The following is a 461,373-nucleotide window of genomic DNA, read 5'->3' as shown; positions in this document are numbered from 1 at the left end:
CGTTGGGCCAGGTACATGGCGATCAGCTCAGGCAGCGACTCGCCGGTGACAGGCGCGGAGAAGAGCGCATCCTGGTTGGCCCATTCCCTGCCCTGGGGTGGCGGTTCAAGGTTGAAATCATCGAGCGCCTTCGCGCTCAGCGGGGAGCGGTGCAGGATGCGCTGCGCCAAGGAGAGAATGTAGGCCTTAGCCAGGAAAACCCCGGCTGCCGCCAGCGGCTGCATCCACGGGGTGGTGCGGAGCATGGCCCAGCGGGGCGAATGCCGTGCTTCGGTTTCGGCGACAAAGCCAGCCAGCTCTTCGCGGGATACCGAGGAAACCGGTTGCAGCGAGTTGCCAGTGTGCTGGTCGCGAAGGTCAATGAGGGCATAGCCATCCGGGTCGGCGGCAAGGAAGGCGATGGCACTCATGGATCTATTGTGCCGTGCCAGTGGACGATATCCCCAGCCGGTTGGCTGGCTGCACGCAGATGAATGGATGGATGCCACGCTCGATGCATGAAATGGCTATCAGAATCCCCATCGGCTAAGCCGCTGAAGAATGCACAACGATTTGTGATGACAGAATCGGATTTCGAGCAGTTGCCGCAGAAGGGAACCAGCGCGCCAGCGGCTGGTGAACGCACTGCGGATGATGAACCGATCTGCACCATCGTGAGCAACGACACGCGGATTATCGAGCGATGCGCGGTGATCGCGGTCGGCGCGGCTGTGCGAATCAACCAATGCGCAGACCCGCAGTTGTTGCCCGGCGATGGTTCGGGGCCGGTGCTGTGGGGCAGCGACATGGCAGCCCTGGCCGAAAACCCGGGCCGGCCGGTAGATGTGCTGGTCGGCTTGGAGGATAGCGAGGCCCTCATCTGGTCTCTGGCCAGCAGGATTCCCAAGGCGCGGGTGGCGGTTCTGCCGTCGGCAAGCCAATGGCTGGGCGAATACCTCGGCCTTTGGGCCATGCGGGCAGGGCATGGGCACACGCTGGCGCTGAATTCCACGGCCGGAGGGTTGGGGACGACAACCCTCTCCCTGCTGCTGGCGCACGCTGGAACACTCAGCGGACTGCGCAGCGCCATGATTGATTTGGATCCGCATTCCCAAGGAGCGTGGCCGCTGGTGTGCGCGCAGCCGCCTATCGGAATCGGCTGGGAGGAATTACAGCAATCCGGCGGTGCGCTGGCGGCCCATCAACTGGCCGAAACTTTGCCGAAACTGCGCGATACAGCCATCCTGACCTGGTCCCGCGCCAACCGAACGCAGGAGCTGGAAGACCAGCTGGTGATTCGGTTGCTGGCTGCGGCCCGGCAAGGGTTCGACCTCGTGGTGGTGGATGCCGGCCGCGCACCGCATCCGCAACGGCTGGCGATGAACCAGTTCATCGACCGGAATATCGCCACCGCCAGTTCCATGACCTTGCCGGCTTCAGGGGAAGTGGTGCTGTGCGGGGAGCAGAAACTGCGCTGCACCCCTCAAGGCTTTCCGGAGATACTTGGTGCCGTCCCTGTCCTTTCGCGGATCAGCAAGGCCCTGGAGCGCGGCCAGCTCTTCGACAGTTTCAAATCCCGGGCACTGCGCCAGCATCTGTCCAACCTGTGCCTGATTCCGCAGGTGAAGGAGCAGCACCCATGAGCCCGGGACGGCACAGCCACAATGCCAGCCCAGCAATGGGCGGGCCCGTGCTCGATGCCAAGATTCTCGAATCAGTGCGTGAACGGGCACTGCTCACCGGCGGGCAGCTCGACGCGATTGCCTTGGCTGGAGCCGTCCACGACTCGGGCGTGGCCCTGGGATCGCAGGGCGCCGCCCAGTCATTGGAATCGCTGCAGCACGAAGTGGCAGGATTGTCTGTCCTTGAGCCTTTCGCCCAGCGGCCCGAAGTCACCGATGTCCTAGTGGACGGTCAGGGGAGGGTCTGGACCGATTCTCCGGCCGGACTGGAACCCACTGAATTCCGGTTTTCCTCCCCGGAACAGGTGCGGACGCTGGCCGTGCATCTGGCGACCCTCGCTGGACGACGGCTGGATTCAGCGAGCCCATTCATGGACATGAGCTTGAAGAACTACCGGGTCCACGCCGTGCTGCCGCCAATTGCCACGGACGGTCCGTTGATCTCGATTCGAGTCAAGCGCAGTGCCCAGCTTGAACTGGGCGCGGTTCTGGAAGGATCCAAGGGCTTTTGGCTGCCGCTGCTCCAAGCCATTGTCCAGCGCCAGATGAACTTCCTGATTACCGGCGGTACAGGCAGCGGAAAAACAACCCTGCTGCAAGCCATGCTGGCCGAGACCAACCCGCAGCACCGTTTGGTCATCGTCGAGGACTCGAAGGAGCTGCAGGTGCCGCACCCGCATGTCGTGTCCTTGCAAACCCGTTCGGCCAACGTCGAATCCGCCGGCCAAGTGGAACTGAAGGATCTGGTTGTCCAGGCCCTGCGCATGCGTCCCGACCGCTTGGTCGTTGGCGAATGCCGCGGGTCGGAGATACGCGATTTCCTGGCGGCGATGAACACCGGGCATCAAGGAGCCGCGGGCACCATGCACGCCAACAACCCGCAGTCGGTTCCGGCACGCTTGGCGGCGTTGGGTGCGCTCGCCGGATGGAGTGTGCAGGCAACCGCGTTGCAGGCCTCCAGCGCACTGGATCTCGTCATTCACATGAACAGGGGCAGCCATGGGCAACGTGGACCGGTGGCACTGGGCAGCTTGGAGACCGGTAGCGACGGCCAGATGCAGATGAGGCACCTGATCGATCTGGAGGGTGCCGAACCGCTTGCCGAATATGGCCGACGCTTCTTGGCGGACAGGTTCGGCCAAGCACTCGCACGCACCGTCGTCACGGCGCTGGGTAACGAAAGCAACAAGGAGCATTGAACCATGCTGATCCTCATCTTGGGCGCGTTGGCCTTATGGCTCTGGATTCCCGCGCACCCGGCCAGCAAAAGGGCCCCGGGCTCATCGCGCAGACGGTGGAACCGCGGGGCAGAGCGCCACCAGGCAGGAGAGCAGCTGCTGAGCACCGACGCACGCATCATCCGTGAATTATCGGCGCTGCTCCGAAGCGGACTGGGGTTCCATCCAGCTGTTGATGCGTTGCTTGAAGCTGAAGATGACACCGGGGACATCATCTGTGCGCTCAAGGATCTCCAAGCAACGCATCGGCTCAGCAACAGCGTACCCGGACCAGATGCAGCACAGGGGCAGGTGCCGGCGGTGCAACGGCTGCACTGGTGCCTGGAACTCTCCGAACGCAGCGGGGCCAGTCTTGCCGACGTCTTGGAACGGCTTGCCGAAGACCTCGAAAGCGCACTGGTAGCCCAACGGGCATTTGACGCGGCCATGGCAGGACCGAAAGCAACCACCAAATTGCTGACCTGGCTGCCGCTGGTGGGGTTTGGATTCGGCCTGCTTCTGGGCATTGACGTGCTGGGCACGATAGCGCAATCATGGGCGGCGCAACTCAGCGTGCTCATTGGGGCAATGCTCTGGATCGCCAATCGGATTTGGTGCCAGCTGCTCATGCAGGCAACCTCTAGCCAGGCATTGTCATGATCCTCTTGATTCTGCTCTTTGGCGCCCTCGCCATCGCATTGGCACTAGGGCCGTCCACTGCGCGAACAAGCGGCGAAGGCAAAGCAGCCCAATGGCTTTGGAACAGACGGCAAGACAACGACAAGCCAATCGAGCTGGTCCTGGACCTCAGCGCCAGTCTGCTGGATTCGGGAATGCCCATCACCGAGATCTTGGATCTGCTCGGAAACAGCATTGAACAGTGCGCGGTCCTGCGCAGCGTCGCGCGCTGCCTGGAAATGAACATGGCGTGGGACAAAGCCTGGGAAGCCGTGCCTGCCTGGCTCGCGCCGCTGAGGAAGGCCCTGCACTTTGCGCACAGGACGGGCGCTCCGGCAGCCAACCTGCTGCGCAATACTGCGATTCTGCAACGCCGTGAGCATACGCAGAAAGTTGCACGCCTCGGCGCGCAATTCGGTACCCGCCTTGTGCTTCCCCTGGGGGCCTGCGCATTGCCGGCCTTCATCGCCCTGGGCGTCGTTCCACTGATCATCGCGCTGTTCCCAAGTTTCCAGTAAATCCCGGTCGAAGGTTATGCCCAGCTCGCAAGAAACCGATCTCTGCGCCGTCTGCGCTCGCCGAAGGTAGTAGCACAAGGTCCCCGGCATCGGCGCCGGGGACAGGTATCCAGAAAGGAAAACACAATGAACCGACGGTTCCGTGAAATCAGGGATCTGCTCCAGGAAGAGCAGGGATCCACCACAGCCGAATTCGCTATGGTCACCCTGGCTGCCGTAGCCTTTGCGGGCCTGCTGATCAGCATCCTGTCCAGCGGCGACGTACGCGGCATGCTGATGGGCCTGATCACTAAAGCATTGTCGCTGTAGGCCATGAGATTCAGTGATGAATCTGGCAGCAGCACCGCAGAATTTGCGGTGCTGCTGCCAGCAGTTGCGATCATGCTGTCCTTGGCTCTGTGCTTTGGTGTCGTTGGGATCCAACAGATTCAAGTTCAGCAGGCGGCCGGGGCCATGGCCAGGGAATTGGCCCGCGGCGAGGATGATGCCACCGCTCGCGCCAGCGGGGTTCGGCTAGCAGGAAACCAAGCCCGATTCTCGCTGTCAACATCCAGCGGCTACTCGCAAGTGCACGTTAGCAAAACCGTGCGGCTTCCAATTGTCGGCAGCCTGCAGGTCCACGGACAAGCCAGCGTGGCAGTCGAATGAGCAAGCTGCAACGCCTCCGAAACGAACAGGGCAGCGGGACGGTCATGGCGACGGCGCTCGTCGTTGTTGCGCTGCTTATCGCTGGAGCGGTCCTGGCATGGGTTGCAGCAACACGAGCTGCGATGCAGGCAGCCAGCGCTGCAGATATGTCGGCGCTGGCTGCCGCAGATACGGCCCGTGGGCTGCGTCCCGGCGAACCCTGCACCGTAGCTGCGCAGCTTGCGCAATCCAACGGTGCGCAGTTGGCATCATGCACGGTGGAACCCGGTGGCGAGTCGGTGCGTGTAGCAACCTATGTTCCTGTCGGATTCCGTGCCATGGGCGTGGAACTGTATCAGGCCGAAGCCCGGGCGCGGGCCGGAGCGCCACCGCTGGATGCTCCGATGCCCTGAGCAGGCACATGGGTTCAGCGGTGGTGGGCTGGTTCCACGTCATCGAGCACGGCGGTCAACAGCAAGATGGCGCCAGCCTTGTCCAACGGATTATTGCGGTTTCCGCACTTGGGGGATTGCACGCAGCTGGGGCACCCGTGCTGGCATTCGCAAGCCTGGATGGCATCTCGGGTGGCCCTGACCCAATCGGTGAAGCGCTCGAAACCGCGCTCGGCAAACCCTGCACCACCGGGCTGGGCGTCGTAGACGAAAATTGTCGGATGCCCGGTATCCATATGCAGCGCGGTGGATACTCCGCCAATATCCCAACGGTCGCTCGTGGCAACAAGGGGCAGCAAGCCGATCATGGCATGCTCAGCTGCATGCAAGGCTCCGGGGAATTGGTCAACCGCCAAGCCAGCTCGCAATAGCCGCTGCTCGGTCAGCGTGAACCAAACGGACTTGGTGTTCAGATCCCTGGCTTCAAGTTCCAGGGGCTCTTCTGAGAGCACCTCGTTGGAAGCCACCGACTTGCGCTGGAAGGAAACGACCTGGGTGGTCACCGTCACTTCGCCGAAATGAATCGTCAGGTCCCGATGGTTGCGCTCGCGTTCCTCGGATTCGATGGCGACCGTGGTGAGATCGCGTGCTGTGGTGTAATAGTCGGGATTGACCCGGGTCACGATCACCACGTGGTTCTGCTCGTCAAGTTCTTCCACATGGTAGCTCGCACCCTGGTGGACATAGATGGCTCCTGGATGCGCCTGATAATGCGTTTGCGGGGAATCCATGGTGCCGAGCAAGGCGCCGGTTTCCGCATCGATGATGTCAACTGGTCCACCGCCATCGGCGCGGATGGAGAACATCGCCGACGCATGCTGCGGATGTGTCCAAAACCATCCGGCAGGGCGTCGGCGCAAGTATCCGCGTTGCACCAGCGAATCCAGAAGCTGCTCGGTCTGTGGACCGAAAAGTTCGAGCTCTTCAGGGCGCAGGGGAGATTCTTGCGCGGCCGCGCAGAGATGGCCGCTGAGCACATACTTGTTTTGCGGATCAAAGACCGTTGCTTCAACTCCCAAATCGAAGATGGCTTCGGGGTGATGCGCCAGGTAGGTATCCAACGGATCTTCGGCCGCGACAAAGATCGCGAGCGCATCCTGGCCGGAACGTCCGGCACGGCCGATTTGCTGGAAGAACGACGCGCGGGTACCCGGCCAGCCAGCCACCACAACGGCGTCCAGACCAGCAATGTCGATGCCCAATTCCAGCGCCGAGGTCGAGGTGACGCCCAGCAGCTCGCCGCTGCGCAATTGCTCCTCCACCGCTCGGCGCTCATTGGGCAGGTAGCCCGAGCGGTAGGCCGCAAGCCGGACGGATAGTTCTGGAGCAAATTTTTCCAGATGCTTGCGAGTGAGCGTTGCGATGGTTTCAGCGCCCCGGCGAGACTTGATGAAGACAATGGTTCGAACATGGTCGGCCATCAGGTCGGTGAGGATCGAGGCGCTTTCGGCAACGGCGGTGCGACGTACTGGCGCACCGTTTTCACCTCTGTGCTCGCTCATCGGAGGTTCCCACAAAGCCATCACCAGTTCGCCGCTGGCAGAGAAATCATTGGTTACCGCTTGCGCTGGTGCTCCGATGAGGCGACCGAAGGATTCTTCCGGGTCTGAGCTCGTAGCGGACGCACCGATGAACACCGGGTAATTGCCGTAATGGGCGCAAACGCGTCGCAATCGGCGCATCAGGTTGGCGACATGCGCGCCGAAGACTCCGCGGTAGGAATGCGCCTCATCAATGATGATGTAGCGAAGGCGCTTGAAGAACCGGGACCAAGCCGGATGGTTGGGCAGGATGCCGCGATGAAGCATATCGGGATTGGTGAAAACGAAGTTGGCATGCTGGCGTACCCAGGCACGCGTTGCCTGATCGGTATCCCCATCGTAGGGAGCGGCTCGGACACCGGGAACCTTCAAGGATTCCACTGCGGACAGCTGGTCGGCCGCCAGCGCTTTGGTGGGGCAGATATAGAGCACCGATGCTCCGGCATCGGCATCGTTGAACCCGCTGTCCTTGGCTCTAAGCAATTGTTCCAAGCTCGGCATCAGGTAGGCCATGGACTTGCCCGAAGCGGTACCGGTGGAAACGATGGTGTGATGGCCAGAGTGGATGAGATTAGCCGCCTGGGCTTGGTGCAGCCATGGCTGCTGGATGCCCAGGCCCTGGAAGATCTCGATGAGCTCGGCGCTGAGCCACTGGGGCCATGGGCTGGTGATCTCGTCCTTGGCAGCCCTGGTGCGGCGGTGCACCACCGCGTCTGGATCATTGGTCCGGTCGAAGGGATCTAAGAGAGAACGCACTGACTTCACGAGGACGCCTTCCGGACCGGGAACTGCTGGAGTTAAAGACTATCGCCGTGCTTGACGCGGATACGTCAAGCACGGCGATGAGAGCGACTGTGAAGGAGCTAGGCCTTGAACATGACAACCTTGCCCAGCGAAGTCCAGCCCAGTGAAGCATAAAGCTGCTGGCCATCGACGGAAGCGATCAGCAGGCCTTCATCAACATCGTGTTCCTGGGCCAGCGAAGCCAGCGCACGCATGATCAAGGTGCCGAGGCCCTGGCGGCGGAAATCGGCGCCGGTGATGATGCGGTCGAAGATCGCATATCCGTCGACTGCCGAGACGTGGCCGGAGGCGGCAACTACTTCCTGGTTGTCTTCAGGATGCAGCGACACATAGGCATGCGTGCCATCGCGTTCGATCTGGAAAATGAAGCCGTCTGCAGGCAGCGGGACCTCGACGTCGTGCACGGCTAGTTCAGTGACCATCAGCGCTTCGTCGTCGGCGGTGACCTGCAGGCCAACTTCGGTCGCCATTGCGACCAGATTTTCGGCGGAGTCGTCGAATGCCGTCAGGCGGCGGTTTGGGTGCTTCGCCAGAGTTTCGGCGACTGCTGCAAGTTCCTCTTTGGAAGGGCCATAGATGACGTATTCCCAGTCTTCTGTGGTGTCGTGGCGCAGCGCAGCGTGGACTCGTCCTTCGTTACGAGTTTCATAACCACGAGCCCCAGCCCAGCCTGCTACCCAGGTGCCAATCAGTTCATCGCTTGCGTTTGATGCCATAATTTGACCCTACCTTGTCTTTCCTAGGAATTAGCTGACATTGAACTAATCGTTGCCTACTTGAAACTATCGCACTGTCCGAGAGCCCGATATTCCCGGGGAAGATCAATGTGACATTGCTCTTTTCCTCGGCGTTTCGCGGCCCGAAGCTACTAACATTGTAGGGTGGCCATTCATCGCATAGTTCTGTATTACGCTTTTACTCCGCTCCCAGATCCAGAGGCAATCCGCCTTTGGCAGCGCTCTCTGCTGGAGCGCTGGGGCCTGCGCGGACGCATCATCATCTCCAAAGACGGCATCAACGGCACCGTGGGTGGCGAGATCTCCGCAGTCAAGGCCTACGTCAAGGCCACCCGGGAACTTCCCGCATTCAAGAAGATGGATATCAAGTGGTCTGAAGGCTCGGCTGAGGACTTCCCGCGTATCTCCGTCAAGGTTCGCGACGAGATCGTCACCTTCGGCGCCCCTGGGGAACTCGAAGTCGACGAGAACGGCGTGGTAGGTGGCGGCACCCACCTGCGCCCCGAAGAACTGCACGAACTGGTGGACAGCAGGAAGAAGGCCGGCGAGAAGGTGCACTTCTTCGATGGCCGCAACGCCTTCGAAGCGCAGATCGGCAAATTCAAGGACGCGATCGTTCCTGACGTGGAGACCACCCGTGATTTCGTTGCAGAACTGGATTCGGGCAAGTACGACCACCTGAAGGACCAGCCGGTGGTCACCTACTGCACCGGCGGCATCCGCTGCGAGGTGCTCTCTGCTTTGATGGTCAAGCGCGGCTTCCAAGAGGTGTACCAGATGCAGGGCGGCATTGTCCGCTATGGCGAGAAGTACGGCGATGCAGGACTCTGGGAAGGTTCGCTGTACGTTTTTGACAAGCGCATGCACACAGAATTCACCGAAGACGCGGTGACTATCGGTGAATGCGTTGGCTGCCAGGGCCCGACGAACAAGTTCGAGAACTGCTCGAACCCAGCCTGCCGCAATCTGCGCCTGTTCTGCGACGACTGCGCGAAGGATGAAGAGCTGCGGCGCTGCCCAGAGTGCAGCACCGTGGACGCCTGATCACCGCATGGACCAACTGCGGCCCGGACTGTCGAAGTCCGGGCCGCAGTCCTATATTGCCGTCGCCGGCCACAAGCCGGTCGAGGCGTCCTTGACCTCGGTCTGTTCCACCTCGGTCCGGTAAATCTTCAGCCCGCGTGCTTGGTAATTCGGCAGCGCCGCCGGCCCGTCCAATGAACACGTATGCAACCACACCCGGCTGACCGCAGGCAGCTGCGTCCAGCGCGAGCCCAGGGCCCAAGCCTGCCGCAGTGCTTCGCTGAGCAGCACTCCGCCGAGGCCGCGACCGGTAGCTTCAGGAAAGAGCCCGAAGTAGAAGATCTCGACTTCGCTGCCGGCTTCCACGACTTCCGTGACGAGCTCTACATATCCCTTGGGAGCACCCTGCTGGTAGAGCACCCACGTTTCAGAGCCGGGACGTCGGAGCACTTCGTCCCACTGCTCGCGTGTGGAACCCAGGCGGTCAGCCCAGTTCAGCTCGCTGCCGACGCTTTGGTAAAGGAACCGCGAAAATTCCGGGGTGATCTCGTCGGCCAGTTCAATCCGGGCGTCCTCGGGCAAGGATTTGGACGAAGAGATGATCTCCGCAGGATTGAGCTGTTGCAGATAGGTCACGGTTACTTGGGTCATGCCCACATCATAGGTCGGGCCAAGTTGACTAGCCTAGCTCCCGCCGGTTGCGTTACTCGGTAGACTTGGCGTTGTGAATGCTGCTGAATTTTCTTCCATTGATGACGCTCCGCAGAGCCATAGTCAACTGCTCATCGATTCGCTGGCCAAAGACCTGACTGCTGTCGGGTACAACTATGAAAATGTCGAGGGGCTGCTGGGCGAGGAAGCCGCCGCAGCATTTGCTCGCGACCAGCTGCACCCTGCATTGCGCAATCTGGATCGGCGCGGGGAGGATGCCCCTCTGGCTTGCGTAGTCCGCCTCTTCCAATTGGGCCAGACCCAGGAAGAAGCTGCCATCAATGCCGCCTTCCCGACGCTCAAGACTGACGGCCTGCTCAAGCTGGGGCTCGTCGAGTCCTGGGCCAGCGGTTACCGTGCCAAGATCGCCTTGGCACTGCATTCATCGGATGCCGATGGCGAATTGTGGGTGGCCCACGACTTGGGCGCACACCAGCGCCCCGGCGTGCTGCGCACCGACCATGTGCTTGGCATTGGCCAGGCTTCGCTGACCCTGGCGCAGATCACGATCCGCGAAAAGGTCGAGCGCGCGCTGGACTTGGGCACCGGCTGCGGCATCCAGCTCTTCCACCTGCTCTCGCATGCGGAACACGTCACCGCCACGGACCTGTCGGCCCGAGCCCTGGGATTCACCCGGTTCAACCTGATGCTCAACCACCAGGCCTTGGCACTGGATCCAGAGAACCTCGATTCTCGGGTCACCTTGCTCCAGGGAAGCCTGTTCGAGCCGGTGGCAGGATCCACGTTCAATTTGATCGCCAGCAACCCGCCGTTCGTCATCACCCCGCGAAGCAGCACAGAGCGGGCCAAGGACCGTTTCACCTACCGTGATGGGGGAATGGCTGGCGACACCTTGGTGAGCACCCTGATCGAGCAGGCCCCTGAATTCTTGGAGCCGGGTGGTTCCATGCAAATGCTTTCAAACTGGGAGATTCCTCTTCTAGACGATGAATCGAACCAAGCATGGGATGCCCGGGTGCGCCAGTGGTTCGGCGACAAGCTGGACGTATGGGTGATTGAGCGCGAACAGACGACCCCAAGCGGCTACGCGGAAACCTGGTTGCGCGACTCTTCGCAGACCGAAGACAGCAGCTCGTATGTCTCCGCCTACAACGCGTACCTCGATGACTTCGAGTCCCGCGGCGTGGGGGCCATCGGCTTCGGCTTGGTGTACCTCCGCCGCCCGGTTGCAAGCCGCCCAGTCCTGCAACGCTACGAGCAGATCTCGCATCAGGTGGAACAGCCGCTGGCCCCGACATTGCAACGCGATATCGCGATGGCTGACCAGCTGGCAGCGGCCGGCGAAGGATACAAGGATTGGCTCCTGCTGGTGCCTGAGGATGTCACCGAGGAGCGCCACCAGCGTCCGGGGGCAGAGCACCCGGGCGTGATCCTGCTGCGCCAGGGTGCTGGCCTGCGCCGAACTGAATTGCTTGATACTGCGCAGGCAGGATTTGTTTCCGCCTGCGATGGTGAATTATCTGTATCGCAACTAGTCAATGCGCTGGAATCGCTGATAGGCGAGGGGCAGGAAGACTTCTCGGACGTGCTTTATGAAGCAGTGAAGCGGCTCTTGCGACATGGCCTGCTTCAGAAAATGTGAAACAAGCGCTAAAGTTTTTCCCTATGACACGGAACACAATTGAGGAACAAGGTGGAGCCGCCACGCAAGATGCGGCAAAAATTCCACAAGTTGTCTCGATCACTGACCCCCAAGCGATTCGAGCGTTGGCGCATGACGCTCGACTGATCGTCTTGGATGAGCTCTTTGCTTCGCAGACCACCCGCACCGCTACGGAACTTGCATCGCTGTGCGCGTTGACCCCCAGCGCAATGAGCTATCACCTTCGAGCTCTGGAGAAGTACGGATACGTTATTCGTGCCGCCAGCGAGGGTGATGCACGCGAGCGCCGCTGGCGTGCGGCCGGTGAACGGCTTGAACTGAACACGCAGATCGACTCGGCCAACGCCAAGACCGCGTACTTGAATGTGCAGTTGAACGCATTCCGCACGCGGCTTAATGCCGAAGTCCAACGCCGCGAGGCAGAAGCGAAGGCCGGAATCGCTCCGGAGCCTGACCGCCCGCCGATGCTGACCAGCGGTTTGGTCTTCCTCTCAGAGGCCAAGCAGCGCGAGTTCAACCGCCGGATGCTGGATCTCGTGTACGAATACGAGGCACAGGCAACAGCTGAGGAACGCAGTATTGATTCGCGGCGTATGTTCTACTTAATCTCATTGCTTCCCGAATACCAGAGCATGGGGGAGGCGACATCATAAGCATGCCCGGCTCAGGGAGCGCAGATCCTTCGGTGTAAGATCATCGAGAAATGTGCTTATAGAGTAGGCATGAAGAACGAAGCTGCGATGGCGGATCGAGCAAGGCCCGGGAATGGGTGCCGAAGGTCCGTGTTGTCTAAAGGAGTGCTGTGCCCCCCAAGGCCAAGGAAAAGACTGGTAAGAAACTCGTAATCGTGGAGTCTCCTGCCAAGGTGAAGTCGATCGCCAAGTATTTGGGCGAAGGCTTTGACGTGGATGCCTCTGTGGGCCATATCCGCGACCTTCCGCAGCCCTCGGAACTGCCAACCGAGCTGAAGAAAACCTCCGTAGGCAAGTTCGCTGTCGATCTGGACAACGACTTCGAACCGTACTACATGGTCTACCCGGACAAGAAGAAGCGCGTTTCCGAACTGAAGGCGAAGCTCAAGGAAGCTGACGAACTTTACCTCGCAACCGATGCGGACCGCGAGGGCGAAGCCATCGCGTGGCACCTGCTGCAGGTCCTGAAGCCAAAGGTTCCGGTACGCCGCCTGGCCTTTACCGAAATCACCAAGGAAGGCATCGCCCGCGCCCTGGAGAACATGCGCGAACTGGATACCGACCTCGTCGACGCCCAGGAAACCCGCCGTGTCCTGGACCGCCTCTACGGTTACGAAATTTCACCGGTGCTTTGGCGCAAGGTGGCCCGCGGCCTGTCAGCAGGCCGTGTGCAGTCCGTGGCAACCCGTCTGGTCGTTGAGCGCGAACGCGAACGCATGGCCTTCATCCCCGCCGGATACTGGGACGTGAAGGGCAACTTCGCTACCAGTGACGGCGAAGCTTTTGCGGCAAAGCTGTCGGCAGTGGACGGCGCCCGTGTCGCCTCCGGCCGCGACTTCGATGACCGCGGCCAGTTGAAGGCCACCCGCAACAAGCTGGCTCACCTTGACCAGGAATCGGCCCAGTCGCTGGTGGCGAACCTGTCGAAGACCGACTTCGAGGTGACCTCTGTCGAGGACAAGCCGTACACCCGTCGTCCGGCAGCGCCGTTCACCACCTCCACGCTGCAGCAGGAAGCATCCCGCAAGCTGCGCTGGAGTTCAAAGATCACCATGCAGATCGCCCAGCGCCTGTATGAAAACGGCTACATCACCTATATGCGTACCGACTCGGTCTTCCTCTCGGGCGAGGCAGTGACTGCCGCGCGCAAGCAGGCCACCGAACTGTACGGAGCCGATTCCGTTCCAGCCAAACCACGCGTCTACAAGGCGAAGAATGATGCGGCCCAGGAAGCCCACGAAGCGATCCGACCGGCAGGTGACATGTTCCGCCGCCCGAAGGACGTTCGCTCCTCGCTGTCCAAGGACGAATACACGCTCTACGAGCTGATCTGGAAGCGCACCGTCGCCTCGCAGATGGCCGATGCCAAGGGCTTCACCGCCACCATCAAGCTGCAGGGCACCGCCAGCGATCAGCGGGTGGCAGAGTTCTCGGCATCCGGCACCGTCATCACCTTCCGCGGTTTCCTTTCCGCCTATGAGGAGGGCAAGGACGAGCAGGCTGTAGAAGCCGCGGCAGAGAATGCCGAAGCGCGCCTGCCGCAGCTGGCCGTGGGCCAGCAGCTGGCTGGCGACGAGCTGACCGCACTAGGCCACGAAACCACCCCGCCAGCCCGCTACACCGAAGCTTCCATCGTGGCTGAGCTTGAAAAGCGCGAGATCGGCCGCCCGTCGACCTACGCGCCAACCATCTCGACCATCATGGACCGCGGCTACGTCACCAAGCGCGGCGGCGCCCTGGTGCCGAGCTGGATCGCGTTCTCGGTGATCCGCCTGCTCGAAGAGCACTTCGCGAAGTACGTGGACTACGATTTCACCGCCCGGCTGGAAGACGATCTCGATGAGATCGCCAACGGCCAGCGTGCCCGCACCGACTGGCTGAACCTGTTCTACTTCGGCAAGGGCGCGGATGCCGAGACCGAGGGCCTGAAGCATGTGGTCGACAACCTGGGCGATATCGACGCCCGGGCGATCAACTCGATCAAGGTCACCGACGACATCACCTTGCGTGTGGGCAAGTTCGGCCCGTATCTGGAACGTGCCATCCCGGAAGGTGCCGAGGAAGGGACCGAGCCGCAGCGCGCCAACGTGCCTGAGGACCTGGCCCCGGATGAGCTGACTGCCGAAAAAGCCGAGGAGCTCTTCGCCAATTCGCAGGTCTCGGAAAAGGACCTGGGCAATGATCCGGAAACCGGTCGCAAGATCGTGGCCAAGGATGGCCGCTACGGCGCCTACGTCACCGAGATCATTCCGGAACCGACCGCGGAGGAATTGGCGGCGCTGCCGGTCGAGTACTACAAGAATGGCAAGCCCAAGCCGCCGAAGAAGCCAACCAAGGTCAAGCCGCGCACCGCGTCGCTGTTCAAGTCCATGACCGTGGAATCGGTGACCTTGGAAGAGGCACTGAAGCTGATGAGCCTGCCACGTGTGCTGGGGGCTGATGCCGAAGGCGAAGAGATCACGGTGCAGAACGGCCGCTTCGGCCCGTACCTGAAGAAGGGCAGCGATTCGCGCTCCATCGAGAGCGAAGAGCAGATCTTCACGATCACGCTGGACGAGGCGCTGGCGATCTACGCGCAGCCGAAGCAACGCGGCCGGCGTGCCGCGGTGCCGCCATTGGCCGAGTTCGGCGTCGACCCGACCAGCGAGAAGAACATCGTGGTCAAGGACGGCCGCTTCGGCCCGTACATCACCGACGGCGTCACGAACATCACCGTGCCGCGCGGCACCTCGCTGGAGGAGCTGACCCGCGAGCAGGCTATCGAACTGCTTGCGGACAAGCGTGCCCGCGGACCAGTGAAGCGCACGGCAAAGAAGGCGCCGGCCAAGAAGCCGGCAGCCAAGAAGGCCCCGGCGAAGAAGGCAACGGCCAAGAAGACCACCGCAAAAAAGACTGACTAGTCTTTCTTGCCAGGCCTAACGAGGAGCGCACCATGAGACTCGGTGTATTGGATATCGGTTCAAATACCGTTCACCTCTTGCTCGTCGACGCATATCCGGGCGCACGCCCGGTTCCCTATGCCTCGCACAAGCGACCCCTGTCCCTGGTGCGCTACCTCAATGAGTATGGCGCCATCACCGAGGAAGGCCAGCTCGAGCTGATCTCCTTCATCAAGGAAGCTGCGCAGTTTGCAGAAAACCACCAGGTCGAGGACTTCATGGCTTTCTGCACTTCCGCGATCCGCGAATCCTCCAACGGCGCTGCCGTGCTGGAACGCGTCGAAGCCGAGACGGGCGTGAGCCTGATGGAACTGACCGGCGAGGAAGAAGCCGGCATGACCTTCTACTCGGTACGCCGCTGGTTCGGCTGGTCATCTGAATCCATCTTGAACCTGGACATGGGCGGCGGCTCGCTGGAACTGGCCCTGGGCGTTGACGAGTTCCCCCAAACCGCATTCTCCGTGCCCCTGGGCGCCGGCAGGCTGACCCGCGAATGGCTTCCCAACGATCTGCCGTCGATGAAGGAAGTCAAGGAACTGCGTACATACGTACGCGATGTCCTCGCCGACCCGACCACTGAACTGCGCCAGTACGGCAAGCCCACCTTGGCCACCGCGACTTCCAAGACTTTCCGTTCCCTGGCGCGCATCACCGGCGCCGCGCCGAGCACGGAGGGTCCTTACGTCAAGCGTGTGCTCCATCGGGATGCACTGAAATTATGGACCAACCGCTTGACGGCGATGAGCTGGGCAGAACGTGCAGAATTGCCCGGCGTTTCAGAGATCCGCGCCCCGCAATTGCTCGCTGGCGCGATCGTAGCCCACGAGGCGATGAGTGCCCTGAAGCTGAAATCTGTGCGAATTTGCCCTTGGGCTATCCGTGAAGGCTTGATGCTGAGACGATTTGATCACGTGATGTTTGACTCTGCGACACCGCTCAGTAGTAGCGTGGGAGTTGGGGAAGTAGCGCTGGACAACGAGAAGTACAAGTTTCTCGCCAAACCCAGCAGCTAACCTTCTTGGCTAAACGGTGCCTGCAAAGTGGGCACGGTAACAGGAGGCAAGGCATGGAAGACCAGAAGAGCACTATGAAGGTGCCAGTCACCCTCTCCAGCGCGTCAGTTTATCCGCTGACCGTCCATGATGCCTTCGCTATGGCCAAAGACGTGGGATACGACGGGCTGGAAGTGCTGATTACCGGCAATGCGGCCAGCCAATCTGCCACCGCGCTCAAAGCCTTGATGGACAAGTACCAGCTGCCGATCCTGGCCATTCATGCTCCGACACTGCTGCTCACCCAGCAGGTGTGGGGCTCTGCCTGGGCAAAGATTGAACGCTCGGTCATCCTGGCTCAAGCCGTCGGCGCCAGCGTGGTTGTCGCCCACCCGCCATTCAGGTGGCAAGGTTCCTACGCCGAGGAATTCGCCGAAGGCGTGCAGCGGCTGACCGACACCACTGGGATGAAAATCGCCGTGGAGAACATGTATCCGTGGCGTGCCCGGGGCCGAGAAGCTAAGATGTATCTTCCGCACTGGAACCCCGTCCCGCAGCACTACCAGAATGTGACCTGGGATTTCTCCCATGCCGCCATCGCCAATATGGATTCACGCCAAGCAGTCGAGGATCTGGGCCAGCGACTGGCGCACGTGCACCTGTGCGATGGCCTGGACAACGGCAAGGACGAGCACCTGGTGCCAGGCCTGGGAACCCAGCCGGTGGCCGAAACTCTGCAATACCTGCGCGATGCCAACTGGGACGGAACCATAGCCGTCGAGGTGTCCACCCGCAAGGCGCGCAATGCGGGACAAAAGGAAGAATGGCTGGGAAAGACCCTAGAATTTGCCCGCCAGCACTTAACAGTCGGCAGTGACCCCAAGCCAATGACACAATAGCCATATGAGTGAAGCAACAAAGAATCTGTCCCTGTCCTTCCTCGGTGCTGGCTCCATGAACGGCGCCATCCTGCGTGGCATCATCGGATCAGGCCATGATCCGAAGCTCATCACCGCCACCGTCCGCAGCGGCAAGCGCGCTGCAGAACTGCGTGAGCTTGGCATCAACGTCCTGGTCAGCGAGGACGACCCAGAATCCAACCGCAAGGCCGCGGCCAGTGCCGACATCATTTTCCTGGGAGTGAAGCCGGTCGGCATCACCGACCTGTGCGAAGAGATTTCCGGATCCCTGGACGCGCAGAAGGTCGTTGTTTCCGTGGCCGCCGCAATCACCCTGAACAGCATGCAGGCACATCTGCCGCAGGGCCAGCCGGTGATTCGCTCCATGCCGAACACCCCGTTGATGGTCGGTGCAGGCGTTGTGGGCATCAGCCCGGCTGAAAGCGTCAGCGAAGAGCAAACCCAGCTGGTCACCGACCTGCTCTCCGGCTCCGGCGATGTGCACGTCATCGGCGAGGATCAGCAAAACGCGCTCTCCGCAATTTCCGGTTCCGGCCCTGCCTATGCCTTCTACCTCGCTGAAGCCATGGCCAACGCCGGTGTGGCCATGGGCTTGGACGAGAAGCTGTCCATCGCGCTGGCCCGTGCCACCGTGGCTGGCGCAGGCAAGATGCTCTCGGACCCTGATGCGGATCCGGCGGCCCTTCGCAAGGCAGTGACCAGTCCAAAAGGCACCACCGAGCAGGCCATCGCCACCTTCGATGAGCACGGCATTCCAAAGATCATTGCTGCCGGAACCCAAGCGGCAGCGGCTCGTGCGGCCCAATTGAGCGACGAGCTCGGCTAGACCCCAACACGTGAAACGGCGGTGGCCGGCAACCAACTGGATGCCGGCCACCGCCGTTTTCGAATCCTTTGGCCCTAGGGGCGGGCCGCGAACCGCTCCAGCAGATCCACGTGTCCCGAGACGATCAGGACATCTCGACGCGTCACCATGGTATCGGGGATTGCGTAAGTGAAATCCTCACCAGGGGACTTCACCCCGACAATGGTCACCCCGTACTTGGAGCGGACCTGGGACTGGGCCAAGGTGAAGCCCTGGGTCTCCTTGGGCGGGTACATTTTCACGATGGCGAAGCCGTCATCGAATTCGATGAAGTCGAGCATGCGACCGCCGACCAGGTGCGCGGCACGCACCCCGGCATCGGCTTCCGGATAGATGACATGGTTGGCGCCGATGCGCGTAAGAATCTTTCCATGGGACGGAGTGATGGCCTTGACCCACAGGTGCTCGATGCCCAGATCCACCAGGTTGACGGTGATCAGCACCGAGGATTCGATGGAAGTGCCGACGCCCACGACAGCAGAGGAGAATTCCTGGGCGCCGAGCTGGCGCAGCGCATCGATGTTGGTTGCGTCGGCCGCGACAACGTGGGTCAGGGTGCTGGCCCACTGCTGGACGAGCTCCGGGCTGCGCTCGATGGCCAGCACTTCGCGGCCCTGCTTGACCAGCGTCTCGGCAACAGAGGCACCGAAGCGGCCCAAACCGATCACCAGCACCGGGGCATTGTGGTCCATGTTCTTGTCAGCCAATGAGAGGCCTTTCTTCTGGAAGTCTGAACAACGTGTTGCGGTGGCGCATGGTCAATGCGCTGGCGAGTGTAATGCTGCCGATGCGTCCGGCAAACATCAACGCGCTGAGCACATATTTGCCAGCCGGAGGCAGTTCTTGCGATACGCCGGTGCTCAGCCCCACGGTAGCAAAGGCCGAAATCGACTCGAACAGGGCACGCGAGAAGCCCACTGATTCATCAATGGTCACCAGTGCCCCGGTAGCGACCATCACCAGCGAAGCGCCCATGGCGACCACTGAGATGGCCACGCGCATGGTGCCCTGAGGAATCTGCCGGCCGAAGGCCTTCGCGTCCGTATCGCCGCGGACCTCTGCCAGAATGGCCAAGAACATCACGGCAATGGTGGTGACCTTGATGCCGCCAGCGGTGGAAGCTGAACCGCCACCGGCAAACATCAATGCGTCGGTCAGCAGGACGGTCACCTGGTGGATGTCGTTCTGGTCCACCAGATTGAATCCACCGGAACGGGTCATCGTCGAGGCGAAGAATCCATGAATGATCTTGTCGCTCAAGGACAGACCCCCAATGGTCTTGGGATTGGCCCATTCGAATACCAGCCACAGGAAGGATCCGGCAAAGAGCAGGATCGTGGTGGTGAGCATGGTCAGCTTAGTATGCAGGTTCCACTTCTTGATGTTGAACTTGTGCGCCAGGAGCACCATGATGACCGGGAACCCCAAGGAACCGGTGAAAACGCCGGCCATCAAGGGTCCCAGGATCCACAGGTCGGTTTCATAGGGAACCAAACCATCGGAGTGCGGGGTGAAGCCTGCATTGTTGAAAGCCGAGACTGCATAGAAAATTCCGTGCCAGATGGAGGACAGCACGCTTTCGCCCAGAATGTAGAAGCGCGGGATCAAGAACAGCGCGATCACCGCCTGCAGGCTGATCGCCGTGAGGATCACGATGCGCAGCAGCGAGCTGACCTCGCCCAGCGCAGAGGCTCCAGAACTGTTCATGGAGTTCTGGGCCATCAGCTTGGCTCGCACGCCCAGCTTGCGCGATACCGCCAGGGACATGATGGAGGCCAAGGTCAAAATGCCCAACCCGCCCATGAACGTCGCGACCAGCATGATCAGCTGGCCGGCAAATGACCAATGCACCGCGGTGGAGACGGTGGTGAGGCCGGTGACGCACACCGCCGACACCGCCGTGAACAATGCGTCATGCAGCGCGGTGGCTTCTCCGGTGGCCGAGGAAAACGGTGCGGCCAGCAGGGAAGTGAACAGCGTGATGGCCAAGAGGAAAGCGCCAAGAGTCAAGCGCGCGGGGGAGCGCACGGTGAAGTCGGCGACTGCGATGCGAACCGCCAGCCATTTCTTGCGTCGCCGTTCACGCATTTCAGCTGCCCGGGCACTGGGGCCCGGTGCACTGGCTCTGCTCATTTATTTCTCGCCGTTTCCTCGGGAACAGTACTTTGCCATGCGGAATTGAAGTCCTCCTAGTAATTTACGCGTTTCCACCGCTAAACGCTTGCGTTGCCCGCCTGAAGACCCGACAAGCCTCGCAATCTGCCATAAATTCATGAGTTGGATCACTATCGGGTAGCCTGAATTCGTGTTAGATCCGCAGCATGCCCCACGGTCCACCATGGTGATGTGGGATGAACAGTATCTGAAGTACAAATTCAGCGACTGGCATCCGATGCACCCTTCGCGGCTAGAGCTGACCTATCGGCTCAGCGACGAGCTGGATGTTTTCGATGCGCAGAACGTCTCGATCCAGGCGCCAGAAGTTGCCGAGGACGCGGTTATCGGCACGGTTCACGACCAGACCTATATCGACCAGGTACGACGGGTCAGCAACGATCCGGCACTGGTTGCCGAAGAATTCGGCTTGGGCACTGAAGACGACCCGGTATTCGCCGGGATGCATGAAGCAGCCGGGCGCATCGTGGGAGGTTCGGTGATGGCGGCCCAAGCCATCATGGATGAAGATGTTGTCCGTGCAGTGAATTTCGCCGGCGGCATGCACCATGCAGCGAAGAGCAAAGCCAGCGGTTTTTGCATCTACAACGACGCTGCCGCCGCGATCCAGCGCCTGCTGGAACAGGGCGCGAAGCGCGTAGTCTACATAGATGTCGACGCGCATCATGGGGATGGCACCGAATCGATCTTCTGGGATGACGAACGTGTGCTGACAATTTCCATCCACGAATCGGGATTGTCGCTTTTCCCGGGAACCGGATTCGCCAATGAAATCGGCGGCAAGGATGCCCAGGGCAGCGCAGTCAATGTCGCTCTTCCGGCCATGACCGGGGACTCCGGGTGGATGCGTGCTTTCCATGCGATCGTTCCCCAACTGGTGCGCGCCTTCAAGCCGGAAATCATTGTCTCCCAGCATGGATGCGATGCGCACCGTGATGACGACATGACCAATTTGAAGCTGTCGGTCGATGCCCAACGCCAGGCCGCCTTGGATATTTCCCAGCTGGCGGACGAACTGTGCGAAGGCCGTTGGCTGGCTACCGGAGGCGGGGGTTATAACGTCACTGCCGTCGTGCCGCGTACCTGGACCCATCTGACCGCGATTGTCGCCGGCAAGCCGGTGCCGTTGCGCACCTATGTCCCCGAGACTTTCCGCCGCTATGTCCTGGAAAAGTACGGGCGTGCCATGCCTTATCTCATGGGCGACGATGCCCAGTTGTGGTGGCGCAATTGGGAAGTTGGCTATGATCCGGCCGATCCGGTGGACCGGACCATCATTGCTACCCGCAAAGAAGTTTTCCCGCTCTTTGGCCTTGATCCCTGGTTTGACTAGCCTCGGGTCGTTGCGACCACTGGGCGCAGCAACAGGACTTCACAGCTTTTTCGAGAAGGAAATTGATTGCCATTCATTCATATGCCGTTAGGGTTATGAGTGTGGCAATTGATGAAGTATTTTCGGCGTTGGCTGAGCCGACCCGACGCAGGATCATAGAAGCGCTCAAGTCCGAGCCGAAAGCCGTGGGCACCTTGGTCACGGAACTGGAGATTTCCCAGCCGACCGTTTCCAAGCACCTGAAGGTATTGCGCGAAGCTGAGCTCGTGAGCATGGCCGCTGCCGGGCAGCGGCGCATCTACAGCATCGACACCGCTGCGCTCGAAGACCTCGTGCATTGGTGCACCGAATTGGTTCCTGCACCAGCGGTGGACCAGGAACCGGCAACGGCCGAAACCGGAACCGAGGGGCAGCTGGCTGTGGCATCGAATCCGACCGCCCAGCAGATCGGCCGCCGCGTGGGCCAAGGCTTGGAACAAGTTACGGGACGTGCGCAGGAATTCTTCGAGAAACTTCCTCGGTTCGGACGCCGACGCTAGGCGTTGTCCAGTCTTCGACGCTGCAACCGGGCAAAATGGTCAATCTTTTAAGTTACGCGCGCAATCCTGTTTTATAACAAGAAAATTTTGTTCAGAATGCCCAGCATGGCATTCTCGTGTGCGGGGCAGTGACGCCGGCTATGAGGCCCCTCGTGCGCCTGTGCCTGCCCCAAGTGATGAGGAGAAGAACTTGGACAAGCACTTAGCGACGATTCGCGACGAAGTCTTCCGCCGCAATCCCGGCGAAGCAGAATTCCATCAGGCCGTCACAGAAGTATTCGAGAGCCTTGAAGCCGTATCGGTCAAGCACCCTGAATACGCTGAAGCCGCAATCCTGCAGCGTTTGTGCGAACCTGAACGCCAGATCATCTTCCGCGTGCCATGGGTTGACGACGAAGGACGCGTGCAGATCAACCGCGGCTTCCGCGTTGAATTCAACTCGGCACTAGGCCCATACAAGGGCGGTCTGCGCTTCCACCCATCGGTCTACCTTGGCATCGTCAAGTTCCTGGGCTTCGAGCAGATCTTCAAGAACTCCCTGACCGGCATGCCAATCGGCGGCGGCAAGGGCGGCTCGGACTTCGACCCCCGCGGCAAGTCCGATGGCGAAGTCATGCGCTTCTGCCAGTCCTTCATGACCGAGCTCTACCGCCACATTGGCGAATACACCGACGTGCCAGCAGGCGACATCGGCGTGGGTGGCCGCGAAATCGGCTACCTCTTCGGCCAGTACAAGCGCATCACCAACCGCTACGAGTCCGGCGTGCTGACCGGCAAGGGCTTGAGCTGGGGCGGTTCCCTGGTTCGCCCGGAAGCCACCGGCTACGGCGCAGTGATCTTCACCGAAGAAATGCTCAAGACCCGCGGCCAGACCTTCGACGGCCAGCGTGTGGTCGTTTCCGGTTCGGGCAACGTGGCAATCCACGCCATCGAGAAGGCGCAGGCACTGGGAGCCAAGGTCGTCACCGCCTCCGACTCGGCCGGCTTCATCGTCGACGAAGGCGGCATCGACCTGGATCTGCTGCGCCAGATCAAGGAAGTCGAGCGCGGGCGCATCTCCGAGTACGCCGAACGCCGTGGCAGCAAGAAGGTCAAGTACGTCGCAGGCGGCAGCGTCTGGGACGTCGAAGGCACCGTGGCCCTGCCATGCGCAACCCAGAACGAGTTGGGTGCTGAGGCTGCGAAGAAGATGGTCGCCGCTGGCACCATTGCCGTCGCCGAAGGCGCCAACATGCCTACCACCGCTGAGGCAACGTCGATCTTCCAGGATGCCGGAGTGCTCTTCGGCCCAGGCAAGGCCGCCAACGCTGGCGGTGTCGCCACCTCGGCCCTGGAGATGCAGCAGAACGCCAGCCGCGATGCATGGACCTTCGAGCACACCGAGCGCCGCCTGACCGAGATCATGGTCGGCATCCACGACAGCTGTGCTGCCACTGCAGACGAGTACGGCATGCCAGGCAACTACGTCGCCGGTGCCAACATCGCTGGCTTCGTGAAGGTTGCTGACGCCATGCTAGCGCAAGGCGTCATCTAGTAATTCAGTTTGTTGCAATCCGCGTGGATTCATCGGAACCCCGGTGAATCCACGCGGATTGTCTCATTCTGGCATCGAAATATGCGATTCAGATGGTCACCGGTGTGTTTCGTGATGCAAAAGTTACAAAAGTGCGATTAGACTAGTACAAAGCGAACGTGAACCTGAACCGCCGATGTTGATCCAAAGTCGTGTAAGTTCATCTTCGCTAAAATAACGCGACGAATTAGAGATCAGCGTCAGGAGAATATCCCGCATGACGGATAAACAGAATTTTGCCGGAGCCCGATTCATGACTGTGGCCGAAGTCGCCGACATGATGCGTGTTTCCAAAATGACCGTTTATCGGCTGATCCACGCCGGTGATCTGCCAGCTGTTCAGTTCGGTCGCTCCTATCGTGTTCCGGAAAACGCCGTGGAATCATATCTGAATGCCGCGGCCATTGATCCGCAGCACGGTACCGGTTCCTACGGTCGATAGTCCGCGCGATGGTCAGAGCATGGCCGAAAAGCGGGTAATCTGTTAAGGAACGTTTAACGTCCGGTCAACCTTGTCCTTGTGCTCGCGCGCAAGCAGGCGTTTGGGGTTGACGCATTTATTTAGTTTGTGAGGAACCACTATGGGCTCTGTTATCAAGAAGCGCCGCAAGCGTATGTCGAAGAAGAAGCACCGCAAATTGCTTCGCAAGACCCGCCACCAGCGTCGCAACAAGAAGTAAATCTGCTTCTGAGCGTTTGCCGCTTGGCAATCATCGCCACCGCTTCACAGTGATACTGCTGAACGGTGGCGATTGCTTTATCCAAAACCGCTCAACGCCCGCCTAAGAGCCGGAACGGCGCACGAATGAACGCCGGGCAGCCCAGAGCGCGCCAAGGACGCCAGCGGCCTTCAGGCCCAGTTTGGCGGCCCGCTGGCCGGTGCGGAAGTCATAGACCTGCCAGCCGCGGCGCTTGGCGTAGGCGCGCAGCCGTGCATCGGGATTGATGCACACCGGATTGCCCACGGCTTCAAGCAGGGGAACATCATTGTAGGAATCCGAGTACGCCCAGGACTTCGATAACGAGATTCCGCGAGCCTTCGCCAGGGAGCGCACGGCCTGGGCCTTTTCCGCAGCATGCAGGATCGGACTGGCCAGCGCTCCGGTGTAGAAACCGTCTTCGCTGGCCACTACGGTGCCCAGTGCGCCGGTAAGTTCCAGGCGATCTGAGATGACATTCGCCACTTCCAGGGGAGTGGCAGTGACCAGCCAGACCTCACGCCCCACCGTCCGATGCTGGCGGGCAATGGCTACCGTCCCGGTCCACAGCTTGGGTTCGATGTATTCGTCATAGATCTCGTTGCCGATCTTCTCGATCTCTGACACCGGAATCCCGCGAACCATCATCAATGCACGGTCGCGGATCTGGTGGATGTCCCCGAGGTGCTCGCCTCGGGCGGCGAAGCGCAGCTGCTTGAGCGCGAACCAGAGGATTTCGCGGAACTGGAAGAAACGGCGCTCATGCAGCTTGCGGGCCAGCAGATACAGCGAGGCGCCGCGCACAAGCGTGTTGTCGACATCGAAAAAAGCGGCGACCGTTTCCGGCGCCAGGGCGGAATTCGGGCTGGGGTGTGGATCGATGGAAGGCATTTGATCCAGTTTATTTCATCGCCAAGTTTAAGCGTGGTTACGGCTCGTGAGATTATAGGCAGGTGAGTACTTTGCATCAGATCCAGCTATTGGTTCGAGAAGGCTGCCACCTGTGCCACGCCGCACGCGCAACCGTGGCCGAGGTGACTGGACGGCTGAATATGGAGTTTTCCGAACTCGATATCGACCAGCACCCTGAACTGCTGGCAAAGCACCACGAAGAAGTGCCGGTGCTGCTCATCGACGGAGCAGTCCGCGACTTCTGGCACATCGACGCACAGCGTCTCGAACGGCTGCTGCGCAGCTAGCCGCGGCGGAATTCATGAATATGCGTTGTGCTCGTCCAGAGCACCGAAAAGTGCGGGAGAACGAAGATGTCAGAGCTTGAAGCCCGGGTCCTGCCTGAGGCCACGCTGGCTCGACTAACCCAATACCTGCGCGCGCTGAACGCCCTGGAAGCCCAAGGCCTGGAACGCACCAGTTCCGGTGTGCTGGCCAAGGAAGCCGGCGTTAACCCCTCCATCTTGCGCAAGGACCTTTCCTGGTTGGGATCCTACGGAACCCGCGGTGTGGGCTATGTGGTCCGCGAGCTGGCAGAACATATCAGCCGCACACTTGGCTTGAACCAGGACTGGCGTGTGGCCATTCTCGGCGCAGGCAACCTCGGCCGGGCGCTCAGCGGCTATGCAGGGTTCAAGACTCGCGGCTTCAACGTCAAGGCGATTCTGGATGTCGATCCTGCACTGGTGGGCAGCGCAGTTGGCGAACTGCATGTGGAAGCCATCGCGGACTTGGCTGCTGTCGTGGAACGCGAGGAAATCAACATTGCCGTCCTGGCCGTCCCCGGAGAAGCCGCGCAGGATCTGGTCTACGAACTGGCCGAGCTGTCGGTCCGCTCGGTGCTCTCCTTCGCGCCGAAGCCGCTGCGCGTACCAGCGGGAATGAATCTGCGGCGCGTCGACCTGTCCACCGAATTGCAGATCCTTGCCTACCTCGCCGTCCAAGGCTGAAACTCCGGCAAGCAGAAAGGCGTAGCCGCATCATCCTCCGATGGGATGACGCGGCTACGCCTTGACTGTTCTTGCGGGGCCTAGCGAAGCTGCAAGGCCAGGGGTTTAGCGGAAGCCCGCGAGGCGGGCCTGGCGGCGCTGCGCAATGTATTGCGAGGACGGGCGCAGCCAGGAGAAGACCACGCCGGCAACGCCCAGCAAGATGCCCACAACGTAGACGGCATTGATGATTCCGGCCTGGGTGTCGGCGAACATGCTGATCATTGGAACGGTCGTCACGAGGTTCAGCAGCGAAATTGCACCGAGGATCGTGGCGATAATGCGCATGGCGCCCACGCCGCGGCCAACGAAGAAGCCCACCAGGAAGTACAGGCCCAAGGTGATGACCATGCCGACAATCACGAAGCTCGACATCATGGAATTGACCTGGGACATGAACGCTTCAGGGCTGGCCATCATCTGCTCGACCAGCGGATCCTGCTCCATGCCAGGAGTGCTCTGCATCTGCTTCTCGAACTCTTCTTGGACCAAGGACCACTGCTGGCCAATCATGTTCGCCATCATGTTGGAGTTGGCCATCAGCCAGCTGGCCAGGGCACTGAAAATGCCGGCGAGCAAGATCAAGCCAAAAGCGATGGCCAAGGTCCGCGGACGCTCGGTCGGCGGCTGCACGCCAGCGTAGCCGCCCTCCTGGCCATACTGGTCGTAGCCCGGAGCCTGCGGCTGCCCGTAGGGATTCGGATTCTGGCCGTACGGGTTCTGGCCATAGGGCGAGGGCTGCTGGCCGTAGGGGTTTTCACCGTAAGGGTTCTGCGATGACCCCTGGCCCGAAGGGTTCGGGTTATAGGGCTGGCCCGGCTGGTTAGGATCGTAGTCGCTCATCATGCATCCTTCTGGGTCGAACTATCTTATTTACCAAGCGTAGTGGCAGGTCATTGTGAGCAACCCCTCCGAAAGGATGGTTTTTCCATATGGGATTCCAATGCGTGTCCTGTGAATAGTTGACGGTGGCCACAATATGGCTAATTTGCACCGAATATTTGAGACACTGGAATCATGCCATTATCGACTGTCCATTTGTTGCGCCATGGGGAAGCTTTCAACCCTGACCGTATGCTCTACGGCAGGATCCCCGGCTTCGGGCTCTCGGAACTGGGATTCCAGATGGCCGATGGGGCAGGCGAATATTTTGCCAAGCGCCAGGCCGAAGGCGGCAACGTGGTCCGGTTGGTAGCCTCTCCGCTCTTGCGTGCCCAGCAGACTGCCGCGCCGACCTCCAAGGCCTTGGACCTGCAGATCCACACCGACGAACGGGTGATTGAAGCGGGCAACAAGCTCGAGGGCCTGTCCAAGGTCGCAGAGCACCTGCGCCAGCCGAAGTATTGGCCACTGCTGGTCAACCCGCTGAAGCCTTCATGGGGTGAAGCCTACGTCGAGCAGGTAGCCCGCATGCGCCTGGCCATGGACGAGCATCGCAAGGCAGCGGTCGCCGAACACGGCGAAGGCTCCGAGGTCATCATCGTCAGCCATCAGCTGCCGATCTGGGTGACGCGCCGAGCCGCCGAGAAGAAGCGTCTGTGGCATGATCCGCGCCAGCGCGAGTGCACCCTTGCATCCATCACCAGCTTTGATTTTGAGGGAGACGAATTGGTCTCCGTGCGTTACACCGAACCGTGCCCCGAGCTGCTTGCCGGCGCGGCGAATATCCCTGGAGCCTAAAGCAAATGACTGATCCCGTGCCTAATCCTCGTCCGTTGAGCCGCCGTACCATGCTGCGATCGCTGATGGTTGCCGCCGCCGTGGTGCCGCTGGCTGCCTGCAGCGGCAAGGAAGATGCGCTGACCGCGCAAGCGAACAGCGGCGACGGCAAGAACTACATTGCCGGCGACGGTGCAGTGGAAGAATACGAAGTCTCCAAGCGCAGCGAACCGGTGGCCATCAAGGCCACCACGTACCATGGCACGGACATCGACTTCACGCAGTGGCAGGGCAAGCCGGTCGTCATGAACTTCTGGTATGCCGCCTGTGCACCGTGCCGCATCGAAGCGCCGGATCTGAAGGAAATTGCCGAAGAGTTCGGCGAGAAGGTCGAATTCATCGGCATCAACGTACGCGACGAAGCCGAAGCCGCGAAGGCCTTTGAACGCACCTTCGACATTCCCTACGAGTCCGTGCAGGACACTGACGGGGCGATCCAGCTGGCGATGACCAAGTACGTGCCGCTGCAGGCTGTTCCATCCACGCTGGTGCTGGACCGCAAGGGACGTGTCCGTGCCCGCGTGATCGGTGCGGTGGAGCCGGGTACTCTCAAATCGTTGATCAGCACCGCTCTGACCGAAGAGTTGTGAGCTGAGCAGTGACCTCTAATCCCTTTGCCGACATCGTCCTGGACGGGTCGTTGCTCCTGGCCGCACCAGTGGCCCTGCTGGCCGGATTGGTCTCCTTCCTCTCGCCTTGCGTCCTTCCGCTGGTGCCGGGCTATCTCGGCTACGTCACCGGATTGACTGGCGCAGATTTGAAGGACCACCGCCGCGGCCGGGTCGTCTCCGGCGTGCTGCTCTTTGTCCTGGGATTCTCTGTGGTCTTCATTGCCGCCGGCGTGCTCTTCAGCCAGGCGTCCGCATGGCTGAGGTTCAACGGCTCCTGGGTCACCCAGGCGTTGGGGTTGGTCGTGGTCTTCATGGGCATCGTCTTCATGGGCGGATTCTCCTGGATGCAGCGGGACCGCAAGATCCATAAGAAACCGCCTGCCGGCTTGTGGGGCGCCCCGGTGCTGGGCTTGACCTTCGGGTTGGGATGGGCGCCGTGCATCGGACCGACGTTGAGCGCGGTATTGATCATGTCCACCGGAGTGGACGCGAACGTGGGCCGCGGAACCCTGCTGACCGTGTTCTATTGCCTCGGGTTGGGCCTGCCCTTCATCCTGATCGCAATGGGTCTGCAGCGCGGCATGCAGGCGCTGGCGTTCTTCCGCAAGCACCAAGTACTGATCATGCGTTTGGGCGGGGGACTGCTCATCGCCTTGGGCCTGGTCATGGTGACAGGGCTCTGGGGAACATGGGTAGCAGAACTGCAAAACTGGTTTGCCAATGAAGTGAGGTTGCCAATTTAATGGCGAAAAAACAACGGAAGTCCAAGGGAACCGGCGACGTGCCTGCCCTGGGATTCGTGGGCTCCATGCGCTGGATCTGGACCCAGCTGACATCGATGCCGACAGCACTGTTCCTGCTGCTGCTGCTCGCTGTCGCTGCGGTGCCGGGCTCGATTTTCCCGCAGCGCGATGCCAACCCCGAATCTGTCGCCCAGTATCTGGAGCAGCACACCACCGCTGGCCCCTGGCTGGACCGCTTCCAGATGTTCGACGTGTACTCCTCGGTGTGGTTCTCCGCGATCTACATCCTGCTGTTCATCTCGCTGATCGGCTGCATCCTCCCGCGTGTGAAGAAGCACGCCAAGGCCTTGCGCACCCCGCCACCGCGGACCCCGGCGCGCCTGGACCGCCTGCCCCAGTACAGCACGCATGAAATTCTTGAAGGCGAAGCCGATACGCCCGATGACCAGCAGGTCATCGATGATGCGTTCAGGATCCTGAAGAAGCGCGGCTACCGCGTCGAGCGCCGCGAGGATGCCACCGGTGCCTCGGTTGCCGCTGAGCGCGGGTACACCCGCGAAATCGGCAACCTGCTCTTCCACATCTCGCTGGTGGGCGTCCTTGCTTCCGCGGCGATCGGCGGCTCCCTGGGCTACACCGGGCAGCGTGTGGTGGTCGAGGGGGAAACCTTCGTGAACTCGCTGGTCGCCTATGATTCCTTCACCCCTGGCACGAACTTCAATGCCGATAACCTCCCTGGCTACGCAGTGACCCTGGACAAGTTCGATATTGTCTTCGACCGCGAATCCGAATCCCACTTCGGCCAGCCGCTGGACTTCACCGCCCACGTGCAGGTGCGCGAATCGGCCGATGCCGAGCCTGTGAAGCAGGAACTGAAGGTCAACCACCCGCTGCGCATCAAGGGCGCCGACGTCTACCTGGTCGGCAACGGCTACGCGCCGGTGATTACCGTCAAGGACGGCAACGGCAACGTCGCCTACTCCGGCCCGGCGGTCTCCATCCCGCAGGACTCGGTCTACACCTCGATGTTCGTGCTGAAGGTGCCGGACGCAGAACCTTCGCAGCTGGGCTTCCAGGGCTTCCTGCTTCCCACCGCGCTGGTGGACGAGAACGGCTTCGGCATTTCCGGCGACCCCAACGCCATTAACCCGCAGCTGCACCTGAACTCGTACTTCGGCGATCTCGGACTGGACGACGGCAACCCGCAGAACGTGTTCGTGCTGGACACCGACAAGATGGAGCCGCTGAACAGCCGTGATCTGGATGCCGGCGGCATCATCCTCGAAGCCGGACAGACCTACGAGCTGCCCGACGGCAAGGGCTCGATCACCTTTGACGACCTCAAGCGCTATGTCGCACTGGACGTGAACCACGACCCGGGCAAGCTGCCGATCGGCATCTCTTCGGCTCTGGCGTTGATCGGCTTGTCGATCTCGCTGTTCACCCCGCGTCGCCGCGTTTGGGTGAAGCTGAAGAATGAGGACGGCAAGCGTAGTATCGAATACGCATTGCTGGCACGTGGCGAAGATCCGCGTCTGGAACGCGAAGCCGCAGAACTACAAAAGATCTTTGACAAGGCTTGGCCATTGGCAAGCCAGGAGCAGAACCAAGGAGCCGTAAATGGATAACGCAGGGGCATTAGCGCCTATTAATGAAACGCTGGGTGAATACAGCCAGCTGTTCATGCTGCTGGCCGCCATGGTCTATGGGGTCGTCTTCATCATTTTCGCTTTGGACCTGGCAAAAACCAACAAGTCCATCAGCGAAATGGATTCCCAGGCGCTCAAGCGCGACGAGGAACTGCTGGTCAGCGCCGGCAGTGCCGCGGTGGGCACCAAGGCCCGTGCCAGCAGGGGTGCCGCCGCGCGTGCCGATAACGTCGGCGAGCACATCGTGACCGACAAGATGGAATACACCCAGCTGTCATCCAAGCGTCCGATGGCGCGCATTGCCGTGGTGCTGATGTGGCTGGCAGCGGTCCTGCACGGCGGCGCAGTCGTTTCCCGGGCAATGGCAGCGCACCGCGTGCCGTGGGGCAACATGTACGAGTTCCTGTCGACCGGTGCTTTCCTGGTGGCCCTGGTGTACCTGCTGGTGCTGATCTTCAAGGACCTGCGCTTCATGGGATCCTTCATTTCCGGCCTGGTGACCTTGATGCTGTGCGGTGCCACCATCGGCTTCCCCACACCGGTGGGCCACCTCGTTCCCGCTTTGCAGTCGCCATGGATCGTCATCCACGTTTCCATCGCGGTGCTGGCTTCGGCGCTGTTCGCCATCAGCTTCGCCATGAACGTGCTGCAGCTGATCCAGCATGCCCGCATGAACCGCCTGGCCGCTGGCCAGAAGGACAAGTTGCCCTTCATGCGCGTGGTGCCGGGCGCCGGCGCACTGGAGAACTTCGCCTACCGCATCAACACCATCGCCTTCGTGATGTGGACCTTCACCGTGATCGCCGGAGCGATCTGGGCTGAAGCCGCCTGGGGCCGTTACTGGGGTTGGGATCCGAAGGAAGTCTGGTCCTTCGTGATCTGGGTGGTCTATGCAGGCTACCTTCACGCACGCGCCACCGGCGGTTGGACGGGTCCACGCTCGGCCTGGTTGTCCATCATCGGCTTCCTGTGCGTGGTCTTCAACTTCACCATCGTGAACATCTTCTTCGACGGCCTGCACTCCTACGCCGGAGTCTAGACCCAAAAGAAATCGGCACTGCGAGCGGTTTCCCTTTCAGGGGAGGCCGCTCGCAGCGTTTTAACCGCGCAGTGCAGGGCGCCGTGTCCAGCTGAGGCGCAAGTAGCCTGCAAGTGGCCCATTGAGCCCGTCCGGAGCCCGGAGAAGCGGTCCGGGGCTAGTGTCCTGCCACACGGTTGCCCCGGGGCTCCAGGGCACAAATAAAGCCCAGCTGCGCTGGCTAGGCGTGCTGGGCTGGTTGCCGGGAACCCCGGCAGGTCGAGAGGGCTATTCGGAGTCAGGCGAAGCGCTGTCTGAGCCTTCTGGGTTGTTCTCGTGCTCCGCGCTGGGCTTTGGCTCCTTGGCCTCCGGCTTGGCTGGTTTCGCGTCGTCGGCCTTCTGCGCTTCCTCGCGTTTGGTGAGGTCTTGCTCACGCGCCTTCAGGTCGGCTTCACGCTGCTGCTGGCGGCGCCAGATCTCCAGCTGGCGCAGGAAATCCTCGTCATCGTCCGGAGCCATGGACTTCTGCGCCGGGGCATCATGAGATGCTGCAGGGCGCCCCAGGAGGAACCACAAACCGGCTCCGACGAGCGGTAGCAGGATGATGACCGCGAACCACGCAGGCTTAGGCAATGAACGTATGCGGCTGCGTTCTGCACGAGCGCATTCGATCAGGGTGTAGATCGTCAAAGCAACCGAAACCACTGCGGCGAAAATTAAAATGCGGACCATGCTTCCATTCTAGTGATAATCCTGTTCACAGGTTCATCGGTAGACTTGAGACTATGCAGTTCGTGAAATATACCGTTATCCGCCTAGGCGTATTCCTCGCCGTTTTCCTGGGCCTCTGGTGGGGTCTGAGGTGGCCAATCTTCGTTTCCGGAATTATTGGCCTCATCGTGGCCTTCGCGGTGGCCTACCTTTTCTTCAACAAACTTCGTCTACGGGCGAACGAAGATATCCGCAATGCCTTCAACAAGACCTCGGCCAACAAGACCAAGAAGCAGCTGGACGACGAAGCTGTCGAGGATGAATTCGACGAATCGCAGCGCAAGCAGACGCCTCACGCCGAGTAGTTCCCGCTACGCAGGTCAATCGAGAACTGCATGGCCCAGCCAACCACCCTGGCCGGCACGGCAATTAACGAGATGGGCTGGCCGGATCGCATGATTTGGCCAGCCCATCGTCTTATGCAGTCACTGCTGGAGCCTAGGCTAGAACCTCGATGGCGATCGCCAGGGCGAAGAGCACCGCGTAGACCATATTCACAATGCCGGTCTGCTTGAGCACCAACACCAGTTTGGGAAGCCGCTGCTCGCGAAGCATCAGCAGCGATGGCGCCGCCGCAGGAATGAAGGTGATCAGGATTAGCCACATCCACGGGAAGTCGCCGGTGGCCAGCAATGGCAGCAGGATGGCTGCCGCCAGCATCAGCACATAGCTCAGGCGGGCGTTGTGTTCGCCAAGGCGTACCGCCAAGGTAATCTTCCCCACCTCTTTGTCGGTAGGAATGTCGCGCACGTTATTGGCCATCAGCAGGGCGCAGCCAATCAGCCCGGTGCCGATGGCACCCCACAGTGAAGCCATGGTCAGCTGGTTGATCTGGGTGAAAGTGGTGCCCAGGGTGGCAACCAGGCCGAAGAAGATGAAGACGTAGATATCGCCCAGACCTCGGTAGCCATAGGGGTTCTTGCCGCCGGTGTAGCCCCAGGCGGCAAAGATCGCGGCAACGCCGACCAGCAGCAGCGGCCAGGCTGAGGAAAGGATAACCAGGATCAGGCCGAAGGCGGCGGCCAACCCGAAGCACCCGAAGGCGGCATTGCGCACGTTCTTCGGCTCCGTGAGCTTGGAACCGGTCAGGCGCAGCGGGCCGACGCGTTCGTCATCGGTGCCGCGGATGCCATCCGAGTAGTCGTTGGAGTAGTTCACTCCCACTTGGAGCAGCAGGCCCACGAGCAGAGCCAAGATGAAACGGATCCAGTGAATGGTTCCGGTTTCACCGAGCGCGGCCGCGGTGCCGATGACGACCGGGGCAATGACGATGGGCAAGGTGCGCAAGCGCGCTCCGGAAACCCATTGGGAAAGTGTGGCCACTTCCTGTCCTTTCAGGGCAAGTGAAAACTCGTACCCTCTAGTTTCCCGCGATTAGCCGTGCAAGGCGAATTGAGGCTAGTCGCGAATGCCCAGTTCCTCGATGAGCAGCCGCCGGTTGAACTTGCCGTTGGGCAACTGCGGCAAGCCGTGGGGGTAGTGGCGCACGTGCTTTGGCACAGCCTCCTTGCCCAGGGTCCGGCGCACCGCGTCAAAGGCATCGGCGGTGCTGGTCGGGCCCGAATAGGCCAGGCCCACGCTTTGGCCCCATTGCGCATCGGGCAACGGAACCACGATTGCCTGCGTAAAGAATTCCTCCAGCAGCCCTTCGATCTTCGATGCCGAAAGCTTAATGCCACCGGAATTAATCACGTCATCGACGCGTCCGATGATCTTCAAGCGCTGTCCGTCAACCGTGCCCAGATCATCGGTGACATACCAGCGCGCACCATCTCGTTCAACGAAGTGCTCGGCCGTGGCTTCGGGGGCGTTGGCGTATCCGTCGGCCAGCATCGGTCCGGAAACCCAGATGCGTCCCTCATGCTCGGCCAGCTGCACGCCGGGAAGCGCGGTGCCGTTGTAGACCAGGCCGCCGGAGGTTTCCGAGGAGCCGTAGGTCTGGAAAATCTTCAGCCCGTGATGCCGGGCGCGGGTCAGCAGATCCCGGCTGGCTCGTGCCCCGCCCAGGAGGATGGCATCGAAACGCTTCAGCGCCTGCAGGGTTTCCGGAGCCGGGTTATCCAGCAGCCGGGCCAGCTGGGTCGGCACCAACGAGGTGATCCGGCGGGACTCGACCATTTGATTGGCCGCTTCGGTGAAAGCCGTGGCCGAGAAGCTCCCCCTGGTGTCCATGGCCACTGGCTTGGTGCCGGCGAACAGGGAACGGGTCAGCACGCTCAGCCCCGCCACGTAGTGCACCGGCAAGGCCAACAGCCATTGGCTTTCGAAGCCGAGGAACTCGGCCGTGGCCTGCGCGCTGGATGCCAACGCCGAAACGCTGAGCACCGTGCGCTTGGCCCGGCCGGTGGAACCGGAGGTCCGCACTACCGCCATGGGCTGCTCGAAACCCGGCAGGTCCGTTGGGGCCAGGTACTCGATGCGCCAGCCGTTGGGGCTGCGCTCATCGAGCAGCACCTCAACGGCCGGGCCCTCGTCATTGGCCGCCTTGGCCAGGGCCGCGAGCAGTTCAGCGAGTTGTGCGTCCATATCCGGTCCTCGTTCCTCCGCGCTGGATTAGAAGTAGTAGGGGTAGTTGGACCAATCCGGGTCGCGCTTGCCCAGGAACGCGTCGCGCCCCTCCACTGCTTCGTCGGTCATGTAGGCCATGCGGGTGGCCTCGCCTGCGAAGACCTGCTGTCCGGCCAGGCCATCGTCGGCCAGGTTGAAAGCGAACTTCAGCATGCGGATGGCCTGCGGGGACTGGCGCGCGATATCGGCTGCATACTCCAACGCCACCTCTTCGAGGCGTTCGTGATCCACCGACTCGTTGACCGCACCCATGCGGACCATGTCATCGGCCGAGTACTCGCGGGCGAGGAAGAAGATTTCGCGGGCTGTCTTCTGCCCGACCTGGCGGGCGAGCAGCGCCGAACCGTACCCGGCATCGAAGGAGCCGACGGTGGCGTCGGTCTGCTTGAACTTGCCGTTCTGCTTCGAGGCGATGGTCAAATCCGAGACCACGTGCAGCGAGTGCCCGCCGCCGGCAGCCCAGCCATTGACAACGCACACCACAACCTTTGGCATGGTGCGCATCAGGCGCTGGACCTCCAGGATGTGCAGGCGTCCGGCACGTGCCGGGTCGATGGACTCGCGGGTCTCGCCCTCGGCATAGCGGTAGCCGTCGCGGCCGCGGATGCGCTGGTCGCCGCCGGAGCAGAAAGCGTGCCCGCCGTCCTTCTCCGATGGTCCGTTGCCGGTCAGCAGCACGGTGGCCACATCGCTGGTCATGCGGGCATGGTCCATGGCGCGGTACAGCTCGTCCACGGTGTGCGGGCGAAAGGCGTTGCGCACCTCGGGGCGGTCGAAGGCGATGCGCACGGTGGGAAGGTCGCGCACGATGCTGCCATCAGCGGTTCGCTCAACCTGGCGATGGTAGGTGATGTCGGTGAAGTCGAATCCCTCGACCACGCGCCAGCGCGTTGGATCGAAGACATCGGAGACCTTCTCGGGCAATGCGGAATTATTCAGGCTACTCACCCTATGAATGCTAGTCGGTTTCGTCCCGAACTCTAAGAAAGGGGGAGTAGACTCTTCACGGCCCGACTGGCGGTTGCGCACGGAATCCCCGCCTCGAAGCCTTGGACCACCCAGTGAGTCACCGGATTCATTTCACGATTTTGCACGGATCCATTCAACGCTTCCGTAGGTCAGGAGTTCATCTATGCCATCTGCCCAGCATCAACCGGCAGCCCCGGAAATCAGCGCCGAGGGCTACAAGAAATCCCTGAGCCGCCGCCACGTCCAGATGATCGCGATCGGCGGAGCCATCGGCGTGGGGCTGTTCATGGGGTCCGGCGGGCGGCTGGCCTCGACCGGGCCGGCACTGGTGCTGTCCTATCTGGTGGCCGGTGCGCTGGCCTACCTGCTGATGCGGGCCCTGGGTGAATTGATCATGTACCGCCAGACCTCAGGCTCCTTCGTCTCCTACGCCGCTGAGCTCTTCGGCCCGAAGGGCGCCTTCGTCTCCGGATGGATGTACGTGCTGAACTGGATCATGACCGGCATCGCCGAATTGATCGCCATCGGGCTGTACTTCCAGTACTTCTTCCCGAATGTCCCGGTGACCGTGTCCGCATTCTGCGCGCTGCTGCTGCTGGTGGCCATCAACCTGTTCAGCGCCAAGGCGTTCGCGGAGTTCGAGTTCTGGGCGGCCTGCATCAAAGTTGCCGCGATCCTGCTGTTCCTGGCCGTGGGCACCTACATGGTGGTGACTAACGCCCAGGTCGGAGAGCACACCGCATCGGTGGCCAACCTGTTCATCGGCGATGAGAACGGCGAGGGCGGCATGTTCCCGCGCGGCTTCTTCGTCAGCATCCTGGTCCTGAATTCGGTGATCTTCGCCTACAACGCCATTGAACTGGTGGGCATTGCCGCCGGCGAGATGGAGCACCCGGAAAAGGAAGTTCCTTCGGCAATCCGCGCCGTGGTCGTCCGCATCCTGGTCTTCTATGTCGGCAGCGTGTCCCTGCTGGCCATGGTGCTGCCCTGGAACGAGTATGAATCCGGGGTCAGCCCGTTTGTCACGGTCTTCGAGAAGATGGGCCTGGGCTGGGTGGGCAGCGTCATGAACCTGGTGGTGATTACCGCCGCGCTGTCCTCCTGCAATTCGGGCTTGTACTCCATCGGCCGCATCCTGCGCACCATGAGCGGCAATGGGCATGCCCCGCAGTGGCTTTCCAGGATGAACAAGCACTTTGTGCCTTCAGCCGGCATCATCACCGTGGGCGTGGTCTATCTTGCCGGCGTCATCCTGAACATCTGGCTTGGCGATTCCTTCGCCTTCGACCTTGCCTTGAACACCGCATCCATTGGTGTGCTGTTCACCTGGGCCTCGATTTTCGGATGCCAGCTGATGCTGCGCAAGAAAAAGGGCGCTGTGTCCTCGCTGCTCATGCCGGGTTCGCCCATGACCGGCTGGATCGGATTGATTTCCCTGCTGGTGATCACCGTCTTGATTTCTTTCGATACGCTGACCGGGGAGAACGGCGAGGTATTCCCGGTAGGGCTGTACACGATCGCGACGATTCCGCTGTTCGCGGTGCTGCTGTGGGTCGGCTGGCGGTTCGCCCGCAGGCACGCCCGGTCGAGCATCGACTTCTAGCCGCCGGGCTTTCGGCACCAAGCACCAAGGGGGCGCATCTGCACTGCAGATGCGCCCCCTTGGTGCTGTGCTGGCTCAGGACGTCCGGGTTTCGTCCTGTTGCACTGTGGCCAAGATGCCGGTGTCCAGGGCATCGGGGATTTCTGTCCCGCGCAGCGAGGCTCCGGCGGTCTCCGGCATGAACTTGATGGCGATCGCGCCGATGACGCAAGCTGCCATCATGTAGATCGCAGGGAAGAGCAGGAAGCCGGTGGAATCGATTGCCGCTTCGTTGACCATCGCGGCGGTACCGCCGAAGATGGCGGTGGCGACGTTGTAGGTGATCGCGAAGCCCGCGAAGCGCACCTGCGAGGGGAACATCGCCGGGAAGGTCGCGGTAATGGTCGCCAGCTGCGGGATGTACAACAGTCCCAGCACAGCGAAGCCGACAATGGCCCAGGCGAAGGACTGGCCCATGAGCCAGAACATCGGCAGCGCCAGCACGAACAGGCCGATCACCGAGGCGTACCACATCGGACGGCGTCCCACCTTGTCGGAGAGCGAGCCGGCGAACGGGATGACCGCCATCATGGCGACTTCGCCGATCAGGATGGTGGCCAGCGATGCGCTGGAGCTCAGCCCCAGCTGGGTTTCCAGGTAGGTCGGCATGTAGCTGAGCAGCGTGTAGTTGACGACGTTCAGCGCGATGACCAGTCCGGTCATGGTCAGCATCGGTCGCCAGTACTGCATGACCAGTTCCTTGAGCGAACCGCCTTGCTGGGCTTCGCCGGCCTCTTCCATCTCCTGGAAGACCGGGGTGTCTTCCAGCTTGCTACGCAGGTACAGGCCGATCAGGCCCATGGGCAAGGCGAGGAAGAACGGGATGCGCCAGCCATAGGCCATCATGGCTTCTTCGCCGAGCATCAGCTGAAGGGCCAGCATTACCGCGGTACCGAGGGCGAAGCCGCCCAGGGTGCCGAATTCCAGGAAGGAGCCGAAGAAGCCGCGCTTGCGGTCCGGCGCGTATTCGGCCATGAAGGTTGCCGCGCCGCCGTATTCGCCACCGGTGGAAAAGCCCTGGACCATGCGCAGCAGCACCAGCAGGATCGGGGCTGCGACGCCAATGGCTTCATAGGTGGGCAGGACACCGATGAGGAAGGTGGCCAGCGACATCATGATGATCGTCAGGGCCAGGATCTTCTTGCGGCCCAGCTTGTCGCCCAGCGGGCCCCAGACCAGGCCGCCAATCGGGCGGACCAGGAAGGAGAGGGCGAAGGTGGCCAGGGCCATGAAGGTGCCGCCCTCGGTGGGGAAGAAGTGGGCGGTGATGTAGGTGACGGCTACGGCGTAGACACCGTAGTCGAACCATTCGGTCATGTTGCCCATGGCCGAGGCGGCAGTGGCCTTGCGAACTTCTTGCCGGCCTTCCTGCGTGTTCATGTCCGGGCCGATGTCGTGGTCCAGGTCGGGTGTGAAATTATGAGAATTCGAGTTGTCGTTTGGCTGGCTATGTTCCGGTTGCATTGCTGCTCCGTTGTTTTCAGCTTTCCGTCGACCGATCGCCCAAGGGCCAGATAGAAATTCATCGCCTTGGCCGCGGTCCACGATCCGAGGGTTTCCCGGAGTCGGTTAAATACCAGAGGCTATTCGAATCATTCTGCAAAATCAAGCACTGACATGGATTTGGTTCCGAGGGTTCGCGGATAAAACGGTAGTTGGCCTGTGGGCTGGCCACGTGGAATAGCAGGCCTGAAAATGTTCAATTGTGAAAAAGCGGCGATCCGCGACTTTATTATTGAACGAATGGTCGGTAAGTTTAGGTGTTGAGGGTCACTAACCATTTCGGCATAAGGAGCACAAATGACCGAGGCATTTCTCGTAGGTGGAGCACGCACGCCGGTAGGCCGCTACGGAGGGACGCTCAGCGCTGTGCGCCCCGACGACCTGGCTGCGCTGACGATCCGCCGCGTCATCGACGACGCAGGCATCGACCCGGCAGACATCGATGAAGTCATTTACGGAAACGCCAACGGCGCCGGCGAGGAGAACCGCAACGTGGCCCGCATGGCTGCGCTGCTGGCAGGACTTCCCATCACCGTTCCTGGCATCACGGTCAACCGCCTCTGCGCCTCCGGCATGAGCGCCATCACCATGGCCAGCCATATGATCAAGGCCGGTGCCGCCGACATCGTCGTCGCCGGCGGCACCGAATCCATGTCGCGGGCTCCCTGGGTCATGGAAAAGCCGGCCAAGGCCTTCGCCAAGCCGGGGGCAACCTTCGACACCTCCATCGGCTGGCGCTTCACCAACCCGCAATTCCTTTCCGGGGAGTACGCCCGCGATGGCAAAGCCACGTTCTCCATGCCGGAAACCGCCGAGGAAGTCGCCCGGGTCTACAACATCTCGCGCGAGGACTGCGACCAGTTCGCCGTCGAATCCCACGCCAAGGCCATCGCCGCCATCGAAGCTGGGCGCTTCCGCGATGAAATCGTTCCGGTGACCGTCAAGGGCCGCAAGGGCGACACCATCGTGGATACGGATGAAGGGCCTCGGCCTGGCACCACCATGGATGTGCTGTCCGGACTGCGCCCAGTAGTCAAGGGCGGCAGCGTGGTCACCGCCGGCAACGCCTCGACGCTGAACGACGGAGCTTCGGCGATCCTCGTGGTTTCCGAACGCGCCATCAAGAAGTACGGCCTGACCCCGCGGGCACGTATCGTCGACGGGCAGGCCGCGGGCCTGGAACCGGAGATCATGGGCATGGGACCGGTTCCGGCGACGCGCAAGGTCCTCGAACGCGCCGGCGTGGGCATCGAGCAGATCGGCGCCATGGAAATCAACGAAGCCTTCGCCAGCCAGTCCCTGGCCAGCATGCGCGAGCTGGGCGTAGACGCCTCAATCGTCAACCGCGACGGCGGCGCCATTTCGCTGGGCCACCCGCTGGGTTCCAGCGGTTCGCGCATTGTCATCACCCTGCTGGGCCGCATGGAACGCGAACTGGCTTCCGAGCAGCGCAAGCTGGGCGTGGCCACCATGTGCGTCGGCGTCGGCCAGGGCACCGCCATCCTGCTGGAAGGCGTCTAGGCATGAGCGATTTGAACAGCGAATTCACCACCCTCAAGCTGTCGGAAACCGATGACCGGCTCTGGGTGCGCCTGCACCGGCCGGATGTGCGCAACGCCATCGACCAGGCCATGGTCGACGAGCTGCACGCCATCTGCGCCTACCTGGAGAAGAACCCCAAGATCCTGATCATCGCAGGCACCCCCGCAGAAGCGCCGAGCGAAGCCAACCCCAAGGGGCGCAAAGGCATCTTCGCTTCGGGCGCGGACATTGCCCAGCTGCGCGAACGCCGTCGCGATGATGCGCTCGCAGGGATCAACTCGGGCATCTTCGACAGGATCGCCAAGCTGCCGATGCCGGTGATTGCAGCCCTCGACGGCTTCGCGCTGGGCGGCGGTGCCGAGCTGGCCTATGCCGCGGACTTCCGCATCGGCACCCCCGAGCTGCGCATGGGCAACCCTGAAACGAACCTGGGCATCATGGCCGCGGCCGGCGCCACCTGGCGGCTGAAGGAGCTGGTCGGCGAACCGCTGGCCAAGGAAATCCTGCTGGCCGGCAAGGTGCTCACCGGCGAGCAGTGCCTGGCCGCCAACCTGGTCACCGAATTGCATCCCGCCACCGAGCTGGATGCGGCGGCCGACGCCTTGGCGGACCGCATCGGAGCCCAGGATCCTCTGGCGGTTCGGATCACCAAGTCGGTCTTCCATACTCCCCGCGAAGTCCACCCGGTCATCGACACCTTGGCCCAGGGCATGCTGTTCGAGTCCCAGGCAAAATTCGACCGCATGCAAGCATTCCTAGATCGAAAGAAGAAGTAAGCATGAGTGCACAGACCAGCTTCACCTCCGGCGCACTGCCGCAGCAGATGGGCGTGCTCGGCGGAGGGCGCATGGGCGCCGGCATCGCCCACGCGTTCCTGATCAGCGGCAGCTCGGTGACGGTTGTCGAACGCGACAGCGAGTCGGCGCAGGCCGCCTATGAGCGCGTGGCAGCATCAGTGGACAAGTCGATCGCCCGCGGCGGGGTGAGCGAAAGCCGCGAAGAGCTGCTGGCTCGTTTCTCCACCAGTACCGATTACGGGCAATTCGCCAGCGCGCAGCTGGTGATTGAAGCAGTCCCCGAAATCTGGGATCTGAAGGTCTCCTCGCTGCAAGCGGTGGAGCAGGCCTTGGGCAGCGATGCCGTGCTCGCATCCAACACCTCGTCGCTGTCGGTCAGCGGACTGGCCGAGGAATTGCAGCGTCCGCAGAACTTCCTGGGCCTGCACTTCTTCAACCCGGTCCCGGCTTCCACCCTGATCGAGGTCGTGATCGGCAAGCAGACCGACCAAGCGCTGGTGGGTGCATCGCGCGGTTGGGTTGAAGGCTTGGGCAAGACCGCGGTCGTGGTCAATGACGCTCCGGGCTTCGCATCATCCCGCTTGGGCGTGGCAATCGCGCTGGAAGCGATGCGCATGGTCGAGGAAGGCGTCGCCAGCGCCGAAGACATCGACAATGCGATGGTCCTCGGGTACAAGCACCCCACCGGCCCGCTGAAGACCACCGACATTGTCGGTCTGGACGTGCGGCTGGGCATTGCAGAGTACCTGCATGAGACGCTGGGGGAGCGCTTCGCTCCGCCGCAGATCCTGAAGGACTTGGTGGCCGAGGGCAAGCTGGGCCGCAAGACCGGGCAGGGCTTCTATACCTGGTAGGACATCGATGAAAAGGGCTGCGCATGCAGCCCTTTTCGCGTTCCGGCAGGTGTTTCAGGCGATCAAGCCGCTGTGGCGCGCACGCAGCACCGCATCGAAGCGATTCGTGGCGACCAGCTTCCGCGCCGCCGGCGCCAGATAGCTCGTGACGGTGCTTTCGGCTAAGCCCATATGCGCGCCAATCAAGGCATTGCACGGGACCAGCGCCAGATGGGAATCCACTTCGAGCTCACGCGGCGAAAGGACAGAGAGGCCGACGCCTTCATTTGCCTGGCCATGGGAGCCTCCAGCGCAAGCACGCTGATTCACGAGCTCGGCGGCTGGCCGGGCCGGATATCACCGCACTCCTGGCCTGGAACGGCTTTTGTCATCGGCGACAACACCACCTGGCGTCGTGCGGTGCTGCCCGTCTGAGCCCAGTGGGCGTACAAACCGGTGGTCGGCAAGCGCCGGCTCAGAACAGATGGCTCAGCAACGAAGAAAACAACTCATCCGGGTCATTGGGCAGTCCCTTGGAAGCGAACCACTCGCAAAGATTCACGCAATCGCGATGCAAGAAGTCCAAACCGTTCGGGTTGCCGGCGAGATCGACGCACTGCGGAACATCGATCACCACCAGGCGTTCGCCGGATACGAGAAGGTTGTATGCCGAAAGGTCGCCGTGGGCGACCCCGAGTCCGGCAAACCTCTCCAACGCGTCGACGAGCTGGTCCCACAGCGCTGGCAGGCGCGGATCAAAGCGCGAGAGCTGCTGCAACCTCGGAGCCGCCGCATGCTGGTCCTCGGGATCGGCGATGAACTCCATCAGGATTTCGGTGCCGTCGATTTGCACCGGATAAGGGACCGGAATTCCCGCCTCGTAGCAGCGCAACAGGTAGGTCCATTCGGCGTTGGCCCACTGCAGCGCTGCCACCTGCTTGCCGTAGGTGGAGTTGTTGCGGATGGCGCGGTTATCACGCGAACGCCGTGCGGAGCGCCCATCGCTGTAGGCCTGGGAACGGCTGAACTGCATTTGCTCACGTGAACGGTAGCGCTTTGCGGCCAGAAGGCTGCTGCGATCTTCGGTGGCACGTTCCAGCAGGAAGACATCGCCTTCCTTGCCGGTTTTCAGGATTCCCAGCTCCGTGTCAATAGCGGCGGCGTCTTCGATGAGCCAGTGCGGATACGGCTTCGGCCCGCGCAACCCCTTTTCGATAAATGGCCACGTCGAGTACCGTTGGCCGTCATCCGGTTCACCGGTATCGGATTCGTTCCAGACAGGCTTGTGCTTGCTGAATTTCAGTTGCTCATCGGCATCTGCGGAGCCGGCATCGATCAGTGGTGAATGTGCGGCCGCGAGGCCAGCGGGGTAATGCATTGGAAATAGTCCTTGGAAGTAGTGGGGAGTGACGGGTACAGGCGGAAAGCAATCATCGTTACCCCTCCTTCGCTAGACTGATTGACGTTTGTCAATGACTAAAACTCTACAACATGCCAGCGATGTGTTGCAATGGGCCTATGAACCAAAGCCTGAATTACCGCAAGCAAGCCGGAGATCTGGAATGGAACGGAGCCGTCAATGCGCGGCATGTCTGCGGGGCGTTCTACCGCATGGGCAGGCACGAGTGGCTGACCGACCAGGGGTGGCGGCAGCTGCAGGATGACGGCATTGACCGGATCATCGACCTGCGCAACCCGAGCGAGATCAGGCGCCGCGAACATGACCCGGTGGTTGCCGAGCCGAGCATGCGGGGTATCGAGCTGATCAATCTCCCGCTGGAATCCCCAGGTAACGAGCGTTTCGAAGCGGTCGCGGTCCCGTATATGAACCACACCGGGATGTACCGGCTGGTTTGCGAGGAATTCGGGGATCAGCTGGTGGCGGTCTTCGAGAATCTGGCGGCAACCCGCTGCGGAGCGGTGATCCACTGCTCCGCCGGGAGGGACCGCTCGGGCCTAGTGGCGACGCTGCTGCTGGATTTGGCCGGGCTCCGCGACGAAATCCTGGCGCAGGACGAAGCGGCGGTGCGCGGCATCAATGAATGGCATCGGGTCTCGCCGCGCAAGCACCCCCATGAGTCCCACCAGTCTGCCGGTGAGCTGGAGGCTATCATCAGCAGCCGCGCCGCCGAATTGGAGAAGTTCCTGGGCTGGCTCGGCTCTGCGGAGGACTACCTGCGCGGCCAAGGCCTGAGCGAGGACAGCCTGTCCGCTGTCCAGGCGCTGGCTCGACTCAATATCCCATGACAGCGCCGCAGCCGCGCTGTAGGCTCGGGGAATGGATGGAATACCGCGGCATCATGCCTTGAACTATGTTGAACTGACCGTCACCGACCTGCAGGCGGCAACGGATTTCTACGCGGCCGCCTTCGGCTGGAAGTTCATCGACTACGGTGACCGGTACGCTGGCATCCTCATGCCGGAAGCGAGCACTGAAGAGTCCGGGGGACTGCTGCTGTCCGACAAGCCGCGGCCTGTTGGCGGGCCCTTCGTGCTGCTGTATTCCGACGACCTGGATTCCACGGCGCGCGCCATCGAGGCCGCTGGCGGATGGCTCGACCAGCCGGCCTATCCCTTCCCCGGCGGTCGCCGGCTGCATTTCACTGATCCCTCCGGCAACGAGCTGGGTGTCTGGGCCAGCCGATAGCGAGCTTCGGCCGGTTGTCGGCGCTGGCGCTTCACCTCGTTCTCTTGCGCAGTCATTCAGGTGTCGTCGATCACGCCAATGCTGATATGGTTAACACTATTACTGACCGACCGTTCAGAAAGGAATTGCGTCGATGACGACAGCCCAGATTGGTGCAGTACCAAGTTTCATTGCCGGCCAATGGCAGACCCCAGCAGCCGAGGGAGGTACCGAAGTCCTCGACGCCAACACAGGCGAGCTGCTCGCCACCGTCACCAAGGAACCCCTTGATGTCGCCGGCGCCGTCGCCTACGGCCGAGAGACCGGCCAGCGGGAACTTGCCAAGCTGTCCCTGCATGAGCGCGCGCTCAAGCTCAAGGAACTGGCGCTGTACCTGAACGAGCGGCGCAAGGACCTGTACGAGGTCTCCTTCAAGACCGGTGCTACCAAGATCGATTCGATGGTGGACATCGACGGCGGCATCGGCGTGCTGTTCACCTTCTCCTCCAAGGGCCGGCGCGAGCTGCCCAACTCCAACGTGATCCTGGATGGGCCAACCGAACCCCTGAGCAAGGACGGCTCGTTCATCGGCACCCACATCTACACCGCGATGGCCGGTGTTGTTGTCCAGGTCAACGCATTCAACTTCCCTGTGTGGGGCATGCTGGAGAAATTCGCTCCTGCCTTCATCGCCGGCGTGCCAACAATCGTCAAGCCGGCGACCCCCACCGGTTACCTCACCGAAGCGGCGGTGCGCATGATGCTGGATTCGGGCATCCTTCCTGAAGGATCCCTGCAGCTGCTCTCCGGATCCGCCCGCGACATCATGGACCACCTGGACTACCGGGACATGTTCGCATTCACCGGCTCGGCATCCACCGCCAGCAAGCTCAAGGCGCACCGCAACGTCATCGACGGGGGTGTCCGCTTCGCGGCAGAAACCGATTCCCTGAATGCGGCCATCCTCGGCCCGGACGCGGTGGAAGGAACCCCTGAATTCGACGCTTTCGTCAAGGTTGTCGTCAATGAGATGACGTCGAAGGCCGGACAGAAGTGCACCGCCATCCGCCGCAACATCGTGCCGGCCGCTCAGGTTGACGCGGTCATCGCCGCCATCGGCAAGCGCATCGATGAACGCGTAGTCATCGGCGACCCGCGTGTTGAGGGCGTCACCATGGGCGCTTTGGCTTCGCTGGAGCAGCTGGCCGACGTGCGCGGGGCCGTCGAGGACATGATCGCTGCCGGCGGCGAGCTGGCCTACGGCCGGCTGGATGCCCCGGCGGTACGAGTGGCTCCGGAAACCGATGCCGTAGCGGAATCCGGTGCCTTCATGTCGCCTGTGGTGCTGCGCTGGAACGACGCGCGCAACCCGATCGTGCACTCGCGCGAAGCGTTCGGCCCGGTCAGCTCAGTCATCGGCTATGGCAGCGTCGAGGAGGCAGTGGAGCTCGCCGCCATGGGCGCCGGATCGCTGGTCGCGACCGTGTGCACCAATGACGCCGAATCCATGCGTGCCCTGTCCCTAGGCATCGCCGCCCACCACGGGCGCGTGCACATCCTGAACCGCGAAACCGCCCGGTCCACCACCGGCCACGGATCCCCGGTTCCGCACCTGGTCCACGGCGGCCCGGGCCGCGCCGGCGGCGGCGAAGAACTCGGCGGCATCCGCTCGGTCAAGCACCACATGCAGCGCACCGCGGTCCAGGGCTCGCCCAACATGATCACTGCGCTCAGCGGAGTCTGGCATACCGGCGCCCAGCAGTCGCTGGCAGGCAGCCCGATGTTCGGCGGCAAGCCGGAGAACGTCCACCCGTTCCGCAAATCGCTGGCCGAGCTGAAGATTGGTGACGGTTTCGCTTCGGACCTGCGCGAAGTCAGCTTGGAGAAGATCACCGAATTCGCCAACGAAACCGGTGACACCTTCTACGCGCACACCGACCAGGCCGCCGCGGAAGCCAATCCGTTCTTCCCCGGCATCGTGGCCCATGGCTACCTGCTGGTTTCCTGGGCCGCGGGGCTGTTCGTAGAGCCTGCTCCGGGACCGGTCCTGGCCAACTACGGATTGGAATCCCTGCGCTTCATCACCCCGGTGGCTGCCGGAGATTCAATCCGCGTGACCCTGACGGCCAAGAAAATCACGCCGCGAGTCACCGATGAATATGGCGAGGTCGCATGGGATGCGATCTTGCACAACCAGAATGATGAGATTGTCGCGACCTACGATGTCTTGACCTTGGTGGAGAAAGAAAACCTCACCTACGCCAACTTCGAAGGCTAAAACGCAACTTCAGCAAGGGTGGATGCCGTCAACCACGGCATCCACCCTTTTGCGTGCTCGGAGCCAGGACAGCTTTGCCGGATATCTATGAAAGCGTTTCCAATTTTGGCAAGATTTGACGCGGAGTGAAAAAATTTTAGGGCAATTTACGCGGACATTTTCGCGGGTTTAATGTATTTACAGAAATTTACTTATTGGAGAGAGATAAGAAAACGCTTACAGTTGTGTCGCAGGTCACGCGTTGATGGGGAACGTGTGGTTGAGCGATCCCGACGCTGTCGCGTCGAGCTATCGCAGCCCGATCATCACAACAAAGGAGTTTTTCTGTGGGACTTTTGCCATCACGCGCCAAATCAACACAACGCCGGCACGGAGCCAGGACGGTGAAGCCGGTGGCAGCACTCGGCGCCTCGCTCGCCCTGCTCGCCGCACCGTTGTTCGCAGCACCCGCCCAAGCCGCCACCCCATCCAACGACGGCAAGGATGTCATCCTCAACCTGTTCCAATGGAACTGGAATTCGGTAGCCCAGGAATGCGAGTCCAGCATCGGTCCAGCAGGATATGGCTACGTCCAGGTCTCGCCTCCAGCTGAGCACCTGCGCGGCACTGCATGGTGGACCTCGTACCAGCCGGTGAGCTACAAGGTGGACTCGAAACTGGGCAACCGCGAGGAATTCTCCGCCATGGTCAAAAGCTGCAACGACGCAGGCGTGAAAGTGATCGCAGACGCCGTGGTCAATCACATGACCGGAGCCGGGCAGACCGGTACTGGAACCGCAGGCTCGGCTTTCTCCGATGACAACTTCCCAGAGTATTCGGCCCAGGACTTCAACGATTGCCGCACCAACATCACCAACTATGCCGACCGCTGGCAAGTGCAGCACTGCCGCCTTGTGGGCTTGCAGGATCTGAAAACCTCCAGCAGCTACGTCCAGCAAAACATCGCCGACTATCTCGATGACCTCGTCTTGCTTGGGGTATCCGGATTCCGCATCGATGCCTCGAAGCACATCCCCGCAACGGACCTCGAAGGCATCAAATCCAAGATGAAGAACCCCGGCGTGTACTGGGTCCACGAGGTGATCGGGGCGTCGGGTGAACCGATCCAGGAGAGCGAATACCTCGGCAGTGGCGACTCGCACGAATTCGACTATGCGCGGCAGCTCAAGCATGATTTCGACGCGCAAATCGCCAACTTGCGCTTCATCGGCGACGGCAAGCTCACCAGCGACCGGGCCGGGGTTTTTGTCACCAACCACGACACCGAACGCAACGGCGAATCCATGAACTACAAGTGGGGCGCCAAGTACCTGCTGGCCAATGTTTTCATGCTCTCCTGGCCTTACGGATCGCCCACCGTGTATTCCGGATACACGTTCACCGACAAGGATGCAGGCGCTCCGGGCGCCAGTGACGCATCGGTACCCAATGCCGACTGCGACTCCTCCGCCTGGACCTGCGAACAGCGGCAAGATGAAATCACCGGAATGGTGGGCTTCAACAACGCCGTCGGCGACGCGGCTGTCAGCAATTGGTGGGACGATGGCGGCAACCAGATCGCATACGGCCGCGGCAATAAGGGATTCGTAGCCATCAACAACACCTCGGCGGCAACCACCCGCGAATACACCAGCTCGCTGGCCGCTGGCACCTATTGTGATGTGGTGTCCGGAGGCGATTGCTCGAAGACCATCACTGTGGGCGCCGACGGCAAGTTCACCGCGACACTGCCTGCCTACGGTGCCATGGCCCTGCACATCGGTGCCGTATCCGATGGCGGATCAGGAACGCCGGATCCGGTCGAAGACACCGCTGATGTCAGCGTCGAGGTCACCGCCCAAACCGTCTGGGGGCAGAACATCCGCATCGTCGGCAACCAGCCGGAACTAGGCAGCTGGGATCCGGCCAAGGCGCCACAGCTATCAGCTGCCAGCTACCCGAGCTGGAGCGGAACGGTGGACCTTCCGGCAGGAACGCAGTTCGAATACAAGTACGTCAAGTACGACCAGAGCGGCAATGCCACGTGGGAATCAGGGGCCAACCGCATCGCGGCCGTGAATGCGGACGGTTCCCTGAACCTGAACGACAGCTGGCGCAATTAGCCACAAAAAAATGATCCCGCCCCAGTTCACACTGGGGCGGGATCATTCTAGGTTCAGCTACTTTTCGGTTTTGGCATTCAGCTTGTCCATGGTTGCCTGCTTGGCTTTTTGCAAGGCCAGCTCTTCCTCGTCCAGCTCGACCTGCACCGGCTCGGCAGCCTGGGCAGGAAGGCCGCGCCACAGGAAGTAGCCGTACGCGGCGGCCAGGGCGATGAAGACGAACAGGCCCATCATGCCCAGCATCGGGGAGATCAGGAAGTAGACAACCAGATCGGCAACGGCAGCCACGGCCAGCACCAGCCAGCCGGCGCGCACGCCGCGGGCAACCATGACAAATGACGCGAAGATGGCCGCATCGGCGAAGTAGAGGACCCAGATTTCCGGGGTTGCGCTCATGAAGCCGCCATTGAACAGGAACGGGCCGAAGCGCAGGGCAACCAGCAGGACCAAACCCACGAACAGGCCGAGCGCGGACCATGGCGTCACGGCAGTGCTCGTGACCACGCGGGTGAATTTGCCCTTGAGCTCGAAGCGGGAGAAGCGCCACAGGCCGAAGATGGCGATCAGCAGCAGCGGAACGGCGTAGATCAGTCCCAGTAGATCGAACTGCATCGAGGTAATGACCGGGCCAACGAAGACGCCCAGAATCAGGGTCCACCAGCCCAGGTCATTGCGGTGCGCCAGCAGAGCCGCGGAGACGAAGACAAGCAGCATGCTCGCGGCAGAAAGCAGGATCTGGACAAAGGAACTACTGCTGTCGGCGGTAGCCATGAAAAGGGTTTCTAAGATGGAATCCACAGCGCTCTTCACTTGGTTGATCGAGAATGTCCGGTGCTGGAAGCACCCCTTCGATGCTAGCTGTGAATTCTGTGAGGATGGCAAGATTGCCAGGTTGGATGCGCCACATCCAGGTGCCTCCGCACCCGGTTAACGACATTGGCTCCCACCTGGAAGGCGGGAGCCAACGCGTAGCCTTGCCGTGCAACTAGGCGTTCACGGTATGCAAGCCATTGAAGAGCAGGGAAACGGCTTGCTCTTCAAGTTCGGTTCCGTTGATGGGCCCGTCGGCGCGGTACCAATCCACCACCGAGTTGATCAAGCCGAAAAGCAGCCTTGCAGTTGCCCGTGGTTCCAAATCGGCACGCAACTTGCCATCCGACTGCGCGGCGGTCACCAGCTCCGCCAGCTGGCGGTCCATGGCGCGGCGGCGCTGCAGTGCTTGGCGCTCCAGTTCAGTGTTGCCGCGCAGTCGCAGCAGCAAGGTCACGTAGGAACGCTTGTCCAGCAGGATCCGGAACGTCGCGCGCAGGAAGAATTCCAGGCGTTCATCTGCGGTGCCCTCATGGGAGCGGACCTCGGCGATCACTGCTTCCAGGGGAATCAGCGCTTCGTCCAAGGCCAGCCTCAACAGGTCCTCTTTGGACGGGACATGGTGGTAAATCGCGGATTTGCTGATACCCAGGCGGTCGGCGAGCTTGCCCATGGAGGTTGCGTCGTAGCCGTATTCGTTGAATGCCTCGACAGCAATGCGCAAAACGGCTTCTTGATCGTATCCGGGGCGGCCACGCTTGGCCGGACGGTTGGCAGTATCGGTAAGTCCCATGATTACTTCATTATCCCATGTCCCGGCCGGGACTAGTTGGAGCGCATGTCGTAGATGCGCTTGAGCTTGCCCATGGAGCGTTCCAGCGATTCCGGCTCGACAACGTCAATGGCGCAGGACGAGCCGACATGGATCTTGATGAGCTTGGCCAGTTCCTTGGCACCGTTGGTTGCATCTTCGATGGTCGCCTCGCTGCGGCGCTCCACCTTGACTGCCAGCTGGTCCATGCGATCCGGACGGGTCAGGATCAGCTGGAAGTGCGGCGAAAGGGTCGGCACCTTCAAGATCAGTTCCTCGATCTGGCTTGGGAACAAGTTCACGCCGCGCAGGATGATCATGTCATCGCTGCGCCCGGTGATGCGGCCCATGCGGCGGTGGCCCGGGCGGCTGGTGCCTGGCATCAGCCGGGTCAGGTCATGGGTGCGGTAGCGGATGATCGGCAGGGCCTGCTTGGTCAGCGAGGTGAAGACCAGTTCACCGTGCTCGCCATCTGGCAGCACCTTGGTCTCGTCGAAGGCATCAATGATTTCTGGGCGGAAGTGGTCTTCCCAGATGTGGCTGCCATCCTTGCGTTCTCCGGATTCGCCAGCCACGCCAGGGCCCATGACCTCGGAGAGGCCGTAGATATCGCAGGCGGTGATGTTGAACATCTCTTCCAGCTCGTGGCGCATCTCTTCGGTCCACGGCTCGGCGCCGAGCACGGCCACCTTCAGCGAGGTGGATCGCGGATCAAGGCCCTTGCGCTGCATGGCATCGCCAATGGTCAGCAGGTAGGTCGGAGTGCAGAGGATCGCGTCAGGCTCGAAGTCCTGGATCAGCGAGATCTGCTTGTCGGTCTGGCCTCCGGACATGGGGATGACGGTGGCGCCAAGGTACTCGGCTGCGGCATGCGCACCCAGGCCGCCGGTGAACAGCCCGTAGCCGTAGGCGTTGTGGACCTTCCAGCCTGGCTTGACCCCGGCCATGCGCAGGCAACGGGCGCCGAGCTTGGCCCAGTCTTCCAGGTCCTTCTTGGTGTACCCAACCACGGTGGGCTGTCCGGTGGTGCCCGAGGAAGCATGGATGCGGGCGACCTCATGCTGCGGAACGGCAAACATGCCGAATGGATAGTTCTTGCGCAGATCTTCCTTGTCGGTGAAGGGGAACTTGGCGAGGTCGCTCAGTTCCTTCAGATCATCGGGGTGCACGCCAGCGGCATCGTACTTCGCCTTGTAGTACGGCACGTTGTTGTAGGCATGGTGCAGAGTTTCCTTCAAGCGGGTCAGCTGGATCGCTTCGATCTGCTCACGGCTCATGGTTTCTTCTGGATCAAGCGGATTCGGAAGGCTGTCGCGGTCGGTGTTCTGGGACATGCTGGAACTTTCGTGTCGAGTGGGCTGGGTGCTTAGCGGTTCTTTGGTTTCGGGACGGTGCGCGAACGTCCGCGGAACTCTGCGACGGTTTCGATTGAGCCGTCGCCCGCTGGCTGGGTCACCTTGATGTCGTAGATCCCGCTGCGGCCTTGCTGCGAGACACGGTTGCCGGTGGCAGTCAGCACTCGTCCGGGAATGGCTGGCTTGAGGAAGTTGACGTCGGCACCGGACGCGACAGTGATGGTCTCATCCGAGCCTGCCTGCGGATTGCAGCTCAGTGCGAACGCAGTGTCGGCCAGAGCGAAGATCATCCCGCCGTGGCCAATGCCGAAACCGTTGAGCATTTCCTGCCGGAGCGTCATGGTGATGACAGCGTGGCCGTCGGAGACTTCAACGACTTCGATTCCCATCCACTGCGTGGCGTAGTCATTGTGAAGAATGGCGTGCGGGACCGAATTCTCTACCTGCGTTTCGCTCATCATCTTCCTTCGCCGAATTATTTACCGAACGATCATTAGGTAATAACATTATGTGAGCTAAGTCAAGTTAGGCGAGCGTTTTGGCGGTACTGTTTCAGCGAGGGCAAACAGGAGAACTAGCGGGTGAAAATTCGCTGGTGCACGTCGAGGATGAACGGCTCCTTGATCCGGTTGTAGTCCATGACCAGTCCATTTTCGCCATCGCTCGCAGCCAGCGCACGGGCAGCGTTCCGCTTGACCGAGGCATATGCCAGGCGGTCAGTTTCGTTGTGTTTCAGATGCTCGCGGAAAATCAGGTGCCGCAGGTACTCGGGGCTTCCCGCGCTGAAGACATGGATATTGGCTTCGGGAAGCAATGAACCGGCAACCGGCTTGAGCATGCGGTGGCCGTACCACCCGGGTTCGCGGTGCCAGAGAATGATGCCGGTGGAATCCAGCGCTGGGACGTAGGACGCTTCCTGGTTCGCATCGGGGACCAGCAAGATGATGTCGATGATCGGCTTGGCTGGAAGGCCTGGAACGGACGTGGAACCGGTGTGCTCAATGGCCAGCGCGGTGGAACCCAGTGCATCGGCGATCTGATCGCGCAGGCGGTGGAAGTCCTTGGCCCACTGTTCGGTCGGTTCGGCAATCGCGATCAGTCCGCGCATCAGTTCGCCGCCGACAGCCTCGTATCCCGGATCTTCTTCCGGCTGGCTGGTCAGCAGCGGGTAGCAGGGCAAGGTGCACAGGTACCGCTGGGCCTCCGGCCAGCGCGGGTCGGCAGCCGACGGCGAGACGAGGCAACCGAGCGCACGGTAGAAGCCCACCGCATCATCATCGGTGGTGGCCCAGATGTTCTTCTGATAGGTGTCGCGCAGTCCAGCCAGCAGGGCGGAGCCCAGACCCTGTCCTTGCAGTGCTGGATCGACGGCAAGATATTCGACGCAGATCGCGTAGCTATCGCTGTGCCGGTATGCAGCCAGTGCCGTGACGTCGCCTGAGGCAGTCGTGCTGGCAAGGACCTCTAGTCCTTCGCATTCATCGAGCAGCGTTTCAAGCGCCTGCTCGCTGGCAGGTTCGGCGGCCAGCACCAGCAAGCGGCGTACCGCAGGGTCGTTGCGGTAGTCGCTGATCTTGATGTGGTGCATGGCCGCCGTTCCTCCGGTTGTCAGATTTCTTCAGTGCATCCCAGCGCATCCAAGGCGAAGGAATAGTCCCACGCACGGGACTTCCAGGACTCGTAGCGCCCCGACGCGCCGCCGTGCCCGCCATCCATCTCGGTCTTCAGCACAATCGGTTCCTGCCCGGTGCCGATTTCACGCAGCTTGGCCACCCATTTGGCTGGCTCTACGTACAGTACACGGGTGTCGTTCAGCGAGGTGACCGCAGCGATCTTCGGGTAGTCCTGTGCCGTGACATTTTCGTAAGGGCTGTAGGACTTCATGTAGTCGTAGACCTCCTTGCTCTCGATCGGGTTGCCCCATTCTTCCCATTCCAAGGCCGACAGCGGCAGCTCTGGATCAAGGATGGAGGTCAACGCATCGACGAAAGGCACCTGTGCGATGATCGCCGTGTACAGTTGCGGGGCCATATTCGCGATGGCTCCCATCAGCAGTCCGCCGGCCGAACCGCCCAGAGCGGCGATGCGCTGCGGATCGGCCCAGCCGGAATCGAGCAGGTACTTGGTGGAATCAATGAAGTCGGTGAAGGTGTTCTTCTTGTGCAGCTTCTTGCCCTGCAGGTACCAGTTGCGGCCGAGCTCTCCGCCGCCGCGCACGTGGGCGATGACAAAGACCACGCCGCGATCCAGCACGCTCAAGCGGGGGATGCCGAAACCAGGATCCATGGAAGCCTCGTAGGAGCCGTAGCCGTAGATCAGCACCGGCTGGGGAACCGAGGTATCCAGGTCGGCCCGGCGCATGATGGTCAAGGGAATCCTGGTGCCATCGGCCGCGGTGGCCCACTCGCGCGTGGACAGGTACTTGGCCGGGTCGAAGTTGTTCACCGGAGTCTGCTTGCGCAGCACCAGCGACTGGTCTTCCAGCCACAGGTCGTAGACGCGTGCGGGGGTGAAGTCAGCGGTATAGCCGATGCGGATCAACGGCGCCTCCAATTCGGCGAAGGTCGCCGAGGCGGTGAACAGCTCATCCTCGAAGTCCGGTTCAATGGCCGGCTGCTGGGCTTCGGTGCCCAAGCCGTCCAAGGGAAGCAGCTGTACGCGCTCGCAGGTGTCGCGGCGAACCGAGAGCACCACGTGCGAACCGGTAATTGCCGTGCCTTCGATCTTGACGGTGTCCTCATGAGCCACCACGGTGCGCCACTGGGCGGGGTCGGTGTTCTCTCCCAGCTGGTTCACGGAAGCCAGCGACACCATATTGTTCGGTGCTTCATGGTCGTGGGTGATTAACGCCTGGCCAGCGCCCGGCATCAGATCGATTCCGTGCAGCAGGCGCAAGCTGCGCGGCACCAGCAGGGCTACTGCCGCCGAAGGATCGAGCAGGTCCAGCATGCTGGTTTCGGCGAATTCGGAGTTGCCGCTGGAGATCATCAGCGTCTTGCGGTCCGGGCTCAGATCGAAGCCGAGCCACATGCCTGGATCAGTCTCTTCGAAAATGATCTTGTCGTCCGCTGGGAGGGCGCCCAGCCGGTGGGCGCGGATCTGGTGCGGCCGCCAAGTCTCGTCAACTACCGTATAGAAGATCGTTGAAGAATCCGGGGAGAAGGCCAGCCCGTAGAACACCCCTTCAATGGTGTCTTCCAGCAGCTTGCCGGTTTCCAGGTCCTTGATGAACAGGGTGAACCGTTCATCGCCGGCATTGTCGACGCAGTAGGCGAGCAGGTTGCCGTCCTCATTCAGGGCCATGCCGCCGAGCGAGAAGAACGGCTGCCCTTCGGCCAATGCGTTGCCGTCGAGCAGCACCTCTTCGGCAGGCAGCGCGGTTTCCGGGTCGATGACCGGGGGCGTCCAGTCGGCCACCAGGTCCCCAGTGTCCGAGGCTTTGACACGGCACTGGATCGTGTAGGGCTTGCCTTCGGCCGAACGGGTGAAGTACCACCAGCCGCGGCGGCGCACCGGAACCGACAGGTCGGTTTCAACGGTGCGGCCCTTGATCTCGCTGAACAAGGCATCGCGCAACGGCTGATGGCCAGCGGTAATGGCGTCGGTGTACTCGTTCTCCGCGGTCAGGTGGGCGATGACCTCCGGGTTGGATTTCTCGCGCAGCCATTCGTAGTTGTCAATGAAGTCGTCGCCGTGGAAGCTGCGGGTGGTGGGCAGCTTCGCGGCACGAGGAGCATTTGCGGTCAATGATTCAGGAGTCATACCACTATTCAATCCCACCGCCGATGCTTGCGGGGGTAGCTATGCTCAGCGCGGACAGAACCGCGGTTTCAAACCGGTAACGATGCAAGTGCAGGCGAGTCGTGGGGTACCGGCTAGGCTTTATTCGTCCTAGGCTTGCAGGCAGAACGTATCATCTGCACCTTGGGCCATTCGCCCTTCAGCACGAGAAAGCGATTCATCAGTGGAAAAGAAAAGAACAGCTGCCCCCGCCGGGCGCCTGGCCAGGTGGATAGCCGCGGCTGCCATCGGTTTGATGGCATTGGTCGTGGGCGCACCGTCGGCCCTGGCCCAAGGCAGTGAAAGCGTCGAGGGCCAAACCTATGTCATCGGCACGGATACGACGTTCGCGCCGTTCGAGTTCCGCCAGAACGGCGAGCTGACCGGTATCGACATGGATTTGCTGCGCGCCATTGCCGAAGACCAGGGATTTGAAGTCGAAATCAGGTCCTTGGGCTTCAACGCCGCGTTGGCGGCCCTCTCGTCCAACCAAGTGGACGGCGTGATCGCCGGCATGTCGATTACCGACGAGCGCAAGGAGATCTACGACTTCTCCGAGCCCTACTTCGAGTCCGGCGTCCAGATGGCTGTCGCTGCGAACAATGACGAGATCACCAGCTATGAGGACTTGAAGGGCAAGACCGTTGTCGCCAAGACCGGCGCCGAGGGCGAGACCTACGCCAAGTCCATTGCCAAGGAATACGGCTTCCAGGTCAAGTCCCTGGATCAGTCGGCCACCATGTACGAATCGGTCAAGGCCGGCTCCGCCGTTGCCGTTTTCGATGACTACCCGGTGCTGGCCTACGGCATCGCCCAGGGCAATGGCCTGAAGACCGTCACCGACAAGGTTCCTGGCGGTTCCTACGGCTTCGCTGTGAACAAGGGCGAGAACACCGCGCTGCTGGCGGCCTTCAATGACGGGCTGGCCGAGCTGAAGGCCAGCGGAGAGTACCAGCAGATCCTGGACTCCTACCTTGCCGATCCGACCGCGGCGCAACCGAGCAACTTCTTCGATCTGCTGGTCAAGTCCATGCCGGCGTTGATGACCGGTTTGTGGCACACCCTGCTGGTGACAGCGATTTCCTTCGCCATCGCGATGGCGTTGGGCCTGATCTTCGGATTCATGAAGATCTCCGGGAACATCGTGCTGCGCGGCATCGCCACGACCTTCGTGAACATCTTCCGCGGCACCCCGCTGCTGCTCTGGGCATTCATGTTCTACTTCGGCCTTCCGCAGGTGACCGGCTGGGAGATCAGCGTCTGGACTGCTGGTGTGCTGACGCTGTCCCTGAACGCCGGCGCCTATGTCGCCGAAATTGTTCGCGGCGGTATCCAATCGGTGGATCCAGGCCAGCTCGAAGCGTCCCGTTCGCTGGGCCTGGGCTACGGGAAGTCGATGCAGAAGGTCGTGATCCCGCAGGCCTTCAAGATGATGACCCCGTCGCTGATCAACCAGCTGATCATCAGCCTGAAGGACTCCTCGCTGCTACTGGCTATCGGCTTCACAGAGCTGCTCTACCAGGGCCAGCAGATCTACGCGGCGAACTTCCGTGTCACTGAAACCCTGCTGATCGTCGGCATCATCTACTTCATCGCCATCATGGCGCTGACCAAGTTGGCAAATTATGCCGATCGGAGGTTCAACAAGTGAGCACCTCAACCGTGCAAAGCGACAACGTGAAGATCCAGGTCAAGGACCTGCACAAGTCCTTCGGGTCCAACAATGTGCTCAAGGGCATCGACATGGACGTGCGCGAAGGCGAAGTGGTGTGCGTGATCGGACCGTCGGGGTCCGGCAAGTCCACCTTGCTGCGTTGCCTGAACAAGCTCGAGGACATCACCTCAGGCAAGGTCGTCGTGGACGGCTTCGATGTCACCGATCCGAAGGTGGATATCAACGAGGTGCGCCGCCATGTGGGCATGGTGTTCCAGCACTTCAACCTGTTCCCTCATATGAGCGTCGCAGAGAACATCATGCTGGCGCCGGTCGAGCTCAAGAAGATGGGCAAGGCCGAAGCGCGGGAGCGTGCCCTGGAGCTCTTGGAACGCGTTGGCCTGCGCGAGAAGGCCAACGCCCGTCCGGCCTCGCTTTCCGGCGGCCAGAAGCAGCGTGTGGCGATCGCCCGCGCGCTGGCTATGGCTCCGGGCATCATGCTCTTCGACGAGGCGACCAGCGCTCTCGATCCCGAGATGGTCGGCGAAGTGCTGCAGGTCATCAAGGAGCTCGCCGATACCGGAATGACCATGGTTCTGGTGACGCACGAGATGGGCTTCGCACGTGAAGTAGCCGACCGGGTGGTCTTCATGGCTGACGGAGTTGTCTGCGAGCAGGGCGAGCCTGAACAGTTGTTCGGCAATCCGCAGCAGGCGCGCACTCAGGACTTCTTGTCCAAGGTCCTCTAGGCAGCAGCCGCACAGCCGGCCGGAAACCGTGCTGTCCGCAACTAGTTGAATCTGGTTGCGGGCAGCACGGTTTTTTCGTGACAAAGCTTACGCGGCAAATCCCTTCATATTATTGAAGTTTCAACTAATTTTCCAATAGGGTTGGGGCAGTAAATGAATGGGACTTGTCCCTGCATCTCAATCCTTAGGAGTTCACTAATGTCCGCTCTGGAAAATAGCGCAGGCCTGCAGACCGCTGCCCGCACCCTGCTTCGCTTTGCTTTCGGTTTCCTCTTTCTGGCCCACGGCTGGCAGAAGTACTTCCAGTTCACCATCGAGGGGACTACCGCTGCCTTTGGGCAGATGGGTGTTCCTGCCGCCAACCTGCTTGCCCCGCTGGCTGCAACCTTGGAGATCGCTGGTGGTGCCGCGATTATCCTTGGCCTGCTGACTCGCGTGTTCGCAGGCCTGTTGGGGGTGCAGATGATCGTCGCGCTGTTCATGGTTCACGCTGCAGGTGGAGTCTTCGTGGAAAATGGCGGCTTCGAGCTCGTCTTGGCACTGGCTGCCGGCGCACTGGCACTGCTTCTGGTGGGCCCTGGCCGGATCTCGCTTGATGCGCTGATCTTCAAGGGGAAGAAGGCGGGCAAGGTGCTCGTCAACGCCTAAGTCCCAGCTTTCGCAAACCCCGGGGAATCTTTCCCGGGGTTTTGTTGCGCCTGGAGGCGTGTTCATGTTGACGTGATCGAGCGCACTCTGACATACTGAACGAACGGTCAGTATGTAATTTGTTTTCGATGAGGTGAACCCATGGCCCCGACCACACCGCAGGAGCCGGGACTGAGTGCCGTCCCGAGCTACGAAGAAGAGCAGTCCCAAGCGCGTTTCGACGCCTTGATCGATCAGGACTCCCGCGTCGAGCCACGCGACTGGATGCCTGAGAAGTACCGCAAGACCCTCAGCCGCCAGATCTCGCAGCACGCGCACTCCGAAATCATCGGCATGCAGCCTGAAGCGAACTGGATTACCCGCGCTCCATCGCTGAAGCGCAAGTCCATTCTGATGGCCAAGGTGCAGGACGAAGCCGGTCACGGCCTCTACCTCTATTCGGCCGCCGAGACCTTGGGCACCACCCGCGACGAGTACAACGAGCAGCTGCTCTCCGGCAAGGCCAAGTACTCCTCGATCTTCAACTACCCCGCACGCACATGGGCGGACATGGGTGCTATCGGCTGGCTGGTCGATGGGGCGGCCATCGCCAACCAGGTTCCGCTGTGCCGTGCTTCCTACGGCCCCTACGGCCGTGCCATGGTCCGCGTGTGCAAGGAAGAATCCTTCCACCAGCGCCAGGGCTTCGAGATCCTGCTCTCGCTCTCGCGCGGCACCGAAGCGCAGAAGAAGATGGCCCAGGATGCCATCAACCGCTTCTACGAGCCAGCCCTGATGATGTTCGGCCCACCAGATGAGCAGTCGCCGAACTCCCAGCAGTCCATGGCTTGGAAGATCAAGCGCTTCTCCAACGACGAACTGCGCCAGCGTTTCGTCGGCATGATCGCCGAACAGGTCAAGGTTCTCGGCCTGACCCTGCCGGACCCGGAGCTGCACTTCGATGAAGAAAAGAAGCAGTGGATCCACAAGGATCTGAACTGGGACGAATTCATGGCAGTGATCAAGGGCAACGGCCCAGTGAACGCGCAGCGCATGGAACGCCGACGCGAAGCGCACCGCGAGGGCGCCTGGGTCCGTGAAGCCGCCGCAGCATACGCAGCAAAACAAGCACAAAGTGAGGTTGCCTAGCATGAGCCAACAGAGCAATTGGCCCCTGTGGGAAGTATTTGTCCGTTCATCTCGTGGACTCTCGCACGTCCACGCCGGATCCCTGCATGCACCGGATGCCCAGATGGCCGTGCGCAACGCCCGTGATCTGTACACCCGTCGCAACGAAGGCGTGTCTCTGTGGGTTGTGAAGTCTACCGACATCATCAGCTCCGACCCTGATGAGAAGGACGCCTTCTTCGAATCCCCTCAGGGCAAGGACTACCGCCACGCGACCTATTACAAGGCCAGCGAGGGAGTGAAGCACCTGTGAAGCACGAAGAACTCGACGAAGCCCTCGACAGCTTCGGTGATGCGCTGGCTTCGGCCACCCGTGTCACCCCGGGCAACGCCTTGCGTCCGGAAGACATCGCTGTGGACGGCGTCAAGCCGAGCGAAGAAGTCGCGCAGTACGCACTGACCCTGGGCGATGACGCCCTGATCCTGGCGCAGCGCATGTCGCACTGGATTTCCCGCGCTCCCGAGCTGGAAGAAGACGTTGCCCTGGGCAACATTGCACTGGACGTCCTGGGCCACGCCCGCTCCTTCCTTACCTACGCCGGGCTGGCGTGGGACAAGACCGAGGACGATCTGGCCTACTGGCGCGAGGAAGAGGAATTCACCTCGCTGTGGATCGTCGAGCAGCCCAACGGCCACTTCGGCGTCACCATCATCCGCCAGCTGATCGTCTCGATCTTCCAGAACCTGCTGTACAAGCAGCTGACCGAATCCAAGGATGAAACCCTGGCCGCCATCTCGGCCAAGGCAGTCAAGGAAGTCGACTACCACCGCGACCACGCCATCCAGTGGACCATCCGCCTGGGCCAGGGCACCGAGGAATCGGCCGCCAAGATGCGCCACGCCCTGGAAATCCTGTGGCCGTACGTCGATGAGATGTTCCGCGATGAAGAAGTTCACCAGAACCTTGAGGGCATCGCCGTGCTGCCTTCCACCCTGCGCTCCGCGTGGGAGGAAGAAATCACCGCGGTACTGGACGCAGCCGGCTTGGAGATCCCTTCCACCGGTCAGGCCATGGCCTACGGCCGCCGTGGCGAGCACTCCGAACACCTGGGCTACCTGTTGGCGGAGATGCAAGTTCTCGCCCGCAAGCACCCCGGTGCCAGCTGGTAATTACGCAACTTTTGCCCGAATAAGGGGGAAGCAGTCTTGAGCAAAACGATCGCTGACGCCAAGGATCTGTTCGCTATCGCGTCCAAAGTGACCGACCCGGAAATCCCCGTGCTGTCCATTGCAGACCTGGGAATCCTTCGTGAAGTGAATATGGCCGAGGACGGAACCGTGCAGGTGGTCATCACCCCAACCTATTCAGGTTGCCCGGCGATGGATGCCATCAATGAAGACCTGTACGCCGTTTTCGGCGATGCCGGATATGAAAAGGTTGACGTCAAGCTGGTGCTGACCCCAGCGTGGTCAACCGATTGGATGACCGAGGAGGGGAAGAGCAAGCTCGAAGAGTACGGGATCGCTCCACCCACCGGCAAGGGCCATGCAGGCCGCGTCACCCTCGGCATGAGCGTGAAGTGCCCGCGGTGCCACTCGCTGAACACGCGTGAGCTGGCCCGGTTCGCCTCGACTTCCTGCAAGGCGCTCTACACCTGCAAAGACTGCTTGGAACCCTTCGACTACTTCAAGGTGCTCTCATGACCGAACAAACCACACCCACCCGACGCCGGGCGTCCTTCCATCGGCTCACTGTCTCGAACGTGCGCCGGCTGACCAAGGACTCAATCGAAGTCACTTTCGCCATTCCCGCGGAACTGAGCGAGGAATACGACTACGTTGCAGGCCAGTACGTGGCGCTGCGCAAGGAAATTCCCAACGCCGAGGGCGAACTCGTCGAGCTGCGCCGCTCCTACTCCATTTGCGCCGCTCCAACCGGGGATGAGATCAAGGTAGCGATCAAGCGCGACCTCGGAGGCCTGTTCTCCACCTGGGCCAACGAATCCCTGGCTGCGGGCGACCAGATCGATGTGATGAGCCCCGCTGGTGCTTTCATTTCCAAGCACAAGCTCACGGAGATCAACGATCCATCGACCATCGACACCAAAGCCCAGGACCGCTTCGTGGCCGTGGCCGCCGGCTCCGGCATCACACCGGTGCTGGCCATCGCCCGCACGATCCTGGAAGCCAATGACCACACGCGCTTCGACCTGATCTACGCGAACAAGGCAGCCATGGACGTCATGTTCCTTGAGGAATTGGCTGACCTGAAGGACCGCTATCCATCGCGTCTGGCGCTGCACCACGTGCTCAGCCGCGAACAGCGCATCTCGCCGCTGCTCTCCGGCCGCATCGACGCAGAGAAGCTCACCACGTTGCTGACCAACGTGGTCCAGGCGCCGAACGTGGACGAATGGTTCCTCTGCGGCCCCTTCGAACTCGTCCAGCTGGTCCGCGACCAGCTAACCAGCCTGGATGTTCCCGCGGAAAAGGTCCGCTTCGAGCTGTTCACCACCGGTGAGCCGACCAAGCCGCAAGGGCATATCGGCCGCCCGGTCGAGGTGGACGAGAACGAGGAAAGCTATGAGATCAGCTTCAACCTCGATGGCCTTAAGGGCGAAGTCAAGTCACCGGTGCGCGCCAACGAAACCGTGCTGAACGCCGCACTGCGCGTCCGCCCGGACGTTCCGTTCGCCTGCGCCGGCGGCGTGTGCGGCACCTGCCGTGCCAAGGTCACCTGCGGCACGGTCACCATGGCCGAGAACTACGCGCTGGAACCCGAGGAAGTCGAGGCTGGCTACGTGCTGACCTGCCAGTCGCACCCGACCAGCGAGAAGCTGAGCGTCGACTTCGACGCCTAGAAAGGCCAGGACGAATCCATGATCGAACTGACGATTGCCGATTCAATCGCACGCGTGGTGCTCAACGCGCCGCAGAAGATGAATTCCCTGGACGAGGTGGCACTGGCCGAATTATCCGAGGCCTATGACAAGGCCGCGGCGGCCGTGGACACCGGAGAGGTCCGCGCCCTGGTGCTTTCCGGCGAAGGCCGCGGTTTCTGCGCCGGACGCGATATCTCAGGAGTCAACCCGGCAGATGACGACGTCATCGGCTACCTCGACGGTAAGGTGCAGCCGCTGCTGGAGAAGATATCCAGCTTCCCGGCTCCCACCTTCGCCCTCGTGCAGGGCGCTTGCCTGGGTGTCGGCCTCGGCCTGGCTGTGGCCACCGACGTGGTGTACGTTGCGGAGAACGCCAAGATCGGCTCGCCGTTCGCTAACTTGGGCGCGACCTTGGACTCCGGGGGACACTGGCTGTTCACCGAGCGGCTCGGGGCTCACCGCACCTTGGACATGATCTACACCGCCGAGCTGATTTCCGGTGCCGAAGCTGTGCGTTCGGGCCTGTTCTCCCGCGCCTTCCCGGCGGAGGAATTGGCCGAGCGCGGCGAGGAGATCGTCGCCAAGGTGGCCCAGGGGGCCACCCAGGCCTTCGTCGCGTCCAAGCAGCTGGTTGCGGAAATCCGCGACCAGCGGGTAGGCCTGTGGAACTCGATGCGCACCGAAAACCGGGCGCAGGCAGCCTTGTGCGACACCGCTGATTACGCCGAAGGATTCAAGTCTTTCCAGGAGAAGCGCAAGCCGGTGTTCACTGGCAAGAAGTAGTTTCCCAGCAAACACGAGAAGAGCACCTGGTGGCATCCAGGTGCTCTTCTCGTGCGTTATATAACGAGCCGGCTATCGGGTGTCGGTGTCTTCGAAAATCAGCAGGGTCTGCGTATCCAGAACCGTTGGCAATGACTGCAATTGCTCAAAGACCACACGGCGCAGGTCCAGATTGTCTTTGGCGCGCACCAGCAGGATCACGTCGAAATTGCCGCCGACCAAGCCCACATGGTGCACCTCGGGAATCGATGCCAGATGGTCACGCAACTCGCGCCAGGAATGCTGGCGGAGTTTCAATGTCACGTAGGCGCTGGCCTTGAGTCCCGCCTTGACCGGATCAATCACCGCCGTATACCGGGTAATCACCCCGGAATCCTGGAGCTTTGCGATACGCGAGTAGGCGTGGGCCCGCGATACGTGCACCTTTTGCGCCACGGTGGTGACCGACTGGCGTCCGTCGCTGGTCAGCTCCGCGAGGATCGCATGATCGACATCATCGAGTTTTAGCTCCGCTTCCGCGGCCATTGATTCTCCTTGTTGACGTGCCGGACGTCTCTATTCCAAACACAATCTATTGACACTTTTCGTCTACGAGTATACGGATACTATTCGCAACTTTCCACGATTCCCCGCCGGACTGGATACAGAATGCCACTCATACCCATAATTGATTGCAAATGATGTTTAGGTGAAGTGAGTCACAAGCTGTTGTGCTCATGGACCAGCCAGAACCACGAAAGGTGGGAGAACATGAGCACTGAAGCGCATGCGGATCGCATCTCTGAGGTCAGCAAGAAATTCGGGATTACCCCTGAAGACTACATGCTGCCAGCACGCCACATGATCAACCTGTTGAACCCGGACGGAACCCTGCGCCCAGAGGATCAGCAAGGCACTGAACCGGGCCACGAGTACCCGCTGCCGAGCCCGGCCCGGCTGCTCGAAGCCTACGCTGCCCTGGTCACCGGCCGACGCGTCAACGACCAGAACTCCGCGCTGGTCCGCCAGGGCCGCATGGCGGTCTATCCCTCCAGCCATGGACAGGAAGCCTGCCAGATCGCGGCAGCATTGTGCCTGGGCGAGAACGACTGGCTCTTCCCGACCTACCGCGACACCGTAGCGGTGCTGACCAAAGGCGTTGCACCGATGGAAGTCATGACCAGTTTCCGCGGCGAATGGCACTGCGGTTATGACCCGAAGGCCTATAACTGCGCACCGATGTCCACTCCGCTCACCACCCAGCTGCTGCACGCAGTGGGTGTTGCACACGCTGCCAAGCTGCGCGGCGAAGACACCGTTGTCGTGGCGATGTGCGGCGATGGCGCCACGAGCGAGGGCGACTTCCACGAAGCGCTGAATTTCGCAGCGGTCTTCAACCTGCCGGTGATCTTCTTCGTGCAGAACAACAAGTACGCCATCTCGGTTCCGCTCTCGCAGCAGAGCGCAGCCCCATCCTTGGCTCACAAGGCTGTCGGCTACGGCATGGCCGGCGAGCGCGTGGATGGCAACGACCTGATGGCCTTGATGGCCATCATGACCCGCGCGGTGCGCATGGCCCGCGAGGGCAACGGCCCGCTGCTGATCGAGGCCCACACCTACCGCATGCAGGCGCACACCAATGCCGATGACGACAAGCGCTACCGCGAGGACTCCGAAGTCCAGGAATGGATCGCCAAGGATCCGGTGACCCGGATGAAGGCATACCTGGATGATGCAGGTCTGTTGACCGATGAGACCGTCGCCAAGATCACCGCAGATGCCGAAGCCGTTGCCAAGACCCTGCGCGATGGCATGAACCAGGAAGCCAACACCGATCCACGCGAGCTGTTCGAGCATGTGTACTCGGCCAAGAGCCCGCAGCTTGCGGAACAGCAAGCCATTCTTGTCGACGAACTAGACCGTGAGGAAGCCTAGGATGACTGCCACTACTTCGCGCGTGAACCCGAACGTCAGCGCTGCCACCGCACGAGCCGCAGCAAAGGCTGCCAACGAGAACCAGCCGGTGACGTTCGGCAAGGCGCTGAATACCGCCTTGGCCGATGCGCTGGTTGCCGATGACTCGGTAGTGATCTTCGGAGAGGATGTGGGAACCCTCGGCGGTGTCTTCCGCATCACCGATGGCCTGACCGCACGCTTCGGCTCCGAACGCTGCTTCGACACCCCGCTGGCCGAATCCGGCATCGTCGGCATGGCCGTCGGCATGGCCATCAACGGCATGCGACCGGTCATCGAGATGCAGTTCGATGCGTTCGCCTACCCGGCCTTCGAGCAGATCGCTTCGCATGTTGCCAAGATGCGCAACCGCACCCAGGGCAAGCTGAACCTGCCAATGGTGATCCGCATTCCTTACGCCGGCGGCGTCGGCGGCGTGGAGCACCACTGCGATTCCTCGGAAGCCTACTACGCGCACACCCCGGGCCTGAAGGTCTTCACCCCCTCGTGCGTCGAGGACGCCTACCTGATGCTGCGCGAAGCCATCGATTCGGATGATCCGGTGGTCTTCTTCGAGCCGAAGAAGCTGTACTGGTCCAAGGAGCAGGTTGACCTTGGGCAACTGGCCGAACAGTACGAGGCAAAGAAGAGCGCCACGACCGAGGGGCAGGCACGCATCGCCCGCCCGGGCAGCGATGCCACGCTCATCACCTATGGTCCAAGCGTTTCCACCGCAATGGAAGCCGCCAAGCTGGCAGCCGAGGAAGGCATCAGCCTGGAAGTAGTGGACATCCGCAGCATTGTGCCATTCGATGACGAGACCGTCTGCGCATCGGTCCGCAAGACCGGTCGGGCCATCGTGGTCGCCGAAGCCCAGGGTTTCGCCTCGGTAGCCAGCGAAATCGTAGCCCGGGTGCAGGAACGCTGCTTCCACTCGTTGGCGGCTCCGGTGCTCCGCGTGACTGGATTCGATATTCCTTATCCGGCACCAACGCTGGAGAAGTTCCATCTGCCAAGCGCCGAACGAATTCTCGACGCAGTTGACCAGCTTCAGTGGGAGGCGTAAATGAGTATCAAGACTTTCCTCTTGCCAGACCTTGGCGAAGGGCTGACCGAAGCCGAGCTGGTGCGTTGGATGGTTGCCGCCGGTGACGTCGTTGCGGTCGACCAGCCCATTGCAGAGGTGGAAACCGCGAAGTCGCTGGTGGAAATCCCTTGCCCATTCGAAGGTGTCGTCTCCACCTTGCATGGGGATGCCGGCCAGATGATGCTGGTGGACGAGCCTTTCATTTCGGTGAACACCGGCGGTGAAGACGCTGCGGCCCCTGCCGGCGAAGAAGCCGAACGTGCCCAGTCCTACCGCGAGGAAGAGCGCGCCGGCACCCAGGTTCCTGCCGAGGATGATGCAGAATCCGATGAAGGCAGCGGAAATGTGCTCATTGGCTACGGCACCTCCTCTGCCCAGCGCAAGACCAGCCGCCGGCGCAAGCCGCGCTCAGGGGTCGCGTCGGCCGCGGTCCAGGCACCAGCTGAAGCGGTGCGCGTGATCAACCCGCTGGTACGCAAGCTGGCTCGTGACAACGCATTGGACATCACCACGGTTAAGGGCACCGGTCCAGAAGGGCTGATTCTGCGCACAGACGTGGAAGCCGCCTTGTCAGCCGATGCGGTGCAGCCTGAACCGGCAACACCTGCAGCGCCGATGCCAACTCCCGCAGCCTCAGCTTCGGCCTCGGTTGCGGTGCCGGTGGCCCAAACTGGGGAAGCTGATGCGAAGACCGGCCTGCCTGTAGCTTCCTCACAGGTGCTTTCGGGCGTGCGCAAGACCATCGCCAACGCGATGAGCACGTCGCGCCGGGAGATCCCCGAAGCGACCGTGTGGGTGGATGTCGACGTCACCAAGCTGCTGAAGCTGCGTTCGAAGATCAAGGAGGCAGACGGCCAGGCCCCGAGCGTCATGGCGCTGGTCGCCCGCTTCGCTGTGGCCGGATTGCAGCGTTTCCCGGAACTGAACAGCCGAATCGACGTTGAGGCTGATGGTGGATTGCGCCATACCCTCTTCGAGGGCGTGAACCTTGGCTTCGCCGCCCAGACCGACCGCGGCCTGGTTGTGCCCAATGTGCGCGATGCCCACAAGCTGAATGCCAAGGAACTGTCGGCCGAGTTCGCTCGGCTGGCTTCGGTGGCGCGCGAGGGCAAAGCGGGCGTTGCCGACCTGTCCGGCAGCACCTTCACCATCAACAACTATGGCGTGTTCAATGTTGACGGCTCCGCGGCCATCATCAACTACCCGGAAGCTGCCATCCTGGGGCTTGGGCGCATCGTCGAGAAGCCATGGGTGGTCAATGGCAAGATCAAGGTCCGCTCCATCTGCGAGATGACACTGAGCTTCGACCACCGGGTTTGCGATGGCGGAACTGCGGCCGGCTTCATGCGCTATGTCGCTGACGCGATGACAGATCCAAAGGCCGCGCTGGCGTCGCTCTAGCGTCCACAGTGCCCAGTTCTCGCTCTTTCGAGTGACCATGGTGCCCGTCGAACCTCGCGAGGAACGGCGGGCATCATTCTTTTTGCTGGCATTCTGTCAATGCTCGATGATTTATTCCCATGTCAAATACTAGTTGGTAGAGTTAGATCGATAATCATTTCTGTGCTGGAAATAAGTTGTGCCCGTCTGCTTGCTTGGAAAGTGGGCCAACCGGCACAAAGCAGCGAGAGCAGGGGATTGGGATGGCAATCGCAGGGACCGGAATCAGGAATCGGCCGCTGACCTGCCTGCTGCTTCTTCTCCCAGCAGCTCTTTCGGGTGCCACCTATGCGCTGCTTGCTGGCGACCTGCCGGAAATGACCGCCACGCACTGGAGCTCTACCTACCCGGACGGGTTCACCCGAACCGCCGTCTTTGTCCCGGTCTGCATCGGGCTGACCATCGTTGGTGCCATCACCGGGATGTTGTCCTTGAAGCTGCGCAACAAACCGGCTTTGCTCATGATGCTGCTCTTCGCCGGTGGCCTGCTCGCGTGGAGTGCAGCTGGCGTTTTCGTCAGCTCGGCGGTATCGACAGCGCTCGCCGAAACACCTGAAACGGCAGTGCTGGGCGGCATGATGGTTTTGCTTTTTGCCTGCGCGTTGCTGGGCATAGCGCCGCTGTGGGCCAGCGGCATCTACCAGCAGTACACACGGCAATTCAACGAGGACCGCCAGCAACGAATCGATGCAGCCCAAAGCGTACAGCGGACTGACGCGGCGGAGGCATTCGCCGAGCCACAGCCAGATTCCAGGCAAGCGGAGTTCAAGCAAACTATGGCCGCACCATGGTGGATGTGGATGCTATGCCTCGTGCTGTTCGCAACACTGATCGTTGCTGTAGTGCTGCCCTTTCTGGCCGGTGGAAGCCACGACGGCAGCTTGGCGAGCGTCATCCTTCCCGTGGCCCTGTCAGCCGCAGTCTGCGTGCTGATGCTAGGCGTGATCTGGATCCGCGTATCCATCATCGGCGATCGTTTCCGGGTATCTTCCGCGCTCTTGGGGATCCCAATGCGAACTATCAAGATCACTGACATTGAATCTGTGACCAGTGAAAAGATCAATCCCATGATGTGGGGAGGCTGGGGCTGGCGGATCATTCCAGGCGGTTCGGCCATCGTGATGAGAGAACACGACGGCCTCGTTTTCGACCTCAAGAACAAGAAGCGATTCGCCGTGACCATTCCGGACTCAAGGCAGGCTGCGAACGTTCTCAATGCCCGCATGGGCTAGGCGGAACAGCAGCGTGCTTGATTCCTGTGCCGGTGCCCTATTTCTTCAAGGTGCGCATGGGGCCGATGACCACCGAGCGCAGCACTAAGCCGGATACCAGCGACGCGGCCACGACATGGATAATCCCCAAGGCAGCGTAGGCCAATTGCAGGAACTCCGGAATTTTCTGGATGTGCGGGTGCGGCAGGACGAAGGACAATCCGATGACCGCAGCCCAGAGAACCAAGCTGCCGGCCCCGACGTTCCTCGACCAGGATCCCTTGGGAACTTCGTGGCTCAGCGGCTGGATGCGCTGGAGCACTGCCGAAGCCAGAACCAGCCAGAATCCTGCCACCACGAATCCAGCGGCAATGTCGCTTGGGCGGTGCCAGCCGCAGATCAGGGTGGCCAGTCCCGTCACCGTGGCGAATAACCAGGCAATCGGTTGCACCACTGGACGCAGTTTCGGTGGCGACACCAGATACATCAGTCCCATGGCGGCAGCGGCGGCGGTGGTATGCCCCGAGGGGAAGGAATTTCCTGTAGTGCCGAAATTGAAATCCGGGCGGGTCAAGACCTCGTGCTTCAGAAGCTGCGTGGTGCCGGCTGCGGCTGCGGCCGCGAGGATCGCTACGATGGCCCGAAGGAAATGGCGGTCGCGAATCACCCGATACAGCAGGAATACTGCAGCAATCGCGCCACAAATTGCTGGCAAGAGATCCAGGAATTCGCGGACCGGATTGAGCAAGTCGGTCCGGGGCCACCATTGCGACCACGCGATGAATCCTGTCTGATCCGCCCATTGCCCACTGCGTTGCTGAACGAAAAATATGTACTCAAGACAGAAAAGCGCAACCAGCAGCAGCAAGGCCCACCACCACCTGATATGGTGCGGGCGCGTGGAGGCTGAATGGCGGGGCATATCTCTAGGGTGTCATATCCGGCAGGCGGAACGGCACCGTTCAGGCATGTAACCATGCCCACGCTCGCTAGGCTTGGACTATGAGCTTTGAACTACCGCCCCTTGAAGAATTGCTGGCGCATTCCCATGTTGTCCGCCTTCCGATGCGCGTGAAATTCCGTGGCGTCACCCAGCGCGAGGCCCTGCTGATCGAAGGGCCGGAAGGCTGGGGCGAATTCTCTGCCTTCACCGAGTACGGAGCTGCGGAAGCCGCACGATGGCTGGCCGCCGGAATCGAGGCCGCCTACCAGCCGTTCCCCGAACCGCTGCGCACCAGCATCCCGGTCAACGCCACCCTGCCAGCGGTTGCGGCGAAGGATGTAGGGGCGGTTCTTGAACGCTACGACGCGCCGCACACCATCAAGATCAAAGTGGCAGAACAGGGCCAAGGCCTCGACGAAGACCTGGCCCGCGTGGCTGAAACCCGGCGGCTCTACCCGCAGGCAGCGCTGCGCGTGGACGCCAATATGGGGTGGGATATCACCCAGGCGGTTCCCGCACTGAAAGCACTGAGCGAGTACGACCTGCAATACGCAGAGCAACCGGTGCCTGGCATTACCGGTCTGGCGGAAGTCCGCGAGCAACTGCGCAACGCCGGAAACCCGTTGAAGATCGCCGCAGATGAAGCGGTACGCAAGCACACCGACCCCCTGGAAGTCTCGCGGTTGGGCGCGGCGGATCTGATGGTCATCAAGGCCCAGCCGCTGGGCGGCATCAGCGCTGTGCTGGACATTGCCAAGCACGCGGAACTGGATGTCGTCGTCTCCAGCGCACTGGATACCTCGGTAGGCCTGGCCCAAGCGGCGGCATTGGCCAGCGCACTGCCAGCATTGCCCTATGCCTGCGGCCTGTCTACCGGCACTTTATTATCCGAAGACGTTTGTGCCGAGCCGTTGCTGGCTACCGCCGGATATTTGCCGGTGCGCCGCATTGAGCCGGATCACCAGAAACTGGAGAGCCTGCGTCCAGAAGAGGCGCGCGTAGGCTGGTGGCGGCAGCGGCTGGAATCCTGCTATGCGGAACTGGCTAGGGCATAGCACTACTCAGGAATCTGTTTCCCTGCCGTTCACCTTTGCGTTGCATTTAGAACACTTCCAAGTGAAAACCTCAGTTCGAGTCATTCCCCTGACGATGAGCCACATACTGAGGAAGTGAGCGGATCATGAATCCAACCCGTACCCTTTTGCCAATGCTGGGCCACACCCGCGGCGGCCGTTCTGCAGCTACTTGCCACTTCAAGTGCGCTGACGCCTGCACCAAGCCGGATTGCAACACTTCGTCCAATGGCTACTTCAAGGACATCGCCGACAAGTCGATGTCCCGCCGCAGCATGCTGGGCCTGGGCGCCGTCGGCGCCTCGGCACTGGTCATCGGCCCGCAGCTCTTCGGCGCTGCTGACGCGACCGCGGCGCCACTGGTGCCAATGAAGCCAGGCAAGGGCGGGCACCTTTCGTTCGACGCCATTGAGCCGGTGTCACGTTCGGTAGATACCGTTTCAGTTCCTGACGGCTATGACTGGAACGCCATCATCCGCTGGGGCGATCCGCTCTTCAAGAACACCCCGGCATTCGACGCCTCCAAGCAGTCGGCCCGCAAGCAGGCAGAGCAGTTCGGCTACAACTGCGACTACCTGGACATCATCGTCGACAAGTACTCGGGCCGTACCGGCGTACTGGTGGCCAACCACGAATACACCAATGAAGACATGATGTTCGACGCTGCCTGGTTCGAAGCGAACAAGGACGAAGCCCGCAAGATCGCGATGAACGCCCATGGCTTCTCGGTCGTCGAGGTCAAGCGCAAGAAGAACGACAAGAAGTGGAACTACGTGCAGGGTGGCGAGCGCAACCGCCGCATCACCGCCAGCACCGAATTCCTGGTCGACGGCCCAGCGGCAGGCAGCGACCTGCTCAAGACCGCTGCTGACCCAACCGGAACCAAGGTCCTTGGCACCCTGAACAACTGCGCCGGCGGCACCACCCCGTGGGGCACCGTGCTCTCCGGCGAAGAGAACTTCGACCAGTACTTCCGCGGCAAGGGCACCGCTCAGGAAGCCCGCTACGGCATCGGCACCGGCGCGACCGACCGCGGCTGGGAAGACATCGACCCGCGCTTCGGCCTGCACAACGACGGCTACGAGAACGAGGCCAACCGCTTCGGCTGGGTCGTCGAAATCGATCCGCAGGACCCAACCTCCACCCCGGTCAAGCACACCAACCTGGGCCGCTTCAAGCACGAAGGCGCCAACGTGCGCATTGCCAAGAACGGCAAGGTCGTTGCGTACTCCGGCGACGACTCGCGCTTCGAATACCTGTACAAGTTCGTCTCGAAGAACACCTATTCCAAGCACGATCGCAAGCACAACATGGGCTTGCTTTCCGAAGGCGACCTGTACGTTGCGAAGTTCGAAGGCAACTCGCCAGCAAGCGAAATCGACGGCAGCGGCGCTGTCCCGTCCGATGGCGCCTTCGACGGCATGGGCACCTGGCTGCCGCTGGTGAAGAACGGCGAATCCAAAGTCGATGGCATGAGCATCGACGAGGTGCTGGTCTACACCCGCCAGGCAGCCGACAAGGTCGGGGCCACCAAGCTGGACCGTCCGGAAGATGTCGAGCCGAGCCCGGTCTCCGGCAAGGTCTACGTGGCGCTGACCAACAACACCGACCGCGGCAAGGAAGGCAAGGAAGGCGCCACCGAAGTCAGCCCGCGCGTCCGCAACCGCGACGGCCACGTACTGGAAATCACCGAGGCCGGAAACGACGCCACCGCGGCGAAGTTCACCTGGAACATCCTGCTGGTGGCCGGTGACCCCAATGTGAACGGATCGACCTACTTCTCCGGCTACCCAGCCGACAAGGTCTCGCCAATCTCCTGCCCGGACAACCTGGCCTTCGACTCCAAGGGCAACCTGTGGATCTCCACCGACGGCGCCCCCGGCACCATCGGCTACTCCGATGCACTGCACAAGGTCACCCTGACCGGCAAGGACCGCGGCCGCGTCGAGCAGTTCCTGGCCGTGCCAACCGGCGCAGAGACCTGCGGCCCGCTGATCCATGACAAGGACAACTCGGTCTTCGTTTCCGTGCAGCACCCGGGCGAAGGCGGCAGCTTCGCCAGCCCTACCTCGCTGTTCCCGGATTTCGTGAAGAACGCCGCTGATGCAGGCAAGGGCCAGTTCTACGGTCCACGCCCATCGGTAGTCCAGGTCTTCAAGGAAGACTCGAAGCCGGGCAAGGGCAAGGGCCGCAACAAGTAGACGCAGCCAGCCCGAGCCCCCAGGGCGCCGGCAGGATCCATCAGCGGATCCTGCCGGCGCCCTGGCGCATTCCAAATCGGTTCTCCGGCAGCCCAAGGCATAGACTTGGATAATTGCCTTCAGCTATGGAATCTAAGGAGTCATGCCGCGTGGGAATGCAGCAACCTGACGAGCAACGCGCCATCACCACCGCTCGCCACGTACTCTCCGCAGTGATCCGCGCGGGAATCAGGGATCTGGTGATTTCTCCCGGTTCACGCAGCGCCCCATTGGCCTACGCCGCGGCCGAGGCCGCCGCTGCCGGGATCCTGGATATCCACGTGCGCATCGATGAACGCTCTGCCGCCTTCATGGCCCTGGGCCTGGCCCAAGGCACCGGGCGGCCGGCAGCAGTGGCCGCCACCAGCGGCTCTGCCGTCGGGCAGATGCTGCCGGCGGTGATGGAAGCCAACCATACCGCGACACCGCTGCTGGTTCTTTCTGCTGATCGCCCCGATGAATTGCACGGCACCGGGGCAAGCCAGAGCACCCGCCAGAAAAACCTCTTTGGCGAGCACGTGCGCCTGGCGGCCAATGTCCGTGCCGGTGCTGACCCGCAGCATGAACTCGCACAGGCCTTGGCTGCCTTGGCCGGCAACGAGCAGGATCCGGCCGGCCCGGTCCAATTGAACCTGCAGTTCCGGGATCCGCTGACTCCAGCACCCCAAGAGCGCATCGAGGAACAACGCTGGACTGCGATTGAACCCGGGCAATGGCCGGCACCGCGCCAGCCGGATATGTCGACCCTGCCCGTCCAGCAGCTCAAGCCACGCCGGAGCGTGGTCGTCGCCGGGCATGGGTCTGGCGAGGAGGCGCAGCAATTCGCCCAGGACCTGGGGTTGCCATTGTTCGCCGAGCCATCGTCCAACGCACGTTTCTCGGCCAATGCCATAGGCCACTACCGCCCGCTGATCACCGTGGGCCTTGAGCGCATTGAACGCGTGGTGCTCTTCGGCCGCCCGACCCTGAGCCGCCCGGTGGGCAAGCTGCTAGCCGACCCGGCAATCGAATCGGTGATCTGGCAGCCGGTGCCGGTGGCATGGTATGAGCAGGGCCGGCGACGCGAGACCCCGGTCAGCTCGTGGAACGAACTGCAGGAATTCGCCGGCTCTGGTGCACCGGGCTGGCTCGAAGCGTGGCAGCAGCTCGATACCCAAGCCTTGTCGGTGCGCCAGGATCTGGGCCGGGAGTCGGCGGCCAATGGGGCAGATGTCGCCGAGGCCATCTGGGAGCACGCACCGGAAGTGCTCCTGCTCGGCTCTTCGAACATCGTCCGCGATTTCGACTTGGCGGCCCGCCCGGCACCAGCACGAACCATGACCGTGCACGCCAATCGCGGCCTGGCCGGAATCGATGGAACCATCGCCACCGCCCTGGGCCTGGCCCAGGGCAGCAAGCGTCCGACACTGGCGGTGATGGGGGACATCACCTTCGCGCATGACGCCAGCTCGCTGTCCTGGACTCCGGGTGAAGAGCAGCCCGTGGTGGACATCGTGGTCTACAACGACGGGGGAGGAGCAATCTTCTCCACCTTGGAGCACGGTGAAGTTGACCGTTCGGGCCGCTACGCCAATGCGGTGGAACGGCTCTTTGCCACCCCGCAGCGGGTGAGCCTGCCTGCGCTCGCCGAAGCCTATGGGTGGCAGTACGCCAAAGCAGAAACCAAGGAAGAGCTTGGCGCCGTTCTGGCCGCACGGCGCACGGCGAACCTGCGGCTGATTGAAGTGCCGGCCTCGCGCAGCAGCCTGCGCGCCGAGACGCTTGAGCTGAACCAGGCGATCGGGCAGCTGTCCTGGCCAACCCCCTGAAGGCCGCTGCGAGGCAAAAAGGAATCCCCTGCGCTGCCAGTACATTTCACTGGCAACGCAGGGGATTGCTGATGCGCTGTGGTGCTTAGATGTCGACGTGCGTCGGATCGAGCACGCGGCGCAGGAAGTCCTGCGTACGCGGCTGCTGCGGATTGCCGATGACATCCGCTGCCTTGCCTTCTTCCACCACGACCCCGCCGTCCATGAAGAACACCCGGTCTGCAACTTCCTTGGCGAATGCCATCTCGTGGGTGACCACGAGCATGGTCATGCCCGCCTGGGCCAGGTTCTTCATGATGGACAGCACCTCGCCTACGGTTTCCGGGTCCAACGCACTGGTTGGCTCATCGAAAAGCATCAGGGTCGGTTCCATGGACAGCGCGCGTGCGATGGCTACGCGCTGCTGCTGGCCGCCGGAAAGCTGATCGGGGTAGCGGTCGCCGAAGTCGCCCAGCCCTACGCGTTCCAGGTGGCCCAAGGCGATTTTCTCCGCCTCGGCCTTCTTGCGCTTGAGCACCTTGATAGGCGAAACGGTGCAGTTTTCCAGCACCGTCAGGTGCGGGAACAGGTTGAACTGCTGGAAGACCATGCCCACTTGCTGGCGCATCTTGTCCAGGTTCACATCGGGATCGGTGGCGTTGAAGCCGCCGACCATGATGGTGCCGCCATTTGGCTGCTCCAGCAGGTTCACGCAGCGCAGCAGGGTGGACTTTCCCGAGCCGGAAGGACCGATCAGGCAGACCACCTCGCCCGGAGCAACATTCAGGTCAATGCCCTTGAGCACTTCGTTGCTGCCGTAGGCCTTGCGCAGTCCGGTGATTTCCACGCCCGAAGCATGGACTGAAAGCTTATTGGTGTCGCTCGACATTTCCAGGTCCTCTCTATCGCTTGGTCTTTGCGGCGCGGGATTCGAACTTGCGGGCCACCAAGCTCAGCGGGATGGTGATCACCAAGTAGAACAGGCCGGCGACAACCAGCGGGGTGATGCCGGCATCGATTTGCGAGATGCCGTCGCGGCCGAACTTGGTCATTTCGTACTGGGCCATCGAAGCACCGAGGATGAAGGCCAAGGAGGTGTCCTTGGTCAGCAGGATGATTTCGTTGGTCATCGGCGGCAAGACGATCTTGAAGGCCTGCGGGATCACGATGGTGACCATGGCGCGCCATGCTGGCATGCCCAGTGAACGAGCGGCTTCGGTCTGCCCCTTGGGCACTGCCTGCAAGCCTGCACGCAGGGTTTCTGCAATGTATGCTGCCGAGACCAAGCCCAGGGCGCACATGACGTTGACCGGCTGCGGCCACTGTGTTCCAAAGGCCTGCGGCAAGCCGAAGCCGAAGGCCAAGAGCACCAGGATTGCCGGGACGCCGCGGAAGAATTCAATGAATGCGGTGGCGAACCAGCGGTAGGGCGCAAATGACGCCATTTTCATCAGTGCCAGAAGCAGGCCAAGGACCAAGCCGAAGGCGAAGGAAATGATGGTGTAGAAGATGGTGTTCTTCAGGCCCACCAGGATCATGCCTGGGAACATTGGCCCCAGCTTGTCGAAGGAGAAGAAGGCGTAGACTGCCTTGTCCCAGTCGACTGCCAAGACCAATGCGATGATCGCGATGATGAAGATGGCGATCTGGATGGTCTTGCTCATGCGGGCGCGCTGACGGGTGGTCATTGCCATGCTTGATTACCTCTCATGCAGGAAGCGGAGGCAGGGCTGCCAACCTGTGGGCGCAGCCCGATGCCCCCGCTTGCCTTGAAATCAGATGATGCTCGAGAATTACTTCTCGCCGAACCACTTCACGGTCAGTTCTTCCATGGTTCCTGCATCGGTCAAGCGCTTGAGGGTGCCGTTGACCAATTCCAAGGTCTTTGGCTGGTCCTTTGGAACTGCAACGCCCAGCTGCTCGCCGGTCTTGAAGTCGGCAACAACGCTGAAGCCTTCTTTGTCCTTGATGGAGTAGCCGAGTACCGACTGGTTGCCCAGCAGCGCGTCGACCTGGCCAGCCAGCAGTGCCTGGGTCTGCAAGCCGGCATCCTCGAAGCCTACGATGTTGGTCAGTCCCTGTTCCTTGGCGTACTTCTCACCGGTGGTCGCCTGCTGGACGCCGACCTTCTTGTCCTTGGCGGATTCAAGATCCTTGATGCCTGAACCGTCTGCCGAAATCAGCACCAGGTCGTCATCCATGTACGGGGTGGAGAAATCCATCTTGGCCGAACGCTCTTCGGTGATCGAGATGGAGGAGATCGCTATATCGCACTGGGTGTTGAACAGGCCGGATTCGATGGAGTCGAAGCTGGCGTCGATGACGTTCAGATCCAGTTCTGCATCCTTGGCAATCTCAGCTGCGATGTCCATGTCGAATCCGACGTTCTTGCCATCCTTGACGAACTCGAATGGCTCGTAAGGAATATCTGAGCAAATGGTGAGCTTGCCTTCGTTCAGCGGGAATGAACCAGCTTCGGCTTCACCTTCAGAACCGGAGCCGGAACCGCAGGCGGTGAGCGCCAGCAGTGCAACGGAGGTGACAGCAACTGCGGAGGCGAACTTCTTCTTGAGACTACGCATAGGATCAGAACCTACTTTCGGGTAATGCGAGTGGATCATTGCGTAGCCATAATCATAACCACGCCAGCACTAGGCTGAGATGCACCTCACACATGACGCGCCGAGAGTAAGGATTGTTTATGCTCAACCGGGTGCTACCCGGCCATCGTCCCTCGCACGGACTGGGCCTACTCGGCTCCCAAGGCCTGGCGCATGGGACGCATCTTGGCCCACGACTCGGCTAATTCATCTTCCGGCACCGAGCCGGGGACAATGCCGCAGCCGGCGTACAGGCGCATCAGCTTTTCGTCTTCCAGGATTCCGCCGCGCAAGGCGATGCCGAATTCGCCATCTCCACGGCTGTCAACCCAGCCGACCGGACCTGCGTACGGGCCGCGGTCCATTCCTTCCAGTTCGCGCAAGAGCACGCCGGCCTTCTTGGTCGGGGTGCCGCATACGGCTGCGGTCGGATGGAAGATCTCGGCAACATCCAGTGCGGTAGGCAGGGTGCCGGCGGCATCTGCGCGCAACTGGGCACGGACGTCGCTGGCCAAATGCCACACATTGGGAAGCTGGAGAATGAATGGTTCCTCCGGGGCATTCATGCCGTGCGAAATGGGATTCAAGGACGCGGTGAGCGAATCGATGGCCAGCTGGTGCTCATTGCGCTGCTTCGGATCCTCAAAGAGGTTGCGGTGCGCGAAGTCGGGATCCTCGGCACCAGCGGCAGCGCGGTCCAGGGTTCCTGCCAAGACGCGGGCCTCGGCCAAGCCGCCGGTCACGCGCACCAGCATCTCCGGGGTGGCGCCTACCAAGCCGTCAACAGAATAGGTCCAGCAATTGCCATACTGCTCGGTTAGCGCATCGACGATGCGGGCCAAGTTGATCGGGGTGGAACTATGCGCCAACACGTCACGGGCCAGCACCAGTTTGGAGATTCCGCGTTCCTCGAAATGGCCCAGCGCATGGTCCACGGCTTCAAGGTAGGAACCGGCGGTCAGTTGTCCGCTGGTCAGCTCGATGCTGCCCGTTTCGGCTGCCGGCAAGGATGCATCTGCCATCGCTGATTCGGCGCGTGCCAGGGCCTGCTGGTAGGTCAGTCCGTTAAGTTCCTCGGCGCTGCCGGTAACGGTGATCCATGACTTCTCCTCATCGCGGCCGATAACCAGCTGGGGGATGACCAAGCGCGATTCGAAAACGCTGGTGAAGGAAAATGCGAAAGAGCCAAAAGACACCAGGCCGCTGCCCGGGCGGGAGATCGGGTCGATGATCCGAGCCTGCTCGATGACCTGTGCGAACCATGCGCGTGCACGCGCAAAGCGCTCTTCACCGTGCGTGTGCAGGCGGGCGGCAGTGCCGAAGCCGACCAAGCCGTGGCCGTTGCGGGTCCATACCAGGCTTCGGTGACGCAATGAGTCGGCCAGCAGTGTTTCGGGGGCATCGAGGTATTCGAAGGTGATGCTGGTGAGAACAGGAGCCGACGGCTGATGAGCGCTGGCGCTAAGAACGGGCGAATCTGCAGACATGATAAGGCTAAGCCTACCGCGCAATGCCGGGGAAAAAGGCTTGCGGGTGTCCGTGGTCACCCCTGTGAGATCGGCCGGGTCGGGTGAGAAGTGCAGGGGGAACCCGGTAAACTCTAAATCGACCTCTCAGGTCGCTGGTACCAGACCGGTAGGCCCGGCTCCGGCCATGCCAGCAATGTGCAGTTGAAAGCATCGGCTAGAGTGAAGAGATGTTTGCGTGCATCTTGCAGGCAAGATTGCCTTCGCACACCGCGATGGCCAACCCGATGAAAGATAAGTAAGCCGTAGAACAGTGACTGATTCGAAGAGCAACTGGACCGCAGCCGGACATGACGTGTCCGACTCGATTGAGCTGAATCCTGAAACCGCTGCATTAGCTGCGGCCATCAATCTTCCCTCGGGCTTCGCTTTGCTGGCCGAGGATCCGGACTTCGGTCCGGCTATTTCCATGGGCATGGCAAAGGTGGAGAAGCTGCTGCGCGATGCACTGGCCAACTCCGACCCCTTGATCGACGCATCCAGCCGCCACCTTGTCGAGGCCGGGGGCAAGCGCGTACGCCCGCTGCTGGTGCTGCTGACCTCCCTGCTCGGCGAAGGCGTCAACGATGAGGTCATCAAGGCGGCGGCTGTCGTGGAACTTACCCACCTGGCCACCCTGTACCACGATGACGTCATGGACTCCGCTCCGATGCGCCGCGGCGCACCGACCGCACACGAAGTGTGGGGAAACTCCGTTGCCATTCTCGCCGGCGACCTGATCTTCGCCCGTGCCTCGGTGTTCGGCTCCGAACTGGGTCCAGAAGCAGTCATGTGGCAATCACGCACCTTCGAACGCCTGTGCCTGGGACAGCTGCATGAATCCATCGGCCCCCGCGAGGGCGATGATGCCATCGAGCACCACATCCAGGTGATCAGCGACAAGACCGCATCGCTGCTTTCGACCTCCGGCGCTTTCGGCGCGCGTTTCGGCGGTGCGCCTGACTACATCGAGGTGCTGCGCGAGTACGGCGAGAAGGTTGGCATTGCCTTCCAGGTCGCCGATGACGTGATTGACCTGGCGTCCAAGGAAGCCGATTCGGGCAAGACTCCGGGCACTGATTTGCGCGAAGGCGTGCCGACCCTGCCGATTCTGCTGCTTCGCCAGGCGGCTGCGGACGGCGACACCCAAGCACAGCAGGCTGTCGAACTGGTCGATGCGGACCTGACCAGCGATGAAGCCCTGGCGGCCGCTGTAGAAGCAGTGACCGCCCATCCGGCAATCCACGAGGCCTGGAAGGCCGCGCGCAAGTGGGCCGATGATGCGATTGCCGTCCTGGCTCCGCTGCCAGAAGGCACCGTGAAGCAGGCGCTGATCTCCTTCGCCGATGCGGTGGTTACCCGCGAAGCCTAGACGGGATTGAACAAGCAAACCCCGGAAGACTGCGAAAGCCTTCCGGGGTTTCCTTGTGCTCGGGGCCTGCTTCTGCCCACATGCATGCTCCTGCTTATCTGATGATATCCTCGCGGGTCAGCGGCTGCGGATGTTTGGGGGAGAAGAGCGCCAGGCGCAGCTGTTCTGCTTTGCTCGCCCGCTCCTGGATTGAAACCCGGTGGCGCAGCTGCCGATAAAGCTCGTCATCGGCGTAGCGCGGGAAAACATGCTGGTGATAATGCCACACGTGCTGATTGCCCGCCGGCTCATTATGCTGCCGGGTACTCGTGCCTTCCGGATCCCAGGCCAGCTTCATCGCCAAGGCGACGCGCTTGGTCTCGCGCATGATGGCGGCACCAGTGGCCTCATCGAGGTCATAGAGCGCCTCCAGATGCGCGGTAGGAATGATCATCACATGACCGCCGTAGTTCCCGAACCCATCACAAGCCATGATCGCTGCCACAAGTTCGGTCTGATAGATCAGATCTGTGGGCGCGCACAAGTTGTCCTGACTGAAGGGCAGGTCGTTGACCAGCTCGCAGAAAGGGCACGCGTAATTGGCTGGTTCATGGGAACGGTGGAGCACTAGTCCTCCAATTCGGCGGCCAGCTCTTCGAAGACCCAGGCGAACATGTCCAGGGTGAATTCGCTGAAGGTGCCTTCCTCGCTGGTCCATTTGCCCTTGGCATTGTTGCGGCGGTAGACGATTGGATCGGGAACATCGAGCTGGGACGCCTTGAAGCCCCAGACGAACTTCTCTTCCTCGTCTTCCAGGAACAAGAGGTAGCCGTCTTCGATTTCCAGTTCTTCCGGATCGAAGAAGTAGTGGTAGGCCTCCATGAAATCTTCATTGTTGCCCAGCGCACGATAGAACTCTTCAAGGACGAAGGGAATTGGCACCTCGGACTGCGCCAGCCCTTCGCGCAATTCTTCGGCGCTCAGGCCATCGGCCTCGTTCCACTGGTCTTCCAAGTACTTGGGAACCAGGGAACAGAACTTCTCTAGAAACATGTCTGCCATGTCTTTATCCTATCGAGATTAGCCCAGCTCAAGGGCGCTCAACGCGATCCAGAGCTGGACTCGGTCGCTAGTCACATTCGGGTCGTAGCCGGAAAGGTCTGAAATCTGCTGGATCCGGTAGCGCACCGTGTTGCGGTGCAGGCCCATGGACTCTGCCACCGCGCCCACCGAGCCATCGCGGTTGAGATACTCGCTCAACGTCAGCAACAGGTCGGAATCGTGGGAGGCATCGAACTCCTGCAGCGGCCCCAGCACTTCGATGGCCAAATCCTGCAGGGGAACATCGTGGGCGGCGAGCAGGAGCGAGGTGAGTGACAGCTTGGTAGGCTCGTTGACCCGTTCGCCGTGGCGCAATGACTCCAGGGCCTCGAAGTAGCTCCAGCGGATGCCGGTGGTATTCGGGTAGCGTCCGCCGTAGCCCACGCGCGCCGGAATGCCGGCCGCGAGCAGATACTCATCGAGGTGCTTGACCGACAGCTGCACCTTGCTATGCGCAACGATGATTGCCAATCGGCCATCGATGATCGCCGAAACCTGCGAGGAGAGATCGGAAGGCAGCGGCAGGGTTTGCAAGCGCTCGATCTGGCTTGGAGCCTGGACCAGGATGACCGAGTGCTCGCGCTGGGTGTTCAAGCCCAGAGCGCCCAGGCGTCCAGCCGCATCGGCGCCGACCAGGGCGCCGCCGGCGAGGTCTTCGAGCACTTGGCCGTTGGCGTGGCGCTGCGAAGCGCGCAGCCGGGACTTGTTCGCCAGTTCCAGGCCGATCAGCGACTGCGCGTAGTCGACTACTTGCTGGTGGACGTAGGGCTCGGCAATATGCAAGGTGCACTTGTCGCGCAGCCCGGTGGCCACCGGGCGTTCATGCCAGGAACGCGCCGGATCATAGTCGCCGCTGATCACTTCTCCGTGCAGGGTCAGTGCCACTTGGGTGCCGAGCATGCGTTCGAGTTCCTCGAGCATGCTGTCAAGATCCGAGGAGAGCAGTGTCTGGGCCAGCTTCTGGTGGGACTTCAGCAGGCTTTCAACGCGCTTGAGATGATCGGAGTTCAGTGCTTCGGCAATCAGCCGGGTGATCGCAGCAAAAGGTATCTGATAGGGAACCTCGAAGACGGGAAGTCCTACTTCGCGGGCGGCGTCAACGGTCGCCTGCGGTACCGAATCGTGCTCCAGTCCTGTGCCAAAACCCAAAGCTACGGCATCATTGGCCGCAAGGACATGGACGAACTGCCGTTGCGCGGCTTTGGTCTTCTGGCGAACGCCCGTGGTCAAGACAATTTCTCGTCCGGTCAAGAACTGCGAAGGGTCGAGTAGTTCGGTCACCGCACCCCAGGTGATGACCATGCCATCGCGGTGACTGTGTTCAGTTAGCGGCCGAAGATCGAGCTCGTCATGTTCCAGAAGACCGCGTAAACTAATTGCCATATAGTCATTCTAGTGGGAGAGCGAAAAGTTCCCGATTTAGCAAAATGCTCAAAATGTGGACACGCAAGCTCTAGAAATGACCACAATGTGAAAGTTTTGCAGTAGCTTAGACACATGAGCACTCAATCTTCATCGCAGGGCGCTCCACTCGCAACAGAGAAGCGTGAGACTTTCAGCTCCCGAAAGTTGTTCATCCTCTCAGCGATTGGTTCGGCCGTTGGTCTGGGAAACATCTGGCGTTTCCCCTATGTCGCCTACGAAAACGGCGGCGGCGCATTCTTGATCCCGTACCTGGTCGCAATTCTCTGCGCCGGCATCCCGCTGCTGTTCCTCGACTACTCGATCGGCCACCGCTACCGCGGCTCCGCCCCGCTGGCGTACCGCCGGGCTAACCGCAAGGCTGAGGTCCTGGGTTGGTGGCAGGTACTGATCTGCTTCATCATCGCCATCTACTACGCGGCCATCATTGCCTGGGCCGCCATGTACTGCTGGTTCTCCATCACCAAGGCATGGGAAACGAACGCAGACGGCGCCTCCGGCTTCTTCATGAACGACTTCCTCAAGGTCTCGGACAACGTCAATGTCGGGTTCGACTTCGTGGGCAACATCTTCATCCCGATGTTCTTCGTCTGGCTGGTCACCATCGTGATCATGGTCGCCGGCGTGAACAAGGGCATTTCCCGAGCCAACGCGGTCTTCATGCCGCTGCTCATCGTGATGTTCCTGATCCTGGTCGTCCAGTCGGTCTTCCTGCCAGGCGCCATCGACGGCCTGAATGCATTCTTCACCCCGGACTTCGCGGCACTGTCCAACCCGGCGGTGTGGGCTGCAGCCTTCGGGCACATCTTCTTCTCGCTGTCCGTTGCCTTCGGCATCATGGTGACCTACTCGTCGTACATGAAGCGCAAGAGCGATCTGACCGGTTCGGGCTACGCTGTCGCCTTCGCCAACTCCAGCTTCGAACTGCTGGCAGGCATCGGCGTCTTCGCCGCTCTGGGCTTCATGGCCTACAACGCCGGCAGCTCCGTGGACGAGGTTGCCACCTCCGGCATCGGTTTGGCTTTCATTGCCTTCCCGACCATCGTGTCCGAAGCGCCGCTGGGCTCGCTGATCGGTGTGCTGTTCTTCGGCTCGCTGGTCTTCGCAGGCCTGACCTCGCTGATCTCCATTCTTGAGGTGATCGTGGCGGCATTCCAGGACAAGCTGGGCTGGAAGCGCGTCCCAGCGACCCTGGTCGTGGGCATTCCGGTTGCAGTGATTTCGCTGGTGCTGTTCCCGACCACCACTGGCCTGTACCTGCTGGACACCATGGATGCCTTCGTCAACCAGTTCGGCATCCTGGCCTGCGCCCTGGTCCTGGTAATCGTCTTCGGTGCCGGCCTGGGCATGCTGCCGAAGCTGGCCAAGCACCTGAACCGCCATAGTTCCATCAAGCTGGGAACCGGTTGGAAGGTCCTGGTTGGCGGCATCGGACCAGCCGCCCTGGGCTACATGCTGATCAACGAATTGCAAAGCAAGATGGCCGAGTCCTACAGCGGTTACCCTGTCTGGTTCAACGGCATCTTCGGCTGGGGCATGGCCGGTGCGCTGATCGTTGGCGCGATCGTGCTCTCGCTGATTCCATGGAGCAAGAACTCGAAGATCGATGACCCCGAGTTCGACCAGCATCGTGCGAATGTCGAGGCCGAGGAAGTTCCTGAAGCCGCTGGAAAGGAGTACTAGCCATGAGTGCCATCGCGATTGTCTTCATGATTATCTCCATGCTCACCATTTGGGGCGGCCTGGCCGTCTCACTGATCAACCTGAGTCGTCATCCTGAAAAGCAGGACGACGATGTGATTGAGCCAGCTGGCTCGGCAGGAAACTAGAACCTGCACGCAGCATCAGGTTGGAGGCCTCTGGGCTTCAAGCTACGGCTTGGAACGCAGAGGCCTCTTTCTTGTGCAAATGCACTGTGCGACACGAAGTGCGTTGTGCCATTCAGCGTAGTCCGCTGGTGGCCAGGAGAATACTCTCTAGTTATAGAGAAAACTGGGCAAGCGAGCTCACCAACAAGTTCTGGAAGGACAAGCACATGGACGTTACCTACCGCATTGATCAGAAGCGCAAGATCAACGGTCCGTTCCCCGGCCCGAAGTCGCAGGAACTGACCGCCCGTCGAGCCAAGGCAGTTGCCGCAGGCGTGGCTTCCAGCCTGCCGGTATACGCCGCAGAGGTGGATGGCGGCATCATTGTCGATGTCGACGGCAACCAGCTGATCGACCTGGGATCCGGCATCGCGGTGACCACCGTTGGCGCTTCGAATCAAGCGGTAGCCAAGGCCGTCGCCGAGCAGGCAGCCCGCTTCACGCACACCTGCTTCATGGTCGCCCCGTACGAGAACTACATCGAGCTGGCCGAGAAGCTCGCTGCCATCACCCCGGGCAACTTCGAGAAGCGTGCGGTCTTCTTCAACTCCGGTGCCGAAGCGGTAGAGAACGCCATCAAGGTCGCCCGCATTGCCACCGGCCGCCAGGCAGTGGTCGCCTTCGACCACGCCTACCATGGCCGTACTAACCTCACTATGGGTCTGACCGCCAAGGCAGCTCCATACAAGCGCGGCTTCGGACCGCTGGCACCGGAGATCTACCGCATGCCAATGAGCTACCCGTTCCGCGAGGAAAACCCGAACATCTCCGGCAAGGAAGCTGCCGAGCGCGCCATCCTGGCCATGGAGAAGCAGATCGGTGGCGACCAGATCGCGGCGATCATCATCGAACCGATCCAGGGCGAGGGCGGCTTCATTGTTCCAGCCACAGGCTTCCTGCCGCGCATTGCCGAGTGGGCCAAGGAAAACGGCATCGTCTTCATTGCCGACGAGGTCCAGGCAGGCTTTGCCCGCTCCGGCGCATGGTTCGCGTCGGATATCGAGGGCATCGAGCCTGATATCGTCACCCTGGCCAAGGGCATTGCCGGTGGCATGCCGCTGTCGGGCATCATCGGCCGCGCCGAACTGCTGGACTCTGTGCACGGCGGCGGACTGGGCGGCACCTACGGCGGCAACCCGGTAGCAGTGGCCGCAGCCCTGGAATCCATCAAGTTCATGGAAGAGCAGGACCTGGCGGGCCGCGCCCGGCAGATCGAAGAGAAGTTCTTCACCCGCTTCGGAGCGCTGCAGAAGGACATCAAGGAACTGGGCGACATCCGTGGCCGTGGCGGCATGGTCGCGATGGAATTCGTCAAGGCCGGGGGCAAGGAGCCGGATGCCGCACTGACCAAGGCGATCGCCGACGAATGCCTGGCCCAGGGTGTGCTGATCCTGACCTGCGGCACCTACGGCAACGTGGTGCGCCTGCTGCCACCGCTGGTCATTGGCGACGAGCTGCTCGAAGATGCGTTCAACGTCCTGGAAGACGCCATCCGCAAGGCTATCGCCTAAGCAGCTGCGATCTAGGCCGAGTACGGCGAAAGCCTCGAATCTCCCTTCGGAGATTCGAGGCTTTCGCTTACTCAGTTCTCATGCCAACCGGTGCTCAGCCCAGCTTCTTCGGTTCGGGCATGGAACCAGTGCGAGGAATTCGCATCATGTCCACGAGTACGAAGATGACTGCAACCCAGACCAGTGCGAAGCCAACCCAGCGTTCAAATGGCATGTGCTCGCCGAAAACCAGCAGCCCCAGGATGAACTGCAAGAGCGGGGCGAGGAATTGGAGTGAGCCCAGCGTGCTCAATGGCAAGCGGCGAGCCGCACCCCCGAAGAGCAATAGTGGAACAGCGGTGATGATGCCGCTTCCGGCCAGGAGCAGGAGCCCCGGAACGTCAGCCGAGAACAGTGCCGACTGATCGGCAGCAGCCAGCCAGATCAGATAGCCGAAGGCCAACGGGGTCAGCCAGACGGTTTCAATGGTCAAAGATCCCAAGGCGGTGCCGCTTTGGCCCACCTTGTTCTTCACCAGACCATAGAAGCCAAAGGAGAATGCCAGCCCGAGGGAAATCCACGGAACCCGTCCCAGTCCGACGGTCAGGACAACCACGGCAACAGTGGCGACGCCGACGGCGATCCACTGCAGGCGACGCAATTTTTCCTTCAGGACCACGACGCCCAGGAGGATCGCCACGATTGGGTTGATGAAGTAGCCCAACGATGCTTCCAGCACATGCCCGGTCAAGACAGCCAGCGCGTAGAGCGTCCAGTTGGCCGCGATCAGCACACTGGCCAGTCCCAGCTGCCACATGGCCTTGGCGTCCCTAAACATGGCCAGGAACTGCTTGAACTGGCGGGTGAATGCCAGCAGAAGCAGGCAGAAAACCAGCGAGAAGATTACCCGGACGCCAACGAATTCGAGGGCCGAGATGGCAGGCAGCAGTAGGAAGTAAGCCGGGAGCATGCCCCAAATCAGGTATGCGGAGGTGCCTTGGATCAGCCCATAACTATGTTCCGAGCGGATCGGTTTGGCAGTACTTAAGGACATGCAGGGCGCACACTTTCAGAATCGCAATAGGTCGGAGGAACGGGCTAGCCGGAAATAAGCTGTGGCACCGCATCTTAAAACTACAACGTCCAGCCTCCCGGTATATTCCCCTGCCCTGCGGGTGCCTGCAACCGGGGGTGCCGATGTGATCTTCTCACCGGAACATATTTGGAATTCCAGTCGTTGACTAGACTAGAGAACACCAACTTGGTTTGCTTCATTGAGGGAGTGCATCGCCGTGCATGGACATAACAACGGACTCAAAACCGCCTTTTTGATGGGTGGAATGTTCGCCCTGTTGCTGGCCATCGGCTCGCTGATTTCCGCGGGTACCGGCCGTTCGATGTTCATATGGATCTTCGCCTTGATCGGCCTCGCAAGTACCGCCTACAGCTATTGGAATAGCGACAAACTGGCCCTGCGCTCAATGCATGCCTACCCGGTCATCGAAGCGGAACAACCGGAAATGTACCGCATCGTTCGCGAGCTTTCGATGAACGCGCAGCAGCCGATGCCGCGCCTGTATGTTTCCCCAACCACTTCGCCGAATGCCTTTGCTACCGGCCGCAACCCGCAGAACTCGGCGGTGTGCTGCACCGAAGGCATCTTGCAGCTGCTTAACGAACGCGAGTTGCGCGGCGTGCTGGGCCATGAACTGATGCACGTCTACAACAGGGATATCCTCACCTCATCGGTGGCCGCGGCCATTGCCGGCGTGATCACTTCGGTGGCGCAGTTCCTGATGTTCTTCGGAGGCGGCAACAGCAACGACAACCGCGGGGTGAACCCGATCGCTTTGATTGCCTTGTCGCTGCTGGCACCATTGGCTGCGTCCATCATCCAGATGGCTGTGAGCCGCACCCGCGAATACGACGCCGACGAAGATGGTACCAAGCTGACCAATGATCCCCTGGCGCTGGCAAGCGCGCTTCGCAAATTGGAATCGGGGATCTCCCACGCTCCGCTGGCGTCGAATGACCAGAAGCTGGTCAACAGCTCGCACCTCATGATCGCCAACCCCTTCGGTTCGCGCCTGAAGCGCATGTTCTCCACCCACCCTCCGATGGAAGATCGCATCGCGCGGCTTGAAGCAATGGCCGGCGGCCGCGGGTACTAAGCCGAATGCGCTGGAGCAGGTGACCGCTCCTGCGGATCGACCTGTTGTAGCAGCGCTCCATGGGCGATCGGAGACTCGCGTCTGCGGGAAGTTGAAGCCCTGGGGGGGGAAAGCCTCAAAGGCGTTAACCCAGAACCGTGATCGCGGCATGCTTCTCATCAACAGACCACGAGGAGAAAGAAAAATGACCGACAGCGAAATCCGTTTTCCTTCGCTGGGTGATGCGATTGCTGGCCGGTTGACGACAGGTGTGGTGAAGGGAGCGGTTGCCCTCCTGCTCGCGTGGATCATTACGCTGTTCATCGATGTCGACATGGCGTTTGACAGGATCGCGGTCGCACTAGTTCTTGCGTTTGTCCTATCCGAGATTGCGGGCGCAGTCATTGAGCGGCCCATCGTGCTCCGCGATCGCAGGCCCAATCCCGGCGGGTTTGCCTACGTTTTCCTGCCGTTCACGGCGTCAATAGTGATCAGTTTTGTTGCTTCTTACGCTCTCCACCGTTCCATAAGTGCCAGTGCAGTGGTGACGGCTGCAGTGGCAATCTGCAATTTGGCAGAGCTGCTCTGGATGAAAAGTTGGATTCCTGGGCCGACTCCTGAGGAAGAGCAGGCCACAATCGATGAATTCACGGCGATGACGAAGGAGCATTTTGCCGACGATGTGGAGGAGATCAAGCGTGGTGCCAGGGAGAGGACCCGCGACAGGTACTACAAGAAGAAGGCCCGTGACGAGGCCAAGGCGCAAAAACGCAAAGGCGATGGCAAACGGACACGTTGAGCAGTCGGACGAGAGTTTTCGGTAATCCAGCAAAAAGCCGGGGGCAGTTACCCATCCACCACGGATGGGTGACAGCCCTCGGCTCTTGCGAAGTACGTCTAGCAGGCTGAGATGAGCCCTACCGGAAGTTCACGAACTGCAGGTCTGCTTCTTCGAAGTCGCGCAGCAGAGCCATGGTGGCCTGAAGATCATCGCGGGACTTGGACGAAACGCGCAGCTCATCGCCCTGGATCGTGGACTTGACGCCCTTAGGTGCCTCATCGCGGATCAACTTGTTGATCTTTTTGGCGACGTCCTGGGCGATGCCCTCCTTGATGCTCGCTTCGATGCGGTATTCCTTGCCCGAAGCGAAAGGGTCACCGGCATCCAACGACTTCAGCGAAATGCCGCGCTTGACCAGTTTGGACTGGAAAACATCCAGTACAGCGTTGACGCGCTCTTCCGAGTTGGCCTTCATCAGGATCTTCTCGCCGCTGAAGTCAATTTCAGCGCCAACGCCCTTGAAGTCGTACCGCTGGGCGATTTCCTTCTGGGCCTGGTTCATCGCGTTGGCGACTTCCTGGCTATCAACCTTGCTTACGACGTCGAATGTGGAATCACTAGCCATGTGAGTACTCCTAGTTGAAACGGGTCTGATTCGCTTCATAGCCTACCGGTTTTAACATTCAAATTCGGGGTGTGATCAGGCTTACAGCAAAAATGCCCCTCTCGATTTCACAACTCCGGAAAACTCCTGTAGAGTTATTTCTCGTTCCGACAAGAGCAAATGTTCTTGAAGCGAACATACTCGGCAGATTACCCGAGCGGCCAAAGGGGGCTGACTGTAAATCAGCTGGCAACGCCTTCACTGGTTCGAATCCAGTATCTGCCACAAAATAACTCCCGGATCCCAGGATCCGGGAGTTTTTTGCATATGGAGAACTTGCGCGGCCATCGGGTTGGTTTTATTCCCGTGCTCAACCAAGATCACCTTTCTACGTATTTCAAATAAGGATCGGCTACCGTATAACCATGGCAACGAAAAATGTGAGCGAAGACGAATTCGCGCAGCTGATTGATGAGAACGACATCGTCCTGGTGGACTTCTGGGCTGCCTGGTGCGGTCCATGCCGCAATTTTGCGCCGGTGTACGAGCAGACTTCCGAGAAGTTCCCCGATGTAGTGTTTGCCAAGGTGGATACCGAAGCGGAACAAGGCTTGGCCCGCGCTGCGAACGTCACCTCGATTCCGACCATCATGGCGTTCCGCGAGAATGTCCTCGTGTTCTCGCAGGCTGGTGCGCTGAACCAGACCCAGCTCGAAGACCTTGTTACCGCCGTCAAGGGCATTGACATGAGCGAAGTGCATAAGCAGATCGCAGAGGAAGCCGCGCAGGCAGACTCCTAGGAATTCCCATAGACTTCGGGCTCCCTTACCGCCGCCGGTGATCCAGCGGTGCGTATCGGGGCCCGAAGCTTTGTTTTCTCTGCCCCGAGAGCTGCAGCAAGCGGACCACGCGTTGCCGATGCGGGGCATAGGGCGCCAGCAGGTCAAGCATCTGCGCATCGCTGATTCTTGAACCGGCAAGCACCTGTCCAACGAAATCTGCCAGATGGAAATCTCCGACGGAAATGTGATCAGCAGATCCATGGGAACGCTGCAGCGTCTCGGCAATGGTCCATGGTCCGATGCCCGGCACCGACGCCATCGCCGCTTCCAGGGTTCCCGGTGCCATTGCCTTGGGCTTTGGCTGGTTTATCGGCTTATCCGCCCACCACTGCAAGCTGCTGGCAACCCGCACCACGCGCGCCATCGTGGTGGCCCGCTGCCCCTCAACACGCGCTGCTTGCCAGTCCCACCGCTTCATCGTTGCCAATTTCTGCGGACCGGGGAAAATCATCAGGCCCTCGGGCGCCGGGCCCGGGGCCCGGTGGCCCAGGTGGCGGATCAGCCAGCGCCACGCGTAATTCGCTTCGATCCCGGTGACCCGCTGTTCCAGGATCGCCCCGGCCACGTGCTCGAAGATCCTGCCGGTGCTGGGCAGAATGAAATCCGGATGATCGAAGCGGGAGCGCGCGATGATCTCCGGGAACTTGCCTTCTTTGACTCCCGCGTCGAAATCGGTCCAGTCATCTTTCGCACCCAGCAAGTTCGGTGCCGATTCCATGGCCCACTGGGCGCCAGGACCCCAGGCCTGCAATGCGGCTGGCGAGCTCGGGGAGGGCTTATGGATCTGCAAAGTTGCATCCCCGAGCGGCGTCGCAAAGGCCAGCCACGCCTCGGTCTGCGACAGGCGGATCGTCGGATCGCCCAGGCCGCGGCGCAAGATGCCCAAGGTCTTGGGCAGGGCCACCGGGCGCTGCGGATCGTAGCTGGCGGTCAACGACTTCTCCATGAAACGCATCCTATAACTTCGTGCTCGGGATTCCTGGGCCAGCATCGCTATCACCAGAGAAAAGCGTGCGTCCACTGCGTGACGTTTCGCTACGCCTCGGAACGACATGTATGACATCCGCCGGTAAAGTTCTTGACATGAAGTATGCGTCCACAGTTCTAGACCTGATCGGCAATACCCCTTTGGTGAAGCTCAACCGAGTCACCGACGGGATCAAAGCCACCGTACTGGTAAAGCTCGAGTACCTGAATCCGGGCGGTTCCATCAAGGACCGCATCGCATTGAAAATGGTCGAGCGTGCCGAGGAATCCGGCCAGCTCAAGCCCGGTGGAACCATCGTGGAACCGACCAGCGGCAACACCGGCGTCGGCCTGGCGATGGTAGGCCAGCTCAAGGGCTACAACACCATTTTCGTCACCCCCGATAAGGTGGGCGAGGAAAAGCGCGACGTGCTGCGCGCCTACGGTGCCAAGGTAGTAGTTACCCCAACCGCGGTGGCTCCGGATTCGCCCGAGTCCTACTACGGCGTATCCGACCGCCTGGTCACCGAAATCGATGGCGCATACAAGCCCGACCAGTTCTCCAACCCGGGAGCGCCTGACAGCCACTTCGAGACCACCGGCCCGGAAATCTGGAATGACACCGACGGCAAGCTGACCCATGCGGTCATCAGCGCAGGAACCGGCGGCACCATCACCGGCACCGGACGCTACCTCAAGCAGATCTCCGCTGACCGCGCTTCCGGCCCGGTGAAGATCATCGCCGCTGACCCGGATGGCTCGGTCTACTCCGGCGGCACCGGACGCCCCTACTTTGTCGAAGGCGTCGGCGAAGACATGTGGCCGGGAAACTACGACCCCTCCGTGCCGGATGCCGTGGAGCCGGTCACCGATGCCGAAGCATTTGAGATGACCCGCCGTCTGGCCAAGGAAGAGGGCCTGCTGCTGGGTGGTTCCTCGGGCATGGCTGTCGTCGCCGCGTTGCGCGCCGCCAAGGATCTGGGCGAAGACGACGTGGTTGTCGTGATCGCACCGGATGGCGGCCGCGGCTACCTGGCCAAGATCTTCAACGACCAGTGGATGCTGGACCAGGGTTTCACCACCGATGAATACTCCGCGCTGGACTTCATCGGCGAGGCGCTGGCCAAGCAAGGCACCGCGACAGTGCCATTGGACACTACCCTGGCCGAGGCGGCCAAGGCGCTGCGCGAGCAGGGCGATGACGCGCTGGTCGTAGCCACTGCACCACTGCCTGCGCGAATCGGCGAGATCCGCGGCGTAATCGGTGCCAGCGACATCACCGACGCGCTGCTGGCCGGTGCAGAACCAACCAGCACGCTGGCAGATCTGGGCGACCTGGCAATGCCATTCATTGGCACCGCAGACACCCCGGAGCATGCGCAAGACTTGCTCAAGAGCCACCCGGCCGTGCTGCTGACCAAGGGCGGCGAAGTGATTGCCGCGGCCACCGCAGCCGACCTTCTGGCCTACACCACCCGCTAGAGACTTCACCACAAAGGATTGATATCGATGACTGAAAACCATCAGGGCGCAAACACCCGCTTTGTCCACACGGGCCAGGAATTCGAACCGGTTACCGGCGCGGTAGTTCCGCCGCTGCACTTCTCCTCCACCTACGCGCAGGACGGCATTGGCGGCCTGCGCAACGGCTACGAGTACGGCCGCGGCACCAACCCGACCCGCGACTCGCTGCAGGCGCAGCTGGCCGGCGCCGAATTCGGCAACTACGCTTTCTCCTTCAGCTCGGGCCTGGCCGCCGAGGATTCGCTGATCCGCGCCATCCTGCGCCCGGGCGACCACATTGTGCTGGGCAACGACGTCTACGGCGGAACCTTCCGCCTGATTGACCGCGTCCTGGGTGCATGGGGCATCGGCAACACCCCGGTGGACATGGGGGACGAGGCGGCCCTGGCCGCTGCCATCGAGAAGAACAAGGCGAAGCTGGTGTGGGTGGAAACCCCGTCCAACCCGATGATGAAGATCACCGACATCGCGAAGGTCGCAGAGATTGCGCATGCTGCCGGCGCACTGCTGGTCGTGGACAACACCTTCGCCAGCCCGTTCCTGCAGCAGCCGCTGACCCTGGGGGCCGACATCGTGGTCCACTCGACCACCAAGTACATCGGTGGCCACTCCGACGTGGTGGGCGGCGCGGTGATCGTCAAGGACGCCGAGCTGGCCGAGAAGATCGGCTTCATCCAGTTCGCCGTGGGCGCCGTTTCCGGTCCCATGGATGCGTTCTTGACCACCCGCGGCCTGAAAACCCTGGGCGTGCGCATGCGCACCCACTCGGAGAACGCCGCGCAGGTGGCCCAGTGGCTGCGTGAACGCAGCGAGGTCGAGCGCGTGCTCTACCCGGGCTTCGAAGACCACCCGGGCCACGAGATTGCCAAGAAGCAGATGTCCGGCTTCGGCGGCATGGTCTCCGTGCAGTTCAACGGCGGGGAATCGGCAGCCCGCAAGATTGCCGAGAGCACCAAGCTGTTCACCCTGGCTGAATCCCTGGGCGGCATCGAGTCGCTGATGAACTATCCGTCGGAGATGACCCACGCTTCGGTGAAGGGCACCGAGCTGGCAGTTCCAGTGAACCTGCTGCGCCTGTCGGTCGGCATCGAAGACCCTGCAGATCTGATCGAAGATCTGGAGAAGGCCTTCACCAACCTGTAAATGCGCATGACGCAAAGGACCTGGGTTCTGCTGCCCGCCAAGGGCAGCAGAACCCAGGTCCTTCGTGCATTGAACCGGGTTCCGGTCCGGCTACCGGCGGCGCTTGGCCGGCTTGGGATCGACGATCTTGAAGTACCTGTTGCTCGCCGGCATCCACATCAGCACCACGCTGAACATGATGATGGCGGCCAGCAGCGAGTATCGTCCGAACCGCAGCAGCAGCGGCAGTGCGGCAATCAGTCCCAGCCAGGACAGCTGGGCGCGCGCTGCCCGGTCGCCGGTGAACAGCCGGTATCCCAGCACGCCGCAGGCGATGCCCGCTGCGGCGAAAAAGACCATCAGCGCAATGCTGCCGAAATCCAGTGCGGAGTCCCGGCTCTGCTCATAGGCCAGGAAGCCGCCGAAGCCGAGAAAAAGCACTCCGGCCAACAGCCAGAGCATCTGGGCGACGAACAACCCGCCGGGGGTGGGCTCATCGGGACGTCGTGGAAAAAGTGGTTTCTTCACGTGCTTAACCCTACGTGCTCTGGCGCGGTGCCCGATCTCACACGGCTTCGACACTGACAACTCAGTGCCGTTCAAGCTAGCATTAAGTGTTCGCGAACATCAGGGTATCCCTCTCGCATCCAGCCCAATTTTTGAGGCTGGAGCCTTCTCGTGTTGTATTTTCCGCAAAGTGTGTGCGGGTCTTTATGTCATAGGGGAGCGCTTGATGAGCGTGACTTGTATCTGACTGTGCAGCCTATACGTCGTTTCTTTGGGGACGGCCAAGGCCTATCCCCAAACGAATGAGGTAATTCTTCGTGTCTTCTGACATGCCCGTAAACACCAACGACAACCAGACCCCGGAAGAGCCAACCGTGCTCTTCTCCGAGCTTGGCTTGGATGCCCGCGTGCTTGCATCGCTTGCCGACCTTGGCTACGAGAAGCCATCGCCAATCCAGGCAGCGACCATTCCACTGCTCCTCGAAGGCCGCGACGTTGTCGGCCTGGCCCAGACCGGTACCGGCAAGACTGCTGCTTTCGCACTGCCTGCCCTGTCCCGCATGGCCGAACTGGCTGACACCAACGGTCCAGCCAAGACCCCGCAGATCCTGGTCCTGGCTCCAACCCGCGAGCTGGCCCTCCAGGTCGCCGAGGCCTTCACCTCCTACGCCAAGTACCTGCCGAACTTCACCGTTCTGCCCGTGTACGGCGGCTCCCCATACGGCCCGCAGCTCAACGGCCTGCGCCGTGGCGCACAGGTCGTCGTGGGCACCCCAGGCCGTGTGATCGACCACATCAACAAGGGTTCCCTGGACCTGTCGAACCTGCAGTACGTGGTGCTGGACGAGGCCGACGAAATGCTGCGCATGGGCTTCGCCGAAGAGGTCGACAAGATCCTGGAAGCGACCCCGGAAGAGAAGCAGGTTGCCCTGTTCTCGGCCACCATGCCACGCACCATCCGCCGCATCGCTTCGGAATACCTGCGCAACCCGCAGGAAGTCGCCGTGAAGTCCAAGCAGTCCACCGGCACCAACATCACCCAGCGCTTCCTGCAGGTCATGGGCGCGCACAAGCTTGACGCCATGACCCGCATCCTCGAATCCGAGGAATTCGACGGCGTGATCACCTTCGTGCGCACCAAGATGGCTACCGAAGACCTGGCCGACAAGCTCAAGGCCCGCGGCTTCACCGCTGCCGCCATCAACGGCGACATCCCGCAGCAGCAGCGCGAGCGCACCGTGGAGAACCTGCGCTCGGGCAAGATCGACATCCTGGTGGCTACCGACGTGGCGGCCCGCGGCCTGGACGTCGAGCGCATTTCGCACGTGATCAACTTCGACATCCCGCATGACACCGAGTCCTACGTGCACCGCATCGGCCGCACCGGCCGTGCCGGCCGCAAGGGCGACGCGATCCTGTTCATGACCCCGCGCGAGAAGTACCTGCTGCGTGCCATCGAGAAGGCGACCCGCCAGCCGGTGACCCAGATGCAGCTGCCGTCGCTGGATTCGGTCAACGACCGCCGCATCCAGAAGTTCACCGACCGCATCGACAAGACCATCAGCGGCCAGGACCTGACTACTTTCCGCGAGATCGTGGAGAAGTTCGCTGCCGAGCACGAGGACCTGGACCACCTGGAAATCGCGGCTGCACTGGCTTTGATGGCCCAGGGCGGACGCCCGCTGCTGATGACCGAACCGGTCATGTCGCCTGCGAAGAAGGCCCGCATGGATCGCCCGGAGCGTGGCGAACGCGGTGAGCGCGGTCCACGTGCCCGCAAGACCGCTGCCGAGGGCAACGCCATGTACCGTCTGGCAGTTGGCCGCCGCAACCGCGTGCAGCCAGGCTCGATCGTTGGCGCGCTGGCCAACGAGGGCGGCTTCGATTCTTCGGAAATCGGCGGCATCGACATCCGTTCGGACCACACCCTGGTGGAGCTGCCAGCAGAGCTGAGCAAGGACCAGTGGCGTGCACTGTCCAAGACCCGTATTGGCGGCGAAGCCATCGATCTCCAGCTCGACAGTGGCCGCAGCCCGCGCCGTGACGACGATGGCGACCGCGGTGGTTTCCGTGGCAGCCGTGGCGGCTACGGTGGTGGACGTGGCGGCCGTGGTGGATTCGGTGGCGGACGCAATGGCGGACGTGGCGGATTCGGCGGCGGACGCGGTGGCAAGGACCGCTACAGCGATTCGAACCGCAGCGGTGGACGTCGCGACTACTAAGCCTGCAGCGCACAGCTGAATAGCACTGGATGACGCCCTTGGGGCAAGCCGAAAGCTTGCCCCAAGGGCGTTTTCGCATGCCCGGGCTAATTACTCGGCAGGGGTCCCGACGGGGATCTCGTCCCCGAGATAGACCGTGCCCCCGCTTTCCAGGAACTGCCTGCTTTTCTGCGCCATCCCGGCCAATGCCGCCTGCGCCTCGGCCGAGCCGTATTCGTCGCGGATATCCTGGGAAATGCGCATGGAGCAGAATTTCGGCCCGCACATGGAACAGAAGTGGGCAGTCTTCGCAGGCTCGGCCGGCAGCGTCTCGTCATGGAATTCCTGCGCGGTGACCGGATCGAGGGACAACGCGAACTGGTCATTCCAGCGGAATTCGAAGCGAGCCTTGCTCAGCGCATCATCCCGTGCCGTGGCACCCGGATGCCCCTTGGCCAGATCTGCCGCGTGCGCCGCGATCTTGTAGGTGATCACCCCGGTCTTCACGTCATCCCGGTTGGGCAGCCCCAGATGCTCCTTGGGGGTGACATAGCAGAGCATCGCGGTACCGTAGCGGGCAATCTCCGTGGCGCCGATGGCGCTGGTGATGTGGTCGTAGCCCGGCGCGATATCGGTAACCAGCGGGCCCAGGGTGTAGAACGGGGCCCCGTCGCACAATTCCTGCTGGCGCTCCACATTCTCGCGCACCAGATGGAAGGGGATATGCCCCGGGCCCTCGACCATCACCTGCACATCGTACTGCCAGGCGCGCTTGGTCAGCTCGGCCAGGGTATCCAGCTCGGCGAATTGCGCTGCGTCGTTCGCATCCGCGATGGAGCCCGGGCGCAGCCCGTCGCCCAGCGAGAAGGCCACGTCGTACTGAGCGAAGATCTCGCACAGCTCATCGAAGTGGGTGTAGAGGAAATTCTCCTGGTGGTGCGCCAGGCACCATCCGGCCATGATGGAGCCGCCGCGCGAGACCATGCCAGTGACCCGGTTGGCGGTCAGCGGGATGTAGCGCAGCAGCACACCGGCATGGATGGTCATGTAATCCACGCCCTGCTCGCACTGCTCGATAACGGTGTCGCGGAAAATCTCCCAGGTCAGCTTGTTGGCTTCGCCATTGACCTTCTCCAGCGCCTGGTAGATCGGCACGGTGCCGATGGGCACGGGGGAGTTGCGGATGATCCATTCGCGGGTGGTGTGAATGTCCTCTCCGGTGGACAGGTCCATCACTGTGTCGGCACCCCATTTGGCGGCCCACTGGAGCTTGGAGACCTCTTCAGCGATGGAGCTGGTCACCGCCGAGTTGCCGATATTCGCATTGATCTTGACCAGGAACGCCTTGCCGATGATCATCGGTTCGGATTCCGGATGGTTGATGTTTGCCGGGATGATGGCTCGTCCGGCGGCGAGCTCGCTGCGCACCAGCTCGACATCGCATTCCTCGCGCAGCGCCACATAGCGCATTTCCGGGGTGATGACCCCGGCGCGCGCATAGTGCATTTGCGTCACGCGGGCTCCCCCAACGGCCCGCAGCGGAGGGGCCGAACGTCCAGCCCATTCCGCGCTGGCCGTGCCGCGGCGGACCGCTGAGCGCCCGTCGTCGTGCAGATTGCGCTCGCGGCCGGCATAGGTTTCCACATCCCCGCGCTCCCGGACCCATCGCTCGCGGAAGGGTGGCAAGCCCTGGGTCGGTTCGCTTCCCGGTCCGCTGGTGCGATACACCGACAGCGGCTCGTTGGGCTTTCCATTGGGGGAGTCTGCCAGATGGATCTGCGTGACGGGAACAGAAATTCCCGCAGATTCGCGGTAGGCAAGGGTGTGGGCAGGGTGCTGTTCAAATTGTTCCACTTGGAAACTCACTTCCTTCGCCGGCATTACCCGGACAGGTTCAACGGTCGCGGACGGCGATAGCCCGATCTCAGCCCTTGCCAGGGCACCCGTGTGGTCGCGAACAACTTAGCACGCTTGGGAGGAGGAAACGCAAATCCAGTGGTCAGAACAGTGACATCAAGTCAGGATGCGGGCACTGGCCCCGGCGGCAGGAGATAGTTTCTGGAAGCGATCAGTCTCTTGCGGCGCGAATCCGGAATCTGGGAAAAAGGGCGTGGCAGATAACTGGCGAAGCAGCGCGGGCGCAGGCTGAAGCGATGGCCGCGCGATGGGGCACTGAGAGCGGTAGATAAGCGAAAAGAGAAGCAATCTGGAACCAGATTGCTTCTCTCATTTCGAGCCCCCTGCCGGAATCGATCCGGCGACCTCGTTCTTACCAAGAACGCGCTCTACCACTGAGCTAAGGGGGCAACAGGTAAATACTTTACACAGGTTTTCGAGGTTTGCAAAATCTGCCGGGGATTTGTTGCTGACATCACAATGTTCCTAATCAAGGCGGAAATGGACGTCGGTGAACCTAGGGGGATTCTGCGCCCGCAATAGCTTGCCTTCATGCCACTGAATTCCGGTTGCCGCACGTGGTGGAGAGTTCACCCACCGGATGTCGCGCACCCAGCCGGATGTCGCGCACCCAGCCGGATGTCGCGCACCCTTCCGGACGACCCGTGGCCCTGGAGTTCGGGGGGTAGGGGGAGTGTTCTCTTCTGGAGTATTTGTGTTGGAAGATTTGCCGGCTGCCTCAAGGGAATTCGGCGCGGAACTCTATCCTGTAAGCCTGAGCGAAGCGGCGATTGACTGCGAGGGGCAACCCAGTGAGCATCGTCACCAGAACACTTTTTGTCCCAGCCTTCGTCCCTGATTGCCTTCAAGGTCTCGCTAAAACCGTTTTGACTAGCAGTTTTATGGAAATCTCCGGGCGCTTTCCAGATCGGTTTGCCGATTTTTCTTTGCCGGGAAATGCGTGTAGAGTATTTACTCGTTGCCCCCTTAGCTCAGTGGTAGAGCGCGTTCTTGGTAAGAACGAGGTCGCCGGATCGATTCCGGCAGGGGGCTCTGAGTGAGAAGCTTTCTTGGCTTCTACTGGATTGTTTCTCACTTGTGGCGGCGTAGCTCAGCTGGTTAGAGCGCACGACTCATAATCGTGAGGTCCCGGGATCGAGTCCCGGCGCCGCTACCAAATCAAAGATCCTCAGCTTCGGCTGAGGATCTTTTTTTGGTTTCCGGGTTCGAAACGGTCTTCAGCGGACCTTGAGCGCTAAAGCCATTAAGGCTTAGTTGTCGGCACACTTTTCGGGGCCTCTGGTGCTGGCTTGCTGTGCCAGCGACAGCAGTCCTTGGAAGGCCTTCGTATCGAAAGTCGCCTCGTGGCCTGCTTGGTCATTGGCATCATGGCCGTGTACTTCGGTATGCAACCGTTGCATTTGCATATCGAGTTTCGTTGCAACAGCTGCCGCATCGGCGAGCTCCTGTACCAGATGCTCTGGAACCTCGCCCTCGTACTTGTAGAAAATCTTATGTTCCAGGCTTGCCCAGAAGTCCTGGGCGATGGTGCGGATCTGCAACTCCACTACAACGTCGACAGGGCCGTCGGACAAGAAGACCGGAATTTGCACAATCGCATGAACACTTTTATAGCCGCTAGGCTTCGGGTTCTTGATGTAATCCTTGATCTGGATGACCTTCAGGTCATTTTGAGCGGTCAAGGTGTTCAGGACCTTATAGATGTCCTTGACGAAACTGCAGGTGATGCGCACACCCGCAATATCGCTGAGGTTCTCGCGTATGGCAGTAAGAGACGGTGCGATATTCCGGCGGGCAACCTTGCGCATGATGCTCTCCGGAGTTTTCACCCGGGAACTGACATGTTCGATTGGATTGTATTTGTGCAAGTACAAGAACTCTTCGCGCAAGATCGAGACCTTGGTCAGTACTTCGTCCACCGCAAACTGGTATTCCATCATGAAGCGCTGGAAATCATGGTGGAAGGCCTTCGTCAATCGCTGCAACTCAGCCGGGGAAGGGGTAGTTCCAGCAGCTGAGATTGCCACTGCACGCGTCTCGTCATCAAATGGGACAGAAATCCTGGATCACCTCAACAGATTGTGGCCCGGCCCGCGGTACGTTTCCGGTGCAGTTTCAGCCTACGGGCATCTCCTAAGAATTAGGCCAGAACCAATCGGGAATTTGTTCAGCTAACTTTCGGACTTTGTGTATCGGCCAACCTGTCCGCCGGACCTGGCCATCTGCGGTGAACTATCGTTGGGAGGGGAAACTTCAGAAAGGTCCTGATGGAATTCGCTTCAGCTACCCGGCAGCTATGCCACGGCATCAGCTTCGCAGAACATGAACCCGCCCCGATGCTCCGGCTGCGCAGCGGTGAAACCTGGGGTACCGAGTACCTGGAAGCGGGGCGTTCACTGGCCCTGGAGATCGGAGAACTGAAGTTCTGCCTGGGCTACATCACGATGAAGGCCGACGGCTCGCGCAATACGCTGCCGTGCCCCAAGAACCAGGCCCTGCGCACCGGTACCCAATGCGAGAGCTGCCGCCGGCTGGACCAGTCGAAGTTCATGCACCATTTCCACAAGACGGGCGAAGCCCCCGAAGGCCTTCGCAAGTACCTGGAACAGCCGCACTTCTTGTATATAGCCAGCTTCGCCCACGGCGCGACCAAGGTCGGCACCACCTCGACCAGTAGCAAGTGGACCCGGCTGGCGCAGCAGGGCGCGGTCATTGCGCGTTATGTCGCCCGCGCCAACGACGGGGCGGCCATCCGGGTGCTCGAAGACCTGGTCACCGAGCATGTGGGCCTGAGCCAGCAGGTGAGGCAGAAGTCCAAGGTCAAGGGCTTGGCTAGCTGGGAACTGGACTACGCCCAGCTTGATCAGATCAACGCCGACGCAGCAGGCAGGGCCCGGGACTTCCTCGGCGCGCAGCGGGGCTTGGAGGCCTACGGCGTGCAATTGCGCGACGAGCTGTGGGAGCAGCCGGCTTTCGCCCGCCCAGTCATTGGCGCCTGGGATGCGCATGCGCTGCATGCCTGGACCACGGCCCTGCCCGGAAGCACCGTGAACCTGCGCATCCGCGGCGTGCTGGGACAGAGCATCCTCGCCGACAGCGGCGATGGCACCACCCTGCGCGTGCTGGATGCCGCCGAGCTGAAAACCCGCGAGGTCGCGGTGGTGGAGCAGCGCGGGGACTTCAAGGAAGAGCAATCCGCCTTGTTCTGAGACCAGAATGCTGTCGGGGGAGTCACGCGGAAATGCCCCGGCGGCAATGAGCGCTCCCGGCCCGGGCTGAACTAGACTTGAGCCATGACCAACACTCCTTGGGAATCCGCCTCGCCGCGCTACAAGAAGCTCGTCTTCGCCGCCATGGGCATCATGGGCGTGGGCATCATCCTGGCCATCATCGGCGCCAACATTCCGTCCCTGCCCACGGTCTACACCGCGATCGGCATCATGGTCATCGGCATGCTCTGCCACATCGCCAGCCTGGTTGTCCGGGCCAAGGACGCACGCCAGTGGCGCATCGAGAATGGCCTTGCCGCACCACGGAACAACAAGCGCCCCTCCGACGGGCAGAACTAGGCTCCCGCAAGAATTCCACAGTGTGACCGGGCAGCTGCGCCCGGATTTCGTATCCGGCGGCATCCACGCCCGGCCACGTCCAACAACGTTCAGGAGAACCCATGGGCATCAACCCTGACCTGGTAGGGCGCATCTACCCTGCCGGCGAGTCCTACCAGGTAGGCCGCGAGAAGATCCGCGAATTCGCCGCCGCCACCAAAGCCGCCAACCCGGCGCACTACGACGTGCAGGCAGCCCGCAAGCTGGGCTACAGCGACGTTGTCGCCCCGCCGACCTTCGCAATCATCATCGCACAGCGGGCCGATGCGCAGCTGATCTCCGACCCGGCCAGCGGCATCGACTTCTCCCGCGTGGTGCATGCCGACCAGCGATTCACCCACCACCGACCGATCGTGGCGGGTGATGAACTGCTCGCCGAGCTCTACGTGGACCAGGTCCGCGAGATGGGCGCCGGCGCGATGATCACCACCCGCGCCGAAATCACCACCGCGGCCGGCGAGAAGATCGCCACCACCGTTTCATCGCTACTGGTACGAGCTGAGGACTAAGCATGATTGAATTCGACAGCCTCGAAAAGGGACAGGTCATTGGATCGCACACGGTGCAGGTCAACCGCGCGGACCTGGTTCGCTATGCCGGAGCTTCGGGCGACTTCAACCCGATCCACTGGAATGAGCGCTTCGCCAAGGAGGTGGAACTGCCTTCGGTGATCGCCCATGGCATGTTCACCATGGGTTCGGTCATCGACCTGGTCTCGCAGTGGGTAGGGAACCCGGGCGCCATCATCGACTACCAGACCCGCTTCACCAAGCCGGTCGTCGTCGAGGACCCGGAAGGCTCCAACCCATCGGAGCACGAAGGCACCACCATCTCGGTGGAAGGCAAGGTCGGCGCCTTGGACGCCGAAGCCCGCACCGCCCGCATCGACTTGGCAGTCTCGGCCGATGGAGCCAAGGTGCTGCTCAAGTGCCAGGCAGTGGTGCAGCTCTAGGCATGCAGCTTCCAGGTGATGCGCAGCGGCCGGCAACCCAGTGGCGCAATGCGCTGATGGCCGCCTACCTGGCCAGCGGCCTGCTGATCTCGGCCCTGGTCTCGCGCTTGCCGGCGGTGCGCGACGCCCTGGCGCTAGACCACGCCAGTGTCGGCCTGCTGCTGCTGTGCCTGAGCGCAGGGTCCTTCCTGTCCGTGTCGGTCTCGGGGCAGCTGGTCCTGCGGCTGGGCGCCACCAGCGTCATGCGCATCGCCGCGACCCTGGCCGGCGGCTCGCTGATCCTCGTCGGCGTCGGTGCCGGGATCTTCGGCAGCGCCGTCATCTGCGGCATCTTCCTCTTCGCCCAGGGACTGGGCACCGCCTCATGGAATGTCGCCTCCAACGTCCAAGGCGCGGCCATGGAACGGGCTCTGGGCAAGAGCATCATGCCTGCCCTGCACGGCTTCTTCTCCATTGGCACGGTAATCGGCGCCGGTGCCGGCGCGCTGGGCGCACGCCTGCAGATCCCGCTGCAGTACCACTACGGCCTCATGGGCCTGGTCATCATCGCCACGGTGCTGTTCAGCGCGCGATTCTTCGGCGAAGACTTCAGCCGGACCCCGCGCACCAGCAGCAACGGGTCCTCGCTGAAGAAGGCCTGGACCGAACCGCAGACCGTGCTCCTGGGCGTGCTGGTGCTGGGCATGGCCCTGGCCGAAGGCGCTGCCGGAGACTGGGTGGCCATGGCGCTGGTGGACGGATACCAGACGAATGAAGGCGTGGGCGCCATCGGCTACGGCGTCTTCGTGGCCGCCATGACCCTGACCCGCCTGCTCTCCGGCGATTTGATCCTGCGGATGGGCAGGGTTTTCATGATCCGTGCCAGCGCCATCAGCGCGCTGGTTGGCGTGCTGCTCTTCGCCTTCGGCAACAATCTGCCCCTGGCCTTCGTGGCCTTGGCCATCTGGGGCATGGGCGTGGCCCTGACCTTCCCGTTGGCCATGAGCGCTGCCTCGGATGATCCGGTGCATGCCGCGACCCGCGTCTCGGTGGTGTCCACCATCGGGTACGGCGCGTTCCTCGGCGGCCCGCCCCTCCTGGGTCTGCTGGCCGAAGTCATCGGGCTGCTGCCGGCCCTGGGCTCCATCTCCATCCTGGTGGTTGTGGCCTTCTGCCTGTCCTCGAATGCCGCCGGACGCCGTGCCGGCGGCGAGCCCAAGGCCTAACTGGCCGGGCAGGAAGCCCACCCCTACCTCCTCATACGGAAAGTAAACTGAAGCAATGCTGAAGAACCTGACCACGACCCGCGTCGGCGGGCCAGCCCGGCAAATGGTGACCGCAACCAGCGAAGCTGAACTGGCTCACGCAGTAGCCGCCGCGGATGCCGCAGGGCAGGACGTCCTGCTCATTGGCGGGGGGTCCAACCTGGTGATCTCCGATGAGGGCTTCCCGGGTGTTGCCGTGCAGATTGCCACCCGTGGATTGCACCTGGACGAGCAGCCGAATGGCAAGGTGCTGCTGCGTGCCGCAGCCGGCGAGAACTGGGACACGACCGTTGAATACAGCTTGGCTGAGGGCCTGAGCGGGCTGGAAGCGCTCTCGGGCATCCCAGGGTGCACCGGTGCCACCCCGGTGCAGAACGTTGGAGCCTACGGTGCAGACGTGTCCCAGACCTTGGCGTGGGTGCGCGCCTATGACCGCGAGAGCGACCAGGTGCTCAAGCTGGATAACGCCGAGCTTGAATTCGCCTACCGGGAGTCGCTCATCAAGCGCACCAGCACCAATGGGTCCCCGCGCTATGTGGTCCTCGAGGTGGCGTTCCTGCTGGCCCGCGAGAACGAATCGGCTCCGATCCGCTACGCAGAGCTGGCCCGCCGGCTCGGGGTTGAAGCGGGAGACCGCGCCAACGCGCTCCAAGTGCGCCAAACAGTGCTCGAATTGCGCCGTTCCAAGGGCATGGTCTTTGATATCAAGGACGCTGACTCGCATTCCACCGGTTCCTTCTTCACCAACCCCATCGTTGAATCCAGCGTCCTGGACAAGCTTCCGCCGAACGCCCCGAACTACCCGGTGGAACAAGCCGGCTTCGTGAAGCTGTCCGCTGCGTGGCTTATCGACCAGGCCGGTTTCTCCAAGGGCTACGGTTTGGAGGGGACCGGCGGATTCGCGCTCGCCGATGGCCGCGCCTCGCTGTCCACCAAGCACACGCTGGCCATCACCAACCGCGGGGAAGCCACTGCCCAGGACATTTTGGCCATCGCCCGCTCAGTACGTGCCGGCGTGCAGGAACGTTTTGGAATTGAACTGGTCAACGAGCCGTTGCTGATTGGCGAAGTGCTCTAGGTGAAATGCTTCCCGGCGGTTGCCGGGGCAAGGAAGGAATGCCGTGGCGGAAGTATCCCTGCGAAAGCTCTGTCCAGCAGATATCGACCTGCTGGAGGTGAACTTCCAATCCGTCCAGGGCGCCGGCGAAGCCCAATGGTTCGGCTTCTGGGATACCAGCAAGCTGCGCAACCGCGTGGCCCAAGACCAGATGATCGGCAGCGCTGACGGTGCGCTGGCAGTTTGCCTGGGAGAGCAGGTCATCGGCAAAGCCGATTGGTTCACCGTCACGTCGTGGGGCCGGGCCAACACCTCTGCCTGCTGGGAAATCGCCATCGGCATCTTTGCCGAGTTCCGCGGCCTGGGCCTTGGCACCCGAGCGCAGGAGTTGCTTGTCGATTACTTGTTCTCCCATTACCCGCGGCATCGGATTCAGGCCACGACAGCCGCTGAAAACCTGGCTGAGCAGAGGTGCCTGGAGAAGCTGGGGTTCACCCGCGAGGGTGTAATCCGGCAAGCGCAGTGGCGTGCCGGTGCGTGGCATGACCAGCTGATCTATTCGCTGCTCAGGAATGAGTTGGCCCGCTAGCGCTCACCTGCAGGAAAATGGCACACAGCCCGGAACAGAAATCCTGTTCCGGGCTGTGTGCCATGGTTTGCGCTTCAGGGATGGCTAGAGGCGGCCCTGGGCAATAGCGAGCATGCGGCGCAGCGGCTCCGCTGCGCCCCACAGCAGCTGGTCGCCGACGGTGAAGGCCGAGATGTATTCCGGGCCCATTTCCAGCTTGCGGATGCGGCCTACCGGGATGTCCAAGGTGCCTGAAGCCGCGACCGGAGTCAGCTGGTCCACGGTCGCTTCCTTCTCGTTCGGGATGACCTTGGCCCACTCGTTGTCGGCTGCCAGTAGCGACTCGATTTCGGAGACCGGCAGGTCTTCCTTCAGCTTCAGCGTCAGTGCCTGCGAGTGCGAACGCATGGCGCCAATGCGGACGCACAGTCCGTCCATGATGATCTGCTGGTCGCCGGAAGTCTGCAGGATCTTGTTGGTCTCAACGCCTGCCTTCCATTCCTCGCGGGACTGGCCGTTGCCCAGATCCGCGTCGATCCATGGGATCAGCGAGCCGCCCAGCGGTACGCCGAACTGGGAAGCGTCGAGGTTTCCGCGCTGGGTTTCCAGGACCTTGCGGTCGATTTCCAGGATGGCGCTTGCCGGGTCAGCCAGTTCGCTGCCCACCGATGCGTTGATGTCGCCGAACTGGGTGAGCAGTTCGCGCATGTGGCGGGCTCCGCCGCCGGAAGCGGCCTGGTAGGTCATCGCGGTGCCCCACTCGACCAGGTTGTTCTTGAACAACCCGCCCAAGCCCATGAGCATGCACGAGACGGTGCAGTTGCCGCCGATGTAGTCCTTGGTGCCAGCGGCCAGTGATTCGTCGATCACCGAGCGGTTGACCGGGTCCAGGACGATGACGGAATCATCGTTCATGCGCAGCGAGGATGCGGCGTCGATCCACAGGCCGTCCCAGCCGGACTTGCGCAGCTCGGTGTGGACCTTGGTTGTGTAGTCGCCACCCTGGGCGGTGACGATAATCGGCAACTTCGACAGCGTGTCAATGTCGAACGCGTCCTGCAGCGGGCCGGAGCCCTCAGCGAATGCCGGGGCGTTGCCGCCAGCATTGGAAGTCGAGAAAAATACCGGGTCGATCTGGGCAAAATCGCCTTCGTCGAGCATGCGCTGCATCAGCACGGATCCAACCATGCCTCGGTAACCTACAAAACCAACAGATGAAGTCATGTCTCCATGGTAGGTGCGATGATCGGGCAGAGCCCGGTTCGTTACAAGAGTTAAAGCAGAATCACACCCAAGCCCCAGCAGGGTTCAGGTGTGATTCGGTACAGCGAAAGTTTTACTTTTCCTCAAGCAGCAGCTTGCGGTTCTTGATCGCCCACATCGCCGAGAAGATGAAGATCTGCGTGGGAACCAGCAATAGGATCAGTCCGAAAATCTTGTGGCCGCCCAGAACCATGAAGAAGCCGAGTACGGCCACTACCAATGCCAGCAGCGGGAAGAGCATGTATCCGAGAATGAAGAGTGCCTCGGGGTGCTGCTTGAGCTCTCCGATGTATTTTTTCATGGTCGTTCTAGTCCTTTTGGCGAAGCCAGGTTTCAAAGCGGTAGCGGGTACCGGTGGAGGAAGTATGCCAACGGGCAGCTTCCGATTCTTGGGATGGATCGCAAGCACCCAGAGCGAAGTCGGCGGTGAGCGCGGGTGCAGAGGTGTCTCCTTCGGGGGAGACATCAAGCTTGGTGACCACTGCGAGGTCCAGCAGGTCCAGTGCCTGTGCGTAGACCTTGCCGCCGCCAATGATCCAGACTTCTTCGCCGCCTTCGCTGCGCTGTGCCAGGGCAACGGCTTCTTCCAGGCTCGAGACGGGTACTGCGCCATCCTCGCTCAGTTGCCCATGGGCATCGGCCTGAGTGGTCAGCACGATGTTGGTGCGGCCTGGCAGGGGGCGGAACTTCGCCGGGAATGAGTTCCATGTGGTGCGGCCCATGATTACCGGATGGCCTGCGGTGGTGCGCTTGAAATGGGCCAAGTCCTCGGGAACATGCCATGGCATAGCACCGCCAGCGCCAATGATGCCGTTCTCGGCTTGGGCCCAAATGGCGCCAATTAGCGGTTGCGCTTCGTGCGCGTGGCGCGGATTGGAGGTCATACGGCTACGGTTCCCTTGATGGTCGGGTGGTGCTGGTAGTCGTTGACGCTGAAATCTTCCAGCGTGTAGTCGAAGATCGACTCTGGCTTGGAATTGAAGCTGAGCGTCGGGTATGGGTAGGGATCGCGGGAGAGCTGTTCCTTTACCTGTTCCAAGTGGTTGGTGTAGATGTGCACGTCGCCGCCGGTCCAGATGAACTCGCCTGGTTCCAGGTCGAGCTGGTGCGCCAGCATGCGGGTGAGCAGGGCATAGGAGGCGATGTTGAAAGGCACGCCCAGGAACATGTCTGCACTGCGCTGGTAAAGCTGGCACGAGAGCTTGCCTTCGGCGACGTAGAACTGGAAGAACACGTGGCATGGCGGCAGCGCCATGTTGTGGATTTCTGCGACGTTCCACGCCGAGACGATATGGCGGCGGGAGTCAGGGTTGTTGCGCAACGAGTCGACCAGCTGGGAAATCTGGTCAATGTGGCCGCCGTCGGGAGTTGGCCAGCTGCGCCATTGGACGCCGTAGACCGGGCCGAGTTCGCCGGTCTCATCAGCCCATTCGTTCCAGATACGAACGCCTTGGTCCTGCAGCCACTTCACGTTGGACTCGCCGCGCAGGAACCACAGGAGCTCGGCAGCCACAGACTTGAAGTGCACCCGTTTGGTGGTGATCAGCGGTAAAGAATCCTTCAGATCGAAGCGGATCTGGCGGCCGAATACCGACAGGGTTCCGGTTCCGGTGCGGTCTTCCTTGGAGGCACCGTTTTCCAGCACGTCTCGAAGCAGATCTTCATAGGGGGTCGCTATTGAACTCGTCATCATACCTGTCGTGCTGGTGGTCGGCGCTGGCTTATTCACACGTTCCAGTTTAGATCACTCAGGATGCTGCCGGAACAAGGCGCAAGGATGACCCTGCTCGCATTCGAGGCTAGCTGGCGGAAACCACCATGTCGTTGTATTCCGGGTAGCGGTGCAGGTAGTCCTGGACGTAGCTGCATTCGGGAATGATCTTCAGCCCTTCGTCGCGGAACTTGTCCAGAACCAGGGTCACCAGGGCACGAGCATATCCGCGGCGGCCGAATTCCTCATTGACGATGGTGTGCTGAATCGTGGCGATCCCGTCTTCTTCGTGGTAGCCGAGGAAGCCGACGAAAGTGGAACCGTGCCACAGAGAATAGCGGCCACGGCTCGCGTCGTGATCCAGACGCAGGCCATGGTGCACAATCTTCTCGACTGGCTGGTGCGGCTGCTTGGCAGTCATGGCATTACCTCATTCTCGGCTGTGACGTGTGTCCTATTTACAGTCTTATCCCTAATCGGAGCCAGATGCAACGGGTTGCGCCAAGCCATGAGAGAACACCTATGCACGGCATGCATTGGACGGGCAGCGGCCGCCGAGGCTAGTCGTGGTACGGCGTGTGGATCTCGAATGAGACGATGCGCGGCTTGCCGGCTTGGACCTGCTGTGCAACGATCAAGGATCCTGGTTCCAAATAGGGATCTTGATCCGGCAGCGCCTGGGCCAGTTCAGCGGTGGAGTTCTTTGCGAGGACCTCCAGTACGAAGGGCAGCACCGGCCGATGCGTGCAAATGACCTGGGAACGGTACTTGTCGAACAGCTTCTGCACGGCCTTGCGGGCTCGCTCAGGCTTGCGCGTGGCAGCATGTTCGGTCAGTGCCTTGATGCTCTTGAGGCTCAACGCGTGCAAGGCTGCGTAGGGCGTAATCGTCTGTACGCAACGCATCCACGGCGAAGAAGCCACGTGCATAGGCTTCCACGCTTCGAGCATCCGCGAAACAGCCTGCGCTTGGCGCCGTCCGGTCGCCGCCAGCGGGCGGTCGCCCTCGGCGCGCGTCCATTTGCCACGCGGCTTGGCCTTGGCATGGCGGACGATCAGCACCGGGTGCGTATCGAGCACGCCAGCGTCATGGGCCCGCACCAGGTCGTCCAGCGGCTGGTTGTCGGTGGCCGCGGACAGCATCCTGGCAGCTTTCTTGGGGCTGACCCAGCGCGTCTCGTCGCATTCTGCGCCGTCGGGTTCGATCACCGTCTGCGGATCGGTCTTGGCCGCCCAGTAGTAGACGACCTTGGTTTTCTGCCCGACTGTGTAGGCAGTGGCCGAAAGCGGGATGCCCAAGGTTATGCGCAACCCGATTTCCTCGCGGACCTCGCGCAACGCGCACTCTGCGATGGATTCGCCCTGGTCCAGCTTTCCCTTGGGCCAGGACCAGTCGTCGTACTTGGGACGGTGGATCAAGAGAACTTGCAGTTTGCCGTCCTTCAGCCTCCAGGGGATCGCCCCGGCAGCCACGATGTCGTATTCGCCAAGGCGGATTTCCTCGGCGTCTGCGGATCGGATGATGTCACGAGCCCTGGTGCGGGTATCGCGCAGCTCTGATTCGTTCACTAGCTGTTACGTCCACTGTTCCGTCGGCGGGCATGTTCTTCTACTAGCCAGAACTGGACATCGGAGAGCGGCTTGCCATCCTCGTCCTGGTAATGGCGGATCCATTCTCCATCGGAGTTCAAGTGCCAGGAAGCGGTCTTGTCATCCATGTAGCGGGCCAGCAGCGTGATCATGCGATCGATGTCTTCCGGGTTGCGCAGCGAAACCAGGGCTTCCACGCGCCGGTCCAGGTTGCGGTGCATCATGTCGGCGGAGCCGATGTACACCAGTGGATCTCCGCCATTTTCGAACATGAACACGCGGCTGTGCTCAAGGAAACGGCCAAGGATGGAACGCACTTCGATGTTCTCGCTCAGTCCGGGGACACCCGGGCGCAGGGCGCAGATGCCGCGAACAATGACTTCCACCTTGACGCCTGACTGGCTGGCCCGGTACAGCGCATCGATGATGGCTTCATCCACGATCGAGTTGACCTTGATGACGACCTTCGCCGGCTTGCCCGCGGTGGCGTTGACGATTTCCTTCTCGATGTGCGCCAGCAGTCCGGTGCGTACCGAACGCGGAGCAACCAGCAAACGGTTGTATGTCGAGCGCGGGGCGTAGCCCGAGAGCTGGTTGAAGAGCTTGGAGATATCCTCGCCAACCTCGTCGTCGCAGGTGAGCAAGCCGAAGTCCTCGTAGTAGCGCGCGGTGCGCGGGTGGTAGTTTCCGGTGCCGATATGGCAGTAGCGGCGCAGCTTGTCGCCTTCGCGGCGAACCACCAGGGAGAGCTTGGAGTGGGTTTTCAGGCCAACGATGCCGTAGACCACGTGCACTCCGGCCTGCTCCAGCTTGCGAGCCCAGGAGATGTTGGCCTGCTCGTCGAAGCGCGCCTTGATTTCCACCAGGGCCAGGACTTGCTTGCCGGCTTCTGCCGCGTCGATCAGCGCATCGACAATTGGCGAGTCGCCGCTGGTGCGGTACAGGGTCTGCTTGATGGCCATGACCTTCGGGTCAGCTGCGGCCTGTTCCAGGAAGGCCTGCACGCTGGTGGAGAAGGAATCATAGGGATGGTGAAGCAGGATGTCGCGGCGGCGTACGGCCGCGAACACATTGGCGGCCTTGGCAGTTTCCGATTCGTTCAGGTAGTTGGAAGTATGGCCGACATGCTTGGTGTAGTGCAGCTCGGAACGATCCAGCGATGCGATGACACCGAGGCCGCGCAGGTCCAATGGGGTGGGAAGCTTGAAGACCTCGTCCTCTTCCACACCTAGTTCGCGCGTGAGCAGTTCCATGATTTCGGGGTTGATGTCATCGGCGACCTCCAAGCGAACCGGTGGACCGAAGCGGCGGCGCAGCAATTCCTTCTCCAGCGCCTGCAGCAGGTTTTCTGCATCGTCTTCTTCAACTTCCAGGTCTTCGTTGCGGGTAACGCGGAAGAAGTGGTGCTCAACGATTTCCATGCCGGGGAACAGCAGCTCCAGGTGTACCGCGATGAGCGCTTCGAGCGGGATGAAGCGGGCGGTGCGCAGCGACGAGTGCGCAGCGCGGGTGCCGTCGATGCTGATCAGGCGGGCGATGGTGTCCGGCACCTTCAAGCGGGCGAAGAGTTCTTTGCCGGTCAATGGGTTGCGGACTACCACAGCCAAGTTCAGCGAGAGGCCGGAAATGTAGGGGAACGGGTGGGCGGGGTCAACGGCCAGCGGGGTGAGTATCGGGAACACCTGGGAAACGAACCATTTGGAAAGCAGTTCTCGTTCGGAGGCCGAAAGGTCTTCCCATGTGGTGATGCGGATCCCTTGCTCGGTCAAATCCGGGTAGACCGAGTCGGCGAAGACCTTGGCGTGGCGGGTCTGCAGTGCGTGGGCCGAGGAGAGCAGCAGCTCCAGCTGGTCTACCGGGTTCATGCCGTTTGCCGCTGGCACTGCCAGTCCTGCGTGGATGCGGCGCTTCAGCCCGGCAACGCGAACCATGAAGAACTCATCGAGGTTCGAGGCGAAGATGGACAGGAAGTTCACACGTTCCAGCAATGGCAGATCGGTGTCTTCGGCCAGTTCCAGTACACGGGCGTTGAAGTGCAGCCAGCTGAGCTCGCGGTCAAGGAAACGTTCATTTTTGAATCCGCCATCAGGATGCAAGTCCGGCAGCGAATCGGCAGGTTCTATGCGGTCCTCGTTGACTTTCGAAGAAGGGACATCGCGTAGTTGAGTACCAGTTTCCTTGGGGTAGCTATTCATCTGCTGAACTCACTTCTTTCCTGCAAGTGGACGCTAAAGACACCGCTAGTGGCAGTCCCGAAATAATCGGAACTGCCGATACCCCTAGTCTATCTTCTGCGGACCGTACATGATGTCGGCATCCCAAAGTGTGAAGCCCAGCGAGCGGTAGAGCTTCACCGCTACCTCATTATCGGCATCGACGTACAGGATCACCGCATCAACGCCCAATTCAAGCAGGTAGTTGACGCCGGTGGTGGTCAAGGAACGGCCCAAGCCCAGTCCCTGCGCCTCGGGAACCACCCCGACAACATAGACTTCGCCGGTGGGACGTGCCGCGTCAGCGGAGGCAGGATGGATCTTGGTCCAGTGGTAGGCGAGCAGATTCTCCTCCGCATCGAATGCGAGGAAGAAGCCGGTTGGATCGAACCAGTCCTCGGACATGCGTGCTTCGAGGTCGTCGAGGGTCAGCGAGCCCTGCTCGGGATGGTGGGCGAAGGACTTGGCGTTGGCTTCCAGCCACTGCGGCTCATCCTCGCCAACCCGGAACGTGCGAACCGTGATGCGGCGGTCAATCGGGGATTCTTCCAAATAATCGGTGCCTTCGCGGCGCATCCGGAACAGCTCGCGTACGCGGTTCAGTCCTACGCCGGCGGCCAGCTTCTTGGCCGCCTCGTGGTCGCCGTGCGCCCACGCCTGGATTTGCGAGAGGTCCAGCAGCTCGCCGAGCTTGCCCAACAGGGCGCGGCCAATACCGGCCCGACGATGCTCAGGGTGGACCACCAGTTCCAGGACCCAAGGGTGCTCCTCGGATTCCCGAACCGCGACAGCCACACCGGCCAACGTGGAATCCGCACCTTCACCGGCTTCAGCGAGCAGTGCAATTAGATTTCCGTTTGACTCATCGGCTGCCAAGGCCACCAGGGTCTGATCGCTCAACGGCGGATTGCCATCGGCTTCCTGCGCATCGAGTGCTAGTTGACGCACGTCGGACAGCACCCGTTCATCAAGCTCACCGGGGACGTGCTGAATGGAAACAGTGTTCTGTGGCAGTTCGCTCATGCATTTCACGATAGTCGCAAAATGTGGGAAGTGGGTAGGAGTTATCCGAAAGTTATGATTCGGTGTGGAAGCGGTAGCCGACGTTGCGCACCGTTCCAATGAGCTGCTCATGATCGGTGCCGAGTTTCGCGCGCAAACGGCGCACATGCACGTCAACGGTACGGGTGCCGCCGTAGTAGTCGTAGCCCCACACCTCATGCAGCAGCTGCTCGCGGGTGAAGACCCGACCGGGAAACTGCGCGAGGTACTTGAGCAGTTCAAACTCTTTGTATGTCAGGTCCAGCATGCGGTTATCGATACGGGCGGTGTAGCTCAACTCATCGATGCGCAGGCCCGAAGAGCTTTCGGGCTCGACCTGCGCCTGGGCAGGCGCCGATGCGCGTGAGAGCATCAGACGGATGCGTGCATCAAGTTCGGCAGGAATCGCGGAAGGCAGCAGGAAATCCGTCGCGTGCCAGTCCGAATTCAAAATGCCCAGTGCGCCCTCGCTGACAACCAGCAGCAAGGGGAGATTCAAGTTGGCGTGCAAGAGCTGTGCCAAAGAGCGAGCCGGAATCAGATCGGTGCGGGCATCGAGAATGAGCGCATCGCATTCCGGGAGTTGGCTCAGCGACTCTGTGGTTGCAGGGAAGAATGAAATCTCGTGCATCAACAGTTCAAGTGCCGGAAGAACTTCAGCGGCATTTTCGGCATGATTACTTAGGAGCAGTAGGTGAGCCAATCGGTCTGCCTCCTGCCAGATAGTTGCGAAAAAATCACTTTTACGTGTCACAGTATAAGGAATGAATCAGTTGAAGCACGCATGTGAACACGCAAGTGCGGACACATTACCGTCAGGAATCGGAATTTGAGAATCAAGGTTTTATTCAGTGGGCTCGTTGCAGCAGCACTGCTTGTCATTGCCGCAAGTCTGGATTCGATGAGCTGGCTGATGGGTGTGCTCACCGCGGTATTGCAGCTGATTTTCGCCTATACGTGGCCCCGCATGGTTCGCTCCGATGCGCCATGGCCGATCACCATCATCTTGGCGCTATGCTCGTTGGCTGCCACGGCCTTGGCCATGTTCCTGCCGGGCGGGTCGATGATGTCACATAGCGTCGAAGTCATCGCGGTTGGCGTGCTTCTGGTATTTATCAGCCAAGTATTGCGCGGTGCAGAAGCCGAAGGCCGGTTGGCCGGCGTGGTTTCCGGTGTCACTGGCATTGTCCTGGGCGTGCTCGGTTCTGCCTGGGCCGCCAGCGCTTACGCGCCATACGGCTTTGGGTTGACCGTGATCACCGTGGTCGCGCTGCTCGGGGCCGGCGCGGTGTCTGCAACCCGACTTCCGAACCGGATGACGATGATTCTTGCGCCGGTGGTCGCTGCCGCATTGGGCGCGGCGTCCAGTGCGTTGCCCATGGATCTGCTTTGGTACCAGGGTGCGATCCTCGGGTTGCTGGCAGGACTGCTGGTTGGTTCGTTACGCGCCTTGGCTTTGGTCAGCCGCAGCGTGCGCAATCTGAGTGGAATCCTGGGCTTGGCCTGCGCCATCTTGCTGATGAGCGGTGCTGTCAGCTGGTATGCGATGGAAGTTCTGGCATTCATTTAACGGTGAGCGGTTCAAATATGATGCAAGCTGCGTCACGCGTGTCGAAGTTGTCCGGGCTCGCACGCTAAGATGAAGCCATGAATGAAAATTACCTTGCAATCGAAATTTTCTTCCAGGCACTTGTAGTGATCGCCGGTCTCGGAATGGCCGGGTTCGCGGGCCTGGTAGTGAAGCGCCTCTTCCAGGGCCAGAAGTAGAAACAGCGCACACAACAACGTGTGCGCTGTTTTCTTTTCATCACTAACTAAATTAGGAGCGAGTAGTCCATGGCCTTTGACATACCTACGGACCTCACCCCGGAACTTGTACCTTTCGCTTGGCTCATTGGCACCTGGGAAGGTGCCGGCCGTCTTGGCGAAGGCGAAGCCGAGGACGAGTACTTCTGGCAGCAAGTCATCTTCCGCGACCTTGGCGGCCCTTACCTTGAATACCGCAGCGAAGCCTGGTTGACAGAAGCCGATGGCACGAAGCTGCGCATCCTGGCGGTTGAATCCGGATTCTGGTCGCTGGACCGCGAACAGCAGGATGCCGATGCGGGTCCTGGCATGGTGCCGGGGGATATCTTCCCGGTATTGCGTTCGGCTGACGATGTGCAGAAGCTGCACACCGAGGACGGCTTCAAGATCCAGGCGCATATCGTCCGGCCTGATGGCATCTCAGAGCTGTATTACGGCCTGATTGATGGGCCGCGTATTCAGCTTGCCACCGAGAGCCTGCTGCGCAGCAAGAATGCCCAGGCTTACGCATCGTCCACTCGCATCTACGGTCTGGTCAATGGCGAGCTGTTCTGGCGCTGGGATGTCTCCAAGGGCAATATGGACCTCCAGGCGCACGCCTCCGCGGCGCTCAAGCGTGTCACGGCCGAAGGGACGGCGAACTGATCATGGCCGCTGGATACCGTTCAGTTCTGCTCGATCGCGCTGGGGCTGTGGAAGCTGGCGGTGTTGATGCCGGTGTCGCAGCCCACTACGGCGCGCCGACCCGTGAAGCACGCAAGCTCGCCGAGGGCCAGGCAGTTGCCGATCTGAGCCACTTCGACGTTGTCGAGATTCGGGGCGAGGATCGGCAGAGCTGGCTCGATACGCTCAGCAGCCAGCGAATTTCCCATCTGAACCCAGGGGGCAGCACCCAGGCGCTGTTGCTTTCGGTCCAGGGTCGCATTGAGCACGAGATGAAGGTGCTCGCCGCCGAAGACCGATTGCTGCTGATTGTTGAACCGGGCGCCGGGGCAGCGTTGGAGCAGTTCTTGAACTCGATGCGCTTCATGCTACGCGTTGAGGTCAATGACCTTTCCTCCAGCTATGGCGTGCTGGCAGCTACCCGCAAGATCGGCACCGCTGGATCGCTGGTCTGGGAGAACCCATGGCCAGGCATTACCGAGGGCGGGTGGGCCTATTCCCGCGAAGACCACCCAGGCAAGGAACGTCCATGGTTCTTGCACATCGTGGAGCTGGAGAATCTGGCCGAAGCCGTAGGTGACGAAGAACTAGCCGGCATGATGGCTGTCGAAGCCTTGCGCATTGCCGCGTGGGAACCGCGTTTCGGCGCTGAGATCGACGACAAGACCATTCCCCACGAGCTGGACTGGCTGCGTACCTCGGTGCATTTGAACAAGGGCTGCTACAAGGGCCAGGAAACGATTGCCCGCGTGCACAACATTGGCCACCCGCCGCGCCGACTGGTGTTCTTGGACCTTGACGGTTCCATGCACACGTTGCCTGCCGCCGGCGCCGAAGTGAAGCTGGGAGAACGCACGGTAGGCCGGATTACTTCCGCGACCTTGCATTATGAAGCCGGGCCCATCGCCTTGGCCGTGGTCAAGCGCAACGTCGATCCGGAAGCGGAATTGGCCGTGATTGATGGTGAAACGAGCTATCCGGCGACGCAGGAAGTCATTGTGGCTACCGATGCCGGCCAGGTCGCTGGGCGCTTTACCGGGTTCCTGAGGACTCCGCCCCAAGGCTAGAAGCCTACGACAAGGGCGTGGGGTGAAATGCTTTCCAAGGCATTTCACCCCACGCCCTTGTTGCGTCTCCAGGATCAGCCGAAGAGCACAGCGGCTTCTTCGTAGCGTTCCATGGGCACGCGCTTGAGGTTGTTCAAGGCGGCCCGCAGAGGCACGCGCAGCACCTTGGTGCCGTGCAATGCCACCATGGTTCCCCATGCCTCGGCGTGAATGGAATCCACAGCTGCCATTCCCAAACGGGTGGCAAGGACACGGTCGAAAGCCGTAGGCACGCCGCCACGCTGAATATGCCCCAGCACCGTTGCACGCGTTTCAATGCCGGTACGTTCCTCGATCACTGGCGCGAGCATCTCGCCAATGCCGCCAAGGCGAGCACGGCCGAAGGAGTCGAGGCCGCGTACCGAGAAGGCCTCTTCCATGCCTTCGGGCACGAAGCCTTCGGCGACAACCACCAATGGGGCGCGTCCGCGTTCATGGGCTTCGTTCACCCACTGGCAGATCTGCTCCATGGTGGTGGATACCTCCGGGATGAGTACGGCGTGCGCACCGGATGCCATGCCCGCGTGCAGGGCAATCCAGCCCACGTGCCGGCCCATCACTTCAGCGACCATACAGCGGTGGTGCGAGTCGCCGGTGGTGCGCAGGCGGTCAATGGCTTCGACGGCGATCTGGTTGGCGGTATCGAAACCGAAGGTGTAGTCCGTGGCGTCCAGGTCATTGTCAATGGTCTTGGGGACGCCAACGATAGGCAGGCCCGCCTCGCAGAGGCGCTGGGCGCCGGCGAGCGTGCCTTCGCCGCCGATGGCGATCAGCGAATCGATGCCATTGGACTTGAGGACTTTGGAAATGTTCTCGGCGCCACCGAGATCACCCTCGAACGCATTCGTGCGCGAGGTGCCTAAGATGGTGCCGCCCTGCTTGGCGATGCCGCGCACAGCGGTTCGGGGAAGATCAAAGTAGTCGCCTTCCTTGACGCCACGCCAGCCGTCGCGGAAACCGACGAACTCGTAATCGTAGCTTTTGATGCCGTTCAGTACCGCTCCGCGGATAACAGCGTTCAAACCTGGGCAGTCGCCGCCCGAGGTCATGATTCCAATGCGCATTGGCCCTCGCTTAGTAAAGGGAAAGCCTTGTGCAGCAGCTGGAGCAAGCAGGCTCCCGATATAGCTGCGACAATAAGGATTTCCATTCGGATGTCATTCAATATCCGCGCGCCATTGAGCATCTACTCTGCGTGCCATTGTACGTGCTTAAAGCCACTAGGGCGAGTCTCACGTCACGGATGTGCGTGAGACCCGCCCTAGCCGGATCATGGCGCCAAGCCTCGTTCGCCGAGTTGGCCGGTCGGGACCAGAACTTAGAATTTGCGCAGCCAGTTCTGCAAGATGATGGTGTTGTCCTGTGCCGGGATCAGGATCCACGCCAGAATATATGCGGCAATGCCCATGACCGGGAGCAGGAACGAAAGCAGCAGCGCAATGCGCACCAAGGTGACATCCCATCCGAACTTGTCGGCAATGCCTCCGGCGACGCCGCCGGCCAAGCGGCCTGGTCCGCGGCGAAGCGGCATGGAACGAAGCGAGTTGAAGAATGCGTCCATCAGATAACTCCTAATAGTTGGAAAAGCGTGGAAACTTAGAGGTTGGGGTCCGTGGGCAGAGGTGGTTCAGCTGCGGATTTCCGGGCCTTGCCGGCCGCGGCCAGACCGGAGAAGATCATGGCAACACCAGCCAACGCGACGATGGTGATGAAGAACAACGGCATGTCGAAACTCCATTGCAGAACCAGTCGGCTGAGCGATGCCAGGGCGACAACGATCATGATCAGCCCGAAGACCAAGGTTCCGGTAGGGAATTTTCTAGCTGGAGTGGAAGAAGAATTCATGAAGCTCAGTCCTTAGAAATCCTTGTTGCTGGGGTTCAGGATGGTGGGAGTATCGACGCTGGTGGAGAAGGAGGAAAAAGCGCCGTCGACTTCAACGGTCAGCGTTGGTGCATCGCCGGGCAAGGTCCGCAGATCCTGAGGCAGCTCCAAGTCCATGCCGGATAGGAACGCGCCTTCGGTTTGTACCTTCACCGGAACATTCTCCGGCAGGAGCAGGTCCAGCTTGGAAAATACGGAGTCGATCTCTACCGTAGTGGGCTTGGTAATCGTGCCCAAATGGGTCAGGTCTACCGTGGAGCTGCTGAATGCTGCACTGTACTGGCTGTCGTCTCCGGTTGCCGAGCGAACGAACCCGCGGGTTGAATCACCGAAGGACGTTACAGAGAAGATCACTGTCAACACCAGCAGAGGAATTGCCAAGCCCAAGAGGCCTCCACTGGTGCGCCCGGAAAGGGCGGCCAGGACTATGACGAGCCCAACCAGCAGCAGTCCGCAAGCCAAGGCCACCGTCCAGCCCGAACCAGGCAAAGCAACGATATCCAAGTAATCGGCCAGCATGACCACAGCGATCACCAGCACGGTGAGGCCGAAGACGGTCGTTCCGAGCCATCCCGGAATCGGGTGGCTGACCGTCTTGCGATTCACCTTGGGGTTGTAGGCCTTGGTGTATGCAGGATCTGGTGAGTAGCTATTCTCGTGCTGGCGTGTGGGGCCAGAATCATCTGAACTCATGGGGTGCTCCTTGGTTGGCGCATCTGGATTACCGGCCGCGAACCGGTTCGCCGCGCTTGCATTGAAACTCTGGGTGCCATCTCCACGCCATGGATGCTCCAGCGCCGTGGTCTTGCTGGCAGGCTTGGGCGAGGCGGCAGGACTGGTACCGGTTGGCGCCGTCTTTCGGGCCCCGTCCGGCCGCGCAAATCGGGTGTTTTTCCTGCTGAAGATGATGAATGCGATGGCCGCGACAATTGCCACGGGCCACAAGATCGGTGCCAGCGAATCCAGGAACCAGGGAGCCGGGAAGATGCCAAACGCAAAGATGATGACTGCGCCGGTCATGCCGCTGGTCCAGTTGCGATTCACTGCACTTTCCAGATGCATCTTTCCAGCGGCATCAGGCAGCAATGCCCAAGCCAGACCGTAGAGCACCATGCCCAAGCCGCCGAGGACACCGAGCACCACGAAGATGCCGCGGATCAGGACCACATCGACCTTGAAATAATCGGCCACGCCAGTTGCGACGCCGCCGAGCCACTGCGAGTCCTGGCGGGTGACCGGTGATTTGCGCAGCTGTTCGTATATGCCGCGACGACGTTGAGACCCTTCGTTATTCATAGTTCAATGTTCTCGCGTTGCCGGGGTCCAGCGCTATGAGGGGATACCCTGAACTTCCCCTAGGGGTGCCCCTAGATCCGGTGATCAACCGCGAAGAATCGCCAAGAACGTGCTTGACTTAGAACCATGGAAAGTCCTGAACGACGTTTGATGGTTCGCAGCGAAAACCGGCTCGTTGCTGGTGTCTGCGGCGGCCTCGCGGAGCATCTGAATCTGCCGCTGAAGTACGTCCGGCTGGGGTTTCTGGGACTGTCCGTTTTAGGCGGCGTCGGCATACTGCTCTATGCCTGGCTCTGGGTATTCGTCCCGAGCGCAGAAGAAGCGCACGCGGACGAGCTCCGCTCCTGGGGCACCAGGTCTCGCAGCCTTGCTGAAGAGATGAACCGAGTGCAGCAAGGCATTTTCCGGCCACGCGAAGGGTGGGAAAGGAACTCCACCTGGCGTGACACGCTAATCGGTGCGGGTTTGCTGGCGCTCGCCGTCCTGGCCTTCGGGCAATGGACCGGCTGGAATATCCGCTGGGATCTGATCTGGCCTTCCTTGTCCATTATTGCTGGCATTGTGCTGGCCTGGATCCAATTCGATGAGGGGATCACCAAGGGCAGGAAACGTCTGGCCCTGCCGTTGCTGCTGCGCTTGGGCTTTGGGCTGGTCCTGGTTATCGGCGGGCTGCTGGCCTTGCTGGGAAACATTGTCGGTGCCGCGGACCTGCTCGGCGGCCTATGGGCGGCTTTGGCGATTATTGTCGGCGCGACCGTTGTCTTGCTTCCTTGGGGCACCCGGCTATGGCGGGATTTCATCGCTGAACGAAGCTCGCGACAGGCTGCGGCCCAACGAGCCGAGTTCGCCGCTCACCTGCATGATTCGGTTTTGCAAACCTTGGCGGTGATTCAAAAACGCAGTGAAGACCCGGCTGCGGTGAGGACCCTGGCACGTGTCCAGGAACGTGAACTGCGCCAATGGCTGTATGGCAACCACGACCTTGATGACGAAGATGTCATCGTTGAGATCCAGCACGAGGCAAGCCACATTGAACAGTTGCTCTTGCGCGATGTTGAAGTCGTTTCGGTAGGCAATGCGCAGGGCTTTGCCGGACAGCAGGCACTGGTGGCCGCTAGCCGCGAGGCCATGATGAACGCGGCCAAGCATGCTGACGGCAAGATTTCAGTTTTCATCGAATGCTCGGCCGCGCAAGTAGAAGTGTATGTGCGCGACCGCGGCACCGGTTTTGACATCGAAGGAATACCGGCGGATCGTCACGGCATCAGGGAATCAATTATTGGCCGCATGGAACGCGCAGGCGGCACGGCGCAGATCCGCAGCGGCGCATCCGGAACTGAAGTGCAGCTGAGCATGCCATTGGACATGGAGGAAGAATAGGAATATGAGCGCAGAAAACGCCTCCGGGCTGTACCGAGTAGTGCTGGTGGATGACCATGCCATCTTCCGCTCCGGATTACGTGCCGATTTGGCCCAGGATATCGAGATTGTCGGCGAAGCCGGCACCGTGGAAGACGCCATTGAGGTGATCAGTGCGCAGCAGCCGGATGTGGTGCTATTGGACGTGCATCTGCCCGGCGGCCGTGGCGGCGGCGGGGCCGAAGTGCTCAAGGGCTGCACCGGGTTGCTGGGATCAACGCGCTTTCTGGCATTGAGCGTTTCCGACGCGGCGCAGGACGTCGTGACGGTTATTCGTTCCGGTGCCCGCGGGTACGTCACCAAGAGCATTTCCGGGGCGGAGATTTCTGATGCGGTGCGGCGCGTGGCCGGGGGAGACGCCGTGTTCTCGCCACGCTTGGCCGGGTTCGTCTTGGACGCCTTTGGCAGCAGCGCGCCGGTGGCGGAAATTGATGAAGAACTCGATCTGCTGTCCGACCGCGAATTGCAGGTCATGCGGCTGATCGCCCGCGGATACAGCTATAAGGAAGTCGCCAAGGAGCTGTTCATCTCGGTGAAGACCGTAGAATCCCATGTCTCAAATGTGCTGCGCAAACTCCAGCTATCAAACCGGCATGAGCTCACCCGTTGGGCTGTTGACCGCAAGATATTCTGAGCAGCACTGGGGAAAACAATGAAGCCGGGAAATCCATGATCGTGGTGGATTCCCCGGCTTCTTGCGTGGTGACTCTCGCTTACTTGGCTTCGCCCAGCAGCTTGGCCATCCGCGCGACGCCTTCTTCAAGGTCTGCATCACCGAGCGCATAGGACATGCGGATGTATCCGGACGGGCCGAACGCTTCACCTGGAACGACGGCAACTTCGGCGTGCTCCAGGATGAAGGCCGCCAGTTCTGCACTGGTGTTGTTCACAACTCCGCGGATCTCTCGACCCAGCAGTCCGCGCACGTCCGAATAGGCGTAGAACGCGCCCTCGGGGGTTGGGCAGTGCAGACCGTCAATTGCGTTCAGCGACTCGACGATGGCCAGCCGGCGGCGGTTAAAGGCGACCTTCATTTCGTTGACTGCATCCAGCGGCCCGGCCACGGCTGCCAAGGCGGCGCGCTGCGAGACGTTGGAAACATTCGAGGTCGCGTGGGACTGCAGGTTGGTGGCCGCCTTGATGACATCCAGTGGACCTGCCATCCAACCCACGCGCCAGCCGGTCATGGCGTAGGTCTTTGCGACGCCGTTGAGAATGACAACTCGATCTTCGAGCTCCGGGACCAAGGTCGCGATGGAGCTGAAAGAGGCATCGCCGTAGGTCAAGTGCTCGTAGATTTCATCGGTAACGACCCACAGGCCCTTGGATGCGGCCCACTGGCCGATCTCGCGGACCTGCTCTGGGGTGTACACCGCACCGGTCGGGTTCGATGGGGAAACGAACAGCAGCACCTTGGTACGTTCGGTCAGCACGGACTCAAGCTGTTCAACGGTCACCTTGTAGCCCTGCTCTGGACCGGCGAAGATCGATACAGCCTTGCCTCCGGAAAGCTGGATGGCTTCAGGATAGGTGGTCCAGAAGGGCGCTGGAACGATGACCTCGTCGCCTGGATCAAGCAGCGTGGCAAACGTGTTGTACACCGCCTGCTTGCCGCCGTTGGTGACCAGAACCTGGTTGGCGTTCAATGCGTAGCCCGAATCGCGCATGGTCTTCGTGGCGATTGCTTCGCGCAGCTCGGGAAGACCGGCAGCAGGGGAGTACCGGTGGTTCTTCGGATCCTTGGCGGCCTTGACTGCTGCTTCAACAATGTAGTCAGGGGTTGGGAAGTCAGGTTCACCGGCACCGAAACCGATGACTGGTCGACCTGCTGCTTTAAGAGCCTTCGCCTTGGCATCTACTGCGAGAGTCGCGGATTCGGAAATTGCGCCGATGCGGCGAGAAATGCGAGACATTGGGGATTCGTCCTGAAATCTATGGGGACAGCTGTTACACCTCAGTTTAGTTTGCGACCCTGCACTTCAGCATCACAATCTTGAAAATGACACAATAAGGTGCAGATCGGGGTCCGGGAATGCGTTCTGCGCCACACCGGAGGTTGTCAGTTCGACATTTCCGATTTCGTTGCGTAAAGTTATTTCTCGTTGCCGAGACATCGCAACGGACAAAGCAGGAAGTTTTATCCGCTAAGATGTTCTAGGTGGGAGCGGTAAAAAGCTCCGAAGGGTAGTGGCGCAATTGGTAGCGCAGCGGTCTCCAAAACCGCAGGTTGCAGGTTCGAGTCCTGTCTGCCCTGCGCAATAGCGATTTATCGCTTAGCGAATTATCTCATCACGGTGTGTTGCAGTCGAATAGACTATGGCACACCGTGATTGTTTCAACTGGCCAAATTTTTGAAACGAGGAAGAACATGACCGAATCTGCTCTCAGCTCCGGTAAGGGTGGACAGAAGTTGGGTTTCTTTGCCCGGATCTTCTTGTTTTTCCGTCAGGTAATCGCAGAACTTAAAAAGGTCGTCACCCCGACCCGCAGCGAACTGGTGAATTACTTCCTGGTTGTTGTCGGTTTCGTAGTCGTGGTGATGCTGATCGTGACGGCCCTGGACTTCGTCTTCGGGCAGGGGTCGATCCTCCTGTTCACCAACAAGGTAGAACAGTAATTTTTTGCCTCGGCGGTATGATTACCCCGAGGCAATTTAGTGTCATTCAGTCAAAGAAAGCAGGAGCTGCAGTGTCCGACAAGGAACTCGAACCGCAGATTAATGACGAGGTCGATAACGAGTTCGTTGAAGCCGCCGGCGATCAGGTAGAGCCAGCTGTTGAAGCTGGCATCGACCCAACCGAAGCACCAGCACAGGACGCTGAAGACGCTCAGGTTTCCGAAGGCTCAGCTGAAGAAGCTGAAGGCGACGACAACGAAGCCGAAGCTGAAGACAACGTAGCAAAGCTCAAGGAAGAATTCCGCGCTAAGCTCCGTCGCCTTCCGGGTGACTGGTTTGTGATCCACACCTATGCTGGCTATGAAAACCGCGTGAAGGTCAACCTCGAGACCCGTATCCAGACCCAGGACATGGATGAGTACATCTTTGACATCCAGGTTCCAATGGAAGAGGTCGTTGAGGTCAAGAACACCCAGCGCAAGATCGTTCGTCGCGTGCGCATTCCGGGCTACGTCCTGGTTCGCATGGAACTGACCGACGCTTCGTGGGGTGTTGTTCGCCACACTCCAGGTGTCACCGGATTCGTTGGCAACGCCCACGATCCAAACCCATTGAACCTTGATGAAGTGTTCTCCATGCTGGAGCACACCATCGTTGATCCGGTAGAGCAGCCGTCGGCTTCGAAGCCAGGCCGTGCTCCAATTACTGAGGTCACGGTTGATTTCGAAGTTGGCGAATCGGTCATCGTGAACGACGGACCGTTCGAGACGATGCCGGCAACCATCTCGGAAATCAAGCTGGATGCCGCTCAGCTGGTCGTGCTGGTTTCGATCTTCGAACGCGAAACCCCAGTGACCCTGAACTTCAACCAGGTCACCAAGATCCAGTAGTATTAAGTCTTCGTGCTCCATATCGGTCGCTTATCGATGTGAGAGCACGGTTGGCTGTCGCGCCACGACAGCCAGATCCCCGTACCACGCTCCTGTGCTGCGGGAAACGCAAGAGTAGAAGGACCCGACATGGCCCCAAAGAAAAAGGTCACCGGACTCATCAAGCTGCAGATCCAGGCAGGTGCTGCTAACCCAGCTCCTCCAATCGGTCCAGCCCTTGGTCAGCACGGCGTCAACATCATGGAATTCTGCAAGGCTTACAACGCAGCGACCGAGTCGCAGCGCGGTAACGTGATTCCAGTTGAAATCACCGTATACGAAGACCGTTCGTTCACTTTCATCACCAAGACTCCGCCTGCAGCTGAGCTGATCAAGAAGGCCGCTGGCATCGCCAAGGGCTCGGGTGTCCCGCACACCAACAAGGTCGCCAACCTGACCCAGGCGCAGGTCGAGGAAATCGCCAGCTCCAAGATGGCTGACCTGAACGCCAACGATCTGGCTGCTGCAGCCAAGATCATCGCCGGCACCGCCCGCTCCATGGGTGTGACCGTAGAAGGCTAATTGCGCCTTCCGCTATTCACCTCGTGAACAGCAACAAAGAATTTAATCTAAGGCGTTTCGATCCGTTGATCGATTCGCCCGTGGCAGGACCGGGCGCGGTCCATATGACCACGACTGCATAAGGAGATAACGCAGATGGCAAAGCGCAGCAAAGCATACGTAGCCGCCGCGGCTAAGATCGACGCGGACAAGTTCTACGCTCCAGCCGAGGCAATCGCCCTGGCCAAGGAGATCGCAGGCGACAAGGCAAACTCGACCGTTGAGGTTGCTTTCCGCTTGGGTGTTGACCCACGCAAGGCTGACCAGATGGTTCGCGGTACCGTGAACCTTCCACACGGCACCGGCAAGACCGCCCGCGTGGTTGTTTTCGCTAACGGCGACAAGGCAGAAGCAGCTCGTGAAGCTGGCGCCGACTTTGTTGGCTCGGACGACCTGATCGAAAAGATCCAGGGTGGCTGGACCGACTTCGACGCAGCAGTTGCAACCCCTGACCTCATGGGCAAGGTTGGCCGCTTGGGTAAGGTTCTGGGTCCTCGTAACCTGATGCCAAACCCTAAGACCGGCACCGTGACCATGGACGTGGCCAAGGCTGTCACCGACATCAAGGGCGGCAAGATCGACTTCCGCGTCGACAAGCACTCGAACCTGCACTTCATCATTGGCAAGGTTTCGTTCGATGCAAAGCAGCTGACCGAGAACTACGCAGCAGCCCTGGACGAGGTTCTGCGCCTGAAGCCTTCGGCTTCGAAGGGCCGCTACATCTCTAAGGCAACCATCGCTACCACCTTCGGTCCAGGTATTCCTGTTGACGCGAACGTAACCCGCGTTGAGGCCTAAGCCTAGTAGCTAGCTAGTTTGAGGGAGCATGTCGAAATTCGGCATGCTCCCTCAACTTTAAAGCCAATAAATTCCTTCGCTGCCGGCACACGAAAGCATGTCTGCGTTTCATGCCGGGCGGCCGCCGGTGATAAGCTTTGACTACCGAGTATTCGGTCGTCCGCGTATGGATCCCCCAAGGCCCTACGAGGGCGAGGCACGAAAGTTTCCCCAAGACTTTCATGTCGGCGGGACTTGTTGCCAGCGTTCCCCAAGCGCGGGCAAACGAGTCCCGCCATTCTAATTTTTATCTTCCCAGTGACCAGGATCATGGGGATGCTTCCGGCATTGATTTGCTGTCGCGTCGACTGCTCCTATAAACTGGAACTACCGAAGACCGTCGGTTGAACATCTGGTTTCCATTTGTTCCTAAGGATCCGCAAGGATGACCAACGCAGGTTACATAGATTTTTTGACTTTGAATAAGTTGAAACGCCCTGTGCTCCTGCGCGGGGCTATTTTTATGGCCTCGCCGGTTTTGAAACGGTACCGAACAAATCCCCGGAAGGAGTGTTATGGCAACCCCAAGCAAGACTGCAGCGATTGAAGAAATCACTGCGGAATTCAACGATTCGTCGGCGGCTGTCTTGACCGAATACCGTGGGCTTACCGTTGCACAGCTCAAGGATCTGCGCCGCTCGCTTGGTCAGGAGACCAAGTACGCAGTCGTGAAGAACACCTTGACCGCAATCGCAGCGAAGAACGCTGGCATCGATGCTTTCGATGAGCAGCTTTCTGGTCCAACCGCAATCGCCTTCATCAAGGGCGACGCAGTTGCTGCCGCTAAGAGCCTCACGGAATTCGCCAAGACTAACGACAAGCTGGTCATCAAGACCGGTTGGTTCGAAGGCAAGGCACTGGATCAGAGCGGCATCGCTGCTCTGGCTGCGCTGGAATCCCGCGAAACTCAGCTCGCCCGCGTTGCAGCAGTGCTGCAGGCTCCAGCTTCCGCTGCTGCCCGCGCTGTCGAAGCTCTGCGTGCAAAGCTCGAAGAGAACGGTGGCGAAGCTGCCGAGGAAGCTCCGGCAGAAGCCTAAGCTTTCGAGTTCTCTCGCAACGTAAACCCAAATTCATCGGCCCTCAAGGCCAAAAACCGAAAGGACGCCCATCATGGCGAAGCTCAGCAACGAAGAGCTGCTTTCCGCATTCAAGGAAATGACCATCATCGAACTGTCCGAGTTCGTTAAGGAATTCGAAGAGACCTTCGACGTAACCGCTGCTGCTGTTGCAGTTGCTGGTCCAGCTGCCGGCGGCGAAGCTGCTGCTGAAGAGAAGACCGAATTCGACGTAATCCTCGAATCGGCTGGCGACAAGAAGATCGCAGTCATCAAGGAAGTTCGCGGCATCACCTCCCTGGGTCTGAAGGAAGCTAAGGAGCTCGTTGACGGCGCTCCAAAGGCTCTGCTGGAAGGCGTTGCCAAGGACGCAGCCGAGAAGGCTAAGGAAGCTCTGGAAGCTGCCGGCGCAACCGTCACCGTTAAGTAAGTTCAGCGGTCACTCGCAACTTATTGCCAAAGGTCCACAGACGAAAGTCTGTGGGCCTTTGGCCGTTAAGCTGGGAAATTGATACCAATAGTTTTATAACGTTTCTATTAACAGGGTTCATTCAAGTTCATTGTTTACAGTGAAAATGTGCCAAAAACCGTCGCTACCCAGACCCAGAAGCCAGCACCGCGCCTAGGGCTCCTAGACGCCCTGAGAATCACTGCTGCGCTGATTGTCGTGCTCTACCACTACACCGCATGGGGACACGATCATTGGGGAACGCAAGCTGCCGAGTTCTGGCCGGTGCTTTCCGAATTCACCCGCTATGGACAGCTGGGCGTCCAGCTGTTCTTCCTGATATCGGGCTTCGTGATCCTGATGTCCCTCCAGGGGAAGAACGTCATTGGCTTCATTGGATCGCGTGTCGGAAGGCTCTACCCGGCGTACTGGCTCGCGGTGATCGCCGCGGCAGTACTCTCGCTTCGCATCTGGCCCTCCGGTAACGAAGGCAGGTCAGCCAGCGATATTCTTCCCAATCTGACCATGATGCAGGCTGGATTCGGCATCACCGATATGGACGGCGTTTACTGGACACTATGGGTCGAGTTGCGTTTCTACGTGCTGCTCGCCGTGCTCTTGTCCTTGGGCTTCGTGAAGAACAAGCACATCCTTGTGCTTTCGGCTGTTTGGCCAGCATTGGGCCTGTACCTGCATTTCACCAGCTTGGACAAGCTTCAGGAATGGATCGCAGGACAGTATGCGGCATTGTTCGCGGCCGGTATGGTGCTCTTCTTGATCTATCAAAGCGGCCATAGCGTTCGGCGGTGGTTCATGGTCGCTGCCAATACGGCCATCGCAGCATTCTTTACCGGCATCAAGGGGCGCAATGACGCGGACTTGCTCTCAGGCCTGGATATCCCTGCCTGGCATTTCCAGCTGCTGACCGTATTGTGCGTGGCCCTGCTGGCAGCGTGTACCCTGACCCCGCTCAAGAACGTCCAGGGCAAGTGGCTCGCAGTGGCAGGTTCCCTGACCTACCCGTTGTACCTGGTGCACCAGTTGTGGGGATGGTGGCTGATCGACCAGCTGCACGGTGCCGTGAACAAGTACGTCCTGCTAGCCGGTGTGCTGGTGCTGATGCTGGTCATCGCCTACTTGGTGGCACGCTTCGTCGAGCAGCCATTGGGGCTGCCGCTGCGCAACGCAACGATCAGGGGATTGACTGCAGCGCAGGCCTGGACCAAGAAAATATTTGCCAAGCCTGGGCTGGCTATTCCGGAGTCGAAATATCAGCAATCGTGGCATCAAATCCGCTAACCAAATCCTTGGCGCGAACGAGTAGCCCATGAGCGCGGTCTCCGCTGCCCAATCCGATCTGTTCTGGAACAGGCTCTTCGAAGACGCTGGCATCGACGTAAACCGGCAGTACCGTGTGGGAGCCGAAAGGAGTGATCGTTCCGCTCTCGTAGTGCGTGACATCCCAAGCGATATCGGAGGATGGCAGCGAGAGCTTGTTGACTCCCATGACGCCACGAAGCTTCGCCCAATCAAGTTTCCGTCCACCGGGAATGAGCGCGAAGACGAAGGTGCCATCCGCGCGTTTGATCACCAGTGTCTTGAGCAGTGCCGAGGTCGAGATGCCCATGGCGTCCGCTGCCTCTTCCAGAGAACGGACCTTGTCGCGAGGGACAATCTCAATCGGGATGTTCCTGCGCGAGGCGTCGAGGGTGACTCGGGTAAGTGCCTCATCTGATTGCAGCTTATTCACTTCGTCTCCTATCCGTGGATGTTTGCTCGATCATAGCTAGTGGCCATGGAAGAAGCCACCGGACACACGACGGCGTGGACGCTTATTACCTGCTCGGGAAAACAGCAGTCCAATGTCCTGGGATGACCCGGGAAAGTTTTCAGTAACGCTCGCCGGGAGGCTGGAATCGATGATTTTGATCGCTTTCGGAACTCATTGGACGTGGATGTGACAAAACGCATAGCTGTGCTGGATGACCGGAATATGAATCACGCCATCAATGAATCCCAAGCCTTTGCTTTTCTGGGGGATCCACGCAAACTCGGGCATCAGTTGGGAAAATGCGTAGGGTTATCGTGAAACGATGACGCCAGGTTTCGTGCCTGAACTGCGCCGAGGCACCGAATTGGGGGAGCAGGCGAAAATGGGGGCGAAAACTATAGCACGAATTTCTGCACCGAGTATCGACAACCGGATTTTCCTCCGGTAGAGTAGAAATTTGCGCCTTGCTGTTTGCGCGCGCGGCCTTCATATAGCGGTGGGTTCGTGCGGACGAAAAAGAGGAACTGTCCTATGGCAGGAACCTTAGCACGGTAAGCGTTCGGAAACCTGACGGTCTTTGGAAGGATCCATCTTGGTCGCCTCGAGCAACCCTAACAACCAAACCGCTAGTTCGGCTCGCGATGCTGCATACGCTGGCCGACTTTCTTTTGCAAAGATTCACGAACCCCTTGAAGTGCCTAACCTGCTGGCATTGCAGACGGAGAGCTTTGACCGCCTCGTCGGCAACCAGAACTGGGTAGAGCGCCTGGCCAAGGCAGAAGCCGCTGGCGACTTCAGCGTGCCCAACACCTCGGGCCTGGCAGAAATCTTCGAGGAAATCTCCCCGATCGAGGACTTCCAGGACACCATGTCCTTGAGCTTCTCGGATCCGGAGTTCGCTGATCCAAAGTACTCGATCGCTGAGTGCAAGGACCGCGACGCCACCTACGCGGCACCGCTGTATGTCAAGGCCGAATTCATGAACAATGAAACCGGCGAAATCAAGCAGCAGACCGTGTTCATGGGCGATTTCCCGCTGATGACCGAAAAGGGCACCTTCATCATCAACGGCACCGAGCGTGTCGTTGTTTCCCAGCTGGTTCGTTCCCCAGGCGCATACTTCGAGTCCGCGCCGGACAAGACCAGTGACAAGACGATCTTCTCGGCACGCATCATCCCATCGCGCGGTGCATGGTTCGAGCTGGAAATCGACAAGCGCGACCAGATCGGCGTACGCCTTGACCGCAAGCGCAAGCAGTCGGTCACTGTCTTGCTCAAGGCCCTGGGCTGGAGCGAAGAGCAGATCCTGTCCGAGTTCGGCCAGTACGATTCGATGCGCGCTACCTTGGAAAAGGACAGCATCAAGGATCAGAACGAAGCCCTGCTGGACATCTACCGCAAGCTGCGTCCAGGCGAGCCTCCTACGGTTGAGGCTGCCCAGGCACTGCTGAAGAACATGTACTTCGAGCCAAAGCGCTACGACCTGGCAAAGGTCGGCCGCTACAAGCTCAACCGCAAGCTGGGCGTGGAGACTCCGGTCAACGCCGAGAACGCTTCGGTGCTGTCGCTGGACGACCTGGTGGCCATGATCCGCTACCTCGTTGCACTGCACGCAGGCGAGAAGACTGTCCAGGGTACCCGCAAGGGCGAGATCGTCGATATTCCTGTGAACGTCGACGACATCGACCACTTCGGCAACCGCCGCATCCGCGCCGTGGGCGAACTGATCGAGAACCAGGTCCGCACCGGCCTGTCCCGCATGGAGCGTGTTGTGCGCGAGCGCATGACCACGCAGGACGTCGAGGCGATCACACCGCAGACCCTGATCAACATCCGCCCTGTGGTGGCTGCGATCAAGGAGTTCTTCGGTACTTCGCAGCTCTCGCAGTTCATGGACCAGAACAACCCGCTGGCCGGCCTGACCCACAAGCGCCGCCTGTCGGCTCTGGGCCCGGGCGGCCTGTCCCGCGACCGCGCAGGCATGGAAGTCCGAGACGTGCACCCTTCGCACTACGGACGCATGTGCCCGATTGAAACCCCCGAAGGCCCGAACATCGGCCTGATCGGTTCGTTGGCTACCTACGGCCGCATCAACGCCTTCGGCTTCATCGAGACCCCGTACCGCAAGGTTTCCAACGGCCTGGTGTCCAATGAGGTCGAATACCTGACCGCGGACGACGAGCTGCAGCACTACATCGCGCAGGCCAACGCGCCGCTGGATGAGAACGGCCGCTTCGTTGAAGAGACCGTACTGGTTCGCGAAAAGGGCGGTGGCGGCGAGCCTGTCATCGTCGACGCCGCTGAAGTGACCTTCATGGACGTTTCGCCTCGCCAGATGGTGTCGGTTGCAACTGCGCTGATTCCATTCCTCGAGCACGACGACGCCAACCGAGCACTGATGGGCGCCAACATGCAGCGCCAGGCTGTGCCGCTGCTGAAGTCCGAGCGCCCGCTGGTGGGTACCGGCATGGAGAAGTTCGCCGCAGTTGACGCCGGCGACTCCGTGGTCGCATCCAAGCCTGGCGTGGTCACCGAGGTTTCTGCTGACCTGGTTGTCGTCATGAACGATGACGGCACCGAGTCGATGTACCCGATCATGAAGTTCGCCCGCTCCAACCAGGGCAACGCCTACAACCAGCGCGTGCGCGTTTCGGAAGGCGACCGCCTGGAATACCAGTCGATCATCGCCGACGGTCCGTCGACCGACTCGGGCGAGCTCTCGCTGGGCAAGAACCTGCTCGTGGCATTCATGTCCTGGGAAGGCTACAACTACGAGGATGCGATCATCCTCTCCCAGCGCATGATCTTCGACGACGTGCTCACCTCGATCCACATCGAAGAGCACGAGGTCGACGCCCGCGATACCAAGCTGGGTGCCGAGGAAATCACCCGCGACATCCCGAATGTCTCGGAAGACATCCTCTCGCAGCTCGATGACCGCGGCATCGTCTACATCGGTGCAGAGGTCGAGGCCGGCGACGTGCTGGTTGGCCGTGTCACCCCTAAGGGCGAGACCGAGCTGACCCCGGAAGAACGCCTGCTGCGTGCCATCTTCGGCGAGAAGTCCCGCGAAGTGCGCGACACCTCGCTGAAGGTTCCGCACGGCGAGTCCGGCACCGTGATCGGCGTGCGCATCTTCGACCGCGACAACGACGACGACCTGTCGCCTGGTGTCAACCAGCTGGTCCGCGTTTACGTTGCGCAGAAGCGCAAGATCTCCATTGGCGACAAGCTTGCAGGCCGCCACGGCAACAAGGGCGTCATCTCGCGCATCATGCCGCTGGAGGACATGCCATTCCTCGAAGACGGCACCCCGCTGGATGTCATCCTGAACCCGCTGGGTGTTCCAGGCCGCATGAACGTCGGCCAGGTCATGGAAATCCACCTGGGCTGGGCTGCCAAGCAGGGCTGGAAGATCGAGGGCGAGCCTGAATGGGTCAGCGCGCTGCCGAACCTGCCTCGCGAAACCGGTTCCACCACCGTGGCAACCCCGGTCTTCGATGGCGCTTCGGAAGAAGAGATCCGCGGCATCCTGGATTCGACCAACAAGACCCGTGACGGCGTGCGCCTGATTGGCAACTCCGGCAAGGCGAAGCTGTTCGACGGCCGCTCCGGCGACCCGCTGCCGGATCCGGTATCCGTGGGCTACATGTACATCTTGAAGCTGCACCACCTGGTGGACGACAAGATCCACGCCCGTTCCACCGGTCCATACTCCATGATCACCCAGCAGCCGCTGGGCGGTAAGGCCCAGTTCGGTGGCCAGCGCTTCGGTGAAATGGAAGTTTGGGCACTGGAAGCATACGGTGCCGCTTACACGCTGCAGGAAATCCTGACCATCAAGTCGGATGACATCCACGGCCGCGTGAAGGTCTACGAAGCTATCGTCAAGGGCGAGAACGTTCCAGAGCCTGGTGTTCCAGAATCGTTCAAGGTGCTCATCAAGGAAATGCAGTCGCTGTGCTTGAACGTCGAGGTACTCGGTACCGACGGCAACACTATCGAAATGCGTGAGTCGGACGAGGAATCGTTCCGCGCCGCTGAAGAGCTGGGCATCGACCTTTCACGGTCGGAGCCGAACTCCGTAGAGGAAGTGTAATCTGGCGCCCTGCCTGCAGGACCTGCAGGCAGCGGCGGCACATTTCCAACCTCATTCGTATCGACTTCAGACACCACAGAAGAGAGAAAAGGACCATATGTCCAGCGATTCCTCATTCGGCCTCATGCGAATCAACCTTGCCACCGCGGATGAAATCCGTGGCTGGAGCTACGGCGAGGTCAAGAAGCCGGAAACCATCAACTACCGCACCCTGAAGCCGGAGAAGGACGGTCTTTTCTGCGAAAAGATCTTCGGCCCTTCCCGCGACTGGGAATGCTACTGCGGCAAGTACAAGCGCGTGCGCTTCAAGGGCATCATCTGCGAGCGTTGCGGCGTCGAGGTGACCCGCGCGAACGTTCGCCGTGAGCGCATGGGCCACATCGAGCTTGCAGCCCCAGTGACCCACATCTGGTACTTCAAGGGCGTTCCATCGCGCTTGGGCTACCTGCTTGATCTGGCTCCGAAGGACCTCGAAAAGGTCATCTACTTCGCTGCCTACATGATCACCAGCGTGAACGAGGAACGTCGTCACGCCGAGATGCCGAACCTGCAGGCCCAGCACGACCTGGAGCTGCGCAACCTTGCGAACAACGCGGAAGCCGACAAGAAGGCTGTTGCAGCCGACCTGGAAGCCGAGCTGGAGCGCATGGAAGCAGAAGGCGCCAAGAACGCCGAGCTGAACAAGGCACGCACCCTGGCCGAGAAGACTGTTCTGCAGATCGACAAGCGCGCCAAGGCCGAGGCCGAGCGCCTGCGTGCGGTTTGGGAGCGCTTCAAGAACCTGAAGGTCGCCGACCTGGAAGGCGACGAAGGCCTGTACCGCACCATGCGTGAGAAGTACGGACTGTTCTTCGAGGGCTCCATGGGTGCAGAAGCCATCCAGAAGCGCCTGGAGAACTTCGACCTGGCGGCCGAAGCTGAAGAGCTGAAGACCGTGATCGAGAACGGCAAGGGCCAGAAGAAGGCCCGCGCCCTCAAGCGACTGAAGGTCGTCAACGCGTTCCTGGCCAACGGCAACTCGCCCAAGGGCATGGTCCTCGACGCTGTTCCGGTGATCCCGCCAGAACTGCGCCCAATGGTCCAGCTCGACGGTGGCCGTTTCGCCACCTCGGACCTGAACGACCTGTACCGCCGCGTGATCAACCGCAACAACCGCCTCAAGCGCCTGCTTGATCTCGGCGCGCCTGAGATCATCGTGAACAACGAAAAGCGCATGATGCAGGAAGCTGTTGACTCGCTGTTCGACAACGGCCGCCGCGGCCGTCCGGTCACCGGTCCAGGCAACCGTCCGCTGAAGTCCCTGAGCGACATGCTCAAGGGCAAGCAGGGCCGCTTCCGCCAGAACCTGCTGGGCAAGCGCGTCGACTACTCGGGCCGTTCGGTCATCGTGGTCGGCCCGCAGCTGAAGCTGCACCAGTGCGGCCTGCCGAAGCAGATGGCGCTGGAGCTGTTCAAGCCGTTCGTGATGAAGCGCCTGGTTGACCTCAACCACGCACAGAACATCAAGTCGGCCAAGCGCATGGTTGAGCGCTACCGTCCGCAGGTGTGGGATGTCCTTGAAGAGATCATCACCGAGCACCCGGTACTGCTGAACCGTGCACCGACCCTGCACCGCTTGGGCATCCAGGCCTTCGAACCACAGCTGATCGAAGGCAAGGCCCTGCAGCTGCACCCATTGGTCTGCGGCGCGTTCAACGCCGACTTCGACGGCGACCAGATGGCAGTGCACCTGCCGCTGAGCCCAGAAGCCCAGGCTGAAGCACGCATCTTGATGCTGTCCTCGCACAACATCTTGAAGCCTTCCGATGGCCGCCCAGTGGCACAGCCTTCGCAGGATATGATCATCGGCTTGCACCACTTGACCACCAAGCGTCCAAACGAAAAGGGCGCCGGCCGAGTATTCGCCACCGTTTCCGAGGCCATCATGGCCAAGGATCTGGGCGAGCTGCACCTGAACGCACCGATCAAGGTCCGCGTGGAGAACTTCGTTCCTTCCGCAGACCAGCCAGCCCCTGAGGGTTGGGAGCCAGGTACCCCGGCACTGCTGGAGACCTCGCTCGGCCAGGTGCTGTTCAACGACACCCTGCCTGCGGACTACCCATGGGTTGCCACCGTGGCCGGCAAGGATGCGCTTTCGGAGATCGTGAACGATTTGGCAGAGCGCTACCCGAAGATCGTTGCAGCTGCCACCCTGGACAACCTGAAGGACGCCGGTTTCTACTGGTCGACCCGTTCGGGTGTCACCGTGGCGATCTCGGACATCACCTCGAACATGGACAAGACCGCAATTCTTGCTCCATACGAGGAGAAGGCCGCCAAGGTCCAGGCTTCCTACGACAAGGGCCTGATTGCCGATACCGAACGCCGCCAGGACCTGATCGACATCTGGACCAAGGCTACCGACGAGGTTGCCGAGGCGATGAAGAACGGCATGGAAGAGCTGAACACCATTAACCGAATGGTGACTTCCAAGGCTCGCGGTAACTACCTGCAGCTGCGTCAGATCGCGGGTATCCGTGGTCTGGTGTCCAACCCCAAGGGCGAGATCATCCCGCGCCCGATCAAGTCCTCGTACCGCGAAGGCTTGTCGGTTCTGGAGTACTTCATCGCTACCCACGGCGCCCGCAAGGGCCTGGCGGATACCGCGCTGAAGACCGCGAACTCGGGCTACCTGACCCGTCGCCTGGTCGACGTTTCGCAGGATGTCATCGTTCGCGAAGAGGACTGCGGCACCAAGCGCGGCCTGACCGTTGCCATCGCGGACAACTCCGCCGGCATCCGTGTCAAGCACGAGACCGTGGAGAACTCGGCGTACACCCGTACGCTGGCTGCCGACGTGAAGGACGCCGAAGGCAACGTGCTGGCTACCGCCGGCTCGGATGTCGGAGACGTGCTGATCGACGAGCTGTACGCTGCAGGCGTGGACGAGATCCGCGTCCGCTCCGTGCTGACCTGCGACTCGGCTGTTGGAACGTGCGCCCTGTGCTACGGCCGTTCGCTGGCCAGCGGCAAGACCGTGGACATCGGCGAGGCTGTAGGCATCATCGCCGCGCAGTCCATCGGCGAGCCTGGTACCCAGCTGACCATGCGTACCTTCCACACCGGTGGTGTGGCATCGGCTGACGACATCACCCAGGGTCTGCCTCGTATCCAGGAATTGTTCGAAGCCCGTACCCCTAAGGGTGTGGCTCCGATGTCCGAGGTCGCCGGTCGCGTGTCGATCGAAGACGACGAGAAGCAGTTGCGTGTTGTAGTCACCCCGGACAACGGCGACGAGAAGCAGGCCTACCCGGTTCTGCGTCGAGCCCGCCTGCTGGTTGAAGAGGGCGAAAGCATTGCTGCCGGTACCCAGCTGACCAGCGGTACCCTGGATCCGAAGCAGGTTCTTCGAGTCCTCGGCCCGCGTGAGGCACAGAAGTTCCTGGTCCGCGAGGTCCAGGATGTGTACCAGTCGCAGGGTGTAGGCATCCACGATAAGCACGTGGAAGTCATCGTCCGCCAGATGCTGCGCCGCGTCACCGTCATCGAGTCCGGCGACACCGACCTGCTTCCAGCCGAGCTGGCCGATCGTTCGCGCTTCACCGCTGCGAACCGCAAGGCTGTCTCGGAAGGCAAGCGTCCTGCCGCCGGCCGTGACGAGATGATGGGCATTACCAAGGCCTCGCTGGCCACCGATTCGTGGCTGTCGGCTGCTTCCTTCCAGGAAACCACTCGCGTCCTGACCCAGGCCGCGATGGAAGGCAAGGAAGATCCGCTGCGCGGCCTGAAGGAGAACGTGATCATCGGTAAGCTCATCCCGGCCGGTACCGGTCTGGACCGCTACACCCAGGTCAACGTCGAGCCAACCGATGAAGCAAAGGCAACTTTGTTCACCGGCACCTCGGCCTTCTCCTCCGGCCTGTACGACGATGCACTGGAAGGCGGGCTGTCGCCTGAATTCCGTGCCATCTCGATGGACGACTACGACCACGGCTCGGACTTCCGCTAAGCCGGAAGCCGGGACGCCGTAAGGTAGCCTGAACCAATGCCTGCCCGCACACTGTGCGGGCAGGCATTGGGCGTTTAACCGGGACTGCAGCCGTCTACTGGGGGAGAAGTGGTGGGCTGCTGGCAGCGCAGATAATCAGGTGATGAATCTTCTGGATGATTTGACTACCGGTTTACCGTGACGATAAAATCGGCGGCCGGTAGCAGGTGGTCAACAAGCAGTGGCCAGCGCCGGGTTCAGGTAGTTTTCACCTGGCGGCCCAGTGGCGTTCAGCTACGGCAGATAGCGTGGTCACTACCCAAACCGGCTCGATGGCGTAAGGGCGAGCGGGGCCTTCGCGGTGAGTTAGCTTACTGTACATGGTGGCTCGGTGGATTAATGCTAGACTGAGATCAATTGTTTTATGTGTGGCAAAATGGACTCCGTCCGGGTTGCGGGTAGGTTGCGCAACGAATGCCACACTTTCGCACGCCTAGGGACTTTTGATTCTGAGTGCGCGGTAAAGCAAGCAGCTAGCTACATTGCGAAGCGCTAAAACTTTTCTAGGCTTAGGCGTTTTCGTCGTGTTGCCGAAGAACTTAGACAATGGAAGGACACGAAAGTGCCTACTATTCAGCAGCTGGTCCGCAAGGGCCGCTCGCCTAAGGTCGTCAAGACCAAGGCCCCTGCCCTTAAGGGCAACCCAATGCGCCGTGGCGTGTGCACCCGTGTGTACACCACCACCCCGAAGAAGCCAAACTCGGCTCTGCGTAAGGTCGCACGTGTGCGCCTTGCCGGTGGCGTCGAAGTTACCGCTTACATTCCAGGTGTCGGACACAACCTGCAGGAACACTCCATCGTGCTCGTTCGCGGTGGTCGTGTGAAGGACCTTCCAGGTGTCCGCTACAAGATTGTTCGTGGTGCTCTGGATACCCAGGGTGTGAAGGATCGTAAGCAGGCTCGTTCCCGCTACGGTGCAAAGAAGGATGGTAAGTAATGCCTCGTAAGGGTCCGGCGCCAAAGCGCCCACTAGTTTCTGATCCAGTCTTCGATTCCCCATTGGTCACCCAGCTGATCAACAAGGTTCTCGTAGACGGCAAGAAGTCCACTGCAGAGCGCATTGTTTATGGTGCACTCGAAGGTGCCGCGGCAAAGTCCGGCACCGATGCTGTTTCGACCCTCAAAAAGGCCATGGACAACATCCGTCCAGCCCTCGAGGTTCGTTCCCGCCGTGTCGGTGGCGCTACCTACCAGGTTCCTGTTGAGGTCAAGCCAGGCCGTGCAACCGCACTGGCTCTGCGCTGGCTGGTTGGCTACTCGAAGGCTCGCCGCGAGAAGACCATGATCGAACGTTTGATGAACGAGATCCTGGACGCATCGAACGGTCTGGGTGCCGCTGTGAAGCGTCGCGAAGACACTCACAAGATGGCTGAGTCCAACAAGGCCTTCGCCCACTACCGCTGGTAAGAACCGCTCGGAAAAGCTGGGCATCAACCGATGCCCAGCGATTCCGGCCTCACCTTATAGGGAGACAACGTGGCACAGGACGTGCTTACTGACCTTAACAAGGTCCGCAATATCGGCATCATGGCTCACATTGACGCCGGTAAGACCACTACCACTGAGCGCATCCTTTTCTACACGGGTGTGAACCACAAGCTCGGTGAAACCCACGACGGTGCTTCGACCACCGACTGGATGGAGCAGGAAAAGGAACGCGGTATCACCATTACCTCCGCGGCCGTGACCTGCTTCTGGAACAAGAACCAGATCAACATCATCGATACCCCGGGCCACGTTGACTTCACCGTTGAGGTGGAGCGCTCGCTGCGCGTGCTCGATGGCGCCGTTGCCGTCTTCGATGGCAAGGAAGGCGTTGAGCCTCAGTCCGAGACCGTTTGGCGCCAGGCTGACAAGTACAACGTTCCGCGTATCTGCTTCGTCAACAAGATGGACAAGCTGGGTGCTGACTTCTACTTCACCGTAGACACCATCATCAACCGCCTGGGTGCCAAGCCGCTGGTCATGCAGCTGCCAATCGGTTCCGAGTCGGACTTCATCGGTGTTGTCGACCTGCTGACCATGAAGGCTTTCGTTTGGGAAGGCGACGCCAAGGGCGACGTTTCGCTGGGCGCCGCTTACGAGACCCGCGAAATCCCTGCAGACCTGCAGGAAAAGGCTGAAGAGTACCGCGCCAAGCTGGTTGAAGATGTCGCTGAGGCATCCGAAGAGCTCATGGAGAAGTACCTCGAAGGCGAAGAGATCTCCCTCGAGGAACTGAAGGCTGGCATCCGCAAGCTGACCGTGAACTCGGAAGCTTACCCGGTATTCTGTGGTTCGGCGTTCAAGAACCGCGGCGTGCAGCCAATGCTCGACGCTGTTGTCGACTTCCTGCCAAGCCCGCTCGACGTGGGCGCAATGGTCGGTCACGATCCTAAGAACGAAGAAATCGAGCTCACTCGCGAGCCTTCCGAGGATGCACCATTCTCGGCACTGGCATTCAAGATTGCCGCTCACCCATTCTTCGGCCAGTTGAACTTCATCCGCGTTTACTCCGGCAAGGTAGAGTCCGGCGCGCAGCTGCTGAACTCCACCAAGCAGAAGAAGGAGCGCGTTGGCAAGCTCTTCCAGATGCACTCCAACAAGGAGCAGCCGGTAGATGAGATCCACGCAGGTCACATCTACGCTGTGATCGGCCTGAAGGACACCACCACCGGTGACACCCTGTGCGATCCGCAGAACCCAATCGTCCTCGAATCGATGACCTTCCCGGATCCAGTGATCTTCGTGGCCATCGAACCAAAGACCAAGGGTGACCAGGAAAAGCTGTCGACCGCTATCCAGAAGCTGTCCGCAGAAGACCCAACCTTCACCGTGTCCCTGAACGAAGACACCGGCCAGACCGAAATCGGCGGCATGGGCGAGCTTCACCTGGACATCCTCGTTGACCGCATGAAGCGCGAATTCCGCGTTGAGGCCAACGTTGGCAAGCCGCAGGTTGCATACCGCGAAACCATCAAGAAGGCTGTGGAGAAGGTCGACTTCACCCACAAGAAGCAGACCGGTGGTTCGGGCCAGTTCGCAAAGGTCCAGGTCTCGTTCGAGCCTCTGGAAGTTGTCGACGGCGTAACCTACGAGTTCAAGAACGCTGTTACCGGTGGTCGCGTTCCTCGCGAGTACATTCCTTCGGTCGACGCAGGTATCCAGGACGCAATGCAGTACGGTATCCTCGCAGGCTACCCACTGGTTGGCGTCAAGGCTACCCTCATCGATGGTGCTTACCACGATGTCGACTCCTCGGAAATGGCCTTCAAGATCGCTGGTTCCCAGGTATTCAAGGAAGGCGCACGCCGCGCTAACCCTGTTCTGCTTGAACCACTGATGAGCGTTGAAGTCCGTACCCCAGAAGAGTACATGGGCGACGTTATCGGTGACTTGAACTCCCGCCGTGGTTCCATCCAGGAGATGTCCGACGCTGCTGGCGTCAAGGTCATCCGCGCTGGTGTGCCGCTGTCCGAGATGTTCGGTTACATTGGTGACCTGCGTTCCAAGACCCAGGGTCGCGCAGTTTACTCGATGACCTTCGACAGCTACTCTGAGGTTCCGAAGGCAGTAGCCGACGAGATCATCCAGAAGTCCCGCGGCGAGTAATCGTCTCGGAATAAAACCTGGCCGTGACCCCCATTGCGGGGAAGTGGCCGATCGCGGGCCGGTTCCGTTGGGAAACGGAGCCGGCGCCGCAAACGGCCAACGAGGGATTTGCATCACAATGCAGGTCCCGCAGAGGACCGGAATTTCCTAAATTATCCAAGCCCCCAGTAGACTATTTCTAGTTCGTTTGCGAACCGCGCAGACGAAGAATGTCTTCTGTAAATGTTTCTAGGAGGAACTTGTGGCAAAGGCAAAGTTCGAGCGCAACAAGCCGCACGTCAACATTGGTACCATCGGTCACGTTGACCACGGTAAGACCACTCTGACCGCGGCTATCTCCAAGGTTCTGGCTGACAAGTACCCAGACCTGAACGAACAGCGCGACTTCGCTAACATCGACTCGGCACCGGAAGAGCGCCAGCGCGGTATTACCATCAACATCTCGCACATCGAGTACCAGACCGAGAAGCGCCACTACGCACACGTAGACGCTCCAGGTCACGCTGACTATGTCAAGAACATGATCACCGGTGCTGCACAGATGGACGGCGCAATCCTCGTTGTTGCCGCCACCGATGGCCCAATGGCTCAGACCCGCGAGCACGTTCTGCTGGCCCGCCAGGTTGGTGTTCCAACCCTGATGGTCGCACTGAACAAGTCGGACATGGTTGAGGACGAAGAGCTGCTCGAGCTCGTGGAGATGGAAGTTCGCGAACTTCTGTCCTCGCAGGGCTTCGATGGCGACGACGCTCCAGTGATCCGCGTTTCGGGCCTGAAGGCTCTGGAAGGCGATCCAAAGTGGGTTGCAGCAGTTGAGGAACTGATGGACGCTGCTGACAGCTTCATCCCGGATCCAGTTCGCGACCGCGACAAGCCATTCCTGATGCCAATTGAAGATGTCTTCACCATCACCGGCCGCGGTACCGTTGTTACCGGTCGCGCCGAGCGTGGCACCCTGGCAATCAACTCGGAAGTTGAGATTGTCGGCATCCGCCCAATCCAGAAGACCACCGTTACCGGTATCGAGATGTTCCACAAGCAGCTCGACGAAGCATGGGCAGGCGAGAACTGTGGTCTGCTGCTTCGCGGTCTGAAGCGCGACGATGTTGAGCGCGGCCAGGTTGTCGTAGCCCCAGGCTCGATCACCCCGCACACCAACTTCGAAGCTAACGTCTACATCCTGTCGAAGGACGAAGGCGGACGTCACAACCCGTTCTACTCGAACTACCGTCCGCAGTTCTACTTCCGCACCACCGACGTTACCGGCGTTATCACCCTCCCAGAGGGCACCGAAATGGTTATGCCAGGCGACAACACCGAAATGTCGGTTGAGCTGATCCAGCCAATCGCTATGGAAGAGGGCCTCGGCTTCGCAATTCGCGAAGGCGGCCGCACCGTTGGTTCGGGCAAGGTTACCTCCATCACCAAGTAGTCATTACTTGACGGTGTAGTTCCCTAGCGGACTGAGAAAATCCCCCAGCACTTATGTGCTGGGGGATTTTTTTGGTTAATTGAGAGCGTCAGCTAGTGAATATATCTAGAAGGTGGTCTAATTGGAGAGCGCACCAATTCATTAACTGGGGGAGTGGCTTCAATGATCGGCTGGGTCATCGTATCTATCATCTTGATCCTGCTGGCCTTCGGCCTTGGCCGACGCCGAGGAAAACGGGCTGCTTCGCACAGCCCGCAACAGCTGGATGCTCTGGGTGAAGCCTGGCAGAGAGGCTACGACGAGGCCGTCAGATACTTGGGGCAATCCGGTGGGAAGGCTCCCGCGGAGCCAGCCGTCGACGAAGCCCTGGGGGCCCCGGGGGGCCCGGTACCGCCGGATAATGCGCAACCCGCGCAGCCGCAACCAGCAGCCGTCAACGACGCCGCGCCGGTCGTATCAGGGGCCGAGGCGGTTCGTGGCAGCCAGCCGTACCTCCAGCGAGTTCCTGCTAATGCAGCTTCCGCCTACCGCGCTCCTGCCCCCGCGGCGGCGACCGGGTCTGCGGTGCCGGCAAAGCCGATGAAGGCCCTGACCAAGCGCGAGCGCGAATTGCGCAATATCAATATCACGCTCTACGTCGCGGCTCTGATGATCGTTGCTGCCGGCGCGCTATTCCTGAGCTTCGCGTTGCCACCGCTCTCCAAGCTCATTGCCCTCTTCCTGCTCTCGGCTGCGTTCTACGGCGGCGGTCTGATCACCTATTCTGTAAAGCCTTCCTTGCGGCCAGCGGGTGCCGCTTTCGCCGGCACCGGTTTGGCCTTGCTGCCGTTGTGCGCCATCGCCACGCATAGCACGCTGGAGCTCTCCGGGCCAGCGACCTGGCTGATATTCTCGGCCATCGGCACGGTAGCAGTGGGCTATGCGACGCTGGCGCTCAAGTCCCGTGTTTTGGCCTGGGTGGCCGTGCTGATTCTGGTCAGCACCGCCATGGCAGGCGCGGCCACCATGCAGCGCGGAGTCCTCTACTACATGCTGATCCTGCTGGTGCTCTCGATCGTGCTGATGCTTCTCGCCGCACGCAGCGAAAGGATCCGCGCGTCGATCTTCTTCCAAGCGCTGATCGGCACCGCGCAGCTGCTGCCTGCGTTCGTCTTCGTGCTGGCGGCGATCCTTGTCGAGATGCTCACCAGCCGGGATCTGTTCTGGATCTTCGCCTTGCTCACCGCCCAGTTGCTGATCAGTGTCAGGCTGCTCGCCAACCGGCGTTTGCTTCGCACGTATGCTGCCCGCGCCTCGTTCATGGCCATGCTCGTGTCCGGCTGCAACTATCTTGGCTTGACCGCAACGAGCACCTGGCTGGTGCTTGCCTGCGCATTGGGACTCCAGGCCGTGGCAGTCCTGCGCTGGGCTACCGGCTATCGGCAGAGATTGGGATTGGCACTCAAGCACTTGCAAATTGAACGCGCGGTGCTGTGGAGCGCCGGGATTGCGTCCGTCTTCTTCGCGTACTTTGCCGCAGAGGGCTTCGAAGCCTTCATGCTCAGCTGCATCGCGGTCCCCGTCTTCATGGCGTTGGCAGTCCCGGGCCTGCTGCGCGGAACCAAGCTGGAAATTGGTGCCATTGCGGTACTTCCGCTCGTGACGCTGGTGGATCTGCAGAATTACAGCTGGCGTCCGCTGCCGGCTTTCGTGCTGGCACTGGTCGGTCTTTCGCTGGCGCATCGCCGCACACGCAGCCTGCTTAAGGAAATCACCGGCCACGTGCGCTGGGTACTGGAGCTGATTGGCGCAGGAGTGCTCGGCGCGGCGCTCCAGGAGCTCACGACCGATGGTGACGGATCTGCGAATGGCACCGCCTCGTTGATTGCAGTGCTCCTGGTGATGTTCATCTTGTGGGTGGCGAATCTGGCGAGCCGATCCTTGCTGGAACGAGGATTGGCGCAGGCGCACCGGCTGGGGCGTGTGGGTGCTTCGGCGCTGCTCGGCGTGGTACTGCTGCTCGGCCTGAGAATCCTGTCAACCAGGGGCGAAGACGGCTACGGTGCAAGTTCCATGGCGTTCCTCGGGCTCAGCTCGCTGGCTTGGTTCATCGTCGGCTTGGTGGTTGCAGCGGGCCTGGTCATTGCCTCGGGGTGGCGGCTTCGAGACCTTGCTGTCCAGCGACCCGAGCTGGGACAGTCGATCAGCCTGGGGGCAGCAGGACTGCTGCTGGGGCTCTATGCGCTCAGCTTCGGCAGGCATTTCTGGCCGCTGGCGATTTTCATCGGGGCGGCTTCCTTGGGTTACTTCATCTGGTGCCTGCGCCGTAGCATCAATCAGCGGTGGAAGGTCATCTACGCCGCGTTGGCCCAAGTGCTCTTCAGCTCCATGGTGTGGTGGCTTGCCTACAGCATGGAATTCGATAGCCACGCCCGGTTCTGCCTGCTGCTGGTTTCGGTGGCCATCCCGCAATTGGTCCGGTTGCTGGCCAGCATCCGCAGAGGCAATGCGCTGCGTAGCGAATTGCGGTGGATGGCAGTTGGCCTGCTGGCGGGCATTCCAGCGGCAACGTTGGCTTACAGGCAGCTCGCCGGCGGCTTGGATCGGGGAGCGGTTCTCCTTGCCTGCTTGTTCTTCGGGCTGCACGGACTGGCTGCATTCAAGGCTGAGACCGGTCTGGCGATAGTGAAGCGGCAGCTCTATCTGCTGGCCCCGATTCTGACGCTGATCCTGCTGATCAGCATTCCGGCGCTGGCGATGCCCGATGCGACCGGGTGGGTCCGCACCATCTGGTGGAGTTCGCAAGCTGCTTGCGCCATGCTGCTGGCGGTGGGCCTCGGCGCCCTCATCCTTGAATGGCGTTTGCGTGCCAAGAAGCAGTATTCGCTGGCCGTGGCGCTGGCAATCTTCCTTCCTGCGGTATGGGCCGCCGCATGGCAGGCAGGTTCTTGGTGGGCAGTTGCTGCGCACTTGTTAATGGCTTGCGCGCTCATCCTCATGGTGCACACGCGTTCGAGTGCCTGGTATGCCGCCGGATCGAGCATCATGCTGGCTGTGGCAATCCTGCGTGCGGTCTTCGAAGTGCGGCAAGCTGGTGGCGCCTTGATGATGGAACTGATGGATGCCGCATGGGCGCTGGCGGGCACGGGCATGGTGCTGTATCTGCTTGCCATCTTCCATGGGCGAATGAAGGAACCAACACCGGGATATCCTCGCTTCGGCTGCCTTCATGCGGATCCGCCCGGTGCTGCTTCGCGATTGTATTTTGCTGGCATGCTCTTCGCGTTGCTGCTGGCAGGTGGGATCGGCCACCTCGACGCTGGCGCAACATGGCAGGTGGTCGGCGGTGCGCTGCTCATCTTCGGTGCTGCGGTGCTGGTGCGGCTCTACGAGCTTCCCCAGGCGCTGGTGATTTTCGGAGTGGACGGCTTCATTCTCCTCGGGGCCCTGCTCTCGCTCAGCAGCTATGCGCAGATCGCCGGCGCACCGCGGGCCAGCAGCGTGGCAGCCTATGCCTGCATTGTTGCAGTAGTGCTGGTGGTGTGGCGCAATGTCAGAGCCGATGCGCGATTGCAGAAGATCTACCTGCTGGCTGCATCGGCCGCCGGCAGCCTGGCTTTGCTGACGGCGCTGGTCGAATCCAATGGTGCAGCCCAGGTGATCGGCCTGGTCTTCTTCGGCGCACTGGTGGCGTGGGGGCTGAAGCTGGGGGAGCGGCTATTCATCTGGTGGGGTGCGGCAGCCATCACCCTGGCAGTCTTGTGGTTCCTGCGTGACCTGGCGTTCCTCTGGCTGGTGGTCATCGGCCTGGGGCTGATTGCCGCCGCGGTCTTCAAGCTGGTGAAGGTTGACAAGCAGGAATCCGTGCCGGCGAAGCAGGGGAGCCTGGCAGATCCACCGATGCCTGCGGGGCCGGAGCGGACCGGACAGGATGGGCCAGAGCCGTCGTGAGGTCAAGATCACGGGCACGGATAGGCATAAAAGATTTGCGCGATCGTGGCCGACCTGTCAGACTAGATAAGTTGCTTCAGTGCAACCCGGTCCCCATTTATGGGGTAACCGGATCTGGTTTGAACGACCGGGATCGACTCTCACGCAGGATAATGCCTGGGGTTCGGGATCGATACAACTGCTTCAAATTATAAGGCCCCTCGATAAGGTGAAAACTTTGTGGGTGTTTTGTGACTGAAATTTTCACGACACGCCCGAGCGCGGGGGTCGGAGCCTCCTGCGGGTGAGGAACCCGGATCTGATCCGGATTCAGCCGCAGAGCAAGGCGTGCCGGTCCGGAAGGACCCGTATATAGGCACAGAAACTTTAGATAGTGCTAACAGAAAGAGGCATGACGCCATGGCGGGACAGAAAATCCGCATCCGGCTGAAGTCGTATGACCACGAGGTCATTGACGTTTCGGCCCGGAAGATCGTTGAGACGGTCACGCGCGCAGGCGCAACCGTAGTCGGCCCAGTGCCGCTGCCAACGGAGAAGAACGTGTACTGCGTTATCCGTTCGCCACACAAGTACAAGGACAGCCGTGAGCACTTCGAAATGCGCACGCACAAGCGTCTGATCGACATCGTTGATCCGACCCCGAAGGCTGTTGATTCGCTGATGCGTCTCGACCTGCCAGCGGATGTCAACATCGAAATCAAGCTTTAAGGGGAGGTGGCGAGAAAACTATGACCGCAACCCGTAATTTCAAGGGCCTGCTGGGCACGAAGCTCGGCATGACCCAGGTTTGGGATTCGAACAACAACCTGATCCCTGTCACCGTCGTGCAGGCTGACAGCAACGTTGTCACCAAGCTCATCACTGAAGAGCGCGATGGCTACACCGCAGTTCAGATCGGCTACGGCCAGATCGATCCTCGCAAGGTCACCAAGCCAATGGCTGGCCACTTCGAGGCTGCTGGCGTTACCCCACGTCGCCACCTGGTAGAACTGCGCACCGCAGACGCTGCCGAGTACACCGCAGGCCAGGAGCTCTCCGTAGAGGTCTTCGAAGCCGGCCAGAAGGTCGACGTCGTAGGCACCTCGAAGGGTAAGGGCTTCGCCGGCGTTATGAAGCGCCACAACTTCTCCGGTGTTGGCGCATCGCACGGTGCTCACAAGAACCACCGTAAGCCAGGTTCCATCGGCGGCGCATCGACCCCAGGTCGCGTATTCCGCGGACAGAAGATGGCCGGTCGCATGGGTGCTGAGCGTGTTACCACTCAGAACTTGACCATTCACGCTATCGACGTTGAGAAGAACCTCCTGCTGATCAAGGGTGCCGTTCCAGGCGCCCGCGGCCGCGTCGTTCTCGTACGCAACGCCGTGAAGGGAGCATAAGTAAATGACTAAGGCACTTAACGTCGAACTGCCTGCAGAGATCTTCGACGTACAGACCAACGTCCCGCTGCTGCACCAGGTTGTCGTCGCACAGCTTGCTGCTGCCCGCCAGGGTACCCACAAGACCAAGGACCGCTCCGAGGTTTCGGGTGCAGGTCGCAAGCCGTTCAAGCAGAAGGGTACCGGCCGCGCCCGCCAGGGTTCGATCCGTGCTCCGCACATGACCGGCGGTGGCATTGTCCACGGTCCAACCCCACGTGACTACTCGCAGCGTACCCCGAAGAAGATGAAGGCTGCTGCACTGCGCGGCGCCCTGTCTGATCGCGCACGCTTCGATCGCGTCCACGTGATTGAGAACCTGGTTGCTGGCGAAACGCCTTCGACCAAGGAAGCTCTGGCTACCTTGCGTTCGCTCACCGAGCGCAAGAACCTGCTTGTCGTCATCGATCGCGCCAACGATGTTGCTGCCCTCTCGGTTCGCAACCTCGTCAATGTGCACGTTCTGTACGTCGACCAGCTGAACACCTACGATGTTCTGGTTTCGGATGACGTAGTCTTCACCAAGGCTGCCTTCGATGCCCTGGTCCAGAAGGAGGAAGCCAAGTGAGCGCGTTCTCAAAGGCTCCACACGACGTGGTCATCGCACCTGTCGTATCGGAAAAGAGCTACGGTCTGATCGACGAAGGTCAGTACACCTTCGAGGTGGCACCAGGCTCCAACAAGTCGGAAATCAAGTACGCCGTTGAAGCCATCTTCAACGTCAAGGTTGACTCCGTTAACACCATCAACCGAGCTGGCAAGCGCAAGCGCACCCGCTTCGGGTGGGGTGCGCGCAAGAACACCAAGCGCGCCATCGTCACCTTGAAGGACGGCTCGATTGACATCTTCGGCGGTCCGCTTTCCTAAGCGGAGACCACTTTAACGAGGAATATAAATAATGGGAATTCGTAAGTACAAGCCGACTACCCCGGGCCTTCGCGGCTCGTCGGTAGCCGACTTCGCAGAAATCACCCGATCGACTCCGGAAAAGTCGTTGGTTCGTCCACTGACCAAGTCAGGCGGCCGTAACAACTCCGGTAAGATCACCACCCGTCACAAGGGTGGCGGACACAAGCGCGCCTACCGCGTGATCGACTTCCGTCGTCACGACAAGGACGGCGTTCCGGCAAAGGTCGCTCACATCGAGTACGACCCGAACCGTACCGCACGCATTGCGCTGCTCCACTACGTGGACGGCACCAAGCGCTACATCATCGCACCGAACAACCTGAAGCAGGGCGATGCCATTGAGGCCGGCGCAAACGCCGACATCAAGCCAGGCAACAACCTGCCACTGCGTAACATCCCGGTTGGTACCGTGATCCACGCTGTTGAGCTCCGCCCAGGCGGCGGCGCCAAGATGGCTCGTTCCGCTGGTGCATCGATCCAGCTGGTAGCCCGCGAGGGCCGCTACGCTCAGCTGCGTTTGCCTTCGGGCGAAATCCGCAACGTTGATGTGCGCTGCCGCGCAACCATCGGCGAAGTTGGCAACGCTGAGCAGATCAACATCAACTGGGGCAAGGCCGGCCGTATGCGCTGGAAGGGCGTACGCCCAACCGTTCGCGGTGTTGTCATGAACCCAGTTGACCACCCACATGGTGGCGGTGAAGGCAAGACCTCCGGTGGTCGTCACCCGGTCAATCCTAACGGTAAGCGTGAGGGACGCACCCGTCGTCCAAACAAGGAAAGCGACAAGCTCATTGTGCGTCGCCGCAAGACCGGCAAGAACAAGCGATAGGAGCCTGGAAACATGCCACGCAGCCTGAAGAAAGGCCCCTTCGTCGATCAGCACCTGTTCCTGAAGGTCGTTGCTGAAAACGAAAAGGGCACCAAGAACGTCATCAAGACGTGGTCCCGCCGTTCGATGATCATCCCGGACATGCTGGGACACACCATCGCCGTACACGACGGTCGCAAGCACATCCCAGTGTTCGTCACCGAATCGATGGTTGGACACAAGCTCGGAGAGTTTGCCCCAACCCGTACGTTCCGTGGCCACGTGAAGGACGACAAGAAGGGCAAGCGCCGCTAGGCCCCGCGAGGGTACTAGTATCGCTTAGCACTTCTTCGATAGACGAGAGAAGGATAGCAATGGAAGCCAAGGCAATTGCGCGTCACATCCGCGTAACGCCTATGAAGGCCCGGCGCGTCGTCAACCTTGTTCGTGGTCTGCAGACCAACGAGGCACTGGCCATCTTGAAGTTTGCCCCACAGGCAGCTTCGGAGCCGGTATACAAGGTTGTCGCATCGGCAGTGGCTAACGCCCGTGCCGCCGCGGACCGCGCAGGTGAAGCATTCAATGAGGACGAGCTGTTTATCAGCGAAGCGTTTGTTGACGAAGGTCCGACCATGAAGCGGTTCCAGCCGCGTGCACAGGGTCGCGCATTCCAGATCAAGAAGCGCACCAGCCACGTGACTGTGGTTGTTTCAACCACGCAGAAGGGTGGGGAGAACTAAATGGGACAGAAGATTAACCCGAACGGTTTCCGTCTCGGCATCACCACCGATCACGTTTCCCACTGGTTCGCTGATTCCAGCAAGCCAGGCCAGCGCTACGCTGACTACGTGAAGGAAGATGTCCAGATCCGCGCCCTGCTGTCTAACGGCATGGACCGCGCTGGCATCGCCCGCGTCGAGATCGAGCGTACCCGTGACCGCGTACGTGTGGATATCCACACTGCACGTCCAGGTATCGTCATTGGTCGTCGCGGCGCAGAAGCTGACCGCATTCGCGGCGAGCTGGAAAAGCTCACCAAGAAGCAGGTTCAGCTGAACATCCTCGAGGTCAAGAACCCTGACATGGAGGCCATGCTGGTCGCCCAGGGCATTGCCGAGCAGCTTGCTTCCCGCGTGGCTTTCCGCCGTGCGATGAAGAAGGCAATGCAGTCGGCAATGCGCGCTGGTGCCAAGGGCATCCGCGTTCAGTGCTCCGGTCGACTTGGCGGCGCAGAAATGTCCCGCAAGGAGTTCTACCGCGAAGGCCGTGTGCCGCTGCACACCCTGCGCGCGAACATCGACTTCGGCAAGTTCGAAGCCAAGACCACCTTCGGCCGCATCGGCGTGAAGGTCTGGATCTACAAGGGTGACGTTACCGCCAAGGAACTGGCTGCACAGCAGGCTGCTGCTCCAGCTCGTGGCGGCCGTGGCGGCAACGACCGTCCACGTGGCGGCGAACGCCGTCGTCGCAACGATCGCAAGGGCGCTGCAGCTCCGGCTGCGGAAGGAGGACAGGCTTAAATGCTTATCCCACGTCGTGTGAAGTTCCGCAAGCAGCACCACCCGAAGCGTTCGGGCGCTGCTAAGGGCGGCACCACCGTAGCATTCGGTGAGTTCGGTATCCAGGCGTTGACCCCGGCTTACGTGACTAACCGTCAGATCGAAGCCGCTCGTATCGCCATGACCCGTTACATCAAGCGTGGCGGTAAGGTCTGGATCAACATCTACCCAGACCGTCCGCTGACCAAGAAGCCTGCCGAAACCCGCATGGGTTCCGGTAAGGGTTCGCCGGAGTGGTGGGTCGCCAACGTCAAGCCAGGACGAGTCATGTTTGAACTCGGTGGCGTCAGTGAAGAGGTAGCTAAAGAGGCATTGCGTCTTGCAATCCACAAGCTGCCAATGAAGGCACGCATCGTGCGTCGTGAAGGTGGTGAATAGGGATGTCTATCGGTTCGAAGGACCTTAGCATTGAGTCCCTGGACGGCTTCGATACCGCTCGTTTGAACGAGGAATTGAAGAAGGCCAAGGCAGAACTGTTCAACCTGCGTTTCCAGTCGGCTACCGGCCAGCTGGAATCCCACGGGAACCTGAAGGCAATCAAGCGCGATATCGCCCGCATCTACACTGTGCTGCGCGAGCGCGAGCTGGGCATTCGTGAGGATGTCGTTGTTCCGGTTGAAGAAACCAAGAAGGATTCCAAGTAATGAGCGAGAAGGAGAACGGTGTGGATAACGCTACCGAGCGTAACGACCGCAAGACCCTCCGTGGTTACGTGGTATCCGACAAGATGCAGAAGACCATCGTCGTAGACGTTGAGGACCGTGTGAAGCACGCCCTCTACGGCAAGGTTATGCGTCGCAACAAGAACGTAAAGGCTCACGACGAGAACAACGAAGCCGGCATCGGCGACTTGGTTGTCATCGCTGAGACCCGCCCGCTGTCCGCTGACAAGCGCTGGCGTCTCGTTGAGATCGTAGAGAAGGCTAAGTAAGCTTCCCCGCGATTTCACGGATCTCGTGATTGACGAAACGCCCCGGACTTTTCGCAAGAAGAGTCCGGGGCGTTTCTGTATTCAATGCCGTGAATGGCATCTGGCACCGACCCACAGAACGGGACGTGCACTAATTGACCGCAGCTGACGGCTACCTGACCGCTAATAGTAACTGCGGTGTTGGCAGGCTAGATTCTGCCCTGCCGATAAGTTCGAGGGGAATAACCCAGCACCTTCCGGAAATCGGCAGCGAGATGGGCTTGATCTGAATATCCCAGCTCCGCGGCAATGCCAGCGATGGAGGCCCCAGGGTCATCGCGCAGCCTACGGGCTGCTTCTTGCAAGCGATAGCGCCGAATCACTGCCAGCGGTCCCAGACCCAAATACCGTTCCGACATCCTTTGCAGGCTGCGCGAACTGAGCGACAGGTGTTGGGCCAAGTGGGAAACCCTCACGATCCCGCGTTCCATGGCGACGGCGTCGAGCAATTCATTGGCACGCAGGCCTTCGCGCGACACGTGTGGAAGATGGGCGTTGAACCACGAGCTGAAGGCATCAGCACAGGCGGCCCCGTTGCTTTCGTGGGAGCCCCGCGTTTTGATCTCGGTGATCGCGGCCAGCAGCTCAGGCGCGTTGAACTGGATTTCCTGGTCCAGCAGCTGCACAGGCTCCACGCCCAGAGCCTGAGCAGCTGCGGGCCGGAGCAAGGCTGCAACGGCCCATCCGCTGCCGGACAAGTCGCGGTGCGATGCTCCGCTGGCCGGGCCGGAAAGCGTTACCCCCTCTGCCTGAACGACCAGATTCATTTGCGGAAAGGGCAGCAATTCCTGCCTTGAGGTGCGTCCCGGGGCAACATCCCATTCCACTAGCCAAAACCACGAGACCAACTGGCTGAGGCACGGATCGGGCGAGTAGCGCTCGATTGCCGGTAGGAGGGCGGGATACAAAACGCCGCGCGGATCCGCTGCAGCTTCCTCCATGGCCTACCACCCGTACAAGTTGTCGCATATTTACAAGATCCAGCGTGCCACACACTCCTAGGCTGAAGATATGGAAAATCTCGAAGAAGCCACGCACGGCGTGACAGGAAGGCATACCACTGCTGGCGTGCCGCATGGGGTCACTAGCTTGACGCCATTCTTGGCGGTACCCAACGCAAGGGCAGCCCTGGACTTCTATGCAGAAGTCTTTGGCGCCACCGTATTGGATTCGACCGAAATGGGCGGGGCCGTAGTCCACGCGGAGATAGATTTCGGCAATGGCCACTTGCAGATTGGCGAACCGTCACCTGCCTATGGATTGGTCGGGCCAACGGCCGCCCCGAACGCCTGCTATTCCTTGGGATACTACTGCGAAAATGCAGATGCGGTAGTGGCCAGGGCCAAAGCCGCAGGTGCCGAGATTCGAGAGCCACTGAGCAACTTCGTCTCGGGGGACCGCTTTGCATCAATCCTCGATCCCTTTGGCGTTCGCTGGTCCATCATGTCAAGGGTTCAGGATCTGTCGAAGGAAGAGAGCGCACGGCGTGTAGCGCAGTGGGCATCGCAGCAATCGTGAATTGAACAAAGGCTTAGCTGGACGCGAACCGACCAGCAACGAACGGATGGGAAAGCGTCCTGACCGGAATCACAATTCGGATCGCGTAGGCTCGGAGCGTGATGATTCGACGACGAATGCCGTACTTTCGGTGGTCTGCCGGTGCGGTTCTGGTTCTCGCCCTGGCTATTGGAGCTCTTCCGTATCTGGGTTTCCTCGGCGGCGGATGGATTCCAAAGCTCCAGGCCTTCCAGCCTTACCTCCTGCTCCTTCTGGCAGCGGGCCTCGTTATGGGCCTGCTGCGTTATGGGCCTGCTGCGCAAGAAGTGGATGATCAGCGGATGCCTGTTCGTGCTCCTGCTTTGCGGGACAGTGCCCAACGTGCAACTGAACGCTGTCGAGGGGCAGTCGGGAAACGACAACTCCGAGCTGGTCGTCTTATCGTTCAATGCGTTGAAAGCCGGAGCGGACCCTGAACAGCTCGCGGAAGTGATCAGCAGGACGGAACCGCAGATTCTCGTCCTGGTGGAAACCAGCGAACCATTGCACCGGCAGCTCGCAGGTCGCGGCGCCCTGGACGACCTCGGCTATCGGAGCCACGAGGCGCCCAGTGGGGGAGAACGGGATACCGTGATCTTTTCAAAGTATCCATTGCAGGAACGCGTCAGCGATCTGGATGCAGAAGCCACGGGTTGGTATTCCTTGCCTGTCGTCGATGTGCAGGCACCTGGCGGCCTCGTGAGCGTGGCCGGCATCCATATCTATCCGCCAGTCGGCGATGCGCAAAGGTGGGCGCGGGGCTTGGCTTCAGTCATCGACTGGTCGGAACAGCAGAAGAACAATCCGGTGATCCTTGCCGGCGACTTCAACTCCGTTCGCTCGCATCCTGCATTCCGGGCCCTGGGGGAAGGATTCGTGCAGGCTGGCGGCTTCTTGCCCAGCCCGACCTGGCCAGCTGGCCGGAGCTTCCCGCCGCTGATCGGCATTGACCATATATTGGCGAAGGAACTCACTGTTACGGGGTCTTCTTCCCATGCGGTTGGAGGTTCGGATCACCTGGCGGTAAGCGCAACGTTCGAGTTCTTGGATTGAACCGAAAAATAATCCCACTTATGGCAATTTGCCCGGCTTTCGTCCGCGAGAGCGCTCGGAGGGAGCTCGAAAGGCAGACGGAAGCCGCTGCAAGCGGCGAGCTGCCTCAACCGATGCCAGCACCAAAACCCCGGAATTCAGGGATTCTGCAGTGCCAACGGTGTGACGAACGACGCTCGCCTTTCTCATACCACACCATTTCGGATTCGCGCCACTCTAGGCTAGACTTAAGAATCTGTGCGCATGATGTTCGAGGACTATCCACCTTCGGCATAATGCAGTGCGGTCCAAATCCGTTTGGCCGCGCAAGCGCAGCCTCGATATTTTACGCCTCGGCCCTGCCGGCAATTGGGATCAGCATTCGGTGCGCCCGCGCCAGTGGGGGTAAGCGATACGTATCGTGGAGACCATATCCGTTCCGCAAGGCTCATTCATGAGAACCAGCGAGACGACAGGAGTAAGAAGTGATTCAGCAGGAGTCGCGACTGAAGGTTGCCGATAACACCGGTGCCAAGGAAATCCTTGCCATTCGTGTTCTTGGCGGCTCGAAGCGTCGCTACGCAAGCATTGGCGACACCATTGTCGCTACCGTCAAGGATGCAATTCCTGGCGGCAACGTGAAGAAGGGCGACGTCGTCAAGGCAGTCGTCGTTCGCACCAAGAAGGAAATCCGTCGTGCAGACGGTTCCTACATCAAGTTCGACGAGAACGCTGCAGTGATCCTCAAGGGTGACGCTGCCGATCCTCGTGGCACTCGTATTTTCGGCCCAGTGGGCCGCGAGCTTCGTGACAAGAAGTTCATGAAGATCGTTTCCCTGGCTCCGGAGGTGCTGTAACCATGGGCGCAAAGATCAAGAAGGGTGACCTGGTCCAGGTCATCGCTGGCAAGGATCGTGGCCTGCAGGGCAAGGTCCTGAAGGTCATCACCGAGACCAACCGCGTGCTGGTCGAAGGCGTCAACCGCGTCACCAAGCACACCAAGGCAGGTCAGACCGAATCCGGTTCGGCCACCGGCGGCATCGAGGTTGTCGAGGCTCCAGTGCACGTTTCCAACGTTGCAGTGGTTGACCCAGAGACCAAGAAGCCAACCCGCGTCGGCTTCCGCGAGGAAACCGTTGAAAAGAACGGCGTGTCCAAGACTGTACGCGTCCGTTACGCCAAGGCTTCCGGAAAGGATCTGTAATGACTGAAGCAGCCACCAAGATCCAGCCACGTCTGAAGGCTAAGTACGCAGCTGACATCCGCCCTGCCCTGCAGGAGCAGTTCAACTACGCCAACCCAATGCAGGTACCATCCCTGACCAAGGTTGTCGTGAACATGGGTGTTGGCGAAGCGGCCAAGGACTCGAAGCTCATTGAAGGCGCCGTACGCGACCTGACCGCAATTACCGGTCAGAAGCCAGTGGTTACCAAGGCCCGCAAGTCGATCGCTCAGTTCAAGCTGCGCGAAGGCATGCCAATCGGTACCCACACCACCCTGCGTAACGATCGCATGTGGGAATTCGTCGACCGCCTGATCACCCTGGCACTGCCTCGTATCCGCGACTTCCGCGGCCTGAGCGACCGCCAGTTCGATGGCAATGGCAACTACACTTTCGGTCTGACCGAACAGTCGATGTTCCATGAAATCGATGTGGACAAGGTTGACCGCGTACGTGGTATGGACATCACCGTCGTTACCACCGCCAAGACTGATGACGAAGGCCGTGCCTTGCTCAAGGCTCTGGGCTTCCCATTCAAGACCAACAACTAATCTCACTACGTTACAGGTCCGCTAAGGAAACCGTAACGAGGAAGGGCTGAAGCCCACATGTCTATGACAGATCCAGTCGCAGATATGCTGACTCGTCTGCGCAACGCCAACTCGGCTTACCACGACACTGTGTCGATGCCGTCGAGCAAGCTGAAAGTGCGCATTGCAAACATCCTCAAGGAACAGGGCTACATCGCCTCGTTCGAGGAAGTAGCAGCAGAAGTCGGCAAGACTCTGACTATCACTTTGAAGTACGGCCCATCGCGTGAGCGTTCGATCGCTGGCGTACGCCGTATCTCCAAGCCAGGTCTTCGCGTTTACGCAAAGTCCACCAACCTGCCTCACGTGCTCGGTGGCCTTGGCATCGCTATCCTGTCCACCTCCTCCGGTCTGCTTACCGACCGTCAGGCTGCAAAGAAGGGCGTGGGTGGGGAAGTCCTCGCCTACGTCTGGTAACGGGAAAGGGGAAACATACAATGTCACGTATTGGACGTCTTCCGATTTCCGTACCTGCCAACGTTGAGTTGAATGTCGACGGCCAGCTGGTCGCCGTCAAGGGTCCCAAGGGTGAACTTTCGATCACCGTCAAGGCTCCAATCACCGTTGCCAAGGACGAGAACACTGTTACCGTCAGCCGCCCGAACGACTCCCGCGAGGCTCGTTCGCTGCACGGTCTGACCCGCACCCTGATCAACAACATGATCGTTGGTGTGACCGAGGGTTACGAGAAGAAGCTCGAAATCCACGGTACCGGTTACCGCGTACAGGCTAAGGGTGCCGACCTGGAGCTTGCTCTGGGCTACTCGCACCCAGTGAAGGTTGCTGCCGTTGACGGCATCACCTTCTCGGTCGAGGGCAACAACAAGATCACCGTTGCTGGTATCGACAAGCAGCACGTCGGTGAGGTTGCCGCTAACATCCGCAAGCTGCGCAAGACCGAGCCTTACAAGGGCAAGGGCATTCGCTACGCTGGCGAGATCATCCGCCGCAAGGTCGGAAAGGCTGGTAAGTAAACATGGCTATCGGAATCAAGGGCAAGAGCAAGTCCGCTCAGCGCGGTCGTCGTCACCAGCGTTTGCGCAAGCACATCGTTGGTACCTCCGTTCGTCCACGCCTGGTTGTCAACCGCTCGGCTCGTCACATCTTCGTACAGATCGTAGACGACTCGCAGGGCATCACCCTGGCCAGCGCATCGACCATGGAAGCAGATCTTCGCGCAAGCGATGCCGACAAGACCGCAAAGTCCAAGCGCATTGGCGAGCTCGTTGCAGAGCGCGCCAAGGCTGCTGGCATCGAAGCAGTTGTCTTCGACCGCGGTGGCAACAAGTACCACGGTCGCGTGGCTGCTGTTGCTGAAGGCGCACGTGAAGGTGGGCTGGCACTGTGAGCGAAGCAACTAACAAGAAGGAAACTCAGGTGTCTGAAGCTACTGAAGCAGTCGAGACTGCATCGGCTCCCGCTACCGAGAACGCAGGATCCCGTCGCGGCGAAGGCCGCGGTCGTGGTGAAGGCCGTGGACGTGGCGAAGGCCGCGGTCGTGGTCGCGACCAGAAGGATAACCGCAACGAAGACAAGGACAAGTTCCTTGAGCGCGTTGTAGCTATCAACCGCGTCTCCAAGGTCGTCAAGGGTGGTCGTCGCTTCAGCTTCACCGCACTTGTGGTCGTTGGCGACGGCAACGGTCTGGTTGGCGTTGGCTACGGTAAGGCCAAGGAAGTTCCTGCTGCTATCGCCAAGGGCGTTGAAGAGGCCAAGAAGTCCTTCTTCCGCGTTCCACGCGTTGGCACTACCATTCCACACCTGGTCAAGGGTGAGGCCGCCGCTGGCGTCGTCTTGCTCCGCCCAGCAGCTCCTGGTACCGGTGTTATCGCCGGCGGTCCAGTGCGCGCCGTGTTGGAGTGCGCAGGCATCCACGACATCCTGTCGAAGTCGATGGGTTCGCAGAACCAGATCAACATCGTTCAGGGCACCATTGCTGCACTGAAGGCTCTGGAAGAGCCCCAGGCTGTTGCTGCTCGCCGCGGTCTTCCGCTGGACGAGGTTGCACCAGCAGCAATGCTGCGTCACATCCAGTCCCAGAAGGCAGGTGCTTAATCAATGGCTAAGAACATTGTTCCAAGCGACGCCAAGCTGGCAATCACTCAGGTCAAGTCCATCATTGGTGGTAACCAGGGCCAGCGCGACGTTGTTCGCTCGCTGGGTCTGAAGCGCATCGGTCACACCGTTGTCCGCACCGCCGATCCTGTGACTGTTGGCATGGTCAACAAGGTCCCACACCTGCTGAAGGTCGAGGAGGCGAAGTAGAGATGGCTGAAGAAAAAGCACTTAAGGTTCACCACCTGCGCCCAGCTGAGGGTGCCAAGACCGCTAAGACCCGCGTGGGTCGCGGTGAGGGCTCGAAGGGCAAGACCGCAGGTCGCGGTACCAAGGGTACCAAGGCTCGTTACCAGGTGAAGGCAGGCTTCGCAGGTGGTCAGCTTCCGCTGCACATGCGTCTGCCAAAGCTGCGCGGCTTCAAGAACCCATTCCGCGTCGAGTTCCAGGTTGTAAACCTGGACAAGATCTCGGAGCTGTTCCCAGAAGGCGGCGAAGTCACCGTCGAGGCACTGGTTGCCAAGGGCGCCGTTCGCAAGAACCAGCCTGTCAAGGTCCTGGGCACCGGCGACATCACGGTCAAGGTTGACGTGAAGGTTGACGCCTTCTCGACTTCCGCAGCCGAGAAAATTGCTGCTGCTGGCGGCTCGGCAAACACCCTCTAATACAGGGTCAAGCCTTTGAATAGTCCCGGTTCGGGTTGAGCAATCAACGCGAACCGGGACTTTCTTTTACTCTCGGCGAAACATTCTAAGATTTCTAATAATTGCTTGGCTGATTAGTCAGTTTAGTCCCAATTCTGCAAACATTCCTGCGCTTTTCGTGTGGCGCATTTGGCAGGATTGCCTAACTGACCGCTAGAATCGTTAGGTCTGGGAAGAATCTCTTCCCCAGACTCAAGCACTTACTTCAGGAGGACGCTTGTTCAGCGCCATAGCCCGAGTTTTTCGGACGCCTGATCTGCGCAACAAGTTGCTGTTCACGCTTGGGATCATTGCGATCTATCGTGTGGGCGTATTCATTCCCGCACCGGGCATTGATTACAGCAACGTTCAGCAGTGTCTGGCAATGGGTGAAACCACCGGTGGACTTTATTCATTCGTGAACCTGTTCAGCGGCGGAGCCCTGTTGCAGGTATCGGTTTTCGCAATGGGAATCATGCCGTATATTACTGCGGCAATTATCGTCCAGTTGCTGCGTGTGGTGATCCCGCACTTCGAGGCACTGCACAAGGAAGGCCAAGCCGGCCAGGCCAAGATGACGCAGTACACGCGTTACTTGACCATCGCCCTGGCACTGCTGCAGGGAACCACCTTGGTCACCCTGGCGCGCACCGGCAGCCTGTTCCCAAGCTGCACCCTTCCGCTGATCCCGGATGACTCGCTGATCGTCATCTTGCTGATGATCATCACCCTCACGGCAGGCACCGGCCTGATCATGTGGATGGGCGAGCTGATCACCGAACGCGGCATCGGCAACGGCATGTCCATCTTGATCTTCATCTCCATCGCTTCGGGCTTCCCATCCTCGATGGGCGCGATCTTCCAGGCACAGGGCATCATGACCTTCATCGGCGTACTGCTGGTGGGCCTGCTGATTGTGGCCCTGGTGGTCTTCGTTGAGCAGTCCCAGCGCCGTGTCCCGGTGCAGTACGCCAAGCGCACTGTGGGACGCCGTACCGTGGGCGGCACCTCCACCTATATTCCACTGAAGCTGAACATGGCGAACGTGATCCCAGTGATCTTCGCCAGCTCCATCCTGGCGCTGCCGCAGATGATCGTCCAGTTCAACCAGAACGACGACGGCACCCTGCCCGAGTGGGCGATGTGGCTGCAGGAGCACTCGGCGACGTCCTCGCCGTGGTACATGCTGGTGTACACCCTGCTGATCATCGGCTTCACCTACTTCTACGTAGCGATTACCTTCAACCCTGAAGAGGTCGCAGACAACATGAAGAAGTACGGCGGATTCATCCCGGGCATTCGCGCAGGTCGTCCGACCGCGCAGTACCTGCAGTACGTGATTTCCCGTATTACCTTCCCGGGCGCCCTGTATCTAGCGTTCGTTGCGTTGATTCCACTGATTGCCTTCGTGCTGTTCAACGCTGATCAAAGCTTCCCATTTGGCGGTACATCGATCCTGATTATGGTTGGTGTGGGTTTGGAAACCGTCAAGCAAATCAATGCTCAAATGCAGCAACGGAACTATGAAGGGCTTCTGCGATGAGTCGACTGCTAATTATTGGACCTCCTGGTGCCGGCAAAGGCACCCAGGCCGTAAAGATCTCCGAGCGCTTGGACATTGTTGCCATCTCGACCGGTGACATCTTCCGTGCCAACGTCAAGGGCGGCACCCCGCTTGGCCTCGAAGCCAGCAAGTACATTGACAACGGGGACTTCGTCCCTGATTCGGTCACCAACAACATGGTTGAAGACCGCCTGAACCAGGACGACGTAGCCAACGGCTTCCTGCTGGACGGCTACCCGCGCACCAGTGCGCAGGTCGATGCACTGGATGCGATGCTGGCCAACAAGGGCATCGCCCTGGACGCAGTGCTGCAGCTGACCGCCGATGATGACGAGCTGGTTGCCCGCCTGCTGAAGCGTGCCGAAATCGAAGGCCGCGCCGATGACACCGAAGAGGTCATCCGCCACCGCCTGAGCCTGTACAACGAAGAGACTCGCGTCGTTGTAGAGCGCTACGAGGAACGCGGCATCGTGCGCAAGGTCGACGGCCTGGGCGCTATCGACGAAGTCACCGAACGTGTTCTTGCGGCGTTGAACGTCAACGCCTAGACACAAGCGTTACAACGCGCAGGGACCGTGCAGCAACAATGGATGTTGCAGCCCGGTCCCTGCGCACTTTTTGCATTGATGGACCTTGCCGAAGCCGGCAACGGCACAGGGCGGGACATCACACTTTAAGGCAGGGGAATCACATTGGCATTAGGACAGCCGAAAATCGAGTACAAGTCCAACTCCGAGATCTTGAAAATGCGCAAGGCCGGGTTGGTTCTGGCTGAAGCACTGGACGAAGCTGTCGCGATGGCCCGCCCGGGCGTGCGGACCGAAGCTATCAACGAGGTTTTCGGCAAGGTGCTGGAACGCCACAGCGCAACCAGCAACTTCCTCGGCTACCACGGTTTCCCGGCCAACATCTGCGCGTCGGTCAACCATGAGGTAGTCCACGGCTTCCCGTCCGACTACGAGCTGAAGGACGGCGATGTGCTGAAGATCGATGGCGGCGCCGTCGTGGAGGGCTGGCACGCCGACTCGGCCCGCACCGTTTTGGTCGGGGAAAACATCGACCCGGCTGACCAGCGCCTGAGCGATATCACCGAGCAGGCCATGTGGGCCGGCATTGCTGCCGCTGCCAACGCACGCTTCGTCGGCCAGATCGGGCAGGCCATCGATGACTACGTCGCCAGCCAGCCAGGCGACGGGCTTGGCATCCTCGAAGACTACTGCGGCCACGGCATCGGCTCGCAGATGCACATGGCACCGGACGTGCTCAACTACAACTCCGGACACCGCGGCCCACGGATCAAGCCAGGTATGTGCTTGGCCATTGAACCAATGCTCGTACGCGGCGGCATCGAGACCTCCGTGCTGGAAGATGACTGGACGGTAGTCACTAACGACAAGTCCAACGCTTCGCAGTGGGAGCACACCGTAGCCTTCCACATGGGCGGCATCTGGGTATTGACCGCGCACGACGGGGGAGCGGCGGGCCTGGCCCCATTCGGCGTGACCCCATCGCCGATCCAGGGCTAACGCCACCCCGGAATCTAATGGATCCAGTACGCCACCGCGTTGTGGCGTGCTGGATCTAACATTTTAAATATCGATGAACGATTGGCACTGCGAGAACTAATGCCGTATCGTTGTTTGTTGGTTCTTGATTTAATTGCGCCTAAAACCCTTAGGTTTTCGGTACAGGGATCAAGAGCCGGAACCAATTACTTGTTGGTGGGAATTGCCAACAAAAAAAGTTAGCGGGGAAAATGGGCAAGAAGGAAGGCGTCATCCAGGTAGAGGGCACCGTCTCGGAGGCACTGCCGAACGCGATGTTCCGCGTGGAGCTGCCAAATGGACACGTAGTGCTCGCCACTATCTCGGGTAAGATGCGTCAGCACTACATTCGAATCCTCCCAGAGGACCGAGTGCAGGTTGAAATGAGCCCATACGACCTCAACCGAGGTCGCATCGTCTACCGCTACAAGTAAATCTGCACAACCCAAGACTTTCCCAGCAGGCCAAAGCGCAGTCATGCGCAACAACCGCTGGATGATTGTTCTTGGGCGAAGCTATTTACTGCTCCACATTTAACTGCAACCGCAAAAGGACAAAGCCTTGAAGGTTAACCCTAGCGTGAAGCCGATCTGCGACAAGTGCAAGGTGATCCGTCGTAACGGCGTGGTCATGGTGATCTGCGAGAACCCACGCCACAAGCAGCGTCAGGGCTAATTCCGTTCTTACGGGATTCCCACGCGTAGTCAATTAGGCAGTATCAGCCAGGACGGAAGTTCTGGTGCACCCCCGGATTCGGAGGCCGGGGCCGTGAGCAATCACGGAAGATGCTGCTCCAGACCTCCGTTCGTTGAAAGGTAGCCACTTGGCTCGTTTAGCAGGCGTGGATATTCCACGCGAGAAGCGCGTAATCATCGCGCTGACTTACATCTACGGCGTGGGCAAGACCCGTGCAGAAGAGACCATCGCAGCGACCGGTATCAACCCGGACACTCGCGTCAAGGATCTCACCGATGACCAGCTCGTGCAGCTGCGCGACTTCGTCGAAGGCACCTACAAGGTAGAAGGTGACCTGCGCCGCGAGGTTCAGGCCGACATTCGCCGCAAGGTAGAGATCGGATCCTACGAAGGTATTCGTCACCGTAAGGGCCTGCCGGTCCGCGGTCAGCGCACCAAGACCAACGCACGTACCCGCAAGGGCCCGAAGCGTACCGTCGCCGGTAAGAAGAAGACTCGCTAAATCTTAGCGATCTAGTTCAAATACTTTTTTCGTAGGAGAAGAAATGCCCCCAAAGACTCGTGGAGCGGTACGTAAGCCGCGTCGCAAGGACAAAAAGAATATTGCGCAGGGACAGGCGCATATCAAGAGCACCTTCAACAACACCATCGTATCGATCACCGATCCGACTGGCGCTGTGATCTCGTGGGCTTCGGCCGGCGAGGTAGGCATGAAGGGTTCGCGCAAGTCGACCCCATACGCTGCCCAGATGGCTGCCGAGTCCGCTGCAAAGCGCGCTCAGGAGCACGGCATGCGCAAGGTTGACGTTTTCGTCAAGGGCCCAGGCTCGGGACGCGAAACCGCGATCCGTTCGCTGCAGGCTGCTGGCCTTGAGGTTGGATCCATCCAGGATGTTTCCCCAAGCGCTCACAACGGTTGCCGCCCATCGAAGCGTCGCCGCGTCTAATTGATTCGCTAGGCTTAGCCTAAGAAGTCACCGAAGCATTCACTCGTGGGTGCTTTGGTGACTATCTTGGACTTATTAGCCTGCAAAAGACGAACGGCCACCTCAGGCTACCGTCGTTTCCACCCCCGTGAGGCGTCATATAGCGGACGCTCGCTGAAAGGAAATGTAAGTGCTCATTACGCAGCGCCCAACCCTGACCGAAGAAGTAGTTGCCGAAAACCGCTCCCGGTTCGTTATCGAACCACTGGAGCCAGGCTTTGGCTACACCCTTGGTAACTCGCTCCGCCGTACCCTGCTCTCTTCGATTCCTGGTGCTTCCGTCACCAGCATTCGAATTGACGGTGTACTGCACGAGTTCACCACCGTAGCCGGTGTCAAGGAAGACGTCACCGAACTGGTCTTGAACATCAAGAACCTGTCGGTATCTTCCGAGCACGACGAGCCAGTCGTTGCCTACCTGCGCAAGCAGGGCCCGGGCATCGTTACTGCAGCGGACATCACCCCTCCAGCAGGTGTGGAGTTCCACAACCCTGATCTGCACATCGCCACCCTCAACGCCAATGGCAAGTTCGACATGGAACTGACCATTGAGCGCGGCCGTGGCTACGTGTCTGCCGCTCAGAACAAGAACATCGATGGCGAGATTGGCCGAATCCCAGTTGATTCGATCTACTCCCCAGTTCTGAAGGTGACCTTCCGCGTGGAAGCAACCCGTGTTGAGCAGCGCACCGACTTCGATCGCCTGATCGTTGACGTGGAGACCAAGGAATCGATCACCCCGCGCGATGCAGTTGCATCCGCAGGTACCACACTGGTTGAGCTGTTCGGTTTGTTCCGCGAACTGAACACTCAGGCTGAAGGTATCGAAATCGGTCCATCGCCAACCGATGCAGCCATGGCTGCTGACATGGCGCTGCCGATCGAGGATCTGGAACTCACCGTTCGTTCGTACAACTGCTTGAAGCGTGAGGGCATCCACTCCGTGGGTGAACTCGTTACCCGCTCCGAGGCCGACTTGATGGACATCCGCAACTTCGGTGCAAAGTCCATTGACGAAGTCAAGGCCAAGCTGGTTGAACTGGGTCTGGCCCTGAAGGATTCCCCTCCAGGCTTCGATCTGGCCGCTCGTAGCGCCATCGACGATGGCGACGAATACGACGAGGGTCTGTAAGACCCGCGTCTAGCGACACACTACTTCATCCGACTGGACGACAGATTCGTCCAGTACGGGTTATTCATCTAGGAGAACTACCATGCCTACCCCTACCAAGGGTCCGCGTCTCGGCGGCAGTGCAGCACATGAGCGATTGATTTTCGCTAACATGTCGGCACAGCTCTTCGAGAACAAGAAGATCACCACCACCCTGACCCGTGCCAAGCGTCTGCGTCCACACGCAGAGCGCCTGATCACCTTCGCAAAGCGCGGAGACCTGGCTTCGCGTCGCCGCGTCCAGGCCGTCATCGCTTCGCGTTCGCGCACCAACAAGTCGATCGTTCACGAACTGTTCGAGAACATCGCACCAGCAATGGCAAACCGCGAGGGTGGCTACACCCGCATCACCAAGATCGGCAACCGCAAGGGCGACAACGCTCCTATGGCTGTTATCGAGCTCGTGATGGAGCCAGTTTCGCCAAAGCAGGCTGTCGTCAAGGAAGCCACCCAGGCTGCCGAGAAGGCTGCTGAGACCGAAGAGGCCTAAGCTTCTTCGAGCTGAAGCTCCCTCGCCTGCAAGGGCAAAAAGAGTCCCGTTGGATCCGCAAGGAACCAACGGGAATCTTTTGTTTAAGCCTGTTCAGTGATGAATGCCGGAGCGCGTGCCCGTCAGATGGCAGGTCTCGAGCATCCGCAACGTGGAATTTCCTAGCTGAACGAATCCATGTCCGGGCATGCCGTATTCAGGTATTCAGTAGCCTCTGAGGCTTCGGCAGTGTCGAGCTCGGCGACTTTTTGCGAAATCTCCATCATATTGGTGCCGTCTGCTTCAGCCAACAAGTCTGCCATTTCCTTGTTCTGCCCGGCAGCTGCGTTCAAGGACGTGGCAAGCTTGCTGTCCTTGGTATTTTCCGCGGCTTCACCCAAAATGGCATTGAACTCATGCATGACCTCGACGTATGCCGAAGTTTCGCCCACCATGAGTTTTGCGCTGGAATCATCCGCCTTCTTTTGCAGATCGCGCTGGACTACCTGGTCATTGATAAAGGAGCAGGTGTCCTCGGTGGACATTTTTCCAGCACCGCAACCAGTGAGCATGAGTGAAGCGAGCGCGAGCGCAGCGGCAGGTGCCGCGAACTTTTTCAGCATGGAGATCCTTAGATGATGAACCGCTGGTCTAGCAGGGTAGCCATTGATGACTACTTGATTATTCTATAGTCAGGATTTACTGCAGGCGGTGTGTGACGTGCTTGGGTCTGCGGACGAATCCTATTTACGGTTCGACCGTGCCGGATTCCTCACCGGAAATTGGGCAGGTCTGATCCACATAGTCCGAATATTGATCTGTCAGATCGACCGCGGCCGCTTCAAGGTCTGCCCCGAACGTTGGATCATCGAAAGCGCGGCCCTCAATGAGGTCGACGAAGTCTTGGAACCTGCTGATTTCTGAGTCCAATGCAGTGCGCAGTTTCCCATTGCTGGTCTGCTCGGAAACTTCTTGGTAGATGCCGATGGTGGCTTCCATGACATCTACGACAGGTTGCGTGTCTTCCTCAATAGCGCCCATATATGCCAGCCCCCACTTGTCCCCGATCGATTGATCGATAGCCAATTCATGAAGCAGGTCGCATGACTGCTCGGTGTTCAGCTGGCCGGAACTGCAGCCACTCAAGCAAAACCCAAGGCGGTTGATGCTCCAATGATGCTTGCGGTAGTCCTTCGCATGGGAAGTCCTTAGAACGGTGATGATGGCTTTGCCGCCTAAGCGGCAGGACGTTGGATGCACACAGGCTACCTCCGCGGGAGTCCCGCGTTTTTGCGCCTGTGGATAACCGGCCGGAAGGCGGCCATTGATTCGACGGTTGCGCAGGTCCTTACGCATAATTGAATGCATGAGTATCCAGCCAGAGAGCATCGATCCCATGGGCACCAACGCATTGGGGGCTACTGCCGCACCAGCGTGGATCCGGATGCGCATGGTCCTCGGATACGACGGCGCCGCCTACAGCGGTTGGGCGCGCCAGCCCAATGTCCTAGGCGTGCAGCAGCTGGTTGAGGAAGCATTGGAAATGCTGGTCCGCCGCCGTGTGCGAGTAGTTGTCGCCGGCCGCACCGACGCAGGCGTGCATGCGCGCCACCAGGTGGTGCATTTCGACCTGACAGATGACGAATACGCGGGCCTGCCGCGCAAGGCGCCCCTGGCTCCCGGCCCAGCGCTCGTACGCCGCATCAATGGCATTCTTGGCCGCCAAGAGGGTGCCGTGTGGGTCCATGAAGCCGAGCGTGCTCCAGAAGGCTTCGACGCCCGGTTCTCGGCGCTGGCCCGCCGCTATTCCTACCGGATCGCCGATGGCCAGCAGCGCTGGGATCCGCTGACCCGACACCTGACCGCATGGCACCGCGAAGAGCTCGATGTCGAGGCCATGAATCGCGAGGCGCAAAGCGTGCTGGGCCGCCATGACTTCTTGTCCTACTGCAAGCCTCGTCCGCACGCCACGACCATTCGCACCTTGCAGGAATTCTCCTTCACCCGCGGTGCCGACGGCCTGGTGCTGGCGCACCTGAAGGCCGATGCCTTCTGCCACAATATGGTCCGTGCGCTGATTGGCGCCGCAATGATGGTGGGGGACGGGCGTGAGCAGCCGGGCTTCTTGGCCCAGCGGCTGGCGCAGATGGTCCGTGACTCGAAGACCAAGCTTTCGCACCCGCGGGCGCTGGTTCTCGAAGAGGTCTATTATCCGGAAGCGGGAGAGCTGGCAGAGCGGGCACTTAGAACCCGCGCGCTGCGCACCGATGATGAAGCAGATACGGCCCGCTCGGAAGGCTGATTGGCGTTGAACCCCGGAATCTTAAGGGTGTTGTTGCTCACGGCATACATCCTTTTTTGGCCGGAAACACTTTAATCCGCTAAACTTTTATGAGTTGTGTATGTCCACGTTCGACACTACACGCCCAAGCGTGACGGCTTAGTTGCATAGTCGCTGGTCTGCTGGGTGTGCGAACAGCATATGGACGGCCGGTTATCATCAGTCCTCACCTGACGTACTGGTCTAAACACAAGAACAACACGACAGTGCCTGTCACTGGGGGATCTCACCGCCTTCAGCCAAGCGACTGTTTGACCAGAAACGAATCAACGTAAGGCAATTACTGTGCGTACGTACACCCCAAAGCCGGCTGACCAGACTCGTCAGTGGTATGTCATTGACGCCACCGACGTAGTGCTCGGCCGTCTCGCCGTCCAGGCCGCAACCCTGCTGCGCGGCAAGCACAAGCCAACCTATGCTGCACACATGGACATGGGCGACCATGTCATCATCATCAATGCAGACAAGGTTGCACTGACCGGTAAGAAGCTGCTGAACAAGCGCGCTTACCGCCACTCCGGTTTCCCAGGTGGCCTGAAGAGCATCAACTACGCAGACCTGCTGGAAAAGAACCCAGTACTGGCTGTTGAGAAGGCTATCAAGGGCATGCTGCCTAAGAACAAGCTTTCGGATGCCCAGCTGTCGAAGCTGAAGGTATACCGCGGCGCAGAGCACCCACACGCTGCTCAGTCGCCGAAGGCACTGGAAATCACCCAGGTCGCTCAGTAGTCCTGGCCCCGAGAAGAAATACTTAATAGGAGATTATCGTGGCTCAGAACGCTGAAGAAACCACTGAATTCGAGGGTGAGACCCCTTCGACCTACACTACCGAGACCGCAGCTTCGACTGTTGTTGCTGACACCGAGCGCGCTCCACTGACCGTGCCAGGTGCGGCTGTTGGCCGTCGCAAGCAGGCTATCGCCCGCGTTCGCCTGGTACCAGGCTCCGGCAAGTGGACCGTAAACGGTCGCGAGCTGGACAACTTCTTCCCAAACAAGCTGCACCAGCAGGATGTTAACGAACCATTCAAGGTTCTGGGTCTGGAAGGCGCATACGACGTTATCGCACGCATCAACGGCGGCGGCATCTCCGGTCAGGCTGGCGCACTGCGCCTGGGCATCGCCCGCGCCCTGAACGAGATCGACCGCGACGCGAACCGCGCCACCCTGAAGAAGGCCGGTTACCTGACCCGCGACGCACGCGTCATCGAGCGTAAGAAGGCTGGTCTGAAGAAGGCACGCAAGGCTTCGCAGTTCTCGAAGCGCTAAACCTTACTTCAAGGTCTTTCCAAGGGCCCTGTCATCCTGCAAAGGATGCCAGGGCCCTTTGGCATTTAACGCCGAGGAACTCAAAATGCTATTAAACTTTTCTCATATCACTGTTATTCCGGGGCTTTGAGCCATTTAAATCAATGCAGAGGGCATATGATTGAATGCGATGGCAAGGTTATTTGGGACCGATGGGGTCCGAGGAAAAGCAAACGAACTGTTAACTCCCGAGCTCGCGCTGGAACTGGCGCAGGCGGCATCCGTGGTGCTGGGCTTGAGCCAACCAGAGGACGGCTACAAGCCAGTCGCAGTGGTTGCCAAGGATCCGCGCATCAGCGGTGACTTCCTGTCCGCCGCAATCGAGGCCGGCCTGGCTGCCTCCGGCGTCGACGTGATGGATGCCGGCACGCTGCCCACTCCCGCGGCGGCATTCCTGGTAGGGGACTTGAACGCTGACTTCGGCGTCATGATTTCCGCCTCGCACAACGCGGCTCCGGATAACGGTATTAAGTTCTTGGCCCGTGGCGGCAAGAAGCTGGACGATGCGTTGGAAGACGCCATCGAAGCCTGCTTGAAGATGCCAAAGCCACGCCCAACCGGCGGCGAAGTAGGACGTGTCTCGCGTTTCGCCGACGCTGAAGACCGCTACATCATGCACCTGCTGCAGGCACTGCCTAACCGGCTCGAGGGCTTGAAGGTAGTCCTGGACTGCGCCCACGGCGCTGCTTCGGGATGCTCCCCGGAGGTCTTCAAGGCTGCCGGCGCCGAAACCATCGTCATCGGCGCAGATCCGGATGGCATCAACATCAATGACGGCTACGGCTCCACCCATCTGGAGAAGCTGCAGGCCGCTGTGCTGGAGCACGGAGCGGACTTGGGCATCGCCCACGACGGCGACGCCGACCGCTGCCTGGCCGTTGACCATGAAGGCACGATCGTTGACGGCGACCAGATCATGGCCATCATGGCACTGGACATGAAGGACCGCGGCGAGCTGAAGGACAACACCCTCGTTGCCACCGTGATGAGCAACCTCGGCCTGACCCTGGCCATGGAAGCTGCAGGCATCACCGTCAAGCAGACCGGCGTGGGTGACCGCTACGTGCTCGAAGGCATGCGTGAAGGCGACTTCTCCCTGGGCGGCGAGCAGTCCGGCCACGTGATCTTCTCCAAGCACGCCACCACCGGCGACGGTGTCCTGACCGGCCTGATGATCGCGGCTCGTGTGAAGGCTACCGGCAAGACCTTGAAGGAACTTGCTGCTGTGCTGACAGTCCTGCCGCAGGTCCTGATCAATGTACGCGGCGTCGACAAGGCCGGAGTTCCGGACTGCGATCCGCTGCAGGACGCTGTTGCCGCCGCCGAGGCCCGCTTGGGCACCACCGGTCGAGTGCTCTTGCGCCCATCGGGGACCGAACCTGTAGTCCGCGTCATGGTCGAGGCGGCTACCCACGACCAGGCCCAGACAGAAGCTGAAACCCTGGCCGAGTCGGTCAAGGAGCACCTGTCCCTCTAGGCTCCGCAACTGCCCAGCAACCACTACGTAAATATCAAGAAAACTCACACCCCCGCAGCGCGTTCCATACCGGAACACGTTGCGGGGGTGTGGCATGCTAACTAGTAGGAACCGATCTGGGTTCGCGTTCTCGGAGAGAAGGACTTTCGTGACTCTACGCATCAGCGTGATCGGCACCGGCTACCTCGGTGCAACCCATGCCGCCTGCATGGCTGAACTGGGCTATGAAGTCATTGGACTGGACGTGGACACGGCCAAGCTCGAAGCCTTGGCCGCTGGTGTTCTGCCTTTCCACGAGCCGGGCCTGCCCGAGCTGCTGCGCAAGCACGTGGCCTCCGGGCGCCTGCGGTTCACCGACAGTTACGCAGAAGTCGCTGCCGGCGCGGATATCCACTTCATCACCGTGGGAACGCCGCAGCGTGCTGATTCGCAGTCCGCAGACATGTCCTACGTCGATGGTTCCGTGGACTCCCTGCTGGAGCATATCACCGGCGAAGCGCTGATTGTCGGCAAGTCCACCGTCCCGGTAGGCACCGCACGACGGCTGAGCGAGAAGATTGCCCAATCTGCCAAGCAGGGAAGCGACATAGCGCTGGCCTGGAATCCAGAATTCCTGCGTGAGGGTTTTGCTGTCCAGGACACCCTGCGCCCCGACCGGCTGGTCTATGGATTGCAGGATGGGCGAGGCCTGGAACTGCTGCGCAAAGTCTATGCTCCGATCCTCGCCTTGGACACGCCGGAGATCGCCACGGATCTGGAAACCGCGGAACTGGTCAAGGTCGCGGCCAACGCCTTCCTGGCTACCAAGATTTCCTTCATCAATGCTTTTGCCGAAGTCACGGAGACCGTGGGTGGCGACATCAAGGTCCTCGCCGACGCCATTGGGCACGATAAGCGCATTGGACGCCGGTTCCTGAACGCCGGGGTGGGGTTTGGCGGTGGATGCCTGCCGAAGGACATCCGCGCGCTCCAAGCCCGGGTCAGCGAGCTTGGGTTGAGCCAGACCATGGGCTTCTTGGCAGAAGTCGACCAGATCAACCTGCGCCGCCGCGACCGCGTGGTCTCGCTCGCCTCGCACATGCTCGGCAACGAGCTGGCAGGCAAGCAAGTGTGCGTACTCGGCGTGACCTTCAAGCCGGACAGCGACGACGTGCGCGACTCTCCAGCCCTGGATATCGCCGTACGCCTGTACAACGAAGGCGCTGAAGTCTCGGTCTACGACCCAGAAGGCAACGCCAACGCTGCCCGGCGCTTCCCGCGCTTGAACTATGTGGACTCCTGCAAGGAAGCCGCGCAGAAGGCAGATTTGACCTTGGTGCTGACCGAATGGAACGAGTTCCGGGAAATGAACCCGTCCGACCTTGCCGACGTGGTTGCAAGCAAGCAGCTAATCGACGGTCGCAATGTCCTGGACCGCCCAGAATGGCGGAAGCAGGGCTGGACCATCACCGGCCCGGGAGAGTACTTCGAGCTGGGCAACATGGCTCCGGCGACCACCTCGATTCTGGCGCAGGCCTGAACGGTGTAGCCGGACATGGAAGGGGCGGTTCTCCGCATTAGGAGAACCGCCCCTTCTACGTGTTGCCTACGCAGGCTAGAAGCCGAACTGCTTCATGACCTTGGGAAGATTATCGATCAGGCGAGAAGCATTCACGGTGCCGTCCGCGGCGGTCACCCGGCCCAGATGGCCGTGGATGTACGCCGCGCACGCAGTCAACTCCATCATGCGGCGGTTGGGCACGGTTCGCAGGCCTTCAGTGCCCGTCAGCGAGCTGTCGGAGAGCATGTAGCCGAGGATGCCGGTCAAGACGTCTCCGCTGCCCGCAGTGGCCAGTTCTGGTGCTGAGTGGCTCACCATCAGGCTGTCGCCGTTAGGCGCAACAATGTAGCTGGTCGGGCCCTTGAGCAGGACTACAGCGTTGTAAGCCAAGGCGGCCCAACGGGTCCAGCGAATCGGGTCCTGGGAAAGCTCATCAGGGGTGATCTTCACGCCCGCGCGGCCGAGCAGCATACGAAGTTCCTTTGCATGGGGCGTCAGCACGCGGGGCTGCTCGCTGGGCCCGGCAGGAACCACATCCAGGCCGGATGCGTCGATGACAGCTGGCTGGGGGCTGGCGAAGACATCAGCGATGGCGCCAGTTGGGGGAGTGCGTCCATCCAAGCCCGGACCAATAGCCCACGCCTTGATCTTGGCGCTCTTGCCGTGGATCTGGCGGCGCGAGAATGACAGCGCTTCCTTGATCTGCTCATCATCCAACGGCACGGACTCCGGCACGGAGACTGCCATAAGCGGCTGGATGGAATCGGGTACGTGCGTGCGGAGCAGCCCGACCCCGCAAGCCACGGCGGCCTTGGCAGTCAGCTGGGCAGCTCCGGGATACAGGTCGGAACCGGCGATGAGGCCAAGGACTCCACGCTGGTATTTGTGGCGTCCGGCATCCCGCCAGGAGCGGTGCTGGTCCAGCAGCTCGCGGGCAGCCTGCTCGTCCACTAGCTGGGTGCCGGGCTGGACGGAAGAAAAGTCGAATTCCAGATCAGCCACGGTGATCTCGCCGGTAACCAGCGGTCCATCCACGGACAGCAGGCCGGCCTTTATGGCGCCGAAGGTCACCGTGCGTTCAGCTCGGAGAACCGAGTCCTGCGCAACGCCGGTTTCAGGGTCCAACCCTGAGGGAACATCGCAAGCCAGCACCCGTACGCCAGCCGGAACCGGCGGCACCTCGGAACCGGCTCGATATCCAAGACCATAGATGGCGTCGATAACGAGCGAGGCATTCGCTAGTTCGCCGTCGCCATCTGACAGATCCAGTATGGTGCCGCCGGCGGCTTGGTACGCTGCAGCAGCCTCTGCGTTAATCTGCTCGTGGCATTGCAGAGCCAGCGTGGAAATCTTCTGCTGCTGAAGCTCTGCCAGTGCATACAAGCCATCGCCACCGTTGTTGCCCGGGCCGATCAGTCCGACCACGAACGCCGGTTCGGTGCTGTGTCCTTCGGCCAGCATGGCGACAGCCGTTGAAGCCAAATGGGCGGCGGCTTGCTTCATTAAGCTGGTCTCGCCACGCTTGGATTTCTCCTGGGCTTCAACCGCACGAATTTGCGCAACACTGTAGACAGGAATCATAAGACAAACAATACTCAAGGCTTCTGTGCGATGCCCTATTTAATGAGATACGTGTCGTTATTCCTTCGTCGTGGCGTTGGTGCTCAGCGTTCGGCAACCACCATTGCGATCGCCATGTCGCCATCGTGGGACATGGTCAGGTGCCAGGATTTGATGCCGCGCAGCTCGCTGGCTGCGGCCACTGAGCCGGTGTTGTGAATCTGGGGATCACCGGCTTCGTCCTTGCGGATGGTGCAGTCCTGCCAGTTCATCCCGGAAGGAGCGCCCAGTGCTTTGGCGATTGCTTCCTTGGCTGCGAAACGGGCTGCAAGAGAACGCAGGGGCAGGTCCCGTTCTTCTTCGGTGAAGAGCCGGTCGCGCAACCGTGGAGTCTTCTCGAGCTGACGACCGAAACGTGGCACATCAACGATGTCCACTCCAATACCTGCAATCATGCCTATCAGTTTATCCAGTGCCTGCAAGGCAAAAAAATTGCGGGCACTCCCGAAAGGGAATGCCCGCAATGATTCATGCTGGGTGGATTACTCCACGGTCACAGACTTGGCCAGGTTACGTGGCTGGTCAACGTCGAAGCCCTTCGCGGATGCCAGCTCGCAAGCGAAGATCTGCAGTGGCACGGTGGCCAGCAGCGGCATCAGCAGGGTTGGGGTTTCTGGTACGTAGAAGACCCACTCGGAGAAGTCCTTGACGGCGGAATCGCCGTCTTCGGCAATAACCAAGGTCTTGGCGCCACGGGCGCGGACTTCCTGGATATTGGAGACAACCTTGGAGTGCAGCGAGTCGCGGCCACGAGGGGAAGGCACTACCACGAACACCGGCTGGCCGTCGTCGATCAGCGCGATAGGACCGTGCTTCAGCTCGCCGGCGGCGAAGCCTTCGGCGTGGATGTAGGCGATTTCCTTGAGCTTCAAGGCGCCTTCCATTGCCACCGGGTAGCCGACGTGGCGGCCCAGGAACAGCACGGAGTTGGCTTCCGACATGTTGCGTGCCAGATCCTTGATCTCGTCCGCACGGTCCAGGATGTCCTGGATCTTGGAAGGGATCTTGCCCAGGTCGGCAAGGATGTCCTTGATCTGGCCCTGGAACAGGTTGCCGCGCAACTGCGCCAGGTACAGGCCCAGCAGGTAGGTCGCGGTGATCTGCGCCAGGAATGCCTTGGTGGAAGCCACTGCGATTTCTGGACCCGCGTGGGTGTACAGCACGGCATCCGACTCGCGCGGGATGGTCGATCCGTTGGTGTTGCAGATCGACATGGTCTTGGCGCCCTGCTCCTTGGCGTAACGCACGGCCATCAGGGTGTCCATGGTTTCGCCGGACTGGGAGATCGAAACGATCAGGGTCTTGTCGTCAACGATTGGCTCGCGGTAGCGGAACTCGTGGGAGAGCTCGACCTCGACCGGGATACGGCACCAGGACTCGATCGCGTACTTGGCAACGGAGCCGGCGTAGGCCGAAGTGCCGCAAGCAAGAACCACGATCTTGGAGATGGCAGCCAGCTCTTCCGGAGCGATTCGCAGTTCGTCCAGGGTCAGACGGCCATCGGCGTCCGAGCGGCCCAGCAGGGTATCGGCAACAGCTGCCGGCTGGTCGAAGATTTCCTTCTCCATGAAGGATGGGAAGCCGCCCTTTTCAGCGCTGGCTGCGTCCCAGTCAACGGTGAATTCCTTGCCTTCGGCAGGGTTGCCTTCGAAATCGGTGATGGAGTGGGTATCCGGGGTGATGGTAACGATCTGGTCCTGGCCCAGCTCGACGGCGCGACGGGTGAAGTCGATGAAGCCGGAGACGTCCGAACCCAGGAAGTTCTCGCCTTCGCCCAGGCCCAGAACGAGAGGGGAATTGCGGCGGGCCGCGACGACAACGCCTGGGTGGTCCTGGTGAACGGCCAAGAGGGTGAAAGCACCTTCCAGCTGCTGAACAGCAAGCTGCATGGCGCGGGTCAAATCGCCCTCCGCCTCGGTGCTGTAGAGCTTGCCCAGCAGCGCTGCGGCAACCTCGGTATCGGTATCCGAGAGGAATTCAACGCCCTCGGCTGCCAAACCGGCCTTGATGCCGGCGAAGTTTTCAATAATTCCGTTGTGGATCATGGCAAGCTTGCCACCATCGGCCAGGTGAGGGTGAGCGTTTTGATCGCTCGGTCCACCGTGGGTTGCCCAACGGGTATGCCCAATGCCGGTCATCGACTGAGGCAAAGGGGACTCGGCAATTTCATTTTCAAGGTTGACCAGCTTGCCGGCCTTCTTCCGAGAATGAATGGCGCCGTCGGCAACTACCGCGACTCCAGCCGAGTCGTAGCCTCGGTATTCCAAACGACGCAAACCTTCAATTAGAACGTCGAGGGCGCCGTGCTCGGCGATCTGGCTCGAGGTTCCTGCATATCCAACAATTCCGCACATGGGAAAAATCCTACCGGTTCAATCCCCATCGATGGGAATAATCGTGGCACAGCACTCAAAATTACCTATGTCTTAGCTCACCAGGCCGCCGTATTTCACCGAAACTAATTGCCTTGTTGATTTTGTTAATTGGGATGTGGAGCATATTCTTGGCAGAATTTACCCTCGTGGAACCACACGGAACACTAGAATCATCCATCTCGCCGTTTGTTGAACTTGAACGAGAGACATGGGCGCGACTGTCCAACAAGATGGAACAGCCGCTGAACTACTCCGACATCGAACGTCTTCGCGGCCTCGGCGATCAGCTGGACCTCCAGGAGGTCCGCGACGTCTACCTGCCACTGAGCCGCCTGCTGTCGCTGTACGTGGAGGGAGCCGGTGCAACGCATCAGGCGACTACTACCTTCCTGGGTGAGCAGACCAATCGGACGCCTTTTGTCATTGGCGTCGCCGGATCCGTTGCCGTGGGAAAATCCACGACCGCTCGTGTATTGCAGGAAATGCTGCGCCGCTGGCCGCATACTCCTGATGTCCAGCTCATCACCACTGACGGTTTCCTGTACCCCAATGCGGAGCTTGAGCGCCGCGGCATCATGCACCGCAAGGGTTTCCCTGAATCCTATGACCGTCGTGCATTGCTGCGCTTCGTCTCGGCAGTGAAGTCTGGTGCCCCAGTAGTCAGTGCCCCGGTGTATTCGCACCTGACCTACGACATCATCCCGGGGGAGCGCAATGTGATCCGCTCGCCGCAGGTGCTCATTGTCGAGGGATTGAACGTGCTGCAGCCAGCGCGAACTCGTTCCGATGGAACCGTGGGACTCGCGCTGAGCGATTTCTTCGACTTCTCCGTATATGTCGATGCCCGTACGGCGGATATCGAAGAGTGGTACATCAAAAGATTCATGCGCCTGCGCTCGGGAGCCTTCTCCGACCCGGCGAGCTACTTCCATCGCTATTCCCAGCTCACCGATGTGGAAGCGCGGGAAACCGCGCACGGCATTTGGAAGCGCATCAATGAACCGAATCTCAAGGAGAACGTCTTGCCCACGCGAGGACGGGCGCAATTGGTACTGCGCAAATCAGCCGATCATTCGGTGCGGCGAATGCTGTTGCGGAAAATCTAGGCTTCTTCAGCTGATTTTTAAGCAAACGAATTCTGTGAATTTGCCGAACTATTGGAAATCGCTCTACAAAATCGTAGTGGTGCTGTGATTTTCCTGTGTATGCTCTAACCATGCTAAAAGGTTTCCGCGATTTTATTATGAAGGGCAACGTTGTCGATTTGGCCGTTGCCGTTGTTATCGGCGCTGCCTTCGGCGCCGTAGTTACCGCCTTGGTCGACAATGTGCTGATGCCGTTGATTGCCGCCCTGGTTGGTTCACCAAGCTTCGACGACTTCCTGTTGCTCACTATTAACGGGGTAGAGATCAAGTTCGGCGTCTTCCTGACCGCGCTGGTCAACTTCCTGCTGATTGCCGCAGCCGTTTACTTCGCGTTGGTTCTGCCAATGACCAAGCTGAACGAGCGCATCGCAGCGCGCCGTGCTGCAGGTGCAGAAGAGCCTGAGGAAGAAGTAGATCCACAGCTGGAGCTGCTTGCCCAGATCCGCGATGAGCTGAAGACTCTTCGCTAACCCCCGATAAAACATCCGTCTTCAAGGAGCGGGTTCGAACAGCAAAGTTGTTCGAACCCGCTCCTTCCGGCTTTAACCAGCATCATGTGCCGAACTGCGCATGGGTGAACAAGGCAAGTGGTTCAGAAAAGTGCGAAGATGAATGGGTGAACTCTGAAGCGCTTGAAGAAAGCAACCTGACAAACAGCACCAGCAGTGCACAGGCGATCGGCTTTGAACGCCGCGCAGTCATTGACCTGTCGGCCATCCGCAACAACGTCAAGCAGATATCTGATGTTGTGGCCCCAGCTGCAGTCATGGCCGTCGTCAAAGCTGACGCGTACGGGCACGGTGCCATCCCGGTAGCCAAGGCTGCCTTGGAAGGCGGAGCCCGGTGGATAGGTTGCGCCCATGTCACTGAAGCACTCGCCCTGCGCGACGCGGGAGTCGATGCGCCCATGATGGCTTGGCTGCATACCGAAGACACCCCGTTCGAGGCCGCCATAGACGCCGGTCTTGACCTCGGTGTTTCAGGCTGGGAACTTGAATACGTTGCCGCCGCGGCTCGTGCTGTGCAGACTCCGGCACGGATCCACATCAAGGTAGATACCGGGCTTGGCCGCAATGGCTCCACCATGGATGCCCTGCCGGATCTGCTGAACCGCGCCAGCGATTTCCAGGAAGAAGGGTTATTGCGTGTAGTTGGCATCTTCTCCCACCTGGCGGTGGCAGATGAACCTGAACGCCCGGAAACCGATGAGCAGCTGGAAGTCTTCGACAGGGCCATAGAACTGGTGGAAGCTGCTGGCTTCGATTTGGAAGTGCGTCATATCGCCAACACTCCTGGCATCCTTTCTCGACCGGATTCACATCACGAAATGGTGCGCCTGGGTCTGGGCCTGTATGGACTTAGCCCGTTTGACGGTGAATCGCCAGAGAGCTTCGGGCTGCGCCCAGCCATGACAGTGAAGACCCGGGTTGCGAATGTCAAGAAGGTTCACCCGGGGCAGGGTGTTTCCTATGGCCTGAATTACAAGACCGAAGGCGAAACCTACCTCGGCCTGATCCCCATGGGTTATGCCGATGGACTGCCAAGGATCGCAACCGGTGCTCCAGTGACTGTCAATGGGCGCACCTATCCAGTACGTGGTCGCATTGCCATGGACCAGTGCGTCATCGATTTGGGATCAGATATCAACCCAGAAGAATTCCTGGGAGCTGAAGCAATTATCTTCGGTGACGGCGGGCAGTCGGTCAACACCTGGGCTTACGCAGCGAACACCATCAACTACGAAGTGGTAACCCGCATCTCGCCACGTGTACCTCGCTACTACATTGAAGGCAGCTGGGGTGAGGCCGGTGAATAACCCGGTATCGGAGTTCTCCTGCCAGCTCGATGACCTCACCGTCACCGAAGCAATGGGCGAAGCCTTGGGTGCTCAGCTCAAAGCCGGCGACCTCGTCATCCTTACCGGTGCCCTTGGCGCTGGCAAGACCACGCTGACCCAGTCGCTGGGCGTGGGACTGAACGTCCGTGAAGGAATCATCTCCCCGACGTTCGTACTGGCTCGCCAGCACCCATCACTTGGGGATGGACCCGGTCTGATCCACGTAGATGCCTACCGTCTCAAGGACCATGATGACGTGGACACCCTGGATCTTGAATCCACGCTGGCAGATTCAGTTACCGTCGTGGAATGGGGCTTGGGGAAGGTCGAACACCTTACCGATTCACGCTTGGAAATCCAGCTGGATCGCGAAGCCCTGGCCGCACCAGTCGGCAATCCATGGGAAGAAGCTGAAGAGGAACTGGATGAGCCGCGGTTGTTCAGCCTGAAAGCTATCGGCCCGCGCTGGGACGAAGATGCCTTTGCCCAGCTGAAAGATTCATTGCTGTCTGCGGTTTCTGTACAGCGCACGGAAGAAAAACATGTCTAATTACTTAGCAATCGACACCTCTGCCAACGCATCGGTGGCACTAGTTGACGAAACCACCGGTTTACTTGTCGACAAGCGTGTTTCCTCCAAGGGAAACGACCAGACCGAAACCTTGTCGGCATACGTCAAGGAGCTATTGGACACCCACGGCCAGAAGGGCCAAGACCTTGCGGGAATCATCGTCGGCGTTGGCCCGGGTCCTTTCACCGGCCTGCGCGTTGGCTTGGTGGCCGCGCGTACTTTCGGATTCGTATGGCAAGTACCTGTGCACGGAGTGATGTCGTTGCATGCGCTCGCCGAACAGGTGCTCGAGTCCAGCGATGTTCCTGCTGAATTCGTTGTCGCCTCGGACGCACGACGTAAAGAAGTCTACTGGGCACGCTACGACAATTCCGGAACCATGGTTGGAGGGCCGCACGTTTCAGCAGCGTCAGCTCTTCCAGCGATGCCAGTTTTCGGTGTCGGGGCCGGCATCTACGCCGAGCAGCTTGAGGAAGCCGGTGCCAAGCCGATGCCTGAGTCCTTCGAATGGATTGCCGACGCCGGCTTCCTGGCCCGTCGGGCATTGAGCGACCTCGCTGGAGGCAAGGACCTCTCAGATACTTCGCCTCAGTATCTTCGCGAATCCGATGCGCAGGTTCCTGCCTTCATGAAGCAGGCCAAGGCGTGAGCGAGCAGCATGAGGTTCTCCTGCGCCGCATGCAGCCGGATGATCTGAAAGCCGTCCACGATCTGGAGCAGCAGCTTTTTCCCGAGGATGCATGGCCGCTTGCCGGTTTCGAATCCGAGCTGGCGCAGCGCGATACCCGAACCTACTGGGTCTATGAGGACGCTGGTCGAGTTGTCGGCTATGCAGGGCTTTGCGTGGTCTTGCCGATAGCCGATGTCCAGACCATTGCCCTTCACCCTGATTACCAAGGCCGGGGCTTGGGACGCAAGCTGTTGTCATTGCTCATCCAGACGGCGGGCGAGAAAAACGCGCTGGATGTGATGCTCGAAGTTCGCTTTGACAACCCCACCGCCATTGGCCTGTATGAATCCTTTGGATTCACCACCATCCATCGCCGCAAGGGGTACTACAAGGGCGGGGTCGATGCACTAATTATGAGACTCCCGCTGGATGCACAGCAGGGACAAGAGGAAGAACGCAACGCATGAGCTTCAACGAACCCGTAGTACTAGGCATTGAGTCCTCTTGCGACGAAACCGGCGTAGGCATCGTGCGCGGCAACAAGCTTCTGGCCAACGCTGTCTCCAGCTCCATGGATGAGCACGTGCGCTTTGGCGGTGTCATTCCCGAGATCGCGGCCCGTGCACACTTGGAAGCATTCGTGCCAACCTTGCAGTCCGCGTTGGACACAGCCGAACTGGCTCTTGACGATATTGATGCCATCGCCGTAACCAGTGGTCCGGGCCTGGCCGGTGCCCTAATGGTAGGCGTTTCAGCGGCCAAAGCCTTGGCCCTGGCAACAGGCAAACCGCTCTACGGCATCAATCACCTGGTTGCCCACGTTGGCGTAGGTGTTCTCGAAGGAACCGTATTGCCACCGACCTTCGGCGCTTTGCTGGTCTCGGGCGGGCATACCGAAATCTTGAAAGTCACCTCGCTGACCAACGATGTGCAGCTGCTGGGCTCCACGATTGATGATGCGGCCGGCGAAGCCTATGACAAGACTGCTCGTCTGCTGGGCCTGGGGTATCCCGGCGGGCCAGCCATCGACAAAGCGGCCAAGGACGGAGACCGCAAGGCATTCCGCTTCCCTCGCGGCTTGTCCTTGCCGAAGTTCGTCGGCAGCGCCGAGAACCCTGGCAAGCACCGCAACAACTTCTCGTTCTCAGGGCTCAAAACTGCTGTAGCCCGTTGCGTAGAGCACTTCGAGACCAACGGCGAAGAGGTCCCCGTCGCCGACATTGCCGCTTCATTCCAGGAAGCAGTCGTGGATGTCATCACCTCGAAGGCTGTGCGCGCCATGCAAGAACAAGGCCTGAAGACCTTGCTTTTGGGCGGGGGAGTCGCAGCTAATACCCGCCTGCGCGAACTGCTGTCAGCGCGTTGCACCTCGGCGGGAATCGAACTCGTGGTTCCGCCGTTCAGCCTCTGCACGGATAACGGCGGCATGGTCGCGGCGCTCGGCGCACAGTTGGTCGCTGACGGCGTGGCTCCGTCGGGACTGGATTTCGCTACAGACTCGTCGCAGCCGGTCACGCAGATCACCTTGCGGTAAGTGCAGATCTGCATTTCTTAGAACCGGATACTCGTACTGGTCCTCTAGTCCCTGGGAGGCTTAGGCAAATACCGGAACGCCATTATGCCTGTGCTTTTCGGTTCAGATGGCCTGCTGCACGCTGGTTATTCAGCGTCCAGCAGGCCTCACTGCTATGGAAGAGGAAGCGGCTCGTCGATCGGCTGGGCCTTGGTGCCCATATCGATGCCCAGATCCTTGGCAAAGATGGTGCGGGTTCCGGTATAGACCCCGTCCCTATTCTCGTCGAGTTCGAAGACGCGGGCGCCACGAAGCTCGTGTTTCTCGGTACCGCCTAATCCGTAGGTGCCGAATCCGGTACCTGGCGCGTAGCCCAGCTCGATGCCGTAGTAGTCGCCCTTGAAGGTGTTGATGTGGTCGTGGCCGCAGTACACGCCACGCACATCTCCGCGTTCCTGCAGGGCAGTGAACATGCCCGAGTTGAACGCAGCGGTGTAGATGCCCTCGTTCTTGACTCCCTCGATGGAGTGCTTCTTGACGGCCTTCTCATGGTCGGCATCATTCGAAGTGAACTGGGCTCCGTACCACATGTGGTGGTGCTCCCACAGCGGGATGTGGAAGAACATCAATGACTGGACCTTGCCGTAGCGTGATTCGGTGGCCTTGGACGCGTTGCGGTACCACGCGATCTGCTCCGGACGGATCCAGTCGTAGGACATGAGACCTTCGAAATCCTGGCCTCCAATGGCATCTGGCGCGTAGCGATTCGAGTCGAGCAGCCAAATGCCGAAGGCGGGCTTGGCGTTCTTGGACGAGGCGATCAGCAGCTGGGAGTTCGACTCGCCCTGGATCTTGTCATTCTTCGCGTTGACATTGAACTCGTACCCGCGAATGAAATCGAGGATCTTGGCATCGGACATATTCGTGCCGTTGGGCATCGAATCCTCGTCATGGTTGCCAAAAGTCAAAGCCCAGGGGATGCCCCGCGATTCCATTGGCTGCACCACGTTGTTGATAGCTTGCTTGACCTCAGTGACGGTTTTCGGGGAACCGTTGATGACGTCGCCGTTGATGAGTGCGAAGCCCGGCTTCTCGGTATCGAGCACCTTATTCATCAGTTCAAGCGTGCGTCGGTCGGTGCGTGGCCCATCCTGGGTGTCATTGAACTGGACGATCTTGAATTTGCCGTCGGCAGCGAACTTGAGCTTCGGGGCAGATGCCGTGGACTTCTTGGCTGGAGCAGCAGCTGCTGCGGTGCCGCTAGCGGCGAAAAGACCGGTAATCGCGGCAGCCGTGCTGCCAATCAATACTCCACGACGGGGGACAGAAGACGGAGTGCTCAAAGAACTGCCTTTCACTTTGATAGGTAGCCAGCTGAATAGTGAGCCGGCCGGTAACTCCTAGAGCGTATGGACGCCTAGTGACCGGTTGGTGAACATTGGTAGTCCGCAGGCATTGTTGTGCATAAATAAAATGGGCGAACTTGCGTCTTTCGGGCTGGTACCGGTTAGAAAGTCGAAATAGTCACAGGATTCGTGGAGCTAAACATCAAACGTCTAATGTTTAATCGTGATCGACAACTCCTCTGAATCAGTGCTTCCTCCAGTGGCCAACCTTCCACGCAAATCCCCATGGCTGGCTGGTGCACTCGCTGTAGCAGCCGTTATTCTCGTGGGCCTGAACCTGCGCATGGGCATTGCCTCGGCATCGCCGCTATTCCATGACCTGCAGGAGATGATGGGGTACGGGACGTTCGTCGCTTCGTTGCTGCCCACCATCCCGGTTTTGTGCTTTGCCGTAGCTGGCGCGGCAACGAGCCTGGTGATCCGCTGGACCGGCCTGGAACTGGGCATAGCGCTGTCCTTGCTGCTGCTCACCGCAGGCCTCGCCCTGCGTGTTGTCGATTCAACCTGGGCTTTGCTGGCCGGCACCGTTATGGGCATGTGCGGTTTGGCCATCTGCAATGTGGCGATGCCATCGTTCATCCGAGAGCACCACAGGAATCGTGCTGCTTCGATGACTGCTGCTTACACGACAACCATGTCCATCGGCGCGACGCTGGCCTCGGCGGTCAGCGTTCCACTGGCGGTTCAGGCAGGTTCTCCGACAACCGCCTTGGCCTTGTGGGCTATTCCCGCAGGCATGGCTTTGCTGGTCATGGTGCCGCTGTCCATCTCCGGGAAGCGTTCCGCCGTTGAAAAAGGCACGCATGTTTCCCCTTGGCCACTGCTGGCCACGCGCAAGGGCTTGCTGTTCACCGCTGTTTTCGCTCTCCAGTCGCTGCTGGTCTACACCGTGGTCAGCTGGCTGCCGCACATTCTCATTTCGCGCGGGTTGGAGCCAGTTGATGCCGGATTGATGCTGGGCATCGTGCAGGGCGTCAGCATTCCGGCAGTCATGATCATGCTCTGGATGGCGTCGAAGCCGACCTTGCTGCGCAGTGCCTTCCTGCTGACGACCAGTTGCTCTGTCCTTGGCTTTATCGCGTTGCTGCTGTTGTCAGTGGAGCTGTCCTTGATCAGCTCGATCCTCATCGGCCTGGGTTTCGGGGTGTTCCCGCTGGTGATGCTCATGATCAGCCGCAGCGGCGGCAGCGCAGCGGAAACCACTGCACTGTCCACCGTGGCCCAATCTGTCGGCTACCTGCTTGCGGCCATCGGCCCTTTCGCACTGGGACTCATGCAAGGTGCTTTGGGGTCGTGGACGGCTGGCCTAGTGATCATCATTGGCTTCTCCGTGATGCAGCTGTTGTTCTGCTTCAAGCTCGGCGGCTTGCGTACCGAAACCGATGAGCACCAGCTGATTGAAGTCGACAGCGATGCCGAAGTGGAGCGCTCATGAGCAAGACCCCGTTGCGTCCGCCGTTGTCCGAAGAGGTCGGAGCGAAGTTGCAGGCCGCCGTAGCCCAAGGCCGCTGGAAGGTCGGGGAACGGATACCGGCAGAGCCCGAGCTGATGGCTGAAATGGGTGTCTCCCGGGGGACCGTGCGCGAAGCCATCAAGGCGCTGGCCAGTACTGGCATCTTCGAGGTTCGCCGCGGTGATGGGACCTATGTGCGTGCGACCAGCGAGATCAGCGGCACCGCTCAACGCGTGTTTCGAGACCACTCCGACCAGGACGTGCTCCAGGTGCGCTTCGCCCTCGATACCCAGTCGGCCCGGCTCGCAGCGAAAGCTGCTGATGCGAAAGTCATCGAAAAGCTGCGCACGCTGCTGAGCCAGCGAAGCGAGGCGTGGGAAGCCCGGGACTATCCGGCCTGGGCGCAAGCCGATTGGAAGTTCCATTTGGAAGTGGCGCGGGCATCCGGAGTGCCGCTGATGAGCGAGATCTATGAGAGCTTCGGGGATGTCTTCCACGGAACCAAGATGGTCCAGCGGCTTTCCGATGGATTCGATGGCTGCATGCACGAGGGCCACGAATCATTGGTGGACGCAATCCAGGCAGGCGACCCTGAAGCCGCCGCCAGAACCGTCATCAAGAACCTCGACTACTGCATGAGCTGGATGCCGTAATTTGCGACCATTGCGGTCCTGCCCAAGCTAGACGGCCTTCATTCGGCTCACGTTTTCCTGCACCACGGCCTTGAAGTCCCCGCCCGCAGCCGCAAAAGTATTGCGCTGCAGCTGGTATTCGGCACCGCGCTCGATCAAGCGGATGATGCCCTGCAATTCTTCGGAGCACCCCAGCTGCTCGGCGATCGGCGCCAGTCGCTTGACCTCTGAGCGCAGGTGGTCGGTCACCAGCATCTCATCGCCCTGCGCATTGAGGATGATGATGGCATCCAGTCCGTAGCGGGCGGCGCGCCACTTGTTCTCCACACGGAACCAGGCCGGCATGACCGGAATCTTGTAGCCGGCTTCGATGGACAGCGACATGTCGTGCACCAGGCACTGGGTCAGCGCGGTGATCGCGGCAATGTCCTCCAGCGAGCTGACGCCATCGCAGATGCGCATTTCCACGGTGCCCAAACGCGGCACCGGTCGCACATCCCAACGAATTTCTGAGACATCGTCAATGACCCCGGTGTGCAGCATGTCTGCCACGTGGGCTTCGTACTCGGACCACGAATCGAAGTGGAAAGGAATCCCTGCCGCCGGCAGCTGCTGGAACATCAGCGAACGCTGCGACGCGTAGCCGGTGTCTTCCCCGCCCCAGTAGGGGCTGGAAGCGCTGAGGGCCTGGAAATGCGGCTGGTAGTTGATCAGCCCGTCGGTGATGGGCAGAGCCTTCTCGCGGTCATCGAGTCCCACATGTACGTGCACGCCGTAGATCACCATCTGCCGTCCCCACCACTGGGTACGGTCAATCAGCTTGGCGTAGCGGTCTTTGTCCGTCACCGGCTGCAAGGTCGGTGCGGCAAACGGATGCGAACCTGCAGAGTACAAGTCCACCCCGTGATTGCCCGCCACCTCGTTGAGCATGCGCACATTGGTGCGCAGTTCCTCGGCCGCATCGGCCACGGTGGTGTGGACACCGGTGACTACCTCGACGGTATTCATCAGCAGCTCCGGCTTCACCGTGGGATGCTCTTCATCATGGGCGAGGCCGGCCTCGTCCTTGAGCTGGTTGAGAATGTTCTCGGCAACCGAGCACAAGTCCGCACTTTCGCGATTGACCAAGGCAATTTCCCACTCGACACCGATGGTGGATTGGGAAGACTGGGCGAACTCGATTTTCTGCACGGCGCTCCTATTGATGACATCTCGGACGGACTGCTCCGGAGCCGAACCAAACGGATGGAGTACGCACCGAGTGCCCGGTGATTCTCCATAATTATTGTATGTATTGCGCCGCTCCCGCCAGGGCAATGTTCCGGTGGGACCTGCGTCACCCCAGACTAGTGCGGGATCACCTCGAATGCTACGCGCTTGTCTCCCAGACGGGCCAGGATCAGCGTGGCCTTGTTCTTGGCGCTCTTGGGAGTGCCCGCCAGCAAAATGCGCCGCAATTCTTCCGGAGTGACGTCGACTCCGCGCTTTTTGATATCCAGCGTGCCGATGCCGTTTGATTTCACCCAGCTGCGCAGCTTCTTGACGTTGTAGTCGTGGACTGCCAGGACTTTGTAGCCGCGCGCAAACGGCGTGGAAATCTGCTGCTCATGGGTGAAGTAGGCAATATGCTCATCGAGCAGATGGCCGCCAGTCTGCTCCAGCAACGTCGAAATCAGGTGGGAGCGGATGACTGCGCCATCGGGTTCGTAGATGTGCGCTTCCAAGTCGCCTACCGGTGCAGGCTGGTCATTCTCTGCAGTTTCAGCACTGGACAATTCGTGGGCGCCGTCCTTGTCGATCACCAGCGCGGCGCGGGCAATGTCCTTGCGCTTCAGCTTGCCGAACCAGAGGCAGGCCTCGATGACCGAGCCGTGGTCCGAGATCCAGACCGCCTCGGCATTCTCCGGGATTGCTTCATGAGGAAGGCCAGGGCCCAGCTTCACCCCGACATCCAGCCCCGAGTCCACCAGTTTCTCCACGAAAGACAGCGGAGGGGAGAACGCCTCGGGGTCGAAGAGCCGACGGGTGCTCCCTTTCACGTCGGTGCGCCGCGCAGGATCCAGCCAGACACCATCAATGCCGGTCAGGTCCGTATCCTCGGCACTGCCGTGGATTACTTTGGCGTTGTCAAAGGGCATCAGGTTCAAGGTTGTGGCGGCCGCAGTCGTTTCATCCAGCTCAACGGCGGTGACCTGCAGTCCTGCGCTGGCAAGCGCAATCGAATCGGTGCCGATGCCGCATCCGAGGTCTGCCACATGGGTGGATCCGGCATTCGTGTAGCGGCGTGCATGCAGCCCGGCAATGGTCAGGCGGGTCGCTTGCTCCAATCCGGCCGGGGTCAGGACCAGCGAATCGGCGAATGGGCCGAATTTCACCCGAGCCCTGAATCGCAGCTCGGCCTGGGCCATGACAGCGCGGACCACCTTGGGGTCGTGGCCCTCCTTGCGCAGCTTCTCGTTCAGCGTCCAGGCGGCATCCTTTGAAGCCACCATGGATGGATCGATGGTGGAAAGCAGCTTCCAGCCATCTTCCGAAAGCAGAGCGGCGAATTGTTCAATCAGCGTGGAGTCATTTGAAGCCTGGGCCATGAACCAAGACTATCGTCGATGAGCCTCGGGCATGTGCGGGCATCGTGGTGCGTCCAGCCCGCAAAGAACGTGATCTATGTGACAAAAGCGCGTCATATTCGGAATTCACAGAATCACCGAGAAGGCATTGCCACGACTTGGTACGCGGGCCGGGAGCATCCTGGAAAGAAGCATCTTGAAGCCGGAGGATCTGAAATCCGAAACGCGCTAGAGTAAGGGATGCTTTTTCATGAGCATCAAATTGGTTAGAAAGCGTAATCCTTATTGCCATCTGGTGCATCCGACTAACAAGTAGAGCTCTCGCTGTTCTACAGTTCACCGTCGCCGTGCACCGGTTATCTGGACCGTGGAGAAGTATTGCCGGCAAGCGGGCAAACGCCTTCCGCAAAACGTGAAGTGATCCGCGTCGCATTCCGTCGCGCGACTGGTGTTGTATGGCACCTGTGATGAAACCTATGCAGCGAACGACAACGACGTCGACTATCGACCAAAAGACCGCGGCCGTTGCGCCGGGGGATCCGGCGCCTCAGGCGCAGAACCAGCTCAAGCGCGGCATGAGCAGCCGCCACCTGCAGATGATTGCCATTGGCGGTTCCATCGGCACCGGGCTGTTCGTGGCCTCGGGCGGCACGATTGCCCAGGCGGGACCCGGCGGCGCATTGCTGGCCTATGCGGCCGTAGGACTCATGGTGTACCTGCTCATGCAGTCCCTGGGCGAGATGACCGCGAAGATCCCGGTGGCAGGATCCTTCCAGACCTTCGCCACCCGCTTCGTCTCTCCGTCCTTCGGATTCGCCATTGGCTGGAACTACTGGTTCAACTGGGCCATCACCGTCGCGGCGGAACTGGTCGCAGCCGGCATCGTGATGAGCTTCTGGCTGCCCGATGTTCCCGGTTGGGTCTGGGCCGGAGTCTTCCTGGTTGCGCTGACCGCCTTGAACGCGCTGTCTGCCAAGGCCTTCGGCGAGGGCGAGTTCTGGCTCGCCCTGATCAAGGTGGCCACCGTCATCGCCTTCCTGGCCGCCGGCGTGCTGATGATTTTCGGCGTCCTCGGATCGCACGCCGATCCCCTGGCGAACTGGCGCGAAGGCAAGGATGTTTTCCATGGCGGCTGGCTGTCCATCGTCTCGGTCTTCATGATTGCCGGTTTCTCCTTCCAGGGCACCGAGCTGGTGGGTGTAGCCGCCGGCGAGGCCAAGGATCCGCGCCGCGAAGTGCCCAAGGCTATCCGCCGGGTGTTCTGGCGCATCATGCTCTTCTACATTGGCGCCATCTTCATCATCGGCTGCCTGATTCCCTTCACCGACCCGAGCCTGCTGGCCAGCGGCGAAGCGGATGTGGCGTCCTCGCCGTTCACCCTGGTCTTCGAGCGGGCCGGCATCGCCTTTGCCGCGGCTGCCATGAATGCCGTCATCCTCACCGCCATCCTGTCAGCCGGCAATTCCGGGCTCTACGCGTCGACCCGCATGCTCTATGCCATGGCCCATGACGGCAAGGCGCCGAAAATCTTCGGGCGCACCAACTCTCGCGGCGTGCCGATCATGGCGCTGCTGGCGACCGCGGCGGTCGGCCTGTTCGGATTCCTCACCGCGCTGGTGGGCCAGGGTGCGGCCTATACCTGGCTGCTGAACGTCTCGGGCCTGTGCGGATTCATCGTCTGGGTGGGCATCGCCGTCTCCCATTACCGGTTCCGCCGCGGCTACCTCGCGCAGGGCTACAGCGCAAAGGACCTGCCCTATGTGGCCCCGCTCTTCCCGCTGGGGCCGATAGTCGCGTTCCTGATGCTCATCGCAGTGATCATCGGTCAGAACTACCAAGCGGTGCTCGCAGGCCATGCCCTGGAAGTGCTCTCGGCCTATATCGGCTTGCCGCTGTTCCTCGGGCTGTGGCTGGTGCATCGCATGGTGACCAAGTCCAAGCTGGTCAAGCTCACCGAGATGGACCTGAATGCTCCGGAGGACATCGAGGAGTCCGCGGCTGTGCGCTCTGCGCGAACCGGTATGAAGAACTAGGGCAATGATTAGCACTCACCTTGACCGAGTGCTAAAGCTCGTCCTAAAGTCATGTGTGGGTGTCGCATTGGAAGTTGCATCTGCAGCTTGCAGCGTGGCACACCGCCTGACTGGATACCACCAACTGGCACCGCGACGACGGTTGGTCCAATGCCATAGGGCGCACCCCTACAACCATTGGTTCATACACGAAAAGGAGAGACCATGTCTGTCTCCATCAAGCCGCTCGAAGACCGCATTGTCATCAAGCAGGTCGAAGCCGTAACCACCACCGCTTCGGGCCTGGTCATCCCAGACTCCGCTAAGGAAAAGCCGCAGGAAGGCACCGTAGTTGCAGTAGGCCCAGGCCGCATCGACGACAACGGCAACCGCATTCCTCTGGACGTTGCTGAAGGCGACGTAGTGCTGTACTCGAAGTACGGCGGAACCGAGGTCAAGGTCGGCAACGAAGAGTACCTGGTGCTCTCGGCTCGCGACGTACTGGCAGTCGTCGTAAAGTAACGCCAACCTCTCTAAAGTTTCAGGAGAAAATGCATGGCTAAGCAGCTAGCATTCAACGAGGATGCACGACGCGCCCTCGAAGCGGGCATCGATAAGCTCGCAAACACGGTGAAGGTCACCCTCGGCCCACGCGGCCGCAACGTGGTGCTTGCCAAGACCTGGGGCGCCCCGACCATCACCAACGACGGTGTCACCATTGCGCGTGAGATCGATCTGGAAGATTCATATGAGAACCTTGGCGCGCAGCTGGCCAAGGAAGTAGCCACCAAGACCAATGACGTAGCAGGCGACGGCACCACCACCGCCACCGTGCTCGCCCAGGCCCTGGTCAAGGAAGGCCTGAAGAACGTCGCCGCTGGCGCCGCTCCGGGCGATGTCCGCAAGGGCATTGAACTGGCTGTCGAGATCGTCTCTGACGCACTGGCAGCAAACGCCGTGGCCGTCGAGGACAAGGTTGCCAACGTTGCCGCGATCTCCGCGCAGTCGGATGAAATCGGCGAACTGCTGGCCAAGGCCTTCAAGACCGTGGGCACCGATGGCGTAATCACCATCGAAGAGTCCTCTACTACCGCCACCGAGCTGGTCCTGACCGAAGGCATGCAGTTCGACAAGGGCTACCTCTCGCCGCAGTTCATCACCGACCAGGAGCGCCAGGAAGTTGTCCTGGAAGACGCACTGATCCTGATCAACCCGGGCAAGATCTCCACCGTGGCAGAATTCCTGCCGCTGCTGGAAAAGGTCCTGGAAGCGAAGAAGCCGCTGCTGATCATCGCCGAGGACGTCGAGGGCGAAGCCCTGTCCACCCTGGTGGTCAACAAGCTGCGTGGCCTGCTGAACGTGGTAGCCGTCAAGGCTCCAGGCTTCGGCGACCGCCGCAAGGCCATGATGCAGGATCTGGCCATCCTCACCGGTGCCCAGGTTGTCTCCTCGGAACTGGGCCTGTCCCTGGACCAGGTCGGCACCGAGGTGCTCGGCTCGGCACGCCGCGTGACCATCACCAAGGATTCCACCACCATCGTTGATGGCGCTGGCACCGACGAGGATGTGGCAGAGCGCGTAGCCCAGCTGAAGGCTGAGCTGAACCGCACCGATTCGGAGTGGGACCGCGAGAAGCTCTCCGAGCGACTGGCCAAGCTGTCCGGCGGCATCGGCGTAATCAAGGTGGGCGCTTCCACCGAGGTCGAGCTGAAGGAACGCAAGCACCGCATCGAGGACGCAGTGTCCTCGACCCGCGCGGCGCTGGAAGAAGGCATCGTTGCCGGTGGCGGTACCGCCCTGGTTGACGCGCTGGCTTCGCTGGATACCGATGCCCGCATCGCGGCCACCGAAGGCGACGTAGCAGCAGGCGTAGCGATTGTTCGCCGCGCCCTGGTGCAGCCGCTGTTCTGGATCGCTACCAACGCAGGCTTCGACGGTTCGGTAGTTGCCTCCAAGGTCGCAGAGTCCGGCGCCAACGAAGGCTTCAACGCCAAGACCGGTGTCTACGAGAACCTGCTGCACGCAGGCGTCATCGACCCGGTCAAGGTCACCCGTTCGGCACTGCGCAACGCAGCGTCGATCGCGGCCTTGGTGCTGACCACCGAGACCCTGGTGGCAGAGAAGGCCGAAGAAGCAGACGATGAAGCGCACAGCCACTAAGGCCAAGCGTGAAGCATGGGCATAGTGCCCGTGCGCGAAAGCCGCCGCCGGGACCAGCCTCAAGCTGGCTCCGGTGGCGGCTTTCTCCATGCTGCCTTCAGATAGCGAGACAGGTTGGAAAGCATGGAACCGGAAAAGCACGCTGGGTCCAAGCTGTGGCCAGGTAGTACCCTTGGCCAAGCTTCGAGCGGAGCGCCATGCATCTGGCAGAGTACATGCATCTTCCTGTCCTGAGCCGTAGCAACTGCCTTTTCGGCATCCCAATTGCGCCGCGTCGGGCCCAAGGCAAATTGCGCCATTGCATGTTGGCATAGCCCGAGATGCGTGGTTTTGAGCATGAACCGCCGGAATTCCGGTGACATTTTTCCAAGGAGCCGCAACTAAACCATCACAAGTCAGCACTATGGGAGCTTTCTGCATTCGAGGCAGAACAGTTGTGGAAAGCGCTAGATGGGGAAGAACGCGTGGTGCGGATTGATAAGATGGTTGGTTGTCTGACGTGATTCGAGAAGAAAGCGCCGAGGACCATTTCCTGTTCCCGACGAAAGCGCAGCCAGTGACCCATACCTTGGATCAGCCTCGGAAAACCACGGAACGTGCCGGTTTCCGAGTTGATTTGCAGGGACTTCGCGCCCTCGCAGTCCTGCTGGTGATGTGCTATCACATCTGGTTCTCCCGGGTCTCCGGCGGTGTGGACATCTTCTTGATGCTCTCCGCTTTCTTCCTGACTTCCTCCACTGCCCGGCGCATTGCCCGCGGGCAGCGCCCGCCCCTGCTGGACGGCTGGCTGCATCGATTTTCCCGCCTGATCCCGCAAGCCGCGGTGGTCATCATAGGCGTGGTCATCGCTGCGTGGATCATCCTGCCAAGCACCCGTTGGCTGGAACTGATTGACCAGTCCAATGCCTCCCTGTTCTATTGGCAGAACTGGTACCTCTCGAACCACCAGGTGGACTACTACGCCTTCAACACCGCTGCCGCCTCGCCGCTTCAGCATTTCTGGTCCTTGTCGGTCCAGGGCCAGATCTTCATCATCTGGCCGCTGGTGCTCGCCGGCAGCGCACTGGTCTGGAAGAAGTTCTTCTCCCGCCGCAGCTTCGCGCTGGTAGCCGGCAGCGCCTTCGGTGCCATCTTCGTAGGCTCGCTGGCATATTCCATCCACATCACCGCCACCAACCAGCAGGTCGCGTATTTCCACACTGGCGCGCGACTGTGGGAATTCGCGCTCGGCTCGCTGCTGGCTTTGGCCCTGCCATGGCTGTCCACCCTGCCGGAGAAGATCCGCCGCATTGGCGGCTGGGCAGGACTGGTCACCGTGATCGGTAGCGGTGCCGTGCTCGATGTGCAGGGACAGTTCCCGGGCTTCATGGCGCTGGTTCCCACCGTCGCCGCCGCGCTGGTGATTGCCGCCCCGGCTCCGCGCAGCTGGGCCAACCCATCCGGCCTGCTTTCACTGCCCCCGCTGGTCAAGCTGGGTGACCTGTCCTACGGCATGTACCTGTGGCACTGGCCCATGCTGGTCTTCTACCTTGAGGTCTCCGGCAATGAGAAGGCCTCCTTCCTGGCTGGTGCCATCCTCATCGCGGCATCCATCGGCGCCTCGTGGTGCACCACCAAGTTCATTGAGAAGCCGGCCATCGCCTGGCAGGCCAGCCCAAGCTTCTCGCGCTTGATACCGCAGGCCGGCTTCAAGCTGATCGCCCAGTTCGCGGTTGTTGCATTGGGAATTGGCGTAGCCAGCCTCCCTGTACTGGCATGGGAGAACAATGTCGAGCACCGCCGTGCCCTGGCTGCGGCGCAGACCGATACCGACAACCCCGGTGCCAACGCGACCGAGGACTGGGATCCATCGCCTGCTGCCTTGACCTTGCCGCTGGCCACCGAACTGGATGGCGAGTGGCAGACCCCGGGCATCGCCTGCGAAGGGCCCAACGCCCCCGAGGATAAGCGGATCCACTTCTGCGAGCAGGGCGGCGACTTTGACGGGGGAGCACCGGACCTGGTGCTGCTCGGCGATTCCCACATGCAGCACTGGTCTGCGGCGGCATCGGCAATGATCGAGGAAGCCGGCGGAAGCTGGATCCTGGTCTACGAGCCAGGATGCCGCTACGGTTCCGATGCGGATCGCGTGGATGACACCTGCTCCGACTTCCAGGATGCCGCGCAGGACTATGTCGCGGATTTGGCGCCGCAAATGGTGCTGACCACCGCCAGCAAAACCGTTGCTGCCCCGGATGCCATGCTGCGCAGCCCGGGAGAGCAGGAAACTCTGGTGGACAACTACGCCGAGATGATCCAGCCGCTGCTGGATGCGGGAAGCCGCGTCATCGCGATGCGCGATACCCCGCGCTATACCTACTCCATTCCCGAATGCGTGGATTCCAACAAGGGCGAATTGGACAACTGCGATGGCTCGGCCGGCTACGCCTTGAATAGCGTGAACCCTGTAGAGCAGTTCCTGGATTCGAAGGATTACGGGAACCAGGTCGTTTCCCTCGACATGACGGGGTTGCTCTGCCCCGACGGGGTCTGCAAAGCTGTCATTGGCAATGTCCTGACGTATCTGGACGATTCGCACCTGTCCAAGACCTTCGTGCTCAGCGCCAAGCGCCAGTTCGCCACCTCCTTCAAGGAAGCAACAAACTGGGAATAAGTCACCATGGATACGGTGTGAAGCATGAGCTTGAACACAGTGCACCACGAAGGAATAACTGGAACGCCAAAAGAGCTCTACCATTTAACCAACCTCCGCTGTCGCCCCGAAAGGTTTCCACGTGACTGAGTTCAACCCCTTTGCTTTTGAAGGACTCACCTACGACGACGTTCTGCTGTTGCCTGGCCCGACGGATGTGATTCCTTCGGAGGCGGACACCACCACTCGCTTCACCAAGCGCATCAACATCCAGGTGCCAATCAGCTCCGCCGCCATGGACACCGTGACCGAGGCTCCAATGGCCATTGCGCTGGCACGCCAGGGCGGCATCGGCGTGATCCACCGCAACCTGTCCATCGAGGACCAGGCTAAGCAGGTTGACCAGGTCAAGCGCAGCGAATCGGGCATGATCACCGACCCGGTCACCGTCCACCCGGGTGCCACCTTGGCCGACTGGGATGAGCTGTGCGCGCAGTACCGCGTCTCCGGCCTGCCGGTAGTCGACGAGAACCGCAAGCTGATGGGCATCATCACCAACCGCGACACCCGTTTTGTTCCACGCGAGCAGTACATGACCACCAAGGTCTACGAAGTCATGACCGGCATGCCGCTGATCACCGCCAAGGAAGGCGTATCGCGCGAGACCGTTATCGAGCTGCTGTCCAAGAACCGCATCGAGAAGCTGCCGCTGATCGATGACGAGGGCAAGCTGACCGGCCTGATCACCGTCAAGGACTTCGACAAGGCAGAGCAGTACCCGTTGGCCACCAAGGACGAGGACGGCCGCCTGCGCGTAGCCGCAGCCGTGGGCTTCTTCGGCGAAGGCTACGAGCGCGCCATGACCCTGATCGACGCTGGCGTTGACGCACTGGTTGTCGACACCGCCAATGGCCACTCGCAGGGCGTGCTCGACATGATCGCCCGTCTGAAGAAGGACCCAGCCGCTGCGCACGTGGATGTCATCGGCGGCCAGGCAGCAACCTACGACGGTGCCAAGGCGCTGATCGATGCTGGTGCCGACGCGATCAAGGTCGGCGTTGGCCCAGGCTCCATCTGCACCACCCGCATTGTTGCCGGCGTGGGCGTCCCGCAGGTAACCGCGATCTACGAAGCAGCCAAGGCCGCGATTCCAGCTGGCGTGCCAGTGATCGCCGACGGCGGTCTGCAGCACTCGGGCGACATCGGCAAGGCACTGGTTGCCGGCGCCGACTCGGTCATGCTCGGCTCCCTGCTGGCAGGCACCGCAGAATCCCCCGGCGATCTGGTCTTCATGGGCGGCAAGCAGTTCAAGGCCTACCGCGGCATGGGTTCGCTGGGCGCCATGGAAACCCGCGGCAAGAACACCTCGTACTCCAAGGACCGCTACTTCCAAGCGGATGCCCCATCGAACGAGAAGCTGATTCCTGAAGGCATCGAAGGCCAGGTGCCATACCGCGGCCCGCTGTCCGCAGTCACCCACCAGTTGGTTGGCGGCCTGCGCCAGACCATGTTCTACGTTGGCGGCCGCACCGTTCCGGAGCTGAAGGCACGCGGCAAGTTCGTCCGCATCACTGCTGCAGGTCTGAAGGAATCCCACCCGCACGACATCATGATGACCGTTGAGGCTCCGAACTACCGTTCGCGCTAAACGCATCTGATAGGGAAACCCCACCAAGCAAAGAGTTCTGCTTGGTGGGGTTTTTCGTTGCAACTTTCGCCGGGGTTCTCACGTCAACAGCCCAGCGTGACAGTGGCAGCTAGGAGGTCGGTTGCCCAGTGCCAGGCGCAATACGGTTCGCAGCGGGGCACGAGCCGAGGTGCCCACGGGCGCAACGCCGCAGGCAATGCGTTCAGAAACGAATCAGGCTAGGGATGATCGTGTTTCCTAGAGGTCTGGTGGCCGATGGGGTTCGTCTTCAGCTTTCGAATGGAGGCCAATCTTCACGAGTTGCCACGTATTTGAATTCTCCATCTTGTGTAACCACTGTGACAGAGCGAAGGTTCTTGTCCTGTTCTCCGACCCGAAGCATCGTGTTGCTGCCTACATAGGCCAAATCGGACCGGGCGTCGACTTCCCACTCATAGGGTTCAAGGGTAATCAGCAATTCACCGTATTCGGGCGCTTCAAAGGGAAGCATATGCCCATGTGGATCCGTTGGGTACCACTTCAGGAAATCCTCCGGTTCATCGATGTCCATGACAACGTCCTCCCAGCCCTCATTGATTTCGTCCATCCATTGCTGCATCTTTTCATCGGCCCAGTCCTGCAGCTCTTTGTCCGAATAGTCCTCGGGTGCTTTCGAAGCCGTCGGTTCTACAAGTGCTGGCAGTTCGGATGTTTCCTGTTGCCCAGGAGCAGGCTCGACTGCAGTTGTAGAGGCCCGGACCTGCTCAAATCCGGTAGAAGTGCAAGATGCCAAAGCCAGAGCTGCGATGGCAAGCAGAGGCAAACAGGTCAGCGATTTGCGCACGGTTATCTTTCTGAAGACGAGGGGAGTGATGCTAGACGTCAGGCTAAGGGAACACAGGGACAAAGACGCCTCATCGCGATCTAGTGGACTCATGCGTGGGACTGACTTGTCCAGAAGCACAGTGCACAAGGCATCCAGTACCAGCGACCCCACGTAGAATGAAAGCTCGGCAATACCTCTCGGTGCGCGGGAACCACCGCAAGTGAGCGAACGTCAACGAAGGACATCAATTTGGGCCAGCCAGCCAATCTGAAGAAGCAAACTCGCCAGCGAATGGAGCGCACGGGGGAGAGCTACACGACCGCGCGCAAGAACATCCTGGCCGGCAAGCCTGAAAGCCCGAGGGCAGCCCGCGCCGCGGCCGCACGCGACTACGCCAAGGAGGCACGCGAGAAGGCCAAGGCGCAAGCCAAGAAGGACAAGGAAGCTCCGGCAGCTTCGCCGGCTGACGAGTTACCTGAATACCCGGCCCCAGAAGATGTCATCCAATACGATGCCGCGCTGTGGCACCGCGTGCTGGTTCAAGCTGGCGTCACCAACAAGCACACCGGCCAACCGCTGAGCCAGGCGCTGCTCGCCGGTCTTGCTGGCGGCATTGGCTTCATGGCCTTCACCCACGAAGGCGGCGAAGAAACCGCAGTAACCCTGGTGACCCGGCACAACCCGGAGCCGTACACCCAGAACCTGCTGGCCCGCTGCGGTGCCACGGTCACCGAACGCACCACCGGCTCAGCTGAACGCGCCGCCGAATACATGGACGCCGCCCTGGACGCAGGCCGCGCCGTCGTGGTTCGCGTGGCAATCAGCGCGCTGCCATGGATCGACGGCACTACGGTGGATGAAGCCGAGACCCTGGACCTCGCCGTGGTTGGCGAGCACAAGAAAGACCTGCTGGTCGATGACGGGTCCGGTGCCCTGAACCTGATCAGCCCCAAGGAGTTGGCCATCGCCCGTGCGATGCGCAAGAAGGAAAAGCACTGGCAGGCGTGGATCCCGTCCTCGCGCTCGCCGAAGACCGAAACCCTAGCCGCCAACGCTGTGGAGGCTATCGAGGAAACCACCGCTCGGTTGCTGGGCACCAGCGAGCTGTCCGGGGTCCCGGTGCACTTCGCCAAGAATTTCGGCATTACCGGAATGCGCACTTTGGCCACGCGACTGCGCGATTCCGAGTCCAAGACCGGCTGGTCCCAGATCTTCGCAAGCCAGCAAGCGCTGGCCAATGGCCTGGACCAGCTGGCCGGGTACTTCTCCGATACGCGCTTCAGCGGTGAAGGCGCATTGCGCGGGCTATACTCCGACTTCCTTGCCGAAGCAGCCGAACTTCCGGGTCTCTCGGCGCTGGCAGCGCACGTGGATGCGTATCAGCAGTTGTCTGCGCAATGGGACGAATTCGCTGACCTGATCGATCCAGAGATCGAATTCTCACAGCGCGCAGAGCACTTCGCATTACTGGCCGACGCGATAGAGCGGATCGCCGAAGCCGAGGAGCAGGCCGCGACCGCCTTGGCCGCAACAGCAAAGCAGCTGGCCACCAAGACGGCGAAGTAAATCTGGCTCAACATTCGCCCCGGCATCGGGTGATATTGCTCACCGAATTCCGGGGCATTGTTGTCCCGGTGCGCATCCAGCCGCCGGATGCCTCGAAGCTGTCGACGCCGCATCATCTATGGCCAGCGCACTGCCGAAAGCGGGATTATCCCGGAATCTTGGTAACCTAGTTAGGTGAGTAACGAGATTGAGATCGGCCGCGGCAAGCGGGCAACTAAGGCATATTCCCTGGACGACGTAGCGATCGTACCGAATCGCCGTACCCGTGATCCGAAGGACGTATCGGTGTCCTGGCAGATCGACGCCTTCCAGTTCGACACCCCTATCCTGGGCGCACCAATGGATTCGGTGACCTCCCCGGCGACCGCCATTGCACTGGGCAAGCTCGGCGGACTGGGCGTGCTGAACCTCGAGGGCCTGTGGACCCGCTACGAGAATCCGGAAGCAGTGCTGGCTGAAATCGCCGGCCTGGAGTCCGAGGCGGCGACTCGCAACGACCCCAAGATCACCGCCAAGCTGCAGGAACTGTATGCGGCTCCAATCCAGCCAGAGCTGATCACCTCGCGCATCTCCGAGATCCGCGACTCGGGTGTTGTCGTTGCCGGCTCGCTGACTCCGCAGCGCACCCAGGAGCACTACAAAACCGTGGTCGCCGCTGGCGTTGACATCTTTGTCATCCGCGGCACGACCGTCTCGGCCGAGCACGTCTCGAAGACCACCGAACCGCTGAACCTGAAGCAGTTCATCTATGAACTCGACGTCCCAGTGATCGTCGGCGGCGCAGCTGGCTACACCCCGGCCATGCACCTGATGCGCACCGGCGCAGCAGGCGTGCTGGTCGGCTTCGGTGGCGGCGCATCCTCGACCACCCGCCGCACCCTGGGCATCCATGCCCCGATGGCTACAGCAATTGCCGACGTGGCAGCTGCCCGCCGCGACTACATCGAAGAGTCCGGCGGACGCTACGTCCATGTCATCGCCGACGGCGGCATGGGCAACTCCGGCGACATCGTCAAGGCCATCGCCATGGGCGCCGACGCAGTGATGCTTGGTACCGCGCTGGCCCGCGCCGATGAAGCGCCGGGCGCTGGCTACCACTGGGGCATGGAAGCTGTTCACGAGGCCAGCCCACGCGGCGACCGCGCCAAGGTCGGTACCGTCGGCTCGCTGGAGAAGGTACTGCACGGCCCATCGCATGAGACCAACGGCACCTCGAATCTGGTTGGCGCGCTGCGCCGCTCGATGGCCACCACCGGCTACTCGACGCTGAAGGAATTCCAGCGCGTCGATGTCGTGCTTTCCCCTTACGAATCGGATCGCTTCTAGCGGATCTCGATCTGGCCCCGTTCTTCTGCTGAAGGGCGGGGCCAGTGCCATGTGCACGCTGGGTCTCAACGAATGGATAAGCGAGTTGGTTCCATAGGCAGAAAATAGGGCAACAGGGCTAATCTCACGCCCTTGCATTTCGAGTTCTACGCCAAATAGAAGTACCGTTAGAGTGTGCTTAAAACCGCTCTGAAGCCCAAATGGATCGCCGCCCTGCTTGCCGCGCTAGCGATCGCCACCGGATTCGTCCTGCTCTCCGGATGGCAATTTGGCGCATCCGAAACCGAGCCGCCGGTCAAGATCGACAAGACCGAGAAGCCGGTTGCGCTGATCGAGCATCAGGAAGTCGGCAAGGAACTGCTGGGCATCAAGGCAGACCAGATCATCACCATGGAGGGCGAATTCGTCCCCGGCACCGATCAGCTGATTTCGCCGCGGCTCAATAGGGAACAGCGCGGTGTCTGGGTGGTCACCGAGTTCAAGGTCGAGGGCGCGGACAAGGACGCCGGCATCGCCGTGGTACGCGGCTGGCAGCCTGAAGCAACCAAGCCTGCACCGGCACCGGAGGGCGAACTGGAAATCACCGGCCGCCTGCTGCCAAGCGAAGGCCCGGAATTCCGCGTGGACCTGCGCAGCCCGACGCTGCCTACGGTCGCCTCGGCGCAGCTGGCGAACATCTGGGATTCGATCCTCTATGAAGGATTCGTCTCGGCCCACGAAATCACCACGGCCAAGGGCGAAGCTGTCATGCAGCCTGGCCTTGAGCTCGTCCACGTCGGTCCGCAGCCCCAGGAAGGCCAGATCAACTGGCTGAACGTCTTCTACGGCCTGGAATGGGTACTTTTCGCAGGCTTCGCCATCTTCCTCTGGTACCGCATGGTGCGCGATGACTACCAGCGAGACCTTGACGAGATTGCTGAGCGCGCCGCCGAAGCACATCACAAGGGCGGCAATGCCACCCAGGCTGGCAACAGCAACGAATAGCATTTCACGCACACCGCACTTCTTACCGAAATCGGAAGGAACCACCAACGATGTCCAGCACCACCCCGGCACCGAAGCCCCGGAAATTCGGCGGCACACCTAAGCAGATCCGTGCAGCCGCGAACTTCTACAAGGTCTTCGCCTACGTCACCGGCGTGATGCTGCTGCTGCTCGTGCTGGAAATGATCTTCAAGTACTTCTGGTCCTTGGAACTGTTCGTGGGCGGCACCCTGGTGGATGGCACCGCCAACGCCATCGGCATGTACAACCGCGCCGAGGTAGCCGGGGGACTGAACCTCTCGCTGGGCATCCTGATTGCGCACGGCTGGCTCTACGTGGTGTACCTGTTTGCAGACTTCCGCCTGTGGTCGCTGATGCGCTGGCCGTTCATGCGCTTCATAACGATTGCGCTCGGCGGCGTGGTTCCATTCCTGTCCTTCTGGACCGAAGCCAAGGTGCACGCTGAAGTTGATCGCGAGCTGGCGGCCCATCCGAAGGCGGCCAAGCGCTACTGACACTGCAGCGCAGTGCATTGCAAGGGCGGATCGGTTCATCCCAGATGAACCGATCCGCCCTTGCTTTTGCCAAAAATGCACTTGGTGACGCTGATGACATCACCTTGGCTGTTTCGCGCGCAGTGAACCGCGTAGACTGTAACGGTGACTACTGCTCCCCTCAATCCAGAACATAAGCCGGTTCTGGTCGTCGACTACGGGGCCCAATACGCGCAGCTCATTGCTCGCCGCGTACGCGAGGCCCGTGTGTACTCGGAGATCGTTCCGCACACCCTGTCCACCGAAGCCATCCTGGCCAAGAACCCTGCTGCGATCATCCTTTCCGGTGGTCCTTCCAGCGTCTATGCCGATGGCGCCCCTTCCGTAGGGGCCGACCTGTTCGAGGCCGGCGTCCCGGTCCTGGGCATCTGCTACGGCTTCCAGGCCATGGCCAACGCCCTGGGCGGCACCGTCGCCGAAACCGGCCTGCGCGAGTACGGCCGCACCGCAACCACCTTCAATGGCGAAGCCCGCTCCATCCTGGCAGGCGCCGCACAGGCGCCTACCGTCTGGATGAGCCACGGCGACGCCGTCTCCCAGGCGCCGGAAGGCTTCGAGGTCCTGGCCACCACCGCTGGTGCTCCAGTGGCGGCGTTCGCCAACGAAGCCAAACGCCTGTACGGCGTGCAGTGGCACCCAGAGGTGAAGCACTGCGAGTACGGCCAGGACGTCCTGGAGAACTTCCTGTACAACGGTGCCGGCCTGAAGGGCGACTGGACCGCCGACAACATCGCTGACGAGCAGATCGAGCGCATCCGCGCCCAGGTCGGCACCGGCAAGGCCATCTGCGGCCTGTCCGGCGGCGTGGACTCCGCTGTTGCAGCTGCCCTGGTGCAGCGCGCCATCGGCGACCAGCTCACCTGCGTGTTCGTCAACCACGGCCTGCTGCGCGAAGGCGAAGCCGAGCAGGTTGAAAAGGACTTCGTAGCTTCCACCGGCGCCAAGCTGTACATCGCCGACGAGCGCGAACGCTTCCTGACCGCTCTGGACGGTGTCACCGATCCGGAGACCAAGCGCAAGATCATCGGCCGCGAATTCATCCGCGCCTTCGAAGCAGCAGAAGCAGCAATCATCGCTGAAGCCGCTTCCGAGGGCGAACCGGTGAAGTTCCTGGTACAGGGCACCTTGTACCCGGACATCGTCGAGTCCGGCGGCGGCGAAGGCACCTCGAACATCAAGAGCCACCACAACGTGGGCGGCCTGCCAGAGGACCTGCAGTTCGAACTGGTTGAACCACTGCGTACCCTGTTCAAGGATGAAGTACGTGCTGTAGGCCGCGAACTGGGCTTGCCTGAAGAAATCGTTGGCCGCCAGCCATTCCCCGGCCCAGGCTTGGGTATCCGCATCATCGGCGCCGTCAACGAAGAACGCCTGTCCATCCTGCGCAAGGCTGACGCGATCGCCCGCGCCGAGCTGACCGCTGCAGGCCTGGATGACGAAGTTTGGCAGATGCCAGTAGTGCTGCTCGCCGACGTGCGCTCGGTTGGCGTTCAGGGCGATCACCGCACCTACGGCCACCCGATCGTGCTGCGTCCGGTATCCTCCGAGGATGCCATGACCGCCGACTGGTCGCACCTGCCATACGATCTGCTCTCGAAGATCTCCAATCGCATCACCAATGAGGTCGATGGGGTGAACCGCGTGGTGCTGGACGTCACCTCCAAGCCACCAGGAACCATCGAGTGGGAGTAATCCCGTAGCCTGGAATTCCCCTGCCTGCTGCCGCGCTTGCGGCAACAGGCAGGGGAATTTTTTGCGTTCTGGCGCGCGGAACCCTCTTGAGGGTCAAGGCAGCGTCGCGAAGCAGACATCGTAGTTGGAAGGTGGCCGCCAGCGCATCATGGCCAATGGGCAGGGATCGTGCACGAGAGCGCGGGCCACACGCCACGGCTTCATGAAATCGCCCATCCAACATCCGCAGTTTGCTGAGCGAGGCCCATAAGCGAACACCGCGAGCATGAGCTTGCGCATCCCGCGGTTAAAACGTGTTTCGCGCACCGGTTCTGCACGGTCGGTGCACTACGTTAGAAAGAGGCGTATCTGCACCTGTGGTGCGCCCGAATGTGGTCGGTTCAGTGAAGGGAATGACTGTCGTGACTAGTGGACAGAATGCTGCCGCCGAGCGTGTAGCTGCCTGGGTTAAATCGCTGGGGCAGAGTGCCGGGGCGGATACGACCCTGCGGTTTGCTCCGTCGACCTCCAATAGCATCGACATAACCCATGCCAATCCATCGGGCTTGGCCCAGTTCCTTGCCGGGCGGAGAACCCGCCTGTCCACCCTGCTGCATGATGCGGACCAGTACGCCACCGCGCGCCGCACCGCCCGTGCGCTGTCGGCCAAGATCAGTGAACTGTGGGAAGAACGCGGCATCGATGTCGGCTACCTGGCCGCCGGTGTCGCCAACTGGCGTGCCGTCCATGATGGCAAGAGCGAGCCGGTTTCCGCTCCCATCATGCTCGGACGCATCACCCTGGCCAAGCATGTGGACGCCGACGACTACGACCTGCAGCTCGTTGGACGCGCTACCGTATCCCCGGCGTTCGTGCGACAGTTCGAGGCCGACCACAACGCCAAGGTCGACGTCGACGCCGTTGATGCCGCCGCCTATTCCATCGCCCGCTTTGATCCGGTCCGGGGCATGGATGCCCTGCGCCACCAGATGGCAGAGGTCCCCGGCGTAGTCGTGGGCCACCGCCTGCTGCTCTCCACCTTCTCCGAACTGATGGACCCGGCAGACCCGGCCAAGCTCAACGGCTCCCACCCGGTTATCGAGGCACTGATCCGCTATGACACCGTGGTAAAGCAGGCAGGGAACAGCCAAAGCAGCAAGACTTCGGAGGCGCTGGCCAACCTGGTGGCTTCAAAGCCGGGCGCCGCGAAGCCCGAGGATTCGAAGGCCGAAGCATCGAAGCCCGAGGACGCCACCGAGGATCCTGCTGCAAAGAAGCAGGATGAGCAGCCAGCCGCGCAGGCTGCCGAGGCCAAGGGCAATGAAGGCTCCGGTTCGAGGCTGAGCCGCGTGAAGAACATCCTCAAGGAAAGCGCTCGCTCGCGGAAGCAGGGCGCAGTCTCCGAGGAATCGTCGGCCCGCAAGGTCCACACCGGAACCACGACCATCGCCAAGTCTTCCGATGATCGCGATCCGGAAGACGAGCTGTTCCTGCTGGACGCCGATGAATCCCAGTCCAAGATGCTCGACTACATCGCCGCTGGCGAATCGGTGGCCATCAATGCCGCAGCCGGCACCGGTGCCACCCAGACCGCATTGAATGCCGCCGCGCTGCTGGCAGCCCAGGGCAAGCGCGTGCTGGTTGTTGCCGAACAGCGTTCAGCTGCCGAGGAATTCGTGTCTCGCTTCAACGAGCAGCTGGATGCCGGCAGCATGCTGCTGGAACCGAATGAGGATCCCGAAGCGCTGCGCGCCATGCTCACCAAGGCGATCCTGCGCAATGAACGCGCCGCCGAGCCGCAGCTGGGCTCCATGTTCAAGCGCCTGCGCGAATCCCGCCATGCGCTGCATGAGCATGTGAAGTCGCTGCATTCGGTCCGCAGCCGCTGGGGCTGCTCGCCATATCAGGCGATGCAGGAGCTGGCACGCCTCTCCGCACTGGAACCAGCGCCATCCACCACCGTGCGCCTGAAACGTTCGGTGCTCGATTCCATGGGCCAACGCGGACATGTTGCCGCGCAGCTCAAGCGCGCCGCCCAGCTCGGCGCCTTCTCCAAGGTGCACACCACGAGCCCTTGGCACGGTGCTCCGCTGCGCAACACCGAAGCCACCGAGAAGGCCCTGAACCTGGCCAGTGGCCTGGGTCGCGACCTGCCAATCCTGCATGACCACATGCTGCAGATTGCCGAGCGTTCGCAGATCAGGCTGGAAGAAAGCTACGACAAGTGGGGAGACCAGCTGCAGCTGCTGGTCGCCGTCCGCGGCTCGCTGGACAAATTCGAAGCCGATATCTTCGAGGGCGATATCGACGATTTGATCGCCGCCACCGCAACCAGCGCATGGCGCCGTGAACACGGTGTCGAGATGGGTTCGATTGTCCGTTCCCGGCTGCGCAAGATCGCCAAGGAATACGTCCGTCCAGGCATGCACGTCGCCGACCTGCAGTCCGCACTGCAAGCCGTATCGGTCCAGCGCGATGCGTGGCGAGCCATCGCCACAAGCCAGCGCAACCCCCAGGTCCCGGGCGGACTGCTGGATGTCGAGGCCGGCTACCATGACGCCGGTGCCCGCATCGACAAGCTGGCCGAAATGCTGCCATCCTCCCTGGGGTCGCGCCTGCGCGAAATGCCGATCAAGGAACTGCTCTCGGTGATCGCCTCGCTTGTTGAACGCCGCGAGGACCTGGGAGAGCTGCCCGAACGCACGCTGATCTCCGAGCAGCTGGCCGAAGCCGGTCTCGGCGATTTGCTCGATGACTTCGCCGAACGCGAGATCGATGCCGACCAGGTAGACAGTGAATTGGAACTTGCCTGGTGGCAGTCCGTGCTGGACGCCATGATCTCAGGCGATGACTTCCTTGCCATGAACGACGGATCCAAGCTGGAGAAGATCGAAGCGGACTACCGGCTGGCTGACGGTGCGCATATCGCCGCCGGACCGCAGCGCATCCGCTGGGCGCTGGCCCGGAACTGGAAGGCCGCGCTGGCTGACCACCGTGCCGGCTCGCGGGCGCTGCGCGAGATGCTCAAGGGCGGAACCCCGAGCATTGCAGGGTTGCTGGATCTTGGCGCGCCGCTGGCCAATTCGCTGACTCCTGTCATCGTTTCGGCTCCGCTGCTGCTGGGCAGCGCTCTGCCGGAGGACACGAAGTTCGATGCCGTCATCCTGCTTGAAGCCAACTACCTGACCCTGCGGGAAGTCCTGGATGCGATCCGCCGCTCCGAGCAGGTCATTGCCATCGGCGATGAAATGCTCGGTGGCCCGAAGCGCTTCGAAGTCTCCGTGGACCCCACCGCCCGTGTTCGCGAGCAGGGCGTGGACCGTTCCGCGCTGGAAGCGCTGAACAAGGTGCTGGTCACCGGTTCGCTGTCCACCGTGTACCGCGGAATCGACGAAGGCCTGGTGGAACAGCTGTCCACCACCTACTACGACGCTGCGCTCTCGCGCCTGCCAATGGCGGTGAACCTCACCGGCAACTCGTCGCTGCTGCGCGGCGAATATGTCCCGGATGCCACCGGATCGCTGTCCAGCAGCGAAGACGGCGTGCAGACCACCGCCGCTGAAGTGGCGCGGGTAGTGGATCTGGTCTTCGAGCATTTCAAGAACCACGGCGGAGAATCGCTGGCGGTCATTGCCTCGAACCGCAGCCATGCCTCGGCCATCGCCGAAGCGATCCGTGTCCAGCTGCCAAACCACAAGTACGCGATGGAGCACCTGCGCTCCAAGCGCGAACCGTTCGTGGTGACCACCATGGACCGGCTGATCGGCCTGCGCCGGGATTCGGTGATCTTCGCCTGGGGCTACGGACGTACCCCGCACGGCAAGACGCTGCACGAATTCGGCGCCTTGTCCCGCGAGGGCGGCGAGCAGCTGTTCGTCGCCGCGATGACCCGATCGCGCACCCGCATGACCCTGGTTTCCAGTCTGTTGCCGGAAGACGTCGACCTGAACCGCGTCTACCGCGGAGCCCGCCAGTTCTTCGAGCTGTTCGGACGCGTGCAAGCCGGGGATTCCGGAGTCAGCTCGATGCGCAACCCGCGCTTCGACCCATTGGTCTCGGATCTTGCCCGCCGCTTGCGCGAAAGCGGTGCGATCGTTTCCGAGGACTACCGTGGCGTGCTGGATTTGTCGGCACATGCCTACGACTCGGCGCACACCGGCATCCGCCCGCTGGCCGTGGTCTACGACGGCACCGAGCACTATGCGGGCCTGACCGTGCGTGAGCGCAGCCGCCTGCGCCCGGAATTCTTCGAGAAGCACGGTTGGCGTTATGTTCCGCTGTGGACCATCGATGTCTTCACCGACCCGGGTGCTGTCGCCGATCGCCTGGCCCATGCCCTGGGCCTGAAAAAGACGACGGCTGCTGAACAGCCATCGGCCCGCAGCGGCATGGCCGCCGCACGACCAGTCTCGGCCCGTGAAGTCACCACCGAGCCGGAGGCGCCGAAGGAAAAATCGAAACTGCTGAAGTCCACCAAGACGCGCCAGGAACCCAAGGCAGAGAGCAAGCAGGAAGCAGCGGTTGCTGACAGCGCGGCCAAGGCCGGAACCGAGTCGCCTGCCAAGGACAATGCAGGCAAGCCGGTGACCCCAGCACCTGTGCCAGCCACCAGCAAGATCGATGAATCGGAACCGAAGAAGCCATGACTTCTGAGCAAGAACCAACGCGCGGCCGCCGCAAGCGGCCGCGCGTTGTGGCACCGCCGCAGCATTTGGTTGCACGTGTCGAACTGACCGGCAGCTACACACCGGTGCCCCATTCAGAATCCGTCAACCGTGCGCTGGCGGGCCCGCAGAGTGCCGGTGCGCCCGAGAACACGATGGCGGCAGCAGCCAAGAAGCGCACCACCGATCCGCTGGCTGATTTGCTCGCCAAGGACCAGGACCCGCGAAATTGGGGCGACTCCAAGGAAGATCTTGCTGAAACGATGAAGCGCGAGAAGCCGCCGCACTGGGGCTGAACGCCTAATTCACCAAGACGGCTGAAACCTTGCCGCGCGATACCGCCCCTGCCAGATCATCCGAGAGGCTGTTGGCCGCCGCAACCACGACAATCCCCTCGCCGGTCGGGGCAGCGCTGCTGAGCATGCCGAATTCAGAACCAGTGGCATTATCCGGAACCCAGAGCACCGGCACCGCTTTGGCGATGGTTTGCGAGCTGATTTCCTTCTCAAAACCGTCGCCGGTGGTCAATACAATATCCACCAATTGCCCAGGATGCAGCAGCGTCACCGTGGCCGGGTCGCTCAGACGCAGCGGAACTGCGACGGTACCTTCCGGTGATCCGTGCAAAAGCTGCGGTCCCACCAGCGAATAGTCGCGCAGCACCGTTCCTGCACGCAGTGCCACGGCCGCGCGTTGCCCTGCTACGGCCTCAATGCCTTCAAAGACCTCGGCATCATGCGGGTCGAGCCGCACAGTTCGCACCTGCAGCTGGTTGGCGGATATCCGGGAACCGGCAGGAATGTCGCTGAGCGCCACTACGACCTCGCGTTGGGCCAATTGCCCGGAAGAAAATACATTGAGCATGCCTGCCAAGGCGAGCAACGCGCAGGCAATGGCCAATGGCTTTCGATAGCGGCGCAACAGCTCATTGCGATTACGGACCGGCCTGATTTTCGGCTTGGGAATCACCGGAGGACGAGGCGCGGCTTGGGTCCTGGAGAAGTAGCTCATATCCCCATGCAACCTGCCAGCACTGGAAACCGTGGCCCGCCGCCCGCGAGCTGTGGGTAAATCAGATGATCTGATGCACCTGCTGTGGCGTGAACACCAAGTCCACCGGCTGGTCATGTTCGTCAATCCGGAAAGCACCGGGTGGAACATACTCATGCTCGTACACCACCGCAGCTACCCGTACCGGGGCGTCTTCGATCAACGGCAGGAAGCGATCGTAATAGCCACCGCCCTGGCCCAGGCGCAATCCGTCCTCGTCGATGGAAAGGGCTGGCATGATCAATGTATTGATCTCGTCGAAGAGTTCCGTGCCGATCCGTTCGCCCACAGGTTCCATCACCGGGGCCAAAGCGCTCGGTGCGAATTCCATGCCGGGGGTGTACTCGACCCATGACAGCGCATAATCCGGTTCGCACACCGGCAGATAGACGTCAATACCCTCATTGACCAGTGCATCCAACAACGCCTCGGTTGGCGGTTCATCCGGACCGGAGCAGTAGGCCGCGACCTTCTGGACGACTCCGGTGCTTTGGCTCAGGTAGCCGATCACCGTGCGGGCCAGATCCTGGCCGAGCTGCTCGCGCTGGATCGGATCAAGCGCCCTGCGCCAACTGCGGACGGCGGCACGTGCGGCCTTCTTGTCGGATCCAGGATGCTGGTCAGCGGTGAGGTTCATGCCTACAGCTTACGCGTACGCAATGAATCGCTGCCCGCTGGTGCCGTTGCCGGCTGCGGGCATGACGAAGTAATACGATGTGCACATGTTCATCTCTCGTCGGGCAAAGCACCTGGTTCCGGATCTGGCCTCGGAACGGCTGCTGCTGCGCCAGCTGACCGCGCGGGATGAGGCCGAGTGGATCAATCTGCGCTATGCCAATGCCAAATGGCTCAAGCCATGGGATCCCACGAGTCCCTTGGGCCCGCCGGAATCCATGACCTTTCGGGAGATGCTCAGGGCAAGGGACGAATCGGCAATTGACGGAAGCGGATACTCCTGGGCACTGGCCCTTCCCCAGCTGCATAGGGGGCGCCCGCCACTGATCGGGCAGGTTTCCGTGTCTTCCGTGCAATACGGGGCCGCACGCACAGCGTCCATCGGTTATTGGATTGACCGCAACCATGCCGGGTTCGGCCTGATGCCGGAAGCCTGCGCCTTGGTCATCGACCACTGCTTCGAGCAACTGCAGCTGCACCGCCTGGAAATCAATATCCGCCCGGAGAATGCCGCCAGCCTTCGCGTTGTGGACAAGCTCGGTTTCCGCGATGAGGGCCTGCGCAAGGGCTATCTGCACATCGACGGGCAGTGGCGGGATCACCGCACCTTCGCGCTGACCCGCGAAGAGCTGAAAACTCCGATGCTCGAACGCATCTACGAATACTGACCCGGAATCCGTGCCATTTCGATCAATCAAGCTCTGATATGAGCGAACCGGATCGAAAACATGCGGACACGCCTAGGGATGTGCGTGAGCGCGCACCCAAGGTTGCATAGTGTTGATTTGACGGAACCATATTTGGTTCCACAAGGATTTGACCGAATCAATCGGTGATGGAGGACCCACATGGCTGGCACGTCACAGAGCGCTCCGCAGGAAAGTGCTGCGACCAAACTCAAGATTCGTGTGCGCTATGGCCGGTTGTCCGTCGCACTCGTTGGTGCCTTGGCAGTCATCGCGACCGTCGTCGGTCTCATCCTGGCTCCGTTCACGGCCCTGACCTTTGGTGCCGTCGGCTTGTTCGCGCTGGTTGCCGTCGCTTCCTTCGCCACCCTGCGCGGCCTGGCTGTGCGCGACCGCAACCGCAAGCTGCTTGAGCACCTCGAAGCCACCCGGCAGAAGGCGCTGCAGACCCCGGCCTTCGACGACGCCGCCAATCAGGTCGTCTCGCGCAAGCATGAAAAGGACGAGGTCTTTGACGCCCGACCAGGTTCTTCCCGCCGTGCTCCAGCAATTACCGCTGAAGAGTTGCGTGCCGAAGCGCTGCGCGTGGCGCACGGCCACGGCGGCGTGAAACAGCCAGAGACATGGGAGCCAACGCGTGTCCCGAAGCCTACCTATGTGGAAGCCACTGAGCGGATTGCCAAAACTGCGGAAAAAACAGCTGAGCAGGGTGCACATCGTACCCACAAGCCTGCGCTTCCGGTCCAGCAGCAGTTGCGCCCGAGCAAGCAGATCAGCCTGAAGGCATCGGAGGATGCCAAGCGCCTGGCTGCAGAGGTATCAGCTGAAGAGCGCGCAGCAGTTCCATCGGTTGCTGCCAAGCGTTCCGAGAGCGCTCCGGCAGACAAGGAAGCCGTTGCTCCGGTGGCTCCGGCGCCAGAAGCCGCGCCGGCTGTTTCCGCAGCTTCCAAGCCTCGGCTGAACCTCGATGCGGTCATGCAGCGCCGTCGCGCATAGGACATCCACGCTCAACGACGTGTGGCCCGGACCCTTTTCCCAAGGTCCGGGCCACACGTCTATGAAATGCTGTCAGCTGATCATGTCGTCAAATGGCAGCGGTCCGCGATTGCCGCGGTGATGAGCGAAGACCAAGGTGGTTTCGGTATGACCCACCGACTCATCGGTCGCCAGGTTATCCAGCACCCAATCCCGCAGCGCATCGGTGGAGCCAACCGCGATATGCAGCAGGTAGTCGGTGCCGCCGGATACATGGAACATGGAGAGGACCTCAGGCAGCTGCGGAATGCGTGCCACGAACGCATCGATTTTCTCGCGATCGTGCGCCCGCAGCTTGACCGAGATCAATGCCTGCACGGTACGGCCGACAGCTGCCAATGACACCTCGGCGTGGTAGCCGGTGAGGATGCCGCGTTCGACCAGGGAACGGGTACGCAGCAGCGCAGTGGATGGTGCGATGCCGGCACGCTGTGCGAGGGTCGCGTTGGAAATACGCGCATTCGCGACCAATTCGTCGATGATGATTCGATCGATTTCGTCCAGATCGACGTTTGATGAAAGCTCTGATTGCTGGGCCATAATAATATTTCATCATATTCGCAAGGCATCAGCGGGATCTTTGAGGTAAAAATCGGAGTATGCCGTCCGCGTACGAACAAATAATCGGTGAACAAACGGATATATTGGGGATATGACACGTCGTTCTGAGCACACCGGTGAATCCTTCGATACCAGGCTGGCAGCCTATTGCTTGGTGGAACACGAAGGAAAGGTACTGCTTACGCTCTGGGATATGCGTCATCGCGATCCGCGCTTCACGCCACGCTGGTCCCTTCCAGGTGGCGGTATCGACTTGGGGGAGCCTATCGAGGAAGGCGCCCGCCGTGAGGTCTATGAAGAGACCGGCTACGCCGTAGACGCATTGGAGCTCCTGGATGTCACCACGGGAGTTATTCCCGGTTCGAAACGCTACTCGGGCGAAGGCCACGCCATGCAAACGGTGGCCGTCACCTATCGCGCCAGGCTGACCGGTGGCGAATTGCGCCATGAAGTCAACGGCTCGACCAGCCAGGCGGCCTGGTTCACGCGCGAGGAGATTGCCAAGCTGAACTGCATTGAACGCGTCGAGAGCATTTTGCGACTGACCGCACCCGGCAAGTAGCAACGGATCGCAGGTGACCTGCCCTAGAATCAATAGGGACATGAACTTGCGAAATTCCATCACCGTCGGCACGCTCAGCGCAGCACTGCTGCTCACCCTGTCTGCGTGCACTGAAGACGAAACCCCAACAACAGAGCCGAGCAAGGAGATCACCTTGCGGATTGCTGCCGGCACCCAGCCGGCTGACCAGGCCCTGGCCCATGTCTACGCCAACGCCCTGAAAGCCGAAGGCTATAAGGCATCGCTGAACGAGCCAGCGGCGAATCCCTACCAGCAGATTGTTGATGGAAAAGCCGACCTGGCGTTGGACCAAGCGGCCAAAGCACTGTCCCTCGCTGCTGATCCGGCAGCTATCACCGGCGAAGACCAGCTGCTCAGTGCCGAGGAATCCCAAAGCCTGCGCAGTGCCATCAATGACGCTGAGGGTAAAGTGACTGCTTTGGAGCTCAGCCCTGCTGATGCCGGCAAGATCCTGGTCATGAGCCAAGCTCAGGCAACCCTGCACAAGGTCGATTCCGTAGAAACCCTGATTGCTGCCTGCGCTGATCTGACGATCATCAGCGATGAAGCCAGCTCCGAATCCTTGAAAACTGCATTGAAGGATGCGGGCTGCGAGAAGCCAAAAGTCGTAGAAGAACAGACCGCGAAATTGGCAGGCAAGCTGCGCACCTCGGTGGACAGCGCGGTGGTGCTGAGCGCCGGAAACGCAGTCATCTCGGATGAGGGCTTCTACACCATTCCCGGAAGCGCAAGCTTCTTCAACGCGGAGAATTACATGCTGCTGGCCGATGATGACGTGGATGACAAAGCTCGGGCGCAGTTGGACAGCATCACCGGTGAATTCTCGCAACAGTCGCTCGTTGACCTGAATCGGATGGTCAGCCAAGAAGACGGCCTGAGCCCGGAACAAGCGGCCGCCCGTTGGGAATGGATCATTGAAGAGTAGGCCCTAGCCAGCGCTCCCAAGATTTCGGCCGCTGACCATAGCGGTCGAGTAATAAGGTGTGTGGATCGCACCTGACGTGAGAAAGTGTAATCATGGCAGAATTCAAGCAATCAACGAAACTGCACAATGTCCTCTACGATATCCGTGGCCCGCTGTTGGAGCATGCCACGCGCATGGAGTCCGAAGGACACCGCATCCTGAAGCTGAACATCGGCAATCCCGCGCCATTCGGCTTCGAGGCGCCTGATGCGGTGCTCGTTGACATGATTCGCAACCTGCCTAATGCCCAGGGCTACTCGGATTCCCGGGGTATTCTCTCGGCACGCACCGCCGTCTCCCAGTACTACCAGACCCGTGGCATCCAGACCATCGGCGTTGACGACATCTACCTGGGCAACGGCGTCTCCGAGCTGATCACCCTCTCGCTGAACGCGCTGCTGAACAACGGCGACGAGATCCTGATTCCAGCCCCCGACTACCCGCTGTGGACCGCATCGGTTTCGCTGGCTGGTGGCACCCCGGTGCACTACCTGAATACCGAAGAAGAAGGGTGGCTTCCAGATCTTGAAGATATGGAAGCGAAGATCACCGATCGCACCAAGGGCATTGTGATCATCAACCCGAATAACCCCACCGGTGCGGTGTACCCGAAGGAAACCCTGGAGGGCATCCTCGAACTGGCGCGCAAGCATGGGCTGATCGTGTTCTCTGACGAGATCTACGAAAAGATCCTCTACGACGACGCAGTGCACATCAATACCGCTTCGTTGGCAGATGACGTGCTGATCTTGACCTTCTCCGGCCTGTCCAAGGCCTACCGCGTGTGCGGCTTCCGTGCAGGCTGGATGGCGATCTCCGGGCCCAAGCACCAGGCCGGCGATTACATCGAAGGCATCAATCTGCTGACCAACATGCGACTTTGCGCCAACGTGCCGGCGCAGCACGCAATCCAAACCGCCTTGGGCGGCTACCAGTCGATCAACGACTTGATCCTGCCTGGCGGACGCCTGCTCGAACAGCGCGACGCGGCCTACAACTTGCTGACCGCAATTCCAGGCGTGAGCGTGCAGAAGGCCAAGGGTGCGCTCTACATGTTCCCAAAGCTGGATCCAGAGGTATACCCGATCCACAATGACGAGACTTTTGCCCTTGAACTGCTTAAGGCGCAGAAGATCCTGATTTCCCAGGGCACCGCCTTCAATTGGGTCCGTCCTGATCACTTCCGCTTGGTCACTTTGCCGAACGTGCGCGACCTGACTGATGCGGTTGGACGCATCGGACAGTTCCTGGAGGACTGGCGTACTCGCGCCTAACTTGCCTCGAACCGAACCGGCCCAGAATCGCTGACGTGATTCTGGGCCTGTTGTAATTAAAGGGAGCGCCAGGAGAGCAAGGTCCCGGGAGGTCCGGGGTGCTTCGTGGAGGCAACTGCGGCAGGGGGAGCGTTGGCCATTCCCTCTTCTCACCATGCCACCAGCGACAGTAGGCTGACTACAACGAAGAGCAGTACTTCCACACATGCTTGAGGAGTCATTGATGAGCGCTTACCCTGCAAACCTGATCGAAGCGTTGCGTGCAGAACCCGGCCTGAAGCTTTCTCAGCGTGCGACCAAGGATGCTCAGTGGTGGCCCGCGGATGCCCCGCAGGACAAGAAAGCTGCAGAGAAACGCATGGTCGAGCTGGCACCGCTGCTCTCGGAATTGCAGGAACGGTTGTTTGCCGCCTCGGTATCTGGCGGGACGGCGCCTGCAGTGCTGCTCATGCTGCAAGGAATGGATACTTCGGGCAAGGGCGGGATTGTGCGCCATGTCCTGGGCATGCTGGATCCGCAGGGCGTCGAGCATCATGCCTTCAAGGCGCCTACCGAAGAAGAAGCGGCGCATGATTTCCTGTGGCGCATCACCAAGCAATTGCCTGCCGGGGGATTGGTAGGAGTCTTTGACCGTTCCCACTATGAAGACGTGCTGGTCGCCAAGGTGAAGGGTTACGCAAGCCCGGATGTGATCGAATCACGTTACGGGAAAATCGTCGACTTCGAGAAGCAGCTGCTTGAGCAGGAAATCCTTCCGATCAAGGTGATGCTGCACATCAGCCGCGAGGAACAATACGAGCGGCTCGCGGAGCGCTTGGAGCGTGCCGACAAGCATTGGAAGTATTCGCCCGGCGATGTCGATGACCGGCTCCTGTGGGATGATTTCCAGGCAGCATACGAGGTGGCGATCAACCGCACCGATAACCAGAATGCACCATGGCATATCGTTCCCGCTGACCAGAAGTGGAAGGCCCGCTTGTGCGTCGCCGAGCTGCTGCTGGCGGCCTTGGAGCGCGTGGCTCCGGACTGGCCTGCTGCCACCTTCGATGTGAAGCGCGAACAGGCCCGGCTCGAAGCGGCGAAGTAATCCGCAGCAATGCGACGCTACTCGCCGGCTGCCTGCTCGTGGTTGGCACGGGCCTGCTCCAGGCGCTGCGATACGCCGTTGAGCCAGTTCTCGCAGTGGGCGGCCAAGGCTTCGCCGCGCTCCCACAACGCCAACGAGGCTTCCAACGCCACGCCGCCGGTTTCCAGCTGGTTGACCACTGTCAGCAGTTCTTCGCGAGCCTGCTCGTAGGAAAGCTTGGCAATGTCTTCAGGGATCTGTGCAGTCATGATTACTCCAGTTTGGTATGTGGGGCGGCTAGTTTGCGTGCTCGCCGGCGGGGACGGATTCAAGGGTTTTCGCGACCAGTTGTCCTGATGCCACCCGGATGAACAGCTTGCTGTCCGCTGGTGCCTGGGTGGCTTCGCGTACGATGCTCCCGTCTTCCAGCTGGGTGACCGAATAGCCTCGGTCCAGGGTTTGCTGCGGGGAGAGCGCACGCATCTGGTTCTTCAGGTGGTTGATCTCGTCGCTGGCGCGCATCACGCGATGGCGCAGCAGATCCGTGGAACGCTGTTTCCAGCGCTCCAGATCCTCGGCGCGGGAGGAGACCATCACCTGGGGGTTGGCCAGAACGGGGCGTTCGCGTACCGATGCCAGCATCTGGGCCTCGCGTTGCAGCAGGTTGTTGATGGAACGGTCCAGGCGGCTGCGGGCCATATCCAAGCCGGCGAACTCCTCATGCAAATCAGGGACAATCCGCTTGGCCGCATCAGTAGGGGTCGAGGCGCGAAGATCAGCCACATCATCCAGGATCGGGCGGTCCGCTTCGTGCCCGATGGCCGAGACGACCGGTGTGGCAGCGGAGAAGACAGCACGTACCAGATCCTCATTGGAGAAGGGCAACAGGTCTTCCAACGCGCCGCCGCCGCGGGCGATCACGATGACATCGATCTCCGGGTCCGCATCCAGCTGCTGCAACGCGGCGATGACCTGGTTGGCAGCATCCACGCCCTGCACTGCGGTATTGATGACCTTGAACTGCACCGATGGCCAGCGCAGAGTGGCATTGCGCAGCACGTCCTTCTCCGCATCCGAATCCCGTCCGGTTATCAGGCCAATGCGGTTGGGAAGCACAGGCAACGGGCGCTTGTGCTCGGGGGAGAAGAGGCCTTCTGCCCCCAGGGCTTGCCGCAGGCGTTCCAGGCGCACCAGCAGCTCGCCCAATCCAACCGGGCGCAGATCCGTGGCATTCAAGGAAAGCCGTCCGGTTTTGGCGTAGAAGCTCGGTTTGACCTGGGCTACCACGCGCGATCCAACCTGCGGGGTGGATTCCAGCCGGCGCATTGTCGAGGCCCAAATGGTCACCGAGAAGGAGAAGTCCGCATCGACATCGCGCAGCGTGATGTACGCGTGCCCATTGCGCACATTGGCTTCCAGCAGCTGGCCCTCGACCCAAACCACCGGCGAGTTCTCAATGTGGATTTTCAGCTTCTCCGAGAGCAGGCGCAACGGCCAAGGATTGTCCGCCGTAGTTTGACCAGCGGTGGCCGGCAAACTGGCGGGGGCTTGGTGATCCATAGGGGCCGCTCCTTGGAAAATCGAATCTCTGGTGCATCTGTGAGATTACCGCATGGCACCGACGGCTGGCCGGATTGCCGGTAGCCGGGCCGGGTGCCAACAGGTGTAGAGCAGGTTTCGCTATGGGAGATTTTCAACACTGCTGGGCCTTGCCGGTCCCGGGGATATGGGGTTTTCAACGATTCGGACAAGCCCGACTCCGGGCATTGCGAGGGGCACCGTGCGGGTGGACACTATTGAGCATCGGGGAAGATTTCGAGAAGGATTCATGGCCATGCTTGGGGCATTGGGGTATAGGACTATTGGACGTTCGGGGTGGATTTGGGTGGCAGCATTCAGCTTGCTTACCGGTTCCATTCCGTTGTCCGCCGCGGCCTCGGTGCCCGCACCGGTAGTTGCGGCGGTTCCCGCCGCAACGGTGTCGCTTGCCGGCGCCCTATCCATCGATTGGCCGGTGCGGGTGCGCACGACGGCGAACCTGAATCTGCGCACCGGTGCTTCGACCGCGTACCGGATCCTGGCGCAGATACCCAAAGGGACCTCGGTCCCGGTCTCGGGGCGTGCGTCCAACGGCTGGTACAAGGTCAGCTACAACGGGTACACCGGCTACGTGAGCGACTACTACGTGGTCGCTTCAACGGTGCGCACGCTCGATGACTTGAACCTGCGCACCGGACCATCCACCAGCTACCGGATCCTGCTGAGCATCCCGAAAGGCAAATCGGTGCCTGCCTACGCCCGCGCTTCCAACGGGTGGTACAAAGTCAGTTATGCAGGGTACACCGGCTGGGTCAGCGGCAGCTACGTGACCAGTTATCCGAAGCCGCCGTCGGCACCGCAGTCCACCGGGCCAAACCGGACATCCAGGGTAGTGCTCACCTTCGATGACTGCCCGCGAACGCTCAGCTCCTTCACCTCGGTGGTGGACTACGCAGCCAGCAGCAATATCGGCCTGGTGATAGCTCCCACCGGCGATTGCCTCGGATCGTTCAAATCGCGCTATGGTGTGGATTTGGCCGCACTGGCTCGTGCCAAAGGCCAATGGGTGATCAACCATTCGGTCAGCCACCCGGACCTGCGTCCGCTGTCCTGCCAGCAAGCCGGCGCGCAGCTGGGCGGTTCAGGGGTGCACACTAACTTTGGGCGCCCGCCCTACGGGGCCATCGACGGTTCGGTGCGCTGCGGCTACGACAGCCGCGGCATGGCCATCTGGACCTGGTCGCGGGACACCCGGGACTGGGACGTGAAATCAAAGTCGATCACGGTGTCCCGGGCTTCGGCAGCGCTACCCGGGGATACCGTGCTGATGCACATGCAGTGGTACGGCTTCTCACCCGATGCGCTGCGCCAGATCAAGGCGAACCTCGGCGCCCGTTCCGTGGGCGTTTGCCGGGCCTACCGCGGGTCCGATGGCACCGGAGCCGTGGTGCGCACCCCGGTGCTGCTGCCCAGTTCCCTGCCGTGCTGAACCGGCAGGCACGTTGCGGAGGCAGATCTCACAGTCGCGGGAGGGTGGCGCGCATCATATGAGCATGGGCTAACTTGCATGCACTTCGTAGAATGGAGGTATGGCTACTTCCACTTCCACAACGGTTTCGCTGTCAATGCCTCGGATCCCGCGGGTGCGCCGCACCCCGGCCGAAATTGCAGCCGCCTCTCCGACGGTCACCGAGCGCAAGGTCCTGCTGGCCGCTCCTCGCGGCTACTGTGCAGGCGTGGACCGGGCAGTGGTTGCCGTTGAAAAGGCGTTGGAGCACTACGGTCCGCCGGTGTACGTGCGCAAGCAGATCGTGCACAACCTGCACGTCGTTTCCGAGCTGGAATCCCGCGGCGCAATCTTCGTCGAGGAGAACGAGGAAGTGCCCGAAGGCGCACTGGTGGTCTTCTCCGCCCACGGCGTTGCCCCGGCAGTGGTGCAGTCCGCCGCGGACCGCAACCTGCAGACCATTGACGCCACCTGCCCGCTGGTCACCAAGGTGCACCGCGAGGCCGTGCGCTTTGCCAAGAACGACTACGAGATCCTGCTCATCGGCCACGAAGGCCATGAAGAGGTCGAAGGCACCTACGGCGAGGCTCCGGAAGTCACCACCATCGTGAACAACCCCGAGGAAGCCGACACCGTCCAGGTGAAGAACCCGGACAAGCTGATCTGGCTCTCGCAGACCACGCTGAGCGTGGAAGAGACCATGGAGACCGTGCGCCGATTGCGCGAGCGCTTCCCGAACCTGCAGGATCCGCCCAGCGACGACATCTGCTACGCCACCACCAACCGCCAGGCAGCGATCAAGAACATCGCGCCGCAGTCGGATCTGGTGATCGTGGTCGGTTCGGCGAACTCCTCGAACTCGGTGCGCCTGGTCGAGGTGGCGCTGGACCACGGTGCCAAGGCCGCCTACCGGGTGGACTTCGCCAATGAGGTGGACGAGGCCTGGTTCGAGGGCGTCTCCACCGTCGGCGTGACTTCCGGCGCCTCGGTGCCCGAGGTGCTGGTCCGCGAGGTCGTGGCGCTGCTGGCGGAGTACGGCTTCACCGACGTTTCCGAGGTCACCACCGCGCAGGAAGACATCATCTTCTCGCTGCCCAAGGAAATCCGCGGCAAGCTCAAGGAAGCCGGGGACGAGGATCGTGCCCTGGGCGGCCACGCTCGCCCGCAGGCCTGATTTCACCCTAAGAATTCAAGCGCCAGTACACCATTGCGCGCTCATCACTAGTAAAAGGTAGAATTTTCTCCCGTGGCTCTTACTATCGGAATCGTCGGACTGCCCAACGTCGGCAAGTCCACCATGTTCAACGCGCTGACCCGTGCCCAGGTGCTGGCGGCCAACTACCCGTTCGCAACCATTGAACCGAATGTCGGTGTCGTGCCGTTGCCCGACGAGCGCCTGAAGGTGCTCGCCGGAATCTTCAACTCGGAGCGCATCCTGCCGGCAACCGTGTCCTTCGTGGACATCGCCGGCATCGTCAAGGGCGCCTCGGAGGGCGAAGGCCTGGGCAACAAGTTCCTCGCGAACATCCGCGAAGCCGACGCCATCTGCCAGGTGACCCGCGCGTTCGTGAACGATGACGTGATCCACGTGAACGGCAAGGTCGATCCGGAGTCGGACATTGAGACCATCGCCACCGAGCTGGTCCTCGCCGACCTGCAGACCATCGAGAACCAGTTGCCGCGCCTGGAGAAGGAGCTGCGCAGCAAGAAGATCGAGAAGTCCTTCATGGACAACCTGCTGGCAGCCCAGAAGGTGCTCGAGGACGGCAAGACCCTGTTCGCCGCGGGCAAGGCCGCCGGCATCGACATGGACGAGCTGGCACCGATGCAGCTGATGACCACCAAGCCGTTCATCTACGTCTTCAACACCGACGAGGCAGGCCTGGCCGACAAGGACATGCAGGCCAAGCTCTCTGAGCTGGTGGCCCCTGCCGAGGCGATCTTCCTGGACGCCCAGTTCGAGGCCGAGCTGGCCGAGCTGGAAGAAGACGAAGCCGCCGAGATGCTGGAAGACGCCGGCATCGAGGAATCCGGCCTGGACAAGCTGGCCCGCGTCGGCTTCGCCACCCTGGGACTGCAGACCTACCTGACCGCAGGTCCGAAGGAATCGCGCGCCTGGACCGTCCGCAAGGGCGCCACCGCCCCCGAGGCTGCCGGCGTCATCCACACCGACTTCCAGCGCGGCTTCATCAAGGCCGAGGTCATCGGCTTCGATGACTTGGTCGCCGCAGGTTCGGTGGCCAACGCCAAGTCCGCCGGCAAGGCCCGCATCGAAGGCAAGGACTACATCATGAAGGACGGCGACGTGGTGGAGTTCCGCTTCAACGTCTAATCCTGATTAGCATTGGCGCCCTCCGTTTCGTAAGGAAACAGGGGGGCGTTCATTGCGTCTGGAACTCGAATCGGAGAGTCAAGAAGCGATGCGCTGGGCGAACTGGATGGGGTGTTCATCGAGGTCTTCAACGAATGCGACAAGCAGGTCTCCGTCAAGGAAAGGATGCGGTCCCTCATGATCTTTTGCACCTGCGGCCAGTGCGCTGCGATAGGCCTGTTCGATGTCGTCGGTCCAGAGGGTAATACAGGCGCGGTGCCCACGGACGACCGGCGAGATGCCATGGCTTTCGGCGGCAGGTGCAGGCAAGGCGAGGCCGAGCGTGAAGCCGTCGAGTTCCAGCTCGATTTTCACCGGTAAAGTGGTTGGGGTCCGGAACGTCTCGCGAAATCCGAAGGTCTGGTAGAAACGGGCAGCCTGTTCGCAGTCAGCGACGAAGAGGATGGTCTGGGGGTTGGTGAAGCGCATGAGTGGCTCCTGTCTGTGTATGGGGAGATTGGTTGCAGGCGGTCACCCGCAACACTCATCGAACTGAAAGAGAACTCCTTATTACGGCCGTCGCCACGGGGACAGAAGTGGGGTCGATCGGCTCTGACGCAGTTGGCCACCCGTGCCTCAATCTGGTCGAATCCAGATTCAGGGTATAAAAATTCTGCCTGAATAGGGTATTCGTCTCTTCCGCCTCGGGTCAAGGGATTTGACGGAGTTACGGTCTAGCGTGCGCAATTAGATGAGTAATTGCCTCAACCGCTTAGGTCGTTGGCATTCCGGGGTATCCAGTGGGCGTGACCCATACATGAGCGGTAACCACTTGTCGCCCGCTGTCTTGGGCGTTTCGCAGGGACGGAACGTTGTCGGGATGGATGTGCCCCCAAAGCACATCGTTCGTGTGCGCCGGCAATTCTCGCGTTAGCCGCTGTAAGGCGGCGATGCCCACGCGTTGTCCGCGATGTGCTGAATTGACGGCGATCTCCTGCATGCAAAAGCCAGTGAATCCGTAGGAATCATCACGCTCTGCGGCCACAATGCCCGCTGAGGTGCCACCCACGCGAATCTCGAAAAGTAGCCCTTCTTCCGCGGCATCCTCGTGTGACTCTGCGTCAGCCGGCACGGCCCACTGACCCAGATGCGGCCGTGATGGTCTTAGTGCTTCGTAGATTCCCGCGACGCGTTCTGCGGCTTCTTCCGGAGCGCAAGCAACGAGAGCCACATCGTCGTACCGATCGGCCAGAGGCTGCTCGCGCATCTTGGCTACGGGACGTGCCACGATCAGCAGATCTGGCGTGGCTTGTCCAACGTCAATACCCGAACCGGTGAGTGCTCGAAGCCGCTGTTCCGGGTCGGGTAGGTTGACGTGCATGCACAGCGGCGAGAAGGCATCGAAGCTCGGTAAAACCTCACCGATAGCGGCAGTTCCCGATGGTTCAGGCGGCAGTGATGTTGCAATTATGTCCACGAAGGGCTTCTAAATGTCTCGCCCCCGGAACCGAATTCCTGCGACGGCCCAATGTCCGTTCGGCAGTTCCACGCGCCTGTTCGCCCACGCGGGGGGGCTTGAACGGGGAGCTGAACCATGTCCCGGATCTGGGCACCCCACTCAGAATCTCCGACGAGGGCGAGGTTTGGCGCCAGCCATTGTGCAAGATTCGTCCGCCACTGTGGCGACCAGTTCTTGATCTGCGAGGAAGTTCATCGCTCGGCCGCTTCTAGTGCATGCGCATCAGGGGTAGTCATCCGCATGAGCATATCAGGGCAGTGGTGAACGGATATTGAGCTTACAATCTGGCCGGTTCGCAGAGGGGACAGGGAGTGTCTAGTCGTCTTGCGCAGCATCTAACTCGTGTCTGGATGCAGAGGGTTGGTCAGTGCGGCGAGGTCGCAGAGTTCTGTTCTGACGCTTGGTAGCGTTTGACTGGGCTTCTTTCTAGGCCTTAGTCGGTACTTAGTGCCTATTTTTAAACATGATGTGCCGTTTAGATAGTGGGTTGGTCGAGCAATCCCTACGGATCGTTCTGGGAAATACTTGGATCCCAAGTGGGAGCTGCTCGACACACTTTTGAACTATAGACGAACAGTAATTCCGATAGACATTGATGCAATAGTTTCACTGCCGAGTGACTCGGGTGCAGGGCACTATGGTCAGAATGATACCGATTAAATCTGATTCTCTATTATTTTTTATAGGCAACGTATTCTGCTCAAATTTCAGTGTTGCGTGTGGCTTTCGAAGACCGCCAGATGAGAACATAAATTATGGCTGTCTACTCAAAACATGATCGTCGGCAGATCGATAATCTGTGCACCAATTGGCACAAGTTATCTCTCCTCGATGATGCCTCGATACTTCATCCTGATGAATTCTCAAATTGCTGGTCCCAATCGATGCTCGCTGAGCTAAACTCCAGATTTTGGGAGAATCTGCTTGAGGGTGATAGTGCGGGAGGGCGATTTGAGACCAAATGGGCACATCAGTTGGAAGGTGCCGAGGTAGAAGTCAGGCTGCTGGCAGCTGAGTGTTTGTTGGTTTACTACCTGATTACGGACTCGGTAGGGCCCGGTCGGAAACTAGAAATGATCAACAACACGATTGGTCCGGACCATCCGCAACTGCACGTAACCTCAGATAGTGCCACGTACGAAGCGCTTTGTAACGGGATTTCGAATCCTGGTCTTTACTACAATACTCGTCAGGATCTTCACATTGGCTACTTGATGGAGCTCGCACTTCGGCTCAAGAGTTTGCCGCACGACGAACGCGTCGATTTGCTTAGCGAGAACCCCTGGAAGTTTGCCCAATTTGCAGAGGAAAACGAGCACTATAGCGAAACGATGCGCAATGTCATTTGCCACCTCATATACCCTGTCTATTTTGAACGGATCGCGTCGAACAGGCATAAGCAACTCATTCTGAAAGCATTTACCGAACTTGATGACAGCGGAGATGACGCCAGCCAAGACGAGAGGCTGTACTCAATTCGGCAGTCCTTGAAGCAACGCCTGCCCGGTTGGGACGAATCCCGACGCGATTACTACGAACCTGACCTCAAACCGATCTGGTATCCCGCAGGTCGTTCGACGGACAGCTCGACGATGGACCCCGCCTATGCACTCGAATTCAAGAAGCAGATCGTGTTCTACGGACCTCCAGGGACTGGAAAGACCTTTGCGGCACGCCAATTGGCAGAGAGCGCGATCAGAACTGCCGCTTTGCAGCGTTGGGGCGTCGATAAATACTTCGGCGATGCTGAAAAGATTCGTCAGACTGTCAATGACCACGTGACGACTCTTCAAATGCACCCGTCATATGGCTATCCAGAGTTCATGGTGGGCCTGCGACTGGATGCTGATGGCGGGACTAGCTACAAGCTTGGAGCATTGCCACGGCTCGTGGAGAGAATGAACGCTGAAAGAGATGAGTCGGGCGAACACGCACTTCCGCATGTACTAATCCTCGACGAAATCAACCGCACGGATTTGAGCGCGATGTTCGGTGAAGCGTTCAGTGCGATGGAACGCGACAAGCGCGGTATCGAGATGGATCTGTTCGCCGAGGGGGCCTCGGGTAAACAGATCAGGTTCGGAATTCCGAATGATCTATATATCATTGGGACGATGAACGAGATCGACCAATCCGTCGAGGCTCTAGATTTTGCGATGCGTCGAAGATTCTTTTGGTTCCCCTCCCCATTTGATGAGGAAGCTCTTTTTGCCATCTGGGAGTCTCAATGGGCTGAGCAGGCCGTGAAAGTGGAATGGGATAAGGCCTTACCCCAGCTAAAGGAACTGGCAAACCGGATTTCGGCGTTGAACGCCAGGATTGCAGAGTTGCCAGAGCTGGGTCCAGAATATGAACTCGGAGCAGCTGTGTTCGGTGACTTGCCCTACTTCGTAGGGCTCGAATGGCGACATAAAACGTACGGCCGGCGACAGGCAAAAATCCTCTGGACTGATAAGGGGAAGGTGTGTGCCCCCTTATCGTCTCTGTGGACGCTTACGCTTGAACCCGTGCTTTCTCAGTATCTAGCGGGATCGGACCGGCGATTGGAGCAGCTCGAAAATCTTAAGCAGCTTCTCTTGAGTCGGCAGGGAAACTGAATATGACGGAGAGGAAGGGCACCGCTGAGGGCACTGAACATCCAGATCGAATGGTGATCAAGGATCTGACTTCGGAAGCATATTGGGATTCTCCACCTACGTCGGAGGAACAGTCATGGCTGGCATCGATAGCCGAACTTTCACCTGAGCGGTATGTGCTAAGCGCACAACTCGACGTAGACCACGAACCGACAATCGAACCAATCCTGACCCGTGATATTGATGGTTGGAGGGCGAATCGATATATCGGCGAGATTCGTCATCAAGGCAGGACTCTTGTCATCAAACCGCGTCTTGGTATCGAGACAATCATGTCGTGGATCAGTACAATCCTGAATGTTCAAGTGCTGCCACTGACTGCGGCGAACACAACGGATTCGACTAGCGCGGTTACCCAATTGATGGCTGCCCTGTGGAGGGCATCGGTCTTGACTGCGGCTCAGCACGCACTGCCCCGAACAGGACAGAAAGTGAGTTCATACGGCTCAGCAGTGAACGGACGACTTGACGTTGGCGCCACCGCGCGACGACGTGCAGCGGGGCATCGTGATCTAGTTTCCACACGCGTAGTTCGCACTTACGACAACGCTCCGGGCAGAGCAGTGGTGTTGGCGGATCGCTACTTTGATCAGCACCTTGCTGGTGCCCGCTGGCGCGGGCCTCGGCTCGAAGAGCACCTCTCTACGCTGCGGATCGCTACAGGGTCCAGGCCGGCTAAACCCAGCCTTCACGAGATCCAACGGACCAGATACAGTCCGATCACTGTGAAATGGCGTAGGGCCGCTGAGCTATCTTGGCGGATCTTGAATAAGGACCCGCTCGGCGTAGCGGCTCAGGACGAATCGACGCATGGGGTGCTGATTGATGTCGCAGAACTCTGGGAACTATTCGTGCTGCACTGCGCTGATTTAGCCACTGGACAGCCCGTTCGGCATGGAACGACGACCCAAGCGTCGGGCTATCTGGCGCGCTCCGTGGTTGATCCTCAGCGAACCATGGGAAAGCTTTATCCTGATGTGCTTGTAGGGAAAGAATCGACGATTGCTCTCCTCGATGCCAAGTACAAAAGGCTCGGAGGCCGACGAGGAGTCGACCGAGAGGACCTCTATCAACTGCATGCCTATGCTTCGACTTTTAAGGCGCCGTTGTCTGCATTGGCCTATCCCGATATCACGGACGATGTGTCCGAGGAAGAAAAGAATAGCCCTTGGCAGACCAGCACCGGCCAACTTTCGTTTCTTACGTTGCCGACCGAAAAGGATCATTGCGTAGCCAAGCTAAAATCCTGGTTTGGTGTGGGCTGATTCTTCGAGTGAAGACACGTTGCGCCGTTGGAATGGCATATAGCCTGACCAAATAATGTTGGTGGTTCTGGATTTCGATTTCGAGAGAGCAAATCTCCGTTGGTAATCGACGATCGGGCTTTCCTCAAGTGTCCAGTAGCTGTTCGAAAGTAACTCAGGTGTCGACGAAATCAAACATAAACATCGAAGTTCTATATATCTTGCGCAGCGTAACAACAGAAAATGGGAATCCCTTGTGGGCTGCATGGTTCCTAAAGAACGACGTCCATAGGCAATCTTGTCGTTTGGAACGGTAACCGCAATACGGTACAAACCCCAATTGTGGACTGTATCCGACGGTATCCAGGTCTGCCCCATAATTGCCCCAATGCCAGGATTACGATTCTGAGATTCAAGCCTTTATGCATCGGACGAGGTTCGGTAGATGAATCGATGATTTAGCGAAGCCTATTATCGACTGTGACCGGGATCTGATTAGATGCATCTTTAGGCTATAGGACAATTGCGATCCATATTGCTGATTGCCGGTCAGAACCGTAAATTGGTGAGCACTAAGACCCGTTCCACCTGATGCTGCAGGTCCAGGGACGGTCCTCATTTTTTTAGGTGGTGTTCATGGCTGAAGACGTTGGGTTCTCTGCGTCGCATGCCGGCAAGTACAGATCCTTGAATATCGGGGCCTGCAGATTAGGTGCCGAATGATCGCATGACTGACTACAAAGTACAACGCCCGCAAGGCGTCAGCGTCGCGGTTACCGACCTTGGTGGCGACGGTCCGGTGGTGGTGTTGTTGCATGGTCTCGCGGGAAGCTCGCGGGAGCTGCTTCCCACTGCAAAAGCATTGGATGGCTACCGCGTACTTCTGATGGACCAGCGCGGACACGGACTAAGCTCACGGATTCCCGAAGATCTCTCTCGCACTGCTTTCGCAAGCGATGTCGTTGCTGTGCTTGAGGAGCTCGTGCCGGGCCGGCACGCCACGTTGATGGGGCAGTCGATGGGAGCCCATACCGCATTTCTCGCAGCCGCAGCACGTCCAGACTTGGTGGAGGGCCTGGTGATGTTGGAAGGTCACGTGGGTGGCAGTGCGGATCCGAGCGAGGCATCCGGGATTGGCAGGTATTTCGCGTCCTGGCCGCTGCCGTTTAAGGACGAAGCCGCCGCTCGCGAGTTCCTCGGCAATGATCCGATCGTCGATGCATGGGTGGCTGATTTCCAACAGTCCGATGGCGGTCTGATCCCGCCATTTGATGCAGCAGTCATGCAGCGCACGATCGAGGCAGTGCACGAGCCGCGCTGGGGAGAATGGGAAGACCTGCAAGTTCCAACACTCGCGGTCTTCGCGGAGCATGGGATGTTCAGTGATGCCGACAAGAACGAGCTGATCCGGCGAAGGCCTGGAACTTGCCGGGTTGATCTGGCCGGCGGAAGCCATGATGCTCACCTCGACGCTTTCGACCAGTGGGTCCAGACACTGCGCGACTGGCTGTCCCACGACAAAAGGCTCGCATCCGGTAGCAGCGGCCGCTGAGAATCAAGTGGCAGGTTCTTGAATAGACGTCCGCTTCAGGACCTGAGATTCCCTGGGAACTTTGGGACAATGGACAATATGAATCGTGAATGGCATAAAGGCAGGAGTCGCAGGGAGATCTCCGATATCCGGCTGCTTGTCATTATTGGTGCGGGATTCTTTGTCGGAGGCGTCGCTCTCGTGTTCATCGGGACGTATGCGGTCGGACTGATGGGCATTGCCTTTGGCGCCACGTCCATAGCCGCAGGACGAGCCAAGTTCCTCGGCGAGCATACTCGTAAAGGGCGCCGCTCGCTGAAAATTTCAGGCCTGCTGTTTACACTGACCTCATTGCTGCTGTTGGTTGTCAGTATGGTGGCCCAAGAGCCCGGCTCGTCCCGTGAAATCAACGGGGGAGTATTCGTTGGTCTGATCGGCGTCATCTTCTTCGGCGGCGGTTCGTTGTTGATAGCGGTCCATGACACGCGTCAGTGCCAAGATGGATCATCCTCGAATGACGATGACTAGGGATAGCGCCGATTAATTTAAGCAACTTTGGTTGACATCAGGTCGGTAGCAACATAGGTTGACAGAGTGGAGTCATCTCAAATTGCGTCGGCTGCGGCAGATACCAGCGATCCGAAAACTGGACTGCGGGCGATAGCTTCATTGCGCGTTCTGACTGACCAGCTTGAACTGCGTCAGGTGGAATCCGCATTGCGTTCAGGTATGAGCTGGCAGCAAATTGCAGATGCTCTGGGCGTCAGCCGGCAGGCTGTGCATAAGAAGCACGCCAGACGAGTAGATCCCTCAATTCCGATTCCCCGGAGGAAAACATGAGCAAATTCGCCCTTTCTGCCCAAACCAGCCATGGGCTTTCTGTATCCGCTCTCGAGGAAGCTTCGCGCACTGGGGCACGTGACGCTGATATCGAGCACCTGTTCCTGGCGCTTGTGCTCAGCGAGCAAGCTGCTGGCCGGGCCCTTCGTGACTTGGGCATCACCCTGACGGCAGCAAGGGAAGCTGTTCAGCAGCAGCACGATGCCCAGCTATCTTCTCTTGGCATCGATGCTGAATTTCCAGAAGCAGGTCGCATAGTTTTCCATGAATTAGACGGCTTCGAACTCACCAAACGCGCCACGGACTTGCTGGTCCGCTCCAGCAAGAAGGGCAAGAGCGGAGACGCATCGGCAGTGCTGGGTGAGTTGCTGGCAGAACCAAGCGGGATGATCACCAGCATTCTCGAACGCCTCGGTGTATCTGTCCAGCAAGTATCCCAAGCGCTGGCCCAACAAGAGGCAAAGCCAGTTGGTGGGTCCAACACCGGGATCTCAGGGCGCAGGCCAGCTGCTGGAACTAGCGGTGCGTTCATCATGGCGTCGGTAGAAACGGTCCGGAACTTCCTGGATGATCCGCAGAACATCACTATCTGGGACCAACGCGCTGGAACTATCGAGCCCTCAACCGCTGAGGAGGATGTCAACGAACAGTGGATTGTCACCGCTCCGACTATCTGGCCGAACGGGAAACCCGTAGAAGTTAAGCCGGAGTTCCGACGCCGTCTTGTCCGACGGACCCAGCCGCAGCAAGCAGGAAGCCTGGCCTGGTCATTCAATTACATCGACTCCCCACAAGCCTGCGGGTCGGTGGTTGAATTCGGGTTGCAGGAGACAACTGGCGGCACCCAGCTTTCGGTACGGATCACGCCGAATCGTCGGCGCGGCTGGCAGAAGATCAAATGGATAGCTTTGCTTCCGGTTCAGAAATTCGGGTTGTGGACCTACCGATTCCATATCGCAGCTGCCATTAGCCGGTATTACCGCTAAGAGTCTGGCCTCAAGGCAACAGGCATGTCCAGATACGTGCAGCCGCAACATCGAGGAGGCCACGAACTTGTTAGCCGTGTTGGATGGCATCGCAGTTGCCTGAGCCCCGGAACCTCAGCGGATGCCATTGCCGCGGGCGCGAGGGTGGTCCACTGGCATTTGCGGTTCATGTCCGAACAACAAATAGCTCAAGCAGCCGAGAAGTCTTGAGAATTCAGGAATCCCAACCGCATGCTCTAATGGGATAAATAACTCCGAAGCCCCGCAGCAACTGCCGGCAGGTACATGCAGGGCCAGCTGCCAGCGGCATCTTGAATTGGTTAGAAACGAATGAGAAGACTGGGCAAGGCCGCCTGGCGGCGCATCGCGGTGTATCTTGGTGTCTCGATTGCAGGGTTGGCCCTCTTCGTCGTTGCCTATTGCCTGATTTCGGGCAGAACGATGATCGAAGCACTGGGTAGCTTCTGGATCGCGTTGGTGATTGCTCTAGCTACGGCTGCTACCAGTGCAGTGCGAGACCAGCGAAAAGACGCGCAGACCGAGGCAGGCGAGCAGGAGCTCTAGCAGCTTTTCCTTTGGCAAATTCAGTTCGAAGGCTTGGTTGCGATGCCGTCCAGCCACAGAACAGCTGAGTCGTCATTGTGCATGCCGCCGGATCCGACGTGTTTGCTGGAGATGTTCGGTCCCTTCTGGATGACATGGACCAGCGCCATGCCGTGGCCCCGGCCCAGTTGGTAGTCCTCCTTGAGCCAATCCAAGATCTCCGCTGCTTTGACACCTTCTTGGCCAAGTCCTTTTTCGCGGGCAATCTCCAGCAGCTGGCGGGGCGTGAGCCCGGTCTTCTTTTCTATCGTGTCCAAATAAGCTTGGAAAGACATGGCTAAACCTTTCGAATGCACGGAAGCTTGCCCAGAATCCTAGTCCTGATCGACCGCTGCGCATAGGGGAAATGATCTCAGAGCGCCAGGCCTGCAACGCCCAGGCTGGATGAGGTGGCCGATAGGCAAGTCAAGACGTGCGTCTAAGAACAGATAAGACCTGTCGGTGGCCAGAGCGTGGAACCTAGTTCCGGCCGCTGAATTCCAGAGTGTAGTCCCGGGTGGTTGGAAGGTGTCCCGGGTCGTCTTCAAACGGCATGTATTCGACTGAGTGGAGGTAGCCGTCGAGCAGCCACAGATCCAGATGCCCAAGGACCGTGCCATCCTTGGAAACAGCAACGGTGGAGAATGGCCCGCCCGCGTGGCGGATGCTTTCGCAATCGCGCTTGCTGGGAAAAGAGATGCAGAAGCAATCGCAGTCGTCGAATTGGTAACCGCCCCAACGGGCATACTTCAATTGCTGGCGCGCCTTTGCCGATTCATCGTCGCTGCCGCTGCACAGCAAAGCCAGGACCTCCAGCTCGTCAGGACGGAATTCTTCGCCCTTGTCTCGGACCGGTCGGCTATCCATGGGAACAGCCTATACCAGACGTGACAAGGAACTGGATGCAGGCATCCCTAGAGCTGCAGCATTACGGCCGCAACTTCACCGAAGTCGGACGGCGGAATGACGGTCGAAGCGTTCTCCAAAACGAGCAGGGAAGCATTCGGAATTTCCCGCGCCAAGGCTTCGCCATTGCTTACGGGGAAGAACGGATCTTTCGCACCGTGGATCACCAGGGTTGGGATTTCCAGCTCGGGCAGCCGCTCGCGCCAGCGCGGAGTGCAGTCCAGCTTGGAGAAGACGATTCCGATTTGGTTTGCCATGTGCACTTCCGGCGTGGAGCCAGCCGTGCGGTCCCAGATTCGACCAGCAAGGACCTTGGCAGTTTGGTGGTCATTGCCAAGAATCTGCGAACCTTCGGCTGAGTGCCGAGCCACGGCTTCGCGGTCCATCCAATCGGGCATCGGCCGGGAAAACAGTTTGCCCATGGTTGCCTGATCGTGATCGGGCAAGTCGTCATCCACCGGTCCGGGTGCCACCGGACGGGTCCCAACCAATGTCAGCGCGTCAAAAGAGCCGGGATGATCCAACGCCGCGACCTGCGCGACCATTCCGCTGACACCGATTCCTGCCAGATGCGCCGGTCGATCGTCCAAATGAGCAGCCAGCGCAGCGGCATCGGCAGCCAGATCACGCAGATCATAGGCGGGCTTCAAGGGGTTCCCTGCCGTTGAATCGCCAGAATCCCGCAGATCGTAGCGCACGGCATGGCGTCCTCCCGCGGCCAGGGCTTCGCAGAATGCATCAGGCCACGAGAGCATCGTGGTGCCTCCGATGAGCAAGACCAATGGATCTTCCTCGCTGCCAAAGGAATTGATTCCGAAAACGACACCGTTGACTTCAACCGTACTCATGAGTGACCCGCCTTAGTTATCCGGTTCCAAGGATGACCTGTGGGCGGGCGTCGGTCAAGAGCCTGCGGCTTGCTGATGATAGGGGAGCGCTGAGGCTATTCGCTGTAGGTTTCCTTCAGTGCTGCTGCCGAATCCTGTGACGGATCGATATAGAAGCGTTCTGCACCATCGCGCTGCTCATACATGTCGATGTATTCGTCAGCGATCTTGTCGGGGGAGAAGTAAGTTCCTTCTTCGATGACTCCGGCAATGGAAAGCATCCCCACATGCACGCCATGGCCAGATAGCTCTTCATGCAGGCAGTGGGCGTAGGCGCGCAGCCCCGACTTGCCGATGCTCAAGGTCGTCAAAATTGGCGTGGCAGTTAGTTCGCTCGCTCCACCGCTGGTGAAGAAAATGGCTCCGACCTTGCGCTCAACCATCTGAGGGATGACCTGCTGTGCGCTGGCGATGCCGCCGATGATGTTCACCTGCAGGTGCTGGTTGGCCATCTCGGCGGTGGTGTTGACGGCGGATACCGGTGCGATGACAGCGGCATTGTAGATCAAGACGTCGATCTGCCCGAAGGCCTCGCGAATCTGGGTAAAGGCCTTATCTAGTTGCTGCTCGTCGGTGACATCGGCAGCGAAGCCGGAGCTTTTGATGTTGAGTTCGGAAAGTGATTTCTGCAGGGCGTCGAGATTGTCCTGATTTCTGGCAATCAAGGCTACATCGAAGTTCTTCTTGCCGAATTTCTCAGCAAGGCTGAGGCCTAGTCCTGGGCCTGCTCCTACGATCACCAGTGCGCTCATACGTGGATCTCCTGTTCCGGAAAAGTAATTTGCCTACTATCCGGTAACAACGTTGATGCACTGGCCGTTATTCCTGAACTTGTGATGGTTGGTAAAATGGCAATCGTATAGATTATTAGTTGGAATACTGCGGACAGCATCCGCGACAAAGCCCCAGGAGAAGTTGTTCGCGTGCAAACAGGTCCCAACCAAGCGTGGGATACCTTGCAAGCCACCGGACGCATCTGCTTGGAAGGCGAACCAGCGAGCTGGTCCAAAGCAATGAAATCGCTGATCATGGTCCTGCTTGGCTTGATCGGCTTGCTTGCAGTGGAAGTCATTGTTGGTTTTCCCGTGCTCATATTCACCGGCATGGAAGTCTCGGCAGGTTCAATTTTCGGCTTTCTCGGGTGCCTGATCTTGCTGGCAGCGATGGGATCACTGGTGCTGCACTGGCATCGGGTGCGCAACCGGTATCGCGAGGTTGAGTCTCTGCCGGTAATCCTCGACGCCAATGGACTGACCTTGCGTGGGGTGGGACCCATCCCGTGGCAGGACTTCGGCCTGGCCGAGCACCAGATGGTGCGCGCCGAACACGGTTCTTCCTATACCCGCAGGGCAGTGATGCCATTGACCGCCGCCGGCTACCATAACGTCAATCAGCTGCTCGCGCCCGAGCTGCGCCCACGGGTCTCTCCGGCCACCGGTTCGATATGGAACCGCCACCATCCGAACATCTACGTACCTGGCGTCGCGGGGATGAAGACCAGCGAAGTCATGTGGTTGGTCAACTCAGCGCGTGGCCTTTTCACAGGTCGCTGAAGATAGCTCGTGGCTATGGTCTTAGAACAATGGCCAAGGTACCGCGGGCATTTGACCGTGGTGCGCCGGGAAATGCGCATCATCAACTAGCGACTGGCAACGACGGGACAAGGCAGCTATTTCCTCAGCGGTCAGCAGTTCCGCCAATTCCGCGCCAAGTTCTGCCCCCAGCGCATCGCTGACTCGCGTGATGCCAGCAAGCTCGTCTTCGGACAGGGACTGCCCAACCCAACCCCACAGCACTGTGCGCAGCTTGTGCTCTTCGTTGAAGCACAGCCCATGGTCCACACCGAACCTATGGCCATCGGCCATGGCTAGAACGTGGTCGCCTTTGCGGTCCGCATTATTCACCAAGGCATCAAAGACTGCCATGCGCCGCAGTGCAGGGGTGTCTTCATGCACCAGGCTCATCTGCTGCCCTGCTTCATCCTGCCCATCAAGGACTCGCAGCAAGCCGGCGACTGGAAGGCTGCTGGTGGGGACAATGTCCACCGGATGCTGTGCTGGGTCGGTGTCCTGCCACAGCTGCACCATGCCTTCGCCAAACCGCCCTTCTCGCAACCAGGTGCGCGGCACCAGATTCCATCCCAAGGCTTCGGAAACTAGAAAGGCCGCGATCTCCCGAGAGGCCAAGGTACCGTGCGGGAAGTCCCACAGCGGCTGTTCCCCGGCGATCGGTTTGTACACCACCTTGGAGGTGCCGATATTCCCCAGGAACGTGGCGTTGGATGCGGTGGTGATGCGGCCGGTCAGTTCCAGCTGCGCGGTGAGCAGATCCGAAGAGCTCATTGGCCGTTCTCGTCCTGGCAGGTATGTCCATCTGGATCAATCGGATAGCCGCAGTTGGCGCACATTGGTCTGCCTGCAGCGACGATCTCGTGGGTGCGCATGGCGAAGGCGCGTGCTGTGCCTACCGGCATGCGAACCCGCATCAGTGCGCCGGGGCCGTCGGGGTCGTAGGTCTCTTCGTATTCCTCATTCAAGGAGAAAGCTTCCAACACTACTTGCGCCACGCTGGCGTCCCATCCGAGATTCATGGATCCGACACGGAATGATTCGTTCACTTCTTCCAGCGGATCGTTGTCGACCAGTTCCACCGGGGTATGTTCGGGAACGTTGAAGGGGTTGCCCTTGACGGTGGAAAGCTGATCCAGGATCTCGTCAATCATCTCTGCAACCACTGCGGCTTGCTGCTTTTCCAAGGCGATGCTGGAAAGCTCCGAGCCGGCTCTTGCCTGCAGGTAGAAGGTTCGGGACCCGGGCACGCCGATGGTGCCGATGACTACGCGATCTGGCCAGTTGAATTCGTTGACTGTTGCCGTCATTTCAGTCTCCTTAGTGTCCTGCTCCGCCGCCGACCGGGGCATCGGTTGTCTTGAGGCCGGGGGCTAGCCACGAGAGGTCTCCGGCGTCGGTGTTGATGGAGTACACGCGGGGCGCGCCGGACCCGTAGTGCACAATCGATGCGGACGCCGGACCTACGTTAATGCGTTGGAACAGATCCAAATGCATGCCCAGCGCGTCAGCCAGTACCGACTTGATGATATCGCCATGGCTGAATGCCGCCCAGACTGCTTCAGCACCATGCTCGGCTTCGATCGCCGCGTCATGGCGCCTGATGGCTGCTACAGCCCGGGATTGCATTCCGGCCATGGATTCCCCGCCCGGGAAGGTCACCGCTGACGGCGCGGACTGCACTGTTTTCCAAAGTTCCTCGGCAGCCAAGTCCTGCAGCTTGCGGCCCTGCCACAGGCCGTAGTCGCATTCCGAGAGTTCTGGCTCAATCAGCAATTGTGCGGCTTTGCTTTGCTGTTGCATGGCGAATTCCGCTGTCTGCACGCAGCGTTCCAGCGGGCTTGAGACGATGCCAGCCAGGGGGATTGCCGCTAGCCGCTCGGCGGTGCGGATCGCCTGTTCTTCCCCGGTATCGTCGAGGAAAACGGAGGGCGTGCGTCCAGCCAGTATGCCGGTGGCGTTGGCGGTGGTACGTCCGTGCCGTACAAGTATTACTGTGGCCATGAACCCAGCCTAGTCATGGAGAAGAAGCCAGGCGACTATTGGACCGGCATCCTTTGTCCTATTTCAAAGGGCCGCCAGGATCGGCAATTGCTCCGCGCCATGTTCATCACGGCGTGATAGGTCCTGAAGATTTTGTGAGTTCAGTCCTCTTGCCCGATCCTTCACTCGTAGAGGATCACGGCATCGGGGTACGATGAAGGTTGGCCAATTCGGGGCGGCAGGCTCCCGGAAGTCCCTTGAGAATGACCCGCAGTGAGCGGCGACGCCATGATCCACCACTGGATATGGCCCCTAAATGGAGTGATAGTTCTTGCCTGGAGTCTTCCAGCATCCAGCGGCAGAAGTGCGGTCTGATTCCCAGGCGCGCACCATTGTCATCGACGGCGAGCATGCAGGCCGGCGCATCGAAAAGTTCCTGAGATCCCGGCTCAAAACGGTCCCGGCAGGAGAACTGTTCCGGCTCATGCGCAAAGGGCACCTGCGCGTGAACGGCAAGAAAGTCCAAGAAGGCTACCGGCTGGCCGAAAATGACAAGATTACCCTGCCGGCGCTACTTGCGGCACCGGGCCAGGCACCAGAACCCGACGTCCCGGAGTACTTGGTCAGGCGGCTGCGCAACACTGTGGTGCACGAGGACCAGGATGTGCTGGTCATCGACAAGCCTGCCGGCATCGCCGTGCACCAAGGTACCGATAATCCTGCGGGCGTGATCGAAGTTTTCCGCCAGTTGCGCCCGGAACTGCCGGATCTGGAATTGACTCACCGTCTGGATCGCGACACTTCAGGGCTGCTGGTGCTGGCGAAGACCCCAAGCATGCTGCGCTATCTGCATGAGTTGCTCCGGGACCGGGAGGACGAAATTGAACGCCACTACCTGGCGCTCGTGGCAGGGCACTGGAAGCGGGGTATCGAATCGATCCACGCGCCGCTGCTGCGCCGCGCCGACAAGGTGGTGGTTGACCCGCACGGGCAGCGAGCTGAGACCCGCGTCGAGGTAAGGCAACGCGTAGGACAGCGCGCCACCATCTTGGATGTGCAACTGATGACCGGACGCAAGCACCAGATCCGTGTCCACCTGCAAAGCCAAGGGCATCCGATTGCCGGTGATGACCGGTATGGTTTTGCGAAGTTCAATCGCCGTGTTGAACAGCTAGGAGGCCGCGGGCTGTTCTTGCATGCGACTAAGCTGGTGATTCCCAAGCCCGATGGCCAGGAACTGGTGATCGAGGCACCCATGCCGCTGCGCTGGAAACAGTTGCTGAAGGCAGGACTCTAGCCAAGCAGAACCGGCAGGACGGCAGATGATGGTTGAACGACACTGGAACCAGATAGCCCCGGGAGTATTTCAGCGGCGATATGATCCGTTGGACATCTCCGTTGGCGCGGTGCTCGGCGGACACGGCGTGACGATTATCGATACCCGCAATAGCGAACGCGAGGCACGAGAAATCATCGACGAGGCCGCAGCGCAGTTTGGTCTTCCAATAGTTGCGGTGATCAACACACACGCCCACTACGACCACACCTTCGGCAATCAGCTCTTTGCCCAGCAGGGAATCCCGATTTACGGCCATCACCGGATCCCTGCGCATTTCGAGCAATTCGAGAAGCCCCGGCTTGAGTTGGTTCGGCGCTCGCCGGAACTCGAACCCGACATGGATTGGGAGGGTGTGCAGCTGACACCGCCGAGCCACCTGCTGGAAGATCGCTGCATGCTGAGCCTTGGCGGGCGGGATATCGAGGTAATCCCGCTGGGCGAAGGGCACACCGACACCGACCTGGCGATCCATATTCCTGATGCCAAGACCTGGTTCCTGGGCGATATCATCGAGCAGTCGGGCCCGCCGATGTTCGGGTCGGGCGCCCATCCAATGGGCTGGCCGGGAGTGCTCGAATTCCTGCTAAAGCACATCCAGCCCGCTGACGTGGTAGTTCCTGGCCACGGGGAACCTGTGGGAAGGGAATTCGTGATCCAGCAACTGCACTGCTTCGAGCAGCTCGCAGCGACCCTGGGTGCGGCGCTTCAGAACGGCACAGCCATGAAGGACATCGTGTTCCCGGCTGAAGTGCGCGCGTTGTGGCCTGCTGATTTCCTGCTAGAGGCAGCCAAGGATGCCTACGCGCAGTTGCCGGGTGCCCAGTAGGATCCACGAAAGCGCGGGGCAGCAGTCCATTCTTCGAAAGGTCAGTATTCGTTCTTGATCACGAAGTAGGAGCCGCGGATGGTTCCTGCCAGCTTGGACTTCTGCCGCGCGAACTTGAACTTCTCTTGCAGCTCGTCTGGCACCTCCATGCCGTCACTGAGCTTGAAGCCGACGGCGCGCTTCTCACCGGGTTCCAAGCCGTAGAGGACATTAATGGACAGGCCTGACTCGTAGAAGACGTAGGCGCGCTTGGCCCCGTCGGCCTCGAAGATGGTCGCCTGCAGCGGCGTGGATGCGATGTGCAGGTCGCGTTCTTCGGCAAGAATCTTGTTCACCCACGCAATGGTGTCGTGAGCGTCGGCCGCTTGCTCGACGGCAAAGTCGTGGTTGAACTTGTTCTTCAGATAACGCGCTTCGTTGGCGCGCAAGCCTGCGAGTGCATCGGCAACGGGCGAGGACTCAAGGCCCTGGGTGGAGACGTCCTTGAAATCGACTAGGTATGGCATGGGCAGTCCTCCGGTCGTTGGCCAAGCGGTAACGCAAGATTCATCATTATCGTACTCCGCGGTACTAGCTGAAGGCGCTGAAGCCGGTCAGATCCCTGCCGAGAATCAATGCCTGGACCGACTCCGTTCCCTCGTAGGTGTGCAGCGCCTCGATGTCCCCGACATGGCGAATGACATGATTTTCCAGCAGGATTCCATTGCCGCCGAGCAGGTCACGCGCGGTGGATGCGATCCTGCGGGCAGCGCGGGTGTTATGGAACTTCAGCAATGATGCCTGAGTGTCCTTCAACTGGCCGGCGGCCTGGATGCCGGCGACGGCGGCACACTGCAACTGCATGTTGGTGATTTCGGCCAGCATCTGCGCCAAGCGTTCCTGGATCATCTGGTGTGCGGCGAGCGGTTTGCCGAACTGCGTGCGCTGCTTGGCATACTGCAGTGCAGCTTCAAAGAGGAACTGCGCATGGCCCAGAGCCGACCAGCCGACATTCACCCGGGTATCAACCAGCGCCCGCGAGACATCCTTGAACGATTCCGCCCCGGTGAGACGGGCGGACTCCGGGACGCGAACATCCGTCAGCCGGATCTCTGCCTGCTCGATGGCGCGCAGCACGCCCTTGCCGCGCACCGGGGCGGCCTCGTAGCCGGGGGTGCCCTGGTCGATAATGAACCCCTTGACCTGCGAATCGGCAACATCCCGCGCCCACACGATGGTGATGCCGCCGGCAGCTCCATTGCCGATCCATTTCTTGTGCCCATTGATGATCCAGTGCTTCCCGTCGCGCCGGGCGCTGGATTCCAGGCCCACAGCGTCCGAACCATGGTGAGGTTCGGTCAGCGCGAAGCCACCGAGCAACTTACCTGAAGCCACCGGTTCCAGGTATTGCTCCTGCTGTTCGGGGCTGCCGAAGAGTTTTAGGCTGCGCAAGACCAGACCGCCCTGCACTGCAGCTGCCGCGGCCATCGAGCCATCGGCACGAGACAGCTCCATGGCTACGAGTCCTGCGGCCAGCGGGGAGAAGTGTGCGTGGCCGGGGATCCTCAGCCCGTCGGTGAACAGATCGAGCTCGCCCATGCGCCGGACCAGGTCCAGCGGGTAATGCCCGTTCTCCCAGTGCTCGTTGATGACCGGCAGGATCTCTTCGCCGTATTGCCGGGTGCGAGCCCAATGCCTGCGATCCTCGTCGGTGGCAGTCGCGAAAGCGGACAGGTAGTCGACATCCACCGCGGTGGCGAGCTCGTAGGGTGCCCACGGGTCGCGGTTCATTGGGCGCCGCCCGAAGCCGTGTTGCGTTCAGCGCGCGACTTGCGCTTGAGCAATTTGCCCGATTGGTTGCAGCGCATGAGCGCACCAATGGTGTTCGGGTCATCGGGTTTCATCGCCGTATCGGCGGGCAATGCGCTCATGGGTGGTGTCCTTCGTGGCCGGTGCCGGAAGCTAGAGGCGTTCGATGATCGTGACGTTGGCCTGGCCACCGCCTTCGCACATGGTCTGCAGGCCAAAGCGGGTATCGCTGCGTTCCAGCTCGTGCAGCAGGGAGGTCATCAGCCGTGCGCCGGTGGCGCCAATGGGATGGCCCAGGGCGATGGCGCCGCCGTTGACATTGACCTTGGACATGTCGGCGCCGGTTTCCTGCTGCCAGGCCAGGACCACCGCGGCGAAGGCTTCGTTGATCTCAATGCGGTCCATGTCCTCGATGCGCATGCCAGCGCGGGCCAGAGCATGCTGGGTGGCGCGGATCGGTGCTGAAAGCATCATGACCGGGTCATCGCCTCGAGCCGAGATGTGGTGGATGCGGGCGCGGGGCTTGAACCCATAGCGCTTGACTGCGGACTCCGAGGCAATGAGCAGCATGGCGGCGCCATCAGACATCTGCGATGCGGTAGCCGCTGTATGCACTCCTCCGTCGATGATCGGGGCCAGTGATTGCATCTTGGCGCGGTCCACAGGGCGCGGGCCCTCGTCGGCGGCCAAGCCATCCAGAGCCAGGATCTCGCGGTCGAAGTAGCCCTGCGCTTGGGCGTTCAAAGCCCGCTCATGGGAAGACACGGCAAAGTCCTCCAACTGGGTGCGGTCCAGGCCCCAGCGCTCCGCCATCATTTCGGCGCCGCGGAACTGGGAAATTTCCTGCTCGCCGTAGCGTGCCGCCCATCGCTTGGAGCCGGAGTAGGGGTCAGGGAACCCGAAGTCCTTGGCGGCGGAATTGGAATGGGACAGCGGGATGCTGGACATGGATTGGACGCCGCCGGCAACGACGAGGTCGCTGGTGCCGCTCATGACCGCCTGCGCCGCATAGGAGACCGCTTGCTGCCCGGAGCCGCACTGGCGTTCCACCGTGGTCCCGGGTACGTGCTCCGATAGGCCGGCAGCCAGCCAGGCGTTGCGGGCAATGTCCATGGCCTGGGGTCCCAGCTGGTCGATGCAGCCGAGGACGATCTCATCGTATTGCTCGGAGTCAATGTTGTTGCGGGTCACCAGCTTCGCCAGCGGTGCCGCAGCGAGATCAAGTGGATGGATCTGCGCCAGCGATTTCCCCCGGCGTCCAACCGGTGTACGCAGCGCATCAATGATGTAGGCCTCGGCCATGGGGCTCCTCCATTAGGGTTTTCGAGCAGACCGGAAACGTCTGTTGAACCAACAATGCCCAATTCACCATCAGTTGTCTAGGTCACAATTGATGTGGTTGGCTTGGGGATATGCAGTTTGTGCCGGAGCGACTACTGATTAGTAGGAGCGGCCGGGGGCAAAGTTCCATGCGAAGAATTATTGCGCGATTGGTGCGGACCGGAGGATGCCCGACGGGTCAGTACATGCCGGCATCGAAGCAACCGGCAATGAGCCGGCTTCACCTAGGCAAGGCAAGAATTGTTGCGCACCCCGGCACTTCGACCGAAAACTCTGAGAACAGAAGAGGACCACGTGAGCATGACCGACTATGATCCACGAATCACGGAACTCTACGACACGGATAATCCCGATGGACCGGATCATGATTATTACCGTGCACTCGCGGCTGAAACCCAAGCCGAACGGATCCTGGATCTAGGCTGCGGCACTGGGCTCTTGACGGTAACGCTTGTCGGCGAGCGAAGAACTGTCGTAGGCGTTGACCCCTCACCGGTAATGCTTTCCTACGCCAGGCGTCGGCCCGAAGCTGGGAGAGTCACCTGGATCGACGGCGATTCTTCGGCTATCGAGGGCGGGCCCTTCGACTTGATGGTGATGACTGGGAACGTCGCCCAGCACATCCCTGGCCAGCAGTGGGAACGAACCTTGAAACAACTGCGCGAAGCCGCGAGGCCCGGCACGGTGCTGGCTTTTGAAAGCAGGAACCCGTCGACGCGTGCCTGGGAAAAGTGGGATGCAGAAGAAGCCGCCACTCGGCAGACGCCATTCGGCCCGCTGACCGAATGGTTCGATGCCGACGAAAGCAGCCCGGGAGTCGTCCGCCTATTGTCCTACGCCAAGTTCGAGCAGTCGCAGGAAGTAGTGGTCGAAAAATTGGAGTTGGCCTTCCGCAGCGCCGAGCAGATCAGTAGAGATCTTTCCGCCGCAGGGTTCGAGGTTCGCGCTATCTGGGGCGACTGGACGCGAGAACCATTCAACGGCGAGCAGCCGCTGATGATCTTCGAAGCTGAAGCGGCCAAGGGAAAAACCGGGGAGACGGCTCATGGATAAGCGGTCTTCGCAGCTCCAGTTAACCAGGCTTTCCATCGAACAGGCAGCCTGCTTGCAGCGGTTGATGGAAAGGAACCCGGGGTATTCGCAACGTGTTACCGGCGCAGTTCCCGCAGCTGATGCCGCAATCGAGGCATTGACCGCCCTGCCGCCGACGGCGCGGGCCGAGCAGAAAATCGATCTTGGCCTTTGGCTGGATGCAGAACTCGTCGGATTCGCTGATCTGATTGTCGGCTGGCCGAGAACGGACACGGTCCACATCGGTTTGCTCATGATTGACGGCGCAAGGCAAGCAGAGGGGTTGGGGAAGCAGCTCCATGAAGAGGTACTCACGCTGGTGCAGGATTATCCGTCGATCACCACCTGCCGGATAACAATTGTCGATACGAATGCCGCCGAAGCGGAACCGTTCTGGACGAGCCTTGGCTACAGGCCTACCGGGGAGGCCAGCAACCATGCGGCAGGGGACCAGAAGTCATGCGCCCGTACATGGACGCGTCCGGTGACCAGCACGAGAAAGGAATAGCTGGATGAGCAGATCCCCAGATAACATCCTGTTGCGCTTCTCGGCCGAGCAGGAGCAGCAAGTGCGGGAAATCTTTGCCCAGCTGGAAAAGCGAGGGTTTCCAGCACAACACCAGACTCCGCATATCACCATCACCTTTTCGCCCAGCATGAGCGATGCTGTAGCGCAGCGGGCCGCAGAACTGCTCCCAGATCTCATCCCCGCCTGCTTCCACCGGGTGGGCACGATTGTTTTCGGTACCAAGCGCAAGCAGACGGTTGCCTGGCTGCTGGAAACGACCGACGCCCTGGAAATGGCGGCCCGGGAAATCAGCGCCGTGAATCCCGACGGACGAGGACCCAGATGGACCCCGCATCTGACCATGGGCCTGCGCCTTCCACGCGAGATCGTTCCCGACTATATCCGTGCACTGGATGAGCTGGCATCAGCGCAGCTCAGGGAACTGACTGCTTGCAGGGCAGCACTGTGGAAGCCCCGGCTGCAGGAGTTGACGCTCTTGGCCGGCGACATGGAGCACAACGGCCGTGACTAGCTGGCCGAGGACCTCTGCGTTTCGGCCGAAGCACGCATAATGCGCAGATAGCCGAAGCCGACAAATAGATGCAGCACCGTGCCGGCTGCCAAAATGGCTACGCCCGGTGCGGCCAGCACCGTAAATTCGGGGATTCTGCCAAAGGCCACGCAGGCCAGGCCCAGCATCATGATGGCAGTGCGGATCTTTCCCAGCCATGTGGAAGCCGGCGGGGATTCAAGGCGCAAGAAGAAATAGGTGCACAGCAGAACCAGGTCAGTGACGAAAACGGCCAGGCCAACCCAGACCGGGATCGCTCCGCTAATTACCAGCGCGATAGCGATAGCCACGATGCCCAAGCGATCGGCAATGGGATCCAGCAGGATGCCAAGCTGCGAGACCTGGTTGAACTTGCGGGCGATAAACCCGTCAACCCAGTCACTGAGGCCGAAGGCAAGAAGCAGCACCGCAGTCAGCACCGGTTCGGTATCGGCCACCAGAAAGCCAACGATGGGAAGAACCAGGAGAAAACGAATGATCGTGATGGCGTTCGGAATCGTCGCCCATTCATGTTTGCGTACCGCGCGCGTTTCCACTGTTTCCCCTTTCCCTTAGTTGAACGATGACGCACGGAGCCGCAATATACAAGGCTGCGAGCCAGCTGGCCCGGGAAAAATATCCGTCCAGTTGGCCGAGGTAATTTGTTAAAGAACTGCGGGGGCCGTCCCGAAGGACGACCCCCGCAGCCAAAGCTAAAGGGCAGGGTGCGGCATTAACCCTGTTCGAGAAGCTGGAAGCTCACGCCGCCCTGCTCGTCTACTGCCGCATCGAGTACTTTGCTATCCAGTGCGTCGGCAATCGCCTCGTCCACATAGACAGGGCTGCCTTCGGTATCCACCACGCCATCGGTGCTTTCGGGCGCGGGGACAATCTGCAATCCGAATGCTGCATCTTCAGGGTGGGTGCTGTCTGCCTGCATGATGCGCAGGCCAGCGGTTTCTTCCTCGGCTTGGTTGGTGACGATCGCGGTCACGATCGATGCTGCTTGGTCGGTCAGTGCGAGCACGATGGCTCTCCTTCCGGTTGAGGACATGCCAAGTTCAGGGCATGTGCGTGCCACGATTCCAAAAATGGCCATGAAACTCAACACCGCTTAACAGCTGCGCAACATGCTTGGACTTGAACCCAGCCCAGCGATAGGTTTCGCCCCAATGCATTGATAGGAATTGAACCGCGAAGGAGAAAACGAATGAGCAACAATCCGCCAGCCCACGGCGTGACTACCACGGAGCCTGAATTGCGCTTGACTGACTTCCGTGCTCAAGACCTGTCTGCGGTGCACAACTTCGCTGCTGACCCACTGGTGTGCCGGTACTCGATGTGGGGCCCTAACCAGCTGGCCGATACCCAAAAATTCCTTGCCGATGCACTAATCGAGCAACCGCACCGTCGCTTGCGAGCGATCAGGCTTGGCGATGTGCTCATTGGTTCTGCGTCAGTGCGGGCAACCGACCGGAATGCCAAGGCCGGAGAGCTTGGCTACACGCTGAATCGGGAATACTGGGGCAACGGATACGCCACGGCTGCCGTGGGACACCTGCTCCGACTGGGGTTCGAAGATCTTGGTTTGGAACGAATCAGCGCAACGTGCGATGCCAGGAATGCAGCTTCCATCCGCGTCCTTGAGAAATCCGGTTTCAAGCTCGAAGAGCGCCGCACCGAAGACCCGGAAAACAACAAAGGACGGGTTGAAACCCTGGTCTTCGGATTGCACCGAACCTAACTGTGGTCAAGCGCCTTGCAGGTACATTGGCAGTACTGCGATGAGCATGTCTAGAGACGAGGAAACCTGAATGAGACTCCATCACGTTCAGATATCAATGCCACGTGGTGAAGAATCTGAAGCTCGACGATTCTACGGTGAAGCGCTGGGACTTGCCGAAGTTCCCAAGCCTGCCTCCCTCGCAGGAAGGGGAGGATGCTGGTTTCGTGCTTTCAAAGCGGATGCCGTGGTGGCGGAAATCCATCTTGGCGTAGACGATTCATTCGTACCGGCCAAGAAAGCGCATCCGGGATTAGTTTGCGACTCGATCCACGAGCTGGAAACTCTCGCTGAACGCATCGGCTCCATGGGCTATGAACTGTCTTGGGCTGAGCGTGAAACCTTTGAAGGATATCTGCGGTTCCACGCGCGTGACGGATTCGGGAATCGATTGGAAATCATGACTCCGGCAAGCTAGCACAATCACATTACGTTCGGGAGGCCTTGTGGAACCGATGACTTTCGCAGCAACCAGGGATCAAGCCGTGCCAGATGATGTCGCGCGATTGCTTGCCTCTGTTCCCGAGTGGTTTGGCCAACCTGAATCCAACGCGGAGTACATCCAAGCCGCGCGGAGCAAGGAAACCTGGACCGTGCGCAATGCCGCCGGCACGGTACTCGGTGTTCTCTTGGTCGACCGGCACTACGCCCACAGCATCGAGATCCATCTAATGGTGGTCGACCGCGAACTCCATGGAACTGGAATCGGGTCGGCCTTATGATCAGCCATTGAAGCCGACGCGCTCGCCGGGGGAGTTCAGCTGCTGCAGGTCAAGACCTTGGGGCCTTCGCACCCGGATGCAGGCTATGCGAAGACTCGTCGCTTCTATGAAAGCCAGGGATTCCTGCCGCTGGAGGAAACTGACCTCTGGGGAGCTGGAATGCCCTGCCTGATTATGGTGAAACCGCTAGCCGGCAAGCAGTGAAAGAGCTGAAATGGCGCTGGATTTAGGGGCTGAATGGGGGAAAGCTGGGAGTTCATCTTGCGGTTGTTTCGCTAGGGGGCCTGGAGCCGTAGACTGGGCGCAATCCGCCACGACGTTAGGAGATCTCCTTGTCTGATATTTCAGCTCTTGCCCAGAACCTCGCCCAGCAGCATGCTTCAGGGAAGTTGCTGGTCATGCCCACCGTGTGGGATACCTTCAGCGCCAAGGTGGCGGTCGAAGCCGGGTTCGAATCCCTGACCATCGGCAGCCATCCGGTCGCCGATTCCATAGGCAGCGCTGACGGCGAGCAGATGGACTTCGCAGACTACTTGGCTGTGGTGCAACGCATCACCAGCAGCGTCGACGTGCCGGTCAGCGCCGACGTCGAGTCCGGCTACGGACTGGATCCCGAAGAACTCTTCGAACGCGTCGCCGCAGCGGGTGCAGTTGGAGTGAATATCGAAGATGTCCTCCATCGGGAAGGAGGCCGTGTGCGCGAACGCCAGGAGCATGCGGACTACATCCACGGCGTCCGCCAAGCGGCGGATGCTGCTGGCATCGACTTCGTGATCAATGGACGCACCGATGCTGTGAAGCTGGCTGACAAGTTCGCCGACCCGCTGGGTGAGGCTATCGAGCGCATCAAGCTGATGGAGCAGGCCGGTGCGCGCAGCGTGTATCCGGTGGCGCTGGCCGATGCGGATCAGGTAAGGCAGGCCGTGCAATCGGTTGGAATCCCGGTGAATGTCACTGCCCACCCGGTCACGGCGCACGCCGCCGGAGACTTGGCGGCCTTGCGAGAGCTGGGAGTTCGCCGGGTGAGCTTCGGACCGCTGTGGCAAATGTGGCTGGCGGAGGTCTCCGGCAGGCAGCTCGGGGAGTGGCTCTGAGCTCTTGCCAGATCGTGTAATTGCACCTCGCTGAGGCAACAGTCGTACGCTGGAGGCATGGACGATCGGCAAACCCCGCATGAAACGGCACCCTCCAGACCTCGGGTTTTCCGTGAGATCCTGGAGAACCTGTCGCCAGGGTATTTCGCCCTGACGATGGGCACTGGCATTGTTTCCATTGGCCTTCACGAAGCCGGATGGGACCTTCTCTCCGGGATCCTGCTGGCGTTTGCCGTGCTGTCGTATGCAGTGCTGTGGGTGCTGTACATCTGGCGGGCAATTGCCTTCAGCGGAGCCATGAGGGCGGAACTTCGCCGACCGGAAATAGCCTTCGGGTACTTCACAGTCGTTGCCGGCACCGATGTTCTCGCGGTGCGGTTGGGAGCCGAAGGGTTCAGCGCGATCTCCATGGTGCTCGTGGCCCTGGCCGCCATTCTCTGGTTCATCTTCGGCTACGTGCTGCCGTGGCAGGTCTTCCTGAGCCGGGACGGAAAGCCGATCCTCTCCCGGGTCAACGGCACCTGGTTCATCTGGGCGGTGGCCAGCCAGTCCTTGGCCATCGGCCTGAGCGTTATCCAGCCGCATGTTGCGAACGGGCAATCACTGATCGGCTTGCTTGCCGTGCTGACCTGGTCGGTAGGCGTCGCGCTCTATGCCGGCATCGCCGTGCTGGTGCTGCTGCGGATCGTGCACTTCGGGATGACTCCGAAAGAATTCGAACCACCGTATTGGGTGGCCATGGGAGCCATGGCCATAGCCGTTGTTGCGGGCAGCAAGATTGTCGGCATGGAATCCACGCCAATGGTTGATGCCACCCGTGCGCTGATTGCGGGGACAGTGGCGGCTTTCTGGAGCTACTGCCTCTGGCTGATTCCAATCCTGGTGGGAGCTGGCGTGTGGCGGCATGTGGTGCACCGCGTTCCGCTGGTGTACGTGCCCACGCTATGGTCAATCGTCTTCCCTGTCGGAATGTTCGCGGTCGCCTCGATCAACCTTGGACGGGTCGACTCGTTGCCGGTGGTGGAAAGCATCGGCCACGGGTCGCTGATCGCCGCGGTGCTGGTGTGGGCTGTGGTCTTCGTTGCGATGATCCGCCACTATGTGCTGCTCGCGTGGCGCAGCCGCACCCGCAGCTAATTACTGATTCCTTAGGCCTTGCCGATGCTCTGGGTGTCCTCAATGGTTGCAGCATGAACGCGGACAGATCGGCACGCGGTATGGTTCCGCCCAACCGGCCGGGTTCGCCATGCCGTGTGCGACCGTTTCGCGGCCGCTGCTGGGGCAGCGGGGATCGAACCGAGCAGCTGCCCCGACAGGCCGAAAATCATTCTCCGCATTCCCCGTACCCGTTAAGCATTATTCATGGTCGGCGAGTTGATGAAATGCTAACTTAGGCCACAGGCGGCTATATCAACCCAAAGCACCGAGGCGCGTCATAATGAATGATTTTCCTGCTCAATCTCCATCTGGCATGAAGCAACGTCGAAGAGCATTCGCGTGGCAACCCGAATCCGATACGCTCATTGCTCTGGCCACCTTGCTGGCGTTTTCCCTGTGCTACTACGCGGGAACCTCGATCAACAGCCTTTTCCTCTGGCTTGGCATTCTGGTCTTCGGCACCGCCATCCCACTGTGGACGGTGCTGTGCCAGCGGCGTGAAACCTTGGCCGGGGTGGGGATCACGAGAAAATTCCTGCTGACGTCCCTGGCTGTCTCTCTGGTTCTGGGTGCCGGATCCGCCTACCAATTGTTTGCCTTGTCCAATGCCATGGGTGCCGATTTTGCAAGCCACCTTGTGGCGAACTTCCTGGTCCTGTGGGAACCATTCTTTGTCTTCGGCTGGCTGTATCTGCGGTGGGAACGCGCCTTCGGATGGTTGCCCGCTATTGTGCTGACCGGACTTGGCTTCATGATCCAGCACCTCGGATCGGTCCAGTTGGAAGCGGCAGCAGGCTTCGGTGTTTTCGCAATCATGTTCGCGATTGCTTTCTCCCTGGTGCGCAACCTCGCCGTGCTGTGGCCGCTGTTCTATCCCGTAGCCAGCGGGATCGGGACCTTGCAGGCGGGGTTCGTGATGGGATGGGGCGATGCCGGCATTTCGGCCATTGTCCTGGTGCTCCAGCTGGCGATTTTCTGGTGGATCAACAAGAAGGCCAAGAGTCTGCCTGCGGCTTAGATCATCGTGCCGGCAGCGTAGGCTGCCTGCCCGACATGCACGGACGCATCGTCGATGATCGATACCAAGCGCACCGCACGCGTTACTGCTGGATTCCAGCTGCGATCGATGATTTCGTCCAGTTCTTCTTCGCCCAGCGTGGCGGCGTAGCCGCTGAGCGCGGACAGGCACGCGGCCAAGTAGTCCACGAGCAGCTGCTGGTCGCTCACGGTAATCTGGCGGGCCTGTTCGGCACTATGCCCGTAGCCCATCGAATCACCGAGCTCGCCCAGGTTGAAGCGTGCACGGAACAGCGCCCAGAGTTCGGGTTGGCCGCTCAGCGCCGAGAGCTGGGTATCGGCTTCGCGTCCGGCATGCCACAGCAGCCAGGCAATCGAGTTGGGATGGTTTCCCGGATGGGCATTGAGCTGTTCGGCGCTCAGCTGCGGCAGGGCCTGCGCCGCGTCAATTGGGCGCTGGGCCAGATCGGCCAGAATCTCGGAGGCGTTCATGATTCCACCGGTTCCTCTTCCCCGCGATGCCAGTCGCGGTCTTCGGTATCGGCAACGAACCCGGCGGCGAGATAAGTGGCAACGGCTGCGCGGTTCTCGCTGGGCGTGCACACCAAGGCACTGGACGCACCCATTGACCGCAGCTCTGCGGCGGCGGCCAGGCTGATCGCCGTGCCGAACCCCTGGCCGCGAAAAGCCGGGTGCACCGCAATGGGTTCCAGCAGTCCTGGCCGCCCGGAACCAGCGGACCAGACCCCTGCGACGGCCAGCGGGTTCATCTCCCCGTCGTAGGCGGTGAGGCATTGGCACTGATCATAGATGGGAGTGCTGGCCATGGTGTGCCAGCGCTGCAGCGCCTGAGCCAGATCCTCCTGCGTGAAATCGCTGCCGCGAAAGGCGTTGAGGTGCACTTCCATCCACTGGCCGGCCAGGGAAGCATCAATCCGCCGGAAGGCCAGTTCAGGCAGCTGCACCGGAGCATCCAGAGCACGGCGCAGGGGAGTCCAGGCTTCACCGGGCATCCAACCATGGTCCTGCAGGATCTTGCCCAGTGCCGTTGCGCCGCGGGCTTCGATGCTGGCGCTTTCGGCCGGGAAGATCTGGTTTTCCGCAGAGCTGAGGTCGGCATGGATCTGCTCGGCCAGGGGCTGGATGTCGACAAAGTCGGGATGCAGCGCCATGCGAATCAGGTTCGGTCCATCGAGCAGGCCGATGGCATAGATGGATTCGCGGTCCGCCCAGGCCCGCAGGCCTTGTGCGGCGGCTTCCATGCCCCGCATGGCGTACCAGCCCACATCGCCTGGATGAAGTTGCACCGGCAGGCCGTCACGTTGCCAGCTGGCGAGCTCGTCAACGAGGTCGGCAACCTGCGCCGCGGCTGGAGTATGCATTCGAAGGCCCATTGGCCAATTCAAGCACTGGGCCTGCCCGGCGGACAAGGGTACGCAAAGGGCAGCGGGATGGCAGCTTCCCCAGGATGCTGCGCTCCCGCTGCCCATGCGTGCGAGTGCCTCCGGCCTACAGTTCGACGGTGGCTTCCCAGGCCGAGTGGATGGCGCCGTGGATGTAGTTCACGGCGCCGGCATCGCCGACCACGTCGACGCTGAAGCCTGCGCCGCGCAGCTCGTCGGCCACCGGTGCGGCGGCGGTGGTGCCGTCCGCGTAGACCACCATGTCGGCCGGGGCGCTCTGCGCTTCGCCGTTCACCGTGAACTCCACGGACTTTTCGGTGATGCGGTCCACCGTGGCGTTGCGGTGGATCTGCACGCCGTGGGCCAGGTTGTCCTTGACCGCGGTCCAGCGGCGCGGCATGGCCAGCGGCAGGCCCAGCTGCTGCTTCTCGTGCACCAAGGTGACCTTGCGGCCGCGTTCGGCGAGGAACTCGGCCAGCTCCAGGCCTACCAGCGAGCCGCCGATCACCACGACGTTCTTGCCCATCGGCAGCCAGTACTTGGTGAACTGGCGGACGAACTCCGGGGACTTGGTCAGCCCGGACAGGCGTCCCAGCTTGCCCATGGTGCTCAGCACCAGGCCGGCCTCGGCGGCGGTGGCGGTACCCAGCATCATGGCGCGCAGGGTGTCGCCGGTCTGCACGTTCGGCAAATCGCCGCCGGGCATGTCGGGCTTCGGGCGCACCGCGCCGGTGGCAACGATGATGTGGTCCGGGTTCAGCGCGCGGATGGTCTCCACGGTGGCAGGGGTGTTCAGCTTGACCGCCACGCGCAGGCGCTTGAGCTCTGACTTCAGCCAGCGCAGCAGGCGCTCGTTGTCCGGGGTGGTCATGGTGGAGAACCACATGGTGCCGCCCAGGCGGTCGGCCTTGTCGATCAGGGTGACGCGGTGCCCGCGTTCGGCCAGCACGCGGGCCGACTCCATGCCCGAAGGTCCGGATCCGACAACCACGATGTGCTTCGAGGCGCTGGCAGGCTTCAGCGGCAGCAAGTTCTCATTGCCCAGCGCCGGGTTCACCGCGCAGAACGGGGTGTCGTCGAAGAAGTTCTCTCCCACGCACAGGTAGCAGTTGATGCATGGGCGGACCTGGTCGAACTTGCCCTCGCGCAGCTTGTTCGGCAGTTCCGGGTCGGCCAGCAGCTGGCGGCCCATGGCGGCAAAGTCGACCTTGTTCTCGGCAATGGCCTTCTCCGAGATTTCCGGAAGCATGCGGCCCACGGCGATGACCGGGATGGAGACGTGCTTCTTGATTTCGGCGGCGTTTTCCAGGTAGGCGCCGACCTTGTTTGGCAGCGGGCCGTCGGTGAAGTTGTCGAACGGGTTGCGGCCCCAGCCGGTGACATGGATGGCATCCGCGCCGGCGGCTTCGAACAGCTTGGAAGCTTCGATGGACTCCTGCAGGCTCAACGCGCCTTCCTGGCCGTATTCCTCGCCGGCCACGCGCACCAAAATCGCCAGCTTGTCGCCGACGCGTTCCTTGACCGCGGAAATGACTTGGCAGGCCAGGCGGGCGCGGTTCTCCAGCGATCCGCCGTATTCGTCGGTGCGCAGGTTGTCGCGCTGGTTCAGGAACACACCCAGGATGTAGCCGTGGGCCACTTGGATCTCGATGGCGTCGGCCCCGCCCTTGGCCACGCGCTCGGCGGCGTCGGCCCAAGAGGTGATCAGCCAGTCGATGTCTTCCTTGGTCATCGTGTGGTAGGTGGTCTGCTTGCCCGCGGTGGCGGCGCCCATCTTGGCGAGCTCTTCCGGGGTGCAATCGGCCAGTGCGTCCATCGAGTAGCGGTAGTCCGGCTCATTCGGGGCGAGGACCGGGCGGTCATTGGCGGTGTCGACTCGGGCCACCTTGCCGTGGTGGGTCGACTGGATGCACAGTTTGGAGCCGGCAGCGTGGATGGCGTCGGCCAGTGCCTTGATGCCGGGGATGAACTTGTCGTCAGACAGTCCCGGTTCCTTCATCGACGCGGCGCCGTAGGGGACGGCGATGGCGCAGGCGCCGGTGATGATCAGGCCGGCGCCGCCAGCGACGCGAGCGGCGTAGTGATCGATTTCGGACTGCTCAATCTCGCCGCCTTCGGACACATTCATGTCCATCGCCGGAAGCACGATGCGGTTCGGGGTGCTCATGGGCCCGATCCGGCCTTCTGACATTAGATGGGAAATTCCTTGTTGCTCATGACAACATGGTACCGGTGGAAAACACTCCGATTTGAGTGAGGGTACCAGATTGACTGCGATAAAAGCAGGTAAAATTAATGACTAGCGTAAATACAATCAGTCCACCTAAGTAATCTAATCTTTGGTTCGATCTACTATCGACAGAGAATTACTGAAAAGAATTCTATTTATATTGCCTAAGTCAACGATAATTAATTTCCATATGCGGAGATTAAATGTGCGCCCCAATCCCATTGCAAAGTGATGGGCATCACTGTCGCGGTAGGCTTGAAGCATGTACTGGGAAAATATCGTCTTCGATGCCGAGAACCCGCGGCGGCATGGGGAATTCTGGGAGGCTGCGCTCAAATGCCAGATGCTCACCGATAACCAAGGGGGCTACGAAACACGCTTGCAGTTGCCTGGGGAGCGTTACCTGGATCTGTGTTTCCCAATCGTCCGTGATCCGGATCGTGCCCGGCAGCGCGCGCACCTGATCCTCGGCAGCGGCGCCCCTCCTGCCGAAGACCTTGGTGCGGAGCTGCTGGATGCTCTGGAAACCCGGCTCGACGCCGCAGGAAACGAGTATCTGCTCCGAGCCGACGGCAAGCCGGCAAGTGGCTTGGTGCTCGAAGCCTTCCAACTTGCCTGCGCTGACCCGGCAGGTGATGCAGAATTCTGGAAGCAGCTGCTTGGCTGGGAAATCGTAGCGCGATCCCCGATGGTGCTGGCCGACCCAACCGGCGTGGGCCCGCGTCTGGTTCTCGTCCGCGAAGCGTCGCCCAAGACAGCGGCGAAGAATGCGATCCACCTTGATTTGCGTCTTGAGCAGGCGGAGAGCATGGATGACGCGCTTGCTGCGATCTGCGCATCGGGTGGAGCTGAGCTGGATGGGCCGTGGGAGGGATTGCCATGGCGGGTATTCCAGGACCGCTCAGGAAACGAATTCTGCGTCTTGGCGCCGTCGGCTTCCTCTGATGACTGATCCGGAGACGTCCGGGGTGGCCAGCCGGAAGAATCGATTCTACGCAAGGAAAAACGTGCAGCTGCATCTCGGTACAGAGCACTCCCACGCAATGGTCCCAGGACGGCCACGTCGTGGAATCGTGGTGCTGGCGCTGCTGCTGGCCACTTTGGCTCATTTGCTGGCCCAGCTGTTCTGGCCTTCCGGGTTGCTGGCCAATGCCACGCAGATCCTGCTGATGCCGCTTTTGGCAGGAGCGGTTATCTCCTTCACCACTTCGCCGCGCGGCAGGCTGATCCGGCTGGTGCTGGCAGCGCTGTTCTTCTCCTGGGTCGGTGATGCCCTGCCGCGGTTCATGGATGGAGACCCGGCATTCCTGGCCATGGTGGGCGCGTTCCTGGTCGCGCAGTTCTTCTACATTGGCGCTCTGGCAAGATACTGGAAATCTTCGATACTGCGCCGATGGTGGATGCTGTTTCCCTATCTTGCGGCATTCGCAGTGCTGCTGATCCTTTGCTCACCCGGTGCCGGAGCGCTGCTTGCCCCGGTGATCATCTACGGCTTGGCATTGATGGTGATGGCCATCCTCAGCACTGGGCTGGGACCCGTCGCGGGTTCCGGCGGCGCAATTTTCTTCCTTTCCGATTCCTTGATCGCACTGCGCTCATTTACGGACATTGGCATTCCCGCGATGGGATTCTGGATTATGCTCACCTATGTGGCCGGGCAGGCCATGATCAGCTATGCCGCGAGCCAGCGCGATGCACAGGAGAAAAGCACGACGACATGCAGGTAAACCACCTCAGCAGAATCCCGTTGTTCATGGTGCATGGCAACGGCGTAGACCACCGGATTCTCAAGCCGCTAGAAGCAACGCTGGAGAAAATGCGGATTTTCGACTTGCACTACATCGACTTGCCTGGCTTCGGCACCTGCCCGCCGCTTGAAAATTCCGGTGGCCTGCCAGAACTGGCAAGCTGGTTGGAAGCGCTGATCCGGCAAACCGCGGGCGAGGGAAGATTTGCGCTGCTGGGCAATTCCCTTGGCGCCTTGCTCTGCCAAGAGATGGCCGACAGGTTTCTTGGCCAAGCTCAAGGGCTTTTCCTCCTGGCGCCAGTAGTCTCTCCTGATGCCGCTCGGCGTACCGTGCCAGAGCAGCAGGTGTCAGTAGCAGACCCTCTGCTTCTGGCTGAGCTTGATCCACACCATGCGCAATTATTCTCTGACGTAGCAGTGGTTCAATCACCAGAAGCATGGCGGAAGTTCGCGCAGTGGGTGCTGCCCGGGTTGGACTGCGCGAACTTGCGAGCCATGGCTAAGCTGTCACGGCGGTACTTCCTGGACCCGCTGCCCGTCGAGCGTGGAAACCAGCTGGATATTCCGGTCACGATCGTGTGCGGGAAGCAGGACCATGTCACCGGATACCTGGATCCCGAGCGGCTCGTCCACCGGTATCCCCTGATGAAGCTCTGCGTGCTTGAACCAGCGGGCCATAACGTGCACCTTGAGCAGCCCGAACAGGTCTTGGCCGAATTGCGGGACTGGGCGCAACGTACCGGCGGCCTGCAGGAACGATCTTGATCCGGAAGGAAAGGTCCTATCCGATGACGCGCAACGCTCGATTGGGACTTGAGGAAATGCCGGCATCCGGCTACATTTCGAAGCAGCAACTACGGTTTTGCCTGAGCAAGAAGGAACTTGGCATGGACGAAGCTCTCGTGCTGCGCGAGTTGGCGAGCATTGATGAAGTGCCTGACCTATTGGATATCTGGCGCAGTTCGGTGGAACGCCGGAGGGACTTCCTCTCAGCTGCTGACATTGATGCAGTGGCAATCGCCCTGGAAGCAATCTATAGCCAGTCGGTGACCGTCAGAATCGCCCAGCAAGGCCAGCGCATCATGGGCTTCGCAGCCTGGAGCGATACACGCATTGAGCTGCTCTGGGTGCGGCACAGCGATCGCCACAAGGGTGTGGGCCGTGTTCTGCTGGAAGCAATCGTCGCGCACACTCCCGGCATCAGCGTGCATCTGGATTGCCAGCGACAGCCTGCCATTTCATTCTTTGGCGACTGCGGATTCTTGGCAGTCGACGGAGGTCCAGAACTGGTGCCACAACGGATCACGTTGCGCCACACAGAATCTTTGCCCCGAATCGTGGCACCATAGTTCCATGAGTGAAAATAGCCGTGAAATACGGGAAGTCAGCATCAAACGCGTCGAATCACGCAAGTACCAGGCCACCAGCCTGGAATCCGGCGCCAGCCTGGAATTCGGCCAGGGCGAAGGGCTGCTGACGCCGGTGGAGCTTCTGCTGGCTGCCATTGCCGGGTGCTCAGCGATCGATGTTGATGTGGCGACTACCCGCAGAAGCGAGCCTGAGAACTTCGAAGTCAAGGCGAGCGGCTACAAGGTCTCCGAGGACTCGGCTAGCCGAATGGAAGACATCCGCCTTGGCTTTGATTTGAAGTTCCCCGATACCGAGGAGGGGCGCAAAGCGGCCGGCATGGTTGAACGCATCGTCAAGCTATCCCATGACAAGTACTGCACGGTTTCTCGCACCGTTGAGCTAGGTGCCTCAGTGCAGAGCGAAGTCCTCAACCAGGCCTGATGCATTTCGTGCGGATCCCAGATTGCTAATGGCCAATGGCTGACTCCGCAACAGCTTCCAAGGCAATTCACGGATTCGAGCGCGACACGAATTTCCCAACATTGCGTGAATCAGTTGTCGTTATGGCTTGATTGTTCGAAAAACGTTGAATCCAGTGTGAATGAATCATGCATCCGCAATTCGGGGTATGAAAGTCCATCGATTCAAGCTGGCAGTACGGGTCTTTGCCCTAGTCAGCGGAGAACCTTCATCGTAGGGTCAGATTGTCCCTACGTTGAAGGAGCAGCAATGCAGTCTGAGAACGTTTTAGGCAATATCGACTGGGCGTCGATGCTACAAAAGGTTGGCATCGCGCTAATCATCCTCATCATTACGTGGCTTCTCGCGCGCATCGTTCGGTGGGCTGCCGCCAAATTGGTGACCAGGGTGAAGTTCCTGCAGAAGCAGGGCAATGACGGAGAGCAAATAGGCCAATCTCTGGGCAAGGTTGCGGGACTGATCGTCTGGCTGTTCGGCCTCGTGGCAATCCTGCAAGTATTCGCGCTATCTGAAGTGCTATCGCCGGTGCAGGGCCTGCTCGGCGGCGTCATGGCCTTCATCCCCAACCTCATCGGTGCGGGCTTCATCTTCTTCATCGGCTACGTGATCGCCAATATCGTTCGCCAGCTGCTGAAGACCGGTTTGGGAACTGTCGACTTCAGCGGGCTGGTCCGCAAATTGACCCCAGGCGATGAACCGGTTGACGAAGTCCAGTCTCGCGAGTCCCAAGCGAAGATCGTTGACATCATTGCCAATATCGTCTTCGCCTTGATCCTGCTCGTCGTTGCCATTTCGGCACTGCAGGTCTTGGGCATCGCGGCAATTTCGGACCCTGCCCAGCAGATGCTGCAGCTTGTCTTCACCGCAATACCGCAGGTCATCATGGCCTTGGTGCTCTTGGCCGTCGGTATTCTGATTGCCAAGTTCGTCGGCCAGCTGCTTGAATCAACCCTTCACGGGGTGGGCACCGACTCCGTTGTTGCCCAATGGGGTGTTGTTCCCGAAGGCAAGAGCGCTTCGGGAATCATCGCTGGCATCGTCAAGATTGCCATCGTGCTGTTCTTCGGCGTGATGGCGGCCCAGATGCTGAACTTCCCGGCGATCACCAACATCCTCAATGAAATCCTGGCCTTGGGCGGCAAGATTCTCTTCGGCGCAGCAATTATCGCCGCAGGTTTCGTCATCGCCAACGTCATCGGCCGTTTCTTGGGCGACACCACCGCTTCAAAGATCATCCGCTACACGGCAATCGCGTTGTTCGTGGCAATGGGCTTGAAGTACATGGGTATCGCTGATTCGATCATCAATATGGCCTTCGGTGCAATCGTCATTGGCGCGGCTTTGGCCGCGGCGCTGGCCTTTGGACTTGGTGGCCGCGATGCTGCGGCTCGCACGCTGAAAAAGATCGAGGCCAATCAGGCCACCGACGGCCCGGATTCGACGCCGCCGGCATCAACTCCAGGCATCTAGCCAATATCACTAAACCTGAGGGACAGATAAAAAGTCGCGGAACCCGAAACCGGATTCCGCGACTTTTTGTTGCCCGCCAAGCTACGGCTGCGTGCTCCACGGCAACGGCACTACGTCGGGGACCTGATCAGTCCGCAACCGCGCGTAGGCGTACACGTCAACGCGTTCTCCAGCAACCAGGAACTTACCGCGCTCGACACCCTCGCGCAGGAACCCGTTGCATTCGGCAACACGCTTCGATCCAGGATTGTTCGCCCGAAGACCTAGTTCCAAACGGTACAAACCGAGCTCGCCAAACAGGTGGTTCACCAAAGTAGCCACTGCGCGAGTGGCCAGAGACCTCCCGCGGTAGTCCTGGTTCATCCAATACCAAACCCATGCGTTCTGATTGGCTGGATCGACAGTATCGCAGACCAAACCGACCAGCCGGTCTCGATAGGCGATGGCCAAAGCCTGCTGCCGTTCGCCGGCCTCCATCAGGGCACGCACGTACGATGCGGCCTTTTCCGGAGTGTCGGCATCTCCTTGGCGATCCATATCGGCATTGGAGGAAAAGGCTTCGAAAACAGCTTCGGCATCCGATTGGCGCAGCCTGCGAACCGAGAAATCGTCGTCGACTAATGCGGCCTAGTTCGGTTCTGCAAAAGAAAGCTGCCGCGCAGCGGGCGTGCCCTGATGGAAGAACAGCTGCCAGCGATCCTGCTCATGGATCCACAGCGAACTGCGCTCGCTGGCGGATCCCGATAGCAACCTCCAGCGCAGAAGCACCGCTTGATCGGCAACCTGGATTGCCACGGGGCTGCCGACTTCCCGAGATCCGGAATCCCGTTCCGGCTCCTGGGCCAGCTGGGCAATGATCGACTCGCGATCGTAGACACGGCCGCTGGCACCCACTTCGGAGAACTGCGGATGCAAGTACCGTTCCAATTGCCTTCGGCTATGGCGCTGGCTGGTTTCCAAGAGCTCCTGCTCCAACGAAATGATCGTGTTGGACAACGCAGATCCCTGGGGAAGCACGCGGGGGAAGTCATGAGATGCCATGTCAACTAGTACATCACAGAAGATGACGGAGCTGCGGTTGCTCCAGTTCGACTTTATGAGCTGGATCATGCCTATAATCGCAGTACTCCGCGGGAGCCTGAATCGACCAGGCTGAGAGGGCACCGAGCCGACCGCTACACCTGATGCGGGTCATGCCGCCGTAGGAAGGATGCGTGCTCTCGTGCATGTGAATATTGTTGGCGCCGGAATCATCGGCCTGTCAGTTGCGTTCGAACTGGAATCACGGGGACATACTGCCACCCTCATCGATCCAGCACCAGGCCAAGGTGCAAGCTACGCGGCAGCCGGAATGCTGGCCCCGGCAGCTGAAACGGTCTGGGGCCATGGCCCGCTTCACGAGCTGCTTGCCGCCTCGAATGCCGCCTATCCAAAGTTCATTGAGCGCATCGAATCCGTGACCGGGCAACGCCCGGACTACCTGCAGAACTCAACCCTCGTCGTCGCGGCCGAACCGGCTGACCGCGAAGCCCTGCATGAGCTGGCCGAACTGCAAGCCTCCCTCGGCCTGTCAGCGGAAAAGCTCTTGCCCAGCCAAGCCCGCAAACTCGAACCAGCCTTGGCCGCGAATATAGCAGGCGCAGTCCTATGCCAAGATGACCACCAAGTCGACCCACGGTCAGTCGTCAAAATCCTGCTTGATCACCTGCGTGGCCGCCTGATCGAGGAGCGGGCGCAGGCGCTGGTGGGCGACGGGAGCCGAACCAACGCGGTACGCACCGCATCGGGCAAGATCCTCGAAGCGGATCAAACCATCGTGGCCACCGGACTGGGCACCATTGACGGCCTGGACCGGGTGCCGGTGCGCCCCGTCTACGGAGATATTCTCCGGATCCAGGGGCCAGCCGGTCCGCCATTGATCACCCGGACCATCCGCGGCATCGTGCACCGGGAGCCGGTGTATCTCGTGCCGAGAAAGGACGGCAGCCTCGTGCTCGGAGCCAGCGTCCGGGAAGACCGCCAGCCTGCAGTGAACATCGGAGCCATGCATTTGCTGCTGGACAATGCGCGAAAGCTCATACCCGGCATCAGCGACTGCACGCTGAACGAGGCAACTGCCCGGGCCCGTCCCGCCACTCCCGATGACCGTCCGCTGCTGGGGCGCATTGACCCGGGCCTGGTGCTTAGCACCGGATACTCCCGGCACGGAGTGCTGCTGGCTCCGCTGGGCGCAACACTCACCGCTGATCTCATTCACGGCTCTGAAACCCATCCGTTGCATCAGGCTGTGAATCCACACCGCTTCGCCACAGCAACCCAGACCACCCACCGAACGGAGCAGCACCCATGAAAAGCATTGGCATCAAGTTCAATTCCCGGGAACTGAACCTGGACGAAGGAATCACCCTTCGCGAATTCATCAGCATGCAGATCGGCAAGGATCTGGATAGCAACTCGGCGGCCGTGGACGGCAGCAAGCTTGGAATAGCCGCCGCGGTCAATGGCGCTGTCATCCCGCGCAGCGCCTGGAACAGCTACACGCTGGCCGAAGGGCACAGCATCGAACTCGTTACCGCAGCCCAGGGAGGCTAGGCGTGGACACGCAAAACATCACCGAACTGGACATCAACAGCGATCCATTCCAGGTTGCAGGACGCACCTTGTCTTCGCGCTTGATCCTCGGCACCGGGGGAGCGAGTTCGCTGACCACCCTGGAAAGCGCATTGCAGGCCTCTGGAACCGAACTGACTACCGTGGCCATCCGACACTTTTCGGCGGCAGGCGAGTCCAACGTGTATGACTTGCTGCAGCGCAACAACGTGATTGCGCTGCCGAATACCGCTGGATGCTTCACCGCCCGCGACGCGATCCTCACCGCGCACCTGGCCCGCGAAGCGCTGGAAACGAACTGGATCAAGCTCGAAGTGATTGCGGACGAGCACACGTTGCTGCCTGATCCGCTGGAGCTGCACGCTGCCACCGAACAGCTGGTCGCCGACGGATTCCAGGTCTTTGCCTACACCAACGATGATCCTGCCCTTGCCCAGCGCCTCCAGGACGCCGGTGTTGCGGCCATCATGCCAGCCGGCGCACCAATCGGATCCGGCCTGGGCATCTTGAACCCGCACAATATTTCCACCATCGTCTCCCGGGCCCAGGTGCCGGTCATCCTGGACGCCGGAGTCGGCACCGCCTCTGACGCCGCCCTGGCCATGGAGCTCGGCTGCGATGCCGTGCTGCTGGCCAGTGCGGTGACCCGGGCGCACAACGCGCCGCTGATGGCGATGGCCATGAAGGATGCGGTGCGTGCAGGACGAGCCGCACGGCTCGCGGGCCGGATCCCGCGCCGCGACACCGCCCTGGCATCCTCGCCCACCGAAGGCATGATGCAGACCCTGGTCGGTGACTTCTCGTGAACCAGTCAGCATTGGTAGCCCCGGGGCCGGAGCTGGCACCGGAAGAATTGGCGCGTTATTCCCGGCATCTGTCGCTTCCCGGCGTCGGCGAAGAAGGGCAACGCAGGATCGCCAATGCCAAGGTGCTGGTAATCGGAGCCGGGGGACTGGGCAGCCCCATTGCCAGCTACCTGGTCGCCGCGGGGATCGGCACCCTCGGGGTCGTGGACCACGACACGGTTGAACTGTCCAACCTGCAACGCCAAACCATGCACAGGCAACAGGACGTAGGCCGCTTGAAGGTGGAATCGGTCCGCCGGATGGCCCACGAGCAGAACCGGAATGTCCGGGTTATCGCCGTGGATGGCAAACTGGATGAGACCAACGCAGTGGCACTTTTCAGCGACTACGACCTGGTCATCGACGGCAGCGACAACTTCGCCACGCGCTACCTGTCCAACGACGCCGCAGAAATCACCGGCACCCCACTGGTCTGGGGGACGCTGTTCCAATTCTCCGGGCAGGTGTCCGTCTTCGACCCGCGCACCGGTCCGATGCTGCGCGACCTTTTCCCTGAAATCCCCGATGCGGACTCCGTGCCCAGCTGCGCCGAGGGCGGGGTCTTTGGCGCCCTGTGCGGCGTCATCGGCTCGGTGATGTGCACCGAGGCCCTGAAGCTCATCACTGGAATCGGCACCACGCTCAGCGGAAAACTTTGGCTCTACGATGCACGGGAAGCCAGTGTGCGAACACTCGACTTTGCCAGGGACCCGCAACGCGAACCGGTGAGCCGGCTGGCCGAGTACCAGCCAGCGTCCTGCGCTGTCGATGGGCATGTTCCGGAAATTTCCGTTGAGCAACTGGCGGACCTTGAAGCGGAGGAACCGGTGCTGCTGGTGGATGTGCGTGAAGCCTGGGAACGCGAGATCATTGCGATCCCGCACAGCCAGCCCCTCCCGCTCGCGCAACTGGAAGAACAAGGACTGGGAGGGCTCGCGCAGGGTGCCTCGGCGATCGTGTTCGTCTGCAAAACGGGTGTCCGTTCACAGCAGGCGGCGCGGATTGCCAGGCCGGATCTGCAGCCAGCCGTCCAGGTGTACAGCCTCAGCGGCGGCACCGTGGAATGGGCCAGGCAGGTTCAGGGGCAGCAGGTGGCCTACTAGCGCCCGGCCTTGCAGTGCCTGCGCTTCTTGGAGCCGGCCCAGCTCTGGCATACTTGCGCCATGGCTATGGGAATTGCGCTGGAGATCCGTGAATTGGAAATCGGCGACGAACAGCAGGCAATCGATGCCCATCATTTGATGCTTGGCGATGATTTCGAGTTCTTGCCCACCTGGACTTCCGCTGAGGCTTGGGAGGACTATGCCTACCGGATGAAGGCAGGGCGCCGTGGCGAGCACATCCCCGAAGGATGGGTTCGCTCGGCGCTGTTTGCCGCCTTCGACGACGGGGAACTGGTGGGCCGTGTATCTGTGAGGTATGAGCTCAACGAGGGCCTGCTTCATTACGGCGGGCATATCGGCTATGGTGTAGTTCCCGAGTATCGTCGCCGTGGTGTGGCACAGCAACTGTGCAGATTCGGATTGCAGGAACTGCGCGAATCAGGAATTGAGCGCGCACTGGTTACCTGTGCTTCCGATAACATCGGTTCAAGATCGACCATTGAAAAATGCGGCGGATTGCTGGACGCCAAGCTTCCGGAAATTGAAGCCAGCCATGGCGCCGGCACGCTGCGTTTTTGGATACCTACCCAGTCGATCCGCTGAATTTCTCGCGACCGGTACATGAAATTCCTGTATGTTCTGACACAGATCAACAGACTATTAGTCTCGAGAGCGTAAACTGGATTGTTGGGTCGACTTTGGCCCCGACTCCACAGACCCAATTTCTCGAGCGGAAGTGAGCCTTCACGCATGTCAGCAAACACCATTACTCGCGATGAACTTCGCAATGTAGCCATTGTGGCGCACGTTGACCACGGCAAGACCACCCTGGTCAACGCCATGCTCCAGCAGACCGGCGCATTCGACAGCCATGGTGAAACCGAAGACCGCGTGATGGACTCAGGTGAGCTGGAACGCGAGAAGGGCATCACCATTCTTGCCAAGAACACCACCGTGTTCTACAGCGGCCCAGCGGCCGAGGGCAAGAAGATGACCATGAACATCATCGACACCCCGGGCCACGCCGACTTCGGTGGCGAGGTTGAACGCGGCCTGTCCATGGTCGACGGCGTTGTCCTGCTCGTCGACGCATCCGAGGGTCCGCTGCCGCAGACCCGCTTCGTGCTGCGCAAGGCGCTTGGCGCCAACCTGCCAGTGATCATCGTGGTCAACAAGACCGACCGCGCCGATGCCCGCATCGACGGCGTCGTCTCCGACTCCATGGATCTGCTGCTCGGCCTGGCTTCCGACCTGGCTGACGAAGCTCCGGACCTGGATCTGGATGCCATCTTGAACGTTCCCGTGGTCTTCGCTTCGGGCAAGGCCGGCTACGCATCGATGAACCAGCCAGTTGACGGCACACTGCCTGACAACGAAGATCTTGAGCCGCTGTTCGAGACCATCATCAAGCACGTTCCTGCGCCGACCTATACCGAGGGTGAAGTCCTGCAGGCCCACGTCACCAACCTTGACGCTTCGCCATTCCTCGGCCGTCTTGCACTGCTGCGCATGATCAACGGCACCCTGCGCAAGGGCCAGCAGGTCAACTGGGCACGCCAGGACGGCACCATGAAGCAGGTCAAGATCACCGAACTGCTGGCCACCCAGGGCCTGACCCGCGTTCCAGCTGAAGAAGCCGGACCGGGCGAGATCGTTGCAGTCGCCGGTATCGAAGACATCATGATCGGCGAAACCCTCACCGACCTGGAGAACCCTAAGCCGCTGCCGCTGATCACCGTTGATCCACCTGCGATCTCCATGACCATCGGCATCAACACCTCGCCACTGGCTGGCAAGGTCAAGGGCGCCAAGGTCACCGCACGCCAGGTCAAGGATCGCCTGGACAAGGAACTGATCGGCAACGTTTCGCTGAACATCCTGCCAACCGAGCGTCCAGACGCTTGGGAAGTCCAGGGTCGTGGCGAACTGGCACTGGCCATCCTCGTTGAGCAGATGCGCCGCGAAGGCTTCGAGCTGACCGTTGGCAAGCCGCAGGTTGTCACCAAGATGATCGACGGCAAGGTCCACGAGCCAATGGAGCGCATGACCATTGACGTGCCGGAAGAGTACCTGGGCGCTATCACCCAGCTGATGGCATCGCGCAAGGGCCGCATGACCGACATGGCCAACCACGGTACCGGCTGGGTTCGCATGGAATTCATGGTTCCAGCACGTGGCCTGATCGGCTTCCGCACCCGATTCATGACCGAAACCCGTGGTGCCGGCATTGCCGCTTCGCTGGCCGAAGGCTACGAGCCGTGGGCAGGCGCCATCGAGTACCGCATCAACGGCTCGATCGTGGCCGACCGTGCCGGCGTGGTGACTCCATTCGCGATGATCAACCTGCAGGAACGCATGAGCTTCTTCGTGAAGCCAACCGAAGAGGTCTACGAGGGCATGATCGTGGGCGAGAACTCGCGCGCCGATGACATGGACGTGAATATCACCAAGGAAAAGAAGCTCACCAACATGCGTGCAGCTTCCTCGGATTCCTTCGAGAACCTGACCCCGCCACGCACCCTGACCCTGGAAGAGTCGCTTGAATTCGCTCGCGAAGACGAGTGCGTTGAGGTCACCCCGGAAGCAATCCGCATCCGCAAGGTGCTGCTGAACGCCAACGACCGTGCCAAGGCCAGCCGTGCACGCGCACGCTCCTAATAATCGCAATTCCCTCGGAGGCAACTTCTCCGCGCTGTGGCGCGGTGCGGTTGCCGCCGTGGCTGCAGGATTGTTCGGCACGGCAATCCACGCCTCCATCAGCTATATCGGCAACGATTTCCCGCTGGTTTGGGGCGTGCTTGTTGCCTGGCTCCTGCTCGGAGTACTGGTGTACTGGGCTGCGGTTTCCTCCGCGAAGCTGTGGGCCGGTGCGGTGGCGTTCATCGGATGCTATGTGACTGTTGGCCTGATTTCCTATGTGGGCGACGACCAGCTGATCTTGGGCATGCAGTACTACGAGTACCTGCCCGGACCGGCGTTGGCCTCTGCACTGTGGATGTACGGAATGGTCATTCCATCGGTGATTGCCTTGCTGTGCTCCTTGCGGGTGTTGCGCAAGCAGCAACGGCAGAATTGAAAAACAGTAGGAGTTCTTCCCCAACGGGAGGAACTCCTACTGTTTTTAATAAGGTTTTGGGGAAGCGGTGACCGGCCTACTGGCCGTCACGCGCATTGCCGGTGATATCCAGATGGTGGGCCAAGAACAGCGAGGTGGCCACGCCATCGGGATCCGGGTCGCGTACTGCGTAGTCCTCGATAACCGCGCGCAGCCGGCTCATCAGTTCCTTCTGGTTTTCTTCATTGAGTTTCAGACCCAAGCGGATGACCTGTATTTCCTGCGGATCAAGTCCCTCGATTTCCTGCAGGAAGGTGTCCACGAGCATCGGAGCCGCGTCGGGAATGCGGGTGCCCCAGGACTGCTTGGTGCTTCGATAGGGCACTTCTTTGGCACCGCGGTTGCCTCGGCGCGGTTCTTCCGCGGCGAGGTAGCCGTTGCTGACGAGGGTGCGCACGTGATGCAAGGACGTGGCGGGATTCAAATCCAGAATGTCCGCAATTTCCTTGTTCGTGCGTGACTCATGGAGGCACAAGCGCAAGATGCGAAGCCTCAGCGGGGAGCTGAGGGCTCGTGCTCGCGATTGGACAAGTTTATCGGAGGGCATGAAAACAGCATACGCGAAAAGTGTTAAGTGATTGGAAGATTCAAATCGCATGTCTTCCCAAGCCGGATCAAGGCAGCTGCGACCCGGATAAGTGGCATCGTGAAAATCTTGCGGCTTGCCAGGACGCTATTCGCTGCGCGGGACGCGGGGCCTGCGGCGCGCCGGAGCCTGCGGTACCCGCTTGGCGTGGGTGATCGCCGCGCGGGGGATGCGTACCAGCTCGGTGCGGGTCTGGATGCTCACCGATTCCTCGGTCACTTCCCTCAGCTCTCCCAACGCGTCGGAAAAATGTCCGCCGGCCTGGCCCTCGGCCAATCGGTAGCGGACAACTAGCCGTTCACCGGGCGTCACATCACTAAAACTAAGCATTTGGTAGCGTCATCTTTTCGTAAGAAGAATTCATTTGCACCACGGGAAGCTGAAATGTGAATGGTCGATTACGTCACAGCGCGCCGATAGGCGGTTCGATGAATGGTTATACAGGACTAGACTGTAGTTTGAGCTGGTAAAGGATTCAAAGAGCATCTGCTGAAACCACTAGCTCTGTTGAAACCACCCAGTGCAAGGAAAGGTCTCGGCCCTCGTGACTTACATCATCGCTCAGCCGTGCGTCGACGTGAAAGACAAGGCGTGCGTCGAAGAGTGCCCGGTAGATTGTATCTATGAAGGTGAGCGCTCGCTCTACATTCATCCCGATGAATGTGTTGACTGCGGCGCCTGCGAACCTGTCTGCCCCGTCGAAGCCATCTACTACGAAGATGATGTGCCGGACGAGTGGGCCGACTATTACAAGGCAAACGTCGACTTTTTCGACGAACTTGGATCCCCGGGCGGCGCCGCTAAAATTGGTAACACCGGCACTGACCACCCACTGATCAGCGCCTTGCCACCTCAGAACCAAGGCTAGGTTTTCACTTTCATGCTTGAACTCCCCGATTACCCCTGGAACCAGCTTGCCCCGTATCGCGAGCAAGCGTCCGCACATCCGGGGGGAGTCGTGGACCTGTCGATCGGCACGCCCATCGACAGCACGCCGCAGGTCATCCAGCAGGCGCTGGCCGACGCTGCCAACTCGCACGGCTACCCGACCACGCACGGGACCATTGAGGTCCGCCAAGCCATCGTCGACTGGTTCGCCCGCCGACGCAACGTCACCGGATTGAGCACCGATGATGTCATGCCGACGGTTGGCTCCAAGGAAATGGTGGCGTGGCTGCCGTTGTTCCTGGGCCTGGGCGCTGGCGATATCGTGGTCCGTCCCGAAATCGCCTACCCGACCTATGACATCGGTGCCCAGCTGGTCGGCGCGACCCCTATCGCCACCGACGACCTCTCGGAATTGACTGCTGAGCAGCGCGAGCGCGTGAAGCTGATCTGGGTCAACTCGCCTGGCAACCCGACCGGAAAGGTCCGCGATACCGCCCAGCTGGCAGGCATCGTGGCTCAGGCCCGCGAAATGGGTGCCGTCGTCGCCTCCGACGAGTGCTACGCGGAACTGGGGTGGGATGAATACGAGGGGCAGGTGCCCAGCATCCTGGACCCGGCGGTCAACGCTGGAAACCTCGATGACCTGTTCGCGCTGTATTCGCTGTCGAAGCAGTCCAACCTCGCCGGATACCGCGCCGCCTTCGTTGCCGGTGCTCCCAATCTGATGCCGTCTCTGGTCAATAGCCGCAAGCATGCTGGCATGATCGTTCCCGGTCCAATCCAGCACGCCATGGTGGCGGCCCTGAATGACGACGAGCATGTCGCGGCGCAGCGCGAGCTGTACCGGGCACGCCGTGACATGCTGCGGCCGGCGCTGGAGAATTTCGGCCTGGCCATCGAGGATTCGGTGGCGGGCCTGTATCTGTGGTGCACCGCTGGGCGTCCGAGCTTTGAAACCATCGGGGCGCTGGCGGAACTGGGCATCGTGGCCGGTCCCGGGGCCTTCTACGGCACCGCCGGGGAACGCCACGTGCGCGTGGCGCTGACTGCATCCGACGAACGGATCGCGGCTGCCGTTGAACGGTTGAATTCTTCCGCCAATCGGTGAAGATGACGCCCTAATTAGCTTGAATGGGTCAAATCGCGGTATGTTCTACGGTGACGACTGACCTTTCGGAACTACACGCTTTCCGGTTAGGAGATGCAATGACAGATACTACGTCTGCACAGCTACACTTTGGAGAATCCAGCCTCGAGCTGCCGGTAATTCAGGCAGCAGAGGGCAACGACGGATTCGGCGTAGCCCCACTTTTGAAGACCACCGGGAACGTGACTTACGATCCCGGCTTCATGAATACCGCGGCCACCAAGTCCGCGATTACCTACATCGACGGCGACGCAGGCATCCTGCGCTACCGCGGGTACCCAATCGAGCAGCTGGCCGAGAAGTCCAGCTTCATCGAGGTCACGTACCTGCTGATCTACGGCGAACTGCCAACTGCCGACCAGCTGGCCGAGTTCGACAACTCGTTGCGCCGCCACACCCTGCTGCACGAAGAGCTCAAGGGCTTCTTCGGCGGTTTCCCTCGCGACGCGCACCCGATGCCGGTGCTGTCCTCGGCTGTTTCGGCCCTGTCAACCTGGTACCAGGATTCGCTGGATCCGAAGGATGACGCACAGGTTGAGCGTTCGACCCTGCGCCTGCTGGCAAAGCTTCCGGTCTTGGCCGCGTACGCGCACAAGAAGTCCATTGGCCAGGCGCTGCTGTACCCGGACAACTCGATGAACATGGTCGAGAACTTCCTGCGCCTGTGCTTCGGCACCGCTGCCGAGCCGTACATCGTGGATCCAGACGTTGTCAAGGCTCTTGACCTGCTGCTGATCCTGCACGCTGACCACGAGCAGAACTGCTCGACCTCCACCGTGCGCCTGGTTGGCTCCTCGGAAGCCAACATGTTCGCTTCGGTTTCGGCAGGCATCCACGCGCTGTCCGGCCCGGCCCACGGCGGCGCCAACGAAGCCGTCCTGAAGATGCTCCGTGAAATCCAGTCTTCGGGCATGACCCCTGAAGAGTTCATGACCAAGGTCAAGAACAAGGAGGACGGCGTACGCCTGATGGGCTTCGGCCACCGCGTGTACAAGAACTACGATCCACGCGCCAAGATCATCAAGAAGACCGCTCACGACCTGCTGGCAAAGCAGGGCAAGAACGAGCTGCTTGATATCGCGATGAAGCTGGAAGAAACTGCGCTGAACGATGAATACTTCATCTCGCGCAAGCTCTACCCGAACGTGGACTTCTACACCGGCCTGATCTACACCGCCATGGGCTTCCCGGAGAAGATGTTCACCGTGCTGTTCGCCATCGGCCGCCTGCCAGGCTGGATCGCGCAGTGGCGCGAAATGATCAAGGACCCGGAGCTGAAGATCGGCCGCCCACGCCAGCTGTACATGGGTGAAACCGCTCGCAACTACCCGGGCTACCAGGCCTAGGCTAGCTGCCGGATTCCTGCGGCAGGACCTGTCTTCCCACGATAGTGGGGGACAGGTCCTTCCCTGTTTTAAGTGGTATTTCGGGAGTATCCTTTGAGGCAGAGGAAACGACAAGTGTGCCGAAGAATCAGGTGGTATGCATGTACTTACGTCGTGGAAATAATTGGTCGCTGGCCATAAATACCAATCAGAATATGCTGATGGCGTTGTACCTGCGCGAACTCTCAGGCGTCCACCCCGCGGAGGCCGGACCTAATAGCCGGCTTGCTTCCAATATCAAGAACCGCAACACGATTGACGACTCGCACGGACAGCTCAAGCAGGAATGGAGTTCCTGGTGGGATTCGCTGACCGCGGTGGCGCCAGCCAGTGAACCGGAGGCCAGCGATGCACTGATCAAGCGGCTGGAAGACGAGGGCTACCCGGCCCTGGCCCGGCTGGCGCGGGCACACTACGGCCAGGCCACGGTGTTCGCCCAGCAGCATGCCCAGGACTTTGCAGAAAACAGCGGCAAGTACGTGCCGCACCGCATGGATGAGCTGGAGCGGATCCTGATTGACCACGGCGTGGAACACGATATGCAAGCCACTCGGCAGGAGATCCAGCTCATTGACGTGCCCTTGGACGAGCCCAGGGCTTGGCTGACTGGCCGGGCAACCATCGTGGCCAGCACGTCGCTGCTGCGCGACTCCAAGGCTTTCCACGGCTTCATCCAGCCGATGGTGACCATCATCTTTCCCGGCGGCTAGCCGAGCAGCAAGAAACTGGGCAATAAAAACTGGCAGACCACTTTCGTGATCTGCCAGTTCGAATGCAACAGGAGAATTAGTTGGCGTGAAGCGCGCTGTTCAGCTCAACGGTCTGGCCTGCGCGCGGCAGGGCCTCAACAGTGCCGGTGATCGAATTGCGGCGGAAGAGCAGGTTTGGCACGCCGGAAAGCTCCAGTGCCTTGACCTGCTTCTCGCCCAGCACCACACGCGTGCCGGCGGTGACGTACAGGCCAGCTTCGACCACCGAGTCATCGCCGATCGAGATGCCCACACCGGCGTTTGCCCCCAGCAGCACGCGTTCGCCGATGACAATGCGTTCCTTGCCGCCACCGGACAAGGTGCCCATGATCGATGCGCCGCCTCCAACGTCCGAGCCATCGCCAACAACGACCGATGCCGAAATGCGGCCTTCCACCATCGAGGTGCCCAAGGTGCCGGCATTGAAATTGACGAACCCTTCGTGCATGACGGTGGTGCCCGAAGCCAGGTGGGCGCCGAGGCGCACACGTCCAGCGTCGGCAATGCGCACGCCGGCCGGAACCACATAGTCGACCATGCGCGGGAACTTGTCCACGCCGTACACGGTGACCGCACCACGAGCGCGCAACTTCAACCGGGTCGTTTCGAAGCCCTCGACCTGGCAAGGACCGAAATTCGTCCATACGACGTTTGCCAGATGGCCGAAGATGCCGTCGAGGTTGATGCTGTTCGGCTGGACCAGGCGGTGCGATAGCAAGTGCAGGCGCAGCCACACATCGGCGGTGTCAGCCGGAGCTACATCAAGATTAATGGTCAGTGAAACTACCTTCTGGGTGGTGCCGCGGGCTGCATCATCCTGCGCGGCGGCAGAGAGTTCACCGGAGAGCTCTTCAGCTTGGGCGAGTTCGCCCAAGACTGGAGCCGGGTACCAAACATCAAGGATCGTTCCATCGGATGCGACCGTTGCAAGGCCATGCGCTGAGGCTAAACGGACAGATGATTCGCTGGATGTCACAGATTCTGAAGTCATACACCGATCGTATCTTTGCTGACCGGAGTAACGTTGATAAATGACAAAAAAGTGAAGCTAGAGACTCAGGATGTAGCCAGCCGTGAACGAATTGGACCTGCAACAAGACGTTGCCCTGCTCACCGAGCAGATCATGAACATTGAATCCGTTTCCGGCAATGAGCAAGAGCTGGCCGACAAGGTGCACCACGCGCTGCAGCAGCTGGCGCATCTTGAGGTCCATCGGGACCAGGACGCCATCGTGGCGCGCACCAGCTTTGGCCGCGAACGCCGCGTCGTGCTGGCCGGGCATCTGGACACCGTGCCGTTGCCACGCACCGAGGGCGCCAAGGGCACCGTCCCCGCACAGGTCATCGGCGGGGTGCTCTATGGCCGCGGTGCGACGGACATGAAAGGCGGGGTTGCCGTACAGCTTGCCCTGGCGGCAGAGCTGACCGACGCCAAATACGATGTCACCTACGTCTTCTACGACCATGAGGAAGTTGAAGCGGCCAGGTCCGGATTGGGCCGGCTGGCCAAGAACAGCCCGGAACTGCTGGAAGCTGACTTCGCGATCCTGCTGGAACCGACCAACGGCACCGTCGAAGGCGGGTGCAACGGAACCAGCCGCTTCGTCATCCGCACCCGCGGCAAGGCGGCCCATTCGGGACGCGCATGGATGGGGCATAACGCGATCCACGACGCGGGGGAGATCCTGCAGCGGCTGGCTGCCTACCAGCCCCAGAGCATCACCGTCGAAGGCCTGGACTACCGCGAGGGAATGAACGCAGTCCGCATTGCCGGCGGCATCGCGGGCAACGTGATTCCGGATTACTGCGAGGTGGAAGTGAACTACCGATTCGCCCCGGACAAGACGCTGGCCGAGGCTGAGGCCGTTGTCCGCGAGCTTTTCGCTGGCTTCGATATCGAGCGCACCGATGGCGCCGATGGAGCCAAACCGGGATTGGACCAGCAGATTGCCGCGGACCTGATCAAGGTGCTGGGCCAGGAACCCAAGCCGAAGTACGGCTGGACCGACGTGTCGCGCTTCTCGGCCTTGGGAGTTTCGGCAGTGAACTTCGGCCCAGGAGATGCGCTGCTAGCACACAGCGATGATGAGCATGTACCGCAGCAGGCTATCCGTGATTGCCTGCAGAGCCTGCGCGCGTGGCTGCGCTAGCGATGCCCTGTCACTGAGCAATTGTCGTGGCAAGAAAAAATCTCCGTACCGTGTGGTTGATGCCCAAGCGGTACGGAGATTTTTCTGTTGCGGTGGCTAGGCCTTGGGATCTTCGCGATCCTGGCCCGCTTGCGTGCCCAGATCCGCGGGGGCTCCAACCACTGCCGCCGTCGGGTTGGCGGCTGCAGTCTTGTCCTTCTTCACCCGGCTGCTCAAGCGGCGCGAGACGATCACTGCCAGCTTGCTCAGGGTGAAGTTGATGATGATGAAGATCGCCGCCGCCACGATCAGAGCCTGCAGCACATTGCCGTTCGGCGAGGAGTAGGTGCGGGCGAAGAACAGCAGCTCGTTGAAGCTGATGATGTAGCCCAGGGCCGAGTCTTTCAAGATCACCACGAACTGGCCGATCAGCGCTGGCAGCATGGCCACCAGTGCCTGCGGAATCTCGATGTAGCGCAAGGACTTGCCGCGGGTCAGGCCGATCGCGATACCGGCTTCGCGTTGGCCCTTGGGCAGATTGTGCACTCCGGAACGGACCAGCTCCGCAACGACCGAGCCGTTGTAGAAGATCAGTGCTGCGACCACGGCCCACATCGCGGTATCTCCTGGCAGCTGCAATGAGCGGGAGAAGAAGACGTTGAAGAACACGATCATCAGCAGCACTGGAACCGCACGGAAGAATTCGACAATCACGGTGGATACACCGTTGATCAGCTTGTTCTGCGCCAGGCGTCCAACACCGAAGATCAGGCCGAATATCACCGAACCGACAATGCCGAAGATGGCGGCCTTGACGGTGTTCCACAAGCCGGGCAGCAAGTAGTTCTTCCAGGTGCTCGACTCGATGAAGTCATCCCACTGGGAAGCCTGCATCTGGTCCTTGGCGGCGAGGCCCAAAATGATCCAAGCAACGATGCCCAGGGCAATCAGGGCACCGATGATGTTGACAGCCAGGATGCGGCGCCGGGCCTTGGGCCCGGGCGTATCGAAAAGAATCGAGGCGCTCATCGTGCCACCGCCAGTTTCTTCGAAGCCCACGTGGTCAGCAGGCCCACTGGAATAACGATGATCACGAAGCCCACCGCGAAGGTCAAGAAGATCGGGATGACGATATCGGCACGGAACTCGATCATGGTCTTCATGACCGAGGAGGATTCGGTGGCTACCGAACCGACCGCCGCGACCGTGGAGTTCTTGATCAAGGCGATCAGGGTGTTGCCCAGCGGCACGATGGCTCCGCGGAAGGCCTGCGGCAAGATCACCATGCGTGCTGCGGGCAAGAAGCTCAAACCGATGGCACGGGCAGCTTCCGCCTGTCCCAGCGGAACCGTGTTCACGCCGGAACGGATGGCTTCGCACACGAACGCCGCGTGGTAGACCGCAAGGCCAAGGACGGCCAAGCGGAAGAAGTTGTTCTGGAAGTCTGAGCTGAGCACGAATCCGAGCTGGCCATAGAGCGCCAGCACGCAGAACAGGATGATGATGGTCAGCGGCGTATTGCGGATCAAGTTGACGTAGCTGGTGCCAATGGCCTGGAAGCTCCCTACGGGAGAGATGCGCAGCAGGGCCAGAATAGTGCCCAGAACGAGGGCGCCAATGGCAGCCCAGAACGTTAGTTGGATATTGACCCAGAAAGCTCCGGGAATGTCGTACTCAGTGAATATGGATAAATAGTTCTCCACTGCAAGCCTCTGTCTCGATGGCCGGAATACCGGCCAAGTGGCTATGGGTCCGATACCTGCATCAGCCGGTTACCGGAGTAACGCAGATTGCAGATGGGGGCCAAACACGCTGCGTTTGGCCCCCATTGCATCAGGTGCTGCTAGGCGCAGGAATCCGAAAGGGTTGGCGGGTTGGTCTCAGCGTTTGGCTTGTAGCCGGTGCCTTCGGTGTTCTTGTCCAGGGCCTTCTGCCATTCGCCGGACTCGATCATCTTGGTGATCGCCGCGTTGATGTCGGCGCACTTGTCGGTGCCATCAGGCAGGCCCACGCCGTAGTTCTCTTCCGAGAACGGCGCGCCAACTACCTTGAACTTGCCCTTGTAGGCTGGCTGCGCAGCCAGACCCGCGAGGATGATGTCATCGGTGGTCACCGCGTCAATGGTGCCGCCGCTCATCTGGGTGGTGCACTCTGCGTAGCCCGGAAGCTCCTGCAGGTTGGTGTTCTGGGCGTAGTTGTCCTTGACCTTCTGGGCCGAGGTGGAACCGGTGACCGAGCAGAGGTTCTTGCCGTCAAGATCTTCCGGGCCGGCAATATCCGAGTCGGCTGGAACCAGCAGGTCCTGGCCGGCAACGAAGTACGGGCCGGCGAAGTCGACGACCTTGTTGCGCTCATCGGTGATCGAGTAGGTCGCGAAGATCATGTCGACCTGGTCGTTCTGCAGCATGGTCTCGCGGTTGGCCGAAGGGGCCGAAACGAATTCGATCTGATCCTCGGTGTAGCCCAATTCGTTGGCTACGTACTTGGCGACGTCCACATCGAAACCGGTGTAGTTGTCGCCGTCCTTGAAGCCGAGGCCTGGCTGGTCGAACTTGATGCCGATGCGGATCTTGTCGCCGTCGGCTTCGCTATCGCCGGAGCCGCCGCATGAAGTCAGGGCCAGGGCTGCGACGGCGGCCATTGCGGCTACGGTACCGAAACGAGTCTTGCGCATTGTTCCTCCTAGTGGATGCGTGATGATGAAATCAGTGGTTGGTGATCAGCTTGCCAAGGAAGTCCTTGGCACGGTCGGATTTGGGATTGGTGAAGAATTCTTCCGGTGCGGCCTGCTCGACGATCTGGCCGTCGGCCATGAAGATCACGCGATCCGCGGCCTTCCGCGCGAAGCCCATCTCGTGGGTGACCACGAGCATGGTCATGCCTTCCTTCGCCAGTCCGACCATGGTGTCCAGGACCTCGTTGATCATTTCCGGGTCCAGGGCGCTGGTCGGTTCGTCGAAGAGCATGACCTTCGGCTTCATGGCCAGTGCGCGGGCGATCGCCACGCGCTGCTGCTGGCCGCCGGAAAGCTGTGCCGGCAGCTTGCCGGCCTGGTTGGCCACGCCGACCCGCTCCAGCAACTGCATTGCCAAGTTCTTCGCTTCGTCCTTCTTCATGCCCTTGACCTTGATCGGTCCGAGGGTCACGTTTTCCAAGATCGACTTGTGGGCGAAGAGGTTGAACGACTGGAAGACCATGCCGACATCTGCACGCAGATTGGCCAGCGCCTTTCCTTCTTCGGGAAGGGTCTTGCCGTCAATCTTGATGGTGCCTTCATCGATGGTTTCAAGCCGGTTGATGGCGCGGCATAACGTCGACTTGCCCGAGCCGGAAGGGCCGAGGATCACAACGACCTCGCCCTTGGTGACTTCGAGATTGATGTCATTGAGCACATGCAGCGCACCGTAGTGCTTATTGACCCCAGTCAGCTGGACGATAGGGCCGTCAGAAGAAGCCTGAGCCTGATGATCGCTTTTCATGTTGTAGACATTACTTGATGTGACGCCGGCTACGCGACTCTTCGACCACGTCACATCGAGTTGTTATCAAACTGTTCTTCAAGCAGCGGTAGGTCACATCCAAGGATGGGCAGAACTAACCGATAGAGTGAAGGCATGGTTCATCAGCGTAAGAGTGAAGAAAATGCCCGGATCGGGCAAAAGCACCACATCGAAGCGAGCTGGCCAGGGAAGCAGCCAGAAGATCAGCTTGACCACTATCTCCTGGACAGTCCGCAGGCCGACGTCACGCACACCGATGTGTGGCGAGTGCTGCGGATCCAATCGGAATTCGTCAGCGGCTTTGGAACCATGGCCGATACCGGACCCGCCATTGCAGTTTTCGGTTCGGCGCGCACCGACCGGAACAGCCCTTACTACGCGATGGCCGAGCGTGTCGGCAGCCGCCTGGCCGAGGAAGGCATCACCACGATCACCGGTGGCGGCCCTGGCGCAATGGAAGCCGCCAACAAGGGTGCCGCCGAGAAGGACGGGATCTCGGTGGGCCTGGGAATTGAGCTTCCCTTCGAGACCGGACTGAATGCCTCGGTGAACAAGGGCCTGAACTTCCGCTACTTCTTCGTGCGCAAGACGATGTTCGTGAAGTACTCGCAGGGCTTCATTGTGCTGCCTGGCGGTTTCGGCACCCTTGATGAACTCTTCGAAGCGCTGACCCTTGTGCAGACCAAGAAGATCACCAGTTTCCCGATCGTGCTTGTCGGCACCGACTACTGGGGAGGCTTGGTGGACTGGATGGCCAGCACGCTCGTTGCCGAAGGCACCATATCGCCGGCTGATATGGACCTGTTCACGATCACGGATGATCCTGACGAAGCGGTGGATCTGGTGCTGCGCGCACATCAGGAGAACCAGAAGGTCGGCAACTTGGCGAAGGGGCAGTAACGGATGCCAACGCTCCTGATTGCCATTGCGGTATTGCTGGTCGGCGCGGTCGCGCTGCTGCTCTCCAGCCAGCGGAAGAGCGTGCCAGCCGGCCGCCACTTCGAATCCACCGGGGAGGCCATCACCGGATTGGTCGAGCACCAGGCGTCGCTGCCACCGGTGCTGCTGCCCAAGAATCCGCGCGCCGAGGACGTGGACAAGGTCCGCTTCTCCCTGGGCTTGCGCGGCTACCGTTGCGACCAGGTCGATGATGTGCTCGATGTCCTGGCGGCCGAAATCACCAACCTCGAGAATACGATTCGTGACCTGGAGTCACGGCGTGTGATTAGCGACACGAACGAAAATTAGTAATAATAAGAGATAAGTGTCCCAACTCAGCCGGGATTCCTTGCTGAGGATGGACTAGGCATTCGGTTGCATGCGTGGCAGGCGCCAACGCATGCGTTAGCCACAGACGAAGGGAACAGCTTAATGGCTGCTATGAAGCCACGCACCGGTGACGGGCCAATGGAAGTCGCTAAGGAAGGCCGCAGCCTCATCTTGCGCCTGCCAATCGACGGAGGCGGACGACTGGTGGTCGAGTTGAACAACGACGAGGCAACCGAATTGCGCGAGTGCCTGCTCAAGGTCACCGAGTAGGGTTGCTCAAGTTCCAGCTTGGCCGCACGAGGTGCTCGTGCGGCTATTGAGGACCGGCAGAAATGTCGGTCCTTCGTTTTGCCTGAAAATGGCTCCTAGCGCCGCGTGGCCGGCCTGGCCGGAAGGACAGTTGCCACGAACAATCCCTGCTCGGTTGGGACAAGGTGAGTTTGCAGCCGCGGATCCTCGCGCATCATGCGCAGTGCATCGCGGGTCGTGACGGTGGAAGGCCGTCGCACTGCGGGCTTGGCCAGGCGGTGCTCGTCGAAGGCATTGTTCACGATGATCACGCCGCCGGTTCCCACCAGCCGCTTGGCTTCGGCTACATATTCGAGCAGCAGTTCGGCGCCGGCATCGATGAGCACCAGATCGTAGGCGTGGTCCGCCAAGCGCGATAGGACGTTCTCCGCACGCTCATTGATGATGCGGGCGCGGGCCGAAGGTATTGACGAGTCGCGCAGGCCCTGCCGCATCGCATTGGCGTGTTCCAGATCCGGTTCGATCGCGGTCAGCGTCATGGCGCTGCCCATGGCTTCCAGCATTGCCAGGGACGCGACACCCACGCCGGAACCGATTTCCACGACGTTGCGCGGCTGGCGCAGGGTGCACAGCAGCTGCAGCATTGAGCGGCCCGCCGGGTCAATGCACCGCACGCCCAGGTCTTCCGCGCGCTCGCGAACCGCGGCGACATGCTCCGGCTCGTTGACGTGGGTCTGGGCGTAGGTCCAGCTCGCAAAGAGTTCTGGATTCATCGAAGGCATCTGCGGTGGTCCTCAAGAGTTGAATTGGCGTGGCCAGTATCAATCGTACCTACGCCGTTACCCGAAATTGTTGAACTTGCAGGTTCTCGCGCAGAGGATTCTTAGCTTCAGCTCAGCTTCCCATTTCATACTTGGAGTGTGAACAATGCACGAAGTGAATCTGTTTCTGCCGCTGCGACTGGCGAAACCGCGACCCCGACCTGGGACCAGATGGTCCAGGAGCATGGGCAGCGGGTTTTCCGTTTGGCCTACCGGTTGACTGGCAACCGCCAGGATGCCGAGGACCTTTCCCAAGAGGCATTTGTTCGCGCGTTCAAGGCACTGGAGAACTACACCCCGGGAACCATGGGCGGGTGGCTGCACCGCATCACCACCAATCTGTTCCTGGACCAGGCGCGGCGCAAGAGCAAGATCCGCTTCGATCGTTTCGCCGAGGGAAGCGAAGACCGGATGCCCGGTACAGCTGTGACCCCGGAACGCTATTTCGAATTCAACAACCTGGATGTCGACGTGCAAGAGGCCTTGCGCGCCCTGTCCCCGGAGTTCCGTGCGGCCATCGTCCTGTGCGACATGGAAGGCTTCTCCTACGAGGAAGTCTCACGCATATTGGACGTGAAGCTAGGCACGGTGCGCTCGCGGATCCACCGTGGCCGAGCCATGCTGCGAGACGCGCTGGCTCACCGCAATCCGGCAAATCGCCCAGCCAAGACCATGTCGTTGCCACGCATCCCGCGAGGCTTGCGCGCCGCCAGCTAACCCCGTTCACCGGGTGTTCACCGTTGGCATGGCGCGGTGACTTCGTCAGTCGCTCTGGAACAAGGTAATCTTCTTACGTGGATCTTTTTGGTATTAATGGTGGCGAGTTTGTCGTTCTCGCCGTGCTTGCGGTCGTTATTCTGGGCCCCGAAAAGCTTCCCGAGTACGCCAAAAAGCTAGCGAACCTGGTCAAGGAAGTGCGGCGCATGGCCAATGGGGCCAAGGAGCAGCTGCGCGAGGAAGTCGGCGACGAAGTTGCCGATATCGACTGGAAGAAGCTGGATCCCCGCCAGTATGATCCTCGCCGAATCATCAAGGAAGCGCTTATCGATGAATTCGATGATGCCGTGAATGTTGCCAAGGGTGCCCCTGCCAAGACGGTGGCCCCGGCTCCGGTGCGTACCGCGGTTCCTTCCATCACCACGCAGCAGCAGCTGGGCGCCAACGAACCGGCTCCGTTCGACTCCGAAGCAACCTAGGCCTGCAACCCACTTTAGAAAGTCATTGGCAGCGATCGCCCGGCAAGTCCGCGCGGTCGCTGTTCCAATTTTCCTGCAAGCTCCCGCATTGCCGCGGCGGCCGGAGCATCCGGGGTGCTGAGCACCACCGGCTGGCCGTGATCCGAGCCCACGCGTACGGATTCTTCCAATGGAATCTGGGCCAGCAGCTCGACCGGGTATCCCAGTTGCTGGCTCAGCGAGTCGCTGAGCTTGGCGCCGCCGCCGGAACCGAAGACCTCCATGCGCGTGCCGTCGGGCAGCTGCAGGAAGCTCATGTTCTCCACCACGCCGATCACCTTCTGCTTGGTCTGCAAGGCGATGGTGCCGGCGCGTTCGGCAACCTCTGTCGCAGTGGACTGCGGGGTGGTGATCACCAGGAGCTCGCTATTGGGCAGCAGCTGGGAAACTGAGATCGCCATGTCCCCGGTGCCGGGCGGCAGGTCGAGGAACAGGTAGTCCAGGTCGCCGAAGTAGACATCCGAAAGGAACTGTTCCAAGGCGCGGTGCAGCATCGGTCCACGCCAGATCACCGGCTGGTTGGAATCCAGGAACATGCCAATGGAAATGACCTTCACCCCGTGCGCTACCGGAGGCAAGATCATCTCATCCACCCGGGTGGGGTTCTGCGAGATTCCCATCAACGAGGGAATGGAGAAGCCGTGCACATCGGCGTCGATCAGTCCGACCTTCAGCCCCTGGGCTGCCAGCTGGCAGGCAAGATTCGCGGTCAGCGACGACTTGCCGACTCCGCCCTTGCCGCTGGCCACCGCGATCACCCGGGTCAAGGACGCAGGGTCGGAGAACGGCGTGCGGCGGCTGGCCAGGGACTCGCGCAACGCTGCCCGCTGGTGCGGATCCATGACACCCAGCTGCACCTCGACGTGCTGCACGCCGGCGACGGCCAGCAGGGCCGCAGTGGCGTCCTGCTCGATGGTGGAGCGCATCGGGCAACCGGCGATGGTCAGCAAGATTTTCACCGTGGCCGTGCCATCGGCCAATTCAGCGGATTCCACCATGCCCAATTCGGTGATGGGCCGGCGAAGCTCCGGGTCGTTGACTTGTGCGAGGGCGGCGAGGAGTTCTGGGGTGTTGCTCAATGCTCAGTGGTTCTTCCGGTGCTGGCTCTGCTGGGGCTTGACGGTTTCGATCATCCCGGTTTGCGGCTGGGAGTTCTTGTTGCCGCCTTTTTTCTTGGCGCGCAGGTGCAGCTCTTCGCCGTCGGTGGTTTCCAGCAGCTCTTCAAGGACATTGCGCAATTCTGAACGGACGTAGTCGCGGGTGGCGACATCGCGCAGGGCCAGACGCAGGGAAGCCAGCTCGCGGGTCAGGTACTCGGTGTCGTACAGGTTGCGTTCTGCACGGGCGCGGTCCTCGGACAGCGAGACGCGGTCGCGGTCATCCTGGCGGTTCTGCGCCAGCAGCAGCAGCGGAGCCGCGTAGGAAGCCTGCAGGGAAAGCATCAGCGTCAGCGCGGTGAAGCCGATGGTGGCATCGTCGAAACGCCAATTGATCGGCGCGACCGAATTCCAGATCAGCCAGAAGGCGCAGAATACCGTCATGTACAGCAGGAACTGCGGGGTGCCCATGAAGCGGGCGAACTTCTCCGTGGCCGAACCGAAGAGGTCGGGGTTCGGGGAGAACCGCGGCCAGAAGCGTTGCCGTGCTGCAAGCGGGGTATCCAGGCCGTTACTCTTGCGCTGCTCAGCCATAGCTGGAACTCCTTTGCTGCTGGTGGGTAGTTGGGGCGTTGGCTAGTCCTGGGAACGCCAGTCATCCGGAAGGATGTGGTCCAGCACGTCATCCACGGTGATGGCGCCGACCAGCCGGCCCTCCTTGTTGGTCACGCCTACACTGGTGAGGTTGTAGGTGGCCAAATGGCGAACCACTTCGGTGATATTGGCCAGATCCGACATCGGTTCCAGCTCGGTATCTAGGATATCGCCCAGCGGTTCCGGGGGAGCGGCACGCAGCAGCGCCTGGATGTGAACTTGGCCCAGGTAGCGTCCGGTGGGGGTTTCCAGAGGCGGGCGCACCACATACACGGTGGAAGCCAGCGCGGGGCTCAACTCCTCCAGACGCACCGAGGCCAAAGCTTCCGCGACCGTGGATTCCGGGGTGAGGATGACCGGAACAGGGGTCATGATCGATCCGGCGGTGCCTTCGGGGTAGGCGAGCAGGCGGCGGACGTCCTTGGCCTCTTCCTCGTTCATCAGATCCAGCAGCTGGTGCTTGGTCTCTTCGCTGACTTCGGCCAGGAGGTCGGCCGCGTCATCCGGGTCCATTTCCTCAAGCACGTCCGCGGCGCGTTCCAGCCCCAGTGCGGAGAGGATTTCCACCTGCTCGCGGTCCGGGAGCTCCTGGAGCACGTCAGCCAAGCGCTCATCTTGCAGATGGGCGGCAATTTCCAGGCGTCGCTTCTCATTCATTTCGTGCAAGGCGTCGGCGAAGTCTGCGGGCTTCATCTCGTCGTGGGCTGCCACGAAGGTGTCAGCGGACTGCGGTTCGCTCTTCGAACCGTGGCTGACCTCGTCCCAGGAGACCAGGACCTTGTTGCGGCGGCGCGAACGCAGGCCCAGCAGATTGGCGGTCGGTTCGCCGCGCTGGACATAGTATTCGTTGATTTCCCAGTCGCCGCGACGGGTCTGCGCAAGGCCGATATCCTCGATGACGCCGCGGCCGGACCCGTCAGTGAAGGTGATGGTGCGGTCGAACATTTCGGCGGCCACCAGAATTTCCTGGCCGCGCTGCTGGAAGCGGCGCATGTTCACCAGGCCGTTGCAGATCACCTGGTTGGCTTCCATGGACTGGATGCGGGTCATCGGAACGAAGACCCGCCGCTTGCCGGGGACCTCGACGACCAGGCCCACGCAGGCGGCGGGTTTCTTGGGGCCGCGGGAGACCACCACGACATCGCGTAAACGGCCTAGGCGGTCGCCCAAGGGGTCAAAGACATCAAGCCCGAGCAGCCGGGCGACGAAGATTTTAGACACTTGTGCGCTCACCTTCCTAGACTATCGCGTTCACGGCCTGTTCCCGGTGTGCCAAGCCACAGGCGACGCCCTGTTTCTTTCACCCACAGCGATAGTTGCTTCACAACTATGCAGGCTCACAGTAAACCCGTGCACAATATAGATATGACCTCGCCTCATGGAGTAAATTCGATTAGCACCAGCGGCCTGCCGCGCGGAGAACTGCTTGGACGTTACACCAGCTATCTCGATGCCCAGAAGCTCGTGGATTACCTGGCCGATAATGATTTCCCGGTTGCTGCGGTAAGCATCGTCGGCAACGACGTGCGCACCGTGGAGCGGGTCACCGCGAAGCTTTCCTACCCGCGCGTGGCGCTGGCCGGTGCGGCCCAGGGCGGCATGATGGGCCTGTTCGTCGGCCTGCTGCTGACGCTCTTCGGGGGCGGCGGAAACGGGCTGTACCAGATTCTCTCCGCAATCGGCCTGGGCATGGCTATCTGGATGATCGCTGGCGTGATCAGCTATTCGACCCGTCGTGGCAAGCGCGACTTCGCGTCTTCCAGCCAGTTCGTGGCCACCAGCTTCGACGTAGTGGTTGATTTCGAGCATGCGCAGGCTGCCCGCACCCTGGCCTCCAAGTTGCCTATGCGCCCGCAGCAGGCCCCGGCGCACCCAGCTTCCCAGGCCCCGCAGCAGCAGGCGCCTGCCGTCCCCGCCACGCCTCCAGCACAGCCTGCCGCGGCCGCACCGGCCAGTGGTGCGCAGCCCGCAACGGGCGCGGAGCGCAGCTCGCAGTTCCCCGACCTGCCAGATGGCCGCCCGCGCTATGGCGTGCGAGTGAACGAGGCCCAGCCAGCAGCTCCAGCGGCACAGCCGGCCAAGGAGGAAGCCCAAGCACCGGCATCCGAGGCCAAGGAAGCGCAGGACCTGTCGGAAGTCGAGCCGAAGGTTGATACCTCGCAGCAGCCGCAAGCCCAAGCCGAAGAACCTGACCAGGACTCGGCATCCCGCAAGGATTCGGAAGGCTAGGCGACAGCCGGGCACAAGCAAGGCCTGGGTGCAGTTACCACGGTAACCGCACCCAGGCCTTCGCCGTTTAACGCTGCCGGAGGATTCAGCCGCGCAGCTTAGCCATCCACGCTTCGACCTCGTCAGGCTTGCGCGGCAGGGCAACGCTCAGGTTCTCGGCGCCATCGGCGGTGACCAGAATGTCATCCTCGATGCGCACGCCCAAGCCGCGGTATTCTTCGGGGATCGCCAAATCCTCGTCCTTGAAATACAGGCCAGGTTCGATGGTGAAGACCATGCCTTCTTCCAGCTTGGCATCCAGGTACAGGTCGGCGCGTGCCTGCGCGCAGTCGTGCACGTCCAGGCCCAGATGGTGGCTGGTGCCATGCGGCATCCAGCGGCGGTGATGCTGGCCTTCTGGATCCATTGCTTCTTCCACGGAGACCGGCAACAGGCCCCAGTCGGACAGGCGCTCGGCCAGGACGCGGGTAGCGATCTGGTGCAGGTCGCGGAACTTCAGTCCCGGCTTGGCCGCGGCGAACGCGGCATCGGCGGCATCCAGTACGGCCTGGTAGACCTTGCGCTGTACCTCGGTGTACTTGCCTGACACCGGCAGCGAACGGGTGATGTCCGCGGTGTACAGCGATTCGGCCTCGACACCGGCGTCCAGCAGCAGCACCTCGCCCGGCTTGACGGATCCGGTGTTGCGGATCCAGTGCAAGATGGTGGCGTTGTTGCCCGAGGCGGCGATGGTGTCATAGCCCAGCTCGTTGCCCTCAAGGCGGGCACGGGCGAAGAAGGCGCCTTCGACAACGCGTTCGCCGCGTTCGTGGGCGACGGCCTTGTCCAAGTTGCGCACCACATCTTCGAAACCGTTGATGGTTGCGGCAACCGACTTGCGCAGCTCCGCGATTTCGTATTCGTCCTTGATGAGGCGAAGCTCGGAAACGAACTCGGACAGCTCGGTATCCAGGGCGTCGCTGGCTTCCAAGTCCTGCCCGGTGTTGATGCGCGAGGTGTCCACCAGCGCCTCGATGTTCAGGTCGACTTCGCGCACCAGGCGGATGCGGATGCCGCCCAGGGCCTGCGGGCCGGAGTTCTTGGTGATCGCCATTTCCAGCTGTTCCAGCGAGTCGGTAGGCATCCCGGTGCGTGCCGACAGCGAGGAGAGGGTAGGGCGCGGGCCGACCCAGAATTCGCCGGACCGCGAGTTCAGGTAGAAGTCGGTGGTGTCGCGGCCGGCCATCGGCGCGAAGTACAGGGTGGAGACGTGGTTGGAGCCGTGCTCACCTGCGCCGTCATCGGTTGGTTCCATGACCAGTACTGCGTCGGGCTCGTGGTCGACGCCCAGACCGGTGAGGTGGGCGAAGGCCGAATGCGGGCGGAAGCGGTAGTCGGTGTCGTTGGAACGGACCTTGAGCGGGCCGGCCGGGATTACGATGCGTTCGCCCGTGAAGTTTTCCGAGAGCTTGACACGACGGGCCGCCGCGTAGCTGGCAGCGGCATCCTGCTCTGGCAAGTCCGAGGTGTCCTGGGCCCACGAGGAGGCCATGAATTCCTGGAATGCCTTGGACGTTGGACGCTGGGAACGGTTGTTCACGCGGTCTTCCAACGGCTGATCAGTGCTTGGTGCAGTTGAATCTTGATTGGTCATGCTCCAAGTGTGTCACCATCAGGTGTATCCCAGCAAAGAATCAGCGCAGGGGATAACCTAGGCATATGCGAATTGACCTGCACACCCACTCCAATGTGTCCGACGGAACTGAAACTCCGTCCGAGCTGATGCGCGCAGCGTCGGCTGCCGGCCTGGATGTCGTGGCGTTGACAGATCATGACCAGACCAGCGGTTGGGACGAAGCCACGGCGCAGGCGCGGAAGCTGGGACTGGGGTTCGTTCCGGGCATGGAAATCACCTGCCAGGATGCCCACGGCATCAGCGTGCACCTGCTCAGCTACCTGCACGACCCCACCTACCAGCCACTGCTCGATGAGCTGGGCCGCGCGCTGAACTCGCGGATCATCCGCGCCCGCCGCATTGTCGATCTGCTGGCCGAGGACTATCCGATCAGCTGGGATCTGGTGGGGGAGCATTGCCTTCCGGGCTCCACCGTTGGCCGCCCGCATATTGCCGATGCGCTGGTGACCGCGGGAGTGGTGGAGAACCGCAACGAGGCGTTTGCCAACATCCTGTCCTCGCGTTCGCGCTATTACGTGTCGCATCCAGCGGTGAATCCGGCCACTGCCGTGCAATTGGTACGGGAAGCTGGCGGCGTTCCGGTGTTCGCGCATCCCAAGGCCTCAGCCCGGGGACGGGTGGTTCCCGACTCGACCTTCTACGAGATGATCGAGGCCGGTCTGGCCGGGGTTGAAGTGCACCACCGGGACAATACCGCAGAGGGGAAATCCTGGCTGCTCGAGCTGGCCGCCGAGCACGATCTGATCGTTACCGGCTCGTCGGACTACCACGGGACCGGAAAGCTGAACCGGCTCGGTGAGAATCTCACCGAGCCGGACATGCTGCAAAGAATAATCGCCGAGGGGACTGGGACTCAGGCCTCGATGTAAGTGGTGCCTTCAGGCAATCGGGCCTTCATCACCTCGATGGCTTCGACGTTCTGGTCAATCAGCACATACTGGCGTCCCAGCTTCGCCGCCACCGCACCGGTGGTGCCGGAACCGGCGAAGAAGTCCAGCACCCAATCGCCGGGGCGCGAGGACGCGGCCACGATCCTGCGCAGCACGCCTTCGGGCTTCTGCGTCGGATAGCCGGTCTTTTCCTTGCCAGTAGGCGAGACGATCGTGTGCCACCAGACATCCGTGGGAAGCTTGCCCAGGGCGCGCTTCTCCGGGGTCACCAGTCCGGGAGCCATATACGGTTCGCGATCCACCTCGGCCGAATCGAAGTGGTACTTCTTCGGATCCTTCACATAGACCAGGATGGTGTCGTGCTTGGCCGGCCAGCGGCTCTTGGCACGAGCCCCATAGTCGTAAGCCCAGATCAGTTCGTTCAGGAAGCACTCCCGGCCGAAAATCCCGTCGAGCAGCACCTTCACATAATGCACCTCGCGGTAATCCAGGTGCACGTAGAGCGTGCCGTCCTCGGCCAGCAGGCGGTGGGCCTCGCGCAGCCGCGGCTCGATGAAGCTGAGGTAGTCGTCAAAGGCATCGTGATACGACCGGGCGATCCCCAGCTCGGTGTTGTACTCGCGCCCCTTGAATCCGGTGCGGTCGCCTTCGCCTTCGGCAGCGCGGACCATGGTGCGCTGGGCGCGGGTCTGCTTGCGTCCGGTGTTGAATGGCGGGTCCACGTAGATCAGGGTGAAGCTCTGATCGGGCAGGGCGCCGAGGATGGAGAGGTTGTCGCCGTGGTACACGGTATTGCCCGAGGCTGGAACGCCGGACGCGTGGGCGTCTGGTGTTCCAGCATCAGGCAAAGCTGGTTCTTCGGGTAGAGCGAGCACCGCTGGTGTGAGTTCCTTTCGGAAAAGTTGACTGGCCGATTGGACTGGGATCAGTCCTGGCCGCCTGCTTCGGTGCTGCGGGTGCGGCGGCGCGGACGGCGGCGGCGTGCCGGTGCTGCGCCCTCGGCCGCTGCCTGCTCCTCGCCGGCCACATGGGTTTCGCGGTGGCGCTCGTTTTCGCGTGCCGGACGATCCTGCTTGCCCTTGGAATGGCCGTGGCGTGCGCCGTCCTGCTCGGCACCGGAGCCCTGCCCGCCGCGCTGGCGCGTCTGCACGCCGTTCACGGTGCGGGTGCGGGTGCGCGAATTGCTGCGGCGGCGCGGGGTGCGCGCTGATTCCTCGCGGCGCGGCGAACCATCGCCCTCGGCGGCGGCAGTCTTCTTGGCACGCTGCAGCCGGCCTTTGGTGCCCTTGGGGATATCCAGGTCGGTGAAGAAGTGCGGCGACGAGGAGTAGGTTTCCACCGGCTCGGGAACGTTCAGGCCCAGCGCCTTGTTGATCAGCGACCAGCGCGGCACCGAGTCCCAGTCCACGAAGGTCACCGCGGTGCCGGTGTTGCCGGCACGGCCGGTGCGGCCCACACGGTGCAGGTAGGTGTTCTCGTCATCCGGGCACTGCAGGTTGACCACGTGGGTGACGTCATCCACGTCGATGCCGCGGGCCGCGACGTCGGTGGCGACCAGGATGTCGACCTTGCCCGAGCGGAAGGCCTTCAACGCCTGCTCGCGGGCGCCCTGGCCCAGATCGCCGTGCAGCGAACCGGCATTGAAGCCGCGGTCCACCAGCTCATCAGACAGCTTGGCAGCCGAGCGCTTGGTCTGGGTGAAGATGATGGTCTTGCCGCGGCCTTCGGCCTGCAGCAGGCGAGCGACCATCTCGTCCTTGTCCATGTTGTGCGCACGGTAGACCAGCTGGCGGATGTTGCGTTTGGTCAACGAATCGTCATCGCCCGGGTCCTGGGCGCGGATGTGCGTAGGTCGGGTCATGTAGCGGCGGGCCATGGTGATCACGGCGCCGGGCATGGTGGCCGAGAAGAGCATCGCCTGGCGTACCGGCGGCAGTGCGGCCAGGATGCGCTCGACATCCGGCAGGAAGCCGAGGTCCAGCATCTCGTCAGCCTCGTCCAGCACCACGGTGCGCACCTGCTTGAGGTTCAGCACGCGCTGGCGGTTCAGGTCGATCAGGCGGCCCGGGGTGCCCACAACCACGTCGGTGCCGGCCTTCAGCGCGGCAATCTGCTCCTCGTAGGGGCGCCCGCCGTAGATGGTGGTGATCGAGATGTTCGAGTGCTTCGAAGCCTGGGCCAGGTCGGCGCCGACCTGGATGGCCAGCTCGCGGGTCGGTGCGACGATCAAGGCCTGCGGGGCACCGGGGAATTCAAGATCCCCGTAGCCCTTGTCGCCCTCGCGGATCACGCGCTGCAGGGCAGGAATGCCGAAGCCCAGGGTCTTTCCGGTACCGGTCTTGGCCTGGCCGATGATGTCGTTGCCGCCCAGGGCAACTGGCAGGGTCAGCGCCTGGATCGGGAAGGGGTACTCGATCCCGGCTTCCGAGAGCGAAGCAACAATGTCTTCGCGAACGTTCAGATCGGCAAAACTCTGCTTGGCCGGTTCTGCGGGGGTTGGCTCGTTGTCTTGTGGTTCGGCAGCTGCGGCCGAAAGCGTCGTGTCAGTCACGATGTCCGTGTTCTCGTTTCATGCGGGCACGGCACCTGTTCCCTTCCGGCTTGCAAGAAGCCGGGAGCATGCAGGGTGCCGTACGAATCCAGCGGAGCCGATCGCTGCTTTCACGCTCGGTAGCTTGGTCAAGCACCTGCGGGATGGCGACCGCTGGGAAGTCGCCATAAAACTGTTTCATCTATCAGCCCATTGCGATCGGGCATCCTAATTGCTAATAGGCCAAGCATAGCCGGTTTTGACCGGAAACCCGGGCTTAGGAGTCCGAAGCCACGATTTCGAAGCTGATCTTGCGCACTTCGGGATCGGCCTGCACCAGCTTCACGCGCACCAGGGTGCCTGGCTGGGCGGATCCGGTAAAGGATCCGGTAATCGGTTCATCTGCCAGCTGGAGGACACCGGGACGAATCTTGCCGTCCTCTTTCTGCTCAGCGGACTTCAGCACGATGGCCTGGAATTCTTCCCCGACCCGTGTTTTGAGCACATAGGCTTCGAGCAGGTCAACGGCCGCATTGTTCACCCGGTTGGCGGCAGTGCTGCTGCTGCGCATCAGCCCGGGCAGATCCTCCAACGCCGAGCTGAGCTGTGCCGGGAGCGGCTGGCCGGTGGACAGCAGGTTGCAAGTGAGCAGCACGAAGCGGTCCACGAGACGGCGCAGCGGCGCGGTGGTGTGCGCGTAGGGCGCTGCCAGTGCCGCCTGGATGAGTTCTTCCTCGGGCTGCCCATTGATGACCTGGTAGTCCGCGCCGCGGAACAGGGCGGCGGCGCGATGCATGATGACCAGCTGCTTCGGGTCGCTGACGTCCAATGCATGCAGGTACTGCCCGTAGCTGAGCGATTCATCCCACGGAGTGCCGAGCAGCTGTGTTTGGGTACGGAATTCGCGCTGGTCTGCGTCGTCCGGGGCAGGCATGGTGCGCAAGATGCCCACGCCGGCTTTGAGCATGATGCGGGCCGCGGCAATGCCGGTGAGCAGGGAAATCTGCGCGTTGTGGCCTTCCAGCGGCAGGGGAGTGCGGCTGACCAGCTTGTAGCCCTCGCCTGCTTCTTCAATTTCCTGATCCGGCAAGTTCAAGGAGGCGCCGCCGCGCAGTTGCTCTTGGCGCAGGCGGGCCGCGCCGATTTCGGCGAGCAGCTCGAGCTGCTCATCGGGTTCTCCCGAATCCAGCCGGGCCTGGGCCGAGGCGTAGTCCAGCTGCGCCCTGGAACGGATGCGCGCGCGGTTCAGTTCGACCTTGCCGAGGGCGCCATCGGCGTCCAGGGAAATTTTCCAGTGGAATGCCGGTCGTTCCTTGCCCGGCAGCAGCGAGCCCTGGTCCTCGGAGATCAGCGGCGGGTGCAAGGTGATCTTGCGGTGCGGCAGATAGTAGGTCTGGCCGCGTTGGCGGGCCACCGCATCAAGCTGGCCGCCCAGGGCAACGAAGGCTGGCACGTCGGCGATGGCGTAGTGCACTGTGTAGCCGTCGCCGTGCCGTTCAAGGAACATCGCCTGGTCGAGATCGGTGGCGCCGGGTGGATCAATGGTGAAGAAAGGGATGCCGGTCGCGTCCTGGTCGGGGAGCTGCAATTGGGCTACCGCCTGCTCTGCGGCTTCCAAAGTCTGCTCGTCGAAAGGTGCCGGCACCTCGAACTCCGCTTCCAGGCCGAGCAGCAGCTGGGCCAGCGAGTTGGCGGGAACCGGGCGGGGGCTTCGGATTCTTCGTTCAGTCACACCCAAGGAATATCACGACTCGGTGACTCGAATCACTATTTGGGCAAAGAAATAGCCGGTTTCGCATTCGGGCGAAACCGGCCACCAGCTGCCAAGGCGGGGCCTTGGCGAGCTGCAAGCGCTACTGTGCGAAGCCGACGCGGCGCACTTCTTCCGGGCCAACCTCAACGTAGGCGATGCCAGCGGAAGGCACCAATACCTCGCGGCCCTTTGGATCCTTCAGTGCCAGAACGGTTCCGTCGGCGATAGCCTTCGCTACCAGCTCGTTGACTTCGGCGTTGCTCAGCTCGGAGTCAAGCACTACTTCGCGGGCTACATTCTGAATGCCAATGCGGATTTCCATGATTGTCGCAGATCCTCTCGAACGAAATAGGTGTCCCGTGTGGGGCCTCTGGTCACTAATTTAGCTAGTTTTCCTTCGGGAACTGCGAAATTCCGCGCCAAGCTAAACGGGAGATCAGCTCGACTGCTGCCTCCTGGTCCACCGAGGACTCGCTGGTGGCCCAATAGCGAGCCGAAACCTGCGAGAGCCCGGCCAGTGCGCGGCCTGCCAGCAGGCCTTCGTCCTCGCTCATATCGGTATCCTCGACGACGACGCGGGCGATGGAGGAAGCCAGCGAGCTGTTGAACTGCTCGATGCGATGGGCGATCAGCGGATCGGAGAGGACATCGGATTCGAAGATCAGGCGGTAGGCCTGGGATTCGCCCTTGATGTAGCTGTAGTACGTGTTGATGGTGGCGAAGACACGCTCGCGGTTGTCATTCGTGGAGCGGATCGCTTCATCGAGCTGCCGGCTGAAGTCGGCCAGGTGGGAATCGAGCAAGGCGAGATACAGTTCGCGCTTGCCGGGGAAGTGCTGGTAGAGGACCGGCTTGGAGACCAAGGCGACTTCAGCAATTTCGTCCATCGACGCGCCATGATAGCCGTGGGCCACGAAAACCTGGTGCGCTGCCTGCAGCAACTGGCGCCGACGCGCTTCACGTGGCATCCGTTGGGGGCGGGTGCCTTTGATATTTTCGAGTTCCGTCATGTCGAATGGGGCCTTTCCAGCTGCAGAGTGATCAGCTCCCAAGTCATCGAAGGAATTGTCGGGAGAGTAATCTACTTGGAAGTAGTATTCCATGCTTCTGTGCGGAAAGTGGAAAAAACCGACGGGAAATCAGATTTTCTACGCTGATTTGACTTCAGGCGCGGCAGGGCAGTTGCCCTGGGCCTGCAGTGGTTCCGATTTCTCGGCAACGGGCTGGTCAAGTTCCAAGCCGTAGAGGGTTTCCAAGGCCGCGACATACTCGCTGGTGCGGCCTTCGCCTGCCAGCTCGCGGGCGCGCATGGTCGGCACGTGCAGCAGCTGGCGCACCATGCGGCGCATGGCGAGTTCCACTTCCTCGGCGGCGGCGCTGCAGCCGTGCTGTGCGCGGACCTTGGCGATTTCCGCATCCAATACGGTCTTGGTGTGCTGGCGCAGGGCGACAATCGCGAAGTCGGCTTCGCGTTCCCGCTGGGCTGCGGCGAACTCAGCGGTGGCCTTCTTGACGATCCGGCTCGCCGCGTGGACGGCCATCGCCTGTTCGGTCGGGGCAGCCATGCGCACCGATTCCAAGGTAATCAGCTCGACATCCGGCAGTTCCACCAGGGTCGGGTCGAAGTCGTGGGTGAGCGCCATGTCGATGGCGATCAGCGGGTGGTTCTTCACCCGCAGGGCTTCGAGCTCTTCGCGGGCCAGCTGGTGCCCGCCTCCGGAGCAGCCCACGATGATGTCGGCTTCGCGTAGGGCCTGCGGCAGCAATTCGTCGTTCAACGGGAATCCGCCGCGCTTGGCGGTGAAATCTGCGGCGCGTCCCGAATGCGAGTAGACCGAGATGCGCTGGACCCCGCGTTCCTTGAGCAACGCCATCGTGGCGCCAGCGTAGGAACCGGTGCCAAAGAGCACGACGTCCTGTTCGGACCAGTCGCTGGCTTCATCGCGTAGCTCTTCGGCCAGATCGAGGGCTACCGAAACCACGGACTTGCCCTGGGTGCCGAGGTTGGTGTTCGAACCGACATCCTTGGCTGCGCGGGTGGCGTTCTGGAACAGCCGGGTGAGGTTGCTGGTCGTGGTCTTCTCCTGCTGCGCCTGGGTCAGGGCGCGACGCACCTGCCCAGCGATTTCGCGTTCGCCGACCACGGCAGAGTCCAGGCCGGCGCCGACGGAGAAGAGGTGCTCGATGACCGGGTCGCCTTCCAGCGTGGTCAGGCGGCGGGACAGGAATTCGGGGGAGAGGCCTGCGTTGGCGGCCAGCTCGTTGACCAGATGTTCCGCTGCATCCTCCGCATGGTCCACGTCTGCGTAGACCTCGAAGCGGTTGCACGTAGCAAGCACGACGGCACCATTGATAACTGCCGATCCGTTAACGGAGGCAGCTGCCAGCCCATCGGCCGAAGCACTGATCTGTGCCACGGTCTCCAGATCGAGCTGCGAATGCGATGCGACAAGAGATAAGAAAACCACAGTGACCCCAGAATAGGCCGGAAAATACCGGCAGACAACGCAGGTGTGCCTAATATGGCATGGTTCCGTGGGGTTAGTTTGCTCACCTTCACCTGCGGGCGAACGCCGTAAATGGGCTTTTAATCCCAAGACTTGGCAGAATTGGGGCATGACCCTGTCGCAGAACCATCCGATGCTTGATGGACGTACCCAAGATTCCGCTTTGATCCAAGCCTTGACCGGCAAGAAGCCTTCGCATCACCCGGTGTGGTTCATGCGCCAGGCCGGCCGCTCGCTGCCTGAGTACCTGAAGCTGCGCGAAGGGGTGAGCATGCTCGACTCCTGCCTGGATCCAGCCATGGCCAGCGAGATCACCCTGCAGCCGGTGCGCCGCCACAAGGTGGACGCTGGCATCTTCTTCTCGGACATCGTCATCCCGCTGCGCCTGGCAGGCATCGGCGTGGACATCGTGCCAGGAGTCGGCCCGGTGCTGGACACCCCGATCCGCACCATGGAACAGGTCGCGGCGCTTCCCGAGCTGACCGACGAGTCGCTGGAACCGATCCGCGAAGCGGTGCGCCTGACCGTAGCAGAGCTGGGCAAGACCCCGCTGATCGGTTTCGCCGGTGCCCCGTTCACCGTGGCCGCCTACATGGTCGAGGGCAAGCCGAGCCGCGACCACCTGGGCCCGCGCACCATGATGCACACCGATGCGGAGGTCTGGGACGGGCTGATGACCTGGGCAGCTAACGCCTCGGGCCAGTTCCTGCGCGCGCAGGTCGAGGCCGGCGCCTCGGCCGCCCAGCTCTTCGACTCGTGGGCCGGGTCGCTGTCGCTGCCGGACTACCAGAAGCATGTCGCCCCGTACTCGGTGAAGTCCCTGGACTACGTCCGCGATCTGGGCGTGCCGCTGATCCACTTCGGCACCGGCACCGGCGAGCTGCTGACCGCGATGCGCGATGCCGGCGTGGATACAGTCGGCGTGGATTACCGCATCCCGCTTGCAACGGCGATCGAGCGTTTGGGTCAGGACGTTTCGGTACAGGGCAATATCGACCCGGCACTGCTGGCAGCCCCATGGGAAGTCCTCGAAGCGCACGTGCGCGAGGTGGTTGCGGCCGGCAAGAAGGCCCGCGGCCACGTGGTGAACCTGGGCCACGGTGTTCCCCCGACCACCGACCCAACCGTGCTGACCCGTGTGGTCGAGCTCATTCACTCGCTGTAATTCAACAGGTCTAAGCTAGGTTTAACGCCGTGTCCCACTGGCCCTCGACGCCACGGCCAGCGGGACAGGGCCTCGGCATATCGTGAAGGTGGAAGGTGCAAGGCACGTGAGCAAGGAACAACGCAATGTGCGCGCAGGGGAATCAGCGCAAGCCACCGGTGCATCCAAGCCGCGACGGGATATTGCCAACGATGCCGCGGCGCACGCCTTGCGCCTGCTGGAAAAGGTGCGCAGCGCCAGCGAAGCACGCCTAGCGAAAACCGGATCAGCGGACCAGGCTGAGAAGCCATCGGCACCGCATGCGGTAGTGGTCGGCGGCGGCATCGCCGGGCTGGTCGCTGCCCGTGAGCTTCGCCAGACCGGACACGAAGTAACCGTGCTGGAAGCAACCGGTACCTTCGGCGGCTGCGTGCGCACGACCGAAGTCGCCGGGCTGGCCATCGATGCCGGCGCGGAATCCTTCGCGCTGCGCGGAGGCATTGTTGCCTCCTACCTCGACGAGCTGGAGTTGGGCGGGCAGATTGCCAAGACCTCAGGTGCGCGGGCCTGGCTCGTCCAGGGCGAGGAGCAGGACATCCTGGCCCACCCGATGCCTGAAACCGCCTTGCTGGGCATCCCGGGCAATGTGCGCACCGACGAGGTGCGCTCGATCATCGGCCGGCCCGCCACCGTGCGCGCCGCGGCGGACCTGATCACTCCGATGAACAAGAAGTGGGCTACCGAGCCGCTGTCCATTGCCGAGGTGGTCCGTTCCCGCATGGGCCAGGCGGTGCTGGACCAGCTGGTGGCCCCGGTCGTCAACGGGGTCTATTCCACCGACCCCGCCAAGATTTCCATTGACGCCGCTGCCCCTGGCCTGCGCCAAGCGATGCTGGAGACCGGTTCGCTGGCTCGCGCCGTCACCAAGCTGCAGGAATCGGCGCCGGCAGGCTCCCGGGTCGCCGGCCTGAACGGCGGCATGTACACCATGGTCGAAGCCCTGGTTTCCCAGCTGGGGGAGGCAGGCGTGGCGCTGGTGCGCAATTCGCCGGTCACCGCGGTGCGCCACGACGGGCAGTCGCCAACCCCGTACACGGTGAGCACCCTGGGCCAGGAACTGCACGCGGACCGGCTCGTCCTGGCAACGCCCGCGGCGTCGGCACTTGCGCTGCTGAACCCGCTGCTGGCACCCGAAGACCAGCTGGCCAGCGAAGGCGGCGACAACGCCATCGCCTTGGCGATCCTGGTGGTCGACAAGCCCGAACTCGACGACGCCCCGCGCGGTTCCGGCGTGCTGGTCTCCAAGGGAGCCCCGCTGACTGCCAAGGCGCTGACCCACTCCACGGCCAAGTGGCCATGGCTGGCGGACGAGGCAGGGCCCGGCACCCACGTGCTGCGCCTGTCCTTCGGGCGCATCGGCGAACATGATGCACTGGTCGAATCCGGGGATGACTCGGCTCTCATCGAACAGGCAATCAAAGACGCTTCAAAGATTCTCGGTGTTCAATTGCATCTTGATGATGTCTTGGGAAGCACCGTTTCACGCTTCAGCGACATGGTTCCGCTGCAAGGCCAAGCCGCTGCCGCGCGCCGTGGCCAGCTGCAGCGCAGCCTGTCGGACTTCGAAGGGCTCGATGTGGTTGGCGCATGGATCGCCGGCACCGGATTGGCACGAGTGATCAGCCAAGCCCGCAGTGCCGTCGCGATCAGCGCCCGCTAACCGCGCCCGGGACAACCAACCTGGACTTTTGTCCGAAACCAGATCAAGGAGAATATCAAGTGAGCAACGCACCGGAGCATAATTCCCCAGTTATTCGCGAACGCGAAAACGCAGGAGAAAACCCGACGTTCTTCTACACTCTCTGGACCATTTTCAAGCGTTCCGACATCGTTGAGCGTTCCGAGGCGGCTGCCGCTGAATTCGATGCACTGGTCTCCGAGCTGGCCGCCGAAGGCGCCACCGTCCGCGGCATCTACGACGTATCGGCCATGCGCGAAGACGCCGACCTGATGGTCTGGGTGCACGGGCCATCGGCCCAGCTGCTCCAGGCTTCGATGCGCAAGATCCGCCGTTCGGCCCTGCTAGAAGGCACCGAGATCGTGTACTCCACCATGGCCGTGCACCGCGAAGCTGAATTCGCCAAGGACCACTCGCCCGCGTTCGCCCGCGGGGTGGCCGCCAAGGAATGGATGACCGTCTACCCGTTCGTCCGCTCCACCGAGTGGTACACCCTGGACCCGGCGGCCCGCGGCAAGATGCTGCGCGACCACGGCATCCTGGGCCGCGAATTCCCCAACGTGCTGGCCAACACCGTGGCCGCGTTCTCCTTCGGCGACTACGAATGGCAGATCTGCCTGGAAGCTGATGACATGATCGACCTGGTCGACATGATGCGCCACCTGCGCTACACCGAGGCCCGCCACCACGTGCGTGAGGAGACTCCGTTCTACACCGGCCGCCGCATTTCGGCAGCCGAAGCGCTCGAGGTGCTGAAGTGAGCCAGGCCTTCGATCCCCGCGAGGGATATGACAGCAACGGCCAGATGATTCCCAAGGCCTACGAGGCCATCCTGCTGGCATCCTTCGGCGGCCCGGAGGGGCAGGATGATGTCATCCCGTTCCTGCGCAAGGTCACCGCGGGCCGCGGCATCCCGGATGAGCGGCTGGAAGAAGTGGCGGTGCACTACCGCAAGAATGGCGGCGTCTCGCCCATCAACGCGCAGAACCGCGCGCTGAAGGCAGCGCTGGAAGCCGAATTGGCCGACCGCGGCATCGACCTGCCGATCTACTGGGGCAACCGCAACTGGCATCCGTTCATCGACGACACGCTCAAGCAGCTGGCAGCCGACGGCCACCGCAAGGTGCTGCTCATGGGCACCGGCGCATACTCCGGCTACTCGGCCTGCCGCCAGTACCGCGAGGATGCCGGCATGGGCCTGGTCAACACCGGCCTGGACGGCGTGGTGGAAGTGGACAAGCTGCGCCAGTTCTTCGACACCCCTGCCTTCATTGCTCCTTTTGTGGATTCCTTGCGCACCTCGCTGGCCAACGTGCGCGCCCAGCTGGCCGAAACAGGCAAGGAAGACGGGGCGATCAAGATCGTCTTCGTCACCCACTCCATTCCGATGTCCGATGCCGAGGCCGCTGGGCCCGAAGGCATCCGGGGCGAGGGATACGAGAATCTCTACACCCGCCAGCACCAGGCCGTAGCCAACGGCATCCTGTCCCAGGTGGAAGAAGCCCAGGGACTGGAGCACAGCCTTGTCTACCAGTCCCGCTCCGGGGCACCGCATGTGCCATGGCTGGAACCGGATATCAACGACGCGCTGGAAGAAGATGCCGCAGCCGGCATCGCCGGTGTCGTGGTGGTGCCCATCGGCTTCATCTCCGATCACATGGAAGTCATGTGGGATCTGGATACCGAAGCCAAGGACACCTGCGCGGAACTGGGCCTGGCCTTTGACCGCGTCGCCACCCCGGGCACCCACCCCGGGTTCATCTCCGGCCTGGTCGACTTGGTCGAAGAACGCCTCGCCGGTCCCGACGGCAAGGCCTTGCGCGCAGGACGCGCCTCGGTGGTCGAGGGCGGCCCATGGTTCGACGTCTGCCGTCCAGGCTGCTGCGAAAAGCGCGCGCTGGATGGAACCCTGCGCCCGACCATCGGCGCCGTCGACTCGGAAGTAGGTGTGCCGGCACCATGAGCGAAGCATTCCGCGTAGGAACCCGCGGCAGCGCGCTGGCAACCACCCAGACCGGGTGGGCCGCCCAGCAGCTGGCCGAGATCTCGGGCCTGGAGGTGCAGACCGTGCTGGTCAAGACCGAAGGCGATGTGGTGACCGGTTCGCTGGCCACCCTCGGCGGCACCGGGGTCTTCGCCGCCGCGTTGCGCCAGCACCTCCTGGATTCCGGGTGCGACCTGGCCGTGCACTCGCTCAAGGACCTGCCCACCGCGCAGCCCGAGGGCCTGGTGCTGGCCGCCATCCCGCCGCGCGAGGACGTGCGCGATGCGTTGTGCTCGCGCGACTCGCTGGGCTTGGACCAGCTGCCGCAGGGCGCGAAGATCGGTACGGGTTCGCCGCGCCGCGCCGCCCAGCTGCTGGCCTACCGCAGCGATTTGCAGATTGTCGATATCCGCGGCAATGTCCCCACCCGCTTGGGACGAGTCAAGGGTGTCGGGGAGACCTTGGATGACGGCAGCGTGGGACGCAGCACCCAGGGCGACCTGGACGCGGTGATCCTGGCGGCAGCCGGCATGCGCCGGTTGGGCTTGGAGAAGCACATCACCGAGTACCTGGATCCTGCCATCATGCTGCCGGCCCCGGGGCAGGGCGCGTTGGCGCTGGAAACCCGTACCGCCGGCTCCGGCCACAAGTCACTGGATGCGGCGTTGGCGCAGTTCGACGATGCCGCCACCCGCATGCAGGTCGAGGCCGAACGCGCGCTGCTGGCTGAACTGGAAGCCGGGTGCGCCGCCCCGATTGGCGCCTTGGCGCATATCGAGGGCGATGAGCTGGTCCTCGAAGCTGTGGCCTGCAACCCTGATGGCTCGCAGACCATGCGCCGCAGCGCCCGCACCGCGGCCAGCTCTGTTCAATCGGCGCAGCAGCTGGGCCGTTCGCTGGCGCAGTCGATGATCGCTGACGGCGCGGCCGTCGTCGCCGGACTGGCCTAGTCCCAGCAGATGGCCTACCAAGCACTGATCCTGCGCAACCCGGCACGCGCCGCGGCCACCGTGCAGGAATTCGAGCAGCTGGGCATCACCTCAAGGTGTGCCCAGCTGATCGATACCGTCTGGCCCGAGGACCGCAGCCAGCTGCACCGCATGGGCGAAGAACTGGTGGCCGGCCGCTTCAGCTGGCTGGTGTTCACCTCGGTGAATACGGTCCATGTTGTTGCACAGGTGCTCGATGGCCGGCAGCTTCCCGCAGATCTGCGGATTGCCTCGGTAGGCCAGAAGACCACCGGCGCAATTGCCCGGCTGCTGGGCCGGTCGGTGCACTTCCAGCCGGCCGAGCAGTCTGCGGCCGGGATGGTGGCCGAATGGCGCCTGGAAGCAGGGGCGCGGATCTGCTATCCGCATGGGGACCTGGCCAGTTCCACGCTGGCTGACGGGCTGGCCGAGCATCCGGTCGAGGTCAGCGAATGCATCGCCTATGAAACCGTTGATGCCGGCCGTGGCGGCCAGCCGGTCACCGAAGCAGTGGCCGCCCCGGGGATCAAGATCCTTCCGGCGGAGCAGATCGGTGCCACACTGGAAGAGCTGGACCTGGTGGTCTTTTCGGCCCCGAGCGTGGTTCGCCGCTTCATCCAGCTGGCAGGCAGCCGCTTGCCGTCCCGGACGCAGGCCATCGCCATCGGCAAGCCGACGGCCGCGGCCATGGAACGCGCCGGGCTGCCCGTGCATGCGATTTCCGCGCAGCCCACGCCGCAGGGCCTGGCCCGTGCGGCCCAAGATTTGCTCCGGCGCACCGGTCCTTCCGGTGCCGTGGAGCGTACCGCAGAATAAGAAGTTATTGAGAACTGGAGAAAGAGGAGCCATGGGTTTCCCCCAGCATCGCCCGCGCCGGTTGCGGCAGAATCCTGCGATCCGCCGTCTGGTGGCCGAAAACGAGCTTTCGACCCGGCAGCTGATCCTGCCCGCCTTCGTGCGCGAAGGGCTGAGCCAGCCCAACGAGATCACCTCCATGCCTGGGGTCTACCAGCACACCATGGATTCGCTGAAGGCGGCCGCCAGCAACGCGGCCGAACTCGGGCTGGGCGGCATCATGCTCTTCGGCATCCCCGAGGAACGCGATGAGAACGGCTCGGCCGGAATCGACCCGCAGGGCATCCTGAACCAGGGCATCGCCGCGGTGCGCGCCGAAGTGGGGGACGAACTGGTGGTCATGTCCGATGTGTGCCTGGATGAATTCACCTCGCACGGCCACTGCGGCGTGCTCGACGAGCACGGCATCGTGGACAATGATGCCACCCTTGAAATCTATGGCCAGATGGCCATGGCGCAGGCCGAGGCCGGCGCCCACATGCTGGGTCCCTCGGGCATGATGGACGGCCAGATCGGCGTCATCCGCCAGGCCCTGGACACTGCCGGACGCCAGGACGTCTCGATTCTCGCCTACAGCGCCAAGTACGCCAGCGCCTTCTACGGCCCCTTCCGCGAAGCCGTGGACTCCCAGCTGGTGGGGGACCGCCGGACCTACCAGATGGATTCGGCCAACCGGAGCGAAGCAGTGCTGGAAGCAGAGCTCGATATTGCCGAGGGAGCCGACATGATCATGGTCAAGCCGGCCATGAGCTACCTGGACATCGTGCGCGACATTGCCGATATCTCCCCGGTTCCCGTTTCCGCCTACCAGATTTCCGGCGAGTACTCGATGATCGAGGCCGCCGCGGCCAACGGCTGGATCGACCGCAAGGCCTCCGTGCTCGAATCGCTGCTGTCGATCAGGCGCGCCGGTGCCCAGCAGATCCTCACCTACTACGCAGCCAAAGTTGCCGGCTGGCTCAAGGAAGGCAAGTAATAAATGTCGAACTCTGAAAAGCTCTTCGCCGAGGCCCGCGAGGTCATGCCCGGCGGCGTGAATTCCCCGGTGCGTGCGTTCGGCTCGGTCGGCGGCGTTCCACCGTTCATGGTCGGCGCCAAGGGCGCGTACCTGAGAGACGCCGACGGCAAGGAATATGTCGACCTGGTCTGCTCGTGGGGTCCGGCACTGCTGGGCCACGCCCACCCGGAAATCCAGGCAGCCGTGCACGCGGCCGTGGACCGCGGCCTGTCCTTCGGCGCATCCACCCCGGATGAGGCCAAGCTCGGCGCGCTGATCAAGTCCCGCATGGGCGGGGTGGACCGCGTGCGCATGGTCTCCACCGGCACCGAAGCCACCATGACCGCGGTGCGCCTGGCCCGTGGCTACACCGGCCGCGACCTGGTCATCAAGTTCTCCGGCTGCTACCACGGCCACCTCGACGGCCTGCTGGCCGACGCCGGCTCAGGTGTTGCCACCCTGGCCTTGCCGGGTTCCGCCGGGGTCACCGCAGCCACGGCGGCAGAAACCCTGGTCCTGCCCTACAACGACCGATCGGCCATCGAGGCGGCCTTCGCGGAGCACGGTGCGAACATCGCCGCGGTGATCACCGAATCGGCTCCGTGCAACATGGGAGTTGTCGTTCCCGAAGACGGCTTCAACAAGTTCCTGAAGGAAACCACCGCCAAGCACGGCGCGCTGCTGATCCTCGACGAGGTGCTTACCGGCTTCCGCGCATCTTCCTCGGGCTACTGGGGTTTGACCGGAAAGGAAGAGGGCTGGAACGCAGACCTCTACACCTTCGGCAAGGTCATCGGTGGCGGCCTGCCTACCGCTGCCTTAGGCGGACGCGCCGAGGTCATGGACTACCTCGCTCCGCTGGGCCCGGTCTACCAGGCAGGCACCCTGTCGGGCAACCCGGTGGCCATGGCCGCCGGCATCGCCCAGCTGACCCACGCCACCGAGGACGTTTACGCGCACCTGACCAAGCAGTCCGAGGCGCTGCAGACCGCGATCACCGAGTCCTTCAACGCCGCAGGCCTGGATCACTCGATCCAGCGCGCAGGCACCTTGTTCTCGGTAGCCTTCGGCACCTCCGAAAAGGGCGTGCACAACTACGCCGATGCGCAGGGACAGGAAGCGTTCCGCTACGCACCGTTCTTCCACTCGATGCTGGACTCCGGTATCTACCTGCCGCCTAGCGTCTTCGAGGCATGGTTCGTCTCGGCAGCCCATGATGATGCGGCGATGGAGAAGATCTTCGCTGCCCTTCCAGCAGCGGCCCAAGCTGCTGCGGCCGCTACGGCTTGATCGTAGTCACTGGAACAAAAGGCTAGGCCTGGCAGGCACCGCACGGTGCCTGCCAGGCCTAGCCTTTTAATTACTGCTGTTCCATCCCGGACAACGGCGGGAAACGCGACTGCCCGAGTTCCTTGCAAGGAACTCGGGCAGTCGCGGATCACGCAGGGACTACGCCCCGTGGCTGGAAAACCGGATTAGAAAGCGGCGATAACGCTGCCGTCGGTCCAGGTCTTCTCGATGTAGTCGCGGACCTCATCGGAGTGCAGCAGCTCTTCGAGCTTCGCAATTGCAGGAGTTTCTTCGCCGTCGCGCCAGGTCAGGAAGTTGGCGTTCGGATTGTTCTCGCCGGATTCCTGGGCAAGAATTTCGTCCTTGTTCAGCTTCGCCTGGACGATGTAGTTGCCGTTGATAACTGCCAGGCCGATGGAGTCATCGGACTTGTAGTACTGGACGACCTGCTCTGCGTTGGCGTCAGTGATTTCCAAGTTCAGCGGGTTCTTTTCCTTGTTGCCATTCACGGTCAGCAGGGAGTCGTCATCGCTGAGGTTCTGCAGCAGGCCAGCTTCTTCCAGTACACGCATGCCGCGGATCTGGTTCACCGGGTCGTTGTTCAGCAGCACCTTGGTGCCCTCGGCGACATCCTTCGGGTCCTGGAACTTCTTCGAGAAGACGGTCATCGGTTCCACGTGCACGCCCGCGCCGTGCGCGAACTCGTAGCCCTTTTCCTTCATTTCGGTAGCCAGGTAGGCCTCGGTCTGGAAGTAGTTGGCATCCAGCGAGCCGTCGGCAAGTCCGGTGTTCGGCGTGACGTAGTCGTCGATTTCCATGACGTCCAGGTCGATGCCGGCATCCTTGGCCAAATTCTCATCGATGAAGTTCAGGATGTCTGCCTGCGGGACCGGGCTGGCGCCCACCTTGATCACCGTAGGGTTTGCTGGATCCAAGGTAGCTGCGGTGTCTGCAGTTGGTTCGCTGCTGCCGCAAGCGGCCAGGGCGAATGCAGTGGCAACACCGGTGATGGCGAGTGCGAGTTTCTTGCGCATAACTTGTCTTTCCTTAGGTAGAGCCGTGAGGCACAATGCGAGTGGTTGGCCGTGTCCTCAGCGATTCGACGGCTCCGCCGGATCAACCGGCGGAAGTTCTAATTAGCGGTGATCAACCTTGCGGGCAATGGCATCGCCGATTACTTGCACCAGCTGGACCATGATCACGATAATCACGATGGTCGCAAGCATGATGGGCATGTTGTAGCGGACGTAGCCGTAGTTGTAGGCCAGACGGCCCAAGCCGCCGCCGCCTACGAGGCCGGCCATGGCGGAGTAGCCGATCAGGGTCACCATGGTGGTGGTGACCGCCGAGATGATGCCGGGCATGGCTTCCGGAACCAGGACCTTGCGAATGGTTTGCAGCTTCGTTGAGCCCATGACCAGGGCAGCATCGACCTTGCCGCTATTGACATCGCGCAGGGCGGTTTCCACCAGGCGGGCAAAGAACGGGATGGTGCCGATAGTCAATGACACGGAGGCGGCGATCGGGCCCAGCGCGGTGCCGATGAGCATCGCGGCGAATGGGATCAGGGCAACCATCAGGATGGCGAACGGGATGGAACGGGTGATGTTCACGATCACCGTGGAGAGAATCGCGTTCAACCAGCGCACGGGCGCCAGTCCGCCCTTGCCGGTCACATGCAGCAAAATGCCCAGCAGCAGACCGATGACGACGGTGATCACACCAGAAATCACGACCATCTGCAGGGTTTCGACGGTCGCTTGGCCAACGGCCTTGAGCACGGTGGGGGTGAAGAAATCCATTGCTTACTTGGCTCCCTTCACGGTAACGGCGATGCCGCTGGACTTCAAGTAGTTCACGATTGCCTCCAGGTCCGCGTCGGGAGCCAGTTGCAGGCGCAAGTGCGCGTACTGCTGCTGGCCGAGCTGCTCAACGGATCCAGCCAAGACATTGACATCGGTGTTGAACATGCGCGAAATGGAAGAGATGACTGGTTGGGTCGCCTGGTCGCCGGTGTAGAGCAGATCGAGGATCGGGCCCTCACCGTCCACGCGTGGTGCATCGCCCGGAAGCGGGAGCAAAGTGGAAGCCAGGCTTCCTGCGGCGTTGGTAATGACCTGCTCGATGTTGCCGTGCTCCACGATCTTGCCGGCTTCAAGCAGCGAGACGGAATCGCAGGCCTGCTTCACGACATGCATTTCGTGGGTAATGATCAGCACGGTGATGTTCAACCGATCGCGCAGCTTCTTGACCAAATCGAGAATTTCGTCGGTGGTCTTCGGATCCAGTGCACTGGTCGGCTCATCGCAGAGCAGGACATCCGGATCGGTTGCCAGCGCCCGGGCGATGCCCACGCGCTGGCGCTGGCCACCGGATAGCTGGGATGGGTAGCCCTTGGCGAACTTGGACAGTCCCACGAGCTCCAGCAGTTCGGCGACCTTTGCGTCGATTTCCGCCTTGGGCGTGCCGACAAGCTCTAGCGGGTAGGCCACGTTCTGCTCGGTGGTGCGCGAATCGAAGAGGTTCGCGTGCTGGAACACCATGCCAATTCGACGCCGCGCGTTCCGCAACTCGTCGGGGCTGACGTTGGTCAGCTCCTTGCCGTTCACGGCGACGGTCCCGGAGGTGGGCTGGTCGAGCAAGGTCAAGCAGCGGACGAGAGTGGATTTACCCGCTCCGGAATGTCCGACAATGCCATGAATTTTCCCGGTAGGGACTTCAAGGCTGACACCATCAAGGGCAACAACATCTTTGCCGTCTTGCTGGTAGACCTTGCGCAGGTCACTAACTGTGATCACTAGGCGTGTTCCTTCAGATTCTCATAGGGTGTAGAGAGTACCCTCTATTGAATCACTATCGAACAAAATCGCCCGAATCAAGGGAAAACCGCGGTCAAGATTCTTAGTATGAGGACTTAGTAGGCAAGCCTTCGAATATAATTTGCTGAATTATGACAGAAAATGAACGATTGACTTCCGCATAGTGGTCCTCGCGCCCAGCGTGACCTATGTGAAATGGCGCACAGGAAGCAGGATCTCTCGAGGTTACGATTCCGTGATGGGCCACGCACCATCGACGACAGCTTCGGGCTTCGTCTTGCGCAGGTACTTCTGGAAACTTTCGGCCTGCTCTTTCGCCCAGCCAATCTGCCAGCCGTGCAGCACCATCGGATCCACTTGCAGCTGCGGGTAGCGTTCTCCCAATTGGCGGGCAACCTCCACGCAGGCGATGGCATCAGCCAGAGACGTGTGCGCGTTTTCAAGGACTACACCGTAGAACTCGCACGCCGCGGCCAGGGTGCGCTTGCCCTTGCGGAATTTGTCGACCTGCTTGTCAATGATGAACGGATCGATGACATTGCCCGGGAAGAACGGTTCAAGGTCGTAGCGAACGGCTTCGCTATAGAGGACCGAAAAATCATAGGAAGCGTTGAATGCAACAATCGGCGCTTGCTCAGAGGCGAACTTCAGCAAATTCAAGATCTCCTGCACCGACTGTTTCGCCGGAGAGCCTTCAGCACGAGCTTTCTCGGTAGAGATTCCGTGAACCGCCGCTGCAGCCTCCGGGATCTCGACCCCGGGGTTCACCAGCCACTCGCGGTTGTTCACCACCTTGCCCTCAGCGTCGAGCAGCACCACCGAAGCGGTCACGATGCGAGCCGTATTGGTATCAACGCCAGTAGTTTCCAGATCAAAGCCAATTGCCAGGCCCTTATGCCATTCAGTCATGGATACAACGCTACAGCCAACGCAGGATAGGACAGCCCCGCGCATTGCGTGTTGTGGAGGACTGCAAGCTAATTGGCAGAATAGGGCTATGACATCTGACGCAGCCGAAAAGCCTCTGGATTATTCCGAGGCGGTGCATCGACTCGCGGCGCTGGTCCCCGCCGGTGCGGTGATCAGCTACAAGGACGTAGCGGAACTACTCGGTAGCGGGGGAGCACGCCAGGCCGGAAAAGCGATGGCCAGCGCTCCGGCCGGGACGCCGTGGTGGCGGATCATCCGTTCCAACGGTTCCATGACCGAGGCACTTGCCGAAGCAGCAGAACAGCACTGGATTTCCGAGGGGCTGGCGGTGCCAGGTCGGCACGTGAACATGGCCAAAAACCGCTGGAACCCCAGCGAAACGGCCTGGGGAAAAATAGATGCACTGCGTGCCGCGTTGGGCAACCCCAAAATGTCCGAGATGGATGATCAACTATGAGTATGGAAGAAACCCGAACCCATTCCCGAGAGGACACCGCCAAGCTGCGTGGCCACCTGCATTCGGTGAAAAGCCCCGTGCTGGTCACCGGGGCGCCGGGTACGGGAAAAACCAGCCTGCTCATTGACACGGCGGTTGCGCATCTGGCCACCGGGCTTGACCCGCAGTCCCTGCTGATCGTTGGCCCAACTCGACTGACCGCAGCCTCGATCCGCGACGAGCTCAGCCGCCGAGCCGAGCGGACCTTCACCGAACCGGTGGTCCGCACCTGGTCGGCCTATGCCTTCGATTTGATCCGCCGTGCTCGCGTCGAAGGGCTCTTGCCCCAGCTTGAACGCGTTCTCCGACTGCTCTCCGGACCGGAACAGGACACCTTGATCGGGCACCTGCTGGAAGGCCATGCCGCGGGGCTTACCGAAGGGCCGCAGTGGCCAAGCGAGCTGGAACTGGCAGTGGAGACCCGCGGATTCCGCAAGGAAATCCGCGAGTTCTTCGACCGTGTCTCGGAGCTCGGTTTGGAACCTGCCGACATCGCAGACCTCGGCCAGAAAGCCAACCGCCCCGAATGGCACGCTGCGGCGCTGTTCTACCAGGAATACCGCGACCTGCTGGATTTGGGCAGTGCCGAGGCATTCGACCCGGCCGGACTGATTACCCGTGCAGCGGAAATCCTGGAAGACAACGAGGCCTTCCTGCACGCAGAACAGGATCGGCTGGCCCTGATCCTCGTGGACGACCTGCAAGAAGCCACCCTGTCGCAGCACCGCCTGCTGTCGCTGCTCGGCAAGGACCGCGCGCTGGTTGCTTTCGCAGCACCCGACAGCGTAGTCCAGGGATTCCGCGGTGCACGCACCGACGAATTGCACCGTTTCGCACAGAACTACGCGAGCACTGGCGAAGCAACGAGCCTTGAACTGACCCATGGTTATCGCATGTCTGGACCGATCACCGAGGCCTGGCAGCGCATCGTCAGCCGCGTACCGCTGGCAGCAGGCTTGAGCGGACGGGCCATCGAGCCGATGAACACCCCGGAGCATGCGCTCTGCCAGGGACTGGTCTTCGAGAATTCCACCTTGGAAGAACGGTTCATCGCCCAGCGGATCGTGCAGCTTAACCTCTTCGAAAACCGCAGCCTCGCCGATATTGCGATCGTGGTGCGCAACGGCTCGCAGGTGCGATCCTTCAGCCGATTCCTTGAAGGCCAGGGCATCGCGGTGCAAGTGCCACCAGCTGAAATTCCGTTAAAGGACGAGGGGGCGGTTCGCCCGCTGCTCGACCTGTTGTCATTGGCGTTCAGTGATTCTGTTGCGGATGATCCGCTGCTGATGCAGAACCTGCTGCTCTCGCGCTACGGGATGAGCACCGCGTTGGAAATTCGGCGGATCCGCCAGCTATTGCGCCAGCAGGAAGCCACGGCAGGCGGACGCCGCTCCAGCCAGGAACTGCTTGAAACCTGCCTGCGTGAACCGGCCATGGCCGAGAATCTGGGAAAGCCGGGGTACGGGCTGCAGCGCCTGCTGAAAATGTACGCTGCCCTGCAAGCGGAACTGGCCAGCGGAACCGCTACACCGGAAACCGCGCTCTGGGCAATGTGGGAAGCTTCGGGCCGTGCCAAAGCCTGGCGCGACGAGGCTCTGGGGGCCGGAACCGCCGCCCGCCGGGCTGACCGTGACCTGGACGCTGTCCTGTCGCTATTCCAAGCCGCAGAGCGTTTCGTGGACCAGCTCCCCGGAGCCAGCGTCCAGCAGTTCATTGAGCACATCCTGCACCAGGAACTGCCCATGGACTCATTGGCCACCCGCGCCGCCGGAGGGCAAACCGTCACGGTGCTCACCACCGCGGCAGCCGCAGGAAAGCAATGGCCGGTGGTGTTCATTCCGGGACTGCAGGAGGGCTCCTGGCCCAACCTGCGGCTTCGCGGCGAGCTGCTCGGCTCCAACGCGCTCGCCGATGCCGCGGAACACGGCATTGATTTCCTGGCCACGCGAACGCCAACGCAACTGGTGCGCCAAATCCGCAACGACGAATTGCGCAGCTTCAGCAATGCCGTCTCCCGTGCCGCCGACCAGCTGATCTGCACTGCGGTGGACAACGAGGACAGCCAGCCATCCTCCTTCCTGGACCTGGTCGAGCCGCCGGGGCCAGACGGGCGGAAACCTACTGCGGTTCCGCGCATCCGCTCGCTACCGACCCTGGTGGCTGAGCTGCGCAGCACCGCCGAAAGTGCCAAGGCAGCAAGCCTCGGGGCTGTGCCGGCCCCGGATGACGCCGATGCCCAGGGCCTGTACCATGACGCCGTCCACGTGCTGGGGCGCCTGGCCCGCGCGCAAATTCCTGTGCGCGGAGCGCATCCCGACACCTGGTGGGGACTGCGCGAGCTGTCCACCCAAGGCCCGGTGATTCCGGAGGACCAGCCCCGGCGGGTATCGCCATCCAAGGTGGAAACCCTGGTCAAATCGCCGCTGAACTGGTTCGTGCAAAGCGCCGGTGGCACCGCCGCCCACGATTTCGCGGCATCCCTGGGCACCCTGATCCACTCCATTGCCGAAGAGCACCCGGAGGCCAGCGGACACGAATATGAGCAGATCCTCGAACAGCGCTGGCCGGAACTGGAAAAACCGGAAAACTGGGAGGGCCAACGGGACTTCGACCGCGCCAACGCCATGCTCAAGAAGTTCGCAGCCTACTGCGTGACCATGCGCCAAGAAGGACGCGAATTGGTGGCCCGGGAAATGCCATTCCAGCTGGAAGTACCAGCCCCTGACGGCACGCAGATCCAGCTTCGCGGAATCATTGACCGCGTGGAAGCCGGCGCCGACGGGAACGTTCGGGTCGTGGACCTGAAAACAGGGTCCACCGCACCAACCAAGGACGCGACCTTGGAGCACCCGCAGCTGGGCGTCTACCAAACCGCAATCCAGCTGGGCGCATTGCAAGAGCACGAGGCAACTGCAGGGCTTTCCGATGAGCCGGCCGGCGCGTCCTTGGTCTACGTGGGTACCAGCACCAAGAGCGCCTCGGTGCGAGAGCAACCATCCATCGGCGAAGCGGACTGGGCCCGCACGCTCATCTTCGAAGCCGCCGCCCTGATGGGCAACAGCGAATTCATCACCCGGCACGTTTCCGGGGCCGCCGGGATCCTCGGCAACTGCACGCTGCCTGAAATCTGCCCGTTATGCGCCCAAGGACGACAGGTTACCGAACCATGAGCAATATCAGATTCACCCCGGAAGAGCTCTCAGCAGCGCTCGGCGAGCAATTCCCGCCCACCGCCCAGCAGTCCGAAATTGTCGCCGCGCCGCTGGAACCCATGCTGGTCATCGCCGGCGCCGGCTCGGGCAAGACCAAGACTATGGCGGACAAAGTCGTCTGGCTGGTCGCCAACCAGTTGGTCAGGCCGGAACAAATCCTCGGCGTGACCTTTACACGAAAGGCCGCCGGAGAGCTGTCGGTCCGCATCCGCGCCAAGATCGCCCAACTGGTGTCCACCGGGCTGCTCAGTGCCGAAGAAACCCGCGACTTCCTCGATCCTGCGGTATCCACCTACCACTCCTACGCCAACACGCTGGTCCAGGACCATGGGCTGCGGCTTGGCCTTGAGGAAGACAGCGCCTTGCTGGGCGCGGCCCAGTCGTGGCAGGTGGCGCACTCGGTGCTGGAACGGTACACCGGCAATTACGAGCATCTGAACAGCGCCACCAGCACGTTGATTGATGCCATCGTCTCCTTCAGTTCCGAAGCCTCCGAGCACCTGGTCACCGCACCACAGGCGCACCAGTGGATCGATCAGCTGGTGGCACGCCTGCGCAGCCTGCCGATGGACGCAGAAAAGCCGAAGAAGCCGACCCAGGCAGCCCTTAAGCTCATCGACAAGCTGGCCTCGCGTGCCACGATCGCCGAGCTTGCAGAGGAGTACGCGCAGGAAAAGAAGCGCCTCGGGGTGATGGACTATGGCGATTTGGTAGCCCACGCGGCGCGTATCGCCCAAGAGGTGCCGGCGGCTGCGCTCGCCGAACGGGAGAGCCACAAGGTGGTGCTGCTCGATGAATTCCAAGACACCTCGCACGCGCAGATGGTGCTCTTCTCGCAACTCTACGGCGAGGGCCATCCGGTTACCGCAGTAGGCGACCCCAACCAGTCAATCTACGGATTCCGCGGGGCCAGTGCCGGACAGCTGTTCCGATTCCCGGAAGTCTTCCCGATTGTCCGGGACACTGGCCGGGAAGTTGCCCATGTAAAGCACCTGACCATCGCATGGCGCAACACCGTCAACGTGCTTGCCGCAGCGAATAGCATCACCGCCGGCGGACCGCAGCATCAAGGTCCGGTCTCGGTCAAGCCTTTGGATTCCTCCGCGCATGCCAAGGCCGGCCGGGTGGTGCTCAACCGCTGTGCGACGGTTCGCGACGAAGCGGAAGCCATTGCGGACATGATTGTTGCCGAGAATCGGTCAACTTCCGAGCCGAAAACCAGTGCAGTGCTCTCGCGCAATCGCACCCAGCTGAGCATCATGGGCGAGGTGCTTGCCGAGCGCGGCATCAAGTACCAGCTCGTGGGACTTTCGGGATTGCTCAGCACCCCTGAGCTCACCGACCTGGTCGCATGCCTGCACGTGCTGGTGGACCCGCTGCGCTCGGATAAGCTCATGCGCCTGCTGGCAGGAGCCCGCTGGCGCCTGGGCGCCTCCGACCTGATGGCTTTCGCAGATTGGTCCCGCCAGCTGGAACGGCGGCGGGCCCGCGGCCTGCAGCCAGATCCGGCAGAAGACGAAGAAACGCCAACCCCGGACGAAGCAGCCGCTGAAGCTGCCCGCGCCGAACTCAACGATGCCGCTAGCCTTGTCGAAGCATTGGACTTCCTGCCCAAGGAAGGCTGGAAAAGCAATGACGGCCGGAGCATCAGCGCTGCCGGCTACGAACGGCTGGCTGCCTTGCGCGATGAATTGGCAAGCTTGCGGCTGCTGGCCAATGATGACCTGGAGACCCTGATTCGCGAGACCGAACGCGCCATGAACCTGGACATCGAGGTGGCCGCCCGCCCGTGGATTTCCCGCGACAAGGCACGCGCCAATCTCGACGCCTTCGCCGATGTGGTGCGCGAATACTGCCGCAATGCGCCACGAGTCGAGCTGGCTGGATTCCTGATGTGGCTGGAACAGGCCGCCGAAAAGGAAAAAGGCCTCCCGCTGCCCAGCGAAGATGCGGATCCGGCCGCTGTACAGTTGCTGACGGTTCATGCTTCCAAGGGATTGGAATGGGACATCGTGGCGGTGATGACCCTGAACGACGGGGTGTTCCCGGGTGCCAAGTCGGATCGCTGGACCAGCGGCGACAAGGCGCTGCCCTGGGAACTTCGTGGCGATGCCCGCGACCTGCCCCAATGGGACACCGAGCAGCCGGCCCTGAAGGAGCTGCTGGAAGCCGAATCGATCTTCAAGGACCAGGTCGAGGACCATCATATTGCTGAAGAACGCCGCCTGGCCTATGTCGCGGTAACCCGCGCCAAGTCCTTGCTGATTTGCAGCAGCAGCGTCTGGACGAGCACCCGCACCAAGCCCACCGAGGCCTCGGAATTCTTCAACTGCCTGCTTCCGCTGGCCGAAGGCGAAGACCCCCAGGCTGAAATCGGCCTCTGGGTGAAGGATGAGGAAGTTCCGGAACAAAACCCGAGCACGTTGACACCCCTCGAAGCGCTGTGGCCCTACGACCCGTTGGAAGGCCCCGTGGTCACCGGGGGAGTGCAGAAGACTCCCTATCCGTACTCACGCCGCAAAATCATTGCGGATGTGGCGGAGGATCTTGAATCCATTCCAGCCGACTATGAGCCGTTGACCGGTATTGGCCAGCAGTGGGCTGAAGAAGCGGAGAAACTTCTAGGCCAGCGAGAGTTCTTGGCTGTTCGTGAGCGCAGCATCGAGGTACCAGAGCATGTGCGAGCTTCATTGTTTGTCGAGCTGGCCGAAGACCCGGTAGGCGTGCTGGAAAACCTTCGGCGCCCGGTGCCACGTCGCCCGGGCCTGGCGGCACGGCGAGGTACCGCGTTCCACGCCTGGATCGAGGAGTTCTACGAGAAGACCTCCATGCTGGATCTGGGAGACTTGCAGGAACCAGCCGATGGCTATCTTGACGAGGCACTGGACCTCGAAGCTATGAAGGAAGCGTTCCTGGCGAGCGAATGGTCCAAGCTGCAGCCCGCCTACGTCGAGGTGCCCTTGGAGACCCGTGTGGGTCCGGTCGCTGTGCGCGGCCGCATAGATGCCGTCTTCCAGATGGATGACGGGACCTGGCTGATGCTGGACTGGAAAACGGGCCGGGTACCGAGCGGCAAGGATTTGAGGAGCAAGCTGGTCCAGCTCGCAGTGTATCGCTTGGGCTGGTCACGCCTGCACGGAATCCCGCTGGAGGAGATCAAGGCCGCCTTCTACTATGTGTCGGCGGGCATCACGATCCACGCGGAGCATCTCTCCGATGAGCAAGAACTGGAACAGATGATCAGCAGTGCATTCGAACAGCTCAACGGCTAGCGGCCGGAGGATGCCGGGAAGTGCCTACTTCCCGGCATCCTTGGCAGGCTCGTTCTCGTCTCGAGCAGGCGCCTGCGCGTCGGCTGTCCCATCTGCAGACGGCTGTGCTTCCGCTGACTCTTTCTCCTGATCGGCGTGCTTTTGCCCGGGCTCCTGCTTCGATGGGGTGCTGCTATCTGAACCAGCCTCGTCAGCATCCGCAGTTGGCTGATCCGCAGATTCTCCGGAATCCTGCTGGTCCTGTGGCGAGGCGCCCTGGGGCGTTGAGGAGTTCGGCGGTTCGGCGGCCAGGGCAGTGACCTTATCGGTGTTGATGCTTGGGGCGGTGATCGCCACCGGTTTTTCCGGAACCTTCTGGGACGAAGTTTCCGGCTGGGCAGCCAACGGACGCGGGGCCTCCACGACCGACAACGGCTGGCCGCCGTACTCGGCAATGTTCTGGTCCAGTTCTCGAAGCATCTCCTCGGCCTCGGCGATGCGTTCGTAGTCCTTGGAATCCAAGGACTTCACTAGCCACTGCGCCAAAGCGAATTCTGCGGCCAGCGCGGCGCGGCGCATGATGTGCGGATCGGCGGCCTTCCCGCGAGCTTCGACGTAGGCGGAGAACACGCGCTCGCTGAAGCTCTGGTCTTCGATGGCTGAGAGCCAAGCGAAGTCATCTGCTGGGTCGCCGACATGCAAATCGGTCCACCCTTTGACCGCAGTGATGCTGGAATGCGAAATCTGCAACTGCTCTTCATCGAAGTCGCCGTGAACTACGGCAGCGTTGAAACGCCACAGTGCCACGTCCTCCATGGCGTGTTCCCAGCGGCGCAGCAAACGGCTTGGCACCTTGCCGGTCGCCGCTGCGGTATCCAGCTCGTTGAGCTTGCGCTGGCGGATCTCGTCGGCGGTATAGGTCGGCAAACCTGCAACTTCGACTGCTTCATCGGGAATCTGGTGGATGGCAGCCATGCAATTGCCCAAGGACTTGGCCAGGTTGCTGCCCACATCAACCAGTTCGTCGAGGCTAGGAACATGACCGGGCATGTCCTTGTAGACAAAGGTCCGCAGTGGGCCCTGGCGCACTGTACCGGCTACGGCTGGCAAGGAAAAAGGCAGTGAAGCGCGGACCTTGGCTGAAAAAGCGCGCAAGGCCGAAAGTTCGGCTTCCAAGCGCATGCTTGCTTCATCGTGGCGAGGTGAACGGACGCGCCAGCGATGCTTGAGTGCGTCGACGACCAATGCTGAATCAAAGTCTTCCGCATCGTCGGACAGCGCCGCGAAGCCAACCGGGGTCAATCCGGGGACGGCGGCGGTGGCAATTGCGGCGAGTTCCATGGCAGTGCGTTTCACAAGTTCCACCGTATGCGAGATTCGCTTTTCTATCGTTGAATGACGCACGGAATATGGCGGGATTCACCGGCAACGTTCAGAGTTGCGATGAATCTCATTCATCAACTGCAATCCACAATGAGAATGCATCAAGATTCTGGGGTGTAATGTGCATTAGGTTAGAGGTATGGCTCTGGCAGAAATTTATCGAACCCCGCTTACCGGACTTCACTTCGGGCAGTCGCTGATCGAGCGACCGCTGACCGAAAAGCAGGATCCGACGCTTGTGCCGAACCTGTTGAATCAACCCAGTACCAAGGTGCTGCTGATCAGTGGCGGTGGCGCGGCAACTTCCGGAACTGAACTCTTCTTCCTCGACGGAACGCAGTATCGTGCGAAAGACTCTGAACGCCAGGTGTATTTGGGGCGCGCGGCAGGCACCGAATACGTGTTGGCTATCGTTGATGCCGAAGATTATGCCACCAGTGGTATTGACCGCTGGGTGACCTTGCGTGAAAGTTTCACCGTGCTTCGCGAACTGCATGCAGAACTTTTCGTGGAAGCGCAAGCGATCGCCAACTGGATTCGTTCGGAGAAGTTTTGTCCGCGTTGCGGATCGCCAGTCGTGGCAGCCACCTTCGGCTGGGGCCAGCGCTGCGTAGAGAATGACCACGAGCTTTTTCCACGCACCGACCCGGCAATCATTGCCTCGGTGATAGACAGCCAAGATCGACTTCTGCTGGGATCCAATGCCGCCTTCAAGCACCGGATGTATTCGGTGCTGGCAGGATTTGTCGAGGCGGGGGAGTCCCTGGAGTCTGCCGTGCGCCGCGAGATTTATGAGGAATCTGGCGTGCGCGTTGGTGATGTCGCCTACCGTGGTTCCCAGCCTTGGCCAATGCCGCGTTCTCTGATGCTTGGCTTCGCGGCTGAAGCCCTGAGCGAAGAGCTGGTTCCCGACGGCGCAGAAATCATGGACCTTCGCTGGTTCACACGAGCTGAACTGCGTGAGGCCTTGGAATCAGGAACAATAGATATACCGCGTGGAGTCTCGATAGCCCACGCATTGATCCGTACGTGGTACGGCGAACCCCTTCCGGAGGCCCTGAGCAAGTGACCGAATACGACAATCCGCCAGCAACCGATTTGCTAGCGGGACTGGATGCTGAACAGCGGCAAGCAGCTGAAACCCTCAGCGGTCCACTGTGTATTCTGGCAGGCGCAGGAACCGGAAAGACCAGGGCCATTACCCACCGGATTGCCTACGGCGTGCATACCGGCATCTACAACCCGACCAGCGTTCTGGCTCTGACCTTCACCACTCGTGCTGCCGCGGAAATGCGCACCCGCTTGCGTCAGCTCGGCGCCCCCGGCGTGCAGACGCGAACGTTCCACGCGGCGGCGTTGCGCCAGCTGCAGTACTTCTGGCCGCAGGCCATTGGCGGAACCCTGCCGAACCTGGTTGAGCATAAGGCCCCGTTGATCGCAGAAGCAGCGCGTCGCCTGCGCATTTCCAGCGACCGTGCCATGGTCCGTGATCTTGCTGCCGAAATCGAGTGGGCCAAGGTGTCCATGCACACACCTGAGAGCTATGCCAAGATCGCAGCATCCCGCGAACTGCCCAACGGTCTTGAATCAGTCAGCATGGCTCGAATCTTCCAGACCTACGAAGAGCTTAAAGATGACCGCGGTGTGATCGACTTCGAGGATGTGCTGCTGCTGACCATTGCGATTCTGGAAGACAACGAAAAAGTCGCAGCCAGTGTACGCCAGCAGTACCGCCACTTTGTCGTGGACGAGTACCAGGACGTGTCGCCGCTGCAGCAGCGGCTCCTGGATCTCTGGCTCGGACAACGCAACGAGCTGTGCGTGGTGGGCGATGCCTCCCAGACCATTTACTCGTTTACCGGTGCGCGCCCTGACTACTTGCTGAACTTCAGTGCACGCTTCCCGGAGGCGAAAGTCGTGAAGCTGGTCCGCGATTACCGTTCCACACCTGAAGTGGTCAATTTGGCTAACAAGGTGCTGGCTAACCGGCGCATTGAATCCCAGGTCCCAGACCGCCATGTCACCTGGCCAGAACCGCTGGAACTCATCGCGCAACGCGACCACGGTCCAGCCCCCGAATTCTTTGAAGCGACTGACGACGAAAACGAAGCCGTTGAAGTCGCACAGCGGATCAAGCAGCTGCTCAAAAACGGCCAGGACATTTCCGAAATTGCCATCCTGTACCGCACCAACGGACAGTCCCAGGCCTTTGAGCAGGCTCTGACGGGACATTCCATTCCCTATGTGATGCGTGGCGCAGAACGATTCTTCTCCCGCCGCGAGGTGAAGGAAGGCATGCTCGCGCTGCGGGCCGGCTTGAGTGTTGCCGCGGATGCTCCGGTCGCGCAGATGGTACGCGATATCCTTTCCTCGCATGGCTACTCGGTGAACGCTCCGAGTGGCGGCACCGGTGCAGTGCGCCAGCGTTGGGAGTCGATGTCGGCACTGGTTCGCCTGGCCGATGAAGTCGTTGCTTTCAAGAAAGAACAGGACATCGATGCCACGCTGCACGATGTGGTCAAGGAGCTCGAAGACCGCGCGGCGATCCAGCACGCGCCGACGCTAGATGGCGTCACTTTGGCGTCCTTCCATGCGGCTAAGGGGTTGGAGTGGGACGCCGTATTTCTTGTCGGGTTGAACGAAGGCTTGGTCCCGATTTCCTATGCCAAGGATCAAGCGGGCTTCGACGAAGAACGGCGCTTGCTGTACGTGGGCATTACCCGTGCACGGAAGCACCTGTACCTGTCCTGGTCGCTTGCCAGGACGCCGGGTGGACGTGCGCACCGTTACCCATCGCGATTCTTGGATGGGATTAAATCAGTACGCCAAGCCAGCAGCAGGCAGCAGACCAGCTATCGCAAGCGTGAACAGAAAATCACGCCAGCCGTCTGCATGACCTGCGGCTCGTTCTTGACCAGTGCGAAGGAGCGGAAGCTCAAGCGTTGCGCCTCATGCCCGGCTGCTTATGATGAGGCACTGTTCGAGGACTTGCGTGAATGGCGATCGGAAGTTGCCCAGTCCAATGCGGTCCCCGCTTTCGTCATCTTCACCGATGCAACCCTCATGTCTATCGCGGAGCACCAGCCGGATTCAATCCAGGGATTGTCGAAGATTCCAGGAGTGGGTCGCAGCAAGCTTGAACGATATGGCGAGGCGGTATTGGCGGTCGTTGGCGAGCGCCGCGCCTAGGGTTCTCCACAGCCGGTGTACCAGAGGCGAAGTGCTTCGGGCCCCGGGCTTAGCTTAATGAGATGACTCAGTGGGTGGATAGGAGGATCCGCTTCACTGCCATAATCGAGGAATGGGGCGCTGTGCCATGCCAGCTTTTCCAAATACTGTCGACTTCGTAGCGCCGGACGAAATTCCCGTGCGGATTCTCCGTTCAGCCAAGCGCAAGAAAACTATTTCATCCCAATGGCGCGATAATCGGCTGATTATCCAGGTTCCTGCGGCGCTGGACGAAAGAACGGAACGTGCCTTCGTTGAAGAGATGATCGCGAAGTATCGCAAGGGACGCCAGGCACGCACAGCTGGTCTTACCGATGACGCGCTGGCTCGCCGTGCTGCGTCACTCGACCAGCAGTACTTTGCCGGCAAGGCCGCGCCGCAATCGGTGCGCTGGGTAGCCAACCAGAACAAGCGCTGGGGCTCGGCTTCATATCGGCAGCGCAGCATCCGCTTATCGATCACGTTGCAGCATATGCCCAGCTGGGTGCAGGACTATGTGCTCGTCCATGAATTAGCGCATCTCGTGGCTCCTAGTGCCGGCCACGGACCAGGATTCCAGGCGTTGCTGAACCGATTCGAACGCAGAGCGCATGCGGATATTTTCTTAGAGGCCTTTCACGCCGGATACAACGCCCACGCCAAGGAACTGGGCCGTGACGAAGATGAGCTGTCCGGTTTCGGCCATGACGAGGAACAGTAGTCCAACACAAAAAGGAGGGGTGTGCACGTGTGCACATCCCTCCTTCGATGTCTTAGCCTAGTCAGCTCTTTGGATTCTCTGGCTTGCCAGGATCGTCGTCCTCGGAATCGGATTCGACATTGTCGAAACCGCCGTCCAAGAGCTTGCCCAACGCCGCGTCGAAGTCATCGAACTCGGTTGCGGCAACTTCACGGCGATGCGTAAACCCCTTGGGATCGGTGAGATCTTCTGCAGTAGGCATCAGGTCAGGGTGGTCCCATACGGCGTCACGGCCGTCGATACCACGCTCATCGTACAGATGCTCCCAGAGTGCAGCCGCTTCACGAAGCTTGCGCGGGCGCAGTTCAAGGCCAACCAGAGATGCGAAAGCGGTCTCCGCCGGACCACCGGATGCACGGCGGCGACGCATCGTCTCGCGCAGGTGGCCGGCAAATGGCAAGTTCTGGGCAGCCAAGGAAACTACGTGGTCAACCCAGCCTTCGATCAATGCCAACGTCAGCTCGAGGTTCTCAAGAGCTTTCTCCTGGGCTGGGGTGCGCTGCGGGGTGAATATCCCTTCGCCCAGCATCGACTGCAGGGCTTCCGGGTTGGACGGATCAATGCCGCGTACGGCATCTTCGATTCGCGACATGTCGATGTGGATGCCGCGAGCGTAGGATTCGACGGCGCCAATCAACTTGGAGCTCAGCCATGGCACCCGGTTGAACAATCGCGTATGTGCCTTCTCGCGGAGAATCACATACAGCAGGACTTCCTGCTCGGGGATTTCAAGGCCGTCGCCAAACTTGCTGACATTGGTCGCGATAATTCCGGGAGTGGTTCCTGCCAGCGGCAAGCCGATATCGGTGCCGCCAAGAACATCGGTTGCCAAGCCGCCCAAAGCAGTACCCAGCTGCATGCCGAACATGCTGGCCCCGAGGTTGCGGAACATGCCATCGGCGTTGCCGAGCATGCCCTTCATCTCTTCGGGAATCTGGTCTTTCATCGCGGTGGTGATGGCCTTGGCCACGGACTCGGCAACAGGTTCGGTGACCTGCTTCCACGTGGCCAAAGTCTTGTCGTACCATCGTTTGCGAGTCCACACCTCTGTCGCGTGGCCGTTCGACTCGAACACCGTGGCGTTATCCAGCCACAATCCCGACAGGTTTGAAGCATCGCTGATGGCGCTGTTCCGCGCTTCGGAAACAGCAGGATCATCGCTGGCATATGCCTGCAACGCTGTGTCGGATGCAAGCTTCCAGTTCACCGGACCAGAAGAAGCGTTATTGCTCATCATCGCGGACATCATGGCCTGGGCCTGCTGCATCATTTTCTGCATCGCAGCCGGATCGCCTTGAGCGCCAAGGGCATCACGAAGCTGCGGCGGGAGGTCATTCGGGTCGAATCCGCCACCGAAGAGCTGACCAAACATCGCAGAAAATGGGTCCTGCGGATTGTTTTCGTCGTCATCGCCGTTTGGGCGGTTGTTCGGGGGGTTCTGTGCCATGCCTTTAAAACTACCGCGAGCGCCTGATAGTTCCCATGAATCTGGGCTCCAGTTCGCTTTCGGCACATCGAATACGCCTTGGTGCTGATGTTTTTAGACCCATGGCTTCAGTAGGCTAAGAGTGGGGATGTCTGCGAGGACGGATCCGCGTATTTTTTGACAGTTGGCGGGAGCAAGATCAGTGCACGTACGGGAACCACAAGACTCGACTCAGGAGCCAGGTAATTCCGGCCGTGCTCCTCAAGGTTCCAAAACCATGAAACGCACCAGTTCCGGCATCGTTGCACTGCTCCTGATCGGCGTAATGATGTTTCTCCCCACGCATTTCATGATCCGATCGCCGGGCCCCGTGTTCAACACGTTGGGCGAGGACAATGGACACGATGTGGTGTCCATCAAGGGGGCCGAATCATACCCTTCGGACAGTGTCTTGGACCTGTTGACCATTTATGTCCAGGGTGGCGGGCAGAACCGGATTACCATTCCTGTCGTGCTCGAAGCACTGATTAATCCGGCCAAGGATGTCGTCCCCGAAGAAACGATTATTTCCCGTGGAGTCTCCTCGGAAGAAAAGAATGAGCAAAACGATTTCCTGATGACTTCTTCGCAGGACTTGGCTGTAGCGGCGGCGTTGACCGAGCTCGGCAAAGACTTCACCGAATGGCTGACAGTCGCGGACTTCTCCGCCGACACGAATGAAAAGGTGCTGGAACCGAAGGACCGCTTGCTGGAGTTCGAAGGGGAGAAGATTACTTCGCTGGAGCAGCTGAAGGAGAGCCTGAACGACCACGGGGCAAAACCAGCAACCCTTACCGTCGGCCGACCGGATAAGCATGGTGTCTACAGCAATGTGGACGTCACCGTCCATACCAAAGAGGCCGAGAATGGCGAACGCCAGTTGGGTGTCTTCTTGGGTAGTGAATACGAGTTCCCCATCGACGTGAGTTTCGGGTTGGAAAACGTAGGCGGTCCGAGCGCCGGGATGATGTTTGCCTTGGCGATCATTGACCGCTTGACTGAAGGCTCGCTGGCGGGGGACCACCACATTGCCGGCACCGGCGAAATTTCTGCCGGTGGTGCGGTCGGTCCAATCGGTGGCATAGCCCAGAAGATGGTGGCAGCCAAGAACAATGGGGCGACGGTGTTCTTGGCACCAGCCGATAACTGTGCTGAAGTCATTGGCCGAGTTCCCGCCGGACTCGATGTCATCAAGGTAGCGACCCTGTCGGAGGCCCGCCATGCCTTAGAGAAAATCGCCAAGGGGCAAGACCCGGCGACTTTCACGACATGCGAATAGATTTAGCCGTGCATCAAAGGAAGAATTGATGCAAGGAAACCAATCTCGTGCATAACGCCCGTTCATGAATTAGGTACACGAGTTCTCCCGTTGGAAACGGCGGGAAGAACCCAAAGTAAGGAATAGATAGTGTCATTCGGATCGGATAGTCCGTTCGGGGGTCCTCCGCGACCCCAAGAGCCACAACGACCTTCCAACCCTTCAGGCAAGAAAGCGTCGCCGCTGACCCTGACCATCTTCGCGGTGGTCATCCTCGTCGCGGTCTTCGTTTTCTTGTCGAATTTCTACGCTGATATCCTCTGGTTCAACCAGCTGGGTTTCTCCGAGGTCTACTGGACTGAGCGGATCGCCAAACTAGTGATCTTCCTGATCGCTTTGGTGTTGATGGCAGTTCCCATGTGGTTCTCGATGCGCAGTGCCTACAAGCACCGCCCGGTCTATGCACCCAACTCGAACCGTCCCGATTCCATGTCGCGCTACCAGGCCCAGTTGGAACCAGTGCGCCGTTTCCTGATGGTGGGCATTCCACTGGTGATTGGCATTTTCGCCGCCGTTGCCGTGGCAGGACAGTGGCAGACGATCTTGCTGTTCTTCAACCAGGTCGGTTTCGGAAGCACTGACCCCCAGTTCAATATGGATCTGGGCTTCTTTGTCTTCTCCCTTCCCTTCATTGCGCTGGTCAACGGCTTCTTGATCTCGGTCGTGCTGCTCAGCGGCGTGGCCGGTCTGCTGACCCACTACCTCTACGGCGGAATCCGTGTCGAAGAACGCGGTGGCATTACTGTTGGCAAGGCTGCTCGCGTGCACACCGCAGTTGTTGTCGGAATCTTTCTGCTCTTCCAGGCCGTGAACTTCTGGATCGGCCAGTACGAGACCCTCACTGACCAGTCAGGCCGTGTCGCCGGTGCGCTGTACAAGGATGTCCATGCAGTCATCCCGGCGCAGATGATTCTGGCCATCGTGGCGATCCTGATCGCCATCACCTTCGTGATTGCGGCGATCAACGGGCGTTGGCGCTTGCCATTGATTGGCACCGCCATGCTGGTAGCAACGATGATTGTTGCCAGCGGCGTCTACCCGTTCCTAGTCCAGCAGTACAAGGTGGTCCCTTCGCAGAAGGCGCTGGAGAGCGAGTACATTGAGCGCAATATCGAGATGACTCGTTTGGCATTCGGCCTGGATGACGTGGAAGTGACCGACTACGACGCAAAGATCTCGACCGAGAAGAATGCGCTGGCGAAGGAAACTGCCACCACCGCGAACATCCGTCTGCTGGATCCGAACCTGGTTTCGGCTGCTTTCGCACAGCTGCAGCAGTTCCGTGGCTACTACACCTTCGCCGAGACCCTGAACGTTGATCGCTACGAGATCGACGGCAAGGTGGAAGATACCGTTATTGCCGCCCGTGAAGTGAACGTCGATCCAACCGACACCTGGGTGAACCAGCACATCAACTACACCCACGGCTACGGCCTGGTGGCCGCATACGGCAACCGTGTCGCTGCCGGTGGTCGTCCGGACTTCATGCTCGGTGGCATCCCGACCTCTGGTGATTTGATCACCGACAAGGAATACGAACCGCGGATCTACTTCGGTGAGAATTCTCCGTCCTATTCGATTGTGGGCGGACCGGATGAGGGATGGACCGACCAGGAGCTTGACCGCCCGGGTACCGGTGGCGAGAACCAGGACACCCGCTATACCTTCAAGGGCGATGGCGGTCCGAACGTTGGCAACTTGTTCAACCGCCTGGTCTACGCACTGAAGTTCGCCTCCACCGACCTGTTGCTCTCACAGAACGTCAATAGCGAATCGCAGATCCTGTACGATCGCGACCCTCGCGATCGTGTCAGCAAGGTTGCACCGTACCTCACGTTGGATTCCCAAGCGTACCCTGCCATTGTCGATGGCCGGGTGCAGTGGATCATCGATGGCTACACGACCTCGAATGACTTCCCATATTCCCAGCAGCAGCAGCTGGATTCGGCAGTGACCGACTCGCTGACCAACGCGCAGGATCTGTCGCTGACCGGTCGCGTGAACTACTTGCGCAACTCGGTGAAGGCCACCGTCGACGCCTATGACGGATCGGTCAAACTCTACGCCTGGGACACCGAAGATCCAATCCTGCAGTCTTGGCAGAAGATCTTCCCTACGGCCCTGAACCCGCTGGATGATATGTCCGCTGAGCTGATGGAGCACGTGCGCTATCCGGAGGACATGTTCAAGGTGCAGCGTGAAGTGCTGACCACATACCACGTGGACAACCCGGATGCGTTCTACGAGTCCAACGATGCGTGGGCCGTGCCGGACGATCCAACCTCGTCTGCTGCCGGCGTGAAGCAGCCGCCATACTTCATGTCCTTGAAGATGCCTACCCAGGACGAAGCGTCGTTCTCGCTGACCTCGACCTTCATCCCGGCTGCGGCAGCCAATGGCCAGCAGCGCAACGTGCTCTTCGGCTTCCTATCGGCGAATGCCGATGCCGGCTCCACGCCGGGGGAGAAGGCCGACGACTACGGCAAGCTGCGGCTGCTTGAGCTGCCACGAGACACTGCCGTTCCTGGCCCGGGTCAGGCGCAGCAGAACTTCGATACCAACACCCGTGTGACCACCGAACTGAACCTGCTGCGCCAGGGTGCCTCGGAAGTAAAGAACGGCAATCTGCTGTCCTTGCCAGTTGGCGGCGGTATCCTCTACGTCCAGCCTGTATACGTCCAGTCTTCGGGCCAGACTAGCTACCCTACCTTGCGCAAGGTTCTGGTTTCCTTCGGTGACAAGGTCGGCTTCGCCGACACGCTGGCTGAAGCACTGGATGAAGTCTTTGGTGGCGATTCCGGTGCGGTAACCGGTGAGACCGAAGGCGTGTCGCCGAGCGAAGACCCTGAAGGCGAGGCCGAACCGACCCAGACCGATACCGAGAAGCTGACTGAAGCTCTGGCGGATGCGAACGAAGCCATCAAGAATGGTCAGGAAGCATTGGCCAAGGGCGACTTCGGCGCTTACGGTGAATCGCAGAAGCAGCTGGAGGACGCCTTGAACCGTGCGATGGAGGCAGATGCTGCCATCAACGGCACCGAGGTTGAGGGGGACGTGAAACTGGACGAAGGCCAGAATAACGATGCCTCCCAGTCGCCAGCGCCAACCGATGGCGCTGAAGGCTAGGAATAGCAGTAACTGCCGATTTGCTTTCACACCGCGATGATGCAAGAATTGTCTAGTCATCGCGGGGTGGAGCAGTTCGGTAGCTCGCCGGGCTCATAACCCGGAGGTCAGAGGTTCAAATCCTCTCCCCGCCACGAATGGCAAAATGGAGATCCGAAAGGATCTCCATTTTGCGTTAACCTGAAACTCTCCAGCCACCGAACCCAGAGGACGCCCGGGAGGCAATTGGGGGGTCTGGGCTCTGGACGCGTCGCTAATCCGTACGCAGGGAGATCGTCTGGTGGCACAAGACAACGTCTCTCTGACGCCACCCCGCGGTCGATGTATGCCCGTTACACGGCTACGGGCAAGGACATCGGCAGATGCATTTGCTTTCCCAGGTCCGAGCACGGCCGCTCGCAAACTTGCGGGCCGGGTGCAGTCAGTGCAAGAAATATGGGCAGCACCGCAGAATAATTCGGGTCAGGTGAGGCATTCGAGCGGAGTGGGATTAAGGACACGCTTTTCGATTCGCTATTGAGTTAAACAGTTGGTAAAGTTGTATTTACCGACGCGGGGTGGAGCAGTTCGGTAGCTCGCCGGGCTCATAACCCGGAGGTCAGAGGTTCAAATCCTCTCCCCGCCACGAAAGTGGAAACGGAGATCCGAAAGGGTCTCCGTTTTCTTTGTCTTGGCAGCTTGGCGCCGCCGGATCACGGCCAGTCGTCGATCAGACCCGCGAAATCAGTAACTCCGATCTCTGCCCCGCCGCGAGTCGGTGCGATTGGCCACCTGGTTCCCGACAGCTAATTCTCTTGCAGGCCTACCAGGTGCATCTGAAAAGATCCTTCGTTACCCGCTCATGCTGTGTGGGACTGGTGCATTGTTCGATGCCTTCAGAATGCTGGATCTTTGCGTGAGCAAGCGCACTTCCTCAGGATTGGCCAAGTCATTCACCGATTGGTAAAGTTGTATTTACCGACGCGGGGTGGAGCAGTTCGGTAGCTCGCCGGGCTCATAACCCGGAGGTCGGAGGTTCAAATCCTCTCCCCGCCACGAAAGTGGAAACGGAGATTCGAAAGAGTCTCCGTTTCTTGTTTAATCATCATAAGCAATTGGCTGGCATGCTTGCGCACTACCAGCCAATTGACTATATCCCGTTATTCGAGTTCCTAGCTCTCCAAAGTACCAGCCTGCTTGGCCTTCAGAGCCGCCAGACGAGCTTCAACTTCGGTCTGCTCACCCAGATCTTCCAGGGACTCGAACTGGGCGTCCAGGCTTGACGCCTGCAATTCTGCAGCACCGCGGACTCGGGCTTCTTCGCGGCGAACCTTTTCCTCGAAGCGGCCGATCTCGCTGGATGGATCCATGATGTTCACGGATTTGATGGCTTCGTTGACCTGGTTCTGAGCGTGAGCCGACTTGGCGCGGGCGACCAGCTCGTCGCGCTTGCTGGCCAACTCTGTGCGCTTTTCCTTCATCATGTTCAAACCGCTCTTGAGCTTGTCCACGATTTGGCGCTGCGATGTAATCGTTGGCTCTGCAGTCTTCATCTCGGACTCGGCCTGCATCTGGCGCTGGATGGCGACCTTAGCCAAGTTGTCGAACTTCGCGGCATCATCTGCCTTGCCTGCGGAGCGGAATTCCTCCGCCTTGTTGGACGCTGCCAGTGCTTTGGCACCCCACTCGGAAGCTGCCTGCTCGTCCTCGCGGTAGTCGTCTTCCAGCATGCGCAGGTTGCCGATGGTCTGGGCAATCGCCTGCTCTGCTTCAGCGATATTGTCGTTGTAGTCGCGCACCATCTGATCCATCATTTTCTGAGGGTCTTCAGCTGCGTCGAGCATCGCATTGATGTTGGCCTTGGCCAGCTGGGAAATGCGTCCGAAGATTGACTGCTTGATCATGGTTGGACCTTTCTGTCCGTCAGGAAAAACATTAGGTACTTCAAAACAACTAGTGAATCTATTCCGGCAAACTAGAAATTGCCGCCTCCGCCGCCTCCGAAGTCACCTCCTCCGAAACCGCCTCCGTCGCCAAAGCCGCCGAAGCCGCCCCCGCCGAAGAATCCTCCGCCGTCGCCGCCATCCGAATGACCGCCGTGGCTTCCGCCACCGAGGATAGTGTTTATCAGGATGCCGCCGAGCATGGCACCGCCGATGCCATCAAACATCCCGCCACCGCGGCCGCGGCCGTAGTTGCCGTAATTTCCGTATCCGCGGGAGCCGCCAAAACCGTCAAATCCACTGACATCGTTTTCGGCCATCTGCGCAGCCTGATCAGCCAACTGAATTGCACGTTGCGCCGAACCCACGGCACGCAGCGGATCGCTGCCGGAAAGCGAACGGGCTTCATCGAAGGTGCGTTGCGCTTCAGCAAGACGGGTGCGTGCCGAGGAACGTACGCCACCGCGACGGGCACGGATGTAATCGTCCGTGCCGCTGATGCGTGATGCCGCCGTGTGCAAGAGAGAATCAAGCTGCGCACGGGCAGACTGTTCCTGCTGCGCCCGGTCACGCGAACTGGACAGGGCCTCTGAGAGCGGGCGCACGGCCTCGTCGAGCTGGGTGATTAACGCTAGCGGGTTGTATCGGTCGCTGTTCAAGGCTTGCTTGGTATTATTCAGTGCGCTTTCCACACCGGCCACGGCACTCGCCAACCCGGGATTCGAACCGTTTGCCATGAAAGCTTTCGCTTGGGCCAGGTCCCGTTCGGCTAGTGCCATTGACGACTTCAAGTCTTGCTGGGCTTGCTCCAACGCTTCGCCGGCTTTGTTGATGGCTTTGAGCAACACGTCGGCTTGGTCCTGCGCTTCTTCCGCGTTTTGGATCAAGATCGCGGCATTGGGACGGTCATTGGCCAGTTTCTGCGATGCCTGCTTCAAGGCAGATGACGCAAAGGTCAAACGTTCTGCGGCTTGTTCGGCATTGTCCTTGATCTGTGCAACTGCGCTGGCATCGTATCGGCCAGCGAGGCGTTCCAAATCGGCAACTCTAGCCGAAAGCCTCTGATTGAGCGGTTCTTGATTCGCTGAAACCTCAGTAATGCGATCCTCCGCATTCTGCTCCAGCTGGCGCAACTGCTTGAACTCGTTGGCATGAGCCTGCAGGGAATGGTTAACCTTCTGGCACCGGTCAATGATTTCATTCAGCCAAGAACGCTGATCCTGTTCGGTATCCGGGATATCGTCATCCAACTGCTGCTGCAAACGGAAGGATTCCGACAGGTGGGTTTTGGCCTGTTCGATATCTTCCAGATAGACCTGGACCGCTTGCTTCCCGTACTGAGCCTCGGCGAAGCCCAATTCCTGCTGGGAAGAACGAATCGAGTCGTCTGCTGCTACCAGCAATTGATCTGCCTGTAAACGGAGCTTGTCCAGCGGGATCAACTGTTGTCGCGGCGCAGGAGAGCCATAATTTCCAGGGTGTTGACCCGGGCCCTGGCCGAGTGAGGCGGTCTTCTTCTTGCTGCGCCGTGAAAGGAACAGGTACCCAACCACAGCGACTGCGCCAATGACCAGAACGACTGTTAGGAAACCCCCGCCAGAGGAAGAGCCATCGGGGCTGCCACCGCCTTCAACACTGCGCATGCCATCGATAGCGCCATCAACGGCGCCAGCCCAGTCATTTTCGCCGAGTGCTGGACTGATCTGGCTGCTGTAGATTTCGGTGGCGGCCGCGGCAATTGGGCCTCCCTTCGCGCCAGCAAAATATGCCTGCCGGGTCTGGGTTGCTACCACCAAGATGGAGTCGGCACTGCCCAGCCCCTTCTTGTTGGCAACCTCGGTGGCCCATTGATCAGCTTGGGCTGGGTTCGAGAACTCATCGACGAATACCGCGAATAGATTCAACCCTGTATCGCTGCGGAGCTCTTTGATTTCGGACTCCAAGCGCGACTCGTCCGAACCAAGCACACCTGAAGAATCGACTACGAAATCGCCGGGTGGAATAGTAACCGGCGATTCAGCCATTGCCGGTGCCGATAAGCCGAAAGAGGCTGCAGCTGCCAATAGTGCTCCAGCAATGAGCCGTCTAGCTTTCATACGCATGTCTTGTTTCCCGCCTGAAATACAACAGCCAATCCGAAGATCAGGAGAGGGCCGATCTGGCAATCCCCAGAGATTGGGTTCACACTTATGATTGATTCTATTTGCCCTAATGAACCACGTCTACGCCATTCAGCTGGCAGAATAGTTAACTCACAGCAGGTGCTCAGACACCACAATTCGATGCCACAGACCTGAGTTGAATAATTGAACTCAAGAGAATTCGACAGTTCGAAAGAGGCAAGCCATGAGCCAGACACCGAATGAGCCACGTGGGAACGATGCGGGCAATTCATCAGAACCAAAGAACAACAACACCGACCCAGTGGCTTCGAGTGAACCAACAGTGAGCTACCCGCGGGTGAACCCGGGCCCAAGCGCCAGCGAGCAGCCAACCAGCGCTTACCCAACGGCGGCTGCCGACAGCACGCAGAATTCGGCCCATCAACATGGCCAGCATTCCGATGCCCAGCCAGTCCAGAACGGATCTCCCTACGGTTCGGGCTACGCCATGCCGCCCAACGAGCCAGCGCACTACCCAGTCCCACCGGAGAAGCCTTCCCAGAACAAGAAGTCCTTCTCCGGCAGCACCCTCATCGCGGGAATGGTCGCGGCGGCACTGGTCGGCGGCGTCACCGCCGCTGGCACCACCTATCTCATGAATGACAATGCAGGCTCTTCCTCGGTCACCAGCTCGCCGCGCGAAGGAGTGGTGATCAACAATCCGGACAAAGTCACCGAAGTCACCGCCGCCGCCGCCAAGGCCAGTCCCAGTGTGGTGACCATCGAAGTATCAGGCAACGGCTCCGGCGGATCCGGCTCGGGCATCGTTTTGGATGACAAGGGAAACATTCTGACCAACACCCACGTGGTCACCCTGGGCGGAGAAGTTGCCAATCCAAAGATTTCGGTTCAGATGAACGACGGTACCGTGCATAGCGCCACTGTCGTCGGAACCGATCCGCTATCGGATCTGGCTGTCATCAACATCCAGGCCGATGGTCTGGTTCCTGCCACCTTGGGCTCGTCGGCCGAACTGAACGTCGGGGATACCGCGGTCGCCATTGGCGCCCCCCTGGGCCTGAGCGGCACCGTCACCGACGGCATCATTTCCACCCTCAACCGCACTATCTCCATCGCGTCTTCGGCCGTGCCCGAGGAAAGCGACCAGAGTGATGGCGGAGACGGCAATCGGTTCAACTTCCAATTCCCCGGGCAAGAACAGCAACAGCAGCAATCAAGCGGTTCGATCTACGTGAATGTCATCCAGACCGACGCGGCGATTAACCACGGCAATTCCGGCGGCGCACTGGTGGATGCCAATGGTGAAATTATCGGCGTCAACGTCGCCATCGCCTCGGCTGGCAACAGCGAGGAAGGCGGTTCGATTGGCGTGGGCTTCGCTATCCCTATCGACTATGCAAAGCGTGTTGCCCAGGAACTGATCGACAACGGCGTCGCAACGCACGGTCTGCTCGGTGCCACGGTGACGCCACAGGGCGCCTCGGGATCCAACCAGCAGAACGCATCGGCCTTCTCGGTTGGTGCCCGCATTGTTGAAATCAGCCCCGACTCCGCAGCTGACAAGGCGGGCTTGAAATCCGGCGACGTGATCACCGGCGTCAATGGCCGCGCGGTCCAGGACTCGCAGACGGTGACCGCCGCCATTCGCGAGATTCCTGCCGGGGGAGAAGCGAAAATCACCTATCTTCGCAATGGTCAGGAGCATACCGCAACCGCAACGGTCGGGACGCTGTCAAATAACTAAACAAATCGTCATGATGACGCTGTGGATCAAGTGACGCAGGCTGGTGACCAACCAGCCTGCGTCACTTGATGTTCTCAGAGCGATAAACGCCCGATGAACTGCATTGTGTCGATACGATAGAGGTTGAAGGAATAAGCCTGCGCCCGTGTTTTGCACCGGAGTGGGCATGGATGCTTGTAGGAAGGCGCGAATGAGCGAGGAAAGCACCACGCCACTGAAAATAGTGGTCCTGGTCAAACACGTCCCAGATGTTCAATTTGACCGTCACATCGATTCGGGGACGCTGCGCCTGGACCGTGCGGAATCAGTCCTCTCGGAGTTGGACGAATACGCTGTCGAAGCCGCCGTTTCCATCGTGGAAGCCAACGGTGGATTCGCGGCCGGGCATGAAGTCATCGCTGCGACCATGGGTGGTAAGGGGGCGGGCAACTCGGTCAAGAAGGCCTTGCAGATGGGCGCCAGTTCTGGCCTGCATCTCAGCGATGAAGCCCTGGCCGGCTCCGATACCGTCGCCACGTCCAAAGCACTTGCCGCTCTGGTTGATTATGTTGGCAACGTGGACCTGGTTGTTACCGGCATGTCCTCGACTGACGCAGAGACTTCGGTTGTCCCAGCTCAGCTCGCAGAGCGACTGGGCTTTGCACAGCTGACTCACGCGCTCGCCGTCGAGTTCGACGCAGCACAGCGCGAACTGGCGATCAAGCGCGATCATCTGGATCGTACCTTGACCCTGACAGCTAGCCTGCCTGCAGTGCTTTCGGTCACCGACCAGGCCAATGAGCCCCGCTATCCGAATTTCAAGGCCATCATGGCCGCCAAGAAGAAGACCGTTACCGAGCTGGATTTGGCGGCTATCGGCTTGGATGCTGCGGCTGTTGGGGCCATTGGTTCGAACACCGAGGTTATCGGAGCCGAAGCCCGTCCTGCACGTGAAGCTGGAACTGTCATCAACGACAGCGGCCAGGCAGGCATTGCCTTGGTTGATTTCTTGGCCGAACAGAAGCTGATCTAAGGAATATTGAACATGCCTTCAGCCCTTGTATTTTTCTCTGAATTTTCCGAAGCACCGTCCAAAGCCCAACGCGAACTGCTGACCCTGGCATCCGGCTTCGAGAACCCAGCTGTGGCCGTTGCAAGCGAAGTCAGCGCCGCAGCACAGGAAGTGCTAGCTTCTTACGGCGTGGTGAAGCTCTACACCGCCTCCAGCCAAGCGCAGGTTTTCGGACAGCACGAGCTTTCCGTGCTTGACGCAGCCCTACAGGCTACCGGCGCCGGATTGGTTTTGCTTGCCAACGACAACTTCAGCCGTGAACTCGGGGCCCGCCTGGCTGTCCGCCACAACGGTGCGATTATCACTGACGTCATTGGCATCACCGGTGACTTGGTGGCGACCAAGGACGAGCTGGCCGGAAGCTACAGCGTTCAGGCCAAGCCAACCAACGGGACTCTCTTCGCCACTTTGAAGCCAAACAGCATCGAGGACGCTCCTGCTGCTGCCAACATCCCGTTGGCGGTAGAAGAACTGGCGCTGGAGGATTCCAGCGATGCCAAGGTCCGTATTGCGGCCGCCGAGGCCAAAGCAGCCAGCGACCGCCCGGCACTGACCGAAGCGCGCGTCGTGGTTGCTGGCGGACGTGGTGTCAATGGAGATTTCGGTCCGGTTGAAGACCTCGCGGATGCCCTGGGAGCCGCCGTGGGCGCTTCTCGAGCAGCAACTGATGCCGGCTGGATCTCGCATGATGCGCAGATCGGCCAAACTGGTGTAACCGTCGCACCGCAGCTGTACATCTCTGCAGGCATCTCCGGAGCAATCCAGCAGAAGGCAGGCATGCAGACCAGCAAATTCATCATTGCCATCAACAAGGATGTCGACGCTCCAGTCTTTGAAATTGCCGACCTGGGCATCGTTGGCGACTTGGCCAAGGTCCTGCCGCAGGCAGCCGAAGAGATCCGACGTCGCAAGGCATGATCGATACAACGCGATTCATTGGCACAGGCTCCCAGCGGGTTCTGGCCTTCGGCGCCCACCCGGATGATCTGGATTTTGGGGCGGCCGGCACCATCGCGGCACTGACCGCTGCGGGTGCAGAAGTCCAGTATTGCATCATGACCGACGGAGACGCCGGAGGCTTTGATGATCGGGATCCCGACGAAACAGCCAGGCTCCGCCATGAAGAGCAGAAGCAGGCCGCGGCCAAGGTGGGCGTGAAGACCGTCCATTTCCTCGGTGAACGCGACGGCTTCTTGGAAGCCAACCACGATGTCATGCGCAAGGTGGTACGGCTGATGCGCCAGGTGAGGCCTACTATCGTGATTGCCATGCACCCAGAGCGCAAGTGGGATCGGATCCAGGCCTCGCACCCAGATCATCTGGCTTGCGGTGAAGCGGTCACTCGCGCGATATATCCGGCGGTGGAGAATCCGTTCTCCTATCCAGAACTGCTGCATGCCGAAGGACTGGAACCGTACAAGGTGCCTTGGCTCTGGTTGTGCGGCGCTCCGCAGGAACGCGAGAATGCCTACGTGGACATCACCGAATTCTTCGGCAAGAAGATGGATGCCTTGCGTTCGCACTTCACGCAGCATCCGGACGTTGCGGCCATGGAAAACTATGTTCTGCAGCAGTGCGAAGAAAACGCCGTGCGGGGACAACTAGGAAAAGGCAAGCTTGCCGAAGCCTTCCACGCAGTGGCGGTGAACGCCAGCGACACGATTGCCGGGTTCTAGCGATCCGGGTGATGTGCATATGAAAAGAGCTCGGGGCGAAGATCATTAAATGGTCTTCGACCCGAGCTCTTTGCTTAGCCGGTGGTGAGTTGCTAGCTCGCGTCCTGCGTTTCCTGGTCTTGGGCCAGCGGAAGGTCCACTGAAGCTTCAGCATCTTCAGATGGCATGTCCGGGATCTTGGCACCCTCAATGGTGATGTGAAGCGCAATCACATCATCGGCTGGGGTCAGTCCAGCCGAGGCGTCTTCACCGGTGCTGGAAACGATCACCGAGACACTGCCGGACTCATGCACGGCCCAAGCAACGTACTGTTCCGACCCGTCCAAGGCCGGCAGCTCGGAAAGCTCGACACCCACAGCATTTTCGGACTCGGAGGAGCTGAGCACCGCTTGCCCGCCGCTCTTCAACTCGACGGTCTGGGTGACCGCATCATCGGCTTTGGATGCCTTAGATGCTTTCGTGCCTCCATTGAGCAGGGTGAAAATCACCAACGCTAGGACAACGATGATGGCAAGTCCTGTAACTGCGAAGATCCAGCGCTTGGGCTTTTTCTTCGCTGCACGTGAACTGCTGGCCACTTGGCTCACCAGGTCTAGACCCAGGTTCTCGTCCTGGGGTTCGTCGCGGTGCTGGGAATGGCTACCGTTCATGGTCTTGGAATCTCCCGAAATGTAGTCGGCACAGTTCAATACCCGTGAAACTGCGGGTACAGACTCGAGCCTACTTTATAAAGATTAGGTAAAGCTGTACGCGTGGCGTTGGCGAGCTGGTACTTTATGCGCCAGCGAAGCCGTGCTGGCGCCACGCTTCGAAGGCCACTACGGATGCTGTGTTGGCCAGGTTCATCGAGCGGCGTCCTGGAAGCATTGGCAAGCGGACCAAATCGGTGACGCGAGGATGCTGCTTATCCTCTGCGCTTAATCCAACAGATTCACGGCCGAAGAGCAGGATGTCGCTGGTCTCGTAGCTGATGTCCGAGTAGACAGTGGTTCCTTCGGAGGTGAAGGCGTAGACCCGGCCTTCGCCCAACGCATCAAAGGCAGCATCAAGATTTTCATGCACCGTGACGTTGGCCAGATCGTGGTAGTCCAATCCAGCGCGACGCAGGTTGGCATCCTCGAAGTTGAAGCCCAGCGGCTTCACCAGATGCAGTTCTGCGCCGGTGATGGCTGCTAGTCGGATGGCATTGCCGGAATTACCCGGGATCTCTGGGGCATTGAAAACGATACGAAACACTCAACTAGTTTAAGCTCTCGCTATGAAGATTTAAGCCATTGACCTTAGTACATCGCCTCACGCAACTTCGCCAGGGCCAGACGGTCAACAACATTTGGCGATGGACCGGAGCCCAGGAAGAGTTTCAACTCGCGGATCAATCCCGCGGCGTTGAGCACATTCGGCGTCGATGCCAGGGTTGGATCGGCATTGCGGCGGTACTCGATGACCGGTTCGTGATGATTGCCGTTGGCAGAAAGCACCAGGGTGAACGCGACAACGTTCATGTGCATGAACTGGCGTTGCATTCCGGAGATGGAGAACTGCGGAGGCTGCGTCAGCTTATTGCCGTGGCGCAAAACGTTGCCGTCAAAGGAATAATAGCCATCGGGCAACGTCATCGTGTTGATCACTGCCATGCGGTAACCTGCAAACAGCACATGGTCGTAGTGGCCGGATGCCGGCGAACGCAATCCATTGACCAAACGGGCCGCCGGCAAGATATTCATTACATTCTTGGCCAGCAAGTTGATGGTCTGGGCTTCGCGAAGCAGCCTCGATCGGTTGGAGAACAGGCCGCGCTTGCGAGGCTCTCCGTGTACCCGCTGCTCACAGATCTTCTTGTCCGGCAGCGCCAAGGAGGATTCTGACAATGGCGGTACATACTCGGTGGGCAACTGGGCCTTGGGTTGCTGTGGGCTCTTGCGCAAGCGCTCGTCGAACGGACGGGCGCTGAATCCGGCGCGCGGAGCGTTGCCCGGAGCCGGGAAGCTCTGCTCATAGTCCAGCGGAGCTGCCAGATCGTTCAGCTGCTGGAAAGCACGCTGCACTTCTTTGAACTTGTCTTCGCTGCCACCGAGATCTGGATGCGTGGCGCGAGCGGCTCTCCGGTATGCGATCTTGATCTCTTCCAAGCTCGCAGTGGGCGCGACACCAAGAATTTCATAGGGACTTGGTGTGCTCATTGAACGGAATAATCCTCTCGGTGCAAATGACCAGATGGCCAGTGCTTCCCATTTTAGCGAACGCAACCCAGCAAATTCTTTGTAGAAGCGTCAAGTTGCTAGGTAATCTCTATGCTCATGAGCTCGTTTGCGCACGCCGAAAAGATTCGAATTATCTTCCACCCGGCCTCAGGACGAGGACGGGGGAGGCGCCGTGCCCAGCAACTTGCTCAACAGCTGGGGGTTCTGGGACTGGAGCACGAGCTGGTTGATACCTCGGTTACCAGTGTGGAACAGGTCGGCGGTCGGCTCAGAGCTTCGCGGATCATCATCGTTATTGGCGGTGATGGCCTGATCCATCACTGCATCCAGCATGTTGCGGGTACTGCGATTCCCGTTGGGATTGTTCCGGCTGGCAGCGGCAACGACTTCTGGCGCATGACGGGGGACGCGAAGGCAGAAGATTCCTTGGCCAAGATGATTGCATTTTGCAGGCAACCGGGAGCAACGACGCCCATCGACCTGTTGGAACTGCGGTTTGACCAGGCCGGGGGATCACCGCGTTATGCGCTGGGTGCGGTCTCCTGGGGCTTTGAAGCCACCGTCAATGCGAAAGCCAACGCGCTGCCACGGCAACTCGGATCCTTGCGGTACATCGCCGGACTGATCCTGTGCATCCCGCAGCTGCGCGGATGGCACAGCGAGATCAAGGCCAATGGACTGGAATTTAGCGGGAGTGTCCTGGCCGCCAGTTTGGCCAATATAAAGTCCCTGGGCGGAGGAATCAGGCTCTTCCCGCGTGCCGAAATAACCGACGGCACCGCAGAATTGGCGATCGTACGGGGACCACGGATTCTGCGTGTCCTTCCGTATCTGCCGAGAATCCTCACCGGCGCACCACACCCATGGAAAGTCAGCGCACACCTTGCACAAGCCCGCGTGGAAACTAGTCGGAGCAGCTATGCCGACGGGGAATACGTCGGCGAGGGGCCATTCGACCTATCTGTTATTCCGGCTGGGATTCAGCTGATCTCCTGAACCGGTAGTCGCAGAAGAGCATGCTGCCCTCTTCGAAAAGGGAATGCAGCTCGAACTGGAGGAAAACCTGCTGCTCGTGAACCGCAATTCGCATGCCATCGCCTGCCACCAGCACCGGTGAGTGGCTGATGCAAGCCGAATCCACGGCGCCAGCGGAGGCGAACTGACCGAAAATATGGGGACCACCCTCGGCATGGATGAAGCCAAGACCTCGGGAATGCAGGTAGTCGACAATTTCCTGCGGCGCGCATCCCCCGTCCTTGTCAGAAACCTGCACGAGCGTGACATTGGGTCCGAAAGCCTCACGCTGTTCGTCAGATACGTTGACGCTGGTGAAAACCAAGACTGGAATCGGAGACTTGGCAAAGACCGGCGCAGTTGGCTCCAGATGCAATCCGTGGGAAACGAGCGCCAGCACAGGCTGTGGTGGCATCCCACGCTCGATTCGCCATGCCATATCCTCTTCGGATAGGAGCTGTCCTTCGTATCCCTCGGCACGCACCGTTCCCGCACCGACCAGGATTACGTCGGCAAGTCGGCGCAAGAGCGAAAAAATCCTTCGATCACCCGGTGAACCCAAACCGCCGGAAAGCCCATCAACCTGGGCGCTGCCATCGATGCTGCTAACGAAGTTGAAACGCACGAAAGGGCGTTGCCCGCTGGAGTAGCGTTCAAGCAGGAACTGGTCATCGACCTGATCAGAATGATGGGGGAGCAGGGCACGCATCTGGAGAACTCCTTACTTACTGGCTTCGCGTTCTGGGTGCGCAGGAGGATTGACATCCCCCATGTTGTGAATCTGGTAGGCAGGTTCCCGCCAACCCTGAGCTGCTTCTAGCAGGCGTACAGTCTGCACCGATTCAGGAATGTTGTGCATCCGCAGAATCCGGGCGCCATTCATGGCGCAGATTGTTGCTGCCACCATAGATCCGACCATGCGCTCGGCCTTCGGCAGGTTCAGCGTCTCGCCAATGAAGTCCTTATTCGAAACTGCAGCCAATGCCGGATAGCCCAAATCAGCAAAGGCCTGGAACCCGGCGGTCAGGTCCAGCGTGTGGCGGGTGTTCTTGTTCAGGTCATGGCCCGGATCGACAATGATCTTCGCTGGCGAGATACCAGCATCCAACGCGACCTGGACCTTCTCCACGAGGTACTGGCGGATTTCGTCTACCACATCGTCATAGTGCGGGCGCGGATAGACGGTGCGGGGCTTGGCCAGCGAATGGGTGATCACCACGTGCACATTGTTCTTGGCCACCACCTGGGCCAATTCCGGGTAGGAAAATCCTGTGGTGTCATTGATGACATCCGCACCGGCATCAATGGCGGCTTGCGCCACCTGGGGGTGGAAAGTGTCGGCCGAGATGATCACCGAACTGCGTTGGCGCACTTGGCGGATCACCGGGACAATTCGCTCCGCCTCCTCCTGCCACGGAAGCTCGGGGCCAGGGGAGAAGGGCACCCCGCCGATGTCCACCCAGTCTGCGCCCGCCTCAACCGCACGCATGGCAGCGGCTACTGCATCGTCCAAGCCAAAGGTCGACCCTGCATCGTAGAAAGAATCCGGGGTGCGGTTGATCACGGCCATCACCGCGATCCGCTTTGAGAAATCCAAGGAACGCTGTGAAAAATCATGGACGGGAACCAAGAAGTCAGGCTTGAACATGCAGGAAGGCTCCCTTAGCTGGTTTCGACAAGTCATCTGTTGTTCTTCTATTCATACCACCGACTATGGCACGGAGACGGAATTCCTCTGCTGATCTCGCTAGGCTTAGAGCATGCAGTTTTCCCACCTCTCCGCAGATCACGGGCAATGGATCGCGTCCGCTTGCGCATCGGCCGACCCCAGCACGGTTGTTGCCCAAATCCCTCACGGCTTTGAACGCTACGTTCGCATCTTGCACCCAGCCCTGGATGAAGATGACCAACTAGTGCGCTGGGAGACGGTGGCGCAGAGCCGCAAGCACATCATCACCGCGGCCGATCTTTTCGAAACCGTGGCCGGACTGGACGCGCAAGGCCGTCCTGAAACCGAGGATGCCTGGGTGGATTCCGATCTGCCCCTTGACCAACTCCCGGAATCCCAATGGCATGCCCTGGCCGCAGAACTTGTCGCGGCTTCCCCGCAGGACCAGAAGTTCGTGGTGGGCTTGTGGGCAGGCTATGCCTTTATCGAAGGCGGTGATCGAATCCAGATTGAGCGCGAACCGGATCCTGCTTTGAACGATGAAGAGAACCAAAGGGAGTACGAACTGGCGCTCGCCGAAGCGCAGAAGCCGGCCTTTGGCCCCGAGGTCATCCACGCGGACCTGCTGGAGCTGGGTGGCGGATACCGGAACTACCACCTGTTCGAAGCGGACGCCGAGTTCCTGGCGCGACCCGAATGGGCAATAACTGCCGACGGTGCCCAGCGCCAGCGCCCTGCCTTGGCCTTTGCAGCAGACCACTCGTGGATGCTGTCAACCGAACCCTTCGATGACTGCACTATTCTGGGCGGACCCGCGTCATTGATCGAATCGATCCTGAATAATCCGGTCCTGGAAGCCATTGAGGTCGGCCAATTCACACGGATTGGCCATTCTAACTAGGGCACCAAACCCCGTACCATTGAAGAGTTATGAATACTTCCGCCGTATACCTGGATCACGCGGCAACCACCGATCTGAATCCAGCAGCTCTCGCTGCGATCACCGAGCAATATTCCCGCACGGGAAACCCGTCGTCCTTGCACACGGCAGGACGTCGTGCCAACCGTACGGTGGATGATGCCCGCCAGGCTATTGCCAATGCCGCCGGGGCGCACCCCAGCGAATTGATCTTCACATCTGGCGGAACCGAATCGGATAACCTGGCGCTGAAGGGCCTTTTCTGGAACCGCGTAGCGGCCAACGAACAGGCGCGCGCCATCGTGCTCACCGGCATCGAGCACCACGCGATCCTGGATACGGCAACCTGGTTGCAGGACCACGAGAATGCCACCTTGCTGTGGTTGGCCGTTGACGGGGACGGCGTAGTTGATCTCGATGCGGCAGAGAAGCTTTTTGCAGAGCACCACCAGCGCATTGCCTTGGCGACCTTGATGTGGGCCAACAATGAAGTCGGCACCGTGCAGCCAGTTCGTGAATTCGCCGCCTTGGCTGGCCGCCACGGGATCCCTGTGCACTCGGATGCGGTCCAGGCCTTCGGAGCGGTGGAGGTCGACTTCGCCTCCTCCAATTTGGCCACCATGGCGATCAGCGCGCATAAGATCGGAGGCCCGGTAGGTATCGGCGGACTGCTGGTTCGCAGGGATGTCGTGCTCACCCCTGTGCAGCACGGCGGCGGACATGAACGCAAGCTGCGTTCGGGCACCCTGAACGCCGCCCACGCGGCCGGCTTCGCCGCTGCGGCTACTGCGGTGCGTGCCGAATTGCAGCAGGAAGCCGCGCGCCTGAGCGAACTGCGCGAATACGCTGTCGAGAAGATCAGCGGCTTAATTCCAGAAGCCGTGCTGAACGGTCCACGGGACCAGGCCAACGAAGGCAAGCGGTTGCCCGGCAATCTGCACTTCACTTTCCCCGAATGCGAAGGGGATTCCCTGCTCTTCGGCTTGGATATGGTGGGCATTGCCTCATCCACTGGTTCGGCCTGCACCGCTGGCGTTCCGCAGCCTTCGCATGTTTTGCTGGCTATGGGACGCGATGCGCGCACCGCGCGCAGTGTGCAACGCTTCACATTGGGGCATACATCCACGCGCGCCGACGTTGACGCATTACTAGAGGCTTTGCCGCAAGCATATGCCCAGGCAAAGAAGGCTGGCATGGCAGCCGATGAAAGCAGCATCCACACGGCAGGAACAGGTTTTACACGATGAAAGTACTAGCAGCGATGTCCGGAGGCGTGGACTCGGCGGTCGCCGCCGCCCGCGCAGTTGAAGCCGGCCACGATGTGGTCGGCGTGCACCTGGCCCTGTCCCGCATGCCAGGGACCCTGCGGACCGGTTCGCGCGGTTGCTGCACCTTGGAAGACTCCAACGACGCTTGGCGTGCCTGCGACAAGCTGGGCATCCCGTACTACGTTTGGGATTTCTCTGACCGCTTCGCCGAGGACGTGGTGGATGACTTCGTATCCGAATACGAGGCCGGCCGCACCCCGAACCCGTGCATGCGCTGCAATGAGAAGATCAAGTTCGCCGCCTTGCTCGAGAAGGCCCTGGCCCTGGGCTTTGATGCGGTCTGCACCGGTCACTACGCCAAGGTGCTGCGCGACGAGCAGGGCAACCCGGAGCTGCACCGCGCCGCGGACTGGGCCAAGGACCAGTCCTACGTCCTGGGCGTGCTGACCCACGAGCAGCTGGAGCACTGCATGTTCCCGCTGGCCGAGACCCCCTCCAAAGCGGAAGTCCGTGCCGAAGCCGCCGCGCGTGGCCTGACGGTCGCGAACAAGCCCGACAGCTACGACATCTGCTTCATCCCTGATGGGGATACCCGCGGATGGCTGGCTGAACGGATTGAGATGAAGCCAGGGGAGATTGTCGACCACGAGGGCAACCAGCTTGGCGAGCACGAAGGCGCGCAGGCCTTCACTGTTGGCCAGCGCAAGGGCCTTCGCCTGGGCCGTCCGGCTGCCGATGGAAAACCGCGTTTCGTGCTGGAAATCCGTCCGAAGGAGAACAAGGTGATCGTCGGTCCGGAGGCTCTGCTGGCCGTGGACCAGTTGCGCGGTATCCGCATTTCCTGGGCGGGCGTGCCAATCGCTGAAGTCTTCAGCGGAGACACCTTCGATTGCATGGTGCAGGTGCGTGCGCACGGCGATCCGGTGGCTGCTGTGGCTCACATGGAGCGCTCCGATGAGGGCCGCGACGAGCTGGTAGTCAATCTCCCTGAAGGCATGCGCGGAGTCGCGCCGGGCCAGACCATGGTCGTTTACCAGGGCAGCCGGGTGCTGGGCCAGGCAACCATCGATTCTGCCCGTTCCAGCGCCTGGGACTCCAGCAAGGTCAACTGATTATGCCGACGCAAAGAAGCCCTTGGTTCCATTCGAAAGAGAATGGAACCAAGGGCTTCTTTGCGTCATAGGCTCTTTAGCTTCGCCAAAGGGCAAAAGATGGGTTGTTGCCCCGCTCGCGGAATGTCCGAGCAGCCGGGCGAGCCAATTGAAACGGATCGAGACAGCTTCTAGTCCTCGTCGACAATGCCGAACATATGGGCCGAAATATCCTGGTACTCCACGCGGGTCTTGCCTTTTTCCAGCTTTGGCAGCTGCGCCGGGGAGTGCGTGTGGCAGTGCACGAAATCGAAGGCAGGCCACCACTTCTTGGGACGCTCGTATTCGCTGAAGCCGCAGACTTCGCAGACCAGGTGAATCCACACGGGCCGTTTGCCGGTGCGATTCGCACGCGACTGGGCCAGCCATGCAGGCGGGTTCGAATTCAGTTCACGAAACTCGGCTTCGCTCAACTTCGACGGGATGCCGTGCTTCTTGGCCATTTCTACTGGGATATCCAACGCGATTGCCGCGTCTCTACGAGTCATCATTGGTATCTAGCTTATGCCACCGGGCGAACGCCCCGAAAGCCATGCCAGCCCATCGCAATGGTGAGTTAGCGTGGCTATGGGCTGAAGCGCAAAAAGCGGGCGTTGAGACCGCGCTTTTGCAAATTTCCACCTCTTCCATTCGTATTTCGTGCCCTGCATCACATAGGCTATGTGAAGCATGTGCTAATCATCACAGTGCATGCATGTATCTAGACGAAGGATGACTCATGACTCGCAAGAAGAACGGACTGCGACTCGCAGCAGCCGTTGTGGGTATCTCTGCCCTGGCTCTGACCGGCTGCACCCAAGCTGCAGACAGTGGCAATGACGGCGGCGGCAATGGCGATGCCAGCGCCCCGATCACCCTGGGCACCACCGACAAAGTGACCTCTCTGGACCCTGCTGGATCCTACGACAACGGTTCGTTCATGGTCATGAACCAGATCTACCCCTTCCTGCTCAACTCCGAGCCGGGCAGCCCGGACCCATCGATGAGCCTTGCCGAGTCCGCAGAGTTCACCACCCCGACCGAATACACGGTCAAGCTGAAGTCGGGCTTGAAGTGGGCCAACGGCCACGACCTAGACTCCAAGGACGTCAAGTTCACCTTCGACCGCCAGCTGAAGATCGCGGACCCCAACGGTCCTTCCTCGCTGCTTGGCAACGTCGAGTCCATCGAAGCGCCAGATGCCACCACCGTGGTCTTCAAGCTGAAGGTCGCCAACGACCAGACCTTCCCGCAGGTGCTGACCTCTCCGGTCGGCCCGATCGTTGATGACGAAGTGTTCTCCGCGGACAAGGTCATGGACGACCAGGAGATCGTTGAGGCCAAGGCCTTCGGCGGCCAGTACGTCATTGATTCGTACAACAAGAACAACCTGATCTCGTTCAGCGCCAACGAGTCCTACCAGGGCGTGCTGGGCCCAGCTGCCAATGACAAGGCGGCGATCAAGTACTACGCCGACGCCAACAACCTGAAGCTCGAAGTCCAGGAAGGCAAGATCGACGTCGCATGGCGTTCGCTGACTCCAACCGACATCGAGGACCTGGGCAAGGATGAGAACCTCGTGGTTCACAAGGGCCCAGGCGGCGAGCTGCGCTACATCGTCTTCAACTTCGATTCCATGTCGTACGGCGCCAAGACCGATGACGCTGATGAAGCGAAGTCGCTGGCCGTGCGCCAGGCCGCCGCGCACCTCGTGGACCGCGAAGCCATCGCGAAGAACGTCTACAAGGACACCTACACCCCGGCCTACTCCTACGTGCCGCAGGGCTTCACCGGTGCGATTGAGCCGCTGAAGGACCTGTACGGCACCGACGGAAAGCCGGATGCCGCCAAGGCCAAGAAGGTACTGGAGGATGCCGGCGTCGAGACTCCGGTCAAGCTCGCACTGCAGTACAACCCGGACCACTACGGCCCGAACTCCGGTGACGAATACGCACTGGTTGAGAAGCAACTGGAAGCCGATGGCCTGTTCGACGTCGACCTGAAGTCCACCGAATGGGTGACCTACCAGAAGCAGCGCGTCTCGGATTACCCTGCCTACCAGCTGGGCTGGTTCCCTGACTACTCGGACGCCGACAACTACCTGTCGCCGTTCTTCGCCAAGGACAACTTCCTGTCGAACAACTACGACAATCCCGAGGTCGACAAGCTGATCTCCGAGCAGCGCGGCATGACCGACGCTGCCGAGCGCACCAAGGCCATCGAAGAACTGCAGACAATGGTCGCCGAGGATCTGTCCACGCTGCCGCTGCTGCAAGGTGCCCAGGTGGCCATTGCAGGCAAGGACGTCAAGGACGTCGACAAGACCCTGGACGCTTCGTTCAAGTTCCGTCTCGGTGTGCTGAGCAAGTAATTCCGCTCCAGCCTCGCAGACAGCAAACCTGAGGGGATCCGCCACGCGCCAGCATTGGCGCACGCGGTGGATCCCCTTGGCATGCGCCGTCAACGGCAACTCTCCACGGCGCATCGCCATGCATCCTGAACCAAAAGGACAGACGATGACTATCACGTCGCCACCGGGCCAAGAAGCAAGCCCGCTAGCAACACCCAAACCAGCAAAGCAGAAGGGCGGGGGATTCCTCCGCTACCTGATTACCCGATTCTTGCTGATCATTCCCACTGTCTTCATCCTCATCACAGTGGTGTTCTTCCTGATGCGCGTGACCGGCGACCCGATCACCGCGGCCCTGGGCGGACGGCTCACACCGGACCAGCTGGCCCAGCGCATCCACGAAGCCGGCTATGACCGGCCGATCCTGATCCAGTACTTCGAGTACCTGGGCCAGATCGTCACCGGAGACCTGGGCCGCACCATGAGCGATAACCGCGCGGTCACCGAAGTGCTGGCCACCTACGGCGCAGCCACCTTGGAACTGGCCATCAATGCGATAATCGTCGCGCTGCTGGTCGGCATCCCGCTGGGCCTGGTCGCCGCAAAGTTCCGCGACCGCTACCCCGATGCCGTGCTGCGCATCCTGGCCATCCTCTCCTACGCCACCCCGGTCTTCTTCGCCGGCCTGCTGCTCAAGCTGGTTTTCGGCGTGTGGCTCGGCTGGCTGCCCATCAGCGGACGTGCCGACTGGCAGACCGAACTCGAGCTCACCGGATTGCAGAGCCCCAGCGGCATCTATTGGCTGGACGCGCTGCGCAGCGGCAACATGGAAGCATTCGCCAACGTCACCGAGCATGCGATCCTGCCGGCATTGGCGCTGGGCCTGCTCACCGGCGGCGTGTTCCTGCGCCTGGTGCGCACCAATGCGATTGGCACGCTGGGCCGTGAATACGTCGAAGCCGGCCGCTCGCGCGGTGTCAGCGAATACCGGCTGACCACCAAGCACGCCTACCGCCCGGCACTGATCCCGATCATCACCGTCATGGGCCTGCAGATCGCCATGCTGCTCGGCGGCGCGGTGCTCACCGAGACCACCTTCGAATGGTCGGGGCTTGGCTTTAAGCTTGCCGAATACCTCACCGCCCGCGACTTCGTGGCAGTGCAGGGCATCGTGGTGCTGCTGGCCATTATCGTCGCCGTCACCAACTTCATTGTCGACGTGCTGGCCGCCTTGATCGACCCGAGAGTCAGGTACTAATCATGAGCACAGCAACCCTGCCCGCCTCGAACAAATCCTGGCTTGACCGGCTCCCGGTCATTTCCCACCTGCGCATGTCCTCGGGCCTGCAGCGCGGCATGCTGATTGCCGGCCTGATACTGTCCGGACTGTTCATCATCACCGCCTTGTTCGCACCGCTGATCGCGCCCTTCGACTTCGCGCAGTCCTCGGACGCCTCGGGCGACTTCCCGCGCCAGGCTGCCCCGGACAGCAAATTCATCTGGGGCACCACCGCCACCGGCTACGACGTGTTCTCGCGCACCCTCTTCGGCGCGCAGACGGCCATCTGGGTGATCTTGGCCGCGGTGGTCATGTCCCTGTTCCTCGGCGTGCTGCTGGGACTGGTCTCCGGCTACCTCGGCGGCTGGTTCGACCGCATCGCCGTGGTGCTGTCCGACGCGATCTACGCCTTCCCGTCCCTGCTGCTGGCCATCGTGATGTCCATCGTGATCTCGCAGGGCCAGTCCTCGCTCTTCGGCGGCGTGATGGCGGCAGCCATTTCCATCACCGTGGTGTTCATCCCGCAATACTTCCGCGTGGTCCGCGCCGAGGTGATGCGCCTGAAGGCCGAGCCGTTCGTGGAATCCGCCCAGGTGATCGGTGCCAGCCCATGGCGGGTGATGTTCGCCCACCTGCTGCGCAACGCCACCCGCACCCTGCCGCTGATCTTTACGCTCAACGCGACCGAGGCGCTGCTGACCCTGGCCGGCTTGGGCTTCCTGGGCTTCGGCATCGAGCCGACCAGCGCGTCGGAATGGGGCTACGACCTGAACCGCGCAATGTCCGATGCGACCAGCGGCATCTGGTGGACCGGCCTGTTCCCGGGCTTGGCCATCGTGCTAACCGTCATGGGCCTGACCCTGGTGGGCGAGTCCATGAATGACCTCAATGACCCGCGCCTGCGCCGCTTCAGCCGCAAGAAGGCCAAGCGCATCACCCAGTCCGGACAGGTAGGAGCAAGCAAATGACCAATAGTCCTGTCCTCAATCCAGAGGCCAACGCCGGCACCCCGGAGGTGCTGCGCGTCGAGGATCTGAACATCGATTTCGTCACCGACGCGGGCGCCGTGCCAGCGGTGCGCGGTGTCGACCTGCAGGTCAAGACCGGCGAGATCCTGGCTATCGTGGGCGAATCCGGTTCCGGGAAGTCCGTCACCGCACGCACCGCCTTGGGCATCCTTGCCGAGAACGGCGCCTCGCGTGGCGGCGTCTACCTCAAGGGCAAGAACATGCTGACCCTGCGCGGCCACGAGCTGCGCGAAGCCCGCGGCCGGGATGTGGCCATGGTCTTCCAAGAGCCGTCCACGGCGCTGAACCCGGTGTACACCGTGGGCTGGCAGATCATGGAGGGCATCCGCGCGCACAACAAGATCTCCAAGAAGGAAGCCAAGTCGCGCGCCATCGAGGCGATGCGCCAAGTCGGCATCCCGGATCCGGAGCAGCGCGTGGACTACTACCCGCACCAGTTCTCCGGCGGGCAGAAGCAGCGCGTGGTCATCGCCGCGGCGTTGGCCCTGAAGCCGGAGCTGATCGTGGCCGACGAGCCGACCACCGCATTGGATGTCACTGTTCAGGCCGAAATCCTGCAGCTGCTGCGCGATTTGCGTGACGAGCTGGGCACCGCGATTGTCATCATCACCCACAATATGGGCGTGGTGGCCGATATCGCGGACCGCGTGATCGTGATGAACCAGGGGCAGATCGTCGAGCAAGCACCGGTGATCCAGCTCTTCGAAGCCCCGCAGGAGGACTACACCAAGTCCCTGCTGGCCGCCGTGCCGCACCTGGGGCGCGAAAGCGCCTCGGAAGGGCTGGCCGAACGCCCGCACCAGGATGCTGAAGTGCTGGTGGAAGCGGCGGGCCTGAAAGTGCATTTCCCCGGTCGCCTCGGCGCTCCGGGCTTCACCGCGGTCAACGAGGTGGACCTGAAGATCCACGCCGGGGAGGTCTACGGCCTGGTCGGCGAGTCGGGATCGGGCAAGACCACCATTGGGCGCAGCATTGCCGGGCTCAACCGCATCACCGGCGGCTCGCTGAAGGTGCTGGGCTACGAAATGGCCCAGTTCAAGGAACGCACCTTCAAGCCGCTGCGCGAGCAGATCGGATTCGTGTTCCAGGATCCAGCGGCGAGCTTCAACCCGCATCTGACCGTGGGCGAATGCGTTGCCGAGCCGCTGGCAGTGCACCGCGACCTGAATCCGCCGCAGACCCGAGCCAAGGTGGCCGAGCTGCTGGAGTCGGTGCAGCTGCCGGCCGGATTCGCGAACCGGTACCCGCACGAGCTCTCCGGCGGCCAGCGCCAGCGCGCCTCGCTGGCCCGCGCCCTGGCCCTGGAACCGAAGCTGCTGATCGCCGATGAGCCAACCAGCGCGTTGGACGTTTCGGTGCAGGCCAAGGTGCTGGAGCTGTTCCGCGAATTGCAGGCCGAACTGGGCTTCGCCGCCCTGTTCGTCTCGCATGACCTGGCAGTGGTCGACCAGCTGGCGACCTGGGTGGGCGTCCTGTTCCGCGGCAGCCTGCTGGAAGAAGGGCTGGGCTCCAAGGTGCTGGCCAACCCGATGCACGAGTACACCCAGCGGCTCATTGCCTCGCTGCCGGTGCCGGACCCGCGCGAGCAAGCCCAGCGCCGCAAGCTGATCGAGCGGCTGAACGGATCCTGAGCCATCGGCAATCAAGGAACTGCGGGCATGCCCCGGACACGGATTGGCACCGTGTCCGGGCACGTCACCTTGTGCGCAATCCGGCATGTGAACCCGTAAACTGGTGCCATGAACGAGCCGAAGAACACTGAGACCACCCAGTCATTCGACCCGCACGCGAGCTCGTTGCAGGGCGAGGTGAAGAATGAAGTCCTCGAAGAGCTGTACGCAATCCGCGGCAGCATCGACAACTTCGATGCCCAGCTGGTCTTCCTCTTGGCCGAACGCTTCAAGGCGACCCAGCGCGTCGGAATCCTCAAGGCCAAGCACCAGCTGCCGCCCAGCGATCCGAATCGCGAGAAGGCGCAGATCGAGCGCCTGCGCGCCCTCGCCCACGAAGCGCATCTTGACCCGGAATTCGCCGAGAAGTTCTTGAATTTCGTGATTTCTGAAGTCATCCGCCACCACCAGAACATTTCAGACTCGCACAACAATGCCTGAGCAAGAACTGCAGGTCGCTGAACGCCACGATGTCCACGCCACTGCCTTCTGCCAGTTCCCGGGCACCGACCCGCTGGCCATCCATGAAGTGGTGCGCGGCGAGTTGGGCGAGCCCAACCTCGCGGTCTTCCCGCAGCTGCCCGACCGCGGTGTCGGTGCGGACGCGGTAGGCCGCAGCGCCGCGCTGCTGGCAGACCTCGGCTTCGATTTGCAGCCGCATGGCTGGAGGATCGGCGTCAGCGACGGCATCGATGCCCGCCGGGCGCGCAGCATCCTGCGCAGCGACGAGAACCTGCTCGCCGATGTTCTGGGCGCCGAAGCCCGTCCTGCCCAGCGGCTCAAGCTCACCCTGCTCGGACCGTGGACCCTGGCCGCCAGCCTGTACCTGCCCAACGGGGAGCGCGTGATCAGCGATCACGGGGCCCGGCGCGATGTCATCGAGTCCTACGCCCACGGAGCCCGCGAGCAGCTGGACCGCCTGGCCCGCATCACCTCGCTGGCCGACTTCACCATCCAGCTTGATGAGCCGCTGCTGGGCGACGTGCTTGACGGCACCATCAGCACCGCCAGCGGCTACCGGACCCTGCGCTCGATTCCGCGCGCCGAAGTGCGCAGCTCCTATGAGCAGTTCCTCAAGGTGCTCGGCGGCGATTCCCAAGGCCAGCGGGTTGCCTCGCTGCTGAACCTGCCAACCCAGGACGAGCACTGGATTAAACGGGTCGATCTGCTGCACCAGGCCGGTGCCGGCGCGATGGTCATCGACCCTTCCGCCCTGACGCACCGCAAATGGGAACGGGTCGCCGGGCTGGTAGAAGGCGGAGACCGCGTCTTCTTGCAGGTGCTGGCCCCTTCAGAACGGGCCCCGGGTGTTGTCGAGGCGGTGAACTCCATCCTGCGTCCATGGCGCCAGCTGGGATTGGGACTGGGTCAGCTCGGGGCGCTGACCCTGATGCCGCGCGGGGATTTCTCCCGCAGCAGCTCGGCCCAGGCCATCGAGAACCTGCAGCGGCTGGCCAGTTATGCCCAAGCGTTGGAGCAGACACGCGTCGATGCCTAGCCAACGCCCTGATTCCTGCCGGTCACAGCGGAAAAGGGCCGTTGATCATGTATCTTAGGAATAGTGGGGTAGCGGATCTACCCGGTTTGGCCAGTTGGCGGAAAACCTCAGACCTACGGTTTCAGGGGGACATGGGATGAAGGCCCGGATTTTAGTCGTTGACGATGACGAAGCGTTGTCGGAAATGATTGGCATTGTGCTGCAAAACGATGGCTTCGATGCCTCGTTCTGCTACGACGGTTCCGGCGCTCTCGAAGCGTTCCGCGAAGCCAATCCGGACTTGGTGCTCCTTGACCTGATGCTGCCAGGCATCGACGGCATCGAGGTCTGCAAGCAGATCCGTGCCGAATCCGATGTTCCCGTCGTAATGCTCACCGCCAAGTCGGACACTGCCGACGTGGTCCGCGGCCTGGAATCCGGTGCCGACGACTACGTGCCCAAGCCTTTCAAGCCAGCTGAACTGGTAGCCCGCGTGCGTGCACGCCTGCGTCCGAGCGAAACCCACGCCGCAGAGACTTTGCAAGTTGGCGAAGTATCCATCGATGTCGCCGGCCACCGCGTGACCCGCGGATCCGATGTTGTTTCGCTGACTCCGCTGGAATTCGATCTCCTGGTGACCATGGCCCGAAAGCCTTGGCAGGTCTTCAGCCGCGAGCAGCTGTTGGAAGCGGTCTGGGGCTACCGCCATGCGGCAGATACCCGCCTGGTGAACGTCCACGTGCAGCGCCTGCGCTCGAAGATTGAAATCGATCCGGAGAAGCCGCAGATCATCCAGACCGTTCGCGGTGTCGGATACAAGGCTGGTTCGGCAAGTTGAGTTCGCACACGTCGGCCGGTACAGAGTTGGTTCCGGTCGATGTGCATGTCCATTCGCAGTCCAAGCCCGCGCGGTGGAGCAATATCGAGCAGTGGATCAAGCGCCCGTGGCACACGGCCAAGCTGCGCTGGCAACGCCACCTGCTGTTCCGCACCGTCATATCGACGCTGCTTTTCACCGCTTTGGCCCTGGTTGCGGCAGGCGCCTTCCTCTCCAACCAGATCGCGTCCACGCTCTACGAGGAGCGCGTCAACCAGATATCCAAGGAATCCGAGCGCGGCTTGACCCAGGCGCGCTCGATTCTTGAATCGGCATCCACCACCGACCGCGCCTCCACCCAGGCCCTGGTGAATTCCACCTTGGCTTCGCTGGAAGGCGATGGCGCAACCGTGGTGCGCGATTTCGTGCTGATGCCCATTGCCGGCGACCAAAGCCTTTATGTCGGGCCGATGGCTTCCGGTTCGCTGACCACCCGTGTGATCCCCGGCGATCTCGCGGAGCGGGTTGCAGGGGAGCAAGGCATCTATTGGCGTTCCATTGAACTGGGGGCCGATAACGCAACCAAGCCCGGACTCATTGTCGGCACCAAAGTCCTGATTCCGCCTGGCCGCGAATACGGTTTGTACCTGGTCTATGACCTTTCCAGCGTGCAGGACACCCTCGAATTCATCAACCGCGCAATGGCTTTCACCGGCCTCATCCTGCTTGCTGTAGTCGGCTTCGTCGCGTGGTCGGTGGCCCGCACAGTGGTCCGCCCGGTGGCCGATGCAGCCTACGTTTCGGAGAGGATTGCCTCCGGTGATCTGGACCGGCGAATGAAGGTCGCAGGCAAGGACGAGGTGGCCCGATTGGGTACTGCCTTCAACCACATGGCGCACTCGCTGCAAGAGCAGATCACGGCGCTGAATAATCTCTCGGCCATGCAGCAGCGCTTCGTCTCCGACGTCTCGCATGAACTGCGCACCCCGCTGACCACCGTGCGCATGGCGGCCGAAGTGATCCACGATGCCCGCGAAGACTTCGATCCGCTGACCGCGCGCTCGGCTGAACTGATGTACAACCAAATCGAGCGTTTCCAGCACCTGCTCAACGACCTGCTGGAAGTATCCCGCTTCGATGCCGGTGTTGCGGTGCTTGACCGCGAATCCACCGACTTGAACGTCATTGCCCGCAAGGTCATTGACATCGCCACCCCGGTAGCCGATGAATACGGTTCGCTCATCCGCCTGAACGCGCCGAGCGAAGGCTGCGTCGCAGAGGTTGATCCGCGCCGGGTCGAGCGCGTCATCCGCAACCTGGTGCTCAACGCGGTGGAGCATGGCGAAAGCAAGCCGATCGACATCACCATCGGATCCAACCAGAACGCGGTAGCGGTCACCGTGCGGGACTACGGCATCGGCATGACCGAGGAAGCATGCAACCATGTCTTCGACCGATTCTGGCGTGCCGACCCCGCCCGTGCACGGACGACCGGAGGCTCCGGTCTCGGCCTGTCCATCTCCATGGAAGACACCCGGTTGCACGACGGCCGGCTGGAAGCATGGGGCAAGCCGGGCATCGGATCGGTGTTCCGCCTGACCTTGCCGCGCAGCGAAGGCCTGGAAATCGTGTCGTCGCCGCTTCCATTGGAACCGCCAGTTCCGGAGAGCCTGGCTAGCGTCATACTGGGGGACAGCTTCCCGCTGACCGGCGAGGTGCCGAAGATCGGGTATACCCCGCTGGTTCTCGATCCGGATATGGATGAGGAACAGTTGCATGATGATGTCACCGATCCGACCCTGGGCAGCAGCGAACAGAAGCAGGAAGGGGAGAACTGATGAGGAAGAGAATCTTTTCCAGCCTCGCCATCATTCTCTCAGCGGCGCTCGCGCTCTCGGGCTGCGCTTCGATTCCCAGGACTTCCACTGTCCAGCAGATCGAGGCCGAGACCGATGCCAGCGGCGCCGAAAGCTACAGCTACGCGGCGGAGGGGCCTGCAGCAGGTGCTGACGCGCGGGCCATCGTCGAAGGTTTCGTCGAGGCAGGCCGCTCGGTATCCGAGGACTACGCGGTCGCCCGCGAATTCATGGACGCGCAGCTGAGCAACACCTGGCGTGGCGACACGCAGACGCTGATCTACGATGCCTTCAACGTGGTCAACGGCGCGGATGCGAACCAGTACACGGTTCAGCTCGAAATCACCGGCGAAGTCGATGCGCATGGCGTGCGCACCAACTACCCGGATCATTCCACCCGCGCCGTGGATATCGAGGTCGCCAAGGTGGACAATGAATGGCGCATCACCAAGGCTCCGGACGGCACGATGCTCGAAGCCTCGACGTTCACCAAGATCTTCGCGGCGCAGACCCTGTACTTCTACGACGCGAGCTTCGCCTACCTGGTACCCGACATCCGCTGGTTCACCTCGGGTTCGGGCACCACCACCTCGATGGTGGAGGCCTTGCTGGACGGCCCGGCGCCGTACCTGCAAAATGCCGTCATCTCCGCTTTCTCAACGGCCAGCGAGCTGGTGCGTTCCGCGGTGCCGGTGCGCGATGGCGAAGCCACCATCGACTTGAATTCCAATACCTTCGCGGAAGCCACCGACCGGAGCATCCTGCTGATGCGCCAGCAGCTGGAAACCACGCTGACCGGCCTTGCCTCGGTGGACTCGGTCAAGCTGCTTCGCGAGGAAAACGAAGTCAACCTGTCCACCGAGGACACGAATATCGAGCCGGCGAAGGTCAACCCTAGCACGCAGGATACATTGATCGGCATTTCGGACCAGTACCTGGTCTACGTCAAGGGGCTGTCGATCATCCCGGTGGGCGGGGTGCCGGATATTTCCGGCTACGACCCGCGCGACCCGGCCATGTCCCCGGTCGGCAATCGCTATGCCTTCCTCAATGGCCGCCGCACCCAGCTGTGGGGCATCGACGACAGCGGCCAGCTGCGGCTTTCGCTGGAAGGCCAGGAGCTGATCCAGCCGTCAATGGATCTGGCCGGCTGGACCTGGACCGCGGATAACGGGGCATCCACACCGATCAGGGCGGTCCCCGCCGACACCGAAATGAAGGGCGAGGCCCGTCCCATCGACGTGGCCTGGCTGGAAGGCGCCCAGATCGATTCACTGCGGATTTCCCGCGACGGCGCGCGGGCCCTGATCGTGGCCACCGAGGGCAACAGCACTTCGGTCTACGTCGCCGGAGTGATTCGCGATGCTGAAGGCGTTCCACGCGGACTCACGGATTCGCCAATGAAGATCTATCCAGAAGTACCGGTTAACACCGCATTATGGGATTCCGACAGCTCCATCATCGTTGCCGAGCTCGGTGATGACGAAGCCGTTGAAGCGGCCCAGATTACCTTTGAAGGCGGCAGCGAGCACCTGCAGCTGCTGCTGGGCATGGTCGGCATCGCTACCGGGGTCGGCAACCGGCGCGAGGTATATGCCGAGACCAATGAAAAGCTGTATACCCGGGTCGGAAACTCATGGCATGAGCTTGACGATTTCGCCCAGGATGTCGCCTATCCAGGTTAAGCCGGGGCCGGTTCCACAGTTCGCCGGCGGCTAGTCCGGCCCAGTCGGATCATCCGCCATTCTGGCCGCATGGAGATTCCCCAGGAGTATTTGCGCTTCCTTGATGAGCTGTGCTGCAGCCGGTCCATGCGCTGGCTGGGATTCGGCACCAGGGAATTTGCCAACTTCCTGCTGCCCGCCAGTTGCGCGGTCTGCGGCCGAGCAGATTTTCGGCTTTGCCCTGAATGCCGCAGCGAGATCCAACGCCAGCTGAGCCTGCCGCCATTGCCCGACAACCAGCATCTCTACGTCGAGCTTCCGGCGCTCGGGCTGCAGCTCCCAGTGACGTCTTGCGGCACCTACGGCAAGGCGCTGGCTCGCGGATTACTGGCCTACAAGAACAAGCAGCGCTACTTCCTGGGCGCCGTCTTCGCCCCGTATCTGGCTGCCGCGCTGAACGCGGGGTGCATCCCGCAACGTCAGAACCTTCCTACTCTGGTGGTGCCGGTGCCCAGTTCCCTCAAAGCCACGGCGCAGCGAGGATACTCGCCGGTGATGACCATGCTGGAGCACGGACAAGCTCGGGGGCTGCTCTCGGCAGCTCTCCAGTGCCGTTCGCTGCTTCACTACCGCCTGGGTTCCGCGCTGGGAGGTGCGCAGAAAACCAAGAGCGGCTCAGACCGGCGCGGCGGCCAAACCCACTTCGTTGCCGAGCGTGCCAGCACCATAGGCCAGCCGGTTATCCTGGTCGACGACGTGCTCACCACCGGTTCTACCTTGCGGCACGCGGCCATGGCCTGCCATGAGGCAGGATATGACGTCACCTGCGCCGTCGTTCTGGCATTGACGAAACCGCCCAATACCGGCCCTGAACAGTGATTACGCTAAACGCGATCGGAATTTGTGGGCCTGGATACTTGAATCTTGGCCACGGTGGCATAAGGTGAAGTATGGGTTGCATCACAGATGCAGCGAAAAGCCCATCTTCAGTCCGGAAGGATGGATCTTTCGGACTGTTGTGTCACCCGACTCTCTATTGGAGGACACCATGGAGCTGAACTACAGCGGACGAAACATCACCATTTCGGATCGTTTCCGTGAGTATGTTGATGAGAAAATCACCAAGGTCGACCAGCTGGCCACGAAAGTGCAGCGCATCGACGTCAAGGTCCTCAAAGAAGCACATGCTCGTGATCAGAGCACTGCACTGTCCGTTGAGTTGACCGTTGTTGGCCGTGGTCCAGCAATTCGAGCCGAGGCTCGTGGTGCAGACAAGTTCGCGGCTTTCGACATCGCGTTCGCCAAACTGCTTGAACGCCTGCGCAAGGCCCGTGACAAGCGCAAGGTCCACCGTGGCAACCACACTCCTGTAGCTGTCCACCAGGCAACTGGCAGCCTGCCAACTGCATCCAGCGGCAAGACGCTGGTTGAAGAAACCATTGAAGCCCAGAAGGCCGCGGAAGCTGCCGAAGCAGAGGCCAACGCCGAGTACTCGCCAGTGGTCATCCGCCGCAAGTCCTTCCCGGCTGAAGTGATGAGCGTGGATGACGCTGTGGATCGCATGGAATTGGTCGGCCACCCGTTCTACTTGTTCATCGACGAGGCCACCGGTGAGCACGCTGTGGTCTATGGCCGTACCCAGTACCAGTACGGTGTCATCACCCTGGACCCATCGCTGAACGCCAACGAAGAAGCCACCAAGGAAACTCGTGGCTATCGTGATAAAGCACTGGCTGCCGAAGGCTAGTCATCGCAACTGCAATTAGCATGGGCGGCCAACGCAACCTCAGCCTCTCACAGGCACGGAGAGTCGCGTTGGCCGCCCAAGGCCTGTCCAAAGGCAGGAAAGAACAAGCTGTCACCGCACGGAAAATCGCCACTGCCATTAGTGGCATTGCGCAATTGCAGATTGACTCGGTGAACGTGGTTCGCCGGGCCCACTACATGCCGATGTTCGCCCGGCTCGGCTCTTATGACACCGGCATCCTGGATCAGCTGTTGGCCAAGCCGCGCAGCCCGATCACCGAATATTGGGCCCATGAGGCTTCGGTGGTCAGTTCCGAGCTGATTCAAGACCTGCGCGTATGGCAGCGCCGTACCTGGGTAGACCGATCGGACGGGTTCTCCGCAGAACAGCTGGAGCTCTCGGATCGCGTCCTTGACTATTTGTCCGAGAATCCCGGCTCCAGCGCACGGCAAATCAGCCGCGCGCTGGATGTCGCCCCGGTCCAGGAAAAATCGCATTGGGGATGGAACTGGAATGACACCAAGTTCGTCACCGAATCGCTTTTCGCCCAGGCCAAGATCCTCTCGCTGGGACGCAACTCCCAGTTCGAACGCCGTTACGCACTGGCGGCGGATGTCGTTGGCGAGCAAGGAGAAGTTGATACGCCGCACCGGCAGGAAGCCCTCGCCCGTTTGGTCGCCCGCGCCATGGATGCCCTGGGGATTGCCACCGCTCACTGCGTCGCAGAATACTTCCGGCTACCCATGCGCGCTGCCAAGGAAGAGCTCGCGCGGCAAGCGCACGACGGGCACGTCGAAGAAGTGGCCGTTACCGGCATCTCCGAGCCCTGCTACCTGCAGGCCGGGACCAAGATCCCGCGCAAGGTCGATCACGACCTGCGTTTGCTCTCGCCTTTCGACTCGATGGTTTTCAACCGCCGCCGGCTGGAAATGTTCTTCGGGTTCGAGTACCGTATCGAAATCTATGTGCCGGAAAAGCTGCGCCGCTATGGCTACTACGTCTTCCCGATGCTCTACGGCGAAGAATTCGTGGGTCGAGTGGATCTGAAAGCCGACCGGGCCAAGTCGGTGCTGCATGCTAAGCAGGTGCACTACGAACCGGGCATCGATGCCGGCATCGAACCTGAATTGCGAGCCGAGCTTGATCGACTAGCGCGCTGGCTGGATCTTGGAGAAGTGAAAATCGGGCTGTGAAAGGCCTGTTGCCCGGATTGCCGTTCGCTATAAGAACAGTGCAAACGGGATTGAAATAGACAAATGCGCTGTTTTCCTCACGTAGACTGAAGACGCCAGAAATTACTGTGCTTGAGATATTGGGAGCTACCACGTGGCATCATTGCTAGAACGTATTTTGCGTACCGGCGACAAGAAGACCTTGAAGACTCTTCGTAAGTACGCCGACACGATCAATACGTTGGAAGTCGAAATTCGCGAACTTTCGGACGAAGAGCTCAAGGGTGAAACCGACAAGTTCCGCGAACGTTTGGCTAACGGCGAGACGTTGGATGACCTGCTCCCAGAAGCTTTTGCAGTGGTCCGCGAGGCCTCTGACCGTGTCCTTGGCATGCGCCACTTCGATGTCCAGCTCATGGGCGGCGCCGCCCTGCACATGGGAAACATTGCGGAAATGCGCACCGGCGAAGGCAAGACCCTGGTAGCGACCGCACCGGCCTACCTGAACGCCTTGACCGGCAAGGGCGTGCACGTGGTGACCACCAACGACTTCCTGGCCCAATACCAGTCGGATCTGATGGGCCGCGTCTTCCGCTTCCTCGGCTTGAGCTGTGGCTGCATCCTTTCGAACCAGAAGCCCGCCGAGCGCCGCAAGCAGTATGAAGCCGATATCACCTACGGCACGAACAATGAATTCGGCTTCGACTACCTGCGCGACAACATGGCGTGGAGCAAGGACGAGCTGGTCCAGCGCGGCCACCACTTCGTCATCGTCGACGAGGTCGACTCCATCCTCATCGACGAGGCCCGTACGCCGCTGATCATTTCCGGTCAGGCCTCGGGCGACGTGAACCGCTGGTACACCGAATTCTCCAAGATCGTTTCGCGCCTGAAGCGCGAAGACGATTACGAGGTCGACGAGAAGAAGCGCACCATCGGCGTGCTGGAGACGGGCATCGAAAAGGTCGAGGACTACCTCGGCATCGACAACCTCTATGAAGCCAACAACACCCCGCTGATCGGCTTCTTGAACAACGCCATCAAGGCCAAGGAACTGTTCAAGAAGGACAAGGACTACGTCGTGGTCAACGGCGAAGTCATGATCGTCGACGAGCACACCGGCCGCGCGCTGCAGGGCCGCCGCTACTCCGAGGGCATGCACCAGGCAATCGAGGCCAAGGAAAGCGTTGAGATCAAGGCCGAGAACCAGACCTTGGCCACCGTGACCTTGCAGAATTACTTCCGCATGTACGAGAAGATCTCCGGGATGACCGGCACGGCGCAGACCGAGGCCGCTGAATTCATGAGCACATACAAGCTCGGCGTGGTGGAAATTCCTACCAATAAGCCTGCTATCCGCATTGACCAGTCGGACTACATCTACAAGAATGAAGTCTCCAAGTTCAACGCTGTGGTCGAGGACATCGCCGAGCGCCATGCTACCGGGCAGCCGATCCTGGTGGGCACCACCAGCGTCGAGAAGAGCGAATACCTCTCGCGCCTGCTGTCCAAGAAGGGCATCCGCCACGAGGTGCTCAATGCCAAGCAGCACGCTCGCGAAGCTGCAGTCGTCGCGATGGCCGGCCGCAAGAACGCTGTCACCGTTTCCACCAACATGGCCGGCCGCGGTACCGACATCATGCTCGGCGGCAACGCGGAATTCCTTGCCGTGGCCGAGATGGAACGCCGCGGCCTGGATGCCGAGAACAACCCGGAGGAGTACAACAAGCTCTGGGACGAGGTCTTTGCCAAGGCCAAGGAAACAGTTGCCAAGGAGGCGAAGGAAGTTGCGGAGCTTGGCGGCCTGTATGTGCTGGGCACCGAGCGCCACGAATCACGCCGCATCGACAACCAGCTTCGCGGCCGTTCCGGTCGCCAGGGCGACCCGGGCGAATCGCGCTTCTACCTGTCGATGACCGATGACCTGATGCGCAGGTTCAACTCCGGCATGGCCGAACGCATCATGAACAACCCGTCCATGCCAGATGATGTGGCGCTGGAATCCAAGATGGTGTCCCGTGCCATCGAATCCGCCCAGGCCCAGGTGGAAGGGGTCAATGCCGAGCAGCGCAAGAACGTGCTGAAGTACGATGACGTGATGAACCGCCAGCGCGAAGCGATCTACGCTGACCGCCGTTCCATCCTGGAAGGCGGGGACCTCGAAGAAAAGGTCGGCCATTTCCTCGAGGATGTCGTCAAGGCCATGGTCCTGGAAGCAACCCAGGTTGGCGACCCGGACGAGTGGGAGCTCAAGCAGCTGTGGACCAACCTCAAGCAGTTGTACCCGATTGGCATCACCATGGATGAAGTCATCGAAGAGGCTGGAGGCGTGGGGCACCTGTCCGCGCAGTTCCTGGAACGCGAGATCCTCTCGGATGCCCAGTACCAGTACGAGGAGCGCGAGAAGCTGGTAGGTTCCTCCACCATGCGTGACCTGGAACGCCGTGTCGTGCTCTCCACCATTGGCCGCAAGTGGCAGGAGCACCTGTACGAGATGGATTACCTCAAGGAAGGCATCGGCCTGCGTGCCATGGCCCAGCGCGACCCTCTGGTCGAGTACCAGCGCGAGGGCTACACCATGTTCCAGACCATGATGGAAAGCATCCGCGAGGAAAGCATCGGCACGCTCTTCAATTTGGAGATCCCCACCGGCGCCGAAGCGGCCGCCGCACCGGTGATCGACGAATCAGCGAAGCCGAAGAACCTGCAGTTCACCGGACCGGATGAAGATGGTGAAGCCAGCACCACCCGCGCCCAGGCTTCTTCGAGCAAGAAGAAGACCAAGAACAAGAAGGCGAAGCGCAGCTAGATCAGCTCCATATCCGTCACCTGCCACCGTCCGTGCCAAGGCTCAATTTTCAGGGCCACGGCACGGACGCGGTATTTAAATCCCAGGATAACTGTGCATTCCCAAGAGCCCGACAAGCAGCGATCCAGGTGCAAGGAGATGATCTGGCCGTGCGCTGTGCCCGGCAGCGGTTCGAGCGTGTAGCTCGCTGTTTCCAGCAGGGCACGTCGCCGGAGCTTGGCGATGCACGAAGGCTCCATCACGAATGCCAGCTGATTGACGGTACGATAACCGGCCACGATTTCGAACACTGCACGGGCTACGGCGTGGGAAATTTCTATGATCGCCCGGTGCTCGGTACGGTAAACGGCCGAGCGGTGGAAGATATTGTCCAAGGCTAGACGCAGGTGCGCCGGCGCTTGGCATGGGTCGGTTTCCGGAACGGTTTGCGCCGGGATCGGCTCGGTGTGATTGGCAGCGTAGACGTCTGGATTGTAGTAGCTGGTGTTGGCGCTACGCGGGCTGATGGCTATGGTGCTCATGATGACTCCTCAGTGGGTTCGGGTGATGGTTGTGATGGCGGCTAGCTCGCTGGCGGCAGTTCAAGCACCGTGCCGATGCGCAGCAGGTCAGGGTCGGCGCCGATGGTCTTTTTGTTGTGCTGGTAGATCTTGGGCCAATAAGCGGAAATCTCTTCCACGGTGGCCTGCGCTCCCAGATGCTCAGCGGCAATGCTCCACAGGTTCTGCCCTTCGGCGACCACCACTTCGTTGCGCTGCACCGCGCGTTGGCGAGGATGGTTCGTGCCTGGGGATACGAGCGGGCTCAGCGGAACGCTCATGGCTTCGGGGAACCACTGCGGGCTGGGTACCGAGGTCTGCTGGCGGACCGGATAGCTGGCCAGCTCGTGGTTGGCTCTGTCGCTCGCCGGGGACTGTGCCAGCGAAGCTGGCAGGGGCTCGCCCGCATAGGCAACGGCAACCGAGGAGAAAGCAATTGAGGTTCCAAGCATTGAGCCGAGGATCCTCTTGCTCAGTCTGGGTGCGAATCGCTGGAAGAACCGCGTCAATTTCAGTTTCTTGTGGGTGAACGCCCAGCGGATCAGCTGGGCCAAGGCCATCCGCAGCAGGTACAGCGCGAGCAGGGTGAGGAACGAAAAGCTTACAAGAAGCCTGATGTAGTCAGCTGTGGTGCGCTGGTCGCCCACGGATTGGACGTAGCCGGTGATCCACTGGATTCCCACGTAGATAATAACCATTGATGCTGCCGAGAAGAGCAGCAGCATGAATTTTCGTCGCTGGCGAGACACCTAAGCCATCTCCTTGAATGAGATTTGATGTCATTTGATGATGTTTGATATTTATAGTTGCACTTAGAGATAGTTTTGTGAATAGGGTTACGCAAAAATGTTTAGTCTCGTACAGTTGGCGCATGCGGTGGGATTCGCTGTTCGATGACTTGGAGGCTCAGCTAGCTGAACAGAGCCGAGCGCAGTTGCGCGACGAAATTGCCGAAAACGTCAGGGCCGAACGGGCGACTGCAGAACTTTTGCCCACACTGATGCGGTTCCATGGACGTGAATTGTGCCTCAGGCTGGCCGGGGGAACGGAGCTTCGCGCAAAGCTCGGTCCATGCGCCGCAGACTATATCTGCCTTGAAACAGAGCAGGCGCAGTGGGTCGTCCGCAGTGCCGCAGTAGAATCCTTCTCGCTTCCGCAGGGGCGCGTCACTGCTGCGGGACAACGCGCACCTGGCAGCGCGGTGAAGTTTTCCACCGTTCTGCGTGGGATGCTTCGGGATCGAGCTCGATGCCACGTTTTTAGCCGCGCGGGAGGCTCATTGGCTGAAGGAACGCTGACGCAGGTAGCCAGGGATTTCCTGGTAATTCTGGTGCATCCTCGCGATGAATTCGCCAGAGCGAAGCAAGCCTCATCGCAATTGCTGATACCACTCGATGCCATCGGATGGGTCGAAGCGATCAACCTCTCGTAATCCACAAGTGCGCTAGAGGTCTTTCCAGCAGGCCCAACTTGTCGTAGGCTCACCATCCATAAGCACCCATGCTGGCGGAAGGTCAATGCCTTGATCACAGAACAGATCGCCCAGGACGCGCGGACAAACACTGCATCACGTGTGCGACGGCCCAGCTGGAAGGACCCGCGCTTAGCACTCGGTGCCGTGCTCGTGGTCGCGTCGGTTGCAGGAACCGTGTACTTGGTCGGTGAATTGCATCAGACCTCGACGGTGTATGTGGCCAGCACGAATATCACCCTTGGCGAGAAGCTGACAAGCGAGAACATGAAAACTCAAGAAGTCCAGCTTGGCGGAACGCTTGAAAACTATCTGCACACAAATGCGGAGCTCGGCGAGGAAGCCCGCGCGAATACCTTTATCAGCGCTGGGCAATTGATACCTGTCACCTCAATTACGCACAGCGACCTCGGATCGCGCAGGCCGGTCAATGTCGAACTCCCGGCAGACCTCTCTTCTTCGATCACGCCAGGCAGCTTCGTCGACGTCTGGATTGCCAAGCGTGAAAGCAGCGGCAACACCTACGGAATCCCGGAAAAGCTTTCGTCCATGGTCGAAGTCGCTGCACGCGTTGAGAGCGGCGGGGGACTGGTGGGAACCCATGGCACCAACCTGGAACTGCTGGTCGAACCTAACCAACTCGAACCGCTGCTCCAGGCGCTGGCCAACGAGTCGAGAATCATCGTCGTCTACAACCCGGCAGGAACCGCGCAATGAGCATCTCGGTCGTGGTGCTCGGCGACCAGGAGAAAATCGTCCGGCAAATAGAAGGCTACCGTGGCGAACTGATGGTCACCCGGGCTTGCGCCGATATCGCTGAAGCCATCGCTGCCTGCGATACCGGAATGGCTGACGCGCTGATCATCGCGGACGCCCAGCTGGTGCCACCCATGGAACAACTCGATGCGCTCTTGCTGCAGCAGACAGCAGTGGTGCTGCTCTTTGACCGGCCTGAAAACTGGCAGCCTTTGCCAGACGTTCTGCATTTGCCGGCCGCTTCAGCCATGGCCGAGCTCGAAGGACGCATCAGAACCGCTGTTCAGTCCCTGAATCATGCCGGAGCCGACGCCGCGCTCGGCGGATTCGAGCCGGAGGACTATGGCAACGGGCAAAGCGGCCGAATCGTCAGCTTCTGGAGCGCCCCAGGGTCTCCCGGGCGCAGCACCGTAGCACTGAACTACGCAGTGGAAGTTGCAGCAGCAGGAAAAACCGTGGTGCTTCTTGACGCCGACACCTATGCCGCCAGCATCGCCATTCAATTGGGGCTCATGGACGAGTCGGCTTCAATCGCGCAGTTATGCCGCGCCATCGACGCCGGTACTTCGGATGTGGCCCGGCTCGACGCCGCATGTTCCCTGGTCCAGGTCGGGGAGGCGACCATGCGCGTGGCTACCGGAATTCCACGTGCCAGCCGGTGGCCCGAAGTCCGTGCCTCGGCGCTGCGTCGAGCTGCGATGCTGCTCAAGGTCCACTACGACTATGTCGTACTGGATTTGGCTCCGTATATTGAACTCGACGAACAGCTCAGTTTCGATACTCAAGCACCACAGCGCAACGCTGTCACGGTGGAGATGCTGCAGTGCTCCGATGAGCTGTTCATGATCGTGCGCGCCGACAGCCTGGGAATTCCGCGTGCGCTTCGGGCCATCGACGAACTTGACGAAGCGCTGCCCGGACTGAAGCCGAGAATAGTCTTCAATCGGGTGGGTTCCAGCAGCACCGGACGCAACCCGAAACGCAGGTTGATCGAAGCGTGGGACAGGTTCGGTCCGACCCACGACGTCGCCGGGTACTTGCCCGAGGACCATGCCGTGTGCAACGCGTCTGTGCTCGGTGGAAGTCCGTTGCTTGAAATCGCCCCAAAGTGTTTATTGCGTACGGAAATACGGGCTTTGGCGGGCATAAAATCCACGGATTCAGCCAAGAAACGGAATAGTCGTCGAATTCGCGCCGAAGCTTGAACCGCAGAGTTGAAAACCGAGTAATGTGGGTAAAACTAGATACCCGCAAAGGCGCGGGTTAATCGAACTTTGTTCTTGGAGGCGTTCTTTTGAACTCGTCGGAATCCAGCATGTCAGAATCATTCATGGATGAGACACTCACCTCGAAACTGGTGAGCGAGTACTACGGCCAAATTGCGACCGAAGACGTGGCGGCCTATCGGCCAGACGAACTCGAAGCTCGCGTGGCAGCACATCTGGAAATCGGGTATCAGCGTGATGCGGAAAATGCTAACGTCGCCATTACCCGCAACAACGGAATTTCAGTGGTCCACATCGTCACCGATGACATGCCGTTCCTTGTTGACTCCGTAACGGCCGCACTGGTGCAGCTGAAGTCACCGATTCAGCTAGTCGTGCATCCGACGTTCGTTGTATCACGAAAAACTGAGACCGGTGAAATTACCAAGATCAGCCACGCGGGCCTGCAGCACGTTGCCAGCGGCGACACCGCTGCGCTCTCGGATTTGAGTACGCTGATTTCGGCCGGTGCGGAAACCCGCATCGAGTCATGGATTTCAGTCGAGCTGGCTCGCGAACTCACCGATGCGCAGGCCAAGGAATTCGTTGAACGGCTTTACAGCGTTCTGGCTGATGTACGTGTCGCCGTGAAGGACTGGCCAGCCATGCTGGATCGTGCCAAGGAGATTGCGCAGAGCCTTCCGCAGACCCCCAAGGCCGAGGAAATTGCCGAGGTGCACCAGGCTGCGGAACTGCTGAACTGGCTGGCCGACGGAAAATTCACCTTCCTTGGCTACCGCGACTACTCGCTGGAAACCATCAACGGCGAAGACGTGCTGGTAGCCCGCCCGGGCAGCGGCCTGGGCCTGATGCGCGACCTGGCGGACCAAGGCCCGCAGCACCTGACCAAGCGCGGCCGGATCACCGCCCGTGACAAGCGCGCGCTGATCGTCACCAAAGCCAATTCCCGTTCCACTGTGCACCGTGGCGTGTACCTCGACTATGTCGGCGTCAAGAGCTTCGATGCCAACGGCGAGGTCAACGGCGAACGCCGCTTCATCGGACTTTTCTCCTCCAGCGTTTACACCTCCAGCGTGAAGACCGTTCCGCTGGTGCGCGAAAAGGTGGAAGCCGTCCTGAAGCGCACCGGCTTCGCTCCCGATTCGCACTCGGGCAAGGACATCACGACCATCCTTGAAAGCTACCCTCGTGACGAGATGTTCCAAATCTCCGTCGATGAGCTGACCAAGATTGCCCTCGGAATCCTGCGCCTGCAGGAACGCCGGCGCACCTCGGTCTTCCTGCGCAAGGACGATTACGGCCGCTTCGTCACGGCCATGGTCTTCCTGCCGCGCGACCGATTCTCCACGGCAGTGCGCCTGCGAGTGGAGCAGGAGCTGCAGCGCAGCTTCAACGCAGAATCCGTTGAATACGAAGCGCAGCTGGGTGCCGGCGCATTGGTTCGCCTGTTCTACCGCCTGCGCTTGCAGCGCCACGGCCTGGCACCGGTGGTCGACCGCAAGGCACTGGAAGATCGAATCGCCAAGGCGGTGCGATCCTGGTCCGATGCTATTGTCGACACCGCACGTGCGCGCCTGGAACTGGGCGATGCGAACACGCTGTCCAACGCCTGGGCCGAAGCTTTCCCGGCGTCCTACAAAGTGCAGTTCGAAATCGAAGATGCGCTGAAGGACATCGATCTGCTCGCCGAGCTGAGCGAGCAGGACGCCGATGGTCCGGTGGTCTCGTTCTACGATGACGAGAAGCAGGACGAGGATTCTGCTGTTTCCAAGCGCATGAAGATCTACGTGACCAAGCCGCTGCTGCTTTCGCGCATACTGCCAGTTCTGCAGCATCTTGGCCTCGACGTCGTCGATGAGCGGCCATATGAGCTGAATCCCGAAGGAATCGGCGAACGCTACATCTACGACATGGGCTTGAAGATCGATGAGGAGATCAACTTCGAGGCCGTGGAAGCCAAGTTGGCTGACGCCTATTGCGCAGTGGTGAGCAACCTCGCCGAATCGGACAGCCTCAACGCCTTGGTCCTGCACGAGGGGCTTACGTGGGAGGAAGTCGCGATGCTTCGTGCCTACGCCCACTACCTGCTGCAGCTCGGTGTTCCGAATTCCACCGGGTTCATTGCCAACACCCTGGTCGGCAACCCGTCGGTGACCCACGCCATCGTGGAACTGTTCCAAGCGACCTTCGACCCGAAGCTGAGCTCCGAGGAATCCGAAGCTGCTCGGGAGGAAGCGCACACCAAGATCACCGAAGCACTGGAATCAGTGCCGACGCTGGATGCAGACACGCTGCTGCGCCGTTTCGTGAAGGTGATCGAAGCGACCAAGCGCACCAACTACTTCACCACTCACCAGGCGTTGGCATTCAAGCTCGCGCCGGAAGAGATCGACTTCGCGCCGTTCCCGCGTCCCAAGCACGAACTGTGGGTCTACTCGCCGCGTGTGGAAGGTACCCACTTCCGCTTCGGTGCGGTGGCCCGTGGCGGCCTGCGCTGGTCGGATCGCCGAGAAGACTTCCGCACTGAAGTGCTGGGCCTTGTCAAGGCGCAGATGGTCAAGAACTCCGTCATCGTGCCAACGGGCGCCAAGGGCGGTTTCTACGCCAAGCAGCTTCCTAATCCAGCCTTCGACCGAGGCGCTTGGATGGAAGAGGGCAAGGGCGCGTACAAGGTCTTCATCCGCACCCTGCTGGACCTGACCGACAATCTGGTGGCCGATGAAAACGGGGAGCACATCGAGGCGCCGGCCAACGTGGTCCGCCGCGATGGCGATGATTCCTACTTGGTGGTTGCTGCCGACAAGGGCACGGCGAGCTTCTCCGATATCGCGAACTCGATCTCGGCCGACAAGGGACATTGGCTGGGCGATGCCTTCGCATCGGGCGGCTCGGTGGGCTATGACCACAAGGGCATGGGCATCACCGCACGCGGTGCCTGGGAGTCGGTCAAGCGCCACTTCTTCGAGCTGGGCATCGACACGCAGAAGGACGAGTTCACCGCCGTTGGCGTGGGAGACATGTCCGGAGACGTGTTTGGCAACGGCTTGCGCCGTACCCCAACCGTGAAGCTGGTGGCCGCCTTTGACCACCGCGACATCTTCCTGGATCCGAACCCGGATCCCCAGGTCGCTTTCGACGAGCGCCAGCGCCTGTACGACCTGCCGCGCTCCAGCTGGGCAGACTACAACAAGGAACTGCTGTCGGCCGGCGGCGGCGTGTACTCGCGCAGCCTCAAGTCCGTGCCGGTCAGCCCCGAGGTCCGCGAGGTCTTGGGCCTGGACGCCGGCATCACCCAGCTGAGCCCCAACGAACTGCTCAAGGCCATCCTCTCTGCGCCAGTGGACCTGCTGTACAACGGCGGTATCGGCACCTACGTGAAGTCGGCGGCCGAAACCCACGGCCAGGTCGGAGACCGTGCCAACGACGCCATCCGCGTCAACGGCGCAGATCTGCGCGTGAAGGTAGTTGGCGAAGGCGGCAACCTGGGCATGACCCAGCTGGGCCGTATCGAGGCAGCACGCAAGGGCGTCCTGCTGAATACCGATGCCATCGACAACTCCGCTGGCGTCGACACCTCCGACCGCGAAGTGAACATCAAGATTTTCGTGGACCGCCAGATCAAGGCCGGAAACCTCTCCGAGGCCGAGCGCACCGAGTTCCTGCTGTCGATGACCGATAACATCGGTGACCTGGTGCTGAAGACCAACTTCGAGCAGAACGTGTTGCTGTTGAATGAAAAGCACGCGGCATTGACCTGGACTCCTGCCTATGAGCGCTTGATGCAGTGGTTGGAAGCCCATGCTGACTTGAACCGCGGCTTGGAGTTCCTGCCGAACGCGGAAGAGCTGGAAGAACGCCGTGCCGCTGGCGACGCGATGACCACTCCAGAGCTGTCGGTGCTTGCCGCCTACGCGAAGATCCAGCTGGCGAACGCGCTGGCCGAATCCGATCTGGCCGATGATCCGTACTTCAATCAGACGCTGCGCCGCTACTTCCCAACAAAGCTGGTGGAGCGTTTCGGGGATCAGCTCGATAGCCACCCATTGCGCCGCGAGATCATTGCGACGGTGATTGCCAACGATATCGTGAACATGGGCGGCATCACTTACGTCTTCAGGGCCATGGAAGAAACCAGTGCCAGCGAAGTCCAGATTGCCAAGGTCTTCTGCGCCCTGCGTGAGATCTATGGCTTCGACCGCCAGTTCGATGCAATCAATGCACAGCCGGCCGGAACCGATCTGGAACATTGGGGACGCCAGCACCACGACATGCGTCGACTGCTGGATCGCGCCACGCGCTGGTTCATCAACCGCGTCGACCAGCAGCTGCTGGTCACCGAAGCGGTCAATCGCTACGAAGCGACCGTGACCGAACTGCGCGAGGCACTGCCAACCCTGGTCCGCGGCAACGACCTGCAGCGTTTCCAGGAATGGCGGGAAGAAGCCATAGCCCAGGGCATCCCGGAGCGTCGTGCCAGCATGTGGGCGACCCAGTTCGAATCCTACGCGCTGCTGGATGTGGCAGAGTACGTCCACCGCACCGGAACCGCTCCGGTCAAGGTCGCAGAAACCTACTACGTGCTCTACGACCTGTTCGGCGTGGACAGCCTGCTGAACCGCATCACCAACCTTCCTCGTTCGGATCGTTGGCAGGCGTTGGCCCGTGCAGCAATGCGCGATGATCTGTACACCACGATCATCGACCTGACCGCCAACATCCTGGATGCCCACGGCGATATTGCGGACCCGGCAGAGCGTGTTGCTGCGTGGGAAGAAGCAAACGCGGCTAACCTTGATCGTGCGAAGACTATGTTCGCGGAAGTGAACAGCCTGGAACGAGACGACATGGCCTCGCTTTCCGTGGCGCTTCGCCTCTTGCGTTCCATCGTCCGAAGGTAAACACCGCTAATGGCCCTCATCACCGAAGAACTACGTCAACGTGCCGCACTTGCACCGGGTGATGAGGATTGGCTCCATCTTCTGGTGGGGGACTGGCAGCTGGTCTCGGATCTCGCATTCGCAGACCTTGTGCTCTGGTTCCCCACCGGGGACGGCTCCTACACGGCCCTGGCACACGTGCGTCCTTCTACCTCGCATACCGCGTTCCATAGCGACTTCGTGGGCGAACGCATCCGCAAGGACCTGCGCATCATGGTTGACCACGCCTGGGAAACCAAAGAAGTGCAACGCTCTGCGGAACAGGCCGGCAAAGACATCATCATGGGCTTGACTACTGTGCAGGCGATTCCGCTGGTGCGCCAGAACCGCCCGGTTGCGGTGATCACCTCCCACTTCGACCCCAACCAGTCCCGCACGCCCAGCAACCTGGAATTGGTCTACCGGCAAAGCGCGGATGACCTGTTGCAGATGGGCACCCAAGGACTGTGGCCTGACTTCGCCAGCCCCACGGGATCGCGCCGAGGAGCGCCACGCGTCGGCGATGGCTTCATCCGTCTCGGTGTTGATGGCGCCGTCGAATTCGCCAGCCCCAACGCTGTTTCAGCTTTCCGCCGTCTAGGCGCAGCCGACGTACTGCAAGGCCAGCCGCTGGCTGACCTGACGATGGCGCTGGTCAGCGACCGACGCGTCGTCGATGAAACTCTTCCACTGGTTCTCCAGGGCAAGATGCCATGGCGTACCGAGGTGGAACACCGCGGAGTCACGCTTTCGCTGCGCGCCATCCCGCTTCGCAACGAATCAAAGCGCTGGGGTGCTCTAGTGCTCTGCCGCGATGTGTCTGAACTGCGCCGCCGCGAAAAGGAACTGGTTACAAAAGACGCGACAATCCGTGAAATCCACCATCGTGTGAAGAACAACTTGCAGACTGTCGCGGCGCTGTTGCGCATGCAATCTCGCCGGATGAGCTCGGAGGACGGCAAGCAGGGGCTTGAGCAGGCCATGCGCCGGGTCTCCACTATCGCTTCGGTCCATGACTTCCTGTCCAAGGGCCTGAACGAAACCGTGAAATTCGATGATCTGATGGATCGCCAGTTCCGATTGATCGTGGAAATTGCTTCTCCGGAACAAAGGGTCTCTACCCGCCGTGAAGGCGATTTTGGCATGCTTGACGCTGATTTGGCAACACCGTTATCGCTGGTGATCAACGAGTTGGTGACCAACGCGGTGGAACATGGACTGGCGCATCGTGATGGCGAGGTTGCCCTGGTCGCAGAACGATACAAGGGTGCCGATAGCAAAGATTGGCTGCGTGTTGTCATTGAGGATGACGGCCATGGCTTGCCGGAGGAACCGCGCCGCGAGGGTCTTGGGCTGCAGATTGTGCGAACCCTGGTGACTAGCGAGCTATCGGGTGAAATCCGTTGGCTGCAGGGCGAGAAAGGCGGCACCAAAGTGGTGATCGACATGCCGCTGGATCTTGACCGGCGTACAGCCTAAAGACCGGATCTAGCCGCAATACGAAGAGGCGAACCAAGCACTCTACGTGTTTGGTCCGCCTCTTCTCTGTCTTTTTAGCGGTAGTTCTTCATGTGAGCCTTGATGCTGGCTACATAATGCTTGGTGTCTTCGTACATGCCGTTGTTGCGAACGCCAGCCAACCCCTGGTAGTAGGATGCGATTGCATCGTCCAGGTTGTCGGTGTTGTCCAAGTTGTAGGCAATAACTGCGACGCCAGCAACGACGTTGTCGCGAGGGTTCAGGACATTCAGGTCCTGGCCAATGACCGATGCGATCCAGTCACCAGTGCTTGGCAGCACCTGCATGGCGCCAACGGCGTTTGCAGGGGATACCGCGCGCATGTTGAAGCCAGACTCCTGGTATGCGTGTGCCAATGCCAGTGCAGGGTCAACGCCCATGCTCTGTGCAGTGGAACGGATCAGGGCCTGCATCTCGCCGCGACTCGGCACATCGATCGAGTCAAGGTAATCCTTGTTCGAGTTCGCGTTGCTCACAACGTGGTCTGGATAGGTGCGACCAGCAAAGGTATTGCCGATCTTCTGCTTCTTGACCTCGCCAGACGGCGCAACCGACGAGCCCGATACCTTCAGCTTGGCGCCGATCTTCAGAGGCGAGCTCGCGCTGAACTCCGGGTTCAGATCAAGCAGCGCAGCCAGCTTCATACCGTGGCTGGTCGCGATGCCACTGAGGGTATCGCCGGACTTGACCGTGTAGGTCGAGCTCTTTGCTTTAGGCGCAGCGTTGCTCTTCGGTGTGGAGCTTGACGATGAACCGCCGGATACCTTGATCTTGGCGCCTGGGAAGATCGGCTTGCTGGCTGAAATGTCATTGATCTTCAGCAGATCGGACAGACTCATGCCGTGCTTAGCGGCGATGCCGCTGAGGGTATCGCCGGACTTGACGGTGTAGCTCGAAGAAGCAGACGAGGAGGACTTCTTCTGGGACGACTTCGGAGACGAGCCGGAGGAGGACGAACCCTTGACCTTGATCTTGTCGCCGGGGAAGATCACCTTACTTGCCGAGATGTCGTTCTTGCTCAGGAGCGACGACAAGCTCATGTTGTGCTTGATGGCGATGCTTCCGAGGGTGTCACCGCTCTTCACGGTGTAAGTCGAAGAACCAGAGGACGAAGACTTCTTCGCATGGGTTGCACCGCTGGAGCTCGAAGCCGAACCCTTGACCCTGATCTTGTCGCCGGGGAAGATCACCTTGCTTGCCGAGATGTCGTTCTTGTCTAGCAGGTCCGACAAGCTCATATTGTGCTTGCTAGCAATGGCGCTGAGCGTATCGCCATTTTTAACCGTGTAGGTGGACGCCGATGACGAAGAGCTTGAAGACTTGCCCTTGGAGCTGCTCTTTGAAGCATGACCGGAGACCTTGAGCGTCTTGCCGGCAATGATCGAATCGTTCTTGAGGTTATTGAGCTTCTTCAGCTCGGATACCGTGGTGTCGTATTCCCGAGCGATACTCCACAGGGATGCGCCTGCTGGAATCTTGATCTCGGAAACATCTCGTTTCGCTGGCAAGCCCAACGTAGATACGCGCGAAGCGATCAGGTGGGCTTTTATCTGGTCCTCAGCAACCTTGATGGTCTCTGGAGTTACTGCCTTGGCAAAGCTTCCTGAGGTGTTAGGAATAATCGTCGGTGCTGCCTGCGCTGCTGGAGCCAAGGCGAGACTACCGATGACCGCAGCGGGAATGGCCGCGCCTGCTACAACGCCTAACGCATGCTTGGAAGCATGTTTGGATTCGTGGGCCATGAAGTCAATCCTCATTTATACGGTGAAAATAACGGGCTTTGCTCCGCAGGTAACAAAGGGAAATCGTTCCTCATGTTGTCTGTGATGCAATTGTTATCAAAGTGATACAAGAAAATTTACACTACTACTGTGACTGATGGGAACTGCTGAGGTGGGTTTCATCCAAATTTCTGCGCGGATCAGGAATTTGTGGGAACCTTGAGAGGTGAAGGAAACCGTAGAACTCGTCGGCCAGTGGCTGACCCTGCCCGATGTGGCTGAAGAATTAGAAGTAGACATTCGCCGTGTGCACCGCCTGCTTGATGAGCGTGCCATTGTTTCGTTGAGAATTGGCGAACGCAATGTCCGTTCGATCCCTGCAGATTTTCTCCAAGACGGCATCGTGGTTGAAAGCCTGAAAGGCACCCTCTCGGTACTGTCGGATTCCGGCTTCTCGGATGAAGAAGCCATTGTATGGCTGTTCACCGAGGATGAGTCGCTGCCTGGCACGCCAATGAATGCTTTGCGTACGGGGCGAAAAACCGAGATCCGCCGCAGGGCGCAGGCACTGGGCTGGTAGGTCCGAAAGAAGTTGCCCCAGCATAAACAAAAGGTCTCAACCATCATCCTGACGGATGCATGGTTGAGACCTTTTGTTTAGTTTTAGTAACGTTTCGCTATTTACTTCTCTTTGTCACGGCGTCGCTAAGCTGTTGCATTCCCGCCAGGGCCAAGGGGGAGACCTGCAATGCTTCGAGCGCGAGATCTGATTGGGTAGTCAATTCGCTAATGCTCTGCTCCGTTGCCGCCAAAGCACCGCTATCACGCAGAATATTGCTGAGCCGTGCAACTTCCTCTTGAGAGAGATCCGCTGCGCCGAGACGCCCCTGAATGAAGTCCTGTTCGTCAGGAGTTGAAAGCAGCAGTGCATGGGCAATCAACTCAGTCCGCTTGCCTTCCAGCAGATCGCCGCCTGTCGGTTTGCCGGTGATTTCTGGATCGCCAAACACGCCTAGGACATCGTCACGCAGCTGAAACGCCTCGCCCAGTGGAAGCGCGAATTCAGAGTAGTGATTCAAAAGCACTTCACTGGCCCCTGCCAACGCGCCGCCAAGTAAGAACGGGTTTTCGGTGGAGTATTTCGCTGACTTGAAGCGCACGATGGTGCGAGCGCGCTTGACCGCTTCCTTCGGATCGTAGGCAGGACCTGCAGACTCTTCGAGAACATCGAGATATTGACCGGCCATCACTTGGGTGCGCATTTGATTGAAGATGGTTCGCGCCCGAGGGGTGAGGGACGTAATGCCCGAGAAAACTTCCTCGCTTAGTGACAGGCATAGGTCACCGGCAAGGATTGCGCTGGCCGTGCCGTAGCTCGAAGCGCTCCCTGACAGTCCAAGCTGCAGGTGCTGGGCCTCGAATCGCTTATGGACGCTCGGCTGGCCGCGTCGGGTATCCGAGTTGTCAATGATGTCATCGTGGATAAGCGCTGCACCCTGGAAGAGCTCCAAGGCGGCCCCGAGGCGAACAATGTCGCGATCTTCAGGTTGTCCGCCGGCGCCAAGGTAGCCCCAGAAGGCGAACAGCGCACGGAGACGCTTGCCGCCACGGGTCAGCGAGGTGATTGCATTGACGATTTCGATGGCGCTGTTGGTGATTTGACCAACTTCATCGCTTTTCGCAGCCAGAAACTCCTCCAGTAGTTGAGCAACATCAGAGGTGTAGCTGCGGCTCAAGCCCTGGGCTTCACTGCTGAGGGCCGGCACGGAATCAGGCATCGACATGCAAAATCATTTCTACGGGTAAGCAACTGGTGGTTAGCAACAACTCTACCGGTGATTCTCGTCTGGCAAAGAAGGCACTGCTGGATTCAGCTCGTGGGCTAAACTCGAATATACATTCGAGCGCGCTGATGGTGCGGCCATAAGAAGGGGAGAGGGTTGGAATGACGGAGCGAGCGATCCTGCATGTCGATATGGATGCCTTTTTCGTTTCCGTGGAACTGCGCGACCGCCCTGACCTGGTGGGCAAGCCAGTCATTGTGGGGCACCCTTCAGGACGCAGTGTCGTGCTCTCTGCCTCTTATGACTGCCGAGCCCGAGGGATCCATTCGGCGATGCCGATGAGCCAGGCCATCCCGCTGACGCCGGAAGCTACTGTGATCGAGCCAAGCCATCACAAGTACTCGGAAGCCTCAGCGCAGATCATGGCCTACTTCCACACGTTGACTCCCCTCGTTGAGCAAGTCAGTGTTGACGAAGCATTCCTGGACGTTACGGGAAGCATGCGCATGCTTGGTGGTCCGGTGCAAATTGCCCAGAAAATCCGCGAATACATACGCGCGGAAATGGGCCTGACAGCAAGCGTGGGCATCGCAAGGAACAAATTCGTTGCGAAACTGGCCTCGACCTACGCCAAGCCAGACGGATTGGCTGTAATTGCCCCCAAGAGAACCGAAGAATTCCTGCACGAATTGCCGGTGTCAAAAATGTGGGGCGTGGGAAAACGTACCGCCGACCAGCTCCATGCCTTGGGAATTGAGACCGTTGGGCAGCTTGCTACCGAGCCGGAGGCGCGATTGATCAGCCGGCTGGGGGAGCATGGCCGGGCCCTGCGCCTGCTCTCTCGGGGGATAGACAACCGCCCGGTGGAAGTTAGCAGGGATGAAAAAAGCATCTCCTCTGAACACACGTTCGCGGTTGACATCACCGAGCCGCAGGTGCTTGAGGGTGAGCTATTGCGGCAAAGCCATAGGGTCGGTCAGCGACTACGGCAGCACGGCAAATCAGCCAACGGTGTTGGGATCAAGATCAAGTACAAGGACTTCTCTGGAATTACGCGTTCGAAGGCTCTTGCTGCCGCTACAGATTCATCTACGAAAATTAGCGAGTCCGCTCTGGCACTGTTGCGGAAATTGACCCCGTTGGCCCAACCAGTCCGGTTAATCGGAGTGAGAGCTGAAAGATTGCAAGATTACGAGTTGGGTCTGCAATTCAGCTTGGACCCGCGTGAAGAGAAAGCGCGAGAAGCAGAACGGATCGCTGACCAGATCGGACAGAAATTTCCGCAGTCCATTGTGACCCCGGCTCGTTTTCTGCGACCCAAGGAATAAACGCATTCTGTGTAGAACGTATGGATATCTGGACAGTGGTGAAGATCAACTAGCAGGGCGAGTGCAAAAGAGTCTATCCTTGAAGTAAGTTCAATCGAATCCGGGGAACTTTTCCCATTGGCGCGACGTTGAACTTGGAGACGGTGGACGACCGTCAGGTTTGCCTTTGGAAGGAGAAGACGATGCCGCTATCGGAGCACGAGCAGCGTTTGTTGGAGCAGTTGGAAAAGCAGCTGCATGAAGACCGTCGCTTCGCTTCCAGCATGAAGGGCCCATCGGGCACGGGGCGCCTGTCGACCCGCAATATTGTTTTGGGCATCTTGCTGGTAATCGCCGGCCTTGCGGGGCTCATTTTTGGAATATCCCAGCACATCATCATCGTTGGCGTCCTCGGTTTCGCCGTGATGTTCGCAGGTGTACTGCTCGCCTTGACAAAAACGGCTACCGGAAAAATCGGTCCTTCCAAGGGAGCGGGCGCAAAATCGGCCAGCAAGAATAATTCGCAGTTCCTTTCCGGCCTGGAGGAAAAATGGAACCAGCGGAAACGTGATCAGTCCGATAGCTGATCAGCAATAGATATTGAGGTGTGACCCTAAGGGTTGCACCTCTTTTTTCGTTTAAGCTGTGCTCCTTGCGCCGCGGCAGCCCCTATGCGCCAGATGCCGCGATGCGAGAGATTTGGCTTAGTGCCGAGAATGGTTGCCCCGGATACTCGGCATGCCAGCGTCGAGGGAACGCACCAAATTCTAGTGATCTTGAATTCTCTGCAGATTCCAAGGTTCAGTTCCACCTGGTTGGCCGAGCCGGCCTCCACTTTCCTCCCCGGGGTCCTCCACTTTCCACCACAGCGCCTGAAATTAGCTATATTCCGGGGATTCTGCGCGTCAAATTTCTGAATGATGCTCGACCGGGCCGACTGCTGATTCAATTCCCTCCACCTGAGCATAGGCTGAGCACCCGCTAGATTCAGCTGTTTTTTAAGTCCATACCCTCGCGAAACCACTGAAATTGCATTGACAGTGGAGGGTTGTGGAGTAAAGTGGAGGCAAGTAGAGAAGAATGGGGCTTCCGGCCACTTCACGCGAAAGGTGGTGTGCATGTTCTTAGGAACCTACACACCGCGTCTCGATGAAAAAGGCCGGTTGATTCTTCCAGCTAAATATCGGGATGAGCTGTCCTACGGGTTGGTTCTCACCCGTGGCCAAGAGCGTTGCATTTACGTTTTCAGCCAGCGGGAGTTTGAGAAGCAGCACGAGCAACTGGCGCAGGCTTCCTTGACTTCTCGGCGAGCACGCGACTACGCACGTGTGTTTCTCTCTGGGGCCTCGGATGAAGTTCCGGATAAGCAGGGACGCGTAACGATTCCGCAAGTGCTGCGCACTTACGGAGGCCTGGATCGGGAGGTCACAGTTATCGGTGCGGGTAACCGTATTGAAATCTGGGATTCAACTGCATGGCAGCAGTACTTGGACGAACAAGAAGACGTGTTCTCCGATACCGACGAAGACTAGGCCCTCGGGCGCTAGGCCGACAAGACACACCGTTTGTTGGGATGAGATCTCCAGCCACCATGGGGTAGAAAATCGTCTGGCTTCACTTCCCCGGAGCCAGAAGATTGGATCGCCACTTGGTTGGAGGGGGATCTGATCTCAACAGCAGATCGAAAGCGAAAGGGGGCGCAGTGCCAAATCAGGATTCCCAACGACCAGCATCCGAACGCCACGTTCCAGTACTTCTGGACCGATGCGTTAATTTGCTAGCTCCAGGTATTGAGCGAGCCAATGCTGAAGGCCGTCGGGCAATTGTGGTTGACTGCACCCTCGGCATGGGCGGGCATTCCGAAGCCATTTTGCGACGGTTCGATAATTTGCATCTGATCGGTCTAGACCGTGACGAGCAGGCGCACGAACTTGCGGGTGCTCGACTCGCTCCGTTCCAAGACCGGATCGACCTCGTGCACGCCGTGTACGACGAAATTGCGGATGTCGTGGAAGACCTTGGATTCCCTGGCGTTGACGGCGTCTTGTTTGACCTCGGCGTATCTTCGCTGCAGCTCGACGAACGCGAACGCGGTTTCGCCTATTCCTATGATGCTCCGCTGGATATGCGCATGGACACTTCGGTCGGTCCAACTGCCGAGGACCTCGTCAACGACTTGGAACGCGACGAACTGCTTCGAATTATCCGGCAGTGGGGCGAAGAGAAGTTTGCCGGCCGCATCTCAACGGCAATCGTCGAGGCGCGTGCCAAGAACCGCATCACCAGCACCGCTGAACTCGTTGACGTGATCCGCAGCGTCGTGCCGGCAGCGGCCGCCCGAAACCATGGCCACCCTGCCAAGCGAACGTTCCAAGCCCTGCGTATTGCGGTGAATGAGGAACTTGACGTTCTGGAACGCGCCATCCCGGCTGCAATGGGGGCCTTGAACGTCGGCGGACGCGTTGTCGTCATGAGTTATCACTCTTTGGAAGACAAGATCACCAAACGGCACTTCGTCCAAGGATCAACCTCGTCGGCTCCTCCGGGGTTCCCGGTGGAACTGGATGAACACAAAGCTGAATACAAGGTGCTCACCAAGGGCACCGAGAAGCCAAGCGATCACGAAATAGCAGAAAATTCACGTGCAGCCTCAGCCCGCCTGCGTGCTGTGGAACGAGTGTTGAAGAGGAGCTAGCATGAGCCAACGAGCCCAGCGCCGCGTGCAGAAGACCGCAGCCGTGAACAGCCAGCCGGTTGTCGACGGTAACACTGCGCGTGTAATGCGACCCGAGCCCGTCCCAGCTAGCAACCTGCCTAAAGGGGATTCGCGCCAGCGCGTAACGCTTTCGCTGGTTCCCAAAATGAACGAGACCAACAAGCGCTCCATGTTCACCATGTCTGCGGTGCTGATCTTCTTGGCCTTCAGCGTGATCGTCACGCTGGTGCTGCTCAATACTTCGGTAGCTCAGCGGCAGTACGACATTGTGAACTTGCGATCGCAGGAACGAGCACTCTCCCAAGAGAATCAGGCGCTGCTGAAGGAAGCACAGTCTTTGGCAGCACCGCAGGCGCTGGCCGCAAAGGCAAAGGACCTCGGCTTGGTTTCGCCAGGCGCTCCAGGGTTGATCAGCCTTTCCGAAGGCAAGATTACCCAGGACGCTGAGAAGGCCGTCAAGGCCAAGAACAGCAAGCAGGAATATGGAACTATTCCGCTGCCAGGCGACAGCATCCGCAAGGGCGAAAGCAAAACCGATGCCAACGCATCAAACACGCCGAAGACCACTGTGGGTAAAGCCTCAGCAGATTCACAGAAGGAATCTGGAGCGACTGATGGTTCCAAGGAACCTGAGGTGAAGGCCGAGAAAACCGAACGTGAAATCGACAAGGACGGCCGCCCAGTGTTCCAGGACACTGAGCTAAATGGGGGCACGATCCCTGCACCAAGCATCAAATCCCCAGCAGAGTAGCCAGCTCTTTCTAAGCTAGATACAGGTGGCTGCCGCTGCTGGAAAACCGCGCTGAGGGAAAGTTAGGTTCTTTTGTGAGCTCGACCGCAATCGACACTGCAAAAAAGCGAATGCGCTTAGTGCTGATCCTCTCCGTGGTTTTGCTGCTGGTGATCCTCGGGCGGCTTGTCTGGGTTCAGGGCATCAACTCGGCAACCATTGCCAACGCCGCGCAAGAGAATCGCGAACGCGTAGAAACCATTGCGCCCAATCGCGGATCCATTGAAGACCGTAATGGCACCACGCTCGCTGTCTCCGTGGACCGCTACGATCTGGTCATCGACCAGCGCAAGCAGGGCGAGACCATTCGCCGCGCAAAGCGGGACGGCACCAACGGCCAAGAACGCATTACATGGGACCAGGCCATTGATGAACTAGCCGAAACCCTGGACCAGGATCGCGAGGAACTGGCCAAGAAGGTGCGTCCGCAGGGGGACGCCGAGCCGAAAGGCTACGTCGTGCTGGCCAAGAGCGTGACCCCGGAAGTGCGCAACGAAGTCCTTGAAATTGGCATCCCGCGCCTTGCCTCTTTGCTGCGCAGCGAACGCCAATACCCGCAAGGCGTGATCGCCGGACCATTGCTGGGCTTCGTGCGCAACTCCGAAGACCAGACATCCGTGGTTGGTGCCGAAGGCCTGGAATTGAGCCAGGAAGAACACCTCGCCGGTAAGGCAGGCAGCCGCAAATACGAGATCAGCGCCGATGGCGTGCGCATTCCTGTCACCGAGGTCGAAGAAACCCCGGCCGTCGATGGGCAAGATGTCATCCTCACCATCGACTCGGACATCAACTACGTCGCCCAGCGCGCAGCGGAAAAGAAGCAGGCCGAATTCAATGCCGAATGGGTTTCCGTGGTGGTCATGGAAGTCGACACCGGCAAGATTCTGGCCATCGGCGACTCCGCGGAATTGGATCCGAACGATCCAGGCGCCACCAAGCCCGAATTCCGCCGGTCCACCTCCATCACCCGTGCCTTTGAACCGGGTTCCACCGGCAAGGCCCCGATCTTCGCTGCCGCTATCGACCAGGGCGGCGTGGATCCGCTAACCGAGATGCGCGTGCCGCACAAGAAGACGTTCACCAAGGAAACCATCAACGACTCCTTGGAACACCCGACGTACGACATGACCGTTTCGGGCATCTTTGCCCGCTCCTACAACACCGGTACCGTGATGGTCGGCAACACGATGAGCAAGCAGACCCGCTACGACTACATGCGTGCTTTCGGATTGGGTTCGCCCATCCGCGTAGGGCTCAACGGCGCCAGCGCTGGTCAGCTCGCCCATCCCGAGAACTGGGACCGGCGCCAGCAGTACACCACCATGTTCGGCCAGGGCTATTCGCAGACCGTGCTGCACACCGCCTCGATTTTCCAGACCTTGGCCAACGAAGGCGTTCGGCTTTCACCGAGCCTGATTGAGGGCTACCGGAACGAAGATGGTTCGATCACCAAGATTCCGGCGCCTGAAAAGAAGCGCGTGGTCAAGAAGAGCACAGCTGAGGAAATGCTCAAGCTCATGGAATCGGTCGTGGACCACGGCACCGGCTACAAAGAGCGCATTCCCGGGTACCGAGTGGGCGGCAAGACCGGTACCGGCCAGGCGGCAAGCGCCAAGGGCTATGACGGATATACTTATTCCTTTGCGGGTGTTGCCCCGTTAGAGGATCCGCAGTTCGTGGTCGTGGCAACAATGTACCGGCCGAAGGGCAACTGGAAAGACTTCTCGGTAGCGGATACGTTTACCGATGTCATGAGCCATACTCTCAATACATTCAATGTGCCGCCGAGCACGACTAAATCAGAGGCGTACGACGTCTTTGTAGGTGAGGATCAGAAGAAATCTTGGTAGTCCAGAACCCCGACACTCCGCGTGAGCTAGAACGGTACCTACGCCCGGACAGCACCGCCGGCATTGGCTTCGACCAGCTCTGCGGAACAGCAGGTGCGGTGCGAACTGGAGCATTGCTCAACGCCGCTCCGCAAATTCTCGGTGTCAGCCTCAACCCGCAGATCGTCCAGCCAGGAGACGTCTTCCTCGGCATCTCCGGCGCCAAGCGCCACGGAGCCGAATTCGTGGACACCGCAATCGGCAACGGCGCAGTGGCGATGATCACCGATACCGCCGGACTCGAATTCCTCGGCGATGATCTCGCAATCCCGGTGGCTGTCGTGGCTGACGTCCGCAAATCTGCCGCAGTGATCGCGCAGGCCGTCTACGGAACGGACCAGCGCAGTCCGAAGCTGTTCGCCGTGACCGGCACCAACGGCAAGACGACCACCACCTTCATGATCCGCGCAATCCTGGATGCCCTGGGCGAAGAAACCGGCTTGATCGGCACCATCGAGATGTCTGCCCGCGGGCAGATCATCCCCAGCGTGCTGACTACCCCGGAATCCACCCAGCTGCACGGGGTGCTTTCGCGCATGGTCCAGCAGGAAGTGGCTTCGGTGGCCATGGAGGTCTCCAGCCACTCGTTGAGCTACGGACGGGTCGATGCCCTGCGCTTCGCCGTGTCCGGATACACCAACTTGACGCAGGACCACTTGGACCTGCACGGCACGATGGACGAGTACTTCGAAACCAAGGCTGAACTGTTCACCGCCGAACGCTCCGATCGCGCCGTGGTCATGGTCGATGACGAATACGGCCAGCGTCTGGCCGATCGCGCCCTGGTGCCCACCGAAACACTGAGCCTTGATGGCGATCATGCCACGGCGCACTGGCGGGTCACCGAGCTGGAGCACTGCGGCCTGGGCCACAGCTTCACCCTGGTCCACCGCGACGGGCGCCAGCTGCGGACCCGTACGCTGCTGCCAGGCATGTTCAACGTCGCCAACGGCGCCCTAGCGGCCCTGATGGTGCTCGCTGGCGGCGCAGACCTCGACGCCTTGCAGCGTGCCCTGGATTCCAAGGACCCGCTGTCGGTCGCCGTTCCCGGACGCATGCAGGTCGTAGGCGAGTCACCGGTCGCCGTTGTCGACTTTGCCCACAATTCAGATGCCCTGGCCAAGGCCTTGGATTCCATCCGCCCGGGGGAGCAGGGCCGTCGCATCGTTGTCTTCGGCGCCACCGGAGAACGCGATAAGACCAAGCGCCCGGATATGGGAGCGGTAGCGGCCCGTCATGCCGATATCGTGATTGTCACCGACGACGATCCCCATGGCGAAGACCCGGCGCCGATCCGCGACCAGGTTGCCTCCGGCGCACAGCACGTGCTCGAATCCGAGCGTCCGCAGGTGCAGCTGTTCAACATCGCGCCACGCGCCAAAGCCGTAGAGTTCGCTGTGAGTTTGGCCGGTGCCAACGATGCGATTCTGGTGGCCGGGCGCGGACATGAAGTCAGCCAAGACGTCGCGGGAATTGACGTGGAACTGGATGATCGGGTGGAACTGGCGAACGCACTGAATCTTCATGGATTTGTGACCAAATCCTAGAACGTACAAGACCACTATCGCCACCGCTCAAGTGTAAAGTCCTTATTGCCATGATTGAACTGTCTCTGACCGACCTGCTGGACATCACCGGAGGAAAGGCGACTGCCACAGCCGCCTCCGACACGGTGATCACTTCCGTGACCACTGACTCGCGCGAAGTCGTCCCGGGTGCCTTATTTGTTGCCAAGCCCGGAGAATTCTCCGACGGGCACGCCTTTATCGACCGTGCACGCGCCGCCGGCGCCGTGCTGGCCCTAGCCGAACGCGTGACCTATGACGAAGACCGCAGGGAGCACCCGGCGGTCATCGTTGACGATGCGGTGGAAGCGATGGGCAAAATCGCCGCCCGCATCGTTGCGCATCTCAAGGAAAAGAACGACGCCAAGGTTGTGGGAATCACCGGCTCGGCCGGCAAGACCACCACCAAGGACCTGCTCGCAGGCATCTTGTCGCAGGTGGCGCCGACCGTGTCGCCCATTGGCTCCTACAACGGCGAAGTCGGCGTACCGCTGACGGTTTTCAACGCCACCGACGAGACCAAGTATTTGGTAATCGAGATGGGTGCTACCGGCATCGGCCACCTGACCTACCTCACCGATATGGTGCATCCCCAGGTCGGCGTCGTATTGTGCGTCGGCACCGCGCACGCCGGCGAATTCGGCGGGGTGGAGAACATCGAGAAGGCCAAGGGCGAGCTGGTAGAGGCGCTGGACGCCGACGGCATCGCCATCCTGAATGCCGAAGACCCTCGCGTGGCCCGCATGGACTCGCGTTCCGGGGGAGCAGTGCGCTTCTTCGGCACCGGAAGCAGCAAGCCGGAGAACGCTGGAGTCTGGGCCACCGACGTTGCCGTGAACAAGCACGGGCAGCCAGAACTCACCCTTGAGTTCCCCGGCGGCTTCAGCAAGCGGATCACCTCGGGCCTCTTGGGCCGCCATCATGTCACCAACATCCTCGCCGCAGCCAACGCAGCACTGGCGCTGGATGTTGCCCCGGAGCTGATCTGCGCCGGCCTTGAAGGCCGAGCCGCTGGCAGCCGCTGGCGGATGGAACGCATCGAGCGCCCTGACGGCGTGAGCATCATCAACGACGCCTACAACGCGAACCCCGAATCAATGCGTGCCGCGCTGGTGACCCTGGCCGAATTGGGCCTGGGCGCCGACGGAGCACCAGGCCGGCGCACCTGGGCGGTGCTGGGCGAAATGCTGGAACTGGGAGATGACAGCATCCACCAGCACGACCTGCTGGGCCGCATGGCAGTTCGCATGAACATCAAGAAACTTGTAGTGGTAGGCCGCGGGGCCAAGCCCGCCTACAACTCCGCTGTGCTCGAAGGCAGCTGGGGCGACGAGGCCTTCTACGTGGAAGACGTGGATGAAGCCCGCGCACTGCTGCAGGAACAGCTGCAGCCGGGTGATATCGCGTTGTTCAAATCGTCCAATGGGGCAGGTCTGCGTTTCCTCGGCGACGAGATCGCGGCATTCGCGAAGGAAGGCGATAACGCATGATCGCATTGATCCTGGGGGCAGGCATTGCCCTCGTGCTGACCATGGTGGCCATGCCGCTGTACATCCGCCTGCTCACCAAGAAGCAGTACGGCCAGGTCGTCCGCGATGACGGGCCGAACTCGCACGCCATCAAGTCCGGCACCCCCACCATGGGCGGGGTGGTCTTCGTGCTGGCCGTGTTCGTGGCGTACTTCGCCACCCATGGCATCCTTTCGCTGATGGGGCGCACCTCGTCGGGAATCACCGCCAGCGGCCTGCTGGTGCTGATGCTCTTCGGCGGCATGGGCCTGGTCGGCTTCCTCGATGACTTCATCAAGATCTTCAAGAAGCGGTCATTGGGCCTGCGCGCCTGGCAGAAGATCGTCCTGCAGGCTTTCTTCGGCATCAGCTTCGCCGTGCTGGCCTTGCAGTTCCCGAACGAGCAGGGCCTGACCCCCGGCTCCACCGCGATTTCCTTCCTGCGCGACACCAACATCGACCTGGCATTTGCCGGGCCGCTGCTGGGCATGGTGCTGTTCGTGCTCTGGGCAAACTTCATTGTTACCGGCGCCACCAATGGCGTGAACCTCACCGACGGCCTGGACGGGCTGGCTACCGGTGCCTCGATCATGGTCTTCGGCGCGTACACCCTGATGGGCATCTGGCAGCAGAACCAGGCCTGCAGCAACATCGACTCGCTGGATGTCTGCTACTCGGTGCGCGACCCGCAGGACCTCGCGCTGCTGGGAGCCACGCTCTCCGGTGCGCTGATCGCCTTCCTCTGGTTCAATGCCAAGCCGGCAAAGATCTTCATGGGCGACACTGGCTCGCTGGCCATTGGCGGCGCCGTGGCGGCCTTCGCGATCCTCTCGCGCACCCAGCTGCTGCTGGTGGTCATCGCCGGCCTGTTCGTGATCATCTCCCTGTCGGTCATCATCCAGGTGGGCTACTTCAAGATCTCGGGCGGCAAGCGCGTGTTCAAGATGGCACCGCTGCAGCACCACTTCGAGCTCTCGGGCTGGTCCGAGGAAAACGTCGTTATCCGATTCTGGATCCTTGCCGGCCTGTTCGTGGCCGCGGGCCTGGGTCTCTTCTACTCTGAATGGGTTGTCGCACTGTGAGCGCAAACGCTGGCAAATCACTGGACTCGCTGAACAGCTGGGATGCTGATTGGAAAGGCCTGCGTGTTGTCGTCGCAGGATTGGGGCTCTCCGGATTCTCGGCAGCCGACACCCTCATCGAACTCGGCGCCATCGTCACCGTGATCGATGGCCGTGACGACAAGATGAACCAGCAGCGCGCCGAGACCCTGAAGATCGTCGGCGCCCACGAGGTGCTGCTCGGCACCGCCAACGTCCAGTCCCTGCCGCTGGTCGATGGCCAGCAGGCCCAGCTGGTGATGGTTTCCCCGGGCTGGAACCCCCGCAACCCGGTCATCGCGGAAGCAGAGTCCAAAGGCATCGAGATATGGAGCGATATCGAGTTGGCATGGCGCGTGCAGAACCGTGCCGGCCACACAGCGCCGCAGTGGCTGGCCATCACCGGCACCAACGGCAAGACCACCACCGTGGGCATGACCGAAGCGATCCTGCGTGCCGAGGGGCTGAAAGCCGTCGCCGTCGGCAATGTCGGCACCCCGATCCTCGATGCGGTGCGCGAACCGGTGGACTACGACGTGTTCGCCGTCGAGCTCTCCAGCTTCCAGCTGCATTACACGCACAGCATCTCGCCGGTCGCCTCGGTGGTCCTGAATCTGGCCGAAGACCACGTGGACTGGCATGGCGGTTTCGAGAACTACAAGGCCGCCAAGGCGAAGATCTACGAACGCACCCAGGTGGCGGCGATCTTCAACGCGGCTGACGAGGTCACCATCACCATGGTGGAAAATGCTGACGTCATCGAAGGCTGCCGTGCCATCGGCTTCACGACAGATACCCCCGCGGTGTCGATGGTGGGCGTTGTCGAGGGCCTGCTGGTGGACCGCGCCTTCATCGAAGAGCGCAAGACCAGTGCGGTGGAACTCATCGCGCTGAAGGACATCGGCGAGATTGTTCCGCGCCATACCGCCGCCAACGCCGCCGCCGCCGCGGCGCTGACCCGCGCCTACGGCGTGAGCCAGGAAGCAGTAGCTGAGGGCTTGAAGAACTTCGACTCCGGAGACCACCGGATCCAGGCCGTGGCCCGCAAGGACGACATCCTGTGGATCAATGACTCCAAGGCCACTAACCCGCACGCGGCCGACGCTTCGCTGGCGGCCTTCACCCGTGTTGTGTGGATCGCCGGCGGAGTGTCCAAGGGCGTGGAATACGGGGAGCTGATCGCCAAGCATGCCCAGCGCCTGGCCAAGGTGCTGCTCATCGGCACCGACACCGCGGGCCTGCGCGAAGCGCTGGCCACTCACGCACCAAAGGTCGAAGTCATCGACATCACCGGCGAGGCACAGGGCAACGACGGATCAGCCCCTAGCGGTGCGCAGGTCATGACCCGTGCGGTGTCCAAGGCCGCCGAAGTTGCTGAGGCAGGGGACACGGTGCTCATGGCACCGGCCGCGGCCTCGATGGACCAATTCAGTTCCTACGCCCAGCGTGGCAACGCATTTATCGCTGCCGTCAGTGATCTGATGGATAAAGCTGGCGAAGAGAAGTAGTCGAGAGCTGACCGAACAAACGAAACCAAGGCAGGAGGCACCGATGGCGATGAAATCGAGCAAGAAGCCAGCGGGATCCAAAGCCAAGATTCCTTGGTACGCGCGATTCGGCAAAATGCTCAGCACCGTGGAGAACTCCAGCGGGCGCATGGCCTCCACCGACTACTGGCTGGTTCTCGTGGGTTCCATCGCGCTGGCAGTCTTCGGCGTGATCATGGTCCAGTCATCGGCATCGGTGGAAGCGATCGCCAAAGGCCGGGACGGCTTCACCGTGGCACTGGCCCAGGGCGGCTTCGCCGCGCTGGGCATTGTCTGCATGCTGATCATGCAGCGCATCAAGCCGGAAGTGCTGAAACGGCTGGCGTGGCCCTCCGTGATCGCGGCGTTCATCCTGCTGTTCCTCGTCGCATTCACGCCACTTGGCCACACGGTACTCGGCAACCGGAACTGGATCCGCATCGGCGGCTTCGGCTTGCAGCCCAGCGAGTTCGCCAAACTCGCCTTGGCAGTATTCGCTGCATTCATGCTGGAAAAGAAGCAGCACATGCTTCACGACATCAAGCACCTGATCGTCCCCGTCGTGGCTCCGGTTGGCGTCCTCATCGTTGGCCTCGTAGTGGTCGGCAAGGATGTGGGTACCGCCCTGGTCCTGTTGATGATCATTGCCGCGGCGATGTTCCTTGGCGGCATCAGGATGAAGTGGCTCGCGGCGTTCTCCGCGGTTGGCGTCGCGGGCTTGTCCATAGCGATCCTGGCTTCGTCCAACCGCCGGCAGCGCATCCTCGCCTGGCTGGATACCGATTGCGGTCCGAGCAATGACCTTTGCTACCAGGCCAGCATGGGCCTGCATGCCTTCGCCTCTGGCGGTTGGTTCGGCGTGGGTGCCGGCCAGTCCCGCATGAAGTGGTCCTATGTCCCCGAAGCGCAGAACGACTTCATCTTCTCCATCCTGGGCGAGGAATTCGGCTTGATCGGCGTGCTTTTCGTCCTGGTCATGTTCATCCTGCTGGCCTTGGCGATGTATCGCATCGCTGCGCGCGCCAACGACCTGTACACCAAGGTGCTCATGGGCTGCTTGATGTCATGGGTAATCGGCCAGACCTTCGTCAACCTGGGTACCGTCACCGGAGTGCTTCCGGTGATCGGTGTTCCGCTGCCGTTCATTTCCTCCGGCGGCTCGGCAATGCTCGCGATCATGCTTGCCATGGGGTTTGTCCTCTCTTCAGCCAGAGCGCAGAAACGTGAATTCGAAGCGAAGCTGGACGAGAAGCCGGCCAAGAGCAAGAAAACCAAATAGCGGGCCGCAACCGGCCGTTATCAGAAGCAGAGACCCATCGCCGGATATGCGGTGGACATTGATCCTGCCCCAGGCAGGTCGAAGGAGTACAGCAACAAATGAGCGAAGCACTTCGCCTAGTGGTCGCCGGCGGCGGAACAGCCGGGCATATCTCGCCCATGCTGGCCATCGCTGATGCCGTGAAGACCGAGCAGCCTGACGCACAGGTCACTGCCCTGGGATCTCCCGGAGGCCTGGAAACGAAGCTGGTGCCCGAAGCCGGCTACCCGTTGGAATTCGTTCCGAAGGCACCGATGCCGCGAAGCATCAACGCCGATCTGCTCAAGTTCCCATTCCGTTTCATCACGGCAGTCAATAACGCCAAGAAGGTTCTGCGCGCCACCAAGGCCGAAGCGGTTCTGGGCGTAGGAGGATACGTCTGCACTCCGGCCTACCTGGCCGCGAAGCAGCTGAAGCTGCCGATCTTCGTGCACGAGGCGAACTCCGTTGCGGGCATGGCCAACAAGCTGGGCGCAAAGAACGCTGCATTTGTCGGAACCACCTTCGCCAACACAGGACTGCCCGGCGAGGTGCAGGTAGGCATGCCGATGCGCTCCAACGTGGCGACCATGGTCAAGGCGGAATTGCGCGAAGCAGCCCGCGAGCACTTCGGTGTCGCCGGCGAGAAGCCAGTGCTGCTGGTTACCGGTGGATCTTCCGGAGCGCAGAGCATCAACACAGCCATTGCGCAGTCCCTTGACGAGCTGGACGCAGCTGGCATCCACACCATCCACATCACCGGACGCGACAAGCAGGTTCGCGATGCTGCCGGCGAGCAGCTCGTCCATGAGGGATACACCCAGATCGAATACGTGGATCGCATGGACTACGCGTACGCAGTCGCGGATTTGATGATCTGCCGCTCCGGTGCAGGCACAGTCTGCGAATTGGCCGTCGCCGGTACCGCCTCGGTTTTGGTCCCGCTGCCTATCGGCAATGGCGAGCAGAAGCTCAACGCCCGTGAACTGGTAGCCGCCGGGGGAGCGGTCCTGGTTTCTGACGCTGAATTCACAAAGTCCTATATCACCGAAAATGTCATCAATCTGCTGGCCGATCAGCATAAACTTGAAAAGATGTCTCACGCCGCCGCCTCACTGGGGCAGCGCGACGCCGCGCAGATCATGGCGCGACGGATTATTGAAGAAGTTTCAACCCGCCGCCGTGCGGGTCAGGAAGGCTAGAACCATGGCACTGCGAGCCGACGAACTGAACTCCGATCTGGGCAAGGTGCACCTGATGGGTGTAGGCGGGGTTGGCGTATCAGCGGTTGCACGGCTGATGCTCGACTACGGACTGACCGTCTCCGGAACCGATGCCAAGGATCTGCCGGTGCTCGACGGGCTGCGCGCGCGAGGAGCACGCATCCATGTAGGCTACGATGCCGCGAACCTGGGCGACGCTGACACCGTGGTGATTTCCTCGATCATCAAAGCAGGCAATCCGGAATACGATGAAGCCGTGCGTCGCGGACTGCGCATCCTGCACCGCTCCGAAGGCCTGGAAGCAACGATGCGCGGCCACGAGAAGATCGTGGCCATCGCCGGCACCCATGGCAAGACCACCACCACTTCGCTGACCGCGCACATGCTCAAGACCATCGGCGCACGTCCAAGCTTCGCGGTAGGCGCGAACATTCCAAGCCTGGGCACCAACGCCGAACTCGGTGCCGGGTCCTACTTTGTGGCGGAAGCCGACGAATCCGATGCCTCCTTCCTCAACTACCGGCCGGACGTCATCATCGTGACCAACGTAGAGGCCGATCACCTGGACCACTACGGCACTGCTGAAGCGGTGCACCAGGCCTTCGTCGACTTCGCCCGGCTGCTGCCAGCCGACGGCCTGCTGATCTGCTGCGCCGACGATGAAGGAGCCAATGCCTTGGCGCACAAGATGCGCGCAGAGCGCCCGGATATCCGGGTCCAGACCTATGGCTTCAGTGAACATGCCGACCGCAGGCTGTCCGACGCCCGCGCCACCGACGATGGCCGGTTCACCGCGACCATCGAATGGGGCAGCGGACAGAGCCGGATCATGGACCTGGCAGTGCCCGGCCAGCACAATTTGCTCAACGCGGCCGCCGCGCTGTCAGTCGGCATCGACGCAGGCATGGATGTCGACGAAGCGCTGCAGGCGCTCTCCAGCTTTTCCGGTGCAGCCCGTCGGTTCGAATTCAAGGGAGAGGCTGCTGGTGTCCGGGTCTACGACGACTATGCGCACCACCCAACCGAAGTGCAGGCTGCTTTGACTGCAGGTCGCACCGTGGCAGGCAACGGCCGGCTGCACGTTGTTTTCCAGCCGCACCTGTTCAGCCGCACCCAGGAGTTCTACCGCCAATTTGCGCAGGCCTTGTCCTTGGCTGATTCGGTAGCCGTGCTGGATATCTATCCGGCACGTGAAGAGCCGATCGAAGGGGTAACCAGCGAATTGATTGCCTCGCGCATCGAAGTCCCGTCGCAGGTTCTGGTGCCGGCAGCCGCGGTTGCGCATGCGGTTGAGCAGGCCGAGCCGGGCGATGTCATCATGACCATTGGCGCTGGAGATGTTACCGCGCTGGGCCCAGACATCGTGAAGTCCCTGAGCTGACAACTTCCGTCCAGAGTCCCGGGCCGCAGCGATCGGCCCCATTCCGTCTACCAAGGTGATCCATGGGTGAAGCAGCAAAAGTCGTAGAACTTCCGGAGAACCCGGAGAAGAAGCGGCGCAAGATCCTGATTATTGTCGCGGCCTGCATTGTCGTGCTCAGCCTCGCTGCAGTTCTGATCTTGAGCTTCTCGCCGGTGATCGCTGCCAAGAAGATTGAAGTCACTGGCACCAAGCTGGTGGATTCCAAGAAGTTGGGGGAGTCCCTGGAACCGCTGAAGGGCACCCCGCTGCCGCGGATCTCCGAAGCCAAGGTCCAGGAGCTTATCGGAGACCAGCCCGCCATCAATGAGATCGTAGTCAAGGCGCAGATGCCCAATACCTTGGTGGTGGAGGTGATCGAAGCCGTCCCGGTGGCGATCTTGCTGGAAGGCAAGAAGGAATACCTGGTTTCCGAGACAGGCAAGAAGCTTCGCACCGTCGGCAAGAAGGACAAGGACAAGCTTCCCAAGATTAAGGCCAGTGACGTCACTGCCGATGCTGAGCAGTTCAAGCTGCTGACCGGTATCTTGAGCACGGTTGACAAGAAAGTGCTCGAAGAAGTGTCAACCGCATCGCTGTCCAAGGCCGGCTTTGCCGAATTGGCATTGCCGAAGAACCGCACGTTGATTTGGGGAGACGCGAAGAAGGCGGCCCTGAAAAATGAAGTTGCACTGATTTTCTTGAAAGAGCTCGAGAAAAAGCATGCGGCCAAGACGACAATCGACGTCACCAACCCGGAAAATCCCGTGGTGTATTAAGTCGCGGCGCTCTGGGCGCGGGAAGACCAATAAGCCAAGAAATTCTGGAAAGATAGTCTTGAATAAGCGACACGCCTAGGCGGTCGTTGCAGAAAGACCACTCGACTCATAGCGTTTCTAATAACGACAGCTTGACAGATTCTTAACCTTAAGGCTAAAGGTTAAGGTTTTTGGCTGGAGTCGTGAAATATGTAGCACATCTAACAAGGGAAGCGGGACGTGGCAGCTCCACAGAATTACCTCGCGGTCATTAAAGTCGTCGGAATCGGCGGTGGCGGTGTAAACGCAGTCAATCGAATGATCGAAGTCGGTCTCAAGGGCGTGGAATTCATCGCCATTAACACCGATGCCCAGGCTCTGCTTATGAGTGATGCCGACGTCAAACTGGACGTAGGACGCGAACTGACTCGTGGCCTGGGCGCTGGCGCCAACCCGGATGTGGGACGCCAGGCAGCAGAAGATCACGTAGAAGAAATCGAAGATGTCCTGCGCGGCGCCGACATGGTCTTCGTGACCGCCGGCGAAGGCGGCGGCACCGGTACCGGTGGCGCGCCGGTCGTGGCACGCATCGCCCGCTCGCTTGGTGCGCTGACCATCGGTGTGGTCACCCGTCCATTCACCTTCGAAGGCCGTCGTCGTGCGAACTCCGCCGAGTCGGGAATCGAAGCTCTGCGTGACGAAGTCGATACCCTCATTGTTATCCCTAACGATCGACTGCTCTCCATTTCGGACCGCAACGTATCGGTGCTGGACGCATTCCGCCAGGCAGACCAGGTTCTGCTCTCCGGTGTTCAGGGCATCACCGACTTGATCACCACCTCGGGTCTAATCAACCTCGACTTCGCCGACGTGAAGTCCGTCATGCAGGGCGCCGGCTCGGCATTGATGGGCATCGGTTCGGCGCGGGGCGAAGATCGCGCAGTGAAGGCCGCCGAATTGGCTATCGCTTCGCCATTGCTCGAAGCTTCCATCGATGGCGCCCATGGCGTTCTGCTCTCCATCCAGGGCGGCTCGGATCTGGGCCTGTTCGAAATCAACGAAGCTGCACGTCTGGTGCAGGAAGTTGCCCACCCGGAAGCCAACATCATCTTCGGTGCCGTCATCGACGACGCCCTGGGCGATGAAGCACGCGTCACCGTGATTGCTGCCGGCTTCGACGAGCCAGATGTCACCAGCAAGCCAATGGCCCCGGCCGCAGCAAAGCCAGCTGTGTCCTCGCGCCCGGCCGAACAGGTGCCAGCAAGCATTCCTGAAACCCCGGCACCGGCTCCAACCGAAGCTGCGAAGCCAGCCCAGGCTGCCCAGGAGAAGCCAGCTGCCGCAGAGCAGTCCAGCTCCTTCCAGGACCTTCCAGATGTTGTCGACTCGGACCTGAACGGCTCCAACGACGACCTGGATGTCCCGGACTTCCTGAAGTAAAAACAGCAAGAAGCTGAGCAGTGCTACATTTCGCGTCGAACCTCGATCCGAGTATCCAACTGGCATTCACTTCGCAGGCCGAGGGCAACCTCGCCCTGCACGTGAACGACGATCCCCGCCTCGTGGCGGAGAACCGGGCCAGGCTGGAAGACTTGATCGGGGTTCGACGCTTCTCGCTGAACTTCATGAACCAGGTGCACTCCGCCGATGTCCATGAAGTGCAGCCGGTGCAACGCACGTCTTGGCTGGAACCAGCAGCGCCAACTTGCGACGGCTTGCTGGACGCCACGGGTGCCCAACCCCTGGCGGTAATGGTGGCCGATTGCCTTCCGGTTCTGTTCGTTGGCCGGAACTCGCAAAGCGGGCAGACCCTGAGTGCGGCGACCCACGCCGGGCGGCGCGGTCTGCTCGACGGGATTCTGGAAAATACCGTCGAGGCCCTGAGAGCCCATGGTGCCGATGTGATGGAAGCTGTGATTGGCCCATCGATCTGCGGGCGATGCTATGAAGTTCCCGAAGATATGGCCCAGGAATCCGAGCAGTTGAGACCCGGGATTCGCACCGCGACGCGCTGGGGAACTCCGGGACTGGATCTTCCGGCATCAGCCGAAGATGAGCTGCGCGGACTCGGAGTCGATGTCCGGCAATCCGGAGTTTGCACTTTGGAAGATGAGAACTACTATTCCTACCGACGCTCAAGCCGTTCCGGACGCCTTGCCGGTCTCATCTGGACCGCTGCGTAGGCGTGCGCGACACACCGCCAATAATTGAACGAATGAACGATGCCAGCATTATTTTGTGCGGTAGCGTCGAAGTTAGCGGAAGCATGCAATGGGGTTGCATGCATGGGATAAACGAGGAGAAACATCGTGGCTGACGGACTGCGTAAGGCAATGGTCTATCTCGGCTTGGCGGATGCCGTCGAGCAGGACGAGACCCAGACACAAAACGCTGAGCCCAAAACCCAAGTTCGGGTGGTTGAGGACACTGCTCCGAAGCGACCTGCCGAAGCCCCACGCCCACAGCCTGCCGCGAGGCCAGCTGCGCCGCAAACTCAAGCTAGAGAACCAGAGACGGAATACCGTGCTCCGGTCACCCCTATTAAGCGTGCCCCTTCAGTACGGGATGAGGATTCCGAATTGCGTCAGATTACTACCGTCCACCCTCGTTCTTACAACGATGCCAAGATCATCGGTGAGAACTTCCGTGACGGCATCCCGGTGATTATGAATGTCACCGACATGGGTGAAACCGATGCCAAGCGCCTCGTAGACTTCTCGGCGGGTCTTGTTTTCGCCCTGCATGGCTCCATCGAGCGAGTTACGAACAAAGTCTTCCTGCTCTCGCCGGCAACCGTTGAGGTTCTCGGTGAAGACCGCAAGCAGTCCGAAGCGCAAGCAACCTTCTTTAACCAGAGCTAAGACACCAGGAGCAAACGCACAAAATGGTGTTCGGGATCATCTATCTCGCGTTAGCCATCCTCCAAATTCTGCTTTTGATGAGAATTGTGTTGGATGTAACGGAAAGCTTTGCTCGCCACTGGCGACCCAAAGGCATCGCATTGATTGTCGCAAGTGCAATCGTGTCAATTACCGATCCTCCGCTGCGTTGGTTGCGCCGGAAGATCAAACCCCTAGATCTTGGCGGAATCCGCCTTGACCTGTCGTTTCTTGTGTTGTTTATCGTCGTAATCATTCTTAAAGCGGTGGTAGGTAACCTTGGGCTCAGTACAGGGATCTGATTAGGGCATTTCCGTGCTTCACGGGGATTGTCCTGAACAGTCAAAAGCTGTAGATTCAGAGAATAAGAGACTCGCGCGAAAGCTCGATTTCGTAATAATTGTCCAAATCGTTATATCCTTTAGGAAATGGTGCTCCGACTTCACCGGTCGCGACACTGACAAAAACGGTAAGTGTTTCGCAAGGCAAGACAATGGTCGTGCGGAAATGATCCCAGTATTGAGGTGACCCAATGGCTCTTACGCCAGAAGACGTAGTCAATAAGCGGTTTCAGCCGACCAAGTTCCGTGAAGGCTACGACCAAGACGAGGTAGATGACTTCCTCGACGAAATCGTTGTGGAACTGCGTCGCCTAACCGGTGAGAACGAGGCTCTGCGCAGCCGCCTTGCCGAACTCGGCGAAGATGCGGGTTCAGTATCGAAGGAACAGGCTGTTCCTGCGCCGGTATCGGCCGCTCCAGCTACTCCTGCTGCCAAGCCAGCTGAAGAGAAGAAGGCAGAAGCCAAGCCTGCAGAGCCCGCAAAGGCAGAAACCCCGGCTGCCAAGCCAGCCGAGGAAAAGAAGTCCGAATCAAAGCCAGCTGCCGCAGAGAAGGCACCTGCAGCTCCGGCCGCGGCAGCGGCACCAGCTGCAGCTCCGCGCACCGAATCCGCAGAATCTGCCGCCAACGTGCTGTCCATGGCTCAGCGCCTGCACGACGAATACGTCGCCGCCGGTGTCGAGCAGCGCGACAAGATCATCTCCGAAGCGAAGACCGAAGCCAACACCTTGGTCACCACCGCTGAAGAGAAGAGCCGCAAGACCCTCTCGGCACTTGAGCAGCAGAAGTCGGTACTGGAGCGCAAGCTCGAGCAGCTGCGTGGCTTCGAACGCGACTACCGTGCTCGCCTGAAGACCTACATCGAAGGACAGCTGCGCGACCTTGAGTCCCAGGGTTCGATCGATGCTGGCGCAGCAGGCAAGACCAACTAGTCGCTGACAGTTCATGGCTTGATCTAGCTATCAAGTAAGATCAACGGTGGTGTACGGATTTACTCCGGTCACCACCGTTGACGTTTAAGAGGAAATCATGGGTACCACTGTGGACGCAGTTCAATCCGGGAGCACGGGCGCTAAGGCCAGGAAATACGTAGGCCTTGGCCTTGTGATCGCTCTGATTGCGCTGGTATTGGACCAATCGGTCAAGATTATCGTTGAGCAGAACATGCGGCTTGGGCAGTCGATCGAAGTGATTCCCGGGTTCTTCAACATCCACTACATCCTGAATCCCGGTGCAGCGTTCTCCATTGGCGAAGACTTCACGATCGTCTTTGCGATCCTGCAATCCGCTGTGGCGATCTATGTCATCTACCTGCTCTTCCGCAAGGTGCTAGCCAGAAGCTGGGCCATCGCCCTGGGCTGTCTGCTCGGAGGCGTGCTGGGCAATGTCGTGGACCGGCTCTTCCGTGAACCGGGTTTCGGATTCGGGCATGTGGTGGACATGCTGTCCGTCAACCACTTCGCGATCTTCAATGTCGCAGACTCGTTCATTGTCTGCTCCATGATCGCCGTGGCGTACATGCTCATCCGCGGCCGCAACCTGGATGGCAGCATTGGCGATCCTCCCAAGAAGGACCAGGCGGATAAGGGCGAAGCAGAACCAAGCGCATGATCTCGAAGGAAACCGCCATACACGAACTGCTGGTCGAACCAGCCGATGCCGGCACGCGCCTTGATGCCTATATCTCCCGATCCCTGCAGATCCCGCGAACCTTGTCCGCTAGCCTCTGCAAGGACTCGCAGATCCAGGTCAACGGGCGCACCATTACCAAATCCTTGAAAATCAAGGCGGGCGACCGGCTGGTTGTCACCATCCCGCCGCAAGCAGACCCATTAGAAATTAAGGTTGAGAAAGTGGAAGAGCTGAAGATTGTCGCGGACGACGATGACTATGTGGTCATCGACAAGCCCGTGGGCGTCGCAGCCCATCCATCCCCAGGCTGGGTCGGCCCGACAGTGGTCGGCGCACTCATGGCCGAGGGGTACAACATCACCACTTCCGGTGCCGCCGAACGCCAAGGCATCGTGCACCGCCTGGACGTGGGTACCAGCGGCCTGATGGTGGTAGCGAAGACCGAACGCGCCTATACCGAATTGAAGCGCGCCTTCAAGGAACGCACCCCGAAGAAGATCTACCACGCGGTAGTGCAGGGCTTGCCCGACCCGATGGAGGGCACCATCGACGCGCCGATCGGACGCCATCCGGGCCACGACTGGAAGTTCGCCGTCCTGGAAGGCGGACGCGACTCGGTCACCCACTACAAGGTCATCGAAGCCTTTGGCCGGGCCTCTCTGGTCGAGGTGCATCTGGAAACCGGACGCACCCACCAGATCCGTGTCCACTTCTCGGCCTTCGGCCATCCCTGCGCCGGAGACCAGACCTACGGCGCGGATCCCAAGCTGGGGGCCGCCCTGGGCCTGACCCGCCAGTGGCTTCATGCCAAGCGGCTGGGCTTTTCCCATCCGGTGACCGGCCAGTGGATGGAATACGAAAGCGAATATCCTGCGGATCTGGCAGGGGCCGTCGAGCTGCTTCGCGACGGCGGATACTAGCCTCCAAGGTGCTGCTGGCCACTGGCCGTCAGCACCCTGTGTCGCGCTAGCCACAGCACCGCGCCGAGGTGAGCCCAAGACCAGGATTGATCGCTAGACTGGTTGGGTGAGTGCTACACGTGACGGATTTGTCCATCTTCATACCCACACCGAATACTCCATGCTGGATGGTGCGGCGCGGCTTGGCGAACTCTTCGCTGAAGCCAACCTGCAGGGCATGGAAGCCATAGCGATTACCGACCATGGATATCTGTTCGGTGCCTTCGATTTCTGGCGCCAGGCCACCGGCGCCGGCGTCAAGCCGATCATCGGTGTCGAAGCCTATGTCACCCCCGGTACCGCACGCGATGACAAGACCCGCGTGAAATGGCGTACCGACGAATCGCAAAAGGGCGATGACGTCTCCGGTGGCGGCCTCTACAACCACATGACCTTGCTCTCGTACAACAACAAGGGCATGGACAACCTCTTCAAGGGTTCTTCCCGCGCCTCGCTGGACTCCGTTTTCGGCAAATACCCCCGCTGGGACCGCGAGCTGCTCAACGACCACCACGAAGGCATAATCGCCACCACCGGCTGCCCATCGGGTGAAGTGCAGACCAAGCTCCGCCTGGGCCAGTACGACGCTGCCAAGGCCGCCGCGGCAGAACTGCAGGATCTGTTCGGCAAGGAAAACTACTACTGCGAGATCATGGACCACGGTCTGGAGATCGAACGCCGCATCACCAAGGACTTGCTGCGCCTGGCCAAGGAACTGGACATTCCGCTGGTGGCCACCAACGACCTGCACTACACCCACGAATCCGATGCCAAGGCCCACGAAGCGCTGCTGGCCATCAACTCCGGATCCACGCTCGACGAGCCCACCTACGACCAGGGTGGCAGCCGCTTCGCCTTCTCCGGCACCGGCTACTACCTGAAGTCGGCGCGCGAGATGCGCGAGCTGTTCAAGGAATTGCCGCAAGCCTGCGACAACACCCTGGAGATCGCAGACCGTGTTGAAGTCTCCTTCGACACCAACGCCAACTACATGCCGAAGTTCCCCTGCCCGCCGGGAGAGGACGAGACCAGCTGGCTGATCAAGGAGGTCGACAAGGGGCTGCACTACCGCTACCCGAACGGCATCCCGGACGAGTCGCGCAAGCAAGCGGACTACGAGCTGGACGTCATCATCAAGATGGGCTTCCCGGGATATTTCCTGGTGGTGGCCGACTTCATCAACTGGTCCAAGGACCACGGCATCCGCGTAGGCCCGGGACGCGGTTCCGGTGCAGGTTCCATGGTCGCCTACGCCATGCGCATCACCGACCTCGACCCGCTGAGGCACGGCCTGATCTTCGAGCGCTTCCTGAACCCGGAACGTGTTTCCATGCCCGACTTCGACGTCGACTTCGATGATCGCCGTCGTTCCGAGGTCATCAAGTACGTGACCGAAAAGTACGGCGATGAGCGCGTATCGATGATCGTGACCTACGGCTCGATCAAGACCAAGCAGGCGCTGAAGGACTCCTCGCGCGTGCTCGGCTACCCATTCAGCATGGGCGAATCCCTGACCAAGGCGCTGCCGCCGGCGGTGATGGCCAAGGACATCCCGCTCAACGACATCGACAATCCGGAATCCAAGCGCTACTCCGAAGCCGGCGATTTCCGCAACCTGGTGGCAAATGACCCGGAAGCGGCACGCGTCTTCGAGACCGCCAAGGGCCTGGAAGGGCTGAAGCGCCAGTGGGGCGTGCACGCCGCCGGCGTGATCATGAGCTCGGACCCGATCATCAACGTCATCCCGATCATGCGCCGTATCCAGGATGGCCAGGTCATCACCCAGTTCGACTACCCGACCTGCGAAGGCCTGGGGCTGATCAAGATGGACTTCCTGGGGTTGCGCAACCTCACCATTATTTCCGATGCGCTGGAGAACATCGAGTACAACACCGGCAAGAAAATCGATCTCGAAACCCTGACCATCGAGGACCCCGAGGCCTACAAGCTGCTGGCCCGTGGAGATACCCTGGGCGTGTTCCAGCTCGATGGCGGCCCGATGCGTTCGCTGCTGAAGATGATGCGCCCGGATAACTTCGAGGACATTTCCGCAGTGATCGCGCTGTATCGCCCGGGCCCCATGGGCGCCAACTCGCACACCAACTATGCGCTGCGCAAGACCGGGTTGCAGGAAGTCACCCCAATCCACCCGGAGCTGGCCGAGCCGCTGGAAGAAATCCTCGGCGGCACCTACGGCCTGATCGTGTACCAGGAGCAGGTTATGGCTATTGCGCAGAAGCTGGCCGGCTACTCGCTGGGCCAGGCAGACATCCTGCGCCGCGCCATGGGCAAGAAGAAGAAAGCCGAGCTGGACAAGCAGTTCGCCGGCTTCAAGCAGGGCATGAACGACAACGGCTACTCCGATCAGGCCGTGCAGACCCTGTGGGACATCCTGCTGCCCTTCTCCGATTATGCCTTCAACAAAGCCCACTCGGCGGCCTACGGCGTCGTCTCCTACTGGACCGCCTACCTCAAGGCGCACTACCCGGCTGAATACATGGCTGCGTTGCTGACCTCGGTGGGCGACGACAAGGACAAGCTGGCGCTGTACCTGAACGAATGCCGCCACATCGGCATCACCGTGCTGCCGCCGGATGTCAACGAATCGGCATTGAACTTCACCCCAGTGGGCAAGGACATCCGCTTCGGCATGGGCGCGATCCGCAACGTCGGAACCAACGCGGTGGCCGGCATGGTCGAAGCCCGCACGGAGAAGGGCCACTACAACGACTTCAACGATTTCCTGGGCAAGGTCCCGGCCGTGGTCTGCAACAAGCGGACCATTGAATCGCTGATCAAGGCCGGCGCCTTCGACTCCATGAAGCATCCGCGCCGGGCGCTGGTGGCCATCCACGAAGAAGCCGTGGATTCGGTGATCCAGGTCAAGCGCAACGAGGCCGCCAACCAGTTCGACCTGTTCAGTGCCCTGGGTGCCGAGGAATCCTCCGAGTCCATGCATGTGGCGATCCCCGACATTCCCGACTGGGACAAGAAGGAAAAGCTGGCCTACGAGCGCGACATGCTTGGCCTGTACGTCTCCGACCACCCGCTGCAGGGCCTGGGCTCCGCCCTGGAGCAGTACGCCGATATGCCGGTCACGCACGTGCTCTCGGACGACGGTCCGCAGGACGGCCACATCATTTCGATCGCCGGCATGATTTCCGGCCTGCAGCGCCGCATCGCCAAGAAGAGCGGCAACCCGTATGCCCGCTGCGAGATCGAGGACCTCTCCGGCTCAATGGAAGTCATGTTCTTCGGCCAGGCCTACCAGCCGATCGCCGAGATCCTGGCCGATGACCTGATCGTAGTGGTCAAGGGACGCGTGCAGCGCCGCGATGACGGCTCGATCACCCTGAACGCGCAGGAAATGATGATCCCGGAAATTTCCGAGGACGCCAACGGGGGACCGGTAGTCATTGGCATTCCAACCCACAAGGCCACCGAAACCCTGGTGCAGAAACTCGGCGATGTGCTGCGCACGCACAGCGGCAACACCGAGGTGCGGGTCAAGCTCACCGGAAGCCGCGGCACCTCGCTGATGCGCCTGGGCATGAACTTCCGGGTCAACCCGAACCCCGCGCTGTTCGGCGATTTGAAGGTCCTGCTCGGCCCGCACTGCCTGGACGTGTAGGAACCCGAATGGCCGACCCGATGACCGGGGAAGGTAACTAATAAAACCTTCCCCGGCCATCAGCGTTAAACTAGGAAGGTGAGCACTATTCCAGAAACTGAATTCTCGGCACTCGCCACCCTCGATTGGCGCAACGAATCCCTGAGCTACGCGCAGCTGAAGGCCAAACTGCCCCGCCCGGCGGTGAACTCCCAGACAGCTGCCGACGCAGTGCAGCAGATCATCGACGATGTGCGCGCCCATGGCATGGAGACGCTCAAGGACCTTTCCAAGCGCTTTGACCATGTCGAGCTGGAACACACTCGCGTGCCGCAGCACGAACTGGACCGTGCCCTGGAAGAACTGGAACCGAAGGTCCGCCGGGCATTGGAAGAATCCATTGACCGCGCCCGCGTCTTCGCCAAGGCCCAGCGCCCAGACGACGCCGAAGTGCGCTACGCCAACGGTGCAACCGTCACCCAGCGGTGGGTCCCGGTGCGCCGCGTCGGCTTGTACGTCCCAGGCGGCCTGGCCGTCTATCCTTCCTCGGTCATCATGAATGCGGTGCCTGCCCAGGCTGCCGGGGTCAGCTCGCTGGCCCTGGCCAGCCCGCCGCAGAAGGAATTTGGCGGCCTGCCGCACCCAACCATCCTGGCTGCGGCCAAGCTGCTGGGCATCGATGAGGTGCACGCCATGGGCGGCGCCCAGGCTGTTGCAGCGTTCGCTTACGGGGTGGAGGTGCCCAACGACGAACGCGGCGGCATCGAACCGGTGGACGTGATCTCCGGCCCGGGCAACGTGTTCGTGGCCACCGCCAAGCGACTGGTGAAGGGCGTGGTGGGAATCGATGCTGAAGCAGGTCCCACGGAAATTGCCATCCTTGCCGATCAGGGAGCCGACCCGGGCTTTGTCGCCGCAGACATGATCTCGCAGGCAGAACACGATGCCAACGCTGCGGCCGTGCTGATAACCGATTCGCCGGACCTGGCGGCCGGCGTGCGCAAGGAACTTGAAAAGCAGGTAGCCGCCACGAAGCACACGGCCCGCGTGACCGAAGCGCTGTCGGGTACCCAGTCTGCCATCATTCTGGTCAAGGACCTGGAGCAGGGCATCGAGGTGTGCAATGCGTACGCTGCCGAGCACCTGGAAATCATGGTGGCCGACGCGGAAGCCACCGCCGCCCGCATCACCGCGGCCGGTGCCATTTTCGTCGGAGCCTACGCTCCGGTGTCCTTGGGCGACTACTGCGCAGGTTCCAATCACGTGCTGCCAACCAGCGGCACGGCGCTGCACGCCTCGGGCCTGAATGTGAACACTTTCCTGAAGGCCATCCAGGTAATCAACTACGACAAGGCGGCACTGGGCGAAGTGGCCGCTCACGTGATAAATCTTGCCAATGCCGAGGACCTGCCGGCCCATGGCGACGCGGTCGCGGTGCGAAACGCGCAATAGACGCTAAACTGATAGGTGACATGAGTTGATTCTTGCCGCCGCAGGTGCGCGAGAATACTTGTTGGGCTACAGATGGAGGTGCCGTGAACTGCCCGTATTGCCGTAATGCCGATTCCCGAGTGGTCGATAGTCGAGTGGCCGACGACGGCGTCTCAATCCGTCGCCGCCGCCAATGCACTGCCTGCTCGCGCCGTTTCACCACTACCGAAACTGCGAGCCTGAACGTGCTCAAGCAGTCCGGTGCCGTAGAACCGTTCTCACGTAACAAGGTCATCAACGGCGTCCGCAAGGCCTGCCAGGGCCGTCCGGTCACCGATCACGACCTTGCAATCCTGGCCCAGGAAGTCGAAGAGGCGGTCCGGACCTCCGGTGCCGCCGAAATCCCGGCGCACCAGGTGGGCCTGGCAATTCTGGAGCCGCTATCGCGCCTTGACGAGGTCGCCTACCTGCGCTTTGCCAGTGTCTATCATAACTTCCAGTCGTTGACTGATTTCGAGACGGCCATTGCACGCTTGCGCGACCGCCGGGGCAAGGTTCCGCAGGGAACCCGGCGTCCGCTTTCGGCCGACTAGCCGCCTTCGTACAAAGCAAAACGCCAGTGCGCATAGCCTTTCGAGGCTGGGGACACTGGCGTTTGCGCTAGGCTGGGCAGTCGCTTATGGCAGCGTGAGGATTTCGGCGCCGTCGTCGGTGACGAGCAGGGTGTGCTCGAACTGCGCGGTGCGCTTCTTGTCCTTGGTCGTCACGGTCCAATCGTCCTCCCACATATCCCATTCGATGGTGCCCAAGGTGAGCATCGGTTCGATGGTGAAGACCATGCCCGGTTCAATCAGGGTGTTGTAGCCGGGGGCCGCATCATAGTGCGGAATGATCAATCCGGAGTGGAAGGCTTCTCCCACTCCGTGGCCGGTGAAGTCCCGGACCACGCCGTAGCCGAACCGCTTGGCGTAGGTTTCAATGCTTCGGCCAATGACGTTGATCTCGCGTCCTGGCATCACGGCTTTGATGGCGCGCTTCAGCGAATTCTCGGTGCGCTCAACCAGCAGGCGGGATTCTTCATCCACGTCACCGACCAGGAAGGTGGCGTTGTTGTCTCCGTGAACGCCGCCAATATAAGCGGTGATATCGATATTGATGATGTCCCCATCTTGCAACACGGTCGTGTCCGGGATGCCATGGCAGATGACTTCGTTCAATGACGAGCACAGTGACTTGGGGAATCCGCGGTAGCCCAAGGTTGACGGGTACGCGTTGTGATCCATGAGGAATTCATGGCCCAGACGATCCAGCTGATCCGTGGTTATCCCTGGCTGGCAGGCCCTGCCCACTTCCTGCAGCGCCTGGGCGGCAATCTTGGAAGCTATCCGGATGCGCTCGATGACTTCTGGGCTTTTGACTTCGGAAGCCGTGTTGGCGGCAGGTTCCTTCTTGCCAACGTATTCGGGACGTTCGATGTGTTTCGGTACCGGAAGTTCCGGGGATACCGTGCCGGCGGTGAGATTTCCAAGTGGTGCAGTTGAAGCAATAGCCATGCTTTTATTCTAGCTACAGGTATCTTCAGCCTCACCAAGAGATAGCCGAAAGAACTGGTGGTGTTGCACCTATTTTCCACCGGTTGGGATACCGTGGAAGCAATAGCAGGTTTCGAGATTAGAGGAGTTTTCCATGAGCTCAGTTGGCACCCCGGGTGAAGGCCAGTACTGGTACAACATCTCAACCAAGACCGTGGAGAAGGGCCCGCAGTCTGATTGGTCGCAATTGCTCGGGCCATATGACACGGTTGCTGAAGCCGAAGCCGCGATGGCGAAGGTCCAGGCCCGCAATGAAGCCTGGGACGAGGCGGAGGAAGACGACCAGTAGTCGCTGAAGGCACCGGGCCCAGCGGTGCTGTGAATGGCAGGATGGTGCGCTTCCGGGTTGGGCAACCTGGAAGCGCACCATTGTGCTATGCGGCGTGAGCCAGTCTCATTCCTTGAATTCGTACTCTGCGGACGGGAAAGCGCCGGCTACGACGTCCTGGTGGTATTCGCGCACCGCGGTGCCGATAACCTCACGCAGATCTGCGTACTTCTTGACGAAGCGTGGGGTGCGGCCCCCGCCAAGGCCAAGCATGTCCTGCCAGACCAGGACTTGTCCGGTGGTGGAGTTGCCGGCGCCGATGCCAATGGTCGGGACCTTCAGCGCGGCATCGATTTCGGCGGCGACCGGGCTTGGCACCATTTCCATCAGGATGCAGAAGGCGCCGGCATCTTGCAATGCGACAGCGTCGTGCTTCATCTGCGCGACGGCGTCGCCGCGGCCCTGCACGCGGTACCCGCCCAATGCATGCTCGGACTGCGGGGTGAACCCGATGTGCCCGATGACGGGCACACCGGCAAGGACCATGGCGCGAACGTGCTCGGCGTATTGCGCGGTGCCTTCCATCTTGACCGCGTGGGCATGGCCTTCCTTCATCAGGCGCACCGCGGTCGCCACGGCCTGTGCCGGAGACTGCTCGTAGCTGCCAAACGGCAAGTCGGCGACGACCAACGCGCGCTTGGCGCCATTGGCAACAGCTTTGGTGAAGACGATCATTTCGTCGAGGCTGATCGGCAGCGTGGACTCGTAGCCGAGGACGGTATTGGCGGCTGAGTCGCCAACCAGCAGGATCTCGATCCCCGCCGAATCGAAAATTTCGGCCATCATGACGTCATAAGCAGTTAACATCGCGAATTTTTCGCCATTGTCCTTGGCCTTCTGCAAATGATGAAGTCGGATACGGGACGGGCCTTTTTCAGGAATCCCTAGGTATGGTTGTGGCATGAAACGACTTTATCGCACTTGGACAGGGCGATGCAGATCGTGGGGACCGTCCTGACCCGATATAGTGTTGCCACAGGTCAATTTTCTTGCCGGTTGTAATCAGCGCCGGATATCAGAATCCCGAAGGTGGTGGAAAATGGATCGTCAGCAGGAATTCGTACTGCGCACCATTGAAGAACGCGACGTTCGATTTGTGCGAATGTGGTTTACCGACGTGGTTGGTTCACTCAAGTCCGTGGCCCTGGCTCCTGCTGAAGTTGAAGATGCTTTCGAAGAAGGTCTGGGCTTTGACGGTTCCTCCATTGACGGACTGTCCCGGATCTCGGAATCTGACATGCTGCTTCAGCCCGATCCTGCCACCTTCCAGATTCTTCCTTGGCGTGGCGAGGTTGAACCGACTTCCCGCATGTTCTGCGACATCCTGACTCCGGAAGGCCAGCCATCCAACGCCGATCCGCGCCAGGTGCTCAAGCGCCAGCTGGCCGAAGCCTCCAACATGGGCTTCACTTGCTACACCCATCCGGAGATCGAATTCTATTTGCTGCAGAACGATCAGCTGGATGCCAATGGCCGTCCGCAGCCGATCGACAACGGCGGCTACTTCGACCATGTGCCAGATGGCGTGGGACAGGACTTCCGCCGCGCGTCGGTGACCACGCTGGAAGCCCTGGGCATTTCGGTGGAGTTCTCCCACCATGAAAACGGCCCGGGCCAGAACGAAATCGATTTGCGCTACGCCGATGCGCTGCAGACCGCCGACAACATCATGACCTTCCGTACCGTCATCAAGGAAATGGCGATGCAGAAGGGAATCCACGCGACCTTCATGCCCAAGCCCTTTGCCGACCATCCGGGCAGCGGCATGCACACCCACTTCTCATTGTTCGAAGGCGATGCGAACGCATTCTTCGAAGCAGGCCGCGAATACCAGCTCTCCGACGTGGCGCGCTCCTTCATCGCAGGCATCCTGCACCACGCGCCGGAAATGACCGCCATCACCAACCAGTACGTGAACTCGTACAAGCGCTTGTGGGGCGGGGGAGAAGCGCCGAGCCACCGTTCGTGGGGACACAACAACCGTTCGGCACTGGTCCGCGTGCCGCTCTACAAGCCGGGCAAAGGCCAGTCGGCCCGCGTCGAATACCGCGGGATCGACTCGGCAGCGAACCCGTACCTCGCCTATGCAGTCTTGCTCGGCGCCGGCCTGAAGGGCATCCGCGAAGACTACGAGCTGGAGGAGCCGACCGAGGACGATGTCTGGAGCCTCTCCACGGCGGAACGCCGTGCTTCGGGCCACGTTCCGCTGCCCGGCAGCCTGCACGACGCATTGCGCGCTATGGAAGAGTCGGAACTCATGGCCGAGATCCTCGGCGAACAGGTGTTCAACTCGTTCCTGTCGAACAAGCGCACCGAATGGGAAGAGTACCGCCAGGTCATCACCCCATACGAACTGAACAAGTATTTGGGAATCCTCTAGAGACTTCGCCGCGTGAAGCTGCGCGGCGAAATGCGGGAGAACACGAGAAACCATGCCGGAAGTACCCTCGCGAGCATTGATCAACGCTGGCTTCAGCGACGTCGAACGGGCCAAGAATTTCCTTCAATCCAAGGAATTGTCCAAGATTGATCCCCACCTGATCGTGAGCAAGATGGCGCACGCGCCAGATCCGGATCAGGCGCTGCTGCTGGCGCTGAGGTTGGTTGACCGGCATCCGGAAGCCATCGACATCTTCACGCAGCCGGCCAGCTGCCAAGGGCTGGTAAGGCTCCTGGGCAGCTCGTCGGCGCTGGGCGAGTTCCTCATACGCTGCCCCGAGGCCTTGGATATCGTCCGCCAAGCTCCTCCAGGCGAATTCGAGTCCGTTCCCTCGGATCAACTGGTCGAGGACTTGCTGGCTTCCATCGAGGCCAATGAATCCGAGGGCGGGCACTGGGTTTCTTCCTATACCGGTGCTGAAGCACGCCAGCGTTTGCGCACCGCCTACCGAAAGGCCTTGCTATCGCTGGCACACCGGGACTTGGGATCCACCCAGCCGCAGCGCATCCTGCCCAAGGTTGCCGCCGAACTGGCCGACATGGCTGGGGCCGCGCTCGAAGGAGCCCTGGCCATTGCCCGGGCCGAAGCCGCCGAACAATATGATGCGGACGACGTCGACCGGGTGAAGATCACCATCATCGGCATGGGCAAATGCGGTGCACGTGAACTGAACTACATCTCTGACGTGGACGTTATCTATGTCCATGATTCAGCCCTGGGCATGGACGAAGATCTCGCCGCCGCGATCGCCACGGTCATCTGCGGCAACACGGCGCGTGCCCTGATGGTGCCAGGACCGGAGCCGATGCTGTGGGAAGTGGACGCGAATCTCCGCCCCGAGGGCAAGGACGGGGCGTTGACCCGTACGCTTTCTTCCCATGAAGCGTACTACCGGCGTTGGGCCCACTCATGGGAATTCCAAGCCTTGCTCAAGGCCCGCGCCATAGCCGGAGACAAGGAACTGGGACGCTCCTACGAGCGCATGGTCTCGCCCATGGTGTGGTCCAGTTCTGAACGCGAGGGTTTTGTCGAATCGGTCCAAGCGATGCGCCGCCGCGTCAGCGACAACATCGACAAGCAAGACGTCGCGTGGCAGATCAAGCTCGGCCCCGGCGGGCTGCGCGACGTCGAATTCACCGTCCAGCTGCTCCAGCTTGTCCATGGACGTGTGGAACCTGCCATTCAGGTGGCAACAACCACCCTGGCCATCCAAGCCATGAGCGACACCGGCTACATTGGCCGTGACGACGCCACGAATTTCGATGACTCCTACCGTTTCCTGCGTTTGCTGGAGCACCGAATCCAGCTCAGCCAATTGCGCCGAACCCATTTGATGCCCCGGGCCGAAAGTGCCCAGCGCGTACTGGCGCGATCAATTCGCGGTGCCGGAGACCTGCAGCCGAGCAGCCCGGAGAAGCTGATGCGCCGGTGGAATGAAACCAAGCGCATGGTGCGTTCGCTGCACGAGCGTATTTTCTACCGGCCGCTGCTGGTGAGCAGTTCCAACCTCTCGGCCGATGATGTCAGGCTCACCGCAGAATCCGCGCAGGCCCGACTTCGCGCCCTGGGTTATCTCGACCCCAAGGCAGCGATGCGGCATATCGAAGCCTTGACCGGCGGGGTCTCGCGCAGCGCCTCCCTGCAGCGGCAATTGCTCCCGGTGCTCTTGGACTGGTTTGCCCGCGGGGTGGACCCGGACGCAGGTTTGCTGGGCTTCCGCAGGCTCAGCGAGGCGCTGGGGAAGTCCCATTGGTTCCTCGGCATGCTGCGCGATACGAATGCCGCCGCCGAGCGATTGAGCCATCTGCTGTCGAACACGCGCTTCCTGACTGATCTGCTGGCCAATGAGCCTGCCGCAGCCGCCTGGCTGGGCTCTGACGCCTCATTGGCGCCGCAGACCTTCGAGAACCTGCTGCAGCAGAACACTTCCATCATCCATCGCACAAAACAGCCCGAGGCGGCCATCCGGATGATCCGCATGGTGCGCCGCCGCGAGTTCTTGCGTGTTGCGCTGGCCGACGGAGCGGGCCTGCTAACTGTTGATGAAGTCGGCAATGCCCTGTCGAACATTGACGCCGCCATGGTGGACGGGGTGCTGAAGGTCCTTTTGGCTGACGACCAGGCCAAGCACGGGGAGCATGCGGTAATTGCGGTCATTGCCATGGGCCGCCAAGGCGGTCGGGAAATCGGGTACGGCTCCGATGCGGACGTTCTGTTTGTCCAGCGTCCGGTCCCCGGCGCCAAAGACCAAGCCGCCCAGGAACAAGCGCTTCGGGTGGTCACCGACCTGGTGTCGTGGACTTCGAAGCCTTTGAAGCCGGCGATTCCAGCGGAAGTGAAATTGAAGGTCGACTCGGATCTTCGTCCCGAGGGCCGCCAAGGCATGCTGGTCCGGTCGATTGACGCCTACGCCAGCTACTACCAGCGTTGGGTGGAAATCTGGGAGCGCCAGGCATTGCAGCGTGCCCGCCCGTTTGCCGGAGACGACCAGTTGGCCGCAGACTTCATGGAACTGATCAAGCCGGTGCGCTATGGCAAGGGGCTCGAAGACACGGAGATTCGTGAAATCCGCAAGATCAAGGCCCGCGTCGAGTCTGAACGGCTCCCGCGCGGTGCCGACCCGAACCGCCACCTGAAGCTGGGACGCGGCTCGCTGTCGGATATCGAATGGCTGGTGCAGTTCTACCAGCTGAAATACGCGTGGAAACACGAATCCTTGCGCACCACATCCACGCTCAAGGCGTTGGAAAAATTGGCCAAACTGGAGCTCATCTCCGAGCAAGACAGCGAGCTGCTGGCGACTGCCTGGCGGCTGGCTACCCGGATCCGCAGTGCCGAGATCATCACCTCCGGACGTTCCAGCGATGTGCTGCCCAGCTCGGCGCGCGATATGGAAGCCGTGGCTCGCTGGTGCGGCTATGAGCCGAACACCGGCATGGAACTGGAAGAAGACTACCTGCGCGCCACCAGGCACTCGCGAGCCCTGTTCGAGCAGCTGTTCTACGGCTTCGAAGACTAACCCGGATGTCCCTGACACGGATCAGCGAGAAGCTGTGGAACCCTGAGCTCGGGCGCTACCGGGTGTGGCAACGCCAAGCCTATCTGGGCTCGGGCGAAGCATTCTGGGGGCAGGCCGCGGTCGCGCTGCTGCGCTGGGAGGTGAAGACCCGCAGCGGATTTCGCATCAGCCCGCAGGACAAAGTCCGCAGCGGAGCCAAGCCGCAGATCATCGTCCCGGTGGGGCAGGTGTCCATCCACGAGCCCGTTGAGGTTGTGGAAGTCCTTGAACGCAGCGATGTTGTGGGATTCGCCTATCGAACGTTGCCCGGGCACCCGGTCTCCGGGGAGGAAGCGTTCATCCTGCGTCGGCTGGGGTCATCAGTGTTTTTGGAAATCCGTTCGCTCACGGCCGCGTCGGATCGCCGGGCCTGGCGTTTGGTCTTCTGGCTGCTGCTCGGCGCGCAGAAGCTTACTCGATGGCGCTACCTACGGGCGCTACGCCAACGATAACTCTGGACATCGCCGCGCGCAGGGTGCGGTCGCCACAGCATCAATTTTCCGAAGTCCTCGCACCGGAGTCTGATAAGGGGATATGCTAGGCACCCAGATCCAGATTTCGGTTCGGCGTTTGCGCAGTGCCTGATGGCGCCGATGGTGCGAGGGGAGCAGGCCATGGATCCACAGCTAATGCAGGCAGCGGTCGACCAGTCGTTGCTGGCGTTGGGCAGCAACGACAGCGGCCCATTTGGGGCCGTAGTGGTACTGGACGGCAAGGTCATTGCCGCCGGCTACAACACCGTGGTGCATGATTCCGATCCGACAGCCCACGCGGAAGTCAATGTGATCCGCAAAGCCGGGCAGGAGCTCGGGACTTTCGATTTGTCCCAGTGCGAGCTGTACACCAGTTGCGAGCCGTGCCCGATGTGCCTCGGCGCCATCTACTGGGCGCGATTCAAGCACGTCTACTATGCCAACGACCGGCAGGACGCGGCAAGCATCGGTTTCGACGACAACTTCATCTACACCGAGCTGGAACTGCCCATGAGCCAACGCCGCATCCCCTTCACCAAGGTCGACATGCCTTCAGCCCTTGCCGCTTTCGAGGCGTGGACCGCCAAGGGCGACAAGCAGGAATACTAGCCGCCGCCGTATCAGCGCTGGACTGGTGCCAGCCGATGCTCCACATCAGGCCACGGGACATGGATGCGTTCGGCAGGCTGCAATGCCTTAGCCCGCAACGCATTGGCCAGCACAATGCCGTGGGGCGAGACCTCCACGATGGACAGCAATTCAGTAGCGTCGCAGGATCCGGCATCCAGCACCCAGGAATTCATCAACTCGCTGATGCCGCGCTCGACGAGCAGCTGTTCGCCGTCAAGGTAGTCGCAATCATCGGCTACGGCGTGGCCCAAGACATTGCGCGGGGTCACCCGCTGGTAGTCGGGATCCGCTGGGTCGAGATAACCGACGGTTTCACCGTCTTCGCGCTGCACCCTGACCCAAGTTGTAATGTTCATGACGCCAGCCTACCCCGAGACGAAACAACGCCGGGTCCCGCCAACAGGCGGGACCCGGCGTTGAGCCGTTACCGTACGAGACGGTGATTAGCAGCCATAGTAGAGCTCGAATTCGTATGGGTTCGGGCGCAGGCTCAGTGGCTTGATTTCGTTTTCACGCTTGTACTCGATCCAAGTCTGGATCAGGTCCTCGGTGAAGACGCCGCCTTCGAGCAGGAACTCGTGGTCGGCTTCCAGAGCCTTCAGCGCTTCTTCGAGGCTTTCAGGTGCGCGCTGGATTTCCTTGGCCTCTTCGGCAGGAAGCTCGTAGAGGTCCTTGTCGATTGGCTCTGCTGGTTCGATGCGGTTCTTGATTCCGTCCAGGCCAGCCATCAGCTGCGCTGCGAAGGCCAGGTACGGGTTCGAGGAAGCATCCGGGGCGCGGAACTCGATGCGCTTGGCCTTCGGGTTCGAACCGGTGATCGGGATGCGGATGCCAGCGGAGCGGTTGCCCTGCGAGTACACCATGTTCACCGGGGCCTCGAAGCCCTTGACCAGACGACGGTAGGAGTTCACGGTTGGGTTGGTGAACGCGAGCACGGCGTCTGCGTGCTTCAGCAGGCCGCCGATGTACCAGCGAGCGGTGTCGGACAGGCCGGCGTACCCCTTTTCGTCGTAGAACAGCGGATCGCCGTTGGACCACAGCGACTGGTGGACGTGCATGCCCGAGCCGTTGTCGCCGAAGACAGGCTTCGGCATGAAGGTCGCGGACTTGCCCCAGGCGTCGGCCACGTTCTTCACGATGTACTTGAAGAGCATCAGTTCGTCCGCGGCGTGCACCATGGTGTTGAACTTGTAGTTGATTTCGGCCTGGCCGGCTGCGCCAACTTCGTGGTGGCTGCGCTCTACCTCAAGGCCTGCCTTATCCAGCTCAACGCAGATGGCGTCGCGCAGGTCGGCCTGCTTGTCGGTTGGTGCAACAGGGAAGTAGCCGCCCTTGAAAGCAGTCTTGTACCCCTGGTTGCCGCCTTCTTCCTTGCGACCGGTGTTCCAGGGTGCTTCGTCGGAATCGATCGAGTAGAACGCGCCCTGCGGCTTGGATTCGTAGCGAACGTCTTCGAAGATGAAGAATTCAGCTTCTGGGGCGAAGAATGCGGTGTCAGCGATGCCGGTGGATTCCAGGTATGCCTCAGCACGCTCGGCAACGCCACGTGGGTCGCGGTGGTAAGGCTCACCGGTGCGTGGGTTGATGATCGAGAAGTTGAAGGCCAGGGTCTTTTCCAGGCGGAACGGATCGATGAAACCGGTGGTGACATCTGGGATCAGCTGCATGTCGGACTCAGAGATGCCGGCGAAGCCGCGGATGGAAGAACCATCAAAGAGCTGGCCGTTGACGAAGAAGTCGGCATCCACGGACTTGGCCGGCACGTTGAAGTGTTGCTGTACACCTGGTAGGTCGGTGAAACGGATATCGACGAACTTGATGTCCTCTTCGGCAATATATGCCAAGACTTCTTCTGGACTGGTAAACATGTGCAGGTGACTCCCTGGTGAGATATGAGGTTTGGTAAACGGAACCCGTAGCCAGAATTATCTGCCTGGTCCTCTTGCTTACGTATCAAGCTTACCTATAATCCATTTCTGAATGGTGTCTCTATTGTTTCCAACCTGTTACAAGCGGAGAATCCGGGCGTGTCGTATCGATCTGATCTGCGCAGATTGCCAGCTGTAACAATCTGACTTGGATACTTGCTACCGCGTTATGGGGTTCTAACTGGCGCACAGAATCGCTGGATAGACTGTATAGGTGGAAAGAAAAGACTTCAGCTCGTGGCTTGAAGGGCCGCCGCAGCACAATACGCAAGAATGGCCCGGACAGGATATGGGACGCCCAGTCAAGGGTCCTGGCTCCGTTGCCAGGTTCCCGCGAAGGGTCGGCGCCCTGCTCCTGGACTGGGGACTGTCCATGCTGCTCAGCTGGTGGCTGTTCAATAGCCATGACCTGGCAACGCTGGGCCTGTTTTGTGCCGGGCAGATCATCGGTGTCGGGTTCACGGGGCACACGATCGGTCATCGCACCTTTGGCATGCAGGTGCAGGCGCTGGATGGAACCGCGATCAAGCCATTGCAAGGCTTGAGCCGTTCGTTGCTGCTTTGCTTGGCTATTCCGGCCTTCATTACCGACAAGGACCAGCGTGGCCTTCATGATCGGTTGCCGAAAACCATCTTGGTGAATATCTCCTAGCCTTCAGGTCCGGACAGCACTAAAGAAGCCGCAACAGGAAAATCCTGTTGCGGCTTCTTTAGTGCTGTCTTTAGCGTCCACGCATAGCGCGGCGGTTTGGACGTACGCGGTTTGGATCTACGCCCTTGGGGATGGGCAGACGGTTCGCAGTCAACGTGCTCAGACGCTTGTCGATTGCGCTGACTTCCAGCTTCGTAATCGACTTCGGAAGCTTCTTCATTGCCTTGCCAACTTCAGCCAATGGAGTCTGGCCTTCTTCGGAACCAGCGTTGATGATGTGCACAGGCACGTTCGGCAGAACACGGGCAATGCGCTTGCGCTCGGATGCGGCAAGTTCGCGAACGCGGTTCTTCGGGCCCTCGGTGACCAGGACGATGCCTGGACGGCCGATGCCGAGGAACACCAGATCCTGGTGGCGGTTGTAGGCAACCGGTTCCTGCTTCAGGATCCAGCCGCGACGCAGCACGCTCATAGCAGCGCCAGCGGCACCTGGGCGACCCTCAAGCTGCGAGAACGCAGCCTTCTCGGCACGGCGCGACATGATGAACATTGCAGCAAGAAGCGCCAACGGGATTGCGATGATCAACATCGTGATCCAGTTATTGATCAAGAAGCCGATAACTAAGCAGACAGCAATGACGGCCAAGGCGGCCAATGCCATCCACCACACGACCATAGGGTCGTTGCGGCGCGTCATCTGGAAGACCTGGCCAATTTGCTTCAGGCGGCCTGGTTCTTTGTTCTTCTTCTCAGCTTTTGGTTTACGCGAAAACAAGCCACGCTTAGGCGCGGCTGCGTCGTTGTCGGAGTTTTTGGCCATAGTGCCTTAATTCTACGCGATGAAGTTGATAGTTCTAAGCCGTGCTGGAACGAACATGGCATTTTCGGCTGAATTGTCCATGAACGGGCAGTGGAATGGCCCCGGAACCCGCGATGGTTTCCATCTGCAGGCCCGGGGCCATCGTCCAAACTGGTTCGCAAGAACCAGCTACTTGATCAGCGAAGCTGCTTCCTGGCGAGTGTTGCCCGAGGACTCGATATGCGACAGGGCCTCAGGGATTTCCCGGCCCTTCTTGCGCATGGCACCAGCCCAGAGACGGCCAGCGCGGTAGGAAGAGCGAACCAGTGGCCCGGCCATGACGCCCGAGAATCCGAGTTCTTCGGCTTCCTGCTGAAGTTCAAGGAACTCCTGCGGAGTGACCCAACGGTCAACTGGCAAATGCAGGTCCGTGGGGCGCAGGTACTGGGTCAAGGTGAGCAGATCGCAGCCGGCCTCATAGAGGTCGCGCATGGCCTCTGAAATTTCTTCACGAGTTTCGCCCATGCCCAGGATCAGGTTTGACTTGGTGATCAATCCGCGCTTGTGGCCGTGGGTGATGACATCCATGGAACGTTCGTAGCGGAAGGCCGGGCGAATGCGCTTGAACAGGCGGGGCACGGTCTCGACATTGTGGGCGTAGACCTCCGGCTCCGAATCGCAGATGACATCCAGGTTCTCGGGCTTGCCGCTGAAGTCGGGAATCAGCAACTCGACGCCGGTGTTCGGGTTCATCTTGTGGATCTGCCGCACCGTCTCCGCGTACAGCCACGTGCCCTCGTCTTCGAGGTCATCGCGGGCAACACCGGTGACGGTGGCGTAGCGCAAATCCATCTTCTTCACGCTCATGGCCACCTTGAAAGGTTCCGAGCGGTCGATGGCCACCGGCTTGCCGGTGGCAATCTGGCAGAAGTCGCAACGGCGGGTGCATTCGGAACCGCCGATGAGGAACGAGGCCTCGTGGTCTTCCCAGCACTCGAAGATATTCGGGCAGCCTGCCTCTTCGCAGACGGTGTGCAGCCCCTCGGACTGCACCAGGTTCTTCAGCCCCACGTATTCCGGGCCGATGTTGAGTTTCGCCTTGATCCACTCGGGCTTGCGCTCCACGGGAACGGCGGAGTTGCGCTTTTCGACGCGCAGTAGTCGACGGCCTTCTGGCTCGATGCTCATTGACTGCTCTTTCTGAATGAAGTGAGTGGTTGTCTAGACGACTTGCGGGGTAAGCAGACGCTCTATTTCCGCTTGAACTCGGTCAACGACGTCTTCAGGGGTGACGGTACGGCCCAGTTCTTCGGAAATGGTGGTGACACCTGCATCGGAGATGCCGCAGGGGATGATCTGGTCGTATGCGGAAAGCGCGTTCGAGCAGTTCAAGGCGAATCCGTGCATGGTGACGCCGTGGTTGATACGGATGCCGATGGCTGCAATCTTGCGGTCCTGCGCGCCGTCTTTGCCTGGTACCCAAACTCCGGAACGGCCCTTGATCTGGGCCGTTGGAATGCCAAGCTCGCTCACGACGTTAATTAGGGCTTCTTCCAGGGTCTCCACGTAAAGCCGGATTGCGCTGATCTTGCGGAGCTTGACAATGGGGTAGCCAATGAGCTGTCCCGGGCCATGCCAGGTCAACTTGCCACCGCGGTCCACATCCACGACGGGGGTGCCGTCCAGCGGGAGGTCTTCGGGTTCGGTGCGCTTGCCTGCGGTATAAACCGCTTCGTGCTCCAGGAACAGGACTCTAGGGGTTTGCGTGTCCGCGGCTACCGCATCATGCAGTTGGATCTGATAATCCCAAGCTTCCATGTAGGGCACAAATTTTGAGCCTAGTCCGACTCGTTCGAATTCGATCGCCATGACGGCTAGCCTACGCTCTTGAACGATCGGTCGCTAATTCAGTGCCGTTCAGCTTGCTTGTGGATATCCAGCTTGCATTTCCTGTTTGTGGGATACAACGGAAACATGGATGAATCAACGAATGTTCTAGCGTGGCCGACAAGCCCTGGGCATGTGACTGTCAAGCCGCTAAGTGCCAAGTCACCATGCAAAGTTTGGCTGATCCGGAGGGAAAGCGACCAGATGTATCTGACGCTTAAACTTAGCCTGACTATGGAAAACATCACTTCTCTGCGCCAGGAAGAGGTCAGGCAGTCGCGGAAATATGTCGTCGATTTTTACGGAACCCTGCCGACTCAATTCGGTGAGGGGCTGGTCATGGAATATTGTCCCGGCGGGAGTTTGGCAGACCTCGTTTCCAGCCGCAGCGCCTTTGCGCTTGGTGAATGCGTGACTGCGTTGGCTCCCATTGCGCAAACTCTATCGGTCATGCATTCGCAGGGCCAACGCCATGGGGACTTGTCGCCAGCCAACATCCTGCTGACCGCCAAGGGCATGCCGAAGATCATCGACTTCCAGGAAGCTGCTTCGTCAAGTCAAGCGCTTACTGGTTCCGGCACACCCGGATTCGTCGCCCCTGAAATGCAGGCCGGGGCGATGGAAAGCCAAGCTGGAGAGCAGGACGTGTACTCGCTGGGCGCCTGCTTGTGGTTTCTCCTGTCGGGACGGGTTCCCGAAGAGGAACTGATGCGTCCACCAGCTAGCGTGATGTTCCCCGGCGTCCCCTCGATTATTCATGAGCTCTTGATTGATTCCATGAATCCGGTGCCGCAAGCGAGGCCAACCGCCGACCAGTTTGCTCGAACGCTGTTCGCGAGCTGTCCAGCTGAGCCCATCCATTGGGAAGGTCATGTAGCTGCTGAAGCTACTCATCTGATGGAAACCATCCATCCAACCCAGGAATCGGGTGCTGCGCACAGGCGCTCAAAGCGCGCAAGGGATAACGCAGCAAGGCAGCGGAACAGCGGGAATGATGAATCCTGGCACAGCCATCGGTTGCGCAGGACACCCGGGGCCGTGAAGCTGGCTGGTGCTGCAGTCTTGGGCATCATGGTCATATTCGGGAGCATGCTGGGCGTCAATCATTTCCGGGCCGCTGAGGCGAAGGAAGCGACTGCGCCGGCAATGGCGCCCCCAGCAGACCTAGACTGCAGAATCATGGATGGTGCGCAAGTGCCCGCCTGTGCATTGAATCGGGATACAGTGGTCTCTGCATTCTTGGCACTTTCACGAGAACGAGACAAAGCGATGGGTCAGCTGGCGGGGGAGAAACTCAAGGGGCTCTACACTCCGGGAGCCGAGCAATTGCAGCGAGATCTCGAAACGATAGATCAGCTTCTGGATTTGGGTTTGGGACTTGAAGGCTTGCGCACAAAACTGACGGATGTGGTGGTATCCGCCCGTGGACAGGGTGACACTGTCATTCTTGCCGCGACATCGACCCAAGAGGAATACCGATACGTGGATGCTGAAGGGGTCACGATGCACACCGTCCAGGCCGCAGAGCCGCAACGCATCGAAGTTGAAATGGTGCTGGAAGAAAGCGGCTGGAAGATCGGCAAGGTATTACGACGTTAAATGCTTAATGGCGGGAGACGACACCAAAGCTTGCTCAAAGCTGTTGGTTGCTTCTCCCACCATCAAGGCTGCTACGGACTAGCTCCAGAGAACCGCAATTGCGATGTTGATGAAGGCCATGCCGCCCACTGCGTGAGCAATACCGGTAGAAACTTCCTCGCCGTTCTTCATCTTCTTACGGCCAATGAAAGCTGCGACCAAGATGATGATTGCAATCAGCGACTTGATGCCAATCTTCATGTGGTTTGGCGAACCGTCGCCGGCCTCGAGAATGCCGACCATGGCCAGACCCGTTACCAGCTGCACGATGGCTCCGTACCACTGCCATACAGAGACAGTAGGGGTCTTGAAGTTGGCCAGCCAGCCACCGAAGATAGCTGCTGCGCCCAAGATATGCACGAAAATCAGGAGAGAAAGAAGAATAGTCATGACACTAGCCTAATCTATTTTCGACTGATCGTAGAAAACGCAGAATCGCCCCTGTCGAATCAACGACAGGGGCGATTATTTACCTAGGCTACGAGGGCCACGACTGGATCTTTACAGTCCCAGTTCGCCTTCGAAGGCGCCACCTTCAAGGCGAGCCTTGACGGTCTGCAGGAAGCGGCCTGCATCGGCACCGTCAACCAGGCGGTGATCGTAGGTCAGGCACAGGTACATCATGTGGCGGATGGCGATCGAATCGTTGCCTTCTGCATCGGTGACGACCATTGGACGCTTCACGATCGCACCGGTGCCCAGGATGGCTACCTGTGGCTGGTTGATGATCGGGGTGTCGAACAGTGCGCCAACCGAACCGATGTTGGTGATCGAGAAGGTGCCACCGGACAGCTCGTCTGGACCGATCTTGTTGCTGCGGGTGCGTGCAGCAACATCAGCGATGCGCGAAGCCATGCCTGCCAGGTTCAGATCGCCAGCGTTCGACACGACAGGAACCAGCAGGCCCTTGTCGGTGTCGACTGCGAATGCCAAGTGCTCGGCATTGTGGTAGGTGATCTTCTGGGTCTCTTCGTTGTACTCAGCGTTCAGCTTAGGGTGTGCCTTCAGGCCTTCGGCAACAGCCTTGGCGATGAATGGCAGGTAAGTGAGGTTCACGCCGTTGGTGGCCTTGAAGTTGGCCTTGGCCGCAGCTCGCAGCTTCACGATGCGGGTCATATCGATTTCGTGGACCTGGGTCAGCTGAGTCGATATGTCCAGGGACTCGCGCATGCGGCGAGCGATAACCTGGCGGATACGTGGAGCCTTTTCCTCGGTGCCGCGCAGCGAGGAAACCTCCACTGCAGGTGCAGCCGGCTTTGCGGCGGCAGGAGCAGCGGCGGCAGGAGCAGCTGGAGCAGCAGCTTCCTGGGCGGCAACAGCGTCCAGCACATCCTGTTTGCGGATGCGACCGCCAACACCGGTGCCCTTCACCGAAGCGATGTCGATGTTGTGCTGGTTAGCCAGGCGGCGTACCAGAGGGGTGACGTACCCGGACTCGTTGTTTGCCTCGGCAGCAGATGCAGCTGGAGCGGCAGGGGCAGCGGGTGCTTCTTCCTTGGCTGGAGCTGGGGCGGCCGGAGCCTCTTCCTTGGCAGGAGCTGGGGCAGCAGGAGCCTCTTCCTTTGCAGGAGCAGCAGCTGGAGCCTCTTCCTTTGCAGGAGCAGCAGCTGGAGCCTCTTCCTTGGCTGGAGCAGCTGCTGGAGCGGAGCCAGCGGCACCGATTACGGCCAGAACAGCGCCAACTTCAGCGGTCTCATCTTCTGGAACGCGAATTTCCAGCAGGGTGCCAGCAACTGGGGACGGAACTTCGGTGTCTACCTTATCGGTGGAAACCTCAAGCAGCGGCTCGTCAACGGATACCTCATCGCCAACTTCCTTCAGCCAGCGGGTAACGGTACCTTCGGTCACCGACTCGCCCAGGGCTGGAAGGGTAACTTCGGTACCCGAGGCAGCGCCACCGGCAGGTGCGGCTGCAGGAGCTTCTTCGGCTGCCGGTTCAGCTGGTGCTTCCTCTGCGGCTGGTGCGGCAGGTGCTTCTTCAGCGGCTGGTGCTGCCGGTGCAGCGTCGCCGGAGCCGGAGCCATCGCCGATGCGAACCAGTGGGGCGCCAACTTCGGCGTCCTCGTCCTCGGCCACGAAGATTTCCTCGATGACACCAGCTACCGGCGAAGGAACTTCAGTGTCAACCTTGTCAGTGGAAACTTCCACCAACGGCTCGTCTACCTCTACGCGGTCGCCGACCTGCTTCAGCCAGCGGGTTACCGTACCTTCGGTAACGCTTTCACCCAGTGCGGGTAGGTTTACGGTTTCAGACATCGTCCCGTATCTCCTTGTTTTATAAAGCTTGAAAAGTGGTGGGAGGCGTTGCCTCCGAGCCTAGTGCATTCAGGCAGCGCGTTACATCAACGCGCTGCCTGAATGACCAAAACGTGATTAACCGTGCAGCGGTGCGCCGGCCAAAGCCATTGCGGCTTCGCCCAGGGACTCGTTCTGGGTTGGGTGAGCGTGGATCAGCTGCGATACGTCCTCTGGGTATGCTTCCCAGTTCACGATCAGCTGCGCTTCACCGATCTGCTCGCCAATGCGTCCGCCGATGCCGTGAACGCCAACGATTGGGCCGTTCTTGACGCGAACCATCTTGATGATGCCGCTGGTGCCCAAGATCGAGGACTTGCCGTTGCCAGCCAAGTTGTACTCGGTGGTTTCGATCTGGTCAGCGCCGAACTTCTCCTTGGCCTTCGGCTCGGAGTAGCCCACCGATGCGATCTCTGGCTCGCAGAAGGTCACCTTCGGGATGTTGATGTCCTCAACGATGGTTGGCTTCAGGCCGTGGATTTCCTCGGCGACGAAGCGGCCATGCTGGTAGCCGCGGTGTGCGAGCTGGACGCCTGGAACGATGTCGCCGATGGCGTAGATGTTGCCAACGCCGGTGTGCAGGCGCTCGTCGGTGATTACGAAACCGCGATCAATGGTGATGCCCTGCTCTTCGAAGCCAAGGCCCTCGGTGACTGGACCGCGGCCCACAGCAACCAGGACGATCTCAGCTTCCAGAACCTTGCCGTCAGCCAGCGAGACCTTGGCGCCGTTGGCATCCTGCTCGACCTTCTCGAAGAAAACGCCGGTGTTGAACTTGATGCCGCGCTTCTTGAAAGCACGCTCCAGGTTCTTGATGATGGCTGGATCCTCGTTTGGAACCAGCGATGGCAGGCCCTCGACGATGGTGACGTCGACGCCGAAGGACTTCCAGACCGAGGCGAATTCGACACCGATGACGCCGCCGCCCAGAACGATGGCGCTCTTTGGCAGGTCTTCCATGTTCAGTGCTTCGGTGCTGGTCAGCACGCGGCCGCCGATTTCCAGGCCCATGGTCTTGGAAGTGGATCCGGTGGCCAGGACGATGTACTTGCCCTTGTAGACGGTGCCATCGACATCGATGGAATCCTGGGCAACCAGTCGGCCGTTACCGGTGATGACGTTGACCTTCTTCATCTTCAGCAAGCCCTGCAGGCCCTTGTGCTTGCCAGCGACAATGCCTTCCTTGTACTTGCGAACGCCGGCCAGATCGATCGACTCCAGCGAGGAGTTGATGCCGTACTTGGCACCCTCGCGAGCGTTCTCTGCCAGCTCTGCTGCATGCAGGTAAGCCTTGGTTGGGATGCAGCCGGTGTGCAAGCAGGTGCCGCCCAGCTTTTCCTTCTCGATCAATCCAACGGTGTAGCCCAGCTGGATGGCGCGCAATGCTGCCGAGTATCCAGCGGATCCGCCGCCGAGGATGAGGACATCAAATTCTTGCGTTGCTGCCGAATCGGCCACGTGAACGCTCCCTCGTATTCGCTTAGTGAGGCCGGCTTTGGCCGACCAGGGGATCGGGTGTGGACTTTCTGGAGCGTGACACATGCGGGCGCGCACCTTTGATCCACGGTGATGTTTCAAAACTTACCTTAGTACCGTCGAATGGCTAGAGTCACCTTCGGGGCATTAAAAGTCAGGTATGTCTCTAATTTTGAGTTCATCCCGGCATCGGCCAATTGATTCTGGCGATACCGGGATGAGTTTCATGGCACTGCAGCTGCTATGCCGCTGCGTTTAACGGCTAGTTCGCTGCGGCAACCTGTTCTGCGTAGGCAACCAGCGTGCGTACCTGCGAGCCGGTGCCGTTCTTCGGGGTGTAGCCCCAGGCGCTTCCTTCGTTGAAGGCCGGACCAGCAAAGTCGATGTGGGCCCAAGGAATCTTCTTGCCGTCGACTTCGCCGACGAACTCTTCGAGGAAGACGGCAGCGGTCATCATTCCGCCCATGCGCTCACCGATGTTCGCCAGATCGGCGACCTGCGACTCGATGGATGGACGCAGCTCTTCCGGCAGCGGCATGGCCCAAGCCAATTCGCCCACCTTGTCCGAGACGGCAACCAGGTCGCTGGTGACCTGCTTGTCGCCCATGACGCCTGCAGTGCGCAGGCCCAGAGCCAGCATCTGCGCGCCGGTCAGCGTAGCGATGTCGATCATGACATCCGGCTTTTCCAGGCTGGCTGCTGCCAGGCCGTCAGCCATGACCAGGCGGCCTTCGGCGTCAGTGTTCAGCACCTCAACGGTCTTGCCGCCGAACATCGTCAGCACATCGCCCGGACGGGTCGAGGCGCCGCCTGGCATGTTCTCTGCCAGGCAGAGCCATGCGGTGACCTTCACGTTCAGCCCAAGTTCGGCGACGGCGGCGACGGTCTGGAAGACTGCGGCGGCACCGGACATGTCCGACTTCATGGCGTGCATGCCTGCAGCAGGCTTCAGCGAGGTGCCACCGGTATCGAAGGTGATGCCCTTGCCGATCAAGGCGATGTGCTTGGCTGCCTTCGACGGCGCGTACTCGACCTTGACCATGCGCGGCTGGCGAGCCGAGCCGCCGCCGACGCCGATCAGTCCGCCAAAGCCGTCCTTGGCCAGTCGCTTCTCATCGAAGATGGTGACCTTCAGCGGCAGCGACTTGGAGTAGTCCTTGACCGCCGCGGCGAAAGACTCCGGGTACAGCACGTTGGCGGGGGCATTGATCAGGTCGCGGGTGCCGCGGACCGCGCGGCCCAGGATTGCCGCGCGCTTGAGCACGGCCGGAAGATCCTTGGAAGTGGCAACCGAGGTGACGATCTGGGCTTCGGCCAGTACTGGCTTCTCGCTCTTCTTCGACCGGTGGTTCTCGTAGCGGTAGCTGCCCAAGGCGATGCCTTCAGCCACGGCGGCAACGCGCTCAACGCTGTCGGCAGGCAAAGCGAAAATGGCGCTCTTGGCGTTGCTCAACTGGCGGGCAGCCGAGCCAGCTGCACGGCGCAGCTTCTCTTCGGTCAGATCGGCCAGCTCGTCAACGCCAAGGCCGATGAACTGCAGGACCTTGGCCTTCGTGCCGTCCACGCCAGGCAGCGCGGTGATTTCGTCGGCCTTCCCGGCAACGCCCAAAGCCGAGAGCGACTGCTCCAGCGAGGTAGTGGTGTCGGCGGCGAAGGGGGATGCCGCGATGGACACCTTGTCGCCGTTCTTGAGTACGCCCAGGATGAGGGCGTCAGCGCTCTTGCGCTTGATGTCAGTGCCAATGGCGCTCAGAGTGAGATCACTGGAGTTGATCACAAAATCATTCCTTCTATGCCTTTGTAGGGTCTAAGGTCGCGACAGCCCAAGTGGTATTCCGGAGCAGATCCTGCCGGTGGGCTGTGCGTCTCCTGCATCTAGGTTATCCGAGGTTCCGCGTCATCGTGCGTTACTTCACAGCGAGCGAAAGCCAAGTAGCGATAGGATGGAGCATTGATCTGTTGCAGAAGTTCAGTCCTGGCCGATGGTTGCCGCCCTGCTGTGCCGGATGCCGACCCTGAATGAGGAGAAAATGTCCAAGGATTCGTTGATGACGCTGGTCGCAGACGATTTGGATGACTCGCGCCTTCAAGGTCTTGGCATGTTCATCTCGCTGAAGAGCATCAGTGATGCCGGGCATAATCACGCGCAGGTCTCCAACGAGCTTTTCGGCCGTCTGGAATCCGAACTCTTCGCCACTTTCGATGCCGACGAGCTGATCGCCTACACCTCCCAGCGCCCGCGCGTCTCTTTCCTCGGCGATCACTTCGCCGGATACCAGGCCCCGCGCATCGAGATCTACCTGATGACTGATGAGATGGACCGCAAGTTCTGGTTCCTCAACGGAGTTGAACCGGATCTGAAGTGGGAACGCGTAATCGCGGAACTGCAGTCTTTCATCGAGGCCTTCAACGTATCGCTGGTTGTTGGGACCGCATCATTGCCGATGCCGGTGCCGCATACCCGGCCGGTCGGTGTGACCGCCCACGGCAACCGCAAGGATCTGATCGAGAACATCTCGACGTGGAGTCCCACGGTTGAATCTCCGGCAGGCTTGGCCTCGCTGCTCGAAATCCGCCTGAGCGAAGCCGGCCGGGATGTCGTGGGCTACTCGATGCATACCCCGCACTACCTTGCCGAATCCGAGTACCCGGCGGTTGCCGTTGCGACGCTGGAGTATGTGGGCGCGGCGCTGAAGCTGGCTCTGCCGACCGACAAGCTGCGCGAAGCGGCCCGATTGGTTGACCAGCAGCTCGCCGAGCAGCTTCAAGCCAATAGCGACGTCCGCCAGATGGTGGACGGATTCGAGGAACGTTTCGACGCGCATGCCAAGGAGCACGAGTCGCGTTCGCTGTTGCTGGACGAAGATGAGCAGATGGCGGATGCCGAGGAACTGGGCGCCAGTGCCGAGCATTTCCTGGCCGCCATCGAGAACACCGAAGATTGGTTGAAAAACGGTCATATCGAACCGTTGCCAGGTGATCACGACCAGTGAGCCAAGCCCAGCTGAATTCGCCGAAATCGTGGCTCGTCTTCGGCTTCGCAATTCTTGCCTACATTTCTGCAATTTCCCAACGCACCAGCTTCGGAGTCGCAGGCATCCAAGCCACCGAACGCTTCGGTGCCAGCGCACAGATCCTGGCGACGTTCTCGGTCGTGCAGCTCGTTGTCTATGCCGGGGCGCAGGTCCCCGTAGGGCTGCTGCTGGATAAATTCGGGCCCCGCATCCTGATTACCTGCGGCGCCTTGCTGATGGCTGCCGGCCAAGCGTTCCTGGCGATTTCGGTCAACGTGCCCATGGGCTTGGCCGGGCGCGTTATGGTCGGCATGGGCGACGCGATGGTCTTCGTCTCCGTGCTCAAGCTCTTGCCCCTGTGGTTCTCCGGTTCGCGCATTCCGGTGCTCACCCAGCTCACCGGTACTTTTGGCCAGCTCGGGCAGCTGATCAGCCTCTTTCCATTCCATATGATCCTGCTTGGCGTCGGCTGGTCCGCGGCATTCTCGATCATGTCAGGGTTCGCTTTCGCCACCTTCATCACGACGATCGCCTTCGTGCGCAATGGGAAGAACTGGAATGGGCATGGCGCGGGGGAGCAGGAGACCGGCTCGCGGATCTCGCAGGCATGGAAGCAGCCAGGGACCCGCTTGGGTTTCTGGACCCACTTCACTACGGCCTTCATGATCAACACCTTCATGATGACGTGGGGCTACCCATTCCTTGTCGAGGGCCAAGGCATAGACGGCGCGTTAGCTTCGGGCCTGATGGCTGTATTCGTTGTCGTCGCCATCGTGCTGGGTCCGATCCTCGGCGCCTTGACCGCGCGCCATGCCAGCCAGCGTTCCAATATTGCGTTGTCCATCGTGGGCTCCATCTTGGCGCTATGGGCGGCCGTTCTGCTCTGGCCAGGACAGGCGCCGCTATGGATTCTGGTGCTGCTGATGGTCGTCATTGCCGCCGGCGGCCCGGCCTCAGTGATCGGTTTCGACTTCGCACGTACGTTCAACCCGCCGCGGGTTCTGGGAACTGCCACCGGCCTGGTGAATACCGGCGGATTCATCGGAGCATTCGTCACCATCTACGTCATCGGTTTCATCATGGACATGCTGCACAAGGCCAACGGCTCGGTCGGAGAACTCTACAACCTGCCGGCTTTCCGGGTGGCACTGTCCTTCCAATTCGTGATGGCATTGCTCGGGATGGCATTCATGGTCATCGAACGCCGCAAGGCGCGCCGATTCCTCGCCGAACAGTAACCGCCGGCCCCGAGGCCCGGAGCAGAAGGTTCTCCACAGCTCGCACGCGTTGACATCCTGTGCCAAGCGCCGCGATGCACCGTGGAGCCATGACAACTACACCAGAACGCCATCCCCTCTCGCTGTCCAGCTGCGAGGACATCCTGGCCTATGTGCCTCATGCCCTCGGCTTCTATCCGCAAAATTCTGCCGTGCTCATGCTGATCGACGAGGACCACCTGGAAGCGACCCTGCGTGTCGATTTGCCGGAAGAGGACACTTCGTCCGAGCGGGAGTCGTGGACCGCGCAGGTGCTTCGCCTCCTGGATCGCATGCCCCATATCCAAGGAGTGGTTCTGGTGGTCTACGCGCCGGAAGATTCGCTGGCCGAGGGCCGTATTCCGTACTCGCACATGGTTGCGCAGCTCGAACAGGGGCTGGCCGGCAAAAAAGTCCTGTTGCGCCACAGCTGGTGCCGGCAGGGCCGATTCGTCTGGAACTACGCGACCGACGACTACGCAGAGCCGACCCCGGTGCGCCCGCTGGAAACCAACGAGACGCATCTGTCGCTGGTCTTTGCTGGATCAGCACCGTTGGATGTTCCATGGGACGGCAGTGGAATCCCTGAGTGGCCGCAGGCCGCCGAGATCCTGAAGATTGTTTCCAGCCAGCAGCACAACGTGATCAACTGCCTTGAAGCATGGCTGCAGACGATGGACCTCGCCGAAACTGAAGCCCGAACTTGGATCCACGAAGAGCATGAGCACACCGCACTGCTGCTTGGTTCCCTGGAAGTGAAAATCGTCCGAGACCTGCTTCCGTATTTGGCTGGCCAAGGTCTGGACGCGGCATTGGATGTGCTGTTTGGCGTGATGCGCGGAGATCGGGAAGCCGCTGCCTCGCCCTTGACCAACTATTTGCTGGGCCGTGGTTGGCATGCGCCAGACTGGCAGCGGATTGACCGGCTGTGGTCGGTAGCCAGAGACCTGCTCGGTGTGGCCGAAGGCAACAACCGGCAGGCCCTGCTGTGTATTCTTGCCTGGATCGAGTGGGCACGAGGCCGGGGGACTATGGCCTTGTGCCTGCTGGGCAGGGCTGTAGAAGAAAACCCGAACTACGAGTTGGCGCGGTTGCTGCAGAAACTGATGTCCCATGGAATCATGCCCGAGTGGGCGACCGATAAATTGCGGGCTTGGCGTGCCAATTTCAGCTGAGCAACGGAGGCCGGAGTGTCTCAAGTGGTGTCCTGATGCTAATTCATGGATAATGGGACAACAGACCCGGTTAGGTTCGAATTGTCTAGGTCTTGAAATCTGTGGATTTCGGGAACATTAGGCGGGCTTGATGCGTTGATACCAATGTGCCAGCCCTAGGTGTTTAGTCAGCGACTGAGCACTATCGGACTTGACAGGGTCATAGTGGTGTTACCGGCAGGTGCATCCGGAACGCATCGTTAGAAAGGTTATTCGTGTCATCTTCTGAGACGAACGCTAATCGCATAGCAACTGAGGCCGAGGTCGACGCGGCTGAGGCCGAATCAGCCACCCCTGCAGCGAAGAAGCGCGCTACCAAGGCCAAGCCTCGGACTAAAAAGGTCGCTGCCGAAACCGCAGCGCAAGACGAATCAACCGGAGCGTTGGCTGACGCCGATGACGATGCTGAGCCAGGCACCGATTCGAAGGATGCGAAGTCCGACGATGATTCAAAGGGCTTCACACTTTCAACCGGTGATGACGACGCTCCGCAGCAGCAGGTCATGGTGGCCGGCGCGACCGCTGACCCGGTCAAGGACTACCTGAAGCAGATTGGCAAGGTTGCCCTGCTGAACGCCGAGCAAGAAGTCGACTTGGCCCTGCGCATTGAAGCTGGCCTGTTCGCAGCTGACAAGCTGGAGAAGGACGATGGCTCCATGGATCAGCGTCTGCGCTGGGACTACGAGCAGATCATCCACGATGGCAAGATTGCCAAGAACCACCTGCTGGAAGCAAACCTTCGCCTGGTAGTTTCCCTGGCCAAGCGCTACACCGGCCGCGGCATGCTCTTCCTGGACCTGATCCAGGAAGGCAACTTGGGCCTGATCCGTGCGGTGGAGAAGTTCGACTACACCAAGGGTTTCAAGTTCTCGACCTATGCCACTTGGTGGATTCGCCAGGCAATCACCCGTGCCATGGCGGACCAGGCGCGTACCATTCGTATTCCTGTGCACATGGTTGAAGTCATCAACAAGCTGGCGCGTGTCCAGCGCCAGATGCTTCAGGATCTCGGTCGCGAACCGACCCCAGAAGAGTTGGCCAAGGAATTGGACATGACTCCTGAGAAGGTCGTCGAGGTCCAGAAATACGGTCGTGAGCCGATTTCCCTGCATACCCCACTGGGCGAAGACGGCGACTCCGAATTCGGTGACCTGATCGAAGACTCGGAAGCTGTTGTGCCAGCCGATGCAGTGTCCTTCACCCTGTTGCAGGAACAGCTGCATTCGGTGCTCGACACGCTTTCGGAGCGCGAAGCAGGCGTCGTGGCAATGCGTTTCGGCCTGACCGATGGCCAGCCTAAGACGCTGGACGAAATCGGCAAGGTCTACGGGGTGACCCGCGAGCGCATTCGCCAGATCGAATCCAAGACGATGTCGAAGCTGCGCCACCCATCGCGTTCCCAGGTGCTGCGCGACTACCTGGACTAAGAAACTGAGGATGTGGCCAGCAGTTCATGCAATGAACTGCTGGCCACATTCTTTATTGCCATTAATGCAAGAAGAAGGCGACCCAAAGTGGGTCGCCTTCTTTGATCAGCAGTTGGCCACGAGATTAGTCGTTGGCGTCTACCTTGGGCTTTTCGTAGAGCCGCGAGGACTCATCCTGCCATAGGGAAGTCTGCGGACGCAGTTTTTGCTCTACATCGCGGCTATGGTGAGCGCAGAAAAGCAGCTCACCGCCGGTCGAAGCCAGCACGGCTCGCACGTAGGCCTGTGCACCGCAACGGTCGCACCGGTCGAGGGCGTTAAGTTCACGACTAGCGGTCGTAGTAGTCATTGCCAGCCTCCTAAAGTTGATGGTTACTCTATACAACCAGCTTGGATCCCGACTTTATCCCGAATTGGCTGTTCTTTCGCTCACCGCGTAGCGCATGTGGATAAGCTCATACCTGCCCGGCGTGCTCGCCAGCACCGGAAAATAGCGGGTATTCGAACACATTAACGATTAGAATATGAACCAAGACGTACTTTCTCATGCAAGTAGGAGACATCAGCTCAGTGGCTTCATCCGACAATTACAGTGCCCGGCACCTTTCCGTATTGGAAGGCCTGGAAGCAGTTCGTAAGCGACCAGGCATGTACATTGGCTCCACCGACTCCCGTGGCTTGATGCATTGCCTCTGGGAGATCATCGATAACTCTGTTGACGAGGCGTTAGGCGGGTTTGGGCAGGCCATTGATGTTATCTTGCACTCTGACGGCTCGGTCGAAGTCCAAGACGATGGCCGTGGCATCCCCGTGGATGTTGAACCCAAGACTGGGCTGAGCGGTTTGGAAGTCGTCTTCACCAAATTGCACGCCGGTGGCAAGTTCGGCGGTGGCTCCTACAGCGCATCCGGCGGCCTGCACGGCGTGGGCGCCTCAGTAGTAAATGCTCTGTCGGCCCGCTTGGACGTGGAAGTTGACCGCGGCGGCAAAACCTACGGCTTGCAGTTCCGTCGCGGCGAACCAGGAAAATTTACCGATAAGGGGCGCAAGAAAGCCGATGCGGCGTTCAAGGCCCATGAGACCGCAACGCCTCCGGGAATTATCGGCAAAGCCAAACGCGGCGTAACCGGAACGCGCATTCGCTACTGGGCCGACAGCCATATCTTCACCCCGGATGCGAAATTCTCCTATAAGGAATTGCAGGATCGCGCCCGCCAAACCTCCTTCCTGGTCCCGGGGCTGCGCATCACCCTGCGTGATGAACGCGGACTGCCGGACACTCCGGGCGCAGACGGACCTCATGAGGAAGTGTTCCAGCACGACGGCGGCATTAGCGAATTCGTCGACTACCTGAGCAGCGATTCACCGGTTACCGACATCTGGCGCTTCCACGGCAGCGGTTCCTTCCATGAAAAGGTTCCGGTCATCGACAGCAACGGCCGCAGCCATATTGAAGATGTGCAGCGTGTCTGCGAAGTGGACGTGGCGGTCCGCTGGGGGATCGGCTACGAAACCACCCTGCGCAGCTTCGTCAATATTATTGCGACACCCAAGGGCGGTACGCATACCGCAGGCTTCGAGCAGGCCCTGCTCAAGTCCTTCCGCAAGAATATCGAGGCCAACGCGCGCAAGCTCAAGTTCGGCCAGAAGGACAAGCTGGAAAAGGACGACGTTCTGGCCGGCCTGACTGCCGTGCTGACCGTCCGATTGGCCGAGCCCCAGTTCGAGGGCCAGACCAAGGAAATTTTGGGCACCCCACAAGTGCGCCAGATTGTTTCCAAGGTGCTGGAAAAGGCGCTCAATGATCGTCTGGGCTCCAGCAAGCGCAACGAAAAGGCTGAAGCCTCCACGCTGATGGAGAAGGTCGTCAACGAGATGAAGTCTCGTGTGTCGGCACGCATGCATAAGGAAACCCAGCGTCGCAAGACGGCTTTGGAATCCTCGTCGCTGCCAACCAAACTGCTTGATTGCCGGAGCAAGGAAGTCGGCAAATCCGAACTGTTCATCGTCGAGGGCGACAGCGCATTGGGCACCGCCCGACTTGCACGCTCCAGCGAGTACCAGGCGTTGTTGCCGATTCGTGGCAAGATCCTGAATGTGCAAAAGGCGTCGATCTCGGACATGCTCTCCAATGCTGAGTGCGCAGCGATGATCCAGGTGATAGGTGCTGGTTCGGGCCGCAGCTTCGACATCGAGCAAGCGCGATACGGCAAGATTATCCTGATGACCGATGCTGACGTTGACGGTGCGCACATTCGCACCCTGCTGCTGACGCTGTTCTATCGCTATATGCGTCCGATGATTGAGCACGGTCGCGTCTATGCGGCGGTCCCGCCGTTGCACCGCATCGAGGTAATTAATCCGGGCGCCAAGCAGAACGAAGTCATCTACACCTACTCAGAGACGGAAATGACCAAGCTGCTGGCCAGCTTGGAGAAGGAAGGCCGACGCTACAAGGAGCCGATCCAGCGCTATAAGGGCCTGGGTGAGATGGATGCAGACCAGCTGGCTGAAACCACCATGGATCCACGCCATCGCATGCTGCGCCGTGTTGGCATCGAGCATGCGCAGGCAGCCGAAGAAGTCTTCGACCTGCTGATGGGCTCGGATGTGGCACCGCGCAAGAAGTTCATCATCGACGGCGCCGACGATCTTGAACGGGAACGCATCGACGTTTAGAACCGCAGATGCAACGACGTCCTTGAGCTCCACTGGGGTTCAAGGACGTCGTTGCATGGGATCGAGCGGGTGCTACCAGTCCAGCAGCCGTGGCGCTATGAGCAGAACTGTCGGGCAGACCATCAGCATGATGGTGCTCAGCAGCACCAGTGCCCGTTGCGGGCGGCTCAGCGGATCTTGCGGGGAGAGCAAGCGCTTGAGCCTGCGGGATGATACTTCGCCATCGGGCATGCCAACCAGACCGGCGCTAGAGGCATGAGGCGTTGACGAGCGGTCATCCATGGTCGCTGCGGTGGCCACAGTGACGATGGCTTTGAGCAGCGTCTGCCGATTGGCCTTTTCCAGCGCTTTGTCGTCGGCCAGCATTTCGATCAGTTGGCGCACTGCATCGAGTCCAAGCCGTGAGGTCGGCAACCAGGGCAACGCTTCGTGCCAGGCAGTGAAGGCCAGGATTAGCAAATCATGGCGTTGATCCAAATGGGAGCGTTCATGGGCGATGACCGCCTGCTGCTCTTGAGCCGAAAGCTGGGTGAGCAATCCCCGTGACAGCACGGTCACCGACTGCGAGATGCCGGGCACGCAGTATGCCACGGGCATATCATGATCGATCACCAAGGTGTTCGCGCGCGTCTGCGAGGGGTTGCTCAACAGGCGAAGTAGCTGCCGGTGCTTGGCTCGTTGGCGGGAGGTGCGCCAAGCAGCGCGCATGAGGGTCAATACCAGGTGGAAACCGAAGAGCAGAGCTGTGCTCAAGGCGAAGAGGTGCACGATGCCGGGGTAGGGCACACTCGTGTCTCCTGTCAGTAGGAGCCATCCACCATGCAGCGCGGAGATCAGATCATCGCCCAGTGGGTCCAAGCCCCAGACAAGCATTGAGCCGATCATGGAAAGGCCACCGCCTAAAGCAATGGCTTGCCACAGGAGTACCGCTTGCACTGGTGAGCGCGCGGTCCAATTCGCCTTGGATAAAGCCAACGGCGTCGGCCACGCCAATGCGATAGCCAACGCCGCTAGGAAATATGAGGTGAGAAGCACTCAGTCCCCGAAGTTCATCTAAATTATGCGGACTTTACTGAGTCCAAGATAGCACGCAGGGAAGCTGCTTCGTCGGGGGAGATGCCTCCAATGAATCGTGCCAAAACTGCTTCACGGTCCTGAGCGGTGCCCAGTGCGTCGTTGAGCAGTCCAACGGTGTGATCCTCACGGGAGGATGAAGCTGCGTATCGGTGAGGGCGGGTAGTGCGCTCGCGCTCCACCAGACCCTTCTTCTCGAGACGTGCTAGTACGGTCAGCACCGTCGTTACTGCGAGTTCTTTCGCGTCGGTGCCAAGCACCGCCAAATCATCACGAAGGTCATTCGCGGTGAGTGGTTCTGCGGAATCCCACAGAAGATCCATGACGGAGCGTTCCAGATCGCCAAGGCTGGCCACTAGGTCGTACCTCACTTGCATTAGTTCTAACGCGGTTGCTTGCACTCAGCGAGAGCATGCAGACTGCTTGGGCTCTTAATTGTAGCCATCTTTCCACAATATTTCTACGGAGCGTAAAAGAGATGGGTGAGTACAGGCTTTAGCAGTTTCGCTGCGCGTTATGGGAATGTCCCGGGTGAAACTTGTTGACTTGGGTTTTTTAAGATCCGTAGACACAACCCTGTCAATAGGCTTACTATTTGCGCTCGCGCCCGCGGTGTTGAAATTTGCAGCCGGCAAAACCTGCTAATCCCGTCGATTTCTACAAGCTGTCGAAATCGTCTATTCTGGCCTTGGAGGTCTTTTCTACGAAACGTAGAAAAGCGGTTTATATTCCATCCCACGATAGTTGAGGAATCCATGGATGCTCTAGAGATTGCCCGCTGGCAATTCGGCATTACGACGGTCTACCACTTCTTGATGGTGCCCCTGACCATTGGACTGGGCTTGACCGTGGCCACATTGCAAACCATGTGGCATCGCACCGGCAACGAACACTGGCTGCGAATGACAAAATTCTGGGGAAAGCTTTTCCTCATCAACTTCATCATGGGCGTTGCCACGGGCATCGTCCAAGAGTTCCAATTCGGCATGGCCTGGAGCGAATACAGCCGCTATGTTGGCGACGTTTTCGGTGCGCCGTTGGCCATGGAAGCCCTGCTGGCTTTCTTCGTGGAATCCACCTTCCTGGGGCTCTGGATCTTCGGCTGGAAGAAGCTACCCAAGCGTGTCCACCTGGCAACGATCTGGTGCGCTTCCTTGGCGACGATCCTTTCGGCCTACTTCATCCTCGTTGCGAACTCGTGGATGCAGCACCCCGTCGGAACGAAATTAGTTGACGGCCGTGCCGTGATGACCGACGCATGGGCGGTGTTCACCAACAACACTGCGCTCGTGACCTTCCCGCACACCATCTTCGGCGCCTTCGCCGTTGCCGGCGGCTTCCTGCTGGGCATCTCCTGGTTCCACCTCTACCGCCGCCGCAAGGAAGGCATCGACACCGTGGATGCCAACGGATATGTAGTCGTGGGTGAAGACCCAAACCGCGGCAAGAACCGCGACAAGACCGACTACCAGGTCTGGATTAAGTCACTGCGCATTGGTGCTTCGGTAGCCATGGTCGCCTTTCTCGGTGTTGCTCTGAGCGGGCACGAGCAAGCAAAGCTGATGTTCGAACAGCAGCCGATGAAAATGGCAGCGGCAGAGGCAGCTTGCCATGATGGTACCGGCTTCTCCGTGCTGTCGTTGGGCGATATCACCGCCCAAGGCGCAACCAACTGCGACAACGTCGTAGCTGTCTTCGAAATTCCGGGCATTCTCTCGTACCTGGCCAACGGAGATTTCACCACCGAAATCAAGGGCGTGAATACCCTGATTCCGGAATACCAGGAAAAATACGGCAAGTACTATCCAAGCGATGAGTCCTTCGGCCAGTACGCGGGCCAGGAAATCAACTACCTGCCCGTGATGGAAGTGACTTACTGGGGCTTCCGCTTGATGATCACTCTGGGCGGACTCTCGGCACTGGCAGCCGGCGTCGCGCTGTGGATCACCCGCAAGGGCACCGTCCCGGAAAGCAAATGGCTTTCGAGACTGGCGGTATTGGGCATCGCCGCACCCTTCGGCGCCAACGCCACCGGCTGGATTTTCACCGAAATGGGCAGGCAGCCGTTCACCGTTGCGCCTAACCCGCAGATGGGCGGGGTGGACCAGGTGTTCATGTATACCGCGGCCTCGGTCTCTCCTACCGTCAGTGCAGGAGAAATGCTGTTCTCGCTGATCTCGCTCACTGCAATCTATGGCGTGCTGCTGGTTGTGGAACTGGTCCTGCTCACCCGCTACATCCGAGGCGGCGTGGCATCGGCAATGCCGGAGCTCGAAGCGGCAGATCATTCGTCATCCGGGGGCCCTAAGGGGCCTGACAACGATGATGACGACGTACTGGCATTCGCCTACTAGCGGAACGGACGAAGGAGAATTTCAATGGATTGGCTTCCAACACTTTGGTTCGTTGTGATAGCGCTGCTCTGGTGCGGCTATCTCTTCCTTGAAGGCTTCGACCTCGGGGTCGGCATGCTCATCGGGCTTGGACGTTCCACTGAGAAACGCAAGCGCCTCTTGCTGAATACCATTGGCCCGGTCTGGGACGGCAACGAAGTGTGGCTGCTGACCGCCGGTGGCGCGACCTTCGCCGCCTTCCCGCACTGGTACGCTTCGCTGTTCTCGGCACTCTACATTCCGTTGACCATTGTCCTGGTGGCATTGATCTTGCGTGCTGTGGCCATCGAATACCGGGGCAAGGCGATCACCGTCGCAACCCGGAAAGCATGGGATCTGGCCCTGGGCCTCGGATCGTTGGTCGCTGCCTTCGGCGTCGGAGCCATGCTGGCGTTGACCACCTTGGGGTTGCCCTTGAATGAGAACGGGGACCGGATCGGCGGAGCCTTCGCCTGGCTGAATTGGCATGCCATTCTCGGTGGCGTAGCAGTGGTGGCGTTCTGCTGGATCCATGCATTGGCTTTCCTGCGGTTGAAAACCGACGGTGCGGTCCGCCACGAAGCAGGCAAGCTCGTAGGCCGCTGGCTGCCGGTAGCAATCCTGCCCCTGGTCGCGTGGGCACTGCTGGTGCTGCTGGATAACGACTCCGGCATCGCATGGGCAGTGATGGGCCTGGCGGTCATCGCCCTGGCTGCATCGATGATCAGCGGACGCGCTGGACGCGAAGGAGTTTCCTTCATCGCACTGGGAGTAACCCTGTTGGCCGGAGTCGCCGCGATCTTCACCGCCGCTTACCCGGTGGTGCTGCCGTCGACCATTGACTCGGCCTTCGATCTCACCGTGGCCAACGCGTCAAGCACGGCCTACACCTTGAAGCTCATGAGCATCGTCGCTGCCTTTGGCGTGCCGATGGTCCTGGCCTACCAGGCGTGGAGCTACTGGGTATTCCGCAAGCGCTTGCGCGAAGAGCATATTCCCGACACCCATCGTGTCGTCTCGATCATCAAGTAACTGCGTTTTCGACGGAAAGAGTAGCAATGCCAACCCCGCGATTCCTGCCGCGTGAACTGATCACGCCACGACAATTCCTGGTCTTGGCACTGTTCTCAGCGCTCAAGGTCGCGGGGCTGGTCCTCGTCGCCTACGCCCTGGGCCAATGGATCGCCACCATGGCCGCGGGGGGCGCCAATGAACCGCAGTTGCTGGTCCTGGCATTAGCCGGGGCCGCGCTTCGAGCACTCAGCGCGTGGGGCTTGAATGCAGGAGCCCGGCGCATGGGCCTAGGCGCAAAGGAACGCTTGCGGTTGAACCTGGTCCGCAGGCAAGCGGCGCAGCCGGCTATCGCCCCCGCAGCGGAACAGCAGTCCATACCGGTCACCGCCACCCTGGCCAGCCATGGCCTTGAGAAGCTCGATGACTATTTCACCAAATTCATCCCTGCGTTCATTGGCGCTGTGGCCGTACCGCTGCTGCTTGGCATCTTCATCCTCCAGCTGGACTGGATCAGCGCGGTGGTGCTGGTCCTGACCATCCCGCTGGTCCCGGTGTTCATGGCGCTGATCGGCCTGCACACCCAGGACACCCTCAATGAATCCCAAGCCACCCTCGACCGGCTTGCCCATCAGCTCTACGAACTGGCCCAGGGCCTGCCGGCGCTGCTGGGACTTGGCCGGGCTCGCGCCCATGGCAACGCCATCGCGGCAGTGAGCAACAAGTACCGGGCGGCCACCATGGCCAACCTGAAGACCGTCTTCATGTCCAGCTTCTGGCTGGAACTGATCTCGACCCTCTCGGTGGCGGTCCTCGCGGTAATGATCGGCGTGAGGCTGGTCGGCGGAAATATGGATCTCGCCTCCGGGCTGATCATCCTGATCCTGGCACCAGAGCTGTTCTCCGCACTGCGCGAAGTGGGCTCCGCCTACCATGCGGCCGATGACGGGCTGGCCGCCTACCAGAAGTACACGGCCCTCACCGCACCCACCCCGGCCCGTCAGCTGCGGGCTGGCACCGCAGCGAATCCGCAGAACGTCCTGGAAGTCTCGGATCTGCAGATCAGCTATGATGGCGAGCATCCAATCCACCGCGCCGTCGATATCCAGTTGCGCGCCGGCGAACGGCTCGTGCTGTCCACGGCCAGCGGCACGGGCAAGAGCACGCTGCTCAAGCTGATCGCCGAGGCACACAGCAGCGACAACACCTTCGACCCGGCCTTGGCTAGCGGGCGGATCTTCATTGCCGGCCAGTTGGCCATGATCAGCCAGCATCCGCAGTTCAACGCAATGACCGGCAGCGAACAACTTGACCAGGATGCCCCGGCGGCACCTGCCGAATTGCGCGAGGAGCTCAGCACCCGGCTGTCGCTGCGCTCCATGCTCGACCGTCCAATCGGAGAATACTCGCCCGGCGAGCTGCGCCGCCTGGAAGTGCTGCGAGCCCTGCTGCGGGTCCACAGCGACGATCAGTGCACGGTGCTGCTGGCCGACGAGCCAACCGCGCACCTTGATGAGGCCAACGCCCGGGCAGTGCGCGAACTGCTTGGGGAATTGCCTGCCCGCTGCGCCATCCTGCTCGCCAGCCATGACCCAGCCTTTGGCCAGAGCCAGAATCCGGGACGTGCCGTTGAGGCTGCTGAAGCCGTGGCGTATGGGCAAGCCATGTGCCACCAGCAGCCGGATGCCTCGCAGACCCAGCCGGGGGCAACAGCCCAAGCGCCTGGGAACACCCGCTTCAATCCGATGCGCGATTTGCTTATGGGCTACAAGGCTGCCCCGAAAGCGGTGCTCTGGGGGACCGCGAGCGTGCTGTGCGCCGTGGCGCTCGCGGCGCTGAGCGGATGGCTGATCGTTGAATCCAGCTACCAGCCGGCCATTCTCCACCTGACCGTAGCTTTCGTCATGGTCCGCACCCTCGGCATCGGGCGAGCAGTCTTCCGCTACCTGGAACAACTGGCAATCCACGACGCGGTCCTGGCCTACGCTGCTGATCTGCGCGAGAAGATGTGGAACGCCATGGTGGCCAACCCGGCACGATGGGGCCTGCTCAGCCGTTCCTCGGTCATCCTGCGATTCTTGCTGGCCGAGGTGGATGAACTGCGCGACCTCTTGGCCCGCGTGCTGTTCCCGCCGCTGCAGGCAATCGCACTGTGGGTGGCCGCTGCTGCGGCCTTGTACATCATCCAGCCGGAGTTCGGTTATCTTGCCCTTGGCGCGTTCGGGGTGCTGGTCTTCCCGGTTCGTTGGCTTGTCCAGCGCATTGAAGGCGAGCACTTCGTGCTCCAGCTGCGCCACCGGATGCAGATGAACCAGAGCGTGCTGGGCATCTTGCGGCACAAGTCCGCGCTGCGCAGCAACCAGGTACTGGAACGCATCCTAGGCCGCTTCCAGGAAGCAGAAACCCGCAATACGCAACGCGCTCGCCGGCACGCACTAGGCCAAGGCAGCGCCACCGCCCTGGCCACGTTGGCCAGCGTGCTGCTTGCCATCGCCATCACCGCGCTATCGCACAGCAGCGCATCCCATACAGCGCTCGCCGTGCTCTTGAGCCTCGCGCTGGGGGAGAGCGCTGGAAATGCCTTGCTCGCGGTGCAGCAGGGACGTGCGCTGAAGGAACTGTCATCGAAGCTGGCCGAACGCGGCATGCGCAGCAGCCCGGCACCAGCGGCGCAAGGCAATGCTCCAGCCATGCCGCGAAAGATCGCCGGCTACGAAGCGCAAGATCTCAGCCTCGGATACGACGATGGTCCATCGGTCGTGGAGAATCTGAGCGTGCGCATTCCCGCGGGACAGTGGACGGCCATTACCGGGCCTTCGGGCTCAGGGAAATCCACATTGCTCACCGCCTTGCTCGGCGCGTTGCCTGCACGCTCGGGAGCGCTGAAGGGAATCGATGCCCACGGCAACCTGCTGGATCTGCAGCAGGCAAACCTGTCGTCGGTGGCGTGGTGCCCGCAAGAAGCGCACCTTTTCGACTCGTCGATTCGCCGGAACCTGATGCTGGGAGTCGATGACGACCAGCAGCGCAGCGATGCCCAGCTGGAAGCGGTTTTGGCGCAGGTCGGGCTTGCGGACTGGCTGGCAACACAGCCCGAAGGCCTCGAATCGCGCATTGGTTCCGGCGGGCACCAGCTGTCCGGCGGGCAACGCTGCAAGCTCGCCGTAGCGCGCGCCTTGGCAGGCGGCCACCAGGTCATCCTGCTCGATGAGCCGACAGCACACCTCGGCGTCGATGAGGCCCGAGAGCTGCTCTCGACCTTGCATCAGGCTCTTGCCGGGCGAACCGTCGTCATGATCACCCATGACCAGCAGCTCGCTGCGCAGTGCACCCACCGCATTGAACTGGGCAGCCAGAAGCCCCCCGTCTACGCATAGACCGGCGGCGCCGTTTCTATCTTGGCATGCAAGGTGGACACGGCGCCGCGTTCAATCCTGGCGCTGACGGCTCAGCGCATTTCAGTTCAGAGGATTACGCCGCCGTCATCGAAAGGCAGCGCATCTTCTCCCGGCGTGATGGCGGGAGCTGGCTTGGCCTTGGCCGGTTCGGGAATCAACGCTTCCTGTGCTGCGGCTGGGATGGGTTCCTGGGCAGCGGGTGCCGCCGGAGCTTCGTCTCCTCCGCTGATGGCTCCGCCAATGATGTTCACTGATTGGGCCAACGGGGCTCCCGAACCATCGCGTTTGCCGTATTCGGTAGGCAATGCACGCACCACACCCGCCGTGGAACTGGCGCGTGCCGGGCCCTGGCCGGCATAAGCCAGCTGCAGGTGATCCTCGCCCTTGACGAAACGGTGCGCCCGCACGCCCGCGGTGGCGCGGCCCTTGGCCGGGAACTCGGAGAACTCGGTGAGCTTCACCGACTGGCCCGACGTCCCAGGAAGGGTTTGCGAACCGGCAGCGATGGTGGCTACCACGGCGTCGCTGGCACCGGCAGGGACCACTCCGAAGAAGATCACCTGGTCGTCGGTAGCGAGCTTGATGCCCGCCATGCCTTGGCCGGTGCGGCCCTGGGCGCGCACGGCCGAAGCGCTGAAACGCAGCAACTGCGCGTTCTTAGTCATGAACACCAGCTCGTCGGCGTCTTCGGCCGGTGCCGCGGCAATCACCACGTCCTTGTCCTTGAGCGTAATCGCCTCGAACTCGTCACGGTTCAGCGGGTAGTCAGGGCTCACGCGCTTGACCACGCCGTTCTGCGTGCCAATGGCAAGGACCCGGTTCAGCGGAACCAGCGCCACCGCGCTTTCGCCCTTGCCCAGCTTGAGGAATTCGGAGATCGGCACGCCATGGGCCAGCTGCGGGAAGCCGTGGGACTCGGGGAGCACCGGAACATCGATCAGCGAGATGCGGATAATGCGGCCGGCAGATGTCAGGGCGCCGATTTCTCCGCGGGCGCTGGAGGCGACCTGCGAGGTGAGCACATCATGCTTGATGCGCGCCGCGGCGTAATCCACGGCCTGCCGATCGGGGGTCCGGGCGATCTGCCCGGTGGCAGAGAGCAGAACCCAGCACGGGGTATCGGATACTTCCATCGCCAGCTTGGTCTTCTTGCCGGTCCCGACTTCTTCGGGCAGCGAGGTGCCCTTCAGCGGAGCCAGCTGGGCAGACTTCAGCAGCTTGGTCCGGCGCGGGGTGCCGAAGGTCTCGGCCATTTCACCGAGTTCATCGGAAACCACGGTGCGCAGCAGCTCATCGGATTCCAAGATGGCGCGCAGTTCTTCGATTTCCTTGCGCAGCTGCTCGGCCTCGGTTTCAAGCTCCAGCTTGGAGTACTTGGTCAGCTGGCGCAGCCGCAGTTCCAGGATGTGGCTGGCCTGCGGTTCGCTCAGGTCGAAGACCGTCATCAGCCGTTCGCGAGCTTCAGCGGTCTGCTCGGAGGAACGGATAATGGCAATGACATCGTCAATATCAACGATGGCAATGAGCAGGCCCTCAACCAGGTGCAGGCGGTCCTCGCGCTTGGCCAGACGGTGCACGGTGCGGCGGCGAACAACATCCATCCGATGGTCCACATACACGGTCAGCAGCTCACGCAGCCCCATGGTCCGCGGCTGGCCGTCGACCAGGGCAACGTTGTTCATGCCGAAGGAGTCTTCCATCGGGGTGTACTTGTACAGGCTGGCAAGCACGGCGTTCGGGTTGAAACCGTTCTTCAGCTCGATAACCAGCTTCAGGCCGTGATGCCGGTCGGTCAGGTCCACGACATCTGAAATGCCGGAGATCTTCTTGCTGTTGACGCCATCCTTGATTTTCTCGATGACCTTTTCAGGACCCACGCCGTAGGGAAGCTCGGTGACCACGAGGCCCGACTTGCGCGCCGAAATCTTCTCCATGATCACCGTAGCCCGGGTGCGGAACAGGCCGCGGCCGGTGCGGTAGGCATCCTTGATGCCGTCCAATCCGATAATGCTGCCGCCCGAAGGCAAATCCGGGCCCGGAATGAACTTCATGAGCTCATCAACGGTCGCGTCGGGTTCCTTGAGCAGGTGCTGCGCGGCGGCGACAACTTCACCTAAATTGTGCGGAGCCATATTGGTGGCCATGCCCACGGCAATGCCGGTGGTGCCATTGACCAGCAGGTTCGGGAACGCAGAGGGCAGCACTTCTGGCTGCATGAACTGGTTGTCGTAGTTCGGGACGAAGTTCACGACGTCTTCATCCAGATTCGCGGTCATGGCAACGGCAGAAGCTGCCAGGCGCGCTTCCGTGTAGCGCGGAGCCGCCGGTCCATCATCGAGCGAACCGAAGTTGCCGTGTCCGTCGATCAGCGGAAGGCGCAGCGAGAAATCCTGGGCCAAACGGACCATGGCGTCATAGATCGCGGTGTCGCCATGCGGGTGCAGCTTGCCCATGACCTCGCCGACCACGCGGGCCGACTTGACGTGGCCCTTCTCGGGGCGCAAGCCCATCTGGGCCATCTGGAACAGGATGCGTCGCTGAACCGGCTTCAATCCATCGCGGGCATCGGGAAGCGCACGGGAGTAGATGACAGAGTAGGCGTACTCCAAGAAGGATGATTCCATTTCATTGGTGACGTCTATATCGACGATATTTTCAACGAAATCCGCTGGAATCTCTTCAGACTTCTTACGAGCCATTACTCTGTTCGTCCTTCATCTACTGTCTTAGGGCCGGAACTGCCGAATCTTCGTGTTGCATCTGGGCGCAACGCCGAACTGCCGACTATCCTAAGCCTATGGTGGATCGTAAACTTTCGGCGGCATATCCGGCGCATTGGGAAGCAGATGTTGTGCTTCGCGATGGGACAACAGCGCACCTGCGGCCAATCACCCCGCAGGATTCCCAAGCGCTCCAGGACATGCACAAGCAGCAGTCCGAGACGTCAGTCTACCTACGCTATTTTACGTACAAGTCGTCGCTGACCCCCAAAGAGCTGGAACGATTCACCAATGTGGACCATGTGAATCGCGTCGCCTTCACCGTGGTTCGGGGCGCGAGGATCATCGGCGTCGGCCGCTACGACCGCTTGGATGATCCGCGGGAAGCCGAAGTAGCCTTCAACGTCTCGGACGAGTACCAGGGAACCGGCATCGGCTCGATCCTCTTGGAGCACCTGGCCGCGGCGGCCCGTGAAAACGACATTGAGAAGTTCTCCGCCGAGGTGCTTCCGGAGAACCGCAAGATGCTCACCGTCTTCTCCGATGCCGGCTACGCCGTCGCCCGCCACTTCGAGGATGGCGTGGTCATGCTGGAATTTTCCATCAGCCCCACTGAGAAGTCCCGCGAAGTGACAGAGGCGAGAGAGCACCGCGCCGAAGCGAGCAGCGTGGCTGCGCTGCTGGCGCCCAAGTCGGTGGCCGTGATCGGTGCCAGCCGCACCTGGGGCAAGCTCGGGCACGACGTGCTGGAGCAAATTATCGAATCCGGGTACACCGGTGCGGTCTATGCGGTAAACGATGCGGCCTTGGAAGTCGGTGGCATGGTGGCCTACGGAAAGGTCACCGAAATTCCAGGACCGGTTGATGTCGCCATCCTGTGCATTCCGCGTGAGGGGGTCAAGGACGCCATTGCCGATTGCGCCGCCCACGGGGTGAAGTCCCTGGTCATCATGACCACCGGATACGAAACCCTCGAAGGGCTGGGCGCACAGCGCGAACTTGTGGCGCTGGCTCGTGCCAACGGAATGCGCGTGGTCGGTCCGGGATCGGCCGGCCTGATGAACACCGACCCGCAGGTGAAGCTGTACGCCACCGGGAGCCAGCATATCCCGGCCGCAGGAAACGTAGGATTCTTCACCCAATCGGCAGCCATGGGCACGATCATCCAGGGCGTCGCCCTGCAGCAGGGTGTAGGCCCAAGCAGTGCCATTTCGGCCGGCCTGCGGGCCGATGTTTCCGGCAACGACGCAATGCAGTTCTTCGAAGACGACCCCAGGACCCATGTCGTCGCGCTGTACCTGGAATCCTTCGGCAACCCGCGCAAATTCGCACGCATTGCGCGGCGCCTGGCCCGCAGCAAACCGGTAATCGTGGCCAAGTCCGATGTGATGGGCCGTCGCCTTCCACCGGGCCATTCGGTGCGCGTAGGGCAGGCAGCGCCGGGGGCAATGAACGCAATTCTTCGCCAGTCCGGCGTGATCCGCGTGCGCTCCGCCGAAGAGCTCCTGGATGTCACCTCCCTGCTTTCAGTCTTCCCGCCACCCAAGGGCCCGAACGTCGCGATCCTGTCCAATTCCTTGACCATCGCCGAGGTGGTGTGCGATGTCGCTGAAGACCGGAACCTGAACATCACTGTGCGGGGCGACGAGCTGGATTACAGTATCGGCCAGTCCAAGGCCATTCCGGTGCTGCGCGCCCGGATCCAGGAACTGGTGGATGACCCGCAAGTCCACGCCATCATGTTGGCGCACCTGCCCTACTCGGAGCTGGATACCCGAGCGGTCCTCAAGGTAGCCAAGGAGTTCATCGGGCAGCCGAAACCGGTGGTGGCCCTGGTTCCGGGGCTGGCGGATACGAAGATTACCGGAGGCCTGAAGCAAGGAATTCCGGTGTATACATCTCCCACCACGGTGATCGGTGCCCTGGCCAAGGCCTATGGCTACCAGCAGTGGGTGGACGTTCCCTACGAGCCGATGAGCGACCCGGATGGCATCGATGTCGAAGGCGCGGCAGAGTACTTAGATGAGTTGGTGAAGACCATTTCAGGGACCAACTTGCTGGAATTGAACGACGAGCAGGTGCGGAAGCTTCTGGACTTCTACGGCATCAAGTTCCTTTCCCACCGGGTGGTGCACACAGCCGAAGAAGCCGTCGCGGCGGCCGAGCAGCTCGGCTGGCCGGTCGCCTTGAAAGCCAACGACCCCGATCTGCGGCAACGCCTGGACCTGGGCGGCGTGCGCTTGAGCATCCCGGACAAGCAGAGCCTGGAGGCGAACTTCGCGCACATGAAGTCGCTGATGGCCGCATACGGCGTGGACTCCCTGGATGTGCAGAGCATGGCGCCAGCCGGGCAGGCTTGCGTTCTCAAGGCCATGGAGGACCCGTTGCTGGGGCCGGTCATTTCCTTCGGGCTCAGCGGCGATCCGGTCAACCTGCTCGATGACTGGGCCCACGGCGTGGCGCCGTTCTCCACCCATGATCTGGAACAGCTCATCCGCCGTCCGCGCAGCAGCGTGCGCCTTTTCGGCTACCAGGGACTGCCAGCCGTGGATCTGGAGGCTTTGAAGGATTTCATCACCCGTGTCTCGCTCTTCAAAGACAATCATCCTGAAGTGACAGTTGCCAAATTCGCTCCGATCACCGTGGCCACCGATTCGCTGAGCGTGCTGGCGGTGAGCATCCAGATCAGCAACGCAGAGCAGCGCACGGATAGCGTCCGCCGTGCCCTGCGCAGCTGAGTGCAAACGCGGAAACGTGAATTGCCGGAGGCGACTGAGTAGAATTGGGGCATGAGTTCTCCAACGTATTCGACCACGCCTGGCGCTGAGCTTCAGCATGACTTGGTCCGTGCGGGTTTTTATCCGCAAATGGTCCAGGATGTGCTGGCTGAAGCCATGATGGGCCAGCCGGTGCTTGACCACTATGTGCATCTGGAAACTCACTTCGACCATACCGAAGTCCACCGCCACATCACCGTCATGGTTATGAGCGAAAAGGTGCTTTTCATCTTGCATGTAGATGACCAGCAGCTTGATGACCATGGCAAGGATGTCATGGCGCAGGTATCGGTCGAAATGATTTCGCTGGCGCGCATCGCTTCGGTTGCCACGAGCTATGTCTACCACCAGCCGCAGCATTACTCGTCCGCTGACCCAGTCAAGGAACTGACCTTCGGGCTGTCCTGGGACGGTACCAAGCGGATTGATCTGGCCCCTGCGTCCTGCGGGGATCCGCAGTGCGATGCCGACCACGGGTTGAATGGCACCTCGCAGCCTGAGGACTTGGTCATCCGTGTCAGCGCCGAAGCCGATGGCCAGCAGGCCGTGAACAAGGCCCGCGAGTTCGCTGTGCGCCTGCGCCTGGCCACGATCGCCTGAGCATGATCGAGGAACAAGAGCTCAGCAGCCTGCCTGTCCCGGCGCAGAAAATCCCGGAAGCACCCAAGTACGGCCAAGCTACGCTGTCGGAGATTCTTCCGTCGGCGGCAGCGGCACTGGGGGTTGGCGGCTATCAGAATGCCCTGGGCTTCGCCCCGACCAAGCGTGTAGCCCTGATCATGGTTGATGGACTGGGCTGGAACCAGCTCAAAAGCCATCTCGGGCATGCGCCCTTCCTGCGCGGCCTGTTCGAGAAGGGGCAGAAGCTGGGCACCGGCTTCCCTTCGACCACCGCGACATCCCTGAGCAGCCTGGCCACGGGCCTGGCTCCCGGCGAGCATGGAATGGTCGGCTATGACGTCATCGACCCGGCCAAGCGCCGTGTCGTCAACCAGCTAGGCGGGTGGCCTGGGGACTTGGACCCCGAAACCTGGCAGACTCGCCCGACCGTTTTCCAGAAGATCGCCGAACACGGCATCCACGTGGCGACCGTGTCGATCCCGATGTTTGCCAAGTCGGCCCTGACCCGTGCGTCCTTGCGAGGTCCCAAATTCGTGCCGGCCAACCAGCCGGCGGCGCGCGCGCGTGCTACCCGCACGATCTTCGACTCGAACCGTAACGCGCTGGTCTACACGTACTTCAATGAATTGGACAAGGCAGGCCACAAATACGGCGTTGATTCCAGCCAGTGGCGGGACACCCTCGAAGAGCTGGACTACGTCATCAAGAACCTGGTATCCAAGCTGCCGGAAGAAACCACGGTGCTGGTCACCGGCGACCATGGAATGGTGGACATTCCAGCGTCCCAGCGCATCGACTACAGCCAGCAGCCTGAACTGATCGAGGACGTCGAGCTGACCAGCGGCGAACCTCGCGGCGTCCAACTGACCTTCGACCCGCAGGCCGATGACGCCTGCCGGCTACGGGTCCGCGAGGCCTGGCAGCGGGCCTATGGCACCAAGGCCTGGGTGATGACACGCGAGGAAGCCATAGAACGCGGCTACTTCGGCGCCATCACCGAAGAACATGCGGCACGGCTGGGCGATCTGATGATCTTGGCGGCCGAAGCCATCGCATTCTATGACGGCCGACGCGTCGCACCGATGGCCTTCGACATGGTGGGGCAGCATGGGTCGCTCACTGCGGGGGAGCGGTTCGTGCCATTGCTGGTGCACCGCACCAAATAGCCGGCAACGCAAAGGGTGCGGGAACAGCATTGCTTCAATGCTGTCGCCGCACCCTTGTGCTTTCCAGTGTCACCTGGGCACTAGGAGTCGGTGTCCTTCTTGCGCTTGCCGAACATGATGTCATCCCAGCTGGGAACGGACGAACGCTTGGCCTTGCGCGGAGCTGACTCCTCGGCAGGCTGTTCAGCTGGCTTGTCCTCGGCACGGCCCGAATCGTCGTCCTCATTGGTGACGACCACCAGCTGCGAGGTGCGCGCGGAAATCCCTTGCGGAAGATGCGGCAGCGCGTCCTCGTCATCGGTGTCGTACTTGCTCATGCTGCGTTCGATGATCTCGTTGTAGCGAGCCTCGCGTTCCGGATCCTGGTCCTTACTGCGCTGCCCACGGCGCGCGTTCAGCAAGGTGACCAGTTCTTCGGTCTCATCGGGCTCCGGAGTGCTGGCTGCGGCGGCCGGTTCCGCCTCTGGCTGGTTCAGCGCTGAGACAGGGCGAAAGTATTCAGGAGCTACCTGCTCGCTCAGGGTCTGGGCCCAGCGGTTCAGGTTCTTCAACGACTTGCGCGCGGGAGTGAAAGCCCACCGTGCAATGTTCTCGGCAGCGGCAGTCGAATCCGAATCCAGCGACTCGACATTCTCGGTCGGCAGCGGGGAATCGAACTCAACGGTGACGATCCACTGGCCCTCTGGGTCTTTCCAGGCATTCCAGCGCGCCGACTCGGCATCGATGTGCAGCTGGTGCAGGCGGTGCACCACCATGGAACCGAGATCGGCCGGCTCTTCGCCGAACACCTCGCGGTATTCTGCGTCGGTCTGCGGTCCGGAAACCTCGACGCGGCGTGCCAGCTCGGCGATGTGCTCGCGTTCAGCCAGTACCGGGCCTTCGTACTTGACGATATCCTCGACGGGGACATCCCATTCAAGCGACAGGTCGTAGGCGGAGGCGCCAGCGCGCACTCGTGCCTGGATTTCGCGTGGCGAATGGACCGAGGACTCCTCGCGGTTCCTCGGGGCCCTCGAACGGGCGATTTCAGCCATTGCACTGCTCAGTGCATCGTCAACAGGCAGCTCGAAGCTCATCCCGTCGTCACTGCTGACCTGCAGGCTGGAACCATTTTCATGAATTCCTACCAGTCTCAGCTGACGCATTCCTACCCTCCACACGCTCTATTTCCTGTGTAAAACTTTGCCACCTTGAGGCCCGAATTCCTACCACCACGCAGGGTGTGGCGCAAGATTAGTCCTCAACTTCACGCAGTAATTCCTTGAACCTTCCGCCCATGGCATAGCGTGGCAGGAACGGGAATGGATTACCCGGAAGAACGTTATACTTCTATGCCGGTACAAGTTTCCACCTCGTGGAGCAGCCGGCTAGGACGAAGACCTGCAGGAAAGAGCAAAAACGATTATGGCAAGTGAATCTGCTGCACCCGTGGCAATGTCAGAAGCGGAACGAGCCAAGGAAATCGCTCAGCTCAAAGCAGGCAAGACCGCAGCCATGGCCAACCTGGTTGACGAGGCCGAAACCGCCTTGGCTGAAGAGTACGTTCTGCCCGGCGGCGAGGCGCCGCAGGAAGAAGCGAGCGTCGAATTCCTACCGGAACAGGCTGATGAGTTTACGTGCGCGTCATGCTTCATGGTGCGTCACCGCACGCAGCTGGCCCGTGAGGACAACGGGCAAAAATTCTGCAGCGAGTGCGAAGGATGAAAACCCGCGCAGCAGTTCCGGAAAGCGCATGGCGCCCAACCAGAAGGTTGGGCGCCATGCGCTTTTCGGGCTCCAAGGCAGTCAACGCTATTCGCCGGCAGTGTCTTCGGACTGTTCCAGCTTGGCGGCTTCGGCCTTGCCTTCGTCGGTGAATTCGTACATCACGCCCGAGAGGGCGGCAGCCAGCTCTTCGGGACGACGGGTAGATGTCAGCCAGTACGGCGTGGTGTCACGCTCGTCAGTGACCTCCATCCGCACTACTCCGTCGATCCAGCCGCGCAGCAGCATGTAGGCCAGGCCGTGCAGCTTCTGCCCACGCTGCTTGAATGCCTCATCGCCGCGGTAGCCGACAACCTCCCCGATGTACTTGCGTTCAATGCTGGCCCGTCCAACGGTCACCAATTCATCGGTGACCTCGATGGTCGGCGTGCGCAGCAGGAACACCGCGATCAGCGAAAGCAACACGACGGCACCGGCAATCCATCCAAGGATGCTGCTGATCGGAGCTAGCGCAATACCTGCGGTGATGGAAATGATGATTGGCCAAATCCAGGTGCTGGCCGATGGCCAAAGCTTTTCGCTGTACTGGACGTTCGAACCCGCGGGGCTGGAATTACTCATGGTTCCAAGTCTAGGCAATAATTCTTCGATTCAAGACCTCGAAGCCGGTTGGCAGGCCATTGGACGGCGTGCGCGATAGAGTTAGGCACGAGAAACTATCGAGTGACCATTTCACAAGACTCCGGGGGAAGACCTACATCGATGAGTGAGCCATCAATTTCCATTGCCATCAAGATGCTTGACACCGATTTGCCGGTCCCCAGCTACGCGCATCCTTCGGACGCCGGTGCTGACTTGCATGCTCGCGAATCACTTGTGCTGGAGCCAGGTGCCCGCGCGCTCGTTCCTACCGGCATCGCGCTAGCCATCCCGCATGGCTACGTTGGTCTGGTGCACCCACGCAGCGGCTTGGCAACCAAGCACGGCATTACCGTGGTAAATGCACCGGGTACTGTTGACGCTGGGTACCGGGGTGAGATCATGGTCACCTTGTTGAACACCGACAAGTCCGAGTCCTTCGAAATCAGCCGGGGCGACCGAATTGCCCAGCTGGTTATCCAGAAAGTCGAGCAGGCGGCCTTCATCGCAGTGGATTCGCTGGAGGACAGCGCCCGCGGCGCAGGCGGATTCGGTTCGACCGGCGGATTCAACTCCAAGTAAGTACCCTTGAGAGCAAGACAAGATTTTCTAAGGACACCATGATTTTCAAGCGCAAGAAGGCCAAAGAGCAGCCAGTCGCCGAACCAGCTGAGGATGCAGCCCAGAACGAGCAGGAGCCGAAGACCGGCCCGTTCGATTACGACGACATCGAGAATACGCAGGAGTACCTGGACTTCGGCTCAATCCTGATCAAGCCGGTAGCCGGCTTGAAGGTCCGCATGGACGTTGAAGAGTCCAACAAGCGTGTCATTGCGGTGTCGCTGGAGATCGCCGAGTCGCGGATCCAGTTGATGGCTTTCTCGTCTTCGAAGTCCGAGTCGCTGTGGCCAGGCATCAGCGACAAGATCAAGAGCGACATCAGCGCCCAGAACGGTGAAATCTTCACCCGTGATGGCGAGTACGGCCAGGAGCTGCTCGCCAAGGTGCCGCAGCAGCTGCCAGACGGCCGCGCCGGGCATGTTGCGCTGCGCTTTGTCGGCATCGATGGCCGCCGCTGGTTCCTGCGTGCAGTCATTGGCGGCGCGGCCATCGGCAACGAGGAGGCCGCCAACATTGTCGACGGGATTCTGCGCGACGTCGTGGTCAATCGCGGCGACAAGCCGCTGCCTCCGGCTGAACTTCTGCCATTGAGCGTCCCGTCCAATGCCCAGGCCCGTCCGGCAGCCCCCGAGCAGAACCCTGAGCTGAAGCGTCCAGAACGCGGACCAGAGATCACCCAGATCGGCTAGAGAATGTCGCTGAAGGACAAACCCGTCACTCCGCAGCTCGGCCCCTCGGGCCAGAAGCCCACCTACCAGCGGCTGGACAGCCTGGAACAGCTGCCATCCAAGGGGCGGGTCGAGCACACCGGGTACGTCCAATCGGTGAGCTACTCCGCGACGAATGTCGCCCCGCGGCTGACCGCTGTAGTGGTGGATCGGCTCGGTACCGTGTCGGCCCGTCGCGGAACTGTGCCGCATGTTCGCTTGGCGTTCATGGGACAGAAAACCGTTCCGGGCATCAAGCCGGGCGTGAAGGTGGAGTACTCGGGAATGGTTGCTCCTGTGGATCAGATCCCGACGATCTTCAATCCGCGCTACGTCATCGTGCCGGAAGCCCGTCGATGACCGGCGACGGCCACTCAAGGATTCGAGAACGCCAGCCAGCTGGCGTCTAATTGGAAGTAGGCATGGTGAACAACGACGCATCCCGTCCGGACGATGATTCCGCACCGGAAACTAAGCATCCGAGTTTCGCCGAGATGGTCGGCTCGAACTCCAACATCACGCAAAACGCTGACGGCGGAATTGACTTGCTCACCACCGTTGGCGGCGTGCGCGGCATCCTGGAAACCGTGCTTCCCGGTTTCGTGTTCATCATGGTCTTCGCGCTTACCAGCAATCTGGGCTGGGGGCTGATCGCCTCGATCAGCCTCGGCATCGTGTTCATGATCATCCGCCTGGCCAAGCGCTCGACGCTGATCCAGGCAGGCTCTGGGCTGATCGGCATCCTGATCTGCGCCTTCGCCGCACGGACTTCGGGCAATGCCAAGGACTACTACATTCCGGGGTTCTACGTGTCTGCCGCCTATCTGGCGGGACTGCTGATTTCGGTGATGGCCCGCTGGCCGCTGATCGGCCTGCTCTTCGGATTCATCCGCAATGAAGGCACTGAATGGCGCAAGAAGCCCGAACGCCTGCGCCGCTACCAGGTGGCTACCTGGATCATCATTGCTGTTTTCGCGCTGCGCCTGGCGGTGCAGATCCCGATGTACATCGCAGATGATGTCGTGGCCCTGGGCTTGGCCCGTGCCCTGATGGGAGTGCCGCTGTATGCGGCGGGGCTGTGGTTCGCGTGGCTGGTCTCGAAGCCGGCGGCCGTAGCCGGCGACGAGACCAGCACGCCCAAGCCAGCGGCCTAGCGGGTGGCGTCGCGCAACGTGCGGCGCAGCAAGGGTTCTGCGTGCGGGGTGGTGATGAAGAAGATTTCATCGCCACCCTCAATCACATCATCGGCACTGGGCGGGAACGGCGTCTTGTCGCGGACCACTGCCATCATGGTGGTGTCTTCGGGCCACGAGATGCGCCCGATGCTGCGGCCGATCAAGGCCGAATCGTGCGGGACTGTGAACTCGACCATGTAGACCTCGCCGGTCTTCAACGTCAGCAGCCGCACCAGGTCCCCGACCTCCACGGCTTCCTCGACCAGCGCGGTCATCAGCCGCGGCGTGCTGACCGCAACATCGACGCCCCAGGCATCGTCGAACATCCATTCATTCTTCGGATTGTTCACGCGGCCCACAGTGCGGCGGATGCCAAATTCGCTCTTGGCCAGCAACGAGACCACAAGGTTGACCTTGTCGTCGCCGGTCGCCGAAACGACCACGTCGTACTCTTCAAGCTGCGCCTGCTGCAAGACAGCTAATTCGCAAGCGTCGCCAATCAGCCACTTCACCGCTTCAAGATCTGCGCGTTCGGCCATTTCCGGTTGCAGATCGATCAGCAGGACTTCGTGGTGGTTGATGATTAGTTCACGGGCAATGGAGGAACCGACCGAGCCGGCCCCGGCAATCATGACCTTCATGGGATGCCTCTCAGGTTATTCGTTGGTCTGCGCCGCTGGCGGGCTGGCAAGGATCTTTTCCACGTCTTTGGACTCGTCCAGCCGCATCATCACATGCACCAGGTCGCCGCCCTGCAGCCGGGTGCGGTTCTCCGGGATGGTGCCTTCGCCGAAGCGGGTCAAATAGGCCACGCGCACCCCGGCGGCGGCTTCCAGCTCCTTGACCAGGTGGCCATACCAGTCGCGGTGCAAGGCCACTTCGGACAGCACCAGGCGTCCCGAGGGCTCCCGGAAGTCCCCGCGCATCGAATAGTCCGGCAGGATCCGGCGAAGCACCTGATCGGTGCTCCAGCGGACCGCTGCCACGGTGGGGATGCCCAGTCGCTGATAGATCTCCGCTCGTCCTGGGTCATAGATGCGGGCCACGACGTGGGGCACGTTATAGGTTTCGCGCGATACGCGAGTGGCGAGAATGTTGGAATTATCACCGCTGGAAACAGCTGCGAACGCGTAGGCCTCGCCAATTTTGGCAGCGTCCAGCGTGTCCTTGTCGAATCCCATGCCGGTCACCGTGGTGCCGGAGAAATCCTTGCTCAGCCGGCGGAAGGCATGCGGGTCCTGGTCAATGACTGCCACGGAATGCCCCGCCGAATCCAGCGTGTGGGCCAGCGCGACACCGACGCGTCCGCACCCCATGATCACGAAATGTGCCACCGAGAACTCCTTGGTTTTGCTGCTTGCCGCGTGCCGCTTGGCGCCCACGGGCTGTGTGCTACGAATGCAACAATAGCGCTGATCGCGCCCAGTTTATCGATGGTGAAGCACGCCCGCGCCGTGCACCCTGCGATAACGTTGTGTCGTGCCTGCATTATTTGACGGTTTGAAGCGGATCCTGGTGGGCCGGCCTTTCAGCACTGAACAGCTGAAAAAGAAGCCGTTGCCACCCAAGGTCGCGTTGCCGATTTTCTCCTCCAGCGCCCTGTCGTCCTTGGCGTACGCGCCGGACGAGATCCTGCTGACCCTGGCCATTGCGGGCATCGCCGCGACCGCGCTCTCGCCAATGGTTGGACTGGCGGTCCTCGCGGTGCTGGTGGTGCTGGTGCTGTCCTACCGCCAATCGGTAATGGAGTACCCTTCCGGTGGCGGCGACTATGAAATCGTGAAGAAGAACCTCGGTGCACGTCCGGGCACTGCGGTGGCCGCGGCGCTGCTGGTCGACTTCGTGCTCACCGTTGCTGTTTCCAGCTCGTCGGCGGCCCTGTATCTTGCCGCCATTTTCCCTGCAGTGGCCGAATACAAGGCGTGGGTGGCCGCCGCCCTGGTCGCCTTCCTCGTGGTCGGCAATTTGCGCGGCAAAGGGCAAGGCCGCTGGACGCTGGCCATCCCGGTCTACCTTTTCGTCATCGGCATGCTGCTGCTGGTGGCCATTGGCGGCGTGATGGCGCTGACCGGTTCCCTCGGGCTCGCCCCGAGTGCGGACTTCACGATTGTGCCGGAGGCCGAGTTCGCCAATGGCCTGCATGGCGTTGTCGGTGCGCTGCTGATCCTGCGTGCCTTCAGCACGGGGTCGGCCGCGTTGACCGGCATCGAGGTTCCGATCTCCAACGTGCAGACGCTGGCCAAGCCGCGGGCGAAGAACGCGGCGCGGATCCTGCTGGTGCTGGGCCTGCTCTCCGGCGTGCTGACCCTGGGCACGCTGATGCTTGCCCGGGCCACCGGCATCAAGGTCGTCGCCGATCCGCAGGCCTCGTTCCTGCTTCACGGCGAGCCGATCCCCGAAGGCTTCGTGCAGATCCCGGTGCTGGGCCAGCTGGCCCAGGCGGTGTTCGGCGACTTCACCTTCGGCCTGGTGATCGTCTCGGTGCTGACCATTGCCGTGCTGCTGCTGGCCGGCAACCAGGCCTTCAATTCCTTCCCGCTGCTGGCCAGCCATCTGGCGACCGACGGCTTCCTCCCGCGCCAGCTGCGCACCCGTGGCGATCGCCTGGGCTTCTCCAACGGCATCCTGTGCCTGGGCATTGCCGCGATCGCGCTGGTGCTGCTGTTCCAAGGCGATGTCACCTTGCTGGTCCAGCTGTACGTGGTGGGCGTATTCGTTTCCTTCACGCTGAGCCAGCTGGCCATGCTCAAGCACTGGAAACGTGTTCTGGTGCCCATTGCAGACCGCAAGATCCGTGCGGCCAAGCAGCGCAAGCGGCTGCTGAACCTGCTAGGCCTGGTGCTCTCGGCGCTGGTGCTCGTGGTCGTCTTGGCCACCCGCCTGGTCCATGGTGCGTGGCTGGCCGTGCTGGGCATTGCCGTATTGATGCTGATCATGGATTCGCTGCAGCGGCACTACCAGAAGGTCGACGACGAGCTGGCGGTCGACGAGGACTCCGCCGTCACCGCATTGCCCTCGCGCGTGCATGCGCTCGTGCTGGTATCCACCGTGCGCAAGCCGGTGCTGCGTGCCCTGGCCTTCGCCCGCGCTTCGCGTCCCTCGAAGCTTGAGGCGATCATCGTGGACGTGGAACGCGGCAAGACCGAGAAGACCCTGCAGGACTGGGAACGGCTGCAGATCCCGGTGCCGATCACTGCGCTGGCCTCGCCGTATCGCGATATTCCCGGGGCGCTGATTGAGCATATCCGTTCCATCAAGCGTGAATCGCCGCGGGAACTGATCGTCGTGTACATTCCCGAATATGTCGTGGGCCATTGGTGGGAACAGCTGGTGCACAACCAAACCGCGCTGCGCGTGAAGAACCGCCTGCACCATGAACCGGGAGTAGTGATTGCCTCGGTCCCGTGGCGCCTGCTCAGCGCCTCGCATGCCCTTGGCGGAGGCCCGACCGAAGAATCCTCGGCGCACCGCTGAATTGACTGCTTCTGAAGAAAGACTGGATCAATGACTGATACACCAATGCTCACCGTCCGCTTGGGCAAGATTGCCCATGGCGGGCACACCGTCGCCCGCCACGAGGGCCGGGTGATCTTCGTGCGCCATGGCATTCCCGGCGAACTGGTCAAGGTGCGCCTGACGGACAGCGCGCCGGAGGCCAAGTTCTGGCGTGCCGACGTGGCCGAAGTGCTCGAAGCCAGCGAGCACCGGGTGCCGCACTTCTGGGATGCAGCTGATGCCTTGAAGCACCGCGATCCGGTGGGCGGCGCAGAGTTCGGCCACATCATCCTGGAGCACCAGCGTGAGCTGAAGTCGCAGGTGGCTGCCGAGCAGATGACCCGGCTGGGCGGCCTGAACGCGGAAGACTACAACTTCCCTGCGGTGCAAGCGGTCAAGGGCTCGGTCGATGGCCTGGGCTGGCGCACTCGGATGTCGTATTCCGTAGACGCCCAGGGCAGACTGGCAATGAGCGCATTCCGCAGCAACCAGTTGACCGGCATTGCGCAGATGCCCTTGGCCCATCCGGCCATTGAAGCCACCGGGCTGTACTCCGTGGACTACACCGGCATTGAACGTGTCGAAGCCGCGGTATCCAGCCAGGATGACCGAACCGTGCTGATCTTGCTGGCCGAGGCCAAGCCCGGCGCCGCGGCAAAGGTTGCCAAGCAATTCGCCGAGGGCGTCAACGTCGCCTCGTTCAGCCAGCAGGGCGGCTCGGCGGCCGACGGCAAGGGGCGGCTGCAGGTTCTGGCCGGTTCGGCGTACCTGACCGAAAAGGTGCTGGGGGAGAAATTCCGGATTACCGGGGAAGGCTTCTGGCAGGTGCACCGCGAGGCGGCCAGCCTGCTGACCCGGCGCGTGATCGAGCTGACCGAGCCGGCCGCCGGCGAGCAAATCGCCGACCTCTATGCCGGTGCCGGCCTGTTCTCCGTTCCGCTGGCCAAGGCGGTTGGCCGCGAGGGCCGCGTCTTCTCGATTGAGGGTGCTCCGGGCACCCATGCGGATGCGAAGAAGAACCTGCGCTCCTACTCGCAGGCCACGGTGATCCGCGGCCGTGTTGAGCGAGTGTTACGGCAGGTCGCCCGGGACGCTTCGCTGGATGCGGTGGTGCTTGATCCACCCCGTACCGGAATCGACAAGCAAGTCGCCGCGGAGCTGGCCGCCAGCGCTGTTTCGCGGATTTGTTACGTGTCCTGCGACCCTGCGGCTTTCGCCCGCGATACCGCGCGCTTGATGGCCCGAGGCTACGAATTAGAGCACATGGAGATTCACGATTTGTACCCGCACACCCACCATATGGAGTCCATCGGGCTGTTTGTGCGCCGTTAAGCACCTGAAAGTGTCCGTTTAGACACGAATTTGGACCAAAATTTATTCCGAGGAGTCTTTTTGCGGGCTTTGGCGATAGACTGTTTTTAGCTCTGCCGCGCTAGGAGCCTGACTATCTCAGTTAGGAACTCCTAACTGGAATTGAAGTGTGCGTGTGCAACAGAATGAGTGTCTGGCGAGAGGAGTCCCACGTGAGCAATGTGGACAGCTTCGGTGCCAAGGGCGTACTTGACGTCAATGGAACCGAATACGAAATTTACCGACTAAATACGGTTGAAGGCTCGGACAGCCTTCCTTACAGCCTTAAGGTTCTTCTTGAGAACCTGCTTCGCACCGAAGACGGCGCGAACGTAACCAACGAGCACATCAATGCACTGGGTCAGTGGGATGCTTCGGCTCAGCCGAACACCGAAATCCAGTTCACCCCCGCTCGTGTCATCATGCAGGACTTCACCGGTGTGCCTTGTGTCGTCGACCTTGCCACCATGCGCGAGGCCGTCAAGGACCTGGGCGGCGACCCGACCCGCGTGAACCCGCTGGCACCGGCCGAAATGGTCATCGACCACTCCGTGCAGATCGACACCTTCGGCTTCGAAGGCGCCGTCGAGCGCAACATGGAGATCGAATACCAGCGCAACGGCGAACGCTACCAGTTCCTGCGCTGGGGCCAGACCGCGTTTGACGACTTCAAGGTCGTTCCTCCGGGCACCGGCATCGTGCACCAGGTCAACATCGAGTACCTAGCCCGCACCGTCATGACCCGCGAGGTCAACGGCGTGCTGCGCGCCTACCCGGACACCTGCGTGGGCACCGACTCGCACACCACCATGGTCAACGGCCTTGGCGTGCTGGGCTGGGGCGTCGGCGGCATCGAGGCCGAAGCAGCAATGCTCGGCCAGCCTGTCTCCATGCTGATCCCACGCGTTGTCGGCTTCAAGCTGTCTGGCTCGATTCCAGCTGGCGCCACCGCAACCGACGTGGTGCTGACCATCACCGAAATGCTGCGCAAGCACGGTGTTGTCGGCAAGTTCGTCGAGTTCTACGGCGACGGCGTGGCCGAGGTGCCGCTGGCAAACCGCGCCACCATCGGCAACATGTCCCCGGAATTCGGCTCGACCGCCGCCATGTTCCCAATCGACGATGTCACCCTCGACTACCTGCGCCTGACCGGCCGCAGCGAGGAGAACGTTGCACTGGTCGAGGCCTACGCCAAGGAACAGGGCATGTGGCACGATCCAAGCCGCGAGATCCGCTTCTCGGAATACCTCGAGCTGGATCTGTCGACCGTGGTTCCATCGATCGCCGGCCCGAAGCGCCCGCAGGACCGCATCGAGCTGTCCTCCTCGAAGGAGCAGTTCCGCAAGGACCTGCACAACTACGTATCGAACGCCGACGACACCCAGGGTGCTGGCCGCCCATCGGTAGCCGTCGAGGTCACCAAGGAAGATGGCACCCAGTTCACCCTGGACCACGGCCTGGTTTCGATCGCTTCGATCACCTCGTGCACCAACACCTCGAACCCTTCGGTCATGCTGGCCGCAGCCGTCCTGGCTCGAAACGCCGCTGACAAGGGCCTGACCTCCAAGCCATGGGTCAAGACCTCGGTCGCCCCAGGCTCGAAGGTTGTCACCGAGTACTACGAGAAGTCCGGCCTGCTGCCATACCTGGAGAAGCTCGGCTTCTACGTGGTCGGCTACGGCTGCGCCACCTGCATCGGCAACTCCGGCCCGCTGGACACCGAGATTTCCGAGGCTATCCAGGCCAACGACCTCGCAGCAACCGCAGTGCTCTCGGGCAACCGCAACTTCGAAGGCCGCATCAACCCGGACGTGAAGATGAACTACCTGGCTTCCCCGCCACTGGTCATCGCCTACGCCCTGGCTGGCACCATGGACTTCGACTTCGAGACCGACGCACTGGGCCAGGACGCCGAGGGCAACGATGTCTTCCTGAAGGACATCTGGCCATCGCCAGTCGAGGTCCAGGAGATCATCGACTCGTCGATCGATAAGGAAATGTTCGCCAAGGGCTACGACGGAGTCTTCGAAGGCGACGCACGCTGGAAGGCACTGGACACCCCAGAGGGCTCGACCTTCGCATGGGACGAGAAGTCGACCTACGCACGCAAGGCACCGTACTTCGAGGGCATGACCGCTGAGCCTCAGCCGGTCCAGGACATCAGCGGCGCTCGCGTGCTGCTGAAGCTGGGCGACTCGGTCACCACCGACCACATCTCGCCTGCAGGTTCGTTCAAGTCGGAAACCCCGGCTGGCCGCTACCTGATCGAGAACGGCGTGGATCGCAAGGACTTCAACTCCTACGGCTCGCGCCGTGGCAACCACGAAGTCATGATCCGCGGCACCTTCGCCAACATCCGCATCAAGAACCAGCTGCTGGACGGCGTCGAGGGCGGCTTCACCCGCGACTTCACCCAGGAAGGTGCTCCGCAGTCGTACGTCTACGACGCTGCAGAGAACTACAAGGCCGCCGGCACCCCGCTGGTCGTTCTAGGCGGCAAGGAATACGGTTCGGGCTCCTCGCGTGACTGGGCTGCCAAGGGCACCGCACTGCTGGGCGTCAAGGCAGTCATCACCGAGTCCTTCGAGCGCATCCACCGCTCGAACCTGATCGGCATGGGCGTTCTGCCGCTGCAGTTCCCAGAGGGCGAGTCGGCTGATTCGCTGGGCCTGACCGGTACCGAGACCTTCGCAGTCTCCGGTGTGACCGAGCTGAACAACGGCACCACCCCGAAGACCCTGAAGGTTACCGCAACCGCTGAAGACGGCAAGGTCACCGAGTTCGACGCAGTTCTGCGCATCGACACCCCAGGTGAAGCCGACTACTACCGCAATGGTGGCATCCTGCAGTACGTGCTGCGCCAGATCGCCGCTGCCAACTAGCAGATCCACCTCGACTACGGTCGAAGCGAATCTCTAAGTAGCTCCGCATCGCGCGAAGACCTGAGACCCAAGGCAATTGCCTTGGGTCTCAGGTCATTTAAGCACGCTTGTGCGCGCTCAGATGGCCATGGGTGCGGGCAGCAGGCCGGGTGCGAGTGGCACCTTCCAGCACGCCAAAGCCCGACTGTTCGAGGATCTCGCCCAGTTCCACGGGCGGCCAATACCAGGCGGGGGCGACCTGATGGCCAAAGACTTCCAGCTGGTCCCCGGCAAAGAAGCCGAGCAGCAGCTTCCCGCCAGGCTGGAGCACGCGGGCCAACTCGTCCAATATGGGTGGAAGATCTGCCGGGGCAGCATGGATCACCGAGTACCAAGCGAGCACCCCGGAAAACTGCTCGTCGTCGAATGGCAGGTGCGCCAGATCGGCGCGCAGGAAATCGGGCTGCTGGAAGGTGCGCCGTGCGAAGTCCAAGAACTCCGGCACCAAGTCGACGCCGGTGGCCGGCCGATTGCCATCGGCAATGAACTGCGTCCAATGCCCGGGACCGCAGCCAGCGTCCAGGACTGGTCCGTGCAGCTGTGCGGCCCACGCCGCAATCAGTTCCCGGTCCTCAGCCACCGCCTGCTCCGGTGAACCGAACAGATCGATATACGCCTCGGCCACCTGCGAGTAACGAGCGGCGGTTTGGCCCGAGCGTTGCGATGCTTCCATGCGACAAGCCTAGCGAGCCGCAGGGGCCTGGAGAACAAACCTTGCTAGGCTCAGGAAAAATACCAGTCATGGAGGGCAGCATGGTAGAACTCTCGGTGAAATGCCCGTTGCAGCCTCTGGCTGGGCCTCGCAACGCCCGGCAGGGAGCGTACCGATGACTAGGCTAAACCTTGACGCCTTGGTGCCAGCAGCCCCGGCACAGCAAATACGGCAGTGGCTCGGCGACGTAGAAGTGCTGGCCGACATGTCGTGGAACCTTGGCGACACCAAAGTGCTGCACCTGCAGGCGGGGATGAAGCACGTCGTGGCCAAGACCGGGGGGGGGAAGAGAACCACCACATAGTGCGTGAGCTGCTGGCGCACCGCCGCTACACGGGGCCGCTGATAGAAGCCGGGAAAGCAGCCAAGCTGCTGCACGCCAGCGATTCCTTGCCCTTGATGATTCTGGACTTCCAGCCAGGCGAGCTCAGTGCGGGCAGCGAATATGAATTCGACCCGGAGTTCCATCGTCAGGCCGGCGCGGCGCTGAAGCTGCTGCATTCGCAAGCGCAATGCCTGGATCCCGGCTATGAAGCTCGGCTGACGCAGAAGTTTCTCGTGCTCCTGGAACGCGAACATCGGATCGAGCCAGCGGCTTGCCGGCAGATCGAGCAGATGCTCAGAAGCTATGAACCGCAACCAGCCGTCTTGGTGCCGACCCACGGGGATTGGCAACCGCGCAATTGGCTGGCCGATCAAGGCGAACTGCGAGTTATCGACTTCGGCCGCTTCGAATTCCGCCCAGCTGCCAGCGACCTGGCCCGGCTGGCTGTCCAGCAGTGGAGGGTGCGTCCAGATTTGGAAGCCGCTTTTCTCCAAGGATATGGCCACGATCCACGGGAAGGCGAAGCCTGGCGGATCATGCAATTGCGCGAGGGACTTGGAACGGCAGTCTGGGCTCACCAAGTTGGCGACAGGGACTTCGAAGCCCAGGGGCTCCAGATGCTGGCCGAAACGCTGGCGCAGGCATGAACCAGCTAAAGCGCATGCCTTGACCCGGCAGGGTAGCGAACGTCATTGCCGGGAAATTAGCACCAGCAGGAACGTTGGCGGATAATGAAAGAAGCCTTGGACGCGGTAAACTGGGTATTTCGCATGGGCTTTCCAGCCTATCGTCGGCGAATTTGTGAAGGGGATGAACGTGTCTTTACTGAAGACCATCAAGAAACCAAGCGACCTGCGGGCGCTTACCCTTGAACAGCTCGGCGACTTGGCAGAGGAAATCCGCAGTTTCCTCATCGACAATGTCGCACGGACCGGCGGGCATCTGGGCCCGAACCTCGGCGTGATCGAACTGACCCTGGGCATCCACCGCGTCTTCGATTCCCCCACCGATTCCATCGTCTTCGACACGGGGCACCAGTCGTACGTGCACAAGCTGGTGACCGGACGCCAGAACTTCGAGACCCTGCGCCAGCAAGGCGGGCTGTCCGGCTACCCCGACCGCGGTGAATCGGAACACGACGTTGTCGAGTCCTCCCATGCCTCCTCTTCGTTGTCATGGATTGACGGCATTTCCCGCGCGAACAAGCTGATGAATCACAATGACCGCTACGCCGTGGCGCTGGTTGGCGATGGCGCCCTGACCGGCGGCATGGCCTGGGAAGCGGTCAACAACATCGCTGCCGACAAGGACCGCAAAGCGGTCATCGTGGTCAACGACAACGGCCGCTCCTACGC

Annotated in this window: 434 protein-coding genes, 8 tRNA genes, 1 pseudogene and 2 riboswitches (2 of these 445 running past the window's edge); of the genes and pseudogenes, 300 read left to right on the top strand and 143 right to left on the bottom strand. The window is 60.7% G+C overall.

Features of this window, described 5'->3' with window-relative positions:
• A protein-coding gene (locus ACR9WD_RS12245) for a bifunctional 3'-5' exonuclease/DNA polymerase (protein WP_149597180.1) crosses the window boundary here: on the bottom strand, positions 1-410 show its beginning. The gene continues 1,240 nt to the left of window position 1, outside the view; the window shows 410 of its 1,650 coding nt (coding positions 1-410); it begins with the start codon at positions 408-410; the stop codon falls past the left edge of the window.
• A 147-nt stretch (positions 411-557) separates the two neighbouring features.
• Here ACR9WD_RS12245 and ACR9WD_RS12240 point away from each other — a divergent pair, with 147 nt between their 5' ends.
• The 7 genes from ACR9WD_RS12240 (at position 558) to ACR9WD_RS12210 (ending at position 5,114) form a co-directional block, all read left to right on the top strand.
• On the top strand, positions 558-1,622 hold the full coding sequence (locus ACR9WD_RS12240; protein ID WP_121867177.1) for a hypothetical protein: 1,065 nt from the start codon (positions 558-560) through the stop codon (positions 1,620-1,622).
• Positions 1,619-2,860 (top strand): TadA family conjugal transfer-associated ATPase, encoded by a 1,242-nt coding sequence (locus ACR9WD_RS12235; protein WP_121867176.1) that lies wholly within the window; start codon positions 1,619-1,621, stop codon positions 2,858-2,860. The genes ACR9WD_RS12240 and ACR9WD_RS12235 overlap by 4 nt, the downstream gene beginning before the upstream one ends.
• 3 nt (positions 2,861-2,863) lie before the next feature.
• Positions 2,864-3,538, top strand: coding sequence for a type II secretion system F family protein (locus ACR9WD_RS12230; RefSeq protein ID WP_073705835.1), 675 nt, complete (start codon positions 2,864-2,866; stop codon positions 3,536-3,538).
• A gap of 5 nt (positions 3,539-3,543) precedes the next feature.
• Positions 3,544-4,074 carry a type II secretion system F family protein gene (locus ACR9WD_RS12225; protein WP_162989330.1) on the top strand — a complete coding sequence of 177 codons (531 nt, stop codon included), beginning with the start codon at positions 3,544-3,546 and terminating at the stop codon, positions 4,072-4,074.
• 126 nt (positions 4,075-4,200) lie between these two features.
• Entirely contained in the window at positions 4,201-4,383 is a 183-nt protein-coding gene (locus ACR9WD_RS12220; protein ID WP_038991688.1) for a DUF4244 domain-containing protein, read from the top strand.
• Between the two features lie 3 nt (positions 4,384-4,386).
• Entirely contained in the window at positions 4,387-4,722 is a 336-nt protein-coding gene (locus ACR9WD_RS12215; protein WP_052253803.1) for a TadE family type IV pilus minor pilin, read from the top strand.
• Entirely contained in the window at positions 4,719-5,114 is a 396-nt protein-coding gene (locus tag ACR9WD_RS12210; protein WP_038991687.1) for an Rv3654c family TadE-like protein, read from the top strand. The genes ACR9WD_RS12215 and ACR9WD_RS12210 overlap by 4 nt, the downstream gene beginning before the upstream one ends.
• 14 nt (positions 5,115-5,128) lie before the next feature.
• Here the strand turns inward: ACR9WD_RS12210 and ACR9WD_RS12205 are convergent, their stop codons facing one another.
• Both ACR9WD_RS12205 and ACR9WD_RS12200 read right to left on the bottom strand, forming a co-directional pair.
• On the bottom strand, positions 5,129-7,459 hold the full coding sequence (locus ACR9WD_RS12205; protein ID WP_285673720.1) for a DEAD/DEAH box helicase: 2,331 nt from the start codon (positions 7,457-7,459) through the stop codon (positions 5,129-5,131).
• Positions 7,460-7,557: 98 nt separating this feature from the next.
• Positions 7,558-8,214 (bottom strand): GNAT family N-acetyltransferase, encoded by a 657-nt coding sequence (locus tag ACR9WD_RS12200; protein WP_038991682.1) that lies wholly within the window; start codon positions 8,212-8,214, stop codon positions 7,558-7,560.
• A gap of 165 nt (positions 8,215-8,379) precedes the next feature.
• On the opposite strand from ACR9WD_RS12200, the gene ACR9WD_RS12195 reads away from it, so the two are divergent.
• Positions 8,380-9,279 carry a rhodanese-related sulfurtransferase gene (locus tag ACR9WD_RS12195; RefSeq protein WP_038991681.1) on the top strand — a complete coding sequence of 300 codons (900 nt, stop codon included), beginning with the start codon at positions 8,380-8,382 and terminating at the stop codon, positions 9,277-9,279.
• 51 nt (positions 9,280-9,330) lie between these two features.
• Here the strand turns inward: ACR9WD_RS12195 and ACR9WD_RS12190 are convergent, their stop codons facing one another.
• Positions 9,331-9,909, bottom strand: coding sequence for a GNAT family N-acetyltransferase (locus ACR9WD_RS12190; protein WP_038991680.1), 579 nt, complete (start codon positions 9,907-9,909; stop codon positions 9,331-9,333).
• Positions 9,910-9,982: 73 nt separating this feature from the next.
• Here ACR9WD_RS12190 and ACR9WD_RS12185 point away from each other — a divergent pair, with 73 nt between their 5' ends.
• The 6 genes from ACR9WD_RS12185 to proC all read left to right on the top strand — a co-directional run bounded on the left by ACR9WD_RS12185 (position 9,983) and on the right by proC (position 17,962).
• A complete protein-coding gene (locus tag ACR9WD_RS12185; RefSeq protein ID WP_190263847.1) occupies positions 9,983-11,572 on the top strand; it encodes a DUF7059 domain-containing protein in 1,590 nt (529 codons plus the stop codon).
• Positions 11,569-12,246, top strand: coding sequence for an ArsR/SmtB family transcription factor (locus ACR9WD_RS12180; protein ID WP_434922138.1), 678 nt, complete (start codon positions 11,569-11,571; stop codon positions 12,244-12,246). Before ACR9WD_RS12185 ends, ACR9WD_RS12180 begins: the two co-directional genes overlap by 4 nt.
• A gap of 149 nt (positions 12,247-12,395) precedes the next feature.
• Complete coding sequence (gene topA / locus ACR9WD_RS12175; RefSeq protein WP_038991676.1) at positions 12,396-15,185, top strand: type I DNA topoisomerase; 2,790 nt, start codon at positions 12,396-12,398, stop codon at positions 15,183-15,185.
• A 32-nt stretch (positions 15,186-15,217) separates the two neighbouring features.
• Complete coding sequence (locus ACR9WD_RS12170) at positions 15,218-16,237, top strand: Ppx/GppA phosphatase family protein (RefSeq protein WP_038991675.1); 1,020 nt, start codon at positions 15,218-15,220, stop codon at positions 16,235-16,237.
• A gap of 53 nt (positions 16,238-16,290) precedes the next feature.
• A complete protein-coding gene (locus ACR9WD_RS12165) occupies positions 16,291-17,115 on the top strand; it encodes a sugar phosphate isomerase/epimerase family protein (protein ID WP_038991673.1) in 825 nt (274 codons plus the stop codon).
• Between the two features lie 4 nt (positions 17,116-17,119).
• The gene (gene proC, locus ACR9WD_RS12160) at positions 17,120-17,962 is read left to right on the top strand and encodes a pyrroline-5-carboxylate reductase (protein ID WP_149597173.1); all 843 of its coding nucleotides are present in this window, start codon (positions 17,120-17,122) and stop codon (positions 17,960-17,962) included.
• Between the two features lie 74 nt (positions 17,963-18,036).
• On the opposite strand, the gene ACR9WD_RS12155 is transcribed toward proC, so the two are convergent.
• Both ACR9WD_RS12155 and ACR9WD_RS12150 read right to left on the bottom strand, forming a co-directional pair.
• Positions 18,037-18,693 (bottom strand): potassium channel family protein, encoded by a 657-nt coding sequence (locus ACR9WD_RS12155; protein ID WP_038992348.1) that lies wholly within the window; start codon positions 18,691-18,693, stop codon positions 18,037-18,039.
• 7 nt (positions 18,694-18,700) lie between these two features.
• Entirely contained in the window at positions 18,701-20,134 is a 1,434-nt protein-coding gene (locus ACR9WD_RS12150; RefSeq protein WP_434922137.1) for a TrkH family potassium uptake protein, read from the bottom strand.
• A 205-nt stretch (positions 20,135-20,339) separates the two neighbouring features.
• On the opposite strand from ACR9WD_RS12150, the gene ACR9WD_RS12145 reads away from it, so the two are divergent.
• The 5 genes from ACR9WD_RS12145 (at position 20,340) to ACR9WD_RS12125 (ending at position 24,301) form a co-directional block, all read left to right on the top strand.
• A complete protein-coding gene (locus ACR9WD_RS12145; protein WP_190265208.1) occupies positions 20,340-21,509 on the top strand; it encodes an acetoin utilization protein AcuC in 1,170 nt (389 codons plus the stop codon).
• 95 nt (positions 21,510-21,604) lie between these two features.
• Entirely contained in the window at positions 21,605-22,048 is a 444-nt protein-coding gene (locus ACR9WD_RS12140) for an ArsR/SmtB family transcription factor (RefSeq protein ID WP_083515560.1), read from the top strand.
• A 190-nt stretch (positions 22,049-22,238) separates the two neighbouring features.
• A complete protein-coding gene (gdhA, locus tag ACR9WD_RS12135) occupies positions 22,239-23,582 on the top strand; it encodes an NADP-specific glutamate dehydrogenase (RefSeq protein ID WP_038992317.1) in 1,344 nt (447 codons plus the stop codon).
• A gap of 256 nt (positions 23,583-23,838) precedes the next feature.
• Complete coding sequence (locus ACR9WD_RS12130; protein ID WP_013349804.1) at positions 23,839-24,063, top strand: helix-turn-helix domain-containing protein; 225 nt, start codon at positions 23,839-23,841, stop codon at positions 24,061-24,063.
• Positions 24,064-24,202: 139 nt separating this feature from the next.
• Entirely contained in the window at positions 24,203-24,301 is a 99-nt protein-coding gene (locus tag ACR9WD_RS12125) for a 30S ribosomal protein bS22 (protein WP_005504750.1), read from the top strand.
• Positions 24,302-24,403: 102 nt separating this feature from the next.
• Here ACR9WD_RS12125 and ACR9WD_RS12120 read toward each other — a convergent pair whose 3' ends face one another.
• On the bottom strand, positions 24,404-25,210 hold the full coding sequence (locus ACR9WD_RS12120) for an HAD family hydrolase (protein ID WP_434922136.1): 807 nt from the start codon (positions 25,208-25,210) through the stop codon (positions 24,404-24,406).
• A 62-nt stretch (positions 25,211-25,272) separates the two neighbouring features.
• On the opposite strand from ACR9WD_RS12120, the gene ACR9WD_RS12115 reads away from it, so the two are divergent.
• Positions 25,273-25,518, top strand: a complete 246-nt coding sequence (locus tag ACR9WD_RS12115) for a glutaredoxin family protein (RefSeq protein ID WP_307723203.1) — start codon at positions 25,273-25,275, stop codon at positions 25,516-25,518.
• Between the two features lie 27 nt (positions 25,519-25,545).
• A complete protein-coding gene (locus ACR9WD_RS12110; RefSeq protein ID WP_223308761.1) occupies positions 25,546-26,220 on the top strand; it encodes a redox-sensing transcriptional repressor Rex in 675 nt (224 codons plus the stop codon).
• Positions 26,221-26,325: 105 nt separating this feature from the next.
• On the opposite strand, the gene ACR9WD_RS12105 is transcribed toward ACR9WD_RS12110, so the two are convergent.
• Positions 26,326-27,102 carry a hypothetical protein gene (locus ACR9WD_RS12105; RefSeq protein WP_434922135.1) on the bottom strand — a complete coding sequence of 259 codons (777 nt, stop codon included), beginning with the start codon at positions 27,100-27,102 and terminating at the stop codon, positions 26,326-26,328.
• 174 nt (positions 27,103-27,276) lie between these two features.
• On the opposite strand from ACR9WD_RS12105, the gene ACR9WD_RS12100 reads away from it, so the two are divergent.
• From ACR9WD_RS12100 to ccsB, 5 genes are read left to right on the top strand one after another with little or no spacing between them, the layout of a single operon-like run.
• Positions 27,277-27,939 carry a histidine phosphatase family protein gene (locus ACR9WD_RS12100; RefSeq protein ID WP_434922134.1) on the top strand — a complete coding sequence of 221 codons (663 nt, stop codon included), beginning with the start codon at positions 27,277-27,279 and terminating at the stop codon, positions 27,937-27,939.
• A 5-nt stretch (positions 27,940-27,944) separates the two neighbouring features.
• The gene (locus ACR9WD_RS12095) at positions 27,945-28,568 is read left to right on the top strand and encodes a TlpA family protein disulfide reductase (protein ID WP_038992308.1); all 624 of its coding nucleotides are present in this window, start codon (positions 27,945-27,947) and stop codon (positions 28,566-28,568) included.
• Between the two features lie 8 nt (positions 28,569-28,576).
• On the top strand, positions 28,577-29,332 hold the full coding sequence (locus tag ACR9WD_RS12090; protein ID WP_073705841.1) for a cytochrome c biogenesis CcdA family protein: 756 nt from the start codon (positions 28,577-28,579) through the stop codon (positions 29,330-29,332).
• On the top strand, positions 29,332-30,960 hold the full coding sequence (gene resB, locus ACR9WD_RS12085) for a cytochrome c biogenesis protein ResB (RefSeq protein ID WP_038992306.1): 1,629 nt from the start codon (positions 29,332-29,334) through the stop codon (positions 30,958-30,960). The genes ACR9WD_RS12090 and resB overlap by 1 nt, the downstream gene beginning before the upstream one ends.
• Entirely contained in the window at positions 30,953-32,020 is a 1,068-nt protein-coding gene (ccsB, locus tag ACR9WD_RS12080; protein WP_038992305.1) for a c-type cytochrome biogenesis protein CcsB, read from the top strand. The genes resB and ccsB overlap by 8 nt, the downstream gene beginning before the upstream one ends.
• A 267-nt stretch (positions 32,021-32,287) precedes the next feature.
• Here ccsB and ACR9WD_RS12075 read toward each other — a convergent pair whose 3' ends face one another.
• Positions 32,288-32,731, bottom strand: coding sequence for a PLD nuclease N-terminal domain-containing protein (locus ACR9WD_RS12075; protein WP_121867167.1), 444 nt, complete (start codon positions 32,729-32,731; stop codon positions 32,288-32,290).
• Between the two features lie 53 nt (positions 32,732-32,784).
• Here ACR9WD_RS12075 and ACR9WD_RS12070 point away from each other — a divergent pair, with 53 nt between their 5' ends.
• Positions 32,785-33,075 carry a DUF4229 domain-containing protein gene (locus ACR9WD_RS12070; RefSeq protein ID WP_038992302.1) on the top strand — a complete coding sequence of 97 codons (291 nt, stop codon included), beginning with the start codon at positions 32,785-32,787 and terminating at the stop codon, positions 33,073-33,075.
• 133 nt (positions 33,076-33,208) lie between these two features.
• Here the strand turns inward: ACR9WD_RS12070 and ACR9WD_RS12065 are convergent, their stop codons facing one another.
• The 3 genes from ACR9WD_RS12065 to ACR9WD_RS12055 all read right to left on the bottom strand — a co-directional run bounded on the left by ACR9WD_RS12065 (position 33,209) and on the right by ACR9WD_RS12055 (position 36,286).
• Positions 33,209-34,093 (bottom strand): 1,4-dihydroxy-2-naphthoate polyprenyltransferase, encoded by an 885-nt coding sequence (locus ACR9WD_RS12065; protein WP_121867166.1) that lies wholly within the window; start codon positions 34,091-34,093, stop codon positions 33,209-33,211.
• A gap of 75 nt (positions 34,094-34,168) precedes the next feature.
• Positions 34,169-35,296, bottom strand: coding sequence for an AMP-binding protein (locus ACR9WD_RS12060; RefSeq protein ID WP_434922133.1), 1,128 nt, complete (start codon positions 35,294-35,296; stop codon positions 34,169-34,171).
• A 27-nt stretch (positions 35,297-35,323) separates the two neighbouring features.
• Positions 35,324-36,286, bottom strand: a complete 963-nt coding sequence (locus ACR9WD_RS12055) for a 1,4-dihydroxy-2-naphthoyl-CoA synthase (RefSeq protein WP_174787668.1) — start codon at positions 36,284-36,286, stop codon at positions 35,324-35,326.
• Positions 36,287-36,470: 184 nt separating this feature from the next.
• Between ACR9WD_RS12055 and ACR9WD_RS12050 the strand changes: the two genes are divergently transcribed.
• Positions 36,471-37,910, top strand: a complete 1,440-nt coding sequence (locus ACR9WD_RS12050; RefSeq protein ID WP_149597169.1) for an amino acid permease — start codon at positions 36,471-36,473, stop codon at positions 37,908-37,910.
• Positions 37,911-37,985: 75 nt separating this feature from the next.
• Here the strand turns inward: ACR9WD_RS12050 and ACR9WD_RS12045 are convergent, their stop codons facing one another.
• The gene (locus ACR9WD_RS12045; protein WP_174787669.1) at positions 37,986-39,413 is read right to left on the bottom strand and encodes an MFS transporter; all 1,428 of its coding nucleotides are present in this window, start codon (positions 39,411-39,413) and stop codon (positions 37,986-37,988) included.
• 336 nt (positions 39,414-39,749) lie between these two features.
• Here ACR9WD_RS12045 and ACR9WD_RS12040 point away from each other — a divergent pair, with 336 nt between their 5' ends.
• The 3 genes from ACR9WD_RS12040 to ACR9WD_RS12030 are packed head-to-tail and all read left to right on the top strand — an operon-like array spanning position 39,750 to position 42,645.
• On the top strand, positions 39,750-40,973 hold the full coding sequence (locus ACR9WD_RS12040; RefSeq protein ID WP_073705847.1) for a thiolase family protein: 1,224 nt from the start codon (positions 39,750-39,752) through the stop codon (positions 40,971-40,973).
• 2 nt (positions 40,974-40,975) lie between these two features.
• Positions 40,976-41,770, top strand: a complete 795-nt coding sequence (locus tag ACR9WD_RS12035; protein WP_149597168.1) for an enoyl-CoA hydratase/isomerase family protein — start codon at positions 40,976-40,978, stop codon at positions 41,768-41,770.
• Between the two features lie 2 nt (positions 41,771-41,772).
• Positions 41,773-42,645, top strand: coding sequence for a 3-hydroxyacyl-CoA dehydrogenase family protein (locus ACR9WD_RS12030; protein WP_038992296.1), 873 nt, complete (start codon positions 41,773-41,775; stop codon positions 42,643-42,645).
• 54 nt (positions 42,646-42,699) lie between these two features.
• On the opposite strand, the gene ACR9WD_RS12025 is transcribed toward ACR9WD_RS12030, so the two are convergent.
• Entirely contained in the window at positions 42,700-42,954 is a 255-nt protein-coding gene (locus ACR9WD_RS12025) for a LuxR C-terminal-related transcriptional regulator (protein WP_149597167.1), read from the bottom strand.
• A 145-nt stretch (positions 42,955-43,099) separates the two neighbouring features.
• Positions 43,100-44,002, bottom strand: coding sequence for a serine protein kinase RIO (locus tag ACR9WD_RS12020; RefSeq protein ID WP_066140929.1), 903 nt, complete (start codon positions 44,000-44,002; stop codon positions 43,100-43,102).
• Between the two features lie 140 nt (positions 44,003-44,142).
• On the opposite strand from ACR9WD_RS12020, the gene ACR9WD_RS12015 reads away from it, so the two are divergent.
• From ACR9WD_RS12015 to ACR9WD_RS12000, 4 genes are all read left to right on the top strand, one after another.
• On the top strand, positions 44,143-44,871 hold the full coding sequence (locus ACR9WD_RS12015) for a tyrosine-protein phosphatase (protein WP_434922132.1): 729 nt from the start codon (positions 44,143-44,145) through the stop codon (positions 44,869-44,871).
• A 31-nt stretch (positions 44,872-44,902) separates the two neighbouring features.
• Positions 44,903-45,271: a VOC family protein gene (locus ACR9WD_RS12010; RefSeq protein ID WP_149597166.1), complete on the top strand. Its 369-nt coding sequence runs from the start codon at positions 44,903-44,905 to the stop codon at positions 45,269-45,271.
• A gap of 133 nt (positions 45,272-45,404) precedes the next feature.
• On the top strand, positions 45,405-47,528 hold the full coding sequence (gene paaZ / locus ACR9WD_RS12005) for a phenylacetic acid degradation bifunctional protein PaaZ (protein WP_434922131.1): 2,124 nt from the start codon (positions 45,405-45,407) through the stop codon (positions 47,526-47,528).
• A 326-nt stretch (positions 47,529-47,854) separates the two neighbouring features.
• The gene (locus ACR9WD_RS12000; protein WP_434922130.1) at positions 47,855-49,630 is read left to right on the top strand and encodes a carbohydrate-binding module family 20 domain-containing protein; all 1,776 of its coding nucleotides are present in this window, start codon (positions 47,855-47,857) and stop codon (positions 49,628-49,630) included.
• A gap of 57 nt (positions 49,631-49,687) precedes the next feature.
• Here ACR9WD_RS12000 and ACR9WD_RS11995 read toward each other — a convergent pair whose 3' ends face one another.
• From ACR9WD_RS11995 to ACR9WD_RS11970, 6 genes are all read right to left on the bottom strand, one after another.
• Positions 49,688-50,401, bottom strand: a complete 714-nt coding sequence (locus tag ACR9WD_RS11995) for a nicotinamide mononucleotide transporter (protein ID WP_143180981.1) — start codon at positions 50,399-50,401, stop codon at positions 49,688-49,690.
• A 214-nt stretch (positions 50,402-50,615) separates the two neighbouring features.
• Complete coding sequence (locus tag ACR9WD_RS11990; RefSeq protein ID WP_038992289.1) at positions 50,616-51,233, bottom strand: TetR/AcrR family transcriptional regulator; 618 nt, start codon at positions 51,231-51,233, stop codon at positions 50,616-50,618.
• Positions 51,234-51,265: 32 nt separating this feature from the next.
• A complete protein-coding gene (paaK, locus tag ACR9WD_RS11985; RefSeq protein ID WP_073705856.1) occupies positions 51,266-52,585 on the bottom strand; it encodes a phenylacetate--CoA ligase PaaK in 1,320 nt (439 codons plus the stop codon).
• Positions 52,586-52,617: 32 nt separating this feature from the next.
• Positions 52,618-53,064, bottom strand: a complete 447-nt coding sequence (gene paaI, locus ACR9WD_RS11980) for a hydroxyphenylacetyl-CoA thioesterase PaaI (protein WP_038992287.1) — start codon at positions 53,062-53,064, stop codon at positions 52,618-52,620.
• 116 nt (positions 53,065-53,180) lie between these two features.
• Entirely contained in the window at positions 53,181-54,194 is a 1,014-nt protein-coding gene (locus ACR9WD_RS11975) for a GNAT family N-acetyltransferase (protein ID WP_121867158.1), read from the bottom strand.
• Positions 54,195-54,214: 20 nt separating this feature from the next.
• On the bottom strand, positions 54,215-56,368 hold the full coding sequence (locus ACR9WD_RS11970; RefSeq protein WP_434922129.1) for a S9 family peptidase: 2,154 nt from the start codon (positions 56,366-56,368) through the stop codon (positions 54,215-54,217).
• A gap of 202 nt (positions 56,369-56,570) precedes the next feature.
• On the opposite strand from ACR9WD_RS11970, the gene ACR9WD_RS11965 reads away from it, so the two are divergent.
• The 9 genes from ACR9WD_RS11965 to ACR9WD_RS11925 all read left to right on the top strand — a co-directional run bounded on the left by ACR9WD_RS11965 (position 56,571) and on the right by ACR9WD_RS11925 (position 64,209).
• Complete coding sequence (locus ACR9WD_RS11965; RefSeq protein ID WP_121867156.1) at positions 56,571-58,037, top strand: amino acid ABC transporter substrate-binding protein/permease; 1,467 nt, start codon at positions 56,571-56,573, stop codon at positions 58,035-58,037.
• The gene (locus tag ACR9WD_RS11960; protein WP_038992283.1) at positions 58,034-58,789 is read left to right on the top strand and encodes an amino acid ABC transporter ATP-binding protein; all 756 of its coding nucleotides are present in this window, start codon (positions 58,034-58,036) and stop codon (positions 58,787-58,789) included. The genes ACR9WD_RS11965 and ACR9WD_RS11960 overlap by 4 nt, the downstream gene beginning before the upstream one ends.
• 198 nt (positions 58,790-58,987) lie before the next feature.
• On the top strand, positions 58,988-59,437 hold the full coding sequence (locus ACR9WD_RS11955) for a DoxX family protein (RefSeq protein ID WP_434922128.1): 450 nt from the start codon (positions 58,988-58,990) through the stop codon (positions 59,435-59,437).
• Between the two features lie 141 nt (positions 59,438-59,578).
• Positions 59,579-60,565 (top strand): 1,2-phenylacetyl-CoA epoxidase subunit PaaA, encoded by a 987-nt coding sequence (paaA, locus tag ACR9WD_RS11950; protein WP_038992281.1) that lies wholly within the window; start codon positions 59,579-59,581, stop codon positions 60,563-60,565.
• A 1-nt stretch (position 60,566) separates the two neighbouring features.
• Positions 60,567-60,857: a 1,2-phenylacetyl-CoA epoxidase subunit PaaB gene (gene paaB / locus ACR9WD_RS11945; protein WP_038992280.1), complete on the top strand. Its 291-nt coding sequence runs from the start codon at positions 60,567-60,569 to the stop codon at positions 60,855-60,857.
• Positions 60,854-61,714: a 1,2-phenylacetyl-CoA epoxidase subunit PaaC gene (gene paaC, locus ACR9WD_RS11940; RefSeq protein ID WP_038992279.1), complete on the top strand. Its 861-nt coding sequence runs from the start codon at positions 60,854-60,856 to the stop codon at positions 61,712-61,714. The genes paaB and paaC overlap by 4 nt, the downstream gene beginning before the upstream one ends.
• Before the next feature lie 36 nt (positions 61,715-61,750).
• On the top strand, positions 61,751-62,248 hold the full coding sequence (paaD, locus tag ACR9WD_RS11935) for a 1,2-phenylacetyl-CoA epoxidase subunit PaaD (RefSeq protein ID WP_038992277.1): 498 nt from the start codon (positions 61,751-61,753) through the stop codon (positions 62,246-62,248).
• Complete coding sequence (gene paaE / locus ACR9WD_RS11930) at positions 62,245-63,405, top strand: 1,2-phenylacetyl-CoA epoxidase subunit PaaE (RefSeq protein ID WP_038992276.1); 1,161 nt, start codon at positions 62,245-62,247, stop codon at positions 63,403-63,405. Before paaD ends, paaE begins: the two co-directional genes overlap by 4 nt.
• A gap of 18 nt (positions 63,406-63,423) precedes the next feature.
• Positions 63,424-64,209 (top strand): enoyl-CoA hydratase/isomerase family protein, encoded by a 786-nt coding sequence (locus ACR9WD_RS11925; protein WP_434922127.1) that lies wholly within the window; start codon positions 63,424-63,426, stop codon positions 64,207-64,209.
• Positions 64,210-64,281: 72 nt separating this feature from the next.
• Here ACR9WD_RS11925 and ACR9WD_RS11920 read toward each other — a convergent pair whose 3' ends face one another.
• The gene (locus tag ACR9WD_RS11920) at positions 64,282-64,734 is read right to left on the bottom strand and encodes an Lrp/AsnC family transcriptional regulator (RefSeq protein WP_038992273.1); all 453 of its coding nucleotides are present in this window, start codon (positions 64,732-64,734) and stop codon (positions 64,282-64,284) included.
• Between the two features lie 225 nt (positions 64,735-64,959).
• Between ACR9WD_RS11920 and pdhA the strand changes: the two genes are divergently transcribed.
• From pdhA to ACR9WD_RS11900, 4 genes are all read left to right on the top strand, one after another.
• Positions 64,960-66,123, top strand: coding sequence for a pyruvate dehydrogenase (acetyl-transferring) E1 component subunit alpha (gene pdhA / locus ACR9WD_RS11915; RefSeq protein WP_052253880.1), 1,164 nt, complete (start codon positions 64,960-64,962; stop codon positions 66,121-66,123).
• A 1-nt stretch (position 66,124) separates the two neighbouring features.
• The gene (locus ACR9WD_RS11910) at positions 66,125-67,207 is read left to right on the top strand and encodes an alpha-ketoacid dehydrogenase subunit beta (protein ID WP_073705861.1); all 1,083 of its coding nucleotides are present in this window, start codon (positions 66,125-66,127) and stop codon (positions 67,205-67,207) included.
• Positions 67,208-68,629: a dihydrolipoamide acetyltransferase family protein gene (locus tag ACR9WD_RS11905; protein ID WP_073705862.1), complete on the top strand. Its 1,422-nt coding sequence runs from the start codon at positions 67,208-67,210 to the stop codon at positions 68,627-68,629.
• A gap of 176 nt (positions 68,630-68,805) precedes the next feature.
• Positions 68,806-69,900 (top strand): hypothetical protein, encoded by a 1,095-nt coding sequence (locus ACR9WD_RS11900; protein WP_434922126.1) that lies wholly within the window; start codon positions 68,806-68,808, stop codon positions 69,898-69,900.
• 37 nt (positions 69,901-69,937) lie between these two features.
• Here the strand turns inward: ACR9WD_RS11900 and ACR9WD_RS11895 are convergent, their stop codons facing one another.
• Complete coding sequence (locus ACR9WD_RS11895) at positions 69,938-70,594, bottom strand: phosphatase PAP2 family protein (protein WP_157801649.1); 657 nt, start codon at positions 70,592-70,594, stop codon at positions 69,938-69,940.
• A gap of 287 nt (positions 70,595-70,881) precedes the next feature.
• Between ACR9WD_RS11895 and ACR9WD_RS11890 the strand changes: the two genes are divergently transcribed.
• The 3 genes from ACR9WD_RS11890 (at position 70,882) to menD (ending at position 75,943) form a co-directional block, all read left to right on the top strand.
• Positions 70,882-71,877, top strand: a complete 996-nt coding sequence (locus ACR9WD_RS11890; protein ID WP_073705864.1) for an o-succinylbenzoate synthase — start codon at positions 70,882-70,884, stop codon at positions 71,875-71,877.
• 125 nt (positions 71,878-72,002) lie between these two features.
• Complete coding sequence (locus ACR9WD_RS11885; protein ID WP_434922125.1) at positions 72,003-74,096, top strand: PhoX family protein; 2,094 nt, start codon at positions 72,003-72,005, stop codon at positions 74,094-74,096.
• A gap of 155 nt (positions 74,097-74,251) precedes the next feature.
• Positions 74,252-75,943, top strand: coding sequence for a 2-succinyl-5-enolpyruvyl-6-hydroxy-3-cyclohexene-1-carboxylic-acid synthase (gene menD / locus ACR9WD_RS11880; RefSeq protein ID WP_434923209.1), 1,692 nt, complete (start codon positions 74,252-74,254; stop codon positions 75,941-75,943).
• 85 nt (positions 75,944-76,028) lie between these two features.
• Here menD and ACR9WD_RS11875 read toward each other — a convergent pair whose 3' ends face one another.
• From ACR9WD_RS11875 to ACR9WD_RS11860, 4 genes are all read right to left on the bottom strand, one after another.
• Positions 76,029-76,811, bottom strand: coding sequence for an amino acid ABC transporter ATP-binding protein (locus tag ACR9WD_RS11875; protein WP_066140860.1), 783 nt, complete (start codon positions 76,809-76,811; stop codon positions 76,029-76,031).
• Between the two features lie 13 nt (positions 76,812-76,824).
• The gene (locus tag ACR9WD_RS11870; protein WP_073705867.1) at positions 76,825-77,616 is read right to left on the bottom strand and encodes an amino acid ABC transporter permease; all 792 of its coding nucleotides are present in this window, start codon (positions 77,614-77,616) and stop codon (positions 76,825-76,827) included.
• Positions 77,617-77,715: 99 nt separating this feature from the next.
• Entirely contained in the window at positions 77,716-78,504 is a 789-nt protein-coding gene (locus tag ACR9WD_RS11865) for an ABC transporter substrate-binding protein (protein WP_038992261.1), read from the bottom strand.
• A 167-nt stretch (positions 78,505-78,671) separates the two neighbouring features.
• A complete protein-coding gene (locus ACR9WD_RS11860) occupies positions 78,672-80,009 on the bottom strand; it encodes an isochorismate synthase (protein WP_149597156.1) in 1,338 nt (445 codons plus the stop codon).
• Between the two features lie 292 nt (positions 80,010-80,301).
• Between ACR9WD_RS11860 and ACR9WD_RS11855 the strand changes: the two genes are divergently transcribed.
• Positions 80,302-81,399 carry a polyprenyl synthetase family protein gene (locus tag ACR9WD_RS11855; RefSeq protein ID WP_066140850.1) on the top strand — a complete coding sequence of 366 codons (1,098 nt, stop codon included), beginning with the start codon at positions 80,302-80,304 and terminating at the stop codon, positions 81,397-81,399.
• A 94-nt stretch (positions 81,400-81,493) separates the two neighbouring features.
• Here ACR9WD_RS11855 and ACR9WD_RS11850 read toward each other — a convergent pair whose 3' ends face one another.
• Genes ACR9WD_RS11850 through ACR9WD_RS11840 form a run of 3 tightly spaced genes read right to left on the bottom strand, consistent with a single transcriptional unit; the run spans position 81,494 to position 83,862 of the window.
• Entirely contained in the window at positions 81,494-82,006 is a 513-nt protein-coding gene (locus ACR9WD_RS11850; RefSeq protein WP_073705869.1) for an HIT family protein, read from the bottom strand.
• The gene (locus ACR9WD_RS11845; RefSeq protein WP_038992256.1) at positions 82,006-82,440 is read right to left on the bottom strand and encodes a hypothetical protein; all 435 of its coding nucleotides are present in this window, start codon (positions 82,438-82,440) and stop codon (positions 82,006-82,008) included. The genes ACR9WD_RS11850 and ACR9WD_RS11845 overlap by 1 nt, the downstream gene beginning before the upstream one ends.
• Positions 82,441-82,458: 18 nt before the next feature.
• Positions 82,459-83,862, bottom strand: coding sequence for a PucR family transcriptional regulator (locus ACR9WD_RS11840; protein WP_066140841.1), 1,404 nt, complete (start codon positions 83,860-83,862; stop codon positions 82,459-82,461).
• Between the two features lie 114 nt (positions 83,863-83,976).
• Here ACR9WD_RS11840 and ACR9WD_RS11835 point away from each other — a divergent pair, with 114 nt between their 5' ends.
• The 3 genes from ACR9WD_RS11835 (at position 83,977) to gabT (ending at position 87,280) form a co-directional block, all read left to right on the top strand.
• Entirely contained in the window at positions 83,977-85,584 is a 1,608-nt protein-coding gene (locus ACR9WD_RS11835) for a sodium-dependent transporter (RefSeq protein ID WP_434922124.1), read from the top strand.
• Between the two features lie 2 nt (positions 85,585-85,586).
• Complete coding sequence (locus tag ACR9WD_RS11830) at positions 85,587-85,730, top strand: methionine/alanine import family NSS transporter small subunit (RefSeq protein ID WP_073705872.1); 144 nt, start codon at positions 85,587-85,589, stop codon at positions 85,728-85,730.
• Between the two features lie 206 nt (positions 85,731-85,936).
• A complete protein-coding gene (gabT, locus tag ACR9WD_RS11825) occupies positions 85,937-87,280 on the top strand; it encodes a 4-aminobutyrate--2-oxoglutarate transaminase (RefSeq protein ID WP_038992253.1) in 1,344 nt (447 codons plus the stop codon).
• Between the two features lie 94 nt (positions 87,281-87,374).
• Here gabT and rarD read toward each other — a convergent pair whose 3' ends face one another.
• Complete coding sequence (rarD, locus tag ACR9WD_RS11820; RefSeq protein ID WP_038992251.1) at positions 87,375-88,313, bottom strand: EamA family transporter RarD; 939 nt, start codon at positions 88,311-88,313, stop codon at positions 87,375-87,377.
• A gap of 238 nt (positions 88,314-88,551) precedes the next feature.
• Between rarD and htpX the strand changes: the two genes are divergently transcribed.
• The gene (htpX, locus tag ACR9WD_RS11815; protein WP_434922123.1) at positions 88,552-89,430 is read left to right on the top strand and encodes a zinc metalloprotease HtpX; all 879 of its coding nucleotides are present in this window, start codon (positions 88,552-88,554) and stop codon (positions 89,428-89,430) included.
• 184 nt (positions 89,431-89,614) lie between these two features.
• Entirely contained in the window at positions 89,615-90,208 is a 594-nt protein-coding gene (locus ACR9WD_RS11810) for a hypothetical protein (RefSeq protein ID WP_038992248.1), read from the top strand.
• 118 nt (positions 90,209-90,326) lie between these two features.
• On the opposite strand, the gene ACR9WD_RS11805 is transcribed toward ACR9WD_RS11810, so the two are convergent.
• On the bottom strand, positions 90,327-90,815 hold the full coding sequence (locus ACR9WD_RS11805; RefSeq protein WP_038992247.1) for a YajQ family cyclic di-GMP-binding protein: 489 nt from the start codon (positions 90,813-90,815) through the stop codon (positions 90,327-90,329).
• Between the two features lie 182 nt (positions 90,816-90,997).
• Here ACR9WD_RS11805 and ACR9WD_RS11800 point away from each other — a divergent pair.
• Together ACR9WD_RS11800 and trxA are read left to right on the top strand one after the other, a co-directional pair.
• Positions 90,998-91,079, top strand: a tRNA-Tyr gene (locus tag ACR9WD_RS11800).
• A 140-nt stretch (positions 91,080-91,219) separates the two neighbouring features.
• Positions 91,220-91,594 (top strand): thioredoxin, encoded by a 375-nt coding sequence (gene trxA / locus ACR9WD_RS11795; protein WP_038992246.1) that lies wholly within the window; start codon positions 91,220-91,222, stop codon positions 91,592-91,594.
• 25 nt (positions 91,595-91,619) lie between these two features.
• On the opposite strand, the gene ACR9WD_RS11790 is transcribed toward trxA, so the two are convergent.
• Positions 91,620-92,582: a DNA-3-methyladenine glycosylase family protein gene (locus tag ACR9WD_RS11790; protein ID WP_434922122.1), complete on the bottom strand. Its 963-nt coding sequence runs from the start codon at positions 92,580-92,582 to the stop codon at positions 91,620-91,622.
• A 137-nt stretch (positions 92,583-92,719) separates the two neighbouring features.
• Here ACR9WD_RS11790 and ACR9WD_RS11785 point away from each other — a divergent pair, with 137 nt between their 5' ends.
• Both ACR9WD_RS11785 and ACR9WD_RS11780 read left to right on the top strand, forming a co-directional pair.
• Positions 92,720-94,084, top strand: coding sequence for a pyridoxal-phosphate dependent enzyme (locus tag ACR9WD_RS11785; protein ID WP_038992244.1), 1,365 nt, complete (start codon positions 92,720-92,722; stop codon positions 94,082-94,084).
• 27 nt (positions 94,085-94,111) lie between these two features.
• Positions 94,112-95,269, top strand: coding sequence for a cystathionine gamma-synthase (locus tag ACR9WD_RS11780; RefSeq protein ID WP_434922121.1), 1,158 nt, complete (start codon positions 94,112-94,114; stop codon positions 95,267-95,269).
• Positions 95,270-95,359: 90 nt separating this feature from the next.
• Here ACR9WD_RS11780 and ACR9WD_RS11775 read toward each other — a convergent pair whose 3' ends face one another.
• Positions 95,360-95,776 carry a hypothetical protein gene (locus ACR9WD_RS11775; protein ID WP_285673619.1) on the bottom strand — a complete coding sequence of 139 codons (417 nt, stop codon included), beginning with the start codon at positions 95,774-95,776 and terminating at the stop codon, positions 95,360-95,362.
• A gap of 308 nt (positions 95,777-96,084) precedes the next feature.
• Here ACR9WD_RS11775 and ACR9WD_RS11770 point away from each other — a divergent pair, with 308 nt between their 5' ends.
• On the top strand, positions 96,085-97,977 hold the full coding sequence (locus ACR9WD_RS11770; RefSeq protein ID WP_149597748.1) for a DEAD/DEAH box helicase: 1,893 nt from the start codon (positions 96,085-96,087) through the stop codon (positions 97,975-97,977).
• A 90-nt stretch (positions 97,978-98,067) separates the two neighbouring features.
• Here ACR9WD_RS11770 and thiC read toward each other — a convergent pair whose 3' ends face one another.
• Together thiC and ACR9WD_RS11760 are read right to left on the bottom strand one after the other, a co-directional pair.
• A complete protein-coding gene (thiC, locus tag ACR9WD_RS11765; protein ID WP_038992337.1) occupies positions 98,068-99,810 on the bottom strand; it encodes a phosphomethylpyrimidine synthase ThiC in 1,743 nt (580 codons plus the stop codon).
• Positions 99,806-99,913, bottom strand: a riboswitch (TPP riboswitch). (Overlaps the previous gene by 5 nt.)
• Before the next feature lie 277 nt (positions 99,914-100,190).
• Positions 100,191-100,262: transfer RNA gene (locus ACR9WD_RS11760), tRNA-Thr, on the bottom strand.
• Between the two features lie 571 nt (positions 100,263-100,833).
• Between ACR9WD_RS11760 and ACR9WD_RS11755 the strand changes: the two genes are divergently transcribed.
• Positions 100,834-100,905, top strand: a tRNA-Thr gene (locus tag ACR9WD_RS11755).
• Positions 100,906-100,952: 47 nt separating this feature from the next.
• Positions 100,953-101,029 (top strand) — tRNA-Met (locus tag ACR9WD_RS11750).
• 94 nt (positions 101,030-101,123) lie between these two features.
• Here the strand turns inward: ACR9WD_RS11750 and ACR9WD_RS11745 are convergent.
• Positions 101,124-101,900 (bottom strand): GTP pyrophosphokinase, encoded by a 777-nt coding sequence (locus tag ACR9WD_RS11745; protein ID WP_052253876.1) that lies wholly within the window; start codon positions 101,898-101,900, stop codon positions 101,124-101,126.
• A 240-nt stretch (positions 101,901-102,140) separates the two neighbouring features.
• Between ACR9WD_RS11745 and ACR9WD_RS11740 the strand changes: the two genes are divergently transcribed.
• The 7 genes from ACR9WD_RS11740 to ACR9WD_RS11710 all read left to right on the top strand — a co-directional run bounded on the left by ACR9WD_RS11740 (position 102,141) and on the right by ACR9WD_RS11710 (position 107,323).
• Positions 102,141-103,082 (top strand): DUF2797 domain-containing protein, encoded by a 942-nt coding sequence (locus ACR9WD_RS11740; protein WP_083586566.1) that lies wholly within the window; start codon positions 102,141-102,143, stop codon positions 103,080-103,082.
• 84 nt (positions 103,083-103,166) lie between these two features.
• Positions 103,167-103,442: a hypothetical protein gene (locus ACR9WD_RS11735; protein WP_434922120.1), complete on the top strand. Its 276-nt coding sequence runs from the start codon at positions 103,167-103,169 to the stop codon at positions 103,440-103,442.
• A gap of 101 nt (positions 103,443-103,543) precedes the next feature.
• Entirely contained in the window at positions 103,544-103,990 is a 447-nt protein-coding gene (locus ACR9WD_RS11730; RefSeq protein ID WP_073705879.1) for an FAS1-like dehydratase domain-containing protein, read from the top strand.
• A gap of 2 nt (positions 103,991-103,992) precedes the next feature.
• On the top strand, positions 103,993-104,433 hold the full coding sequence (locus tag ACR9WD_RS11725; RefSeq protein WP_038992237.1) for a MaoC family dehydratase: 441 nt from the start codon (positions 103,993-103,995) through the stop codon (positions 104,431-104,433).
• Between the two features lie 2 nt (positions 104,434-104,435).
• Entirely contained in the window at positions 104,436-105,638 is a 1,203-nt protein-coding gene (locus tag ACR9WD_RS11720; RefSeq protein ID WP_434922119.1) for an MFS transporter, read from the top strand.
• A 55-nt stretch (positions 105,639-105,693) separates the two neighbouring features.
• Positions 105,694-106,755: a UDP-N-acetylmuramate dehydrogenase gene (locus tag ACR9WD_RS11715; protein ID WP_149597150.1), complete on the top strand. Its 1,062-nt coding sequence runs from the start codon at positions 105,694-105,696 to the stop codon at positions 106,753-106,755.
• A 43-nt stretch (positions 106,756-106,798) separates the two neighbouring features.
• On the top strand, positions 106,799-107,323 hold the full coding sequence (locus tag ACR9WD_RS11710; protein ID WP_149597149.1) for a GNAT family N-acetyltransferase: 525 nt from the start codon (positions 106,799-106,801) through the stop codon (positions 107,321-107,323).
• An 84-nt stretch (positions 107,324-107,407) separates the two neighbouring features.
• Here the strand turns inward: ACR9WD_RS11710 and asd are convergent, their stop codons facing one another.
• The 9 genes from asd to ACR9WD_RS11665 all read right to left on the bottom strand — a co-directional run bounded on the left by asd (position 107,408) and on the right by ACR9WD_RS11665 (position 115,822).
• Entirely contained in the window at positions 107,408-108,526 is a 1,119-nt protein-coding gene (gene asd / locus ACR9WD_RS11705; protein ID WP_038992233.1) for an aspartate-semialdehyde dehydrogenase, read from the bottom strand.
• 112 nt (positions 108,527-108,638) lie between these two features.
• Positions 108,639-108,866 (bottom strand): NF038396 family protein, encoded by a 228-nt coding sequence (locus ACR9WD_RS11700; protein ID WP_038992232.1) that lies wholly within the window; start codon positions 108,864-108,866, stop codon positions 108,639-108,641.
• Between the two features lie 7 nt (positions 108,867-108,873).
• Positions 108,874-109,449: a dihydrofolate reductase gene (locus ACR9WD_RS11695; RefSeq protein ID WP_149597148.1), complete on the bottom strand. Its 576-nt coding sequence runs from the start codon at positions 109,447-109,449 to the stop codon at positions 108,874-108,876.
• Complete coding sequence (locus ACR9WD_RS11690) at positions 109,446-110,255, bottom strand: thymidylate synthase (protein WP_149597147.1); 810 nt, start codon at positions 110,253-110,255, stop codon at positions 109,446-109,448. The genes ACR9WD_RS11695 and ACR9WD_RS11690 overlap by 4 nt, the downstream gene beginning before the upstream one ends.
• A 109-nt stretch (positions 110,256-110,364) precedes the next feature.
• Positions 110,365-110,697, bottom strand: a complete 333-nt coding sequence (locus ACR9WD_RS11685; protein ID WP_066140787.1) for a GNAT family N-acetyltransferase — start codon at positions 110,695-110,697, stop codon at positions 110,365-110,367.
• A gap of 139 nt (positions 110,698-110,836) precedes the next feature.
• A complete protein-coding gene (locus ACR9WD_RS11680) occupies positions 110,837-111,844 on the bottom strand; it encodes an NUDIX hydrolase (protein ID WP_246857055.1) in 1,008 nt (335 codons plus the stop codon).
• Positions 111,844-114,060, bottom strand: a complete 2,217-nt coding sequence (locus tag ACR9WD_RS11675; RefSeq protein ID WP_038992229.1) for an RNA degradosome polyphosphate kinase — start codon at positions 114,058-114,060, stop codon at positions 111,844-111,846. Before ACR9WD_RS11675 ends, ACR9WD_RS11680 begins: the two co-directional genes overlap by 1 nt.
• Before the next feature lie 84 nt (positions 114,061-114,144).
• Positions 114,145-115,101: a mycothiol synthase gene (gene mshD / locus ACR9WD_RS11670; protein ID WP_121867134.1), complete on the bottom strand. Its 957-nt coding sequence runs from the start codon at positions 115,099-115,101 to the stop codon at positions 114,145-114,147.
• 52 nt (positions 115,102-115,153) lie between these two features.
• Positions 115,154-115,822: a winged helix-turn-helix domain-containing protein gene (locus ACR9WD_RS11665; protein WP_073705886.1), complete on the bottom strand. Its 669-nt coding sequence runs from the start codon at positions 115,820-115,822 to the stop codon at positions 115,154-115,156.
• Positions 115,823-116,020: 198 nt separating this feature from the next.
• Between ACR9WD_RS11665 and ACR9WD_RS11660 the strand changes: the two genes are divergently transcribed.
• The 3 genes from ACR9WD_RS11660 (at position 116,021) to ACR9WD_RS11650 (ending at position 118,655) form a co-directional block, all read left to right on the top strand.
• A complete protein-coding gene (locus tag ACR9WD_RS11660) occupies positions 116,021-116,689 on the top strand; it encodes a hypothetical protein (protein WP_038992227.1) in 669 nt (222 codons plus the stop codon).
• A 266-nt stretch (positions 116,690-116,955) separates the two neighbouring features.
• The gene (locus ACR9WD_RS11655) at positions 116,956-117,570 is read left to right on the top strand and encodes an FABP family protein (protein WP_190263827.1); all 615 of its coding nucleotides are present in this window, start codon (positions 116,956-116,958) and stop codon (positions 117,568-117,570) included.
• A gap of 2 nt (positions 117,571-117,572) precedes the next feature.
• Positions 117,573-118,655: a YgfZ/GcvT domain-containing protein gene (locus ACR9WD_RS11650; protein WP_121867132.1), complete on the top strand. Its 1,083-nt coding sequence runs from the start codon at positions 117,573-117,575 to the stop codon at positions 118,653-118,655.
• A gap of 74 nt (positions 118,656-118,729) precedes the next feature.
• Here the strand turns inward: ACR9WD_RS11650 and ACR9WD_RS11645 are convergent, their stop codons facing one another.
• The 4 genes from ACR9WD_RS11645 to ACR9WD_RS11630 all read right to left on the bottom strand — a co-directional run bounded on the left by ACR9WD_RS11645 (position 118,730) and on the right by ACR9WD_RS11630 (position 121,874).
• Positions 118,730-119,758: a 6-phosphofructokinase gene (locus ACR9WD_RS11645; protein WP_038992222.1), complete on the bottom strand. Its 1,029-nt coding sequence runs from the start codon at positions 119,756-119,758 to the stop codon at positions 118,730-118,732.
• Between the two features lie 254 nt (positions 119,759-120,012).
• Entirely contained in the window at positions 120,013-120,255 is a 243-nt protein-coding gene (locus ACR9WD_RS11640) for a PspC domain-containing protein (protein WP_038992221.1), read from the bottom strand.
• Between the two features lie 35 nt (positions 120,256-120,290).
• Positions 120,291-120,539, bottom strand: coding sequence for a hypothetical protein (locus ACR9WD_RS11635; RefSeq protein WP_141356555.1), 249 nt, complete (start codon positions 120,537-120,539; stop codon positions 120,291-120,293).
• 12 nt (positions 120,540-120,551) lie between these two features.
• Positions 120,552-121,874, bottom strand: coding sequence for a PspC domain-containing protein (locus tag ACR9WD_RS11630; RefSeq protein WP_149597144.1), 1,323 nt, complete (start codon positions 121,872-121,874; stop codon positions 120,552-120,554).
• A 150-nt stretch (positions 121,875-122,024) separates the two neighbouring features.
• Between ACR9WD_RS11630 and ACR9WD_RS11625 the strand changes: the two genes are divergently transcribed.
• A complete protein-coding gene (locus tag ACR9WD_RS11625) occupies positions 122,025-123,254 on the top strand; it encodes an ATP-binding protein (RefSeq protein ID WP_210416640.1) in 1,230 nt (409 codons plus the stop codon).
• Between the two features lie 4 nt (positions 123,255-123,258).
• On the top strand, positions 123,259-123,927 hold the full coding sequence (locus ACR9WD_RS11620) for a LuxR C-terminal-related transcriptional regulator (RefSeq protein WP_038992217.1): 669 nt from the start codon (positions 123,259-123,261) through the stop codon (positions 123,925-123,927).
• 79 nt (positions 123,928-124,006) lie between these two features.
• Here ACR9WD_RS11620 and ACR9WD_RS11615 read toward each other — a convergent pair whose 3' ends face one another.
• Positions 124,007-125,206, bottom strand: a complete 1,200-nt coding sequence (locus ACR9WD_RS11615) for a pyridoxal phosphate-dependent aminotransferase (RefSeq protein ID WP_434922118.1) — start codon at positions 125,204-125,206, stop codon at positions 124,007-124,009.
• A gap of 268 nt (positions 125,207-125,474) precedes the next feature.
• Here ACR9WD_RS11615 and ACR9WD_RS11610 point away from each other — a divergent pair.
• The 8 genes from ACR9WD_RS11610 to ACR9WD_RS11575 all read left to right on the top strand — a co-directional run bounded on the left by ACR9WD_RS11610 (position 125,475) and on the right by ACR9WD_RS11575 (position 131,039).
• Positions 125,475-125,547: transfer RNA gene (locus tag ACR9WD_RS11610), tRNA-Trp, on the top strand.
• 114 nt (positions 125,548-125,661) lie between these two features.
• Positions 125,662-125,910 (top strand): preprotein translocase subunit SecE, encoded by a 249-nt coding sequence (gene secE / locus ACR9WD_RS11605; protein ID WP_038992215.1) that lies wholly within the window; start codon positions 125,662-125,664, stop codon positions 125,908-125,910.
• 71 nt (positions 125,911-125,981) lie between these two features.
• Positions 125,982-126,800, top strand: a complete 819-nt coding sequence (gene nusG / locus ACR9WD_RS11600) for a transcription termination/antitermination protein NusG (RefSeq protein ID WP_210416639.1) — start codon at positions 125,982-125,984, stop codon at positions 126,798-126,800.
• Positions 126,801-126,929: 129 nt separating this feature from the next.
• The gene (gene rplK, locus ACR9WD_RS11595; protein ID WP_038992213.1) at positions 126,930-127,361 is read left to right on the top strand and encodes a 50S ribosomal protein L11; all 432 of its coding nucleotides are present in this window, start codon (positions 126,930-126,932) and stop codon (positions 127,359-127,361) included.
• Positions 127,362-127,496: 135 nt separating this feature from the next.
• Positions 127,497-128,198, top strand: a complete 702-nt coding sequence (gene rplA / locus ACR9WD_RS11590) for a 50S ribosomal protein L1 (RefSeq protein ID WP_038992212.1) — start codon at positions 127,497-127,499, stop codon at positions 128,196-128,198.
• 554 nt (positions 128,199-128,752) lie between these two features.
• Positions 128,753-129,274: a 50S ribosomal protein L10 gene (rplJ, locus tag ACR9WD_RS11585; RefSeq protein WP_038992211.1), complete on the top strand. Its 522-nt coding sequence runs from the start codon at positions 128,753-128,755 to the stop codon at positions 129,272-129,274.
• Between the two features lie 73 nt (positions 129,275-129,347).
• Positions 129,348-129,722 (top strand): 50S ribosomal protein L7/L12, encoded by a 375-nt coding sequence (gene rplL / locus ACR9WD_RS11580; RefSeq protein WP_038992210.1) that lies wholly within the window; start codon positions 129,348-129,350, stop codon positions 129,720-129,722.
• A gap of 147 nt (positions 129,723-129,869) precedes the next feature.
• Positions 129,870-131,039, top strand: coding sequence for an acyltransferase family protein (locus ACR9WD_RS11575; RefSeq protein ID WP_434922117.1), 1,170 nt, complete (start codon positions 129,870-129,872; stop codon positions 131,037-131,039).
• On the opposite strand, the gene ACR9WD_RS11570 is transcribed toward ACR9WD_RS11575, so the two are convergent.
• Positions 130,993-131,490 carry an aminoacyl-tRNA deacylase gene (locus ACR9WD_RS11570; RefSeq protein WP_073705895.1) on the bottom strand — a complete coding sequence of 166 codons (498 nt, stop codon included), beginning with the start codon at positions 131,488-131,490 and terminating at the stop codon, positions 130,993-130,995. The genes ACR9WD_RS11575 and ACR9WD_RS11570 overlap by 47 nt on opposite strands.
• 613 nt (positions 131,491-132,103) lie before the next feature.
• On the opposite strand from ACR9WD_RS11570, the gene rpoB reads away from it, so the two are divergent.
• The 18 genes from rpoB (at position 132,104) to rpsQ (ending at position 154,215) form a co-directional block, all read left to right on the top strand.
• The gene (rpoB, locus tag ACR9WD_RS11565) at positions 132,104-135,610 is read left to right on the top strand and encodes a DNA-directed RNA polymerase subunit beta (protein ID WP_073705896.1); all 3,507 of its coding nucleotides are present in this window, start codon (positions 132,104-132,106) and stop codon (positions 135,608-135,610) included.
• A gap of 97 nt (positions 135,611-135,707) precedes the next feature.
• Positions 135,708-139,598 (top strand): DNA-directed RNA polymerase subunit beta', encoded by a 3,891-nt coding sequence (locus tag ACR9WD_RS11560; protein WP_038992206.1) that lies wholly within the window; start codon positions 135,708-135,710, stop codon positions 139,596-139,598.
• A 601-nt stretch (positions 139,599-140,199) separates the two neighbouring features.
• Positions 140,200-140,574 carry a 30S ribosomal protein S12 gene (gene rpsL / locus ACR9WD_RS11555; RefSeq protein WP_013349694.1) on the top strand — a complete coding sequence of 125 codons (375 nt, stop codon included), beginning with the start codon at positions 140,200-140,202 and terminating at the stop codon, positions 140,572-140,574.
• A complete protein-coding gene (gene rpsG / locus ACR9WD_RS11550) occupies positions 140,574-141,044 on the top strand; it encodes a 30S ribosomal protein S7 (protein WP_038992204.1) in 471 nt (156 codons plus the stop codon). Before rpsL ends, rpsG begins: the two co-directional genes overlap by 1 nt.
• 69 nt (positions 141,045-141,113) lie before the next feature.
• Positions 141,114-143,228, top strand: coding sequence for an elongation factor G (gene fusA, locus ACR9WD_RS11545; protein ID WP_038992202.1), 2,115 nt, complete (start codon positions 141,114-141,116; stop codon positions 143,226-143,228).
• Between the two features lie 241 nt (positions 143,229-143,469).
• Positions 143,470-144,660, top strand: a complete 1,191-nt coding sequence (tuf, locus tag ACR9WD_RS11540; protein WP_038992200.1) for an elongation factor Tu — start codon at positions 143,470-143,472, stop codon at positions 144,658-144,660.
• 153 nt (positions 144,661-144,813) lie between these two features.
• On the top strand, positions 144,814-148,590 hold the full coding sequence (locus ACR9WD_RS11535; protein ID WP_434922116.1) for a hypothetical protein: 3,777 nt from the start codon (positions 144,814-144,816) through the stop codon (positions 148,588-148,590).
• A gap of 399 nt (positions 148,591-148,989) precedes the next feature.
• Positions 148,990-149,298 (top strand): 30S ribosomal protein S10, encoded by a 309-nt coding sequence (rpsJ, locus tag ACR9WD_RS11530; RefSeq protein ID WP_013349689.1) that lies wholly within the window; start codon positions 148,990-148,992, stop codon positions 149,296-149,298.
• Positions 149,299-149,318: 20 nt separating this feature from the next.
• The gene (rplC, locus tag ACR9WD_RS11525) at positions 149,319-149,969 is read left to right on the top strand and encodes a 50S ribosomal protein L3 (RefSeq protein WP_038992198.1); all 651 of its coding nucleotides are present in this window, start codon (positions 149,319-149,321) and stop codon (positions 149,967-149,969) included.
• A 4-nt stretch (positions 149,970-149,973) separates the two neighbouring features.
• Positions 149,974-150,576, top strand: a complete 603-nt coding sequence (gene rplD, locus ACR9WD_RS11520) for a 50S ribosomal protein L4 (protein ID WP_038992197.1) — start codon at positions 149,974-149,976, stop codon at positions 150,574-150,576.
• Complete coding sequence (gene rplW / locus ACR9WD_RS11515) at positions 150,573-150,875, top strand: 50S ribosomal protein L23 (protein ID WP_038992196.1); 303 nt, start codon at positions 150,573-150,575, stop codon at positions 150,873-150,875. Before rplD ends, rplW begins: the two co-directional genes overlap by 4 nt.
• A 31-nt stretch (positions 150,876-150,906) precedes the next feature.
• On the top strand, positions 150,907-151,746 hold the full coding sequence (gene rplB, locus ACR9WD_RS11510; RefSeq protein WP_038992195.1) for a 50S ribosomal protein L2: 840 nt from the start codon (positions 150,907-150,909) through the stop codon (positions 151,744-151,746).
• A 12-nt stretch (positions 151,747-151,758) separates the two neighbouring features.
• Entirely contained in the window at positions 151,759-152,040 is a 282-nt protein-coding gene (rpsS, locus tag ACR9WD_RS11505) for a 30S ribosomal protein S19 (RefSeq protein ID WP_022874134.1), read from the top strand.
• 59 nt (positions 152,041-152,099) lie between these two features.
• Positions 152,100-152,465 (top strand): 50S ribosomal protein L22, encoded by a 366-nt coding sequence (rplV, locus tag ACR9WD_RS11500; RefSeq protein WP_013349683.1) that lies wholly within the window; start codon positions 152,100-152,102, stop codon positions 152,463-152,465.
• On the top strand, positions 152,466-153,245 hold the full coding sequence (gene rpsC / locus ACR9WD_RS11495; RefSeq protein ID WP_038992194.1) for a 30S ribosomal protein S3: 780 nt from the start codon (positions 152,466-152,468) through the stop codon (positions 153,243-153,245).
• Positions 153,246-153,662, top strand: coding sequence for a 50S ribosomal protein L16 (gene rplP, locus ACR9WD_RS11490; RefSeq protein ID WP_022874131.1), 417 nt, complete (start codon positions 153,246-153,248; stop codon positions 153,660-153,662).
• Between the two features lie 2 nt (positions 153,663-153,664).
• The gene (gene rpmC, locus ACR9WD_RS11485; protein WP_038992193.1) at positions 153,665-153,928 is read left to right on the top strand and encodes a 50S ribosomal protein L29; all 264 of its coding nucleotides are present in this window, start codon (positions 153,665-153,667) and stop codon (positions 153,926-153,928) included.
• Positions 153,928-154,215 carry a 30S ribosomal protein S17 gene (gene rpsQ / locus ACR9WD_RS11480; RefSeq protein WP_013349679.1) on the top strand — a complete coding sequence of 96 codons (288 nt, stop codon included), beginning with the start codon at positions 153,928-153,930 and terminating at the stop codon, positions 154,213-154,215. Before rpmC ends, rpsQ begins: the two co-directional genes overlap by 1 nt.
• Positions 154,216-154,403: 188 nt before the next feature.
• Here rpsQ and ACR9WD_RS11475 read toward each other — a convergent pair whose 3' ends face one another.
• A complete protein-coding gene (locus ACR9WD_RS11475; protein WP_434922115.1) occupies positions 154,404-155,195 on the bottom strand; it encodes a helix-turn-helix domain-containing protein in 792 nt (263 codons plus the stop codon).
• Positions 155,196-155,265: 70 nt separating this feature from the next.
• Between ACR9WD_RS11475 and ACR9WD_RS11470 the strand changes: the two genes are divergently transcribed.
• The 20 genes and pseudogenes from ACR9WD_RS11470 to rplQ all read left to right on the top strand — a co-directional run.
• Positions 155,266-155,772 (top strand): VOC family protein, encoded by a 507-nt coding sequence (locus tag ACR9WD_RS11470; protein ID WP_434922114.1) that lies wholly within the window; start codon positions 155,266-155,268, stop codon positions 155,770-155,772.
• 285 nt (positions 155,773-156,057) lie between these two features.
• Positions 156,058-156,843 carry an endonuclease/exonuclease/phosphatase family protein gene (locus tag ACR9WD_RS11465; RefSeq protein ID WP_434922113.1) on the top strand — a complete coding sequence of 262 codons (786 nt, stop codon included), beginning with the start codon at positions 156,058-156,060 and terminating at the stop codon, positions 156,841-156,843.
• A gap of 464 nt (positions 156,844-157,307) precedes the next feature.
• The gene (gene rplN, locus ACR9WD_RS11460) at positions 157,308-157,679 is read left to right on the top strand and encodes a 50S ribosomal protein L14 (RefSeq protein ID WP_038992191.1); all 372 of its coding nucleotides are present in this window, start codon (positions 157,308-157,310) and stop codon (positions 157,677-157,679) included.
• 2 nt (positions 157,680-157,681) lie between these two features.
• Positions 157,682-158,026, top strand: coding sequence for a 50S ribosomal protein L24 (rplX, locus tag ACR9WD_RS11455; RefSeq protein ID WP_038992190.1), 345 nt, complete (start codon positions 157,682-157,684; stop codon positions 158,024-158,026).
• Positions 158,026-158,595, top strand: a complete 570-nt coding sequence (rplE, locus tag ACR9WD_RS11450) for a 50S ribosomal protein L5 (RefSeq protein ID WP_038992189.1) — start codon at positions 158,026-158,028, stop codon at positions 158,593-158,595. Before rplX ends, rplE begins: the two co-directional genes overlap by 1 nt.
• A 57-nt stretch (positions 158,596-158,652) precedes the next feature.
• Positions 158,653-159,051, top strand: coding sequence for a 30S ribosomal protein S8 (rpsH, locus tag ACR9WD_RS11445; protein WP_013349671.1), 399 nt, complete (start codon positions 158,653-158,655; stop codon positions 159,049-159,051).
• 20 nt (positions 159,052-159,071) lie between these two features.
• Entirely contained in the window at positions 159,072-159,608 is a 537-nt protein-coding gene (gene rplF, locus ACR9WD_RS11440; protein WP_038992188.1) for a 50S ribosomal protein L6, read from the top strand.
• Positions 159,609-159,610: 2 nt separating this feature from the next.
• Positions 159,611-159,982: a 50S ribosomal protein L18 gene (gene rplR, locus ACR9WD_RS11435; protein WP_038992187.1), complete on the top strand. Its 372-nt coding sequence runs from the start codon at positions 159,611-159,613 to the stop codon at positions 159,980-159,982.
• A gap of 29 nt (positions 159,983-160,011) precedes the next feature.
• Entirely contained in the window at positions 160,012-160,689 is a 678-nt protein-coding gene (gene rpsE / locus ACR9WD_RS11430) for a 30S ribosomal protein S5 (RefSeq protein WP_174520608.1), read from the top strand.
• A 3-nt stretch (positions 160,690-160,692) separates the two neighbouring features.
• The gene (gene rpmD, locus ACR9WD_RS11425) at positions 160,693-160,899 is read left to right on the top strand and encodes a 50S ribosomal protein L30 (RefSeq protein WP_038992184.1); all 207 of its coding nucleotides are present in this window, start codon (positions 160,693-160,695) and stop codon (positions 160,897-160,899) included.
• Positions 160,900-160,901: 2 nt separating this feature from the next.
• Positions 160,902-161,354, top strand: a complete 453-nt coding sequence (gene rplO, locus ACR9WD_RS11420) for a 50S ribosomal protein L15 (protein WP_038992183.1) — start codon at positions 160,902-160,904, stop codon at positions 161,352-161,354.
• Positions 161,355-161,610: 256 nt separating this feature from the next.
• A complete protein-coding gene (gene secY, locus ACR9WD_RS11415; protein ID WP_038992182.1) occupies positions 161,611-162,915 on the top strand; it encodes a preprotein translocase subunit SecY in 1,305 nt (434 codons plus the stop codon).
• Positions 162,912-163,484, top strand: a complete 573-nt coding sequence (locus tag ACR9WD_RS11410) for an adenylate kinase (protein WP_038992181.1) — start codon at positions 162,912-162,914, stop codon at positions 163,482-163,484. The genes secY and ACR9WD_RS11410 overlap by 4 nt, the downstream gene beginning before the upstream one ends.
• Positions 163,485-163,628: 144 nt before the next feature.
• Complete coding sequence (gene map / locus ACR9WD_RS11405; protein ID WP_285673466.1) at positions 163,629-164,462, top strand: type I methionyl aminopeptidase; 834 nt, start codon at positions 163,629-163,631, stop codon at positions 164,460-164,462.
• 230 nt (positions 164,463-164,692) lie between these two features.
• Positions 164,693-164,914: a translation initiation factor IF-1 gene (infA, locus tag ACR9WD_RS11400; protein ID WP_013349662.1), complete on the top strand. Its 222-nt coding sequence runs from the start codon at positions 164,693-164,695 to the stop codon at positions 164,912-164,914.
• Positions 164,915-165,041: 127 nt separating this feature from the next.
• Complete coding sequence (gene rpmJ, locus ACR9WD_RS11395) at positions 165,042-165,155, top strand: 50S ribosomal protein L36 (RefSeq protein WP_013349661.1); 114 nt, start codon at positions 165,042-165,044, stop codon at positions 165,153-165,155.
• Between the two features lie 148 nt (positions 165,156-165,303).
• Positions 165,304-165,678 (top strand): 30S ribosomal protein S13, encoded by a 375-nt coding sequence (gene rpsM, locus ACR9WD_RS11390; RefSeq protein ID WP_022874115.1) that lies wholly within the window; start codon positions 165,304-165,306, stop codon positions 165,676-165,678.
• A gap of 43 nt (positions 165,679-165,721) precedes the next feature.
• Positions 165,722-166,123: a 30S ribosomal protein S11 gene (gene rpsK / locus ACR9WD_RS11385; protein ID WP_038992179.1), complete on the top strand. Its 402-nt coding sequence runs from the start codon at positions 165,722-165,724 to the stop codon at positions 166,121-166,123.
• Between the two features lie 169 nt (positions 166,124-166,292).
• Positions 166,293-167,294: a DNA-directed RNA polymerase subunit alpha gene (locus tag ACR9WD_RS11380; protein WP_038992178.1), complete on the top strand. Its 1,002-nt coding sequence runs from the start codon at positions 166,293-166,295 to the stop codon at positions 167,292-167,294.
• A gap of 82 nt (positions 167,295-167,376) precedes the next feature.
• A pseudogene (rplQ, locus tag ACR9WD_RS11375) lies at positions 167,377-167,817 on the top strand (50S ribosomal protein L17); the annotation flags it as partial.
• Between the two features lie 167 nt (positions 167,818-167,984).
• Here rplQ and ACR9WD_RS11370 read toward each other — a convergent pair.
• Both ACR9WD_RS11370 and ACR9WD_RS11365 read right to left on the bottom strand, forming a co-directional pair.
• Positions 167,985-168,425, bottom strand: a complete 441-nt coding sequence (locus tag ACR9WD_RS11370) for a hypothetical protein (RefSeq protein WP_143180986.1) — start codon at positions 168,423-168,425, stop codon at positions 167,985-167,987.
• 124 nt (positions 168,426-168,549) lie between these two features.
• Complete coding sequence (locus ACR9WD_RS11365) at positions 168,550-169,158, bottom strand: hypothetical protein (RefSeq protein WP_434922112.1); 609 nt, start codon at positions 169,156-169,158, stop codon at positions 168,550-168,552.
• Between the two features lie 10 nt (positions 169,159-169,168).
• Here ACR9WD_RS11365 and truA point away from each other — a divergent pair, with 10 nt between their 5' ends.
• The 5 genes from truA (at position 169,169) to ACR9WD_RS11340 (ending at position 174,446) form a co-directional block, all read left to right on the top strand.
• Positions 169,169-170,104: a tRNA pseudouridine(38-40) synthase TruA gene (truA, locus tag ACR9WD_RS11360; protein ID WP_434922111.1), complete on the top strand. Its 936-nt coding sequence runs from the start codon at positions 169,169-169,171 to the stop codon at positions 170,102-170,104.
• A 324-nt stretch (positions 170,105-170,428) separates the two neighbouring features.
• Entirely contained in the window at positions 170,429-170,872 is a 444-nt protein-coding gene (gene rplM, locus ACR9WD_RS11355; protein WP_038992172.1) for a 50S ribosomal protein L13, read from the top strand.
• A 38-nt stretch (positions 170,873-170,910) separates the two neighbouring features.
• Entirely contained in the window at positions 170,911-171,411 is a 501-nt protein-coding gene (gene rpsI / locus ACR9WD_RS11350; RefSeq protein WP_052253868.1) for a 30S ribosomal protein S9, read from the top strand.
• Between the two features lie 169 nt (positions 171,412-171,580).
• Complete coding sequence (gene glmM, locus ACR9WD_RS11345) at positions 171,581-172,927, top strand: phosphoglucosamine mutase (RefSeq protein WP_066140711.1); 1,347 nt, start codon at positions 171,581-171,583, stop codon at positions 172,925-172,927.
• A gap of 148 nt (positions 172,928-173,075) precedes the next feature.
• Entirely contained in the window at positions 173,076-174,446 is a 1,371-nt protein-coding gene (locus tag ACR9WD_RS11340) for a UDP-glucose dehydrogenase family protein (protein ID WP_434922110.1), read from the top strand.
• 75 nt (positions 174,447-174,521) lie between these two features.
• Here ACR9WD_RS11340 and ACR9WD_RS11335 read toward each other — a convergent pair whose 3' ends face one another.
• The 3 genes from ACR9WD_RS11335 to glmS form a co-directional block, all read right to left on the bottom strand.
• Positions 174,522-176,048, bottom strand: coding sequence for an NAD(P)H-hydrate dehydratase (locus ACR9WD_RS11335; RefSeq protein WP_434922109.1), 1,527 nt, complete (start codon positions 176,046-176,048; stop codon positions 174,522-174,524).
• 83 nt (positions 176,049-176,131) lie between these two features.
• Positions 176,132-176,482 carry a holo-ACP synthase gene (locus ACR9WD_RS11330; protein ID WP_434922108.1) on the bottom strand — a complete coding sequence of 117 codons (351 nt, stop codon included), beginning with the start codon at positions 176,480-176,482 and terminating at the stop codon, positions 176,132-176,134.
• 87 nt (positions 176,483-176,569) lie between these two features.
• The gene (gene glmS / locus ACR9WD_RS11325; RefSeq protein ID WP_038992166.1) at positions 176,570-178,441 is read right to left on the bottom strand and encodes a glutamine--fructose-6-phosphate transaminase (isomerizing); all 1,872 of its coding nucleotides are present in this window, start codon (positions 178,439-178,441) and stop codon (positions 176,570-176,572) included.
• A gap of 167 nt (positions 178,442-178,608) precedes the next feature.
• Here glmS and coaA point away from each other — a divergent pair, with 167 nt between their 5' ends.
• From coaA to tsaD, 7 genes are all read left to right on the top strand, one after another.
• Entirely contained in the window at positions 178,609-179,568 is a 960-nt protein-coding gene (coaA, locus tag ACR9WD_RS11320) for a type I pantothenate kinase (protein ID WP_434923208.1), read from the top strand.
• Between the two features lie 110 nt (positions 179,569-179,678).
• Positions 179,679-180,077 (top strand): large conductance mechanosensitive channel protein MscL, encoded by a 399-nt coding sequence (gene mscL, locus ACR9WD_RS11315; RefSeq protein WP_038992164.1) that lies wholly within the window; start codon positions 179,679-179,681, stop codon positions 180,075-180,077.
• A 146-nt stretch (positions 180,078-180,223) separates the two neighbouring features.
• Entirely contained in the window at positions 180,224-181,423 is a 1,200-nt protein-coding gene (alr, locus tag ACR9WD_RS11310; protein ID WP_038992322.1) for an alanine racemase, read from the top strand.
• Positions 181,416-181,994, top strand: a complete 579-nt coding sequence (gene tsaE, locus ACR9WD_RS11305; RefSeq protein ID WP_073705907.1) for a tRNA (adenosine(37)-N6)-threonylcarbamoyltransferase complex ATPase subunit type 1 TsaE — start codon at positions 181,416-181,418, stop codon at positions 181,992-181,994. Before alr ends, tsaE begins: the two co-directional genes overlap by 8 nt.
• Positions 181,987-182,664 carry a tRNA (adenosine(37)-N6)-threonylcarbamoyltransferase complex dimerization subunit type 1 TsaB gene (tsaB, locus tag ACR9WD_RS11300; RefSeq protein ID WP_434922107.1) on the top strand — a complete coding sequence of 226 codons (678 nt, stop codon included), beginning with the start codon at positions 181,987-181,989 and terminating at the stop codon, positions 182,662-182,664. The genes tsaE and tsaB overlap by 8 nt, the downstream gene beginning before the upstream one ends.
• Positions 182,661-183,152: a ribosomal protein S18-alanine N-acetyltransferase gene (gene rimI, locus ACR9WD_RS11295; protein WP_434922106.1), complete on the top strand. Its 492-nt coding sequence runs from the start codon at positions 182,661-182,663 to the stop codon at positions 183,150-183,152. Before tsaB ends, rimI begins: the two co-directional genes overlap by 4 nt.
• On the top strand, positions 183,149-184,219 hold the full coding sequence (gene tsaD / locus ACR9WD_RS11290) for a tRNA (adenosine(37)-N6)-threonylcarbamoyltransferase complex transferase subunit TsaD (RefSeq protein WP_434922105.1): 1,071 nt from the start codon (positions 183,149-183,151) through the stop codon (positions 184,217-184,219). Before rimI ends, tsaD begins: the two co-directional genes overlap by 4 nt.
• A gap of 152 nt (positions 184,220-184,371) precedes the next feature.
• Here tsaD and ACR9WD_RS11285 read toward each other — a convergent pair whose 3' ends face one another.
• Positions 184,372-185,505: a metallophosphoesterase family protein gene (locus ACR9WD_RS11285; RefSeq protein WP_434922104.1), complete on the bottom strand. Its 1,134-nt coding sequence runs from the start codon at positions 185,503-185,505 to the stop codon at positions 184,372-184,374.
• 298 nt (positions 185,506-185,803) lie between these two features.
• On the opposite strand from ACR9WD_RS11285, the gene ACR9WD_RS11280 reads away from it, so the two are divergent.
• Together ACR9WD_RS11280 and ACR9WD_RS11275 are read left to right on the top strand one after the other, a co-directional pair.
• Entirely contained in the window at positions 185,804-187,039 is a 1,236-nt protein-coding gene (locus ACR9WD_RS11280; protein WP_434922103.1) for an MFS transporter, read from the top strand.
• Positions 187,036-187,710: a FadR/GntR family transcriptional regulator gene (locus ACR9WD_RS11275; protein WP_434922102.1), complete on the top strand. Its 675-nt coding sequence runs from the start codon at positions 187,036-187,038 to the stop codon at positions 187,708-187,710. Before ACR9WD_RS11280 ends, ACR9WD_RS11275 begins: the two co-directional genes overlap by 4 nt.
• A 27-nt stretch (positions 187,711-187,737) precedes the next feature.
• Here ACR9WD_RS11275 and ACR9WD_RS11270 read toward each other — a convergent pair whose 3' ends face one another.
• Entirely contained in the window at positions 187,738-188,880 is a 1,143-nt protein-coding gene (locus ACR9WD_RS11270; protein ID WP_066140672.1) for a glutamate--cysteine ligase, read from the bottom strand.
• A gap of 155 nt (positions 188,881-189,035) precedes the next feature.
• A complete protein-coding gene (locus ACR9WD_RS11265) occupies positions 189,036-190,277 on the bottom strand; it encodes a THUMP-like domain-containing protein (protein ID WP_141356588.1) in 1,242 nt (413 codons plus the stop codon).
• Between the two features lie 455 nt (positions 190,278-190,732).
• Between ACR9WD_RS11265 and ACR9WD_RS11260 the strand changes: the two genes are divergently transcribed.
• The 5 genes from ACR9WD_RS11260 (at position 190,733) to guaB (ending at position 198,708) form a co-directional block, all read left to right on the top strand.
• Positions 190,733-192,289 carry an amino acid permease gene (locus ACR9WD_RS11260; protein WP_083586570.1) on the top strand — a complete coding sequence of 519 codons (1,557 nt, stop codon included), beginning with the start codon at positions 190,733-190,735 and terminating at the stop codon, positions 192,287-192,289.
• Between the two features lie 204 nt (positions 192,290-192,493).
• Positions 192,494-192,790 carry a co-chaperone GroES gene (gene groES / locus ACR9WD_RS11255; RefSeq protein ID WP_013349608.1) on the top strand — a complete coding sequence of 99 codons (297 nt, stop codon included), beginning with the start codon at positions 192,494-192,496 and terminating at the stop codon, positions 192,788-192,790.
• Positions 192,791-192,823: 33 nt separating this feature from the next.
• Positions 192,824-194,428, top strand: coding sequence for a chaperonin GroEL (gene groL / locus ACR9WD_RS11250; protein ID WP_423299011.1), 1,605 nt, complete (start codon positions 192,824-192,826; stop codon positions 194,426-194,428).
• 499 nt (positions 194,429-194,927) lie between these two features.
• The gene (locus ACR9WD_RS11245; RefSeq protein ID WP_434922101.1) at positions 194,928-197,081 is read left to right on the top strand and encodes an acyltransferase family protein; all 2,154 of its coding nucleotides are present in this window, start codon (positions 194,928-194,930) and stop codon (positions 197,079-197,081) included.
• A gap of 121 nt (positions 197,082-197,202) precedes the next feature.
• Positions 197,203-198,708: an IMP dehydrogenase gene (gene guaB / locus ACR9WD_RS11240; RefSeq protein WP_038990687.1), complete on the top strand. Its 1,506-nt coding sequence runs from the start codon at positions 197,203-197,205 to the stop codon at positions 198,706-198,708.
• Between the two features lie 268 nt (positions 198,709-198,976).
• Here guaB and ACR9WD_RS11235 read toward each other — a convergent pair whose 3' ends face one another.
• A complete protein-coding gene (locus ACR9WD_RS11235) occupies positions 198,977-199,531 on the bottom strand; it encodes a hypothetical protein (protein WP_434922100.1) in 555 nt (184 codons plus the stop codon).
• Positions 199,532-199,762: 231 nt separating this feature from the next.
• Here ACR9WD_RS11235 and ACR9WD_RS11230 point away from each other — a divergent pair, with 231 nt between their 5' ends.
• From ACR9WD_RS11230 to ACR9WD_RS11200, 7 genes are all read left to right on the top strand, one after another.
• Positions 199,763-201,079, top strand: coding sequence for a DUF4872 domain-containing protein (locus ACR9WD_RS11230; protein WP_434922099.1), 1,317 nt, complete (start codon positions 199,763-199,765; stop codon positions 201,077-201,079).
• Between the two features lie 174 nt (positions 201,080-201,253).
• Positions 201,254-202,405, top strand: a complete 1,152-nt coding sequence (locus ACR9WD_RS11225; protein WP_066140656.1) for a GuaB3 family IMP dehydrogenase-related protein — start codon at positions 201,254-201,256, stop codon at positions 202,403-202,405.
• A gap of 174 nt (positions 202,406-202,579) precedes the next feature.
• A complete protein-coding gene (locus tag ACR9WD_RS11220) occupies positions 202,580-203,389 on the top strand; it encodes an SURF1 family cytochrome oxidase biogenesis protein (protein ID WP_434922098.1) in 810 nt (269 codons plus the stop codon).
• Positions 203,390-203,439: 50 nt separating this feature from the next.
• Positions 203,440-203,904, top strand: coding sequence for a DUF3817 domain-containing protein (locus ACR9WD_RS11215; protein ID WP_038990681.1), 465 nt, complete (start codon positions 203,440-203,442; stop codon positions 203,902-203,904).
• Between the two features lie 144 nt (positions 203,905-204,048).
• A complete protein-coding gene (guaA, locus tag ACR9WD_RS11210; RefSeq protein WP_434922097.1) occupies positions 204,049-205,635 on the top strand; it encodes a glutamine-hydrolyzing GMP synthase in 1,587 nt (528 codons plus the stop codon).
• A gap of 392 nt (positions 205,636-206,027) precedes the next feature.
• Positions 206,028-210,260, top strand: a complete 4,233-nt coding sequence (locus tag ACR9WD_RS11205; protein ID WP_434922096.1) for a DNA helicase — start codon at positions 206,028-206,030, stop codon at positions 210,258-210,260.
• Complete coding sequence (locus tag ACR9WD_RS11200; RefSeq protein ID WP_434922095.1) at positions 210,257-210,574, top strand: hypothetical protein; 318 nt, start codon at positions 210,257-210,259, stop codon at positions 210,572-210,574. Before ACR9WD_RS11205 ends, ACR9WD_RS11200 begins: the two co-directional genes overlap by 4 nt.
• A gap of 4 nt (positions 210,575-210,578) precedes the next feature.
• On the opposite strand, the gene ACR9WD_RS11195 is transcribed toward ACR9WD_RS11200, so the two are convergent.
• Positions 210,579-211,289 (bottom strand): RcpC/CpaB family pilus assembly protein, encoded by a 711-nt coding sequence (locus ACR9WD_RS11195; protein ID WP_434922094.1) that lies wholly within the window; start codon positions 211,287-211,289, stop codon positions 210,579-210,581.
• Positions 211,290-211,350: 61 nt separating this feature from the next.
• Positions 211,351-211,965 (bottom strand): 5-formyltetrahydrofolate cyclo-ligase, encoded by a 615-nt coding sequence (locus ACR9WD_RS11190; protein WP_038990677.1) that lies wholly within the window; start codon positions 211,963-211,965, stop codon positions 211,351-211,353.
• A gap of 85 nt (positions 211,966-212,050) precedes the next feature.
• On the opposite strand from ACR9WD_RS11190, the gene ACR9WD_RS11185 reads away from it, so the two are divergent.
• Together ACR9WD_RS11185 and ACR9WD_RS11180 are read left to right on the top strand one after the other, a co-directional pair.
• Positions 212,051-212,671 carry a GNAT family N-acetyltransferase gene (locus tag ACR9WD_RS11185; RefSeq protein WP_073705921.1) on the top strand — a complete coding sequence of 207 codons (621 nt, stop codon included), beginning with the start codon at positions 212,051-212,053 and terminating at the stop codon, positions 212,669-212,671.
• Positions 212,672-212,851: 180 nt separating this feature from the next.
• Positions 212,852-213,685 (top strand): hypothetical protein, encoded by an 834-nt coding sequence (locus ACR9WD_RS11180; protein WP_434922093.1) that lies wholly within the window; start codon positions 212,852-212,854, stop codon positions 213,683-213,685.
• A 72-nt stretch (positions 213,686-213,757) separates the two neighbouring features.
• Here the strand turns inward: ACR9WD_RS11180 and ACR9WD_RS11175 are convergent, their stop codons facing one another.
• Entirely contained in the window at positions 213,758-214,264 is a 507-nt protein-coding gene (locus ACR9WD_RS11175) for an Lrp/AsnC family transcriptional regulator (protein WP_038990673.1), read from the bottom strand.
• Positions 214,265-214,376: 112 nt separating this feature from the next.
• Between ACR9WD_RS11175 and ACR9WD_RS11170 the strand changes: the two genes are divergently transcribed.
• The 4 genes from ACR9WD_RS11170 (at position 214,377) to ACR9WD_RS11155 (ending at position 218,193) form a co-directional block, all read left to right on the top strand.
• On the top strand, positions 214,377-214,847 hold the full coding sequence (locus ACR9WD_RS11170) for an NUDIX hydrolase (protein ID WP_038990672.1): 471 nt from the start codon (positions 214,377-214,379) through the stop codon (positions 214,845-214,847).
• A gap of 40 nt (positions 214,848-214,887) precedes the next feature.
• The gene (locus ACR9WD_RS11165; protein ID WP_434922092.1) at positions 214,888-215,793 is read left to right on the top strand and encodes a glycine betaine ABC transporter substrate-binding protein; all 906 of its coding nucleotides are present in this window, start codon (positions 214,888-214,890) and stop codon (positions 215,791-215,793) included.
• Positions 215,794-215,885: 92 nt separating this feature from the next.
• Positions 215,886-217,106, top strand: coding sequence for a pyridoxal phosphate-dependent aminotransferase (locus tag ACR9WD_RS11160; RefSeq protein WP_038990670.1), 1,221 nt, complete (start codon positions 215,886-215,888; stop codon positions 217,104-217,106).
• Between the two features lie 223 nt (positions 217,107-217,329).
• The gene (locus ACR9WD_RS11155) at positions 217,330-218,193 is read left to right on the top strand and encodes a PPK2 family polyphosphate kinase (protein WP_141356615.1); all 864 of its coding nucleotides are present in this window, start codon (positions 217,330-217,332) and stop codon (positions 218,191-218,193) included.
• A gap of 17 nt (positions 218,194-218,210) precedes the next feature.
• Here ACR9WD_RS11155 and ACR9WD_RS11150 read toward each other — a convergent pair whose 3' ends face one another.
• Complete coding sequence (locus ACR9WD_RS11150) at positions 218,211-218,441, bottom strand: exodeoxyribonuclease VII small subunit (RefSeq protein WP_038990668.1); 231 nt, start codon at positions 218,439-218,441, stop codon at positions 218,211-218,213.
• 28 nt (positions 218,442-218,469) lie between these two features.
• Entirely contained in the window at positions 218,470-219,732 is a 1,263-nt protein-coding gene (gene xseA / locus ACR9WD_RS11145) for an exodeoxyribonuclease VII large subunit (protein ID WP_066140627.1), read from the bottom strand.
• Between the two features lie 325 nt (positions 219,733-220,057).
• Between xseA and ACR9WD_RS11140 the strand changes: the two genes are divergently transcribed.
• The 3 genes from ACR9WD_RS11140 to ychF all read left to right on the top strand — a co-directional run bounded on the left by ACR9WD_RS11140 (position 220,058) and on the right by ychF (position 223,550).
• Positions 220,058-221,200, top strand: a complete 1,143-nt coding sequence (locus tag ACR9WD_RS11140; protein ID WP_190263807.1) for an SH3 domain-containing protein — start codon at positions 220,058-220,060, stop codon at positions 221,198-221,200.
• Positions 221,201-221,300: 100 nt separating this feature from the next.
• Positions 221,301-222,392, top strand: coding sequence for a 4-hydroxy-3-methylbut-2-enyl diphosphate reductase (locus tag ACR9WD_RS11135; RefSeq protein WP_434922091.1), 1,092 nt, complete (start codon positions 221,301-221,303; stop codon positions 222,390-222,392).
• A gap of 72 nt (positions 222,393-222,464) precedes the next feature.
• Positions 222,465-223,550: a redox-regulated ATPase YchF gene (gene ychF, locus ACR9WD_RS11130; protein WP_434922090.1), complete on the top strand. Its 1,086-nt coding sequence runs from the start codon at positions 222,465-222,467 to the stop codon at positions 223,548-223,550.
• Positions 223,551-223,628: 78 nt separating this feature from the next.
• On the opposite strand, the gene ACR9WD_RS11125 is transcribed toward ychF, so the two are convergent.
• Together ACR9WD_RS11125 and ACR9WD_RS11120 are read right to left on the bottom strand one after the other, a co-directional pair.
• The gene (locus tag ACR9WD_RS11125; protein ID WP_434922089.1) at positions 223,629-224,018 is read right to left on the bottom strand and encodes a VOC family protein; all 390 of its coding nucleotides are present in this window, start codon (positions 224,016-224,018) and stop codon (positions 223,629-223,631) included.
• A 283-nt stretch (positions 224,019-224,301) separates the two neighbouring features.
• Positions 224,302-225,006, bottom strand: coding sequence for a GNAT family N-acetyltransferase (locus ACR9WD_RS11120; RefSeq protein ID WP_434922088.1), 705 nt, complete (start codon positions 225,004-225,006; stop codon positions 224,302-224,304).
• 797 nt (positions 225,007-225,803) lie between these two features.
• Between ACR9WD_RS11120 and ACR9WD_RS11115 the strand changes: the two genes are divergently transcribed.
• From ACR9WD_RS11115 to ACR9WD_RS11085, 7 genes are all read left to right on the top strand, one after another.
• Positions 225,804-227,645 carry an McrB family protein gene (locus ACR9WD_RS11115; protein WP_434922087.1) on the top strand — a complete coding sequence of 614 codons (1,842 nt, stop codon included), beginning with the start codon at positions 225,804-225,806 and terminating at the stop codon, positions 227,643-227,645.
• Positions 227,646-227,647: 2 nt separating this feature from the next.
• Positions 227,648-228,949: a 5-methylcytosine restriction system specificity protein McrC gene (locus ACR9WD_RS11110; RefSeq protein WP_434922086.1), complete on the top strand. Its 1,302-nt coding sequence runs from the start codon at positions 227,648-227,650 to the stop codon at positions 228,947-228,949.
• A 706-nt stretch (positions 228,950-229,655) separates the two neighbouring features.
• A complete protein-coding gene (locus ACR9WD_RS11105) occupies positions 229,656-230,480 on the top strand; it encodes an alpha/beta fold hydrolase (protein WP_434922085.1) in 825 nt (274 codons plus the stop codon).
• Positions 230,481-230,549: 69 nt separating this feature from the next.
• Positions 230,550-230,987: a hypothetical protein gene (locus ACR9WD_RS11100; protein WP_434922084.1), complete on the top strand. Its 438-nt coding sequence runs from the start codon at positions 230,550-230,552 to the stop codon at positions 230,985-230,987.
• 66 nt (positions 230,988-231,053) lie between these two features.
• Positions 231,054-231,299, top strand: coding sequence for a hypothetical protein (locus tag ACR9WD_RS11095; RefSeq protein WP_013349575.1), 246 nt, complete (start codon positions 231,054-231,056; stop codon positions 231,297-231,299).
• Positions 231,296-232,285 (top strand): Clp protease N-terminal domain-containing protein, encoded by a 990-nt coding sequence (locus ACR9WD_RS11090; RefSeq protein WP_434922083.1) that lies wholly within the window; start codon positions 231,296-231,298, stop codon positions 232,283-232,285. Before ACR9WD_RS11095 ends, ACR9WD_RS11090 begins: the two co-directional genes overlap by 4 nt.
• A 330-nt stretch (positions 232,286-232,615) precedes the next feature.
• On the top strand, positions 232,616-232,849 hold the full coding sequence (locus tag ACR9WD_RS11085) for a hypothetical protein (RefSeq protein WP_434922082.1): 234 nt from the start codon (positions 232,616-232,618) through the stop codon (positions 232,847-232,849).
• A 20-nt stretch (positions 232,850-232,869) separates the two neighbouring features.
• Here ACR9WD_RS11085 and ACR9WD_RS11080 read toward each other — a convergent pair whose 3' ends face one another.
• From ACR9WD_RS11080 to ACR9WD_RS11065, 4 genes are all read right to left on the bottom strand, one after another.
• Positions 232,870-233,163 (bottom strand): DUF4287 domain-containing protein, encoded by a 294-nt coding sequence (locus tag ACR9WD_RS11080; protein WP_013349572.1) that lies wholly within the window; start codon positions 233,161-233,163, stop codon positions 232,870-232,872.
• 184 nt (positions 233,164-233,347) lie between these two features.
• The gene (locus ACR9WD_RS11075) at positions 233,348-233,734 is read right to left on the bottom strand and encodes a hypothetical protein (RefSeq protein WP_434922081.1); all 387 of its coding nucleotides are present in this window, start codon (positions 233,732-233,734) and stop codon (positions 233,348-233,350) included.
• A 47-nt stretch (positions 233,735-233,781) separates the two neighbouring features.
• Entirely contained in the window at positions 233,782-234,621 is an 840-nt protein-coding gene (locus ACR9WD_RS11070) for an alpha/beta fold hydrolase (RefSeq protein ID WP_434922080.1), read from the bottom strand.
• A gap of 95 nt (positions 234,622-234,716) precedes the next feature.
• On the bottom strand, positions 234,717-235,412 hold the full coding sequence (locus ACR9WD_RS11065; protein WP_434922079.1) for an SDR family NAD(P)-dependent oxidoreductase: 696 nt from the start codon (positions 235,410-235,412) through the stop codon (positions 234,717-234,719).
• 171 nt (positions 235,413-235,583) lie between these two features.
• Here ACR9WD_RS11065 and ACR9WD_RS11060 point away from each other — a divergent pair, with 171 nt between their 5' ends.
• Positions 235,584-236,213, top strand: coding sequence for a hypothetical protein (locus tag ACR9WD_RS11060; RefSeq protein ID WP_434922078.1), 630 nt, complete (start codon positions 235,584-235,586; stop codon positions 236,211-236,213).
• Positions 236,214-236,234: 21 nt separating this feature from the next.
• Here the strand turns inward: ACR9WD_RS11060 and ACR9WD_RS11055 are convergent, their stop codons facing one another.
• Genes ACR9WD_RS11055 through ACR9WD_RS11045 form a run of 3 tightly spaced genes read right to left on the bottom strand, consistent with a single transcriptional unit; the run spans position 236,235 to position 238,232 of the window.
• Positions 236,235-237,002: an SCO1664 family protein gene (locus ACR9WD_RS11055; protein WP_434922077.1), complete on the bottom strand. Its 768-nt coding sequence runs from the start codon at positions 237,000-237,002 to the stop codon at positions 236,235-236,237.
• A complete protein-coding gene (locus tag ACR9WD_RS11050) occupies positions 236,999-237,538 on the bottom strand; it encodes a DUF3090 domain-containing protein (protein WP_434922076.1) in 540 nt (179 codons plus the stop codon). The genes ACR9WD_RS11055 and ACR9WD_RS11050 overlap by 4 nt, the downstream gene beginning before the upstream one ends.
• A 10-nt stretch (positions 237,539-237,548) precedes the next feature.
• Positions 237,549-238,232, bottom strand: coding sequence for a histidine phosphatase family protein (locus tag ACR9WD_RS11045; RefSeq protein ID WP_434922075.1), 684 nt, complete (start codon positions 238,230-238,232; stop codon positions 237,549-237,551).
• Between the two features lie 310 nt (positions 238,233-238,542).
• Here ACR9WD_RS11045 and ACR9WD_RS11040 point away from each other — a divergent pair, with 310 nt between their 5' ends.
• A complete protein-coding gene (locus ACR9WD_RS11040; RefSeq protein WP_434922074.1) occupies positions 238,543-239,508 on the top strand; it encodes an RluA family pseudouridine synthase in 966 nt (321 codons plus the stop codon).
• A 25-nt stretch (positions 239,509-239,533) separates the two neighbouring features.
• Positions 239,534-240,376 (top strand): MBL fold metallo-hydrolase, encoded by an 843-nt coding sequence (locus ACR9WD_RS11035; RefSeq protein WP_434922073.1) that lies wholly within the window; start codon positions 239,534-239,536, stop codon positions 240,374-240,376.
• Positions 240,377-240,417: 41 nt separating this feature from the next.
• Here the strand turns inward: ACR9WD_RS11035 and ACR9WD_RS11030 are convergent, their stop codons facing one another.
• From ACR9WD_RS11030 to ACR9WD_RS11015, 4 genes are all read right to left on the bottom strand, one after another.
• Entirely contained in the window at positions 240,418-240,882 is a 465-nt protein-coding gene (locus ACR9WD_RS11030; protein WP_121867091.1) for a phage tail protein, read from the bottom strand.
• Between the two features lie 64 nt (positions 240,883-240,946).
• Positions 240,947-242,146, bottom strand: coding sequence for an acyl-CoA dehydrogenase family protein (locus ACR9WD_RS11025; protein ID WP_434922072.1), 1,200 nt, complete (start codon positions 242,144-242,146; stop codon positions 240,947-240,949).
• Positions 242,143-242,286 (bottom strand): hypothetical protein, encoded by a 144-nt coding sequence (locus tag ACR9WD_RS11020; protein ID WP_158024637.1) that lies wholly within the window; start codon positions 242,284-242,286, stop codon positions 242,143-242,145. The genes ACR9WD_RS11025 and ACR9WD_RS11020 overlap by 4 nt, the downstream gene beginning before the upstream one ends.
• A gap of 31 nt (positions 242,287-242,317) precedes the next feature.
• Positions 242,318-243,466 carry an acetyl-CoA C-acetyltransferase gene (locus tag ACR9WD_RS11015; RefSeq protein ID WP_434922071.1) on the bottom strand — a complete coding sequence of 383 codons (1,149 nt, stop codon included), beginning with the start codon at positions 243,464-243,466 and terminating at the stop codon, positions 242,318-242,320.
• Positions 243,467-243,805: 339 nt separating this feature from the next.
• On the opposite strand from ACR9WD_RS11015, the gene ACR9WD_RS11010 reads away from it, so the two are divergent.
• From ACR9WD_RS11010 to ACR9WD_RS11000, 3 genes are all read left to right on the top strand, one after another.
• A complete protein-coding gene (locus tag ACR9WD_RS11010; RefSeq protein ID WP_434922070.1) occupies positions 243,806-244,558 on the top strand; it encodes a class I SAM-dependent methyltransferase in 753 nt (250 codons plus the stop codon).
• A gap of 64 nt (positions 244,559-244,622) precedes the next feature.
• On the top strand, positions 244,623-245,084 hold the full coding sequence (locus tag ACR9WD_RS11005; RefSeq protein WP_434922069.1) for a GNAT family N-acetyltransferase: 462 nt from the start codon (positions 244,623-244,625) through the stop codon (positions 245,082-245,084).
• 4 nt (positions 245,085-245,088) lie between these two features.
• Positions 245,089-245,616 carry a 2'-5' RNA ligase family protein gene (locus tag ACR9WD_RS11000; RefSeq protein WP_038990643.1) on the top strand — a complete coding sequence of 176 codons (528 nt, stop codon included), beginning with the start codon at positions 245,089-245,091 and terminating at the stop codon, positions 245,614-245,616.
• On the opposite strand, the gene ACR9WD_RS10995 is transcribed toward ACR9WD_RS11000, so the two are convergent.
• Both ACR9WD_RS10995 and ACR9WD_RS10990 read right to left on the bottom strand, forming a co-directional pair.
• Positions 245,613-246,191, bottom strand: a complete 579-nt coding sequence (locus ACR9WD_RS10995; RefSeq protein ID WP_073705943.1) for a CDP-alcohol phosphatidyltransferase family protein — start codon at positions 246,189-246,191, stop codon at positions 245,613-245,615. The genes ACR9WD_RS11000 and ACR9WD_RS10995 overlap by 4 nt on opposite strands.
• A 176-nt stretch (positions 246,192-246,367) precedes the next feature.
• Complete coding sequence (locus ACR9WD_RS10990; RefSeq protein WP_038990641.1) at positions 246,368-246,661, bottom strand: hypothetical protein; 294 nt, start codon at positions 246,659-246,661, stop codon at positions 246,368-246,370.
• Between the two features lie 183 nt (positions 246,662-246,844).
• On the opposite strand from ACR9WD_RS10990, the gene ACR9WD_RS10985 reads away from it, so the two are divergent.
• From ACR9WD_RS10985 to ACR9WD_RS10960, 6 genes are all read left to right on the top strand, one after another.
• Entirely contained in the window at positions 246,845-247,378 is a 534-nt protein-coding gene (locus ACR9WD_RS10985; RefSeq protein ID WP_434922068.1) for a GNAT family N-acetyltransferase, read from the top strand.
• Positions 247,379-247,448: 70 nt separating this feature from the next.
• Positions 247,449-247,835 (top strand): VOC family protein, encoded by a 387-nt coding sequence (locus ACR9WD_RS10980; protein ID WP_038990639.1) that lies wholly within the window; start codon positions 247,449-247,451, stop codon positions 247,833-247,835.
• A gap of 37 nt (positions 247,836-247,872) precedes the next feature.
• Positions 247,873-248,139 (top strand): GNAT family N-acetyltransferase, encoded by a 267-nt coding sequence (locus tag ACR9WD_RS10975; protein WP_434922067.1) that lies wholly within the window; start codon positions 247,873-247,875, stop codon positions 248,137-248,139.
• A gap of 332 nt (positions 248,140-248,471) precedes the next feature.
• On the top strand, positions 248,472-249,233 hold the full coding sequence (locus ACR9WD_RS10970) for an isocitrate lyase/PEP mutase family protein (protein ID WP_073705946.1): 762 nt from the start codon (positions 248,472-248,474) through the stop codon (positions 249,231-249,233).
• A gap of 57 nt (positions 249,234-249,290) precedes the next feature.
• Positions 249,291-250,370 (top strand): tellurite resistance/C4-dicarboxylate transporter family protein, encoded by a 1,080-nt coding sequence (locus ACR9WD_RS10965; RefSeq protein ID WP_434922066.1) that lies wholly within the window; start codon positions 249,291-249,293, stop codon positions 250,368-250,370.
• A 334-nt stretch (positions 250,371-250,704) separates the two neighbouring features.
• Positions 250,705-251,409, top strand: a complete 705-nt coding sequence (locus tag ACR9WD_RS10960) for a hypothetical protein (RefSeq protein ID WP_073705948.1) — start codon at positions 250,705-250,707, stop codon at positions 251,407-251,409.
• On the opposite strand, the gene ACR9WD_RS10955 is transcribed toward ACR9WD_RS10960, so the two are convergent.
• The 3 genes from ACR9WD_RS10955 to ACR9WD_RS10945 all read right to left on the bottom strand — a co-directional run bounded on the left by ACR9WD_RS10955 (position 251,406) and on the right by ACR9WD_RS10945 (position 254,978).
• A complete protein-coding gene (locus ACR9WD_RS10955) occupies positions 251,406-251,900 on the bottom strand; it encodes a DinB family protein (protein ID WP_434922065.1) in 495 nt (164 codons plus the stop codon). The genes ACR9WD_RS10960 and ACR9WD_RS10955 overlap by 4 nt on opposite strands.
• Positions 251,897-252,790 (bottom strand): GNAT family N-acetyltransferase, encoded by an 894-nt coding sequence (locus ACR9WD_RS10950; RefSeq protein ID WP_434922064.1) that lies wholly within the window; start codon positions 252,788-252,790, stop codon positions 251,897-251,899. Before ACR9WD_RS10950 ends, ACR9WD_RS10955 begins: the two co-directional genes overlap by 4 nt.
• A gap of 127 nt (positions 252,791-252,917) precedes the next feature.
• On the bottom strand, positions 252,918-254,978 hold the full coding sequence (locus tag ACR9WD_RS10945) for an NAD(P)/FAD-dependent oxidoreductase (protein ID WP_190263792.1): 2,061 nt from the start codon (positions 254,976-254,978) through the stop codon (positions 252,918-252,920).
• Between the two features lie 325 nt (positions 254,979-255,303).
• Here ACR9WD_RS10945 and ACR9WD_RS10940 point away from each other — a divergent pair, with 325 nt between their 5' ends.
• The 6 genes from ACR9WD_RS10940 to ACR9WD_RS10915 all read left to right on the top strand — a co-directional run bounded on the left by ACR9WD_RS10940 (position 255,304) and on the right by ACR9WD_RS10915 (position 260,088).
• A complete protein-coding gene (locus tag ACR9WD_RS10940) occupies positions 255,304-255,993 on the top strand; it encodes a VOC family protein (protein ID WP_073705951.1) in 690 nt (229 codons plus the stop codon).
• A gap of 55 nt (positions 255,994-256,048) precedes the next feature.
• Positions 256,049-256,768: a lysoplasmalogenase gene (locus ACR9WD_RS10935; RefSeq protein WP_158024639.1), complete on the top strand. Its 720-nt coding sequence runs from the start codon at positions 256,049-256,051 to the stop codon at positions 256,766-256,768.
• Positions 256,759-257,553 (top strand): alpha/beta fold hydrolase, encoded by a 795-nt coding sequence (locus ACR9WD_RS10930; RefSeq protein WP_434922063.1) that lies wholly within the window; start codon positions 256,759-256,761, stop codon positions 257,551-257,553. Before ACR9WD_RS10935 ends, ACR9WD_RS10930 begins: the two co-directional genes overlap by 10 nt.
• Positions 257,554-257,675: 122 nt before the next feature.
• A complete protein-coding gene (locus tag ACR9WD_RS10925) occupies positions 257,676-258,137 on the top strand; it encodes a GNAT family N-acetyltransferase (protein WP_158024641.1) in 462 nt (153 codons plus the stop codon).
• A 4-nt stretch (positions 258,138-258,141) separates the two neighbouring features.
• On the top strand, positions 258,142-258,579 hold the full coding sequence (locus ACR9WD_RS10920) for an OsmC family protein (protein WP_066140532.1): 438 nt from the start codon (positions 258,142-258,144) through the stop codon (positions 258,577-258,579).
• A 288-nt stretch (positions 258,580-258,867) separates the two neighbouring features.
• Positions 258,868-260,088, top strand: coding sequence for a mechanosensitive ion channel (locus ACR9WD_RS10915; protein WP_073705954.1), 1,221 nt, complete (start codon positions 258,868-258,870; stop codon positions 260,086-260,088).
• Between the two features lie 81 nt (positions 260,089-260,169).
• On the opposite strand, the gene ACR9WD_RS10910 is transcribed toward ACR9WD_RS10915, so the two are convergent.
• A complete protein-coding gene (locus tag ACR9WD_RS10910; protein WP_073705955.1) occupies positions 260,170-260,679 on the bottom strand; it encodes a GNAT family N-acetyltransferase in 510 nt (169 codons plus the stop codon).
• Positions 260,680-260,715: 36 nt separating this feature from the next.
• On the bottom strand, positions 260,716-261,129 hold the full coding sequence (locus ACR9WD_RS10905; RefSeq protein WP_073706423.1) for a DUF4440 domain-containing protein: 414 nt from the start codon (positions 261,127-261,129) through the stop codon (positions 260,716-260,718).
• Between the two features lie 79 nt (positions 261,130-261,208).
• Positions 261,209-261,313, top strand: a riboswitch (TPP riboswitch).
• Here ACR9WD_RS10905 and thiO point away from each other — a divergent pair.
• The 7 genes from thiO to ACR9WD_RS10870 all read left to right on the top strand — a co-directional run bounded on the left by thiO (position 261,311) and on the right by ACR9WD_RS10870 (position 267,722).
• The gene (thiO, locus tag ACR9WD_RS10900; protein WP_158024642.1) at positions 261,311-262,438 is read left to right on the top strand and encodes a glycine oxidase ThiO; all 1,128 of its coding nucleotides are present in this window, start codon (positions 261,311-261,313) and stop codon (positions 262,436-262,438) included. (Overlaps the previous riboswitch by 3 nt.)
• Positions 262,435-262,680 (top strand): sulfur carrier protein ThiS, encoded by a 246-nt coding sequence (gene thiS / locus ACR9WD_RS10895; RefSeq protein ID WP_052253651.1) that lies wholly within the window; start codon positions 262,435-262,437, stop codon positions 262,678-262,680. The genes thiO and thiS overlap by 4 nt, the downstream gene beginning before the upstream one ends.
• A gap of 2 nt (positions 262,681-262,682) precedes the next feature.
• Entirely contained in the window at positions 262,683-263,504 is an 822-nt protein-coding gene (locus ACR9WD_RS10890; RefSeq protein WP_073705957.1) for a thiazole synthase, read from the top strand.
• Positions 263,501-264,646 (top strand): ThiF family adenylyltransferase, encoded by a 1,146-nt coding sequence (locus ACR9WD_RS10885; protein WP_190263790.1) that lies wholly within the window; start codon positions 263,501-263,503, stop codon positions 264,644-264,646. Before ACR9WD_RS10890 ends, ACR9WD_RS10885 begins: the two co-directional genes overlap by 4 nt.
• A 60-nt stretch (positions 264,647-264,706) precedes the next feature.
• Positions 264,707-265,249: a GNAT family N-acetyltransferase gene (locus ACR9WD_RS10880; RefSeq protein ID WP_083586582.1), complete on the top strand. Its 543-nt coding sequence runs from the start codon at positions 264,707-264,709 to the stop codon at positions 265,247-265,249.
• A gap of 147 nt (positions 265,250-265,396) precedes the next feature.
• Positions 265,397-267,304, top strand: coding sequence for a translational GTPase TypA (gene typA / locus ACR9WD_RS10875; RefSeq protein ID WP_066140514.1), 1,908 nt, complete (start codon positions 265,397-265,399; stop codon positions 267,302-267,304).
• The gene (locus ACR9WD_RS10870) at positions 267,285-267,722 is read left to right on the top strand and encodes a hypothetical protein (RefSeq protein WP_038990620.1); all 438 of its coding nucleotides are present in this window, start codon (positions 267,285-267,287) and stop codon (positions 267,720-267,722) included. Before typA ends, ACR9WD_RS10870 begins: the two co-directional genes overlap by 20 nt.
• Before the next feature lie 76 nt (positions 267,723-267,798).
• Here the strand turns inward: ACR9WD_RS10870 and ACR9WD_RS10865 are convergent, their stop codons facing one another.
• On the bottom strand, positions 267,799-268,308 hold the full coding sequence (locus ACR9WD_RS10865) for a helix-turn-helix domain-containing protein (protein ID WP_073705959.1): 510 nt from the start codon (positions 268,306-268,308) through the stop codon (positions 267,799-267,801).
• 126 nt (positions 268,309-268,434) lie between these two features.
• Positions 268,435-268,677 (bottom strand): putative acetyltransferase, encoded by a 243-nt coding sequence (locus tag ACR9WD_RS10860; RefSeq protein ID WP_066140506.1) that lies wholly within the window; start codon positions 268,675-268,677, stop codon positions 268,435-268,437.
• Between the two features lie 214 nt (positions 268,678-268,891).
• Here ACR9WD_RS10860 and fdxA point away from each other — a divergent pair, with 214 nt between their 5' ends.
• The 4 genes from fdxA to ACR9WD_RS10840 all read left to right on the top strand — a co-directional run bounded on the left by fdxA (position 268,892) and on the right by ACR9WD_RS10840 (position 272,477).
• Complete coding sequence (gene fdxA / locus ACR9WD_RS10855) at positions 268,892-269,215, top strand: ferredoxin (protein WP_013349521.1); 324 nt, start codon at positions 268,892-268,894, stop codon at positions 269,213-269,215.
• Positions 269,216-269,227: 12 nt separating this feature from the next.
• Positions 269,228-270,343, top strand: a complete 1,116-nt coding sequence (gene dapC / locus ACR9WD_RS10850; protein ID WP_073705960.1) for a succinyldiaminopimelate transaminase — start codon at positions 269,228-269,230, stop codon at positions 270,341-270,343.
• Positions 270,344-270,441: 98 nt separating this feature from the next.
• A complete protein-coding gene (locus ACR9WD_RS10845; RefSeq protein ID WP_038990615.1) occupies positions 270,442-271,728 on the top strand; it encodes a citrate synthase in 1,287 nt (428 codons plus the stop codon).
• A 140-nt stretch (positions 271,729-271,868) separates the two neighbouring features.
• Complete coding sequence (locus ACR9WD_RS10840; RefSeq protein ID WP_143180993.1) at positions 271,869-272,477, top strand: hypothetical protein; 609 nt, start codon at positions 271,869-271,871, stop codon at positions 272,475-272,477.
• Between the two features lie 76 nt (positions 272,478-272,553).
• On the opposite strand, the gene dapD is transcribed toward ACR9WD_RS10840, so the two are convergent.
• A complete protein-coding gene (gene dapD / locus ACR9WD_RS10835; protein WP_038990612.1) occupies positions 272,554-273,507 on the bottom strand; it encodes a 2,3,4,5-tetrahydropyridine-2,6-dicarboxylate N-succinyltransferase in 954 nt (317 codons plus the stop codon).
• An 82-nt stretch (positions 273,508-273,589) separates the two neighbouring features.
• Between dapD and dapE the strand changes: the two genes are divergently transcribed.
• Complete coding sequence (gene dapE, locus ACR9WD_RS10830) at positions 273,590-274,666, top strand: succinyl-diaminopimelate desuccinylase (protein WP_434922062.1); 1,077 nt, start codon at positions 273,590-273,592, stop codon at positions 274,664-274,666.
• Positions 274,667-274,762: 96 nt separating this feature from the next.
• On the opposite strand, the gene ACR9WD_RS10825 is transcribed toward dapE, so the two are convergent.
• The 4 genes from ACR9WD_RS10825 to ACR9WD_RS10810 all read right to left on the bottom strand — a co-directional run bounded on the left by ACR9WD_RS10825 (position 274,763) and on the right by ACR9WD_RS10810 (position 278,082).
• Positions 274,763-275,674, bottom strand: a complete 912-nt coding sequence (locus ACR9WD_RS10825; RefSeq protein WP_073705963.1) for an amino acid ABC transporter permease — start codon at positions 275,672-275,674, stop codon at positions 274,763-274,765.
• Positions 275,671-276,348, bottom strand: coding sequence for an amino acid ABC transporter permease (locus tag ACR9WD_RS10820; protein WP_038990609.1), 678 nt, complete (start codon positions 276,346-276,348; stop codon positions 275,671-275,673). The genes ACR9WD_RS10825 and ACR9WD_RS10820 overlap by 4 nt, the downstream gene beginning before the upstream one ends.
• Before the next feature lie 140 nt (positions 276,349-276,488).
• The gene (locus ACR9WD_RS10815; protein WP_073705964.1) at positions 276,489-277,319 is read right to left on the bottom strand and encodes a glutamate ABC transporter substrate-binding protein; all 831 of its coding nucleotides are present in this window, start codon (positions 277,317-277,319) and stop codon (positions 276,489-276,491) included.
• Positions 277,320-277,350: 31 nt separating this feature from the next.
• The gene (locus ACR9WD_RS10810; protein WP_038990719.1) at positions 277,351-278,082 is read right to left on the bottom strand and encodes an amino acid ABC transporter ATP-binding protein; all 732 of its coding nucleotides are present in this window, start codon (positions 278,080-278,082) and stop codon (positions 277,351-277,353) included.
• A gap of 177 nt (positions 278,083-278,259) precedes the next feature.
• Here ACR9WD_RS10810 and ACR9WD_RS10805 point away from each other — a divergent pair, with 177 nt between their 5' ends.
• The 3 genes from ACR9WD_RS10805 to ACR9WD_RS10795 all read left to right on the top strand — a co-directional run bounded on the left by ACR9WD_RS10805 (position 278,260) and on the right by ACR9WD_RS10795 (position 279,684).
• Positions 278,260-279,045, top strand: coding sequence for a TIGR00730 family Rossman fold protein (locus ACR9WD_RS10805; protein WP_073705965.1), 786 nt, complete (start codon positions 278,260-278,262; stop codon positions 279,043-279,045).
• 3 nt (positions 279,046-279,048) lie between these two features.
• Complete coding sequence (locus ACR9WD_RS10800; RefSeq protein WP_073705966.1) at positions 279,049-279,393, top strand: DivIVA domain-containing protein; 345 nt, start codon at positions 279,049-279,051, stop codon at positions 279,391-279,393.
• 123 nt (positions 279,394-279,516) lie between these two features.
• On the top strand, positions 279,517-279,684 hold the full coding sequence (locus tag ACR9WD_RS10795) for a DUF3117 domain-containing protein (protein ID WP_013349509.1): 168 nt from the start codon (positions 279,517-279,519) through the stop codon (positions 279,682-279,684).
• Between the two features lie 95 nt (positions 279,685-279,779).
• Here the strand turns inward: ACR9WD_RS10795 and ACR9WD_RS10790 are convergent, their stop codons facing one another.
• The gene (locus tag ACR9WD_RS10790) at positions 279,780-280,445 is read right to left on the bottom strand and encodes an O-methyltransferase (RefSeq protein WP_083586583.1); all 666 of its coding nucleotides are present in this window, start codon (positions 280,443-280,445) and stop codon (positions 279,780-279,782) included.
• Positions 280,446-280,583: 138 nt separating this feature from the next.
• Here ACR9WD_RS10790 and sigE point away from each other — a divergent pair, with 138 nt between their 5' ends.
• Together sigE and ACR9WD_RS10780 are read left to right on the top strand one after the other, a co-directional pair.
• Positions 280,584-281,201 carry an RNA polymerase sigma factor SigE gene (gene sigE / locus ACR9WD_RS10785; protein WP_038990605.1) on the top strand — a complete coding sequence of 206 codons (618 nt, stop codon included), beginning with the start codon at positions 280,584-280,586 and terminating at the stop codon, positions 281,199-281,201.
• Between the two features lie 77 nt (positions 281,202-281,278).
• A complete protein-coding gene (locus ACR9WD_RS10780; protein ID WP_038990604.1) occupies positions 281,279-281,680 on the top strand; it encodes a sec-independent translocase in 402 nt (133 codons plus the stop codon).
• 14 nt (positions 281,681-281,694) lie between these two features.
• On the opposite strand, the gene ACR9WD_RS10775 is transcribed toward ACR9WD_RS10780, so the two are convergent.
• From ACR9WD_RS10775 to ACR9WD_RS10765, 3 genes are read right to left on the bottom strand one after another with little or no spacing between them, the layout of a single operon-like run.
• A complete protein-coding gene (locus ACR9WD_RS10775) occupies positions 281,695-282,798 on the bottom strand; it encodes an Mrp/NBP35 family ATP-binding protein (protein WP_073705967.1) in 1,104 nt (367 codons plus the stop codon).
• A 3-nt stretch (positions 282,799-282,801) separates the two neighbouring features.
• Complete coding sequence (locus tag ACR9WD_RS10770; RefSeq protein WP_073705968.1) at positions 282,802-283,410, bottom strand: DUF1003 domain-containing protein; 609 nt, start codon at positions 283,408-283,410, stop codon at positions 282,802-282,804.
• Positions 283,411-283,452: 42 nt separating this feature from the next.
• Positions 283,453-284,703, bottom strand: coding sequence for a magnesium transporter MgtE N-terminal domain-containing protein (locus tag ACR9WD_RS10765; RefSeq protein ID WP_038990601.1), 1,251 nt, complete (start codon positions 284,701-284,703; stop codon positions 283,453-283,455).
• A gap of 117 nt (positions 284,704-284,820) precedes the next feature.
• Between ACR9WD_RS10765 and ACR9WD_RS10760 the strand changes: the two genes are divergently transcribed.
• Positions 284,821-285,699, top strand: coding sequence for a general stress protein (locus tag ACR9WD_RS10760; RefSeq protein WP_208644098.1), 879 nt, complete (start codon positions 284,821-284,823; stop codon positions 285,697-285,699).
• An 85-nt stretch (positions 285,700-285,784) separates the two neighbouring features.
• Here ACR9WD_RS10760 and ACR9WD_RS10755 read toward each other — a convergent pair whose 3' ends face one another.
• A complete protein-coding gene (locus tag ACR9WD_RS10755) occupies positions 285,785-287,332 on the bottom strand; it encodes an aminopeptidase P family protein (protein ID WP_073705970.1) in 1,548 nt (515 codons plus the stop codon).
• Positions 287,333-287,397: 65 nt separating this feature from the next.
• Between ACR9WD_RS10755 and ACR9WD_RS10750 the strand changes: the two genes are divergently transcribed.
• On the top strand, positions 287,398-288,243 hold the full coding sequence (locus ACR9WD_RS10750; protein WP_073705971.1) for a PHP domain-containing protein: 846 nt from the start codon (positions 287,398-287,400) through the stop codon (positions 288,241-288,243).
• On the opposite strand, the gene ACR9WD_RS10745 is transcribed toward ACR9WD_RS10750, so the two are convergent.
• From ACR9WD_RS10745 to ACR9WD_RS10720, 6 genes are all read right to left on the bottom strand, one after another.
• Positions 288,228-289,112, bottom strand: a complete 885-nt coding sequence (locus tag ACR9WD_RS10745; RefSeq protein ID WP_073706425.1) for a DNA-methyltransferase — start codon at positions 289,110-289,112, stop codon at positions 288,228-288,230. The genes ACR9WD_RS10750 and ACR9WD_RS10745 overlap by 16 nt on opposite strands.
• A 77-nt stretch (positions 289,113-289,189) precedes the next feature.
• Complete coding sequence (locus ACR9WD_RS10740; protein ID WP_038990597.1) at positions 289,190-290,815, bottom strand: DEAD/DEAH box helicase; 1,626 nt, start codon at positions 290,813-290,815, stop codon at positions 289,190-289,192.
• A gap of 256 nt (positions 290,816-291,071) precedes the next feature.
• On the bottom strand, positions 291,072-292,526 hold the full coding sequence (locus ACR9WD_RS10735) for an RNB domain-containing ribonuclease (RefSeq protein WP_073705972.1): 1,455 nt from the start codon (positions 292,524-292,526) through the stop codon (positions 291,072-291,074).
• A 121-nt stretch (positions 292,527-292,647) separates the two neighbouring features.
• Positions 292,648-292,869, bottom strand: coding sequence for a DUF3107 domain-containing protein (locus ACR9WD_RS10730; RefSeq protein WP_038990596.1), 222 nt, complete (start codon positions 292,867-292,869; stop codon positions 292,648-292,650).
• A gap of 64 nt (positions 292,870-292,933) precedes the next feature.
• Positions 292,934-293,557, bottom strand: a complete 624-nt coding sequence (locus ACR9WD_RS10725; RefSeq protein ID WP_052253668.1) for a TetR/AcrR family transcriptional regulator — start codon at positions 293,555-293,557, stop codon at positions 292,934-292,936.
• A 138-nt stretch (positions 293,558-293,695) separates the two neighbouring features.
• Positions 293,696-295,015, bottom strand: coding sequence for a glutamyl-tRNA reductase (locus ACR9WD_RS10720; RefSeq protein ID WP_073705973.1), 1,320 nt, complete (start codon positions 295,013-295,015; stop codon positions 293,696-293,698).
• 148 nt (positions 295,016-295,163) lie between these two features.
• Between ACR9WD_RS10720 and hemE the strand changes: the two genes are divergently transcribed.
• The 8 genes from hemE (at position 295,164) to hemL (ending at position 304,030) form a co-directional block, all read left to right on the top strand.
• A complete protein-coding gene (hemE, locus tag ACR9WD_RS10715; protein WP_073705974.1) occupies positions 295,164-296,219 on the top strand; it encodes a uroporphyrinogen decarboxylase in 1,056 nt (351 codons plus the stop codon).
• A gap of 82 nt (positions 296,220-296,301) precedes the next feature.
• Positions 296,302-297,918 (top strand): protoporphyrinogen oxidase, encoded by a 1,617-nt coding sequence (hemG, locus tag ACR9WD_RS10710; RefSeq protein WP_371737245.1) that lies wholly within the window; start codon positions 296,302-296,304, stop codon positions 297,916-297,918.
• Positions 297,919-298,010: 92 nt separating this feature from the next.
• Positions 298,011-298,697: a hydrogen peroxide-dependent heme synthase gene (gene hemQ, locus ACR9WD_RS10705; RefSeq protein WP_073706427.1), complete on the top strand. Its 687-nt coding sequence runs from the start codon at positions 298,011-298,013 to the stop codon at positions 298,695-298,697.
• On the top strand, positions 298,694-299,899 hold the full coding sequence (locus ACR9WD_RS10700) for a ferrochelatase (protein WP_083586585.1): 1,206 nt from the start codon (positions 298,694-298,696) through the stop codon (positions 299,897-299,899). Before hemQ ends, ACR9WD_RS10700 begins: the two co-directional genes overlap by 4 nt.
• Positions 299,896-300,870: a hydroxymethylbilane synthase gene (gene hemC / locus ACR9WD_RS10695; protein ID WP_038990589.1), complete on the top strand. Its 975-nt coding sequence runs from the start codon at positions 299,896-299,898 to the stop codon at positions 300,868-300,870. Before ACR9WD_RS10700 ends, hemC begins: the two co-directional genes overlap by 4 nt.
• Positions 300,871-300,879: 9 nt before the next feature.
• Positions 300,880-301,704, top strand: a complete 825-nt coding sequence (locus ACR9WD_RS10690) for a uroporphyrinogen-III synthase (protein ID WP_434922061.1) — start codon at positions 300,880-300,882, stop codon at positions 301,702-301,704.
• Between the two features lie 31 nt (positions 301,705-301,735).
• The gene (gene hemB / locus ACR9WD_RS10685; RefSeq protein ID WP_434922060.1) at positions 301,736-302,719 is read left to right on the top strand and encodes a porphobilinogen synthase; all 984 of its coding nucleotides are present in this window, start codon (positions 301,736-301,738) and stop codon (positions 302,717-302,719) included.
• Positions 302,720-302,722: 3 nt separating this feature from the next.
• Complete coding sequence (hemL, locus tag ACR9WD_RS10680; RefSeq protein WP_038990586.1) at positions 302,723-304,030, top strand: glutamate-1-semialdehyde 2,1-aminomutase; 1,308 nt, start codon at positions 302,723-302,725, stop codon at positions 304,028-304,030.
• Positions 304,031-304,215: 185 nt separating this feature from the next.
• On the opposite strand, the gene ACR9WD_RS10675 is transcribed toward hemL, so the two are convergent.
• The 4 genes from ACR9WD_RS10675 to ACR9WD_RS10660 form a co-directional block, all read right to left on the bottom strand.
• A complete protein-coding gene (locus tag ACR9WD_RS10675) occupies positions 304,216-305,064 on the bottom strand; it encodes a MetQ/NlpA family ABC transporter substrate-binding protein (RefSeq protein WP_073705978.1) in 849 nt (282 codons plus the stop codon).
• A 102-nt stretch (positions 305,065-305,166) separates the two neighbouring features.
• Positions 305,167-305,832, bottom strand: a complete 666-nt coding sequence (locus ACR9WD_RS10670) for a methionine ABC transporter permease (RefSeq protein WP_073705979.1) — start codon at positions 305,830-305,832, stop codon at positions 305,167-305,169.
• 3 nt (positions 305,833-305,835) lie between these two features.
• Positions 305,836-306,828 carry a methionine ABC transporter ATP-binding protein gene (locus ACR9WD_RS10665; RefSeq protein ID WP_038990582.1) on the bottom strand — a complete coding sequence of 331 codons (993 nt, stop codon included), beginning with the start codon at positions 306,826-306,828 and terminating at the stop codon, positions 305,836-305,838.
• 246 nt (positions 306,829-307,074) lie between these two features.
• The gene (locus ACR9WD_RS10660) at positions 307,075-307,758 is read right to left on the bottom strand and encodes a 3'-5' exonuclease (protein ID WP_038990580.1); all 684 of its coding nucleotides are present in this window, start codon (positions 307,756-307,758) and stop codon (positions 307,075-307,077) included.
• A gap of 88 nt (positions 307,759-307,846) precedes the next feature.
• Between ACR9WD_RS10660 and ACR9WD_RS10655 the strand changes: the two genes are divergently transcribed.
• From ACR9WD_RS10655 to ACR9WD_RS10645, 3 genes are read left to right on the top strand one after another with little or no spacing between them, the layout of a single operon-like run.
• Complete coding sequence (locus ACR9WD_RS10655) at positions 307,847-308,236, top strand: MGMT family protein (RefSeq protein WP_038990579.1); 390 nt, start codon at positions 307,847-307,849, stop codon at positions 308,234-308,236.
• Positions 308,233-311,445 carry an ATP-dependent helicase gene (locus tag ACR9WD_RS10650; RefSeq protein WP_434922059.1) on the top strand — a complete coding sequence of 1,071 codons (3,213 nt, stop codon included), beginning with the start codon at positions 308,233-308,235 and terminating at the stop codon, positions 311,443-311,445. Before ACR9WD_RS10655 ends, ACR9WD_RS10650 begins: the two co-directional genes overlap by 4 nt.
• Complete coding sequence (locus tag ACR9WD_RS10645) at positions 311,442-314,759, top strand: ATP-dependent helicase (protein ID WP_434922058.1); 3,318 nt, start codon at positions 311,442-311,444, stop codon at positions 314,757-314,759. The genes ACR9WD_RS10650 and ACR9WD_RS10645 overlap by 4 nt, the downstream gene beginning before the upstream one ends.
• Before the next feature lie 24 nt (positions 314,760-314,783).
• Here the strand turns inward: ACR9WD_RS10645 and ACR9WD_RS10640 are convergent, their stop codons facing one another.
• Positions 314,784-316,079: a phosphotransferase gene (locus tag ACR9WD_RS10640; RefSeq protein WP_434922057.1), complete on the bottom strand. Its 1,296-nt coding sequence runs from the start codon at positions 316,077-316,079 to the stop codon at positions 314,784-314,786.
• Between the two features lie 181 nt (positions 316,080-316,260).
• Between ACR9WD_RS10640 and nudC the strand changes: the two genes are divergently transcribed.
• From nudC to ACR9WD_RS10625, 3 genes are all read left to right on the top strand, one after another.
• Entirely contained in the window at positions 316,261-317,190 is a 930-nt protein-coding gene (nudC, locus tag ACR9WD_RS10635; protein WP_073705982.1) for an NAD(+) diphosphatase, read from the top strand.
• Positions 317,187-319,310: an ATP-dependent DNA helicase UvrD2 gene (locus ACR9WD_RS10630; protein WP_073705983.1), complete on the top strand. Its 2,124-nt coding sequence runs from the start codon at positions 317,187-317,189 to the stop codon at positions 319,308-319,310. Before nudC ends, ACR9WD_RS10630 begins: the two co-directional genes overlap by 4 nt.
• 127 nt (positions 319,311-319,437) lie before the next feature.
• Complete coding sequence (locus ACR9WD_RS10625; RefSeq protein ID WP_158024644.1) at positions 319,438-320,049, top strand: M48 family metallopeptidase; 612 nt, start codon at positions 319,438-319,440, stop codon at positions 320,047-320,049.
• A 61-nt stretch (positions 320,050-320,110) separates the two neighbouring features.
• On the opposite strand, the gene ACR9WD_RS10620 is transcribed toward ACR9WD_RS10625, so the two are convergent.
• Complete coding sequence (locus tag ACR9WD_RS10620) at positions 320,111-321,535, bottom strand: zinc-dependent metalloprotease (protein ID WP_434922056.1); 1,425 nt, start codon at positions 321,533-321,535, stop codon at positions 320,111-320,113.
• Positions 321,536-321,791: 256 nt separating this feature from the next.
• Here ACR9WD_RS10620 and ACR9WD_RS10615 point away from each other — a divergent pair, with 256 nt between their 5' ends.
• From ACR9WD_RS10615 to ACR9WD_RS10595, 5 genes are all read left to right on the top strand, one after another.
• Entirely contained in the window at positions 321,792-322,832 is a 1,041-nt protein-coding gene (locus tag ACR9WD_RS10615) for a S16 family serine protease (protein ID WP_073705985.1), read from the top strand.
• A gap of 129 nt (positions 322,833-322,961) precedes the next feature.
• On the top strand, positions 322,962-325,997 hold the full coding sequence (locus ACR9WD_RS10610; protein ID WP_052253641.1) for a UPF0182 family membrane protein: 3,036 nt from the start codon (positions 322,962-322,964) through the stop codon (positions 325,995-325,997).
• Between the two features lie 60 nt (positions 325,998-326,057).
• Positions 326,058-326,131 (top strand) — tRNA-Met (locus ACR9WD_RS10605).
• Between the two features lie 417 nt (positions 326,132-326,548).
• Positions 326,549-326,622: transfer RNA gene (locus ACR9WD_RS10600), tRNA-Met, on the top strand.
• 336 nt (positions 326,623-326,958) lie between these two features.
• Positions 326,959-327,032: transfer RNA gene (locus tag ACR9WD_RS10595), tRNA-Met, on the top strand.
• Between the two features lie 116 nt (positions 327,033-327,148).
• Here the strand turns inward: ACR9WD_RS10595 and ACR9WD_RS10590 are convergent.
• Entirely contained in the window at positions 327,149-327,880 is a 732-nt protein-coding gene (locus ACR9WD_RS10590) for a PspA/IM30 family protein (RefSeq protein ID WP_038990570.1), read from the bottom strand.
• Positions 327,881-327,951: 71 nt separating this feature from the next.
• Positions 327,952-329,943, bottom strand: coding sequence for a TPM domain-containing protein (locus tag ACR9WD_RS10585; protein ID WP_344695824.1), 1,992 nt, complete (start codon positions 329,941-329,943; stop codon positions 327,952-327,954).
• 322 nt (positions 329,944-330,265) lie between these two features.
• On the opposite strand from ACR9WD_RS10585, the gene ACR9WD_RS10580 reads away from it, so the two are divergent.
• The 4 genes from ACR9WD_RS10580 (at position 330,266) to ACR9WD_RS10565 (ending at position 334,513) form a co-directional block, all read left to right on the top strand.
• Positions 330,266-331,786 (top strand): S1C family serine protease, encoded by a 1,521-nt coding sequence (locus tag ACR9WD_RS10580; RefSeq protein WP_121867045.1) that lies wholly within the window; start codon positions 330,266-330,268, stop codon positions 331,784-331,786.
• 190 nt (positions 331,787-331,976) lie between these two features.
• Entirely contained in the window at positions 331,977-332,798 is an 822-nt protein-coding gene (locus ACR9WD_RS10575; protein WP_174787696.1) for an electron transfer flavoprotein subunit beta/FixA family protein, read from the top strand.
• Between the two features lie 12 nt (positions 332,799-332,810).
• Positions 332,811-333,755: an electron transfer flavoprotein subunit alpha/FixB family protein gene (locus ACR9WD_RS10570; RefSeq protein ID WP_121867044.1), complete on the top strand. Its 945-nt coding sequence runs from the start codon at positions 332,811-332,813 to the stop codon at positions 333,753-333,755.
• Positions 333,752-334,513: a PIG-L deacetylase family protein gene (locus ACR9WD_RS10565; protein ID WP_434922055.1), complete on the top strand. Its 762-nt coding sequence runs from the start codon at positions 333,752-333,754 to the stop codon at positions 334,511-334,513. Before ACR9WD_RS10570 ends, ACR9WD_RS10565 begins: the two co-directional genes overlap by 4 nt.
• A 92-nt stretch (positions 334,514-334,605) precedes the next feature.
• Here the strand turns inward: ACR9WD_RS10565 and ACR9WD_RS10560 are convergent, their stop codons facing one another.
• The 3 genes from ACR9WD_RS10560 to ACR9WD_RS10550 all read right to left on the bottom strand — a co-directional run bounded on the left by ACR9WD_RS10560 (position 334,606) and on the right by ACR9WD_RS10550 (position 336,693).
• Complete coding sequence (locus tag ACR9WD_RS10560; RefSeq protein WP_073705990.1) at positions 334,606-335,163, bottom strand: anti-sigma factor domain-containing protein; 558 nt, start codon at positions 335,161-335,163, stop codon at positions 334,606-334,608.
• A 124-nt stretch (positions 335,164-335,287) separates the two neighbouring features.
• Positions 335,288-335,749 (bottom strand): tRNA (cytidine(34)-2'-O)-methyltransferase, encoded by a 462-nt coding sequence (locus ACR9WD_RS10555; RefSeq protein ID WP_038990563.1) that lies wholly within the window; start codon positions 335,747-335,749, stop codon positions 335,288-335,290.
• 44 nt (positions 335,750-335,793) lie between these two features.
• Positions 335,794-336,693, bottom strand: coding sequence for a J domain-containing protein (locus tag ACR9WD_RS10550; RefSeq protein WP_121867041.1), 900 nt, complete (start codon positions 336,691-336,693; stop codon positions 335,794-335,796).
• A 117-nt stretch (positions 336,694-336,810) separates the two neighbouring features.
• Here ACR9WD_RS10550 and ACR9WD_RS10545 point away from each other — a divergent pair, with 117 nt between their 5' ends.
• Positions 336,811-337,710 carry a diacylglycerol/lipid kinase family protein gene (locus tag ACR9WD_RS10545; protein WP_158024645.1) on the top strand — a complete coding sequence of 300 codons (900 nt, stop codon included), beginning with the start codon at positions 336,811-336,813 and terminating at the stop codon, positions 337,708-337,710.
• Here ACR9WD_RS10545 and ACR9WD_RS10540 read toward each other — a convergent pair.
• On the bottom strand, positions 337,679-338,437 hold the full coding sequence (locus ACR9WD_RS10540; protein ID WP_083586587.1) for a dihydrofolate reductase family protein: 759 nt from the start codon (positions 338,435-338,437) through the stop codon (positions 337,679-337,681). The two genes, ACR9WD_RS10545 and ACR9WD_RS10540, sit on opposite strands and share 32 nt — an antisense overlap.
• 12 nt (positions 338,438-338,449) lie before the next feature.
• Positions 338,450-339,376, bottom strand: coding sequence for a dihydropteroate synthase (gene folP, locus ACR9WD_RS10535; RefSeq protein WP_121867040.1), 927 nt, complete (start codon positions 339,374-339,376; stop codon positions 338,450-338,452).
• 112 nt (positions 339,377-339,488) lie between these two features.
• On the opposite strand from folP, the gene ACR9WD_RS10530 reads away from it, so the two are divergent.
• From ACR9WD_RS10530 to mnmA, 3 genes are read left to right on the top strand one after another with little or no spacing between them, the layout of a single operon-like run.
• Complete coding sequence (locus ACR9WD_RS10530) at positions 339,489-340,298, top strand: hypothetical protein (RefSeq protein WP_073705993.1); 810 nt, start codon at positions 339,489-339,491, stop codon at positions 340,296-340,298.
• A gap of 29 nt (positions 340,299-340,327) precedes the next feature.
• Positions 340,328-341,563, top strand: a complete 1,236-nt coding sequence (locus tag ACR9WD_RS10525; protein ID WP_073705994.1) for a cysteine desulfurase family protein — start codon at positions 340,328-340,330, stop codon at positions 341,561-341,563.
• Positions 341,560-342,696 carry a tRNA 2-thiouridine(34) synthase MnmA gene (mnmA, locus tag ACR9WD_RS10520; protein ID WP_038990555.1) on the top strand — a complete coding sequence of 379 codons (1,137 nt, stop codon included), beginning with the start codon at positions 341,560-341,562 and terminating at the stop codon, positions 342,694-342,696. Before ACR9WD_RS10525 ends, mnmA begins: the two co-directional genes overlap by 4 nt.
• 170 nt (positions 342,697-342,866) lie before the next feature.
• Here the strand turns inward: mnmA and ACR9WD_RS10515 are convergent, their stop codons facing one another.
• Positions 342,867-343,226 (bottom strand): hypothetical protein, encoded by a 360-nt coding sequence (locus tag ACR9WD_RS10515; protein WP_038990554.1) that lies wholly within the window; start codon positions 343,224-343,226, stop codon positions 342,867-342,869.
• Between the two features lie 227 nt (positions 343,227-343,453).
• Here ACR9WD_RS10515 and ACR9WD_RS10510 point away from each other — a divergent pair, with 227 nt between their 5' ends.
• From ACR9WD_RS10510 to secA, 13 genes are all read left to right on the top strand, one after another.
• On the top strand, positions 343,454-345,085 hold the full coding sequence (locus ACR9WD_RS10510; protein ID WP_434922054.1) for an ABC transporter substrate-binding protein: 1,632 nt from the start codon (positions 343,454-343,456) through the stop codon (positions 345,083-345,085).
• 145 nt (positions 345,086-345,230) lie between these two features.
• On the top strand, positions 345,231-346,322 hold the full coding sequence (locus ACR9WD_RS10505) for an ABC transporter permease (protein WP_073705996.1): 1,092 nt from the start codon (positions 345,231-345,233) through the stop codon (positions 346,320-346,322).
• 2 nt (positions 346,323-346,324) lie between these two features.
• Positions 346,325-347,311, top strand: coding sequence for an ABC transporter permease (locus ACR9WD_RS10500; RefSeq protein ID WP_038990550.1), 987 nt, complete (start codon positions 346,325-346,327; stop codon positions 347,309-347,311).
• Positions 347,308-349,002 carry a dipeptide ABC transporter ATP-binding protein gene (locus tag ACR9WD_RS10495; protein ID WP_073705997.1) on the top strand — a complete coding sequence of 565 codons (1,695 nt, stop codon included), beginning with the start codon at positions 347,308-347,310 and terminating at the stop codon, positions 349,000-349,002. The genes ACR9WD_RS10500 and ACR9WD_RS10495 overlap by 4 nt, the downstream gene beginning before the upstream one ends.
• 108 nt (positions 349,003-349,110) lie before the next feature.
• Entirely contained in the window at positions 349,111-349,482 is a 372-nt protein-coding gene (locus ACR9WD_RS10490) for a chorismate mutase (RefSeq protein WP_038990548.1), read from the top strand.
• Entirely contained in the window at positions 349,475-350,539 is a 1,065-nt protein-coding gene (locus ACR9WD_RS10485) for a hypothetical protein (protein WP_434922053.1), read from the top strand. The genes ACR9WD_RS10490 and ACR9WD_RS10485 overlap by 8 nt, the downstream gene beginning before the upstream one ends.
• 136 nt (positions 350,540-350,675) lie before the next feature.
• Positions 350,676-351,356: an MtrAB system response regulator MtrA gene (mtrA, locus tag ACR9WD_RS10480; RefSeq protein ID WP_038990547.1), complete on the top strand. Its 681-nt coding sequence runs from the start codon at positions 350,676-350,678 to the stop codon at positions 351,354-351,356.
• Positions 351,353-353,173: an MtrAB system histidine kinase MtrB gene (mtrB, locus tag ACR9WD_RS10475; protein ID WP_434922052.1), complete on the top strand. Its 1,821-nt coding sequence runs from the start codon at positions 351,353-351,355 to the stop codon at positions 353,171-353,173. The genes mtrA and mtrB overlap by 4 nt, the downstream gene beginning before the upstream one ends.
• Positions 353,173-354,876, top strand: coding sequence for an LpqB family beta-propeller domain-containing protein (locus tag ACR9WD_RS10470; RefSeq protein WP_434922051.1), 1,704 nt, complete (start codon positions 353,173-353,175; stop codon positions 354,874-354,876). The genes mtrB and ACR9WD_RS10470 overlap by 1 nt, the downstream gene beginning before the upstream one ends.
• Positions 354,877-354,945: 69 nt before the next feature.
• Positions 354,946-355,734 (top strand): ComF family protein, encoded by a 789-nt coding sequence (locus tag ACR9WD_RS10465; protein WP_423298969.1) that lies wholly within the window; start codon positions 354,946-354,948, stop codon positions 355,732-355,734.
• A gap of 169 nt (positions 355,735-355,903) precedes the next feature.
• Positions 355,904-356,602, top strand: a complete 699-nt coding sequence (gene hpf / locus ACR9WD_RS10460; RefSeq protein WP_038990704.1) for a ribosome hibernation-promoting factor, HPF/YfiA family — start codon at positions 355,904-355,906, stop codon at positions 356,600-356,602.
• Positions 356,603-356,670: 68 nt separating this feature from the next.
• Entirely contained in the window at positions 356,671-357,795 is a 1,125-nt protein-coding gene (locus tag ACR9WD_RS10455) for a winged helix-turn-helix domain-containing protein (RefSeq protein ID WP_168202001.1), read from the top strand.
• Between the two features lie 133 nt (positions 357,796-357,928).
• The gene (gene secA / locus ACR9WD_RS10450; RefSeq protein WP_254589888.1) at positions 357,929-360,583 is read left to right on the top strand and encodes a preprotein translocase subunit SecA; all 2,655 of its coding nucleotides are present in this window, start codon (positions 357,929-357,931) and stop codon (positions 360,581-360,583) included.
• On the opposite strand, the gene ACR9WD_RS10445 is transcribed toward secA, so the two are convergent.
• Positions 360,580-361,104: an Rv3235 family protein gene (locus ACR9WD_RS10445; protein WP_434922050.1), complete on the bottom strand. Its 525-nt coding sequence runs from the start codon at positions 361,102-361,104 to the stop codon at positions 360,580-360,582. The genes secA and ACR9WD_RS10445 overlap by 4 nt on opposite strands.
• A gap of 41 nt (positions 361,105-361,145) precedes the next feature.
• Positions 361,146-361,871 carry a LysM peptidoglycan-binding domain-containing protein gene (locus ACR9WD_RS10440; protein WP_143180995.1) on the bottom strand — a complete coding sequence of 242 codons (726 nt, stop codon included), beginning with the start codon at positions 361,869-361,871 and terminating at the stop codon, positions 361,146-361,148.
• Positions 361,872-361,993: 122 nt separating this feature from the next.
• Between ACR9WD_RS10440 and ACR9WD_RS10435 the strand changes: the two genes are divergently transcribed.
• The 5 genes from ACR9WD_RS10435 to ACR9WD_RS10415 all read left to right on the top strand — a co-directional run bounded on the left by ACR9WD_RS10435 (position 361,994) and on the right by ACR9WD_RS10415 (position 370,970).
• Positions 361,994-362,554, top strand: coding sequence for a hypothetical protein (locus ACR9WD_RS10435; protein WP_073706006.1), 561 nt, complete (start codon positions 361,994-361,996; stop codon positions 362,552-362,554).
• A 90-nt stretch (positions 362,555-362,644) separates the two neighbouring features.
• Positions 362,645-363,310 carry a hypothetical protein gene (locus tag ACR9WD_RS10430; protein WP_162989304.1) on the top strand — a complete coding sequence of 222 codons (666 nt, stop codon included), beginning with the start codon at positions 362,645-362,647 and terminating at the stop codon, positions 363,308-363,310.
• Complete coding sequence (locus ACR9WD_RS10425) at positions 363,307-364,554, top strand: MinD/ParA family ATP-binding protein (protein ID WP_434922049.1); 1,248 nt, start codon at positions 363,307-363,309, stop codon at positions 364,552-364,554. Before ACR9WD_RS10430 ends, ACR9WD_RS10425 begins: the two co-directional genes overlap by 4 nt.
• 125 nt (positions 364,555-364,679) lie before the next feature.
• Positions 364,680-369,473: an NAD-glutamate dehydrogenase gene (locus ACR9WD_RS10420; protein WP_434922048.1), complete on the top strand. Its 4,794-nt coding sequence runs from the start codon at positions 364,680-364,682 to the stop codon at positions 369,471-369,473.
• A 9-nt stretch (positions 369,474-369,482) separates the two neighbouring features.
• Positions 369,483-370,970 (top strand): sensor histidine kinase, encoded by a 1,488-nt coding sequence (locus ACR9WD_RS10415; RefSeq protein ID WP_038990534.1) that lies wholly within the window; start codon positions 369,483-369,485, stop codon positions 370,968-370,970.
• 74 nt (positions 370,971-371,044) lie between these two features.
• On the opposite strand, the gene ACR9WD_RS10410 is transcribed toward ACR9WD_RS10415, so the two are convergent.
• Entirely contained in the window at positions 371,045-372,751 is a 1,707-nt protein-coding gene (locus ACR9WD_RS10410; protein ID WP_434922047.1) for a LysM peptidoglycan-binding domain-containing protein, read from the bottom strand.
• A gap of 205 nt (positions 372,752-372,956) precedes the next feature.
• Here ACR9WD_RS10410 and ACR9WD_RS10405 point away from each other — a divergent pair, with 205 nt between their 5' ends.
• Positions 372,957-373,310 (top strand): Rv2175c family DNA-binding protein, encoded by a 354-nt coding sequence (locus ACR9WD_RS10405; protein WP_038990532.1) that lies wholly within the window; start codon positions 372,957-372,959, stop codon positions 373,308-373,310.
• Positions 373,311-373,407: 97 nt separating this feature from the next.
• Here the strand turns inward: ACR9WD_RS10405 and ACR9WD_RS10400 are convergent, their stop codons facing one another.
• Entirely contained in the window at positions 373,408-374,514 is a 1,107-nt protein-coding gene (locus ACR9WD_RS10400; RefSeq protein ID WP_434922046.1) for a polyprenyl synthetase family protein, read from the bottom strand.
• Positions 374,515-374,675: 161 nt separating this feature from the next.
• On the opposite strand from ACR9WD_RS10400, the gene dinB reads away from it, so the two are divergent.
• The 24 genes from dinB to nrdR all read left to right on the top strand — a co-directional run bounded on the left by dinB (position 374,676) and on the right by nrdR (position 403,037).
• On the top strand, positions 374,676-375,842 hold the full coding sequence (gene dinB, locus ACR9WD_RS10395; RefSeq protein ID WP_434922045.1) for a DNA polymerase IV: 1,167 nt from the start codon (positions 374,676-374,678) through the stop codon (positions 375,840-375,842).
• Between the two features lie 143 nt (positions 375,843-375,985).
• Complete coding sequence (locus ACR9WD_RS10390) at positions 375,986-376,408, top strand: DUF3040 domain-containing protein (RefSeq protein WP_337445791.1); 423 nt, start codon at positions 375,986-375,988, stop codon at positions 376,406-376,408.
• A gap of 531 nt (positions 376,409-376,939) precedes the next feature.
• Positions 376,940-377,353, top strand: coding sequence for a division/cell wall cluster transcriptional repressor MraZ (gene mraZ, locus ACR9WD_RS10385; RefSeq protein ID WP_038990697.1), 414 nt, complete (start codon positions 376,940-376,942; stop codon positions 377,351-377,353).
• A 170-nt stretch (positions 377,354-377,523) separates the two neighbouring features.
• Complete coding sequence (rsmH, locus tag ACR9WD_RS10380; RefSeq protein ID WP_038990528.1) at positions 377,524-378,516, top strand: 16S rRNA (cytosine(1402)-N(4))-methyltransferase RsmH; 993 nt, start codon at positions 377,524-377,526, stop codon at positions 378,514-378,516.
• A 25-nt stretch (positions 378,517-378,541) separates the two neighbouring features.
• Positions 378,542-379,288: a hypothetical protein gene (locus ACR9WD_RS10375; protein ID WP_434922044.1), complete on the top strand. Its 747-nt coding sequence runs from the start codon at positions 378,542-378,544 to the stop codon at positions 379,286-379,288.
• 110 nt (positions 379,289-379,398) lie between these two features.
• Complete coding sequence (locus ACR9WD_RS10370; RefSeq protein ID WP_038990527.1) at positions 379,399-381,177, top strand: peptidoglycan D,D-transpeptidase FtsI family protein; 1,779 nt, start codon at positions 379,399-379,401, stop codon at positions 381,175-381,177.
• A complete protein-coding gene (locus tag ACR9WD_RS10365) occupies positions 381,171-382,763 on the top strand; it encodes a UDP-N-acetylmuramoyl-L-alanyl-D-glutamate--2,6-diaminopimelate ligase (protein WP_434922043.1) in 1,593 nt (530 codons plus the stop codon). Before ACR9WD_RS10370 ends, ACR9WD_RS10365 begins: the two co-directional genes overlap by 7 nt.
• Positions 382,764-382,813: 50 nt before the next feature.
• Positions 382,814-384,271 carry a UDP-N-acetylmuramoyl-tripeptide--D-alanyl-D-alanine ligase gene (locus ACR9WD_RS10360; RefSeq protein ID WP_190263753.1) on the top strand — a complete coding sequence of 486 codons (1,458 nt, stop codon included), beginning with the start codon at positions 382,814-382,816 and terminating at the stop codon, positions 384,269-384,271.
• Positions 384,268-385,371: a phospho-N-acetylmuramoyl-pentapeptide-transferase gene (gene mraY, locus ACR9WD_RS10355; protein ID WP_038990524.1), complete on the top strand. Its 1,104-nt coding sequence runs from the start codon at positions 384,268-384,270 to the stop codon at positions 385,369-385,371. The genes ACR9WD_RS10360 and mraY overlap by 4 nt, the downstream gene beginning before the upstream one ends.
• Complete coding sequence (murD, locus tag ACR9WD_RS10350; protein ID WP_434922042.1) at positions 385,353-386,897, top strand: UDP-N-acetylmuramoyl-L-alanine--D-glutamate ligase; 1,545 nt, start codon at positions 385,353-385,355, stop codon at positions 386,895-386,897. The genes mraY and murD overlap by 19 nt, the downstream gene beginning before the upstream one ends.
• 43 nt (positions 386,898-386,940) lie before the next feature.
• Complete coding sequence (gene ftsW, locus ACR9WD_RS10345) at positions 386,941-388,194, top strand: putative lipid II flippase FtsW (protein WP_434922041.1); 1,254 nt, start codon at positions 386,941-386,943, stop codon at positions 388,192-388,194.
• 98 nt (positions 388,195-388,292) lie between these two features.
• Positions 388,293-389,414, top strand: a complete 1,122-nt coding sequence (gene murG / locus ACR9WD_RS10340; RefSeq protein WP_434922040.1) for an undecaprenyldiphospho-muramoylpentapeptide beta-N-acetylglucosaminyltransferase — start codon at positions 388,293-388,295, stop codon at positions 389,412-389,414.
• A gap of 4 nt (positions 389,415-389,418) precedes the next feature.
• Positions 389,419-390,816, top strand: a complete 1,398-nt coding sequence (gene murC / locus ACR9WD_RS10335) for a UDP-N-acetylmuramate--L-alanine ligase (RefSeq protein ID WP_434922039.1) — start codon at positions 389,419-389,421, stop codon at positions 390,814-390,816.
• Between the two features lie 62 nt (positions 390,817-390,878).
• Positions 390,879-391,613, top strand: a complete 735-nt coding sequence (locus tag ACR9WD_RS10330; protein ID WP_073706017.1) for a cell division protein FtsQ/DivIB — start codon at positions 390,879-390,881, stop codon at positions 391,611-391,613.
• Between the two features lie 219 nt (positions 391,614-391,832).
• Positions 391,833-393,032, top strand: a complete 1,200-nt coding sequence (gene ftsZ, locus ACR9WD_RS10325; protein WP_073706018.1) for a cell division protein FtsZ — start codon at positions 391,833-391,835, stop codon at positions 393,030-393,032.
• A 20-nt stretch (positions 393,033-393,052) separates the two neighbouring features.
• Entirely contained in the window at positions 393,053-393,775 is a 723-nt protein-coding gene (locus ACR9WD_RS10320; RefSeq protein ID WP_121867022.1) for a polyphenol oxidase family protein, read from the top strand.
• A gap of 126 nt (positions 393,776-393,901) precedes the next feature.
• Entirely contained in the window at positions 393,902-394,453 is a 552-nt protein-coding gene (locus ACR9WD_RS10315; protein ID WP_038990516.1) for a cell division protein SepF, read from the top strand.
• 23 nt (positions 394,454-394,476) lie between these two features.
• Positions 394,477-394,773 carry a YggT family protein gene (locus ACR9WD_RS10310; protein ID WP_073706020.1) on the top strand — a complete coding sequence of 99 codons (297 nt, stop codon included), beginning with the start codon at positions 394,477-394,479 and terminating at the stop codon, positions 394,771-394,773.
• Between the two features lie 230 nt (positions 394,774-395,003).
• Positions 395,004-395,744: a DivIVA domain-containing protein gene (locus ACR9WD_RS10305; protein WP_434922038.1), complete on the top strand. Its 741-nt coding sequence runs from the start codon at positions 395,004-395,006 to the stop codon at positions 395,742-395,744.
• A 97-nt stretch (positions 395,745-395,841) separates the two neighbouring features.
• Positions 395,842-396,423: a signal peptidase II gene (lspA, locus tag ACR9WD_RS10300; RefSeq protein ID WP_083586591.1), complete on the top strand. Its 582-nt coding sequence runs from the start codon at positions 395,842-395,844 to the stop codon at positions 396,421-396,423.
• Positions 396,420-397,364, top strand: coding sequence for an RluA family pseudouridine synthase (locus ACR9WD_RS10295; protein WP_073706021.1), 945 nt, complete (start codon positions 396,420-396,422; stop codon positions 397,362-397,364). Before lspA ends, ACR9WD_RS10295 begins: the two co-directional genes overlap by 4 nt.
• 106 nt (positions 397,365-397,470) lie before the next feature.
• On the top strand, positions 397,471-401,034 hold the full coding sequence (gene dnaE, locus ACR9WD_RS10290; RefSeq protein ID WP_434922037.1) for a DNA polymerase III subunit alpha: 3,564 nt from the start codon (positions 397,471-397,473) through the stop codon (positions 401,032-401,034).
• A 78-nt stretch (positions 401,035-401,112) separates the two neighbouring features.
• Positions 401,113-402,465, top strand: a complete 1,353-nt coding sequence (gene hisD / locus ACR9WD_RS10285) for a histidinol dehydrogenase (RefSeq protein ID WP_073706023.1) — start codon at positions 401,113-401,115, stop codon at positions 402,463-402,465.
• 83 nt (positions 402,466-402,548) lie between these two features.
• Positions 402,549-403,037 (top strand): transcriptional regulator NrdR, encoded by a 489-nt coding sequence (gene nrdR, locus ACR9WD_RS10280; RefSeq protein WP_434922036.1) that lies wholly within the window; start codon positions 402,549-402,551, stop codon positions 403,035-403,037.
• A gap of 84 nt (positions 403,038-403,121) precedes the next feature.
• Here nrdR and map (ACR9WD_RS10275) read toward each other — a convergent pair whose 3' ends face one another.
• A complete protein-coding gene (map, locus tag ACR9WD_RS10275) occupies positions 403,122-403,997 on the bottom strand; it encodes a type I methionyl aminopeptidase (protein WP_073706025.1) in 876 nt (291 codons plus the stop codon).
• A gap of 133 nt (positions 403,998-404,130) precedes the next feature.
• On the opposite strand from map (ACR9WD_RS10275), the gene ACR9WD_RS10270 reads away from it, so the two are divergent.
• The gene (locus tag ACR9WD_RS10270; protein ID WP_121867019.1) at positions 404,131-404,325 is read left to right on the top strand and encodes an SPOR domain-containing protein; all 195 of its coding nucleotides are present in this window, start codon (positions 404,131-404,133) and stop codon (positions 404,323-404,325) included.
• Between the two features lie 105 nt (positions 404,326-404,430).
• Here ACR9WD_RS10270 and panB read toward each other — a convergent pair whose 3' ends face one another.
• Complete coding sequence (gene panB, locus ACR9WD_RS10265) at positions 404,431-405,267, bottom strand: 3-methyl-2-oxobutanoate hydroxymethyltransferase (protein ID WP_038993844.1); 837 nt, start codon at positions 405,265-405,267, stop codon at positions 404,431-404,433.
• A 136-nt stretch (positions 405,268-405,403) separates the two neighbouring features.
• Here panB and glnA (ACR9WD_RS10260) point away from each other — a divergent pair, with 136 nt between their 5' ends.
• From glnA (ACR9WD_RS10260) to ACR9WD_RS10245, 4 genes are all read left to right on the top strand, one after another.
• Entirely contained in the window at positions 405,404-406,744 is a 1,341-nt protein-coding gene (glnA, locus tag ACR9WD_RS10260) for a type I glutamate--ammonia ligase (RefSeq protein WP_038993843.1), read from the top strand.
• A gap of 52 nt (positions 406,745-406,796) precedes the next feature.
• On the top strand, positions 406,797-409,823 hold the full coding sequence (locus ACR9WD_RS10255) for a bifunctional [glutamine synthetase] adenylyltransferase/[glutamine synthetase]-adenylyl-L-tyrosine phosphorylase (RefSeq protein WP_434922035.1): 3,027 nt from the start codon (positions 406,797-406,799) through the stop codon (positions 409,821-409,823).
• A 5-nt stretch (positions 409,824-409,828) separates the two neighbouring features.
• Positions 409,829-410,314, top strand: a complete 486-nt coding sequence (locus ACR9WD_RS10250) for a DUF1990 family protein (protein ID WP_434922034.1) — start codon at positions 409,829-409,831, stop codon at positions 410,312-410,314.
• A gap of 162 nt (positions 410,315-410,476) precedes the next feature.
• Entirely contained in the window at positions 410,477-410,944 is a 468-nt protein-coding gene (locus tag ACR9WD_RS10245; RefSeq protein ID WP_038993847.1) for a nucleoside deaminase, read from the top strand.
• A gap of 11 nt (positions 410,945-410,955) precedes the next feature.
• Here ACR9WD_RS10245 and ACR9WD_RS10240 read toward each other — a convergent pair whose 3' ends face one another.
• Together ACR9WD_RS10240 and glnA (ACR9WD_RS10235) are read right to left on the bottom strand one after the other, a co-directional pair.
• A complete protein-coding gene (locus tag ACR9WD_RS10240; protein WP_149597073.1) occupies positions 410,956-411,321 on the bottom strand; it encodes a hypothetical protein in 366 nt (121 codons plus the stop codon).
• 87 nt (positions 411,322-411,408) lie between these two features.
• Positions 411,409-412,833 carry a type I glutamate--ammonia ligase gene (gene glnA / locus ACR9WD_RS10235; RefSeq protein WP_038993839.1) on the bottom strand — a complete coding sequence of 475 codons (1,425 nt, stop codon included), beginning with the start codon at positions 412,831-412,833 and terminating at the stop codon, positions 411,409-411,411.
• Between the two features lie 349 nt (positions 412,834-413,182).
• Here glnA (ACR9WD_RS10235) and ACR9WD_RS10230 point away from each other — a divergent pair, with 349 nt between their 5' ends.
• Complete coding sequence (locus ACR9WD_RS10230) at positions 413,183-413,545, top strand: RDD family protein (protein WP_223308741.1); 363 nt, start codon at positions 413,183-413,185, stop codon at positions 413,543-413,545.
• Positions 413,546-413,615: 70 nt separating this feature from the next.
• Here ACR9WD_RS10230 and ACR9WD_RS10225 read toward each other — a convergent pair whose 3' ends face one another.
• The 3 genes from ACR9WD_RS10225 to lipB all read right to left on the bottom strand — a co-directional run bounded on the left by ACR9WD_RS10225 (position 413,616) and on the right by lipB (position 416,240).
• A complete protein-coding gene (locus ACR9WD_RS10225; RefSeq protein ID WP_038993837.1) occupies positions 413,616-414,365 on the bottom strand; it encodes a DUF4191 domain-containing protein in 750 nt (249 codons plus the stop codon).
• A gap of 168 nt (positions 414,366-414,533) precedes the next feature.
• Complete coding sequence (gene lipA / locus ACR9WD_RS10220; RefSeq protein ID WP_434922033.1) at positions 414,534-415,532, bottom strand: lipoyl synthase; 999 nt, start codon at positions 415,530-415,532, stop codon at positions 414,534-414,536.
• 33 nt (positions 415,533-415,565) lie between these two features.
• Complete coding sequence (gene lipB / locus ACR9WD_RS10215; RefSeq protein ID WP_255314534.1) at positions 415,566-416,240, bottom strand: lipoyl(octanoyl) transferase LipB; 675 nt, start codon at positions 416,238-416,240, stop codon at positions 415,566-415,568.
• 195 nt (positions 416,241-416,435) lie between these two features.
• On the opposite strand from lipB, the gene ACR9WD_RS10210 reads away from it, so the two are divergent.
• Positions 416,436-417,830: a serine/threonine protein kinase gene (locus ACR9WD_RS10210; RefSeq protein WP_038991889.1), complete on the top strand. Its 1,395-nt coding sequence runs from the start codon at positions 416,436-416,438 to the stop codon at positions 417,828-417,830.
• A gap of 78 nt (positions 417,831-417,908) precedes the next feature.
• Here ACR9WD_RS10210 and ACR9WD_RS10205 read toward each other — a convergent pair whose 3' ends face one another.
• The 4 genes from ACR9WD_RS10205 to ACR9WD_RS10190 form a co-directional block, all read right to left on the bottom strand.
• Positions 417,909-418,259 (bottom strand): hypothetical protein, encoded by a 351-nt coding sequence (locus ACR9WD_RS10205; RefSeq protein ID WP_141358363.1) that lies wholly within the window; start codon positions 418,257-418,259, stop codon positions 417,909-417,911.
• Positions 418,260-418,370: 111 nt separating this feature from the next.
• Complete coding sequence (gene sucB, locus ACR9WD_RS10200) at positions 418,371-420,125, bottom strand: 2-oxoglutarate dehydrogenase, E2 component, dihydrolipoamide succinyltransferase (protein WP_190263734.1); 1,755 nt, start codon at positions 420,123-420,125, stop codon at positions 418,371-418,373.
• Between the two features lie 117 nt (positions 420,126-420,242).
• Positions 420,243-421,622, bottom strand: a complete 1,380-nt coding sequence (gene lpdA / locus ACR9WD_RS10195) for a dihydrolipoyl dehydrogenase (RefSeq protein WP_038991885.1) — start codon at positions 421,620-421,622, stop codon at positions 420,243-420,245.
• 280 nt (positions 421,623-421,902) lie between these two features.
• Positions 421,903-423,417, bottom strand: coding sequence for a leucyl aminopeptidase (locus ACR9WD_RS10190; RefSeq protein WP_038991884.1), 1,515 nt, complete (start codon positions 423,415-423,417; stop codon positions 421,903-421,905).
• A gap of 253 nt (positions 423,418-423,670) precedes the next feature.
• Between ACR9WD_RS10190 and ACR9WD_RS10185 the strand changes: the two genes are divergently transcribed.
• The 4 genes from ACR9WD_RS10185 to ACR9WD_RS10170 all read left to right on the top strand — a co-directional run bounded on the left by ACR9WD_RS10185 (position 423,671) and on the right by ACR9WD_RS10170 (position 428,551).
• On the top strand, positions 423,671-424,633 hold the full coding sequence (locus tag ACR9WD_RS10185) for a proteasome assembly chaperone family protein (protein ID WP_073706437.1): 963 nt from the start codon (positions 423,671-423,673) through the stop codon (positions 424,631-424,633).
• Positions 424,630-425,892, top strand: coding sequence for an MFS transporter (locus ACR9WD_RS10180; protein ID WP_190263733.1), 1,263 nt, complete (start codon positions 424,630-424,632; stop codon positions 425,890-425,892). The genes ACR9WD_RS10185 and ACR9WD_RS10180 overlap by 4 nt, the downstream gene beginning before the upstream one ends.
• Positions 425,893-425,981: 89 nt before the next feature.
• On the top strand, positions 425,982-427,085 hold the full coding sequence (locus ACR9WD_RS10175) for a DUF4192 family protein (RefSeq protein ID WP_254589914.1): 1,104 nt from the start codon (positions 425,982-425,984) through the stop codon (positions 427,083-427,085).
• Between the two features lie 254 nt (positions 427,086-427,339).
• Positions 427,340-428,551, top strand: a complete 1,212-nt coding sequence (locus tag ACR9WD_RS10170; RefSeq protein ID WP_100339252.1) for an RNA polymerase sigma factor — start codon at positions 427,340-427,342, stop codon at positions 428,549-428,551.
• A 124-nt stretch (positions 428,552-428,675) separates the two neighbouring features.
• Here the strand turns inward: ACR9WD_RS10170 and ACR9WD_RS10165 are convergent, their stop codons facing one another.
• Positions 428,676-428,900, bottom strand: coding sequence for a DUF7455 domain-containing protein (locus ACR9WD_RS10165; protein ID WP_038991880.1), 225 nt, complete (start codon positions 428,898-428,900; stop codon positions 428,676-428,678).
• Positions 428,901-429,121: 221 nt separating this feature from the next.
• Between ACR9WD_RS10165 and ACR9WD_RS10160 the strand changes: the two genes are divergently transcribed.
• On the top strand, positions 429,122-431,230 hold the full coding sequence (locus ACR9WD_RS10160; protein ID WP_066144392.1) for a DNA gyrase/topoisomerase IV subunit B: 2,109 nt from the start codon (positions 429,122-429,124) through the stop codon (positions 431,228-431,230).
• 72 nt (positions 431,231-431,302) lie between these two features.
• Here the strand turns inward: ACR9WD_RS10160 and ACR9WD_RS10155 are convergent, their stop codons facing one another.
• A complete protein-coding gene (locus ACR9WD_RS10155; RefSeq protein ID WP_066144395.1) occupies positions 431,303-432,265 on the bottom strand; it encodes a M56 family metallopeptidase in 963 nt (320 codons plus the stop codon).
• A 23-nt stretch (positions 432,266-432,288) separates the two neighbouring features.
• Positions 432,289-432,660, bottom strand: coding sequence for a BlaI/MecI/CopY family transcriptional regulator (locus ACR9WD_RS10150; protein WP_073706036.1), 372 nt, complete (start codon positions 432,658-432,660; stop codon positions 432,289-432,291).
• A gap of 399 nt (positions 432,661-433,059) precedes the next feature.
• Here ACR9WD_RS10150 and ACR9WD_RS10145 point away from each other — a divergent pair, with 399 nt between their 5' ends.
• Genes ACR9WD_RS10145 through cydC form a run of 3 tightly spaced genes read left to right on the top strand, consistent with a single transcriptional unit; the run spans position 433,060 to position 439,064 of the window.
• Positions 433,060-434,658: a cytochrome ubiquinol oxidase subunit I gene (locus tag ACR9WD_RS10145; RefSeq protein ID WP_121867010.1), complete on the top strand. Its 1,599-nt coding sequence runs from the start codon at positions 433,060-433,062 to the stop codon at positions 434,656-434,658.
• Positions 434,659-434,682: 24 nt separating this feature from the next.
• The gene (gene cydB, locus ACR9WD_RS10140) at positions 434,683-435,708 is read left to right on the top strand and encodes a cytochrome d ubiquinol oxidase subunit II (protein ID WP_434922032.1); all 1,026 of its coding nucleotides are present in this window, start codon (positions 434,683-434,685) and stop codon (positions 435,706-435,708) included.
• Positions 435,709-435,734: 26 nt separating this feature from the next.
• Positions 435,735-439,064, top strand: coding sequence for a thiol reductant ABC exporter subunit CydC (cydC, locus tag ACR9WD_RS10135; RefSeq protein ID WP_434922031.1), 3,330 nt, complete (start codon positions 435,735-435,737; stop codon positions 439,062-439,064).
• Between the two features lie 86 nt (positions 439,065-439,150).
• Here cydC and ACR9WD_RS10130 read toward each other — a convergent pair whose 3' ends face one another.
• Positions 439,151-441,784 (bottom strand): DNA gyrase/topoisomerase IV subunit A, encoded by a 2,634-nt coding sequence (locus ACR9WD_RS10130; RefSeq protein WP_434922030.1) that lies wholly within the window; start codon positions 441,782-441,784, stop codon positions 439,151-439,153.
• Positions 441,785-441,882: 98 nt separating this feature from the next.
• On the opposite strand from ACR9WD_RS10130, the gene ACR9WD_RS10125 reads away from it, so the two are divergent.
• From ACR9WD_RS10125 to ACR9WD_RS10115, 3 genes are read left to right on the top strand one after another with little or no spacing between them, the layout of a single operon-like run.
• Positions 441,883-444,543, top strand: a complete 2,661-nt coding sequence (locus ACR9WD_RS10125) for a bifunctional acetate--CoA ligase family protein/GNAT family N-acetyltransferase (RefSeq protein WP_121867006.1) — start codon at positions 441,883-441,885, stop codon at positions 444,541-444,543.
• Between the two features lie 51 nt (positions 444,544-444,594).
• Positions 444,595-445,182, top strand: a complete 588-nt coding sequence (locus ACR9WD_RS10120) for a DUF5998 family protein (RefSeq protein ID WP_121867005.1) — start codon at positions 444,595-444,597, stop codon at positions 445,180-445,182.
• 2 nt (positions 445,183-445,184) lie between these two features.
• Positions 445,185-446,369, top strand: coding sequence for an alkaline phosphatase family protein (locus ACR9WD_RS10115; protein ID WP_121867004.1), 1,185 nt, complete (start codon positions 445,185-445,187; stop codon positions 446,367-446,369).
• Positions 446,370-446,449: 80 nt separating this feature from the next.
• Here the strand turns inward: ACR9WD_RS10115 and sepH are convergent, their stop codons facing one another.
• Complete coding sequence (sepH, locus tag ACR9WD_RS10110; protein WP_434922029.1) at positions 446,450-447,514, bottom strand: septation protein SepH; 1,065 nt, start codon at positions 447,512-447,514, stop codon at positions 446,450-446,452.
• 259 nt (positions 447,515-447,773) lie between these two features.
• Here sepH and ACR9WD_RS10105 point away from each other — a divergent pair, with 259 nt between their 5' ends.
• Complete coding sequence (locus ACR9WD_RS10105) at positions 447,774-448,073, top strand: DUF4193 family protein (RefSeq protein WP_121867002.1); 300 nt, start codon at positions 447,774-447,776, stop codon at positions 448,071-448,073.
• 87 nt (positions 448,074-448,160) lie between these two features.
• Here ACR9WD_RS10105 and ACR9WD_RS10100 read toward each other — a convergent pair whose 3' ends face one another.
• Complete coding sequence (locus ACR9WD_RS10100) at positions 448,161-448,694, bottom strand: DUF3093 domain-containing protein (RefSeq protein WP_121867001.1); 534 nt, start codon at positions 448,692-448,694, stop codon at positions 448,161-448,163.
• A 141-nt stretch (positions 448,695-448,835) separates the two neighbouring features.
• On the opposite strand from ACR9WD_RS10100, the gene dut reads away from it, so the two are divergent.
• The 4 genes from dut (at position 448,836) to ACR9WD_RS10080 (ending at position 451,194) form a co-directional block, all read left to right on the top strand.
• Complete coding sequence (dut, locus tag ACR9WD_RS10095; RefSeq protein WP_073706044.1) at positions 448,836-449,294, top strand: dUTP diphosphatase; 459 nt, start codon at positions 448,836-448,838, stop codon at positions 449,292-449,294.
• A gap of 38 nt (positions 449,295-449,332) precedes the next feature.
• Positions 449,333-450,022 (top strand): DUF3710 domain-containing protein, encoded by a 690-nt coding sequence (locus ACR9WD_RS10090; RefSeq protein WP_121867000.1) that lies wholly within the window; start codon positions 449,333-449,335, stop codon positions 450,020-450,022.
• A gap of 3 nt (positions 450,023-450,025) precedes the next feature.
• Entirely contained in the window at positions 450,026-450,400 is a 375-nt protein-coding gene (locus tag ACR9WD_RS10085) for a hypothetical protein (RefSeq protein ID WP_121866999.1), read from the top strand.
• A gap of 62 nt (positions 450,401-450,462) precedes the next feature.
• Positions 450,463-451,194, top strand: a complete 732-nt coding sequence (locus ACR9WD_RS10080; protein ID WP_434922028.1) for a DUF3159 domain-containing protein — start codon at positions 450,463-450,465, stop codon at positions 451,192-451,194.
• Here ACR9WD_RS10080 and ACR9WD_RS10075 read toward each other — a convergent pair.
• Both ACR9WD_RS10075 and ACR9WD_RS10070 read right to left on the bottom strand, forming a co-directional pair.
• On the bottom strand, positions 451,191-451,856 hold the full coding sequence (locus tag ACR9WD_RS10075) for a potassium channel family protein (RefSeq protein ID WP_038991861.1): 666 nt from the start codon (positions 451,854-451,856) through the stop codon (positions 451,191-451,193). The genes ACR9WD_RS10080 and ACR9WD_RS10075 overlap by 4 nt on opposite strands.
• 15 nt (positions 451,857-451,871) lie before the next feature.
• Complete coding sequence (locus ACR9WD_RS10070; protein ID WP_038991859.1) at positions 451,872-452,549, bottom strand: potassium channel family protein; 678 nt, start codon at positions 452,547-452,549, stop codon at positions 451,872-451,874.
• A 145-nt stretch (positions 452,550-452,694) separates the two neighbouring features.
• Here ACR9WD_RS10070 and ACR9WD_RS10065 point away from each other — a divergent pair, with 145 nt between their 5' ends.
• From ACR9WD_RS10065 to acnA, 3 genes are all read left to right on the top strand, one after another.
• Positions 452,695-454,689 carry an APC family permease gene (locus ACR9WD_RS10065; RefSeq protein WP_121866998.1) on the top strand — a complete coding sequence of 665 codons (1,995 nt, stop codon included), beginning with the start codon at positions 452,695-452,697 and terminating at the stop codon, positions 454,687-454,689.
• Positions 454,690-454,719: 30 nt separating this feature from the next.
• The gene (locus tag ACR9WD_RS10060) at positions 454,720-456,042 is read left to right on the top strand and encodes a class I SAM-dependent RNA methyltransferase (protein ID WP_073706049.1); all 1,323 of its coding nucleotides are present in this window, start codon (positions 454,720-454,722) and stop codon (positions 456,040-456,042) included.
• A 191-nt stretch (positions 456,043-456,233) separates the two neighbouring features.
• Positions 456,234-458,942, top strand: a complete 2,709-nt coding sequence (acnA, locus tag ACR9WD_RS10055) for an aconitate hydratase AcnA (RefSeq protein ID WP_285673066.1) — start codon at positions 456,234-456,236, stop codon at positions 458,940-458,942.
• Positions 458,943-459,039: 97 nt separating this feature from the next.
• On the opposite strand, the gene ACR9WD_RS10050 is transcribed toward acnA, so the two are convergent.
• Positions 459,040-459,654: a class I SAM-dependent methyltransferase gene (locus ACR9WD_RS10050; protein ID WP_434922027.1), complete on the bottom strand. Its 615-nt coding sequence runs from the start codon at positions 459,652-459,654 to the stop codon at positions 459,040-459,042.
• Positions 459,655-459,808: 154 nt separating this feature from the next.
• Here ACR9WD_RS10050 and ACR9WD_RS10045 point away from each other — a divergent pair, with 154 nt between their 5' ends.
• The 3 genes from ACR9WD_RS10045 to dxs all read left to right on the top strand — a co-directional run.
• Positions 459,809-459,997: a hypothetical protein gene (locus tag ACR9WD_RS10045; RefSeq protein ID WP_434922026.1), complete on the top strand. Its 189-nt coding sequence runs from the start codon at positions 459,809-459,811 to the stop codon at positions 459,995-459,997.
• A complete protein-coding gene (locus ACR9WD_RS10040) occupies positions 459,997-460,665 on the top strand; it encodes a phosphotransferase family protein (protein WP_434922025.1) in 669 nt (222 codons plus the stop codon). Before ACR9WD_RS10045 ends, ACR9WD_RS10040 begins: the two co-directional genes overlap by 1 nt.
• A gap of 169 nt (positions 460,666-460,834) precedes the next feature.
• Positions 460,835-461,373, top strand: the beginning of a protein-coding gene (gene dxs / locus ACR9WD_RS10035) for a 1-deoxy-D-xylulose-5-phosphate synthase (protein WP_038991906.1). The gene runs 1,429 nt beyond the window's last position; only the first 539 of its 1,968 coding nucleotides appear in the window; its start codon is at positions 460,835-460,837; the stop codon falls past the right edge of the window.

Source organism: Glutamicibacter sp. PAEs-4, from assembly GCF_051161755.1.
Taxonomy (GTDB): domain Bacteria; phylum Actinomycetota; class Actinomycetes; order Actinomycetales; family Micrococcaceae; genus Glutamicibacter; species Glutamicibacter nicotianae.
The sequence above is the reverse complement of the archived record's forward strand: the minus strand, read 5'-3'. Positions and strand labels throughout refer to the sequence as shown.

Coding starts and splice junctions, on each gene's coding strand:
- ACR9WD_RS10800 (WP_073705966.1), top strand. CDS start 279,049: ATGCCAACGCTCCTGATTGCCATTGCGGTATTGCTGGTCGGCGCGGTC.
- rpsQ (WP_013349679.1), top strand. CDS start 153,928: ATGAGCGAGAAGGAGAACGGTGTGGATAACGCTACCGAGCGTAACGAC.
- folP (WP_121867040.1), bottom strand. CDS start 339,376: ATGTTCAAGCCTGACTTCTTGGTTCCCGTCCATGATTTTTCACAGCGT.
- ACR9WD_RS12070 (WP_038992302.1), top strand. CDS start 32,785: ATGCAGTTCGTGAAATATACCGTTATCCGCCTAGGCGTATTCCTCGCC.
- cydC (WP_434922031.1), top strand. CDS start 435,735: ATGCCAACCCCGCGATTCCTGCCGCGTGAACTGATCACGCCACGACAA.
- ACR9WD_RS11115 (WP_434922087.1), top strand. CDS start 225,804: ATGGCTGTCTACTCAAAACATGATCGTCGGCAGATCGATAATCTGTGC.
- ACR9WD_RS10880 (WP_083586582.1), top strand. CDS start 264,707: ATGGCTATGGGAATTGCGCTGGAGATCCGTGAATTGGAAATCGGCGAC.
- ACR9WD_RS10865 (WP_073705959.1), bottom strand. CDS start 268,308: ATGCCCTCCGATAAACTTGTCCAATCGCGAGCACGAGCCCTCAGCTCC.
- ACR9WD_RS10525 (WP_073705994.1), top strand. CDS start 340,328: ATGAATACTTCCGCCGTATACCTGGATCACGCGGCAACCACCGATCTG.
- ACR9WD_RS11870 (WP_073705867.1), bottom strand. CDS start 77,616: ATGGCAATGACCACCCGTCAGCGCGCCCGCATGAGCAAGACCATCCAG.
- ACR9WD_RS11200 (WP_434922095.1), top strand. CDS start 210,257: ATGACTTCTGAGCAAGAACCAACGCGCGGCCGCCGCAAGCGGCCGCGC.
- ACR9WD_RS11975 (WP_121867158.1), bottom strand. CDS start 54,194: ATGCACCACATCAAGATCAGCGACTACCGCAACGACCCTGCGGTACGC.
- ACR9WD_RS10360 (WP_190263753.1), top strand. CDS start 382,814: ATGATTGAACTGTCTCTGACCGACCTGCTGGACATCACCGGAGGAAAG.
- ACR9WD_RS12150 (WP_434922137.1), bottom strand. CDS start 20,134: ATGAGCAGAGCCAGTGCACCGGGCCCCAGTGCCCGGGCAGCTGAAATG.
- ACR9WD_RS11000 (WP_038990643.1), top strand. CDS start 245,089: ATGAGCAGATCCCCAGATAACATCCTGTTGCGCTTCTCGGCCGAGCAG.
- ACR9WD_RS10370 (WP_038990527.1), top strand. CDS start 379,399: ATGCGCTTAGTGCTGATCCTCTCCGTGGTTTTGCTGCTGGTGATCCTC.
- ACR9WD_RS12030 (WP_038992296.1), top strand. CDS start 41,773: ATGAGTGCACAGACCAGCTTCACCTCCGGCGCACTGCCGCAGCAGATG.
- ACR9WD_RS10620 (WP_434922056.1), bottom strand. CDS start 321,535: ATGGCACAGAACCCCCCGAACAACCGCCCAAACGGCGATGACGACGAA.
- trxA (WP_038992246.1), top strand. CDS start 91,220: ATGGCAACGAAAAATGTGAGCGAAGACGAATTCGCGCAGCTGATTGAT.
- hpf (WP_038990704.1), top strand. CDS start 355,904: ATGGAGCTGAACTACAGCGGACGAAACATCACCATTTCGGATCGTTTC.
- ACR9WD_RS11075 (WP_434922081.1), bottom strand. CDS start 233,734: ATGGATAGCCGACCGGTCCGAGACAAGGGCGAAGAATTCCGTCCTGAC.
- menD (WP_434923209.1), top strand. CDS start 74,252: ATGCAGCAACCTGACGAGCAACGCGCCATCACCACCGCTCGCCACGTA.
- ACR9WD_RS10575 (WP_174787696.1), top strand. CDS start 331,977: ATGAGCGAGGAAAGCACCACGCCACTGAAAATAGTGGTCCTGGTCAAA.
- rpmC (WP_038992193.1), top strand. CDS start 153,665: ATGTCTATCGGTTCGAAGGACCTTAGCATTGAGTCCCTGGACGGCTTC.
- ACR9WD_RS10545 (WP_158024645.1), top strand. CDS start 336,811: ATGAGCTCGTTTGCGCACGCCGAAAAGATTCGAATTATCTTCCACCCG.
- ACR9WD_RS10485 (WP_434922053.1), top strand. CDS start 349,475: ATGCCTGAGCAAGAACTGCAGGTCGCTGAACGCCACGATGTCCACGCC.
- ACR9WD_RS10755 (WP_073705970.1), bottom strand. CDS start 287,332: ATGACCAATCAAGATTCAACTGCACCAAGCACTGATCAGCCGTTGGAA.
- ACR9WD_RS11020 (WP_158024637.1), bottom strand. CDS start 242,286: ATGAGCGCATTGCCCGCCGATACGGCGATGAAACCCGATGACCCGAAC.
- ACR9WD_RS11180 (WP_434922093.1), top strand. CDS start 212,852: ATGGCTGGCACGTCACAGAGCGCTCCGCAGGAAAGTGCTGCGACCAAA.
- ACR9WD_RS11630 (WP_149597144.1), bottom strand. CDS start 121,874: ATGAATAACGAAGGGTCTCAACGTCGTCGCGGCATATACGAACAGCTG.
- lspA (WP_083586591.1), top strand. CDS start 395,842: ATGGGTACCACTGTGGACGCAGTTCAATCCGGGAGCACGGGCGCTAAG.
- ACR9WD_RS11125 (WP_434922089.1), bottom strand. CDS start 224,018: ATGCGCTTCACCAACCCCCAGACCATCCTCTTCGTCGCTGACTGCGAA.
- ACR9WD_RS10570 (WP_121867044.1), top strand. CDS start 332,811: ATGCCTTCAGCCCTTGTATTTTTCTCTGAATTTTCCGAAGCACCGTCC.
- ACR9WD_RS11990 (WP_038992289.1), bottom strand. CDS start 51,233: ATGGGACTTACCGATACTGCCAACCGTCCGGCCAAGCGTGGCCGCCCC.
- rpmD (WP_038992184.1), top strand. CDS start 160,693: ATGGCTAAGAACATTGTTCCAAGCGACGCCAAGCTGGCAATCACTCAG.
- ACR9WD_RS11105 (WP_434922085.1), top strand. CDS start 229,656: ATGACTGACTACAAAGTACAACGCCCGCAAGGCGTCAGCGTCGCGGTT.
- ACR9WD_RS11890 (WP_073705864.1), top strand. CDS start 70,882: ATGAGCTTTGAACTACCGCCCCTTGAAGAATTGCTGGCGCATTCCCAT.
- pdhA (WP_052253880.1), top strand. CDS start 64,960: ATGAGCACTGAAGCGCATGCGGATCGCATCTCTGAGGTCAGCAAGAAA.
- paaK (WP_073705856.1), bottom strand. CDS start 52,585: ATGTCCCAGAACACCGACCGCGACAGCCTTCCGAATCCGCTTGATCCA.
- ACR9WD_RS10655 (WP_038990579.1), top strand. CDS start 307,847: ATGACATCTGACGCAGCCGAAAAGCCTCTGGATTATTCCGAGGCGGTG.
- ACR9WD_RS11330 (WP_434922108.1), bottom strand. CDS start 176,482: ATGATTGCAGGTATTGGAGTGGACATCGTTGATGTGCCACGTTTCGGT.
- ACR9WD_RS10410 (WP_434922047.1), bottom strand. CDS start 372,751: ATGGCCCACGAATCCAAACATGCTTCCAAGCATGCGTTAGGCGTTGTA.
- ACR9WD_RS10645 (WP_434922058.1), top strand. CDS start 311,442: ATGAGCAATATCAGATTCACCCCGGAAGAGCTCTCAGCAGCGCTCGGC.
- rpsJ (WP_013349689.1), top strand. CDS start 148,990: ATGGCGGGACAGAAAATCCGCATCCGGCTGAAGTCGTATGACCACGAG.
- ACR9WD_RS12010 (WP_149597166.1), top strand. CDS start 44,903: ATGGATGGAATACCGCGGCATCATGCCTTGAACTATGTTGAACTGACC.
- ACR9WD_RS10675 (WP_073705978.1), bottom strand. CDS start 305,064: ATGCGCAAGAAACTCGCACTCGCCATCACCGGTGTTGCCACTGCATTC.
- ACR9WD_RS11615 (WP_434922118.1), bottom strand. CDS start 125,206: ATGTCTCGCATTTCTCGCCGCATCGGCGCAATTTCCGAATCCGCGACT.
- ACR9WD_RS10245 (WP_038993847.1), top strand. CDS start 410,477: ATGGATCCACAGCTAATGCAGGCAGCGGTCGACCAGTCGTTGCTGGCG.
- ACR9WD_RS11370 (WP_143180986.1), bottom strand. CDS start 168,425: ATGCTGAAAAAGTTCGCGGCACCTGCCGCTGCGCTCGCGCTCGCTTCA.
- ACR9WD_RS10105 (WP_121867002.1), top strand. CDS start 447,774: ATGGCAAGTGAATCTGCTGCACCCGTGGCAATGTCAGAAGCGGAACGA.
- hemC (WP_038990589.1), top strand. CDS start 299,896: ATGAGCGAAGCATTCCGCGTAGGAACCCGCGGCAGCGCGCTGGCAACC.
- glnA (WP_038993839.1), bottom strand. CDS start 412,833: ATGTTTACCAGTCCAGAAGAAGTCTTGGCATATATTGCCGAAGAGGAC.
- ACR9WD_RS10825 (WP_073705963.1), bottom strand. CDS start 275,674: ATGAGCGCCTCGATTCTTTTCGATACGCCCGGGCCCAAGGCCCGGCGC.
- ACR9WD_RS11170 (WP_038990672.1), top strand. CDS start 214,377: ATGACACGTCGTTCTGAGCACACCGGTGAATCCTTCGATACCAGGCTG.
- ACR9WD_RS11695 (WP_149597148.1), bottom strand. CDS start 109,449: ATGACCTCCAATCCGCGCCACGCGCACGAAGCGCAACCGCTAATTGGC.
- rarD (WP_038992251.1), bottom strand. CDS start 88,313: ATGTCCTTAAGTACTGCCAAACCGATCCGCTCGGAACATAGTTATGGG.
- ACR9WD_RS10185 (WP_073706437.1), top strand. CDS start 423,671: ATGTCCAAGGATTCGTTGATGACGCTGGTCGCAGACGATTTGGATGAC.
- ACR9WD_RS12190 (WP_038991680.1), bottom strand. CDS start 9,909: ATGACCCAAGTAACCGTGACCTATCTGCAACAGCTCAATCCTGCGGAG.
- ACR9WD_RS10130 (WP_434922030.1), bottom strand. CDS start 441,784: ATGGCTCGTAAGAAGTCTGAAGAGATTCCAGCGGATTTCGTTGAAAAT.
- murC (WP_434922039.1), top strand. CDS start 389,419: ATGGCACTGCGAGCCGACGAACTGAACTCCGATCTGGGCAAGGTGCAC.
- ACR9WD_RS11650 (WP_121867132.1), top strand. CDS start 117,573: ATGGCCGCTGGATACCGTTCAGTTCTGCTCGATCGCGCTGGGGCTGTG.
- infA (WP_013349662.1), top strand. CDS start 164,693: ATGGGCAAGAAGGAAGGCGTCATCCAGGTAGAGGGCACCGTCTCGGAG.
- ACR9WD_RS11050 (WP_434922076.1), bottom strand. CDS start 237,538: ATGACGGCAACAGTCAACGAATTCAACTGGCCAGATCGCGTAGTCATC.
- paaI (WP_038992287.1), bottom strand. CDS start 53,064: ATGAGCGAAACGCAGGTAGAGAATTCGGTCCCGCACGCCATTCTTCAC.
- ACR9WD_RS11365 (WP_434922112.1), bottom strand. CDS start 169,158: ATGCGTAAGGACCTGCGCAACCGTCGAATCAATGGCCGCCTTCCGGCC.
- ACR9WD_RS10090 (WP_121867000.1), top strand. CDS start 449,333: ATGATTTTCAAGCGCAAGAAGGCCAAAGAGCAGCCAGTCGCCGAACCA.
- ACR9WD_RS10445 (WP_434922050.1), bottom strand. CDS start 361,104: ATGAGCACCATAGCCATCAGCCCGCGTAGCGCCAACACCAGCTACTAC.
- ACR9WD_RS10960 (WP_073705948.1), top strand. CDS start 250,705: ATGAAGCAACGTCGAAGAGCATTCGCGTGGCAACCCGAATCCGATACG.
- ACR9WD_RS10080 (WP_434922028.1), top strand. CDS start 450,463: ATGGTGAACAACGACGCATCCCGTCCGGACGATGATTCCGCACCGGAA.
- ACR9WD_RS10045 (WP_434922026.1), top strand. CDS start 459,809: ATGACTAGGCTAAACCTTGACGCCTTGGTGCCAGCAGCCCCGGCACAG.
- ACR9WD_RS10725 (WP_052253668.1), bottom strand. CDS start 293,557: ATGACGGAACTCGAAAATATCAAAGGCACCCGCCCCCAACGGATGCCA.
- ACR9WD_RS11185 (WP_073705921.1), top strand. CDS start 212,051: ATGTTCATCTCTCGTCGGGCAAAGCACCTGGTTCCGGATCTGGCCTCG.
- ACR9WD_RS11265 (WP_141356588.1), bottom strand. CDS start 190,277: ATGGCCCAGGCTTCAAATGACTCCACGCTGATTGAACAATTCGCCGCT.
- ACR9WD_RS11655 (WP_190263827.1), top strand. CDS start 116,956: ATGGCCTTTGACATACCTACGGACCTCACCCCGGAACTTGTACCTTTC.
- ACR9WD_RS11860 (WP_149597156.1), bottom strand. CDS start 80,009: ATGTCTGCAGATTCGCCCGTTCTTAGCGCCAGCGCTCATCAGCCGTCG.
- ACR9WD_RS10495 (WP_073705997.1), top strand. CDS start 347,308: ATGACCAATAGTCCTGTCCTCAATCCAGAGGCCAACGCCGGCACCCCG.
- ACR9WD_RS11995 (WP_143180981.1), bottom strand. CDS start 50,401: ATGGCTACCGCCGACAGCAGTAGTTCCTTTGTCCAGATCCTGCTTTCT.
- ACR9WD_RS11045 (WP_434922075.1), bottom strand. CDS start 238,232: ATGGCCACAGTAATACTTGTACGGCACGGACGTACCACCGCCAACGCC.
- ACR9WD_RS11640 (WP_038992221.1), bottom strand. CDS start 120,255: ATGGACGCATTCTTCAACTCGCTTCGTTCCATGCCGCTTCGCCGCGGA.
- ACR9WD_RS12155 (WP_038992348.1), bottom strand. CDS start 18,693: ATGGACCACAATGCCCCGGTGCTGGTGATCGGTTTGGGCCGCTTCGGT.
- ACR9WD_RS11625 (WP_210416640.1), top strand. CDS start 122,025: ATGGTTCGCAGCGAAAACCGGCTCGTTGCTGGTGTCTGCGGCGGCCTC.
- ACR9WD_RS11660 (WP_038992227.1), top strand. CDS start 116,021: ATGAGCTGGCTGATGGGTGTGCTCACCGCGGTATTGCAGCTGATTTTC.
- ACR9WD_RS10980 (WP_038990639.1), top strand. CDS start 247,449: ATGAGACTCCATCACGTTCAGATATCAATGCCACGTGGTGAAGAATCT.
- ACR9WD_RS11720 (WP_434922119.1), top strand. CDS start 104,436: ATGCAGCTTCCAGGTGATGCGCAGCGGCCGGCAACCCAGTGGCGCAAT.
- rplD (WP_038992197.1), top strand. CDS start 149,974: ATGACTAAGGCACTTAACGTCGAACTGCCTGCAGAGATCTTCGACGTA.
- ACR9WD_RS10905 (WP_073706423.1), bottom strand. CDS start 261,129: ATGGCATCTCATGACTTCCCCCGCGTGCTTCCCCAGGGATCTGCGTTG.
- ACR9WD_RS10815 (WP_073705964.1), bottom strand. CDS start 277,319: ATGCGCAAGACTCGTTTCGGTACCGTAGCCGCAATGGCCGCCGTCGCA.
- ACR9WD_RS10930 (WP_434922063.1), top strand. CDS start 256,759: ATGCAGGTAAACCACCTCAGCAGAATCCCGTTGTTCATGGTGCATGGC.
- ACR9WD_RS10650 (WP_434922059.1), top strand. CDS start 308,233: ATGAGTATGGAAGAAACCCGAACCCATTCCCGAGAGGACACCGCCAAG.
- ACR9WD_RS10125 (WP_121867006.1), top strand. CDS start 441,883: ATGGTGGATCGTAAACTTTCGGCGGCATATCCGGCGCATTGGGAAGCA.
- hemL (WP_038990586.1), top strand. CDS start 302,723: ATGTCGAACTCTGAAAAGCTCTTCGCCGAGGCCCGCGAGGTCATGCCC.
- mshD (WP_121867134.1), bottom strand. CDS start 115,101: ATGAGCGAACTGCCACAGAACACTGTTTCCATTCAGCACGTCCCCGGT.
- ACR9WD_RS11085 (WP_434922082.1), top strand. CDS start 232,616: ATGAGAAGACTGGGCAAGGCCGCCTGGCGGCGCATCGCGGTGTATCTT.
- nudC (WP_073705982.1), top strand. CDS start 316,261: ATGGCTCTGGCAGAAATTTATCGAACCCCGCTTACCGGACTTCACTTC.
- ACR9WD_RS11865 (WP_038992261.1), bottom strand. CDS start 78,504: ATGCGTAGTCTCAAGAAGAAGTTCGCCTCCGCAGTTGCTGTCACCTCC.
- ACR9WD_RS11785 (WP_038992244.1), top strand. CDS start 92,720: ATGAAGTATGCGTCCACAGTTCTAGACCTGATCGGCAATACCCCTTTG.
- ACR9WD_RS11905 (WP_073705862.1), top strand. CDS start 67,208: ATGAGTATCAAGACTTTCCTCTTGCCAGACCTTGGCGAAGGGCTGACC.
- ACR9WD_RS11110 (WP_434922086.1), top strand. CDS start 227,648: ATGACGGAGAGGAAGGGCACCGCTGAGGGCACTGAACATCCAGATCGA.
- rpsH (WP_013349671.1), top strand. CDS start 158,653: ATGTCTATGACAGATCCAGTCGCAGATATGCTGACTCGTCTGCGCAAC.
- ACR9WD_RS10860 (WP_066140506.1), bottom strand. CDS start 268,677: ATGCTTAGTTTTAGTGATGTGACGCCCGGTGAACGGCTAGTTGTCCGC.
- ACR9WD_RS12075 (WP_121867167.1), bottom strand. CDS start 32,731: ATGGTCCGCATTTTAATTTTCGCCGCAGTGGTTTCGGTTGCTTTGACG.
- resB (WP_038992306.1), top strand. CDS start 29,332: ATGGCGAAAAAACAACGGAAGTCCAAGGGAACCGGCGACGTGCCTGCC.
- ACR9WD_RS10470 (WP_434922051.1), top strand. CDS start 353,173: ATGAGGAAGAGAATCTTTTCCAGCCTCGCCATCATTCTCTCAGCGGCG.
- ACR9WD_RS12210 (WP_038991687.1), top strand. CDS start 4,719: ATGAGCAAGCTGCAACGCCTCCGAAACGAACAGGGCAGCGGGACGGTC.
- rpsG (WP_038992204.1), top strand. CDS start 140,574: ATGCCTCGTAAGGGTCCGGCGCCAAAGCGCCCACTAGTTTCTGATCCA.
- rplJ (WP_038992211.1), top strand. CDS start 128,753: ATGGCAACCCCAAGCAAGACTGCAGCGATTGAAGAAATCACTGCGGAA.
- ACR9WD_RS10550 (WP_121867041.1), bottom strand. CDS start 336,693: ATGAGCACACCAAGTCCCTATGAAATTCTTGGTGTCGCGCCCACTGCG.
- ACR9WD_RS12235 (WP_121867176.1), top strand. CDS start 1,619: ATGAGCCCGGGACGGCACAGCCACAATGCCAGCCCAGCAATGGGCGGG.
- tsaD (WP_434922105.1), top strand. CDS start 183,149: ATGAGCTTCAACGAACCCGTAGTACTAGGCATTGAGTCCTCTTGCGAC.
- mraZ (WP_038990697.1), top strand. CDS start 376,940: ATGTTCTTAGGAACCTACACACCGCGTCTCGATGAAAAAGGCCGGTTG.
- ACR9WD_RS10515 (WP_038990554.1), bottom strand. CDS start 343,226: ATGATGACTCGTAGAGACGCGGCAATCGCGTTGGATATCCCAGTAGAA.
- ACR9WD_RS11635 (WP_141356555.1), bottom strand. CDS start 120,539: ATGAATTCTTCTTCCACTCCAGCTAGAAAATTCCCTACCGGAACCTTG.
- paaZ (WP_434922131.1), top strand. CDS start 45,405: ATGACGACAGCCCAGATTGGTGCAGTACCAAGTTTCATTGCCGGCCAA.
- rplK (WP_038992213.1), top strand. CDS start 126,930: ATGGCCCCAAAGAAAAAGGTCACCGGACTCATCAAGCTGCAGATCCAG.
- ACR9WD_RS10840 (WP_143180993.1), top strand. CDS start 271,869: ATGTACTTACGTCGTGGAAATAATTGGTCGCTGGCCATAAATACCAAT.
- rpsC (WP_038992194.1), top strand. CDS start 152,466: ATGGGACAGAAGATTAACCCGAACGGTTTCCGTCTCGGCATCACCACC.
- ACR9WD_RS10145 (WP_121867010.1), top strand. CDS start 433,060: ATGGATGCTCTAGAGATTGCCCGCTGGCAATTCGGCATTACGACGGTC.
- ACR9WD_RS10225 (WP_038993837.1), bottom strand. CDS start 414,365: ATGGCCAAAAACTCCGACAACGACGCAGCCGCGCCTAAGCGTGGCTTG.
- ACR9WD_RS11465 (WP_434922113.1), top strand. CDS start 156,058: ATGGGCCTGCTGCGCAAGAAGTGGATGATCAGCGGATGCCTGTTCGTG.
- ACR9WD_RS11845 (WP_038992256.1), bottom strand. CDS start 82,440: ATGGCAGACATGTTTCTAGAGAAGTTCTGTTCCCTGGTTCCCAAGTAC.
- groES (WP_013349608.1), top strand. CDS start 192,494: ATGTCTGTCTCCATCAAGCCGCTCGAAGACCGCATTGTCATCAAGCAG.
- ACR9WD_RS11740 (WP_083586566.1), top strand. CDS start 102,141: ATGGAATTCGCTTCAGCTACCCGGCAGCTATGCCACGGCATCAGCTTC.
- ACR9WD_RS10660 (WP_038990580.1), bottom strand. CDS start 307,758: ATGACTGAATGGCATAAGGGCCTGGCAATTGGCTTTGATCTGGAAACT.
- paaA (WP_038992281.1), top strand. CDS start 59,579: ATGGCCCCGACCACACCGCAGGAGCCGGGACTGAGTGCCGTCCCGAGC.
- proC (WP_149597173.1), top strand. CDS start 17,120: ATGAGTGAAGCAACAAAGAATCTGTCCCTGTCCTTCCTCGGTGCTGGC.
- ACR9WD_RS11910 (WP_073705861.1), top strand. CDS start 66,125: ATGACTGCCACTACTTCGCGCGTGAACCCGAACGTCAGCGCTGCCACC.
- ACR9WD_RS10305 (WP_434922038.1), top strand. CDS start 395,004: ATGGCTCTTACGCCAGAAGACGTAGTCAATAAGCGGTTTCAGCCGACC.
- ACR9WD_RS12105 (WP_434922135.1), bottom strand. CDS start 27,102: ATGAGCGACTACGATCCTAACCAGCCGGGCCAGCCCTATAACCCGAAC.
- ACR9WD_RS11090 (WP_434922083.1), top strand. CDS start 231,296: ATGAGCAAATTCGCCCTTTCTGCCCAAACCAGCCATGGGCTTTCTGTA.
- ACR9WD_RS10420 (WP_434922048.1), top strand. CDS start 364,680: ATGGATGAGACACTCACCTCGAAACTGGTGAGCGAGTACTACGGCCAA.
- ACR9WD_RS11690 (WP_149597147.1), bottom strand. CDS start 110,255: ATGACGAGTTCAATAGCGACCCCCTATGAAGATCTGCTTCGAGACGTG.
- ACR9WD_RS10795 (WP_013349509.1), top strand. CDS start 279,517: ATGGCTGCTATGAAGCCACGCACCGGTGACGGGCCAATGGAAGTCGCT.
- mnmA (WP_038990555.1), top strand. CDS start 341,560: ATGAAAGTACTAGCAGCGATGTCCGGAGGCGTGGACTCGGCGGTCGCC.
- ACR9WD_RS11925 (WP_434922127.1), top strand. CDS start 63,424: ATGATCGAACTGACGATTGCCGATTCAATCGCACGCGTGGTGCTCAAC.
- ACR9WD_RS10625 (WP_158024644.1), top strand. CDS start 319,438: ATGCCAGCTTTTCCAAATACTGTCGACTTCGTAGCGCCGGACGAAATT.
- rplA (WP_038992212.1), top strand. CDS start 127,497: ATGGCAAAGCGCAGCAAAGCATACGTAGCCGCCGCGGCTAAGATCGAC.
- ACR9WD_RS10085 (WP_121866999.1), top strand. CDS start 450,026: ATGTCGCTGAAGGACAAACCCGTCACTCCGCAGCTCGGCCCCTCGGGC.
- ACR9WD_RS12100 (WP_434922134.1), top strand. CDS start 27,277: ATGCCATTATCGACTGTCCATTTGTTGCGCCATGGGGAAGCTTTCAAC.
- lipA (WP_434922033.1), bottom strand. CDS start 415,532: ATGAGCATCGAGCCAGAAGGCCGTCGACTACTGCGCGTCGAAAAGCGC.
- ACR9WD_RS11835 (WP_434922124.1), top strand. CDS start 83,977: ATGAGCACTCAATCTTCATCGCAGGGCGCTCCACTCGCAACAGAGAAG.
- ACR9WD_RS11730 (WP_073705879.1), top strand. CDS start 103,544: ATGGGCATCAACCCTGACCTGGTAGGGCGCATCTACCCTGCCGGCGAG.
- ACR9WD_RS11780 (WP_434922121.1), top strand. CDS start 94,112: ATGACTGAAAACCATCAGGGCGCAAACACCCGCTTTGTCCACACGGGC.
- ACR9WD_RS10500 (WP_038990550.1), top strand. CDS start 346,325: ATGAGCACAGCAACCCTGCCCGCCTCGAACAAATCCTGGCTTGACCGG.
- ACR9WD_RS12125 (WP_005504750.1), top strand. CDS start 24,203: ATGGGCTCTGTTATCAAGAAGCGCCGCAAGCGTATGTCGAAGAAGAAG.
- dut (WP_073706044.1), top strand. CDS start 448,836: ATGAGTGAGCCATCAATTTCCATTGCCATCAAGATGCTTGACACCGAT.
- ACR9WD_RS10230 (WP_223308741.1), top strand. CDS start 413,183: ATGGGACGCCCAGTCAAGGGTCCTGGCTCCGTTGCCAGGTTCCCGCGA.
- rplP (WP_022874131.1), top strand. CDS start 153,246: ATGCTTATCCCACGTCGTGTGAAGTTCCGCAAGCAGCACCACCCGAAG.
- glmS (WP_038992166.1), bottom strand. CDS start 178,441: ATGTGCGGAATTGTTGGATATGCAGGAACCTCGAGCCAGATCGCCGAG.
- ACR9WD_RS11620 (WP_038992217.1), top strand. CDS start 123,259: ATGAGCGCAGAAAACGCCTCCGGGCTGTACCGAGTAGTGCTGGTGGAT.
- ACR9WD_RS12060 (WP_434922133.1), bottom strand. CDS start 35,296: ATGGACGCACAACTCGCTGAACTGCTCGCGGCCCTGGCCAAGGCGGCC.
- groL (WP_423299011.1), top strand. CDS start 192,824: ATGGCTAAGCAGCTAGCATTCAACGAGGATGCACGACGCGCCCTCGAA.
- ACR9WD_RS10615 (WP_073705985.1), top strand. CDS start 321,792: ATGAAACGCACCAGTTCCGGCATCGTTGCACTGCTCCTGATCGGCGTA.
- ACR9WD_RS11215 (WP_038990681.1), top strand. CDS start 203,440: ATGTCCAGCACCACCCCGGCACCGAAGCCCCGGAAATTCGGCGGCACA.
- ACR9WD_RS10560 (WP_073705990.1), bottom strand. CDS start 335,163: ATGAACGGTAGCCATTCCCAGCACCGCGACGAACCCCAGGACGAGAAC.
- ACR9WD_RS11135 (WP_434922091.1), top strand. CDS start 221,301: ATGGCTACTTCCACTTCCACAACGGTTTCGCTGTCAATGCCTCGGATC.
- secE (WP_038992215.1), top strand. CDS start 125,662: ATGACCGAATCTGCTCTCAGCTCCGGTAAGGGTGGACAGAAGTTGGGT.
- rplC (WP_038992198.1), top strand. CDS start 149,319: ATGACCGCAACCCGTAATTTCAAGGGCCTGCTGGGCACGAAGCTCGGC.
- ACR9WD_RS10175 (WP_254589914.1), top strand. CDS start 425,982: ATGACAACTACACCAGAACGCCATCCCCTCTCGCTGTCCAGCTGCGAG.
- ACR9WD_RS11560 (WP_038992206.1), top strand. CDS start 135,708: ATGTCCAGCGATTCCTCATTCGGCCTCATGCGAATCAACCTTGCCACC.
- ccsB (WP_038992305.1), top strand. CDS start 30,953: ATGGATAACGCAGGGGCATTAGCGCCTATTAATGAAACGCTGGGTGAA.
- ACR9WD_RS10950 (WP_434922064.1), bottom strand. CDS start 252,790: ATGCATACTCCAGCCGCGGCGCAGGTTGCCGACCTCGTTGACGAGCTC.
- ACR9WD_RS10465 (WP_423298969.1), top strand. CDS start 354,946: ATGGAGATTCCCCAGGAGTATTTGCGCTTCCTTGATGAGCTGTGCTGC.
- ACR9WD_RS12165 (WP_038991673.1), top strand. CDS start 16,291: ATGGAAGACCAGAAGAGCACTATGAAGGTGCCAGTCACCCTCTCCAGC.
- ACR9WD_RS10240 (WP_149597073.1), bottom strand. CDS start 411,321: ATGAACATTACAACTTGGGTCAGGGTGCAGCGCGAAGACGGTGAAACC.
- ACR9WD_RS10165 (WP_038991880.1), bottom strand. CDS start 428,900: ATGACTACTACGACCGCTAGTCGTGAACTTAACGCCCTCGACCGGTGC.
- asd (WP_038992233.1), bottom strand. CDS start 108,526: ATGACTTCATCTGTTGGTTTTGTAGGTTACCGAGGCATGGTTGGATCC.
- ACR9WD_RS11030 (WP_121867091.1), bottom strand. CDS start 240,882: ATGCCATACCTAGTCGATTTCAAGGACGTCTCCACCCAGGGCCTTGAG.
- glnA (WP_038993843.1), top strand. CDS start 405,404: ATGGATCGTCAGCAGGAATTCGTACTGCGCACCATTGAAGAACGCGAC.
- ACR9WD_RS10845 (WP_038990615.1), top strand. CDS start 270,442: ATGACAGATACTACGTCTGCACAGCTACACTTTGGAGAATCCAGCCTC.
- ACR9WD_RS10945 (WP_190263792.1), bottom strand. CDS start 254,978: ATGAGCACCCCGAACCGCATCGTGCTTCCGGCGATGGACATGAATGTG.
- truA (WP_434922111.1), top strand. CDS start 169,169: ATGAGTATCCAGCCAGAGAGCATCGATCCCATGGGCACCAACGCATTG.
- ACR9WD_RS11010 (WP_434922070.1), top strand. CDS start 243,806: ATGACCGACTATGATCCACGAATCACGGAACTCTACGACACGGATAAT.
- ACR9WD_RS12215 (WP_052253803.1), top strand. CDS start 4,387: ATGAGATTCAGTGATGAATCTGGCAGCAGCACCGCAGAATTTGCGGTG.
- rplB (WP_038992195.1), top strand. CDS start 150,907: ATGGGAATTCGTAAGTACAAGCCGACTACCCCGGGCCTTCGCGGCTCG.
- ACR9WD_RS10060 (WP_073706049.1), top strand. CDS start 454,720: ATGACTGATACACCAATGCTCACCGTCCGCTTGGGCAAGATTGCCCAT.
- ACR9WD_RS11475 (WP_434922115.1), bottom strand. CDS start 155,195: ATGGAGGAAGCTGCAGCGGATCCGCGCGGCGTTTTGTATCCCGCCCTC.
- ACR9WD_RS10120 (WP_121867005.1), top strand. CDS start 444,595: ATGAGTTCTCCAACGTATTCGACCACGCCTGGCGCTGAGCTTCAGCAT.
- ACR9WD_RS11725 (WP_038992237.1), top strand. CDS start 103,993: ATGATTGAATTCGACAGCCTCGAAAAGGGACAGGTCATTGGATCGCAC.
- ACR9WD_RS11080 (WP_013349572.1), bottom strand. CDS start 233,163: ATGTCTTTCCAAGCTTATTTGGACACGATAGAAAAGAAGACCGGGCTC.
- ACR9WD_RS10955 (WP_434922065.1), bottom strand. CDS start 251,900: ATGAACGCCTCCGAGATTCTGGCCGATCTGGCCCAGCGCCCAATTGAC.
- ACR9WD_RS11195 (WP_434922094.1), bottom strand. CDS start 211,289: ATGAGCTACTTCTCCAGGACCCAAGCCGCGCCTCGTCCTCCGGTGATT.
- ACR9WD_RS11175 (WP_038990673.1), bottom strand. CDS start 214,264: ATGGCCCAGCAATCAGAGCTTTCATCAAACGTCGATCTGGACGAAATC.
- ACR9WD_RS10250 (WP_434922034.1), top strand. CDS start 409,829: ATGTCCCTGACACGGATCAGCGAGAAGCTGTGGAACCCTGAGCTCGGG.
- ACR9WD_RS11735 (WP_434922120.1), top strand. CDS start 103,167: ATGACCAACACTCCTTGGGAATCCGCCTCGCCGCGCTACAAGAAGCTC.
- ACR9WD_RS10590 (WP_038990570.1), bottom strand. CDS start 327,880: ATGATCAAGCAGTCAATCTTCGGACGCATTTCCCAGCTGGCCAAGGCC.
- mraY (WP_038990524.1), top strand. CDS start 384,268: ATGATCGCATTGATCCTGGGGGCAGGCATTGCCCTCGTGCTGACCATG.
- ACR9WD_RS10690 (WP_434922061.1), top strand. CDS start 300,880: ATGGCCTACCAAGCACTGATCCTGCGCAACCCGGCACGCGCCGCGGCC.
- ACR9WD_RS11160 (WP_038990670.1), top strand. CDS start 215,886: ATGGCAGAATTCAAGCAATCAACGAAACTGCACAATGTCCTCTACGAT.
- dapD (WP_038990612.1), bottom strand. CDS start 273,507: ATGACTTCAGAATCTGTGACATCCAGCGAATCATCTGTCCGTTTAGCC.
- ACR9WD_RS12145 (WP_190265208.1), top strand. CDS start 20,340: ATGGTGATGTGGGATGAACAGTATCTGAAGTACAAATTCAGCGACTGG.
- ACR9WD_RS10985 (WP_434922068.1), top strand. CDS start 246,845: ATGAGCAACAATCCGCCAGCCCACGGCGTGACTACCACGGAGCCTGAA.
- ACR9WD_RS10975 (WP_434922067.1), top strand. CDS start 247,873: ATGACTTTCGCAGCAACCAGGGATCAAGCCGTGCCAGATGATGTCGCG.
- ACR9WD_RS12200 (WP_038991682.1), bottom strand. CDS start 8,214: ATGGCATCAAACGCAAGCGATGAACTGATTGGCACCTGGGTAGCAGGC.
- ACR9WD_RS11645 (WP_038992222.1), bottom strand. CDS start 119,758: ATGCGCATTGGAATCATGACCTCGGGCGGCGACTGCCCAGGTTTGAAC.
- rplR (WP_038992187.1), top strand. CDS start 159,611: ATGGCTATCGGAATCAAGGGCAAGAGCAAGTCCGCTCAGCGCGGTCGT.
- ACR9WD_RS10415 (WP_038990534.1), top strand. CDS start 369,483: ATGGCCCTCATCACCGAAGAACTACGTCAACGTGCCGCACTTGCACCG.
- ACR9WD_RS10805 (WP_073705965.1), top strand. CDS start 278,260: ATGGTTCATCAGCGTAAGAGTGAAGAAAATGCCCGGATCGGGCAAAAG.
- ACR9WD_RS10925 (WP_158024641.1), top strand. CDS start 257,676: ATGGACGAAGCTCTCGTGCTGCGCGAGTTGGCGAGCATTGATGAAGTG.
- hemB (WP_434922060.1), top strand. CDS start 301,736: ATGGGTTTCCCCCAGCATCGCCCGCGCCGGTTGCGGCAGAATCCTGCG.
- ACR9WD_RS11035 (WP_434922073.1), top strand. CDS start 239,534: ATGATGGTTGAACGACACTGGAACCAGATAGCCCCGGGAGTATTTCAG.
- ACR9WD_RS10210 (WP_038991889.1), top strand. CDS start 416,436: ATGTATCTGACGCTTAAACTTAGCCTGACTATGGAAAACATCACTTCT.
- ACR9WD_RS10310 (WP_073706020.1), top strand. CDS start 394,477: ATGGTGTTCGGGATCATCTATCTCGCGTTAGCCATCCTCCAAATTCTG.
- rpsK (WP_038992179.1), top strand. CDS start 165,722: ATGCCCCCAAAGACTCGTGGAGCGGTACGTAAGCCGCGTCGCAAGGAC.
- ACR9WD_RS11205 (WP_434922096.1), top strand. CDS start 206,028: ATGACTGTCGTGACTAGTGGACAGAATGCTGCCGCCGAGCGTGTAGCT.
- ACR9WD_RS12230 (WP_073705835.1), top strand. CDS start 2,864: ATGCTGATCCTCATCTTGGGCGCGTTGGCCTTATGGCTCTGGATTCCC.
- ACR9WD_RS10730 (WP_038990596.1), bottom strand. CDS start 292,869: ATGGAAATCCGCATTGGCATTCAGAATGTAGCCCGCGAAGTAGTGCTT.
- ACR9WD_RS11260 (WP_083586570.1), top strand. CDS start 190,733: ATGCAGCGAACGACAACGACGTCGACTATCGACCAAAAGACCGCGGCC.
- ACR9WD_RS10270 (WP_121867019.1), top strand. CDS start 404,131: ATGAGCTCAGTTGGCACCCCGGGTGAAGGCCAGTACTGGTACAACATC.
- ACR9WD_RS11840 (WP_066140841.1), bottom strand. CDS start 83,862: ATGGCAATTAGTTTACGCGGTCTTCTGGAACATGACGAGCTCGATCTT.
- gabT (WP_038992253.1), top strand. CDS start 85,937: ATGGACGTTACCTACCGCATTGATCAGAAGCGCAAGATCAACGGTCCG.
- ACR9WD_RS11190 (WP_038990677.1), bottom strand. CDS start 211,965: ATGAACCTCACCGCTGACCAGCATCCTGGATCCGACAAGAAGGCCGCA.
- rplE (WP_038992189.1), top strand. CDS start 158,026: ATGACTGAAGCAGCCACCAAGATCCAGCCACGTCTGAAGGCTAAGTAC.
- ACR9WD_RS12220 (WP_038991688.1), top strand. CDS start 4,201: ATGAACCGACGGTTCCGTGAAATCAGGGATCTGCTCCAGGAAGAGCAG.
- ACR9WD_RS12120 (WP_434922136.1), bottom strand. CDS start 25,210: ATGCCTTCCATCGATCCACACCCCAGCCCGAATTCCGCCCTGGCGCCG.
- ACR9WD_RS12035 (WP_149597168.1), top strand. CDS start 40,976: ATGAGCGATTTGAACAGCGAATTCACCACCCTCAAGCTGTCGGAAACC.
- ACR9WD_RS12170 (WP_038991675.1), top strand. CDS start 15,218: ATGAGACTCGGTGTATTGGATATCGGTTCAAATACCGTTCACCTCTTG.
- xseA (WP_066140627.1), bottom strand. CDS start 219,732: ATGGATCACCAAGCCCCCGCCAGTTTGCCGGCCACCGCTGGTCAAACT.
- cydB (WP_434922032.1), top strand. CDS start 434,683: ATGGATTGGCTTCCAACACTTTGGTTCGTTGTGATAGCGCTGCTCTGG.
- tsaB (WP_434922107.1), top strand. CDS start 181,987: ATGTCTAATTACTTAGCAATCGACACCTCTGCCAACGCATCGGTGGCA.
- ACR9WD_RS11275 (WP_434922102.1), top strand. CDS start 187,036: ATGAGCAAGACCCCGTTGCGTCCGCCGTTGTCCGAAGAGGTCGGAGCG.
- ACR9WD_RS11470 (WP_434922114.1), top strand. CDS start 155,266: ATGGAAAATCTCGAAGAAGCCACGCACGGCGTGACAGGAAGGCATACC.
- sucB (WP_190263734.1), bottom strand. CDS start 420,125: ATGTCTGAAACCGTAAACCTACCCGCACTGGGTGAAAGCGTTACCGAA.
- ACR9WD_RS11685 (WP_066140787.1), bottom strand. CDS start 110,697: ATGACTGCCAAGCAGCCGCACCAGCCAGTCGAGAAGATTGTGCACCAT.
- ACR9WD_RS12240 (WP_121867177.1), top strand. CDS start 558: ATGACAGAATCGGATTTCGAGCAGTTGCCGCAGAAGGGAACCAGCGCG.
- hemE (WP_073705974.1), top strand. CDS start 295,164: ATGACCCTGTCGCAGAACCATCCGATGCTTGATGGACGTACCCAAGAT.
- ACR9WD_RS12095 (WP_038992308.1), top strand. CDS start 27,945: ATGACTGATCCCGTGCCTAATCCTCGTCCGTTGAGCCGCCGTACCATG.
- ACR9WD_RS11805 (WP_038992247.1), bottom strand. CDS start 90,815: ATGGCTAGTGATTCCACATTCGACGTCGTAAGCAAGGTTGATAGCCAG.
- ACR9WD_RS11955 (WP_434922128.1), top strand. CDS start 58,988: ATGTCCGCTCTGGAAAATAGCGCAGGCCTGCAGACCGCTGCCCGCACC.
- thiS (WP_052253651.1), top strand. CDS start 262,435: ATGAAAAGCATTGGCATCAAGTTCAATTCCCGGGAACTGAACCTGGAC.
- ACR9WD_RS11920 (WP_038992273.1), bottom strand. CDS start 64,734: ATGGCCGCGGAAGCGGAGCTAAAACTCGATGATGTCGATCATGCGATC.
- ACR9WD_RS12050 (WP_149597169.1), top strand. CDS start 36,471: ATGCCATCTGCCCAGCATCAACCGGCAGCCCCGGAAATCAGCGCCGAG.
- ACR9WD_RS11830 (WP_073705872.1), top strand. CDS start 85,587: ATGAGTGCCATCGCGATTGTCTTCATGATTATCTCCATGCTCACCATT.
- ACR9WD_RS10505 (WP_073705996.1), top strand. CDS start 345,231: ATGACTATCACGTCGCCACCGGGCCAAGAAGCAAGCCCGCTAGCAACA.
- rplF (WP_038992188.1), top strand. CDS start 159,072: ATGTCACGTATTGGACGTCTTCCGATTTCCGTACCTGCCAACGTTGAG.
- ACR9WD_RS10330 (WP_073706017.1), top strand. CDS start 390,879: ATGGGTGAAGCAGCAAAAGTCGTAGAACTTCCGGAGAACCCGGAGAAG.
- mtrA (WP_038990547.1), top strand. CDS start 350,676: ATGAAGGCCCGGATTTTAGTCGTTGACGATGACGAAGCGTTGTCGGAA.
- ACR9WD_RS10425 (WP_434922049.1), top strand. CDS start 363,307: ATGAGCATCTCGGTCGTGGTGCTCGGCGACCAGGAGAAAATCGTCCGG.
- typA (WP_066140514.1), top strand. CDS start 265,397: ATGTCAGCAAACACCATTACTCGCGATGAACTTCGCAATGTAGCCATT.
- ACR9WD_RS10510 (WP_434922054.1), top strand. CDS start 343,454: ATGACTCGCAAGAAGAACGGACTGCGACTCGCAGCAGCCGTTGTGGGT.
- ACR9WD_RS10530 (WP_073705993.1), top strand. CDS start 339,489: ATGCAGTTTTCCCACCTCTCCGCAGATCACGGGCAATGGATCGCGTCC.
- sepH (WP_434922029.1), bottom strand. CDS start 447,514: ATGCGTCAGCTGAGACTGGTAGGAATTCATGAAAATGGTTCCAGCCTG.
- ACR9WD_RS11410 (WP_038992181.1), top strand. CDS start 162,912: ATGAGTCGACTGCTAATTATTGGACCTCCTGGTGCCGGCAAAGGCACC.
- ACR9WD_RS10490 (WP_038990548.1), top strand. CDS start 349,111: ATGAACGAGCCGAAGAACACTGAGACCACCCAGTCATTCGACCCGCAC.
- ACR9WD_RS11070 (WP_434922080.1), bottom strand. CDS start 234,621: ATGAGTACGGTTGAAGTCAACGGTGTCGTTTTCGGAATCAATTCCTTT.
- ACR9WD_RS10640 (WP_434922057.1), bottom strand. CDS start 316,079: ATGGAACTCGCCGCAATTGCCACCGCCGCCGTCCCCGGATTGACCCCG.
- ACR9WD_RS10750 (WP_073705971.1), top strand. CDS start 287,398: ATGCGAATTGACCTGCACACCCACTCCAATGTGTCCGACGGAACTGAA.
- murD (WP_434922042.1), top strand. CDS start 385,353: ATGGGTTGTCGCACTGTGAGCGCAAACGCTGGCAAATCACTGGACTCG.
- ACR9WD_RS10400 (WP_434922046.1), bottom strand. CDS start 374,514: ATGTCGATGCCTGATTCCGTGCCGGCCCTCAGCAGTGAAGCCCAGGGC.
- ACR9WD_RS10540 (WP_083586587.1), bottom strand. CDS start 338,437: ATGCGTGCCCTGCTCCCCCATCATTCTGATCAGGTCGATGACCAGTTC.
- ACR9WD_RS11790 (WP_434922122.1), bottom strand. CDS start 92,582: ATGGAGAAGTCGTTGACCGCCAGCTACGATCCGCAGCGCCCGGTGGCC.
- ACR9WD_RS10670 (WP_073705979.1), bottom strand. CDS start 305,832: ATGGATTTCTTCACCCCCACCGTGCTCAAGGCCGTTGGCCAAGCGACC.
- ACR9WD_RS10255 (WP_434922035.1), top strand. CDS start 406,797: ATGCCGGAAGTACCCTCGCGAGCATTGATCAACGCTGGCTTCAGCGAC.
- ACR9WD_RS10770 (WP_073705968.1), bottom strand. CDS start 283,410: ATGGCTGAGCAGCGCAAGAGTAACGGCCTGGATACCCCGCTTGCAGCA.
- ACR9WD_RS11700 (WP_038992232.1), bottom strand. CDS start 108,866: ATGAAAAAATACATCGGAGAGCTCAAGCAGCACCCCGAGGCACTCTTC.
- dapC (WP_073705960.1), top strand. CDS start 269,228: ATGCTTGAACTCCCCGATTACCCCTGGAACCAGCTTGCCCCGTATCGC.
- ACR9WD_RS10565 (WP_434922055.1), top strand. CDS start 333,752: ATGATCGATACAACGCGATTCATTGGCACAGGCTCCCAGCGGGTTCTG.
- ACR9WD_RS10295 (WP_073706021.1), top strand. CDS start 396,420: ATGATCTCGAAGGAAACCGCCATACACGAACTGCTGGTCGAACCAGCC.
- panB (WP_038993844.1), bottom strand. CDS start 405,267: ATGCCACAACCATACCTAGGGATTCCTGAAAAAGGCCCGTCCCGTATC.
- mscL (WP_038992164.1), top strand. CDS start 179,679: ATGCTAAAAGGTTTCCGCGATTTTATTATGAAGGGCAACGTTGTCGAT.
- ACR9WD_RS11165 (WP_434922092.1), top strand. CDS start 214,888: ATGAACTTGCGAAATTCCATCACCGTCGGCACGCTCAGCGCAGCACTG.
- ACR9WD_RS10050 (WP_434922027.1), bottom strand. CDS start 459,654: ATGGAAGCATCGCAACGCTCGGGCCAAACCGCCGCTCGTTACTCGCAG.
- ACR9WD_RS10915 (WP_073705954.1), top strand. CDS start 258,868: ATGCAGTCTGAGAACGTTTTAGGCAATATCGACTGGGCGTCGATGCTA.
- ACR9WD_RS10940 (WP_073705951.1), top strand. CDS start 255,304: ATGTACTGGGAAAATATCGTCTTCGATGCCGAGAACCCGCGGCGGCAT.
- ACR9WD_RS11155 (WP_141356615.1), top strand. CDS start 217,330: ATGAGCGCTTACCCTGCAAACCTGATCGAAGCGTTGCGTGCAGAACCC.
- ACR9WD_RS11065 (WP_434922079.1), bottom strand. CDS start 235,412: ATGAGCGCACTGGTGATCGTAGGAGCAGGCCCAGGACTAGGCCTCAGC.
- ACR9WD_RS10100 (WP_121867001.1), bottom strand. CDS start 448,694: ATGAGTAATTCCAGCCCCGCGGGTTCGAACGTCCAGTACAGCGAAAAG.
- ACR9WD_RS11875 (WP_066140860.1), bottom strand. CDS start 76,811: ATGTCGAGCGACACCAATAAGCTTTCAGTCCATGCTTCGGGCGTGGAA.
- ACR9WD_RS11810 (WP_038992248.1), top strand. CDS start 89,615: ATGACCGACAGCGAAATCCGTTTTCCTTCGCTGGGTGATGCGATTGCT.
- ACR9WD_RS12015 (WP_434922132.1), top strand. CDS start 44,143: ATGAACCAAAGCCTGAATTACCGCAAGCAAGCCGGAGATCTGGAATGG.
- ACR9WD_RS11770 (WP_149597748.1), top strand. CDS start 96,085: ATGCCCGTAAACACCAACGACAACCAGACCCCGGAAGAGCCAACCGTG.
- ACR9WD_RS11055 (WP_434922077.1), bottom strand. CDS start 237,002: ATGAGCTCTTCGGATCTGCTCACCGCGCAGCTGGAACTGACCGGCCGC.
- paaE (WP_038992276.1), top strand. CDS start 62,245: ATGACCGAACAAACCACACCCACCCGACGCCGGGCGTCCTTCCATCGG.
- ACR9WD_RS10585 (WP_344695824.1), bottom strand. CDS start 329,943: ATGGCTGAATCGCCGGTTACTATTCCACCCGGCGATTTCGTAGTCGAT.
- ACR9WD_RS11335 (WP_434922109.1), bottom strand. CDS start 176,048: ATGATTCCTGTCTACAGTGTTGCGCAAATTCGTGCGGTTGAAGCCCAG.
- rplV (WP_013349683.1), top strand. CDS start 152,100: ATGGAAGCCAAGGCAATTGCGCGTCACATCCGCGTAACGCCTATGAAG.
- ACR9WD_RS11970 (WP_434922129.1), bottom strand. CDS start 56,368: ATGACTCCTGAATCATTGACCGCAAATGCTCCTCGTGCCGCGAAGCTG.
- glmM (WP_066140711.1), top strand. CDS start 171,581: ATGGCAAGGTTATTTGGGACCGATGGGGTCCGAGGAAAAGCAAACGAA.
- ACR9WD_RS11015 (WP_434922071.1), bottom strand. CDS start 243,466: ATGGCCGAGGCCTACATCATTGATGCGCTGCGTACACCGGTTGGACGC.
- rplX (WP_038992190.1), top strand. CDS start 157,682: ATGGGCGCAAAGATCAAGAAGGGTGACCTGGTCCAGGTCATCGCTGGC.
- rplO (WP_038992183.1), top strand. CDS start 160,902: ATGGCTGAAGAAAAAGCACTTAAGGTTCACCACCTGCGCCCAGCTGAG.
- ACR9WD_RS11100 (WP_434922084.1), top strand. CDS start 230,550: ATGGACAATATGAATCGTGAATGGCATAAAGGCAGGAGTCGCAGGGAG.
- ACR9WD_RS10580 (WP_121867045.1), top strand. CDS start 330,266: ATGAGCCAGACACCGAATGAGCCACGTGGGAACGATGCGGGCAATTCA.
- rplL (WP_038992210.1), top strand. CDS start 129,348: ATGGCGAAGCTCAGCAACGAAGAGCTGCTTTCCGCATTCAAGGAAATG.
- ACR9WD_RS12045 (WP_174787669.1), bottom strand. CDS start 39,413: ATGCAACCGGAACATAGCCAGCCAAACGACAACTCGAATTCTCATAAT.
- ACR9WD_RS11005 (WP_434922069.1), top strand. CDS start 244,623: ATGGAAAGGAACCCGGGGTATTCGCAACGTGTTACCGGCGCAGTTCCC.
- ACR9WD_RS10075 (WP_038991861.1), bottom strand. CDS start 451,856: ATGAAGGTCATGATTGCCGGGGCCGGCTCGGTCGGTTCCTCCATTGCC.
- ACR9WD_RS11675 (WP_038992229.1), bottom strand. CDS start 114,060: ATGAATAGCTACCCCAAGGAAACTGGTACTCAACTACGCGATGTCCCT.
- ACR9WD_RS12140 (WP_083515560.1), top strand. CDS start 21,605: ATGAGTGTGGCAATTGATGAAGTATTTTCGGCGTTGGCTGAGCCGACC.
- ftsW (WP_434922041.1), top strand. CDS start 386,941: ATGGCGATGAAATCGAGCAAGAAGCCAGCGGGATCCAAAGCCAAGATT.
- ACR9WD_RS11715 (WP_149597150.1), top strand. CDS start 105,694: ATGCTGAAGAACCTGACCACGACCCGCGTCGGCGGGCCAGCCCGGCAA.
- ACR9WD_RS12130 (WP_013349804.1), top strand. CDS start 23,839: ATGACGGATAAACAGAATTTTGCCGGAGCCCGATTCATGACTGTGGCC.
- map (WP_073706025.1), bottom strand. CDS start 403,997: ATGGCTATTGCTTCAACTGCACCACTTGGAAATCTCACCGCCGGCACG.
- ACR9WD_RS10435 (WP_073706006.1), top strand. CDS start 361,994: ATGCGGTGGGATTCGCTGTTCGATGACTTGGAGGCTCAGCTAGCTGAA.
- paaB (WP_038992280.1), top strand. CDS start 60,567: ATGAGCCAACAGAGCAATTGGCCCCTGTGGGAAGTATTTGTCCGTTCA.
- ACR9WD_RS10790 (WP_083586583.1), bottom strand. CDS start 280,445: ATGCCTTCGATGAATCCAGAACTCTTTGCGAGCTGGACCTACGCCCAG.
- murG (WP_434922040.1), top strand. CDS start 388,293: ATGAGCGAAGCACTTCGCCTAGTGGTCGCCGGCGGCGGAACAGCCGGG.
- ACR9WD_RS10205 (WP_141358363.1), bottom strand. CDS start 418,259: ATGACTATTCTTCTTTCTCTCCTGATTTTCGTGCATATCTTGGGCGCA.
- ACR9WD_RS12040 (WP_073705847.1), top strand. CDS start 39,750: ATGACCGAGGCATTTCTCGTAGGTGGAGCACGCACGCCGGTAGGCCGC.
- ACR9WD_RS11885 (WP_434922125.1), top strand. CDS start 72,003: ATGAATCCAACCCGTACCCTTTTGCCAATGCTGGGCCACACCCGCGGC.
- dinB (WP_434922045.1), top strand. CDS start 374,676: ATGACGGAGCGAGCGATCCTGCATGTCGATATGGATGCCTTTTTCGTT.
- rpsS (WP_022874134.1), top strand. CDS start 151,759: ATGCCACGCAGCCTGAAGAAAGGCCCCTTCGTCGATCAGCACCTGTTC.
- ACR9WD_RS12020 (WP_066140929.1), bottom strand. CDS start 44,002: ATGCATTACCCCGCTGGCCTCGCGGCCGCACATTCACCACTGATCGAT.
- ACR9WD_RS10965 (WP_434922066.1), top strand. CDS start 249,291: ATGGACGATCGGCAAACCCCGCATGAAACGGCACCCTCCAGACCTCGG.
- ACR9WD_RS11150 (WP_038990668.1), bottom strand. CDS start 218,441: ATGACTGCACAGATCCCTGAAGACATTGCCAAGCTTTCCTACGAGCAG.
- ACR9WD_RS11025 (WP_434922072.1), bottom strand. CDS start 242,146: ATGAACCGCGACCCGTGGGCACCCTACGAGCTCGCCACCGCGGTGGAT.
- ACR9WD_RS10920 (WP_066140532.1), top strand. CDS start 258,142: ATGAGTGAAAATAGCCGTGAAATACGGGAAGTCAGCATCAAACGCGTC.
- ACR9WD_RS10115 (WP_121867004.1), top strand. CDS start 445,185: ATGATCGAGGAACAAGAGCTCAGCAGCCTGCCTGTCCCGGCGCAGAAA.